General features: G+C 44.2%; 363 protein-coding genes, 3 tRNA genes and 1 pseudogene (2 of these 367 cut by a window edge). 134 read left to right on the forward strand and 233 right to left on the reverse strand.

What is annotated here, in order from left to right:
- From A8C56_RS09425 to A8C56_RS09435, 3 genes are all read left to right on the forward strand, one after another.
- Nucleotides 1-1044: the 3' portion of a tetratricopeptide repeat-containing sensor histidine kinase gene (locus tag A8C56_RS09425; protein ID WP_169818759.1), read on the forward strand. The gene continues 885 nt to the left of window position 1, outside the view; only the last 1044 of its 1929 coding nucleotides appear in the window; the start codon falls outside the window, past its left edge; the stop codon is at nt 1042-1044.
- A 35-nt stretch (nt 1045-1079) separates the two neighbouring features.
- Nucleotides 1080-1694: a response regulator gene (locus tag A8C56_RS09430; protein ID WP_067754964.1), complete on the forward strand. Its 615-nt coding sequence runs from the start codon at nt 1080-1082 to the stop codon at nt 1692-1694.
- A 526-nt stretch (nt 1695-2220) separates the two neighbouring features.
- Complete coding sequence (locus A8C56_RS09435) at nt 2221-3399, forward strand: cation:proton antiporter (protein WP_245645819.1); 1179 nt, start codon at nt 2221-2223, stop codon at nt 3397-3399.
- 4 nt (nt 3400-3403) lie between these two features.
- Here A8C56_RS09435 and A8C56_RS09440 read toward each other — a convergent pair whose 3' ends face one another.
- On the reverse strand, nt 3404-4735 hold the full coding sequence (locus A8C56_RS09440; RefSeq protein WP_067754970.1) for a TIGR00341 family protein: 1332 nt from the start codon (nt 4733-4735) through the stop codon (nt 3404-3406).
- A 105-nt stretch (nt 4736-4840) separates the two neighbouring features.
- Nucleotides 4841-5671, reverse strand: a complete 831-nt coding sequence (locus A8C56_RS09445; RefSeq protein ID WP_067754972.1) for a universal stress protein — start codon at nt 5669-5671, stop codon at nt 4841-4843.
- A gap of 214 nt (nt 5672-5885) precedes the next feature.
- On the opposite strand from A8C56_RS09445, the gene A8C56_RS09450 reads away from it, so the two are divergent.
- Both A8C56_RS09450 and A8C56_RS09455 read left to right on the forward strand, forming a co-directional pair.
- Nucleotides 5886-7226 (forward strand): mechanosensitive ion channel family protein, encoded by a 1341-nt coding sequence (locus A8C56_RS09450; RefSeq protein ID WP_067761822.1) that lies wholly within the window; start codon nt 5886-5888, stop codon nt 7224-7226.
- Nucleotides 7227-7409: 183 nt separating this feature from the next.
- Complete coding sequence (locus A8C56_RS09455; RefSeq protein ID WP_067754975.1) at nt 7410-9260, forward strand: chloride channel protein; 1851 nt, start codon at nt 7410-7412, stop codon at nt 9258-9260.
- Between the two features lie 109 nt (nt 9261-9369).
- Here A8C56_RS09455 and A8C56_RS09460 read toward each other — a convergent pair whose 3' ends face one another.
- The 3 genes from A8C56_RS09460 to A8C56_RS09470 form a co-directional block, all read right to left on the reverse strand.
- Complete coding sequence (locus A8C56_RS09460) at nt 9370-10209, reverse strand: AraC family transcriptional regulator (protein ID WP_067754978.1); 840 nt, start codon at nt 10207-10209, stop codon at nt 9370-9372.
- Between the two features lie 77 nt (nt 10210-10286).
- Nucleotides 10287-10973 (reverse strand): peroxiredoxin-like family protein, encoded by a 687-nt coding sequence (locus A8C56_RS09465; RefSeq protein ID WP_067754981.1) that lies wholly within the window; start codon nt 10971-10973, stop codon nt 10287-10289.
- An 8-nt stretch (nt 10974-10981) separates the two neighbouring features.
- On the reverse strand, nt 10982-12283 hold the full coding sequence (locus A8C56_RS09470; protein ID WP_084490136.1) for a spondin domain-containing protein: 1302 nt from the start codon (nt 12281-12283) through the stop codon (nt 10982-10984).
- A gap of 280 nt (nt 12284-12563) precedes the next feature.
- Between A8C56_RS09470 and A8C56_RS09475 the strand changes: the two genes are divergently transcribed.
- Nucleotides 12564-12932 carry a DUF305 domain-containing protein gene (locus A8C56_RS09475; protein ID WP_218917272.1) on the forward strand — a complete coding sequence of 123 codons (369 nt, stop codon included), beginning with the start codon at nt 12564-12566 and terminating at the stop codon, nt 12930-12932.
- Nucleotides 12933-12952: 20 nt separating this feature from the next.
- Here the strand turns inward: A8C56_RS09475 and A8C56_RS09480 are convergent, their stop codons facing one another.
- Entirely contained in the window at nt 12953-13792 is an 840-nt protein-coding gene (locus tag A8C56_RS09480) for a HEPN domain-containing protein (RefSeq protein ID WP_067754990.1), read from the reverse strand.
- 2 nt (nt 13793-13794) lie between these two features.
- Nucleotides 13795-14241: a hypothetical protein gene (locus A8C56_RS09485; RefSeq protein WP_067754993.1), complete on the reverse strand. Its 447-nt coding sequence runs from the start codon at nt 14239-14241 to the stop codon at nt 13795-13797.
- A gap of 147 nt (nt 14242-14388) precedes the next feature.
- On the opposite strand from A8C56_RS09485, the gene A8C56_RS09490 reads away from it, so the two are divergent.
- Nucleotides 14389-14817 carry a helix-turn-helix domain-containing protein gene (locus A8C56_RS09490; protein ID WP_067754996.1) on the forward strand — a complete coding sequence of 143 codons (429 nt, stop codon included), beginning with the start codon at nt 14389-14391 and terminating at the stop codon, nt 14815-14817.
- Between the two features lie 36 nt (nt 14818-14853).
- On the forward strand, nt 14854-16113 hold the full coding sequence (locus tag A8C56_RS09495; protein WP_067754999.1) for a Shedu immune nuclease family protein: 1260 nt from the start codon (nt 14854-14856) through the stop codon (nt 16111-16113).
- Here the strand turns inward: A8C56_RS09495 and A8C56_RS09500 are convergent.
- The 18 genes from A8C56_RS09500 to A8C56_RS09585 form a co-directional block, all read right to left on the reverse strand.
- Complete coding sequence (locus A8C56_RS09500) at nt 16110-17315, reverse strand: IS256 family transposase (protein WP_067755002.1); 1206 nt, start codon at nt 17313-17315, stop codon at nt 16110-16112. The two genes, A8C56_RS09495 and A8C56_RS09500, sit on opposite strands and share 4 nt — an antisense overlap.
- Nucleotides 17316-17505: 190 nt before the next feature.
- Nucleotides 17506-19932 (reverse strand): hypothetical protein, encoded by a 2427-nt coding sequence (locus A8C56_RS09505; protein ID WP_067755005.1) that lies wholly within the window; start codon nt 19930-19932, stop codon nt 17506-17508.
- An 87-nt stretch (nt 19933-20019) separates the two neighbouring features.
- Nucleotides 20020-20445, reverse strand: a complete 426-nt coding sequence (locus tag A8C56_RS09510) for a hypothetical protein (protein WP_067755007.1) — start codon at nt 20443-20445, stop codon at nt 20020-20022.
- A 127-nt stretch (nt 20446-20572) separates the two neighbouring features.
- Nucleotides 20573-22615 carry an ATP-binding protein gene (locus A8C56_RS09515; protein ID WP_067755009.1) on the reverse strand — a complete coding sequence of 681 codons (2043 nt, stop codon included), beginning with the start codon at nt 22613-22615 and terminating at the stop codon, nt 20573-20575.
- 44 nt (nt 22616-22659) lie between these two features.
- Nucleotides 22660-23313: a DUF4145 domain-containing protein gene (locus A8C56_RS09520; protein ID WP_067755012.1), complete on the reverse strand. Its 654-nt coding sequence runs from the start codon at nt 23311-23313 to the stop codon at nt 22660-22662.
- 46 nt (nt 23314-23359) lie between these two features.
- The gene (locus A8C56_RS09525) at nt 23360-23806 is read right to left on the reverse strand and encodes a helix-turn-helix domain-containing protein (RefSeq protein WP_067755014.1); all 447 of its coding nucleotides are present in this window, start codon (nt 23804-23806) and stop codon (nt 23360-23362) included.
- Between the two features lie 12 nt (nt 23807-23818).
- Nucleotides 23819-24151: a type II toxin-antitoxin system HigB family toxin gene (locus tag A8C56_RS09530; RefSeq protein WP_067755017.1), complete on the reverse strand. Its 333-nt coding sequence runs from the start codon at nt 24149-24151 to the stop codon at nt 23819-23821.
- A gap of 179 nt (nt 24152-24330) precedes the next feature.
- The gene (locus A8C56_RS09535) at nt 24331-25440 is read right to left on the reverse strand and encodes a Fic family protein (protein WP_067755021.1); all 1110 of its coding nucleotides are present in this window, start codon (nt 25438-25440) and stop codon (nt 24331-24333) included.
- A gap of 199 nt (nt 25441-25639) precedes the next feature.
- The gene (locus tag A8C56_RS09540; RefSeq protein WP_245645821.1) at nt 25640-26608 is read right to left on the reverse strand and encodes a relaxase/mobilization nuclease domain-containing protein; all 969 of its coding nucleotides are present in this window, start codon (nt 26606-26608) and stop codon (nt 25640-25642) included.
- 65 nt (nt 26609-26673) lie between these two features.
- Nucleotides 26674-27048 carry a plasmid mobilization protein gene (locus tag A8C56_RS09545; protein WP_067755026.1) on the reverse strand — a complete coding sequence of 125 codons (375 nt, stop codon included), beginning with the start codon at nt 27046-27048 and terminating at the stop codon, nt 26674-26676.
- A 289-nt stretch (nt 27049-27337) separates the two neighbouring features.
- Nucleotides 27338-27670 (reverse strand): hypothetical protein, encoded by a 333-nt coding sequence (locus tag A8C56_RS09550; protein ID WP_067755028.1) that lies wholly within the window; start codon nt 27668-27670, stop codon nt 27338-27340.
- Nucleotides 27671-27678: 8 nt separating this feature from the next.
- Nucleotides 27679-28116 carry a hypothetical protein gene (locus A8C56_RS09555; RefSeq protein WP_067755031.1) on the reverse strand — a complete coding sequence of 146 codons (438 nt, stop codon included), beginning with the start codon at nt 28114-28116 and terminating at the stop codon, nt 27679-27681.
- A gap of 2 nt (nt 28117-28118) precedes the next feature.
- Entirely contained in the window at nt 28119-28832 is a 714-nt protein-coding gene (locus A8C56_RS09560) for a P-loop NTPase family protein (protein ID WP_067755034.1), read from the reverse strand.
- 47 nt (nt 28833-28879) lie between these two features.
- Nucleotides 28880-29818, reverse strand: a complete 939-nt coding sequence (locus A8C56_RS09565) for a toprim domain-containing protein (RefSeq protein WP_067755037.1) — start codon at nt 29816-29818, stop codon at nt 28880-28882.
- Nucleotides 29819-29890: 72 nt separating this feature from the next.
- Nucleotides 29891-30583, reverse strand: a complete 693-nt coding sequence (locus A8C56_RS09570; protein WP_067755039.1) for a nucleotidyl transferase AbiEii/AbiGii toxin family protein — start codon at nt 30581-30583, stop codon at nt 29891-29893.
- Nucleotides 30541-31041: a DUF6922 domain-containing protein gene (locus A8C56_RS24105; protein ID WP_084490137.1), complete on the reverse strand. Its 501-nt coding sequence runs from the start codon at nt 31039-31041 to the stop codon at nt 30541-30543. Before A8C56_RS24105 ends, A8C56_RS09570 begins: the two co-directional genes overlap by 43 nt.
- A gap of 100 nt (nt 31042-31141) precedes the next feature.
- Nucleotides 31142-31477, reverse strand: coding sequence for a helix-turn-helix domain-containing protein (locus A8C56_RS09580; RefSeq protein ID WP_067755041.1), 336 nt, complete (start codon nt 31475-31477; stop codon nt 31142-31144).
- A 106-nt stretch (nt 31478-31583) separates the two neighbouring features.
- Nucleotides 31584-32288 (reverse strand): hypothetical protein, encoded by a 705-nt coding sequence (locus tag A8C56_RS09585; RefSeq protein ID WP_157097936.1) that lies wholly within the window; start codon nt 32286-32288, stop codon nt 31584-31586.
- A 233-nt stretch (nt 32289-32521) separates the two neighbouring features.
- Here A8C56_RS09585 and A8C56_RS23875 point away from each other — a divergent pair, with 233 nt between their 5' ends.
- A complete protein-coding gene (locus A8C56_RS23875; protein ID WP_071609331.1) occupies nt 32522-33643 on the forward strand; it encodes an AbiH family protein in 1122 nt (373 codons plus the stop codon).
- A gap of 913 nt (nt 33644-34556) precedes the next feature.
- Here A8C56_RS23875 and A8C56_RS09595 read toward each other — a convergent pair.
- The 40 genes from A8C56_RS09595 to A8C56_RS09785 all read right to left on the reverse strand — a co-directional run bounded on the left by A8C56_RS09595 (nt 34557) and on the right by A8C56_RS09785 (nt 102827).
- On the reverse strand, nt 34557-37115 hold the full coding sequence (locus A8C56_RS09595; RefSeq protein ID WP_067755046.1) for an alpha-L-rhamnosidase-related protein: 2559 nt from the start codon (nt 37113-37115) through the stop codon (nt 34557-34559).
- 222 nt (nt 37116-37337) lie between these two features.
- On the reverse strand, nt 37338-38765 hold the full coding sequence (locus A8C56_RS09600; RefSeq protein ID WP_067755049.1) for a glycoside hydrolase family 30 protein: 1428 nt from the start codon (nt 38763-38765) through the stop codon (nt 37338-37340).
- A gap of 28 nt (nt 38766-38793) precedes the next feature.
- A complete protein-coding gene (locus A8C56_RS09605) occupies nt 38794-41499 on the reverse strand; it encodes a family 78 glycoside hydrolase catalytic domain (protein WP_169818760.1) in 2706 nt (901 codons plus the stop codon).
- Nucleotides 41500-41726: 227 nt separating this feature from the next.
- Complete coding sequence (locus tag A8C56_RS09610; protein WP_084490139.1) at nt 41727-45020, reverse strand: glycosyl hydrolase; 3294 nt, start codon at nt 45018-45020, stop codon at nt 41727-41729.
- Between the two features lie 15 nt (nt 45021-45035).
- Nucleotides 45036-47486: a glycosyl hydrolase gene (locus tag A8C56_RS09615; protein ID WP_067755055.1), complete on the reverse strand. Its 2451-nt coding sequence runs from the start codon at nt 47484-47486 to the stop codon at nt 45036-45038.
- 223 nt (nt 47487-47709) lie between these two features.
- Entirely contained in the window at nt 47710-49641 is a 1932-nt protein-coding gene (locus A8C56_RS09620; RefSeq protein WP_218917273.1) for an MGH1-like glycoside hydrolase domain-containing protein, read from the reverse strand.
- 28 nt (nt 49642-49669) lie between these two features.
- On the reverse strand, nt 49670-51499 hold the full coding sequence (locus tag A8C56_RS09625; protein WP_067755061.1) for a glycoside hydrolase family 2 protein: 1830 nt from the start codon (nt 51497-51499) through the stop codon (nt 49670-49672).
- Nucleotides 51500-51541: 42 nt separating this feature from the next.
- Nucleotides 51542-53596 carry a glycosyl hydrolase family 95 catalytic domain-containing protein gene (locus A8C56_RS09630; RefSeq protein WP_084490140.1) on the reverse strand — a complete coding sequence of 685 codons (2055 nt, stop codon included), beginning with the start codon at nt 53594-53596 and terminating at the stop codon, nt 51542-51544.
- 158 nt (nt 53597-53754) lie between these two features.
- On the reverse strand, nt 53755-53934 hold the full coding sequence (locus A8C56_RS09635; RefSeq protein ID WP_067755064.1) for a hypothetical protein: 180 nt from the start codon (nt 53932-53934) through the stop codon (nt 53755-53757).
- A gap of 28 nt (nt 53935-53962) precedes the next feature.
- A complete protein-coding gene (locus A8C56_RS09640; RefSeq protein WP_067755067.1) occupies nt 53963-55318 on the reverse strand; it encodes an MGH1-like glycoside hydrolase domain-containing protein in 1356 nt (451 codons plus the stop codon).
- 26 nt (nt 55319-55344) lie between these two features.
- Complete coding sequence (locus A8C56_RS09645; protein ID WP_157097937.1) at nt 55345-55662, reverse strand: hypothetical protein; 318 nt, start codon at nt 55660-55662, stop codon at nt 55345-55347.
- A gap of 15 nt (nt 55663-55677) precedes the next feature.
- Nucleotides 55678-58146, reverse strand: coding sequence for an alpha-L-rhamnosidase (locus A8C56_RS09650; RefSeq protein ID WP_218917274.1), 2469 nt, complete (start codon nt 58144-58146; stop codon nt 55678-55680).
- Nucleotides 58147-58157: 11 nt separating this feature from the next.
- A complete protein-coding gene (locus A8C56_RS09655) occupies nt 58158-59462 on the reverse strand; it encodes a family 43 glycosylhydrolase (protein WP_169818761.1) in 1305 nt (434 codons plus the stop codon).
- A 49-nt stretch (nt 59463-59511) separates the two neighbouring features.
- A complete protein-coding gene (locus A8C56_RS09660) occupies nt 59512-61674 on the reverse strand; it encodes a glycoside hydrolase family 2 protein (RefSeq protein WP_067755078.1) in 2163 nt (720 codons plus the stop codon).
- Nucleotides 61675-61687: 13 nt separating this feature from the next.
- The gene (locus A8C56_RS09665; protein WP_169818762.1) at nt 61688-63997 is read right to left on the reverse strand and encodes an isochorismatase family protein; all 2310 of its coding nucleotides are present in this window, start codon (nt 63995-63997) and stop codon (nt 61688-61690) included.
- A 16-nt stretch (nt 63998-64013) separates the two neighbouring features.
- Nucleotides 64014-67181: a glycosyl hydrolase gene (locus tag A8C56_RS09670; RefSeq protein ID WP_218917275.1), complete on the reverse strand. Its 3168-nt coding sequence runs from the start codon at nt 67179-67181 to the stop codon at nt 64014-64016.
- Nucleotides 67182-67593: 412 nt separating this feature from the next.
- Nucleotides 67594-68109, reverse strand: coding sequence for a M64 family metallopeptidase (locus A8C56_RS09675; RefSeq protein WP_067755082.1), 516 nt, complete (start codon nt 68107-68109; stop codon nt 67594-67596).
- Nucleotides 68110-68150: 41 nt separating this feature from the next.
- Nucleotides 68151-69527: an alpha-L-fucosidase gene (locus tag A8C56_RS09680; protein WP_067755086.1), complete on the reverse strand. Its 1377-nt coding sequence runs from the start codon at nt 69525-69527 to the stop codon at nt 68151-68153.
- A gap of 197 nt (nt 69528-69724) precedes the next feature.
- Complete coding sequence (locus A8C56_RS09685; protein WP_084490141.1) at nt 69725-70834, reverse strand: M64 family metallopeptidase; 1110 nt, start codon at nt 70832-70834, stop codon at nt 69725-69727.
- Nucleotides 70835-70863: 29 nt separating this feature from the next.
- Nucleotides 70864-73083, reverse strand: a complete 2220-nt coding sequence (locus tag A8C56_RS09690; protein WP_157097938.1) for a DUF5703 domain-containing protein — start codon at nt 73081-73083, stop codon at nt 70864-70866.
- Between the two features lie 83 nt (nt 73084-73166).
- The gene (locus tag A8C56_RS09695) at nt 73167-75011 is read right to left on the reverse strand and encodes a GH116 family glycosyl hydrolase (RefSeq protein ID WP_067755094.1); all 1845 of its coding nucleotides are present in this window, start codon (nt 75009-75011) and stop codon (nt 73167-73169) included.
- A 157-nt stretch (nt 75012-75168) separates the two neighbouring features.
- On the reverse strand, nt 75169-76713 hold the full coding sequence (locus A8C56_RS09700; RefSeq protein WP_067755097.1) for a RagB/SusD family nutrient uptake outer membrane protein: 1545 nt from the start codon (nt 76711-76713) through the stop codon (nt 75169-75171).
- Between the two features lie 11 nt (nt 76714-76724).
- Nucleotides 76725-79886 (reverse strand): SusC/RagA family TonB-linked outer membrane protein, encoded by a 3162-nt coding sequence (locus A8C56_RS09705; protein WP_169818763.1) that lies wholly within the window; start codon nt 79884-79886, stop codon nt 76725-76727.
- Nucleotides 79887-80817: 931 nt separating this feature from the next.
- Nucleotides 80818-82566, reverse strand: coding sequence for a RagB/SusD family nutrient uptake outer membrane protein (locus tag A8C56_RS09710; RefSeq protein ID WP_067755103.1), 1749 nt, complete (start codon nt 82564-82566; stop codon nt 80818-80820).
- An 18-nt stretch (nt 82567-82584) separates the two neighbouring features.
- Nucleotides 82585-85527, reverse strand: coding sequence for a SusC/RagA family TonB-linked outer membrane protein (locus tag A8C56_RS09715; RefSeq protein ID WP_084490142.1), 2943 nt, complete (start codon nt 85525-85527; stop codon nt 82585-82587).
- Nucleotides 85528-86067: 540 nt separating this feature from the next.
- Nucleotides 86068-86700, reverse strand: coding sequence for a cyclase family protein (locus A8C56_RS09720; RefSeq protein WP_067755106.1), 633 nt, complete (start codon nt 86698-86700; stop codon nt 86068-86070).
- A 50-nt stretch (nt 86701-86750) separates the two neighbouring features.
- A complete protein-coding gene (locus A8C56_RS09725) occupies nt 86751-87596 on the reverse strand; it encodes an AraC family transcriptional regulator (protein ID WP_169818764.1) in 846 nt (281 codons plus the stop codon).
- Between the two features lie 85 nt (nt 87597-87681).
- On the reverse strand, nt 87682-88677 hold the full coding sequence (locus tag A8C56_RS09730) for a multidrug DMT transporter permease (protein WP_067755113.1): 996 nt from the start codon (nt 88675-88677) through the stop codon (nt 87682-87684).
- Nucleotides 88678-88713: 36 nt separating this feature from the next.
- Complete coding sequence (locus tag A8C56_RS09735) at nt 88714-89667, reverse strand: C-terminal binding protein (protein ID WP_067755116.1); 954 nt, start codon at nt 89665-89667, stop codon at nt 88714-88716.
- A gap of 8 nt (nt 89668-89675) precedes the next feature.
- Nucleotides 89676-90719 (reverse strand): zinc-dependent alcohol dehydrogenase, encoded by a 1044-nt coding sequence (locus A8C56_RS09740; RefSeq protein ID WP_067755119.1) that lies wholly within the window; start codon nt 90717-90719, stop codon nt 89676-89678.
- Nucleotides 90720-90725: 6 nt separating this feature from the next.
- Nucleotides 90726-91472: an SDR family NAD(P)-dependent oxidoreductase gene (locus tag A8C56_RS09745; RefSeq protein WP_067755122.1), complete on the reverse strand. Its 747-nt coding sequence runs from the start codon at nt 91470-91472 to the stop codon at nt 90726-90728.
- Nucleotides 91473-91917: 445 nt separating this feature from the next.
- Entirely contained in the window at nt 91918-92730 is an 813-nt protein-coding gene (locus A8C56_RS09755) for a hypothetical protein (RefSeq protein ID WP_067755128.1), read from the reverse strand.
- A gap of 232 nt (nt 92731-92962) precedes the next feature.
- Complete coding sequence (locus tag A8C56_RS24670) at nt 92963-93166, reverse strand: hypothetical protein (RefSeq protein WP_169818765.1); 204 nt, start codon at nt 93164-93166, stop codon at nt 92963-92965.
- A gap of 443 nt (nt 93167-93609) precedes the next feature.
- Nucleotides 93610-93813: a hypothetical protein gene (locus tag A8C56_RS24445; RefSeq protein ID WP_157097940.1), complete on the reverse strand. Its 204-nt coding sequence runs from the start codon at nt 93811-93813 to the stop codon at nt 93610-93612.
- Between the two features lie 427 nt (nt 93814-94240).
- Nucleotides 94241-94630: a MauE/DoxX family redox-associated membrane protein gene (locus tag A8C56_RS09760; RefSeq protein ID WP_067755131.1), complete on the reverse strand. Its 390-nt coding sequence runs from the start codon at nt 94628-94630 to the stop codon at nt 94241-94243.
- Nucleotides 94631-94823: 193 nt separating this feature from the next.
- Nucleotides 94824-96137, reverse strand: a complete 1314-nt coding sequence (locus A8C56_RS09765; protein ID WP_084490144.1) for a hypothetical protein — start codon at nt 96135-96137, stop codon at nt 94824-94826.
- A gap of 106 nt (nt 96138-96243) precedes the next feature.
- The gene (gene gyrA / locus A8C56_RS09770; RefSeq protein ID WP_067755137.1) at nt 96244-98871 is read right to left on the reverse strand and encodes a DNA gyrase subunit A; all 2628 of its coding nucleotides are present in this window, start codon (nt 98869-98871) and stop codon (nt 96244-96246) included.
- A gap of 214 nt (nt 98872-99085) precedes the next feature.
- A complete protein-coding gene (metK, locus tag A8C56_RS09775) occupies nt 99086-100339 on the reverse strand; it encodes a methionine adenosyltransferase (protein WP_067755140.1) in 1254 nt (417 codons plus the stop codon).
- An 81-nt stretch (nt 100340-100420) separates the two neighbouring features.
- Nucleotides 100421-101977, reverse strand: coding sequence for a DUF4270 domain-containing protein (locus A8C56_RS09780; protein ID WP_157097941.1), 1557 nt, complete (start codon nt 101975-101977; stop codon nt 100421-100423).
- Nucleotides 101978-102014: 37 nt separating this feature from the next.
- Nucleotides 102015-102827, reverse strand: coding sequence for a glycogen/starch synthase (locus A8C56_RS09785; RefSeq protein ID WP_067755146.1), 813 nt, complete (start codon nt 102825-102827; stop codon nt 102015-102017).
- A gap of 85 nt (nt 102828-102912) precedes the next feature.
- Here A8C56_RS09785 and panC point away from each other — a divergent pair, with 85 nt between their 5' ends.
- The 3 genes from panC to A8C56_RS09800 all read left to right on the forward strand — a co-directional run bounded on the left by panC (nt 102913) and on the right by A8C56_RS09800 (nt 105533).
- Nucleotides 102913-103767 carry a pantoate--beta-alanine ligase gene (gene panC / locus A8C56_RS09790; RefSeq protein WP_067755149.1) on the forward strand — a complete coding sequence of 285 codons (855 nt, stop codon included), beginning with the start codon at nt 102913-102915 and terminating at the stop codon, nt 103765-103767.
- 47 nt (nt 103768-103814) lie between these two features.
- A complete protein-coding gene (locus tag A8C56_RS09795; protein ID WP_067755152.1) occupies nt 103815-104240 on the forward strand; it encodes an OsmC family protein in 426 nt (141 codons plus the stop codon).
- A 114-nt stretch (nt 104241-104354) separates the two neighbouring features.
- Complete coding sequence (locus A8C56_RS09800) at nt 104355-105533, forward strand: trans-sulfuration enzyme family protein (RefSeq protein ID WP_067755155.1); 1179 nt, start codon at nt 104355-104357, stop codon at nt 105531-105533.
- Nucleotides 105534-105786: 253 nt separating this feature from the next.
- On the opposite strand, the gene holA is transcribed toward A8C56_RS09800, so the two are convergent.
- Nucleotides 105787-106782, reverse strand: coding sequence for a DNA polymerase III subunit delta (holA, locus tag A8C56_RS09805; protein WP_067755158.1), 996 nt, complete (start codon nt 106780-106782; stop codon nt 105787-105789).
- 189 nt (nt 106783-106971) lie between these two features.
- Here holA and A8C56_RS09810 point away from each other — a divergent pair, with 189 nt between their 5' ends.
- Complete coding sequence (locus A8C56_RS09810) at nt 106972-107973, forward strand: hypothetical protein (protein ID WP_067755161.1); 1002 nt, start codon at nt 106972-106974, stop codon at nt 107971-107973.
- A gap of 79 nt (nt 107974-108052) precedes the next feature.
- Here A8C56_RS09810 and A8C56_RS09815 read toward each other — a convergent pair whose 3' ends face one another.
- Both A8C56_RS09815 and A8C56_RS09820 read right to left on the reverse strand, forming a co-directional pair.
- Nucleotides 108053-109306 carry a fasciclin domain-containing protein gene (locus tag A8C56_RS09815; RefSeq protein WP_084490145.1) on the reverse strand — a complete coding sequence of 418 codons (1254 nt, stop codon included), beginning with the start codon at nt 109304-109306 and terminating at the stop codon, nt 108053-108055.
- Nucleotides 109307-109324: 18 nt separating this feature from the next.
- Nucleotides 109325-112111: a TonB-dependent receptor gene (locus tag A8C56_RS09820; protein ID WP_245645824.1), complete on the reverse strand. Its 2787-nt coding sequence runs from the start codon at nt 112109-112111 to the stop codon at nt 109325-109327.
- 93 nt (nt 112112-112204) lie between these two features.
- Between A8C56_RS09820 and A8C56_RS09825 the strand changes: the two genes are divergently transcribed.
- A complete protein-coding gene (locus A8C56_RS09825; protein ID WP_067755170.1) occupies nt 112205-113119 on the forward strand; it encodes a phosphoribosylaminoimidazolesuccinocarboxamide synthase in 915 nt (304 codons plus the stop codon).
- 1016 nt (nt 113120-114135) lie between these two features.
- On the opposite strand, the gene A8C56_RS09830 is transcribed toward A8C56_RS09825, so the two are convergent.
- Nucleotides 114136-114609 carry a hypothetical protein gene (locus A8C56_RS09830; RefSeq protein ID WP_067755173.1) on the reverse strand — a complete coding sequence of 158 codons (474 nt, stop codon included), beginning with the start codon at nt 114607-114609 and terminating at the stop codon, nt 114136-114138.
- A gap of 442 nt (nt 114610-115051) precedes the next feature.
- Between A8C56_RS09830 and A8C56_RS09835 the strand changes: the two genes are divergently transcribed.
- Complete coding sequence (locus A8C56_RS09835) at nt 115052-116158, forward strand: lactonase family protein (protein WP_067755176.1); 1107 nt, start codon at nt 115052-115054, stop codon at nt 116156-116158.
- An 8-nt stretch (nt 116159-116166) separates the two neighbouring features.
- Nucleotides 116167-116856 carry a thioredoxin domain-containing protein gene (locus tag A8C56_RS09840; protein WP_067761835.1) on the forward strand — a complete coding sequence of 230 codons (690 nt, stop codon included), beginning with the start codon at nt 116167-116169 and terminating at the stop codon, nt 116854-116856.
- On the opposite strand, the gene A8C56_RS09845 is transcribed toward A8C56_RS09840, so the two are convergent.
- The gene (locus A8C56_RS09845) at nt 116843-117457 is read right to left on the reverse strand and encodes a YigZ family protein (protein WP_067755179.1); all 615 of its coding nucleotides are present in this window, start codon (nt 117455-117457) and stop codon (nt 116843-116845) included. The genes A8C56_RS09840 and A8C56_RS09845 overlap by 14 nt on opposite strands.
- Complete coding sequence (ribD, locus tag A8C56_RS09850; RefSeq protein ID WP_067755182.1) at nt 117426-118520, reverse strand: bifunctional diaminohydroxyphosphoribosylaminopyrimidine deaminase/5-amino-6-(5-phosphoribosylamino)uracil reductase RibD; 1095 nt, start codon at nt 118518-118520, stop codon at nt 117426-117428. Before ribD ends, A8C56_RS09845 begins: the two co-directional genes overlap by 32 nt.
- A 31-nt stretch (nt 118521-118551) precedes the next feature.
- Here ribD and prmC point away from each other — a divergent pair, with 31 nt between their 5' ends.
- Nucleotides 118552-119385, forward strand: a complete 834-nt coding sequence (gene prmC / locus A8C56_RS09855) for a peptide chain release factor N(5)-glutamine methyltransferase (protein ID WP_067755186.1) — start codon at nt 118552-118554, stop codon at nt 119383-119385.
- A gap of 495 nt (nt 119386-119880) precedes the next feature.
- On the opposite strand, the gene A8C56_RS09860 is transcribed toward prmC, so the two are convergent.
- The 3 genes from A8C56_RS09860 to A8C56_RS09870 all read right to left on the reverse strand — a co-directional run bounded on the left by A8C56_RS09860 (nt 119881) and on the right by A8C56_RS09870 (nt 122729).
- On the reverse strand, nt 119881-120831 hold the full coding sequence (locus A8C56_RS09860) for an SPFH domain-containing protein (protein WP_067755189.1): 951 nt from the start codon (nt 120829-120831) through the stop codon (nt 119881-119883).
- 52 nt (nt 120832-120883) lie between these two features.
- The gene (gene pepT, locus A8C56_RS09865; protein WP_067755193.1) at nt 120884-122134 is read right to left on the reverse strand and encodes a peptidase T; all 1251 of its coding nucleotides are present in this window, start codon (nt 122132-122134) and stop codon (nt 120884-120886) included.
- Nucleotides 122135-122273: 139 nt separating this feature from the next.
- Nucleotides 122274-122729 carry an FKBP-type peptidyl-prolyl cis-trans isomerase gene (locus A8C56_RS09870; RefSeq protein ID WP_067755196.1) on the reverse strand — a complete coding sequence of 152 codons (456 nt, stop codon included), beginning with the start codon at nt 122727-122729 and terminating at the stop codon, nt 122274-122276.
- A gap of 216 nt (nt 122730-122945) precedes the next feature.
- Between A8C56_RS09870 and fmt the strand changes: the two genes are divergently transcribed.
- Nucleotides 122946-123878, forward strand: coding sequence for a methionyl-tRNA formyltransferase (gene fmt / locus A8C56_RS09875; protein ID WP_245645825.1), 933 nt, complete (start codon nt 122946-122948; stop codon nt 123876-123878).
- Between the two features lie 194 nt (nt 123879-124072).
- Here fmt and A8C56_RS09880 read toward each other — a convergent pair whose 3' ends face one another.
- Nucleotides 124073-125911 carry an SH3 domain-containing protein gene (locus tag A8C56_RS09880; RefSeq protein WP_084490146.1) on the reverse strand — a complete coding sequence of 613 codons (1839 nt, stop codon included), beginning with the start codon at nt 125909-125911 and terminating at the stop codon, nt 124073-124075.
- Between the two features lie 137 nt (nt 125912-126048).
- Here A8C56_RS09880 and panD point away from each other — a divergent pair, with 137 nt between their 5' ends.
- From panD to A8C56_RS09895, 3 genes are all read left to right on the forward strand, one after another.
- A complete protein-coding gene (panD, locus tag A8C56_RS09885; RefSeq protein ID WP_067755202.1) occupies nt 126049-126393 on the forward strand; it encodes an aspartate 1-decarboxylase in 345 nt (114 codons plus the stop codon).
- Between the two features lie 182 nt (nt 126394-126575).
- Complete coding sequence (locus A8C56_RS09890; protein WP_067755205.1) at nt 126576-128762, forward strand: alpha-galactosidase; 2187 nt, start codon at nt 126576-126578, stop codon at nt 128760-128762.
- A gap of 186 nt (nt 128763-128948) precedes the next feature.
- The gene (locus A8C56_RS09895) at nt 128949-129209 is read left to right on the forward strand and encodes a hypothetical protein (RefSeq protein ID WP_067761839.1); all 261 of its coding nucleotides are present in this window, start codon (nt 128949-128951) and stop codon (nt 129207-129209) included.
- 338 nt (nt 129210-129547) lie between these two features.
- Here the strand turns inward: A8C56_RS09895 and A8C56_RS09900 are convergent, their stop codons facing one another.
- A complete protein-coding gene (locus A8C56_RS09900) occupies nt 129548-130282 on the reverse strand; it encodes a DUF481 domain-containing protein (protein WP_067755207.1) in 735 nt (244 codons plus the stop codon).
- Between the two features lie 115 nt (nt 130283-130397).
- Here A8C56_RS09900 and A8C56_RS09905 point away from each other — a divergent pair, with 115 nt between their 5' ends.
- Both A8C56_RS09905 and A8C56_RS09910 read left to right on the forward strand, forming a co-directional pair.
- Complete coding sequence (locus tag A8C56_RS09905; protein ID WP_067755210.1) at nt 130398-131783, forward strand: sugar porter family MFS transporter; 1386 nt, start codon at nt 130398-130400, stop codon at nt 131781-131783.
- Between the two features lie 162 nt (nt 131784-131945).
- Nucleotides 131946-133376 (forward strand): DUF4403 family protein, encoded by a 1431-nt coding sequence (locus A8C56_RS09910; RefSeq protein ID WP_067761841.1) that lies wholly within the window; start codon nt 131946-131948, stop codon nt 133374-133376.
- Nucleotides 133377-133519: 143 nt separating this feature from the next.
- On the opposite strand, the gene A8C56_RS09915 is transcribed toward A8C56_RS09910, so the two are convergent.
- Entirely contained in the window at nt 133520-134041 is a 522-nt protein-coding gene (locus A8C56_RS09915; RefSeq protein WP_067755213.1) for a GtrA family protein, read from the reverse strand.
- Between the two features lie 264 nt (nt 134042-134305).
- Here A8C56_RS09915 and argS point away from each other — a divergent pair, with 264 nt between their 5' ends.
- Complete coding sequence (gene argS, locus A8C56_RS09920) at nt 134306-136081, forward strand: arginine--tRNA ligase (RefSeq protein WP_067755216.1); 1776 nt, start codon at nt 134306-134308, stop codon at nt 136079-136081.
- Between the two features lie 415 nt (nt 136082-136496).
- Here argS and A8C56_RS09925 read toward each other — a convergent pair whose 3' ends face one another.
- Together A8C56_RS09925 and A8C56_RS09930 are read right to left on the reverse strand one after the other, a co-directional pair.
- Nucleotides 136497-138146, reverse strand: a complete 1650-nt coding sequence (locus A8C56_RS09925) for a DEAD/DEAH box helicase (RefSeq protein ID WP_067761842.1) — start codon at nt 138144-138146, stop codon at nt 136497-136499.
- 130 nt (nt 138147-138276) lie between these two features.
- Nucleotides 138277-138507 carry a hypothetical protein gene (locus A8C56_RS09930; RefSeq protein WP_067755220.1) on the reverse strand — a complete coding sequence of 77 codons (231 nt, stop codon included), beginning with the start codon at nt 138505-138507 and terminating at the stop codon, nt 138277-138279.
- Nucleotides 138508-138644: 137 nt separating this feature from the next.
- On the opposite strand from A8C56_RS09930, the gene A8C56_RS09935 reads away from it, so the two are divergent.
- Nucleotides 138645-139220, forward strand: coding sequence for an RNA polymerase sigma factor (locus A8C56_RS09935; protein ID WP_067755223.1), 576 nt, complete (start codon nt 138645-138647; stop codon nt 139218-139220).
- Nucleotides 139220-140356, forward strand: coding sequence for a S1C family serine protease (locus A8C56_RS09940; protein WP_067755226.1), 1137 nt, complete (start codon nt 139220-139222; stop codon nt 140354-140356). The genes A8C56_RS09935 and A8C56_RS09940 overlap by 1 nt, the downstream gene beginning before the upstream one ends.
- Nucleotides 140357-140465: 109 nt before the next feature.
- Here A8C56_RS09940 and priA read toward each other — a convergent pair whose 3' ends face one another.
- Both priA and A8C56_RS09950 read right to left on the reverse strand, forming a co-directional pair.
- Nucleotides 140466-142961, reverse strand: coding sequence for a replication restart helicase PriA (priA, locus tag A8C56_RS09945; protein WP_067755229.1), 2496 nt, complete (start codon nt 142959-142961; stop codon nt 140466-140468).
- The gene (locus tag A8C56_RS09950; RefSeq protein ID WP_067755232.1) at nt 142954-143724 is read right to left on the reverse strand and encodes a lysophospholipid acyltransferase family protein; all 771 of its coding nucleotides are present in this window, start codon (nt 143722-143724) and stop codon (nt 142954-142956) included. The genes priA and A8C56_RS09950 overlap by 8 nt, the downstream gene beginning before the upstream one ends.
- 108 nt (nt 143725-143832) lie before the next feature.
- Here A8C56_RS09950 and mtaB point away from each other — a divergent pair, with 108 nt between their 5' ends.
- From mtaB to A8C56_RS09965, 3 genes are all read left to right on the forward strand, one after another.
- Complete coding sequence (gene mtaB, locus A8C56_RS09955; protein WP_067755235.1) at nt 143833-145122, forward strand: tRNA (N(6)-L-threonylcarbamoyladenosine(37)-C(2))-methylthiotransferase MtaB; 1290 nt, start codon at nt 143833-143835, stop codon at nt 145120-145122.
- 334 nt (nt 145123-145456) lie between these two features.
- On the forward strand, nt 145457-145735 hold the full coding sequence (locus tag A8C56_RS09960) for a hypothetical protein (protein ID WP_067755238.1): 279 nt from the start codon (nt 145457-145459) through the stop codon (nt 145733-145735).
- A gap of 252 nt (nt 145736-145987) precedes the next feature.
- The gene (locus A8C56_RS09965; protein WP_067755241.1) at nt 145988-146275 is read left to right on the forward strand and encodes a hypothetical protein; all 288 of its coding nucleotides are present in this window, start codon (nt 145988-145990) and stop codon (nt 146273-146275) included.
- A 94-nt stretch (nt 146276-146369) separates the two neighbouring features.
- Here the strand turns inward: A8C56_RS09965 and A8C56_RS09970 are convergent, their stop codons facing one another.
- Complete coding sequence (locus A8C56_RS09970) at nt 146370-147017, reverse strand: NAD(P)-dependent oxidoreductase (protein WP_067755244.1); 648 nt, start codon at nt 147015-147017, stop codon at nt 146370-146372.
- Nucleotides 147018-147085: 68 nt separating this feature from the next.
- The gene (locus A8C56_RS09975) at nt 147086-147487 is read right to left on the reverse strand and encodes an Rrf2 family transcriptional regulator (RefSeq protein WP_067755246.1); all 402 of its coding nucleotides are present in this window, start codon (nt 147485-147487) and stop codon (nt 147086-147088) included.
- Nucleotides 147488-147625: 138 nt separating this feature from the next.
- Between A8C56_RS09975 and A8C56_RS09980 the strand changes: the two genes are divergently transcribed.
- Nucleotides 147626-148063, forward strand: a complete 438-nt coding sequence (locus A8C56_RS09980; RefSeq protein ID WP_067755248.1) for a DUF6526 family protein — start codon at nt 147626-147628, stop codon at nt 148061-148063.
- A 6-nt stretch (nt 148064-148069) separates the two neighbouring features.
- On the opposite strand, the gene A8C56_RS09985 is transcribed toward A8C56_RS09980, so the two are convergent.
- On the reverse strand, nt 148070-149302 hold the full coding sequence (locus tag A8C56_RS09985; RefSeq protein WP_067755251.1) for a proline dehydrogenase family protein: 1233 nt from the start codon (nt 149300-149302) through the stop codon (nt 148070-148072).
- Between the two features lie 133 nt (nt 149303-149435).
- On the opposite strand from A8C56_RS09985, the gene A8C56_RS09990 reads away from it, so the two are divergent.
- On the forward strand, nt 149436-149945 hold the full coding sequence (locus A8C56_RS09990) for an acyl-CoA thioesterase (protein WP_067755254.1): 510 nt from the start codon (nt 149436-149438) through the stop codon (nt 149943-149945).
- Between the two features lie 40 nt (nt 149946-149985).
- On the opposite strand, the gene A8C56_RS09995 is transcribed toward A8C56_RS09990, so the two are convergent.
- On the reverse strand, nt 149986-150534 hold the full coding sequence (locus A8C56_RS09995; RefSeq protein WP_067755256.1) for an NADPH-dependent FMN reductase: 549 nt from the start codon (nt 150532-150534) through the stop codon (nt 149986-149988).
- A 212-nt stretch (nt 150535-150746) separates the two neighbouring features.
- On the opposite strand from A8C56_RS09995, the gene aroQ reads away from it, so the two are divergent.
- Together aroQ and A8C56_RS10005 are read left to right on the forward strand one after the other, a co-directional pair.
- Nucleotides 150747-151190, forward strand: a complete 444-nt coding sequence (gene aroQ, locus A8C56_RS10000) for a type II 3-dehydroquinate dehydratase (protein WP_067761844.1) — start codon at nt 150747-150749, stop codon at nt 151188-151190.
- Nucleotides 151187-152419 carry an MFS transporter gene (locus A8C56_RS10005; protein WP_067755259.1) on the forward strand — a complete coding sequence of 411 codons (1233 nt, stop codon included), beginning with the start codon at nt 151187-151189 and terminating at the stop codon, nt 152417-152419. The genes aroQ and A8C56_RS10005 overlap by 4 nt, the downstream gene beginning before the upstream one ends.
- 596 nt (nt 152420-153015) lie before the next feature.
- Here A8C56_RS10005 and A8C56_RS10015 read toward each other — a convergent pair.
- Genes A8C56_RS10015 through rfaE1 form a run of 3 tightly spaced genes read right to left on the reverse strand, consistent with a single transcriptional unit; the run spans nt 153016 to nt 155512 of the window.
- Entirely contained in the window at nt 153016-153996 is a 981-nt protein-coding gene (locus tag A8C56_RS10015) for a glycosyltransferase family 9 protein (protein WP_067755266.1), read from the reverse strand.
- Entirely contained in the window at nt 153997-154497 is a 501-nt protein-coding gene (gene rfaE2, locus A8C56_RS10020; RefSeq protein WP_067755269.1) for a D-glycero-beta-D-manno-heptose 1-phosphate adenylyltransferase, read from the reverse strand.
- A 4-nt stretch (nt 154498-154501) separates the two neighbouring features.
- The gene (gene rfaE1, locus A8C56_RS10025) at nt 154502-155512 is read right to left on the reverse strand and encodes a D-glycero-beta-D-manno-heptose-7-phosphate kinase (RefSeq protein WP_157097942.1); all 1011 of its coding nucleotides are present in this window, start codon (nt 155510-155512) and stop codon (nt 154502-154504) included.
- 151 nt (nt 155513-155663) lie between these two features.
- Between rfaE1 and A8C56_RS10030 the strand changes: the two genes are divergently transcribed.
- A complete protein-coding gene (locus A8C56_RS10030; protein WP_067755275.1) occupies nt 155664-157325 on the forward strand; it encodes a S41 family peptidase in 1662 nt (553 codons plus the stop codon).
- 18 nt (nt 157326-157343) lie between these two features.
- On the opposite strand, the gene A8C56_RS10035 is transcribed toward A8C56_RS10030, so the two are convergent.
- The 3 genes from A8C56_RS10035 to A8C56_RS10045 all read right to left on the reverse strand — a co-directional run bounded on the left by A8C56_RS10035 (nt 157344) and on the right by A8C56_RS10045 (nt 159619).
- The gene (locus A8C56_RS10035) at nt 157344-157709 is read right to left on the reverse strand and encodes a hypothetical protein (protein WP_067755278.1); all 366 of its coding nucleotides are present in this window, start codon (nt 157707-157709) and stop codon (nt 157344-157346) included.
- A 34-nt stretch (nt 157710-157743) separates the two neighbouring features.
- Complete coding sequence (locus tag A8C56_RS10040) at nt 157744-158937, reverse strand: M20 metallopeptidase family protein (RefSeq protein WP_067761846.1); 1194 nt, start codon at nt 158935-158937, stop codon at nt 157744-157746.
- A 238-nt stretch (nt 158938-159175) separates the two neighbouring features.
- A complete protein-coding gene (locus A8C56_RS10045) occupies nt 159176-159619 on the reverse strand; it encodes an SPOR domain-containing protein (RefSeq protein WP_067755281.1) in 444 nt (147 codons plus the stop codon).
- A gap of 968 nt (nt 159620-160587) precedes the next feature.
- Here A8C56_RS10045 and A8C56_RS10050 point away from each other — a divergent pair.
- The 4 genes from A8C56_RS10050 (at nt 160588) to A8C56_RS10065 (ending at nt 171082) form a co-directional block, all read left to right on the forward strand.
- Nucleotides 160588-161664 (forward strand): NUMOD4 domain-containing protein, encoded by a 1077-nt coding sequence (locus A8C56_RS10050; protein WP_067755284.1) that lies wholly within the window; start codon nt 160588-160590, stop codon nt 161662-161664.
- Nucleotides 161665-162274: 610 nt separating this feature from the next.
- Nucleotides 162275-163171 (forward strand): FliH/SctL family protein, encoded by an 897-nt coding sequence (locus tag A8C56_RS24755; RefSeq protein WP_179946962.1) that lies wholly within the window; start codon nt 162275-162277, stop codon nt 163169-163171.
- Between the two features lie 32 nt (nt 163172-163203).
- Complete coding sequence (locus A8C56_RS10060) at nt 163204-167067, forward strand: DUF5977 domain-containing protein (protein ID WP_067755289.1); 3864 nt, start codon at nt 163204-163206, stop codon at nt 167065-167067.
- A 58-nt stretch (nt 167068-167125) separates the two neighbouring features.
- A complete protein-coding gene (locus tag A8C56_RS10065; RefSeq protein ID WP_084490148.1) occupies nt 167126-171082 on the forward strand; it encodes a DUF6443 domain-containing protein in 3957 nt (1318 codons plus the stop codon).
- A 5-nt stretch (nt 171083-171087) separates the two neighbouring features.
- Here the strand turns inward: A8C56_RS10065 and A8C56_RS10070 are convergent, their stop codons facing one another.
- On the reverse strand, nt 171088-171627 hold the full coding sequence (locus tag A8C56_RS10070; protein ID WP_067755295.1) for a hypothetical protein: 540 nt from the start codon (nt 171625-171627) through the stop codon (nt 171088-171090).
- 14 nt (nt 171628-171641) lie between these two features.
- Nucleotides 171642-171974, reverse strand: coding sequence for a helix-turn-helix domain-containing protein (locus A8C56_RS10075; RefSeq protein ID WP_067755298.1), 333 nt, complete (start codon nt 171972-171974; stop codon nt 171642-171644).
- 277 nt (nt 171975-172251) lie between these two features.
- Here A8C56_RS10075 and A8C56_RS24850 point away from each other — a divergent pair, with 277 nt between their 5' ends.
- Complete coding sequence (locus A8C56_RS24850) at nt 172252-172707, forward strand: TonB-dependent receptor domain-containing protein (RefSeq protein ID WP_245645893.1); 456 nt, start codon at nt 172252-172254, stop codon at nt 172705-172707.
- 895 nt (nt 172708-173602) lie between these two features.
- Here the strand turns inward: A8C56_RS24850 and A8C56_RS10085 are convergent.
- The 7 genes from A8C56_RS10085 to A8C56_RS10125 all read right to left on the reverse strand — a co-directional run bounded on the left by A8C56_RS10085 (nt 173603) and on the right by A8C56_RS10125 (nt 179800).
- Nucleotides 173603-173688, reverse strand: a tRNA-Leu gene (locus A8C56_RS10085).
- A gap of 89 nt (nt 173689-173777) precedes the next feature.
- Nucleotides 173778-173850: transfer RNA gene (locus tag A8C56_RS10090), tRNA-Gly, on the reverse strand.
- A gap of 93 nt (nt 173851-173943) precedes the next feature.
- Nucleotides 173944-174189, reverse strand: a complete 246-nt coding sequence (locus tag A8C56_RS10095) for a hypothetical protein (RefSeq protein WP_067755303.1) — start codon at nt 174187-174189, stop codon at nt 173944-173946.
- Nucleotides 174190-174227: 38 nt separating this feature from the next.
- Nucleotides 174228-175325, reverse strand: a complete 1098-nt coding sequence (locus tag A8C56_RS10100; protein ID WP_245645826.1) for a glycosyltransferase family 2 protein — start codon at nt 175323-175325, stop codon at nt 174228-174230.
- Between the two features lie 171 nt (nt 175326-175496).
- Nucleotides 175497-176279 (reverse strand): nuclear transport factor 2 family protein, encoded by a 783-nt coding sequence (locus A8C56_RS10105; protein WP_067755306.1) that lies wholly within the window; start codon nt 176277-176279, stop codon nt 175497-175499.
- 311 nt (nt 176280-176590) lie between these two features.
- Nucleotides 176591-178324: a hypothetical protein gene (locus A8C56_RS10115; RefSeq protein ID WP_157097943.1), complete on the reverse strand. Its 1734-nt coding sequence runs from the start codon at nt 178322-178324 to the stop codon at nt 176591-176593.
- Nucleotides 178325-178798: 474 nt separating this feature from the next.
- Entirely contained in the window at nt 178799-179800 is a 1002-nt protein-coding gene (locus A8C56_RS10125; protein WP_084490150.1) for a serine hydrolase domain-containing protein, read from the reverse strand.
- A 955-nt stretch (nt 179801-180755) separates the two neighbouring features.
- On the opposite strand from A8C56_RS10125, the gene A8C56_RS25015 reads away from it, so the two are divergent.
- Genes A8C56_RS25015 through A8C56_RS25025 form a run of 3 tightly spaced genes read left to right on the forward strand, consistent with a single transcriptional unit; the run spans nt 180756 to nt 181852 of the window.
- Nucleotides 180756-181097 (forward strand): hypothetical protein, encoded by a 342-nt coding sequence (locus A8C56_RS25015; protein ID WP_245645828.1) that lies wholly within the window; start codon nt 180756-180758, stop codon nt 181095-181097.
- On the forward strand, nt 181063-181452 hold the full coding sequence (locus A8C56_RS25020) for an exonuclease/endonuclease/phosphatase family protein (protein WP_245645830.1): 390 nt from the start codon (nt 181063-181065) through the stop codon (nt 181450-181452). Before A8C56_RS25015 ends, A8C56_RS25020 begins: the two co-directional genes overlap by 35 nt.
- Nucleotides 181439-181852 carry an exonuclease/endonuclease/phosphatase family protein gene (locus A8C56_RS25025; protein ID WP_245645832.1) on the forward strand — a complete coding sequence of 138 codons (414 nt, stop codon included), beginning with the start codon at nt 181439-181441 and terminating at the stop codon, nt 181850-181852. The genes A8C56_RS25020 and A8C56_RS25025 overlap by 14 nt, the downstream gene beginning before the upstream one ends.
- A 452-nt stretch (nt 181853-182304) precedes the next feature.
- On the opposite strand, the gene A8C56_RS10135 is transcribed toward A8C56_RS25025, so the two are convergent.
- The 5 genes from A8C56_RS10135 to A8C56_RS10160 all read right to left on the reverse strand — a co-directional run bounded on the left by A8C56_RS10135 (nt 182305) and on the right by A8C56_RS10160 (nt 187661).
- Nucleotides 182305-183327, reverse strand: a complete 1023-nt coding sequence (locus tag A8C56_RS10135; RefSeq protein WP_067761852.1) for an LLM class flavin-dependent oxidoreductase — start codon at nt 183325-183327, stop codon at nt 182305-182307.
- Between the two features lie 285 nt (nt 183328-183612).
- Nucleotides 183613-185178 (reverse strand): sodium:solute symporter, encoded by a 1566-nt coding sequence (locus A8C56_RS10140; RefSeq protein WP_067755320.1) that lies wholly within the window; start codon nt 185176-185178, stop codon nt 183613-183615.
- Between the two features lie 425 nt (nt 185179-185603).
- Complete coding sequence (locus A8C56_RS10150) at nt 185604-186206, reverse strand: hypothetical protein (protein WP_067755324.1); 603 nt, start codon at nt 186204-186206, stop codon at nt 185604-185606.
- Nucleotides 186207-186284: 78 nt separating this feature from the next.
- Entirely contained in the window at nt 186285-186929 is a 645-nt protein-coding gene (locus A8C56_RS10155; RefSeq protein ID WP_157097944.1) for a hypothetical protein, read from the reverse strand.
- 108 nt (nt 186930-187037) lie between these two features.
- The gene (locus A8C56_RS10160) at nt 187038-187661 is read right to left on the reverse strand and encodes a response regulator (protein ID WP_067761854.1); all 624 of its coding nucleotides are present in this window, start codon (nt 187659-187661) and stop codon (nt 187038-187040) included.
- Nucleotides 187662-187818: 157 nt separating this feature from the next.
- Between A8C56_RS10160 and A8C56_RS10165 the strand changes: the two genes are divergently transcribed.
- Entirely contained in the window at nt 187819-189807 is a 1989-nt protein-coding gene (locus A8C56_RS10165; RefSeq protein WP_067755337.1) for an ATP-binding protein, read from the forward strand.
- A 247-nt stretch (nt 189808-190054) separates the two neighbouring features.
- Here the strand turns inward: A8C56_RS10165 and A8C56_RS25030 are convergent.
- Nucleotides 190055-190429 (reverse strand): annotated as a pseudogene (locus A8C56_RS25030) (RagB/SusD family nutrient uptake outer membrane protein).
- Between the two features lie 148 nt (nt 190430-190577).
- On the opposite strand from A8C56_RS25030, the gene A8C56_RS10170 reads away from it, so the two are divergent.
- On the forward strand, nt 190578-190793 hold the full coding sequence (locus tag A8C56_RS10170; protein ID WP_067755339.1) for a hypothetical protein: 216 nt from the start codon (nt 190578-190580) through the stop codon (nt 190791-190793).
- A gap of 89 nt (nt 190794-190882) precedes the next feature.
- Here the strand turns inward: A8C56_RS10170 and rhaM are convergent, their stop codons facing one another.
- Nucleotides 190883-191197: an L-rhamnose mutarotase gene (gene rhaM, locus A8C56_RS10175; protein ID WP_067755341.1), complete on the reverse strand. Its 315-nt coding sequence runs from the start codon at nt 191195-191197 to the stop codon at nt 190883-190885.
- Nucleotides 191198-191436: 239 nt separating this feature from the next.
- On the opposite strand from rhaM, the gene A8C56_RS10185 reads away from it, so the two are divergent.
- From A8C56_RS10185 to A8C56_RS10195, 3 genes are read left to right on the forward strand one after another with little or no spacing between them, the layout of a single operon-like run.
- The gene (locus A8C56_RS10185; protein WP_084490153.1) at nt 191437-191667 is read left to right on the forward strand and encodes an AtpZ/AtpI family protein; all 231 of its coding nucleotides are present in this window, start codon (nt 191437-191439) and stop codon (nt 191665-191667) included.
- Between the two features lie 40 nt (nt 191668-191707).
- Complete coding sequence (locus tag A8C56_RS10190) at nt 191708-192079, forward strand: hypothetical protein (protein ID WP_245645834.1); 372 nt, start codon at nt 191708-191710, stop codon at nt 192077-192079.
- Nucleotides 192072-192707, forward strand: a complete 636-nt coding sequence (locus tag A8C56_RS10195; protein ID WP_067755349.1) for a SprT-like domain-containing protein — start codon at nt 192072-192074, stop codon at nt 192705-192707. Before A8C56_RS10190 ends, A8C56_RS10195 begins: the two co-directional genes overlap by 8 nt.
- 330 nt (nt 192708-193037) lie before the next feature.
- Here the strand turns inward: A8C56_RS10195 and A8C56_RS10200 are convergent, their stop codons facing one another.
- Nucleotides 193038-195317: a cation:proton antiporter domain-containing protein gene (locus A8C56_RS10200; protein WP_067755351.1), complete on the reverse strand. Its 2280-nt coding sequence runs from the start codon at nt 195315-195317 to the stop codon at nt 193038-193040.
- 325 nt (nt 195318-195642) lie between these two features.
- Between A8C56_RS10200 and A8C56_RS10205 the strand changes: the two genes are divergently transcribed.
- Both A8C56_RS10205 and A8C56_RS10210 read left to right on the forward strand, forming a co-directional pair.
- Entirely contained in the window at nt 195643-196338 is a 696-nt protein-coding gene (locus A8C56_RS10205) for a Crp/Fnr family transcriptional regulator (RefSeq protein ID WP_067755356.1), read from the forward strand.
- Between the two features lie 109 nt (nt 196339-196447).
- Nucleotides 196448-196876: a hypothetical protein gene (locus tag A8C56_RS10210; RefSeq protein WP_067755359.1), complete on the forward strand. Its 429-nt coding sequence runs from the start codon at nt 196448-196450 to the stop codon at nt 196874-196876.
- Nucleotides 196877-197308: 432 nt separating this feature from the next.
- Here the strand turns inward: A8C56_RS10210 and A8C56_RS10215 are convergent, their stop codons facing one another.
- Nucleotides 197309-198664, reverse strand: coding sequence for a 3-keto-disaccharide hydrolase (locus tag A8C56_RS10215; protein WP_067755361.1), 1356 nt, complete (start codon nt 198662-198664; stop codon nt 197309-197311).
- A 153-nt stretch (nt 198665-198817) separates the two neighbouring features.
- Between A8C56_RS10215 and A8C56_RS10220 the strand changes: the two genes are divergently transcribed.
- Genes A8C56_RS10220 through A8C56_RS10230 form a run of 3 tightly spaced genes read left to right on the forward strand, consistent with a single transcriptional unit; the run spans nt 198818 to nt 200985 of the window.
- Nucleotides 198818-200137: a Gfo/Idh/MocA family protein gene (locus A8C56_RS10220; RefSeq protein ID WP_067755363.1), complete on the forward strand. Its 1320-nt coding sequence runs from the start codon at nt 198818-198820 to the stop codon at nt 200135-200137.
- Between the two features lie 28 nt (nt 200138-200165).
- The gene (locus tag A8C56_RS10225) at nt 200166-200585 is read left to right on the forward strand and encodes a hypothetical protein (RefSeq protein ID WP_067755366.1); all 420 of its coding nucleotides are present in this window, start codon (nt 200166-200168) and stop codon (nt 200583-200585) included.
- Nucleotide 200586: 1 nt separating this feature from the next.
- Complete coding sequence (locus A8C56_RS10230; RefSeq protein ID WP_067755369.1) at nt 200587-200985, forward strand: thiol-disulfide oxidoreductase DCC family protein; 399 nt, start codon at nt 200587-200589, stop codon at nt 200983-200985.
- A gap of 260 nt (nt 200986-201245) precedes the next feature.
- On the opposite strand, the gene A8C56_RS10235 is transcribed toward A8C56_RS10230, so the two are convergent.
- The 3 genes from A8C56_RS10235 to A8C56_RS10245 are packed head-to-tail and all read right to left on the reverse strand — an operon-like array spanning nt 201246 to nt 202517.
- Nucleotides 201246-201623, reverse strand: a complete 378-nt coding sequence (locus tag A8C56_RS10235) for a VOC family protein (protein ID WP_067761858.1) — start codon at nt 201621-201623, stop codon at nt 201246-201248.
- 31 nt (nt 201624-201654) lie between these two features.
- Nucleotides 201655-202077: an acyl-CoA thioesterase gene (locus tag A8C56_RS10240; protein WP_067755372.1), complete on the reverse strand. Its 423-nt coding sequence runs from the start codon at nt 202075-202077 to the stop codon at nt 201655-201657.
- A gap of 5 nt (nt 202078-202082) precedes the next feature.
- A complete protein-coding gene (locus A8C56_RS10245) occupies nt 202083-202517 on the reverse strand; it encodes a DoxX family protein (RefSeq protein ID WP_245645836.1) in 435 nt (144 codons plus the stop codon).
- 222 nt (nt 202518-202739) lie between these two features.
- On the opposite strand from A8C56_RS10245, the gene A8C56_RS10250 reads away from it, so the two are divergent.
- Complete coding sequence (locus A8C56_RS10250; RefSeq protein WP_067755375.1) at nt 202740-203387, forward strand: hypothetical protein; 648 nt, start codon at nt 202740-202742, stop codon at nt 203385-203387.
- Nucleotides 203388-203581: 194 nt separating this feature from the next.
- Here the strand turns inward: A8C56_RS10250 and A8C56_RS24675 are convergent, their stop codons facing one another.
- Nucleotides 203582-203737, reverse strand: coding sequence for a hypothetical protein (locus A8C56_RS24675; protein WP_169818767.1), 156 nt, complete (start codon nt 203735-203737; stop codon nt 203582-203584).
- Between the two features lie 201 nt (nt 203738-203938).
- Between A8C56_RS24675 and A8C56_RS10260 the strand changes: the two genes are divergently transcribed.
- Both A8C56_RS10260 and A8C56_RS10265 read left to right on the forward strand, forming a co-directional pair.
- Nucleotides 203939-206611, forward strand: a complete 2673-nt coding sequence (locus A8C56_RS10260) for a 4-alpha-glucanotransferase (RefSeq protein WP_067755389.1) — start codon at nt 203939-203941, stop codon at nt 206609-206611.
- A 30-nt stretch (nt 206612-206641) separates the two neighbouring features.
- Nucleotides 206642-207136, forward strand: a complete 495-nt coding sequence (locus A8C56_RS10265) for a GNAT family N-acetyltransferase (protein WP_067755392.1) — start codon at nt 206642-206644, stop codon at nt 207134-207136.
- 273 nt (nt 207137-207409) lie between these two features.
- Here A8C56_RS10265 and deoC read toward each other — a convergent pair whose 3' ends face one another.
- Together deoC and A8C56_RS10275 are read right to left on the reverse strand one after the other, a co-directional pair.
- Nucleotides 207410-208078, reverse strand: coding sequence for a deoxyribose-phosphate aldolase (gene deoC / locus A8C56_RS10270; RefSeq protein ID WP_067755395.1), 669 nt, complete (start codon nt 208076-208078; stop codon nt 207410-207412).
- Between the two features lie 131 nt (nt 208079-208209).
- On the reverse strand, nt 208210-208584 hold the full coding sequence (locus A8C56_RS10275) for a DUF2071 domain-containing protein (protein ID WP_067755398.1): 375 nt from the start codon (nt 208582-208584) through the stop codon (nt 208210-208212).
- Nucleotides 208585-208773: 189 nt separating this feature from the next.
- Here A8C56_RS10275 and aspS point away from each other — a divergent pair, with 189 nt between their 5' ends.
- Both aspS and panB read left to right on the forward strand, forming a co-directional pair.
- A complete protein-coding gene (gene aspS, locus A8C56_RS10280; RefSeq protein WP_067755399.1) occupies nt 208774-210600 on the forward strand; it encodes an aspartate--tRNA ligase in 1827 nt (608 codons plus the stop codon).
- 39 nt (nt 210601-210639) lie between these two features.
- Nucleotides 210640-211455 carry a 3-methyl-2-oxobutanoate hydroxymethyltransferase gene (gene panB / locus A8C56_RS10285; protein ID WP_067755401.1) on the forward strand — a complete coding sequence of 272 codons (816 nt, stop codon included), beginning with the start codon at nt 210640-210642 and terminating at the stop codon, nt 211453-211455.
- 29 nt (nt 211456-211484) lie between these two features.
- Here panB and A8C56_RS10290 read toward each other — a convergent pair whose 3' ends face one another.
- The 3 genes from A8C56_RS10290 to A8C56_RS10305 form a co-directional block, all read right to left on the reverse strand.
- Nucleotides 211485-214205, reverse strand: a complete 2721-nt coding sequence (locus A8C56_RS10290; RefSeq protein ID WP_067755405.1) for a TonB-dependent receptor — start codon at nt 214203-214205, stop codon at nt 211485-211487.
- Nucleotides 214206-214854: 649 nt separating this feature from the next.
- Entirely contained in the window at nt 214855-216165 is a 1311-nt protein-coding gene (gene rimO / locus A8C56_RS10300) for a 30S ribosomal protein S12 methylthiotransferase RimO (RefSeq protein ID WP_067755411.1), read from the reverse strand.
- A 208-nt stretch (nt 216166-216373) separates the two neighbouring features.
- Nucleotides 216374-217219 (reverse strand): mechanosensitive ion channel family protein, encoded by an 846-nt coding sequence (locus tag A8C56_RS10305; protein ID WP_067755413.1) that lies wholly within the window; start codon nt 217217-217219, stop codon nt 216374-216376.
- 223 nt (nt 217220-217442) lie between these two features.
- On the opposite strand from A8C56_RS10305, the gene A8C56_RS10310 reads away from it, so the two are divergent.
- Entirely contained in the window at nt 217443-218339 is an 897-nt protein-coding gene (locus tag A8C56_RS10310) for a transglutaminase-like domain-containing protein (protein ID WP_245645838.1), read from the forward strand.
- 689 nt (nt 218340-219028) lie between these two features.
- Here the strand turns inward: A8C56_RS10310 and A8C56_RS10320 are convergent.
- The 8 genes from A8C56_RS10320 to A8C56_RS10355 form a co-directional block, all read right to left on the reverse strand.
- The gene (locus A8C56_RS10320) at nt 219029-219742 is read right to left on the reverse strand and encodes a sulfite exporter TauE/SafE family protein (protein WP_067755420.1); all 714 of its coding nucleotides are present in this window, start codon (nt 219740-219742) and stop codon (nt 219029-219031) included.
- A complete protein-coding gene (locus A8C56_RS10325; RefSeq protein ID WP_067755421.1) occupies nt 219742-220179 on the reverse strand; it encodes a FixH family protein in 438 nt (145 codons plus the stop codon). The genes A8C56_RS10320 and A8C56_RS10325 overlap by 1 nt, the downstream gene beginning before the upstream one ends.
- A 20-nt stretch (nt 220180-220199) precedes the next feature.
- Nucleotides 220200-221618: a cytochrome c oxidase accessory protein CcoG gene (gene ccoG, locus A8C56_RS10330; RefSeq protein ID WP_067755424.1), complete on the reverse strand. Its 1419-nt coding sequence runs from the start codon at nt 221616-221618 to the stop codon at nt 220200-220202.
- Between the two features lie 10 nt (nt 221619-221628).
- Entirely contained in the window at nt 221629-222792 is a 1164-nt protein-coding gene (locus tag A8C56_RS10335; protein ID WP_067755427.1) for a cytochrome c, read from the reverse strand.
- Nucleotides 222792-222965: a CcoQ/FixQ family Cbb3-type cytochrome c oxidase assembly chaperone gene (locus A8C56_RS10340; protein ID WP_067755430.1), complete on the reverse strand. Its 174-nt coding sequence runs from the start codon at nt 222963-222965 to the stop codon at nt 222792-222794. Before A8C56_RS10340 ends, A8C56_RS10335 begins: the two co-directional genes overlap by 1 nt.
- Before the next feature lie 21 nt (nt 222966-222986).
- Nucleotides 222987-225113, reverse strand: coding sequence for a cytochrome-c oxidase, cbb3-type subunit I (ccoN, locus tag A8C56_RS10345; protein ID WP_067755432.1), 2127 nt, complete (start codon nt 225111-225113; stop codon nt 222987-222989).
- 10 nt (nt 225114-225123) lie between these two features.
- Complete coding sequence (ccoS, locus tag A8C56_RS10350; RefSeq protein ID WP_067755435.1) at nt 225124-225282, reverse strand: cbb3-type cytochrome oxidase assembly protein CcoS; 159 nt, start codon at nt 225280-225282, stop codon at nt 225124-225126.
- 70 nt (nt 225283-225352) lie between these two features.
- A complete protein-coding gene (locus A8C56_RS10355; RefSeq protein WP_067761861.1) occupies nt 225353-227734 on the reverse strand; it encodes a heavy metal translocating P-type ATPase in 2382 nt (793 codons plus the stop codon).
- A 304-nt stretch (nt 227735-228038) separates the two neighbouring features.
- Between A8C56_RS10355 and A8C56_RS10360 the strand changes: the two genes are divergently transcribed.
- The 5 genes from A8C56_RS10360 (at nt 228039) to A8C56_RS10380 (ending at nt 231914) form a co-directional block, all read left to right on the forward strand.
- The gene (locus A8C56_RS10360; protein ID WP_067755440.1) at nt 228039-228425 is read left to right on the forward strand and encodes a BlaI/MecI/CopY family transcriptional regulator; all 387 of its coding nucleotides are present in this window, start codon (nt 228039-228041) and stop codon (nt 228423-228425) included.
- Between the two features lie 3 nt (nt 228426-228428).
- Nucleotides 228429-230123: a M56 family metallopeptidase gene (locus A8C56_RS10365; protein ID WP_067755442.1), complete on the forward strand. Its 1695-nt coding sequence runs from the start codon at nt 228429-228431 to the stop codon at nt 230121-230123.
- A 62-nt stretch (nt 230124-230185) separates the two neighbouring features.
- Complete coding sequence (locus A8C56_RS10370) at nt 230186-230557, forward strand: co-chaperone GroES (protein ID WP_067755445.1); 372 nt, start codon at nt 230186-230188, stop codon at nt 230555-230557.
- A 17-nt stretch (nt 230558-230574) separates the two neighbouring features.
- Nucleotides 230575-230970 carry a cupin domain-containing protein gene (locus A8C56_RS10375; protein WP_067755447.1) on the forward strand — a complete coding sequence of 132 codons (396 nt, stop codon included), beginning with the start codon at nt 230575-230577 and terminating at the stop codon, nt 230968-230970.
- Nucleotides 230971-231332: 362 nt separating this feature from the next.
- The gene (locus A8C56_RS10380; protein ID WP_067755451.1) at nt 231333-231914 is read left to right on the forward strand and encodes a hypothetical protein; all 582 of its coding nucleotides are present in this window, start codon (nt 231333-231335) and stop codon (nt 231912-231914) included.
- Nucleotides 231915-232200: 286 nt separating this feature from the next.
- On the opposite strand, the gene A8C56_RS10390 is transcribed toward A8C56_RS10380, so the two are convergent.
- The 5 genes from A8C56_RS10390 to A8C56_RS10410 all read right to left on the reverse strand — a co-directional run bounded on the left by A8C56_RS10390 (nt 232201) and on the right by A8C56_RS10410 (nt 237526).
- Complete coding sequence (locus A8C56_RS10390; RefSeq protein WP_067761863.1) at nt 232201-232902, reverse strand: peptidylprolyl isomerase; 702 nt, start codon at nt 232900-232902, stop codon at nt 232201-232203.
- Between the two features lie 133 nt (nt 232903-233035).
- Nucleotides 233036-234928, reverse strand: a complete 1893-nt coding sequence (locus A8C56_RS10395) for a beta-N-acetylhexosaminidase (protein WP_067755456.1) — start codon at nt 234926-234928, stop codon at nt 233036-233038.
- A gap of 76 nt (nt 234929-235004) precedes the next feature.
- A complete protein-coding gene (locus tag A8C56_RS10400) occupies nt 235005-236039 on the reverse strand; it encodes an FAD:protein FMN transferase (protein WP_067755458.1) in 1035 nt (344 codons plus the stop codon).
- A gap of 306 nt (nt 236040-236345) precedes the next feature.
- On the reverse strand, nt 236346-236759 hold the full coding sequence (locus A8C56_RS10405) for an EVE domain-containing protein (protein WP_067755462.1): 414 nt from the start codon (nt 236757-236759) through the stop codon (nt 236346-236348).
- 35 nt (nt 236760-236794) lie between these two features.
- On the reverse strand, nt 236795-237526 hold the full coding sequence (locus A8C56_RS10410) for a TylF/MycF/NovP-related O-methyltransferase (RefSeq protein ID WP_067755464.1): 732 nt from the start codon (nt 237524-237526) through the stop codon (nt 236795-236797).
- 128 nt (nt 237527-237654) lie between these two features.
- On the opposite strand from A8C56_RS10410, the gene A8C56_RS10415 reads away from it, so the two are divergent.
- The 4 genes from A8C56_RS10415 to A8C56_RS10430 all read left to right on the forward strand — a co-directional run bounded on the left by A8C56_RS10415 (nt 237655) and on the right by A8C56_RS10430 (nt 240575).
- Nucleotides 237655-238767, forward strand: a complete 1113-nt coding sequence (locus A8C56_RS10415; protein ID WP_245645840.1) for an NAD(P)/FAD-dependent oxidoreductase — start codon at nt 237655-237657, stop codon at nt 238765-238767.
- Between the two features lie 23 nt (nt 238768-238790).
- Entirely contained in the window at nt 238791-239186 is a 396-nt protein-coding gene (locus tag A8C56_RS10420) for a hypothetical protein (protein WP_067755466.1), read from the forward strand.
- 43 nt (nt 239187-239229) lie between these two features.
- Entirely contained in the window at nt 239230-239550 is a 321-nt protein-coding gene (locus A8C56_RS10425; RefSeq protein ID WP_157097946.1) for a hypothetical protein, read from the forward strand.
- 137 nt (nt 239551-239687) lie between these two features.
- Nucleotides 239688-240575, forward strand: a complete 888-nt coding sequence (locus A8C56_RS10430) for a DUF72 domain-containing protein (protein WP_067755470.1) — start codon at nt 239688-239690, stop codon at nt 240573-240575.
- An 8-nt stretch (nt 240576-240583) separates the two neighbouring features.
- Here A8C56_RS10430 and A8C56_RS10435 read toward each other — a convergent pair whose 3' ends face one another.
- From A8C56_RS10435 to pdhA, 6 genes are all read right to left on the reverse strand, one after another.
- Entirely contained in the window at nt 240584-241942 is a 1359-nt protein-coding gene (locus tag A8C56_RS10435; RefSeq protein ID WP_067755473.1) for a TrpB-like pyridoxal phosphate-dependent enzyme, read from the reverse strand.
- Nucleotides 241943-242285: 343 nt separating this feature from the next.
- The gene (locus A8C56_RS10445; RefSeq protein WP_067755481.1) at nt 242286-243005 is read right to left on the reverse strand and encodes a (Fe-S)-binding protein; all 720 of its coding nucleotides are present in this window, start codon (nt 243003-243005) and stop codon (nt 242286-242288) included.
- 1 nt (nt 243006) lies between these two features.
- Nucleotides 243007-243450, reverse strand: a complete 444-nt coding sequence (locus A8C56_RS10450) for a hypothetical protein (RefSeq protein ID WP_067755483.1) — start codon at nt 243448-243450, stop codon at nt 243007-243009.
- A 184-nt stretch (nt 243451-243634) separates the two neighbouring features.
- A complete protein-coding gene (ribH, locus tag A8C56_RS10455; protein WP_067755486.1) occupies nt 243635-244111 on the reverse strand; it encodes a 6,7-dimethyl-8-ribityllumazine synthase in 477 nt (158 codons plus the stop codon).
- The gene (locus tag A8C56_RS10460; protein ID WP_067755489.1) at nt 244111-244809 is read right to left on the reverse strand and encodes a tetratricopeptide repeat protein; all 699 of its coding nucleotides are present in this window, start codon (nt 244807-244809) and stop codon (nt 244111-244113) included. The genes ribH and A8C56_RS10460 overlap by 1 nt, the downstream gene beginning before the upstream one ends.
- A gap of 25 nt (nt 244810-244834) precedes the next feature.
- Nucleotides 244835-245830: a pyruvate dehydrogenase (acetyl-transferring) E1 component subunit alpha gene (gene pdhA / locus A8C56_RS10465; protein WP_067761867.1), complete on the reverse strand. Its 996-nt coding sequence runs from the start codon at nt 245828-245830 to the stop codon at nt 244835-244837.
- Between the two features lie 227 nt (nt 245831-246057).
- On the opposite strand from pdhA, the gene A8C56_RS10470 reads away from it, so the two are divergent.
- From A8C56_RS10470 to recF, 3 genes are all read left to right on the forward strand, one after another.
- Entirely contained in the window at nt 246058-246237 is a 180-nt protein-coding gene (locus A8C56_RS10470; protein ID WP_067755495.1) for a hypothetical protein, read from the forward strand.
- Nucleotides 246225-246356 (forward strand): hypothetical protein, encoded by a 132-nt coding sequence (locus tag A8C56_RS25275; RefSeq protein ID WP_262492635.1) that lies wholly within the window; start codon nt 246225-246227, stop codon nt 246354-246356. Before A8C56_RS10470 ends, A8C56_RS25275 begins: the two co-directional genes overlap by 13 nt.
- Nucleotides 246357-246512: 156 nt before the next feature.
- Nucleotides 246513-247595, forward strand: coding sequence for a DNA replication/repair protein RecF (gene recF / locus A8C56_RS10475; protein WP_067755498.1), 1083 nt, complete (start codon nt 246513-246515; stop codon nt 247593-247595).
- A gap of 55 nt (nt 247596-247650) precedes the next feature.
- Here the strand turns inward: recF and A8C56_RS10480 are convergent, their stop codons facing one another.
- Nucleotides 247651-250002: a glycoside hydrolase family 3 protein gene (locus tag A8C56_RS10480; protein WP_067761869.1), complete on the reverse strand. Its 2352-nt coding sequence runs from the start codon at nt 250000-250002 to the stop codon at nt 247651-247653.
- A gap of 320 nt (nt 250003-250322) precedes the next feature.
- On the opposite strand from A8C56_RS10480, the gene A8C56_RS10485 reads away from it, so the two are divergent.
- Nucleotides 250323-251450: an acyltransferase family protein gene (locus tag A8C56_RS10485; protein ID WP_067755500.1), complete on the forward strand. Its 1128-nt coding sequence runs from the start codon at nt 250323-250325 to the stop codon at nt 251448-251450.
- A gap of 129 nt (nt 251451-251579) precedes the next feature.
- Here A8C56_RS10485 and A8C56_RS10490 read toward each other — a convergent pair whose 3' ends face one another.
- The 6 genes from A8C56_RS10490 to A8C56_RS10515 all read right to left on the reverse strand — a co-directional run bounded on the left by A8C56_RS10490 (nt 251580) and on the right by A8C56_RS10515 (nt 263252).
- Nucleotides 251580-252716, reverse strand: a complete 1137-nt coding sequence (locus tag A8C56_RS10490; RefSeq protein ID WP_067755503.1) for a cytochrome-c peroxidase — start codon at nt 252714-252716, stop codon at nt 251580-251582.
- Nucleotides 252717-252720: 4 nt separating this feature from the next.
- A complete protein-coding gene (locus A8C56_RS10495) occupies nt 252721-254346 on the reverse strand; it encodes a DUF6850 family outer membrane beta-barrel protein (RefSeq protein ID WP_067755506.1) in 1626 nt (541 codons plus the stop codon).
- Between the two features lie 53 nt (nt 254347-254399).
- Complete coding sequence (locus tag A8C56_RS10500) at nt 254400-255731, reverse strand: DUF4876 domain-containing protein (RefSeq protein WP_067755509.1); 1332 nt, start codon at nt 255729-255731, stop codon at nt 254400-254402.
- Nucleotides 255732-255752: 21 nt separating this feature from the next.
- Nucleotides 255753-258515 (reverse strand): TonB-dependent receptor, encoded by a 2763-nt coding sequence (locus A8C56_RS10505; protein ID WP_067755512.1) that lies wholly within the window; start codon nt 258513-258515, stop codon nt 255753-255755.
- Between the two features lie 180 nt (nt 258516-258695).
- Nucleotides 258696-262376, reverse strand: a complete 3681-nt coding sequence (locus A8C56_RS10510; RefSeq protein ID WP_067755515.1) for an ABC transporter permease/M1 family aminopeptidase — start codon at nt 262374-262376, stop codon at nt 258696-258698.
- Between the two features lie 6 nt (nt 262377-262382).
- On the reverse strand, nt 262383-263252 hold the full coding sequence (locus tag A8C56_RS10515; RefSeq protein ID WP_067755517.1) for an ABC transporter ATP-binding protein: 870 nt from the start codon (nt 263250-263252) through the stop codon (nt 262383-262385).
- Between the two features lie 96 nt (nt 263253-263348).
- On the opposite strand from A8C56_RS10515, the gene A8C56_RS10520 reads away from it, so the two are divergent.
- Nucleotides 263349-263630 (forward strand): DUF721 domain-containing protein, encoded by a 282-nt coding sequence (locus tag A8C56_RS10520; protein WP_067755520.1) that lies wholly within the window; start codon nt 263349-263351, stop codon nt 263628-263630.
- A gap of 34 nt (nt 263631-263664) precedes the next feature.
- On the opposite strand, the gene A8C56_RS10525 is transcribed toward A8C56_RS10520, so the two are convergent.
- The 3 genes from A8C56_RS10525 to A8C56_RS10535 form a co-directional block, all read right to left on the reverse strand.
- Nucleotides 263665-264711, reverse strand: a complete 1047-nt coding sequence (locus A8C56_RS10525) for an ABC transporter permease (RefSeq protein ID WP_067755523.1) — start codon at nt 264709-264711, stop codon at nt 263665-263667.
- A 156-nt stretch (nt 264712-264867) separates the two neighbouring features.
- Complete coding sequence (locus A8C56_RS10530) at nt 264868-266052, reverse strand: BT_3928 family protein (protein ID WP_245645842.1); 1185 nt, start codon at nt 266050-266052, stop codon at nt 264868-264870.
- Between the two features lie 9 nt (nt 266053-266061).
- Nucleotides 266062-266607, reverse strand: a complete 546-nt coding sequence (locus tag A8C56_RS10535; RefSeq protein WP_067755526.1) for a DUF1599 domain-containing protein — start codon at nt 266605-266607, stop codon at nt 266062-266064.
- A 109-nt stretch (nt 266608-266716) separates the two neighbouring features.
- Between A8C56_RS10535 and folP the strand changes: the two genes are divergently transcribed.
- Nucleotides 266717-267547 (forward strand): dihydropteroate synthase, encoded by an 831-nt coding sequence (gene folP / locus A8C56_RS10540; protein WP_067755529.1) that lies wholly within the window; start codon nt 266717-266719, stop codon nt 267545-267547.
- On the opposite strand, the gene trxA is transcribed toward folP, so the two are convergent.
- The 4 genes from trxA to A8C56_RS10560 form a co-directional block, all read right to left on the reverse strand.
- Entirely contained in the window at nt 267544-267852 is a 309-nt protein-coding gene (gene trxA, locus A8C56_RS10545) for a thioredoxin (protein WP_067761872.1), read from the reverse strand. The genes folP and trxA overlap by 4 nt on opposite strands.
- Before the next feature lie 117 nt (nt 267853-267969).
- Nucleotides 267970-268986: an FKBP-type peptidyl-prolyl cis-trans isomerase gene (locus tag A8C56_RS10550; RefSeq protein WP_067755532.1), complete on the reverse strand. Its 1017-nt coding sequence runs from the start codon at nt 268984-268986 to the stop codon at nt 267970-267972.
- A 31-nt stretch (nt 268987-269017) separates the two neighbouring features.
- A complete protein-coding gene (locus tag A8C56_RS10555; protein WP_067755535.1) occupies nt 269018-270025 on the reverse strand; it encodes an FKBP-type peptidyl-prolyl cis-trans isomerase in 1008 nt (335 codons plus the stop codon).
- An 18-nt stretch (nt 270026-270043) separates the two neighbouring features.
- Nucleotides 270044-270991: a DHH family phosphoesterase gene (locus tag A8C56_RS10560; protein WP_067755538.1), complete on the reverse strand. Its 948-nt coding sequence runs from the start codon at nt 270989-270991 to the stop codon at nt 270044-270046.
- Between the two features lie 143 nt (nt 270992-271134).
- On the opposite strand from A8C56_RS10560, the gene A8C56_RS10565 reads away from it, so the two are divergent.
- Nucleotides 271135-271554: a nucleoside-diphosphate kinase gene (locus A8C56_RS10565; RefSeq protein ID WP_067755540.1), complete on the forward strand. Its 420-nt coding sequence runs from the start codon at nt 271135-271137 to the stop codon at nt 271552-271554.
- 67 nt (nt 271555-271621) lie between these two features.
- Here the strand turns inward: A8C56_RS10565 and A8C56_RS24460 are convergent, their stop codons facing one another.
- Nucleotides 271622-271792: a hypothetical protein gene (locus A8C56_RS24460; protein WP_157097947.1), complete on the reverse strand. Its 171-nt coding sequence runs from the start codon at nt 271790-271792 to the stop codon at nt 271622-271624.
- Between the two features lie 91 nt (nt 271793-271883).
- A complete protein-coding gene (gene trhO, locus A8C56_RS10570) occupies nt 271884-272912 on the reverse strand; it encodes an oxygen-dependent tRNA uridine(34) hydroxylase TrhO (RefSeq protein ID WP_067755543.1) in 1029 nt (342 codons plus the stop codon).
- A 202-nt stretch (nt 272913-273114) separates the two neighbouring features.
- Here trhO and A8C56_RS10575 point away from each other — a divergent pair, with 202 nt between their 5' ends.
- The 3 genes from A8C56_RS10575 to A8C56_RS10585 all read left to right on the forward strand — a co-directional run bounded on the left by A8C56_RS10575 (nt 273115) and on the right by A8C56_RS10585 (nt 276120).
- Nucleotides 273115-273510, forward strand: a complete 396-nt coding sequence (locus A8C56_RS10575; protein WP_067755545.1) for a BlaI/MecI/CopY family transcriptional regulator — start codon at nt 273115-273117, stop codon at nt 273508-273510.
- 37 nt (nt 273511-273547) lie between these two features.
- Nucleotides 273548-274927 (forward strand): M56 family metallopeptidase, encoded by a 1380-nt coding sequence (locus tag A8C56_RS24110; RefSeq protein WP_084490155.1) that lies wholly within the window; start codon nt 273548-273550, stop codon nt 274925-274927.
- A 233-nt stretch (nt 274928-275160) separates the two neighbouring features.
- Nucleotides 275161-276120, forward strand: coding sequence for a DUF6624 domain-containing protein (locus A8C56_RS10585; protein ID WP_067755548.1), 960 nt, complete (start codon nt 275161-275163; stop codon nt 276118-276120).
- Between the two features lie 162 nt (nt 276121-276282).
- On the opposite strand, the gene A8C56_RS10590 is transcribed toward A8C56_RS10585, so the two are convergent.
- A complete protein-coding gene (locus tag A8C56_RS10590) occupies nt 276283-276633 on the reverse strand; it encodes a hypothetical protein (protein WP_067755551.1) in 351 nt (116 codons plus the stop codon).
- A gap of 85 nt (nt 276634-276718) precedes the next feature.
- Nucleotides 276719-279172: a penicillin acylase family protein gene (locus A8C56_RS10595; RefSeq protein ID WP_067755554.1), complete on the reverse strand. Its 2454-nt coding sequence runs from the start codon at nt 279170-279172 to the stop codon at nt 276719-276721.
- 320 nt (nt 279173-279492) lie between these two features.
- On the opposite strand from A8C56_RS10595, the gene A8C56_RS10600 reads away from it, so the two are divergent.
- Together A8C56_RS10600 and A8C56_RS24680 are read left to right on the forward strand one after the other, a co-directional pair.
- Nucleotides 279493-279957 (forward strand): GNAT family N-acetyltransferase, encoded by a 465-nt coding sequence (locus A8C56_RS10600; RefSeq protein WP_067755557.1) that lies wholly within the window; start codon nt 279493-279495, stop codon nt 279955-279957.
- Between the two features lie 70 nt (nt 279958-280027).
- On the forward strand, nt 280028-280177 hold the full coding sequence (locus A8C56_RS24680; protein WP_169818768.1) for a hypothetical protein: 150 nt from the start codon (nt 280028-280030) through the stop codon (nt 280175-280177).
- Here A8C56_RS24680 and A8C56_RS10605 read toward each other — a convergent pair whose 3' ends face one another.
- Entirely contained in the window at nt 280178-281221 is a 1044-nt protein-coding gene (locus A8C56_RS10605; protein ID WP_067755560.1) for an ATP-grasp domain-containing protein, read from the reverse strand.
- A 78-nt stretch (nt 281222-281299) separates the two neighbouring features.
- Here A8C56_RS10605 and A8C56_RS10610 point away from each other — a divergent pair, with 78 nt between their 5' ends.
- The 6 genes from A8C56_RS10610 (at nt 281300) to smpB (ending at nt 285051) form a co-directional block, all read left to right on the forward strand.
- Complete coding sequence (locus A8C56_RS10610; RefSeq protein ID WP_067755563.1) at nt 281300-282079, forward strand: (Fe-S)-binding protein; 780 nt, start codon at nt 281300-281302, stop codon at nt 282077-282079.
- Between the two features lie 14 nt (nt 282080-282093).
- Nucleotides 282094-282399, forward strand: coding sequence for an SRPBCC family protein (locus A8C56_RS10615; RefSeq protein ID WP_218917276.1), 306 nt, complete (start codon nt 282094-282096; stop codon nt 282397-282399).
- Nucleotides 282371-282517, forward strand: coding sequence for a hypothetical protein (locus tag A8C56_RS24855; protein ID WP_218917277.1), 147 nt, complete (start codon nt 282371-282373; stop codon nt 282515-282517). The genes A8C56_RS10615 and A8C56_RS24855 overlap by 29 nt, the downstream gene beginning before the upstream one ends.
- A 42-nt stretch (nt 282518-282559) precedes the next feature.
- Nucleotides 282560-283069 carry a hypothetical protein gene (locus A8C56_RS10620; protein WP_067755566.1) on the forward strand — a complete coding sequence of 170 codons (510 nt, stop codon included), beginning with the start codon at nt 282560-282562 and terminating at the stop codon, nt 283067-283069.
- A 115-nt stretch (nt 283070-283184) separates the two neighbouring features.
- Entirely contained in the window at nt 283185-284093 is a 909-nt protein-coding gene (gene accD, locus A8C56_RS10625; protein WP_084490156.1) for an acetyl-CoA carboxylase, carboxyltransferase subunit beta, read from the forward strand.
- 511 nt (nt 284094-284604) lie between these two features.
- Complete coding sequence (gene smpB / locus A8C56_RS10630) at nt 284605-285051, forward strand: SsrA-binding protein SmpB (protein WP_067755569.1); 447 nt, start codon at nt 284605-284607, stop codon at nt 285049-285051.
- A gap of 313 nt (nt 285052-285364) precedes the next feature.
- Here smpB and A8C56_RS10635 read toward each other — a convergent pair whose 3' ends face one another.
- A complete protein-coding gene (locus tag A8C56_RS10635) occupies nt 285365-286336 on the reverse strand; it encodes a YpdA family putative bacillithiol disulfide reductase (RefSeq protein ID WP_067761876.1) in 972 nt (323 codons plus the stop codon).
- 97 nt (nt 286337-286433) lie between these two features.
- Nucleotides 286434-287336 (reverse strand): cation diffusion facilitator family transporter, encoded by a 903-nt coding sequence (locus tag A8C56_RS10640; RefSeq protein ID WP_067755572.1) that lies wholly within the window; start codon nt 287334-287336, stop codon nt 286434-286436.
- Nucleotides 287337-287494: 158 nt separating this feature from the next.
- Here A8C56_RS10640 and A8C56_RS10645 point away from each other — a divergent pair, with 158 nt between their 5' ends.
- Nucleotides 287495-288484: a pyruvate dehydrogenase complex E1 component subunit beta gene (locus A8C56_RS10645; RefSeq protein WP_067755575.1), complete on the forward strand. Its 990-nt coding sequence runs from the start codon at nt 287495-287497 to the stop codon at nt 288482-288484.
- Nucleotides 288485-288561: 77 nt separating this feature from the next.
- Nucleotides 288562-289749, forward strand: a complete 1188-nt coding sequence (locus A8C56_RS10650; protein ID WP_067755578.1) for a sigma-54-dependent transcriptional regulator — start codon at nt 288562-288564, stop codon at nt 289747-289749.
- A 54-nt stretch (nt 289750-289803) separates the two neighbouring features.
- On the opposite strand, the gene A8C56_RS10655 is transcribed toward A8C56_RS10650, so the two are convergent.
- From A8C56_RS10655 to A8C56_RS10675, 5 genes are all read right to left on the reverse strand, one after another.
- Nucleotides 289804-291210, reverse strand: a complete 1407-nt coding sequence (locus tag A8C56_RS10655; RefSeq protein WP_067755581.1) for a DHA2 family efflux MFS transporter permease subunit — start codon at nt 291208-291210, stop codon at nt 289804-289806.
- 64 nt (nt 291211-291274) lie between these two features.
- Complete coding sequence (locus tag A8C56_RS10660) at nt 291275-293764, reverse strand: glycoside hydrolase family 2 TIM barrel-domain containing protein (protein WP_067755584.1); 2490 nt, start codon at nt 293762-293764, stop codon at nt 291275-291277.
- 85 nt (nt 293765-293849) lie between these two features.
- Entirely contained in the window at nt 293850-294398 is a 549-nt protein-coding gene (locus A8C56_RS10665) for an NUDIX hydrolase (RefSeq protein ID WP_245645844.1), read from the reverse strand.
- Nucleotides 294399-294492: 94 nt separating this feature from the next.
- Nucleotides 294493-294897, reverse strand: coding sequence for an FKBP-type peptidyl-prolyl cis-trans isomerase (locus A8C56_RS10670; RefSeq protein ID WP_245645846.1), 405 nt, complete (start codon nt 294895-294897; stop codon nt 294493-294495).
- A 58-nt stretch (nt 294898-294955) separates the two neighbouring features.
- The gene (locus A8C56_RS10675; RefSeq protein ID WP_067755592.1) at nt 294956-295717 is read right to left on the reverse strand and encodes an ABC transporter ATP-binding protein; all 762 of its coding nucleotides are present in this window, start codon (nt 295715-295717) and stop codon (nt 294956-294958) included.
- A gap of 91 nt (nt 295718-295808) precedes the next feature.
- Between A8C56_RS10675 and A8C56_RS10680 the strand changes: the two genes are divergently transcribed.
- Entirely contained in the window at nt 295809-297071 is a 1263-nt protein-coding gene (locus tag A8C56_RS10680) for an aspartate kinase (RefSeq protein WP_067755595.1), read from the forward strand.
- A 4-nt stretch (nt 297072-297075) separates the two neighbouring features.
- On the opposite strand, the gene A8C56_RS10685 is transcribed toward A8C56_RS10680, so the two are convergent.
- Nucleotides 297076-298272 (reverse strand): L,D-transpeptidase family protein, encoded by a 1197-nt coding sequence (locus A8C56_RS10685; RefSeq protein ID WP_067755598.1) that lies wholly within the window; start codon nt 298270-298272, stop codon nt 297076-297078.
- Between the two features lie 270 nt (nt 298273-298542).
- Between A8C56_RS10685 and A8C56_RS10690 the strand changes: the two genes are divergently transcribed.
- From A8C56_RS10690 to A8C56_RS10715, 6 genes are all read left to right on the forward strand, one after another.
- The gene (locus A8C56_RS10690; RefSeq protein WP_067755601.1) at nt 298543-299553 is read left to right on the forward strand and encodes a threonine aldolase family protein; all 1011 of its coding nucleotides are present in this window, start codon (nt 298543-298545) and stop codon (nt 299551-299553) included.
- 14 nt (nt 299554-299567) lie between these two features.
- Nucleotides 299568-301217, forward strand: coding sequence for a glucose-6-phosphate isomerase (pgi, locus tag A8C56_RS10695; protein ID WP_067755604.1), 1650 nt, complete (start codon nt 299568-299570; stop codon nt 301215-301217).
- A 116-nt stretch (nt 301218-301333) separates the two neighbouring features.
- The gene (locus A8C56_RS10700; protein ID WP_067755607.1) at nt 301334-301930 is read left to right on the forward strand and encodes a bifunctional nuclease family protein; all 597 of its coding nucleotides are present in this window, start codon (nt 301334-301336) and stop codon (nt 301928-301930) included.
- Between the two features lie 8 nt (nt 301931-301938).
- Nucleotides 301939-302763, forward strand: coding sequence for a 4-(cytidine 5'-diphospho)-2-C-methyl-D-erythritol kinase (gene ispE, locus A8C56_RS10705; protein WP_067755610.1), 825 nt, complete (start codon nt 301939-301941; stop codon nt 302761-302763).
- Between the two features lie 192 nt (nt 302764-302955).
- Nucleotides 302956-304188, forward strand: coding sequence for an ornithine--oxo-acid transaminase (gene rocD / locus A8C56_RS10710; RefSeq protein WP_067755613.1), 1233 nt, complete (start codon nt 302956-302958; stop codon nt 304186-304188).
- Nucleotides 304181-304783, forward strand: a complete 603-nt coding sequence (locus A8C56_RS10715; protein ID WP_067755616.1) for a VIT1/CCC1 transporter family protein — start codon at nt 304181-304183, stop codon at nt 304781-304783. The genes rocD and A8C56_RS10715 overlap by 8 nt, the downstream gene beginning before the upstream one ends.
- A gap of 203 nt (nt 304784-304986) precedes the next feature.
- Here A8C56_RS10715 and A8C56_RS10720 read toward each other — a convergent pair whose 3' ends face one another.
- A complete protein-coding gene (locus tag A8C56_RS10720) occupies nt 304987-305400 on the reverse strand; it encodes a hypothetical protein (RefSeq protein ID WP_084490157.1) in 414 nt (137 codons plus the stop codon).
- A gap of 849 nt (nt 305401-306249) precedes the next feature.
- Between A8C56_RS10720 and A8C56_RS10730 the strand changes: the two genes are divergently transcribed.
- Together A8C56_RS10730 and A8C56_RS10735 are read left to right on the forward strand one after the other, a co-directional pair.
- A complete protein-coding gene (locus A8C56_RS10730; RefSeq protein ID WP_169818769.1) occupies nt 306250-306825 on the forward strand; it encodes an RNA polymerase sigma factor in 576 nt (191 codons plus the stop codon).
- Nucleotides 306815-308197, forward strand: a complete 1383-nt coding sequence (locus A8C56_RS10735; RefSeq protein WP_084490158.1) for a carboxypeptidase-like regulatory domain-containing protein — start codon at nt 306815-306817, stop codon at nt 308195-308197. The genes A8C56_RS10730 and A8C56_RS10735 overlap by 11 nt, the downstream gene beginning before the upstream one ends.
- Nucleotides 308198-308822: 625 nt before the next feature.
- Here the strand turns inward: A8C56_RS10735 and A8C56_RS10745 are convergent.
- The 4 genes from A8C56_RS10745 to A8C56_RS10760 form a co-directional block, all read right to left on the reverse strand.
- On the reverse strand, nt 308823-310052 hold the full coding sequence (locus A8C56_RS10745) for an acetate/propionate family kinase (protein ID WP_067755628.1): 1230 nt from the start codon (nt 310050-310052) through the stop codon (nt 308823-308825).
- Between the two features lie 65 nt (nt 310053-310117).
- Nucleotides 310118-312205 (reverse strand): phosphate acetyltransferase, encoded by a 2088-nt coding sequence (gene pta / locus A8C56_RS10750; RefSeq protein WP_067755630.1) that lies wholly within the window; start codon nt 312203-312205, stop codon nt 310118-310120.
- A 231-nt stretch (nt 312206-312436) separates the two neighbouring features.
- On the reverse strand, nt 312437-313414 hold the full coding sequence (locus A8C56_RS10755; protein WP_067755632.1) for a 3-keto-disaccharide hydrolase: 978 nt from the start codon (nt 313412-313414) through the stop codon (nt 312437-312439).
- A gap of 132 nt (nt 313415-313546) precedes the next feature.
- Entirely contained in the window at nt 313547-314905 is a 1359-nt protein-coding gene (locus tag A8C56_RS10760) for a sulfatase-like hydrolase/transferase (protein WP_084490419.1), read from the reverse strand.
- A 343-nt stretch (nt 314906-315248) separates the two neighbouring features.
- Between A8C56_RS10760 and A8C56_RS10765 the strand changes: the two genes are divergently transcribed.
- Nucleotides 315249-317813, forward strand: a complete 2565-nt coding sequence (locus A8C56_RS10765) for a M1 family metallopeptidase (protein ID WP_067755634.1) — start codon at nt 315249-315251, stop codon at nt 317811-317813.
- A gap of 78 nt (nt 317814-317891) precedes the next feature.
- The gene (locus A8C56_RS10770) at nt 317892-318383 is read left to right on the forward strand and encodes a cytidine deaminase (protein WP_067755637.1); all 492 of its coding nucleotides are present in this window, start codon (nt 317892-317894) and stop codon (nt 318381-318383) included.
- 3 nt (nt 318384-318386) lie between these two features.
- Here A8C56_RS10770 and A8C56_RS10775 read toward each other — a convergent pair whose 3' ends face one another.
- The 4 genes from A8C56_RS10775 to A8C56_RS10790 all read right to left on the reverse strand — a co-directional run bounded on the left by A8C56_RS10775 (nt 318387) and on the right by A8C56_RS10790 (nt 320877).
- A complete protein-coding gene (locus A8C56_RS10775; protein ID WP_157097948.1) occupies nt 318387-318776 on the reverse strand; it encodes a hypothetical protein in 390 nt (129 codons plus the stop codon).
- A gap of 85 nt (nt 318777-318861) precedes the next feature.
- Nucleotides 318862-319224 carry a dihydroneopterin aldolase gene (locus A8C56_RS10780; RefSeq protein WP_067755642.1) on the reverse strand — a complete coding sequence of 121 codons (363 nt, stop codon included), beginning with the start codon at nt 319222-319224 and terminating at the stop codon, nt 318862-318864.
- A gap of 8 nt (nt 319225-319232) precedes the next feature.
- Nucleotides 319233-320183 carry a thioredoxin-disulfide reductase gene (gene trxB / locus A8C56_RS10785; RefSeq protein WP_067761882.1) on the reverse strand — a complete coding sequence of 317 codons (951 nt, stop codon included), beginning with the start codon at nt 320181-320183 and terminating at the stop codon, nt 319233-319235.
- 106 nt (nt 320184-320289) lie between these two features.
- The gene (locus A8C56_RS10790; RefSeq protein ID WP_067755645.1) at nt 320290-320877 is read right to left on the reverse strand and encodes a TetR/AcrR family transcriptional regulator; all 588 of its coding nucleotides are present in this window, start codon (nt 320875-320877) and stop codon (nt 320290-320292) included.
- A gap of 67 nt (nt 320878-320944) precedes the next feature.
- On the opposite strand from A8C56_RS10790, the gene A8C56_RS10795 reads away from it, so the two are divergent.
- Both A8C56_RS10795 and A8C56_RS10800 read left to right on the forward strand, forming a co-directional pair.
- Nucleotides 320945-321133 (forward strand): hypothetical protein, encoded by a 189-nt coding sequence (locus A8C56_RS10795; protein WP_067755649.1) that lies wholly within the window; start codon nt 320945-320947, stop codon nt 321131-321133.
- Between the two features lie 2 nt (nt 321134-321135).
- Nucleotides 321136-321504: a hypothetical protein gene (locus A8C56_RS10800; RefSeq protein WP_067755652.1), complete on the forward strand. Its 369-nt coding sequence runs from the start codon at nt 321136-321138 to the stop codon at nt 321502-321504.
- A 324-nt stretch (nt 321505-321828) separates the two neighbouring features.
- Here A8C56_RS10800 and bla read toward each other — a convergent pair whose 3' ends face one another.
- Nucleotides 321829-322758: a subclass B3 metallo-beta-lactamase gene (gene bla, locus A8C56_RS10805; protein WP_071609334.1), complete on the reverse strand. Its 930-nt coding sequence runs from the start codon at nt 322756-322758 to the stop codon at nt 321829-321831.
- 14 nt (nt 322759-322772) lie between these two features.
- On the reverse strand, nt 322773-325025 hold the full coding sequence (locus A8C56_RS10810) for a Tex family protein (protein ID WP_067755656.1): 2253 nt from the start codon (nt 325023-325025) through the stop codon (nt 322773-322775).
- 248 nt (nt 325026-325273) lie between these two features.
- Here A8C56_RS10810 and A8C56_RS10815 point away from each other — a divergent pair, with 248 nt between their 5' ends.
- Entirely contained in the window at nt 325274-325834 is a 561-nt protein-coding gene (locus tag A8C56_RS10815) for a helix-turn-helix domain-containing protein (protein WP_179946963.1), read from the forward strand.
- A 629-nt stretch (nt 325835-326463) separates the two neighbouring features.
- A complete protein-coding gene (locus tag A8C56_RS10820) occupies nt 326464-327774 on the forward strand; it encodes an IS110 family RNA-guided transposase (protein WP_071609335.1) in 1311 nt (436 codons plus the stop codon).
- A 378-nt stretch (nt 327775-328152) separates the two neighbouring features.
- Here the strand turns inward: A8C56_RS10820 and A8C56_RS10825 are convergent, their stop codons facing one another.
- Complete coding sequence (locus A8C56_RS10825; RefSeq protein WP_067755662.1) at nt 328153-328788, reverse strand: (4Fe-4S)-binding protein; 636 nt, start codon at nt 328786-328788, stop codon at nt 328153-328155.
- A gap of 276 nt (nt 328789-329064) precedes the next feature.
- Here A8C56_RS10825 and A8C56_RS10830 point away from each other — a divergent pair, with 276 nt between their 5' ends.
- From A8C56_RS10830 to A8C56_RS10840, 3 genes are all read left to right on the forward strand, one after another.
- On the forward strand, nt 329065-331479 hold the full coding sequence (locus A8C56_RS10830) for a heavy metal translocating P-type ATPase (RefSeq protein ID WP_067761888.1): 2415 nt from the start codon (nt 329065-329067) through the stop codon (nt 331477-331479).
- A 136-nt stretch (nt 331480-331615) separates the two neighbouring features.
- Nucleotides 331616-332353 (forward strand): Bax inhibitor-1/YccA family protein, encoded by a 738-nt coding sequence (locus A8C56_RS10835; protein ID WP_067755665.1) that lies wholly within the window; start codon nt 331616-331618, stop codon nt 332351-332353.
- Nucleotides 332354-332412: 59 nt separating this feature from the next.
- Nucleotides 332413-332934 (forward strand): hypothetical protein, encoded by a 522-nt coding sequence (locus A8C56_RS10840; protein ID WP_067755668.1) that lies wholly within the window; start codon nt 332413-332415, stop codon nt 332932-332934.
- Here the strand turns inward: A8C56_RS10840 and A8C56_RS10845 are convergent, their stop codons facing one another.
- The 13 genes from A8C56_RS10845 to A8C56_RS10910 all read right to left on the reverse strand — a co-directional run bounded on the left by A8C56_RS10845 (nt 332935) and on the right by A8C56_RS10910 (nt 355689).
- Entirely contained in the window at nt 332935-334689 is a 1755-nt protein-coding gene (locus tag A8C56_RS10845; protein ID WP_084490159.1) for a serine/threonine-protein kinase, read from the reverse strand. It abuts the gene before it with no gap.
- A complete protein-coding gene (locus A8C56_RS10850; protein ID WP_157097949.1) occupies nt 334686-335147 on the reverse strand; it encodes a PP2C family protein-serine/threonine phosphatase in 462 nt (153 codons plus the stop codon). The genes A8C56_RS10845 and A8C56_RS10850 overlap by 4 nt, the downstream gene beginning before the upstream one ends.
- Before the next feature lie 157 nt (nt 335148-335304).
- Nucleotides 335305-335511: a hypothetical protein gene (locus A8C56_RS10860; protein ID WP_067755679.1), complete on the reverse strand. Its 207-nt coding sequence runs from the start codon at nt 335509-335511 to the stop codon at nt 335305-335307.
- 15 nt (nt 335512-335526) lie between these two features.
- Entirely contained in the window at nt 335527-337149 is a 1623-nt protein-coding gene (locus tag A8C56_RS10865) for a trypsin-like peptidase domain-containing protein (protein ID WP_067755682.1), read from the reverse strand.
- A gap of 602 nt (nt 337150-337751) precedes the next feature.
- On the reverse strand, nt 337752-340088 hold the full coding sequence (locus tag A8C56_RS10870) for a GH92 family glycosyl hydrolase (RefSeq protein WP_067761890.1): 2337 nt from the start codon (nt 340086-340088) through the stop codon (nt 337752-337754).
- Between the two features lie 35 nt (nt 340089-340123).
- Nucleotides 340124-341011 carry an ROK family protein gene (locus tag A8C56_RS10875; protein WP_067755685.1) on the reverse strand — a complete coding sequence of 296 codons (888 nt, stop codon included), beginning with the start codon at nt 341009-341011 and terminating at the stop codon, nt 340124-340126.
- Nucleotides 341011-342459 carry a sugar porter family MFS transporter gene (locus A8C56_RS10880; protein WP_067755688.1) on the reverse strand — a complete coding sequence of 483 codons (1449 nt, stop codon included), beginning with the start codon at nt 342457-342459 and terminating at the stop codon, nt 341011-341013. The genes A8C56_RS10875 and A8C56_RS10880 overlap by 1 nt, the downstream gene beginning before the upstream one ends.
- A gap of 18 nt (nt 342460-342477) precedes the next feature.
- Entirely contained in the window at nt 342478-344805 is a 2328-nt protein-coding gene (locus A8C56_RS10885) for a GH92 family glycosyl hydrolase (protein WP_067761892.1), read from the reverse strand.
- A gap of 40 nt (nt 344806-344845) precedes the next feature.
- Nucleotides 344846-346681, reverse strand: a complete 1836-nt coding sequence (locus tag A8C56_RS10890) for a class I mannose-6-phosphate isomerase (protein ID WP_067755691.1) — start codon at nt 346679-346681, stop codon at nt 344846-344848.
- 45 nt (nt 346682-346726) lie between these two features.
- The gene (locus tag A8C56_RS10895; RefSeq protein WP_169818770.1) at nt 346727-349720 is read right to left on the reverse strand and encodes a glycoside hydrolase family 38 N-terminal domain-containing protein; all 2994 of its coding nucleotides are present in this window, start codon (nt 349718-349720) and stop codon (nt 346727-346729) included.
- A 60-nt stretch (nt 349721-349780) separates the two neighbouring features.
- Nucleotides 349781-350530 carry a DUF3823 domain-containing protein gene (locus A8C56_RS10900; protein ID WP_067755697.1) on the reverse strand — a complete coding sequence of 250 codons (750 nt, stop codon included), beginning with the start codon at nt 350528-350530 and terminating at the stop codon, nt 349781-349783.
- Between the two features lie 12 nt (nt 350531-350542).
- Nucleotides 350543-352465 (reverse strand): RagB/SusD family nutrient uptake outer membrane protein, encoded by a 1923-nt coding sequence (locus tag A8C56_RS10905; protein ID WP_067755700.1) that lies wholly within the window; start codon nt 352463-352465, stop codon nt 350543-350545.
- An 8-nt stretch (nt 352466-352473) separates the two neighbouring features.
- Entirely contained in the window at nt 352474-355689 is a 3216-nt protein-coding gene (locus A8C56_RS10910) for a SusC/RagA family TonB-linked outer membrane protein (protein ID WP_067761894.1), read from the reverse strand.
- Nucleotides 355690-355798: 109 nt separating this feature from the next.
- Here A8C56_RS10910 and A8C56_RS10915 point away from each other — a divergent pair, with 109 nt between their 5' ends.
- On the forward strand, nt 355799-356530 hold the full coding sequence (locus A8C56_RS10915) for a GntR family transcriptional regulator (protein WP_067755703.1): 732 nt from the start codon (nt 355799-355801) through the stop codon (nt 356528-356530).
- Between the two features lies 1 nt (nt 356531).
- On the opposite strand, the gene A8C56_RS10920 is transcribed toward A8C56_RS10915, so the two are convergent.
- Nucleotides 356532-358064, reverse strand: coding sequence for a sulfatase family protein (locus A8C56_RS10920; RefSeq protein WP_067761896.1), 1533 nt, complete (start codon nt 358062-358064; stop codon nt 356532-356534).
- A 51-nt stretch (nt 358065-358115) separates the two neighbouring features.
- Nucleotides 358116-358307, reverse strand: a complete 192-nt coding sequence (locus A8C56_RS10925) for a hypothetical protein (protein ID WP_067755706.1) — start codon at nt 358305-358307, stop codon at nt 358116-358118.
- 610 nt (nt 358308-358917) lie between these two features.
- Here A8C56_RS10925 and A8C56_RS10930 point away from each other — a divergent pair.
- The 14 genes from A8C56_RS10930 (at nt 358918) to A8C56_RS10990 (ending at nt 379682) form a co-directional block, all read left to right on the forward strand.
- Nucleotides 358918-361938 carry a SusC/RagA family TonB-linked outer membrane protein gene (locus A8C56_RS10930; RefSeq protein ID WP_067755709.1) on the forward strand — a complete coding sequence of 1007 codons (3021 nt, stop codon included), beginning with the start codon at nt 358918-358920 and terminating at the stop codon, nt 361936-361938.
- A gap of 27 nt (nt 361939-361965) precedes the next feature.
- Nucleotides 361966-363339 carry a RagB/SusD family nutrient uptake outer membrane protein gene (locus tag A8C56_RS10935; RefSeq protein WP_067755712.1) on the forward strand — a complete coding sequence of 458 codons (1374 nt, stop codon included), beginning with the start codon at nt 361966-361968 and terminating at the stop codon, nt 363337-363339.
- 154 nt (nt 363340-363493) lie between these two features.
- Nucleotides 363494-364840 (forward strand): hypothetical protein, encoded by a 1347-nt coding sequence (locus A8C56_RS10940; protein WP_067761898.1) that lies wholly within the window; start codon nt 363494-363496, stop codon nt 364838-364840.
- A gap of 2 nt (nt 364841-364842) precedes the next feature.
- Entirely contained in the window at nt 364843-366312 is a 1470-nt protein-coding gene (locus A8C56_RS10945) for a hypothetical protein (protein ID WP_067755715.1), read from the forward strand.
- A 17-nt stretch (nt 366313-366329) separates the two neighbouring features.
- A complete protein-coding gene (locus A8C56_RS10950; RefSeq protein ID WP_067755719.1) occupies nt 366330-367094 on the forward strand; it encodes a hypothetical protein in 765 nt (254 codons plus the stop codon).
- Between the two features lie 10 nt (nt 367095-367104).
- The gene (locus A8C56_RS10955; RefSeq protein WP_169818771.1) at nt 367105-368556 is read left to right on the forward strand and encodes an MBL fold metallo-hydrolase; all 1452 of its coding nucleotides are present in this window, start codon (nt 367105-367107) and stop codon (nt 368554-368556) included.
- A gap of 98 nt (nt 368557-368654) precedes the next feature.
- Nucleotides 368655-371759 (forward strand): SusC/RagA family TonB-linked outer membrane protein, encoded by a 3105-nt coding sequence (locus A8C56_RS10960; RefSeq protein ID WP_067755722.1) that lies wholly within the window; start codon nt 368655-368657, stop codon nt 371757-371759.
- 17 nt (nt 371760-371776) lie between these two features.
- Nucleotides 371777-373090 (forward strand): RagB/SusD family nutrient uptake outer membrane protein, encoded by a 1314-nt coding sequence (locus A8C56_RS10965; protein WP_067755725.1) that lies wholly within the window; start codon nt 371777-371779, stop codon nt 373088-373090.
- A 25-nt stretch (nt 373091-373115) separates the two neighbouring features.
- On the forward strand, nt 373116-374519 hold the full coding sequence (locus A8C56_RS10970) for a hypothetical protein (RefSeq protein WP_084490164.1): 1404 nt from the start codon (nt 373116-373118) through the stop codon (nt 374517-374519).
- A gap of 47 nt (nt 374520-374566) precedes the next feature.
- Nucleotides 374567-376048, forward strand: a complete 1482-nt coding sequence (locus A8C56_RS10975) for a hypothetical protein (protein ID WP_067755728.1) — start codon at nt 374567-374569, stop codon at nt 376046-376048.
- A 20-nt stretch (nt 376049-376068) separates the two neighbouring features.
- A complete protein-coding gene (locus A8C56_RS10980) occupies nt 376069-376983 on the forward strand; it encodes a TIGR01777 family oxidoreductase (RefSeq protein ID WP_067755732.1) in 915 nt (304 codons plus the stop codon).
- Between the two features lie 3 nt (nt 376984-376986).
- Nucleotides 376987-377694, forward strand: a complete 708-nt coding sequence (locus A8C56_RS25035; RefSeq protein ID WP_245645849.1) for a phytoene desaturase family protein — start codon at nt 376987-376989, stop codon at nt 377692-377694.
- Nucleotides 377658-378416 (forward strand): phytoene desaturase family protein, encoded by a 759-nt coding sequence (locus tag A8C56_RS25040; protein WP_245645851.1) that lies wholly within the window; start codon nt 377658-377660, stop codon nt 378414-378416. The genes A8C56_RS25035 and A8C56_RS25040 overlap by 37 nt, the downstream gene beginning before the upstream one ends.
- 6 nt (nt 378417-378422) lie before the next feature.
- A complete protein-coding gene (locus tag A8C56_RS10990; protein ID WP_067755735.1) occupies nt 378423-379682 on the forward strand; it encodes a YeiH family protein in 1260 nt (419 codons plus the stop codon).
- Nucleotides 379683-379781: 99 nt separating this feature from the next.
- Here A8C56_RS10990 and A8C56_RS10995 read toward each other — a convergent pair whose 3' ends face one another.
- A complete protein-coding gene (locus tag A8C56_RS10995) occupies nt 379782-381251 on the reverse strand; it encodes a HAMP domain-containing sensor histidine kinase (RefSeq protein WP_067755738.1) in 1470 nt (489 codons plus the stop codon).
- Nucleotides 381251-381955, reverse strand: coding sequence for a response regulator transcription factor (locus A8C56_RS11000; RefSeq protein WP_067755741.1), 705 nt, complete (start codon nt 381953-381955; stop codon nt 381251-381253). The genes A8C56_RS10995 and A8C56_RS11000 overlap by 1 nt, the downstream gene beginning before the upstream one ends.
- Before the next feature lie 229 nt (nt 381956-382184).
- Here A8C56_RS11000 and A8C56_RS11005 point away from each other — a divergent pair, with 229 nt between their 5' ends.
- From A8C56_RS11005 to A8C56_RS11025, 4 genes are all read left to right on the forward strand, one after another.
- Nucleotides 382185-383480, forward strand: coding sequence for a spondin domain-containing protein (locus tag A8C56_RS11005; RefSeq protein WP_067761904.1), 1296 nt, complete (start codon nt 382185-382187; stop codon nt 383478-383480).
- Between the two features lie 684 nt (nt 383481-384164).
- A complete protein-coding gene (locus tag A8C56_RS11015; protein ID WP_067755747.1) occupies nt 384165-385418 on the forward strand; it encodes a Gfo/Idh/MocA family oxidoreductase in 1254 nt (417 codons plus the stop codon).
- A 120-nt stretch (nt 385419-385538) separates the two neighbouring features.
- On the forward strand, nt 385539-388958 hold the full coding sequence (locus A8C56_RS11020; protein WP_067761906.1) for a DUF1080 domain-containing protein: 3420 nt from the start codon (nt 385539-385541) through the stop codon (nt 388956-388958).
- A gap of 468 nt (nt 388959-389426) precedes the next feature.
- Nucleotides 389427-390257 carry a universal stress protein gene (locus A8C56_RS11025; protein WP_067755750.1) on the forward strand — a complete coding sequence of 277 codons (831 nt, stop codon included), beginning with the start codon at nt 389427-389429 and terminating at the stop codon, nt 390255-390257.
- A 69-nt stretch (nt 390258-390326) separates the two neighbouring features.
- Here the strand turns inward: A8C56_RS11025 and A8C56_RS11030 are convergent, their stop codons facing one another.
- Nucleotides 390327-391274 (reverse strand): helix-turn-helix domain-containing protein, encoded by a 948-nt coding sequence (locus A8C56_RS11030; protein WP_067755753.1) that lies wholly within the window; start codon nt 391272-391274, stop codon nt 390327-390329.
- Nucleotides 391275-391360: 86 nt separating this feature from the next.
- On the opposite strand from A8C56_RS11030, the gene A8C56_RS11035 reads away from it, so the two are divergent.
- Entirely contained in the window at nt 391361-392464 is a 1104-nt protein-coding gene (locus tag A8C56_RS11035) for an FAD-dependent monooxygenase (RefSeq protein WP_067755756.1), read from the forward strand.
- A gap of 305 nt (nt 392465-392769) precedes the next feature.
- Here A8C56_RS11035 and A8C56_RS11040 read toward each other — a convergent pair whose 3' ends face one another.
- From A8C56_RS11040 to A8C56_RS11065, 6 genes are all read right to left on the reverse strand, one after another.
- Complete coding sequence (locus A8C56_RS11040) at nt 392770-393636, reverse strand: nucleotidyltransferase domain-containing protein (RefSeq protein ID WP_067755759.1); 867 nt, start codon at nt 393634-393636, stop codon at nt 392770-392772.
- 61 nt (nt 393637-393697) lie between these two features.
- Nucleotides 393698-394603, reverse strand: a complete 906-nt coding sequence (locus A8C56_RS11045) for an EamA family transporter (protein ID WP_067755761.1) — start codon at nt 394601-394603, stop codon at nt 393698-393700.
- A 232-nt stretch (nt 394604-394835) separates the two neighbouring features.
- Nucleotides 394836-395492: a ClpP family protease gene (locus A8C56_RS11050; RefSeq protein ID WP_067755764.1), complete on the reverse strand. Its 657-nt coding sequence runs from the start codon at nt 395490-395492 to the stop codon at nt 394836-394838.
- Between the two features lies 1 nt (nt 395493).
- Nucleotides 395494-395751, reverse strand: coding sequence for a hypothetical protein (locus A8C56_RS11055; RefSeq protein ID WP_157097951.1), 258 nt, complete (start codon nt 395749-395751; stop codon nt 395494-395496).
- Nucleotides 395732-396238 (reverse strand): RNA polymerase sigma factor, encoded by a 507-nt coding sequence (locus A8C56_RS11060; protein ID WP_067755770.1) that lies wholly within the window; start codon nt 396236-396238, stop codon nt 395732-395734. Before A8C56_RS11060 ends, A8C56_RS11055 begins: the two co-directional genes overlap by 20 nt.
- A gap of 333 nt (nt 396239-396571) precedes the next feature.
- A complete protein-coding gene (locus tag A8C56_RS11065) occupies nt 396572-397537 on the reverse strand; it encodes a TolB family protein (RefSeq protein WP_067755773.1) in 966 nt (321 codons plus the stop codon).
- A gap of 501 nt (nt 397538-398038) precedes the next feature.
- Between A8C56_RS11065 and cysC the strand changes: the two genes are divergently transcribed.
- Entirely contained in the window at nt 398039-398599 is a 561-nt protein-coding gene (gene cysC / locus A8C56_RS11070; RefSeq protein WP_067761908.1) for an adenylyl-sulfate kinase, read from the forward strand.
- The gene (locus A8C56_RS11075) at nt 398596-399426 is read left to right on the forward strand and encodes a sulfotransferase family protein (protein ID WP_067755776.1); all 831 of its coding nucleotides are present in this window, start codon (nt 398596-398598) and stop codon (nt 399424-399426) included. The genes cysC and A8C56_RS11075 overlap by 4 nt, the downstream gene beginning before the upstream one ends.
- Before the next feature lie 139 nt (nt 399427-399565).
- Here the strand turns inward: A8C56_RS11075 and A8C56_RS11080 are convergent.
- Nucleotides 399566-399639 (reverse strand) — tRNA-Cys (locus A8C56_RS11080).
- Between the two features lie 69 nt (nt 399640-399708).
- Between A8C56_RS11080 and A8C56_RS11085 the strand changes: the two genes are divergently transcribed.
- From A8C56_RS11085 to A8C56_RS11100, 4 genes are all read left to right on the forward strand, one after another.
- A complete protein-coding gene (locus tag A8C56_RS11085; protein WP_067755779.1) occupies nt 399709-400584 on the forward strand; it encodes a nucleoside phosphorylase in 876 nt (291 codons plus the stop codon).
- A gap of 115 nt (nt 400585-400699) precedes the next feature.
- A complete protein-coding gene (gene dapF / locus A8C56_RS11090; RefSeq protein WP_067755781.1) occupies nt 400700-401491 on the forward strand; it encodes a diaminopimelate epimerase in 792 nt (263 codons plus the stop codon).
- Entirely contained in the window at nt 401484-402422 is a 939-nt protein-coding gene (locus A8C56_RS11095; RefSeq protein ID WP_067755784.1) for a magnesium transporter CorA family protein, read from the forward strand. Before dapF ends, A8C56_RS11095 begins: the two co-directional genes overlap by 8 nt.
- 8 nt (nt 402423-402430) lie before the next feature.
- Complete coding sequence (locus A8C56_RS11100) at nt 402431-402871, forward strand: NUDIX domain-containing protein (protein WP_245645853.1); 441 nt, start codon at nt 402431-402433, stop codon at nt 402869-402871.
- Between the two features lie 3 nt (nt 402872-402874).
- Here A8C56_RS11100 and A8C56_RS11105 read toward each other — a convergent pair whose 3' ends face one another.
- From A8C56_RS11105 to A8C56_RS11190, 16 genes are all read right to left on the reverse strand, one after another.
- The gene (locus A8C56_RS11105; RefSeq protein WP_067755790.1) at nt 402875-404194 is read right to left on the reverse strand and encodes a TolC family protein; all 1320 of its coding nucleotides are present in this window, start codon (nt 404192-404194) and stop codon (nt 402875-402877) included.
- 11 nt (nt 404195-404205) lie between these two features.
- Entirely contained in the window at nt 404206-404880 is a 675-nt protein-coding gene (locus A8C56_RS11110) for an ABC transporter ATP-binding protein (RefSeq protein WP_067755793.1), read from the reverse strand.
- Nucleotides 404881-405328: 448 nt separating this feature from the next.
- Nucleotides 405329-407746 (reverse strand): ABC transporter permease, encoded by a 2418-nt coding sequence (locus tag A8C56_RS11115; RefSeq protein ID WP_067755796.1) that lies wholly within the window; start codon nt 407744-407746, stop codon nt 405329-405331.
- A gap of 99 nt (nt 407747-407845) precedes the next feature.
- Nucleotides 407846-410245, reverse strand: a complete 2400-nt coding sequence (locus tag A8C56_RS11120) for an ABC transporter permease (RefSeq protein WP_067755799.1) — start codon at nt 410243-410245, stop codon at nt 407846-407848.
- A 470-nt stretch (nt 410246-410715) separates the two neighbouring features.
- Nucleotides 410716-413157, reverse strand: a complete 2442-nt coding sequence (locus A8C56_RS11125) for an FtsX-like permease family protein (RefSeq protein WP_067755802.1) — start codon at nt 413155-413157, stop codon at nt 410716-410718.
- A gap of 206 nt (nt 413158-413363) precedes the next feature.
- Complete coding sequence (locus tag A8C56_RS11130; RefSeq protein WP_067755805.1) at nt 413364-414197, reverse strand: alpha/beta fold hydrolase; 834 nt, start codon at nt 414195-414197, stop codon at nt 413364-413366.
- A gap of 340 nt (nt 414198-414537) precedes the next feature.
- Complete coding sequence (locus A8C56_RS11135) at nt 414538-416946, reverse strand: ABC transporter permease (RefSeq protein WP_067755808.1); 2409 nt, start codon at nt 416944-416946, stop codon at nt 414538-414540.
- Nucleotides 416947-417187: 241 nt separating this feature from the next.
- Nucleotides 417188-419581, reverse strand: a complete 2394-nt coding sequence (locus tag A8C56_RS11140; RefSeq protein ID WP_067755811.1) for an ABC transporter permease — start codon at nt 419579-419581, stop codon at nt 417188-417190.
- Nucleotides 419582-420024: 443 nt separating this feature from the next.
- Complete coding sequence (locus A8C56_RS11150) at nt 420025-422409, reverse strand: ABC transporter permease (RefSeq protein ID WP_067755818.1); 2385 nt, start codon at nt 422407-422409, stop codon at nt 420025-420027.
- A gap of 306 nt (nt 422410-422715) precedes the next feature.
- Nucleotides 422716-423756: a DUF4097 family beta strand repeat-containing protein gene (locus A8C56_RS11160; protein WP_067761910.1), complete on the reverse strand. Its 1041-nt coding sequence runs from the start codon at nt 423754-423756 to the stop codon at nt 422716-422718.
- Between the two features lie 407 nt (nt 423757-424163).
- Nucleotides 424164-426533, reverse strand: coding sequence for an ABC transporter permease (locus A8C56_RS11165; RefSeq protein ID WP_067755827.1), 2370 nt, complete (start codon nt 426531-426533; stop codon nt 424164-424166).
- A gap of 179 nt (nt 426534-426712) precedes the next feature.
- The gene (locus A8C56_RS11170) at nt 426713-429085 is read right to left on the reverse strand and encodes an ABC transporter permease (RefSeq protein WP_067755830.1); all 2373 of its coding nucleotides are present in this window, start codon (nt 429083-429085) and stop codon (nt 426713-426715) included.
- Between the two features lie 295 nt (nt 429086-429380).
- A complete protein-coding gene (locus A8C56_RS11175; protein WP_067755832.1) occupies nt 429381-431756 on the reverse strand; it encodes an ABC transporter permease in 2376 nt (791 codons plus the stop codon).
- 146 nt (nt 431757-431902) lie between these two features.
- Entirely contained in the window at nt 431903-434335 is a 2433-nt protein-coding gene (locus A8C56_RS11180; RefSeq protein ID WP_067755835.1) for an ABC transporter permease, read from the reverse strand.
- 277 nt (nt 434336-434612) lie between these two features.
- Nucleotides 434613-436991: an ABC transporter permease gene (locus A8C56_RS11185; protein WP_067755838.1), complete on the reverse strand. Its 2379-nt coding sequence runs from the start codon at nt 436989-436991 to the stop codon at nt 434613-434615.
- A 278-nt stretch (nt 436992-437269) separates the two neighbouring features.
- Nucleotides 437270-437947: an ABC transporter ATP-binding protein gene (locus A8C56_RS11190; RefSeq protein WP_067761912.1), complete on the reverse strand. Its 678-nt coding sequence runs from the start codon at nt 437945-437947 to the stop codon at nt 437270-437272.
- A gap of 231 nt (nt 437948-438178) precedes the next feature.
- On the opposite strand from A8C56_RS11190, the gene A8C56_RS11195 reads away from it, so the two are divergent.
- Nucleotides 438179-438478, forward strand: coding sequence for a four helix bundle protein (locus A8C56_RS11195; protein WP_218917278.1), 300 nt, complete (start codon nt 438179-438181; stop codon nt 438476-438478).
- An 81-nt stretch (nt 438479-438559) separates the two neighbouring features.
- Here A8C56_RS11195 and A8C56_RS11200 read toward each other — a convergent pair whose 3' ends face one another.
- From A8C56_RS11200 to A8C56_RS11210, 3 genes are all read right to left on the reverse strand, one after another.
- Complete coding sequence (locus A8C56_RS11200) at nt 438560-439813, reverse strand: efflux RND transporter periplasmic adaptor subunit (RefSeq protein ID WP_067755842.1); 1254 nt, start codon at nt 439811-439813, stop codon at nt 438560-438562.
- A 14-nt stretch (nt 439814-439827) separates the two neighbouring features.
- Nucleotides 439828-440205, reverse strand: a complete 378-nt coding sequence (locus tag A8C56_RS11205) for a hypothetical protein (protein ID WP_067755845.1) — start codon at nt 440203-440205, stop codon at nt 439828-439830.
- 346 nt (nt 440206-440551) lie between these two features.
- Complete coding sequence (locus tag A8C56_RS11210; protein ID WP_067755848.1) at nt 440552-440998, reverse strand: hypothetical protein; 447 nt, start codon at nt 440996-440998, stop codon at nt 440552-440554.
- Between the two features lie 219 nt (nt 440999-441217).
- Here A8C56_RS11210 and A8C56_RS11215 point away from each other — a divergent pair, with 219 nt between their 5' ends.
- Both A8C56_RS11215 and A8C56_RS11220 read left to right on the forward strand, forming a co-directional pair.
- On the forward strand, nt 441218-442567 hold the full coding sequence (locus A8C56_RS11215; RefSeq protein WP_067755851.1) for a sigma-54-dependent transcriptional regulator: 1350 nt from the start codon (nt 441218-441220) through the stop codon (nt 442565-442567).
- Entirely contained in the window at nt 442554-443891 is a 1338-nt protein-coding gene (locus A8C56_RS11220) for a sensor histidine kinase (RefSeq protein ID WP_067755854.1), read from the forward strand. Before A8C56_RS11215 ends, A8C56_RS11220 begins: the two co-directional genes overlap by 14 nt.
- A gap of 8 nt (nt 443892-443899) precedes the next feature.
- Here A8C56_RS11220 and A8C56_RS11225 read toward each other — a convergent pair whose 3' ends face one another.
- From A8C56_RS11225 to A8C56_RS11285, 13 genes are all read right to left on the reverse strand, one after another.
- Complete coding sequence (locus tag A8C56_RS11225) at nt 443900-444850, reverse strand: DUF4421 family protein (protein WP_169818772.1); 951 nt, start codon at nt 444848-444850, stop codon at nt 443900-443902.
- Nucleotides 444851-444877: 27 nt separating this feature from the next.
- Complete coding sequence (locus A8C56_RS11230) at nt 444878-445543, reverse strand: AcvB/VirJ family lysyl-phosphatidylglycerol hydrolase (RefSeq protein WP_067755860.1); 666 nt, start codon at nt 445541-445543, stop codon at nt 444878-444880.
- Between the two features lie 20 nt (nt 445544-445563).
- Complete coding sequence (locus A8C56_RS11235; protein ID WP_067755863.1) at nt 445564-448155, reverse strand: phosphatidylglycerol lysyltransferase domain-containing protein; 2592 nt, start codon at nt 448153-448155, stop codon at nt 445564-445566.
- A 15-nt stretch (nt 448156-448170) separates the two neighbouring features.
- A complete protein-coding gene (locus A8C56_RS11240; RefSeq protein ID WP_067755864.1) occupies nt 448171-448755 on the reverse strand; it encodes a hypothetical protein in 585 nt (194 codons plus the stop codon).
- Nucleotides 448756-449211: 456 nt separating this feature from the next.
- Nucleotides 449212-449451, reverse strand: coding sequence for a hypothetical protein (locus A8C56_RS11245; protein ID WP_067755866.1), 240 nt, complete (start codon nt 449449-449451; stop codon nt 449212-449214).
- A 124-nt stretch (nt 449452-449575) separates the two neighbouring features.
- Nucleotides 449576-451834 carry a response regulator gene (locus A8C56_RS11250; RefSeq protein ID WP_245645854.1) on the reverse strand — a complete coding sequence of 753 codons (2259 nt, stop codon included), beginning with the start codon at nt 451832-451834 and terminating at the stop codon, nt 449576-449578.
- 87 nt (nt 451835-451921) lie between these two features.
- A complete protein-coding gene (locus A8C56_RS11255; RefSeq protein ID WP_067755868.1) occupies nt 451922-452155 on the reverse strand; it encodes a hypothetical protein in 234 nt (77 codons plus the stop codon).
- A gap of 68 nt (nt 452156-452223) precedes the next feature.
- Entirely contained in the window at nt 452224-452922 is a 699-nt protein-coding gene (locus A8C56_RS11260; protein ID WP_084490167.1) for a LytR/AlgR family response regulator transcription factor, read from the reverse strand.
- 227 nt (nt 452923-453149) lie between these two features.
- A complete protein-coding gene (locus tag A8C56_RS11265) occupies nt 453150-454235 on the reverse strand; it encodes an SGNH/GDSL hydrolase family protein (RefSeq protein WP_067755871.1) in 1086 nt (361 codons plus the stop codon).
- A 287-nt stretch (nt 454236-454522) separates the two neighbouring features.
- Complete coding sequence (locus tag A8C56_RS11270; RefSeq protein ID WP_245645855.1) at nt 454523-456445, reverse strand: sialate O-acetylesterase; 1923 nt, start codon at nt 456443-456445, stop codon at nt 454523-454525.
- A gap of 11 nt (nt 456446-456456) precedes the next feature.
- The gene (locus tag A8C56_RS11275) at nt 456457-459075 is read right to left on the reverse strand and encodes a glycoside hydrolase family 3 C-terminal domain-containing protein (protein ID WP_067755876.1); all 2619 of its coding nucleotides are present in this window, start codon (nt 459073-459075) and stop codon (nt 456457-456459) included.
- Nucleotides 459076-459107: 32 nt separating this feature from the next.
- Nucleotides 459108-460160, reverse strand: coding sequence for a glycoside hydrolase family 43 protein (locus A8C56_RS11280; RefSeq protein WP_067755879.1), 1053 nt, complete (start codon nt 460158-460160; stop codon nt 459108-459110).
- 28 nt (nt 460161-460188) lie between these two features.
- Nucleotides 460189-461373: the 3' portion of an MFS transporter gene (locus A8C56_RS11285; protein ID WP_084490168.1), read on the reverse strand. It continues 303 nt past the right edge of the window; the window shows 1185 of its 1488 coding nt (coding positions 304-1488); its start codon lies beyond the right edge, outside the window; its stop codon occupies nt 460189-460191.

Genomic DNA, 461373 nt, shown 5'->3' on the forward strand with positions numbered 1-461373 from the left:
GCCAAAATCCAGTTAGACAGTGCAATACAAATAGCCAATAAAGACGGAAATGCAGATGCATTACGAAATGCTTATCAAACCTATTCCATTTTCTACTACCTACAGGGGAAAATAAAGGCGGGAGAAACCTATACCTTCAAATATGATTCTTTAGTAAGAGCAACAAATTTGAAAGAGCTTAATTTTTATACTGAAGAACTTGAAACAAAATATGACGTCGAAAAAAAAGTATCCCAAATAAAACTTCAGCAAGTTCAATTAAAACAAAAAAGCATCCTCAATTATTTGCTCGCTGGTGCGGCTTTCTGCGCGATTCTTATTGGCTTACTGGGGTACAAGAGCTATAAGAATAAACAAAAACTACAACAGGCAAAAATAAACGAATTAGAAACCGAAAAACAACTTACCGCCACAGAAGCTGTACTCAAAGGCGAAGAGCAGGAACGTACAAGATTGGCTAAAGATCTGCACGATGGTTTAGGAGGTATGCTCAGCGGCATTAAATATTCATTTCAGAATATGAAAGAAAATCTCATTCTCACGCCCGATAATGCGCGAGCATTTGAACGGAGTATTGACATGTTGGACAGCTCCATAAAAGAAATGCGCCGTGTGGCACACAATATGATGCCGGAAACGCTCGTAAAATACGGGCTGGACACAGCGTTAAAAGAATTCTGCAATGAAATTGACCGCAGTGGTATTATTTGTGCAAGCTATCAATCGCTAGGAATGGACAATGCCCTCTTTGAGCAAACCGTTGCCGTTACGATTTACCGTGTTGTACAGGAGCTGGTGAACAATGTAGTCAAGCATGCGGCGGCCAAAAATGTACTTGTTCAGGCGCAACTTACAGAACAAGGTAAATTGTTAACAATTACTGTGGAAGATGATGGCAAAGGTTTTGACACTGATGAATTGACTCAAGCCAAAGGAATTGGCTGGAATAACATCCAAAACCGGGTAGAATTTCTCAACGGAAATTTGGATATAAGATCGACAGTTAATAATGGCACTTCCGTTTTAATTGAAATCAGTATTTAAGATGCTCTGTTGATACCTATTCAATAATCAGCTTCATGAAAACAAAAATTTTTATAGTTGACGACCACTACATGGTAATAGAAGGTATCCGCTCGCTGCTTCAAAAAGAAAAGAATATTGAGTGGATAGGACATGCCATGAATGCGGCATCCTGCCTGGCTTTTCTGAAGCAACAGCAGCCCGACATAATACTGATGGACGTGAGCCTGCCCGATATGAGCGGCATAGAGTTGTGCAAGGAAGTTAAGCAAAATTATCCATTCGTTTTTGTACTGGGATTAAGCACTTTTAACCAACAGTCCATTATCCGTAATATGACCGACAATGGCGCATCGGGATACATATTGAAAAATGCAACCCAAAAAGAGCTACTGGAAGCCATCTTCGCCGTAAGACAGGGCAAAACGTACTTGAGTTTTGAAGCAGCAACTACACTTAAAAAAAATGAGGATAAAACTCCTATTATCACCCGCAGGGAAAAAGAAGTGCTGCAGTTAGTCGCCGAAGGACTCACCAATGCTGAAATTGCAGAAAGGCTATTTATCAGCGTACCCACTGTAAACACCCATCGCAAAAGTTTAATAGAAAAATTTGATGCGGCTAATACAGCTGCGTTGATTAATAAAGCAGGTAAAACTGGTATTTTATAAGGGTAAAAACCAAGAACCTATGCATATCAGCACTCGGGGAAAAGTGGCTAATCTCGTTGTACCAATCGTTTTTTTATCTGTTATTATCTCTTAAACTATAAAGGCGGCGCTTGTCATTTTCTATTTTATCGATTTCTGCATTGAACGACATAAGGTCTTCAATTCTGTTGTACGGTTTTTCAACATAAAGTAGGCGGTGAATTTCTTGATTCTGGTAGTTGTTTATTTGTCAAACCGTTAACTACCGCACTCCTGTTGGATCACGGAGCTATATTGAGGCGCTATTATAAATTTAAAATGAAAGTCAATAATATTTTGCAAAAAGATTTATATACAGAGAGTGAGAGTTTTGACTAATATTGTCTAACGTTTTATTGTTTAAATAACTATAAAGAATAGGCAATTTTTATTGATAGTCAATAATTTAAAAAATTAAATTTTAGATAATATAATTTCTATGCAACTGTTTATTCTCTTTTCGGTGCTTATTACGCTGGCGGCATTCTTTTCTTATATAAATGTCCGGTTGTTTAAATTTCCATCTGGTATCAGTCTGATGCTGATGGGGGTGCTGGCATCACTCGGCTTGATTGTATCAGGTTATTTTTCTTCGGGGTTCAAAGCAATGATCCAGCAAAAACTGGAGCTGATCAATTTTTCCGAGTTCCTGCTCGGTATCTTGTTGAGTTTTTTGCTTTTTGCAGGCTCCATGCATGTGAAAGTACCCGAACTGCGTAAGGAGGCTAAAAGCATTCTTACATTTGCGACAATAGGAACGCTTATCTCCACTTTTTGTGTTGGAGCTATCATGTATGAGTTGGCGCAATTATTTGCTGCACCCGTCCCATTCATCTATTGTCTGCTGTTCGGAGCGCTGATCTCTCCCACAGACCCAATTGCGGTTATGAGTATTCTCAAAAAGGCGCGCATCCCACAGAAAGTGGAAATCAACATTGTTGGAGAATCTCTTTTTAATGACGGTATTGGTGTAGTCATTTTTGCTACGCTGCTGGGCATAGCAGCGTGGGGCCCGGAACAGTTCGGTGTAATGGAAATTATTAAATTGTTTGGAAGAGAAGCGCTGGGCGGCCTGGTAGCGGGTGCACTTATCGGCTTTACCGGATACCGCATGATGAAAGCAATCGACCATTTTCAAACCGAGATCCTCATTTCCCTGGCAATGGTTATGGGAGGATACAGCCTCTGTCATTACCTGCATGTATCCGGTCCCTTGGCTATGGTGGTTGCTGGTATCATGACGGGTAACAGGGGCGCGGCCAAAGCTATGAGTGACATAACACGGGACTATATGGGGAAATTTTGGGAGGTTGTAGATGAGGTGTTGAATGCTGTTCTTTTTATGCTAATCGGGCTGGAAATTGTTATGGTTTCTTTTAACCGGGAAATGATCTTTGCTGGCTTGGTTATTGCCCCGCTGGTCGTAGTATCCCGCTTCTTTTCCTTGTATTTCCCTTCTTTAATATTTGGGTTTAAAAGAAAATTGGGAATTAAAACGATCTATGTAATGACCTGGGGTGGTTTAAGGGGTGGTATTTCTATTGCATTGGCATTATCCCTGCCACCCAGTACCTACAAGGAAATTATCGTTTCTATTACTTTTATAGTCGTGTTATTTTCTATACTCGTTCAGGGGCTTTCTGTTGGAAAGCTGATCAGCAAATTAAAATTCTCTGGGGAAAAATAACGACTCATTGCACAATCAATCTTACTGAATCTGTCTGGAGGCGTTCTTTCAGCCATTGTTGCATTTTAAGGCGATCGTCACGGGTGGGGGCCTTTGAAAAGTTGGCCACAAATAAAGTAATGGTATCGGTAGCCAGGGTATCTGTTCGGTAAATAATTGATCGGGACCCGGTATAATACATTAATCCAGGGTATAAAGCTTTCAGCTCGGCCCTGAGATCGGGTAGTTCCCGGGAAGCAGCCGCCGTCTCCTGTAGGGATGAGTTCCGTGCCGAATCTTCTTTAAATACGTCCTCCAGGATGCTTGCTTTTATCTGGCTAAAGTCAATCTGTTGTTTCGCATCCAATCCCTGCCGTACAACCAGTTTGGCATCATTTAGCCGATACTGATTTAACTTTTGTGAGATAGTATCAATAGTAAGTTGAGGCAGTGTTTGTCCAATAAGCAGCAAGTCAATCTCACTGCTGTCAGATCGGTAACGAAAGGTCTTATTGACAACTTGTGTGTTTTTAAACCGGAACTGGTTGTTTACAAACGCTTGGGCATTGGACTCAAATATGCTTTTGTCCACTATTTTGTACGCCAGGTAGATGCTTGGGATTACTGCTGCAGTCACAATAAGCAGGATATAGCGGGACACTTTTTTACCATAGGTTTGATTTTCGAATTGCACTTTCCTGAAATTCAGAAACCGTACAATCAGGTAAGTGCTGAGGCAAATGAATACACTGTTAATGAAATACAGGTAAATCGCGCCCAGAAAATAATAGAAGTTTCCCGAAGCCAGCCCGAAACCTGCAGTACAAAGCGGTGGCATCAATGCCGTAGCGATGGCAACCCCCGGAATTACATTACTTTTCTCTTTCCTGGTGCTGGCTACAATGCCCGCCAGTCCTCCAAAAAAAGCAATAAAAACATCCCATATAGAAGGTGTAGTACGGGCCAGTAGCTCGCTTTGCGCATCATGCAGTGGAGTGATCCAAAAATATAATGCGGAAGTGGCAATACTGATCAACGTGGCTGTCAACAGATTCCGGCTCCCTTTTTTTACAAGATCAATATCGATGACCGCAATGCCCAGGCCTATACCCATAATGGGTCCCATAAGCGGAGAGATCAGCATGGCGCCGATGATTACGGCAGTCGAATTGACATTTAAACCAATTGAAGCGATAAATATAGCAAAGATCAGTGTCCACAAGTTAGGCCCCCTGAACTCAACGCCTTTTTTAATGGACTGGACAACATCCGCTTCATTTGCCTTTTCGAGATGCAGATTAAATAACCGTGCAATTGTTAGTCGAATTCCTCTGAAAAACTTGTTTTGATTACCCATAGCTTAACAAAATAATGATCATCATCTTCTGCTTAAAAATAGGCAACTTTTTTGTTTTAGCGAAGCCTGGATGGGAACTAAAAATCTAAGAAATAGATTTAACGACTATTTTATATCAGATAGATTTGCTGATTCAAAAAGATGCGTTATTGATAAGACTGCCATTGCTGCTTCCTTTAAGATGTATTCCGTATAGTTTTCACCGAATATGTTGTACCACTGTTTTTCAGAAGTAGCGTTAATTACAATCATATCAGCTTGCCTTTCTTTTGCAGCTAAAATAACTCCGGGAGCAATATTTTTTTTCGAGTCAGCATCAAAATCTGAAATTGAAAATTGTATTTGTTGGTTCTGAGCCAGCTCAATAACTTCATTAACCTTATATGAATCCGGTTGCCCAAGGCAAACAATGTGTAGCTCCGAGTTATCTTTTTGGATAAAAGGCCGGGAATGAACGAGTTTTTCTTTAACGCCTTCAACGTCACGAACGGGAAATAAGATTTTGTAAAAATCTGCCTTTTTAAAACTGAGCGGAATGGAAAGCACCGGGCATTCAATTTTCATAATAATTTCATAGGCCATGGATTCTTTGAAATATCGCTTAACACCATTCAGTACGCCGATAATTAAAAGATCTGTTTTGTTTTCAATGCAGTACTTATATATAAATGCAGCCACGTCACCAACACGTGCAAAAACCTTTGATTCGATGTCAAATTCATTTAGGATCCGATCTCGGTACATTTTTAACCGGTCGTAAGCAGCCTGAACAAATTCGGCCTTTTTATTTCTTGATTCTGCCGGAGATACCGCATGTATAATATCCAATTCAGCATTATGTTTTTTTGCTATCTCTGCGGCCTGATACACTGCATTATCTGATTCCTCACTAAAATTTGTTGCAATCGCAATTTTACGGATATGATATTTTATCATTGATTAATTTTAAGCGCTTCAACCGAGCATTACAGGTTTCAAAAATACCATTTTTGAACTAAGATCGCCTCCTATATTACCGATATATCGAATTAGATTGTCTTTTCAGTTTCCCGATTACATATCAGTTGCAAACCTGTGTTTTTATGAAAAAAGCATTTGAGTTTGAATTTTCTCACTCAAAGTTTGTTTGCCCGCTACAAAATGGGTACGTTTGCTTGTTAATATGACTTTTTTAAGCAGTATTAACATCGATGGCAGTACCCTTGTTCCTGACAGTAGTGATGTATATCAATGGACGTATGATATCTGGCAAAAATTAAATATTTCAGATAAAGCGGCCCATATTTTTACCAGTATCAGCTTGCTATTCGCCACTTTATTGATCGTGCTGATTGCAGACTACATCGTTCGCAAGATAGCTAAGGAATTATTACATAAAGTTATTGCACGTACCCGCTGGACCTGGGACGACAGGCTGATGGAGAACAAAGCACTTGATGCGGCCAGCAGGCTGATCCTTGTCATTTTAACCCGGCAATTGCTGCCCTATGTTTTTATAGGGTTTCCCCGGTTCACAGCCGGCCTGGAAAAGTTTCTTGAGATCTTGATCATTATTTGTACGTATCAACTGGTAAGCAGTATCTTAAAAACGATAAGAGACCTGATGGCCGGAACGAAGGCCTTTGCAGACAAGCCGCTGGACAGCTACCTGCAGGTTGTACAAATTTTTTTAATATTTATGTCCGGCACTTTGATCGTATCTTCTCTCACAGGCAGCTCCCCCTGGTCTTTTTTGGTATCTCTGGGTGCTGCTTCGGCTATCCTGATGCTGGTGTTCAAGGACACAATTTTGGGTTTTGTTGCCAGCATCCAGGTTTCGGCAAACGATTCCATTAGAGTCGGAGACTGGATCGAGATGCCTAAATATGGGGTAGATGGGGACGTGATGCAAATTAACCTGAACAATGTGAGGGTGCGCAATTTTGATAAAACAGTCGTTACTATTCCTACTTACACGCTGTTGAGCGACGCCTTTAAAAACTATCGCGGCATGGAGGAAAGTGGGGGAAGAAGGATAAAAAGGGCCATCAATATTAAAATTTCTTCCATTCGCTACCTGGCCTCTGAAGAGATTGAAGCGCTCAAAAAGATCCAGCTCTTAAAAGAATATATTGATAAACGGGAAACAGAAATCCGGGCATATAACCAAAAATACCAGGTTGACAGCACCGTTCCAGTTAATGGCCGCAGAATGACTAATGTGGGCCTTTTCCGGTCTTATATCCTTTCTTATGCAAAGCATAACCCGGAAATACATAAGAACATGACCTTAATGGTACGACAATTAGCACCTACTGAACATGGGCTTCCTTTGGAGTTGTACATGTTTACCAATGGAACAAACTGGGGCTACTTCGAAGATACAATGGCTGACCTCTTCGATCATTTGCTTGCGGCAATTAAATATTTCCATCTTGAAGTATTCGAATCTCCGGCTTCTGACGATCTCCGTCAGTTGCACATGATCCGGAAAGTATCGGAGGTAAGGTAGCAGGCAGACTACTTCTTCCGGATATCATGCAAAGTAATCCAGTCTGAGGTATAACCATGCCTTTCGCCTAACTTTGCCCCATTTCATCGCAAGTATTCTGGTGTTCTAAAAGACAGGATAACGACAAAAGTTGCTGTTTGTCATTATTTAAGGAGCGCTACCCATACTTTAACAGTAAACTTTGTGGAATTTCATAATAAAAAGAAGTACATCAGTTTCCTAAAATTCAAAAGAGATTTTCAAAAGTATAGCCTGGAGAAAGTGCGCAGTTATGAGCTGGTACTATTTTGGTTAAAAAACCGCCTGAACCGTAACCAGTTTTTGATTCTCTCCGGTATCCTTGTGGGATGTACGGCTGGCCTTGCCGGGGTGCTATTAAAAGCCGTCGTTCACTATATACACCAGTTAATTGTAACCAAAGTGCATTTTGAGTACCAGGTACTTTTTTATATTGTTTTCCCGTTTTTAGGCATTGTGCTGACAACCATAACAGTGCTTACCGTGTTCAAAGGCCAGGACCGCAAAGGGATCGGCGCCGTTTTATATGAAATTGCCCAGAATTCGAGCATTATTTCCAGGGTAAAAATGTACTCTCAAATGGTGCAAAGTGCTATAACCGTAGGGCTGGGTGGTTCCGCCGGCCTTGAAAGTCCTATGGCTGTGACCGGTGCCGCCATTGGCTCTAACTACGCGCAAACCTATAAGCTGGGATACAAAGAACGGACTTTATTGCTGGCAGCTGGTGCTACTGCGGGCATTGCCGCTGCCTTTAACGCACCGATAGCAGGTATCATGTTCGCCTTTGAAATACTGTTGACCGGCGTAGTTTTTTCAGATTTTATTCCCCTGGTAGTTGCAGCCATCTGCGGCAGTTTGCTTTCAAGAGTATTGCTTGAGGATGACGTGCTCTTCCGCTTCTATGCCCGGCAGTCCTTTAATTACCATAACATCCTCTACTATTTAATATTGGGACTGGTAGCAGGATTTTATGCGCGGTATTTTGTGATCATTTCACAATATATCGAGCATTTCATCAAAAAGCTAAGGCTCTCCCGGCTCCGGGTTGCCATGTTGGGTGGTGCAGCGCTATCTCTATTATGCCTGCTGCTACCGCCATTGTTTGGGGAAGGATACACTATAGTGAAAGCTTTTGCAGATGGAAATGCGCAAGGCGTTTTACATAACAGCTTTTTCAGGTATTTTGAAACCGGTAACTGGACACTCATTATTTTTTTAGTATTGATCTGTCTTTTAAAAGCATTTGCCACATCTATTACCATACATAGTGGCGGTAATGGCGGTAATTTTGCGCCCTCTTTGTTTGCAGGTGGCACTCTGGGTTTTTTATTTGCCGTTATCTGTACACAATTGGGCTTTGAGGAGGTACCTGTTTCTAACCTGGTGCTGGCAGGCATGGCCGGTGTAATGAGTGGCGCCCTTTATGCACCACTTACCGCAATTTTCCTTATCGCCGAATCAAGCCTGGGATATGATTTGTTCATTCCGCTGATGATTGTGTCCGTTATTTCTTACCTGATTGCACGATGGTTTTCAGTGTTGCCCCCTGACTTCAAAGCATTGGCAACGCAGGGAAAGATCTTTACCCATGAGCATGACAAAAACCTGTTGTCGCTGCTTCATACGGCAGATCTGATTGACAAACAATCCCAGATAATAAGCCCACACAACACAATTACCGATTTACAGGAGGCTATAAAAAATGGGAATAAGAATATTTTTGCTGTCCTGGATGATGTGGGTCATTTGACGGGCGTCCTGACCCTGGATGATATCCGGCCCATCCTGTTTAACAAAGACCTGGAAGGTATTCATTCGGTACAACAATTAATGAAGGCACCAGTAGCCATTATTCATCCCTGGCAACTATTACCGGAAATTATTAAAATTTTTGATGACACGAATGCCTGGCAGTTGCCGGTGACGGATGAAAACAACCGGTTTATTGGATTTATTTCCAAATCGGTCATCCTTTCCAGCTATCGGCAGTTATTAAAGGAATATTCGGTTGGATAGATTTTTATTTTTAACAAGTAGCTAAATTGCTACCGCGGTACCTCCGGATATCGAATGACCGGGGATCGGACCAAGCCGTTATATTAAATGGTATTTTATCTCTATGCCGTCAAAGATTCCTGAAGGTTGAAATATTGCTACCCGAATATAACTTAAAAAAACGGCTGAAATGTGCCGGGCTTTCAAAGCCCAGTTCATAAGCAATTTCCTTCGCAGACTTTTCTGTATAATGCAGGTTCCTTTTGGCCTCCAGCAGAATACGGTTTCGGATCAGGACCGATGGTGGCGGATGCTTTAACAGCGCAAATACGTTACTAAGCGTTTTAGGGGATTTATTGAGAGCGGCTGCATAAAACCGGACCTCGTGTTCCAGCTTAAAATGGATCTCCAGCAATAGCGAGAATTTTCGAATTAAATCCATTCGTTCATCTGGAAACTGCCGGTAACTTTCACACTGTAACTTTGCCATTCGGGTAGTCTTTATGATCACTCTTTTCAGCAGCGTACGCAACATCTCTCCCTGGAAGTTGTCCTTTAATTGCAATTCGCTGGAAAATACCTTTTCCAGGTGGGTCATTTCTTCGGCAGCCTGTTTATCTAATTTAATGAACATGGGATGCCGGATGCCATAAAAAAGAAATCCCACGCAACCCACTTCTGCATCATGGTCCACAATACAATAAAATTCCCGGTTAAACTGCCAGGCGGTCAAAGCTTCCGGGCGTTGAAATACGAAATGCTGATTGGAAACCAGTGGTAAAATACTCAGCGGAGGCATGTTGTAGGCGATCTCATCTATCACAACCTGCTGGGCTGCTCCGCTATTGTAAACAAAGGTATTGATGGGATTGCTTCCCACGGTACGAAGCCCTTTACCACAAAATAATTTGTTATTGCGGTGCATTACAAATAGCGCTGATGTCGCCTTTTCATCATATTCCCTGATCATAACCTGCCTTATATTTGCCTGTTAAAGGTCTTTACAAAATTCAATATTTCACGATTTCTCTTTCGTTTTTTAAAACGTTAAAGATTCTTCCGGATACTCGCTGCTGCGGCTTTCAATAAATCCGGGCTTAAACGCTGTTTAAAATTCGGGTTTATATACTCAAAATGAATGGTGCCCGTTCTGTCCAGTATGAACACCGACGGTACCGGAAGCAGCAGGTCTGCATCTTTTCCTCCTGTTGTTTTAGGAAGCATTTCCCAGTATCCTTTCGGCGCTTTATAAGCGATTCCAACCTGTTTGGATAATGTGAGGTCTGCATCTGACAGCAATAGGTAACTTAGCTTTTCCTTTTGGGCTGACTGCATAAGGCCCTCCGGGGTGTCGGTACTGATGGCAATCAATTGATAGCCCAGCTTTTCCAGTTCAGGCAGCACTTCCTGTAAACCGGATAGCTGTCTGGAACAATAGGGGCACCAACCCCCGCGGTAAAATACCAGGATGGTCGGCTTCCTGGAAATAGCTTTGCTCAAATCAACCATTTGACCGGATGCACTTGGTAGTACCGCCATAGGAATCTTTTCTCCGTAGAGCAAGGGGCTGATATCTTCCGGTCTCTGCGGAATTACACTCGGCATTGCTTCCATTTTCATTTTACCATTCATGCCGGGTGATTTTATCTCTTTATGCTGCTGGGCATGAACGCCACCTATTGAACAAGCCACCGACAGGAAAGCGGCAATAACAATCTTTATTAAAGTACTCATTTTTTATCTTATTTGAGCGTCACTTTTATAATCTCCGGTATTGCCGGCAATGTAGTAAAGGCGTTGGGATTAGGCACCGCTTCAATAGCTTTGCTCTCTTCCAAAGGAGTTCCTGCCAGATTAAACTGTGTAATACCCGCACCGGGAAACTGGTTCACGGCAGTGCCATCATCGAACAGTCCTATCGAGGAGGATATATCTCCTTTGCTGGTTGCGTCCACACCGTTATCTTTAGATGCAAAGAACCAGTCGTTGGAAAGCCCGTACATAGTCGCAATAGCAAGGCGATCTCCTTTTGCAACCATTAATTCCTGCGAAACACTACTTCCTGCCTGTCCGCCAATTTTAGGTAACAGAACGGTGGAACCTTCCGCAGCCAGCACATATACATCCCTTACACCTTGTACGGTTTTAAGGTAGGCCGCTAACCCGCTGGCATTTCCTTTTTGTGCCAGTTCTTTCAGTCCTTTGCCACGGTCTTTCTCTCCTGTTTTATAGATCGGGTTATCAATACCACTGTAAACGACAACAAGCACTGGCGAAAGTGGGGTAAAGGTACCCGTTTGCCCGGCGATGTAATTGCCAAGTACACTGTTATCACCCATTTCGGCAATATTGGTCAATCCATTGGCGCTGAGTTTACCGGCTTCATAGATCGGATTGGGGTTCAGCAGGTTGCCACCAGCGATATAAGATATAGCCCATACGCCCGGGCTGAAAGGTGTTGGATTAGACGTACTGCCCGAGGCATTAGCAATCGTTAGTGTAAACATAGAATTACCGTCATAGTGTAACGTGGCATTCATCAACTTTGAAGCCGCCGCATATGTGTTACCCTGCGCATCTGTTCCGTTTACTTCCATGATATTTTTAGGTGTTGTTTCTGCAGTGCCGGGATGCGATACGGACGCACCAGGAACCTGATTGATACGGGTCCCATTATCCCACAGACTAATCTGTGATGATACATCACCCTCGATCGGTGTTCCAGTATCCTCATAAAGTTTAATGCCAGGACCCGCAGGTGCAAAAAACAGGTCATTCGACCAGCCATACATTGTAGCAAAACTGATGGCCTGACCTTTGGCTGCTGAAAACTTCAAAGAAATCGACTCACCAGGCATAATAACGGGTGACGCCCCGTCGTTTTTAAAAATTCCCGATTCCACCAGCAACTTTGAGGCCAGCACATTCTCAACTGTAATAGTGGTTGTAGATGTTGACGGGATATTATTGTCATTTTTGTCACAGGCAACTATCATTAGAGGAAGTGCCACCAAAGACAACCAGGCAAAGTGTTTACATTTCATAATAAAATATTTTTTGTTGGTGCTACAAAGCTAACATCGGGAATTATCGGCATTGTTACCGATAGTTCCCGGTGTGTTGGCAAAACTTCCCGATCTAATAAAAAATAGAAGTACAGACCTTTATGATTTTTATGGACTGATTATTGAGGTTATTAAAACATAGATAGCACTTTATTGATCAATCATAAAACGTTTAGCTATGAAACATATGAGTTACAGAAAATTTGGTATCATGATGATTATCTCATTTTTCGTCATGTATTTAGCCATGTTTGTAAATATGGATCAGGCGGAACACTACCATACCAGTCTTACCAGGATCTATATGGCGCTGATCATGGTAGCACCAATGGCCATTATTATGATCGGGATGATGGGTAGTATGTACCCCAATAGGAGAACAAACCGCGCCATCATTGTGACAGCAATTGTTGTTTTTATTGCGGCATTGACTGCTTTACGTAGCCAAACGCCTATCAGTGATGTGCAATACATGAGGGCGATGATCCCTCACCATTCTTCTGCCATCATGACCAGTAAACATGCAAATATTAAAGATCCGGAAGTAAAACAGTTGTCAGAACAAATCATCCAATCCCAGGAAAGGGAGATCCACCAGATGGAGCAAATGCTTCAACGAATGAAATGACAGTAATTTTGTAGTACTGCCTAGATATTCATAGCTTTCATTTTCAGGATGGTAATCATCAATTTTTTGTAAACAATTTCCAGCAGCGGGTATACAACCTCAAAGACCGCATCATACCTTGCCGAGCAATAGGACTTTTGAAGCAGCCGGAATGCTTCCTGTTCCTTTTGTGTTGTGCCACGGAATTCCTCTGCAATACCGGGAGCTATAAAGCTGAGGTAATGATTAAGGTGATTAATATTGTGAATATGCAGCTCCAGACCGGTTTGGGATTTTATAAAGGCCGTTAATAACAATTCTGTAGCCAGGTGATACATAAAAAGAGCCAGCCGGTACTGTTTCCTTACGGTAAAAAGTTCTGCCCCGGCAATGTATTCGTTAAAAAGTTTGAAACACTTTTCAAATGCCTTTTTATCGGTTTCCGGAATAGTTTCCATCACAGCTTCCTTTTTCCATTCTTTCAGTTCGGGGTTAGTATTACAAATAAATGGGGCGTTTGATAAAACGGTTAAAGCAAAAGAATCCTTTTCATTAAACCAGCGTGCAAAAGTGCTTGTTTGCATTACAATACAACTTACCTCAGTGGACGAGTTGCATTTTTGTTCAATTTCGTCCTGGTACATTTTAAGCCGCTTATCATCGCCGGTAATCAATATCAGCAGCCAAAAAGCCGATGTGCGTGTGCCAGTAGCGCATTCCGGCATAAATATGTTCTGAGCTGTATTTACTTTTTTGCCTAAAACAAAGATGGTGTCTGCCTGCACAATTTTAGTAATGATAGCCACCATCTTTGTGGCAATGGCTTTATCCTCTTCAGTCAGATAAAGCACTTTATGGTTAGCAACGGTTGGTTCGTTCATGGTTAGCTATTTTTAATATGCCGGGGTTTACGAAACCATTTTTTAAACCACCAGGTTTGGTGTTTATCCCGCCATTTGGCATACCGGTCTACCATTTTGCCATTACTTTCCCGTGGAAACAGTAGACCAACGGCATCCATTTCCTTAAAAATTTGCCGGATGTCGGCTTCCGAATAATATTCTTGTCCGTAGCCGTGTGCAATAAAGTAATTGATGAGGTGTTCTTTGGCAGGATCACGACCCTCACGTTTCCAACTGCCGCAGGACAGGTCATCCATAAAATCAGTTAGGGCCTCCTGCGGCGTTACCTCCATCAGGCGGCAGAGCAGCAGGAATTGATACGGTAGAATGAAATTGAAATCAGCAAAACGCTCATAGGCCCCGGTTTGCCACTTTAGTTCCGGCTTTGGCTTGCGCTGTTTTTGTTTGGGAGTGGGTTTCTTTTTCATAGTTTTTGCATTTGTGCCCTAAATCTCCACCTGCTGCGGCCGCTATCCTAACTGAAAAGGCGATAATTTATTGGAAAAATGAGGTATTTTAGCAGGACGATTTATTTATCTTTGAAAAACGCTATAAAGGCATAAAAATCAAATCTTATGGAGAAAACAATACATCAGGGCAGAAATGTGAAGCGATTCCGGGAAATGCTGGGTATAAAGCAGGAAGCGTTGGCTGCTGATTTGGGTGATGACTGGAACCAGCGTAAAATATCGCTGCTGGAACAAAAAGAGGTAATAGAAGAACCTTTATTACTGCAAATTGCCGATGTATTAAAAGTGCCCGTGGAGGCGATTAAGAATTTTGATGAAGAACAAGCCGTGAATATTATTGCCAATACATTTCATGATAGTGCAGTAGCTAACACTTTTACCGAAAATTCACAAGCTAATTTTCATTGCACTTTTAATCCCATAGATAAATGGGCCGAAGAAATTGCCGAAAATCGGAAATTGTACGAGCGCTTATTGCAGGCGGAGAAGGAGAAGATGGAGTTGTTAAAGAAACTGCTGGAAAAGGTGAAGTAGTGTTGCTTCTTTTTCAAATATTTACATTATTTCACAGTGATTAACTTCTTAGAACGCGATAATAGACTTCTATTTTTCTATCAGCCTGAAGACAAGGAATATAACTGGATTAGCGAACGTTTAAAGGCAGACGGAAATGTGCATGTAAAACGCACATTTTTTTTTACTGAAGAAGATGTCATTAAAGAAGATATTGATGAGGAATTTGTAGATGATTCTCTTTCGGATATTGAACCGGAAGGAATATACCTCTGGTTTGGTGATTTAGAAAATGATTATTACAAAGTAAAGCGCGGCATTCTTACAAGTGCTTTTGATATTTACCTGCATAAAGACATAGAACTCAAACTGGGCTATTTTGTGGCAGATGCAAATGCTTCAATTTTTAATGCGATTAGTAAGATATCTAAGTTGGATTTTTATTTGGGAGGCCCCCATCAAACTGCTGTTCCAATTGAAGATTTTGAAAAACTGACCAGATACTTCCCTACATCTTACGAACGAAAAAGGTATGTCGAAGCCCGCATAGCAACTGTATTGAGAAATTATCTGGACAACGTAAAAGATGCCGAACAAGTCTACGAGCGGTATATGAATAAAAAGTTGTCCAAGGAAGGCTCAAACTTGTCTAAAATATTTAAAGATACTGAGCTATACAAATATCAGACAATCTATAGGAAGCTGGAAAGCATGCTTATGGAAGAAACTCAGTACAACGAACGGCAATGGCAACAGGAAATATTGCAGATCATTCTATTGATTTATCCTAAATACATTTACGTTTTCAAAGAAGTCAAAATAAAAGCCGGAATTGCCGGGGATGTGAGAGAACGATTTCTTGATCTTCTGTTAGTGGACTGTAACGGTAACGTGGATATTATCGAAATAAAACGACCGTTTGAAAAAGCTATAATGACTAATGACCATTATAGAAACAATTTTATCCCGTTACGAGAGCTGTCGGGTGCTGTTATGCAAGTTGAAAAATACGTATACTACCTTAACCGATGGAGCGAGGCTGGTGAAGAATATTTGAATAACACATATAAAAATGAATTACCAAATGGGTTCGATATTAAAATAACCAATCCCGGTGGTATAATTATTATGGGCCGGGAGAATAACCTCACATCTGAACAAAAGCGGGATTTTGAAGTGGTCAAGCGCAAATACAAAAATGTCGTCGATATAATCACCTATGACAATCTATTGGAAAGACTCAAATTCACTATCGATCAGATTAAAAAAGGAGAGTATAAAATAAATTGTGTAAATAGATTAAGCAACTGCATTTAGAGGCGGCATCTGTTGTCAAAGATAGTTAAGAACTGCTGGAGTATGAACCCCCAATTTTGGATGGGCATACTCCATTTTTTTTCGATATTAGTAATAGCCATGTAAACAGCTTTTAAGGCGGCCTGATCATCGGGGAACTGTACTTTTGTTTTTGTATATTTTCGGATGCCCCGGTTCAGGTTTTCGATGGTATTGGTGGTGTAAATGATTTTGCGGATTTCCAGCGGAAAATCAAAATAGCTGGTAAGACAGTCCCAGTTGTTGCGCCAGGCCTCGATGGCGTGGCGGTACTTATGCCCCCATTTTTCGGATAATTTTTCTAAAGCAGCTTCTGCCGCATCCCGATTTACAGCCCCATAAACGTCCTTTAAATCAGCGCAGAAGGGCTTTCTGTCTTTCCATACCACATACTTGCAGGAGTTGCGGATCTGGTGTACCACACAGAGCTGGGTTACCGTATCAGGGAATACCCCTTTGATGGCATCTGTAAAACCTTTGAGATTATCAGTGCAGGCGATCAGGATATCTTCCACGCCCCGGGCTTTTAAATCGGTTAGTACGCTCATCCAGAAAGAAGCTGATTCTGTTTCAGCCATCCACATGCCTAAAACTTCTTTCAGTCCATCGTTTTTCAAACCAATAACCAGGTAAATGCACTTGTTGATATACTTGCCATTCTGCTTTACTTTCAGTACAATACCGTCCATCCAGACCGTATAATACACTGCTTCCAGTGGCCGTTGCTGCCATTCTTTGATGTGCTCTATGATACGATTGGTGACATTAGAAATGGTGCCTTCACTCACATCCACACCATATACCTGCTTTACTTGTTCAACGATATCGGAAGTTGTCATTCCCCGGCTATACATGCCGATAATGGACTCTTCAAGCTTATCGCTCATGCGCTGCCCTTTAGGTATCAACTGCGGCTCAAACTCGCTGTTACGGTCTCTGGGAATGTTGAGCACCATATCGCCCAGCGACTGGGTTTTTACCTTTTTGGGGTAGGTGCCGTTACGGCTATTGCCGGTATTGTTGCCATCTTTGGCATGCTTCTCATAACCGAGGTGGCTATCAAGTTCGGCTTGTAACATCTGCTCTACGCCCTGTTTGTAGAGCTCGCTAAAAAATGATTGGAAATCTTCTTTGCTTGTAAATTGCTTTAAGAAATCTTTGGGTAATTTGTTGTCCTGTTCCATAAAACTGTATTTAAAGTTAAAAAATCCGGGCTAAATCGCCGGCCGCAACCCGGCAGGTTCGCTTCGTTCGGCTCCGCTACGCTCCGCCTCACTTCGCTTCACCTGCCCGGGGGTTAACTCTCGAATACAGTTACTTAATATTTATTTACACAAAGAACTAAACACTACCTAAAAAACTATAAGACCCATTTCAAGTAAATTTAGGCCCCTTTTCTAAATTTTCAGGTTCCTGATTCGCACCAGGTTTTAACATGGCAAGGTGTCTATTATCAAACAATTCTGGAGCTAGTCTACAACCAAGTATGCTATATGGATAATGATTTTTATCCACATTCATCCCGATTACTACTACGCCTTTTGCATCATTTGCCTTTTTATCATCAAGAATATCGTAAATAATATCGTCACGGTCTTTACGTAAATGATTATGATACCCGTAACCAGCAATAACAAATTGCCTATCCTCTTCAGCGGTTTCGAGCAAAATCCAGTTATGCGGGTGTTCTGCAATTCCTTTTAGCATTTTATTCTTCATTTCGTTGATAAATATTTCGAATTGCTTTTGAATATCGATAGATGCATTAAGCAAAATGTATGATACCTCAAGCCAGGGTTGAGGTTTTTTCTCTTCCAGCCGGTATAATATATCCTTCCACCACTGGGTTTTCAATAACTGGGGTTTAACTACGGGTTCCTTATTCGCGGCACCAATAATGTAATTATCGAGCTCTTTCGCCTTCAAATCCATTTTAAAGAAGTCGTATTTTTTCATATCGCTACCTAAGTTAAAGCCATCATCGAGGTACCATGCCAAAAGATCCAATTCGTCGCCAATATATTCAACACTAGCTTCCATCTCGCGTCTACGCTGCAAATAATGAATTTTCTCTGCTGCCAACGGCAACAAATCAAACACCACCTGAAGATCCGTCAGGCTTATGGACGGAGCCAGTTTTTCAATAGGCTTATCTGTTACCCCGGCTCTAATTAACTGTTTAAGATTGCTGCTTAGCATACCCAGATGGGATAAAGTTACTCCAAGAGGTATAAAATACTTAAGTGAAGAAGCATTGAACTTGTTATTAGGGCCTTTTTTGACTTTCAATGATAACTCGGCTGGGTTATCCTTCAAAAATTCTATAAATCGCAATGCCTGTTCTGAGGGCTCTTCAATGAGTTCCTGTAAGGTCTTAAATAAACGTTCTGGCGCACCTCGTTTTGCCGGCGCACTTACTAATCCGGCCTTAGCTTCCACTACAAGCGCAAACTTATCTACAATTACCAGTAGATCGTTTTCATACTCTTTCCCATCATCCCCCTTCCATTTACTTCCCCGAAATATTTGTGCCATTGGGAAAGATTCTTTAAAAAGAAGAGCCACCTGTTCTTCAAGGTAAAAAGCTCTGCTGTCATTGTGTTTTTTTCTTAATTGCTCATCTCCGGCACAGAAATTTTCTAGTAAACTAATACTTAAATGAGTCATAATAGTCCATAAAGAGCTAAAGACACTATTGCTATCAATTAAAATAAATGGCTTTTCATGAACGGGGTTGTTAAGTAAAAAATATTCCTCATTATGATCTGCCAATTGGCCAAATTGTAGGCTGATTTCTCCGAAAATATACTTTAACTTTTCCGACGCTATTAAGCCATTTGAATAATCCTCCAGTGTTTTAAAATCAAATGTGAAAATCTCATCAAGATAAATATCCGAATGCATTAAAAACATTCCTTTAAGCTGTTGTAGCTTTTTACCAAATTTTTTCCAAATTTCCTCACGCTGTTCTGGAGTTGTTTTGCCAACTGGAAACTGACATTCATAGGCCTCCATCATTTTTATATAATTCTTCTGGTTTATAACTTCAGCAGTTTTTCGCATATGGACATTTATCCGTTCTTCAACCACGTCAGCCATTTTATATATCAATTTTAGAAAAACAACTGGATCAAAGCCGTGATGATCGATAAAGGAATCTCGAATTGCATGAGCTAAGTCCAATGTAACAGATTCCATTTTATGTTTATAGGACCAATTTCTGACAGCAGTGGTATTAATCATCATTTCCATTCGCAACAAATGGAATGGAATTTCATCAGGGTTTTCAACATTCTCAAAAAAGGCATAGTATTTATATTTATTGAGCTCACAAGCAGTTTTAATGTCACTTTTGAACTTTTCTACCTCACTCGAAAATGGTTGCTGGTAATACGTCCTGGGGAGCGTTAGAGAAAATGCCTGAAGAAGTTCTTGATAATAGGGTGGAAAGTCTAAAGTACCGGTAACCGCTTCCTCATCGTATCCTGAAAATGACGTCATAAAATAATACATAGAGAAAGAGAGTAACTGCAACTGATCATAATTTTTGAACCAGTTTTGAATGGCTTTAAATTTCGCAGGAAACTCTACTGTAGCCTTGCGCCCAATTTCTTTAATAACTGCCAATCGGTCTTCAAACGTCGTTTCAGTAGCTCCTTCGTTAAACGAAGCTTCAAAATATTTCATTTTGATCGGATCGGGAGCTACGCCAGGGGCTATGTTTTTTGCCGAAGTTTGGTTGTGGGAAGATTTGGTTTTAGTTGAAATACGTTTTTTCTTCCTTGTTCTACTTCTTGGCATAGATTTTTTTTATTTAAGGACTTCGAATGAATACGGCTTAATTTTGTAATTACGCAAACGACATTTTAAAATAGTGGGAACCCAAACTTATTTTTTTTGAGTATTTATGGATGAGTTCTGGAAACGAAGCCAAATAACATTCCCCTTAATATCCGAAAGTCCTAGTTTCTTACGCAAGTCCTTCCTTAAGCTATTAATTAAGGGATCTAGTTCAAAATGCCTGTTTTGAGCTGCATCTTTGGCTAGTTGATGTGCCAACATTATTTGTTCCTCAGATCCGAAAAGCTGTATATCGGTAATAATGGACTCCAGCTGCCTATTTTCTACATTCTCGCGATGTGAGATTTCCTCAGCTAATACGCGGTAAGCTTTTATCAGATGATCAAGGGATATATCTCTGCGTTTAGCGATCCGATCTCTTCTATTAGTAAAATAATGTGCTGCTGCCCAGCCTCCAATAACTAAAAACGTCCCTATTGAGAACTTGATAATATCTGCCGCTGCGGATTCCATATTGTTATTGATTTTATGAGGAGTAAGCTTTAAAATCTATTTTCTAAGTACTAAAAATCTTTGTCGTAATTGCAGTTTGATATTTCTTTCTACGAAATGAAGGGGAGTATGATATTTATCATCAGCATTATTTTACAAATCGTAATTGAGCAGATGTTTTCTCTGTAATTAATTCAGAATATTCAGTCTCAAATTTCTCATTTACGGTCTTGTCCTTTATTTTTAGCTGATTTGACAAGTAGCCTAGTTTTCGTTTGTTCTGCTCAATCAGCTCTGCCCACTCCATTACATAAACTTCAATATTTTTTTCACTCTTTTTATCATATAAAAATGGCTGATCAGGAGAATTGGATCTTCTCGATTTGACTTTAGATTTGGCAAATTTTGTCAGCTTAGAAGATATTAGCAGTAGCTTATATTTGACCTTATTGGCAGGCAAACCAGAATGCTGTTCAATAGTAAAGGCATATCTGTCAATTTGATTAAGTTCCTTTTCACTTATTGCGCATTTGGGAGCTTTCAATTCCACAATCATAATTTCTCTCTCATCAGCGTCGTTTACCTTTTCATTCATAAAAAACAAATCAGTAATATCGTCAGGTGTTCCTTCATCGTTTATCAAGTTTTCGTCTTCTTCAGTAGGCTCATAGTTGAAATGCTTATCTCTTAGTTCCTTCAAAATATTACCTATTTTTTTATCAGACCAAAGGTGTGGTGTCCCGTTATAGTTTTCGCCAAATACCCACAACTCATTTTCAACTATTTTATGTAGTTGGCTGCGTTCCTTCAAGCATTTAGAAATCTCCCCATAAGTAAGTTCATGAAGAAAATAAAGAAACTCCAATTTGTTTGCAACGAGATTTGCAAAATGAACAACATCTTCAATGTCCGTCTTATCCAAAAGTGTTCTGAATTTTTGAACATTGTCATCCGACATTTTTAGGATTTTCCGAAAAATATATTCTATGTCTCCGTTTAATATCGATCTATCTAAAAGCGGGTAAAGAAAAGTTCGGATAGAATCATTTTTCCGAATTAAAGCATGTTCCTCTTCGATTAAGTACGCAGCCTTTTTAAATATGATTTCCTGAGCTTTAGAGGCCGGAGCCTCTTCTTTGTATGGGTAATACTTGTCTTTCTCTAGTTCGATTAGGAATTTCTCAAACTTTTTGTTTCGAGATTTAAAAAAATCGTTAATGGTATTTTTGATATTTTCTTTTACACCCTTAACTTCTTCTTCACCCAAAGATTCAATATCTAAATTTCTAAATAAATCACTATTGAAAAAGTCGGATTCGATATAGACAAACCAGGTACCCAAATCAGGGGTATACCAGTCGGAAGAGTAAGTATATTCATGAGCTACACTTTTAATTCCGGCATTGTCTATCTGAAAAAACACTTTTACTTTATTTAATGAAGATTTTATATTGTAGAAGTAAAGTTTTATCTCATGACTTCTGCCTTTTTTGTCGGTGTGAGGTATAACTTTTTTTATAGGCAAATCAATTAAAAACTCATCCCGTTTTACTGCTTCTCCGTTTACATGAAACTTTACTTTGCTATGGAAAATTTCATAAGGATAATTTTCAAAAATTGATTGTCGAATATTTTGAAGCAAGAAATTTTGGGTTATTAAATTTCGTCTTGCCGGTTTGGGTTTAATATTATGATGAAGATTTTGTATGGTTACTTTGTAATAAGTATTGGCTGGCTGTTCTAAATATTCGTAGTCCACTTTAAATTCAGTTTGCTCCAACTGAGCATCTCTAAAGTCTGTGGTGTCTATACCGAAAGTGGTTTTTGAAAATTGTTTTTTCTTTTCATCATAAGCAATCGTTTCAATATGCATTAATTCCCCAATCTGAAAAGAACTAAATCTGCCAATTCCTTGTCCACTTTGTTTTGCTGTTGTCCCAATCTCCAATATTTTATTGTCAAAATCTGAATAAGAAACTCCATGTCCATCATCGGATACTATTATTTGCTTAATGCCAGATTTAGTAAACACATCATCTGTATAATCTATTTCTATATATACATTTTTTGCATTGGCTTGAAGTGAATTATTGATGAGCTCTTTCAGAGCCGCGAAAGTATCGCTATAGTTAGTAAGGAGATCCTTTATTACTCTGGAATTGGTCGTTATTTTCTTGGTTACTGTTGTCATTGTAAAATACAAAAAATGATTGTGAATCTGAAAGTAGTATACATTTATTTTACCTGCATTTTTCGATCAATGGATTTTTTCAATGCTTCAATTTTTGATGGAGCAACGTAAACATATTCCAGCATTGCAATTAAGAAGTCTTTCATAGCTCTAACCTCTTCGATATCTATTTGATAACTCACATCATGTGCTCCTATGTTGCCTAATGTTCTCAGCGCATCCGCCATTTTTGCCAAGTTGGCCGGGATGATATTTTTTGTTGCTAAATCGGTTATCTGCTCCTTTAGATTTCTACCAGCGGCCTTCTGATCCTTACATAATAATTCCAGCGACTTTCTAATTAATAGAGAAAAGGCTGTAAACGATACCTTCTCAACTTTTAAAGCTTCATTATATGTTTGTTGTATCTGTATAGGAATATGATCGGTCAATGTTCTTATTACTGGATAGCACAGTGTTGCTTCAGTAATATATCCTGGATGTTCATCAAATTCGGTGTCATAGAAAAGAGAAATACCGCCACAGGTTTTATATCTTGTTAAATAATAAGAGCATTCAATCTCAATTGTTTCAAATGGATTGACAGTATTATATCCTGTTGATGTTGACTCCGCTTCACAAAGCAAAAAATGACCCGCTTTATTACCGCAGTGAGAACAAGCCAATATCAATTCAGCAGTTACTTTTACTTTCTTCATTTTGGGTTTGGTTTGTATCGGCACTATTTATATCTCAAAAGAGTTGCTATGCAACTTCCAATTCTTTCTTAGTGTTCATTACACTTGCATTTCTTAAATGTGCATTTTCCGGCACCGTTAATTTATAGGGACGGTTAAACGCCTCCTGTGAAATTTTAAAATGGATGGCCAGCTTACGGATCACTTCTTTTGAAAGCCCTTTCTTATAGTTCAAAATATCCGAAATATATCCTTTGCTTATATTTAAAACGGGCACCAGGTCTTTGGCCTTAAGATCATGTTCTTTCATAAGAGATTGCAAAAGTTGTATAGGGTCTAACTCTTCAAAAGTATTATGCACCTCATCCCATTTTTCAATAAGCAGGGTAAGCAATGCAATTTCATCTTTTGTATCCCTATCTTTATTGCCGGAAAACAACAATTGCTCCAATGCGTTACAATAATCCCGGTACTGGGCTTTACTAGTAATTACCTTATATTTTAATGCTGCCATAATTTCTTTTCTTTAATAATCGCTTCTTGTGTATTGTTCATCATTTGCACATAACTTATCATACTGTGCATGTGTACCAATCCAGCAAATGAATAAATGCATTTGTTTATCTCCAAACGCATATTTGCCAATCATCCTGTATTTATTACCACCAATATCAAATACCACTCTGTTGCTGCCATTGCCCAGCAAATCAGCACTGGGAAATGTGGCTGAAATATCCGCCGGATTGTCCCAATCTCCATACTTTACTTTTATAAGCCATTCTGCAAATGAGGCCCTGCTTTGGGCATTGTGTCTTACAAAATCTTCTATGGTTTCTTTTCTTATCAGGTGGACTTTCATAGCAAAATTACGTTTTTTTATTCAAAAGTTCACATTTAGAGAACTTTTAAATACCGCAAGCTAACCAATTGAAAACAATAGCACTGCTAAAATACTTAGTTTTTTAAAAACGGATAGTGCAAGTTATACACAGGCCGTTAAAACTTTTGATTCCACCACTTGAACAAAAAACGATTCTTTTAAAACAAAGCATCATTTAACAGGTAGCTGGTGCTTCTGCCACCTGCCGGCTCTTTCACCAACAGTTGCCGGTTTATCAGGTCCTGGATATCCCGTATAGCTGTGTCTTGGGAGGTTTTGGCAATCTTTGCCCATTTGGAGGAGGTGAGCTTACCAGTAAACCCATCCAGCAATTTATTTAGCATCAGCTTTTGCCGGTCATTTAAAGTGTGCGTGGCCGGCTGTTTCCAAAAGGCAGCCTTCTTCATTACCCCGGCTAACGTAGTGCCTGCGGCCTCTATGGATCGTTCCAGGCAGCCCAGGAACCAATGGATCCATGGGGTTATATCCATCCGGCCTTTTTGGGTTGCCTCCAGTATATCATAATAGGCTTTACGTTCAGCCCGGATTTGGGTAGACATGCTGTAAAATCGCTGCCGCGTTTCATCTGCACGGGCCAGCTGCATATCCGTTATGGCCCGGGCTATACGGCCATTACCATCGTCAAACGGGTGTATCGTCACAAACCACAAATGGGCAATAGCTGCCCTTAATACCGGGTCTGTTTTATCCGGAGCATTAAACCAATCCAGGAATGCTCTCATTTCAGCCGGAACCTGGTCTGCATCCGGTGCCTGGAAATGCACCGTCTCCCGCCCCATAGGGCCGGATACAACCTGCATGGGATCATCAGGCAGGTTATCCCGCCATTGGCCGGTTACGATCCGGTGCATACCACTGCGCCCTGCCGGGAACAAAGAGGCCTGCCAGCCAAAAAGCCGGTCTTCAGTAAGTAACTCCTGATATTGCTGGGTAGCATCCAGCATCATTTCCACAACGCCCTCCACGTTACGATCGGCAGGAATTAAACCGGCAATATCCATCCCCAAACGTCGGGCTACAGAAGAGCGCACCTGTTCGGCATCTAATACTTCACCCTCTATTTCACTGGATTTGAGCACATCTAATGTAAGGGTTTGCAAGGTAGCTTCCTCCCGCAGGGTAAACCCCAGGTTTTCCATTCGTCCCAGTAGCCGGCCCTGTTGATGGCGTACGCCTGCCAGCACGGAAGCTATTTCTCCCGTGTTCCATTGAAAATGAGGCCATTGGGTCAATTGATAGATATACATTCTACGCATTTTGTGCAACGAATATATCAAATATTTTCCGCATTAGCAATTTTTATACGCAAAAAACGCGAAGAATAGTGCTGTTATTCTTCGCACACACTCTCAGTATAATATGAATCTTCATCAATGGCTCGTTGCTTTCTGTATTTTCCTGGCTTCAGATTGAAGCCCCTTGGGCTTGTTTTATAATGCAATAGGCCTATAGCCGGTAGCCTCTTTTTTTCTTTTTTCTAATGTTCCGGTAGTATTCCCGCTCTATTTGTGATGTAGCATAGTCCTCTGGTGATGGATACTGTACTTTATATAAATCGGCTACCAGATCGGCGGCATTTTCTGCCGCTTGTTTTACTGATTGTATAAATGCGCTAATAAAATCGCTTTCCCGCGGATTTCTCTTGTATGGTGCAAAAGGCACGGTAAGTCGCCAGATATTTGAGCGCCCGTTTTCCGGGCTTTCTTTCCTTCCTTCTGGCCGGCCCTGAGTGATGTATTGAGTTTGGTTTTTCTGCAATATTTTCTCAATGGTGTTTAAAGAAAGCCCCATATCGCTGCCTTTTATTTTAACGCCCTCTTTATCAATAAAAGAAATACCCCGGCCTTTAATAATTTCAAAACCTTGCTCCCTTACTTTCTGCTGAAAGCTTTCCATAGTTTTTGATGAACGCAATATTTGGCGTAAACGGACTTTAATATGATCCCTTCGCTGGTCATTCCTGGGTAGTAATTGCTGGTCTTTTGGTAAAAAACGCCGGGGGCTTAATACCGGCTGTAGCTGAAACTTCTTTTCCATTTTCCGGCAGAACTCCGTCATGCGCTTATAGCTATTGCTGTCCGACACATTGGTTTTGCCGCTATAACCAATCCGGTTGGCCACAATATGAATATGCTGGTGCTGGGTGTCCTTATGTTCTACTGCTATAAATTGGTTGTCAGCAAAACCAAATTCCTTTGCACAATCCTGGGCAATCTGGATGAGTTGTGACCTTGACAAATGCTCTCCGGGTGCCATACTCAAGACTAAATGGAAAACTGGTTTGGATTGCTTTGGGTTCAATTTCCGCACTTCGCGGAACTGCTGCGCCAGTTCTTTCCTGTTGCCAAAACATTTATTGAAGAGTAAAATCTCTGCCCGGTTTTCTATAATGGTCTGATCTGGATCTTCCTTCATTTTTTTGTCTTCAAGGCAATAGCCGATACACCCACTAAAACCTTTTCCAGTAATAACCTTACCGATCATCTCAATCTGTTTTTAATTGCCTCTGCCAACTCCTTTAGTTGTTCAGCCAGTTGCCTTAATTCTGTGCGCTCAAAAGCGTTAAATGCCTGGGCGGCGTTGTTTTTATAGGCCAGTGAATTAACATTAGCTGCCAGGTGATTCAACTGCCCGGTGAACTCCAAAACGGCTGCGGGCAACGTTTTCTGCCGGGTTTCAATATGACTGTTAAAAGCCGCCTCCCGTAAAAATTCTGAAACAGTGAGCTGTACTTGTTTGGCTTTTGCTTCAATTATTTCCCGCTCCAGTGCGGTACAAGCCACCCGCAAACGATAGCTGCGTTTAACTGATTTCTTTGGCCTACCGCCTTTGTTTTTTTCATTTGGTGTATTCATATAATATTAATTTTAGAAGGTGATAACCGCGCCTTGCGCCCCCATGAATACTGCCCCAAAGCGGCATGAATGGGCCAGCTGTTCGAAGTGGGCGAGGTTACGAGCCCACGAGAACATAGCTGGCTCCCGAAAAATCATTATTCATAATTGGATCAAACAGGCTTAGATCCGTAGGATTAAACGCGAATGATCTTAATTAAATGTGTTGAAGCCTATTCAGACTTATTGCTGGTGCATCAACGCTTATATACTGTGAAAGGAAATTGAACTACGCCTATCTATGGGCATTTTATAGTTCATTGATCCTTGGCTGTTTTTTGTCGGCTGAACTGGGTTTTGAAAAAGGAAATGTCTCCACTTTATTATTTACAGGTTCCACCTGAGCCGTTATTGCTCTGCTTTGCATTTTCTCCTTATCCTTCTTCCGCTGTTGTTGCAGCGCAGAATTAAGGCTGCTCAGATTTATTTTCTCCAGGGGAACGTCTAGTTCCCCTGCAAGCCACCGGCGAAAGCGGGCGGGCGTTTCCAGGAACGCCATTTGCTCCCGGTATATTTCCAGTATTTTCCGGTACACACCATACCCATTATCCAGCAAATCTTTTCTTATAAATTCTTTGTACATACTTTTAGCTATTTAATTCGCTTTCCGGGTTTCTTTTCGATGGTGCCAATACCCGACTTGTCAATTACCTTTTGCGCTGCTTCGTAATGCTCTTTGTACCAAATAAGAGCTTGCTGGGTTTCCAGCTGCTTTTTATCGTTGTTCAGGCTAGTGAAGTAAACAAGCGTCGCCGCTATTACCGCCAGGCAAAGGCCCAATCCCCACTGGCCCATGCCGTGCCAGAATGCCTGCCACCGGGGATGATTCGGGTCTACCTGTAACGCTTTCTTTGATTGCTGCACTTCCATTACTATTTCCCCCTGTGTTTTATTCATCACTACAAACTGGCCTTTCATTTCCAGGAGCAGAACAACAAGAATAGTAAGGGCAGTTTCATCTAGCTCAACACCATACTTAAGTGCGATCTGCAGCCGGAGTTTCTTTAAATCAATCCTGGACTCTGGCATAGTCAAATTTTTGATAATTCTTTCAGCATTTTTATCTTTTCAATAAACTGGAAAGCTTCCATTCCTTTGCCTTCGCTGATCTTCTGCAGAATGCTCCGGTGCGGAGCTGTGGTGATATCAAAGTCTCCATATAATTTAACAGCGCTTACATTGTTTTCTTTCGCTGCCCCAAAAGCCATCAACTCTTTAATAAGGCCCGGCGTTCCCGCAAAACTGCTTTCATTGATATACAGGTTCACTCCAAAAAAACCTCTATTCAGTAAAACAATTTTTTGGAGGTAATGCGTGCAAGGTTCATAGGCGCTGCCCCCGGCAATAACAACATTGAAAATAAATTGAGCATTCAATTCATCCTGCACGTCTTTAAATTCTTCGATAGTATAATCTTTATAAAACAAGGATGGTAGTTGATCGCTCTCCGGAGCGCCAAAGTCTAAGTAAAAACAGTCATAATCCTTTTGTGACAGTTCGTATAAATTTTCAAACAATAGCTGGCGATCCAGTTTCTCCCGGCTGTCCAGCAGGCTCATTGTTGCAAACCGGGAGGGCGTTTTTCCCTGGAGAAATCGTAGCTGTTGAAGGCTGGATTTTACAGAACTATCAAAGTCTACAAAATAAGACCGGTCATTATTTTGCTCTTTTAAGGCTTGCAGATAAGTGAGCATTGATTTGCCAGCGCCGCCCTTGGCCTGGATATTAAATTGAAATTGCTGCATTTTTAAATTTTTTGATTATAAAATTCATGTTGGGTAAAGGAATAGAATCAAATTCCCCGGCCTCTTGTCTGTCTTTGTTGTTCCTGTTGTCCGGCTCCGGCTATCAGCCAGGCATTCAGGTCGTCGAGGGATTTGTATAGATCACTTGCATCCGTATATTTTGCCGATCCCATTTCCTGATTCCAGGAAAGTGCTCTTTGTGTGTTTTGCCTGCCGGACAGATCCCTGTCTAAAAACAAGAATATTTTATTATGCTGCTCCATTAGGGCGCGGCTTTTTTCAAAAAAGGCAAGGGAATTAAGTACCAGGCAATTTGTAAACCCTGAACTGGTTTGAGGGCGGATTACCGCGAAGGATAGAAAGTTGAAAAATCCTTCGAATACATAAAGATCCTTTTTACTATTGTTAAAAAAAGTGATGTCTTTAGGTGCAGCGCTGCCCTTAAAATGGGCGTTCCGTAATTCATAGCCACCAGCACTATTGGGGAAACCGATGGCATAAAATTTTTTATCACCCAACTCATACTGTACTTCCCTGCAATAGGCCTGCGCAATTTTAACCGGTATTTTTCGCTGTTCCAGATAACTGATAAGTGGAGGGGACTGTATAGGTCCGGTTGTTACAATCTTGATCTTTTTCTTTTCATCGGGAAAAGGCGCAGCACTGAAAAGCGGGAAGGCCTGTAAGGAGCCTCGGTGAAAAGAAAGAAATTGTTCTAATTTGCTCAATGCCTCCGGTACACTGCAACCGTGATACAGCATACACAGGTCTATAACACTACCACCTTTGCCAATGGCATGATCATACCACAGATTTTTTTGCCGATCCACCTTAAAAGATGGCGTATTTTCATTTCTACCGGGCAGCGGCGACAGATACCAATACTGTTGATTGCGACTCATTTTTTTGTCCGGGTGATGGCCCAGGGAAGCCAGGTAATCGACCAGGTCGATTTGCTTAACGTATTCCCAGTTATTACTTGTCATATTTTTGGTGATTTTATTATTAAAAAAAGGGGACGGCCGGGTATTAATGGCGATAACAATCCCGAATCAGGGCTACATGCGGAAGCCTCTTTTCTTTTCGGGTGGATCGTTCCGGATACGATTTTGCTTCATGGCTGGGAAGATTTTTTGAGTAAATTCGAGTGCCTCTTGCAGTCGCTGTTTGGTTGCTTCCCAATTGAATGACAAATAGGATAACCGTATTTCATCATTTAAATTGACCCCAGATGTATCTGTTAGGGCCATGCGTGCCACAGCCGCCCTGGAATGAGGAGAATATTTTTCTTCGTATGCGGCATACATTTCTGCCAACGGCATTTTCTCCAGCAAAAAACAGATATCTACAAAATCTTTTAATCGGCTTCCACTTCGAACGATAGCGTGAAGTTTCATTGCAGCAATATCTGATAGTGACATTATTCTAATGCCGTCTATTTGATTATGGGGAGATACTTCAGGATAAGGATGGGTAATAAGATCTACTTTGACCTGGTCAATAAAACAAATCAGGCTACTTTCCCGCGGTTTCACTTCCTCTGCATAGTATACTGATTTTAGGTGATTGGCGATTAAGGCTGCATCAAATGAATCAAAAGCAAATAAATCGATATCAACCGACAAGCGGTGGCCAATTGTAAGTGCAAGTGCCGTACCGCCTACCAACAAAAAATCATTAAGTTGGGGATCGGCCATCAGCCGTTTGATTAAAGCCAGGGTATTTTCTGAGACAGTTTGCGTTTGTAACATAGCATGTCCTCTTTATTCAGGTTAAAGAATAAAGAAGCTTCATCTATGCACTCATCTGGCAAAAAGGTGATGCGTTCCTTCAGGAAGTTAATAATGGTGTCTTTACTATAATAGCGGACAAGTTCATCCCAGTGTTTGGCAGACCCGCGTTCAAGCACCCGTTGTATTACAGTGCTGGCGTTTGCCATCCAGTCGATCCTGTCGTAATTAAATTCCCAAAAAAACATACGCGGAAAATCCGGTTTAGGAGCAGATACGATCGCTTTTTTTTCGATATAAACTGCTTCATCTTCAAAAACGGTTTTTCCGAAAGCAAGAGCATCCGCCAGTATTGACAAGTCATATCTCGGGTAGCTGGCTGCAAAAACTTCCAAATTGTCGAAAATTTCGACATGATTTTTTTGTTGCTTCCAGCGTACCAGATACACTTCCTTTTTACTAATGCTGCTGTTGCTCATTTCGTATATCCAAATTTACTCAAATTAGTGGATAAAGCCTCTTTTTGAAATTTGATTATGAATTAAAGATTTGATTGTCAGTAGGTTTGGCGTAAATCCCTTAAGGTGGGGCGACATCTGGCTGTAATAATTCCTGTATGTCGTTCCAAAGGAAGTAAACCCTTGAACGGATCTTATAGGGTTTGAGCTTTCCATGTTTGATCCAGTCGTAAATAGTAGGCTTGGTAACCTGGAATAGCTGACAGACCTCACCAATTTTATAGAGTGGTTTGTAGGTCAGCCCAGAGGTGTTATAATTGGTAGCTGGTGGGGGGCGTTTTTCTAACTGTCCGATTTCCTCGCGTATCAACGCGCGTAATGTCTGCCAGAACTGTTCTGGGTCAACGGGGAACAGCATTGGTGTTGCAGACTGCACACCATTTCCATTATTTTTCATTTTAACTGATTTAATCAGCTAAAGTGGTTTTATGGAAAGTGGAATATGGGCTAAGTATACTTGTTTCTAGCTAAAAAGTGCTTTTCTGATGCTTTTCGTGGAATTATTAGTGTTGGAGGAATTTTTGTTCCAATTCTTTTAACAATCTTATGCCTTCTGAGAACTGCATTGTTTCTAAGATCGTAAAGGCCTCATTAAAATTTTTGCCTACCTCAACACGGCCCCGAGGGTCCAGTTTTTCACGTTTTTCCTTTTTGAACACCAGATCAAGATCGGTTCGCATACTTTTAGTAGCTACCCCAAAGATTCTGGAGAGCAGGACGGCGCATTTATCATTAGGAGAAAGGTAGTTTACCTTGCCAGCTTTGTCCAATACATAGAAAAGAAGAAGCAATGTCCGGTTGTCAGGCTGATCTTTTTTACATTTTGCCATCCAGGCCCGTTCTTCATTTTGATAGGTAGCTATTACGGTTTCCAGATTAGGGAGAAATTCGCGATTAAAAATGGGCAGATAAAGAAGCGGGAATAAAGGGATGCTTACGACAATAGCAGCTAATACAGAAGTTGAGAAATAAGCAACATTTGGCTGGCTGTTAAAAAATGAAGTAATGAACGTTGCAAGCCCTAATAATAGTAAGAAATGGATGGTTGCATTGCCCCAATAATCTGTTATTAACATTCGGCGGGTAGCCCTGGCCGGCCATGTTTCACGGATATCTAACCGTTGTTGATGAGTTTTGTAAAATGATTTGGAAATGTGATCGTAATCTACAGGGCGTTCGAATGCGAAAATAGAAAGTACCTTCTTCATAATCTTTTAGTGTTTTTAGGTAAAATAATAATATGATTAGCAGTATAAATTTACTGAAATATCATATCCAATCCAAGAGACTATTTCCTGCACTTTATATAAAGGCGGTCTGGTGGTACAAGCTGGTTAATACTCAATAAAACCGGTAAGAAATGCATGGTTAGAAAGGTTTAAGAAAAAAGTAACGTAATTTTATAAGACTAACGTTACGAGTTAGTTATGAAATTTTAAATATGAATAAGCTGATACTAATAGGGAATGGCTTCGATCTGGCGCATGGGATGAAGACCAGTTATAAGGATTTTTTATTGAATCTTTTGCGAACCTGTGTAAACGAAGCTCTGGATAATGGGATTCATTCAAGCTCCGATTTTAAGATAAAAAGTAAAATCGGTTTTTACGAGAAAGAAGACATTAAGGCCGTCATTAATAGTCCCGAAAGCTGTGAAACGGTGTTTAATGCTTTTGCTGTAGACGACGTTTTGGTTTCTACAAGTGGCGAAAAGCCCCAGAAGGAGTTTGATGCGCAGTGCCTGAACCCGGTATTAAGAAAAGCAATAAACTCTTGTTTTAAATTGGGGTGGGTCGATATTGAACAAATATATTATGATGAACTGATACACATTGCATCTTCTGATGCCGGTAGCTATGATAAAAAACTAAACACATTGAATAGCGGTATTGAAAGCATAAAAAAGAGCCTGCATAGCTACCTGAAAGGACTGCCGAAACCTATCCATAATAAATTTATGTATGATGTTTTTGCAGCGCCTTTTAGTGAATCAGAGTTTCTAACCGATTCTCCAGATCTTAATAAATGTGATCATATTCTTATGCTTAACTTCAATTACACGTATACCCCTGACCTTTATATTCGGGATCTGGTTCCGCAGTTTGAGAACAATCCGTTGGTTGATTCTATTCATATTCATGGGGAATTATATAAAGATGAAAACCCGCTAATCTTTGGATTTGGGGATGAGATGGATGATCATTATAAAATTTTAGAGAAAAAGAACGATAATAGGTTCCTTGACAATATGAAGTCCTTTGGTTATTTTAGAACAGACAACCTTCGTAAACTATCACGATTTTTAATGGAAGGTGAATACCAGGTTCAGATAATGGGGCATTCATGTGGGCTATCTGACCGGGTGATGCTAAATGGTATATTTGAGCATGATAACTGCCGGTCGATTAAGATATTTCATCGTCGCAAAGGAAGTCCTTTTGAGGAGACCAACTATAAAGAACTAACGCAAAATATATCCCGCCACTTCAATAAAAAACAAAGAATGAGGGATTGGGTTGTCCCTTATAGGCCAGACGACTTTTTACCGCAAGTGGTCTCTTAAGACTTTTACCTGCATATGCTGAGTACTATATTAAAAGAAGCGTAACTTTATAGCGTCAACGTTAAGCGTTATAAAGTGCAGTAAGATTTGTGAAATTTAGCTCTTAGAAGTAGACTAAAAGTAGACCTCAAAAAGATCATAGCTGATTTTCAGTGGATTATGGACGGATGACTTATCCCGTCCGGTCCGCAAAAAAGGATTATCAGCAATGATGATCCTTTTTGCTTTTTACCCTACTTTACTTTTAAGGGGCTGACTTTCAAATTCTCATAACAAAACACTCTGAGAATCCTTACTACCTTTAAAACAGCTTAACAATTTTAAAAAGTAGACCAAAATTTAGACTACCAAAGTCGATTAAAATTGTTCAGGTTATGCCCCTTCCGATTAAAGTAATTTGTCGTAAAAACAAAGCCCGCACTGGTGAAAACCGCCCCCGTTTACATTCAGTATTGCTGTGATGAAAAACACAAACCATTATTCGGAACAGATATCAAAATCCCATTTGTCTATTGAGATAAAAAAATCGCTGTATAAATAATCAACTTCCGTTGGAGCACGGTGATTATAAAGATCTCAATGACGAGTTGGTCAGGTTAAGGAAGATTGTTGAGGACATTGTTACTTATGCCAGGTTAAAGAAAATTCCAAACCAGAACCGGGCTGAATTTGCGAAGAAATATTTTTCTCCAGCTTTCGATATTAATGATACAGGGCTTAAATTAAACGCCATTGGAAAAACGATCAAGCATCTCCGGGTCTTTATTAAAGACCGGGTCAAACAAAGAATTATTAAGCCCATCGATCTGTCTGATTTTAAAATACCTGAGGAAGAAAGTGATGCTATATACCTTTCATATGAAGAAATAGCAAAAATTTATTTTAAACAGCTTCTGAGGATAGTATATTTATTTCATTTCTGGCCTTTCAGTATTATGCCCCGGCACCTATTTTCTTTAAGCGGTATTACATAATAGCCACCCGACCGTTTCAGTTCCCCTTTTATTTTTCCTGCTTTTACAAGCATTTCCCCGTTGAGTACCAGTGTAGCTCTTTCGCTCATTACTGGAATATACAATACAGGGGTTGCACCTTTGGGAGTATTTATACTGAAATGGAGAGAGCCACCTCCGTCTCTAAAGGTCCATTGTACGTCTGTTTTTCCAAATTCGGTCAGCACTGTTCCTTCTGCATGTTGTAGATCACCCAGGTTGGGTTTTATTATAAAACTGAGTTTTCCATTCTCTATTACCGTACGTACTCCTAACACAAAAGCGCTCATAAAATAAGCAGGGAACGCTGAAGATTCATGAACGGAAGCACCACCCCACCAGCCTTCAGATGTTGTTGCCGTCTCATACCGGGTCATGTGCCAGAAAGCATTCCGTATAAAATTCAGGGCAGTTTGCGACAGGTCTGTCCGTTGTTCCCGGTACAGTACGTCCAGCAAATAGCGGGAGGTATAAGGCCACCACAGCTCCATTTGCTGTTCTGTTGTTTTGTTAAAACTATTTAGCAGAAAATGCAGCACCCGCGCATGCCGGTCTGCCGGAACCAGGTTAAAATACAAAGCCATTAAAGCTGCGTGGTAATTGGGCGCTACGGTTTTACCCGGCTCAAGCGGGCCTTCATAAGGCAGGCTAAAACTCTTTGGGTTATCGGTCATTGCCTTCCCTTCATCGCTGAAGCTGGCGGCATTATAGGTTCCTGCTCTCTCATTCCATAGGTTGCTGTTATAGCTTTTGTATAACGCCACGGCTTCCGCTGCATATCGGTTAAACGCCTTTGCATCTCCCAGTACTTTTGCCATTCGGGCGATGGCCTGCAGCGAACCATAAATAAATGCGTTGATGGTTGCGCCCTCACATTGAACGTATTTTAAAGGGTTATCAAAGTAAATGAATTCACGGGCGTTGATGAGCCCGTTTGCTATTTTGCGGTTCAGGAAATAATCCATAGCACGTTGCAGCTGCCCCCATATTTGTTTAACGAACGCAATATCTCCGGTACGTTCATAGTACTCTACAGCCGCCTGTACCCACAGGCAGGAATAATCATCAATAACACCATGTGTATTGATTAATGGGTAAACAGATGGTCGCATGGGTTGCAAGCGACCGTCCGGAACCTGGCTATAACCCATATCCTGAATCATTTTCCGCAGCAGCCTCGCATCGCCAAAAGTATATGTTCCGTTCTGCTCTTTTGCTGCTAGGGCTACCCTTGCTACCGGAAAGCTCATTTTATAACCATCGGCAATCCATTGCGCCCTTTCACGATCTGCACAATCCACATAAGCATCTTCGCTGCAGGCTTCTACCGTGTTCACACAAACCTTCCACAGCGTATTCAACAGTGTATCATTGCTAGTAAAGGATCCCATCCGTTCATAAGGATAACTGCGTTCCGTTATTGCTACAGACTTAAGACGGATTTTTCCGGAAAGCACTTTAATGACCAGATATTTGAATCCATGCGTATCTCCGCCCATATAGCGCTGAAAGCCTTTTTTAGCAATATACCGGTCTTCTGGATGCGGAATAAATGAAACGATCAGCGGTTGTTTTTTATGATCATAAAAAAGTGTTGCATGCCCTACCTGTAATGAAGCACCTTCTTCAGCATCCAGCTCCAGCAGATGATAGGCCTGTCTTACTTTTCCGATATCAATTACCAGTTCACTCCCCGCTTCCATTTCCAGCGGTAGCAGCGCCCGTAACGACTGTACTGAGTCATGCACATTAGCGCCGGTAGTTTGCTGAACCACGCGGTCGGGTACCAGGGTCTGCTCTTTCAGCAGGGGAATCAACCGGGGACTGAGTTTGCCCCAGCTACTGCCGCTGATCTTCCGGGCATGTTCCCATTTTTCGTCATTGTATCCGGCCACTGACCAATCGCCATCGCTCAGCCGGGCATCAATATTATCAGGGACAGACGAATAGGAACCAGGAGAGGCTTTGTATTGCGTATTTTTATTAGCCGCCCATGTTTCATCTGTCCGCAACGAAAAAATAGTTCCATTTGTAAAATCAATATTCAACGCTGCAGTAAGCCCGGGAGTATGTTCCATCATCCGGGCGTTCTGTTCATTCCATTCTGTAAAGCTGTCCACCGCATAGTAATGCACCAGAACAGCTATGGCATTTTTGCCTTTATGCAGAAATGGTTTTATGTCCAGAATATCATATTGAGGCCCCTTGGGATCAAACCGCGCAGGGCCACGCTCCACATACTGACCATTGATCCAGATGATAAACCGGTTATCGGCAAATACCCTCAGTTGTGCTGCCGCAATATTTTCTTTTAAATTAAATGTTTTACGGAAAGCTACATATTGTTGCTCACCGGCTTTGGTAGCCTGCAGCCAAATAAATGATTCCTGTAACGCAGCCGCCTGTTTTTCCTCAGCCTGCTTTTGTCCGGCAAACACATTCAGCCAGCTGCATAAAAGCAATAAAATTTTAAAATTCATTTCAAACTAAAATAGGAGATCCCGGCAGGGTTGCTCTTTTTTTTACGAGTTTATTTTACAAATCTTTCTAAACCATTGCAACTCGGCAATCGCTTTTTTATTAATGGCATTTCTTACTACTCTCAAAATCCTCCCCTGCAAAATATACAGACCGATGCACAAAAGCTACCTTAAAAATATCAAAAACCGGTACTTTTATAGCATCCGCGCTTCAGATTGTGCTTACAGTTTGATGGTATTAAATGACTTGGGGGGCAATATTACAGAAAAGGATTGGTCACCAACTTTTATTACCCGCTTCATCTCTGTACTGGCTGTATTATACATAATCAGTACGTAGTTACCATCAGGATTCTGAAAGGCCAGTAAATCAGCAAATGTACCTGTTACCGGTAATAGCCGCGCGCCCGGAGTTACATAATGGCTGGCATGTTTCAGCAGGTAATACTCGTAAGTGTATTGATAGGTTTGCTCCTTCTTATTTACGGTTACCAGCGAATTCTGCCGCCATCCCCATCTACTTAATCCGCCCTCCTCAAGTGCAATATTCCAATAGTCGTAAACATTGGTGCCATTATTCAGATAGTGCTTCATCAGCTCCCAGGAATATTCAGCTCCCTGCCAGTCGTTTTTACCGTCGCCGCATTCCTGCTCCGTTTGATATAGAGTAAGATTAGGGTAACGCTGATGGATGGATGCAATTGCTTTTTTGCCAGCCCACTGAAAACCCACTCCTTTAATATACTTACTGCTTTCCGGATCCGAAAGCAGTGTGTCCACTAACGCAGGATTCGGACGCTCCATGGTTCCAAATAGCACTTCCACCCCAAGATCATGCATCTTTGGGCCAAGATATTTTCCCACAAATTCATTCAGGCCGGAAGCCAGCCAGGTACAGCTTGGGAATGGCTGACATGAATTAAATTCATTTTGCGGCATCACCATAAAAATGGGAATGCCCTCCCCCCGGTAAGCTTCTATGAATTTTGAAAAATACAACGAGTATGCTTTAAAATAGGCATCCTGCTGAATAAACATATTTACCCCTTCCCGGCGCACCTGTTCCGGTTTTATACCGTTTTGCCCTATATTCTCAAAGAATGAAGTATCCAACGGCTGGCAGGCATAATGCTTGTTATCTTTCATCCATGTGGGAGGGCTCCAGGGCGATGCCCAGAGTTTGAGACCGGGATTATATTCCCGGGCGGCTTTAATAAAGGGCACCAGAGTTTCCCTGTCATTGGCAATACTGAAATGCTTCATTTCAAAATCACCATCGGTTTCATTATAAGAATACCAATCTCGCGAAAAATCATTTGCCCCTACCGGCATGCGGCACACGGTAAGGTTAGCGCCTGTGCCAGGTTTAAAAAGTTCGCTGAATACAGCATCCCGGTCAGCAGGACGAAGCCCGCTGAGGGAGGTCCATCCCAGTTCATTAAAACAGGCGCCAAAACCATCAATCCGCTGAAGCGGCTGATGCACTGCTACTTCAGCATCCACTTTTGCCCCGGTAACTATTATAATTTTCCCCGGGTCCTGCCGTTGCCATTGTTGTTCCATAGTGGTACACACCCATTCCATATTCTTTTTCTCTTTACAGGCCGATAAAAGCGAAAGGGTGCAGAGGCCTAATAAAACTGTTTTCATTCAATGTTATTTTTTATGGTCAATAATTTTAATTTAAGGAATATTCAAATACATAATCACCTGAAGACATCAGCTTTTCGGGCTGGTTTTGCAACCGCACCCGTGCCACGGCTCCAAAAGGTATTGTAATTTTATAGGTCACCTGCCTGTTACCCTCTTTTTGCCAGGCACTTTTAACCCTGCCATAGGGTGTTTCCACGCTGGCTTTGCACCAGGTTACATTTTCCACAAGGTGTGGGCTGATGAGTACCGTATCATACCCGCTTACAGCTTCATTGATACCGGCTAACCCTTTGATGAAAAAGGCAGATATTCCGGTATAAGAGGTATGTATAACGGTGGAATTGGGCTGATCAATTTCCCACATCTCCGGGAAAGTAGTGGCGCCTTTTTTCAGAAAGTAACCATACCCGGGGTAGGTGTCCTTTTTTAGTATGCCTGCAATAAGATTGAAATATCCGGCTTCGCTGAGAACGGTTTTATAAAATGGGTAACGCCCAAAGCTACCGATATTGAGGTATCCCTGGCTTTTTAACAGATGCTGCAAATGGGCATTTACCCTTTCCCGTAAACTATCTGGTACAATACCGGCATACAATGCAAAAGCCGTACGCACCTGGTCGCCATTTAAATAAGTTCCCGTTTCGGGCTTATAATATTGCCGGTGCAGCGCCTGCCTAAGCGCATTCAGGGTTTGGGCGTATTGCTGCACATCGGCACTGCGACCCTCCAGGGTTGTAGCAATCCGGATCATGAAATCGAGAGTCATGGCATAAGCACAGTTATTAAAAAACAGGGCCTCCGCTGTTTCCGCATACTCAAAAATCGGCCCCGGGCTCACCCATTCTCCCAGAAAATATCCGCCAAACTGATAGCGCGTCAGCATAGAATCCTTTGTGTGCCTGCTTAAAAAAGCCAACCATCGCTGCCCTACAGGATAGGCTGCTTCCAGTATTCTTTTATCACCATATATCCGGTAATGCTCCCACGCTGTATTGAGTATGGCAGTACCGTTTAGCACGCTTCCGTACATGTCACTGATCTGCGGTGCTACATTATTGATGAACCCGTTGGGCAACTGAACATCAGCCCAGTCCCGCACGTTCTTTACATAATAAGCAGCGGCATTAAAACAGGGTAATCCCAGCCCCCACATTGTCTGATAGGCTCCTTCGGGGCCATATCCTAACCGCTCCCGGTTGGGACAATCCACCGTTACCCCTTCTGTATGGCACATCTGGTAGGTATACTTGTCCATTGCAAAAATCTTATTGAAAAGGCTATCAGAGCATTCAAATGTTGCCGTAGCTTCGGCGGCAGAGGATACCTCCAGCCCCTGTATGTCCTTTAAATGAGGAGCCTGTCTGAGGCCCCTGAAATGAATATACCTGCCTCCAAAAAAATTAAACCGGTTCCGGAATATTTCTCCGCCGCGCCCTGCCGCAATGTAGCGCTGTTGCTGCTTTTGCTCTTCAATTACTTTATTGCCTATTCCATAGGTAGCCCCAACCAACCGGGGATTGGTATCGCGCATGGAAACCATTATTGCTACAGTGTCTCCCCCGCGTAGGCCTTTGAAGCCCGCCTGCAGGAAACCGGTAAATTCTTTGCCCATATCTACCCTGTAAATAGTATCATGCCGCTCAGGGTCAATGATCCGGGAAATGGTTTTGGCCGCAATGGTATCTATTATTTCTGAAGGGTCCGTCATCTGTGCAGAAAGCGTTACCGAATCGCCCGGCGGGTAATTTACAACATGTTGCCAATTGCTTGTATCAACATCCGGCAGCATCCATTGATCAGTATACGCCCTTCCATCAACCAGTTCTCCTCCCATGTCCATAAAATCAAATCGTCCGCTGTTTTTACTATAGCTCTCCTTGCACAGCCAGGTTGTGTCTGAAAACAGTGAAAACTGATTTCCATAAACCTGTACCCGTATGGCCTGACTGGTCCTTTTTGCAAAATAATTATTCCTGCTCCATCCAGGACCGTAGTAAATGGCTATAGCATTCTGTCCCTTTTTTAAAAAGCGGCTGATATCATAGGTAACATAAAATACCCGTTTATCCAGGCGGGATATGGCAGGCGCCAATACCCTGTTATCTGCTTTCTGTCCGTTAACATACAACTCATGATAGCCTATGGATGCCACATACGCAAAAAAATGACCAGGCATTTTTTCATTGGGCAATACAAAATTTTTCCGGAACCAGATATGACTTTCTTTGGGTGCGGAGGGATGTTTGATCCAGGTGCCCAACCATTGCTGCCTGATTAACCCTGTTGAAAAACGGCCCGGCTCACTCCAAACAACAGCGCTCCCGTTTCCAGAAGAAACCCCAACTTTCCAATAATAGGTTGTGTTGGGTTGCATGAAGCCCGCAGGAACAAAGCAAAAAGGTTGATGACCCCTTATGAGCCCGCTGTTCCAGATTGTTTTTTGCTGCCGCAACCCCTCCGGAGTATTGGAAAGCACAACCTGGTAAGCAACCTGTCGTGTATCTTTTCCCCTCCCATTTACTTTCCAGCTCAGGCGTGGGGAAAACTTTTCAAAGCTTATTGCTGGGCCCTGCTGATAGGGATCATCAATACCCAGAGGTTCCTTCAGGTATTCGCAACGCAGCTCATAAATCCGTACCACTTCAGCAGGTTTACAGGCTGCAAGAAAACAATAAAAGAAGAACAGTCCGCCTATAACCCATCGTTTACTGGTAGAGATATATTGATTCATCCTAATCATTTTTATCCGATATTTTTGAGTTTACTTTTTTATACAACGGTCGCATCCCTTTAACACGGGTGCATAACATTTTGTGATTGGAGCAGGCTACTAAAAGGTTTCTTGATTACTTTTTAGTCAATCCCGGCAAAAGGCCACGGTTCGTGTCATCACGAACCAAAAAAATGTTATGTACCCCTTTAATATTGCCATAATAAACAGCGTCCTCATATCTTTATTTATTCTGCCAGAATGCTAACCTTCCCAGTAATGCCTGATTCCTGTAAAGGCGCGTTAGCCGCAGGACCCTGGTGAATCTGTAGCCTACGCTCCTTTTGGGGCAAATTCAGATCGCCAATGATGCGGTTTCCCCAGGTGTTTACCACTTCCACTTCCAGATCATTTTCACCTTCTTTAATAAATGGCAGGATGTTTACACGATAAGGATAGGCCCATACGCCGCCCGCGTACTGCCCGTTGATCTTTACTTTTGCCATCATACCCACCTTTTCAAAATCAATCCACAGCTTCCTAAAGGATTTAGTGCGTTGAAGAGCTGCAATTTTAAACCGGTTCTTATAAACAGCCGTGCCTGAATAATGTTTTATTTTCGGGTTGCTGCTTTCCGACCAATCCTGCAATTCTTTAAACAGAACCGCTTCAGTGGGTCCGCGATGAATACTGTCCGACATAAATTGTACGGTCCAGGGGGTTATTATCTCACTGATGAACTTCGGTTCCGGAAAATTTTCCTGCACAGACCGTTCTTCCGTTGCTTGCACCATTGGCTTCCCGGATCTCCGGAACACAATAAAAGCACTGCCGGATGGTTCCAGTTGCAAGGGAACCAGGGTAGTTGCATCGGCCTGCGTAAAGGCCTTCAAACAGCGGGTATCCCCTGTTAAAGTATTCCAATATTCCGGTTGTTTTTGAGCCACCCTAAACTGCGCATTGAACTGAATGCGCTGATTGCTCTGATTGCTCAGGAAATAGATGTCCGTATCACCTATTTTGCGATGGGTGTAGTGTACGGGCACACTGTCTTTCAGCAATAGATCGGGTGGCAGATTCAGTTGCTGAAAAACCTTTTCCAAAGACGTTTGTGTATATATTTTTCCCTTGCCATATCTATGTTCTTTTTCCGTCTTTGCGCCCCATATTTTTTTTGAAAGCGCTTGTACTTTCTGATCAGCATGCGGGTAATTCTGCAAGCTAGGCGAAACCCAGGGAGGCGCTCCTATTACTAATAACCCGGCTTCGATCAATTGCCCGATTTTTTCTAAAATTTCAGGACGCATGGTGGTTTGCGGGGGCAATACCAGCACCCGGTATTGTGTTCCATGTGGCAGAACAAGCTTACCGTCCTTTACCTGAGCCGAATGCAGCAGCACTTCTGCATTAATAAAATCATAATGATACCCCGCGGGAATTTCCGGCGCAACAATGCCATCCATTTTGGGGGCGTCTTCGCCAATATAATAGGCTACATCAGCCACGTTCAACCCCTGCTGAAGCATAAAGCTGCAACGGCGCAAATAAGTAGTAAACAGATCTATTTGTGAGAACCAGGCATTCTTCCTGTTAAACTCCATATTATACCAGGCGTCAACACCGGGGAAAATGTTATCAGCCTGCTGCTGGATGTATACATGAAGCATAAAGGCATTCACTCCTTCCGCCATTGCCCAATCGCCTTTCTGTTTAATTGCTCCGGGATATACGGTATAATGCGGACCCGAGCCGGTAAATGATTCTGCCCATACCTGTGGCTTGCCATAAGTATGCGCAGCAGATGAAGCACAGCGGATCTCTACTTTGCCCAGATAATCGCCCAGCCAGAATTCACCCCCTACCTGATCCGACTGTCCTCCATAATTAAGAAACTCACCTGCAAACCCCCAGGTGCCGTAATTTTCAAGCCATGTTTTGAGACCGTTTTCATTCGCTTTTCGTGTAATTGTTCCTATATACTGATGGGCCATGCGGTCGGCAACCATGCGCCGCATATCCCAAAGAAAACGATTGGAAAGCGCGGGGCTGCCTATAGGATACCCATAATAGGCAGGCAGATAGGGTGTTGGATCATACCCATATTGCTGCCGGAAAAGGTCAATAAAATCATCGGTAAAGTTTTGCCCGCCCTTCTCATAACTATCCAACACCACCAGCCGGAACGTTTTGCGGTCTTCTGCCGGAATGCGCTTGAGGATCTTTCCGATATACGAATCAAAATGATATTCCGCCAGTTTGCCGCTCATTTTGTCTACTTCAAGCCCCGTAGCTCCCTTTGGGGAAGGAGAGTTTTGTAACCCTGTAGGCAGCATGCCTGTACGGAGGATGACCCATTTTCCCGATGGTACTTTCCAGCGGAGGGTGCCATCGGGTGCAAGATGGTCAGAAATATCAATCACCTGCCGCGGCTGTACGGCACCCGCCGCATCTGTTGTTTGAAAATCCCACATATAGGCATCCCAGGGCGGGGTAAAACTGTTAAACATCTTGGCAAAGGTCTTTTCCGGAAAACGCTCAATAACGGGCGCCGCAGTAAGCGTAAAGCCGCTGATCAATCCTTCACTGCCCGAATTCCTAAAAAGGATTCTGTACGCCCTGGCGTTTACAGTTGCAAAGGATACTACCACAGGCGAGTTGGGGATAAAGCCCCGCATCAGCCCATCTACCACACGGTCTATTTTAAAAGTGCTGATCGTTTTATAAACCTGGTCATCCCCTAAATACTGTAGCTCCGCATCACAGCTGATCCTGCCCCGGATGGCAATTGTCAAGCTGCGGGCGGTCATTTTCTGAGGCAACTCTAGCATTACACTTGCTGTTTCATTTTGCGGCAGCTGATATAAGGTATCCTTATTTTCAAGCTGCTGTTTTATATTCCCGGAAAAAGAAATACGGGCTTTGTTCTCATCAAAAAGATTCCGGAAAAGGTGCGGGTCAATGGGAAAAGCAATGACCTTAACATCCTGAAAATCGGCCGGATGAGCCTGGTAGGATTCATTGCTCCACCCAATATTTTCGATGCTCGGAATATCTTTGGATGTAATAGGAATTTTTTCCGAAAATAAAGTGGGTCCGGTCACCTGGCGCTCCACTGCAGCCAAATAACGCATGGCCTGGTTGTTTTTTATCCACGGGCCGCCCGACTGGCTCCATCCCGGGCAATTAAACAGCCCGATTTCAATATCAAGATCGGAGGCTGTTTTTAATGTTGTGTGCAACAGCTCCCACCATTGGTCCGACATAAATTTGAGCTCATCGCCACCACCGGTCATACCAATAAAAGCACGCGTAATTCCAGCGCGTTTCATCGCTTTTAAATCGGCAATCACCCCCTTTTTGGTAACGGTTTTATCAATCCAGTACCAGTAACAGCCCAGTCGCACATCCCGTGGCGGTTTTCTGAAACCCGCTTCGAGTGCAGCAGTATCCCTATTACTAACAACGCTGTCCCCGAAACGGTTTGTAAAAGCGCTTAAGAAAAGCAGGGGCAAAAAAATAAAACTCAATCCTGTTTGCTTCATTATTGTTCTTTTTAATCAATTCACTTTTAGTTGCTGATAACGGAGCGTTACGGGGCCTAACAAGCCCGCCGGCACCAGTGGAGAATTTTTATTAAAATAAGACCACGGAATAAAGGTTTTGCGCTCTTTTGAAGGACGCGGTTGTCCGTTGGTGGCCCACTCCGGCAAACCTTTCATCCTTGGCAAGCCGTTCATGGCCGGAGTGCCGTTATTTTCAAGCATTGTCCATTCAAAATCTGCAGGATATTGTTCATCGCCAATAAGGCGGTTCACCCAGGTGTTTGTAACAGCAATCTTAACAGTGTTTTTCCCCGCTTTCAACAAGCGGGTAATGTCTGCCTTGAAAGGCGGCGACCATAATATACCGGCTTTTTTACCATTAATTTCCAAGCCGGCCATATCATATACCGTTCCCAAATCAATCAGGATCCGTTTATCAGATGCGAGGTCTTCTTTTTTTATCGTGATGGTTTGTTCATAAACAGCTGTGCCCGAAAAATATTGGACGGCTTTGTTATGCTCTTTGCTGAAATCGACCAACTTATTCCATTTTCTTGTAAACGTTTTTTCATTTGTTTTAGGATGAAAAGTAATTATCCACCTATCTTTTAATGCAACAGGTTCTTCATTCAAAACGGCTACTTCCGGTTGTTTGAAATAGGTTGTTTTTTGTGCAGGAAAAACAATAAACATTGATTGGTCTTTATCCAATTTAATCGTTACAAAAGTTGAATCGCCCTGTTGTTTCCATTGATTGGTTTGTTGAATTATTCCGCGGTAGGCATCCCACAATTCAGGCACAGCATTCTTTACAGGAAAGGCTATTGTTTTTTCTGTTGCTTCATTTGTGTTGCGCACAAAAAAGATCTCTGCTTCCGGCGTGCTGCGCTGTAATACATTAGCGGTACGAACAATGAACGTTCCCTGCTGCAAAAGCATCTGGCAACGGGCGAGGTACGTGAAAAACGCTTTGCCGGGTTCCAACCATGTTTGTGTGCGGCTGAAATGTGTTCCGTAATGCGCAAAGCTCCAGCCGGGCTGGTAGGCATCACTCAAAGGGTTATGCGCCCAGGAGTGAAGAAAAAATTTGTTAATGCCGTAAGAAAAGCCCATATCGGCAGGACGTTTCAGCATAGCCGGTGTTTCGGTAAACCTGCAGGCGGCCTCCATGCCAGTAAACGCTTCAGCTGCCACAATGCGATGATCATTTTTTGCAGCAGCAGTTGCAAAGCTTCCTTCACCGGAGGGTTCGGTACTATGCACCCAAAATTCAGTAGCAGGTATATCAGCAATTCCTATCCCTTCAGTCCTATCAAAGGGCGCCTCCCAAATACTGCCATAAGGTTCCCATGCAAATTGAAAACCTGCTTTGTTTACCATGTCTTTTCCAAGCTGAAAACATTGCAAAAACAAACGATTGATTACTTCTTTATAATCGCTGAGAAAACGATTTGTTTGCGATGAAAATTTTTCGCCAGCAGGATGAATGCCATGCATTTCTTCATTAAAAATACTGTCGCCGCGCTCGTATGCTAAGATTACCTGTACAACAGGATCATACCCTTTCACCTTAATAAAATCGTTACGGAAATTTGATGACCAGTTCTGATCCCTTGCCTCATAGCTGTCTACCCATATAATGTTGAATGTATTGCCAATATACTGACCCAATCTTTCTTCCAGCGGGTTCAGTACATTCTTCCAATGTGCAATGGTTGCTTCCGGATTCATTTTATCGGCCTCCAGCGAAGTGGCCTCTACATCTTCCGGTACGGGATGCGTGTGTATGAGACTGGGATAATACCCAAAGCGGTAAATTTTCCATTTACCCGCAGGCGCCGCCCAATTTAACCGGTCATTGCTGAATTGATCAGAAATGTCCAGTACATCGCCTGCAGCAACGCCCTTGCGCAGCGGCACCGCCATAACGGCGACCTCTTTATAATAAGGAGCGGCAACCTCATTCATTTTTGGCTTTGGTAAAGTCACATTCAGCTTTTGATTCCCTTCAATGATCGTTGTGCTGAAGCCTGCTTCCTGCATTCCTTGTTCGGGTTTGATCCATGGTCCGCCAGTGGTAGACCATCCCGGAGAATTATGTATCCCCACTGTCATGTTCAGGCTTTTGGCTTCCGAAAGCGCCAGTTCCAATGCTTCCCAATAGGCTTTGCTGCGGTAATGTTGCTGCGGCCAGGGATTCATGGCTGTATCCAGCCAGGATGGCGCATTGAAAATAATAACACCCCCCACTCCTGCCTCCTTCATGGCATGAAGATCTTTAACAACTCCTTCTTTGGAAAAGTTGGAACCCATCCAATGCCACCAGGCATTGGGACGGTATTCTATGGGAGGATCAGAAAACTTTCCAGCTAATGACCGAAGGGTTTCCGGAGGATAGTCTTGGGCCAAAATGGTGTTAACCGCGGAAAAACATACGAATATCAATAAGTAACTGATCTTTCTCATCCTTTTATTTTTTTATTTGTTTACGTATGAACAGCGCCATCTCGTACGTTATACCGGGTTCTGTTTCTATGGTGATGTGTTCGCCCTGGTATAGCCCTGCGCCAATAGCCACGGCTGCAAGCAACAGAGCAGCAAAAAAATAGTTATTTTAAGCTTCATTTTTTTTACTTACAAAAATGATGATGGGATTTGTTCAATACATCATCGTATTTTTTTCTGTTCATTAGTTATAATACCCTTGTTCAATTAAACCAATGAAACCCAGCAAGGCGCCCCAGTGATAGAATTTATCGCTGTTTCTTACATCATCACCCTGCCCGGTAGTGGCGTTATAATTTTCAAACACATACCTATCGGCAGTCCATGATTTCAATAATAAGCTCTTCGATTTTTCAGCCAGCTGCCGGCGCACATCGCTGATCACCGGGGTATTATAGTTCCGGAGTCCCATATAGACCAGAAAATTAAGGGGCGCCCAAATGCGGCCTCTCCAATATGTATTTTCCTTAAATGCAGGATCGTTTCTAGGTGTAGCCGGTATCACCCATTCTCCCCAAAACTCGTCCGGGTTCAACAGGTGTTTCTGTAACATGTCTTCTGCCTGCTTATTAGTAGGAAGTCCGGCCAGTAGTGGATAAAAATTTGTTGGCGATGTTCTTGGGCTGAATGCTTTTGTATCCGTTCGGTAATTGTAGTAAAAAGAGGTTTTATTGTCCCATAAACGATGCAGGCGGGCGGTATAGGCATTTGCCCTTTGGCGCAGTTCTTCCGCATCTTTACGTTGCCCTAATTCATCGGCGATCCTGGCCAGAAGGTTACAGTCCATAATATAAAGACTGTTGAGGCCTACATCATTTAGCTTTTGCTGGTGCCGCTGTTTGTCAAAAGGAACACCTTCATACATCTGTGAATTGTCTAGCCCCGATTCCAATGCCCCACCAAAGGTTTCATTTACTCCGTCAAATTCCCACCAGCGGTAAGTAACCGGTTCAAAGGGCGTACTACCCCAGCACAGGAGACCATCGGTTTGCCTGTTTTGATCCCACCACCTGTTCCATTTCAGAAAATCATCGTATAATAATTCCAGGAACCATTTTTCCTTATACTTCTGATAAATATTCCAGGCGGTAAACGTTCCCACAGGTGGCTGAGAACGATCGCGCGACTTATAATTACTTTCCGTGTAAAAATTAGGAACAAAGCCCTGTTCGGTTATTCCCCGCGTAATTTCCACTGCATTGGCATAGGCCAGTGCTTTATTGTCTGTAGACAACATCAGCGAAGCAAAATAAGTGTCCCAGCAAAACAATACAAAGCCGCCCAAAGAAGGATTATTGCTCCACCCTACATTCCATATCCGAGATACCGGTGTAATCACTTTATTAATGGTAGGATCATAAATATTATCCCATCCCAGCACATTTTGCATGGCGTTGTATTCCTCATAGCTCTTACCGTATTTATTTTTGTTAGACAGCACAAAATAATGATAATGCGCGTCCACCCATTGACGGGCCTGCTTTGCCGTAAGCGCTTTTCCGCAGGTAATAACTACAGGCTGATCTGCAGAAAAGATCATTTCCCCATTCTTATTTTCAATAAAGTCGCCCAGTACCTTTCCCGTCAGCTTCAGCGTTGTATCGGCAAGCGTCTGCATTGTAAACGTGTTATTCTTTGTGCTGATGGTATTGGCCCGTTGCCAGAGATTCTTTACGGACACCACTACTTTTCCTCCCCTGGCGTTTTCTGCCTGCGGGGTGATGATGACCACATTGTTCAGGCCCTCGGCTGCGCTTTCTACCCGCAGCTTCAGCCCATTCCATAAAGCGGTAATATCCGTATAATACCCATCATAGGAATGCGCACCAGGCCGCATCTGCGCCGAGCCTTTTTCTCTGTCGCCAATAAAAAACTGATCCACCCGTTTACCATCAGACGTGGCCAAATGAATGTCTACCCCCAACCCATAAGGAAGCAGCACATGGCGCAATACCGATCGGGTATCCCAGGTATTCCACCCCTTTGCTATAGAGCGCTGCAGTTCATCATATTGCTTACGGGCCGAAGCGGTATTGATCTTATGATCCTGTGCCTGTAATGCAGCGCTGATCAGCCATAGCAGTAAAAAACCCATCATACATTTTCTCATCATCATTGTTATTGTTTATATTTCTTCAAAAAAATTATTGGGAGAGCTGCTGGATGGTCTCCCGGTTTATTTTTTTTATTTCCTCCTCACTAACCTTTGTTAGCTCCCGGTCGTAGGTCAACAACCCGTTGACTTCGCCTTCTACATCCGTCATTTGTGTATAAACCGCCGCGGAGAAACGGTTAATCGATTGCAGTATACGGGCATATTCCTGATACTTCAGCAACAGTTCTGACGGGCTATGCAGCAGAGTATCATAACCAAAATTTTCGCCGGATTGCCACAAATGCCCTTCTACGGCATAGCCGATGCCACCATATTCGCCCAGTACGTTGGCTCGGCCGGCGTCATACAGGAACAATTCGGGCTCCGGATAATGATGCAGATCCAACACATCACCAGTATGGTAAAAATTGCCCCCCGAAGCGGGGTTGAGCAGGCGCGAAGGATCATACGCCCTGGTCCACGCCGCTATCTTTTTGGTATCGAATTGACCCCAGCCTTCATTGAAGGAAATCCACATCACAATACAGGGATATGGCTGCAATGCATCAATGATCTCATTCCATTCCTTCAGGTAATTTTCACGGGCCCTGAGCGTTATAGGCGCTTCTTCAACTCCCTCATCTACATATTCTCGCATATAATCCCTGGTTTTCCGCCCCCAGTTATTATCGCCACTGGGCATATCCTGCCAAACCAACATTCCTATACGATCACAATGCGTGTACCACCGTGCCGGTTCTACTTTCAGATGTTTTCGGATCATATTATAGCCCATGGCTTTGGCTTTCTGTATATCGAACATGAGGGCTTCATCTGTGGGGGCCGTATATAACCCGTCGGGAAACCAGCCCTGGTCAAGCGGTCCAAACTGGAACAGATTGCAGTTATTTAATTGCAGGCGCATAATGCCTGACCGATCCCGGCTGGTAGAAATCTTACGCATGGCGCAATAACTCTTTACCTGGTCCGCAAGCCGGCCCTGACTGTACAAATTAATTTCCAAGTCATAAAGAAAAGGAGCATCGGGCGACCACCATTTGGCAACAGCAACGGGAATATTGAGCGTTTCGGCGGCCACCGCCCTGAATGTGGACAACAGCTTTCCTTTATCTGATAGCTTTACTTCTATATAATCTCCGGCTGTTATGCTTGTTGTATTTGCTACTACTGAAATCGTACTACGGTCTATATCAGACCCGATCTTTAAATTGGTAATATACTTGCTGTTCACAGGCTCCAGCCATACCGTTTGCCAAATGCCGGATACCGCCGTATACACAATATTAGCGGGTTGGCTTACCTGTTTACCCCGGGGCTGAAAGTGCCGGTCAGTAGGATCCCACACCCTTACCGTAAGCTCCTGCTCACTGGAAGTAAGATAGGGAGTAATGTTGAAGCTGAACGGTGCGTACCCGCCTGTATGGCTGCCAATGTGCAGACCGTTGAGGTAAACTTCCGCCTTCCAGTCTACCGCACCAAAGTGCAGCAACACTTCTTTGTTTTTCCAGGATTTGGGTATTTTAAATGCACGGTTATACCATAATTCCTGTGTACTCATTACGGTGCCCTGTATACCGGAAAGGCCAGATTCTACAGCAAAGGGCACCAGTATTTTTCGGCTATACGCGCCTGGCGCTGCCCGCCCGGCCGGTGTAATGGCAAAGTTCCATAGCCCGTTGAGGTTCATCCATTCCCTGCGTTCCATTATCGGCCTTGGATATTCCGGCAGCACGTGCTGAGGGTTTACCTGTGCCGTCCACCGTGTTTTTAACCGGCTGCCTGCCGGCTGCCATTGTGCGCTTAAAGCAGAGACCAGGGTTAAAAAAAAGCCGGCTAAAAATGAGTGCTTCCACAACATGATATTCGCTCTTTACGATTTCCTTTTTTATTTACCGATGTTTCAGTTATGGTTTACAAAATCTTTTTTAAGAATACCTGCTCCTTTTATAGTAAGTGATTTCCATTTTACCGGCAGGGCTGTTTTGCGCTGTACAATTCCCTGATCACTGATTTGCAAACCGCCAAAACCAAAGATGACCGCCTGCAACATGCCACCCGCCCCTGTAGCAAAATAGGGATTGGTGCCTCCCTGTGTTTCTGCCAGTACTCCAAACGGCGGCATTTCATTGGGCTTATAACTTTTCCGGAACAACTCATCCGCTTTCCGGGCATTTCCTAAACGGGAATAGAGGGTAGCCAACGTAGCATTCCCCATCGCCGGGCCTTCAGGAGACATTTTCGGTTCGTAATAGCTCAGATCCTTTTCAATCTGTGCTGTGTCTGAAACAATCTCCAAAGGATAGGCCAGCAAGTTCACATCTGCCTGTTTAATATCCACCCCGTTATAGCTTGCATTTTCACGTGTTACCCCGTTAGGAAATTTAAGAATGGGAATATTATCCGCTACATGGTTCCAGTCGGAATTGGGTTGAATGCCGAGTTCTTTCGCTGCTTGAGTGGCATAACGCAGCGTGGTAATAGCAATACCATTGGTAAAGGCATTATTGTCTATATTCTCCTGCCATTCATTGGCGCCGATAACGTTGTTGATCTCATAGTTCCCCGGCCCTTTCCGTTCTACGCGGCTGGCCCAGAAATCAGCTACTTCTTTCAGTATAGGGTAGCCGCGCTCCCGCAGCCAGGTTTTATCTTTGGTAACCTGGTAATACTTCCAGAAAGCCCAACCCACATCACCGGTAATATGATGCTGGAAAGGACCTGTAAGCGCCCAAACGGGCGTATCTTCCGAACCTCCATCTGAAGACTCCCAGGGAAACATCGCCCCTTTATATCCGTGTGCAAAGGCATTTTGCTTTGCAGCATTTAACCGCTGAAAACGGTATTCAAGCATTGACTTTGCGATATTGGGATGCAATACCAGCAATGGCGGATACATCCACAATTCGCTGTCCCAAAACACATGGCCATTGTAACCAAGCCCGGACAAACCCATGGGCGAAGGACTATAGGCCGTACCCGCGCGGGAAAAGGAATATAAATGATATAATGCGGCATGAATAGCACGTTGTACTTCTTCATCACCTTCCACTACAATATCACTTTTCCAAAGCGCTTCCCAGGCTGCTTCATGTTTTTCCAACAAGCGTTGTATGCCCTCCAGGTTGGCAAAAATGGTGAGCCGTTCCGCTTCATTGTGCGGATCTTTATACTGTACGGTGGATGTGGCAGAAGCTACAATCGCAAACCTGTAGGTCTCGCCCGTTTTTATTTTTTTGCTAAAACGCATCAGATGCCGGTTATAATCCCAATCACCATGCGTAACTACAGGCTGCTGATTGCGTGGTTCGGGAAAAATGATGCTGCTGCTGGCCGCCAATGTTATTTTGCCTGAGGGGCTTTTGGCAACGGAAGTCAGCAAAGGAATATGTGGATCAATTTCGCTGTACAGGTTTCTTATTTCCCGCAAATGATCCGGGGCTTCAATCATGCTTGAAGCAGCAATTACTACCTCTTTCTTTGCCTTTATTTCCACCACGGCCAGGGAAGTATAGGGCAGATGGCGCAACGACATCAGTTTATGCGTTATGTGCGCATCGGCTATATCAAAATCCGTGATCAGTTCAGCTTTTTTCATATTCAACGACTGGCGGTAATTGAAAATATTATCCTTTGACGCAGATATTCCATTAATGCTAAGGCTAAGATTGATATGATTGAATATTTTAAGAATATTGGAAACCCTGCCCCGCTGGTAATAATCATATACGCCATTCATCACCACGTCTTTCACTTGCATCGGTTCGGGCGATGATACCAACCCAATCATGCCGTTGGCTACGGTAATACCATAATAGTTATTAGGATCAATATTCGATGCAGTGATGGTCCACCCATCTCTTAACTGTGCATGAATCTGAACGGAGCTGAACATGAGAAAAACGACTATCGTTCTTTTAATAAGTGCAGTACCATACTGCGAATGGTTTAAGATCATAACTAAAAATTCAGATACTGTTAAATATATTCCATAATGGCTTTTACGATCAATAAATGCCTTTTTTCATTCGGGTGATTGCTTTTTGCCATATAATTAGCCCAAAGGCGCGCCTTTATTTTGAAGCTGCTTAAAAAGAAAATAGCTGTCTGCCGGCCCTACTCCATATTTTGCAGCCAGCGCCCGGATCTGCTGCGCATGTTTTTCAGTTCATCATCGCCTGGCCATTCTTTCTGCAATTCATTTTTTATTCCGGCCGGGTAGTCATCAGCCGCTATCTGTGCCTTAGCTGCAAACAACAGAAAAATACACCAGCATGTAATACCCGCTTTTTTCATTTATTTCAATTTAATCCGGTAATTCAAATTATTTATTCCTGTCTGCTTCCGGAAGTTCAAGAAGCATCCATTTATTGTCCGTTACCCCCTCCAAAACCTGCTGCACACAGAGGTTCCAGCCGATAAAACCGACAAATTTTCCGCTTTCATCTACATAATCGGCGGCGGGGGCCAACGGCTGTCCTGTATCCGCATTATAATTTTCATGCATGCTGCCACAGGTTTTTATATCCTGAAGCAGCAGTCTGCCCAGGGTTTGACCCATCCACTTTATTTCATCCTCAAATCCATAATTTTTTAACCCGATATGATATAAATAATTTGCAATAGGCCAAACTGGTCCCTGCCAGTTGGAAAAAGGAACAATTATATTCTTATTGTTATAGTCTGGGTCTTGCAGAGAGAGGGAGCGGAAACCGTATTTTGCCTTCATCTGCTTTGGATTGATGAGATAGCGCTTGATCATGTCTACGCCTTCCGCATCCGGAGCCAGTTTCTGGATTAAAGGAATAAAGCTAGAATAGCTGATTCGTTTATAAAAGGCGCCGGTTTCGCGGTCAACCGTATAATAAATCTGATCTTCCTTACACCACAAATATTTATTAATAGCATCTTTTAGCTGGGCGGCCTTCTGCATAAGCAGGGCGTAATCCTCATTCTTACCCAGTTTTTGAGCAATCAGTGCCTGGGCTATTATTTCCCTTAACTGAAAAGTGCTGGCATCTGGCGCTAGGAACGAACGGTGATCTTCCTCCGTAAAATAATTCATGGCAACATTATTATCGGCACCGCTTTGCATGGCATTATCCCAGAAATAAAGGTTATAGGTACTGTCCAGCTGTGTTTTATCGCGATAGGCCAATACTTTCATTAACGCATTATAGTGCGGCGCCACCCAACTAAAATCATTCAGCTTTAAAGAAGCGAAGTACACGCCTTGGGAAAGGAAAGGCTTCATGGCGAATTTGCCAAAGATCGTCCGCGGGCCTTTTGTTGTGGCACAGGCAGATACATATCCTGAGCTGTCAATACCGGCAATTAGGTTGAGCGCCCAGAACTTCAGGTATTCCGGTTTACCTGTATTGGCCAGATGATTGCCAATAAAAAAGCCATCCCAATCCCACATCTGTTTGTAAAATCCTGCCGGAATGAGGTACGGATATTGAAGATAGCCCTCGGCCGGCTGAATGACCTTTGGTTCAAGCCGGTTAAATTCGGCAACCAGTTCCGTTTTTAATTTTTTCAATTTGCCCCCGCTTACCGGGTCCGTATGCTTCTTTTTTTCCAGCTTACATCCTACCAGGGAAATAAGCACGATAGATATAGCTACCGCTTTAAACCTCCATTTCATTTGTGTATTATTGTTGATCTTACCTGTTTGCATTAAAATTGTTTATGATGATTTTTTTATCAGGAGCCCGTTTTGCTCACAGATGGCCAACGTGTCTTTCTGAGTTTGCGTAAGGCAATAGGGCGTTTTTCATAAGCCGCATCGCTCCTGCCCCAATACGCACCGGCAGGGGCGTACCAATTTGCTATAGAGCTGATGCCCATATAACCTGCTCCTGTATGGCTCCCCACATCACCGCCGTATTCGGCATTAACGCTACCATGTTCTTTGAGGCAGATTTTAATAGAAGCCAACAATTTTTCATACGGGTCTTTTTGCTGTACCTGAAGCTGGCTGATCCCCCCGACAAACAAAATTTCAATAAGATTGCGTTTCATTTCTGCTATCATAATTTAATGGGCGTACTGAACTTCATACCGCCCTGAGGGGAACCGGTAAAGGATTGTTTCTGCCTTGTTTTCTATGACCGGAAAAGTTGCCTGACCGAACGATTTGCCATTTATTCTTATCGCTTTTCCTTTTGGTAAAGCCACACAGCCCGAAGCGTTTGGCGGGATGGTTATTTTCCAAATCAATTTTCCGTTTTCATTTTTCCAGTTGCTTTCTGCTTTACCATAGGGGGTTTCAATGGAGGCCTTCGCCCATGCCAGCAGGCCCATCATTGTTGGTTCATAACGGATCACTTTAAACCCCGGCCCTGATTCATCGGGGCAAATGCCTGCCACATCCTCATAGAACCAGGCATCATAAGCGCCCAGCATTGGGTGGTTGAGCGAATAGGTTCCTTCCCTTAAACAGGAATCCTTGCTTGCTGCACTTATGGGCAAGATTTCCCAAAGCGAGGTAGCACCTGCGCTTGCCCACATATATTCAAAACTGTAGGCTCCTTTTTTAGTAAAAACATTGTAAGCAGCAGCAGCATTTCCAAAACGGGAAAGCGCTTTGCCGATTCGTCCCATGCCAAAAATGCCCGTATGTAAAAAATTATGATATTTTTCCTTCATGTTCCGTACAATGGCGGCTGACACCGCCTTTTCATCACCCGGAGGTACCAGCCCAAAATCCAAAGCCAGCGCATCAGCGGTCTGGCTGCCAAAGGTTTTATTGATGTGGTCATAAAATGCCGTAACAAAGGCATGGGCAATCTTTGTTTTTAATGCACTGTAATACTGCTGGTCTTCCTTATGCCCCAGGATAGCCGCCGTTTTCTGCAGAATGCCCGCGTCCAGATAATGAAAGGCTGTAGCACTTAACGGAATGGGCGTATCAATAGTTTTATTGCCCCCGGGTGGGCACCAGTCTCCCAATCCGAACGGAACAATGTGTTTTATTTTTAGTGAGTCCTGCATGGACAACGTTTCAATATGTGCTACCCACTGCTTCATTGCGGGATAATATTTGCGGAGTATTTCCGCATCTCCGTAATACAAATAGGTTTGCCAGGGCAGCTGTACCACGGCCGTTCCCCAATCGGGCGACGCCACACCACAGGTGCGCCTACCGGGGGCTACCATATAGGGCAGGCCGGCGGGTTTATCGGCCCAGTAAAACAGGGCGTTGGAATATTTATGAAAGAGAGTGTTTTCTTCAAAGCCGGCGGATGAGGAATGTATATCTTCCAGATACTTTTCCCAAAAATCCTTCATCTCAAAATTGAGATTTTCGAAGGGCGCTACCGTATGCGCATCCCCTAACCACCCACATTTTTCACGTTGCGGACAATCTACAGGCAATCCCTGTATATTGCTCAATGCCGTTCGCACTGCCAGCTCATGCAGGCGGTTGATCTGCTGATCAGCGCATACAAACAGACCGCGCCTTTTCAGATCCGAATGAATGGTTACCATTTTCAGCCAATTCAGATGGGGAACCGTAGCGGCACCGGAGAGCTCCAGGTACCGGTAACCATGATAGGTAAAACGGGGATGCCAGATTTCTGTTCCGGCGCCCGCGCAAATATATTCGTCTGTTTGTACCACACCAGTAGCAAAAACACCCGTTGTAGCAAAATTGACCGTACTGTCCTTGTTCAGCAGTTCACCCATTCGCATGGTAAGACGGGTGCCCCGGGGCTGTTTTACGGTAATTTGCGGGATGCCGGTACTGTTTATCTCAAAATCGAAAATGTAATTTCCATTAGCCGTTTTCCACATTTTTACCGGCCTGAGCTCCTGTTGCATCCGTACCGGGTTCATTTTTTGCAGGCGCAGCTCTTTGGGGATGACGCCTGTAGCTGTTACAGCACTGTTCCACCCCGCTATTGATGTTCCTGGCAGCGACCATCCTTTTATTTCTTTTCTCGCATCATACGCTTCACCGGCATAAACGTTGTTTTGTATAACCGGGCTTTCGTGCCATTGCCAGGATCTGTCTGAAATAAGGGTTTCTCTGGTGCCATCTGCATAAGTAAGCTCCAGTTGCAAAATAAAAATGGGGTTCCCATATTTTGCCCACCCACCCCATACTTTGTCCTGACCATAAAAACCATTGCCCAGCAACACTCCCAGGCAGTTTGCTCCTTTTTTTAACCGGGTAGTTATGTCAAAAGCAGTGTACAGCGCATATTGCTCATAATTGGTTTGTGCAGGGTCCAGCATTCGCGACGGATCAACAAGCACCCCATTGAGGTAGAGGTCGCCATATCCCAGGCCGCAGAAGTAAACCACCGCGCTCTTTATTTTTTTATCTGCGCGAAAAACTTTTCGGAATAGGGGCATCGGCCGGTCATTTCCTAACCCGGAAGTAATCCATTGCGCCTGCCAGCTCTTTAATGCCGGCTGCCCCAACAGAACAATCGGGCCCGGCAAACCGAACATCAGCAACCATGCAACCTGTATTATTCTTTTTTTTTGCTTATTCATTAATTTCATTCTTATTCAAACTTTATCCAATCAATATCAAAAAGATCTTTTCCGGGCTGCCCATGAAATTGCAGCCAAAGTGCCTGTATTCCTGCAAGACCTGTTACCTCGCAGGAAATGGTGCTCCAGCTACCATCTGCCGGAACGGTTATACTGCCCCGTGGCCCGTGCCAGGGGTAATTATCTATAATATCAATACGCCCGCCGGCCCTGGCGCGTACCCGTATATTGCAATGCCGCACCCCATTTCCGTAATTGATAAACTTCCAGGCGGCCCGGTCGCCATTCCGGATCGCCATTAAAGCCTCGTTTTGAGATGTACCCTGCATCAACTGGATCCGTACATTTCCAAACAACAAACAGGCGCGTTCTGCATCAATTTTTTTAGTGGCTGTTAAAGGAGCTCCCGCTCCCTGCGAGGTCATGAACACTTCCGGAATGCTGCCATCCGGCCGAAAAGTAATAGGCTCTATACAGGCTTTCCGCATGGTAGCGCTGTTATGTGTAGCGCGGTGATACAGCACATACCATTTTCCATGGAAGGCTACTACCGACCCATGATTATTCCATACAGCAGGATCGCAGCCGGCATTATCAATAATTACTCCGCCATATTTAAAAGGTCCCAGCGGTGAATGAGCAGTTGCATAACCGATGCAGGTAGGTCGGTCCTGGCGTCCGATATGACTATACACCATATAATAGATGCCCTTACGTTTAAAAACAAAAGCCCCTTCATGAAAAAAATGTTTTTTTTCGGTTACCAGGCCCTCTACTATGGACGTGGTATCAATGGTTTTCATATCCGGATTCATGCGCGCGCCTTTGGCCTCAAACTGGCCCCAGTAATAGTAGGCCTGGCCGTCATCATCTATAAACACGGCTGGGTCAATCTGCGCGGGACCCGTAATCTTCAGCCCGTTGCGAAAGGGGCCCTCCGGCCTTTTACTTGTAACCACGCCTTCCGTACCATCCGGCAAACAATAATACAGGTAATACCTGCCATTCCGGTAGCACATATCCGGGGCATAAAGCGGACCGTTTGCATACTGCGCTCCATCATTTTTACTGGCTGCAGTAAATATGTTCTCCTGCAACTGCCAGCTGTGCAGATCTGCCGATGAAAGCAGGTGATATCGGTCTGAGCAATAGTATTCCGTAGATTCATCCAGTGAACCGTAGATGTATAGCTTCCCGTCTGGTCCTACCCTGCCTGCCGGATCGGCGATGTACACTCCCGGCGGCAAAACAGGATTCTGCGCCGGCAGAACCTCGGTCAATAATAAACAGGCTGCTATTAAAACAATCCTTTTCATCAGTTTATTTTTTATGTTTACCGGAATCATCGAAAATCAATATCCTATTTCATTCAATCATTTTTTGTGTTACTGCCTGATCATTTGCTAACGATGGGCATATCCCGTAAACTGAATACTTCTCTCCATCCAATACAATTGCCGCTTTTAATAAATAATTGCCTTCAACGGCGGGAAGTTCAATATTGAATGGCACCACTTTTACCTGATAGCCATCAACCGTTACCTGCTGCCGCAATACCGAAACCACTTTATTATCCTTTAGAAGCGTTAGCGCCAGCTCCTGCTTAAAGGTTGTTTCTCGGTCATTTGTTATAGAAACCGGCACTTGCAATCTTCCTAATGCCGGGTATTGTTTTTCCCATACATCAATCATCAACCCCACGGGGGCAAAAGCAGACTTTACATATTTGTAAAAGCTGGGGTCAAAGGTCAGCGCTTTAACATCCGAAAAATTATCGGAGGTTTCTCCAGGCGGCTGGCCCGGCCGGGAGTAGCCCAATCCGCAGAAATGCATGACCCCTGCCGTTTGCCGGTGCGCTCTCCAGTATTCCGTTTCCATTGCCAAGTGCCGGGCATAAATATAAAGGCGCTCCTCCGGTGTTAGCCTGTTATTGTTCCAAAGCGTTTTATACACCGGCTCCGTCAGTCGCGTTATTGTTCCATTACGGTTTAGCCATAACCAGCCATATTCATTTATAAAGCGGACATTGGGAAAGCGCTCCATTCCTTTCGGGATCAATTCTCTTGAATTGGCGTTGGCATCATTTAAATCTTCGCTCACATAGCTGAACAGGTCTTTCTTATAGCCCTGCTCACTCGGCTTATTGCCCATGAAATAAGTAATAAACAGGTATGGATGCGATTCTATAGGATCTGTTTCTGTAGCAGGTTTTGCCCAGCCGTTCTCCCATGGACGGTTACTGAGATCAAGATGCCGCACCTCATTAATAGCTTTTCCTGTTTCAGGTGTGGTAGATTCATTATTCGCATCCCATATAACTACGCAGGGATGATTCCACCGTTCACGCATCCAACGGCGAAATTCTTCGGTCAGCTGTGTTGACCGCAGCGGTTGCAGCTGCTTGCCGGAAATCGGGAATTCATCCTGCACCATCATGCCCAGGCTGTCGCATAGCTGGTACCATTGTTCGGGTACAGGGCCAATGTGAAAGCGGACCATCTGCCAGTTCATTGTTTTATACCGGCTGATCAGCTTTGCCACCCATTCCTTATTCCAGGGTAGCGTACCACGGTCCGCATCTTCCAGAAACCGGTTAAAGGCTACATTGGTGCCCAGCAGGTAGGTGGTTTTTTCGTTCAGTAATGCGACTCCCTTTTGCGGATTAAAACGAAAAGAGCGCATGCCAAAAGTCACTTTCTTGCTATCAGCACGGGTATGCAGCGTCAGTTCATACAAGAAGGGACTTTCCGGCGTCCATAGGTGTGCATCCGGTATATTGATCTCGAAATCAGCGGTTATATCCTCCGCCCCTTTTTGCATGATTAAAGGCGGTACCCGACCTTTGGCTACTTTGCGACCACCGGTTTTTTCGGTAACCGTATACCCGATATCCCATCCTTTCGAAGTATTGCTTTCAATTTCAGCAAGCACGCGCACCTTTTTTTTATGAATGTCCGGCGCACATTGCACATTTCTGATAAAGGGTTTATGCGCCAGCGTCAGCTCCACTTCATCATATATGCCGGGTATATAGCGATCGATTTCATAATCATGCCCATTTTGGATCGTATCTGGTAACTGGTCGCGACAGCCCACGCCAATGATAATACTGTTTATGGCATTGGCTTTTACATAGGGTTTTAGATCAAAATACGCAGGCGTGAAGCTATAAAGATTTTCACCAACATACTGATCATTAATATATACTTTGGTATGATACCTTGCCTTAAATACTTTAAGACGGATAATGTCAAACGAAGTATCTGCAAGATCAAACCTGCGTTTATACCAGTACCAGCCACCTTTATATAAAGCACCCGCGGTGTCTACTGACGGTGCCGCCAGATCCACCAGACCGGGCACCGGTACCACGGATGTATAACGTACCGGCAGCGCGCCATTGGTTTTTGCAAGTTGCCATTCTCCGTTCAGGCTTATGACCTGCCTGCTAACGGCCGGCCGCTTACAGGATGCCAATAGCAATACCGTAAACCCCGCCAGGAAAAATAGCTGCGCTTTTATTTTCATTTTTAGTACATCTTTAAAGTTGCCGTATTTTTAATGTGTACGGGTGGCCGGAAAGGCGGTTCCTGTTCCTTAACAAATCTTCCGGTATACGCACCTGCACACCAGTGGATGTTGCCGTCCATTCCAGCGGTTTCTCATACCCCAATATACTTATGGTGGTTCCTGCTTTTGCTATTATTGATTTCAGAACAATTTCAGGGGCTGTGCTATCTTTTACAAAAGCATAAACGCATTTACCGTCTTTGCTTTGTGTAAAACGGATGGTACCTTCTTTCCATATACCTCTGGCACGGGTATTATAAATCCCTTCGCCATTAACGGCCAGCCATCGCCCGGTTGCTTCCAGCTGCTCAATGGCTTTTGGATGAAACTGACCTGTTGCATCTGGTCCTATACCTACCATAAAACTACCTCCTTTGGCTACCGCGTCCACAAGATTATTGATGATCCAGCTTGCTCCTTTATACTTGCTGCTATCTTTATCATAGGAAAAAGAGGAAGCTAACGGATAAATAACCATCCAGGGCATATTGGTATTTTCCTTATCCCCCGGCACAAAGCCTTCGGGGGTATAATAATCGCCATAATTGCCAATGCCCCGCCCGCGGATCATAATGTCTGGCTGCAGTTGCCTAATCATTTTTACAGTAGCTTTTGTTTCTTCCCATACGTCTGCCCCCAGCCACTGATCCAAGCACAGCATATCAATTTTACCATAATTCGTCAACAGCTCATGAAGCTGTTCCCGATGGCGGCTTACCATACGCTGTGGTTCCTCTGCAGAGCGTTCGGGCGTCATTTTTTTTGTAGAATCAAAATGGATATCATTGCCATACATCGCCGTATTTGTCTTTACACTCATGGTGGTTAGCGGGTGACCGTTATAGGGCCTGAAATCCGCATCATACCAATCGGGGTGTGAATAATACAGATCGATCTTTATGCCGCTGGCATGGGCCGCATCTGTTAGCTCCTTTACAACATCGCGTTTAAACGGCGTTTCCATAATACTATAGGCCAAGTTGCAATCCTCAATGGGGTTTGCGGGATGCAAATAATTTGCCCGGCGCCGGACCCGCGTTTTAGTGTTGAACATTGAAAAGCCTTCATGATGCTTGGTGGTAAAAGCAAACGCCTGCAGCCCAGAACGCTTAAAAAAGCGCATCCACTCAGCCGCATCAAACCGGGTTGGATTAAAGGTTTTGTAAAGCTGGTTGTATTCCTGCTTCTTTTTATCTGGCAGGTTGAGGAATCCCCAGGACTCTCCGTTCATCTGCCAGATGGAATAAATGCCCCAATGGATGCGCACTGAAAATTTAATATCGCGGAATGCTTCATAAGCCGCTTCAGAAGCGTGCAAGTAATCAGCGTCCGGCTCCCGCCCCGTATAATTGCTCACTGCTTTGTAGTGGTAATCGGTTTCCGGCAGGTACCTATTACGGTTCCTGTCCTGCACTATGGCAGCACCCTGCTCTTTTACTTCATCGAATACAAAAGGAGCTGCACCTGTGATACAGGTGGACGTAATAGCTGGACTAATATATTTTTCAATATACTCCACCATGCGGTTGAGCCCACCAAAATGGGTGGTGTAGGGATATTTTGCAGGATTATACATTAAATCGGTCATATCGCTCATCAGCACGGTATTATACCCCCTGCGCTTCATGGCCCGCAGTCCAAAAGAACGGTTCATAATACACATATTGGTATGCACCCCGCACAGGATCACATTCTTTATACCGTTTTTTTGAAAGTAAGCATCCATCTCACCGCCCGAATCACTGATCAGGTCTTTATCATTAATCTGCAAAGCATCAATTTGTTTGGTCCAGGCGCGATGCGGCGCTGCCTCTGCGTTTGGGCAACCTTCATCATAGAACTCAACGGGCCACGGCACCCCGGCTTCTGAAAGCAATTTTACATCACTATAAACGATCTCGTTTTTACGCCGGTTCCCGTATTGCAACAATTTCTGACGTTGCGGATAATTTTTATAATAATTCATACACTCACTTGGCGCGTGCACAATGGTGATTCCTTTTGAACGGGCGATGGTGATCATCTTATTCAGCGCCGGTGCCAGTTCCGCCACATTTTTTGTAGCATAAGGGCACCAATGCTGATCCCACATATCACAGATGATGATAGCTGTTTCAGCAGGGTCCCATTTTTCGGTTCGGTTGCTTAATACATACGTGCCCTTCCCTGAATCCGCAGGAATCAGGCGCTGCGTGGATACCAGCAGTTCCTGCGCATGGCCGGCATTCCCTAACCCTGCGCAAAACAGCAACAAACCCATTATTTTTCTTATTCTATTCACTACAGAAAATTTAAGGTTAATAATCATAGGCCCGGATCTCAACAGGGCCCAGCAGGCCGGATGGCTGAAGTGGCGTATCCGCCTTAAAGTGATTCACGATCGTCCATGTCTGACGTTCCTCTTCCGGAAGCCTCAGATCCCCTATCAATCGATTCTGCCAGTTATTTGCTACCGTTACTTCCAGTGTGTTGGCGCCGCTTTTCAGATACGGCGTTATATTCAGGCGGTATGGCGTTGTCCATACCCCGCCGATGTATTGCCCGTTGAGCCTGATTGTTGCCATCACCATTACCTTACCCAGATCGAGGTACAGTTTTTTCTGTGGTAAATTGTTTATTGTGAAAGTGGTTGTATATACGGCCTCTCCGGAGAAATATTTTATACTATCATTTTTAAAACGGGTCCAATCCTCTAGCTTTTGAAGCGTTACCGGGTTTTTAACAGCCCGCCGGTCTTTTGCGTCCTGAAACGCTACCTGCCACGGAGTATTTATCGTATAAACAACTTCCTTATCCGGGAAGTTGGGTTTGTTTACAACCGGAGCGTTGCTCTTACGGAATACAATGAACACACTTTCATAGTTTTCCAGTTCAACGGGTATTTCAATGCCTTTGCCGGCAGCCCTAAACTGCGGAAGGCTGCGGCGCTCCCCTGTAAGCGGGTTCCAGAGCTCAGGCTGCAAACCTTCCGGCACACGGAAGCTTGCCTGGAAAAATATCTTTTTATCTGTCTGATTGGTCAGGTAATAGATCTCCCCGTCGTTCAGCGTTCTATGAATAAAGGCTACCGAATCCTGCAACGTCTTAAAGTCCGGTTCCACACCCGTTTCATAGAGCGCTTTTTGTAGACTGGTTCCCCTGTTAAATACTTTTCCCCGTCCATATATTTTACCGGCAAAAAGCGCTTTTCCCAGGTTTTTCACTTCATCATCTGCTGCCGGATAATTTTGCAGGCTGGGGGAATATTCCGGTGCACTGCCGTAAACTGAAAGCCCGGCTTTTACCAGCCCGCTTATTTTTTTCAGCAGCTCAGGTCGCATAGACTTCTGATCGGGCAACACAAGCATGCGATAACGCATACCTCCTTCTAACACTAAATATCCATCTTTTACCGAAGCCCTGTTCATAAGTACTTCCGCATTGATATAATCAAAGGAGTATCCTTTAGGCAATGCCGGATTGGTTATCCCACGCATCTTGGGGGCGTCTTCTCCTATAAAATAGGCAACATCCGCTACATAGGTTCCCTGTTGCAATAGCAGGTTGGAACGCCGCAGATAACCGGTAAATACATCCATTTGGGGGAACCATGTATTTTTCCGCTGGAAATCATTTCCGAACCAGGCGCTTATGCCCGGGTTTTTATCTTCATAAGGCTGATGGATATATACATGCAATAATGACGCGTTAATGCCTTCTGCAAAAAAACGGTCGATGCGTGGTTTCATTAAAGAAGGGTAAAGCCCAAAATTTGGTCCACCACTGGTATTGGATTCTGCCCACACGCGGGTTTTGCCATAAATATGCGCGGCGGATGAAGCGTCCCGATTTTCAATATCGCCTAATTCTCCTGAGCTCCAGAATTCGCCCCCCACTTCATCTGCCTGCCCGCCATACATCAGAAACTCACTTGGAAAGCCCCAGTGCCCGTAATTTTCCAGCCAGGTGGTTAGCCCATGACGATGACTGATCTTTGTAAGGCCACCCACATAATCATAAGCAACGCGGTCAGCAATCAGCCGCCGCAGATCCCAGAGAAAACGTGCGGATACATCTTCATTTCCTACTACCTTACCATACATTGCCGGTAAATAAGGCGTTGGGTCATAGCCATAGGTCTTTTTGAAAACGGCGGGCATATCATCCGTCCAGTTCTGCCCTCCCGTTTCATAGCTGTCCTGCACGGCAATCTTAAAGGTTTTGCGATCCACCGCTGGTATGCGCCGCAGAATCTCTCCCAAGAACGCATCAAAGTGGGCGGCTACATGCTTACTGCTCATCTTGTCCACTTCAAGCCCGGTAGCATCGGGTGTGGCCGGGCTGTTGACGGTTCCGGTCGTTTTCATTTCCAGCAGTGAAACCGTCCATGCTCCTTTTGGCGCTTCCCAGGTAAGCACTCCTTTATCAGATACAAATTTTGTTAGGTCCAGCACCTGATCCGGGCGGATCTTAAAACCTCCGGATTTGTTATACCAATCCTGTTGGTTCCACATATAAGTATTCCAGAAAGGCAAAGGACGCTGGAACATTTTTGCCAGAGTCTGCTCCGGATAGCGTTCCACAACCGGTTCAGAGGAAAGGGCAACGCTGATTTCCGGATTTTTTGAATAATAATCAACAGGTGTATCCAGCCAGATACGGTATTCTTTTCCTTTTGTTTCGGGCAGTGAAATGACCACCGGAGCATAGGGGTCAAAGCCTACAATGTTCTGATAGTTGCTACGGTCTATTTCAATAGTACGGATTGTTTTAAATGCATTATTCTCCCATACCTGGATCCACGCATTTGTTCTGATATAATCTTTAGTACGAAACACCAGGCTGCGAATGGTTTTTGTACTGTCTGCCGGAATGCGTACGTCTACCGGCTCCCGCCCGTTTAATGAAAAGGCTTTTGTAATACTGTATACATTTTTATCAACAGGGTATGCCAGTACCTTTACTAATTGCGTGGTATCTGAAAAGCCCGGAAATTTAAAGGCAATTTTCTTACCACCAGCAAATTGCGTATCTGTAGCAGCAAGGTAGCGCATGCTTTGATCAGACTTTACCCATGGTCCGCCTGACTGGCTCCAGCCCGGGCTATTGAATATACCTATTTCAATATCAAGCTCTGTTGCCGTTTTTAAGGCAACATGTAAAATATTCCACCACTCCGGGGTAAACACTTTTACCTTGCCATAAGGAATATCGTTTAATCCTATATTACCGATATATGCCCTGGTAATACCCGCCTTTTTCATGGCATGCAGGTCTTTGATGACGCCTTCCCGGGATATGTTATCCGAGAGCCAGTACCAATAGCATCCGATACGAATGCTGTCTGGCAATTGCTGAAATCCTTTTTCAATACTCACCAGCGATGCTGCCGGCTGCGCCTTGCAAGGCAGCCCTGGTAACCCCAGAAGCCCTAAAAGCGTAACCATCATGCCTATTCTTTTGATGCACTCCATATATTGTTTCATCCGTATATTTTTAGTTTTATTTTTTGCCGGGCTGATACAAAACAATATCAGCCGGAGGTTTAAATAATCGTGAATCCTCAGATGGAGCCAAAATATCTCTAAATTGCAGAGGCTCCTCAACTGCGCTTGGAGTGACGGTTTAAAATATTCGTGTTCAACCCAGAATCTGTCATTTAACAGGTCTGCCCGAAGCTCCTAGCCCTGATCTACTTTACATTATAAGCTTTATCATATTTCAGAAATTTTTTAAATGAACAACGTACGCCGGCAATCGTATGGGTCCTTTTATAAATGAGCCACCTCGAAACCGCATTGTAATAAATTAGGTTGTTCCTGCTATTGCCTACCATAATAGACCAATTTTCAGAACGCCATATACCATTGGCTTCGCCAAAGCCGCCTTCATAGGCTCCTACATCTTCATACTCTTTAAGGCCGCATTCAGCGCCGGTACCGCGGCCTTTATAAAACTTAAGGCCGCCTTAAAATCAGCTCCTTTGGATGATCCTGATCCAAAGGCCGTTTTTGTACCAGGTGTTGTACCACTTTCTTTGGATTCCGCCACAACAACATATATGTCAAAATAGTTTTTAAAATCCTTAATAACCGGGTTAATCAAAAAAGAATCCGCCAACGCATGGCATGTTTTTTCAAAGAAGCCTCCTTTTTTATTATCGCTGCGGTTAAACCCATCGCCAATGATCACTACAGGTACGCCTTTTCCTTTTGTATGTCTATGCAGGATAAAGCAATCCTTGTTTTCCCAATACTCCTGTATGCTATCTGCCCCAAAAGCCCGAAACGCAGCATTGTTTACCCATGTAGCTATAGTGGCGGTACAGCCAAATGCTTCCCTATAGAAAAACAATGCTCCTATACAGGTGAGGACAGCTGTAACGATCCAGCAATGCAATACATTCTTTAACATTAACGATCTTTGCGTTGGCGGTTTCTTTTAAATTTTAGAGATTACTTCATGAATAATTCTATAACTGGTACTTCCACACCCGGTTTTTCAACTGATAACCACAATACCAGGTCCTTTGCTGAGGGATCTGCCGCGTTACTGCCTGATGCTTCATATTTTATTTCTGATCCGTCATTGAGCAATTGCGCATAGCTGATCTTATCTTTCAATCCCGGAAGACTCAATCTTTTAAGAGGCCATTCCAAAATATGTACATATAACCGTTTTGTACGAGAGTTATAGGTAAGCAGGCAGTTAGGAGGTGCTTTCAGACCTGCGGGTGCCTGGGTACAGCCGTATATAGTCCTGCTATGGAATTTCATCCAACGCCCCAGCCCCTCCAGCCGCTCATTGGCCCGTTCGTCAAAAGCGCCCCTGGAAGTAGGCCCTACATTAAGCAGCAGGTTGCCTCCTTTACTTACTGTTTCTATAAGCATTACCACTAGTTGGTGAACCGTTTTCCAGGAATGTTCATCCCTGTAATAGCCCCAGGATCCGGAAAAAGTCTGACAGGTTTCCCAGGGAACCTGTTGCCCCCTAACCAAAGGCCATTCTTGCGGCATTTCCTGCTCCGGTGTTATATAATCCCAGCCCCAGTGTGTACTGTCCAGATCCAGCCTGTTATTGACCAGGCAGGCAGGCTGCAAGCGGCGGATCAATTGTAACAGACCTTCGGAATCCCAGTCTGCATGCCCCTTTCCGTTTTTGCCGGGATAAGAAAAATCTAAAAACAACTCATCAATGCGCCCGTAATTGGTTAATAATTCTGTTAACTGATCTTTTATATACCGGCGATATACATCCAGATTGCGCAAGGCGTTCTGCCGCTGCCGCTCCATACTATCCACTGGCGCGAGGGGATGATTTACATCATAGGTAAATTGAGGATGGTGCCAGTCAATCAGCGAATAATAAAAGCCAATCCGGATGCCCCGGGCCCGGAAGGCATTTACAAGGGCCCGAAGCAGGTCTTTTCCATACACCGTATTTGTAACTTTGAAATCTGTGCACTTCGTATCCCACAGGCAAAACCCTTCATGATGTTTTGTAGTAATGACCACGTATTTTATACCCGCCGCCTTCGCTTTTTCTGCCCATTCTTCAGGATCAAACAAATCAGGATCAAAATGATCAAAATATTTCTGGTAATCAGTGGCGGTTATCTTCTCATTCCATTGTACCCATTCATGCCGTGCAGGCAACGAATAAAGACCAAAGTGAAGAAACAAGCCCAGCCGGTCGTGCGTCCACCATGCCATTCGTTTTTCCTTTTCCGCGCTGGTTTCTTTTGCCCATGTTGGCGTGTTCTGGGCATGCAAAGCTTCTTTTGCCAGGAAGATGCATAAAAAAATTAAAAATATATTTCTGCTATTTAACATTCGTTGTTTCAATTTTTTGTTTATGGTATAATAGCTATCCCTACCTGTATGCTGCGGTTACAAATATGTTTGGGTGTATAAAGTTCAAATGACACTTTCCGATCTTTTGGCCATGCGGGCAGCATATGCTAAAACTCATTAGCATTAAAGACAAAAAGTTGCGGCGACAATACAAAGGCAGTTCACTAATTTCATTGTTATTTATTATTATACAATTTGTCAAATTCCAGAAAATCGTTGAATAACGTATCTAATTCTCCGGATTGATAAATTCTTGGTTTGCCTGTTGGGCTATTGGGGTCGCTATCCTGATCATAAAATTTAGTTCCATCATATATGCGGCGGTAAATCATCCAGCGAGACATTGCATTATAATAATAATCGTCATTGGCGTTATCTACCATTATAGAATGTATTTCTGGCCGCCAAACCCCGTCTTGCACCTGGTAGGCGCCTATTTCTTCATAGCCGGTTTTGCCTATAAAGTTTTTCCAGGGAACTTTTGATAAATCGTTCGTATTTGAAACGTTCTCAACCATATTCCAGGATTGCCAATTCCAATCATAAGCCGCATCGCCGCCAGGATATTCATCGGCAAGAGAAGCGAAACCGTGTCCACAAAATTCATGCATCATCCAATATTTGCTAACATTTCCCTCTGCTGCAGAATACCATGCCATGCCACAATTTCCTGCTGGCATACCAAACTGTGCCCATCCACCGGCTTCACCATTAAATACCACCATCCATGAGCGGTTAAACACGGGGCCTAAAGCCGGAATTGCCTGTACTGTAAAGGCATTGGCAGCATCAAAATTACAACCTGCAGTAGTTGTTGTTCCAAACTTTCCGGGGGTTCCGCCGTTGTTTCCATCCTGTATTCCACTTACAGGCGATTCAGCTACAACTACATAAATATCAAAATAGTTACGAAAGTTTTTGATGATATCGTTTTTTAAGAATGCCGACGCCATCATTTTTGCTGTAGTTTCCCACAAGCCATTGTCTTTATTATCTTCATAACTGTAGCATTCGCCTACAATTACTATTGGAACACCTTGCCCGTATCCTGATTTATGTTCCCAAACTTTGAAAGCACTTCCATCCGTCCAATAACTTCCGCTTTCTGGTTTAGGATCCAGCAAAGTCACCTCTTCAGAAGGGTTTTTATCATACTGAAGCAGCAGCTTTGCCGTATCTTCTTTATCATTTTCTTTTGGTATGCTGCCAGGGTTTCTACTGCACGATATCAGTAATGTGGCAGCAATGGCTATTACCATTATGCCTGATAAATTCAATACGCTCATTTTTACTTTTTTAGTTGTTAAAAAATAATCTATTCAGTTTGTTTTAAAACAGAAATTTGTTCCCTATATGAAAGTTTTCCTTGCCGATAATCTGCATTAATGATTGTATAACCTGGTGCATAAAGCCTAAACGATACATTCCAATTCTTCGGAAACGCAGGCAGCAAATAATTTTTACCCTTATATGTTTGCAATAACATATATTGAATCGTTAATAATAAATTGCTTCCATGATCCTGGTCGGGCGTCCAGTCATAATTTGGGCCCCACATTGCCGGAAAACGGTAATTGGAATTTGTGTTTGCTATTTTTTCTTTCAGCATGGCTGGCAAAGAATCTGTAAGGCCCAGTATGGCGGCTATTTGTCCGTCCTGCCCCCATCCTTTATTCAAATTGTTTACACGGTGTTTGTAGGTACGTATTCCTGTTTCTTTTAAATCATTTGAAAAATTTGATACGCCAAATGGGAACACAGCATATAGTTCAGGATTTTCCACATTGCAGGCAACGTTTAAATATTCTTCTGCAGGAATAAATATATTACCTTCAACCGTTGCTTTTTGCGGAACAGGAGGCAATGTTTTGATGAGCGTATCAAAGAATGCTTTATCATTTTTCTCCATCAAATTCCCGGGCAAATCTTTTAAAGCATTCAGTACACAATGTAGGCCCGCAACGCAAGGCAAATCATTTACCACGTTATACCAATATGTTTCGATAGACTGTGTTGGCGTTATACGCATTTTATTACGGTCTGCAACAAAGCGGCTATTAAAATACAGTAGTGCCTGTTTTATAAAAGGCAAGGCTTTTCCCTGCAAAAATGCAGTGTCGTTTGTGTAAGCATAATAATCAAGCATCATCTTACTCAGTTCAAGCGACTGCACCCAGATAAATCTTATGTATTCATTGGTTACATCTTTTGGCGTAACACCTGTTCTGTCCCAGCCGTAATCACCATTGCTGTATGTGCCAAACACGGAAATTGTTTCAGGAATAAAAAGTCCTTCCGCATCATAAAATTTCTGCGCCATTGTTTTAAACGCGTCTGTTCTATCGAGATAAAATTTGAAAAACGATTGCATCAAATTAAAATCGCCGGACGCAAACATAGCGTAGTAAGGAAGTCGTGTATTTTGCCACCAAAAATCGTTGCCCCAATTCCTGTAATCAGAACTAAGTGGATATGCTGCGTTGGTATATTGCGGCTCTGTTGTAAAAATGGAACCATTGAATTTTACAGGAAAATTTCCACGTCCGCTGCATGCGGCCATGTATCGCTGCAAGATGTATGATTGTGTGAGTTTATAGCCAAATGCCTTATCGCCTGGAATATTTATATAAACATAACTTTTGTTCCAGAATGCGCCCCACCATTTTTTACTGTTATCCAATGCCGCCGTTAATGATGACTGACCAGCAATTGCCGCTATTTGCTTTTTCCATTCGTCAACAGATTTTACTTGTGATGAATGCGCAGTTATTTTAAGCATTGCTTTTATAAGAGCGACTTTTGATGATAATGTTGAATCATTTGATTTAACAAACGCTTTCCCCGACATGGCAACACCGAAAACTCGGTTGCTTATCAGGTCGGGAAAGTTTTGTTTTTGTGCAAGCAGATTCTGATGCCGCACTGTTAAATCATACAACTGTGAACCTTTATTTGCATGACACCATTCAACTATATTTTTAGCTGGAAGAAAAGTATCGGCACTCTCTTCAAGTTTCAGAGCAGGTGGAAGCGGGTTGGTTGTCCATGCAGAAAAACTTTCTTCTGCTGTTATGATATGTGGCACTTTTCTCCATGACTCTGCCGTAACAGTTATTTCTCTTTTCTGTTTGCTATCGAATGTTATGTATGCAACATTGTTTGAAGCATCCATGAATAAGCGAATAGTTGCGTCGCCTGCTTTTATTTCAATTACGCCTTCATTTAACAATAAGGTTTGAACAAAAGGCTTGCCCTGCTTAAACGGGTTTGGTGAGAGATGCACCCGTACCCTTCCTAATTTCATCAACCGGTTTGCTTCACTAATGGCATCTGTTCTTGATAAATAAAATAATAAATCACCGCCTTCTTCTACCCAAACATTCATTCCCAACTCACCATTTCCCAATGGCATAGAACCGGCTGAATTCTGAGAAGGCATATTCCATACTACATTATAATCGCTCACCTGCTGCGCGTGTAGCCCTGCCGGCAGGCAACAGAAAAACATTCCTAAAAATTTCAGTAACCGCTTCATTTTTGTGTAATCCGTGTGCTGTTCATTTATTGAATCCATGCAATGACTATGGTTCTGCGTTCTTTATTATTCATTCAAATCTTTTATGGAATCATATTCCTATGCAGCAGCCCGAAATAAACCAGCCCAAAAAGCCCGGCGTTCCACCCCTGCAACTGATAGCCCATATTCTCTCCTGTACTGCTGTTGATGTATTCATTAGGCGACCAATCGCCGGAAGCAACCAGATCGGCGTGGGCTACTTTTTTTACCAAATCAATGGCTTCTTTTTCCCTGCCGGCACGTATCCGTGCCCAACAGTCCATAAAGCTTAGCCAGGGCCAAACTCCTCCATTATGATATGTACCCGGAGCATAACCAAACGATGCCGGATAATAAGGATATGTTTCAGCAATACCATAAGAGGTCATGCTGATGCTATTTAAGGAAGCAATTATTTCCAATGCCCTTTTCTCTGGTACCACATTAAACAAAATACCAATTGCCTGATCCTGAAGCAGCTTATCGTTCACTTCCCCGTTCTTCCATATCTGGTTGTAATAATGACCATTCCATAAGCCTCCTTCCGCAACTGGCTTATTCATAAAATAAAACCCTTTCTGATACGCCAACCGGTACCGGTTCCCGCTTTCTGCATCATTGCATTCACCGGCCAACACTTCCATTTGTTTAAGCGCAGCCAAATAGATCAAACAAGAAAAGGGAGCATATTTACGACCTTCCACACCTTTTACATCTTTCCAGTCGCCCCAGAAAGATACCTGTACCGGTAACCCGTTTCCATCTGTATCCCGGGCTATCAGCCAATCCATCGCTTTTTTAAGTGAAGGCCACCAACTGAGCAGCTGTTTTCTGTTATGATATAATTGATAATAGCGCACCGCACGTAACACAAAGAACGCGTTAATGTCAATATCATCGTTCCGCTCTATCAGCGGAAAAATTGTTGTTGGTATCTTTCCTGATGATTGCTGCTGTTCAATGCTTTCTTCAATCATTTTTTTTTCCAGATCTTTGAACAAAACCAGGTGCAGCCAGGAAGTCCAGTAGCTGTCCCGCTGGTTCAGTTCGGCATATCCCATAGTAAGCACTTCCCCGTTTTTGGTATACCGGGTTAACGAAATACCCGGAACCATATACCAGCGCAGGTAATGATCCAGCTCCCGGTCGCCAATTTGAGGAATTGCATGGCTGAACAATTCTGTACTTGCTTTTAAAGCCGACCATTGCCGGTATCCAAAATCTGTGATTTCACTTACGGACCGGAACCGGTTTGCTGCATTCCACTCATCATCATAAAAGGCAAGCATTACCCTGACCCTACGATGCTCCTTTGCTTTCAGAGACAGCTTTATAGAAAGTGCTCCATTTTTCCATACTGTTTCAGCGTCGCTGCTCAGCTGAAAATCACTGGCCATTATTCCTGAATAGCCTGAAGCTTTAAAAGCTTGCGCATTACGGGCCAGCGAATCTGGTGTTATTTTTATTTCAAAATCTTCCTGTGGCCCGGCATTGAAACAATTCAGTTCAAGAAGCAGCACGGGCAGGGACGCCGTTTCTGCATCATTTACCGCTAAAGGGCAGAAGGATAAAGTATTGATCTGTGTTGTGATCAGTTCTGACTGGCCATAGGCGCTTTTTACAAACGGGAAACTGCGTTCTACTTTCTTTTCTTTAAACCCGGAGAACGAATGCTGCCGTTTTCCTTTTTCTATACTGAACAGAATGCTGCCTCTGTCTTTAAGCCATTCTCCCAGGGTGCCGGGGTTTTGAAAGACCCGTTTAAAAAAGCCCCCGTCTTCTGAAGCATTCACCGTCATTGCAAAATTGGCAACAGGATACCCGTCAATAACCAGAGGGCTATGGGAAGCGCATTCCCCGGTAAATACAGCAATCGTCAATGTAAAAAAAAGTAAACACCACCTCATAAATAAAAAAGTTTTGTATGCGATTTTACCTCCTACGAGTTAGTCAATCCTCAGTCTGTTCATCTGAATAAGGCTCCTTTACCAATTAAAAGGAGCCGTTATTCTATTGTTCTTACTTATTAAAAACTCCTCATAATTACACAGTGCTAAAAGACACCTAGTACCCGGGGTTTTGTGTAACCACACTTGGGTTCTTGATCTGTTCGCTATACGGCACCGGATATAAAAGCATATAATTCTGAATATTGTAGGAACGGGAAGTAAATTCCCATCCCGGGTTGCGATAACTGGACGGATCTGCCTTTTCAATCGTTGCATAGGCTTTCATTACCGGAAGCGCACGATCTGTACGCAGCAGATCAAACCAGCGATGTCCTTCAAAAGCCAGTTCAATACGCCGCTCCCGTTCAATAGCCAGGCGAAAAGCTTCCTGATTTGGAATATCCGCCGCGGTAAAAGGCTTTGTAAGACCGGCACGTGCCCTTACCTGGTTGAGCAGGTCAAAAGCTTCGCCACCGGCCGTGTATCCTTTTTCATTAAGCGCCTCGGCCAACATCAGCAATACATCTGCATATCTGTAAATAACCATATTACAGGGGTTCTGCTGACGGGCTGATCGGTCTGTATAAACAATCCACTTTTTTATGTAGGCCACGGGATCCTTGGAAGACTGACCGGGAATAGGCAAATCTACCACGCCTACAGATATGTTTTTTCGCTTATCCGCGGGATCATAATATCCGTTTTTCAGCAGGTCTTTGGTTGGAATATTCCATTGTGTTCCGTTGCCTGAACCTCCGTCATTTACGATGGCATTCCATGCAACATCACCCAACGGCACCCAACTAAATACGAGTGCATTATTGCCCGTTGTCGGGTCGGAGCTGTACTGTACCTCAAAAATGGATTCAACACCATTCTTATGTGCAGGATTAAAACAGTTGGCATAATCCGGTTCCAGCGCATATCCCTTAATCTGACGCAGCGCTGTTATGGCACCATCATAATCTTTACGTGTAAGCTGCACCTTGGCCAACAATGTTAAGGCAGCACCTTTAGTAATACGCCCTTTTTCTGCAGTTCCATAAGCGTCCGGGAGGTTTTCAACCGCAAAATTGGCGTCCTCAATAATCGCATTATAAACATCGTTTATAGGTGAGCGGGGTATTGTAAAGGCTTCCCCTGCTTTTTCAACAGGCTTTAAAAGGAGTGGTACATCTCCATAAAAACGCACCAGGTTGAAGTAATGGAATGCCCGGGCAAAACGGGCCTCTGCCTCCATCCGCTCTTTTAGCCCAGCTGTAGTAATAATGCCTTCCGGAGCATTATTTAATAAATCCAGAAACGTATTAATTTTATAAATAGCACCATAACCTGCAACCCAGTAACCATTAACCAGATTTGTGGAAGTCATATAAAACTCATCCAGTTCCTCAAAAGGCACGGTGCCGGTGCCCCTGTTGCCTATATTGAACTGGTCCGTTGTATTATCCGACCGTAGCTCGCCCATTACATATATACTAGGCAATACATCCCGGTATCCTGAATACACCGCATTCAGGGTGGAGAGATAATCATTTTCCGATTTATAAAAATTATTTGAAGACAAGGTCAATTCCGGCTGAAGATCTAAAAAAGACTTTGAGCAGGACGTCATCAATACCGCTATAGAAAGCGTCAGTAGTATAGATTGTTTTTTCATGCCTGTATTATTTAAAAAGAGATGTTTGTTCCAAATGTTACTGTTCTTGCCAACGGATAGATCTGAATATAATTACCCATCTGCAGATCTGTACCGGCAAAATTTCCTTCAGGATTATTTAATGGCGACTTGCAGAACATGGCGGCATTCTGAACAGAAATATAGAAGCGGGCATTTGTAAAAACTTTACCTTTTTGAAGTAAGAATTTAGGCAACGTATAGCCTAAAGTAACATTGTTAATTGACAAATAAGATGCATCCCAGATCCACGTACTGTTTCCCAAACGAACATATTGCAGCTGATTGTCGTGATCCACTGTAGTTGGCATAATGCCCTTGCCGGGCTGTTCGGGCGATTTCCAGCGATCCAGTACGCTGGTCTCCAGATTGAACACGCCGTCCATATTATGAATAAACTGGAACTGGTTCACGTTCACCTGTGCGCCCCAGGAGCCGTTTATCAGCATGCTCAGATCAAAGTTCCGGTACTTTACATTATTAGTCATCCCGAAAATGAACTTAGGATGAGGATTGCCGATGATAGTGCGGTCATCCGGCGTTATTTGCCCGTCATTATTGGTATCCTGTATTTTTAAAGAGCCCGCATACGCATAAGGATTATGATTATGATCTGCCTCCGCTTCTGCCTGATCTTTATAAACCCCAAGTATCTTGTACCCTCTGAACATAGAAATCGGTTGCCCTACTGCGGTGTAGCCTGATCCATTAAACTCATCCCCAACCTCTATAGGATCTGCAAAATCATTCAGCGCAAGAACCTTATTCTTATTGAACGTAATATTAAAACCGGTATTCCACTGAAAGTCCTCCCTGTTAAAGTTGACTGAATTAACAGTAAACTCCCAGCCTTTATTCTCCACCTCCCCCATATTTGTTAAAACGCTAACGGCCCCAAGCAGCACGGGTGTTGGGCGGTTTAACAAAAGATCATAGGTTCTGCGGTTATAATAATCAACAGTAAAGCTCAGGCGACGGTCTAGAATACTCAGGTCCAGCCCAAAATCATATTCTTTATTCTTTTCCCAGGTAAGCCCTTTATCTACATAAGCCGGGTAGCGGCCTGTTGCCAAATTATTACTAAAGGTATAATTGGCATTTACAAGTGCCGGATAATAAGCAAAAGAACTGCCGATATTGGCGTTGCCTGTATAACCATAGCTGGCCCTTAGTTTTAATACATTTATATCCCTGATCTTTTTAAGAAATGATTCATTGGCCACATCCCAGCCAACAGATACAGAGGGGAATGTACCCCAGCGCCCTGATTGTGAAAAACGGGAGGAACCATCGCGCCGGATGGACGCGTTAAAATAATACCGGTTATCAAAATTATAATTGATCCTGGCCAGATAAGATTCTATCGCATACTTAAATGCGTCGCTGCCATCATCCGCAACTCCGGATGTACCCATGGCCTGGCGGTATACATAAGGAATCCTGTCATCAGGGTAATTCCATGCCTCCAGGTGGTCTGCATCATAATCCTGCTTTTGTGCAGAATGGCCGGCCATAGCGTCAATTTCATGTTTGCCGCCAAATTTTTTGGTATAGGAAAGATAATTTTCAATCAGAAAATTGCGCATTTCATCGCGTGAAGACTTTCCGTAAGACCAGGATTGATCTACTTCCGTCATCCAGTTACCCGTCCACATATCAGGGCTGCCAATGGATTGTGGGAAAAAATACCTGGAACGTGAAAAGTTCATATCTGCCCCAATAACATTTTTCAGATAAAAGCCCTCTGCCAGTTGAATATCTACATTAGCGCTTGTTAATAACCGGAAATCATTTCTATAATCTGTAACATTATCGGTTACCAGATACCAGTTATTGTACAAAAAATTACCAATTTCCGCATCCCCGATGGTTTTGTTTAAACTGCCGTCAGAATTGCGCGCCGCAATTGTTGGATTGGGCAGATACAGTGAGTTCAGTAGATCGCTGTTAAACGTTTGCCGCAGGTTATAGCTTGGGTTAACACGCAAACCAATTTTCAGGAATGGAAATGGATTGGATTCTGTATTCAATCTTAATGAATACCGTTTATAGCCCGTATTCCTCATTACGCCATCTACGGAATAGTAGTCAAACGAAAGAAACATATTGCTTTTTGGCGTTCCGCTGGTAATAGTAACGTTATATTGCTCAGTAGGAGCAGTGCGGGTTATATTGTCGAACCAGTTCTCCCCCGTTCCTTTATAATTTACATACTTCCGGTAGCCCGCATAGGTGTCAGGAATATTATTTGGATCAAATGTGCCCCCGGCATCTTCTATCCAGGCTTTTACTCTTTCCAGCTGGTATTGCGCATATTGCTCTCCGTTTAACATGTGAAACTTTCCACGTTCCGGAATGGTCTGAAATCCGTAATACGCCCCTACTTCCAGTTTCAGCTTTTCTTTATTTTTTCCTGATTTTGTTGTAACAAGCACTACGCCATTTGATCCCCGGGATCCATAGATGGCAGTTGAGGCCGCATCCTTAAGAATCGTAATGGATTCGATATCTGATGGATTCAGGAAAGAAAGCACATCTGTTACCTGATCATAGCCCGGCGCCTCAATCGGCATACCATCAATAACATACAACGGATCATTTTTAGCGTTGATGGATCCTATTCCACGCACCCGTATATTGATGCCTGACCCTGGCCGTCCCTGGGGCTGAAGTACCTGCACCCCTGCAGCCTGCCCCTTAATGAGCTGCTCCATACTGGACGTCTTCAGGTTTTCAAAATTCTTGGCCTGGATAGTGGAAAGAGAAGAGGTTAGGGACCGGCGATCTTTTGTACCATACCCAATAACCACTACTTCATCAATATCCTGTACATCCTGCTCCATTACCACATTAACGGTATGCCGATCTCTAACAGGAACCCGTTGGCTCTGATAGCCTACCAGTGAAAACAAAAGCACTGCATTTCCTTCAACAGCGTTGATCTTGTACTGCCCGTCCTCTTCGCTTACCGTTTTATGGGAGCTTCCTTCCAGGGAAACCGTTACGCCGCTGAGCGGTAAATTGGAAGTGTCCGTTATAATACCGGAAATACTATTTCTGTCTTGCGCCTGTAATTGCAGTGCGCTTATACAGAGTACTAATAAAGCGAATAAATTTTTTTTAAACAACTTTAATTGGTTTATTAAAAGATTCATATTCCAATACATTTTGTAGTAAATAAGCGATAAGCATTTATGCTCATCAGGTCTGTCGGCTGAAGTTCTTTTGTTGAGTACAGTATGCTACCATACTCGCAAAATCTCCTCTTCCCCGGCAATAGCCAGGTCTTTAATGTTCGTCAATCATCCATTTAAAACTTGATTAGCGGATTTATGACAATTTCTTTTTTGATACCGATTTTTGTTCTCTCAGAACAGCTGCAACTCCTTAAAATAAGCTGTACCTCTTAAGCTGCTCCAAAACTGTCCTTAACGGACCTGTTGGGTTTCCTCGTCTGGACCTCTGTTTTACAAACAAAGAAACAATCACCAGAGGTACAGCAATAAATTAGAGCAATCGCAATCAAATAATTAATGTAAGGATCAGTGCCTGGCGGAGAATCAACTGTATTAAGCATCAAATCTGAAATCATCCATTTTCAGTAATCAATCTCGGGGTATCGCAATACATACCTGATAAACTACCGTACAATAACTCCTGAATACTAACGGATCTCGATTCAATTGCAGCATCCTTAAAATATGCTCCTGACGGAGACCTTACACGAAGCAACAAACACTGATAAAACATATAGCTTGCAATTTATATTTACCAATAGCTAAATTACTTGCGTAAGGCTGTTGAAACTCCCTTAATGCCATCAAAAAATGATGCTTTTATAACATATTATATCCTTGCAATACGCCTAAAATGCAATAGATTTTATATTTTGTATACCGCTTTATTTTTTGTTGACCGGAAGTAATCAACAACCGTTTTGTTAGGATTGGGGGAACCCGGAATAATCAAAACAGCAAAGTTGCCTGTACTGCAATACATAGGTAATCCTGAATATGAATACGAAAGACGCAAAACAAAATAGCTTCGCTATACAGGCGAAGCTATTTTATGAATAGAAAAATACGATTATTTATAACCGGGATTCTGCTCCAGTTTTGGGTTGGCATTGATTGCACTTGCAGGAACCGGGAATCTGTTAAGGTACTCTTTTCCTGGCCCATCAGCAGGGTGATCCCACCATGCTTCGGTAGTGAATTTATTCCAACGCACCAGGTCCGTACGCCTACGGCCCTCGCCAATGAATTCAATCAGCCACTCATCCAAAAAACGGTACTCATCCAGGTTTCCGGCCGTAGCAGGATTAGGATCATTTCCCCCGGCGAAATAGCGCTTGCGTACTTCATTGATAAGATTAGCAGCCGTTGGTTTGTCGCCTAAACGCCACTTGCATTCCGCAAGCATGTACTGTATTTCTGTAAAACGTATCACAGGCACTTCAGGATTAAATCGAAGGGCATTGTCCGCTTCATTGGGAATAGGTGAATGTTTTAAAAGTCGTACACCTGAATTTTCTTCGCCATAGAGTGCCCCTTCTTTTCTTCCATTCGGATAACGTGTTCCGTTCGGGTCGGGCGCAAGCTGCGCCACCTGATCAACCATAGGAATGATGGTACCTTTGGGATATTCACGACTGCCATCCGCAATACAGGAAACGCCTGTGTGAGGATTTGTCAGCACTCCTGCTAAAAACATACCTGTATATTGCCCGTTGCCATTATAAACATAGTTTTTCTTACGCAGATCTGTTGCTTCAAATTTATCATAAGGGCTTCCTAATTTGAAAGGGCCGCCTAGGTTGCCGGCTACTTTAAGATAATGCTTACCATTAATATCTTGTGAAGGAAGCAAACAGAGCCCGTTCCATGACATAGCACCAGGGTTATCCAGGTACATCCAGGTATTGTAATGGGTAGAGTACTGAGGTGTTCCACCGCCCACTTCGCGTTTGCTGTTTTCACTGGGTACTACCCACATCAATTCAGGAGAAGTGGCATTAGAAAAGCCAAATATTTCCTGATAAGAACCAGCCAATGCATAAGGCCCGTACTCGCCATTTTTAATTTTTGTACAGATCTCAGCACATTTAGTATACATTTCTTCGCCCGTATACGGCCTGGCGTTGAAATATAATTTTGCCAATAAAGCCGCAGCGGTACCCTGGGAAACATATCCTTTTTCTGCATCGCCCGATGCTTTTTTAGGCAAAGTGGGCAATGCTTCCAAAAGCAGCCCTTCAATAAACTCAAAGGTTTGTTTATCTGTAGCTCGTGATTGCAGTTCTGTTTGATTGGATGTATACAAAGGCATACCGCCAAATGCATCAAGCCCGATCATATAGAAATAGGCAACAAGCACTTTTATTTGATTGAGCATTGACTCGCGTATTCCTTCAGGAAAACCCAATGCGTCAAAATCAACATTTTTGTCAATGTCTTCCACAGCGCTCCAGGCCTGAGCAATGCTCTCTGAAATAGCATCCCAAGTGTAATTCCAATAACCGTCAGTAGCTGGGGAAAACTGATGCGTAAAATGGTTGAGATAAAAACCACCATCATACCAGTCGCCATTACGGTTTGGCATCAGCAACTCATCGCTTGCCAGTGTATTCAATACTGTAAAACGCGCATAAGGAACACCCCCCTGATAAGTGGCCCAGCTTGTAAACGGACGGGCAAAACGTTGATAGACTTTATCCTGACTGTCAAAAAAATTAGAAGGTGATACCTGCGAATAATATTCCGGATCAATGCTACAGCCCTGCAAAACAGACATGCATATAGTCATTATTATAACTGATTTAAATATCTTTTTCATAATCAAAAATTCAATTGTTTAAAAAGTCAATTGCATGCCCAGAGTAAATGTGCGTGTTTGAGGATAAACCGAGGCCCATTCTACGCCGCCTTCCCAACCGGTAATATCAACCTCAGGGTTCAGACCTTTATATTTTGTAATGCGGAACACGTTATTACCTGTTAGGTAAAATCTTGCGGACTCCATAATTTTTAAAAGCTTTTTCGTATTCAGCTTATAGCCCAGGGTAAAATTCTGAAGTTTTAGGAAGGTACCGTCCTGAAGGAAGTAATCACTTTCAAGCACCTGCCCCTGTATCGCCCCGTTTTTTGTATACGCATCAAGCAACTGGTTGCGCAAGCCACCAGGCAAACCGGCCTGCATGCCCATTTCATGCTCAATGGCATTGTATATGTCGTATTTAATCCAGCTGGTAAAGGTTAAGCCCAGTGAGAAGTTTTTATATTGCAGATCATGCGTCCAACCTATGATTGCCTTAGGAATATAATTACCAATATAGCGTTTATCTTCAAGATTTTTGCCGTCAACTTCGGGTACAATCTTATTACCATCCTTATCCAGCGCTATAAAACGCCCTTCGTTATCTACACCCGCGTATTGATACAACCAGAACGATCCTACCCGTGCATTTTCTTCAATACGGTGAAGATCACCTGCACGGCCTACATAAGCACCTGTATAATAGGTTTGATTCCCCCATAAGGAACCGATCTTGGTAACATTATGGCTAACATTTGCTTTCATCGTATAGTCCCAGTTGCCGGCAGATACAACGTTCCCGCCAATTTCAAACTCCCATCCATTGTTTTTTAACGTACCTATATTTTTATACATCTGTGCCTGAACATAAGGAGGTTGTGGTACATCCACATTGTATATCAAACCCACTACGTTACGCGTGTACAAATCCAGTTTACCAAACAGGCGGCTATTAAACAGCACGAAATCTATCCCAAGGTTCCACTCATGTTTTTCTTCCCATCCCAAATCCGGGTTGATGTTTTGGGTAATGCCATAGGAATAGGCCCAATTGCCATTTGGCAAAGGATAATATGAATCAGCCCCATACATTGTTGCTGCGTAATCGGCAGAGAAGCCTTCATTGCCCGTTACACCATAAGAAGCACGGATCTTCAGGTCATTAATCGCAGCAATGTTTTGCATAAAGCTTTCTTGTGAAAGACGCCATGCTCCTGACACCTGCCAGAAATTACCCCAGCGTTTGTTGGCTGCAAATTTTGACGAGCCTTCGCGACGGAAAGTACCCGAAAGCAAATACCGGTCTTTAAATGAATAGTTGATACGGCCAAAATAAGCCAGCAGCTTTTGTGTGATCTGTTTTGACGATTGCATTTCAGCCTTGTTGGCAACAGCAGGATTGTTTAGGTTGATACCGGAGCCAATATCCCACATTTTAATACCATCTACAGCAAAGCCATAGTTTTTCATCCCAAACATTTCTCCGTTAAATTCATAGTAGCTGTAACCCGCAGCCGCGTTAACAGAATGGTCGCCAAGTGTATTGTTATAAGAGAAATAACCATCCGTATTCAACCGGTTTTCTTTCTGGAATCTCAGCTCGGCAGTACCTTGCCCGCTAACGTTTTGATATTCCGTTACAGTAGTGGTGGATGGCGCATAATAATGAAATTCGCTTTGGCGGTTCTCAAAACCTACGTTATGATGGTACGCCAATCCTTTTATCGGCTTGATGTTGAGCGTAAGTGCCACATCGGGACGGAACCATTTATCCAATTGGTTATTGGTGATCAGCTCCGCATCGCGGATGGTATTGGGATCATCCAATCCGTTACGCGGGTTCCATTGCGTAAGGTCATAAGGAGAGCGTGTAGGATTTACCGCCAACAAAGTGCCAACGCCAGGCGACGACAAATCGCGGTTCGCCTGCCGGTAGGCAACGTGTGTTCCAATTTCCAACCAGCCATCTATAAGCTTAAAATCGCCGTTGATGCGTCCGCTGTAGTCAATCCGGTCATCTCCCGAAAGTACTCCCCGGTTGTCTTCATAAGCTGCCGTAGCATAAAGTTTAGCTGTTGCAGTTCCGCCCTGAATATTCACCACATGGCGTTGCGAAGTAGGGTTCTTGCTCATGCCCTCTTCCCACCAGTCAATATCATATCCATAATTAGTAGCTCCTGGTTTGTATTTCAAATATTCCTCTGCGTTCATCACGCGGGGTTTTCCAAAATCCTGCTTGAAAATAACTTCGCCTATATATGAAATTTTCATTTTTCCTTCCTGCGCTTTTTTAGTAGTGATCACAATAACGCCACCGGTAGCCCGGGTACCATAAATAGCACCTGCCGCAGCATCTTTCAATACGTCGATGGATTGAATATCTTCCAACGCCACTGAGCGCAGATCGCCACCAGGCATACCATCGATCACTACCAAAGGTTCACGTGATGTATTTACCGAAGCCATACCCCGTAACTGCAACGCAGTAGCCGAGTTAGGGCTGGCCGTTTCCTGAACCACCAAACTGCTAACCTTACCTTTGAGTGCATTGGCTATTGTAGCACCATTTACACCAGGCACCAGGTCTTTTGCTTTAAGCGAAGTAATGGAGCTCGTCAGGTTTTTCTTTTCTAGTGTACCATAACCCACTACTACCACTTCGTTCAACTGGGCCACGTCGGGGTTAAGGGCAACATCTACAGTTGAACGCGACCCGACAACTTCCTCATGCGTTTCCAACCCAACGGCCGAAAACACTAATGTACCTCCTTCAGCGGGTACGGCAAGCTTGTAAGCGCCTTTGGCATCCGTATTTGTGCCGTTATGCATGCCTTTTACAATCACATTTACTCCGGAAACAGGTAAGTTGTCTTTTGTTGTCGTTACTGTTCCGGTAATCGTTCGCTCCTGTGCCCATGCCCTTCCTTCAAGGAGAAGAATAAACAACAGCATGAACCCATTCATTAAGCAAATCCTCTTCATACTTTAAATTGGTTTGGTTTGGTAAATTGAAGTTTCCTCATTTTTTAAGCGGTATTTGTGTTTATTCAGCAATCGTGGTTTAAGTTATGGCGTAAGCTTAAACTGAATAAAAACTCCTGTATGGCTTAACTAATAAAAGAAATTGCTGCTGAAAGTAAATAACGGAAGTCGCTAACCTTTGGCAGCAATGCAGTGTAAAAGTAATTGGATCACGTCCCCTAAACTTCCTCAAAAAAGGCAAAAAAATATGCTTTTATAACATACGGCGTTCCTGTTTTACAACGAATCGGTATCAAAAATCATTTCTCGTCACAGTCAGTTCGAACACTGACCGTGGTGTGGGCCGAACAAACCACTTGTGATTGCGAACATCTAATAAAATTGATCGTCAATTACAATGGCCATTTCATTATTCGGATATTCTCATTAAAAAACCCTTTACAATGCTTAATAGTAAAGGGTTTTGTAGAAAAAACGTTGCTTCTATTGCAATAACTGCTCTCTGTTAAGACAATTTGTGCTCGCTTCTTTCTTGTTTTTTTATTCATCAACCATTGCCACAGCGCGAATTGGTGAGCCGTCTCTCCCTTTAAAGTTCAACGGAAACCCAATGAAAGTAAACTGATCCGGAAGTTGATCAAGATTTGCTAATGACTCAACAATCACAATCTCATTAGGCAATAAAATGTCGTGATGGATCTCATACCAGTCTTTACTGGGTGTGGGCGTATCCATACCTAAAAAACGGATGCCACATTCGGCCAGATATTTCCCCGCCTCCTGGGTAAGCGAAGGAAAATCGGAATAAAAATTTTCTTTTCCGAATTGCCGATACCAGCCTGTTTCATAAATGATCCTTGCACCTCTCTGTAAAACAGACCGGTAAGGTATAAAATCATCGGGGGTAATTTCTTCATTTGCCTGTTTCGGTATCCGGATGAGATGTGTTGTACCATAAAACCAATCCAGTGGCATCTGATCAAGTGTTTTGCCTTCGTCCAAAAAATGATACATAGCATCTACGTGTGTTCCCTGATGGCTTCCCATACTGACCTGCGTAATATTATATTTAAGCGTTTTGGTAGTACCATGCGGTATAATACTCAGCTTGGGGTCCCAGGGAAAAGTTTGCTGTCCGTGCTCTAATGGATGGGAAAGATCTATCAATTTCATATTGGATTCGTTTTATAGTTTATGATATTACCAACGACAGCGTTGACGCCTTATTTATTTGTATGTGTTAATTGATATTTTTTTGGGGTAAGCCCTGTAATTTTTTTAAACTGTTCATTAAAATTGGACAGATTTTGAAACCCGCTCTCATAACACACTTCGGTAACGGCCCTGTCTTCCTGCATCAGCAGTTTACACGCATATCCTACCTTAAGTTCAATTATGAATTGCCGGAAGGGTTTGCGCATACGGCTTTTAAAATACCTACTGAAGGCTGAAGGCGACATGTGAGCTACTTCTGCAACCTCAACAAGGTTAATGTCCTTATGAAAATTATTCATAATATATTCATAAATCTTTCTTAACCGTTCTGAACCGGGGTCTTCAATTGATTTAACAAACACTTCACTTGATAGTTCTACAAGATCCTCAGAAGTGGAAAGGATATCCAGTAACGACAACAGCAACCTGATCTTTTCAATACCCTTTGTTTTTTCCATAGCCAGCAGTAATTCGGTCAGCACCACTTTTGTTTTTCCTGTGATCCTGATCCCCCTGTGTGAACGCTCCAGCAATGCGAGAACATTTTTCATTTCGGGCGATTCAAAAAACCGGTGCCCCCACATATCCTCCAAAAAATGCAGTACTAGCGCTTCTGCCTTTTTATAATTTTTTATACCCTCATTACGCCAGGTATGGGGAAGGTTCTTTCCAATAAATATCAGATCTCCGGCGGCAAAAGAATCAATATGATCTCCTACCATACGGGTACCATTGCTTTCCAGGATTAATGTAAGCTCGTATTCGTCGTGAAAATGCCAGATTGCCGGGAACCGGTCCTCATGCACGTATCTGTTAACCGCAAAAGATTCAGAATCGGTCTTCTGGACTTTCATTAATTTAGGAATCATAAATAACCAATGGTTTTATGACCTAAACATAATATAAAATCCGGCAAAACGCTATAAATACATTATTTTTTTAGCTTTTAGCGTAAATAATGAGTAATACGCCAATAATGTAGCAACAAAACATGCTGTACAATAGCCAGGACGTACCCGGCGGAGCATTCCGAAACTCTTTCCATACAAAAACACCCCAGATTGCTGCCACCATGGCATTTCCCTGCCCCAACCCAAAAGAGATGGCAAAGCCCGCATTTCCTGCTGAAAGGATGCTGAATGTAAGGCCCAGCCCCCAAACGGCACCTGCAAGAACACCCATAAGATGCCTGAAAACGGAACCGGCGAGGTAGTCTTTAAACCCCAACGGCTTTCCCTGAAAAGGTTTTTTCATGAGTAGGGTATTCAACAGCAGGTTGCTTATGAGCACACCAAAAGCAAAACAACAAGTTGCCGAATAAGGCCCCAGCCTGCCCGACTCTGGCACTTTAAAATTAGGGTACATGGCGGCGGCAACAAACCGGTAAAAACATCCAAAAAGTATCCCTGCCAATAAAGAAAGAATAATTCCCTTGCCGGAAAATTTATGATTTCCAGAAACCCTGCGGTGTGAAACAGAAGATAACAAAATTGCGGCGGCAATAAATATTACCCCGCCAAACAGGTAAACCGGCTTTCCTGCAGGTAAGGCAATATAATTAACAACAACACCCAGAATCAACCCGGTACCGGCTCCAATTGAAAATGCAACCGCCATACCTGCAATAGCAATGGCTGCTACAAACAGAATATTGGCCGCGTTAAAAATAACCCCTCCTATAGCAGCCGATATGAGATTGTTTAAATCCGCCTGACGCAGATCCTCCATAAAACTGCTTCCATAATTGCCAAACGACCCTAAAGTAAAAGCAAGAAGTAAGGTTACCGCCACAATACCCAATACATAATCCCAATAAAACAGTTCAAACCGCCATGAAGCGCCCGCCATCTTTTGCAATACCGGCCAGGAACCCCAGCAGATCATTGTAATAAATAGCAATATTATGGCAATGGAATACGTTTCTGCAACAAACATAGTTTTTAGTTTTTTAACCGGTCTTCAGTTCCTGTTTTATATCACCCTGTTTTTAAGCGGTTCTGACTGCAGCCCCCGGAGCACTTCCGCAGCCGCCATTTGTTGCAAAGCCGGCACGCTGCGCTCACTATACCAGGCTGTGTGCGATGTAAGCACTGCATGCTCCACGCCCCATAAAGGATGTGTTTCCGGTAACGGCTCATTTTCAAACACATCCAGCCCTGCCACTACCCGCCGTTTTGAAAGTGCCGCAGCCAATGCTTCCGTATCAATAAGTCCGCCCCTAGAAGTATTGATAATAATTGCGCCCTGCTTCATTTGCTCAATGGTTGCCGCGTTTATTATATGCTGCGTTTCAGCCGTAAGCGGAAGGTGTAATGAAATAATATCGGCTCCGGATATCAGCTCCTCAAAACTCAAAGCTGCAACCCCGGCTTCCTTTAACTGAAAGGGGTTGATCTTTGGATCATAGGCTCCTACTTTAAAACCCAAAGACTTTGCGCTTTTAAGAACTTCCCTGGCAATGCGGCCAAAACCGATAGTACCAAACAGCATATCCCGAAAAGCCGGCATTCTGTAAGGAGGCACGATCTTCCACTCGCCTTTTTTGAGCCGGTTATTGATCTCGCCCAATTGACGCGAAAGCGAAAGTGCAAGAGCGAGTGTATGATCGGCTACTTCATTTATACAATAATCCGGCACATTACAGACCGGTATTGATTTTTGCTTGGCTGCATTTAAATCCACATTATCCACCCCAATACCGTATCGCACTATAATCTTACATTTATTAAGGTGTGCAATCAGGCGGGCACTTATAGGCGCCCACTGAACCAGTAAGGCATCAGCATCTGTGCAAGCTTCAATCAATTCATCTTCCGTGCTGGTTTCCAGTGCTACTAAATCATAGCCATGCTCCCGGAACATTTTTAACTCCTGTTCAAGATCTTTAAATCCATAATCGGTTATTACAATCTTTCCTTTGCTCATTTGAACTGTTATTTATCTGAATGGTTCTTTGCTGGTTCCATAACCAACACCGATTTTATATGAGACCCCTTTGCCTCCATCATATCATAAAAAGCAGTAATACCATTTTCTAAATTATAGTAGTTGATCCATGAGGTCATGTCAACCTTTCCTGAAGCGATCAGGCTGACAGCATCTCGCATATCCTCCTGTGTTGCGGCGTAACTTCCAACCGCCTGTTTCTCAGCCAGTACCAGATCATAGCTTTCCAGCGATTTGCTGTTTTGGTGAAGTCCGATCATTAACAGAACACCTCCGGGCTTTAATACCTTCAACCCATATTGGTTTGTTTGGGCGGATCCAACTGCATCCACAACCAGATCAATAGAAGCGCCTCCTGACATTTCAGATAGTGTAGCTACCAGCTCCTGACGGGAAGGATTAATTACCCCGGAAGCTCCCAGCTTTTGGGCAATTGACAGCCGGTCTTCTAAAAGATCGGCTACAAAAACATGGACCTGCCGCATAGATCTGAATGCCTGCAAAGCCATAAGCCCTATTGGTCCGGCGCCGATGATGAGCATATTATTGACGGGAATATGTTTACTAAGCTTTACCAGGTGTACACCGTTAGCCAGTGGCTCTGCCAGGCAAGCCGCATGAAAAGGAACCATTTCCGGCAATGGTATCAAACAATGCGCCGGTACATTCACATATTCGGCAAATGCCCCGTTGCGCTGCATTCCAAATACCTGCCGGTTTTGACAAAGGTTTGTTTTTCCGGAAGTACACAACTCACAATGCCCGCAGGGAACAATGGCGTTACTTACTACCCGGTCTCCTTTTTTCCAATCAGCCACAGATTCCCCTACATCAACAATGACACCACTAAATTCATGACCCATTATTAATGGCGGCACCCGCCGGCTACTATGCGATTTAAAGGTTTCCAGCTCACTGCCACAGATGCCACAGGCGGCTACTTTTATCAGTACCTCGTTCTTTGCCATGTAAGGGACCTGCTGATCTGTAATTTCCAACAGATCATGTTTGGGGTAAAAAAGTGTTTTCATCGTCATTTACTTTGCCAGATATCCTCCATCCACCAATAAATCGCTTCCTGTTATGAAGGAAGCGTCATCACTTGCCAGAAAGGCAGCAGCAGCAGCAACTTCCTCCGGCCTTCCCTGCCGCCCCAATAAATGCATGGCAGCAGCCCTGCGATCTTCTGCCTCAATATCCAATCCCAGTTTTTCGCATGAATCAATAAATGCCCTGGTATAGATATAACCCGGGCACAGCGTGTTCACCCGTATTCCAAAGGGTGCCAGATCCTGTGCCCAGCATTTCGCCAGTCCCCTGAGCGCAAATTTGGTTGCATTATATGTTGCAAAGTTTGCCTGCCCGATAAATCCGCTGACCGATGATATATTTATAATACTTCCTTTGCCAATTTCCTGCATTTGCGGAACGATATACTTTGTTATTAATGAAGTACCGCAAATATTTACAGCATTGATGCGCTCCCAATCTTCCGCACTTGCATCAACACCTTTAAAAATAAAACAGGCGGCGGCGTTCACCAGTATGCTCACTTTGCCCAGTTCCTCCGCGATAGCAGCACAGACAGCGGTTACCGCACCTTCGTTACTGATATCGACCTGCCAGTAGCGTGCGCCGATCGAGCTGGCTTTCGCTTCTGTATCAGGAGCTACATCCAGCAAAACAACAGAACACCCTTCCTCTGATAAACGGCTGGCTATGGCAAAGCCTAAATCCCCCAAACCTCCGGTAACGACAGCAATCTGATTTTTTAACCCTTTCATAATGTTATTTTACAATTCGTTAATAAAACAAATTTAGTTCCCGTTGTTGTAAAAAAACTACGCTTTCATGCCTAAAAAAGATACTTGGATAACATGACAAGCTAGATTTCAATATTTTTAAGTTAAAATGTCTTATATCTATTCCAACTGGCTAAACACAGCCGGGTTATGCACCACTTCACTTCCAAGCATTCTGAAATCGCTATATGATTCTGCACCGTAATCTTTATAGGCCGGTTTAGATGCATAAATAAAATCAATATGTTCTGCGGTATTTAGATCTTTGATCTCCGTGACAAAATATGCAGTTTTACGCAAGTTTGAATTAAAGTTTTGGATGGTCTCTATAGCAAGAAATGTATAAGCAATGCCTTAAAATGCCCGGCAGCAAATAAAGGGCGCATTACTATATTTCTATTCTACAATAACGGAAGCCTGTCGTCTGTTAATATTCGTAAAACTCACGCAGCTTTATGCGCTTATATTGGCTGTGTATTTCCCGCTTCAGAAAGTATCGGTGAGAGAAGCCCGTCAATACGACGATTCGTTTCGCCGGATTTTGTTTAACAATTGCAACGATATTTTTTGCCATAGTTTTATTTCGCAAATCCCAAAAGTGTGACAGGCTGCTATAAGCATTTCGTACACTTACTTTTGTTCCCAAAATTGTGGTTACAAATAGTTTTGAGAATTCATCCCTTTGATTTATAACTTTTCTGATTTTGTGGTGTTGGTAAATCTGTTTCCTTTTCGCGAGCTTATCGAGCTCAGAACTATTAAATTCAGAAGCTGGCTTGTTAGCATAACTATTCAATTCTTCTGTAAGCGAGTAGTATTTTTTTACAATTTTAGTTTGACGTTTTCTCAAAAGTTTATTTCTATATAAACTATCCAGTAACTTCCCGGTTAAATTTTGCGATTGTTTAATTCCATGCTGCAGGCGATAAGTATCCCGGTTTTCGTAATCAAAATGTGAGGCAATAGTTAAAGGATGTAGTTCAATATACCGGGCTATAGCAACCGGTTCGTTCTCTTTTGATTTGTATTTCAGCCCGAATTTTTCATCAAACGTTTTTGAAAATAGCCCACTATCCAGCTCAAGAAGGATAATATCAGGCTTTACCTTTTCAAGAATGGTGAAAAGGGTGTCTGCATTAAAGCTTTCTGACGCAACGTGGGCATTACCAATAATAGTAAGTTCCTGGCTGAAAAGGTAAGCCGGGAAAATCAGAGCGATTAAAGTTATAACACCTCTCATTGTAGAATTTTCCTATATACTACACGCCTGAATGCCTGCAATGTTACACCGCCAGGCTAATGAGAGCGGATTTTTACTTTCAAAAGATATGGGTTTCCCCCGGTAATATTCAAATATCTTAATTTATGCTTTCATAAAATTATAGATACCAATGGTGGTTTTCGATACTTTCTTTTTTTTTCACTTTATGTATTCATCAATCCGGAAGTATAAATCAGGATTGGCTTTTGAATTAGTTTTTTCGCCGGAAAATTGCTTTTTCCTCTAAAGTCGCAGGGTCAAAACCTGGATAATAGGTTTCCTTGGTAAAGGTAACAACGTTGGGTATATTCTCTTTTATGGCATAGGACACTACATCATTAGCAAGCCGCAGTTGTCTTGCTAATTCTTCGTTCAGGGTGTCGGCCATTCCATATTCCTCCGGGGAGTCTGACAAAATCCGTATGTGTTTACGATGCCAGTATTTGAGCGGGATAGCGATTTCGGTGTTGAGAGGGAGGAATTTTTCTGTTTTCGCAATACTGAAGAAGATCAGAGCGGTACCATCTTTTCTTGCCTTGCTCTTTAGGCAAATGGGTTTAATTGGTAACAGTTCGATTGATTTACTTTCTTAATCCTGCTTACAGGAAAGAAGAATGATCTTGAATGACAATAGCTGCCTGCTTCAATGCGCTTACAACCTGCGTTTAAAACCGTTGAGTCCCGGCTTTCGTCATTTTTATTTTGCCTGCTGGTTCAGGTGAACGTATTTGTCAAAAATTACATCTCTTTGTCAAATCCCGCCTGTCGTCTAATACGATAGTGAAATTTATTATAGACCTAAACAAAGCATTGCTACTAAAAACCGGGGCATTAAAATTCCTCCAAAGCAGATGGGATCTATTGATTCTCAACACCCTTGTATTTCCAGGAAGCACCAAAAGAAAAGGCACATGCGGCAAATGCTCCCGCGGAAATAGTGCCTTCCTGCTGGTGAGGCAGGGAATAGCGCTGATAATCCTCCATCTGCGCTTCCGCCATTGGCGGAAGTCTGCGTTCCGAAGGTCCGGAACAGCGGGGACGTAACACGATAGTGAAATTCATTACAGGTCAATAAAAGGGTTGCATTTTTGCGGGAAACTTTTTGGTCTGATTAAAATGCCATTTCCGTATAAACCGTCAATCCAACTATCTTTGAAAAACCAGCACAATGTAAGCCCGCTCCCAAATGTTGATGAACGTAGCTAATTGATTGCAACTGCTGTAATAGAGAGGATAAAAGTTAAAATAAAAAGGAAACTGGGTTTACAGGAATCGTACAAACAATGTAAGATGAAGTTATGGCCGGAAGATCCTGACCGATTGCGGGATTTCTGCCGGAACTAAGGCCAAATGGCAAAAGCCGGAACTTTTACAATAGAAGGCTGAGAAAATTAAATCGCTTCACAACGAACCGCTATTAAAATTTTCTTTATTATAGTAATGCCGGCTGTAGCCTTCTAATAAAATAAAGCTAATCATAAAACGTCTGTTATGCTTTTACTTCTTCATTACAATATCGCAGCTGGTACCAAAGCAGTCCGGAAAGATAAGCTGCATGGATCAGCTGCGCTTCAATAGCGTTCCAGTTCTCAATGGAGCAGCTACCCAATATCAGCAGTGTCATCAAAGCAAGGCCTGCAAAAATGCTGTATTTAACTTTAAAACCGATCAGCAGGGCCAGTCCGATCAATAGCTCTAAAAAAGGTAAAATATAGCCAAATGTCAGCGTTAGAGAAGCCGGCAATACCGATTTTTCCATTGTAGTTACCATCCAATTGCTGAAGGCTGCAAGCTTAGGTATTCTTACCAGACCATGTCCCGATAAGGATACAGCCACCGGAAGGCGTAAAAAGAAAAATATTGTTTTAAGATCTTTCATATACTATTTTATTTTTACCGTGTGCTGTTTTAGAAACAGGACTATTCAGCAATTTACTATTTTATTCCATTGCGGCACTGGAAGCGTACTCAACAATGCTCTAAAAACGATGGTGCCTTATATTCTAAAAAAAGCGGCAGTTGACGCATCAACTACCGCTCTGAAAAAACAAGAACTGAAAACCGCTCTCTTCTTACTTCAGGCTTTTATATAAACTGTCATATTTTTTCTCCAGTGCATTGTATTTTGCTTTATCTGCACCTTTTGCATCCTGGCCTATAAAGAAATAATACTGGGCAAGGTTACCGGCAATAATATAGTATTGGCGTTTTTGAACATTATCCAGGGGATTTACTTTGCTCAGCATATCCGCAGCCTTCTCAAAATTTTCAGCAGCTAATGCATACTCATCAACATAGGCTTTTTTTGCATCAGCATATTTTTGCTTATCTGCAGCAGTGGCTTTTGCTCCTTTGCCATCCAGCTCTTTTTCAGCAGCACGCATTGCATCTTCCAGGCTACTGGCCTTGCTCATATAGTGATCGCCCATCAACAATATTGGCTGAATCTCTGAGGATTTGATGGAGCTGGCTTTCTTTAAGGCAGTGATCATTTTGCCTTCCAGCTCATCATAATTGGCAGGTTTTGCTTCCCCTTCTTTTGAACGGTCCAGTTTTTCAAAGATCGCTTCACCTAAAGCCAGGTTGGCATTATAATCATCCGGAGTGGAAGCTACGATCTTTTCCAGATTGGCCACCTTTTCTTCAAAACTGCTGCTGCCGCCGATAGCGAAATCTAATTTATTATAGCTAAAGAACGGGCTTTGAGGGTATAATTCTTTGCCCAGGGCCTTGTATTTTTCAAAATTTGCATCGTCATTTTTAGCAGCGTAATAACGCACCAGGCTCTGATAAATAGTGCTGTCTTTAGGCTCATGCACCTTTAGATCAGCCAGGCGGGTATTGTATTTGGCAGCCTCATCAGTCTTTTTTACGGTTTCGGCCAATATACCGGCATAATAATTAGCGTTGGTATCAATCGGGCCCGGCAGGTTGATCTTCTTTGCAATTAAAACATCCGACAGATCTACCACATTTTTAAATTTATTGTACGCCGCTTCATAATTTTTGGCATTGATATCAGCCACACCGCTGTTAAAATAAGCTGCATACAACTGATAAGGTGCATTTTTATAAGTATCCAGATCCTTCATAGAAGGATCCATTTCCCGGTACTTTGAAAAAGCGGCAAATGCTTCTTCCCTGTTCTTTTCTGCATCAGCAGCTTTGGAACTATCCAGCGCATCAGCAGCGAACAGGTACGTTTTAATGATATAACCTTCTGGTTTTGAAAAGAATTTTTCATTTGTTGATTCCTTGTCATAGGCTTTATGCGCTTCTGCCAGGTTATTGGTTAACAGGGCTGCTTTAATGCCATCATATTTCTGAGCATAACCGGCTGCTGCACTCATTACAGCTACCCCGATAAGAAAAAGCTTTTTCATCATTTTTTCGTTAAAATTTTAATTAGTAATACGTTTTGACCCGGATTTACAATCCAGATGCTGAATAATTATGCGGCAATTTTCGTTCCGAAATTGCCGCATCAGGACATTAATTTCCCTGTTTTTCATCATTATTTTCTTTTTCTTCCTCCTCAGAAGATGCATTTGTATCCTTTTCAGTTGTATATGAACCGGTAATTGCTTCCGGAGATGTACCTGTTTCTGCCGTATCCTGGCTTACTGTGCCTTCTTCAGGCTCTTCCTGCTCATCTACCTTACTTATGGCTGCGATCTGGTCGTCATCTTCCAGGCGGATCAGTTTTACACCCTGGGTAGCCCTTCCCAGCTCGCTGATACCACTTACCGGCATCCGTATTGTAATGCCGCTTTTACAGGTGATCAGCAGATCCTGGGTTTCATCTACATCCAAAAGCCCTACCAGCGGGCCTGTTTTTTCAGTAACATTGATGGTTTTAACCCCTTTTCCGCCCCGGTTGGTAAAACGGTATTCATCCACTTTTGTCCGTTTTCCATATCCTTTTTCACTTACTACCAGCACCGATTTTTGGGTATCCACCGCCAGGCAGATCAGCCCGATCACCTCATCTTTTTCATCATCCACTTCAATTCCGGCAACTCCTATGGCGCCACGGCCTGTAGCCCTTACCTTTTCTTCAGAAAAACGGATAGCGCGCCCGCTTTTTACGGCCATCATAATTTCGCAGTTCCCGTCCGTCATTCTTGCCTCTAATAACTGATCGCCTTCATTAATAGTGATCGCGTTCACACCAGTTAACCGCGGCCGGCTAAAGTCTGCCAGCGCGGTTTTCTTTATGACACCTTTTTGGGTACAGAGCACAATATTGTGCTTATTTACAAATTCTTCGTTTTTGAGATCGTTCACATCAATGATGGCACGGATCTTATCATCCGGAGGCAATTGCATCAGGTTCTGGATAGCCCTTCCTTTACCTGTTTTTTCACCTTCGGGTATTTCGTAAACATTCAGCCAGTAGCATCTGCCTTTTTCTGTAAAAAATAAAAGCGTATGATGTGTTGATGCTACAAACAGGTGCTCGATATAATCTTCATCACGTGTTTTTCCACCCATTACACCACGGCCGCCCCTGCGCTGCGCACGATAATCATCAGCCGGAGTACGTTTTATATAACCCAGATGCGATATAGTGATCACCACATCTTCTTCTTTTATGAGGTCTTTTATGGAAACTTCATTATCCAGGTAAGTAATTTCTGATTTACGCGCATCTCCGAACTTCTCTTTTATTTCTGTCAGCTCTTTTTTAATGATATCGAAACGCATCGCTTCATTGGCCAGTACCTCTTTTAAATGGGCGATCAGGGCCATCAGTTCGTCATATTCGGCTTTGATCTTTTCACGTTCCATTCCGGTCAAACGCTGCAAACGCAGTTCCAGTATGGCTTTAGCCTGAATTTCATCAATGCCCCAGCCAGCGTTGATCAGGTTATCTTTTGCAACATCAGGAGTGGGTGAATTACGGATCAGGCGGATCACCTCATCCAGGTGATCCAGGGCAATCAGGTATCCCTGTAAAATATGCGCCCGCTTTTCTGCCTCTTTTAATTCAAATTGTGTGCGGCGGATCACCACATCATGACGGAACTCAACAAATTCGCTGATGAGCTCTTTCAGGTTCATTACTTTGGGCCGCCCCCTGGTAATGGCTACGTTATTGATACCATAAGAGGTTTGCAGATCCGTATTCTTATACAACTGGTTAATGACCACATTGGCAATCGCATCCCGTTTCAGGTCGATAACAATACGTGTTCCTTCCTTTTTGTTAGACTCATTGTTTACGTGCGCAATGCCATCAATGATCTTATTGTTAACGAGTTCGCCTATGCGGTTTGTCAGCGCATCCCGGTTTACCTGATAAGGCACTTCAGAAATAACGATCTGCTCTCTGCCGCTGGGCTTGGTATCAACACGTACTTTACCCCGCAGCACTACTCTTCCCCTGCCGGTATGCATGCCGGCCTTAATCCCTTCCATCCCGTAAATGATGCCGCCGGTGGGGAAATCGGGCGCTTTTACATGCTGCATCAGTTCATCAATAGTAATATCGTTATTATCGATGTAAGCAACACAGCCATCGATCACTTCAGAAAGATTATGCGGCATTACGTTGGTCGCCATACCTACCGCAATACCGCTGGATCCGTTGATCAGTAATTGAGGGATTCTGGTAGGCAGTACTACCGGTTCTTTTTCTGAGTCGTCAAAATTCAGCTGAAAGTCTACGGTATCCTTTTCAATATCATCCAGCATATGCTCTGCCAGCTTCTGAAGACGCACCTCTGTATAACGCATTGCTGCGGGCCCGTCGCCATCCTGGTTACCAAAATTACCCTGCCCGTCTACCATGGTGTACCGCATGCTCCAGTCCTGGGCCATGCGCACCATAGCATCATAAACAGAGCTATCGCCATGCGGGTGGTATTTACCCAATACTTCCCCTACCACACGGGCCGATTTCTTATAGGGTTTATTGGCGTTTAGTCCCAGTTCATTCATGGCGTACAGAATACGGCGGTGAACCGGTTTTAAACCATCTCTTACATCAGGTAAAGCACGGCCAACAATTACGGACATCGAATAATCGATGTAGGCCGTTTTCATTTGTTCTTCAATATTTACAGGAATGATGCGGTTTGCATCCTGTGTGCCTTGCGGTTCTAAATTTTCTTCCATTAAATTATTCTAAATCATTCAAATTAGTGCAAAACGCGCTACGTGCAAATTTAACTTTTTCAGGCCGTATTTCCGATTCCGGTACCCTGTTTTTTCTGATAATTATCCACGGCCTGAATTCCTTTATCAACAGGTATTTCCGGCTGAAAACGGCGGCAAAATCATAAAAAAACCGGCCTGGGTCGGGCCGGTTCCTTTAATATAAAGATTACTGCTATTTCAATTGAAAAGCCTTTTTTACTTTGTTTACATAATCCAGTTTTTCCCAGGTAAACAATTCTACTTTTTTGGTCACTTTTTTACCGTCGGGAGCTACAAAAACCTTTTCTACTATTTGTGGTTCCTTACCCATATGGCCGTAGGCTGCAGTTTCACTGTAAATAGGGTTTCTCAGCTTCAGGCGCTGCTCAATAAAATAAGGGCGCATATCAAACAATCCTTCTACTATTTTGCTGATCTCTCCGTCTGTTAAAGCAACTTTTGCGGTACCATAAGTGTTCACGTTAATGCTGGTAGGCTGTGCTACACCGATCGCATAAGAAACCTGTACCAGCACTTCATCGCAAAGCCCTGCCGCAACAAGGTTCTTGGCAATATGACGTGTTGCATAAGCTGCAGAACGGTCTACTTTGCTGGGGTCTTTTCCACTGAATGCTCCGCCACCGTGAGCCCCTTTTCCTCCATAGGTATCTACAATGATCTTTCTGCCCGTTAAACCGGTATCTCCGTGAGGACCGCCAATTACAAAGTTGCCGGTTGGATTGATATGGTACTTGATCTTGTTATTAAAAAAATGTTTGTATTGAGGGTATTTTTTAATTACACGGGGAATCAGGATCTCTTTTACGTCTTTTGTTATTTTCGCCTGCATTTTTGCTTCTGTATCAAATTCATCGTGCTGGGTAGAAATTACAATGGCCTCTATGCGAACCGGTTTGTTCTGATCATCATATTCTAAGGTAACCTGGCTCTTGGAATCGGGGCGCAGGTAAGTAATCTTTTTGTTTTCCCGGCGTAATGCTGCCAGTTCAATCAGCAGGGTGTGCGCCAGATCCAGTGCCAGTGGCATATAATTGGCTGTTTCATTGGTGGCATAACCAAACATCATTCCCTGGTCGCCGGCGCCCTGGTCTTCTTTTTTCTGGCGTTCAACGCCCTGGTTAATATCAGAAGACTGTTCATGTATAGCTGAAAGCACTCCGCAGGAATTGGCTTCAAACATATATTCGCTTTTGGTATAGCCGATCTTGCTGACTACGCTGCGGGCAATATTCTGAACATCCAGGTAGGCCTTTGATTTTACTTCCCCGGCCAGAACAACCTGACCTGTGGTCACTAAAGTTTCGCAGGCAACTTTCGACTGCGGGTCAAACGCTAAAAAGTTATCAATAAGCGCGTCAGAGATCTGATCCGCCACTTTATCGGGGTGCCCTTCAGACACACTTTCGGAAGTAAACAAATAAGGCATAAACGATTGGGTTATTAAAAAGTCTACAAAAATTAACGGGTGCAAATATAGCACCCGTTGTCTTTTAAATAAAATATAAACTTAAAGTTTCGAATAAACGATCCGGAGCTTCATCCGCTGCGAAGGATGATCTCCCCCACCCAGGCGTACACGCCCCCAGGCGGGCACATAAATCTGCTGGCCGGTTGCTGAAACCGGGAACGAAAGCCGCTGTGTGATCTGGGCATAGGGGCCATCCACATCCCCTATCCGCAAAGCGGTATATGCCGGGGCATACAACCGCATATTGTACAGCGGAACAATGCCATTTACCAGCTTCTGCACATAGGGGGTTAAATTGAACCTCCACTGTTTTACAGTATTGCCCGCCGGATCTTTTGTATAATAATACGTTTGATTGCTGCCACTGGAAGGCACGCTATAAAAGCCGTTCACTCCGGAAATTGAATAAACATAAGAAAGCCCATCACTTGATATCTGCGATGTGACCGGGAAGCAATAAGGCATTAGTTTATAACTCATCAGCGTTGAATCATATGCATCCAGGAACAGGTCTGAAGGCGGACTGAACACCGTATCTGACGGGTCATAAACAGACTCCATCTGAAGTTCCGCCAGGTGTATCACGCTGTTCGGGAAGCCTTTCAGGCCCGGAATCTGAACAGAGGCATAGGTACCGGGGGTGGATTGAATGAACAGCATCTGTGCGGGTGAAGGATCCGCAACAGCAGCCTCTGCCGGACTGCCGGAATAATCGCGCTGAATAGCGCTGGCCACGGCATCGGAGCTGCCTAAGGTAATGCTTGCATAACTGGTATCTATTTTACCGGCAGTACCAGGATCATCATACCGGTAGTACACCAGCAGGCGTGTCTGGCTGCCGGAAGCATCAGGAGAGCTGGTAGTGGGTTCAATAGCCATCAGCCCGTTTCCTCCGGTTGATTGAATAGCAAAACCTTTAAAATAAGTTCTGAAAGTAGAATCATTATGATAGGGTGCGCTGGCACCGGCAGAATCATAAGACAACAGCCGTTGCCCGAAGCTGTTATCCAGCCTTATACGGATCTCATGTGCTGTGCTGGCAGTATCAGGATAATTGATCACTTGGAAACTGTCTGCAAGATTCCTGGGGGTAACCATTACGGAACCCAGCACACCCGCCGTTGGAAAGGTTTGTGATAACTGGTAGCTGGAGTCGGCCCTGAAATCGGCAGACTGGGCAATTTCAGATACCTGAATATTCTGGGGAGTCAGTGTATCACCATAAGTAAAACTGTGTTTCAATACCAGGATCACTGAATCTAGGTACAGTTTTCCGGGAACATTTTTGAAAGGATATCCTGTGGGTGACAACTGCAGGTATAATTGCGCATTGGTTTTACCAAACAACGGATCATTGCCGATATTACCCATCATCTGGTAAAAGGCCACGCCGGTTCTGAATGTGTCTGCATCCAGTGCAAACTGGCCGTTAGTGGTCACCACATCAATGGTCGTATCAAAAGTATGCACATTATCTATAGGAGGCAGTACGTTCCTGCCGAGCTCCGTAGCCATGTTGATTTTACTACAGGAAAACAGGAATATAACAGCAACCAGCGTGGTAATGCTAAGCGCAAATAAAAGCGTTCTTTTCACAGAAAATATTGAATTTAATAGCCTGATTATATAAAAATTAGCTCGCAAGATCGTGATAGAGTTGTAAATACTCTGTTAAATCAGAATCTTCCTTAAACAAAAGGGTCTTCTTACCGCGTACTTTCGAAAATTCTGCAACCAGCTTTTTATCCACCTCTGCAGATCCGAAGGTTATGGCGTCAGAAAAAGTAGCGCCACCCCGCATAAGGGCAACGTTCGTTCCGTCTTTAAATACTTCCAGGTCTTTTTCTTTAAGAGAAGGATGGATCAGTGCCTTGGAAATGAATCCTTTTCCCAGCTTCTCTTTAAAAGTCGTTTCGCCAATGGTATACACAATTTTACTGTGCGCAAAAACCGGCTCCTTTTTATAAACGGTTTTCAGGTAAAAGGGAATTAACCCCGTCATCCAGCCGCTGCAATGGATTACATCCGGCGACCAGCCAAATTTCTTAACTGTTTCCAGGGCGCCCTTGCAATAAAAAACGGTTCTTAAATCATTATCTTCAAACCATTTATCATTTTCATCATGAAAAAGGAACTTACGTTTGAACAATTCCTCATTTTCCAGGAAATAGACCTGCAGACGGGCGCTTGGCAAAGAGGCTACTTTAATCTGCAAAGGCATATCATCATTATCAACCGTTACGTTAATGCCCGAAAGTCTTACTACCTCATGTAACCGATGGCGGCGTTCATTAATGCTGCCAAAACGCGGCATGATGCAACGTACCTCAAAATTGTTATCGTTAGCTTTAATAGCAAGTTTATTAACGGTTTCAGAGAATTCTGTCAATTCAAGATAGGGTGACATTTCATTGGCTATAAATAAGATTCTTTTCTTTGCTGACATGTCTTAGAAACTTTTAAAGTGTGCAAAGTTACATTATTATAGGCAAACAGGCTTATAATTTGATGCTAATATTCTATTTTGCAGAATGATCCTGTTTAAAAAGAAAGATGATATTCAGCAGTTTATTGCTGTTTTACATAAAAAAAACAAGAAAATAGGCTTTGTTCCCACCATGGGTGCCCTTCATATGGGGCATATCAGCCTTATACAGGCGGCCCGCAAAAAATGTGATCTTGTGGTATGCAGTATTTTTGTAAACCCTACCCAGTTTAATGATAAAAAAGACCTGGAAAAGTATCCCAGGACCATTGAAAAGGACATTGATCTGCTTATAAAGAACGACTGTGATGTGCTGTTTTACCCGGATGAAGCCACGATTTATCCGGAGGGTACCGGCATGCGAAAGCAGTTTCAACTGGGAGCCATTGAATCTGTTCTGGAAGGGAAATACCGTCCCGGGCATTTCCAGGGAGTAGCCGATGTGGTCAGCCGTTTGTTTGAGATCATAAAGCCTGACGAAGTGTTTTTCGGGCAAAAAGACCTGCAGCAAACCCGGGTAATTGCCCACCTGATCAATAATACTCCTGATTTTAAGAAGATACGGATGAATATTGTTTCCACCTTAAGGGAGCCTGGCATGCTGGCCATGAGCAGCAGGAATACAAGGTTAACACCCGAACAGTTAGAAAAAGCACCTGCTATTTATAAAGCATTGAGGTTCCTAAAGAAGCATATTGCCAAAGGCGATCTTACCTCCCTGCTGAATGCAGCTACCAAACAACTGACAGAAAAAGGATTCAGACCGGAATATGTTACCATTGTAAAAAGTGAGACCCTGGAAGCGGTTGATAACTGGGACGGCCATACTCCACTTACCGGTCTGGTAGCTGCGTTTTTGGGTGAGGTGCGCCTGATTGATAATTTAGAACTGACTGATTAGGAAAGATGCTAAAATTGAGATAATTTTGGCCCTTAAATTGAAACAGGATGGCAAAGGTTGTATTAAAAAGAGTAAAAGGGGATTATGGATTTGATACAGTAAATGAAAATGGCACTGTTATTAAATTGGATACCAACGCGGAAATGGGCGGAACAGAATACGGCGCCCGTCCCATGCAGGTTTTGTTAAATGCCCTTGCCGGTTGTGCAAGCATTGATGTGATCAGTATATTAAAAAAACAACGCCAGGAGATTACAGACTATACAGTTACGGTAACAGGCGAAAGAGAACCGGGGGTTGAGCCTTCCTTATGGAAACATATTGAAATGGTTTTTGAGATTTCAGGTAAAGTTGATGAAGGCAAAGCCCGGCGCGCAGTAGAAATATCAATGAATAAATACTGCTCAGTGGCCGTTACGCTTACAAAAGCCGGAGCTGCCATTGATACAAAAGTGATCATTCACAACGCATAATCCTTTGCATTCCTTTAGTTTTGCAAACCAGACCCGTTTTTAACCGGAATGATCTTTCCTGATTGTTCCCTGCTAAAAGCAGATCCGTTTTTTATAGTTTAAGAATTTTTATTAATGAGTGATAGAAAATTACACCCGTCTACATTGGCGGTACGTGCTCAGATGGAGCGGACCCACCAGATGGAGCACTCTGCTCCCCTGTTCCTGACCAGTAGTTTTGCGTTCAACACAGCTGAAGACATGCGGGCTGCTTTTGCCGATGAAGTGGAAGCCAATATTTACAGCCGTTACAGTAACCCTAATGTAGATGAATTTGCCAATAAGATGGCTTTGCTGGAAGGTGCCGAAGCCGGTTTTGCCGTAGCCAGTGGTATGGCTGCCGTGTCAATGTCCTTTTTTGCATTACTGAAAGCCGGTGATCATCTGGTATGCTGCAGTTCCATGTTTGGAGGTACCAATACGGTAGTTACAAAGTTCCTGCCCCGTTTTGGCATTGAGTATACCCTGGTGCCGGCTGGCGATATCACTGCCTGGGAGGCTGCTATAAAGCCCAATACCAGAATGATCTATCTGGAAACGCCTACCAATCCCCAACTGGAGCTGATAGACCTGGAAGCGGTGGGCCAACTGGCTAAAAAGCACAACATTATTTACAATGTAGACAACTGCTTTGCAACTCCCGTATTACAGACACCTGTTGATTTTGGAGCCGACCTCGTCATCCATTCTGCAACCAAGTGGCTCGACGGGCAGGGACGTGTTTTAGGTGGGGTGATCGTAGGTAAAAAGGAATTGATCCATGATATTTACTTATTCTGCCGGAACACCGGTCCCGCCCTGTCCCCGTTCAATTCCTGGGTGCTTTCAAAAAGCCTGGAAACGCTGGATGTGCGCATCCGGAGGCATTCCGAAAACGCACTGGCAATAGCCCGGCATTTTGAAAAGCATCCCAAGTTAAAATGGATAAAGTATCCCTTCCTTCCCTCCCACCCGCAATATGAAATTGCAATAAAACAAATGAAGGCAGGCGGCGGCATTGTATGCTTTGAATTGGCCGGCGGACTGGAAAGCGGCCGGAAGTTCATGGATGCATTGGAAATTTTATCCTTAACACCCAATCTCGGCGATTCCAGGAGCATTGCCTCTCACCCCGCAAGCACCACCCACTCAAAACTGCCACTGGCAGATCAGCTGGCAGTAGGAATTACCCCCGGGCTGATCCGGATCTCAGTTGGGCTGGAGCATCCTGATGATATTATTTATGATATAGAACAGGCATTGGAGAAGGCGTAAGGGAGGATTGAGTTATCACTGGTCAGTTCTTAGCAATCAGTTGATACAGTCCGAAATTTCAATGCTGATCGCTGAAATAAGTGGTAAGAAATTTTAAACCCGCCTAAAGGAACGGGCAGGTAAGTAATAAAAGAGGGGCTGCCGCTGTCAGAAGGCTCGTTGAATATAGAAACAACATTTGTTAACAAACAAATGGGTCCGCCTTTTCAGAACATAACACTGATAACAGAAATCTCAATTCTGAGCTCCCGGCTCACAGCATTATCTTCACCACCATTTCCTTGAGCAGTTCTGCATCATCTACCCTTACCGTATTGATTCCAATGCTTTTCAGATTGTATTGATGCAACAGCAACAGTATTTTTTCCACGCCTAAGTAGCCATAGGTTCTGGAAGCCTGCGCATAGCTTTTATAAAAATAAGTATGAACGCCGATCTGCTTTGCAATGGTGTCATCAGACCCTGAAGCACCATGGATCATAAACACCTTGCTGAAGAAAGCATAAAGAGACGGCAGCACCAGTTGAATAGGTGCCGCCTTGGGGTTATCGCCAAAATACCGTATAACACGGATGGCCTTGGGCAGATCTTTTAAGGCAATAGCCGTTTGCAGCTCAAAAATATTAAAGTCCTTGCTGATTCCTACATAGTTTTCAATATCCTCTTCTGTGATGGATTTGCGGCCTTTCAGGTTGATGAGGATCTTTTGCACTTCATTTTCAATACGCGCCAGATCATTGCCGATATGATCTACCAGCAACATAACCGCTTTAGGCGTTATATCAAATCCCAGCTTTGCAACCAGCGTGGTCACCCATTCAGGAAGAGCGCTGTCGTATATTTTTTTGGTGCTTAAAAATTCTGATTTTTCTTTTACCAGTTTTGCAAACTTTGTCCGGGCGTCTAATTTTTTTTCCTTATAGGCAACAATAAAAATAGTGGAAGCCAGTGGTTGCTGGAAGTAGGCTTCCAGCTTTTCCATTTCCCTCAGTTGCTGGGCCTCCTTTAAAATAACCACCTGCCTGTCTGAAAACATAGGATATTTCCTGCAGGTATTTACAATGTCTGCCCAGTTAGCATCCTTACCATAAAATACAGTAAGATTAAAGGAAGCCTCACTTTCATTAAGAATCTTTTCTTCGGCATAGTTTACCAGCTGATCTATATAGTAATCCTCTTCTCCTTCCAGCCAATAAATTGGTTTATAAACCTTTTTATTCCAGTCGTTCAGAATTTTTTCAACGCTCATGAATTGCAAGATAGTGTTTTTAACAATTTGTAAATATTATATAAAAGCGCATATGTTTTCAGGCAAATGATCCTTTGGCATAATTTGTGTTTCCTATGATAAATGACATCCAATACATATTTATTTTTTATATATTGTTTGGGGTATCTATAACACATAAAACTATTATTATTAAAATTTTGATGAATTATGGCAAACACGAATTATCCATCTGCATCTTCGCAAAGTTCCGGTCCATCTTCCCGAACGCCCAATAGCAACAACACTGGCAGGAATGTATTGATCGGCCTGTTGGTGGCAGCACTATTAGGCACCTGGGGCTATATCCTCTGGAGCAAAAATTCGCCTTCGGCGCCTGGCTCTTCTGAAAGCAGCAGCACTGAGGTTGCAACGGCCATGTCAGAGTCAGACTCTTTAAGGCAAATGTTTAACCTTGCTGAAATGCGCCTGGATTCAATAACCGGAGCCAATAACAGTTTACAGGGAGAAAAGACAGCTTTACAGAAAGAGATCGATAGCCGTAAGGCTGAAATTACAAGAATCCTGAACGATAAAAACGCTACCGCTTCTGACCTGCAGAAAGCCCGTCATTTGATTGGCGAATTAAACGGCCAGATCGGAAAACTGGAAGCACAGGTGGCACAGTTAAGAGGCGAGAACCAGGAACTGACTGCTAAGAACACCCATCTTACACAGGAAAAAGATGTACTGAGCCAGAACCTGGACACAAGAACAAAAGAAAATGATGCCCTGGCCAATACAGTGGATGTAGGAAGTACCCTATCCGCCTCAGGAATGACGATCACCCCTTTAAAAGAAAAGAAAAACGGAAAGGAAAAGGAAACCAGCTTTGCGCGCAGGGTAGATATTTTACGTGTTTCCTTTAATGTTGAAAACCGGATCACTACTTCCGGCCCGGCCGACCTTTATGTGATTGTTACAGACCCCAAAGGCAATGTTATTCAAAATGCACAACTGTCTTCCGGCTCAATGACCACACGCCAGGATGGCGACAGGAATTTTACAGCAAAAGTTCCTGTTGAATATGAGCAGGGCACCCGCAAGGGAGTGTCCTTCCCGATCCAGAACCCCGATGGTTTTATTCCGGGTGACTATAAAATTGAAGTGTACCACAACGGTTTTAAAATTGGTGAAGGTGTGCGCAGTTTAAGAAAAGGAATTTTCGGTTAATCCCCGGCAGGAATTAAGATTAAAAAAAGGTGTCTCATATTTTGATGAGACACCTTTTTTAATACATAAAAGCGATGATCTATAATTGCAATGGCAACAGGATCTGATCAATTTTATGCAACGTTCCGTTTACATAAAACTGGTCACTTGAGCCATTCGGTTCAGGGAGCGGGTTGATGATTACATTCGCTGGCGCAGGATTCACGGCTCCTTTAACGGTAAGGGTGCTTACAGACGGACCAGTAAAACTTGCCCTGATTTTCAATTTCGGGGCTTCAGCGCCTAAAGCCAGGCTTAAGAGTGTGGGTATATCTGTTTCTGCGGATGGGAAATTGTTGGTAAAATAAGTGGCGCCAACTATATGATACGCCAGCAATCCTCTTATAGTTTGGGCCGTTAAAATGTTGATCACTGTCGGGTTGGTAAATACAGCAGGAGTAGAAGCAATCGCCGTTGCCTGCTCAATTGCCGCTGCCGCAGGAACGCCAGCCAGTGCCAACTTCTGGTAGATCAATCCTGTAAGCGTTGTTTTAAATACGGCGTCAGTAGGCGCCAATAAGGTAATATTGGGCCCAAACGATGAAAATAACGCAACCATTGATTTTTCAGGGTCTTTTGCGTCCTGCGCGTTCAGGCCGCTGTCGGCCCTTTCCACTGCAGCCTTTAAATAAGTGAGATCCGGTGCTTCGCTGATACGCTGCCACAATACTCGTTGTGGCGGCATTACTACTGCGCCCGTTGGATAATAAACGCCGTTGCCGGCTTCCTTTTTTGCTCCTGTTACCGGCACATTATTCACATAGCTGAATGTACCTGTTTTTGACAGGAAAACGGACAGCCGGGCCAGCGCGCTTAGCTGTGGAGCTGGATTGATCATTGTAGGATACATAAAATTAAAGCCGGTTGCTGAAAGCGTGGTTACGTCCACACTTTGCGGAACTGTATTATATTTTACCAGCCCGTTTGCCAAATTTGCAGGGAAATTGGCACTTTGTATAAACCCGGTAAACACTGCATCCGGCGCATCCAGCGGCACCGCACCGCCGCTGAGCAGATTAATAGCAGCTTTTACTGCTGCATTCGTGGGCACAAACAGCGTCATCGCCATTTTCTTATTGTTCAACGTATCTGAATAGCCCGATTTTTTTATAACCTCATTGTACAGGCTGTAATCAGCATCGGCTGTAATTGTTGCTGCCAGGCCGGGCTGGCTGCTGGTATCAGCCGGCATTATATCCGGGAACTGCTGTACATCCTTGTTACAGGAACATATTAAAATAAGCAGCAACAGGCTGGCAACACTGTATCTTATGATGAATGGAAAGAATGTCATAAACCGATTTTTAAAAAATTAAAACACGTTGTAGCCAAAGCTGATATAATACAAGCCGCCAACACGCGCATTTCCTATAGCATTTACATAATACTGGTTCAGCAGGTTGTTGGCGCCCAGCTTAATGACGGATTTAGCCTCCGGCAACTTATAGCTTACCTGAGCATCCACTACATTAATATGAGGCACCTGGCCGTTTGCAAAATCACCGTTATAATAAAAATCATCCTGCCACCTGTAGGCAATATTAAAGGCAAAGCGATCCTTTGATCCAAAGCCCGTATTGGAGATACTTAAGTTGGTCCTGTATTTGGGTGAGTTGAAGAAGGATACAAAGCCCGGAGGCAGGTCAGACAAACGGTCTGAAGAAAGGTTGCCGCCCAGCATAAAATTCCCGTATAGCCGGTAATCAAGGCTAACGCCAAAACCATAGGTTTTTACTTTGTCCTGGATATTGGTAGGCACAGAATAGATATTATCCGATAAAGCAGTGGCCTGTGTGGGTGGTTCATTTTCCTTACCCTGAACCAGCAAAGTACGGGTCAAAAAGTTCCGGTACTGGCCATAGTAGCCATAAACATCCACCATTAAACGATCATCGGCCAGTAATCCTTTATAACCCAGTTCAAAACTGGAAACACTTTCCGGCTTGTATTTTACAAAATCATAAGGCACCAGTTGATTATTATTGACCAGCTCATTCAGGTAATACACCTTATTGGTTCTGAAATTATAAAAATCCCAGAACTGAGGCTGCCCGCCTATCAGCATAGTATTACCGCCCACATTCAGGTTGATCCATTGCTGCTGTGTAGACGGAAAGCGGTAAGCCGTCTGGTAACTGAAGCGGATATTATTATTGGGCACCACTTTAAATACGGCCGTGGCCCTTGGCGTAAAACGCCCCTTAAAGTTTTGATTCTTGTCATAGCGCCCTGCGAAAGTCAGCTTCACCACATCGCCTATATTCCTGCTGGCCTGTACATAAGCTCCATATTCATTAATAGGAATGGTACCTGCTGAGTCTGCAAATAACGTTCCCTCTGAGTTCAAAACATACCGCTTATAATTACCTCCTACCAAAAGATCAACGACCTTCCCGGTTATATGCGAAAAATTATACTGCCCCTCTACGGAGTACAGATCGGTTTTATCTACAAAAAGCCCCCCTCCTTTTGAAATGGGAATAGATCGTACACTGTCAAACATCCTCTTAAACACAGCGCTGTTGGCATCAGGGCGATCTCTGTCTGCAAAGGCTCGGGCAACTGTATGCGCATCGGGGTCGCTCATTCCCGCAAGTTTTGCATTCAGGTAGGCCTGGCCGTATTGCGCGTACCAGCCGGTAGCGCCACCACTGGCCAGCCAGGCTTCATTGGTTAAGCGGGTGGTAACGGTTGCATTAAAGGACTCTCCTGCATTTTCCTGCGTGGTCCAGGCTCTTACAAACCAGTTCCTGTTCACCAGCTCCAGCTTGTATTGCCCCATCTTCAGGTCCTTTAAAGAATAGCGGTCGCTGCCGGTATAAACAGTATTCCCGGTTCCCCAGTTGCCGGCCAGGATCATTTCCGTATTGGGAGTAATTTTCCAGTTGACGGAACCGCTTAATTTAAAGTTTTTAGTAGTGGGATCAATAATATCTGCCTCGTTATAACCGGTACGTGATACATTGATCGGGCTTCCGGTTAACGTATTAATATAGGATGCCAGAAAAGGTGCCTGCCCCGCAATTCCGGTCAGTACCTGCCGGAGATCAGCCGTGGTTTCATCTCCATAAACATTAATACCATCGTAATTGGGATCTGTCTGGCGGGAACCGGGAATGGGCCTGCCATCCGTGCCAATGCGCTGATAGTTCCGGTAATCCTGCGCCACCCAGTCTTTTGCAGAAGTATATTCTGCAGCTATTTTGTAGGCGAATTTATCCGATACTTTCTGTCCCCAGCGCAATGCATAATTGTTAAACATAGAGGCTCCCCGGGCATCATCTCCCATATGCATCACGCCTTCTTTTAACTCAAATGATAATCCCTGATAGCGGAACGGGTTCTTGCTGTTAATGACCAGCGTACCGTTCATTCCACCCGGGCCGTATAAGGCAGAGGAAGCGCCGGGCAACAGTTCCATGCTTTCAACATCCAGTTGCGTGGTTCCAATAACACTGCCCACAGAAAAGTTCAACCCCGGGGCCTGGTTATCCATTCCATCTACAATCTGGTTAAACCTAAGATTACCGCTGCCCATAAAACCGCGGGTGGTAGGGGTCTTAAAAGTGAGCGAGGAAGTTACCACGTCTACCCCTTTCAGGCTGGCCACCACATCATAATAATCTGCAGCGGGCGCGTTTTGAATAGCCGCGGTGCTTACCCGCTCCACGGTAACGGGTGATTCAATAAGCCGTTCTGATGTTCTGCTGGCAGCAACCACCACTTCCTGGCCCAGTACATTTCTGGGAACAAGGCTTACCGCTACAGGCGTGGCATCAGATACTGTTAGCTCCAGCGCTTCATAGCCTACAGAAGATACAGTCAGTTTAACAGGCAATGCGTTCACCTTCAGCTCAAAACTTCCATTGGGCTTTGTATAGGTTCCTGTGGTACCACCCGTAACGGTTACAGAAGCGGCGTTGATGCCTTCGCCGGTTTCACTGCTCTTAACAGTACCGCTAACGGAAACTGACTGGGCAAATACAACCGTTGAGCACAGGGTAAACAAGATCCCCATGGCAAATAATCGGGTCAATAGTCGCATAAAATACAATGGTTTTGTAATTCCGGATGTTAAAATAACACTTGTTAGCATCATTCGGAAATTTATTTTGTATTATTTTATTACTGCATCAAAAAAAATTTACGGTCAACGGGTTGTTATACCTCAAAGCCTGATTATTTTCGCAGCATGTCTAATTTCCAGTTTCCACAGCAAACCGCTTTTTACAGGGGCAAAGTAAGAGATGTTTATACCATTAATAATGACCGGCTGGTGATGATCGCTTCTGATCGCATTTCAGCGTTTGACGTCATCCTGCCCCGGCCCATTCCCTTCAAAGGGCAGGTGCTGAACCAGATCGCTGCCTATATGCTGAACGCAACCAGGGATATCTGTAAAAACTGGCTGCTGAAAGTGCCGGCTCCCAATGCTTCCGTAGGGCTGCTGTGTGAGCCGTTCAAAATTGAAATGGTGGTACGCGGACATTTGACCGGGCATGCCTGGCGCACCTATCAGTCCGGTAAAAGAAGCCTGTGCGGGGTACCGCTGCCGGAAGGGATGAAGGAGAATGAAGCCTTCCCCACTCCCATCATCACCCCCAGCACCAAGGCGGCTGAAGGCCATGATGAGGATATCAGCAAAGACGAGATTATTCAGCAGGAACTGGCTACTGCTGACGAGTGGCAGCATCTGGAGCAACTGGCGCTGGCCCTGTTCCGGCGGGGGCAGGAGCTGGCTGCAAAACGAGGGCTGATCCTGGTAGACACCAAGTATGAATTTGGAAAGCACGATGGTACAATTATCCTGATGGATGAGATCCATACACCAGACAGCTCCCGTTATTTTTATGCCGATGGTTTTGAAGAACGGCTGAAAGCAAACGAAAAACAAAAACAGTTGAGCAAGGAGTTTGTGCGGGAATGGCTGATCGCTCATGATTTTATGGGCAAAGAGGGACAGCAGGTGCCGGAGATGAGCGATGAATGGGTGCAGACCATCTCCAACCGTTATATTGAACTGTATGAAAAAGTGATCGGGGAAAAATTCCGGCCGGAAACGCTGAGCAATGAGGAGTTATACAACCGTATTGTACAGTCTTTGTAAGCAGCCCACCCTGCCGTTATAGTTTCAGAATAACGACAGGTCGCCCCTACGGGGCTTCAGTATTATCCCCTGCAATTTTTTAGCTTTTGCCCTTCCCCGCCGGGACTTCAATAATGCAGTTTTTAGGGCGCTGCAAAATGCGCTGCAGGGCGCAGGCAGGATCGATCATTACAAAGGGCCTAAAACCGCTATTGGGCAACGCTCATCTTTACCAACGGAAAACTGGATTCCACTTATACCCGGCTGGAGAAGTATCAGTAGACCAATGCTGCCTTTGCAGGTATTTCTCTTCGACAATCGTTTAGTGCTCAAAAGTGAAAAACTAAGCCTGTCTGCGGTAAGCAGGTTCATTAAAATGTCAAGTAAGTTGCTAAAACAAATGCTATGTGAGCCTCAAATAAACAGGGTTTAAGTTCTTTGAAAGATTAATAGTTATCCCCGACGCAGCATAGCGATTCCGACCCTTCGTTCCGAAGGATCTCTGTAATAGCAGAGATTACCTTCGGTGAAATAGTTCCTCCGCTTGTTTTGCTTTTGGGGCAAAACTTCGGTCGGATCCGGCAATTCGGATGATGCTCCTTATGTAGATTCATCTCCAATAACTTACAGCACTTGTCATTAACAGCGTGTTGAAGTATGATCCCATTATGGAGGAGGTTCAGAATTTGGTGAATACCCAACATGGGAAGTATATAAAACTGATGCAAGTGTTCCAACACAATCACTGTTAATAAGCAATAGAGATGGAACTACTTCATATGGAATCTCTTTAATAACAGCAAAATTTAAATTGAATATAAAGCATAAATAGAATACCAGCCATGGGTGTACCTATGGGAAGTAAAGATTTTAATTATGAATATACTCTTTCTTCAGGACCCAGAAGGTGATTTATACAAAGCCAATTAAAAGACTAGATACATTTGAAAAGCAGCTAGGAAAACGAAGAAATTATAGCAACAAAAAAGGAGCCGCTCTTACGAGACGGCTCCATAGGGAACGGACTAAAAAAGTTTCTATTTAATAGTATTCGTAGTATTTGCTGACCGCATAATATTTTTTTGATTTTTAATAAGTATCCGATTGGCTTTTTTACTATATCCCATTGCAGCATCATATTCATCACAATAATCATTAAGTGCTGCATTAGCATCAACTGAATTATAAATGCCATTCTCTCTAACTTTCATTTGTGTTCTAAAATTCTGAGTGATATTTTTTATATAGTGAAACCCAATATCTTCAGAAAAATTGCCATACAATTCATCATGATCAGCAAGCGGGTCTTCCATGTATTTGCTTTCAACAATGCCATAGGTATTGTCAATTCCATATTGTACAATGCAAAACGGGTATCCATCATAAAATCCGTCTACATAGGCATATTCATTACCAGGATCATCATCGTCCCAATGATCATGTTTTGAACAAGAAGCAAAAATTACGGTTGCCAAAACGGCAAGCAGTGAAAAAGTAAGAATCCGTTTCATGGTAGTTGATTTTAATTGCCTGCTCTGTGGCAGACGGGTTTTGATTATTTAATTTTTCCCAACACTCAATCCTGTTGTTATTCTAAAGAAGGTAGAATGAATAACAAAATTGCATGCTATTTGTTAAAAAACAGATAAATCAGCACAGGATACATGCTGTTTTCAACAGGGCTGTTCCAATTCTTTACAGGATCACTTTGCAAATTTCAAACCAGTTTTTGTGCGTTGATATTTCAATTGTCGGTCATTAGCTATCAGTTGTCAGTTTGTGCGATGTTGCCCGCTTGCTATTCACTACCTACCACTCTCTGCTTGCCGGTCCTTATTCTTCCCTCGTTCTTCACTTTTCACTTTTGACGATTCCCTATCCATCATAAGAAAAAAACTTATCTGCAATAAATAGCTTTTCTGTAGGTTTGCCTGTCAACATAAAATCATACGGATGAAACCGATCTTAGCTTTATGGCTTTCTTTCTTATTTACAATGACCAATCCCTTATTAGCACAATACCTGGTAGTGGGCACTTATACCAATAATAACAGCACCAGTAAAGGCATTTATATTTATAGTTTTAACAAACAGGATGGCAGCCTGGAACAGGTGAGCATGATTTCCACCACCAACCCCTCCTACCAGGTGGTGGCAAAAGATCAAAAAACAGTGTATTCGGTCAATGAAACAGCAGCCGGAAAAATAAGCGCTTTTGCTTTTGATGCTGCAAGCAAACAGCTTTCATTACTGAACACGGTAGAAAGCCTGGGCGATGATCCCTGTTATCTGGAGCTGGACCAGACCGGCAGGTGGCTATTCTGCTCCAATTACTCAAGCGGCAGTTTTTCTATTTATGCCATACAACCGGATGGCTCTCTGGGCCCCTTATCCCAGTTCATCAAACATGCAGGTCACGGGCCGGATACAAGCCGCCAGGAAGGACCTCATGTGCACAGCACCACCATTTCACCGGACAATCATTTTTTATTTGTGTGCGATTTAGGTACAGACCAGATCACTTCCTACCCTTTTGATGCTGCCACAGGAAAAGTGGATACGGCAGCCACTTTTATTACGAACACAACACCGGGCACCGGCCCCCGTCATATAGCCCTTTCAAAGAACGGGCGGTTTCTTTATAACGTTACCGAAATGGGAGGAACCGTAAGCGCTTATGCTCTTACCAATGGAAAACTGCAGCTACTGCAAACAGAAGACCAGCTAAAAGCTGAAAAGGGTAAAGCCGCCGGTGCGGATATTCATTTTTCACCCAACGGGAAATTCCTGTACGTTTCCCAACGCAGCAACAGCACCATTGAGATTTACAAAGCCAACAGGAAAAACGGAAAACTTTCATTTGCTGGCACACAGTCTACCAACGGAAATTTTCCCAGGAATTTTACGATCGGCCCCTCCGGCACCTGGCTGCTGGCGGCTAATCAGAAAAGCGATAATATTACCATCTATAAAGTCAATAAAAGAACAGGGTTGTTAACCGCTACCGGAAAGGAAATAAAAGCGGGCATCCCTGTTTCATTAAAATGGATCTTAAAATGAACAGACTGATGAAACGATCTTTTACGCTCCTGTGTTTACTGGCTTCCTTTTTTGTGAGCAGTGCCCAACAGGCTGCATTACCTGTACAGGAGTTTTATAAAGAAGTAACAGGCAGCACTGCAAAGAATCTTATTGATGTCCGTACACCGGAAGAATATGCTGGCGGGCATGTGGCCGGGTTCATCAATATTAACTGGAATGATTCCGCTTTTGCAAAGAAAACGGACCTGCTGCCGAAAGACCAGCCTACCTATGTATATTGCCTTAGCGGCGGAAGAAGTGCCAAAGCTGCCGGGTTCTTAAGGCAGCATGGGTTTACCCGGGTCTATGAAATGGAGGGCGGCATGATGAAATGGCGCGCAGCAGGGCTTCCGGAAGAAAAGCGGGAAGGAAAGAAAGACCTGCTGACCAGGGCTGATTTTGATAAGGCCATCGGCTCCGGTAAAAAGGTGCTGGTTGATTTCTATGCGGACTGGTGCGCCCCCTGTAAAAAAATGGCGCCCTACCTGATGGAAATTGCAAACGAAATGGCAGCTACAGTTACAGTGCTGCGCATTGATGCAGATAAAAACGAAAAGCTGGCAAAGGAGCTTCATATTGATGCCCTGCCAGTGCTGCATATTTATCAAAAAGGAAATTTACTGTGGTCGCACCTGGGCTATATTGAAAAAGAGAAAGTAGTTGCTAATCTGAAGTAGTTTCCTTTAAGCTCAGGTTCCTGACATCATTCAGCCGGTTAAGGGTTTCCGTTAACCGGTTTTTAGGTATGCCGATATCCATAGAACAGAATAATTGCAGCTCCTGCTTCAATACCACGCAGTCAAATTGTTTAAGAATATTCATGACCTCGTTCAGCTGGGTATAATCAAACTGCAGGTTCAGCTTTTCCAGTATGGGCTTGCGTACTACCGGGGTTACCTGCAAAGCCATTGCAGCCGCTGATTTATACGCATTGATCAGCCCGGGCACTCCCAGCAGGGTACCTCCGAAATACCGTACCACCACCACAAGGATATCTGTCAGGTTCTTACTGTCGATCTGTCCCAGGATCGGCCGGCCGGCTGTTCCGGAAGGTTCACCGGCGTCACTGGACCGGAAAATCGTTCCATCTGTTCCCAGCCGGTAGGCAAAACAATGGTGGTTGGCTTTTGGATGTTCCTTTTTTACAGTTGCCAGTATCTTCTTAAAATCATCTGTATTCTTAACCGGGTAAGTATACGCAATAAACCGGCTGCCCCTGTCCTTAAATTCAGCCCGGCCGCTGGTTTCAATCGTTTGATAATAATGCGCTTTCTCCATCAGAATTGATCAGTTGGTTCTTATCGTTTTTATAAACAGCTATTTCATCTGTTACCAGATGTTGCACTTTTATCAATTGGTGCCGGTGCAACTTTGGGGCTTCGAGCCCGCCATGTGCCAGCATAACAGTATTGGTAATAACCCTGGCTTCGTCCCACAGGCCCGCATCAATAAAGGATTGCAACAATCGCTGCCCTCCTTCCACCAGAATACTCTGTACCTGTAGCCGGTACAACCGGTTCAGCATGTCTTCCAGGAACTGTGCAGCGCTTACTCTCAGAAACCGCTTTCCGTTCTGCTCCTCTTCCTTTCTGGTGTTGAAAATAAATGTGTCGGCACCGGATTGAAACATCCGCAAACCTTCCGGGAGCTTACCGGATGCGGAAACAACAATTTTAAGCGGCGGCCTGCCATACCAGTTGCGGTTGTCCAGCAAAGGATCATCTTTCATTGCGGTTCCGGCGCCCACCATTATTGCTGACTCTTCTGTTCTCCACCGGTGCACCAGGCGGTTGGTTATTTCAGAAGTGATCATTAAACGCGTATCTGTGCCTGAAGCAATAATCTGGTTCCGTGTCTGCGCCCATTTCAAAATAATATAAGGCCGCTTCAACCGGTGAAAGGTAAAAAAACGTTTATTCAGCTCAATCGCTTCCTTTTCCAGCACGTGCTCAACAACAGTAATGCCTGCATTTTGTAAGCGCTCTACGCCCTTACCATTCACCGCTGCAAAACTGTCGCGGCAACCGATGACCACTTTAGGTATTTTGTGCCGGATGATCAGATCAGCACAGGGAGGCGTTTTACCATAATGGGAACAAGGTTCCAGCGACACATACAGGGTAGCTTTTCCGATCAGCTCCGCATGGTGCTCCAGCGCCTTATTAATACAATTAACCTCAGCATGTGCCTCCCCGTATTTCTGATGATAGCCCTCACCTATGATCACATCGTTATACACTAAAACGGCACCTACCATAGGATTGGGCGCCACATTACCTGCTCCCTGCAAGGCCAGCTGAAAGCAACGCTGTAAATAATCTCTGTCTTTATTGGTCTCCACTTTACAAATGTAAATGAATTAAGTTTGCAGAATGAACCTGCAGGAGTTACAAGAGGAATTTATAAGCGCTATCAGCGCTGTTTATGAAACAACAGAAGCCTGGAACATCTGGAACCTTATTGTACACCACATCCATGATAACGAAAAAAAAGGCATTACCATAGCAGGCGGATCACCCCAAAAATACCTGGAAGCCATTAAACGTCGGTTGTTACAGCAGGAACCTGTACAATATATTTTGCAGGAAGCCTGGTTTTATGATTGCCCGTTTTATGTTGATAAAAATGTTCTGATACCAAGACCTGAAACAGAAGAACTGGTGCACTGGGTGATAAAAGAGCACCAACACCGGAAAGAATTAAAAATACTGGATATTGGCACGGGCAGCGGTTGCATTCCCTGCATCCTGAAAAGAAAGCTGCCGCAGGCTGCCGTTTTCAGCTGCGATATCAGCAAGGCAGCAATTGAAGTTGCCCGCCGAAACGCGGCTGCGTGCCAGCTTGCAATAGCATTTTTTGAGCTTGATTTCCTGAATCCTGAAAACTGGAAGCTGCTCCCGAAGGTCGATGTTATTGTCAGCAACCCTCCTTATATCCCCGGAAAGGACCGGGGCTTTATGCACCCAAATGTGCTGGACTATGAACCATCGCTGGCTTTATTTGTGCCGGATAATGACCCATTGCTCTTTTATAAAAAAATTGCGGAAGCCTCCGGAAGTCTATTGCAACCCAATGGCGCCGTTTATGTGGAGACCCATGAAGAGCTTGCGGTTGCAAGTGCAGAAGTTTTTGAGCAAGGAGCCTTTACTACTGTTATCAGGCAAGATCTGCAGGGTAAAAACCGCTTTGTAAAAGCCAGCAACTGATAACCGCAGTCAGTTTTTTAAAATGCCCACATCAAAAGTGGTTTGTGCAGCCATCAACCACGGCCAGAGCTGCAGTCAATGGCTGCCTGGCTGGTAGCAGGTCCTTAATGGCTGAAAGAAATAGTTTTGATATCGCTTCGATATAAATACCGCGTATTTTCTTTGCGAATTTCATTTTGGCGGTTTTATTCAAGTGTTTTCAAAAATGTACTGCTATTTTTGATTCTTTACTATAAAGGAAAGATCTAAAACCAACGCGGGGAAGACCTGCACTCAATGCTGTAATGCCCATGCCCTACAAACAATTTTCAGGAAAAACAGACCGGCTGCTGAAGAAATTAAACAAGGGGTAAGCACACCGCTTTGTAAATACATTGCTCCCTGTACAGGAGATTGAACGCGTAAGCGCTAATACTTATGAACACCAGGCTGGCACCATCGCCAGCCATTTTTTATAAAACTGTTCTCAGGAATCAGAACCGTTGTCATAAATGTTTAGGGCTGGTTTTGCTGCTGGGCAGCAGGAGCTCCGGAACGCATCATCATAGCCTGGAACTGTTTCATGGTGTGCTCCATTCCTTCTGTGCTTCCGTCAAGGAAAATAACATTCCCTTTTCCGTATTCCGCAAAGTTCTTAATGGCTTCTGTCCACATGCTGAACAAAATAAAATTGGTGTCCAGGTTGGCCTGGCGCAGCTCCACTGCCGCGGAAGACAGCCCCTTTGCCACTTCTTCCCGGAACAGGGCAATACCCTGCCCTCTTAATTTTGCGGCCTCCCTCTCTGCTTCAGCGCTGATCTTTATAGCATTTCCTTCTGCTTCGGCCGATTTGGTTTTGGTGATCAACAAGGCCTGGCCTTCATTTTCTGCGGCTGCTTTCAGGTTATTGCTGGCCACCACCTTGCTCATGGAATCAAGAATCATTTTATCAAAAGTGATATCATTGATCTGAAGGTCCAGCAGATGGTAACCCCATTCTTCCAGGGTATGGTCGATTTCTACCTTTACGTATTGCACAATTTCACGGCGCAGTCCCAATACTTCTGCCTGCTTCTTTGTTGCCACAAAAGCCCGTATATTCCCTTCAATAGTTCTTACCAACGCCTGCATCAGATCGCGGTCGCCGATAAATTTGAACGCTACTTTCTTAATGGTTTCCTCTGATTCATTTTGCACTGCATACAACAGCATGCTTTTGAAATAAACATTTGCCTGGTCCTGGGTAACCGCCTGGAACTCCAGTTCAACCGAACGGTTCTGAATGGAAATCTTTTTCATGACCCGCTCAAAAAAGGGGATCTTCAAATGCAGACCAGGCCCCACTATCCGGCGGTAGCCTCCAAACAATGTGATTACACCAATATACCCCTGGTTAATGGTAAACAGCCCGCTGAGGATGGTTATTAAAACAATCGCCCCGATGATGTACAGAGGATTTACGTCCATAAGCTTGTCATTTATTGTTTAACGTTGTAATGAATGATTTTGTTATTTTTTGCTAAGAAGATTTTTCTTCCCAGACCTGTACAAGATGGATCAGCGTTTCCACGGACTTCTGCATATCCTGGATGCTTACATATTCCTGTTTTCCGTGAAAAGCCATTTCACCCGTAAAGATATCCGGAAAAGGAACGCCCATAAAAGACAGGCGGGACCCGTCTGTACCGCCCCTGGCGCTGTGCTTTTTAAAAACAACACCACTTCTTTCCATAGCTGTTTTTACATATTCCCCAATCTCCGGGTGCCTGTCCACAATTTCTTTCATATTGCGGTATTGCTCCTTGCTTTCAAATTCATACCGGCTGCCGGTATACCTTCCAACGGCCTGTTTGGCAAACTGCTCCAGCCGTGCTTCATGCAACTTTAGCCGGGCCGTTTCAAAATCACGGATAATAAAGGAAACCACGGCTTTTTCGGCGGTTCCTTCCATATGAACCGGGTGCACAAATCCCTCCCTGTCTTCAGTGGTTTCCGGGCTGAATGAATCTTTCGGCAACAGATCCAGGAAGGTGGCAGCAACTTTCATAGCATTTACCAGTTTGTTCTTTGCATATCCCGGGTGAATGCTGTTGCCATAAAAGGTAACCGTAGCACCATTAGCGCTAAAGGTTTCATCTGTATAGCTGCCCCTTTCACCACCGTCCAGTGTATATCCAAAATCAGCCCCCAGGCGCTCCAGGTTTACATGATCCACGCCCCGGCCAATCTCTTCATCCGGCGTAAAAAGGATCCGGATCGTTCCATGCTTTACCTCCGGGTGCGTTGTTAAATAATGGGCCAGATCCATTATAATAGCCACACCAGCCTTATCATCTGCCCCCAGGAGCGTGGTGCCGGAAGCGGTGATGATATCTTCTCCTTTTTTTGTTTTCAGGTAAGGATGATCTGCCGGCCGGATGACCTGCTTTGGATCGTCCGGTAATACAATATCTTTTCCGTCATAATTCTGATGAACAATCGGTTTTACATGGGTACCTGAACAATCTGATGAGGTATCCATATGACTGCAAAAGCAGATCACCGGAACCTTTTTATCAGATGTGGAAGGAAGGGTGGCATAAACATACCCCTGATCATCCAGCTCAGCATCGGCTACTCCCATAGATCTTAGCTCATCTGCCAAAACCCTGCCCAGCTCTTTTTGTTTTTCAGTAGAAGGAACAGTTGTTGAGTGGGGATCACTTTGGGTATCAATAGTTACATATTGTAAAAACCGCTCTGCAACCGTAAAACTATAGTCTGCATCCATACATCGCAATATTAAATTAAATTTAATATAAATAAAAATTAAATATTTTAAATCAATACATTATATAATGTTACATTAACTTTAAAGCAATATAAAAGCAGCTCCTGAAAGCTGCTTTATCAATAGTGTTTTGCTCAATTTATGGCATAATGATCAACGGGCTGCCTCCTTCAATTTCCACCAGTTCCAGATCAAAAACAAGATCCTTTCCGGCTAACGGATGGTTAGCATCCAGTACGATTTTATCATCGGTGATCTCTTTTACCACTACCTGGAACTGCTGTCCCTGCGGATCGCTCATCACCAATGGCATACCTACTTCCACTTCCATGTCTTTAGGCAGGCGATCTTTGGGCATTTCGATTACCATATCAGGGTTTACCTGCCCGTATGCTTCGTCAGCAGGAATGGTGATGGTCTTTTTTTCGCCAACTGTCATGCCGGTTACCCCCTCATCAAAACCTTTAATAACCATGCCGCTCCCGATTTCAAAAGGTAACGGATCTCTTCCCTCTGAAGAATCGAAGGTTTCTCCGGTAGTCAGTTTGCCATGATAATGTACCTTTACCTTATCGCCCTTTTTTGCTTGTTGCATTGAATGAATTTAAAAATGAAAAAACTTATTTGAAAGGCAAGGTAACCATTTTTAGCCAGATGCCATAATTTGAGGCGTCGGGGCTGTATTTCCACGGCCATCGGGGATGAAGCGCTATAATGGTTTATGCCAATAACAATCTGGTAAATAGCGCTATGCGCTTCTTTACCCAATTAAAAATAATATATCCCCGTATTTTCTTGTTATTTTCGCAGCATGCTATATCAAGAATTGCGTATTGTATTTATGGGAACCCCTGAATTTGCAGTAGCCAGCCTGGAAGCGTTACTGCATGCAGGATGTACTGTTGTTGGCGTAATTACAGCACCGGATAAACCCGCAGGCCGTGGGATGGAATTGCAGCAAAGCCCGGTAAAAAAATATGCTGTTCAAAAGGGTTTGCCGGTATTGCAGCCGGAAAAGCTAAAAAACCCTGATTTTTTAAATGCCCTGCGCTCACTGAAAGCGGATTTACAGGTATGTGTTGCGTTCAGGATGCTGCCAGAGATCGTATGGAATATGCCGCCTATGGGAACTATTAACCTGCATGGATCACTGCTGCCGCAATACCGTGGAGCGGCCCCCATTAACTGGGCAGTGATCAATGGTGAAAAAGAAACCGGGGTAACGACGTTCAGATTACAGCATGAAATTGATACCGGCAACATCCTGCTACAGGAATCGTTTCCGATTGGTACGGAAGATACTGCCGGAACGGTACATGACACCATGAAGAAAACAGGCTCACAGTTACTGGTAAAAACAATAAAAGGAATAGCAGACGGTACCATTACAGAAACCCCTCAAATAATACCCGCAGGAGCATCAGTACATCATGCACCAAAGTTATTTACTGAAACCTGCCTGATCAGTTTTAATAAGCCCGTGGAGCAGGTATACAACCTGGTACGCGGCCTTTCACCCTATCCGGGTGCCTTCACTTATCTGAACGGAAAAAAGCTGAAGATCTTTAAAGCTGTTGTTGGGCAGCTACACCCTGATGAGGATCCGGGAGAATATAAAACCGATGGTAAAACGTTTCTGGCTTTTGCATGTGCTGACGGATATCTATATTTAAAGGAAGTACAACTGGAAGGTAAAAAAAAGATGCTGATTGATGATTTCCTGAGAGGTTACCAGTTTAAATAGGTCGGTTCCCTTAGTTCATCTTTTAAACCAAACAGAACGTTATTATCCATTACTATATTTGCTAAGAAATTATAGGCCGTTAGCACTTCTATTGACGTAAAATGGAAATCTTTTATATTTTTGGTTACAATACAACTGCAAATGAAAAAAGGAGTCTTTTTGAGCACTCCTTCTACCCTTTGGTTTCAATATTGTTAATGCGTAACTACCAGGTCAAAATCGCTTTCATTGATTCGTAAAGCAGTGGCAGCAGCATCGCTGATGCGGGCGCCCAGCTGATCTTTTTGCTTCAGGCTTTTTACATCACCTAATACTTTAGCATAAATGGAAGTATTGTTACCGGGATTGGATAATTTTACAATAGTACCTGCGGGCACACCATCAATAAGTGCATAATATTTACCATCGGCCCATCCTTTATCTGTCTTAAAGGTACCGGCACGTACCGGTTGATCGGTTGTAGAAGCATTCCCGCTCTGACTTTCATAGGCAGTTTTAAAAAAGCCGCTCTGATCATAATTGGCTGCTGCAGGCGTTACGTCTGCCACAGGTGCGGAAGACACTTCCTGGTTTGTACGGGTATTGGAGCGGGTAGCCGTTTCCGGCTTTTTAACTGCGGCTACTTCTTCATTATTTTGCGCAGTTGCTTCATTGCCCGGTGTAAGGTATTGCGTAGCCGCATAGCCTTCCACCCCGCTGCCTGTACGCACGGAAGACCATTCACCATTCACCTGTTTCAGGATCGTGATGGTTTCGTCTTTCTGTATTCTCCCAATTACGGGCTGATCAGTACCCGGGCCTTTACGGAGATTTACGGCTGTACCCACTGTTACTTTTTGGGCTTCCGGTTTGGCTGCCGTCTCATTTCCGGCCGGCGCCGGCACCAGGTATTGGGTAGCCGCATAGCCCTCAACACCATTGCTGGTGCGCACAGACGACCACTCATCATTAACCTGCTTAATAATGGAAATCGTTTCATCTTTTTCGATCCTGCCTACAACAGGTTGGTCGGTGCCAGGGCCTTTACGCACATTGACGGCTGTTCCTACCTGCACTTTTTGAACAGTTGTCTTAGCCGTATTTTCGTTTTCATTCGCTGCGGGTGCCGGTGTCAGATACTGGGTAGCCGCATAGCCTTCAATCCCTTTACTGGTACGAACCGAAGACCACTCTTTATCAACCTGCTTAATAATAGTAACGGTTTCATCTTTTTCAATCCTGCCAACAATGGGCTGGTCAGTGCCGGGGCCTTTGCGTACATTGATTGCGGTTCCTACCTGTACTTTTTCGGTAGCCGGCTTTGCCGGTTCTTCGTTTACATTGGATGCCGGCACCAGGTATTGGGTGGCCGCGTAGCCTTCCACTCCCTTACCGGTGCGGACAGATGACCATTCCTTATTGACCTGCTTAATAATAGTAACCGTTTCATCCTTTTCGATCCTGCCAACAATAGGCTGATCGGTGCCGGGCTTCTTTCGTATATTGATGGCCGTTCCTACCTCTATGCTTTTGCCTGTTGCAGCTTTTCCTTTTTTCTGCTCCTTTTGGGCAACAGCATCACTTTTCTTTTGGTCATCTGTTTTATCATCCTTACTGGCTGCATTATTTACCAGATAACCTACCAGCAGATCCTGGCCTTTTACAACCACATCCTTTTTCAGATTGTTCCAGCTTTTTAGGGTCTTAACAGCTACGCCGTTGAACTTATGGCTGATAGTGGTCAGATTATCTTTACCGGACACCTCATAATAAACCGGTATTCCCTTTTTTGACCGGGTAAGATTGTTTGCCGTAAGCGGCACTTTAATAACAGCGCCTGTTTTTAAACCCTGGCTGGTTTTCAGGCCATTTGCTTTTGCCAATGCAGTAAGGGGAACATTGTATTTTTTACTTAAATAATTCAATGATTCACCCGATGTAACAACGTGCGTTACCACAGCACCCCTGGAGGAAGCTGTTGCAGTTAATTTCTTTTGAGCATGTGCTGATGTCATCAACAGAACAAATCCGGCCGTAGCAAAAAACGATTTCATGGTATTTAATGTGTCTTAAAATATATCCAATAAAGTACGAATTTACAATATTATTTACAACTAAACGTACTTAGGATTTGTTAACTATAAACCATTTTTTAACAGGATAGTACAGGAAAACTGTAATTTTGCACCCCATGTTTATAGAAGTCTTTAAATCTAAGATACACAGGGCCACCGTTACCGAGGCTTTTTTAAATTATATGGGCAGCATTACCATTGATGAGGACCTGATGGACGCTGCCAATTTAATTGAAAATGAAAAAGTTCAGGTAGTAAATGTGAACAACGGTGAGCGCCTGGAAACCTATGTTATCAAAGGGAGGCGTGGTTCCGGGACGGTATGCCTGAACGGCCCTGCCGCCCGCAAAGCCCAGGTAGGAGATATTGTCATCATTATTTCCTATGCCGCTATGGATTTTGAGGAAGCCAAAAAACACAAGCCTACCATTGTTTTTCCAAAAGAAGGAAACAGGCTATAATTGTTACACTACGGGATTACCTGACCTAACGGCAGGTACACGAATAAGCCCAACGGCGCTATTTATGCCCATTTGAAAAGTACAGAATGGTATTTTACTGGTGCCGGCTGTCCGTTCTGCACTGTGCATGGCTGCATTAGCAGTATACATAGTATCTTGCAGGGTACGAAACCTTATATGCAATGAAGAGATTGTGTGCCGTGCTTTTGTTATTTTCTTTCTATTCTTTCTTAAAAGCCCAGCAATTGCCGGTTTGGAATGAAAGCCAGAACCGGTGGAACGAAAAAGACTGGCTGGTAGCGCCTGTAACAAATAAAGCCGGAGTTTACGGTACTCCTGATAAAAAGGAGATCGTTCTGGATAACGGGCTGATTGAGCGCAGATTCCGCCTTTACCCTAATGTAGCCTGTATTGATTTTAAAAACAAGATCAATAATCAGCAACTGTTAAGAGCCGTGAAAGCCGAAGCCCGCATTACGATCAACGGTACCGATTATAATATAGGCGGCCTGTATGGGCAGAAAGAAAATGCCTATCTTCTGTCGGAATGGGTAGATGCCTTTCAAAAACACGACAGTGATTTTATATTTGTGAAATACGAAGTCAGCGAACTGCCTCCTTATCTGCATCCGCAAACAAAAATGTGGGCTTCCAATAGCAAGGCGGCTACCGGTAAATTACTTACATTTCATTATCAATCCGGTTTGCCCGGTTTAAAGGGTATTATTGTTCTTATGCATTATGAATTATATGATGGACTGCCTCTCATTGTAAAATGGCTGAGCATTTGCAATCAATCGGGCCAGCCGGTTCATTTGAACCGTGTAGTGAACGAAATACTGGGTATGGCAGAGGAACAAAGTGCCGTAACAGGAAGTGCAGATAAAATGGAAAAGCCTAGTGGCTTATACCTGGAGACCAACTACGCGTTTAACAATGCTATGCGGTATAGCCTGAGCGATCAGACCACACACTGGAAAACGGACAGCAGTTATACTTCGCAGGTAAATTATGAACTGCAAACGCCCTGTCTGCTGGAAGTATATCCTGAATATGGCCCGGGTATTGACCTGCAGCCGAATGCGATTTTCACTTCTGTAAGAACTTATGAACTGGCCATGGACAGTTATGACCGTCAGCGGCGGGGAATGGCTATCCAGAAAATGTACAGCACTATCGCGCCCTGGGCCACAGCAAACCCGATATTCATGCACCTGGTAAGCAAAAATGACAATGAGGTTTATAATGCAATAGACCAATGCGCCGCTACAGGATATGAAGCGCTGATCCTGAGTTTTGGCAGCCACATCAACATGGAAGATGTTACTGGCGGCAACCTGGAACGATGCAAAAAGCTGGCCGGCTATGCGCATAAAAAAGGAATTAAAATAGGCGCATACTCTTTATTCAGCTCAAGAAAGATCAGCGAAGAAGATGATGTTATCAATCCGCAAACCGGTAAGACCGGTGGTAGTTTTTTTGGGAATGCGCCATGTTTTGGTAGTAAATGGGGGCTTGCTTACCGTAATAAAATAAAACAATTCTTTACAGTAACCGGCTTTGATATCTGGGAAAATGACGGGCCTTATCCCGGTGACCGCTGCGCTTCTGTGAAACACCCCGGCCATAAAGGGCTTGAGGATAGTCAGTGGCGGCAAATGGAGCTTCAGAAAGAATTATATCACTGGCTCAACAGCAGGGGCATTTATATTAATGCACCAGACTGGTATTTTCTGGACGGCACCAATAAAATTGCCCTGGGTTACCGGGAAGTTAATTTTTCATTGCCCCGCGATCAGCAGAAAATACTGAACCGGCAGAATATCTTTGACGGTACCTGGGATAAGCTGCCTTCTATGGGCTGGGGCTTTGTACCATTGACCCGTTACCAGGGTGGTGGGCCCGAAGCCATACTGGAGCCTCTTTCTGAACATCTGGATGATTATGAGCAACTGATGATGCAATACTATGGTGCAGGGGTGCAGGCCTGTTACCGCGGGCCAAGGCTCTATGATACCAACACAACCAAAGAACGTGTAACCGCGGTGATCAGTTGGTATAAAAAATACCGTTCAGTCTTAAATGCACCGATCATACATTTACGCCGTGCCGACGGAAGATACTGGGATGGCTGGCTGCATACAGATCCTTTACAAAAGGAAAGAGGGTTACTGTTATTGTTCAACCCAACAGACCGGTCCTTACAACTGACCATTCAACTCCCGCTTTATTATACGGGCCTTACCAGTACCGCCCGTGTCCGTGAAAAAGAAGGCCCGTTACAAACCTACCGGCTAAACAGGAACTTTGAGATTGAACTACCTGTTGTATTAGCACCCCATGCTTATTCCTGGTGGGTTATAGAGTAGTATTAATATCATTGAACACACGGCAACTATTCTTTATTGAAACCGATAAATGAATTACTGCCTGTGAGATCATTTAAAGGCACAGACAGCAGTTCATCTGTTAAAAAACAATTACATAATTACATTTTAGCATGGAGTTTGTGGTTTTTGTATAACTATAATCCCTGATCTTAAATGACGCTTATCATGAAGAAAACAATTATTCTCATAGCTCTTTTCTATGTAATAGCTTTCCTCATCGTGTTTGCATTTGCCAAGTTAAGCCCGGACGGGGATGGCAACGATCTGGGAATGGGAAGTATGGCAGTTATTTTTTTTATGGTATTGATAGCCCTGCTTGCAGTTATTAATTTTATAAAAGGGATCACAATGAGCAAGAACTTTTTCATTGTAGCGTTGATCCATACAGTAATCCTTGTATTTGTCTATTATTTTATTTACCAGTGACAATAGAGAATTGAGATGTGAGACCTGAGATACCCGTAACTATGAAGAATTGTTTTTAGTGATCAGTTTTCAGAATCGAAATCTCAGCTATCAGTCATTAGTTGTCAGCTTTGCCTTATACCCAGATTCCTGCTTCCTATTCGCTAATTGACCCTGGACTATGGACCATCGACCATGAGCCCAGTGGTCAGTTTTCAGAATTGAAATAAACTATTCACTATTGACCTTTCAGTCTTCAGTTATAAGTGCTCACTTATCAGTGTTTTGCTTATTGCTTACTTCCTATTGACCATAGGACCTGTCATAACCATTGACTATCGACCATGGACTATGGGCTATCAGAAATATTGCTCAATCAATATACCGTAGGTCAGCAAAAGATTTTCTTTATCCGTGCGGCTGATGCGGTTATAATTGAGCCGTGTAGATAAAGAAAGCCATTTCATCAGTTTTATGGATAGCCCCATTTGGGTGGTAATGATATAATCACCGATATTTTTTACAGACGGCTGCCAGAAAGCAGTGCCATCGAACGAAACTCTTTGCACAGGAAACAGCCTTAACTGGAGCCGCAATGAGTTACGGAACGTTGTATAAATATCCGGTATGCTATCGTTAATCAGCAGGTTACTGTGCTCAAAAAGTATTCCGTCGCTCACTCGCAGGTACATATGTTTTGTATCTACCAGCTTATAGGCCACTCCCAGCCCTGCCTGGAACTGGTTATTGATCTTTAAGGAATAGCTGGAGGTATAACCTGCCAGTCCCCAGTAATTAATACGGGCAGCAGTGTCCCTGTAAATATTAAAGTCGACCGAAGTGCTGAAATCATTGTTGGTAAGCCCGTCCTTATTTTTCCCGTAGATCCAGCCGGAATTAAAATTCAGTTCCGATTTTCTTTTATAATATTTATACTTTATAAAATTATTGAGCAAATAATTTCTGTCGCCGGAAGCATTATTTAATGTTCCGGCCAGGTTAATGTTTAAATAATGATGCAATGAATCATTAAACTGGGCCGCTGCCGCAAGCTTCAGTTGCAGCAATAAAGCGAGCAAATAGACCTTTTTCATGATACCCTGCGAAAATAATCATCTCACCTTCTTTATCCAACCATCCGGGCCTATAATTAATCTCACTTTTACAAATGCCGAAACATACGTATCTTACGGGCAAAAGCATTGAAACATGCAGTTATCTAACGGTTCATTATCTGCCGCCAGGGGCGGACAAAATCTTTTAGGCATTTCAATAATAGCAGCGCTTGCCGGATTTATTTTTGGATTCGATACGGTAGTTATTTCCGGTGCCAATCTTCCCATAAAAGAATTGTGGCATACCTCTCCCTGGTTTCATGGCTTTTTCATTATGTCCATGGCATTATGGGGAACGGTGATCGGCGCGATATTTGGCGGCATTCCAACTGAAAAATACGGAAGAAAGAAAATATTGCTTTGGGTAGGCATCTTCTTCAGCCTGTCGTCCATCGGGTCTGCTTTTGCCCCTGATCCTTATTCGTTTTCATTTTTCCGGTTTATTGGCGGGGTTGGCATTGGTATTTCCTCTGTTGCCGCGCCAACGTATATTTCAGAAATATCAACGCCTGCAACAAGAGGCCGCCTGGTAGCCATGTACCAGTTCAATATTGTGTTTGGCATCCTGATCGCGTACCTCTCCAATTATTTTTTAAAGGGGGTTGGGGGCGCCAACGACTGGCGGTGGATGCTGGGAGTAATGGCCCTGCCTTCCTTATTGTATACCCTGCTGGTCATTGGTATTCCGGAAAGCCCCAGATGGCTGATCGCCAAAAAGAGGAATGAGGCCGCTGCAAGAAGCATTCTTCAAAAGCTGGGCGTTATGAACATTGATGACGAAGTAAAAACCATACTGTCTGCTCTTGAAACGGCACCCGATAAGAAACAGAATGGCGCCGGTTTTTTCAGCTCAAAATACAAACGGATCATCTGGCTGGCCTTTTTTGTAGCTTTTTTCAATCAATGGTCTGGTATTAACTTTATTTTATATTATGCGCCTGAGATACTGGAGCGGGCCGGTCTTGCCGCCAGGGATTCTTTAAAGAACTCCATCGCTTTAGGTGGCACTAACCTCATCTTTACATTTGCTGGACTTTACCTTATTGACCGGCTCGGAAGAAAAACATTGCTGCTTATAGGTTCTGTAGGTTATATTGTAAGCCTTGCAATGGTAGCCTGGTCTTTTTACAGTGGTGCTCCTGCAGGCTTCCTGTTACTGTTCCTCCTGTTATTTATTGCATCCCACGCGGTGGGACAGGGCGCCGTGATCTGGGTATTTATATCGGAAATATTCCCTAACAATATCCGTGCCTTGGGCCAGTCTTTCGGGGCAAGCATTCACTGGGTCTTTGCCGCCATTATTACTTTAATAACGCCTGTATTCCTGGATGCAGACAATGGTATATTCAAAGACAATCCCTGGCCTATCTTTGCCTTTTTTGCTTTTATGATGTTCCTGCAATTGCTGTGGGTGCTCATTAAAGTGCCGGAAACCAAAGGTGTTTCACTGGAAGAGCTGGAAAAACGGCTGGTACGGTAACTACAGCCGTTCAATTACTTATCAGCGCTCCTATCCGGCTGTTGGTGAAAACTGAGCTGTCGCAGCTATACCCCCGTCTTGTGCCGGCCCTGGTCCGTGCATAACTGTTACTATGTTGCTGCAATACATGATTTTCCTATTTTAGCAGCTGATTTTGATTTTATGAAAAATTGTTTATTCCTGTTATACGCGCTGCTTATAATGGTTGTAAGCTATGGTCAGGAGCAGATCGCCTCTCCTGTACCAGACCTGTCGCCGCCTGTTTATCCAACAGAAACCCTGCCGGAATCAGAAATTAACATCCCGGTACAAATTGACCTGACGCCTTTTTTTGCGCTGGCCAATAAAAAAGTGGACACTTTATTTACCTCACCTGATTTTCCCAATGCCTGGGTGCAGGATGGCTGTGCTATCCGGTATAAATACAGTTTCAGAAGAGGCCCCCTTCAGTTTTCCCTGAAAAATACAACGCTGGACATTTCTTTTACGGGGTACTATAAAATCATAGGTTCCACCAGGGGCTGTGTAAACGGAAAAGCCATCACACCCTGGACGCCCGCCTGCCAGTGCGGCTTTGAAGAGGGCGAACGGAAGGTAAAGGTAGGTTTCACCATTGATATTGCTTTACTTACCAATTATACCATTAAGATGCAGGTAACCCGCAGGGAGCCGGAGCCTCTTGATCGTTGCAATGTGTGCTTTTGGGGGCAGGATATTACATCCTCCATTCTGGATGCGTTAAAAAAAGAGCTGGATCAGTCAAAAGCAGCTATGGAAAAGGCTTATGGGCGCATCGACTTAAAACCTCGCTTTCAGGATCTGTGGAACCGGCTGAACAGCCCCTATAATGTCAGTAACATGGGATGGTTACAGGTAAACCCGCAAAAGATCAGGGTCAACAGCATCAGCACTGCCAATAACCTGCTGCAGCTAAGTGTAGGTCTGGCAGCCAAGCCTGTTGTACGCTTTGAAAAACCTGCAGCAGTAGTTACACCGGTCCCGCACATCAGCAATTTCAGCCGGGAAAAAGGTTTCCAGGTCTATGTGGATATGGTAATGAACTATGATTCGCTCAGCAGGATACTGACCAGCCAGATCAAAGGAAAAGAATTTGTATTCAGCAAAGCTTTTATAAAAAAACGGTTTGTATTTCAGGAATGCAGATTATTAGGGAACCAGGATAACCGGCTGGTCATGCAGGTAAAATTCACAGGAACAGACAACGGCTTTTTTTATGTAACGGGCAAACCTTTGTATTATGCAGATACCCGGGCACTACAGGTAACTGATGTGGATTTTGATCTGAAATCGAAGGATGCCCTGTTAAAAACGGCCGACTGGCTATTTTCAAAAAAGATAACCCACGAAATTGAAAAAATGGCAAAATATGATCTTACAGAAACGCTGAATACCGTTAAAGACAATATCCGCCAGCAGCTCAATCAGGAGTTTATAAAAGGTGTATCAGGCACCGGAAGCGTCAATGATATTTCGGTAGCCGGTATTTTCCCGCAAACCAACTGGCTGGCGGTGCGTGCTTATTGCAATGGTAATCTGATACTGAACATTTCCGGTATGGATCTGAGTTTATAGGTCATGGGGCTCGCTGCCGAATGCTACCGGCTGAAAACCATTCGCGGCCAATAGTCAATAGCACATATCAATGCCTGCTTCTCACTTCTGAAAAACTGATCCTGATAGATCCGATACGGATCTCAGGTCTCAAGCTCCGGACCTCATTCTTCCTCTTCCAGATAGCTGGGCTCTGCATCTTTCTTAAAGCTGAAATGCCGTTGGGCCAGGTAGCTGAACAATACTACAATAACTGTAGTGCCTATCTGTGCAAATACCGGGTAAATGTGCCAGCTTTCCACTGATATCTTCAGCAATACATAGTTGAGCGTGAGGTTAAATACACAAACCAGCAGGTAACGGAACAATTGCACCCGGCCCCGTATTTTACTATCGTCAAAAACCACGTATTTCATCAGGAAAAAGCCTACCACGAAACTTACAAAAAATGAAACGACCAGGGCTGCTATATGCGATTTAAAGGCATAGAACCCAAAATGAAAATCCCGCCCTTCCAGGAGAAACTTATAAGTAATATAATAAGCCAGTAATCCTAAAAAAGTATTTCCGGCGCCGGAAACCGCGTAACGGAAGGTTTGCAGTGGCATTACACGCTTAAAAGGCGGGTAAAAAAAATCAATCACGGGAAGAACAAAATCCCGCACATGGTGTAAATGCTGCCTCATCAGCGGCGAAGATATTCCTTATTCTACTTTAAAGAACATAAAAAAATGTAAAACCGGGCGCACAGGTACCGTTTCCTGCTTAACCCGGTTCCCTCTGCCGGTTGCAGCCTCTTTTTCCGGCAGGCTTGCCAGCGCTTTTACCGCAATAACAACTTCTTAAGGTTCAGATTATATAATACGGAGATCACTGTTTAACACTAATAGTAACAATACCTGCATTTCTGCGCCTGTGTCCTTAAATTTGCACCAAAATTGAAAGGAATAATGAGTATTATAGATCGTCTGAGGCCTATTGTTTCAAAAGCATTAAAGGATTTATATCATAAGGATTTTGATCCGGCGTCCATTGCCATTAACAGCACCAAACCGGAATTTGAGGGCGATTATACGGTCGTATTATTTTCATTTGTAAAAGAATTAAAAAAGCAGCCGGAAATATTGGGAAAGGAGATCGGCGAAAAGCTGGTCACCGATTATCCGGCGCTTATTACCTCCTGTAATGTGATCAAAGGTTTTCTGAACCTGACCATTGCGGAACGTTTCTGGCTGGAATGCCTTAATGCAAATTTCGGTAACCCCTCTTTAGGCAAACAGGAAAAAAACGGCTCTAAGGTAATGGTGGAGTATTCCTCTCCCAATACCAATAAGCCCCTGCACCTGGGACACCTGAGAAACAATTTCCTCGGATGGTCTATTGCAGAAATACTGAAGGCTACAGGAAGCGAAGTGCAGAAATGCTGCATTTCCAACGACCGGGGTATTCATATATCAAAATCAATGATTGCGTGGCAGCTCTACGGGAATGGAGCCACACCCGCTTCCACCGGTATCAAAGGCGATCATTTGGTGGGAGATTATTACGTGCTCTTCGGGCAGAAGCATAAGGAGCAAATTGCGGAATTAGTAGAGAAAGGCATGAGCCGGGAAGCTGCTGAAAGAGAAGCCCCTATTATGAAAGCGGCGCAGCAGATGCTGGTGGACTGGGAAGAAGGGAAACCCGAAGTGCTGGAATTATGGAAGCAGATGAACACATGGGTTTACACCGGCTTTGATGAAACCTATCAACGCATCGGTACCGATTTTGACAAGGTCTATTATGAAAGCGATACTTATATCCTGGGCAAAAAATTTGTAGAACAGGGATTGAAAGACGGGGTATTCTTTAAAAAAGAAGACGGCAGTGTATGGATTGACCTGACTGATGAAGGGCTGGATGAAAAACTGGTATTGCGCAAAGACGGCACCGCCGTTTATATTACACAGGACCTGGGCCTGGCAGATGAAAAATACAAGGATTTTCCCTATGATCAAAGCATCTATGTAATTGCTGATGAGCAGAACTATCATATGAAGGTGCTGCAACTGATTTTACAAAAACTGCATAAACCTTATGCAAACGGTATCTATCATCTCAGCTATGGCATGGTGGAGCTGCCCAGCGGCCGCATGAAGACCAGGGAAGGCACCGTGGTTGATGCCGATGATCTTTTGGATGAGCTTGTGAAAGTGGCAGCCGCCAAAACAGAGGAACTGGGGAAAGTAAAGGACTTTTCAGAAAAGGAATTAAAAGAGCTCTATGACACTATTGCACTGGGTGCCTTAAAGTTCTTTCTTTTAAGGGTCGATCCCAAAAAACGGATGATCTTTAATCCTGAAGAAAGCATCGACTTCCAGGGGTTCACAGGCCCGTTTATTCAGTATACCTATGCCCGTATCCGGTCCATTTTAAGGAATGAACCGCTGGCAGAGGGCGTAACAGGAGCTGAAAGCCTGCTTCCGCTGGAAAAGGAACTGATCGTACTGCTGGAGCAATTCAATACTATTGTAAAACAGGCAGGCAGCGAGCACAACCCTTCTCTGCTGGCAATTTATGCTTTCAGCGTAGCAAAGCTCTTCAATAGCTTTTATACCGTTCATTCCGTACGGAATGCAGAAACTCCCGAAAAGAAAATATTACGTCTGAAACTATGCGCACTGACCTCCGGAACCATCAAGGCTGCAATGGCATTGCTGGGCATCCGGGTTCCGGAAAGGATGTAATATTATTGAACATTAAAAGAACACTGTCAGGAGCTTGCCGAAGAGTGATCAGGCTTCGTCAGGCTGTTCATAACAAATGTTGGAAGTTGTCGGAAATGCATCTACATAAGAGACATCATTCCGGATGGAGCGGAATGATCGGGGGAACCTCATTGATAATACACAGTTCCCCTGGTTTCTCCCGCTATCGCGGGATGCGCCCGGGATGACGATTGAAAAAATTATCATCCCAATCAGCTTAAAGGCAACGCTTTTATGATTGCCTCAGCCTGGCATATCTTCGCCTGGTGCTGGAAGATCAGACCGGTTCAAATAAAAGAGACTGCCTCAAAAGTTGTCATCGTTTCATTGCTTTTGCAACGCAAATAAATATCTCGAAATGACAACTTTGACACACCCTCTGCAATTACTTTAATTATCTTCTTCTGCCACCGCCACTATCGGCGTCATTCATCCGGATCCGCCTGCCGCGATAATTCTTGCCATCCAGGGCCTTGATCATGATCCGGGCAGAAGCGGCGTCCACTTCCACCCAACTGTTCATTTCCTTCATGTCAATACGGCCAAGGTTTTCCTTGCTCAGGCGGCTCATGTCCAGAATAAACTGCAGGAAACTGGCTTTATAGAAACCGTCCTTGGTTCCCAGGTTCACAAACAGCCGCTGGTACTGCCCGCTGCGGCCGCCACGGCTCTCACGCGCCGGGCTTCTGCCCTCTTTCCGGTCCCCCTTGCGGTCTTCCCGCAGGTTCAGATCCACTGAATTTTCATAATATTTTAAAAAGCGGTCAAATTCCAGGGCAGCTACCCTTTGTAATACCTCTTCTTTGGTAACCGATTCAAATTTTTCCTTTAATACCGGAACATAGGCTTCATATTCGCCATTGCTGATGTCTGCATTCAGCATTTTATCAATAAAATGGAAAAATTGTTTCCGGCAAACATCTTTCCCGGAAGGAATATCAATTTTATTAAAGCGGGTGTTGACCAGCTTCTCAATCTGGTGCAGCCGGTACATTTCCCTGGGTGTAATAATAGATATGGAAATACCGCTCAGCCCGGCTCTGCCTGTTCTGCCGCTCCGGTGCGTATATACCTCTGTATCATCCGGCAGCTCATAATTAATTACATGGGTAATACCCTGTACATCAATGCCGCGCGCTGCCACGTCTGTTGCAATCAGCAACTCCAGCGATTTTTCACGGAAGCGTGCCATCACCTTATCGCGCTGTGCCTGCGTCAGATCACCATGTAGCGCTTCAATATCATAGCCTTCCCGGATCAGTTGTTCTGTAATCTGCTGGGCATCGGCTTTGGTTCGCGTAAAAATAATGCCATATAAACCCGGATTAAAATCAATGATCCGTTTTAATGTTTCATAACGGTTGATATGCTGTGTTAAATAATACTGATGCGCAATGTTCACGTTTACGGAATTGGCCTTGCCAACGGTTATTTCATGGGGCTGCTCCATATACCGCTTGCTTACCTGCCGGATCTCTTTGGGCATGGTAGCGCTGAACAGCCAGGTGCTCTGGCGGTTTGGGGTCTCTTTTAATATGAATTCAATATCGTCCTTAAAGCCCATGTTCAGCATCTCATCTGCCTCATCCAGCACCACATAATGAATATCATTAAGGTTGATCGCTTTGCGTTCAATCAGGTCAATCAAACGGCCGGGAGTAGCCACAACAATATGAGTACCCCGCTTTATTTCACGGATCTGCTGGCTGATAGCCGTGCCACCATAAACAGCAGTAATATGTATCGCTGCATTTTTTTGTTTAAATGCGTTCAGATCGCTGGCAATCTGAAGGCACAATTCCCTTGTAGGGCAAATAATTAACGCCTGAGGCGATGGAAATGATCTGTCGATCAGCTGCAAAAGCGGCAAACCAAAGGCAGCCGTTTTACCAGTGCCGGTTTGTGCCAGCCCTATAAAATCTTTTGTTCCCTGTAATAGAACAGGTATTGCCTGCTCCTGTATGGGGGTGGGCGTCTTAAACCCGATTTCCTGTAAAGATTGAAGTAAACCTTCCTCTATACCCAACGATTCAAATGTAACCACTAAACTATTTTTATAAAATGAAGCGGCAAAGGTATGATATTTACTGCACAATGCTGAAATATCCCCTTTCAAATAAAAAGCCATCCCGCTGCAGTGGGGATGGCCTTCATTATTGCCGAATATAAATGAATTATTTTTTGGAAGTAGTGTCTGCCTTTGTTGCGGCAGTATCTGTATGAGTGGCCGCGTTGGTATCCAGATTTACGGTATCACCGGCTGCTTTTTCAGGCGCATTAATAGAATCCGGAGTTGTAGGAGCCACCGCAGTTGAATCGCTGCTGTTTGCATCTCCGTTAGAACCGCTGTTACAAGCTACAAAACCTACTGAACTGATTACCAAAACAATAAATAACTTTTTCATTATTTTAAACTTTTAATTTACAATATTGCGTTTTATACAGAAAAAGAAGAAAGGTAACCCCGTAACCTGCAAAAAAGTTTTTCTTAATGATAAAGGGTTACTATTTTTAAAAAAAAGTATTATAAACTGAATAAGGCGTGAAAGATACGATTTTAGAACAGGAGATACTGCTACTGAAAGGATTAGCGCGTAATGACAGGAAGGCGTCCGAGGAAATATACAAACAGAATTACAACCTTATTCAGGCTTTAGTTGTCAATAATAATGGTACTGCTGATGATGCCCGTGATATTTTCCAGGAATCAATGGTAGTGCTCTTTGAAAAAGCCCGTTCAGGAACATTTGAGCTCAACTGCCAGATCAAGACGTATTTGTACTCTGTTGCCAAGCGGCTATGGCTTAAGAAGCTGCAACAACAGAACCGTTTTACGGAAGAATGGAACGACAGCGGGATGCAGGTAAGAGTGGATGATGATATAGAGGTTCATGAACAAAAAGACCAGGAGTTTAATCTGATGCATCAATCGATCCAGAATCTTGGTGAACCCTGCAAAAGCCTGCTGGAGGCATTTTATTTTAAAAAGAAAAGCATGCAGGAAATTGCTGAAAGTTTTGGGTATACCAATTCTGAAAATGCTAAAACGCAGAAATACAAATGCCTGATGCGCCTGAAAAAATTATTCTTTTCTCAATATACTAAAAAGGAGCCGTAATGCACGAGCATGACAATATACTATTAACGGAGGCAGTTGAGCGGTACATTTCCGGGGAAATGACCCCTGATGAGCGTCTGCAGTTTGAAAACTTAAGAAAGGCGGACAGCGAAGTGGATCAAATGGTGGTGACCCATACGATGTTTCTGCAAAAAATGAATCGCTATAACGAGTGGCAAAAGTTTCAGGTTTCATTAAATGAAATTCATGATGATCTTGCCACGCAGGGTAAAATAGACTCTCCGGCTTTAAAAGGAAAAGCCAAAATTGCTTACCTGTTCAATAAATATAAAAGAGTAGGTTCCATTGCAGCTTCTATTGCAGGGCTTACCGCGCTGCTGGTTTCTGCCATCCTGTGGTCCGTTACCCCTAAAACACAAAGGGCACAGCTGGATCTTTTAAACCGCAATATTCACAACCTTGCCAACAAATCACGCCAGCAGGACCAGGAGATCTATAATCTGAAAAATAATCAGAGCACAACAAGTATAGTAAAGCCCGCAATCAACTACAGCTCCGGCGGTACCGGCTTTATTATTGACAGCAAGGGATTACTGGTTACCAATGCGCATGTAATACAAAATGCCCAGAATATTGCTGTAGCCAATGCGGCTGGTGATGAATATGAAGCTAAAGTTGTTTATACGGACCCGGTAAGAGACATTGCTGTTCTGCGGATCATCGATAAAAATTTTAAAAGCCTGCCTCCTGTCCCTTACGGGTTTACCAAAAAAACGGCAGAGATGGCAGAGCCCCTGTTTACATTAGGATATCCGCGGGAGGACATTGTTTACAACGAAGGGTACCTGAGCTCCAAGACCGGATTTAACGGCGATACATTAAGCTGCCAGATAGAAATTGCCGCTAACCGCGGCACCAGCGGGAGCCCCATCTTAAATAATGAAGGCGATGTGATCGGCATACTGAACAGCCGCCAGAAAGACCAGGAAGGCGTTGCTTTCTTTATCCGGTCCAGAAATCTTTACACTATTTTAAATGAAGTGAAGGAAAAAGAAAAAACAGACGCTGCTATCCAGAATGTGAAGCTGAATACCCGCTCTTCTATAGCTAATCTGAATCGCCAGCAGCAGGCGAAGAAAATACAGGATTATGTATTTATGGTAAAAGTAAATTAATCTTTAACAATAGCAACCAAAACCAATTTTTTCCCCGGCCCACTGCCGGGGATTTTGTTTTTAGAGGCGCCAGCCCCATATATTGCAGCCATATGGAAAATGCCGGCCATTAATAGGGATCCACATCCGGTATCACTACAACAGACCTGTACCGTTTTTCCTGATGCATTAAAGCAATATTATAAAGCACTTCTTTTTTACAGGAGTCAATAATCTTCGAGCTGCGGGGCAGCTTCAGCAACAGTTCCATCAGGTATTGATTCCGTACCCTGTTAATAACAGGCTCAGATGGTCCTACAATAAAATCCTTATAACGGTTCTGTAAGCTATTGAAAAACCAGGCAGCGGCATCCTGCACTACTTCCCGGATCTTATTTTTAAAGGTAAGTCGGATCAGCCGGGTATAAGGCGGGTAGCCAAATTGTTGCCGTTTGGGCATTTCATCATTAAACAGCTTTTGATAATCGTGCTGCTGCACTTCCAGCAATACCGGGTGGGTGGGCTGGGCGGTCTGAATCATTACCTGGCCCGTACCATGCTTTCTGCCGGCACGGCCGCTCACCTGCTCCATCAGTTGAAAGGATCGTTCATTTACGCGGAAATCCGGAAAAGACAAAATCCCATCCGCATCCACAATACCTACTAACGATACATACTCAAAATCCAACCCCTTTACCACCATCTGCGTTCCTACCAGTATATCCAGTTTTTGCTGTTCAAAGGTCTGTATCAGCTGATCATGCGCATGCTTTCCCCGCACCGCATCAATATCCATACGACCGATCTTTGCAGCAGGGAACAGCTCCTGTAAAAGCTCTTCTATTCTCTCCGTACCAAACTGTTTCTGTACAAAATCATGGCCCCCGCAGCTGGGGCAGGTTACCAGTGGCGGATAAGTGGTACCGCAGTAATGACAAACCAGCTTATTATAGAATTTATGATAATTGAGCGACACATTGCAATGTTTGCATTGTGGCACCCATCCGCAGGTATTGCAACGCTGGTAAGGTGTATACCCCCTCCTGTTCTGAAAAAGAATCACCTGCGTTTTATGCTCCAGCGCCCTGTGAATGCTCTCTACCAGGGGTGGATAAAGAATGGTACCGGCAAATTCCTTTGTCCGGTAACGACGTGTATCGGCTATTGCTATTTCCGGCAGGGCCAAATTGCCAAAGCGTTCAGCAAGGCTCACCAATCCATATTTTTGATGCATCGCATTGCTGAATGATTCAAAAGAAGGGGTAGCGCTTCCTAATACCACTTTACAATCTTCAAAAAGCGATGCAAAATAAATGGCTGCATCCCTGGCATGATAGCGGGGTGCCGGCTCCATTTGCTTATAGGAAGTATCATGCTCCTCATCACAAACAATCATTCCCAGCTCCTGAAACGGCAGGAATAAGGAAGAACGTGCGCCCAGCACTATCTTTAATGAGCCGTCTTTTACCTTGTTCCATACCTCTACCCGCTCATTCTGCGAAAAGCGGGAATGGTACACACCAATATGACCTCCAAAATGCCGCTGCAACCGCCTGATCGTCTGGGACGTTAACGCAATTTCGGGCAACAGGTATAAAACCTGTTTTCCCATACGTAACTGCTCTTCGATCAGATGAATATATATTTCTGTTTTACCGCTGGAGGTGATCCCATGCAAAAGACAAACATCTTTTTCCTTTAAAATCCCTCGGATCTCATCCAGTGCCTTTGCCTGCGCAGGAGACAGTTCAAAGTTTACATTGATCTCTTTTGGCAAAAAACGGATCCGGTCAACAGCCCTTTTTTCCAGAAACAGTACCCCTTTATCCACCAGCCCTTTCAGCTGGGCTTCTGTAGCGCCTGCTTTCTTTAGCAATGCGCTTTTTGTAATAGCACCCTCTGTTTTCTGAAAATGCAGGTAGGCCAGCAGCAATTCCAGCTGCTTTTCCGCTCGCTGCAATTTCTTATCTGTATTCAGTAACTGTTCCAGGGCCACTTCATCAGTATAGGCAGGGCTTAGCAGCACATAGGTCTCTTTTTTGGGGCTATACCGCTCCTTTAAAGATTCCCATACATAGCAGATCTTTTGCTGGATCAGGTAATTTACAACAGGATAAACATGAGTGCTGTCCAGTATTTGCTGCACCTCTGTTAACTTCAGCTCCTTCCGGAGCAGCAGCGCTTCCGCAACAAGGAAGGCCTCATTACCCAGTTCAGTAAAATCCTCCCCTGCCTCTTCGTTAAAAACAAGGATAGTTTCACTGCTCAGCTTAAAATGAGCCGGCAATGCGGCAGCCATTACCTCGCCCTCGGTACACATATAATATTTTGCGATCCATTCCCATAATTGCAGCTGGCTGTCAAACACTACCGGCTCTGCATCCAGGACATTTACGATTTCCTTGGCCTCAAAAAATTCAGGCGGCTTTTTATGGATTCTTTTTATAACCCCGGCATATCTTTTTGATTTGCCCAGATTTACCTCCACCCTGCAGCCCACAACGGCCGCCTCTTTCAATCGCTCCGGTATTGCCCAGGTGTAATTGAGCGGTAGTGCCAGGGGGATTACCACTTCTGCATAATCTGTTATGAGATCAGTTGTATATGCAATTTCGTTTTCAGTCATTCTTTTTTTCCGAATTATTTTCAGGTGTTGCCCATGCTGCTTTGCAGGCAAGCAATTTTTGCTCCATAAGTGCATATACCTGCTGTTTCAGCGCTTCATGATCATTTTCACGGAACCCATCCACAGGCACTTCCTCCAGGAATACTACTCTGCATTTTCCGGGGTTCAGCGAAAATAATTTTGTATACGGCATCCTGTTATAAGTATCCAGGAACAGGACCGGCCTTATGGGTGTACGGGTTTCCAGCGCTAATTTAAAGGCGCCATTATAAAACTGTTTTAACGGCTGACGGGTTTCATTAAAAGTTCCTTCCGGGAACACAAAAACCGAAATGCCTTTGTTGATGATGGAGCGTAAAAGACGGATACTTTTTGCCCTTGCCGCTGCAGAATTCCTGTCTACGCTAACAACTACCCGGTTATAGATAAAGCCAAATACGGGCACTTTGCCCATTTCAGCTTTTCCTAAAGGACGCATAGGCTTACGGAACACATTTACCATGACGGGGATATCCAGGTAAGATATATGATTCGCAATAAGGATATATTTCTTATCGTCCTCAAAAGGAGCATCAAAGATCTTTTCCACCCTGATGCCCATCAATGTAAACCATATATCAGACCAGATAATGCAAAGCCGGTACATCCAGTTACCGCCTCTGACCCGGCCCCCAAAAGCAGCTACCACGGCAAACGGGAAAATAAGCAGCAGAATGACCACAAAAACAAAAGCCGCCCAGATATTGTACATCAACCGAAACATACTCTTAGTTCTTCAAAAATAAAAGGTTATCCATAATTTGGTCTTTATATTTTCACCAGCTGCAAAAACACACTGCCTTCAGTTATTTTTTGTAATTTTGCAGCCTTTATGCAGGGCGCAAAAACAGTAGCATTTCATACACTTGGCTGTAAGCTCAATTTTTCTGAGACCTCCTCGCTCTCCCGTTTAATGGAGCAGGAAGGTTTTGAAAAAAAGGAATTTACAGATGTTGCGGACGTTTACGTCATCAACACCTGCTCCGTTACGGACAATGCAGACAAGGAGTGCCGGCAGCTGGTGCGCCGCATTCAGCGTAAAGCGCCGGAAAGCATGGTGATCATCACCGGTTGTTATGCACAGCTGAAGCCAAAAGAAATTGCAGCAATACCCGGAGTGGACCTCGTGCTTGGCGCTGCGGAAAAATTCAACATTGCAAAGCACATCAAAGAAATTTCCAAGAATGATGCTACCCGGATCTGCAGTTGTGATATTGAAACCGTAACCGGCTTCCACAGTTCCTACTCTGTTAATGACCGCACCCGCACCTTTTTAAAGGTACAGGATGGCTGCGACTATAATTGTTCTTTTTGTACCATTCCAATGGCCAGGGGCAAAAGCAGGAGCGCCTTAATAAACTCTGTTATAAAGGATGCCGAAACGCTGGCCGCATCAGGTGCCAAAGAAGTGGTGCTTACAGGTATTAACCTGGGCGATTTTGGCAAAGGCCCGGATGGTAATGCGCCGGCGGCCATCAACGGACGAACAGAGAACTTTTATGCGCTGATACAGGAACTGGAACAGGTTGCAGGTATTGAACGTTACCGGATCTCCTCCATTGAGCCAAATTTGCTCACAAATGAGATCATTGAATTTGTGGCCAACAGCAAAAAATTCATGCCCCATTTTCATATTCCGCTGCAAAGCGGCAGCAATACTATTCTTGGCGCTATGCGCAGAAGGTATAAAAGAGAACTTTACGCCGACCGTGTTGGTGTTATAAAAACACTGATGCCGCATTGCTGTATTGGTGTGGATGTAATTGTGGGATTCCCCGGAGAGTCTGATGAACATTTTGAAGAAACCTATCATTTCCTGCACCAGCTGGATGTATCTTATTTCCATGTATTTACCTATTCAGAGCGGGCCAATACCCATGCGTTGAACCTGCAGCCGGTGGTACCTGCTGCTGTGCGTCATGAGCGCAACAAAATATTGCGCAACCTTTCCTATATGAAAATGCAGTACTTTGAAAACCAGCATGCCGGAACTACCAGGAACGTATTATTTGAAAATCATAATAAGAAGGGCATGATGGAAGGCTATACGGATAACTACATCCGCATCACCACCCCATACCGTGCAGAATGGGAAAATCAGATCGTTAAATGGAAACTCTGATGCATTAAAAATTTTATTTACCAGTTATTCTTTTCTTTCTTAAGCACTTATATTCTACCCGCTTTACATTAACATTTTCTTTTTTGCCATTCTGCCAAAATGGTATCGTATTTGTATTTCATTTAAAAGCAGTATAATTTATTTTATAGTTCTTTATATCACTGGATATAAACTTTAGACGCTTTACACAGCTGGTTTACAGTAAAAAATGTTTTAGTATTTTTTATACTATTTATTAACATAACCTATATATCAATTACATTTTTTCATCGTTTATAGAATAGGTGAAATCAACTTTTTTTATTTAATAATTTTTATCTTAAAAACTTTTATCATGAAAAAAACTACAAGAACATTAATGTTAGCATTGGCAGCAACAGTGATCACAGGAAGCGCTTACGCACAGGTAGACAGCACAAAATCTGATTCAACAGATTCTACTGTTATTAAATCAGATTCTACTTCAACTCCGCCAACAGAGGACAAAAAGAAAGATGAAAAAACTCCTCCGCATGCCTTTGTAGCACCTCAGCAAAGCAATACTCTTGCCTGGGTTGCAACAAGAGAATTAATGGGTAATAAGGCTGTAGAAGTAGAAAAAGAAGAAGCATAATTTTTTAACCCCTAAAATAATCATGTTTAAAAGACCACGTGCTTACGCACGTGGTTCTTTATTATCGTCCCTTCTTTTCTAAAGAATCGCCACCCGTAAGTTTATTTCATTGTGTGTGGGGAACAGTATTACCTGCACTCCTATTCAGTCTTTTCAGCAGTTCTTTTCCTGAAACTACCATTGATTTTCATTTCTATCCCTTGTCAGCAGTCGGGGCCTGAAAGAACTTTGCCTTATCGAAAAAATATTTTTATGATAAAGGCATATCTGGAAATCACACTACAGGTTGAAGAAGCAAACCGGGCAGGTGCTGCCGGCATTTATAATAAGTATAAGACCCCGTTTTTAGAAACCATCAGTGGAGCTGTATCAAAAGAGCTCCTGTTACATGTGGAAGATGTACAGGTTTTACATGGGTTTAACAGCGTTGAAAGCGCACAGGAATACCTGATGAGTGATCTTTTTAACAACGGCGTGGTGACTGCACTAAAACCGTATTTAAAAGGCCACCCGGATATTAAGATCTACCATGTAGCTTAACCGGCTTTCCTTAAAACAAACAGCCAATACCGCATCAATGCTGCTGCCGGCAGGCGCTTATAAAAATTGAACGATAGTCTTTACCACACCGGCATTAATAGCCCGCGGTAAAACGCTGACGGATGTGCTGTCCGTTTTCTGCTTCATCAAGGATCACCACGGCCAGGTCTTCTACAGATAAAACGCTTTTCCCATTGTTGTCAAATACAGGGCTGTCGGTTCCCAAACGGTACTTACCGGTGCGGCCGGTTTGAACATGAGGTCCCATTTCTATTGCAGGGCTGAAAAAAGTCCAATCCAGCAGTTGATTCTCCTTAAGAATATTCAGGTAATCCCTTGCAGCACTGGCTCCTGCCCTGAATTGCTCAGGAAAACCATCACTGTCCACCAACTGATGCCCGTTTACTTCCAGACTGCCTGCTCCGCCAATAACGATCAGGCGCTTTACACCTGACGCCTCCACAGCTTTCTCAATCTCTTTTGAGCCTGTAAGGAAATCCTCATAAAGATTGGGATTGCCCCAGCCGGCATTAAAAGCGCTGATCACCGCGTCATTCCCTTTAATTACCGTTGCCAATGCCACATCTGCCACATCCTGGTCTTTCACTGTCAGATTCGGATCGGATATCCGGATCTTTGAGGTATCTCTTGCCAAAGCCGTTACCTGTTGCCCTCTCTGTAATGCTTCCTTTAAAATGGCGTTCCCTACAAACCCGGTAGCGCCGATCAGTACGATTTTCATTGTTATTGGATTTATTATCTAAAAATTAAAATTGTAGTATTTTTTATTACAGTTATGGCTCCAAAGAATTAAATCGGGTCTGCCAGATCTTTAATGGTGATTGACTGAAACCGCTTCAGCAATGCTGTTTCTGCTTCCCTATTGATCTGCTCCATAATACCGGTGATTTTTTTCCCGACCACGCATTGCTGGTTAGGCAGGTTTTTTGAATGCGCAAATAATCCTTCCTTATAAATTGCTTTATAAATATCAGATAAACGGATTTTGGCAGGCGTCATTGCCAGCGCATTTCCCCCGTTTTTACCTTCCTGCGTCTGTACAAAACCTGCTTCCTTTAAAATGCTGATTTCTTTACGTACTAAAACCGGGTTGATATTAATACTGGACGCTATATATGCGGACGACACCCCTTTTTCCCTGCTTAGAAGGGTTAAAATATGTATTGCGATCGCAAAACGTCCGTTGATCATTACTGTAATCAATTTTATTACAGTACAAAAATAACAAAGAGGGACTGGTTATAGAGATCTATTTCCGTTAATTTTTTATTAAAGCGGTGATTTTTATCTTTATATCTGTGTTTACTTTGCTTCCTTAAAGTTTTTACTATGAAAGTGCAGCATTATAAAAATCATATCCGGTACTACCCGCCGCATCATTTTGTTTTTTACCCGGTAGTTTTATTGCTGGAAGGGTTTGCTATTTACCGGGCTATCACCAATGAATCGTTACGGGAGTTATGGGTTTTCATAGCGCTTATAGTGTTACTGGTTGCCTGGCTTTCGTACATGACCCGGCAGCATTATGCTTTGCAATTGCAGGACCGGCTGGTACGGCTGGAAATGCGGCATAAATATGCAATGCTTACCGGGAAAGATTTTGAACCGCAGGAGCAGAAGCTATCCTTTGGCCAGATAGCAGCATTGCGCTTTGCATCGGATGATGAACTGGTTCCCCTGATCAATAAGGCTATTAAAGAAAATCTCCCGCCTAAAGCCATCAAACAAATGATCCGGCACTGGAAAGCAGATTATATGCGGGTATAACCGGCATCAGTGGCTACGCCGTTGCAATTCTTTTTTGATCAGCCCCAGTTCCCGGCCCGTTTGTCCTTTTACAGACGTATTTTCCTGCGCACGCCGCATCAGGTAGGGCACTACATCATCAATAGGCCCAAAGGGGAGGTATTTACTTACGCTGCAACCTGCAGCAGCAAGGTTAAAAGTAATGTTATCGCTCATGCCATATAACTGGCTGAAATGCACATGGGGATGGTTAAACGGCAGGTGATGCTTATATAAAAAATCCACGGCCAGCAGGTTGCTTTGTTCATTATGGCTTGCTACCACCAGGGCAATCCGGTCCAGCCGCTCCAGGCTGAATAAAAGGCCCGCATTGTAATCCCTGTCTGTGCTTTCCTTATCCGGCTGGATGGGTGAAGGATAGCCTTGTTCAGCCGCACGCGTACGCTCCTTTTCCATATAGGCTCCGCGTACCAGCTTTACGGCCAGAATAAAATTCCGTTCCGCTGCGGCATCATAACAGTCTTTTAAAAATTGCAACCGGTCGCGGCGGTATAGCTGAATAGTATTATAAATAACCGGAACGCTTTTATTAAAAGTGTCTGACATCAGAACGGTCAATGCATCAACCGGGTCCTGTATCCAGGTTTCTTCAGCATCAATCAATACGCCTATATTCTTTGCCGCAGCCCGTTCGCATATACGCAGCAATCTTGTACGAACCCGGTGCCATTCTTCTTTTTCCGCCGGTTCAAGCTGTTCTGTTACCTGTAAATATCTTTTGATCAATGTACCTTTTGCCTCATTCATCAGCCGGTCAATTTTCTCCAGCAAAGAGAACCGGGAGAACCCGGTAACCTTTACGCTCATAAAAGGGATATTGGGCTGGGTGGCCGCATAATCGATCACCCTGATAAATTCCTCAGCTGCATGATCATATTCTTTATCCCCGACTTCACCGCCTTCTACACCATAATCAAGGATTACCTTAACATTATACCGGCCCAGCTTTTCAGCTACCTTTGCGGTTTCTTCCAGCGTTTCGCCTCCTACAAACTGCTTAAAAATGGTATTGCGTACCAGTGCTTTTACAGGCAGGCCGCTTTTAATGGCCCAGGGCGTCAGCCGGGTGCCCAGTTGTACCAGCGCAGGCCTGCCCATTACAGCAAAAAGAAATTTTGCCCGCTTCAACTCTTTATCCGTTTTATATTGAAATGCCAATTCAGTGTTATCAAATGATACAGGTAAATTGTTCTGTTGCATATAACCAAAAAATATCCGGCAAAGGTAAGATTACAGTCACTGCTTATCATAAAAAAATTGAGCGTACGCAACCGTTTGTTCAAAAGCTTTTTAATATCCTTCGATCCGTTTAATTTTGCACCAAATTTTAAAAATGGCTAAAAATCCTGCGGATAGTTTAATTGTGATGACAGAGCTGGTTTTACCAAATGATACCAATACATTCGGCAACCTTATGGGAGGGCGTTTAATGTACTGGATGGATATTGCCGCTGCTCTTTCTGCACAGAAACATGCTACCCTTCCGGTAGTTACCGCATCAGTTGATAATATTTCCTTTGAAAATCCCATTAAACTGGGGAACGCGGTGCACATTGAAGCCAAAGTGACCCGGGCCTTTCACACGTCCATGGAAGTGCACCTGATGGTGCATGGAGAAGACCTGGTAAACCGTTATCGTTATAAAAGCAATGAAGCCTATTATACTTTTGTAGGACTGGACCCGCATGGCAAGCCGGCGGCCGTACCTTCCATTGAGCCGGTCACTGACCTGGAAAAAAGCCTGTTTGACGGGGCATTACGCCGCAGGCAATTGCGCCTGATCCTTGGTGGTAAAATGAAGCCCAACGATGCAATTGAATTGAAAGCTATATTCGGCATTTAACCATCCGGTAATCTTATAAGAAAGACTGCTTCCGTTTATATTAAAATTGCCGGACCCACCGCGCATAAGATTGCAGGAAATTATTCAATAACTCCTTTAATTGATCGCTGATCATATTACCCTGCTCATCAAAACAACCCGCAATATTGCTGATATAAGCTTCCGGCTGCTGCATCACAGGAACATTTAAAAACACCATCGATTGTCTTAAATGATGGTTGGCTCCAAAAGCACCTAAACCACCGGGAGTTACACTGGCTACAGCGCCCGGTTTTCCATTCCAGATACTTTTCCCGTATGGCCGGGATCCCACATCAATGGCATTCTTCAGCAAACCGGGCACAGAACGGTTGTACTCCGGTGTTACAAAGATCATTCCGTCCTTTTCCCTCATTGTATCTCTGAAAACCTTCCAGGCATCCGGCACTGCTTTTTCAAGATCTTCATTATACAGCGGAAGCTCTCCTATTTCCACAATTTTCAGTTGCAGGCCTTCCGGAGCCAGCCGGATCATTTCCCTGGCCACTTTGCGATTGTATGATGCTTCCCTGAGGCTTCCTACCAGTACGGCAATATTCTTTACGCTCATGCTTGAAATCTTTCTTTAAAATTAATTCATCACCGGCAACTACGCAAAATTTCAAACGGTAAATTGCTTTTTTCAAAAGGCAAATGTTTATATTAGCCATCCGAAAAAATGTATATATCCGGTAAGAGCAGAATCTTTCTATTGCCCCTGGTAAAATGAGCATTCTGCATATACATTCCTGTCCGGCCATTAAAACAAATAAAAAAATACTGATGCAACTTGCTATCATCAATGGGCCCAATCTGAATTTGCTGGGTAAGCGCGAGCCAGGCATTTATGGTAATGCCAGCTTTGAATCCTTTTTTACAGAACTGAAGAATCATTTTCCGGACATTCAATTTCATTATTTTCAGAGTAATATTGAGGGAGAGCTGGTGAATGCGCTGCAAAAATTCGGGTTTGATTGTGATGGCATTATCCTGAACCCTGCCGCCTATACCCATACTTCCGTTGCAATTGGCGATGCCATTGCCAGTATAAAAGCTCCTGTTATTGAAGTGCACATCAGCAATGTGCACGCAAGGGAAGATTTCAGGAAAATATCGCATGTAAGCGCAAAAGCCGTGGGTAGCATTATCGGGCTCGGATTAAAAGGCTATGAACTGGCCGTGCAATATTTTAAAGACGCTCCCACCCAAACCCGATCTTCTTTATGAGCACCCCGAAACAGGCCTCGCTTTTCAGCTTAACGGTTATTGTAGCTGCACTGGGCTACTTTGTAGACATTTATGATCTTTTGATCTTTGGTATCATCCGTATTCCCAGTTTAAAGGAGCTGGGCCTTACAGCCGATGCGATTACAACAGAGGGAGAATGGATCTTATCCGCACAAATGACGGGCCTTCTGCTTGGCGGCATACTCTGGGGTGTTTTGGGCGATCGCAAGGGCCGTGTAAAAGTATTGTTCGGCTCTATCCTCATCTATTCAATCGCCAACATTTGCAATGGCTTTGTACAGAATATCCCCCAGTATGTTATCATCCGTTTTTTTGCCGGCATCGGCCTTGCGGGCGAACTGGGCGCCGGCATTACCCTGGTGGCAGAACTGCTGCCCAAAGAAAAAAGAGGCATCGGCACTTCTCTTGTTGCAGGTTTCGGCGTGCTTGGCGCAGCGATTGCGTTCTTAATAAAAGAAACCTTTCACTGGCGCACCTGTTATTTTATCGGCGGAGGGCTGGGGATCCTTTTGCTGCTGTTGAGAATATCAGTGCTGGAATCGGGCATGTATCATCAAATGAGCAAATCCAATGTGCAGAAGGGCAACCTGTTTATGTTATTCAGCAATAAGGAACGGTTTACCAAATACCTTAAAAGCATCTTTATAGGGCTGCCTACCTGGTTTGTGATCGGCATTCTGATCACCTTCAGCAATGAGTTCGGAAAACATTTCGGCATCAGGGAAGACATCGATCCGGGTAAATCGATCATGTATGCTTATATAGGACTGGCAATAGGCGATATCAGCATCGGGCTGGTAAGCCAATGGCTGAAAAGCAGAAAAAAAGCGCTTTACCTTTTTTACGCACTTACCATTATTTCCATAGTCCTGTTCTTTGCCATACAGTGGAACGGCTCTGCAGCGGGTATGTACATGCTGTGTTTTTTGCTGGGATTTAGTATTGGCTTCTGGGCCATTTTTGTAACGGTAGGAGCAGAACAGTTTGGCACCAATCTGCGTGCCACAGCCGCTACAACCGTCCCCAATTTTGTAAGAGGGCTGCTTCCGCTTATTATTTTCATTTTTAAAGAAATACGGGAGCTGAATAATGTGGGCTATGTCAATGGCGCCATCATTACGGCTGCTATTGTGATGATCGTTTCCACCGTTTCCGTCATTACCCTTCCGGAAACCTTTCATAAGGACCTGAATTATGAAGAAGTCTGATTATAAGGGGACCAGGGATAATAACGCCCGCTGAATCCTCTGACGAACGCAGACCTTCCATCCCTCTTCTGCGAAGTTCCCTGCCTCGCCGGCAACTATGCTGTACACACAACTTTTTTCTCATATTACCTGGGCTTGTACAATAATTGTGATTGTTGTCTTTATTGAGTTGCGGAGTATTGATACAATGACAAACCTTCAACTCTTCTATTTTTTTCAACCTTTTGCCAATCGCCACAAAAGGCTTGGCCAAAAGAACGCTCCGCCTTTTGGCCTCCCACACACATGAAGATTCTAATTGAAAAGCAACTCCCAAATGCTAATGAAGGGGCAGGCAGTAGACTCTTCTGCCGGGTTGTTGTACAGTCAGTACTTCCCTACTTTTTTACAGGAATGGTTTGTTAAAAAGATAAACATCCGTTGTGTAAAAAAGAGGCGCTTTGAAGCCGATTGGCTGCAGTAGTTGCAATTGTGTTCCGGAATTGAAAAACAAGAAAAAGCAGCGCATAATAATCAGAAACGCTTATATCTGTTAGCAAAAGATATGTATACCGGATAGCTCGCCTGCAGGCAGGCGCGTTTTTCTGCAGGAACCTTTAATACTGACTACAGAAATCAACGATCTGCTTCTCATCAATATCTTTCATACATTTAAAATGCCCCAGGGGGCATTTTGGCAGTCCATATTTTGAGCAGGGGCGGCAACTGATCGTAACGCCGGCTACCAGTGAGTGATCAATTTTATAGGGCTGTACGCCCAGCAACTCCGGAATGGTGCTACCCCATATAGATGCGATCGGTTTATTAAACGCTTCCGCAATATGCGTAAGCCCGGTATCAAAGCCGATGACCGCATCTGCTTTAGCCACCAGGAATACTGATTCGTCCAGCGATGTGCTGCCACAGGCATTAAATACTTTATCGCCTGCAACATCGGCCACATATGTTCCGTTTTCTTTAACATCATTGCCGCCTAAAAGCACTACGGGCTTGTTCAGCCGCCGGCAAACAGCAACGATCTTATCATTGGGCATCCTTTTGGTAAAGTGCGCCGCACCAATAATAAAAGCAATATACCCGCCGGCATGTACAGCAGGTAAAAGCGCATTTAAATTATATGCTTTTTTTATAAAATAATCAATAGGCTTATTGTCATTTTTGATCCCCAGCGGGGCCACTGCCTTTAAATAGCGATCCACCAGATGCACCGGCGGTAATAACTGCCTCCTCAATTTAAGGCTCAGCCACTTTTTTATCGTTTGTTTATTATAGGTATATGATTTCAGTCCTGTTTTTAATTTGATAATGGCTGTGCGCAGGTTGCTGTGCAGGTCTACCAGACAATCATACTGCTCCTCCCGGATCTCCCGGATGGTAGCATCCAGCGTATCTTTCAGCAGCAGCAGTTTATCTACATAAGGGTTGCCTTCATAAATATACCTGAAAGCAGGCTTGGTCAGAAAATGCACCTCTGTTCCGGGCAGTTGCTCTTTCAGGCATCGTACAACGGGCGTTGTGTAAATAATATCGCCCATTGAACTGAACCGGATCACTAATATCTTTTGGGGCTGCTGCATTTATTTACCAGTACGTATTTTTTCAATAATAGCACTGCTGGATATGCCAGGCAAAAAAGGCATCAATTCCACTGCTCCGCCGTTTTCCAGCACTTCCTTTGCACCGGCAATCTGCTCTATTGTATAATCAGCAGATTTTACCAGCACATCCGGCATTAATAATACGATCAATGAACGGGGTGTTTCCTCTTCAAATAAAACGATCGCATCTACAAAGAATAAAGCAGCCAGTAAACAGGCACGATCGTCCTGTCCGATGACCGGACGTTCCGGGCCTTTCAATTTTCTTACAGAACTATCTGCATTCAGCCCTACGATCAGCCGGTTGCCGCAGGCCGCCGCCCGGGCAAGGGATTGTACATGCCCTGCATGCAAAATATCAAATACGCCGTTTGTAAATACCACTTTTTTACCAAGCGCTTTCCATTCGTTACGCTTTCTGAGGGCATCTTCTGCGGAAAGTATTTTTGCTTTTATTATCTTTTCCTGTTCGGATAACATTTCCCTATTTTTTATTTTGGGCGGCAATTGCCGCTATTTCATCAATGGTTACAGCTACGCTGCCCACTTTGCTTACTGCCACTGCAGCGGCATAATTGGCCAGCTCACAGGCCGTTTTAATATCCAGGCCGATAGCCAGGAAATATCCCAGCGAAGCAAAAACCGTGTCGCCTGCACCTGTAACATCAAAGACTTCATTGGCTTTTACCGGAAAATTATGGTACTCTTTTTTTGAGATCAGATCCAGGCCTTCTTCTGATTTGGTTACCACCAGGTAGTTGCACTTTATTTTTGCAAGCATTTTTTTTGCAATAGCGTCCAGCTCCTTATCATTGGCGATCCCCTCTACAACAGCGGCTTCTGCCAGTTCCCTTTTATTAGGCTTTATAAGATATGCCCCGGAATATTTTTCATAATACAATCCTTTGGGATCTACTATTACTTTTTTCCTTTTCTTGGTGCACAGCCTGATCAGCTTTTGAGTAAAGGAAGGCGATAATACGCCCTTATTATAGTCAGAAAGCAGCACCATATCCGCCGCCTCCAGTTCTTTTTCAAGTCCCGCCAGCAGTTGTTGCTCCAGGGCGCTGTTCATATTCTCCGTTACCTCCTTATCCACCCGCAGCAGTTGGTGATTGCCTGCCATCATCCGCGATTTAATGGTGGTAGGGCGGCCAGGATCTACCAGGATACCGGCCGTATTGATCAGTTCATCATCCAGTTGTTTCACCAATGCCCTTCCCGCATCATCATTGCCCACCAAACCGCCTATGGCAACCCGGGCATTCAGTTGCAGCAGGTTTTGTGCAACGTTGCCTGCTCCACCCGGGGTAACCGTTTCATTCTTTGCGCTTAACACGGGCACGGGTGCTTCCGGCGACAGCCTTTTTGCTGCGCCCCATATATAATGATCCACCATCAGATCGCCCACTACTAAAAGGGCCGGCCGCTTTTTTGATCGTATGACGGTTTTCAATACCTCCTTTATTCCCATAACTACTTGTAATTTCAGCAAAGTAACGTTTTAATGGGAGAAAATCCATGTTCCCGGGCGCATTGTCCAGGCTATTCAAAAATTATTTTTACAGTAGGGCATTAATGATTAATTTTTCAGAAAATATTGTTCCATGCCTTTTAAGAGATATATTTTAATCCCTATCCTATATATGACCCTTTTTACTGCCTGCAGCCGAAAAGACAAGAACAGCAATGTAACAACATCTGCATTGACAACACAGCACTTACTGGCAGATTCTCTATTCCTGTATGCAAAGCAGATCTATTACTGGAATACCGCATTGCCTGACCAGACAGCATTTCAACCGGACGGCTATGTGCAAAGCGATACCTTGAGCGGCTTGCAGAGTGAGTTGCTGGCTTTAACACGGTATCCCAAAAACCCGGCTACAGGTTTGCCCTATGAACAGGCGATCTATTATGATGATACCGGGGTGGCCCGAAATGACAATACGCAATGTAAATATTCTTATATTGAAAAAACGGCGGATCTATACGGTGGGGGCCTCACTTCTGTGATTGCTGACCCCCAAAAAACCGGAACCCTGAAAATGACACTGGACGGAAAGGAAAATGAACTGGGTTTTGCCATAGGCTTTATACCAGTTTCCCTTTCCGCTGACACGAAGGAAAAGATCCCTTATTCCGATAAAGACAGCTCCGTTGCATATGTCCGTTTTGTAACAAAAGGATCACCGGCCTATAATGCCGGTTTAAGAAGAGGGCAGATCATTTCAAAGTTCAACGGCAATAGATGGAGCTACGATAATAATTCTGCTCAAATTACCAATGCGCTTAACGGGTCTTCGATTACCTTAACAATTTATAAACCCAGTAAAGACTCTTCCTGGGATATCAGTTTCTCTAAATCCCTGTATACCTTCAACCCGGTATATAAAGACACGGTGCTGAATATTGCAGGAAAAAAAATCGGCTATATCGCCTTTAAATCTTTTACCAGCCCCGCCAACGCGCAACCCGCGCTTGATGAAAGTTTTGGTAAATTCAATGGAATTACAGACATCGTGGTAGATCTGAGGTACAACGGTGGCGGTTATGTGGAAACAGCCACGTATTTTGCCAATCTTCTTGCGCCTGCTTCGGCCACAGGAAAAGTTTTATTTGCGGAATATTATAACCAGCTTATGCAACAGGGTCAGGCCACCCTGCTGAAGAACCAACCGGTATATGATGACAACAACAGTCCCAGAGATTATACCTATTTCGACATCGACTACTCTGTCAGCAAGAATACTGCTAAAATAGCCAAAACAGGAAATGTGAACAGCAGCAGCACTATCAAGAATATTTACTTTATTGTGAGCAGTGCCACTGCTTCTGCCAGCGAGCTGCTGATCAATTGTCTCCGCCCCTATTTTAACAGTGTCTATCTTATTGGTGCAGCCTTCAGCGATGACGGAACAAAAACCTATGGCAAGCCCGTGGGCTTCTTTGAGATCCGGCTTGGCAAATACAGTGCTTTTTTAGCCAATTTTGAAACCAAAAACGCCAGTCAGCTTGCAGGCACACAAACAGACAGTTATTACGATGGAATGACCACCAATCTGCAAAAGTTTGACGATGTGCGCTATGATTTTGGTGATCCGAATGAGCTCTGCCTCCTGTATGCAATAAGACAGATTACAGGAAACAGCAGCTACATTCCGGCACAATCCCAATCACGGGCGGCATTTTCGGGTATCTCATCCAGTGATGACAATATCCGGCTTCCGATCGGCCACGGTATTGGTACCGTTACCACGATACATGATATGATTACCACCCCTGATCAAAAAAGTATCAGGCGCTGAACAGGGCGATCATTTACTTTAATGGTTTAAAGAATCCTTCAAAACAGAAGGATTGGCTTTTTCTACGGGTTTTACCGGCCGCTCCAGCCTGGGATCCCTGGTATTACGGTCTTTTAACACATCCTTTGCAGCGCGCTTATCAGCCTTTTTACCCTGCCGGCAGTTCTTTTTCTTTTTTGAGCACCGGGTTTTAGACACAGCAGCCCTCTGCTGCTTTGAATCCTTAATTATTTTTTTGTTACTGATATTATCCGGATTGTTTCTCCGGTTGGCCAACTGTTCCTTTAAAGCTTTGCTGGCAGATTTTGCTGCACCACTATCTGATTGGGCAGCTCCGGCTACGGAGAATGCACAAAATAAAACAGCTATAACAATAGTTTTCATAATCTTTTTTTTAAAGATGCATTGGAGTGGCCGGTTACTCTTTCAGTTTTGTTAAATCTGTTGATACCGCCAACCATGCCATCATGCCCATGCCTATTTCAATAGCATTCTCATCAATATCAAAAGTTGGGGTATGCACACCGGAAACAATCCCCTTTTCTTTATTCATGACACCCAGGCGATAGAAACAACCGGGGATCTGCTGGGTGTAATATCCAAAGTCTTCAGCACCCATCCGTATTTCTGTTTCTTCTACCCGTTCATGGCCCCAATACTCTTTTGCCTGCTCCAGTGCCTGCCCTGTTAATATCTCATTATTATAAACGCTCGGATAGCCAACATCTATGTGAAGATCCAGCGTTCCTCCCATTCCTCTCACCAGGTTCTCAGCAATGCTCCGGATGATCTCATGCGCCTCAAAACGCCAGGCTTCATTCAGCGCACGGAAGGTTCCCTTTAGTTTCACTTCGTTGGGGATCACATTAGTAGTGGTTCCTCCATTAAAGGCAGTTATTGACAGCACTGTAGGATTTTGAGGGTTATTTCTCCGGCTGATCACCTGCTGCAAAGCCACCACCAGGTGCGATGCAATCAGGATCGGGTCAATACATAAATTGGGTGCTGCGGCATGCCCCCCTTTTCCTGATATGGTAAAATACAATTCATCCGCACTGGCCATCACCTTTCCGCCTCTGAAGCTTAGTTTGCCTACCTCCAGCCCCGGATGCACATGCAGCCCCAATATAGCTGCCGGCGCAGGGTCTTCCAACACCCCCTCTTTGATCAAAAGACTGGCACCACCCGGGTTTTTTTCTTCACCCGGCTGAAAGATAAGCTTTACCGTACCTTCCCATTCCTCTTTTGTCTGGCTTAATATTTTTGCAGCGCCCAGCAAGCAGGATGTATGCACATCATGCCCGCAGGCATGCATCACCTCTTCGTTAACGGATTTATAAGGCACTTCATTTAATTCCTGTATGGGTAATGCGTCAATATCCGCCCTTAGTGCAATGATCCTTGCATCCGGGTTTTTTCCCCTGATGAGGCCCACCACACCAGTAGTGGCCTTTATTTCAAAAGGAATGCCCAGGTTGCATAATTGCTGCTGAATATATTTTGAAGTTTCAAACTCCTGGTAGCTCAATTCCGGATGCGTGTGCAAATGACGCCTTACGGCAATAAATTCCGGGGCGTACTGTTTAGCCAGCGATTGTATTCTTTTGATCATCCGGCAAAAATAACTGATAAACCAATGATACGGAAATCCTGACAGCATACGCATCAACCTATAAAAACCCGCCACAAATGCACGAATAATAATAAAAAAAGGTTCCCGGTCAGAATAACACCAATAAGGCGCCTTTAGCTACTATTTTTTTAGCGTTTTGAAACAATTCGCCCCCATTGATCGGAATTCGTGACAGATGTATGCGTCTGCCATTATTGCTTTTAAATAGAAACAGGCACTACAAACTATCTGATGAAGCAGTGGCCTCAGGGTTTACCTCAACCACATCGTTCATTAAAAAAACACCACCGGGGAAATAAGGCGCCAGCTTCTTTTGATAGGCCTGCGCGTCCTGACGGGAGGTAAAATTCCCCACTTTTACCTTATAATAAGGCGACTGGTGCCACATATAGGGCTTGAGCTCCGGGAAGGAGGAGTAGATCTTTGTGCGTGCCGCTATTGCTTCCTGCTTACTGTTGGTGCTGATTACCAATAAACGATAGCCCGGGGCGGTTCTACGCCTGGTGGAGTTACGGGTAGACACATCATTTACATCCGCCTGCTTTTTAAGCAGCAGATCCACCCGGGCATCCTTGTAAACATTTACAGATGCATGATCCGATTGCTGCGCATACAAGCCCGATGAAAGCAATAATAAAAAGGCGGAAATAAGATTCTTCATATTTTTCTACCGGTTAAAACTGAATGATTAGGCGTCAACTCCGTTCCTGATAACTTTTCTATTAATAGAATAGAATCTATTATAAAAAGTTGCATGCAAATATAATGCTACAATAAATAGATTTTGCCGGTTTCAGAAGTTATAAAAACAAAATAAAGGTTAACCGGCTGATTACGAGCCGATCTGTCTCCTCTCATTCCGCTCTCCAACTATCGTGAACCCATGGCTGAAATAGTTCTGAGAACAACGGGCATAAAGCTTATAGTTTCGTCAGAAGCATATCCTCCGCTCACTGACCGCGCTGTCAACCATACTTTTAATATAATATTTATAATATTGCGGCGCTACGCACTTTTGGGGACTGTAGTGGTTTTACTGCTGTTACCATCCTGCCGCAGGCGGGAGTTCACAACAGCATTACAGGAGGTTTGAAAGCCCGCTTTATTTACAAAAACGGGAGGGCTTTTTCTTCTTAAAGAAAATTGGCGGGAAAAAATTAAAACGAATATAATTTATAGGGACAGGCTTTTTCATTTTCCGGCAACATTTGCGAAAATTAATCTGAAAAATTACGGTTTAAAGAATTGTTGGCAAATTGTTGGCAAATTTGGATAAAAAAGAAAAGGCTCACTTTCGTGAACCTTTCCATCTGATTGATCATCAGAGCCCCAGGCGGGACTTGAACCCGCACGGACATTGCTGCCCACAGGATTTTAAGTCCAATCAATAACTTAATCCCATTATAATCTACTTTATCTAAATTTCACCTAACTGTTTGATTGCCAATATTTTTAAAAGAATTTACGAATTTCGTTTAGCACCTTTATAGGTCGTTTAACCGTGGTTTATGTGCAAATCTATGTGCAAATTCTCCGGAGAATTTTTTAATTCTCAAAACAAATAGCGATGTTGACAGTTACAATTATTTTAGACACCCGAAGGGTAAAGAAAGAGAACAAATATCCAAATTGCGCCTTTATGAAAAAGGGGTAAGGGAATACTATCCCCTTATCTATGATCTTTCGATACAGGACTATGAGAAACTTTCTGCTTCCCATATTAATGCTGATCTTCAAAAAATCCGCGATGATTTAGAGACGATAGAAGTAAATGCAAAAAAAGCGGTTAAAGAGATCAAACCATTTGATATAAAAATATTTGAACAAAATTTTATAAAAAATCATCCTCTCTTTAAACAGAAAAAGAAGAAAATCGTAGAAGAAGAAAATGCGTTTGAATTTGATTTTACCCCTTACGAAAAAAGGTTTCGTATTCTTAAAGAAGTCCCTTTAAGCACAGATCACATTTCTGCTACATACAAAAAGGTAATTTTGGGTTTAATAGAAGAAAAGAGAATTGGATTGGCGTTGACAACGGATGGCAAGCTTGTCGGACAATATGAGAGTATGTACCAGGCTGGAAAGGTTAATGGCTTTAATGGACGAGCAATTGCTGCTGTCGCCAGTGACAAAAAGGGTTATCTTTTTAAGGGGTTTGTCTGGCAACTGAGCAAGCGAAAAACATTGAAACGGGATACCTTGCCCCTAAAAGAAGAAAAAGACATCATTAATAGAAGTCTAATGAAAAAGCTGGCGATAAAACGAACTCCAAAATCTTTACCGGCTATATTGGATCTGTCTGTGAAAACCCGTCCTGACGAGCGATGGAAGGATATTCCGGGTTATGAAGGGCTTTATATGGTTTCCAGTCAAGGAAGGGTAAAGGCTTTAAAAAAGGTGTCTGATGGGAAACAACATAAGTGGTACCCAGAAAGAATAAAACAACTGACTGTCGAGGTAACGGAAGAACCCTCCGGAAAAATCAAAACAACCACACCGTTGGTAACTTTATGCAAGGACCACAACAAGAAAACCGTGCAGGTCGCACGTTGGGTCTATTTTTTATTTGTTGATTCCTTTAATATTAAAGATGCTACGCTGAGGGTATATTACAAGGATGGGGATAATCGAAATATTGATTCGGGTAATCTTGAACTAAAAAATGCGGCATGGAGCATCAATCGTATGCACCGGTTACATGTTTAATATTTTCCGAAATGAAATAGCTTCCTGTATTTTGATCTGTTTTATTTTTCCTGGACTTGACCAGGTCTGGGATTTTTTTATCCAGGAATAACGGTGCAGCTTAAAAAGCGTTTCGTAATAAAATGGGGGAGCTGTTTTATGATTCCATGAGGTCTATGAAAACATTCTTTAAAAGCGCAAAAAATAATTTTGGAATCTGAAATAGTTTTGTATTTTTAATTCGAATTTGAAATAAACACCTCAAAACAATAAACGCATGTATAAAAAAGAAACCTTAAACCACTAAGACAAACTGCCTAACAGGTATTGAAAAATGTTGTAGAACAGAACTGAGCTGCTGATTATCATTTTCAACATTTTAACGGCAAAATAAATCAGAAGTAAATTTCTAAACGCCCTGTCATAATTGAAGGGTAATATTTATGTGCATGTTGTTTTATACATGCGCGTTGTATTCGGAGTGCTATATAGATCCATCATGCCCAGGAAATTTACATAAAATATGCAAAAAATCACCCTATTCGGCTGCTTTGGTATGGGTTTGTAGATATGTCAATGACAATTGCAGGAAGACAATCAATCAATAAAATAAAAAGCAATTATAATACCGATGAAACCAAGAACCCCATGTAGGATGGCGTTGATCCTTTGGCTATTTGTGGCTTTTACTCAGCATGAAACTTATGGCCAGAACTATAATAATATCCTGAATCACAGAGGTATGGCGACACCAGTAAATGGAGTGAAGATCAAAACTAACCTACCCTATATCAGCGGTAGTTATATGCCGACGATTTTCATAGATGGTTATAGTTATGGTAAAGCGAAGACGATCAGTCTTAAATTCTCATTTTATATCTATAACGGTAATTTTATTAGTTCTACAATTTCGTCGTCGGGCGGAGATGTCCCCAAGGTCCAGCTTTCAAATGAGGATAATAAAGTGGTGATCTTTATCGATAACAAGGTCTATTTCCAGCAACTTACCGTAAGTGCATTTTGTATGGTCAATCCTGCTACCGGGGCTTTTCAAGGGTGGACGGTTGCTGATGAGGCGATAACGGGAACCAACACTGTTGAAATACCGTATTCCAATGCTTTTGGCGGGGATGTGAATTTTAAAGATGGTATATGGTCCAAGACGGGCAATGTAGGCATAGGAACGATTACTCCTGCTGAGAAACTTTCTGTAAATGGTAATATCCGTGCAAAAGAAGTAAAAGTAGAAACGGCGAATTGGCCGGACTATGTGTTCAAACCTTCTTATTCTCTTATGCCCTTAAGTAAAGTAGAAAGCTTTATCAAAGCCAATGGGCATTTACCGGATATCCCATCTGCTAAAGAAATAGAACAAAATGGAATGGAAGTAGGAGCTAACCAGGTGGTGTTGCTAAAGAAGATTGAAGAACTGACATTGCATTTGATCGAGATGGAAAAAAAAGTTGAAAATATAAGCAAAGATAATGAGCGGATCAAAAAGCAATTAAATCGGCGGCTAAAGCAATAAAAAGCATTTTAAAATAGAGATTAAACCAAGATATGAGAAAGCTATTTTTTTTAAATTTGTTCCTGCTTGCTTTTTTAGTAAATGTATATCCTCAAAAGGATAACCCCAAATTTTATCCTCCATCGCCTGAAGCATACGCACTTGGCAAGTATGGAGATGTCCCGGTAAGTTTATATACAGGCATACCGGATATTAGCATTCCGCTCTATAAGCTTACTGAAAAAGAACTATCTGTGTCAGTTACGCTATCCTATCATGCTTCAGGCATAAAAATCGACGAAACCTCATCGAATGTGGGCCTGGGATGGGTGATGAATTCGGGAGGGCTGATCACACGTTCTGTCAGAGGGAAAGCAGAATACCTGGTCAACGGCGTTCTAAAGCCGGACAGATCGAACATCCCCGAATGTACAAATTGTACCAATAATACTGCGGTATCAACATTCATTAATAACAATGGATTAGCAATGTCGGTGGATGGTGGACTGGATCCGGAACCAGATGTCTTTTATTATAATTTTAACGGGCGAAGCGGAAAATTCTATTTTGATAAAAATGGAGTAGCGCAATTGAATAAGGATGAAGCAATTGCTATTTCGTGGAGAGCGGGTTCAAATCCGCAAGAAGAGATTTTTACGATTAAGGATGAACTTGGATTTAAATACGAATTTTCTGATCATGAAAAGACATTTTATGGGACCAATGAAGGAGCAAAAGTATCTGCATGGTATTTGTCGAAAATTACGTCCCCTGCCGGGAATTCTGTTTTGTTCACTTATGAGGGTAACTCATTTAATGAAACAATTCGATCTTATGCAGATGGGCTTGTAGAGGTTGTAAATGGCAGTGCAGGAAATATAAACCCGCCATTGAATTACACGAACACTAATACGAATGTCTCCGGTATAAGGTTAAAGAAAATAACAGGCACGTGGGAGGCAATTGATTTTATATATGCTGCTACAGCCAGATTGGATTTGCCAGGAGTGCCGAGACTTCAAAAGATCTCAGTAAAAAATGCACAAACCAATCAAGAGATAAAGTACTTCAATTTGTATGCAGGTTATTTTGAGGCCAATAATGTCAGAAAATATGACGGAGCTCAACCTGAAAGTAATAAACATCTGAATTACCGGCTTCGATTAGATTCGCTCGAGGAGCGAAGCGCACTTGATGCAAGTATCGGAGGGGTATACAAGTTCTATTATCTGGGCGATAATGATCCTGCCACAGATGATCCTTATACCTTGCCCTATCGGCTAAGTCCTTCTCAGGATTTTTGGGGGTATTATAATTTTACAAAAAATACGCATTTGTTGCCTGGTATCCAGGGACAAATATCGCAAAATACGCTGTACACATCCTTTTTCCCCGATGCCAGCGAAGAAAGCCTGGGCGGTTCGGCTTTTTTTACACTAGGAGGAGGAGCTGATCGAAGTGCAAATGCAGTTGCGGCAAAGGCCGGTATGTTGTCCAGAATCGTATACCCAACGGGAGGTAGAAGCGAATTTACATTTGAGCTTAATGATCAGTCAGTATTCCAAGGTGGGTTAAGGATTAAGAAGATCAGAAATTTTTCATCGGACAACATTCCTAATGAAATAAATTACAAATACTTCAGTTCACCATCGTCTCAGCAGCTTGATCCCATGAAATATAGTTTTCAGTATTTTAATGTTGCCTGGGATGGAGCATATCACCGCCCAATACCTGGCGAATCCGTGCTGAGTACATTTGGGCTTCCTACTCCGGCCAGTGCGACCAAATTTGTAAGGATTTCTGCTCAGCCTACAGCAATTCTCGGGAGCCTTAATGATGTTGGCCACTCAGTGGTTGAGGTTTCACGGACCGGTAATGGTAAGACAATAAATAGCTTTATCAGTTCTTCATTGTATAGCGATTATGCCACAAGAGACTTGTTTAATGAAGGAACCGCGCAGGAAAACTCTCTTGTTGGAAGTTTATATCTCAGTGAAATTCTTGATCCCACGCCCTCAAACGACTATGGATATGTTAGCAAGTATGTTAGTTACGGAGAATTTCCGTATCCTGAACTGTATCAGAACGAATGGAAAAGGGGGGTTCTGCTTGAAACAAAGACTTATGACCAGTTAGATTCTTTAATACAAACTGAAAATTTTGACTACTATCGAACACTAAAAGCGGTCATTCCAGGCTATAAGGTTATACGGGTGGGAACGCCGTCATCAAATGCCTATCTATATACCAAATATTTGTTACCGCATGCGTGGTCGCAATTGAAATCGAAGACAACTACGATTTACTACAAAAATGGATTGAATCCGCTTATTACAGAATCTAAATATTATTATGATAACGCAGAACATTTACAAGTGACGCGAATAGAAACGATGAACAGCCGCGGCGAAAAACAAACCAGCTACACCAGCTATCCAATGGATTTTGCTTCCGGAACAGATTTTATTGATTTAATGAAGACAAATCATTTATGGGCTTATCCGGTAGAAAATGTAACCTATTTGACCAAAGCATCATCGTCGTACATCAGTTCGGGATTAATAAAAGAATATACTCCCAATACAACCGGGCTGGTTGCAAAAGAATTCAGATTGGAAACGGCAAGGAATATTCCACTTTCAAATTTTAAATTTTCAAACCGGGCCGCTGGAGTACTGCCAACCACAGGAAGTCCATTAACCTACCAAAAAAATGCGCAATACAAACTCTCTTATCTCTATTCCAGATATGACAGCCGGGGCAATATTATTGAAGCACAAAAAGCTGGTGATCAAAGACAAACACTTTTATGGGGCTATAAAGGACAATTTCTTGTCGCCGGAATTGCTGGTAAAGATTTTACAACTGTCAGTTCGGTAATTGATACGAGTATTCTGAACAAAGGAGGAAGTAATGAGGCGGCCATGCTAACGGAGCTTGGCAAATTGCGAACTGATAGTCGTACTAAAGATGGAGTCGTGACTTCATTTACTTATGACCCCGTGTTCGGATTAATATCCAGGCAGGATGGCGCCGGGCGGACGACCTATTATGAATACGACGGTTTAGGACGGTTAAGCGTTTCAAAGGATAATGAAAAAAAGGTAATAAAAAAGAATGCTTATCAGTATGCAGATAGGGCGCTTGCAGGTGCTGGAAAATATTTTTTCAATGAAGAACAAAAGAAGACTTTTTATAAGAAGGATTGTTTGGAACAGGGAACGGCCGGACCAACTGATTATGTGGTTCCCGCCGGTACTTATTTTTCCGGTATAAGTGTTGAAGATGCCAACCAAATTGCTTGGGACGATATCAACACCAATGGCCAACAGTATGCTAACGAAAACGGCTATTGTACTTATATAAATGATGCCATGTCCAGGGAATTTAATAAAACCGACTGTCTCTATGGTACAGGCACATGGGTTAGGTATGGCGTCGGTGCGGGCTGGCATATGTCAACAATCAGCAAAGCTGATGCGAATCGTAAGGCCGAACGTGATCTATATTTTAATGGCCCTGTTTACGCCAATATGCATGGACAATGCCAGGGAACTGGTCCCGCCCAAATTGAGCTGGCAAATGTTTTTCCCAGTTATATGGAACATTATCCGGAGCAAATAAAAGTGGAGTTTCTGAAAAATGGCCTTGTTGAGCAAACTGCTTACTATCCTCAAAGCCGGGAATCAAGTACTACAATTTCCTTAACTCACGCCGGGACTTATCAACTTCGGTTTACCATGCCGGACTGGCCATGGTTTCAGACGAATTTTTGGGTTTACTATAATTTCTTTTATGGAGTCGATTTGCGGAATGTTTGGAGTAATAATGGGAAAGGGATAATCCTTACTACCGGTGAAGTTACATTTGAACAGGGACTTAATTATTCAATTAAAGCTTCCAATTCTACGTTTTAAATGGGAATGATGGAACTATATAGCCTCTGCTAACAGTTAAAATTTAAAAAGAAAACACATGCATTTCAATAGATTACCAGTTTTGCTGCTGTTGCTAACAGGAACTATTAACATTCAAGCTCAGAAGCCAACGGATCTGCCAACCTATCCTACTGGCGTGCCGGTCAATTATATCCGTGAGTGGACGGCGACGGCGCCGGTAACGACGCCGGCGGCCTTGATGCAGGGAAATCTCTTGCAGAGCAAAGAGACGACGCAGTATTTTGATGGGTTGGGCAGGCCGTTACAAACGGTGGTAAAGAAGGGTTCGATGGTCACCACGACAACGGCGAGTGTGGGAACGGATACGGCTGGTGCGCGGGACCTGGTAACGCCGGTATTGTATGATGAATTTGGGAGGGAGCAGTATCATTTTTCACCTTTTGCGGCGAACAATGCGGATGGCAATACGTCTTTATCAGATGGTTTGTTTAAGATGAACCCCTATGCACAGCAGCAGCAGTTTATGACGGGCAAGTATGGGACATCGCAGGGGGAGGATAATTTTTACAGCCAGACGCTTTTTGAAGCCTCGCCGTTAAACCGGGTACTGGAGCAGTTTGCGCCGGGTAAAAGCTGGGCGGGGAGCTATGCGGCCACCACGGAAGCTACGCGCCATAGTATCAAGAGCAAATACTGGATCAATACGGCCAGGGACAGTGTGCGGATCTGGGAGGTGACGGACGGTACCCCCGGTGATGGCTCAGGCGGCACGCCAGCAAATCGTACGGAAAATAACTATAGCGGGCAATCAGAGATAAGCGCAACAGAAAGCATTACATTGGGTAATGGCTTTACCGTACCATCGGGCAGCAACTTCCGGGCTTATATTACGAGCACCCCCAGTGCACCGGGAGCCATCATCACCAGTACCTATGCGAGCTCCAGGCTGTATGATGCGGGGGAGCTATATAAGAAAGTAACGGTAGACGAGGTTGGCCGCCAGGTGATCGAGTTCAAGGACAAGGAAGGGCAGCTGATCCTGAAAAAAGTGCAATTGGAAAGCACAGCCACAGACAATGGGCTGGGCAAAGGACACTGGGGCTGGTTATGCACCTATTATATCTATGACGACCTGGGGAACCTGCGCTGTGTGATCCAGCCGGAGGGGGTAAAGACGATGAATGATGCCAGGAACTGGGCATTGACCCCGACCTTACTCAAAGAGCAATGTTTTCGTTATGAATACGATGGCCGGAACCGGATGACAGTAAAGCAAGTGCCAGGCGCTTCGGAAGTAGCGATGGTGTATAATATCAAAGATCTGCCAGTAATGACCCAGGATGGGAATCTGAGAAATGCCGGTATGTGGAACTATACCCAATATGATACGCTGAACAGGCCGGTTGCGACGGGGGTGTTCAGTAGTTCAGTAGTTCTTTCTACCCATTGGCAGACGGCGGCTGCCAGCACCAGTTACCCGACTGCGGCAATGCTTACGGGCGTACAGCCCCTGACGGAGACGTTTTATGATGATTATAGCTGGGTAGGCAAAACACCCTATTCGAACGATCTGACAGGTAAAATAAGTGCTACTTTTACCGTGACAGATACTGCAGGCAACCTGCTACCTGTCAGCAATACGATCTGGCCATACGCCCAGAAACCGGCAATGGACAGCCGTACCAAAGGGATGGTTACGGGCAGCCGGGTAAAGGTTCTCAATAGCGCTGTGTATATCTACACTTTAACGCTCTATGATGATAAAAACCGCCCGGTACAGGTAAAAACACTCAATCATACAGGTGGGGTGGATGTAGCCACCACTCAATACAGCTGGGCTGGCCAGCCATTGACGGTACTCAGCCGTCAAACCAAGGGAGGTGCAGACGCCACTTCTGTATTAACTATAACCAGGAATACTTATGATGCATTGGGCCGTGTGGTAAAGGCGACCAATCAGATCAAGAGAGATGGGGGGGCATTGAGTGCGGAAAAAGTCCTCGCGATCAATAAATACGATGAGCTGGGTCAGCTAACCACCAAAACATTGGGAGCAACAGATGCCACAGGTACAACAGGCGTAGAAAAGCAGGTATATGAATACAATATCCGGGGTTGGCTGCTGGGGATGAACCGGGCTTATGTGAATAGTGCCACGGGAGCAACGACCAATTTCTTTGGTTATGACCTGTCCTATGACAAAGCCAATAATAATATAGCGGGTCAAACCAATGTTGCTATCAGCAACTATAGTAACCTTCAATATAATGGCAACATAGCAGGTATGAGCTGGCGAGGACAGAGCAACAGCGCACCGATCAGGAGGTACAGTTTCAGTTATGACAATACCAACCGGTTGCTGAAGGCGGACTTTGGTCAGCTGAGTGGAAGTGCTTATGTAGCTACCACAGCGATGGATTATAGTGTAAAAATGGGCAGTACAGGAACAGATGTCAATGTGGCCTATGATTACAATGGTAATATTAAGGGGATGCTGCAAAGAGGTGTGTACAACAATACTGCCATTGATATGGATAAGCTGGTGTATAGTTACCTGCCGGGCAGTAGTAAGCTGGCTAAGGTCACGGAAACCGGGGTAAACACAAAGACCTATGGGTTGAGTGATTTTAATGACGGAACTAATGGTACAGCTGATGATTATGCGTATGACTTAAACGGGAATTTGACAAAAGACCAGAATAAAAGTATCAGTAGTATAACGTATAATATCTTAAATTTACCGGAACAAATCACGGTAACGGGCAAAGGAACGATCAGTTACCAGTATGATGCGGCAGGTAATAAATTACAGAAGAAGGTAACAGAGGGATCAGCGACAAAGATAACGGATTACCTGGGTGGAATGATTTTTGAAAATAGTGTATTACAGCATATAGGCACTGAAGAAGGACGAATGCGTCCGACAACACCAACGGCTACCACATTTGTGACGGATTATTTTCTGAAAGATCACCTGGGCAATGTCAGAGCAATGGTACAGGAGAATAAAACCTTGCTTGAAGAGACCCATTATTATCCGTTCGGGTTGGTACAAAGAGGAATATCCACGCAGGCCTCAGGGATTTTAGCTAATAAGGATAAAACGTTCCAGGGGCAGAAGTTTGATGATGACTTAGGGCTGAACTATTACAGCTACAAATACCGTAATCATGATCCGCAGATAGGGAGGTTTATAGAAATAGACCCATTAAGTCCCAAATATGCACACAATAGCCCCTACGCATTTAGCGAAAACAAGGTAACTACCCATATTGAGTTGGAAGGTCTTGAAGGTGAATGGATGGGATTTGTCATAAACAAAGCTCGAAAAGAAATAGAACGAAAAGAAGGACCTAGTGCTGCCAGAGAATATGATAGAGGAGTGAGAACAGGTGGAGCAATCACGGGTGCTGCGTTAATAGATGTTTTTGTAACTAAAGGTTGGGCTACTAGGATATTACTTGCATCACAGACGGCAAGTTTATTTGAACATAATAGGCTTGATCCTAATACTCCTCAGGGGCAAGCACAGCAGCAAAGATTTAAAGATAATGCTACTGATTTGTTTATATCGGCCGGAACCGGCTATATGTTGGGGAAATCAATCAATGTACTAACATCGTTAATGACAGAGGCCGGAAGTTTAGTTACAAAAACTTTTAGTTCTAGTTCAATTAGGTTTTCTCAATCTTCTGTTAATGGATTAGATGATATTGTTACATCGATGAAACAAAGTGGATGGAAAGGAGATCCTATTGATATTGTAAAGATGGAGGACGGCATGTATACGACAGTAGATAATACGAGGTTACTAGCTGCTCAAGTTGCCGGAATTGATGTGCAGGCTACAGCTCATGGTTTTGATGATGCTATATCAGCGGAAGTGGCAAAACGATTTATCGGTAAGGATGGATCATTGCCTGCTACATGGGGTGAAGCAGTTCAAAATAGAATACAAAGTCAAAAAAAATCATTTCGTACTCAGTATGAAAACGGGAGTTTTGTTAATCCAAATGTGGGGTCAGGAAATTGATTTTTCTAAAAGTCAAATGCGAAATTTTCTTTTAAATAGTGTTGAAGTGTTGTAGTAGATGATAACCGTACAACGATTTCTTCATTCCAGTCAACGAGGATTAATTTAAATTGTTTTCCTAATATAGTTAGGGCTTGTAAAAGTTTAGAGTTGCTCGTTTCTCTCGGGAGATCAGCCGATTGGCTCATCCAAATATTATTAACAATATTAAGTTTTGTTTCAAAAAATAAGGCGAACCGTTCAAAGCCAAGGGCCATGATGTTTTCTTTGAGAATTTCTGTTTTATTATATCCTGTAATTACAGTGTCAAATTTTTTGATTGTAAATGGGCTTAAAACATTTTCTATAATATCCATATGAATTCTTAAAACTTCGGTTTTAATGGCTTGCTCTTTTCTTTCTGTAATATTTATAAACCCATATTTAGAGGGTTCTTCCTGTATGAAATTTTGATCAATGTCTTTACGTGTGCCAAAGTAGTTTTCTTCCGGTATTAGTTCAATTTGTCGGTAAAAATCTTCGTGGAAAAATATACTGTTGTTCATAAATAATGCTTTTCTTATTGTTGCGCGTAAGCTTTTTTAGCCTTATCTCTAAAGAATGCGTCCATAAGGACGAGCAGATGAGCCTGTTCATCTTCGGGTTGCTGTTGGATATCAACCATTCGTTTTACTATGTTTTTCTCCGGGGACAGGTCGGTATTATCAGTTAGGTAGCCTAATGATACTTCGGGGGTGTCAGTGATTTTGGCAGCTACTTCAATAGAGGGATTTACTTCATCGCGTTCATAGCGTCCCATGGTAACGAGAATCGTTCCGATAGCCTTGGCCAGGTCTTCCTGGCTCACGTTTTTTATTTTGCGAACATCGCCCAGTCGTTTACCAAAACTCATACAGGTATGCTTTAAAAACAATAGGAAAAAGGTTGTTTGAGCAAATTTAAGCATTAATGGAATCCCATAGCAAATAGTAGATAAAAGATCTTTGTTTATGGATAAAGATATGCTTAAGCGTCACCATTTTTTGGGTGCAAATTTTCGCTAATGAGGGAATAAAAGGAACTTTATTGTCAAAATTCCACAGTTATGACAAAAGAACAATATTTAGCAGCGGCCGAAGCCCGTTACGATGAGTTAAAAGCGCTAGGTAAATTGGAGAGTTTTTATGATTATGAGGTATTATGTCAATCCCGAGCATCCTATTTACAAAAGCGATGGGTACAATTATACTCAGCCTTTTCCAAATCTGAGGCTTACCTATAAGCTAAGTGATAATAACAGACTTTCTTTCTTTTACAACCGAAGGGGTGATCGCTCAAATAAAGTAGATATACGTATTTTTCCCAAATATGATGATGCGGAAATTATTAAAGTGGGAAAACCTACATTGCGACCGCAGTTTACCAATTCTTTTGACTTGGGATATAAGTCTAATTGGCAAGATGGCTATTTCTTTTCCTCACTCTATCATAAACGTATGAATGCCACGATCACCCGAATTAGTAGCACTGTGCGGGGTAGTGATATTATCTACAACATTTTTCAGAACGCTGGTAAAAGTTGTAACACTCGGATAGAATTTATAGTGTCGCAGAAAGTCGTGCCGTGGCTTTACTTTAAATCTTAATTTAAATGGCTATCAGAACATAATCGATTCATTCTTGGTCGTAAATTTATATCCGATTAAAAATACCTTTACTGCCGCCAGAGAGGATCTGTTTTCTGGAAACGTGAACTAAACGCGGTCTTCCATTTTTCAAGGCAATTGGATGCACAACTCATGGCAATCTATCAGGCTCCCGATCTTGTGCCACAAGGCAAAACGTTTTCCCGTTTTTCAATAGATATAAGTGTTAAAAAAGGTATTCAACGGGGCAGAGTTTATTCCTCAATGCTACGGACATGCCAATACACTTAATCTTAAAAAGGAAGTGCGTGGGAATGGATTTCGCTACATTAGCAGAGATTATTACGAGACCCAAGTATTTCGCGTGAGGTATGGGTATAAATTTTGATTTTAAGAATTCGAACTATGTGCATGGAGATTTCGTCTCTGAAAGGCCTTATATCTTGATATTTTGAGATGTAAATACCGTTGTATGCGAAAAATCGCATTGATGAGATAGTGAGCAGGAAAAAGTTTCATGCTATTTTCGCTCTACGGCGGTTTGACGTAGACAAAAATAACGGTATATGTTTATAGGGCCTTAGGTGTAAAGATATGATAGTTTGCTGTTCTGATAATGGGCCACCTGGCCGAATAAATCAAATCAGCTGTATCGGAAGGTATATTCGAACTTCAATTTGTCAAATTGAGCTTTGGAAAGACAATTAGCTTCAAATGAATTAATCCGCGTTGCCAGAAATAAACACCGAATTGCAAAAGCGATCAAAAAGAATTAACTTAGCTATAATTAAGTTCTTTAACATCTTCGGAAAGATTCATGTGCAAATTTTGTGCAAATTCTTTAAAAATAAAAAAGGCTCACTTTCGTGAACCTTTCCATCTGATTGATCATCAGTGCCCCAGGCGGGACTTGAACCCGCACGGACATTGCTGCCCACAGGATTTTAAGTCCTGCGTGTCTACCAATTCCACCACCAGGGCAATAAAAAAAAGTTATCAGTTACCAGTGATCAGCTATTAGTAAATCATTCCAATAACAAATACTTATAACGAATAACTTTTTAAAAGAGAGCGGAAGACCGGGCTCGAACCGGCCACCCCGACCTTGGCAAGGTCGTGCTCTACCAAATGAGCTACTTCCGCATTGTTAAGAACTTTTCCTGTAACGGCTTTGTTACTTAAGGGGTTGCAAATATAAGCGATTTATTGTTCCGACAAAAAAAATTGCTGAAAATTTTATTTATATTTCGGAGTATATAAAGTGCTTTCCTGAATGGTTACTTTTGGCTTTTCAAATCTTTTTGTGTAAAGACGGTAACAGCCTCCCCATGTAAATAAAATAAGGCAGGTAATAGTTAAATAAAACAGGTATGCAGAAGAAGAAACCCAGCTAAATTTAAAATCCTTTCTCTGTGCCTGATGTAATTCCTGTTCGTATTCCTGCTCCTTAATATGCTCTACATCATCATACTTATGTTCCATGCTTCTTGTTTTGTGTCACAAAAATAAGGATCTATTCATTAATTTTTAACATCTTTCGTAACAATTTCAGAGAACTTTTTTTTACCCTTTACAAAATGTTCCCATGCAATATTCTTCTTCAGCAACCCGTGCAAGACTGCTTTTTTATTTTTGGGAAAAACACTTTTCTTTTGATCTGCCAGCATCCATTTTATAAAAGACAGGTGCGCGCTTGCCACTGCTATAAAATAACCGCCATCGCCACCCAGCAGGCTTTTGAATGCAGAAATGCCGTCAAGAACGGCCCTGAAGCCAATCACATATATCCTTCTCCAGCCGATCATATTCTTGAACATCATAATATGGTTGTTGCGGAAATTCAAATAGGTCTTCAGTGAATTGCCTTTGGGCAAGGTACCACCGCCTACATGATAAACAACGGACTGCGGGCAGGAACTGATCTTATAGCCTGCCAACTGTATGCGCCAGCACAGGTCAATTTCTTCCTGATGTGCAAAAAAATAAGGATCAAAACCGCCCGCTTCATGAAATACCCCCGAGCGGATAAACAGGGCAGCCCCGCTGGCCCAGAATAATAAGGAAGGGGCATCATATTGTCCTTCATCCGTTTCACAAAAATCAAATACACGTCCCTTGGCAAAGGGATAGCAAAGATGATCCATCCATCCGCCCGCAGCGCCGGCATATTCAAAATAATGAGGATGACGAAAAGACAGGATCTTGGGCTGACAGGCCGCAATGGAAGTATCGGCTTCCAGCAGGTTTACCAACGGGGTAATAAAACCTTCGGTAACCTGCACATCAGAATTTAATAACAGGTAGTAATCTGCTGAAACCTGCTCCAAGGCAAGGTTATAGCCTTTGGCAAAGCCATGGTTCTCTGTAAAACGGATAATGGTAATACCTGGAAAATTTTGCTCCAGAAAGGCAACGGAGGTATCCGTAGAACCATTATCTGCTACCACCACTTGAAGATTGCTGTAATGGGTCTGCATTACGGCAGGAAGAAACTGTTCAAGATACTTCCTGCCGTTCCAGTTTAAGATAACGATTGCAATTGACGGTACAGCCATGGGCTGCAAAGATTCAAAAAATAATGGAAGCAATTCACAATCAAACGGCTTTATCTTTTTCAACCAGTGTTTTTTAACAAAAGCAAACTGGGAAAAAAGCAGCATACGGCGGAAAAATGTCACACTTTTTATGCAGGCGGGTTCCATGCGCCCACTCCCCTGGAGCGCCTGTCGTGAGGCACAACTATTTTCTTCAAAACGATGTTACAAAGCCCGAAACCAATAGACACTGCCTCAGTTTTCAGACTTAATCAGTTGCTCCACGCCTATCCCATGTTCACGGACGATCATGGCTGAAACCTCACCTTCCTGCGTTTTGAACTCGAAGATCAGATCCCGCTCTTTAGCAAAAAATAAATGCCGGCTTAAAGGGTAAACAGTCATTTGTTTATTATCCGCCAGATGCAGTTCCAGGGCATTGTTCCCGGCGATCACGCGGATCTTATTTTGAGGTCCCTTATATGATCCCGCAAAAGATTGCAGAGCTGCCCGGGATAACACAATCGCTTTTCGTTTGTTGACATAAGGTGCCTGCTGATGATCGAAACTGAACACCCGGCCCAACTTCCATTTATCCCCATCCAGCAACCACAGATCTGCATACTGCGCCAGCCCATCCGCATACTCGTCCTTCCCCGGTTCTCTGATATAAAACAAATGCTTCCCGGTAAAAAGCATCCCATATAACTTTCCATCTTTTTTCATCGGATACACGCCTTCACTCCCTGCTACTTTCTCGCGTCGCAAATGAAAAGCATCCAGGCTGCCGCATAAACCCTTGCGGATAGAAACTTCAAATGCAGAATCACCCCTGGTAATACCACCCTTATCATGAAAAAACTCGATATCATGAGCGGTAAGTGCCATCATTGCCGGCACATCACAATGGTTATAAGCATTCCAAAAGCTGCTGTCCGCTGTTTTAGCCGAACGTATGGCTAATTTATCTCCCCGTTGCGCGAAGGCGCGTTGTGCCAATATAAAAAAGAAAGCTACCAGGATAGAACGGTATATCATTTATAAGATTTTAGAGCAATTTCCAAACCTTGACAGGAGATCCGGTCATGGCCTGATCTTAAATCAAAGATATCTTCTGTCTATATCTGGCTGTACCCGGTTTCGGCCAAATGCCATTTTAAAAATGCCAGGTAACAATAAAAGCGGTAAAAGGGGGTAACTTGTTGAACACTATAGCTGTCAAAGTGTATGATGCCGGATCTATCATTTGGGCTCTTGAAAGGATGTACAGATCCCTATCTACAAACGATTCAGCCGGCAAAAACCTTGATGGCCTGTTAGTACCGGCAGGTAAACCCCGTTTCATTATTTTACTTTTTCGGAACGGCGGTAACCACCTTTGAAAACTTTGCAGTTCCGTCTTTATCCACCTGCGCGATCCGGATGTATAACTTTTCAATTCCTTTGATGTCCGTATTGTTTTTTGTGCAGGAAATGACGGTCACCGCAGCTGAAAGCAGCAACAGCCCAGCCAGCACACACTTACTGCAACGTGTAGCCGGAAAGCCGAGCAGTCCGATCACAAAGGGTAGCAACGCAAAACTGATAACATTCCAGGGGGAGTCAAACTGATAATCCAGGGTAACTTTACTATTGCCATCAATAGCTTTTGACGCAACAGTGCCGATGCTCTTAAAGTTTTTGCCATCAGTAGAGGCCTGTACTTCAAAATGATCGTTATTGTTTTCAGATTCCGTGTTCCATTTTACTTTTAAAGCGCCATTGTCCAGCAAGGCGCTGATGGCGCCAAACGTTACCGGGAGCACCGCCGTGGTCGTTACATTGGCAGGATTATTCGTACCGGTAGCCGGCTGATAATAGTTGTTACCGTTATCTTCTATGACCATCACCCTGTATTCCGTTGTTGCTGAAAGCCCGGTAACATCCACCGTTGTTCCGGTACCACTGTATACAGCGTACCAGCCGCCGGATCCGATTTGCGATCCGCTGCCAAATACCGGATTTGCAGTATAATCCGTTCCGTTTACCGGTGCTGCCGTACCTGAACTACCTGCCATCATAAATACAGTGCGGCGAACCCCGCTGCCGTTGGTCCAGGATATGGTGGTGCTGTTATCTGTTGTGTTCGTAAAGCTGATACCAGCCGCGGGTGTTTCGGGTGTGCCTAACAGGTGCTTTAAAGCGCCACCTGCTGTACTGCTGCTGCTTCCGGTTGCAAAATAAATATTGGTACTGTTTAAGGCAATAATGCCCCAGGGATAAAAATTGTCTCCCAGTTCCAGGTCTGCTATCTTCACAGGTGTTCCTGTTGCATTCGTATACCGGTTCAGTACATAAGTAGTGCCGTTATATTCTGATACATACAAATTACCCTGCGGATCGAGCGCCAGCGCGCTGGAATAATTGCCTGAAGAGATAGTAGTGCGGGCAGTGTAATTGCTTGCAGCTGTAAACCGGTAGGCAGCGCCTGTCTGCCCGTCCTGGCCATTAAAACCGTCAACAACGAGGATGTCTCCATTTGATGCAACAGCGATTCCCGTAGGGTATTGATAACCGGGGCCGTTGACCAGGCCATGGTACAGCTGGATACCTGAATTACTGCCGGCTGTATACTTTACGATCGCATAATCACTGGTAGCTGCTGCATACTCTAAAGTGTAAAGGTTACCTGTTGCGTCAACCGCCAGTGCTGAATAATAGTTACCGCTTACAAATGTTTCGGCAGTTCCATATGTGTTAGTTCCGCTGTTGTAAGGCAACTTTATAATTTTGTTATCCACATTGGATGCAGCAACATATACATCGCCGTTGCCGGTTACAGCCAATCCCCAGGGATAATCAAAAGCGTCATATTGTAATCCTTCTAAAAGCACTTGTGGGAAGCCGGTTCCGTTTACATATTTTACAACCTGATATCGGTCCGAACCTGCGTCATAACGGGTGGTGTACAGGTTGCCGGCACCGTCGTAAGCAAGCGCCGTATAATATCCGCCGGTTGCAATAGTAGTTACTGTTTGTGCTGAAAGGTTACTGCACAGGCAAATAAGCAAGACAAAAAAAACAAAGGTCAATTTTACTTTCATAATGTTGGTTTTAGGCGGGCCCGGGCATAAAATACCCAAAGCTTAAAATTTTATAGTTCAGGTAGAGTGCAAAAATAGCGGCTTTAATGTATTTACAGTTCTCTTTATTAATTATTAATAGCTATAAAACCGGAAAGTTAATAAACAGCTGTTACCAGCTTTTTTAAACCCCTCTTCGTGAGTTACAGAAGCTGGTTATTCAGGGCTTTCTTTTGCTGTAGCGTTCAGATTAAACTATTTTGAAAAGAAACGAAATGCTGATACGGTGGATTATAACAGCCCTGTTTCATTTCATTGGTCTGAACAATTGTAGCAGCAGCCATCCCTCTCCTTACAGAACCGGGCGGGCGAAAACATTCTACTCCGGCAGATATAATAGGAAATATTCTGATCTGGATCACGCCTTCACATTTTGCGAACCACTCTTTTTTAATCAACCGCTCATGCGGCGCAATCATTCTTCATTTCAGTACTCTATTTATCCAGAATTTCTTCCACACGCCGGGCTATTTCATAAATATTATTATGTCTGCGACTATTAAGTAAAATAATTGTCCTGTCGTTTGCGGCATCATACCACAAGATTGCCTGATAATGAAGCAACGATCCGTCGTGCAGATGCACTGTAATTTTGTTGCCGGACATTGCTCCATTCCCCAGGCCTGTTTGAGCATGATCCTGATAAGGTGTCAGCAGCTCTTTAGTGGTTTCCGGACTGATCAGCTTAAAATTATTGATACTCTCAGACCAGTTATAAAGATCGTCAAGTGTAACCGCTGTCCATCCGGAAATAGGCGGTATTAAACTATCCTGTTTAAAATCATCGTTAAATGACCGTGCCATTAGCGGCTCCCGATCAGTGGGATCAACAACCACATGAAACATAGCTGCCGGCTTTACCAGTTGTCGCTCTACAAAGTCCCGGAAGTCCAATCCGGTTATTTTTTTAATGACCTGTCTTCTGAGAAATGTATTGTTGTTATTATAATCATACCGGCTGCCTGGCTCAAACTTCAGTGTATCCAAATTATATAATTCATCCCAGTTATCTTTATCTCCATGAACGGAGCTGTAATTAACCTCAGGGAGCCCGCTGGTATATTGCAATAAATTCCTCACGGTTATTTTGTGCGCCCAGTGTGGCAGCTGGGGAAAAAATTTGCTTACCGGATCGTTGAGTGAAAGCTTGCCAGCTTCTTTAAGCATCATGATTCCAACGGCATCAAACTCTTTTGCAATAGAGCCAATATGAAAACGGTAATCCAAGCTCAGGGGAATATTGCGGGCGGCATTGGCAAAGCCAATGGCTTTACGGTAAATTTCCTTACCATGATCTATGATCAGCACATTACCATTAAACTGTCCCTCCCTGTACAATTGAAAGAATACCGAATCTATTGCCGCCTGTTCATTTTGGGCTCCTGCCGCACAGCTATAAAACAGGAGGCATAAAATCATAAGCTGTCTTTTCATCATAACCGAATAGCATTATTTTGTTTGCCTGAATCAGTTTCCTTCTTTCTCTGTTAATACAACAATTTCAGGTCTATAAAGGTCCGTATCTGTTGTTACCAAAGATAAAGATTCAGTTCAGGATCCGGGATATGGCATGCCTGTTTTTTTAACATCAATTTTCAGCTGTGCTGCCTGAACCGATGACTGCTTACCCGAAGTCCTATCATTCCTGGCTCACCAAATTTTAAAACCGGGCAAATGCCGGTTAATATCCCAATCGATATTCTGGATGTCCTATGAATAAAAGAGATCTTTACAGACAGTAAAGGCATAGTCCCGGATCGGGCAAACATCGGGGCCGGCGTTGACAGGATGGTTTTTCTCCACACGCTACCTGTCAGAAGGTACCGGCATTTTCATGCGTATGCCTGGTTCGGTTGGTAAGTTGTAAGAAAATCATTCCTGCAGCTATTTGCTTTCCTAAGGTCTTTCAAAACACCTGGTAATGCAGTCTGAATAATTGAACCGGCAGCCAGGCGTTTTGATCCAATAAACCTATAAAAGCTATAGCACGGTGTGTCTGCACTACTTTTTATTTCTGGAATTAGGCCAGCAAACAGGGCATGGCCCTTTTCCCCTGAATTTATGACCACGGCTGCATGTTTTCCAGCCGTTATTAGTTTGTGCTTTTGGCTTCTGTGATTTTGTTTTCATAATAACTATCAGTTATTCCCTTAATACAATAACAAATGTTAGGCCATATTGGGTAAAACCAGGCTGATCTGTACGCTGTTGTTTCACTTTTAATTTACAATTATTTTTTTACTTAACGGAATGAGAGGCTATTACCTGCTGTATATAATAAAGCTGCCCGTAATCATCCGCAACTTGCCGGCAGGTACCGCTAAAATATATCAGCTTAGGATATCACCTGTTGGGGATTCCTGAATGACTACCTTTGTATAAAACCAATGCTATGCCATTCTATCAATACATCCCGGCAAGCACGCCTGCCGGTAACCGCACCCTGCAACGGCTGCTGGCACTGCGTCAAAAACTAAAAACTGAAGTGCCCACCAAACAACTGGAAGGTACCTTGTTGCTGGCAACCTGGAATATCCGGGAATTTGATTCTCCCGCCTACGGATACAGGCTGCTGGAATCTTTTTATTACATAGCAGAAATCGTTTCTCATTTTGATATTATTGCCATTCAGGAAGTAAGGGACGATCTGAAAGCACTTAAAAAAACTGATACAGATACTGGGAGGCAACTGGCATTATGTGATTACGGATGTTACAGCGGGCAGCCAGGGTAACAAAGAACGGCTGGCTTTTGTTTTTGACACCCGGAAAGTGAAATTCGGCGGGCTGGCCGGGGAACTGGTATTACCGCCTTTTCAGAAAAAAGATCCCGAAACAGGGCAAACGATTTATGAACCGGCAGAGCAGCTTGCCCGTACGCCTTATACCTGCGGATTTACCGCAGGCTGGACGAACTTCCAACTGACCACAATACATATTTTATATGGCGATGACAAACCTGATAATCCCGACCGGGCACGTGAGATCCAAACCATTGCCACTACGCTTTCAAAAAGAGCAGATGGCAAAACGGAATGGTCCAATAACAACATCCTGTTAGGCAACTTCAATATTTATGGCCCCTTCTGATTCGACCTATGGCGCTATTGTAAACGCCGGCTTTATTATACCCGGTGAGTTGCAGCATTTACCTTCAAATGCCCTAAGGAACAAGTTTTATGACCAGATCGCCTTTAAAGTAAGGCCCGGGCGCTTCAACACAACAGGAAAAACGGGCGTATTTGATTACTATGATGTAGTGTTCAGGGCGGAAGATGAAGCCGGATATATCAGGGATATGGGCGAAGCCTATAATACCACCGCAGCCGGTACACCCCGTACCAACAAAAGCGCCTATTATAAAACCTATTGGCACACTTACCAGATGTCGGACCATTTACCCATGTGGGTAGAAATCTGTATCGATTATACGGACGATTACCTGGCTTCCCGCGAACGTCCGCCACAGCAGGAAGGGATGCCTTCTTAAACGCTCCCGGAGGGCACATAAAATGTAAGAGGTATTGTATGCATTCCTGGTAAACCGGCCTTTTGCAGCACACTCCTACCGGTTTCACAAAGCAGCCCGGCTTCATGTTCACTTTATGGACTTCACGCTTTTTAATGATCCAAAAATTATTTTCAAAATTGCAATCTCTTGTAGTAACTATTCAAATGGCAGCTGATTTTTAAAACAACGATGCAATACTAAGATCTGAATGACAAAGTCCCCAAGCTTTCAACGATTGGGAACCCTGTCATAGAGAACCTTTTTACGAATCCCGTTACAGGACTATTTGGACTAAGCGATCTTAAAGAAGCAACCCCGTACGGCAGGAAACAGGGAACAACACTACTGTTCTCCGGTATTACCAGTCTCCGTGTATCAGTCATAAGTGCCGATCCGGCAAATAAAGAGGGGCACTGCCAGAACGGCTTTGTTTACCGCCATCCCAGCCCGGGGGCTACCTGTTCCAATATAGCAGAAAGCACGTGCACGTTATAATCTACGCCTAAGGTATTAGGAATAGTCAACAGAACGGTATCCGCTTCCTGAATAGCCTCGTCTTTGGACAGTTCTTTAATCAGCTGATCAGGTTCCGCAGCATAGCTCCTGCCAAAAATGGCCCGCCGGCCCATTTCCAGAATGCCTGTCTTATCTGCCCTTCCGGCCTCATGGCCAAAATAATACCGGTCCCGGTCATTTACCAGTGCAAAGATGGAACGGCTTACTGAAATCCTGGGCTCACGCTCATGCCCCGCTTCTTTCCAGGCTTGTTTAAACAACCGGATCTGTTCGGCCTGCTGTATATGAAACGGCTTGCCACTTTCATCAAATTTCAGGGTGGAGCTTTGCAGATTCATCCCAACCTTACCTGCCCATACTGCCGTAGCATCGGAACCAGAGCCCCACCAGATGCGTTCTCGTAAGCCGGGGGAGAATGGTTCTAAACGCAACAGCCCGGGAGGGTTGGGGAACATGGGCTCGGGATTGGGTTGAGCAAATCCTGTGCCTTTCAGTTTCTCAAAAAACTCCAGTCCTTTGCGGCGGCCCATATCCGTATCCGTTTCTCCTGCTGCCGGTTCATAACCAAAGTAGCGCCACCCGTCAATGACCTGTTCGGGCGAACCTCTGCTGATCCCCAATTGCAGCCGGCCACCGGAAATCAAATCGGCAGCGCTGGCATCTTCCAGCATATACAAGGGATTTTCGTACCGCATATCAATGACTCCCGTACCTATTTCAATTTTACTGGTTTTGGCGCCGATGGCTGCCAACAGCGGAAAAGGGGATGCCAGCTGCCTGGCGAAGTGATGCACCCGGAAGTAAGCACCGTCAATACCGATCTCTTCTGCAGCTACAGCTAAGTCAATCGATTGGAGCAAAGTGTCCCCTGCTGTTTTGGTGTCATAAGCCGGATGATCAGCCCAATGGCCAAACGATAAAAACCCTATTTTTTTCATCTGTTCATTTATTTTTTCCATGCAACACCGGACAATTCATCATCTCCTGGTTAGCAAGATAATGTATAATCTGCAAATTCAGCAATACCAATGCCTGTCGCTATCATGAAGGCCACATCTGACAACCTAGCAGCGGCCGATTGCTGCTTTGCATGGGTTAATTCCAACAGTAACCGGAAGCGCATTTACAATAAGCTCATATTGACACACGACTTTTCAGACAAACAGAAAGCCCCTGGCCAGGTTCATTCCGGCAACATTTCCGGAGCAGGAACAATGTCTGACTCAATTGTTCCCCGCTGCCTGTTTTCTGCTTTCCTTTCCTGTAAAAAGCAATCCTGCTAAAAAGATCACCAGCGTGCCAACAACAATGATCATATTGGCATGCAATGGGTTTCTTAAAAAAGCATATTGATCCGGGATCAAATAAGAAAAGGACATCCACAGGATTACCAATAGCCCTGTAAGCGTTCCACCCAGGGCAGCCACGTTTCCTGTTTTCTTTGATAAAATACCCAGTAAGAACAAACCCAGCATACCACCTGCAAAGATCCCCGATAGCTGCCACCAGATGTCCAGCACGCTTTTAATGCCTATCATTAATACACCGGCGAACATACCCAGCAAGCCAAAGACCACAGTTCCCACATGCAACAATCGTAAGCCTTCCCGGTCACTTAATTGCTTTTTAAAATAGCGTTTATAAATATCTTCCGCAAATACCGTGGCGGAAGCATTCATGCCGGAGCTGATAGTGCTCATTCCTGCTGAAAGAATGGCGGATATAATAAGGCCCAGCAAACCCGTCGGGATCATTGTTACCATAAAATGGGGCATTACCTTATCACCAAAATCCGCCGGCTTCAGGGTAGCTGCAAGTGCTGTTATTGCTGCCGGGGAAGCATTGCTGCCCAAACGCTCTGCAGCAGCCTGCAGCCGCACCGGTTCCAACAATTGGGGATGAACCTGGTAATAGGCATAAAGGCAGGAACCGATAACAAAAAAAAGAAAAGATGCCGGTATATAGATCCACACACAAAGCCATATTGACCTGGCGGCCTGCCGGGGCGTACTGGCGGTATGATAGCGCTGCACATAGTTTTGATCCATCCCGAAATTATTCAGGTTAATGAAAAAACCGTACAATAGCACCACCCAGAATGAAGAGATGGTAAAGTCGGGGTTCAGGCTGCCCAGGCTGAATTTATGATCTCCTTTTCCAATAACAATAATTTTTCCCAAACCGCCCCCGGTATTTTTAATTACCAGGTATAAGATCAACACGGCACCTGCTGTTTTCAGAATCCCCTGCACTACTTCAGTCCAGATGACGGCTTCAATTCCTCCCATTACAGTATATAATACAATGCAGATACCTGTAACCAGCATAATCATTTTCATATCATAGCCGGTAAGCGCCTGTAATGTAAGCGATAATCCAAAAAATATGGAGCCCATCCGCGCTATCTGTGTAAGAATAAAACACACAACCGCGTAGGTCCTGGCCCATGGACCGAAACGCTTTTCCAGGTTAGTATACGCTGATACCTCACCTGTATTCCGGTAGAACGGTACAAAATATTTTGCAGCAATAATAGCTGCCAACGGCATGGACAGGCTGAAGGCAAATGCATTCCAGTCAGCTCCAAATGCCTTTCCCGGAACTCCTAAAAAAGTGTTGCTGCTCAAAAACGTGGCATAGATGGAAAGCCCGATTGCCCAGCCGGGGATTTTCCCGGAGGCTTTGGTAAATTGCGATTCACTTTTATTTCTTTTAGAAAAGAAATAGCCTACATACACCATGGCTGCCAGGTACACTAAAATCACTGAAACATCCGCAATCGGTAACATGTTGTTGAACTGTTTTTTAAACAGGCAAGTTATAACATAACAAACAAATTAAGGAGCAGTATATTTTATACAGCATATTGACCAGGGAATACCGGTGTTTTTATCCGCTTTGCCTGCTGGGGCAGATATAATTAAAACCGGAGCGCAATAAACCAATGCTGTATTCAACAGAGCCGATCCTTGTTGCCCACTTCCTGCAGCCTTTTGATCAGATGGTTTGCTTTCGCCGGTTATATTATTTAATACTATACTTTAAAATAAGACCGGTTTATAAAATATTAATTATTTAAACAACAAGATAAAAACCCTGCTATTAACAGGTTCAAAGAATGTCATCCCTGAAATACAGGAGTCTGTATTAAGCTGCTCTGTCATATAAAACCAGGTTAATAATATCCGCCTGAACGGCCGGAGCTCCGGACGGATCACCAGGTAAAGCTTTGCTTTTGTCCATTCAGCAAAGTAATATCCCATGACGACCGGTCCCAGTCTTTGTCAGCATTCAGATAAATCCGGTCAGCATAACTTTTGCCGTTATACTCAAAGCCAACGGATACAGGTGTAATGGCTGCCGGATCATTATCAGCTGCCGGTGAATGGTAATTATATCCTGAATGCGTGGCACAGGTGCCGTTTGTGCATCTTGAGCTATAAATTTCATAAAACACCAGGTCTCCGTCGAGTGTAAGACCTGTTTCGCTTAAAAAGTGCTGAAAGGTAACGGCAACATTCATTTCAAATTGGTTCAGCCGGGTTGAAGACGAACTCTGGCTGTTTTCAGAATAGCTGCCGGTAATAACAGCCCTGCCATCCCTGCCGGTAATGACCAGCTTTGTAAAGGCCTGGTTTTTTCCGTCCAGTTGCGGGCGTATTTCATCGCTCCACATATGTCTGATCTTATCATAGGCGGTCATCGCAACGGCCAGGTTCGTAATAGCTTCGTTTCCTGTTCCGGCGGCATCCTTACCATTTTTGCTGCATGCAGCAACTATCAGTAAACCGGCTAAGCAGCAGATTATTTTTTTCATATGAATCAATTTAGAGCATTCTTCAATAAGAACATTTATAACTATACAGTTGCAGTATTATCGTTAGCGGGCTATGGTTTAAAGCTTCAGCGCTACTTTTATACCGGCTTCCAGCATAGAAGGCTGGCCGTTCTGTGTATTATCTGCCTTGCCGATCTGTTTATCAGAGTTGCCCCAGCTGGCTATGCCAAAATGAACCTGGGGAGTAACCGTGATCCTTTTCAAAACGAAATCCACTCCTGCATAACCCTGTGCACCATAGATCCGGCTGCTGTATCCTTCATCACCGGAGCCGGTCTGTAAAGAAATAAAATAAGGGCCTGCTCCCAGGAGCGGCACAATTATATGTTGCGTGCCCAATGTATACCCGGCTTTCACCAGGCCATGTACCCCCAACGACCAGCCATTACTCTTTTTATCAGCAGAAGGACCAGACACGGTACTGCGTGTACTAAGGGCAAAGCCTCCGGTAAGCTCCCCACCGGCATCCAGTATAAAGCGGCTTCTTTGAAGCACCGATTTCTTTTCTATGCCCAGCCAGATCACCGGTTCAGTAAAGTGCTGATCAGCGTAGGATGATGCGCCGCCATTATAATTATACAGATCAAGTGTATAGGATCCATAGCCCGGCCCCAACGCAGCATACCATCCTTTTCGTTCCTGTTGGGCAATTACGGTTAAAGGGGCTATAAGGATAAACAATAAGAGCGATCTTTGTTTCATGAGAAATAGTTTTTGAGGTTTCTAAATATGATGTTCCAAAACTATTGCTGACAGCCTTCAAAAAAAATAGAACAAAAGTCAGGTTTTTACAGGTGGGAAGCCGGTATATTATCCGCGGGACTTAAATACCTTATTGATCGCTTCCGTGCGATTCTGCACGTGCAGTTTTTCATAAATATTATGGATATGCTGGCGAACGGTGCCTATGGAAATAAACAATTTTTCCGCCACCTCTTTATAGAGAAACCCTTTTACAAGCAGGTTCAGTATTTCCATTTCCCGGGCAGATAGTTTGCCGGCCACTTCCGGTGCGCGGAAAGAGTTCACTACCTTGCGCGCTATAGAAAGGCTCATGGGCGACCCGCCTTCATACAATTCGCGTAAAGAAGCAATGATCTTATCCGGTGCCGCATCTTTTAATAAGTAGCCGCTTGCGCCTGCGGCAAGCGCTTCAAAAACCTGGTCGCTGTCCTCAAAAACGGTAAAAATGATAAACTGCAACGAAGCATCCTGCAATTTCAGTTTACGGATGCATTCAATGCCCGACTGGCCGGGAAGCCCGATATCCATGATAACAATATCCGGTGCATCCTGCAGCAGATGCGCAAATGCATCCTCTGCATTACCGTATACTGATAGGCAATGGAACCCGGGGGTCTGATTTACTAAGAAACGTAACCCTTCGCGTATTTCAGCCATATCTTCTACTATACTAACGCATATTGTTTCCATACCGTAAATTTGGTGTATAATCCTGAAATTTCCATATAACAAAAGTTATAGACGCCTGCCGGAAATGTTTTTTATAATAAAAAACAGGAACAGAAGTAATTCTTCCCCCCAACTAATCGTATTTTTATATAACAGCATACCATCTTGCTTTTACATTATGAGAAAGCAGCCGTTATACCGGTTTTTTCTGCACCTTTTATGGTTGACAATAGTGTTGTTCTATAATTTTACCGGCGGTGCCCAACAGACTACAGGATTTAATAAGGATAGTCTTAAACGCAGGATCACTGCTGCACCGCCGGATACCAATACAATTAATACATTGCTGAAACTGGGAGAAGAATACACTTTCCAATCACCAGATTCTGCGGCTAAATATCTGAATAAGGCCAACGTGCTCAGTGATCAGCTTCATTACCCGTCAGGTTTGATCCGGTACCGGTTTTTATACAGCGGATTATTAGAGGCGCAGGGTAATTTTGAAGAAGCCATAAAATCCAGCCTTGAAGCCGTTTACATTGCTCAGAAAAACAATTTAAAACATCTGTATGCAATAGCGCTCAGCAACCTTGCCATGGACTATCAGTTTAATGATCAATATGCAATGGCTGTGGCTTACTACCTGAAAGCCCTGCCGTTGCTGGAGAAGGAACAAAACCCCAATTTGGATGTATTATACGGTAATCTTTCCGGTGTGTACAATTTGCTCAAGCAGCCGGATAAAGCGGTCATTTACGCACGCAAAAGTGTAACCGCAGCGGAGCAAAAAAACGATGCCGATGCAAAAGGAGCTGCTTATGGCAACCTGGGCAACGTGCTTTTTTCTCTCAATGAACTGGATGCCTCCATTCAATACAGTAAAAAGGCTTACCAGGCAGCTTCTGAAATAAACGATAAGAACCTGGAGGCCATTTCACTGTTAAACATCGGGCAGGCTTATACTGAAAAAAAGGCATTTGACAGTGCGGATGCCGTCAATAAGAAAGCATTGCCGATAGCCGAAGCGTTGAATGACCCGGTCATTAAAGCCGGCCTGCTTTATTCCATGGCTAAAAATTCATTCAGGCAAAGGAAAATTCATCAGGCTAAAGATTGCCTCGATACCGCCATTCTCTTTGCGCAGGCCCACGATCAAAAAAGCAACCTCGCTAAAATGCTGTTATTAATGTCTGATGTACAAATAGCCGCAGGCAACACAGACCGTTATGTACAGTACCGGAACCAGTATGATTCATTAAACACTGCTTTACTGAATGAACCATTGCTGAAAAACATACAAAGCCTGGAAATACAATATGAAACGCAGAAGAAGGAGTCTGAAATACTCCATCACAAATTATTGCTGGAGCAAAAAAACAGGGAAACTACCCGGCAACATACAGAGCTGACAGCCTCTATGGCCGGCATCGCAGTATTGTTGCTTTTGCTTTTTGCGGGTTACCGTTTTTTCAGCCAACGGCAGCTTCTTGATAAGAAAAAGCTTGAAGCATTGGAAGCCAAACAAAAAAATGTACGCCTTGAAGCCATGCTCGATGGTCAGCAAGAAGAACGGCAGCGGATCTCCCGGGAAATGCATGATGATATGGCACCAGGACTGACCTCGCTGCTTTTTCTCAGCCGCTCCATTCCGGGCCAAAATACTGTAACGGATAAATTAACCAATACAGCCCGGGATCTGATGCAGAAAATGAACGAGATCATCTGGTCAATGAATCCGGAACAGGATACGCTGGATAGTTTTATTGCCTACACCCGGCTGCATATTGCCGAAATGCTCGACAATGCTCATCTTTACTATACCTTCTCCGTTGCTGACGATCTGCCTGCAGTAGCACTGCGACAGGAATTGCGCCGGAACATTTACCTGGTAATGAAAGAGGCGGTGCATAATATTATCCGGCATGCAGCAGCATCAAAAGTGCTGGTGACCATTCATGCAGAGCAATCGCTTCAGGTATTCATACAGGACGATGGCAAAGGAATACCTGCAACTGACCAGCCGCACCCGGGAAACGGGCTAAAGAATATGCGCAACAGGATGGCCGCCATAAACGGCACCCTCGATATCATTGCTGATAAAGGAACACGTATTATACTTTCCGTTCCCTTGTTGATAAACACCGGGCCTTTGCAGGCTGAAGCATAGCTTTGTTCTGCGCCTATTCAGGCAAATCCCGGAATAACGTTTTCAAGGGTGCCGTAAGAACATGTATCATTTCCGCGTCCGGACTTCCGCACAATTGTACGCGCCCGGCCGCCGGGCAAACAACGCAAAAAGAAAACTCAACATGACGGCAAAATGCACCCGCCCTTCAATGTATAACACCACCTATCCTTGGGATCGGGCATAAAAAAAAATCAAAGGACATCATACGTGCATTTTACATATAGACTCAATATCCGGCATTCTGTACCAGATTGGGGTTGGCCTGCAGTTCCAGCAGGGGAATGGGCAACCAGGTCTTATTTTCATTAAAATTATAGTTAACCGGTTTTGACAGTATCGCCACGCCGCTCCCGTTGCAGGTATAGGTAGTTTCGTCCAGGTTATTCATTACATCAACGGCAACACCATACCGTTTCAGGTCGTTCTATTGTTGCCATTCAAAGGCCAGCTCCAGCTGCCGTTCTTTTAACAGGCTGGTTGTAAGCGAAGTTTGGGTTGCAGTTGTTATGGCTCCCAGCCCGGCCCGTGCTCTTACCTGGTTAAGATAGGTTAATGCACCGGGAGCATCTCTCATATTATCTATCCGACATGCAGGCATCATATTGTAGAAAGCTGGGCAAGAATCTTTTGCTGCCTGCTCGTGTACCGGAATGATTTTGCCGCAATTTTGTATTTTTTAGCCGCTGTTTCTCTTTTTCAATAGATTCCTGTTACCTTTGTATTCCGAAAACCTCTAAAACCAAATACTTATGACACTGAATCAATTCCTCCTGGCTGACGAAATGGCCCAGGTGGAGGCTGTGTGGAGAGCCAAACTTGTTAAAGAGAAAGCGGATCAGGAATTCACTTACACGCTTTATCAGATCGATGATTTCTTTGTAAAAGTGCGGGCCCGTAAAAAAGACATGTCCTTATGCAACTTTGAATGCTTTGAAGATGAGCAAAGCGCGTTGACCGAACAATAAGAGCCTCTCCCCCTTTCGCTGGCTGCTGCTCTGACCCTTACAGGTCCGGCAATCAACAATATACCCTGTTCACAGAACCTTTATGCATTTTACCCGAGATGAAAAAGCTCTGTAAGAGGCACTGTGACCGGAGAATGATCTGCATTGGTTTCCATAATATCACGCATATAGGACCACCACTTTTGCATTACAGGGTGCAGTGCTAAATTATCCATTTTCTTACCTGGCGCCAGCTTCATCAGTGCAAACAGGTCATTGGTGGTCTGATCCCAGAAAATGGAATAATCAACGATCCCGTTCTGCTTTAATAATTGCTTTAGTTCCGGCCAGATCTCATCATGCCGTCTTTTATATTCAGCTTCAAAACCGGCAAATAGTTTCATTTTAAAGGCAATACGCTGCATGATCGTTATTTTGATGATTTGCTACCGCTCACTCATTGCACAGGAGCATGCACAAAATAACCTGAAATATTACCCCAGCCGTCCTGAACTGTCCTGTATTTCCTGTTTTCTCCTGAATACCGTGTGTTCTTATATTGAAAGTGAAATTCTTTACGGGCCAACTGCCCAAACAATACTGCTTGCCTTATACGAATAGTGATTCAGCAAAATTGTATATTTTCGATACTAAAAGATCCGCCTTGAAGAAAAAGACTGAATTGAAAACAAACACTTCAGAAACCTGGTTAAAATACCTAGGACTTACAGCACAACTGTTAGTGCTGATTGCACTGGCTGTGTATGCCGGCCTATGGCTGGACAGGAAGCTGCACGTTTCTCCGTTATTTTTAATAGTGCTACCTTTGGTGGTTCTTGGAGGAACCTTTTATAATCTTTATAAAGAGACGGTTAAGAAAAAATCTGATGAATAGTTATAATGCAAAAACTGCAATAAAAAGGCCTGTACGGCTTATGATAGCCCTGTTTATCCTTATCAGCTGCTTTTTCCTCTTTGGGAAAGATGCGCTGAGGGAAAACAATGTAGACAATACAGTAGTGCTTATTGGTAATCTTTTGCTTTTCCTGATCAGCCTTTTGAATATTTACCGTTCTGCAAGTGCCATCAACAACCCGAACCCACAGGTTTTTGTCCGCGTTTTTTACAGCGGGTTCGTCATCCGGCTGTTTGCCTGTGGCGCAGCTGCGTTTGTTTATATTTACACGCAACAGGGAAAGATCAACAAACCGGCATTATTCATCTGCCTGGGTATTTATATCATCTATTCCCTGATTGAAACAACCACGTTAAAGAAAATTTTCAACGACAGGAAGAGCAATGCCTAAGAAACAGGTTCCGATGGGGCAGCTGGCAGCCTATTTACCCGATCATACTTTTGAACCGGTGCTCCTGTACCTGGAGCATTACAAAGTACATTTAACCATTGCCCAGGGCAGAGCCTCGGTTCTGGGCGATTACCGCCACAAGATCAACACACAGCATCACCGCATCAGCGTAAACGGTAACCTGAATAAATACGCCTTTCTGATCACCTTATTGCATGAACTTGCCCACCTGGTTACTTTTGAGCAATACGGGCGCAGGGTAATGGCACATGGCAACGAATGGAAAAGAAATTACGGGCAGTTACTGGCACAGTTTATTGAGAAAAAGGTTTTCCCGGAAGACATTGAAACGGAATTAAAGCGCTCGCTTCATAATCCCGGAGCCTCTACCTGTTCTGAAGAAGGGTTGCAGCGCATTTTATACCGGTATGATGAACGGAAGGAACACTACTTCCTTATTGAGGAACTGCCGTTAGGAGCCCTGTTTGCCTTGCCGGGCGGGCGCGTTTTTAAAAGAGGTAAAAAGCGCACCAAGCGCTTTGAATGTACTGAACTAAAAACCGGAAAAACCTATTTGTTCAGCCCGGTATATGAAGTCTATGCTCCCCGGGAATACAGGGATCAGTAGCCGGGTTAAATAGTACCGTAATCCTCTTCCGCCCCTCCCAGGGAGGACATGTAGCCTATGAACCAACAACCGCAATCCAAAGACCAGTTCATACAACAAGAGCAATTGCCGGGGAGCACCTGAATATTCCTTCATCCACCGGATCTCAAAACAGGTATCTGTACCCTGCGTTCTTTACCTAGTTATAAAACGATGGATGCTGCGCCATTCCTCAGCACCTGCGACAGCGGCAGGCCCCGGCTCAAAATTATTGAAGAATGTCAAGAAAAACTCTAAAGAGCTTAATTTTTCTATTACCTTACTTCTGGAACCATTAATCTTTAAGGTACTCTATTCAACGATCAGCTGCTGCATCTTTTTACGGTTTCCAACGATCCAGATAATATCGCCCCATTCCAGCACCGTTGAAGATTCTGGATTTAATATCCGTTCCTTTCCTCTTTCAATACCCACTACCAGTCCGTTCGTTTTTTCGCGGATACCGGAATTGTGGATCGTCAAACCTTTCAGCTGTGTATGCTCATCTACCAGTATTTTTTGCAATACGATATCATCAATACTGGTATTATCGGTGTCATCATTTGCCAGTAACTCCTTGGCATCAAAAACCGGTTTAAAAGCAGCGATCTGCTCATCAGTAGCCAGTATCCCCACCCTGTCAAACGGCAGCAACCGGTTCTCTTTTCCCGGAGTATGAATGATCTTTTCACCGCGTTTGATATATACAATATTGATCCCGAACTGTTCCCTCCACTTCAGGTTCTTTAAAGATACACCAACCGCGGTTGCCTGGGGGTTTACATCCATTTCAAGAATATGCGCATCCCATGCCTGCATATTGGAACGCATCTCCCTGTTTTTTAGCTGGAGGTTATTTTCAATAGCATGCGCTTCCTCGGCTTCAATTTCCCGTTCATTCAGGTTGCGCATAAAACGCTTTTCAATGCGCTGGTAAAAACGCTGGATCCTGTTTGAAAAAGTCAGAATAACCAGAACCGTAATAGGAATGCCTACAAAAAGCGCTACGCGTGCCGGTACCAGCGCGTTTACATAGATCGCTATAAACAGGATCCCCAGAACGATCCTCAGGACCTCCACAATCAGCAAGGGGCCCCTGTTATATTTCTTATCTACCCATAACTCCTTGTACGCCTGGTTTTTTGGCCGGCCGGCCATAAATGCCCAAAAGAACGGCGCTGCTATACCCAGCGATACGATCAACGTAATGCTGTTCCTGAGGTTATCATGCTCAATCCGCTTATTGATAAAGGGCAGGATAAAATTCTCACTAAGCAACAGCAGGGCTATCAGTATGATCGTATTGCTCAGAATGATCCTCAGGTACGTTTTAAATACAACCTTCCAGTCGCTCTCTGCCTGTATCTGCTGCGTGCTCGAAGAATAGCTGTCCAGTTTCTGCACCCATCTGCCGGGCAATAGCTTTGCCAGCCAGTTATACAGTGGTTCAGAGAATTTAATAAAGTACGGCGTTGTAAAAGTAGTGATGGCCGAAGCGCCAACGGCCACGGGAAAAAGAAAATCGGAGGTCACCCTCAGGGATACGCCCAGCGTAGCCACGATAAATGCAAATTCACCTATTTGTGCCATGCTCATGCCTACCTGTACCGATTGCTTCAGCGGCTGACCGGAAATAAGGGCGCCGATCGTAGTGCTGATCATTTTGCCCAGTATGACCAGTAAAGTTACCACCAGTATCGGAGCGCCATACTGTCCCATTGCTTTCGGGTCGATCATCATCCCTACAGAAACAAAAAATACTGCCCCAAAAAGATCTTTAACCGGTTTTATCAGGTACTCTACTCTTTCCGCCAAAGTGGTTTCTGCAATGATGGAGCCCATAACAAATGCGCCCAGCTCCGCAGAAAAGCCCACTTTGGTTGCCAGCACCACCATTCCCAGGCAGAGGCCCAGAGCAAGGATCAGCAGGGTTTCTTCATCAAGCAGTTTCCGTGCAACCCTCAAAAAAGTAGGCAGCAAAAAAATGCCCACAATAAACCACATGGCAAGAAAGAACAGAAGCTTCAACACCGTAAAAAGGATCTGCATGCCTTCAAATTCCTTGGTAACGGCAATCGTAGAAAGCAGCACCATCAACAGGATGACGATAATGTCCTCTACCACCAGCACTCCAAATACAATACGGGCAAACTGCTTGGTTTTCATACCCAGTTCATCAAACGCCCGTAAAATAATTGTGGTAGAAGAGCTGGCCAGCATTCCTCCCAGGAACATACTGTCCATAGCACTCCAGCCCATCCATTTACCTGTAAAATAGCCGGCAATGATGATAAAGATAATTTCAGTAAAAGCCGTAATAGATGCCGCCCCACCAACACGCACCAGCTTTTTAAAGCTGAATTCCAGGCCAAGACTGAACAGTAAGAAAATAACACCGATCTCTGCCAGCGTTTTTACATTTTCCTGGTCAACAACATTAGGAATAAAAATAAAATGAGGGCTTACCAGGAATCCGGCTATAATATAACCCAGCACAAGGGGTTGCTTTATCCGTTTAAACAACAGGGTAATGATTGCACCGGCAATCAGGATCAGCGCAAGGTCCTCTATTAATTTTGGTAAATGCCCCATATATTATTGTTACACTAAGTTGGTGGTTTAGAAAATACGTAATTTTTTCTCATAAAAAAGGGCAATAACAAAATGCATGCAACTGCACCCGCCCAATTTCATAACAAATTTAGCTGATAAAAGTTGCATTTCCGGAAGTGAACCTTTGTTGAAATCAGTACGGGCATGGCTTTGCGCTGATAGTTGCCCCTTTTGCATTTCCGGTCCTAAGCATACCCTGAAATCGCAAATGATTTAAAAATATGACATAAGTCATACTATATACCAGGCAGGCTCCAATACACCATCCCCGTTGTATTTTTGCTGATGAACCTGTTATTACAATATGAAAAAAGATGTTTCGCCCCCCTCCCTGAAGAACAGCATTCTTTACAAGTACATTTTACCGGAATGGGAACCGGTAATTGAAGCAGGTAAAGAACGCAGATTCTTTAAAAAAGGAGCTGTTATATTCAGGGAAGGCGATGCAGTGAAAGGTATTTTCTTCCTGGAAACAGGCAAGGTAAAAATTCACCAGCATTGGGGCAGGGAAAAAGAGCTCATCATCGGTTTTGCAAAACCCGGAGACATGATCGGCTACAGAGGACTGGGTAAGGATAAGTTGCAGCATTCGTCTGCAACAGCTTTGGAACCTACGGAAGTAGCATTTATAACAACCCGGTTGCTGGAAACCACTATTACGTTAAATCCCAGGCTATCTTATGCACTGATCAACTTTTATGCAAACGAGCTGCAGCTTACGGAAACCAGGATGCGGAATATGGCGCTTATGGAGGTAAAAGGCAGGATTGCTGAAAATCTTTTATTATTAAGCCATCAGTTCGGCATCAATACAAAGGGATTTATCAATATCACCCTCACCAAACAGGACCTGGCTGCCTATACCGGTACTACATATGAAACACTTTCAAGGACCCTCCAGGAACTGAAAGCCGGAAAGCTTATTAAAACGGAGGGAAAATACATTGGTATTTTAAAAGAAAAGGAGCTCTTTTATATTGCACATCCATACCATAAATAAAACAAAGCCGCTTTTCCTCCGGTACTGCCAGCTCCTTTTGCTACCTTAATAAGCCGTTAAAGCCAGAACATTTTTTTTAAAAGTATGATATATGTCATACTTTTGAAGGATGGAAACAGATATTTATACCTCATCAAAGATTTATACCCCCATGATGGCGGGGTTATTTGCAGGCTATATTGCCACTTTACTCAACCTTTTTTATGACGTTTTATTCAGGGATTATACCCAATTTCCCCTGCATGAGCTCGTCAATGTGTCTACCATTATCTTTGCCACACTGTTCCTGCTTACCATAGCAGGAATTACTTATGCATTGTTTGAGCGGTTATCGTCAAAAGGCGGAATCTTATATACGATCTGCTCCGCGCTGTTTACGGCGCTTTGTGTTGCAGGCGCCCTGCATGTACACCGTACAAATAACAATATACTCAATAACGGGTTTCATCACCTTTTACTGGGCATTGTTTTAATAACAGGTATTGCAGCAACTTTTGCCATCCCTTATCTGGTAAAACATAAAAACCTGTTTATTTAAGGCACAAGCGTTATAGGCTAAAGAATAAGGCCTGTCAAAAGCTTTTTAAAGACCCCGATACCGCATATGGAGTCTCCGTTTCTCATCACCTTAAAAAGAGAAGCTGTCTTAAAAGAAAGAGGTCGTTATAAAATCCCGGGCCTTTTGGAGAAGCGGAACGCCGCCTGCCCGAAACTCCATGCCGGTGGGCAGTAAGGTATTCCTGCAATTACAGAGAATGTCCGGCTATGCTTCGCTGTTAATGGCAAATGCTGGAAGTTGCCGGAAATAAATCCACCTGAGGAACGTTATCCGAATCTCGCACCTGACCGGAGTTTTTGCTTCAAAAGCAAAACAGGCACCGGGAATGCGATTTCTGATACGGCCTTCTATCCTTTATCCTTCAATTTAACAGAACAGGGATTATACTCTGTGATCTGTATCCGTACAGGATTATTTTTTCAGTTCCTTGATTTTGATGCTCCGGAAAGATACCCGGTTGCCATGATCCTGCAATAAGATATGTCCCTGCGGGGCCAGGCCAAAATTGGGCCACTCTTTATATTTGCTTCTGGCAACCAAAGCCTCAAACTCGGCAGAACCGCGTTTGTATTCCAGCATTTTCCAGCCATTCAGCCAATGCTGTACCGTATTATCCGGGTAAACGATCACCATGCCCTTGTTCCATTCCCCAATCGGTTTACGGGCCCTGGGTTCCCTGTTGGATGTGATCATATCATAAAGAGAAGCCAGTGTACGGTTCCCGTTCACGCCCAGCTTTGCATCCGGATGGCGCTCATCATCCAGTATCTGGTATTCCAAACCGATAGCAGAGCCTCCGGTTTGTTCTTTTTCTGTTACAAAATATTTTACACCACTGTTGGCGCCTTCTGTCAGTTTAAAATCAAATTCCAGTATAAAGGCGCTGTACTGATCTCTGGTCACAATATCGCCCCCGTTCTGCGCTTCCTTTCCTTCAGATGCCAGCACGGTCAGCTCCCCGTTATTCACTTCCCAGCCTTTTACAGGAAAAGTTGTTTTATGCGCTCCCCGCCAGCCATTGGTAGTTTTACCATCAAACAATAAATGGAAGCCGTTCAGCTTTTCTGCTTCTGACAAATTATCCGGGATCATATTGACCACAAATATGTTATTGGGTTTTGAAGGCTTCAGATCTGTGGTTTTTATGCGAATATTTCTCCAGCGGATCTGCCGGCCCTCATCTTCTTTTTTCCTGATTCCATGCACCTGCAAAGCAATAAATCCCTTTGGTGTCATATCATCCACCAGGTAAGCGCAGGGGATCCCATTGACCCATGTACGTATCGTATTGCCAATGCATTCCAAATGTATTTTATTCCACTGGCCCTGCCGGAAGGCTTTTTTTGCCGCGGGGTTCAGATCCAGCGTATACAGCCAATCCCTCCGGGCTTCATCATAAATACCGCCTGTCCACGCCCTGGCAGAAGGATCAATCTCAAACTGGTAGCCATGCACTCTCCCGTTCTTATAAGCGGCATTACTTTCACTGCGGAACTGGATGCCGGAGTTCATCGTGCTGTCTACCTTAAACTCCAGTTCAAGGAAAAAATCGCCATACTCCTCATTAGATGCCAGAAAAGAGTTGGGCTGGCCGTACACGGTTGTTCCAACGATCTCACCGTTCTCAACGCGGTAGCTGGCCTTACCATTGAGCTGGCGCCACCCGGTCAGGTCTTTACCGTTAAAGAGTTGTTTCCATCCGGAACGCTGGGCATTTAACAGGAATGAGCCTGATAAACAAAAGGCAAGGATCAATAATTTTTTCATCTTATAGAATCGTTTTTGGTACTAACTTATTTTAAGAGGTAATTGCTAAGGTAGCTGCTTTCACTCAAAAGAAAAGAATAAACTATTCAAACGTTTTCGTAAAAAGCCAATAAATAAAATCCCTATATTCGTCACTCATACAATTATTGCCACATGAGTACAAACAGAAGAGTCTTTATTAAAAATGCCGGGCTGGCTGCTATTGCAGCAGGAATCGGAACGGCCATTCCCATGGAACTTTTAGCCGCTGTTAAAAAGTCCGTTTCACCTAATGATAAGATCGGCATTGGCGTTATTGGTGTAAAAGGCATGGGTTGGGCGGATCTTTCATCCATGCTTAAAGTGCCCGAAACACAATGCGTAGCGGTCTGCGATATTGATCAGAACATTCTGCAGCAACGGCTGGCAGATCTTTCAAAAATCAGCCCGCTGAAGCCGGCAGTTTATACGGATTACCGGAAGCTGCTGCAGAATAAAGATGTGGATGTAGTGATCATTGGCACGCCGGACCACTGGCATTGTCTGATAATGACAGACGCCTGCGCAGCCGGAAAAGACATCTATTGCGAAAAGCCGCTGGCTAATTCAATTTATGAAACAGAGCAGATGGTAAAAGCAGCACAGCACTATAACCGGATCGTTCAGGTAGGTCAGTGGCAACGCAGCCAGCAACACTTTAAAGATGCCATCAGCTATGTACAATCAGGAAAGCTGGGAAAAATTGCATCCGCAAAAACATGGATGTATCGCGGAGGTTCAGTAGCCTTACCGGTAGTGCCCAACACACCGGTGCCTGCAGGGGTAGATTATACCATGTGGCTGGGCCCTGCCAGAAAACGGCCGTTCAATAAAAACCGGTTCCATTATGAGTTTCGCTGGTTCTGGGATTATGCCGGTGGGTTAATGACCGATTGGGGCGTTCATTTAATTGACATGGTATTGCTGGGCATGAAAGCTGAAGTACCGCTTTCCGTAATGGCAACCGGTGGCAAATTTGTATTTCCCGGAGATGCCAGGGAAACTCCTGACCTGCAGACCACTCTTTATGATTTTGGCAATTTCCAGATGAGCTGGGAGCATAATATGGCCACAGGCGTTGGCCTTTATAATATGCAGCACGGAATTGCATTTATCGGAGAGAACGGAACGCTGCTGTTAAACAGGGGCGGATGGGAAGTGCGGCCGGAAGATAAAAAACTGGAGCCGGTAGCCTGGCAAAAATCAGTAGATAACGGGCTGAATCTGCATACCTCCAATTTTATAAACGTAGTAAAGTCCAGGGAAAAAGAAGCACTGCACTGCCCGGTAGAAGCAGGTGCACGGGTGGCCATTAATAGTCATATGGGCAATATTGCAGTGCGTACCGGGCAAAAAATTTACTGGGATAAAATAAAGAACCGGTTTAATAATACAGCGGCCAACCAACTGGTAAAACCCGTTTATCAAAACGGCTGGAAATTGCCCGCCTTTTAAATGTCCTATCTTTGCAGAAAGATCTTCTATGAAGCATTTGCTTTCCGGGGCCTTATTATTTGTGGTTTTGGGTTGTACGGACAAAGCGTTGCCTGTAACCGGAGATGATAGCCGGGTCATAGACCTTCCTGTACATCAAAAAGCCGATTATAAGCAGGCTACTGTTAGCCTTTTGGATATAAAAGAAAGCCGGTGCCCGATGAATGCCCGTTGCATCCGTGGCGGAGAGGCTATTGCAGATTTCCGTATCAGCGACCGGAGAAATACAGCCGACTTTTCTTTGTGCACCGGCCCCGATTGTCAGCGCCGGGATATAGAAAAAGCAGTAACCATTACATTAGGTAAGGAGCAATATCAGCTTGAACTACAAGCCATTACCCCTGACCCCACCGTAACATTGGAAAAGGGCATAAAAAAAGCAGTATTCCATATAAAAAAGATCCGCTAAAATGCTCCGGTCACCGCTTATACTATTTGATGGCGAATGCAATTTATGCAACAGAGCCGTTCAGTTTATTGTAAAAAGGGATAAAAAAGCGTTTTACAGATTTGCATCGCTGCAGTCATCCGTTGGCCGCAGCCTTATGCAGCAATATGCGATCCCACTGGACTATAGTTCAATTGTGCTGATTGAAAACGGGAAAGCATACCTGAAATCGACAGCAGCACTGCGCGTAGCCCGCCACCTGACCGGTTTTTGGCCCCTGCTCTCTCTTTTCCTCGCAATTCCCCGGCCAATCCGCAACCAGGTATATGACATTGTAGCCCGCAACCGGTACAAATGGTTTGGCAAAACAATGCACTGTATGGTTGCCCATCCGCAAATACAAAACAGGTTTCTTTCTTGAAGAGGAGACCGGGGTGCCTGTTTTCAGGCATTAGTTTATCAGAATTCAGACATGAGAATTGAGATATAAAACCTGCGGTCAGTTTTCAGTACTCACTCATCAGTAGCCAGTTATCACTTTTTAGCATCCAGCATCCTTGAACCGGCAGCCCGTCATCACAGCATTAAGAGGCCTCATTATAAGTGACTTTTTTGTCAGCCTGTTTTAGGCAGGAACAATCTGTTGATCATTGACCATGGACCATGAATTATTCCTCCCGCTCATGCCATGGAGGTCAGCCACCACACATTTCCAAAAGGGTCTTTAACGCCGCCGCTTAAACCATAATCCCGCTCTGCAATTTCATCAATCACTTCGCAGCCATTATTCAGCGCTTTACGCATGGTTTCCCTGGCATCCTCCACATAAACAAACAAATTAGCCGGGGCCGCGGCATATCCTTCGGTTACATTGGCGAACATAATATTACAGCCGTTGATCTGCACCTCTGCATGCATAATCTCCCTGCTGTCTTTATCACGATAGCTTTTAAACACTTCGGTTGCATTGAAAACGCGTTGCGTAAAGCCAATAAAATCTTCTGCATGTTGCAGAATAAGATAAGGCATCAAAGGCTGATGCCCTTTTGCTATTTTCATAAAAATACTTTTATAAAAAACAAACCCGGCCTTACTTTGTTGTGTTCTCAAAAAAAGGCAATAATTGTTCCCGCAGTTTTTCCGGCATTAGGACACGTTTCATGGTGACCGCCTCCATAAAATACAGAGTCACGTGTCCTTTTGCCAGCAGCTCCTTCTTTTCATTATACACTTCCTGATGAAAAGTAATACGGTGACCTTCCGGCAGCTCATGTAAATTGGCTGTAACCGTAATCAGCTCATCATATGTGGCCGGCCGGATGTACCTGCAATGAACTTCAATAACCGGCATAATGATCCCCATCGCTTCCATAGAAGCATAGGTAAAGCCCAGCCCACGGATCGATTCCGTACGGGCTACTTCAAAATAATCAATATAATTACTGTGATATACCACTCCCATTTTATCGGTATCGGCATATCTTACCCTGAATTGCGTTGCTGATGTAAACATGACACTTATTTTCCTATAGCCCTGTCTGCACTATATTTCCCCGGCCCGGTGATCAGCAAAACCACAAAAATCACCAGGAAGATGCCTGCCAGTTCGCCCTTCCCAAAGAAATCGCCGCCATGCGCAAAAAACAGCGCCACGCACATTGCAATAATTAAGGGAATGGTGGCCAGCCTGGTCAGCAGCCCGATAATAATCAGCAACCCGCAGAAAAATTCGGCAAAAATGGTCAGCCCCAAAGAGGCTTTCACTCCTATATGAAATGGGTCGGCAAATCCTTTTGCCGCCATTTCATTAAACCCTGTCAACTTCTGATACCCGTGGTTTAAAGCTATGGATGCCCCGGCAGTAATTCTGAGGAGCAATAATGACAAAGCTACATTGCCATCCTTATATTTTGTGCTGATCAGTTTCATTGCAATTGTTTTTGAAACAAACATAATCATATTTCTTTTTACAATGATCCCTTATGAAGAGAATTACATTTTAATGACCGGGAAACCGCGGTTCCGGTTATGAGCGGCCAGATCTCAGGTATTACAGGCAGGGAATGAACAAGGAATCATAAGTGAGCTCCATACAGCAGCCGGTCCTTTTCAACGATTTTTCAAAAATATATTAACAGGAATTGTATATTCGTTCTTAAAAAAAAGCATTTCTACATGTTCTCATTATTAGCCACCTACCTGTATCAGCATAAAAAGCTGACCCTGCCGGGCATTGGTCATTTTGAATTGGTTCCCAAAAATGCCGCTGCAAGCTATGACAGTATTGAGGCGCCGGGCTGGACCATTCATTTTACTGAAAACAAAACAGCTGCATCCGACGAAAACCCCGATAGCCTGTATCACTTTTTAAGCACTGAAGAAACATTGTCAAAAGAAGAAGCCCGGGAACAATTTGAAGAGTTTGCAAGGAACGTTCTTGTAAAGCTGAGCGATAATGAAACCGTTCACTGGGAAGACGTTGGCATCCTCGAAAAACCGGATGAACGGATCGCATTTACGCCGGCAAATCAGGCGGCCTCAGTATTTACCGGCATCACCGCTCAGAAGATCAGCAGGGATCATACCGAAGTGAACCACCCCGTGCTGATGGGCGACAAAGAGACCAGTTCCGGTGAAATAAGAGCGCATTATCTGCCGGAAACCGGATCCGGCAAAAATAATAAAACCGTATGGATCGTATTGGCCGTAGCTGTTATTGCTGCAACTGTATTTTTCCTGAAAAACGGATGCACTTTACAGTCTGCCGGGAACCATCAAAAAGCCGGAATTCAAAAATCATCTGAAACCTATAAGCTGAAATAACCGGCGTTTAGTTCCTGTTTGTCTGTATCACTCTGCGGGAAGTTCAACTAACAGACATCGTGCATACACGCATTACCTGAAATTCCCGCTGAACACGCTGAATACACTGCCCCTATCTGTACTCCGTAGCTTCGGAAAATGACATAAAAAAAGCTGCCCCGGAAAGGACAGCTCCCTGATAAATTCAAAATAAATTAAATAATGTCCATGGCCTTAACAAAAAAGGTGGTTACAAAGGGCAGTATCAATGTTAACCAGGGCCAGTGCGCGAAAATTGCAAACAGGAATGCTGCCGTTGAAATAAAAAACAGTATCCACATTAAACCCTTATTCTTTGTTCCTTCTGCCATTGCTAAAAATTTTTACAAAAATAAGGGAACTGTTTTACACTAAAAAACCGCCCTAAAAAAATAACCGCCGCCTGTCAAAAAAATTGCGGAAAACCGGAAAATATTTTTGAATGTGTACCATCGACACATTACCTTTATAGAAATTTGACTACAATAACGAGGACTAAACCATTTTAAGTGCCATTGAAAGAAAAAACATTCATGAAAATTCAGTTTTATATCAGGTTCCATACACAGTATGGAGAGAGCTTATGGGTCAGCGGAAATTGCAGGGAATTAGGCAAAGAAGACCCGGCAGGCAGCTTGCCGATGAAATATTATAATCATGACTATTGGTTCCTGGAGGTAGAGATGAGCACGTCCTGCCTGGCACAACCACTTTCTTACCACTACGCTTTCAGAAATAAAGAAGGCGAACTGATTCCGGAACAAAAAAACAGCCGGCTGATCCTGCTTCCCGAAACAACAGAAGACACCCTTGTTCTTTATGATACCTGGATAGCAACGGGCGAAATTGAAAACGCGTTTTATACAGCCCCTTTCAGGGAAGTTCTATTGCCTTCGGCAGTTGCTCCCGTTATACCCGCGCCATCACACACATTTGCAGTAAAAGCACCCCTGTTAAAAGAAAATGAAGCAGTTTGTCTTTTGGGGAATACGGAAGAATTACATAACTGGAAAACAGATAACCCTATCCTCATGAACCGGTGTGGTGATCACTGGTGCGCGCAGGTTCCCTTTTCAAAAAGTCTTTTGTCGTTTGAATACAAATACGGGGTCTATGACACCCGGAGGCAGCACCTGGTATGTTATGAAGAAGGCGGGAACAGGCTTTGCAGCTTTCCGTTCGCTCCAGGCACCAGAGTGGTCCTGCAGGATGGCTTTATCCGTCTGCCCAGCAATACCTGGCGCGGAGCAGGTGTTGCCGTTCCGGTATTCAGCCTCCGGAGCGAAAAAGGCATGGGTATTGGGGAGTTCAATGACCTGAAGCTACTGGCCGACTGGGCACAACGCACAGGCCTGAAGCTGATACAGATCCTGCCGGTAAATGATACAACCGCTACTTTTACCTGGCGTGATTCTTACCCCTATGCGGCTATCTCGGCCTTTGCCCTCCACCCTATTTACCTGAACCTTGATACCCTTGTAGCGGATAGTGATCAGGACCTGATCGCGGAGCTTGACCGGGAACGTCAAAAACTGAATGCCCCGGATGAGCTGGATTATGAAGCCGTATTAAAAACAAAGATCAAAGTGCTCAAAAAGCTGTTTGACCAATATGGCAGGCAACAATTGAGATCAAAGGCCTACAAACAGTTCTTTACGGCCAACCGGCACTGGCTGCAGCCATACGCGGTGTTCTGCTATCTGCGTGATAAATACAAAACCGTAGATTATTCCAAATGGAAGACCCATACCCAATATAAACCGGCGGATGTTGCTGCATTATTCAAAAGCAACCCGGTGGTTGATTTTTATTGTTTCCTTCAATATCATTTGCACCTGCAGCTGAAAGAAGCAGTAGCCTATGCGCATAAAAAGGGGGTGGTAATAAAAGGAGATATACCCATTGGGGTATACCGCTACGGATGCGATACATGGGTAGCCCCGGAACTGTATCATATGAACCTGCAGGCCGGGGCGCCCCCGGACGATTTTGCTGTTAACGGACAGAACTGGGGCTTTCCTACCTACAACTGGCAGCAGATGCAGCAGGATCATTTTGGCTGGTGGCGTAGTCGCTTTGAGCAGATGAGCCATTATTTTGACGCTTTCCGCATTGACCATATCCTTGGCTTCTTCCGGATCTGGAGCATCCCTTTAGAAGCTACACTGGGCATCATGGGGTATTTTGATCCGAGCATACCCGTTCCGGCCAACGAGTTTTACGACAGGGGCATTGCGTTCAGCGAAGACCGTTATAGTAAACCTTTTATCAATAATATTGTGCTGCAGGAAGTGTTTGGAGAAGAAACAGCTGCAATAAAAAAACAATTCCTTATTACCGAAAACGGATTTGATTATTCCTTTCTGCCGGAATTTGATACGCAACGGAAAATTGAAAACTGGTTTGCCCTGCCTGAAAATAAGCATAATTGCTCCCATCTAAAACAGGCGCTCCTCCGGCTACATGCCAACATACTGATACTGAAGCGCAGCAACCAAGAGCAGGTAGATTATTATCCAAGATTCGATCTGCATAAGACCCTGTCTTTCCGGGCATTGCCGCACGACCAACAGGAAAGGCTGAAAAGCCTTTATAACGATTATTATTTCAGACGCCAGGATTTGTACTGGAAAAAAGAATCTTTAAAGAAACTGCCACAATTAAAGGCAGCCACCAATATGCTGATCTGCGGGGAAGATCTGGGCCTTGTTCCTTCCAGCGTTCCTGAAGTAATGAAAGAACTGGGCATTCTGAGCCTTGAAATACAGCGAATGCCCAAGCAAACAGGCCTACAGTTCTTTGACCCGGCTGATGCGCCTTATTTATCAGTTGTTTCTCCTTCAACGCATGATATGAGCACCCTGCGGGGCTGGTGGGAGGAAGACCGTAAGGCAGCGCAGGTCTTTTATAACCGGTTCCTGCATCTGCCCGGTGAAGCGCCCCTGCATTGTGAGGCCTGGATCAATAAGGAGATCATCCGGCAGCATTTGCAATCACCGGCCATGTGGGCGATCTGCCAGATACAGGATCTGATGGGGAGTGATGAAGCCGTCAGGAGAAAGAATCCTCACGAGGAGCGCATCAATATTCCTGCAGACCCGCATCATTACTGGCGGTATCGCATGCACCTCACCCTGGAAGCGTTAAACAGTAATACCCGTTTTACAGAAATGCTGAGAGCAATGATCGCAGCCAGCGGCAGATAAAGAACAGATCTGTTCCTCTATCTTTGCGCAATGGGCCATGAGGTTATAATAAGACAGGTTGAAGAAAAAGATAATAAAATATTAGCCGGTATTATCCGGGACGCTTTTATACAATTTAAAGCCCCTACAGAGAATACGGTATTTGAAGATCCTACAACGGATCAGCTATACCAGCTGTTTAAAACACCGGGAGCTGTTCTATGGGTTGCCGGACAGAATGCAACCCTGCTGGGCTGTTGCGGTATATATCCTACACCAGGCTTACCGGAAGGCTGTGCAGAGCTTGTAAAATTTTACTTATCAGCCGCAGCAAGGGGAAAAGGCATTGGAAAGAAGCTGTTTACCCGGTGCCTGGAATCGGCACGGGAACTGGGCTACAAACAGGTATACCTGGAAAGCCTGCCTGAATTCAGCACGGCCGTTGGCATGTATCAGAAGCTGGGATTCCAATCCCTGGATCACCCGCTGGGCAATTCCGGTCATATCGGGTGTACGATCTGGATGATAAAGGCACTTATACCCTGATAGCAGTGCCCATCAGCCTTAAACGATCCTCTGTTTTGTTTTAAGGCACCATTAGCTCTTCATATAGAACATTAAACATATCAAATAGCCCAAAAATGCATCTGAATTTCATAAATTCATTGTCAGATGCACAGTATATATGCATTTTTTACAATACGGACCGTGTACAGCCTGATACAGCCTGTGTTACCCAGCTGCACTCATCAACCTGGTAAATCTGCTCACTTGTTTAAGATGAAAGAAAATCTAAAAACGCAACAGCGGGTATAAAGCTCAATAACTACCTGTACCCTGCTCTCCTTTTACAATGGCTACGCCGGCACTGCATCCCAGCCTGGTAGCCCCGGCATTTATCAGCTCTTTTGCAAAAGCATAATCGCGGATGCCGCCACTGGCTTTAATTTGAACCTGCGGAGGCAAATGTTTCTTAAACAGCTGAACGGCATGCACACTGGCCCCTTTTTCTGCATAGCCGGTTGAGGTTTTCAGGTAATCAATGCCCGCTGCGCCATATAATTCGCAGCACCTGATGATTTCATCATCCGTTAATACGCCGCTTTCAATGATCACTTTAATTACTTTGCCTTTTTCTTTAATTACCGGCAGCAGGTGGTTGATCTCATTGGCCAGGTATTGCCAGTCGTTATTTTTCAATGCGATCAGGTTGAGCACTATATCCAGTTCGTCTGCCCCGTCAACCAATGCCAGTACTACCTCGGCCAGCTTGGCTTCAATAGCTGAATACCCAAAAGGGAATCCTATGACGGTGGCTGTTTTAACAGGTGTGCCCTGCAATAGTTCTTTTGCCTTTTTTACAAAAGGCGGAGGTACGCAAACCGCCGCAAAGCCGTATTCTTTTGCTTCGCTGCACAGTTTTTCAATATCGCTGACCAGTGTGGTTGGCTTTAAAATAGTATGATCAATATATTTTGCTACGTTCATCAGTTGTTATTTTAGAATACAAACTTCGGGTAAATTCCGGAATGAAAAAGAAAAAATAAGCCCGTATCACAGGTAGTCAGCCCCGCAGTAATTACCGTTGATAGCATTTACAAGTATATAAGACTTATGCATTACCGTTCCAATTGCTGAAACCGGGTACCGTTCTTAACCGTTATGGCCGATCCTTCTGCCAGGAATACAGAAGCAGGCTGCCGGTTGTTCAAAAAAGCAAACGATCTGCCATATGTTTTTTCAAAATCCACATCCAGCCAATAATCCAGCACATCATACACCTGCCACCGGGGATGTGTTACTTCATATGCTGAGGTGGTGCTTTCATTTACTTTAGCATATCCCCAGTAATTCTCCGTTATAAAGGCAGCTTCACTGTCATCAGCCATATCTTTCAACAGCGTGCCTGCCACTGCCCGCATCACATGCCAGCGTTTTCCCTTACACCACCGGTAGGTGAACTGCTGTTTATCTTCCCTGCGGATCTGTTGCATAATTCATCAGGATCAGCTTTCTCCGCTCTGCAGACAGAGAATTCCTTTTTGCACGATCTATAAAGTTATCAGCCCATTTGATCCCTGCAAACATAAGCAGACACAAAGGAGTCCGCTAAAAGCCGCTATAGCATTCATTTCTTTAAAAGATTCCCGCAGCTACCCTTATCTTTGCGGAAATTTTCTGGTATGTTTCGTACGCAAACCTGCGGTGCCCTAAGGATCGCAGATGTAAATAAAGAAGTGACCCTGGCTGGTTGGGTGCAAACCGTTCGTAAGTTTGGCAGCATTACTTTTGTGGATCTGAGGGATCGTTATGGTATTACCCAACTATTGTTTTCGGAAGCATTGAATGACCAGCTGGATGCCAACCCTCTGGGCCGCGAGTTTGTATTGCAGGTAAAAGGAACCGTAAGTGAGCGCAGCAATAAAAATAAAAATATCCCTACCGGTGATATTGAAATACTGGTAGATGCATTTACAATACTGAATAAAAGCATAACGCCCCCGTTTACCATACAGGATGATACCGACGGGGGGGATGATCTGCGGATGAAATACCGGTATCTGGACCTGCGCCGTAATGCCGTAAAAAAGAACCTGGAGCTCCGGTATGCTGTAAACCGGGCTACAAGAGATTACCTGCACCAGCAGGGCTTTATGGATATTGAAACGCCATTCCTGATCAAATCTACACCGGAAGGAGCAAGAGACTTTGTGGTGCCCTCCCGTATGAACCCCGGCGAGTTTTATGCGCTGCCCCAATCGCCCCAAACCTTTAAGCAATTACTGATGGTAAGCGGATATGACCGTTATTACCAGATCGTAAAATGTTTCCGGGATGAAGACCTGCGGGCCGACCGCCAGCCGGAATTTACCCAGATTGACTGTGAAATGTCTTTTGTAGAACAGGAAGACATTCTGAATATGTTTGAAAACCTGATCAAATATATTTTTAAAACGGTAAAGGATATCAACTACACAGAAACGGTAGAACGCATGAGCTGGGAAGAAGCCATGTGGCAGTATGGCAATGATAAACCAGATACCCGCTTTGGCATGCAACTGCTGAACCTTAAATTCCCGCAGTACGTTTTCACCCAAAAACAAAGCAATGCCCATCTGATCGATGGTGCCGGCTTTGGCGTGTTCGACAGTGCAGAAACCGTTATTGCCATTGCTGTTCCGGGCTGTAGTGAATATAGCCGCAAACAAACAGACGAATTAACAGAATGGGTAAAACGCCCGCAGATCGGAATGAAGGGATTGGTATTTATTAAATATAATACAGACGGCACCTTCAAAAGCAGCGTTGATAAATTTTATAATGAAGCGCAGTTAAAGGCAATAGCTGCCGCTGCACAGGCGCAACCCGGCGATCTGATCCTGATTTTAGCGGGGCCGGAAGAACGTACCCGCAAAGCAGTCAGTGAACTGCGCCTGGAGATGGGGAAACGTCTTGAGCTGAGGAAGGACAATGAGTTCAAATTGTTGTGGGTACTGGATTTCCCGTTGTTTGAGTACGCTGAAGATGAAAATCGCTGGGTGGCAAGGCACCATCCTTTTACTGCTCCCAAGCCGGGAGATATTGAAACAATGATCAGCAATGATCCGAAAATTGAAAATGCATCGGATTACCTGAAGCACCCTTACGCCCATATAAAAGCAAATGCCTATGATATGGTGCTGAACGGAAATGAGATCGGTGGCGGCAGCATCCGTATTTACCAGAAAGAGCTGCAACAGAAAATGTTTGAGGCACTGGGTATGGATGCGCAGGAGCAGCAGCATAAATTCGGGTTCCTTTTAGGCGCTTTTGAGTATGGCGCGCCACCGCATGGGGGTATCGCCTTCGGGTTCGACCGCCTGTGCGCTATCTTGGGTGGCAGCGAAAGCATCCGCGATTTCATAGCGTTCCCCAAGAACAACAGCGGCCGTGATGTAATGCTGGATGCACCGGCAGGTATTGACGACAAACAACTTAATGAGCTGCAGATCCAATTGAACCCGCAATAGCAATTGCGGCCTGTAGCCAGAATATTAAAAATACAAATCATGTCTGTAAATAAGGAAGTAAAAAGAGTGACCACGCACACACTGGCAAAAATGAAAGAAGCCGGTGAAAAGATCAGCATGCTCACCGCTTATGATTTTTCCTTTGCCCGTATTATAGACAGCGCCGGCATTGATGTGATTTTGGTAGGCGATTCTGCCTCCAATGTTATGGCCGGGCATGAAACCACTTTACCAATCACTTTAGACCAGATGATCTACCACGCCCAATCGGTTATCCGGGGTGTAAAACGTTGCCTGGTGGTAGTGGACCTCCCTTTTGGCTCCTATCAGTCCAATTCTGAAATAGCGCTGGCTTCAGCCATCCGTATTATGAAAGAGACCGGCGCACATGCGGTAAAATTAGAAGGTGGTGAAGAGGTGGTAGATTCCATAAAAAAAATAACCTCTGCCGGCATTCCTGTAATGGGGCACCTGGGGCTGACGCCACAATCGATTTATCAATTCGGTACTTATGCTGTACGCGCAAAAGAAGAAGCAGAGGCCAGTAAATTGCTGAAAGACGTTGAACTGGTTCAGGAAGCCGGGGCCTTTGCATTGGTGCTGGAAAAAATACCCGCAGCGCTTACCCAACAGGCTACTGACAAACTAAAGATACCGGTGATTGGCATCGGCGCAGGGCCGCATTGCGATGGGCAGGTACTGGTTATGCACGATATGCTGGGCATTAATACAGAGTTTAAGCCAAAGTTCTTACGGCAATACCTGAATATTTTTGAGCAGGCAACAAAAGCAGTTCAAAATTATATTGCAGATGTAAAATCCGGTGATTTTCCTAATGAACAGGAGCAGTATTAAATATAAAATTTAGAATTTAAAATTTCTCACTAAAACTTATACCGGAGAGCAATTTTAAAGCTTCGGCCAACTAACGGGCGAGCTATAAAGGAAGTAGCCCCGGCATCATTACTCTGGAACTCCCCCTGACGTGGATTCCCTTCAGTAAGGCCCAGAGAATTGCCAAGATTATCAATCACCCCGAAAATTGAAATTTTGTCGTTCAGTTTCACCTGGGCATTCACATCAATTTTTGTATAGCCCGGAAGCGACACAGAATTTGCCACATCTACATAGCGTTCTCCTTCGTATTCGACAACTGTTTGCAGGCGCAGGCGATCGCGGAAAAAATTGAAACCGGGAATAACCCTTAATGAAGTTGCCGGCACCCTGATGAGCTGGTTATTATTATAATCGATCAATGTTCCTGAATTATCCGTATAGACATATCCTTTATATTGACCATGCTGTAAGGTAGCGGTAGCTGAAATATCAAACCATTTTACGGGATAATAACCGCCTTCCAGCTCCAGCCCAAGGGTTTGGGTATTTGCATACAGGTTTTCCTGGGTCTGATTTCCATCCGGATTAAAAACATAGTTGGTAAAGCCCACATTATTGTACCTGGTCCAAAAGCCCGTAGCATACAGCGAAAGCACCGTACTGCTGTATTTATATCCTATTTCCCCAAGCTGCATTGTTTGAGTTACAGGTTCTGCAGTGGCGTTGGTTACATAAGAACCCAGGCCCGGAATGCGTGCTGCGGAAGTATAGCGGGCAAAGGCGCCCATATTATTTGAGAACTGATAATTGGCACCCACCGTCCAGGTAGTAAAATTAAAGCCACGGTTATAGCTTTGGAAGATCCCATTGCCGGTTAAAATATTAGACGTTGCAAAGGTTCCCAGGTCTACACTCTTTGTTTGTTCTACCACACCTTTTGTTTGTGCATTTTCCCAGCGCAACCCTGCATCAATACGAAATGCAGGAGTTATTTGCCACTCGTCACTAACATAAACCGCATTGGTGGTCTGCTCACCATGCGCATCCGCCCATTCATATCCATACCGGTAGATTCCATTATCCGTAAATGTTTTTAGTACCTTTCCACTGGCATCCATGGCTACAAGATTCAGTAGCCGGGCATTATCCTGAACGTCCAGCAATGCAACAGAAGAATACCTGCTAAAATCTTCGTCGAAGTGAGAATAATAGTACCCAAAATTAAAATCGTGTTTTGAAGAACCGGTAACAAATACATGCGAAAGGTGCAAATCATTTGCAATTTCGGTCAGTGGCAGTGTAAGCCCCCGGATGCCGCCAAGGATTACAAGGCCATTGCCGTTCTGAGTTGTATTATCAAAAGTTGTACCGGTACTTACATACTGCAATCCTAAGCGCTGTGCACCCGGAACAGTGGCGAGCAGGGCTGATTGGCTTGACAGCAATGAATCGGCTGTAAGTAGCGTATTCGGGTACACGCCATTGCGCTGCGTCTGTGTGTTATCATAACGGATCGTATTTTTTAAGATCCAGTTATCAAAGATCTCCGTTTTAAACCGGGCTGTCAGCTGGCTTCTTTTTACAGATGTTCCAACCGTATTGTCAAAATGGTACAGGCTGCCGTCTCCCTGGATCATATTGACTCTTTCTGTTTCAGGGCCGGCAATTGTTCCGTAATTACCATCAAACCCCGGCACGGCTACTATTTTCCCGCTCTTACGCGTCATAGGAATTCCCAAATAAAAAATCACGTTATCATCCAACCGCTTAAAATCGATATCAAAGGATGATTTTTCCCATTTCTTACCGATCGAGACCCTGAACTGGCCTCCGTGGTTGCCACTGAAACCGGGATCGCGCACTCCCGTTCCTGTGCGGTAAAACCCGCCTGCCGATAATTTCCAGCCATCCCCCACCGGCGCTCCTACCCAAAAATCGCCGCGATAGAAATTATCGCTCCCCAGGCCCAGTTTAAAAATGCCTTCTGTTTTATTGCCAACAGCGCGTGGAATATAATTGACCGCTCCTGCGGGTGCATTTGAATAAAACACAGAGGAAGGGCCGCCCCGGACCACTTCAATAGACTGAATGGTTTCATCCAGACGAAACACCTGGTCCACATTCAGGTAGCCCAATGCGGGATCGTGTTGCACGGGAATGCCGTCTTCCAGTAGCTGGATGGATCCGTAACCATCTACAGGAACCCCTCTTGCCCTTACATTTCCGCTTCCTTCACCGCCGGATGATTCCACCCAGAAACCCGGCACAGATTTTAAGGCCTCGGTAACACTTGTAGGCGCCTGCAGGCTAAGCGCATTATATCCTATGGTTGTAACCGAATAGCTGGTTTCCAGTTTGGTGCGGTTTTGGGCGCCGGCGCGTCCGGTCACAATCACTTCCTTTAAATCATTCGCTGTCGATCGTAATTGAATCAGCAACGATTTGCCGGAATTGGCCGCCATATTATAATCGGATAAGGTCTGGGTTTGAAAACCAACATGGGAGACCACAAATGAATAAGAAGCTCCTGCCGGTAAATTGTGATAAGTGAAAATACCTGAGGAATCTGTTTGCGTGGCATCCGTTTGACCGGTGCTTTTATTCTTTGCCAGAACAGAAGCATTGGCTATCGGCATTCCGTTCTCATCAGTTACCTTACCTGTTATTTCACTGCCGTTTTGCGCATTTCCAATAACCCGGATATGACAACATATTGCCAGTAATAAAAGATACAGGAGTTGCCTGGTTTTGATAGTTGATGGGATCATAAACTGATTATAAGGTTTATTTTTTATTATATGATTTACAAAACTTCAGGCACCTGCGGGATCACACTTGACTATCTGCGAAACGCAAAGATCTTAAAACTTCAAAACATCAGTATTTCCTTATTATTAATTTTTATGATCTCAAATGGAGGTTGCGTCAGGCATATTTTATCGTTATATTTCAAAAAGGCAAACTTTTTTTCGGGAATTTATAAACTAAAAATAGCCAAGTTTAATCGAATAAGCAAATCTGAGGCAAACAGGAATGATTGGATGATTCCCATGTTTGAGCAAAAAAGCAGCTGATGGTAAGTTCCGTTTATAGATTTAGCAGCAACCACCCGGGCTTTTATAGTAAAATTTGCGGTATGAGGTCTCCGGCTTATACATTCATTCTATGTTCTTCAGCGCCTGTATCGCTAAAAGAAAACGGCCTTTTTTGTAATGAAGTTTTAAACTTCTATGAATATATCTTGAGGGTAAAAAAGTAATGGCAGCCCAAGCCCATGCGTTACAATGCCGTTCTGTAATATAAAATAAAAATCAATTTTAATAAATACAATGCATTGCAATTCATTAATTTATTCTATTTAAAATTTTATATTCTATATTTCTTATTCTTTATTTATTATTTCCTGTTCCTTATTTCTCATTTCACCACCACCCCTTCCAGGTCGTAATCATAGGCCCTTTCAATTTTCACATTATAGAATTCACCGGTCTTTAACGGAGCAGTTCCGGCAATGATCACTTCATTATCCACTTCCACACTGTCAAATTCCGTACGGCCAATATAACGCCCGGCTTCCTTTTTATCGATCAGTGTTTTGAACGTTTTTCCTACTTTTTCCTGGTTCAGCTCATAAGAGAGCTCCTGCTGGAACTCCATTATTTCCTGTGCCCTCCGCTCCTTTTCTTCCTGCGGAATGGTGTCAGCCAGTGCATAAGCGCTGGTATCTTCTTCATGCGAGTAAGTAAAAATACCCACACGGTCAAAGCGTTCTTTTGCTAAAAACTGTTTCAATTCTTCTATATCATCCAATGTTTCCCCCGGGAAGCCCGCGATCAGCGTGGTACGCAGGCAAATACCGGGCACTTTTTCGCGGATAGCACTTACCAGGTCTTCCATTTCCCCCCGGGTGATCTGGCGTTTCATGGCCTTCAGCATGTTATCAGATGCATGCTGCAGGGGCATATCCAGGTAATTGCAGATATTGTCCCGCTCCCGCATCACATCCAGCACCTCCAGAGGAAATTTGGTAGGATATGCATAATGCAGGCGGATCCACTCCAGGCCTTTAATATCCGCCAGCCGGTTCAGCAGATCGGGCAGCATTCTTTTCTTATAAATATCCAGGCCGTAATAAGTCAGCTCCTGGGCGATCAGCATCATTTCCTTTACGCCCATCTTCACCAGGTTCTCCGCTTCTGCCACCAGTTGATCAACAGGCCTGCTCACATGCCGGCCGCGCATTAAAGGAATGGCACAAAAAGAACAGGTACGGTTACAGCCTTCTGAAATTTTTAGATACGCATAATGTTTAGGAGTGGTCAGCAGGCGCTCGCCTAATAATTCTGCTTTATAATCTGCTTCAAACTGCTTCAGGATCAGCGGCAGCTCCATTGTGCCGAAAAAAGCATCCACTTCCGGAATCGCTTCCTCAAGGTTATTTTTATAGCGCTCGCTTAAGCAACCGGTCACATATACTTTATCCAGCTGACCCTGCTTTTTATATTCTACCTGTTCCAGGATGGTATTGATGCTTTCCTCTTTCGCCTTATCAATAAAACCGCAGGTGTTGACCACAACAATATTATGATCGAACTTCTTATTCTCATGCACCACGTCAATTTCATTCGCCTTCAGCTGGCCACTCAGCACCTCGCTGTCCACCATATTTTTACTGCACCCCAGGGTAATAATATTGACCTTATCTTTTTTTAATGTTTTTGCTTTCAAAACCGGATTACTGTTTTTAAGGGTGCAAAGGTACAACTAAGGAGCGGAAATGCTCAAAATGCTTCGGTAGTAGTGCTGAGCAACTCATAATTAGCCAATTACAATCAGGTTTATTTAGGGCACGTCCGAAAATTTATCTGCAATTCTGAAAACATTGTTGTATGATACTACAGCGGACAGAAAGGCCCTTTTTACAAATGTACTGCATTTATTGCAGTGCCAGCACCGCATTCAGTACTGCGCTTTCAATACGTTTTTGCCGCCGGTAGCTGCTGTCTGCGGTATTCAGTTCAACCTTATATTTTACAAAATCTTTCCCCAGTGCGGCTATCGTAACAACAATCTCACTATCCGGAGCAAGATCCGGCAGCGACCTCAGCCCCGGCTCCAGTTGTTGCTTTAAAAACCCCGCATCTTTTTTTTCTGCTACGGGCAGTTCAAACTGAACAGAGAGCTTACTGGAAAACTGTGCCGATTTATTAATGACCACTGCCGTAAAAACAAGGTTGTTAGGTATCAGCACCATCGCTTCCTCCTCGTTCAGGATCACAATATTTGAAAGTGTAATATCAATGATCTTTCCGGAATGGTCGCCTATTTTAATGTGATCGCCGATAGAAAACTGATCAGAGAACATAATAAGCAAACCGCTGATCATGTTGGTAATATATTCTCTGAAGATCACCACAATGGCCATTGCTACAATGGTCATACTGGTAATAAATTCTTTGGGGTCAATACCAAAGGCGATCATTATTGCTATTACAAAAAAAACCACGTTTAAAATAGCAGCCACGCGGTTAATGCCCAGTACAAAGTTTCCTCTCACTTTCTGCGAAGCATGGCGCCGGTTATAAAATGCAACAAGGATAAACTTACCGATAGAGATCATTACGCTGGTGGTAAGAAAAAGATTGGCCCCGTAGGCCACCTGTTCCAGAACCGGGTGCGCTTCATAAAATGCAGCTATGTACAAAAAAGAAAAATTCAGCACCACCCATACCAGCGCCCTCAAAATAAATGAAACAGGTACCCTTTTCTTTTGTTCTTCCATCAGTGCAATTTAATGACCCGGCTCATTATTTTAAAATGAATTTCAAATATTCAGCAGCCACATCTGCCATCACTTTGCTTCGCAGACCAGCGCCGGTTCTGTTCCCGGGCTTTTTTACAATAAAAATACAACAGTAGTTCATAAAAACGGTCCGTTACCTGAATGATTCAATATACCTGCTCTGCCCTCTTTCGGTTTTATGCACGCATGTGGATTTTAATATTTGCTTTGGTTAGCACCACCTGCTATCTTTGACCGGATGGATGATAAAAATGAAATGAACGCATTGCTCAACCTGATTGATGACCCAGACAGGGAGATCTACGAGGCCGTCAGCAATCGCATTATTTCTTATGGACCGCCCGTGATACCTACCCTGGAGCATTTGTGGGAAACGACCGCTGATTCAGTGGTGCAGGAACGCATTGAACTGCTGATCCACCGCCTTTATTTTTCCGGGCTGCTGGCAGATTTTAATGAATGGAATAACGCAGGCCACCATGAATTAATGCCGGCGCTTTTACTGATCACAAAATTCCTGTACCCCGAAATGCAAGCGGCTAAAGTATTGCATAACGTAGAGCGTTTGCGGAGAAATATCTGGCTGGAGCTGAATAATTACCTCACGCCCCTGGAGCAGGTAAATATCATCAACAGCATTATTTATAACTACATCGGTATTAAGGGCACCACCAACAATACAGAGCGCCCGAATGAATACTTACTCCCCAAGATCCTTGAATCAAAAAAGGGCAATCAAACCGGCCTTGGATCTTTATACCTGTTACTGGTTGAAATGCTGGATATTCCTATACGCCTGATGCGCGTGCCCCATCAGTTTGTGCTGGGCTACTGCAAACCCGGACTGGGCAGCACCAGCGGAAACTACGAAGTGGATTTTTTTATAGAACCTTCATTAGGGCAGGTTTTTACACATAACGACCTGCGGCATTATCTTTCAAAGATCGCCGTTGAAAATAAACCCGAATATTTAAAGCCCCGGTCTAACCTTGAAGTGATCTGCCAGATCATTACCGATTTCAGGGAATGTTTTAACAATGATCAGCAGCAGGTGCAGTATGAAGAATTAAGTGAGCTGATCCGGTTGCTTTGCTCATAACATATATACTCCTATTCCTTTTGCGGGTGCCTGCAAGGGCTCAGCACTTTGTCCTCAAGATCACTCATTTTATTCTTTGTAACACCGTTCAGCCTTTAAAAGACAGTGTCACCCTGAGTTTTTTATTTGCGTTGCAAAAACAAAGAGGCGATGACAAGTTTTTTACCGTCACCTCTACCGAAGCGGAGAGGTCTCTTCATGAGTTAGAGATGCCTCGGCTGCGCTCGGCATGACGATACGTGTGATTGATCTCCAATGTATAAGGTAACATGTTATTGGCAGCCTCACGAAGGGTGAGGTTGCAATCGAATCATGGTTCGTCAGGCTGTTAATTAGAAGTGGTATAATATTTTGATAATCAATAATATACAAGCACTTCATTTTAACCGCAGCCTGCCCGAATGGTACAGGCGGGCGAAGCGGAGTGGAGAAATCTCCACAGAGTTAGAGACCCCTCGGTTTCGCTGCGCTCCACTCGGAGTGACGCTTGCAAGGAACCTGTCATTTTAAAGAGTTTAATTTTCCTATTATTTGTGCCTCAGCCTGACATACCTTCACCTGGTGCAATTTAAAAGTCTAAATGGTATAACAGTTCGGATCGCGAACTCTTATACTGTCACCTCCTGGCAGCAAGGGATCTCCCCGGTATTCTACAGATATGCGAACCGTGGAAATGCAACCCATCCGCCCTATTTAAACGTTACAGGACAGCTAATGGCCTGTGCCGCCGCCGCATGGGGATAGGCCGGACTGATAAAGGGAATGCCGAGGTTAAGCCCCCGCAGGATGATCAAAACAGCCGCTACGGCCATAAAATAAGAAGGGAGTTTCCGCATTTTATTTCTTAGCGAGAAAGATACATGATGACCGGTTAGCATCAGCAAACCCATAAGGGGAAGCGTGCCCATACCAAATGCCGCCATAAATACCCCTGATTGCAAAGGGCCGCCAATAAGCAAGGCAGATGCTACTGCCATGTATACCATTCCACAGGGCAATAATCCGTTGAGCATTCCGATCATAAAGAAGGTGGCCGGTTTATTTTTCCGGGAAAGAAAACGGGCCAGTGCCCTTTTCAGCCATAAACGAAAACCGTTCAGCAGTTTTACATCAGGCAAATACCGCCCCGCAATTAATACGATCAAAATGATAACACCTGTAATAACTGCAAACAATTGCTGGTAAGCAGTTATAACCATCCTGTGCCCCAGTAAGCCCAATAAGGTGCCCAGCAAAAAATAAGTGGCCGTTCTGCCCAGGTTATAGAGCAGGATCGATACCACCCTGCCAATCCTGCCGGTATGACTTAGGGGCAGCGAAAGCGCCAGCGGCCCGCACATGCCCACGCAGTGAAGGCTTCCGGCCATTCCCAACCCCATTCCTATAAGTACTGCTTCCATCATTACTGTACCCGGAAATTCTGTTCATGATAATAAGCGCTATCATTATTTACCCAGTGCATACGCACCCGGTACCATCCTTTCATCAGCATGCTTACCGGCAGGCGGTAAACAGGAGCTGCGGAGGTGCCCATATCCAGTTTCCTGTCGCCCTTGCTGCCAGATAACCTCAGGAACTCGATCGCCCCGGAGCGGATGTTACCGGAAGCTGCTGAAGGCAGCTGCACTTCCACAAAATTGTTCAGTGTTTTGATCATTACAGCTTCCCCTGTGGCTTTAAGACGCTTACGGCCATCTATGACCTTTTGATAAGCCAGCTCCTTTTCATAATAATCCGAATCGATCATTTCATTGGTTTGCCTTGTTGCCACAACAACCATTGAAATCATTCCCACTAAAAAGATCCCCAATATGATCAGCACCCTGTATCCCCAGCTCATATCATTCTTCAATTTAAAGGTTAAATAAACGGTCCCAGGAACTTTGACCGGACGGTTGCGGCTTTAATACCTTCTGTGTAAACCCCGATAGTCATATCTGTAGATCTTACCCTGATGGCCGATTTAGGAACAGTAATAAAAAAAGTAATGATGCTCAGGCTTTCTGCTTTCAGGCGGTTATGATCCGCGTCTACCCTTTTTATGATCCCCGGAACATTACCTTCTATTTTCAGTTCATACTGCACGTCCTTTTTTGTTTTATTGATCACTTTAGCCTGGAACAGGTTCGACAAAGAATCTGTTCCTACCTCCTGGTACAATTGCCCCTTAACACGGGAAATAGTGGTATCAATGCTTTTCCGGGAAAAAACCAAAAAGCTCATCAGGCCCGCCAGCACCATAAGGATAACAGAATAAAACTGCATCCTGCCATTAAAATGAAACGGCTGTTTTTTTGAGATCTGGTTTTCCGATGCCATCCGGATCAGGCCCGGTGGCCGGTTGATCTTCAGCATTACAGAATTGCAGGCATCGATGCAGGCAGTACAGCCCACGCATTCCATTTGCACACCATTGCGGATATCAATACCCGTTGGGCATACATGTACGCATAATTTACAGTCGATACAGTCTCCAAAAGAACCGGTACTGTTTTTTTTGAGCTTCCCTCTCGGCTCACCCCTGTTATAATCATAGGAAACCTGCATGGTATCTTTATCAAAGAGCACTCCCTGCAATCTTCCATACGGGCAAACGGTGGTACAAACGATATCCCTTACAAAGGCAAATACAAAATAAAAAAGCACAGTAAAAAAAAGCAGCCCGGCAAAGATCCCGGCATTCTCTGATAGGGAGCCGCTCATAAGATCTAAAACCTTGCGGGCTCCTAAAATATAAGAAAGGAAAGTGTGCGCAATCAAAAAGGAAATAATAAAAAACAGAAGGTGCTTAATGGCTTTACGGATAAGTTTACGGGCATGAAACGGCTCCTGGCTCAGTTTTTTCTGCTGCGTGGGCGAACCTTCGATCCACCATTCAATTTTACGGAATACAAATTCCATAAAAATGGTTTGGGGGCATACCCAGCCACAGAACACCCTTCCGTAAATAACCGTAAACAGGGCAATAAAAACGATCAGCACAATCATTGCCACGGCAAAGATGATAAAATCATCCGGCCAGAAAATCTTACCTAATATAATAAAGCGCGCCTCCGGAAAATTCAGCTGCAATGCCGGCAACCCGTTTATTTTTATGAACGGGAGGGCGAAGAACAGGCCCAGGTACAGGAATGCCAGGTATTGCCTGTACTGATACAGCCTGCCGTGGGGCTGTAACGCAAACACCCACCGGCGTCTGCCTTTTTCATTCACATTGCTGTGCCTGTCGCGGAAATTATCTTCCTTTTTTATGGGCTTATCTGTTACAAAAACATCCATTAGCATTTTTTTAATCCCTGCTTACTGTAACCCGGCTTGCCGCGCTGTCTGCAGGCCGGGCTGCCACACTGTCTTTTTTAGCAGACTCATCTTTATAAAGTTCACCCTGTGGCTCCTTGGCACCCGGCGGGTTAGTGCCATGAAGTGATTTGATATAACTGGCCAGCTCAGCGATCTGCTGCGCAGAGAAGACATCTTTCCAACTCATCATTCCTTTTTCAACCACGCCAAACTTAATCGTATGGAAAACCGATCCTATCGCTCCCCCATGCAGCCAGTAATCATCAGTAAGGTTGGGGCCTACCCCTCCCTGACCTGCATTGCCATGACAGGCCGTGCAGTTATTCACAAAAAGTTTTTTTCCTGCTTCTATTCCTGCTGCATCCAGCATTACAACGGTCTGCTCATTGACCGCATCGCCTTTTGTTTTGAGATACTCTGCCACCCGAAGGTTCCCTTTTGTTACGGCAATCTCGTATTCTTCATACTGGTTGGGAGCTGCATGCGCCACATGATACCGCCAAAGGTACCCCAGCCCGAAAAGGATGGAAGCAATAAAAGCGACAGAGAACCAGGGTGGCGTAGGGTTATCCAGTTCCCGGATGCCGTCATAGCTATGGCCCACATCCAGGTTATGCTCCTCTTCAATGGGCTTTAATTTATTGGCCCGGCTCCACCAGGAGCCCAGCCTTTTAAAACGCTCTTTGCGGGCCAGAGCTTTCCGCTCCTGCAACTCCTCAATGCCTGTAAAAAAGCGGATCCAGTATATAAATGCGCAGATGATCAAAAGTTCCAGGGCTAGCGCGCCAATAAGAACATAACGTGCGATCTTTTCGTAAGTAAAAGGGTTAGCTATTGCAGGCGCAGCATCCTGAGCCCATCCGGTAGCGGCACACAGGACTGCTGCTATTAATAAAAGCGGCTTGATCATGGTGCTTTCCTTCTTTTCCTTTGCCTTACGTTCCTGGTACACATCCATGGAAGCTCTTAATGTAAAAGCAAGGATACCGATGATGAAAAGCAGAAAAACGATCATAACCGTTAATACAGTATTCACGTCCAGTATCAGCCGGGGCGTTGGAACGGCTTTTTCCTGAGCCAGCAAAGACAGCGGGCATAAGCTGCCGGATATAAAGAGCAGCAGCCTGTTGTTGATTTGTTGCTTTCGATTCATTACAGTCCTTTTTTTTCGTCAAGAGGCAGATTTTCCATTTCAGCGATTGTCTCATTACTGGCGCGCATGGCATAGAGCACTACCAGTACAAATACGATGGTAAACAGCAGCAGTGATAGCAGCGGGTAAATGCCTACCCCGCTTATTTTTTCCAAATAATTTACAAACTTCATAGTGTGTATCGTTTAATGTGGTTACTCCTGCGGAGCAGCTTCCTCTGCTTTTATATCTGTTCCAAGGCGCTGCAAATAAGCAATCAGCGCAATGATCTGCTTATCGCTGCTGATCGTTATCTTCGATTGCTTTAAGCGCGCCGTTATCTCATTGGCCTGCTTCTTCAGATCAGCTACGGCAACTGCTTCATACCCTTCCGGATAAGGTACGCCCAGCTTGCGCATGGCATATATTTTTGAATTGGTAGCCCTTATATCAATTTTGTTTTCAAAAAGCCAGGGATAGGACGGCATGATGGAACCTGGCGACATGGACACCGGCTCCAGCATATGATTGAAATGCCAGCTATCCGGGTATTTGCCTCCGATACGTGCCAGGTCAGGGCCGGTACGTTTGCTGCCCCAAAGATGGGGATGGTCATAAACATACTCGCCGGCTTTAGAATATTCCCCGTAACGTGCCACCTCATACCGGAAGGGACGGATCATTTGCGTATGACAATTATTGCAACCTTCCTGTATGTACACATCCCTGCCCTGCAGCTCCAGCGGCGTATAGGGTTTCACACTTGCAATAGTAGGCACATTCTCTTTTACAAGAAAAGTAGGAATCATTTCAATCATTCCTCCAACGGCCACTACTATGAAGCTTAATATCAGAAGCATTACCGGCCTGCGCTCAATTCTTGAGTGCCAGTGCGCCCTGGCCGGAGCCTTATAACGTTTTGCCAGCGGTGCGGCGCTGGCTGCCTCGCTTTCCACAAATTTTCCCTGCCTGGCAGTTTTTACCAGGTTATACACCATCAGCACCACACCGGTTAAATAAATAGTACCACCGATGGCCCTGAGCGCGTAGAACGGCACAATAGATTGCACCACATCTATAAACTGGTATTGCAGCTGACCTTCCGGTGTAAAGGCGGACATCATGAAATAGCTTCTGAAAGCCGCCCAGTACATAGGCACCGCATATAAAACGATACCCAAAGTGCCGATCATAAAGTGCGTGCCCGCCAGTTTGGTGGAATACAATTTTGTATTAAACAACCGCGGAAAAAGCCAGTAAAGCATACCAAAGGTCAGGAAGCCATTCCACCCCAAAGCCCCAATATGCACGTGTGCAATCGTCCAGTCGCTGTAATGCGAAATAGCGTTTACATTCTTTAAAGAAAGCATCGGCCCTTCAAACGTAGCCATACCATAACAGATAACGGCTACTACAAAGAATTTAAGCACCGGGTCCTCCCGTACTTTATCCCAGGCGCCTCTTAGCGTAAACAACCCGTTCAGCATACCGCCCCAACTGGGCAATAATAACATCAGCGAGAGCGCTGTGCCCAGGGACTGGGCCCATTCCGGCAATGCGGTATTTAACAAATGGTGCGGCCCTGCCCATATATAAATAAAGATAAGGCTCCAGAAATGGATGATGCTTAAACGATAGGAATAGATAGGCCTGTTGGCTGCTTTTGGAAGAAAGTAATACATGATTCCCAAAAACGGGGTTGTCAGGAAAAATGCTACGGCATTATGCCCGTACCACCACTGCACCAGTGCATCCTGCACACCGGCATACCATGAATAGCTTTTCATAAAGGAAACAGGCAGCTCAAAAGAGTTTACAATATGCAGCATGGCTACGGTAACCCAGGATGCAAGAAAAAACCAGATGGCCACATACAGGTGCCGCTCACGCCGGGTCAATATGGTGCCCATCATATTAATACCAAATACTAACCATACAATAGTAATGGCAATATCAATAGGCCATTCCAGCTCGGCATATTCCTTGGTGGTGGTATACCCCAGCATTAAGGTAACAGCCGCTGATAAAATGATCAGTTGCCAGCCCCAGAAATGGATTTTACTGAGCGCCTTGCTCCACATAGGGGTTTTTAGCAGCCGCGGCATTGAATAATACACTGCCGTAAAAAACGCATTACCAACAAATGCAAAAATAACGGCGTTGGTATGCACAGGCCGTATACGGCCAAATGTTGTATACGCAATGCCCATATTCATTACCGGGAAGGCCAGCTGAAAAGCGGCAAGCACACCTACCAGCATGCCCACCACGCCCCAGGTAACAGTAGCAATGGCAAAAAACTTCGGGATCTTATTGTCGTAACTAAATTGCTGTAATTCCATACATTTTTGGTTATTTATTATCTTTTGTGGCCGGGTCATCAAACAAGATGCGGTTAGGCGGTGAGAAATCATCTTCATACTGGCCATCTTTAATGCTCCAGATCAATGCTACCAGGAATAAAACGGCTATCAGCAGGCTGATGATGGCTGTAATAATAATAATGCTCATTTCCTGCACAAAACTCTGTTAAAGCCTCAGTTTAATTGATGATAACGCACACAGGCAGATATGATATTTATCATTTTTTGACGGGACAGATTTTGCGCCCATACCATTCCGACAGGAAAAAAGTGAGCAGCAGAATGCTTATAGAGCTTACAGGCATCAGGATGGCTGCAATTACGGGGGCCAGCAGGCCCTGTAATGCAAAATACAACCCGATGACATTATAGATAACAGAAACAGCAAAGCTGATCCAAATCACTGTTTTGGATCTTCTTGCCAGGTAAAGCAACTGATCCAGCTGTGTTACCGAAGAAGCATCCAGTATTCCCGCTGAAGCCGGCGTAAAACTATTTCCCGTTTCAGCCACTGCTATTCCCACATTGCTTTGTGCCAGGGCCCCGGCATCATTTAAACCATCGCCTGCTACCAGTACCTGTTTCTTTTCCTTTTCCTGCAGCGCCCTGATGTATTCATATTTATCATTAGGCAACTGATGAAAGCGCATGTCTACATCATTTCCCATTATTTCCTTTAGCCGGGACTGCTCGGCTCCATTGTCGCCTGTAAGCACCGATAAGGAATAATGTTGCTTTAACCGGCTGATGAACCGTTGCAGCCCTTCCCGGTACTGGTTCTGCACTTCGAAGTAACCGGCGATCTGCCTGTTGATCCTGACAAAAACGCACGTGGCGGTATCCGTTGCGCAATCCCCGCTACCCGAAACAAAAGCCCGGCTGCCGATTTTCAGATGGTGCTCTTCCACCCAACCTTCAATACCCCCGCCCGGTATATTCTTAAAATGGGCTACCGGAATGATATGCCGCTGGTCCAGATGCGCCGCCACTGCTTTGCTTAAGGGATGCGTGGAATGCCTTAATAAAGAAGCGATCCGGTTTATTGCTTCCTCCGTCAGCCGGCTGCCGTGGTAGGAGAGCCGGTATCCTTTGCCCGACGTGATGGTACCCGTCTTGTCCAGCACCACATGATCAATGCCCGCCATCGCCGTAATAACGCCCGCATTTTTAAGGTACAATCCGGCTCTCTTATAGATGCGCAGCACATTGCCATTGGTAAATGTTGCTGCCAGCAATAAGGCACAGGGACAGGCAACAATAAGCGTAGTGGTCAAGGCATTCCACATAATTGTACGCTCCCCTTTTAAAAACCAGAACAGTGCGCTGCCCAGGGTTAGTACAAGCACTACCACGGTAAAATAATTACCGGCTTTATGTAAAAATGCGTTTTGGCTGCTGTCCTTATCCGAGGCCTCCCTGTTCCAGAGGCTGGACAGGTATCCCTGATCCGGGGGCTTTATAACCATTAGTTCCAGCCGCTCCCCCAGCTGTTTACCGCCTGCATACAGGATCGCTCCCTGCTCCACCTGCTTTGGCAAACTTTCGCCGGTCACAAAGCTGTAATCAATAAAGGCCCTGCCATTCAGCAAAAGACTGTCCGCAGGAATAATCTCATAGTCATGCACTTCAATAATATCTTTTTCCCTGAGCTGGCTGATCAATACCGGTTCTGCCTGAGTGCCTTTTACCCGGTTTACAGTAACCGGGAAAAAGGAGGCGTAGTCTCTGTCAAACACCAGTGATCGCTGGGTTTTATCCTGCGCCCAGCGCCCGAGCAGCATAAAAAAAACGATACCGCTCATACTGTCAAAATAGGTATTGCCATCCAGCACCAGCAAATTATAAAGGCTCCTGAAAAAGGTAAGCAAAACGGCTAATGCAATGGAGCAGTCGATCGTAAGCCGGCCATTCCTGAGACCGCTTGCCGCGTTTACAAAAAATTCCCTGGCAGCATACAAAAGAACCGGCAATGCCAGCAGCAGGCCTATGTAACGAAAGGTAATGCCGATCTTTTCCTGCAGGTAACTGCTGAATGAGAAATACTCCGGCAGGCTCAACATCATAATATTGGCAAAGCAAAAACCAGCAACGCTGATTTGCGTTATACGGGTATATGCCAGCTGTGGCTGCTTTTCCTTGGCATTCAGCCTTAGCCAGGGCTCATAACCGGCAGCTGTAAGCGTTTCGGCTACATCCCGCAGTGAACAGCGGTTGTGATCAAAAATGATAAAAACAGTTTTTGCTGAAAAATCAACCCTTGAGGTAATGATGCCCGGCTGCATTTTGCCGATATGCTCCAGCAGCCACAGGCAACTACTGCAGTGCATATGCGGAATAGAAAAGGTTACATGTGTTTGCTTCCCGTCTGAAAAAGAGACCAGTTGCCGGGCAATAGCTTCGTTATCCAAAAAGGCAAAACGCTCTTTGCGGCCTGGCTTTACCTGTTGCTGACCAGGATGTTCATTGAGCAAGTAATAAGTACACAAACCCTTTTCATTCAATAGTTCAAAAACCAGCTTACAGCCGCTGCAGCAAAACAGCTTTTCTTCTATCCGCAGGTGATCATCGGGACACAGATCGCCACAATGATAGCACCGCATTTCCGTATCTATAGCTTTTTTAATCAATATCCGGGATAATTGCTTTGAATTGTTCCTGCAAAGCTCCTGATAATAAAAAAGGCGGAAAGCGCCCTGCATCATATTAAAGTATGATAAATATCATGTTTCAGATCTAATAAACTTAATACCATAGACCAGCTATATGGACCAACGGCAACGTTGTAAAATACCAGAGCACTGTCACCATTCCTGTCTTTCAAAAAATTTGTTAAAAAGCCCTTTTTTTACCGGTGGCCCGCTTTTCGTACGAAGAAAGTCGTAAATTGCAGGAAAAGGCACTCATATGCAGGATCATAAATCAATAAAACCCACAGAGAGCGAACTGGAGATTTTACAGGTACTGTGGGAAAAAGGAAATGCAACAGTGAGGGAGGTGCATGAAAACCTGCTCACATTTAAGGATGTTGGGTATACTACTACCCTGAAACTGATGCAGATCATGAATGAAAAGGGGTTGGTAAAACGCAATGATTCCTCCCGCACGCATATTTATAAGGCAGCTGTTAATAAAGAAGTGACACAGCAATTTATGCTCAATAAATTTATCAGCAATCTGTTTGGCGGATCTTCTTCCCAACTGGTAATGCAGGCACTGGGCAACAACAACGTTTCGCCGGAGGAACTGGATGAGATCCAGTCTATGATTGACCAGTTAAAAAAGAAAGAGTAAATTATGCAACAGGGAGTATACCATTTATTTACTGCTTTGGGTAATGCTTTGTTCAGCAGTTTCTGGCAGATGGGCCTGAGCTGGTTACTGGTGATGCTTTATAGCCATCTGCGCCCGGGGTTATCCCCCACATCAAAAAGCCTGCTGAATTTTGCAGGACTGCTTACAGGTTTTGCGGCTTTTCTTTTGACCTTTATTATTTCCCTTGTAACGCCTCAAACAGAAAACGGATTGCTGAAGTGGCTGATCAACCGGGAGTGGATACACAATATTTTTAATTATGGGGCTGTTTTGTACCTGTTATTACTAGCAATACCGGCAAAAAATATTATCAGAAGCGCCTGCCAGGTTTACAGGTTGCGTAAAGACAGACTGGAGAGGGTGCCCGGCACGCTGAAGATTTTTATGCTGGATGCAGTAAACTACCTGGGGATCAAAAGAAAGGTACAATTGTATGCTTCATCCATTGTATCTTCTCCTTTAACCATTGGTTTCTTAAAGCCAATGATCCTTTTACCCCTGGCAGTCATTAACCAGCTAACACCCCAACAGTTAGAAGCTATTCTCCTTCATGAATTAGCGCACATAAAAAGAAACGACTATCTCATTAATCTGATCAACCAGATAATTCTTGCGGTTCTGTATTTCAATCCCTTTGCAAAGCTGCTGGTAAAAGCACAGGAACTGGAGCGCGAAAAATCGGCCGACCAATGGGTACTGCAGTTCCAGTACGGGCAGCATCTGTATGCTTCCACGCTATTACAGCTTGCAAGAGACCAGCATACCTTTAATGCACTGGCCATGCATGTTTCAGGAAAAGAAAGCCAGTTAAGCCAGCGGGTACAGGCAATTATGGGCATTGAAAAGAAACAGTCCTTCCCGCTGAAAAAGGTGGCAATGCTTGTTCTATTCCTTTTATTATCCGGCGGTTTTTATTATTCTGCCAACAAAAACGTGCCTGCTCCGGTAACTACAGCTATCGCTTCCCTTCCCTATTTCAACCCGGAAGCCCTTAACCCTGTTTTTGCTGCAAAACAGAACCTGGCTAAAAACGAATTTAAGATCATACCCATACCGGCTATAGAAAAGCCCGACAGCGGGCCGGCAGACAATGCCATTTATTTAAAAATAACAGAAGACCCGAATGGCAAGATTGAAGCTCCGGCAAAACCCAAACCGATAGAAGCAGGCCCGGAAGCCAATCCATCGTTTGTATCCCATATAACTCTTGTTGTTCCCAACCTGGACAGTACGGCAGAGCATACAGTACAGGAATCTATAAAGACACTTAAACAAATCGTTACAGAAATGGCCTGGGAAAAAATTGAAAACAGCCTGGCTGAAACGGTTTCTGAAGCTCAGAAAAAGATCCTGAAGGCCAGGATGGAGCAGGCCTTTGACAAGCTGAATTGGGAAGAAAGCGCAAATAAACTGCGCGCACTGTATAATGAGATCGACTGGGCAAAAGCCGAGGCACAGCTTAACGCCAGTCTGGATGCAATACTTTCCTCAAAGAAAAACCCGGCTGCCTGTAAAAACGCAATAAGAAGCCTGCAGACGGCCCGCAAAACCAGCCGGCAGTCAGCAATAGCAGCAGCAGCCGACAGTGCTGCCCGCTCTTTACAACAAGAAAAGATAATAGCTAAAAGGACTTTTGCTGCGGACAGCAACGCTCATAAAAAAATAATGGACCTGTAAGAAAACGGGGGTATTCAAAGCTCTCATTTTATTGGTTATCTTTGCTTCCTAATTGAGTGAGTATGAGAATAACCGCGGATAACCGTTTTAGAAAATTAATCGTTATTGGAGATCGTTTGCTTATAAAGCCGGTTCAGGGCAATGAGCGTACAGCAAGCGGACTTTACCTGCCTCCCGGTGTACAGGAAAAGGAAAAGGTACAGCAGGGATACGTTATAAAAACAGGCCCGGGCTATGCCATCCCCATTCCTGTTGAAAACGAGCCCTGGAAATCAGATGAGGACCAGGTAAAATATGTACCCCTGCAGGCAAAAGAAGGCGACCTTGCTATCTTTCTGCTAAGCGGCGCTACAGAAGTAATGTATGAAAACGAAAAGTATTTTATTGTTCCGCAGAGTGCCATTTTAATGCTGGAGCGGGAAGAGGATCTTTAACCCATTAAAACTTTTTTATGAAAGGTTTCCATGCTGATATTGAAAAAGAGACATTGTCCAATGAACATTTCAGGAAAGTGCTCTATACCGGCAGGCATATGCAACTGGTATTAATGACATTGAAAGCCGGCGAAGCGATCGGGTCTGAGATCCACGCAGAAAATGACCAGTTCTTCCGTTTTGAAAGCGGTAAAGGCAAATGCATTATCGACGAAAATGAATACCCTGTAGAAGACGGCAGCGCAATTATTGTTCCTGCCGGCGCACGCCACAATGTGATCAATACAGGCAATGAACCATTAAAAATGTATACCATCTACGCCCCGCCCCATCATAAGGACGGTATCACCAGGGCTACCAAAAAAGAAGCAGAAGAGAACGAGGCAGATTTTGACGGTATTACTACCGAATGATCCGGCAGAAGAAAAGCCGAAACAGGAGCAAAGGCCGGGATGCTTATTGCTTTCGGTGCAGTAATTTTTGTTTCAGGATTTCATATTCCCCCGCACCTTTATTTTTCATATCCGATAAGTATTTGTGCTCCTGTGCTATGTGAAGACCATCAGCTGAAGCATGCGCAGGCAAACCAGGCTTTGTTATTTTGAGATCATAAACAATCCGGTTAATACGGGCTGAAAGTTTTCTGCCCCGGCTAAGCCTCAGCAGCAGTTTGGGGATGATTTTAATAAAATTGATTTCGATGCATTAGGTACTATTGTTGCGATATGGAGCGTTTAGGCGTTTTATCTTAAGAACCGAATCAATACGACTTTAAATGAAAAAACTCCTGCTGTTAACCATGCTGCTTTTTACTACAACATTTTTATTGGCCCAGGATACCATTTACCTGAGAAACCGGCAGTTAATACATGGTACAATAAAAAGACGAAACCGGAGCTTCATTTATTATCAAAGACAGGGTAAAATAAGAAATGCACCTCTGCTGGCCTGTGCCCTGATCGATTCTATAAAATATAGTAACGGGCTAACCTGGCGCTTGTTGGATTATACAACAGCCCGCCATGAAAAGAAACAACTGGCCGTGAAGCAGAAAAAGCAAAGAAGCCGTTTTGACGAGCCCTACGTCAACAGGATTGCTATTGGCGCTACAAATATGGATCCCGTATTTATCCTGGAAAGACTATTGGGCTCCGGGCGCGGGATTACGCCTGTGATAGCAGCCGGTATCACCTATGAAAGGCGGATTGTAAAAAACAACGGATCAGTGTTTGCTATCTCTTCATTTGGGCTGAACCGCGATTTTACAGTATTGGAGCAGGCGGTCGCTATTTCTTTTTCAAAAGGCCTTCTGCCACCATTGGTGCAGGGCCCTACATTGGCTTTGCCAATCAAATAGTGGAAGAGCAGGATGAAACAGTAGATACTTATCACGGTTACCCCATAGTTATAAAACGGTATCCTTCAAATTCCCTTACTTATGCAGTTAATTTTAATGTCCAGCTCAATAACCGGAAACATTTATTTCTTTCTCATGATTTTTTCCCGGGCGGTTCCCGTTATCTCCGTTCCGGTTCCTGGTCTGGCCACTTTGCCTACAGGTTAAGTGTTGGGCTTCGCTTTTAGTACCTGATTTTTAGAACAATATTTGTCTGTAACAATTTATAAAGGCGGCGAAGCAGCCATTAATGTTCGGAACGTTTAATCATTTTAGCTTTGATAATTCTGATATCATAAACGGGCCGGTCTTTATCTTTTCCTTTGCTGGTGGGAGCAGATGCAATTTTATCCAATACCTCATAGCCGCTTATTAATTGTCCGAATACCGTGTAGTTCCCATCCAGGTGCGGAGTTCCTCCTCTGGTGATATATACCTTCCTGTGGTCTTCAGGAAGTTTTGCGCCTTTCAGCCGTTTTTCTTCCAGCGTATCCAGTCCGCCGCTGGTCCATACCCGGCCCTGTACAATATAAAACTGACTGCCGCTGCTCGCTTTTTGCGGGTTCACATCATCTCCTTCACGGGCGGCACCCAATGCCCCTTTCTGGTGGAACAGGCGCGCATTCAGTTCTGCCGGTATCGTATACTTTGGCCCGCCCTCTCCCAGCGGTTGCCCGCCATGAGCATGGCGGCTATCCGGATCACCGGATTGGATCATAAAATTCTTTATCACCCGATGAAATAATATGCCATTATAATATTTTGACCTGACCAGCCTGATGAAATTATCTCGATGCTGTGGTGTAAGATCACTCAGCCGCAACACCATATTGCCATAGTTGGTTTGCAGCAGCACGTCTTTTTTATAATCAGCCTCCGTTATTTTACCGGTAGCACAACCTGCAAGCAACAGGACAACAGCAACAAGTATAAATAAGCTTTTTCTCATTTTAATAGTATCACTCCAGGTAATGTAACTGGCATACAAGACGAAGGACGGCTCGCACAATGGGTTCCGGAAGGAGTCTCTTTTTCCGGTGTGTAAAACACGAACCGGGATATTTGATATTGCCTGAAAATCTTTACTTCACGCGTTTCTTCAGATCTTCTACTTTAATAGACATCTGGCGCCCTATTTCCTTTTTGCCCCTGTAAGTAATCACTCTAAGCAATTGGGCATCTTTCGGAATCAGCAGCGGCGCTTTATATTTCGGATAAAAGCGATCCGGTGCGGAATTGTCAAAGCTGGTGTAAATATCCAGACCTTCAATTTCAGGCGTAAGCGTTACATAATAGTCAGTTCCCTTTTTGGCTACAGAAACAACAGGATCATAAATAGCAGGAGAATATTTGATCTCGGCTTCATCAAAGCGCTTAAAGAACTGCTCCGTTTTACTTACAAAATTATTCCAGTTCTTTTTGTTCGCCGGGCTCCACACAGATTCTGCAATGGCCAGGCCACGCGGCCATGTCATGTATTCCGCCTGTCGCATGTTATATACATTCTCCGTCCACAGGTTGGCCTGCCCGCCTAAAACATATTCGGCATTGGCGCCCTGAGGCACGGGATTGAACTCATAAGCTTTAGATAGGCGCAATGTAGCATAAATAGGCACTTCCGTACTTACATCGCCCTGCATATAGTCAATATAGGCATATTGGGTAGGGCTCATCACTACATAGTGTTTGGACTGGGAAGCTTCAATACCATATTTTTCACCACGCCAGCTCATCAATGCCGCAGTTGGAGAAATGCCTCCTTCAAGGATCTCATCCCAGCCCATCAGTTTCTTGCCTTTTGAATTAACAATTTTCTCCAGCCGTTTTTCAAAATAAGCCTGTACCTGAGGCATGGTCTTTAAATTTTCCTTTTTCATCAGCGCCTGCACCTGGGAGCTTTTCTCCCAGAAATTATGCGGCGCTTCATCGCCTCCTACATGAATATACGGGAAGGGAAATAATTGTGCCACTTCGGTAATGACTTTATCCATAAAACCATACACTTTTTCGTTGGCAGGGCAAAGTGTATTATCAATTAATGCAATGGGTGGTGCGCCGTGCGACCAGTCCATAATGGGCTGCCCATAACGTACCTGGTATTGATCGGCGCCTTCTGTGCAGGATAGCTCAGGGTAAGACGCTATTGCAGCCAGGCTGTGGCCCGGCACATCAATTTCCGGCAGGATATTTATAAAGCGCTCTTTTGCATATTGCACCAGCTCTTTAATGTCCTCATGCGTATAATAGCCCCCGTACGATTTTTTTTCATCAGGCTCAGCAGGAGAAAACGTATTGAACAGACCGGTACGGTTAATACGCCATGCGCCCACTTCTGTCAGTTTGGGCAGGCTTTTTATCTGCAGTCGCCAGCCCTCATCATCGGTTAAGTGAAAATGAAAAATATTGTACTTAAAGCGGGACATGTTGTCAATATATTTTTTTACTTCATCCACTGTAAAGAAGTGGCGGGACACATCCAGCATCAGTCCTCTCCAGCCCACTCTCGGGTAATCTGTAATTTCAGCAACAGGCACTTTCCAGACAACGCCGTTCACCGGTTCCATACTTTCAATTTCCGGTGGCAACAACTGTAAAAAGGTTTGCGCACCATAAAACAACCCGGCAGGTTTGTTGGCAGCGATCACTATTTTATCCGGTGTTACAGAAAGCGTATAACCTTCATCTCCGATACGGGCATTGGGGCTTTTATTAAGCACTAAGTTAATGGTAGCACTGCGGCTTCCTTTTTGTTCCTGAACAGTGGAACCGGTACGACTCAATTTTTGCTTTAACAAGCCGGTGGTATAGCCCAGATCAGCTTTTTCAGGAATGCCAATCGTTACCTGCTGAGGCAGTGTAAACGTACCGGAACCGGCAATGAGTGAAACCGGTTCGGGGATAATGGCGATCTTTTCCTGTGCAACGGCTACAAGCAGTGTAAAAGCCAACAGCAAAGTGAATGAAAACTTTTTCATATTATTTTGTTTTACCAATAGAAAGCCCTGCAGGGCTATATTTTTTTTACCTTAGGCGCTACTGTTATTACCCGGCTCATTTTTCCAGCAGGGCATTGAATCCGGCCGATGCCGTATCAGCAACGGCCCCGTCTTTCCCGGAATAAATAAAATAGCCTTCCAGCCCCGGGTGCTTTTTTAAAAAAGCAAAAGCCTCATTGACAGACATGCCCATAAACACATTATCATAGGCATCCGCTGTAATGCCGTCCTTTGCCAGCACCGTAGCGCTGATCATTTCATTCCGGATCGAATAGCCTGTACGCGGATCCATCAGGTGTGATATTTTTTTGCTACCGCTTTTATATGCGTTGCGGTATTTGCCGGAAGTGGTTACGGCCCCCTCTTTCACGCGGATCCTTTTTATTAATACCGGGTTACTGTCATCAACAGTTTCAGATGGGCGTTCAATGCCTATTTTCATGAGCTCCCCGGAAGGCTGTTTGCTCCCTTTTACCCGGATCTCGCCACCCACTTCCACCAGGTAATTCCGGATTCCCTTTGACTCAAAGAAACCGGCGATCACATCCACAGTATAGCCCTGTGCAATACCATTTACGTCGATCGTCGTCCGGTAATCTTTTTTTATAAGGCTGTCTTCTTTAAAATAAATTTTCCGGTACCCCACATAAGATAGTACTTCTCTGATCTGCCGCGCAGTGGGCTCCGCTTTTGTCTTTCCTTCCGGGCCAAAACCCCAGAGCTTTACCAGGGGCATGACCGTTATATCAAAGATCCCGCCGGAAGCCCTAGATACTTCCAGCGCTTTGGCAACAACCTTCTTAAGGTGCCGGTCGGCGATAATGCCTCTTTTACACTGATTAAACCTTGTAATTAAAGAATAAGGTTTGTATACAGACAGTGAACTGTCAATGGAATGGAAGATGCTATCCGCCTGCGACCGCCTTAGTACGCTGTCCTCTGCGTAATAAGTAATATGATAGGTAGTACCCTGAGCGAACCCGTTTACATGATATGGTTTGAGCTCATTGGATTTTCTGAAAAAAGAAAATACAAGGACAACCGTTAAAAACCCTGACAAGCGCCATCCCCATTTTAATACCTGAGCCATAAACGTCAAAGATAGGTAATACCGGTTCTAAAAATCAGCGCCCCGGAATAATATTTTAATTGCCTGCAATATGAATAATTCCTATGTAACAATTAAAACGTTGGGCATAATGATGCTCAATTCCCGCTATTCATGCCTGCCAGGCTTTGAGAAGCTTCCGGCATCTGAACAACGTCCTTAAACGAAGGCTCTAACCATTTAACCACATGTTCGTAGCATGGGAAAACAGTGACCGGAGTCACCGGAGAGGTGCTCAAATAATAATTACGGAGCAGAAAAATTTATCTGCTTTATTATTGACAAGTATTATGCCTTCTCCTCTGACATTTCTAATATTAGGGCCCATTCTTCCGGTTTCACTGTTTGCACAGACAGCCTGCCTAAACGCACCAGATCCATTTCCTTTAATGCCGGCACCTCTTTTATGGCTGCAAGTGGTACTGTTTTTTTCAGTTTTTTATAAGGAGCCACTTCAACAGCTACCCAGCGCTCGTCTGTGGTGGTAGGATCCTGGAAAGCTTCTTTGGTGATCTTTGCAATACCTACGATCTCCATTCCTTCATTGCTATGATAAAAAAAAGCCAGGTCTCCTTTTTTCATTGCACGCAGGTTCAGGCGGGCTGCATAATTACGAACACCATCCCAAACTGTTTTCTTATCCTTTACCAGCTGGTCGTAGCTGTATTTAAAAGGTTCTGATTTTATAAGCCAGTATGACATGTGATTTTTTTAAAATTGAAAAAACTAAAATTCTTTTACTGCACTTCAAAAATAGTCTGATAAAAATTGTTAAGCGCCGAAACCGGTTCCAGTTTCCTGTAAAAACATTCCTGGAAGAGTTTTACGGCATAGAACTCATGATTGGGTACATTAAATTCATCCAGGATGATCAGGTCCCCTCTTTTCAGATAAGGGTACAGTTGGGACAGCACAAAGAGCGTTGAAGAGAACAGGTCCGCATCCAGCAGGATCACCTTTATCCCTTCCCTGCGCATCAGGGTTCTGTTTTGTTCAATTGCATCAGCAAGCGTATCCTGGAATATTCCTTTGAAAAAGCGATACCGGGTGTCAACATATGCCTTCTCTGTATGTGCCATTGCGCCCTTTTTATAGAAAGGCCCCCAATTTTCCGGTAACCCCTCAAAGGTATCAAACCCCCAAAATGTGGTTTCGGGGTGTTGTGCATGTTGCAGCCACCACTCAAAGGATACACCGGAAGCTACTCCAAACTCCATGTATAAAAATGCCTGATCCCGTAACTGATAGCGGTTTAAAATATATTCAAATCCATTGATCCGTTTTTCATAATTACGGCCCCATGTAAAATAATCAGTATTGGCCGGCAGCCTTTTATTCCGGTGTATCCAATGAGTTAATAAACCGAGGTTATAGAGGAAAAGCAATACCTTTCTGAAAGGATAAAACAAATACCCTACCCCGCTAACCAAAATAAGATCCTTTACAAAGCGATTCAATTTTGCAAACATTCAGCATCATTATTATGTCAAAAGATTAAAAATCAAATATAAACCATTTTAATAAACAGGGATTTGAATATAATTAACAGGGTTCACCCGGAATAGTCCTATTTTTAAAGAAACAAATAAGCACAGCTGTGGATCAGATAAGTATTTGGGAGCAGGACACTTATTATGGGTTGCAGGATATCATTATTATTGGCGCAGGTTTTACCGGCTTGTGGACGGCTATTTTCCTGCGGCAAAAATTTCCGTCAAAAAAAATAACCATAGTGGAAAGAGGCACCATTCCTGCGGGAGCCTCCCTGCGTAATGCAGGCTTTGCTTGTTTTGGAAGCCTTACCGAAATTTTATCAGACGCAGGCCTTATGGGCCATGAAAAAGCGCTGGAACTGGTGCGCATGCGTTTTGATGGGTTACGTACCATTCAAAAAGTTTTTGGAAATGCGCTCATTGACTTTTCTCTTTGCAAAGGATATGAATTATTATCCGGAGAGGAATACCTGAAAGACCTTTCAATGCTGAATGAATGGCTTTACCTGGTTACAGGATCGCCGGACACTTTTACTGTTTCAGATGAAAAAATTGAATCATTTGGGTTTGGCGCCATTGCCCACCTGATCGAAAACCGTTTTGAAGGTAGTTTGCATTCGGGCAAATTGGTGAACGCACTATTTCAACTGGCCGTAAAAATGGACATCCGGTTCTTATTTGCTACAACAGTCAGAGAGGTGGAAGAACAATCAGATGGTATCAGGCTGATCACTGCAAAGGGACCTGATCTGCGAACAGAACGGCTTGTATATTGCACCAATGCCTTCAGTAATCAGTTGTTGCCCAAAACAGACCTGGTACCTGCAAGAGGCCAGGTGCTGTTAACGGAGCCTGTTCCGGATCTGAAGTTTACAGGAACCTTTCATTACCAGGAAGGGTTTTATTATTTCAGAAACCTGAATGACCGCATCCTGTTAGGCGGCGCGCGTAACACGTCTCTCCAGACAGAATATACGCTGGACGCCTTTACCACGCTGCCTGTTCAGCAGGCACTGGAACATTTTTTAAGCACAGTAATCCTTCCCGGCCGGTGTCCGGAAATTACGCATCGCTGGGCAGGTATTATGGCAATGGGAAAAGAGAAAATGCCTGTTACAGAACAACTGAGCGACCGCAGTTTTTGCGCGCTCCGTATGAGTGGCATGGGCGTTGCGTTAGCTCCTGCTGTTGCCAGGAAAATTGTGGAACTGTTTTAAACCCGGATCAACGAAGCCTGTTTATGAAAATCAAAAGAAATCTCCTGCCGTTTCTGCTCTTTTGCTTATCCGTTATGGAAATACCATCAGTAAATGCACAGTTGCTATTTCCGGACAGCGGGGCACCTTTTCTTCCGGACCTGGTAAGCACAAAGAATGCAGAAGTAAAGACCAATTTTAACAGCACCGGCACAAAGATGCTGTGGGGTGGTATTGACCGCATCAAAGGTAAAAAAGACCCGGATATCCGGGAGCTCCACAAAATAAATGATCAATGGGCACCCGCACAGCCGGCAAACTTCAATTCAGACTCCAGCGATTCTGATCCTTTCTTTGCACCGGACGACAGTGGCATTTATTTCTTTTTCAGGCAGGACGGGTGGTTTTGGAGGAGATGCTCTTTACTTAGCTCCGTATGACCTGCAGACCGGTCAGTTCGGAATGCCGCAGAATTTTAGCCCGATGGTCAATTCAAAAGGCAATGAATGGGCGCCGTTAACAGATCCTAAAGGAATTTATTTATATTTTGCAATCGATAGATATGGCGGGTGCGGAAAGCAGGAATTTTTTAAAATTAAAACAGACAGGATCAAGAACTCCCGGCCGGAGCACCCTGGCAGCATTATGAATCCGGCGGATGACGATTTTGACGCGGCCCTGCTTCCGGAAGGCATCCTGGTCTTTACCTCTACCCGTGGTGACCATAAAACAGCTCAGCACTATTATTTCAAAGAAAAACGGACGCTGAGCCCTGTTAAGTTACCCGGATGGACTGATCAATAATCCCGGTGTATGGGCATTCAGGCCTTCTGTTTCAGCAACAGAGCCCGGATATCTTTATTTTAGCGGAAAGCAGGAATGTGGGAAAGACCGATATTTATAAGATCCTTTACACCAACACACCTTTAAAAAAATGATATATGAAATTTGGAAAAGTCGCACACCCGGAAACCATTGATTTTACGCTGCCAAAAGATAACCCTGAAACTTCCAGGGTTTTGGGCCTGGCAAAGAAAACAGACTTTGAAGTTGCGGTTGGCTGTGCCAAATGGAACCGTACAGATCTGAAAGGTTTTTATCCAAAGGGAACCAAAGATGAACTGGCTTATTATGCCACGCAGTTTAATTGCATTGAACTGAACGCTACGTTTTATAAAATGCCGGATTGGAAACAGGTTAAGACCTGGAAGGATAAAACACCGCCCGGTTTTAAATTCTTTCCAAAACTTACCAATACGATCAGCCATTACAAACGCCTGACAGATGTACAGCCTGAAGTAGAGGAATTCTGCAACGCGATCAGCAATTTTGATGACCGCCTGGGTATGGCCTTTTTACAGCTGCATGATAATTTCAAACCCAGGGATTTTGACCGGCTTGAAAAAATGCTGACCCATTTTCCCAAAGAGATTCCATTGGCTGTGGAAGTAAGAAATGAAGAATGGTTTGCTGATAAAACAATCTTAAAAAAATATACCCGACTGTTAGAAGAGCTGGGCAGGACCAATATTATTGTGGATACGGCAGGCCGCCGGGATCTGCTGCATATGCGGCTTACAGGCCCTGTAGCTTTTATCCGCTATGTAGGCGCCAATCACCCCTCCGATGTTGACCGGCTAAATGACTGGATACCGCGTATTAAAAAATGGCGGAAGCAGGGACTCCAGAAATTATATTTTTTTGTGCACCAGAATGTAGAGCTGGAATCCCCGTTGCTGGCCGCGCACTTTATTCGCTCGGTCAATAAAACTTTCGGCCTTTCATTAAAAATACCGGATAAGGCCAACGAACAGGGATCGTTGTTTTAAGCCTTTCTTTACTGCGGCTGTAATGCCTCGATCTCTTTAATAGCGCCGGTCAGCTCTTCATCCGTAAAAGAGTGGTTTTGCAGTTTGCCGTCAAAATAATCCTGGTAGGCTGCCATGTCTACAAACCCATGTCCGCATAAATTAAAAAGAATGGTTTTGCTGATCCCTTCTTCTTTTGCTTTATTCACTTCGCGCAGTACCTGGGCAATACCGTGGTTGGCTTCCGGTGCAGGCACAATGCCTTCTGTTTTTGCAAACAATACCCCTGCTTCAAAACATTCCAGTTGCTGAATGGCACTTGCCTCAATCAAATCATCTTTCAATAACTGACTACATAGAACACTGGCTCCATGATAACGCAGGCCACCTGCGTGTATAGCTGCAGGTGTAAAGGTGTGGCCCAGGGTATACATAGGCAGCAGCGGCGTATAGCCCTGTGTGTCGCCAAAATCATACATAAATTTCCCCTTGGTTAATTTTGGACAGGAAGCTGGTTCCACTGCAATACAACGTACATTTTTACCTTCTATCTTATCTTTTATAAAAGGGAAAGATAAACCTGCAAAATTGGAGCCGCCACCCAACGGAGCGATGATAATGTCCGGGTAATCGCCTGTATATTCCATTTGCTTTTTAGCCTCCTGCCCAATAATGGTCTGATGCAGCAATACATGGTTCAGTACAGAACCCAGGGAATACTTGGTATTTTCATCACCGGCTGCTATTTCAATCGCCTCGGATATAGCCAGCCCCAGGCTTCCCGGTGTATTGGGGTTTGCTGCCAGTGCGTTCCTGCCGGCCTGGGTATTGGTGCTGGGCGATGCATAGACCTTAGCCCCAAAGGTGTTCATTAATATTTTGCGATAAGGCTTTTGATCATAGCTGATGCGCACCATGTATACCTCACAGTCGATACCAAATTGCGCGCAGGCAAAGCTTAAGGCCGTGCCCCACTGCCCTGCTCCTGTTTCAGTTATAATGCGTTTTACTCCTGCTTTTTTATTGTAGTACGCCTGTGGAATTGCGGTATTGGGTTTATGGGAACCACTGGGGCTTGTTCCTTCATATTTATAATAAATTTTACAGTCTGTCTTCAAGGCTTTTTCCAGACCCGTGGCTCTTATCAGCGGTGTCGGGCGCCAGATACGATAAGCTTCCCTTACTTCTTCAGGAATATCAATATAGCGCTCTGCTGATACTTCCTGCTGGATCAGCTCCATGGGGAACAATGGAGCCAGGTCTTCCCCGCTGATGGGTTGCCTGGTGCCCGGGTGCAAGGGCGGCAGGGGCTTATTGGGCATATCTGCCACTATGTTGTACCACTGGGCAGGCAGATCTTTCTCATTCAGCAAAATTTTCTTTTCCATTTCTTGCAAACTGTTTTAGAGCTAAATATAAAGCACTTATACTTTATAAACAATTTATAATGAACCAGGATCAAAAATAGTAATTTAACTTCCGGTCAACGCAGACACTATTGCCGTTAACTTATGGCCCGGGCCTGCAGCTCCTGAAACAAAAACAGATCCCGGAACAAGCCCGGGATGCCATTTTCAGGGTGCCCCCTAAGAATGATTGTCACTGCCTCATCCGAACTTTCGGATGATTTTGTTTTTACAAATGGAAAACTCAATATGACAATTAAGGGGCCTTTGGTCAGCGCCAAAAATGTGACGTATAATGCGTGCTTCCTTATTGAAAGCAATACTTCTACCACCCGCTTGCCAGCACATCTGCCAGGTGCATGGTTTTGATGGGATATTTTTTATTATCTATATAGCCCTGCAGATGCATCAGACAGGAAAGGTCGGTGCTGATGAGGTATTCAGCACCTGTGGCAAGAGCATTTTCTACTTTCTGCTCTCCCATATTTATAGATATTCCGGGAAATTTTACGGCAAAAGTACCTCCAAACCCGCAGCAGGTCTCTACATCGTTCATTTCATTCAATATCAGTCCGCGGACGTTGGCAAGCAGGGTTCTTGGCTCCGCTTTTATTTTGCATTCACGCAGGCCGGCGCAGCTGTCGTGATAGGTGGCATTCCCTTTTAGTGCAGCACCGGTATCCGTTACCTGTAATATATTAATCAGGAACTCAGAAAACTCAAAGATCTTTGCTCCCAGCGCTTTTACTTCATTATGCAGGGATGAATTATCAAACAATGTCGGGTAATAATTACGTACAAAGCCCACGCAGCTTGCACTGGGCGCTACCACATAACCGGCACCACTGAAGTCGTTTAAGAATTTGGTACAAACCGCCTTTGATTCTTCCCGGAAACCGGCATTAAAAGCGGGCTGACCGCAACAGGTCTGGTTGGTATTATAAGCAACCGTACATCCGAACTTTTCCAGCACCTTTACCATATTAAACCCGGTTTGGGGATAAAGCTGATCTACAAAGCAGGGTATGAATAATTGTACGTTCATGTTACTTTTTCTGTGCTTTTTGATATTCTTCTATCGTCATTTCATCTCCGCTAACGGGTTCTGTTATTTTAATATCGAAGGTTTGCGGATCTACCGTAAAATTATAATAAGTTTCAAAATGTGCAGCATTGCCATTATACCCCGCCCTCACACGAATCCTTTTGTCACCGGCCGTATCCATTAAAAATGCAAGACCGTGTTTATGACGGCTGAACGAATCAATATATTCCTGGGTTTCTGCCACAAAAGGGATCTTTTGCAGACTGTCTGTGATCATTTTCTCTGTGATCGCTCCGGCGGGAGGCTGGGTGCTTATGGTGTCCGGATGTGCCCTTATTAAGGTAGCGGCAGTATCTGCAGGTGTTGCTGGTTTATTTCCTGTTTCGTTACAGGAAACAATCAATTGCAGAGCCAGCAATCCGGCAAAAAAATAAAAATACTTCATTCCTTTATTTTTAATGACAAGGTAATCCGTTCCTGAATAACAACTGTGTGCTGAAACGCATCCGGTGGCTGCCGGAAGGTGGTGCCTGGTTGGATGGCATCCGGAGTTCTCACCATTCTTTCTTTGCTGCTTTTATGGCAGGCAGGAGCCCCGGCAACACAACATCAGCGGATAAAACCTTTGATCAGGAATTGATCATTTTAAGAGCGGTAATGGCCGCTTCCTCTCCCTTATGCCCATGAGCGCCGCCAATACGTTCCTTTGCCTGTGCCTCCGTATTTACGGTCAGCACCCCATAGATCGTTGGTATGGGCAGCATAAGATTGAGCTGCAACACTCCCTGTGTTACAAAATCGCACACATAATCAAAATGCGGCGTATCTCCTTTTATAACGCAACCCAGGGCAATAAAAGCATCCGGAGCTTCGGAGTTTTTATTCCGTTCCCAGCAGCGCTTAATGGCGAAGGTAATTTCCACCGCACCCGGAACAATCAATGTCTGGTGCTTCACTCCGTATTGCTTAAAAACAGCTATACATCCGGCTTCCAGCTCATTAACGATAGCTGCGTTCCATTCCGTTTTTACTAAAACAACACAGGCATCCTTTTTCAGAATGCCCGCGTTCATATTATACAGATCACTGTTTCCCTGTGTTGCCATTAGTTTACATTATAAACGCCTAGCTGCGCTAAATATTTATCAGCATCAAATCCCTGCTGCGTACGCGGATATTTTTCTTTCAACTGCGTATAAAGGTCTATTGCCTCTTTTTTATTGTTCAATACATGTTGGGCCAGGTATGCCGCGCTGAACAGGGCATCTGCCGAAGCCGTTGCATCATCTTCAAAGGTCGTAGCTGCCTTTTTGTAATTTTCCAAAGCCTTTGCACCATTGCCCATATCGCCATAAGCATCGCCCAGCAATTTATAGGCACGTTGCTGTACCGGTTTGGAACCGGTCTTAAACTCACTCAGATATTTCACCGCTTTATCATTCTGATTCAGCTTAATATAACAGACCCCTGCATAAAAATTTGCCAGATTCCCGGTTGGTGTACCGCTGTATCTGCCTGCGATTGCTACAAAACCTGGATTTACACCATCGCCGTTCAGAGCCAGGTTAAAGGAGTCTTTTGCAAAATATTCCTGGGCCTTAAAACTTCTGTCCAAAGCTTCTTCTATCTTTGGCCGCTGCACAAAGGATTTATAGAGCATAAACCCTGCAACAAAAAGAACAACCGCACCCAATACGATGCTTAATTTCTTACCGTTCTTTAACCAGAAAACCCTGAGATTATCCACTGCGTTTGAACCTGTATTATGCTCATTTACAGTTTCATTATTACGCTTATCTGTCATTTAATGTAAATATTTATTTGTTTTTTTAATCTGTTATAAAAGGATAATGCTCATCTACGTATACATCTTTCAGCACCTCATCATCGTTAGGGAAAGGACTTTCTTCTGCAAATTTTACGGAAGCGGCTACCACTTCATCACAGCGGGTATCAATTTCCCTGATCTGGGCCTCGGTGGCAGTCTTACTATCCAGGATCGTTTTTCTTAACTGGTTAATAGGGTCCTTTGCTTTATATTCATCTACTTCTTCTTTCGTTCTGTATTTCTGCGGATCGCTGATTGAGTGGCCTTTATACCGATAAGTTTTAATTTCCAATAAGGTAGGGCCGCCTTTTTCCCGTGCCCTTTTTACCGCTTTTGCTACTGCTTCATGAACGGTTTCAGGGTCCATACCATCCACCATTTCAGAGGGCATATCATAAGCAGCGCCTAATTTATAGATATCATGGATATTGGAAGTGCGCTCTACTGAAGTGCCCATTGCGTAATTATTGTTCTCGCAAATGTAAATGACCGGCAGCTTCCACAGCATGGCCAGGTTAAAGGACTCATGCAGGATTCCCTGGCGGGCAGCGCCATCTCCAAAAAAGCAAAGCACTACATTTTCAGTACCTTTATAGTGTTCAGCAAAAGCAAGACCTGTTCCAACACCTATCTGGGCGCCTACAATACCATGGCCGCCATAGAAATGCTGCTCCTTGCCAAAAAAGTGCATACTGCCCCCCTTTCCCTTTGCACAGCCGGTAGCCTTACCATATAATTCGGCCATACAGCTATCTACAGAAACTCCTTTTGAGATGGCTAAACCATGATCACGATAACCCGTAATAAAAATATCTTCCGGTTTTGTGGCGGTCATACACCCTGCGGCAATGGCTTCCTGGCCTACATAAGCATGAAAAAAACCACGGATCTTCCCTTCCATTTTATACTTTTCCTCAGCCGTAAGCTCAAACGTGCGGATGAGCTGCATCAATTCATACCAGTACAGGTAGGTTTCTTTTGAAAATTTTGTTGCCACGTCTAAAATTTTGAGTAGCAAATGTAAGGGAAAAATTCTGATTTATACCCTTTTAACCTGCCTGCCCGATTGAATTTATATACATTTTTTGTACTGCCTCCTGCGCGCAGCAACCATAGGCCGCACCGGCCTTCTTTCAGCCTGCTGTTCATCCGGTTATCGGCGCCCTGCATCAGGAACTTACCAGGTTACTTTTAGCAGCAACCTGTATTAAAAACTACAGATTGATGAGCTCCTCCCTAAAATATGTTCTGGTCCAACTGGGAATTTTACTCCTCCCGCCGGCTGTTTACCTGATCCTGTTTGAAATGACCCCGCCGCAGGCAACACCGGATGATCATTATGTAGACAGTGGCTTAAGAGCAATGATCCTTGTTTTTATGTGGTTTGTTATATGGCAGGATTAAGAATTGCCCGATGGATTGGGCACTACCGGCAACAGGGTGACCGCTGGTGGATGGATCTGTTGCTGCTCTTTATGATAGGTGTACCTGTATTGATTGCCAGGCTGATGTTCCTGCATTAAAAGTGGGTGGTTATTTGTTAGCTGCTTAAACAATTTACAAAACCCGGAAAAATACCGGCAATTATAAAAACCATAAACACTTAACTTAGCGCTTTTATTAAGTGTTTGGGTGCAGTATCAATCAGATCCATATAATTATCAATCACTTATCGATTATTGCTTTCAATAGACTCCATATCGCTCCTGCAGTTTAAGAACTATACCAACAGGAACTTTGCTTTTCCAAAGAAGGTAGTGGCCATCTGCGGCAAGAACGGGGTTGGTAAAACCAACATCCTGGATGCGATCCATTACCTCTGTTTTACCCGCGGCTATTTCAGCAAAACGGATGCGGTAAACGTACAGCAGGGAGCCAGCGGGTTCCGCATTGAAGGCCGGTTTTTATTAAACGTTGCTGAGGAAAAAGCCGTTTGCATCCTGCGGGAAAACGGGAAGAAAGAGTTCTCTGTTAACGGGGAGCCCTATGATAAATTCTCAAAGCATATCGGCCGTTATCCCTGCGTGGTCATTGCCCCGGATGATGCCGTGCTGATCACAGGCGGCAGCGAGGAACGAAGGAATTTTATGGATGCCCTGCTCTCCCAGCTGGATCCTGAATACCTGAAGCAACTGATCCTCTATAATAAAATTTTACAGCAACGTAACAGCCTTCTTAAAACGGCACTGGAAACAGGACCTCTTGATGAATCATTGCTATCCGTGCTGGATGAACAACTGATCCCTGCCGGTAACTTTCTTTTTACCAGGCGGCGCGATGCCCTGATCACTTTTTTACCAAAGGTCAGGCGCCTGTATACGGAAATTGCCCAACAGGAGGAACAACTTTCCCTGTTGTATGAAAGCCGGTTACTGGAAGCCCCTTTTGAAGCCATACTGCAGGCAGTGCGGCCAAAAGATAAGGCATTGGGCAGAACGACTGCCGGGATCCACAGAGATGATATCAGCATCCAGCTAGGTGAACAGCCTTTTAAAAGCATTGCTTCACAGGGGCAGCGTAAGAGCCTTTTGTTTGCCTTAAAGATAACGGAGCTGGAAGTGCTGGCAGCTGAAAAGAAATTTACGCCCATTCTCCTGCTGGATGATGTTTTTGAGAAACTGGATGAAGACCGGATGAGCAATCTCCTGGCCAGGGTTTGTGCTGCAGACAGCGGGCAGGTTTTTATAACAGATACCAACAGGGAACGTATTGTTCAGCATATGGAAGCGTTGCAGGCAGATTTTCACCTGATCGAATTATAAATGGGTCTGTTGGCAACAGATCCGGGCTGTGAAAAAAATCGCTCCCTATCTCTTATCAGCGTTGTTTATATTTCATTGTCCTGCTATCGCTGATAATGCCTTTCCAGCTCATGCCATAGCCAAAATCGTATACATGGCCTTCACTATCTCTGTAGGGTTTCATATCCAACGGCACATCTTCTTTTTGCATTTCCACTGTTTGCATATCGGCCGGCAACTGCAGGGGCAACAGGCCCGAAGGCTCGGCAGTACCGGATAAGACATCAGCCATAGCCTGATCCTGCACACCAAAGGCAACCAGCAACCCGTCAATTTGTGGTTCAAATTCCGCCACTACGGCGGGATTGGTCAGGGTCATGCACACTATTACCGGCTTCCTTTTCATAGCTGCCTTTGTATCCAGTATCGACTTCAGATCCGTTACATTAGACGCGGTCACTGTTTTGTTCTTATAGGATCTGTTGGTGATGCCCGGATCTACTACAGGATCACCGGCAGCAATGCTTTGCTCCCTGGCGGCCGTAGCTTTATACTTTTCATATTGCAGGCTGACAGGCACATAGCCATTGCCTCCATTTTGCCGGTCTTTTGCATCATAGCCCACACCGCTGTTTGGGCCTTTTACAAATACAATGGCAAGATCTGCCTTTGCCGGGTCATCGGTTATATTGAAATATTTTTTCAGGATGTCAAGGTTTACAGGGTATTCCACGCGCTCCGGTGTTATGGTACCAAACCAATCCCTTCCGGCCGGCACAATGCGTTTGGGAATATAGACCGTCTTATTTTTTGAAAGCGGCAGCACCTGTCCTTTGTTCTTGAGCAGCACGATGGATTTCAGCTGCGCTCCATACCCTGCTTTCATGAATTCAGCATTTCCCACGATCCTTGCAGAGGCTTCGGGATCAACATAAGGGTTCTCAAACAAGCCGGTATTAAATATATTGCGCAGCAGGCGCACGGCAGATTGTTCAAAACGTTTGCGCATAAAAGCTTCCCCATGCTCTTTCACTCCCATCTGGTAAGCCTCCAGTACGGGGCCCGCGGCATTGTTGCCTCCGAACTGATCAACCCCTGCCATCAGGATCTTATAATGCCGCTCCGCAACAGAAAGCTTTTCAACACCCCAGGACTTGCCTAAGAAAACATCCGGCTGCTTTCCTTCATCAGCTGTAATCATCCAGTCCGTGCAAACAACCCCATCGTAGGCATATTTATTGCGCAGCAGATCGGTGATGATGTATTTACTATAGCTGTTCCCTACGTTCTCCCCGTATTTTTTATCCTGGTTATAGGAAATGGTATAATACGGCATTACTGCTGCGGCAGATTTTGTTTTGCCGTTCAGCTTGAATGCCCCGTCAATAAAAGGCATCAGGTGCATCCGGAAATTATTACCGGGATAAACTGCAAATTTCCCGTATGCAAAATGAGCATCGCGCCCTCCTTCTTCGGGTCCGCCTCCGGGCCAGTGTTTTACCATGGCATTCACACTGTGAAAGCCCCACCCGTTCTTTATTTCCGCCGTACCGGCAGAGGTCTGGAAGCCATCCACATAGGCCCGGGCCATATCAACAGAAAGCCGGGGATTCTCACTAAATGTACCATTGAAGCGGCTCCACCGCGGCTCCGTTGCAAGATCAATTTGCGGAGATAAAGCAGTGGCAATGCCCAAAGCACGGTATTCCTGTGCGGCTATATGACCAAACTGCTCAACGAGCTGAGGGTCAAAAGTAGCCGCCATGCCTATCGGCTCCGGCCACATGGAAATAGTGCCGCCGGCGCCTATATTATATTCTGCATTGGCTACCACGCCGTTTCGCGGATCAGAGCTGTTGTTAGCCGGAATTCCCAGGCCCAGCCCTTCCACAAAAGCCTGCACATTATTGTTCCAGCGTGCAGCTGTTTCAGGGCTTTTTACACGCGTTACCAGGATATGCCGCAGGTTGTCTTCTTTAAGAAACGCCTTTTGCTGATCGCTGATGGCATCAGGCGATGCATCACTGGAGTCAATGGGTTTACCGTTATAGGTTCCGGATCCAAAGCCTTTGGGGTTTGCCGGTATTGCCTGGTGAGCACTGTACAACATAAGGCCCGCGATTTGTTCTACAGACATTTTTCCAGCCAGGTCTGTGGCCCGCTCATCTGCGGACAACCGCCAGTCTTCATATTTGTCTAATTGCCCGTTTTTATTCAGGTCCTTAAAAAAGCATCCATCGATGATCAGGATCTTTACGCCGGAACCGGGCGAATACCCAAGCACAGGGCCTGTTTTATTGGCTACAGTTTTATAAACCACTTTGTCTGAAGTATTGCTTACCTGCGCCAGGGTAGTATTCAGGAGGCCGGTTAACAGTAAGCTTGCAAGCAATCGTTTGGAAACGATCAGGTGATTGTAGATACACATAACCAAACTTACATTAAATTTTTCATTCATAAATAGAATACGCAAATGAGGGTTTATGTATAAATCTGTAAACTATTTTTACTGTTCCGGGTAAAAGCTATCGGAATACGGATGGGCAAATACTGTTTTTATTTTGAAAAATGGGTTTAACGCTTATTCGTCTCCTGATAGTCGGGACGTGGTATTGTGAATGAACTTTTAATGGTCCATTACAGCAAAAAATAAATTGACGCATTCGCTCTGATGCACAAATGAAGGGTAAAATATTTTTTGGATAAGCCATCGTTTCCTATTACTTTAGGTCAACCAATTTTAAATAAATGAATAATCTGGATGCCGTAAAATCCGGCCGGTTCCTGGCCCTGGATATTTTTCGGGGAATGACAATCTGTTTTATGATCATTGTTAATACGGGCGGGCCTAACCCTTTTCCTGAACTCAGGCATGCAGAATGGAATGGTTTTACATTAACCGATCTTGTGTTCCCTTCCTTCCTGTTTGCGGTGGGGAATGCGATCAGCTTTTCAAAAGCAAAATGGGATCAGCAACCAGATCGTAAGGTGGTTCTGAAGATCCTGAAAAGGACGCTGCTGCTGTTCCTGATCGGCTACCTGATGTACTGGCTGCCCTTTGTAAAAGTAGACGTGCTGAACCAGGTACATTCTTTTCCCATCGGCCAAACACGGATCTTTGGCGTATTACAGCGGATTGCGCTTTGTTATGGTATCGGCGCGCTGATCATCCGCTTTGCATCTGTAAGAACAGTGATCATTACCAGCATTTGCCTGCTTTTGGGGTATTGGCTGATTATGATGACCTTTGGCGATTATACCGTAAACGGTGCTGCTGAAACCAAACTGGATATCCTGTTGCTGACAAGAGAACATCTTTATATTAAAGATGCCCAAAACGCTTTTGACCCGGAAGGTATCTTAAGCACCCTGCCTGCCATTGTAAATGTGCTCATCGGGTATCTGGCGGGCGTGCATATACGAAAAAATTCCAAAAGCTTTGAAATGCTCGCCCGGCTGGCCATTACCGGGTTCCTGTTACTGGCACTTGGTTATTTGTGGAACCTTTCTTTTCCCATCAACAAAAAATTATGGACAAGCAGCTTTGTTTGCCTTACTACAGGCCTCGATTGCCTGATCATTTCTACCATTTTATATTACGTGGATTTTAAGGGGATAAAAACAGGGGTTGTATTTTTTGAGGTTTTTGGCAAAAATGCTCTGTTCATTTACCTGTTCAGCGAAGTGGTGCCCATATTACTTTACAGTTATCATATGCCCGATAAGCGCCCGCTTTTCAAAGCGCTTTACGATGTTACCTGGGGGCAATTAGGCACAGGTCATATTCCTTCCCTGTTATGGTCGGTAAGTTTTATGCTTTGCTGCTGGCTGGCTGGTTATTTTCTTTACAGGAAGAAGTTATTTATCAGGCTTTAAAAATAACCTGGGCGCGGCAGTTCCTTTATTCGAAGCTGGCCGGAAAGAATATCCGGATAGTACCGCTTTTCTACTAAACCCAGGATAAAAATATAACATTCCTTTTTCCCGGAGTTTAAAAGATGTTCTTTATTTCGGCAGCTCCGGCCGGCGCATCCGGTAAGGCACCCCGGTTAAGGTATGCAGAAAAGCTATTAATTGCTGCCGCTCTTCTTTGGTAAGACCAAGCGGTTTTAATAAATGATCGGTCCGGGGGAAAAGCGGGTCGTTCTTTTGCTCTTCTGTTTTGGCTTTTTGCGGCATACCGCTGTTGTACATATTTATAACGCCCTCCAGGTTATCGAATAGGCCATTGTGCATCCAGGGCCTCGTTCGCTCCAGTTCTCTTAGCGAAGGCGTTCTGAATTTGCCGACATCATCCTTATTATGAGTGACGTTATATCTGCCCAGGTCTTCGTACTTTCTTTTATAATACGTAAGCCCGATATTATGAAAGCTGGTATCGGTAAGAAAAACACCGTTATGACAGTTCATACAACGGGCTTTGGTGCGGAACAGGTGCAGGCCCGCAATTTCATCATCATTAAACGCTTTATAATCACCGCTCATAAATTTATCGAAACGGGTACCCCGGCTGCGGATGGTTTTCTGAAATGCAGCCAGGGCTTTTGAAATTTTGTCAAAGCTCCTTTTCTCTGAACCAAAAGCTTTTATAAATAAGCTGTCATAGCCCTTTATTCCGGCAAGCTTTTCAGGAAGTAAGGGCACGTCCATATTCATTTCGTGGTGGGCGCTTAAAGGCGCTACCATTTGTGATTCAAAATCATTTGCCCGGCCATCCCAGAATAATTTGGGATAGATATACACGTTTAAAAGGCTTTGCGTATTGCGGCTCCCCTGCAGGTGATCATTGCCTAAAGCCACTACTCTCCCATCCTGCCATGCCAGGTCAGGATCGTGACAACTGCTGCAGGAGATCTGGCTGGAACCGGAAAGACGGGGATCAAAAAAAAGGAACATACCCAGCCGGGTAACAGGGTCATTCTCTACCAGCATCCAGGTAGTATCTTTGGGAATAACCCCCATTTCATACCAGGTAACACCCGGATCGATAGCAGGTTCAGGCCATTGGCTCACAGGGCGGCTATATAAATTTCTCAGCGAATCAGCGTAGTGTTTAGATACCTGTGCAGAATGGTTGGTATATGAAAAAGACATCATGCCCAATACCACAATAATAGCAATGACTATAGAAGTTTTACGCATAGGGCTACAAAAATATCTGAAATCCTAAAGAAATATTGAATTGATTTTTGCCGCTCGCGGGTTGCTGTAGAAGTTTTCTATCCATATCACTATCTTTTATTTTCTGTAAAAAGCCTGCATTAAGCGAAACGGCGGAACCTGTTATTCCTAGCATAGAGGGCGTATAATATAAAAAGCCCAATTGACCATTAAAAAAAGTTGAGCCCCTGTAATCGTACTCAGGATAAACAACATTTTTTGTAAAAGTATTTACCTGTGTAGCTGCTACCGATAAATCATTTACCAACGGTTTAGTAAAACCGGGTTTGATGGTTATTTTAAATAGCTGGTTATTCCTGTAAAAATACTTCCCGGCATATACAGACACATCAGCAACCGTATTTTCATAAAAATGAGCGGCTAAAAAATCTTTTTTGGTAAAATGCTGTAACCCGCCGTCTATGCCCATTTCAGTGCTTGCTTTTTTTTCTTTTTTTAAAGTAAATAAATATTGAATCCCTGCAATATGTTCATCAAATAAATAGCTGGCGCCGTTTGACGAAGACATAAGTACGCCTGTACCTTCATTTATAATACCATTCAATGATATCTGATGAGAAGAGGCATCATTATCCGTATAAATAATAGCAGCCAGTTTTTGTATGGTCAGGTCATAGCTGCTATGCACGAGTTCTTTTATATAATTATTGACTACATCATCAAAATCACCCCCTGAAGGAATGGTATCAGCTGCATTCCGCAGGTTGAAATTCTTTCTGGCCGCAAAACTGCTAGAATAATTTGCTTTAACATTCCAGGCTCCGGTTTTTGTGGCAAAGCTGACGCCCCAGGCATCTATCCTGTCTTCCGATCGCGAATATGCCTGTGATGTGTACTGGGCAATATAGCCGTATCCGTCATTAATATATAACCGTCTTTCAGGATATTGCTGACTGGTGCGGAACATTTCATTTTTATAAACAATATCATACATGCCATCCCTTTTTCCCAAACTATACGTTGCTCCGAAAGTTATATTCCTGATTTGAAGAGTTATACCGGGAGTATATTCCAGATGAAAGAGCTTGCTGTCAGGCCGCGGATCAATTGACCCTGTTGACCAATGGTAATCGTAGTTAAGCAGTGATGTGATGTATAAATGTTTTATAACCGGGTAACTGATTCCCGCTTCAAAATTCAGGTTTTGCCGTTCATAATTACCGGCTTTCGTTGCAAAATGCGTATATGGCTCCCCGTTTTGCAGGTTGCCGCTTAAATTATTAGCAAGGCTGTCTTCCCATATTTTATCAAAATAAAACTTACCCATTATTTTAGCTTTGCCAAGCGTTGTAAACCCTTCGGTATAAAGCACCACGTTCTGGGTTTTGCAGGCAGTTACAGGGAGCTTAAAATTCCTGTTTTGGTTGGTATAGCCCAATTCCAACATAGCAGCCTGCGGTAGTGTATCCGCAACTAATTGCGTAAGGCTGCTTTGCATAAACTGTATTTGTTGCTGCCGGTAAGTGTTTATATAGAGACTGTCCGACTTCAGCCGCTTGCTACGTTCTGTTTGCAGGACTTTATAAAAATCAGGGCTGACAGATGACAAAGTATCCGCCAATACAGGTACCTGTGCATGAAGGCTATTCATGCACAGACACAAGCTTGCAAACAGGTATATTTTAGTGAATCGCCGCATCAATACTATTTCTCAAAAGACGCATCGGTTTTAGAAGGATCTGCCTTTGTTTTTGTTTCAAAATCATTGGAAGAGTTGTTGGTGTCCTGTAAAATCCTTCTGCCTTCTACTATTTTCACTGTTTTCCTGATCAGAGACTGGGAGGAGTATTGTCCTCCGGTTACAAACGTGCCTGATACATCTAAAGAAACAGGGAATCGTTTTGGTACCCGATTTGTTTCCAATGGCGTTAAAATTTCAACTGCATCTATAATATCCGCAACCTTGACCTGAGCACAAAAGCTGGCAGGAGAACCAGGCACTGAGTATCGGGGCCATTCATTAACAGGAAATGGTGTTTTTGTTTTAAACATAAAAAAATCTTCTCTGCCGCTGGCATCCATCACCCAGTCATTACCCTGGCGCACATGAACTACATCAACATTTTTAACATTTGGATTATCCACATCCCATTTATAAGGCGTAATATCATTTAGATATTTTATCAGGTTTATTTCAAAATCAGCTTTACTCAAATCTACAGATAAAGAAGGATCGATAATATTCTGCATAACCGGAACTCCGTTTGTTGTGTCATAGATAGCATAGGGAGCTGTATGGTTAACTGCTGTCTGAGCAATAATCATGCTCTTACCAGGTTCCAGCGGATGTTCTTTTCCGTTGCCCGGTATCATAAATAAATATCTTGCATATATATAATCCTTATTAGGATCACCAATATTTGCCGGCATCCCCGGAGAAGTGCTCCAATCTAAAGGCACACCGCCTGCGCTTATTTTAGTATTCGACTGCCAGGTATTCCCAAAATATAAACTATCTAAATAAATGGTTTGATTGGAATTATTGTAGATCTCAACAAATTCATCTCTGAAACTTGCTCCTGTTTTCGTATTAGACCCTGCATAATAAATCTGCTTAAATACCAGATCCCCGATCTTACCGCTTTGCAGGGTTAGCTTAATATTCGCATTTTCGTTCACTGCCTGTGTTGCCGTGGCATTGTAAGCCACGTTAGATGCAACAGGTATGCTGGTGGCGGCATAAAATTCCTCTGCCGTGTAATTTTTTGAAGCCGAAACCGTGTAATTGCCCGGAGAAACACTTTCAAATATGGCGATCCCGTCAGCATTGGTAGTGGCCGTATTTTCCTGGCCATTCACCAGGTTGGTTATTTTTACCGGGATATCTGCTTTTGATAACCCGAATGCACTGTCCTCAGTGGTGTATTCTATCTGAACACTTAACGATACAGCCTTCACTGTATCAATATCCGATTTCCGGCAGCTAAAAAAAACTGCCGCAATTAAAATGCTGAATAACAATAGTTGCTTTTTCATGTTTTATATTATGTGTAGTTATTACAATTGCAAACTGCCTCCAATCGTTATGCTTACCGGTATATAATTATACAATCCTACGGTCTGTGCGCCTTCGCCGTTTGAAATTTTATACGCTTTCGGTTTCATATTCAATACATTGAAAGCGCTTACAGACAGCCTTATTTTTTTATTTATTTCTTTAGCCACCCGCATATTAAAAGTCCAGAAACCTTTTGAGGGAATAATATTTTTTTCTGCATCATCCTTCTCCGCATCCTTTCTTAAATAAATAAAATCATCACTACGTGCCTCTTCGGGCGTCAATGGAATGTATTCCCCGGTATATAAAGTATATCCAACAGGATAAATATTTTGCGCATCCCATCGACCTTTTAATAATGGCTGATAATCAGCTATAATACTTACAACAAAACCAATACGGGGAATATGTGTAACTGAACCAAAATTGATTACCGAACTGCGGGACACCTTTTGTTTACTCAGATATGTAACATACACGGCTCCATAACGGGCATAAGCCGCATCAGAAGCTACCTGCGTGACAGTAGGATTCCCGTCTTTATACTCAGAAACCGTATATCCGCCATTCACTGAGAGGGAAGTAGCAATGACAGGAATGATTTTGGATTGAAATGAGAACTGAATCCCATAATCAACAGAGTGTAACCCGTTATTCATCCGGGTTCTGCTCAGGTCCCAAATTTTACCGGATGCCCCGGTTGGAAAATAGGTCAGCGTACTGTCTGCATTTATCTTATAATCATAAATGGGTACTGTAACAGGTATAAATTCATTGAAGGTATTGAACCCATCCTTATTATCCTTGTAATAAGCAAAAACAGAGGCGGTACCAATTTTGGAAGACGTATAGTTAATACCCTGCTCAAACTGATAAGTGACCGCATTTTTCAGGCTTCTGTTCTCTGCCGGTACCTTTTGAGTGTATACCAGGTATAAGCTGCTTTTTATATAACCGGTGTACAGGTTTAACAAAGGTATATCAAAATAGGTAGGTGAAGGATACAGGTGTGCTAAAGAGGGGGCTTTATATGTTATGCCATAAGCGCTGCTTATGCTCAGGTTTTTATTGATCGTATAGTTAAAAGAAATCCTGGGCTGGGGCATCAGTCTGTTGTTCTGAGTATTTAGCCTGAAACCGGCACCCAGGTTAAACCGTTTGGTAAACAGCCTGCCTCTGATATTATCCTGAAAATAGACAGAAAAATTATTTTCAAACTGCACACTATCCTCATAATTAAAAGGACGTTCATTTTGATTTGCCTGATTCACCCATCTGGGCGTATTGGGGTTTACAATATTTCCCTGGCCTTTATTACCGGAAGCATTAAATGAGAGACCAAAAGACAACTGGTGCTTCAGCCCCAATGTTGACAGCTGCTTTGATTGCATATCCATATTGATACTATATGAAATAGGCTTACCATCTATCTGTTCTACTGCCAGATACTGACCGGGAATAAAGTAACCTTCATAGACGCCGGTTGTATCTTTGTATCCTATCCCTTTGGGAGATTGATTCATTAAATACTGGTTATAGGAATCCTGCTGTCCAACAGAATAGTTTAACGCCAGGGATGCGTTATCTAAAAAACGTTTATTGAAACTGAAAGTGGTGTTATTGCTGAGTCTTATGCTTCTTCTTTTTGAATAGCTCATTACCCTTGCATCATCATCGGGGTCTTGCTTGATATCATCAAAATTTGATGAGGCCGTTATTGTAAACGAGTTCCGGATATTATCAGTGATATTTTTTGTCCACTTGATGCTTACATTAATATTATCATAGGTTTTTAGCTGATCCCGGGGATCATCGTTGCTGTTGGTATACCCTACGCTAAAATTTAATGCGCCTGCTTTTTTACCCAGATCAAAACCCCTGGACAAAGAAAAACTGCTGGATCCCCCATTGATATTTGTATTAAAGCTGTAAGGCGTTTTACCGGCTTTGGTTGTTATCAGTATTGCGCCATTTGTAAAATCGCCATACCTTGATGAACCAATGCCCTGGATAATTTCTATGCTGGCAATGTTGGACATAGGAATATCTCTCAGATCAAAGCCATTATAGGTAACATCTGATGCCGGTTTTCCCTGCGCATTCAACGCGGAACCTCCAAATCCACGGGAAGATAATCCACGCGATTGCATATCTGTTTCATTACTGATGCGGATGCCATCGATAAAAATGGCGATGCCAAAAGAATTATTAACGGCACTAAAACCATCCGCAGCTGTCCTTAATGTAATGGTTTGAGGTGTCTGTAGATTCGGCGGCTGCGTTTTCTTACCAGGTAATGCATTTATTATATCCGCCAGAGAAAATGCCTGCAACTGCCGTATGGCCTCTTCATCAAACACGATTGATGAAGCAGAATTCTGGTTTTTAACTACGCTTGTTACAACAACATTATTAAGGGTTAAACTCAGGTTTTGTAATATTATTTTTAAAATAAGCGGATAATTTTCGCGCCTTACAATTACTGTTTCGGCAGCTTTATTTATAAAGGAAGCCTGCAGCTCAATACTGTCGTAATTCAGCAGCGTTGCCGGAAACTCAAACTCACCTTTTGCGTTGGTGTTACGTGAAGCTATTTCAACATTATCGACGCTTAGCTTTACTGTTGCAAATTGTATGGGTTTTCCCTGTGTATCTTCCACTACTCCTTGTAAACCATTGCCATTCTGCGCATTCACTCCTGAAACTGCACTTGCTGTAATTAAAAGCCAGATACAGAAATATTTAGCGATAGTTTTGCCCATTTTCAGAACGCAAAAGTACCCTACCTTTTCACTTTGTATTTACGAAATGCGGAAAAATTTGTAGCAGGGTGGAATATTAATTGCGGGTGCGCCAATGTTTATCAACCACACCTTTATTGTTATGGCTTTTAGCTTTTTTCTGCAAATTTCTTATTGGACTGGCGTTAAGCGCCCGGCTCTTTATTCATCTGCATCGCCCAGCTGAAAATTGAGCTGCGGCTTGTTGGGATCAAGATCTACTTTTTCCGGTGTTGTTCCAAAGCGGGCTACATTATTCCCCGGCGTACGGTCAATAAGTTTTAAATATGGGTCAATACCTGCCTTTACCGGTTGCTGATGAACAGTAAATATAAATGTCTGCTCCGGCTGAACCATTTTTATCCGTTGTAGTATCAATGGATTTTCATTTCCGTTTGCCTTCTTTTCTGCAAATACACCGATATCCATATAATCATTTACCGCGGCCCTTTTTTGCTTACCCACGCTGTCTGCATAAAACTTTGCAGACCCGACGGTGAGCGTTACTTTATAGCTACCGTCCGGCAGCTTTTTATAATCCAGGGCCTTTACATAATTTTCATAGATCGTTATTTTCTCAAACAGGTCGCTGACCAGGTATTGCAGGCTGTCCGGGGTTGCTTTTTTTAAATCATTCACCAATTCAACGGAATTGGTATATAAAGGTCCGTAATATCGGTTCTTATTAATATAAGCCCTCAGTGCATTGTTCAATGCCTCTTCTCCTATAAAGTCCTTAAGCGCGTACAGGACCACGCTTCCTTTATTATAATGAATATACTGTTGGTTCTCACAAAGCATCAGCGGTAGCTCCCCTTTTCCTTCCAGGGTGCGGCCCCGCAAATAATGATCCATTTCCCTTTTCAGGAACCGGCGCATACCATCTTTACCATATTCCTTTTCCATAACCATCAGAGCGCTGTACTGGCTCATGGTTTCGCTCATGAGCACGCTGCCCTGCACATCGCCGCCAATTACCTGGTGCGCCCACCATTGATGCGCTACTTCATGAGCTGTTACATAAAAAGGCAGGTCTATCTTTCCGGGGCCTTCTTTTACTTTTAAAATAAAACCGATATCTTCTGAATAAGGAATGGTGTTTGGGAATGACTGCGCATATTGCCGGTAGCGCGGAAATTCTATGATGCGCACCTGCCGGTGCTGGTAAGGCCCGAAGTTTTTTGTATAATAATCCAGCGATCTTTTCACACTTTTGATCATCCGGTCCAGGTTGTATTCATGGCCCTGCTGGTAGCAGATCTCAATAGCCACACCGTTCCAATGATCTTTTTTTACCCGGTAGGCAGCGCTGAGGAAGGAGTAAAAATTCAGAATGGGGCTGTCCATCCGGTACTGGTAATAATGCCGCCCTCCGGCTTTCCATTCTTTTTGCAGGTAACCGGGCGCAAGGGCGATCTGGCCCTCATCGGTACTGACAGTCGCTTCAAAACGGATCCAGTCTGCATCATGAGAAATATAATTATACCTCCTTGCCAAAGTATCATCTACTTTTGCCATACGGGCTTTGGGCGGAAGCCCATAATCTTTGCGGGCCTTGTTCTCACCCAGTTCCAGCCTTGGGTCGTACCCAATCATCGGGAACAATGCATTGCTGATAAAAGTACCGTTGCTGACCACTTCTGAATGGATCCGGTCCAATAACCCGCGCGGGCTGTATACTACATCAAATCTATACACGATACTATCTCCCGGCTGAAGCGGCTGCTGTAAACGGAACAATTGCACGCCGTATTCCTGATCATTTGAAATAAGGGTTGCCGGAACCTGCAGCCAGGATTTTAAAAAACGGAACCTGCTTTTTTTGCCGGCTTCGTATTTTATATAAACAGTGTCGATGGGTTGACCTATTTTATTCTTTAATGTATAAAGGCCGCGGGCATGAAAACTTTTAGACTTTGTAAACAACTCCACATCAACAGTAACCGATACGATCCTGGGCTGCGCCATCCCTTCATATCTTTTATAACGCTTTTCAAATGCTGCCTGCAGCCCCTGCTGCACTTTGGGAGTGGATGCATCCTGCAGAATGTTCTGCTGATAAAAAATAAAGGCGCCGGTTCCTGCCGTAATCAATACCAATAGCGCCAATAATAGCCGGAAGCGAAATGTATTTGCTTCTTTTGACAGTCGCCATCTTGCCTTCAGCGATCTTTCTTTTCCGCGGGGGTACAATAAAATACCCAACATGCACAAAAGCCCGGTCATCCCCATCCAGTAAACACGGAAAAAGGGCCAGTTGATAAAATCGCCTCCGAAACCATTCATATCAGAATACGGTCTCATATCGCCGTTGCCATTAAAATCATAAAGATCCCCATTCCATTGCAAGAAAGAAAAAACGATCGGGAGCAACAGGATGGGAACCAGTGAAAGAAAGAAACCAAGGTACTTGTCGGTAGTAAAGCACTGGATGGCCAGACAGGCACCTATAATTACGATTCCTTCAAAAAAATCCCGGATCACGGCAACCACATACTGCCAGAGATCAACCGTACCGGATCCGGCATACAGCTGAAGCAGTATTCCCGTAAGCGCTGCTATGGCATAAAGCACCAACAGGACGAGCGATAAAGCCATGAGCCGGGACAGGAATAACAGGGAATTGCTTACCGGCGTTACACCGATGAGTTCATCCATTTTTGTTTCCTTATTCCTCCATATAACAGTGCCTGCTGAAAAGATAAGAAAGATCATTCCAAAGAACGGAAAGATGCCCATCACCATAGAAACGATCGTATGCGTAACCAGGTAGGTAGGCGCATCTGAGAACAGATCATTCAAGCGGACGGTGAGCACCAGCATGCCCAGGCACAATAAAAGAATGATAAAGAAAAAAGGCTTTTTCAGGGCCTTCCGGAATTCAAACCGGGTAAGGTGCAGGAGGCGCACCCACCGGCTGTTGCCCGAAAGGTTCTGCATAACCTTGGGGAGCCTGTCATATTTTTTTGCGGGATCAGCATTCCAATCTGCTTCGCTGGCCCTTTTGAAAAAACGCAGCGGCTGCAGGTATTGTGAAAAGTTAAACCCGGTATACCCTACTATACAAATAACAACAGCAACACCGATCCACAGCAGGCGGTTATAAAGCAATACACCGGTAAGCGGGATCAGGTTATTATTTTTTTCCTGTGGTGTCCAGTAGGCGGTTATATAACGAAAAGCTTTTTCACCCAACGGATCAAGCATTGCAGCAAGCATTTTATGATCCATATCTTCTCCAATGGCACCGGATGCCACAAGAACCACCATAAAAATGATCGCAAATATATAGGAGGCCATGGTGCTCCTGAGAAAGGTGGTCAGCGAAAAAAAGATCGTACCCAGCAATATGATATTAGGCAGGGTAAATAACAAAAAGGGCTGCAAATAATTCATCAGCTTAAAAGGCCCTACGCCGGGCTTCCCCACGCATAACAATGTGCCGGTAAGATATCCCAGGGCCAGACCGGAAAATACAAATACAGCTACCGCCAGCGAACCGGACAGGCGCCCCCAGAAATAACCGGCTTTTGAAATGGGTTTTGTAAAGAACAGCGGATATATGTTGTACTGATAATCTTTCTGAATGGCTGTGCCTGCAATTGAAATAAGAATAATGCATACCAGTATGCTGAAAATATTGCCACCGGTGCCAATGAGCACGCCGGCTACGGATGCAGCAGAATTAATGGTAACGTTACTGTCTGATTTTGCAGTAGCAAAGAAGCCGCCGCTTGCCAGCCCAATCAGCAGTGTCAGTAGGAACAGGATCCCAAAATAAATATAGGTAGCCGGTTTCTTAAAGCCGGTCTTTAGTTCAAAGGAGCAGATTTCTTTAAACATAGCAGCTTAGTTGGTGGCAATGGTTGAAAAATATACGTCTTCCAGCCCGGCCGTTACCGGATCAAAACCCTCTTCCGGCCGGTCATCCGACAATACATGGATAATGAGCTTCCCTTCTGAAATGTATTGCGAGATCACTTTGAATTGTTCCATATATTGTTTCAATGCCGTTTTTTCAATCACCTTCCGCCATATCCTTCCCTGGAAGGCTTCTACTGTTTTTGCAGGCGTTCCCTCCAGCAATATCCTTCCCTTATTCATTACCACCATTTTATTACAAAGCGTTCTCACATCTTCCACAATATGGGTGGAAAGAATCACAATCACCTGCTCGCCGATCTCGCTTAAAATATTATAAAAGCGATTGCGCTCCATGGGATCCAGACCCGCGGTAGGCTCATCAACGATCACCAGCCGCGGATTCCCCAGCAGGGCCTGTGCTATTCCAAAACGCTGGCGCATGCCACCGGAATATTCGCTCAGGTTCCGCCTGCGGGTTTCATATAAATTGGTCTGCTGCAGTAATGCGTCTACTATATCATTACGTTCCGCCCTGTCAGTAATGCCTTTTAATACCGCAAAATGATGCAAAAGATCCAGCGCAGTCACCCGCGGGTAAAAACCAAAATCCTGAGGCAAATAGCCCAATACCTTTCTTAACGCAGCTTTTTGGTTCAGTACATCAATATCGCCCAAATGAATACTGCCGCTGTCCGGATCCTGTAGTGTGGCGATGGTACGCATCAGGGTGCTCTTTCCGGCGCCGTTGGGCCCTAAAAGACCAAACATACCCTTGTCAATGGTAAGATGGATATTCTCAAGCGCTTTTAATGTGCCCCTGTAGGTTTTACTTAAATTGCGGATCTGTAGTTGCATCGGTCAGTTATTTTTTAGCTTTTCCGTAAAATAACTGAAAAAAATGAAAGCGCCTTAAAGATTTAGAAAAACAGGATACCTTTACAAAAAATTGAAATGGCTGAATATTCTATGGGCGAAGCGTTGAATGAGTTTTTAAATAAAAGCCGGATAAAAGGAGATATCCAGGCTTTGCGCATTGATGCCATATGGGAGGAGATCATGGGAAAAACAATTGCGCGTTATACAGATAAACTACAGATCATCGGAGAAAGGCTGATCATCTCCACTACTGTTGCCCCGCTGAAAAATGAACTGCTTTACCAGCGCGATAAGATCATCCGCCGGGTAAACGAGGCATTGGGACAAAACGTAATCAAAGAAGTGGTTATAAAATAACTATTACGGCCAGTGGCTTATAAGCGATGCTCTGCTATCTCCGCACCCTTGGATCAAACACCCCGTACAGGACATCGGCAACAATATTCATAAGCACAAAAAACGCAGCAGAGATCAGCACCGAGCCCATTACCACCGGGTAGTCCAGTTTGTCCAGGGCATCTACGGTAACCTTCCCGATCCCCTGCCATCCAAAAATATATTCCACAAAGAAAGCCCCGGCCAGCAGCTCGGCAAACCAGCCGGTAACCGCGGTTATAACAGGGTTCAATGCATTTTTTAAAGCATGCTTCCAGATGACGGCCCGTTTCTTCAGTCCCTTGGCATAGGCCGTGCGGATATAATCCTGGTCCAGCACATCCAGCATGGAACTTCTTGTAAGCTGGGTAATGATGGCCAGCGGGCGGATGCCCAATGTAAGGGCTGGAAGGATCAGGTTCTTCAGCGTCAGTGTCCTATGCCCCGTTACCGGATCAATATCAAACCAGTTGCCTGTAATATGCAAACCGGTGTATTTGGTCAGCACAAACCCGAAGACATAGGCAATAATGATCCCCATAAAAAAGGACGGGGCAGAAATGCCTACGATACTTGAAAAGATGGCTGTTGTGTCCAGCCAGGAGTTTTGCCGCACCGCAGCCACCACACCCAGGGGAATGCCGGCCGCTACTGCGAATGCCATTGCGGCGATCGTCAGCAGGATCGTTCCAGGCAATGCTTCCATCAGGATGCTTCCCACATTGCGTTTTGTCTGGTAAGAACGCCGGAGGTAAGGGATTTTAAACGCCAGTTTTTTTTCACCACCGATAAAAATCCCCTTCAGCCCTTTGGAGGCGATCTCCTCTTTATTGTGAATGGCAATGGGAGAAACATCGTTGATATAAAGCACAAACTGTTTCCATTTTGGCTGATCCAGGTATAATTCTTTGCGGATATTTTCCTGCGTTTTTTTATCGCCGGTCTGCCCCATTATGAGGCGCGATGGATCGCCGAAACCCTGGAACAGGAAGAACACCAGCATGACCACACCGGCCATTACCAGTATGCTGTACCCGATCTTTTTTAAGATATACTGAATCAATGTCTTTAATTTATTGAGCTGTTATATCTGTTAAATGATTAATTTAATATGCTCCCGCTGAATACGCTGATTGCTCATTTACCGTTCTGCAAAAATCTGTGCTCCTGATTTCCGGAACTGCGGGAATTCCACCGGATGTTTAAAGCTAACCTCCATTTATTTTACGGAGCTGGTATCAGCAGAAATCAGCTCCTGGTACGCTGGTGGCGGAACCACCGGCAATGCCTTCAGCACCTTCAATGCCGCATCCAGCTTTTTATAGCTCCATTTACCGGCTATGGTGCCTTTTTTCAGCAGGTATAAAGTAGGATTGGTACGGGCGGCCATCCGGATCATCACCCGGTCGCCCGCTAACACTTCAAGCCCTTTAAAACCGGTTGCTGCGATCTCCTGCTTTACCACCGGTGCCAGGCTGCTGATGATATACAGGGGTACTTTCTTTTTTTCTGCCCAATGATAGACGGGTTCAAAACCGTTCTTCCATTTTTCTACAGGTGTGGAAGCATCTTCATGAAACAGCAACAGCACATAGTTTCCACCGAGTATCTCCTGTGTAACATTGATGCCCGCGCTGTTCTGAAAATCAAATCCCCTGATCTCCGGGATGTTGTTGGTGCCCTTGCGGATCACTTTATCATACCGGTCAATGAATTTATAGGTGCTGTCATTAAAATCGTCCGGAAAATGATCCGCATTAAATTCTAATTTTTTGCCCCCTTTTTCATATACAAACGTGATCTCTGTACTGTCCGGGATGCTGTTTGCAGGCACTTTTGTTTTATCAGGAATATAATTTCCCGTTTTAAAAGGAAGGCAATCCAGCACCGGAAGATAGTGCAGGGTATACCATTGAATACCGAAAGAAAGTAATGCCAGAACTACTAATACCGCATTGGTAACACTTTTTGAAAAGACCGGCTGGATGTATTGCCGGTTAAAGAAAAGGAACAGGATCAGGATCAATAATACCACATCCTTGGCAAAAGAGGCGCCTGAGCTGATAGGGATACAATCTCCAAAGCAGCCGCAGTTGCTGAATTTGCCGGATAAATAGGCATACCCTGTAAGAAACGTAAAGAACACGATCAGCAACAGCAGCAGCCAACTGATCAGTTTTTTCTTCCAGCCCAGCAGTAAGGCTACGCCTGCTATGATCTCAAATGCGATCATCAAAACGGACAGCGTAAGCGTGATGCCGTCCAGCGCGCTCATCTTCCACAGGTCAAAGAACTCCTGCATTTTATAGCTGAGCCCGATGGGGTCATTCGCTTTGATCAATCCCGAAAAAATAAATAATATACCAACAATAAACCTGCAACTATTTACCAAAGCCTTCATCATCTTCCGGTTTTATGATTGCGCCCCGCCCTGCAAAATCAGTGCAAAAACAGCATAGTTAATAATATCATTATAGTTTGCGTCTATCCCTTCACTGATCAGCGTTTTCTGGTCATTGCCCAGTATCTGCCGGATACGCTGCAGCTTCATCAGTATCAGGTCCACAAAGCTTTCCTGGCTCATGCTGCGCCAGGCTTCACCATAATCATGGTTCTTATTTTCCATCAGGTCTTTCGCCCGGGCAATGTATATATCATAATACTTTATCACCTCTTCTTCTTTCAATTCTTCCGGTGCTTCTTTAGGAAGCTCCAGCTGAATCAGCCCGATCACCGCGTAATTAATGATGCCCTTAAACTCCCCGGCAATATCATCTGCAATCTTTTGCTGTTGCTGCTCCTGGATAGTGCGGATCCGCTGCGCTTTAATATAGATCTGGTCTACAATAGATATCGTTCTCAGCACCCTCCATGCGGTGCCGTAATCTTTGTTTTTTTTGAGGAATATATCCTTACATTCATCAATAACCGCATCGTATTGCTTGCTTGTTCTATTCATAATTTTTATTACTGAATGTTGTTTTAAAGAGACGGCTTTAAAGGGTACCTTATACTTTAAACCCCGGCAACATGTTATCTTTACGCCCAAAAATAACAAACAAATCCTGATGTTGACCCTTAATTGCCGGGGAAAGTTCATTTCGTTGCAAAAGCCGCTTGTGATGGGCATTCTGAACATCACTACCGATTCTTTTTTTACAGGAAGCCGCCATAAGACCGATACAGCCCTGCTCAAGAAGGCAGAAGAGATGCTGAAATCCGGTGCTGCGATGCTGGACATCGGCGGTCAAAGCACCCGGCCGGGCAGTCAATTACTGTCTGCAGATGAAGAGGCCGGCGCCGCCATCCCTGCTGTAGCGTTATTGCACCGTTATTTTCCGGAAGCGATCCTTTCCATAGATACATTCTATGGCAAAGTAGCTATGGAAGCCGTTGCAGCCGGTGCTTCCCTTATCAATGATATCAGTGCCGGAACACTGGATGCCAACATGCTCACTACTGTTGCCTCTCTGAAGGTTCCTTATGTGCTGATGCACATGCAGGGAACCCCGCAAACCATGCAGACCCGCCCTCATTATGAAAATGTAACGCTGGAAGTTCTGGATTTTTTTATAAAAAAGACGGGGGCACTGAAGGCATTAGGGATCAATGACCTGATCATCGACCCCGGTTTTGGCTTTGGAAAAACCAACCGGCACAACTTTACATTGCTCAGGCACCTGCAGGTGTTTTCTATGCTTGGGTATCCGGTGCTGCTGGGTGTGAGCCGTAAAGGTACTATTTACAAGACCCTGGGTATAACGGCAGCAGAGGCGCTGAATGGCACTACTGTTTTAAATACCATAGGAACCCTTAACGGAGCATGCCTGCTGAGGGTGCATGATGTAAAAGAGGCTACAGAAGTGATCCGGCTTTATGAGCGCTATCAGAACAGCTAAGAAAATGCTCCGGCAGTGCTCAATTGCTGCTCCAGGTACGCCAGTGGCATTGCACCGCTTTGCCGCCATAGGATTTTACCGCCTTTGAACAATATAAAAGTAGGCACGCTCTGCACCTGATAGGCAGCAGCAGCCTGCGGACTCTGGTCAATATCTATCTTTATAATAGAAAGCTGATCTCCTACTTTAGCTTTCAGGTCATGCAGCACAGGAGCCATCATCTTGCAGGGCCCGCACCAGGTAGCCGTAAAGTCAACCAGAACAGGTTTTTCACCCTTTATTAAAGATTGAAATGTTTCCGCCATTTTTAATCTTTTTGTTTCTGTAAATATAGCCAACAATCAGGCCCGTTCAAAACCGGATTTTGCAAACAAAAACAGCTGCCAGAACGTGGCAGCCGTTTTATTCAGTAACAGGATCTTTTATTTTTTACTGTCTTTTGCAGCATCCGGCACGGCAGGTTGTGCAGTTGCCTGTGGAGCCTGTTGAGGCGGTGTGTCGGCTACCCGCATAATCTCTACCTCAAAATACAGCGGCTCATATTCCTTAAACGGGGAACCAGGCGGCGGATTTTTACCGTAGGCAAGGAACCCGGGTATATAAATCACTCCTTTGCCTCCCTCTTTAAATTGCTTTACCCCGTCATCAAATCCCGGTATAGAAGAACCGTCTGTACCAACCTGGGCCGTAAAAGAATCGGGGCCTATAAATACAGCATCCCCCTCTACTTTTTTACCGGTGTACCTGAGCGTTACAAACTTCCCGTCTGCCGCCTGCTTGCCTGTACCGGGTTGATCTATTTTTACAAAGGTTCCTAAAGCGGTTTTTGTAGCAGTAATATTTTTCTTCTTCAGATAGGCCTCCATTTCAGAAAGCTGTTTTTGCCTGCCTCCTGATTTTTCAAAAGCAATGGAGTCCTCTCTTTCCTTTTGTTCCATCCTTTTCTGGAACGCCTCTCCTTCTTTCTGGTAATCCAGTCTTGCCAGGCTGTCTGACTGGAACACGTCCAGCACTTTAAGGGTAAAGGTCAGTTGGTCTCCCTTCTTCATAAACGGAGGTAGCTGGGCTTCCTGGGCAATTCCCTTTTTAATAAGAGAATCCACATACAGGATCACAACAGCGCTATCTCCTTTTTTAAGGAATTTATAGATCTCATCAGGTGCATAAAACGGCTGACCCGGCAGCTGCTTTATATCCTGAACCTGGGCATAAAAAGGGATCCTGCTGTAAGTATCTTCCAACAGGGTATCCTTTGAACCGGAAAGCCTTACGGATTGATTCATTTTTAAAATAGCGCCTGTTTTTGTGGAATCTTTGCTGCTGCCTTCATAGATCCTGTACTTTAATCCACTGGAAGTGGTCTTAAAACCGGAATTCCGGCATGCAGCAAACGCTAGCACTGTTAAAAGCATCAACCCCTGTAATTGCAACTTTTTCATTGGATATGCCTCTGATTTTTATGCACAGTAGTTACTTTTTCTTTTGTTCTTTCACGTCTTTGCCGGCTGGTTGTGAAGCAGGCATTTGCGGCTGAGGCTGTGCGGGAGTATCGGCCACATCTGTAATTTCCACCTCAAAATACAAAGGCTCATACTCTTTAAAAGGTGAGCCGGGAGGAGGATTTTTACCATAGGCAAGGAACCCGGGTATATAGATCACTCCTTTTCCGCCTTTTTTAAATTGCTTCAGGCCATCTTCAAAACCGGGAATACTGCCCTGCTGACCAATAGGAACTGTAAAGCTGCTTGCCTGGAAGGAACTATCCGTTTGTAAATGTTTTCCGTTATATTTAACCGTTACAAATTTGCCATCTGTAACAGGCGTGCCATCTCCCGGGTTATCTATTTTTACAAAAGTGCCCAGGGCTGTTTTTGTGGCAGTAATATTTTTCTTCGTTAAATAGTCCTGGACATCAGCAATTTGTTTTTGTTTGGCGCCTGATTTTTCAAAGGCAATTGAATCCGCCTTTTGCTTGGCTTCAGCCTTTTTCTGGTAAGCCATTCCCTCTTTCTGGCGGTCGAGCATTGCCAGGCTGTCATTTTTAAATACATCCAGCACCTTAAATGTAAAGATGAACTTGTCGCTCTTTTTTATAAAGGAAGGCAGTTGTGCTTCCTGGGTCAGTCCTTTTTTAATAAGCGAATCCACAAACATAACGATAACAGCACTATCCCCTTTTTTCAATTTAGGCAGTACTTCCATAGGGCTGTAATTGCCCTGGCCCGGAGGAACCGGCTGCACGGGCATATATTCAGGCATTGTTTCATAGGAATTGTACAATACGGTATCTTTTGAGCCTGAAATTTTTTGTATAACATTAAATTTCAGGACTTCGCCCATCTTAGCAGAGTCTTTGCTTCCCCCATCATAGATTATATACTTCAGCCCACTTGGGGTGGTCTTGTATTCTGCATTTTTGCAAGCTGTAAAAGCAGCGGCTGCAAGTACCACCAGGCCCAATGTTTTAAATTGTTTCATTGTTGTTTTTGTGTTATTTTATTGTAATAATTGTTCGTTTTCCTTTAATGCGGTTTTGAACTGCAGAATCGTTTCCTGGAGCGATTCTTTTGTACCACCCCCGGATGCATTAAAATGGCCGCCCCCGTTAAAGTATTTGCGGGCAAAGCTGTTGCAATCAAAAGTATCTTTACTCCGGAAGCTCCATTTCCGCTCTTCATCCCTGTCTATAACCAGGGCCGCCAGTTTGATCCCCTGCACAGATAGCGGGAAGTTCACGAGCCCTTCCGTATCACCTGTTTTTATTTCATATTTTAACAGGTCGTATTTGGGTATTGCAATTAATGCGGCATTATATTCATAAAAGAACTCCAGCCGGTGCAGGAATGCATTTCCCATAAAACGCAGGCGGTTTTCAAGAAAATTATCAAACAGCTGGCTGTGGATCTCTGTATGCCGGATGCCCTGCTCCATCAGCCTGGCTGCCATGCGATGCACGGCCGGCGTGGTAGCCTGAAAACGGAAAGACCCGGTATCTGCAACAACGCCTGCATATAAACAGGTGCTGATATCAATATCCAGCATGGCTTCATGACCTGCATCCTTAATAAAATCATAGACCATTTCACAGGTCGAGCTCTTATTAACATTACTGATCCCAAAATCAAAGGATCGGGCGTCCGGCTCCTGGTGATGATCAATCAATACTTTGATGCATGTTGCCTCATACAGATCCGCAGCAAAATTTTTAGTGCGGTGAAATACATTAAAATCCAGGCAAAAGAGATAGTCTGCAGCCGATAACAGCGGGCGAACCTTTTCTTTTTCCCGGTCATAGTTGAGCACTTCCGCCACGCCCGGCATCCAGTTCAGCCAGTTAGCCCAGTTAGTGGGCGAAACAACCGTAACCGAATGCCCCAGCTTTTTCAGGTAATGGTACAAACCTAACACAGAGCCCATTGCATCCGCATCAGGTTTCTGATGCATAGTGATGAGCACTTTTGCGGGTTGTTGTAATAAAGGATATATGTCTGCTATCGGCTTCAACGGGCGCAAAAATAGGTAAAACTACGCTTTTAGATCGACGAATTTTCCTAAATTTGCACCCCAAATTAAATATTTAACCCAATATGAGTAATCGTACTTTTACCATGATCAAGCCTGATGCCATGAAAAACGGGCATGCAGGCGTGATTATTGACCGCTTTATTAAAGAGGGCTATAAAATTGTAGCTTTGAAGGTCACCAGGCTCTCTGCTGAAAAAGCGGGTGAATTTTATGCTATACATAAGGAACGCCCCTTTTATGGAGAGCTGGTTCAGTTCATGAGCAGCGGTCCAATTGTTGCGGCCATTCTTGAAAAAGAAAACGCCGTGGCTTCTTTCCGGGAACTGATCGGCGCTACAGACCCTGCCAAAGCTGCTGAAGGAACCATCCGCAAGCTGTACGCGACTTCTTTAGGAGAAAACGCGGTGCATGGCAGTGACAGCGACGAAAACGCTAAAATTGAAGGAGATTTCTTCTTTAGCGGTTTGGAAAGAGTTTTATAATAAGAATACCTATTTCATAAAAAAACCGGCAAATGCCGGTTTTTTTTGTGAGATTACGAATTCGTAACTAATCCGGAATTACAGCTGATGACAGCACCATACCCTGTGGTAACGGGCGATGGAGCGTTTTCTGCGCCACATTTCTTTCATGTACCATTGTCTGATGGTAAAAAAGGAATAACAATGAAGGAATTGCCGTTATAAATAACAACAACAAAATGGAAAAAACGCGTTTCATAAAGTAAGTTTTTTAAATAGTTAACGTAGGATATTAAAATTTCGCAACAAAACAACAAAGAAAGTGTTAAGTTGCTGTTTACGGATTATTGTTATTTAATTAAATTTCTTAAACGGGACCTGGATTTATTAAATACGTTCCGTCCAAGATCAATGCCTTTTCTCCGCTCCTTCTGTTCCTCTTCCGGCAGGTGAATAAACTCCTGGCAATTGACACTGCAACACCCGTCATATTGTTTCCTGCACTCTTCACATTGTATGAACAACAGATGACAGGCGTCATTGGCACAATTCACATGTGTATCTGCCGGCTTGCCGCATTGATGACAACGTGCAATCACCTCATCAGTTACCCGCTCGCCGAGCCGTTGATCAAATACAAAATTCTTGCCATGAAATTTATTTTTGATCCCTTTTTCTTTTACCTGGTTTACATAATTAATAATGCCCCCTTCCAGGTGATATACATTTTTAAATCCTTTATGCAGCAAGTAGGCAGAAGCTTTCTCACAACGGATCCCCCCGGTACAGTACATAATGATATTTTTATCAATATGTTCCTGCATCATATCTACAGCCATAGGCAACTGGTCACGGAATGTATCACTGGGCACTTCAATAGCCTTCTCAAAATGCCCCACCTCGTATTCGTAATGATTGCGCATATCAATGACGATGGTGTCTGAAAGTTCTGTTAAACTGTTGAATTCCTGTGCATTTACATACTTTCCTTTTTTGGACATATCAAAACCGGGATCGTTTATTCCATCTGCAACAATTTTTTCCCGCACCTTTATATCCAGCACATAAAAGGATTTGCCATCATCATCTACTGCTATATTCAACCGCAGGTCTTCCGGAAGCTGATGGGCATAAAGCGCCTGCTTTAATTGCTCAAAATTGCCGGCAGGTACGCTGATCTGTGCATTTATACCTTCATTTGCAATGTAGATGCGCCCCAGTACACCAATAACCGACAACGCTTTATACAATTGATTCCGGTAGCTTACTGGTTCGTCAATTTTAAAATAATGATAAAAGGAAAGCGTTGTTCTGGGCGTAGTATCCTTTAAAATACGCTCTTTCAGCTCCTTTCTGGAAACACGGTTGTGTAAGGCCATGGTTTTTTGAAATTTGAATTACGCAAGCGTAATAATTAAATAATAATTGGACAGTTGCAGGCTGCACCAAATTTCGGCTGCAAAAGTACGGAAACAATGGCAGACTACCAACCCGATGGGTGAACCAGGATAAAATAAAACTAAAAAAATAGTTGTTAAACTAAGTTATTAGTTCTACCTTGCTGTCAAATTCCAATTTTTTATGAAACAACTGACGAAAGCAGAAGAACAGATCATGCAGGCTTTATGGCAAAAAGGCCCTATGTTTTTAAGAGAGATCCTGGAACTGCTGCCCCCGCCCAAACCCCATCAGAATACGGTGGCCACAATTTTGAAGATACTGGTAGAAAAAGAGTTTGTAACAGTAAACGTTTTTGGGCGCCAGCATCAGTATGTGCCGGCAGTAACCAAGGAAGCTTATTCCAAAAGAACCATAAAGCAGATGGTAAAAGGATATTTTGAAGGTTCCTTCAGCAACATTGTTTCCTTTATGGTAAAGGAGAATAATCTGAGCATAGAAGAATTAGAGACCCTGTTACAGCAAATAAAAGACCAGAAAAATGCCAAAAATAATCCCCTGCAAAAATCTACAAAATAATTGGTACGATTTCAAATAACCGGTAAATAATGCTTTTATGAAAACGATTGTTCCTTATCTGTTACAGGTATTTCTTTGCTCCGGGCTGCTTTATAGCTATTACCTTATTTTCTTAAAAAACAAAAAGTTTCATGGTTTTAACCGCGCCTTTCTGTTAAGCAGTTTCGTCATCAGCCTGGCAGTACCGCTTATAAAAATACCCTATTATATCTCTATAACAAAAGAAACAGGTGCAGGAGTGAAAGCGTTGGTAAAATACAACGAATTGCTGTTGCCGGAAGTGGTTGTAACGGCAACCGGGAAAACTGAATCTGGCTGGGGCCAATTCCTGTTTGTCATATATATATCCATCACCTTATTAATACTACTAAAAATTATTGCAGGCGTTATTGATCTTTTAAAACAGCGCTTACGCAATAACTCACAAAAATGGCAGCACATCCGGGTTATAGAAACAGGAGATCCATCGGCGCCCTATTCCTTTTTTAACTGGCTCTTCTGGAGCAGGAATATTGATGAAAACTCAGAACGCGGAAAAAAGATCCTGCAACATGAAATATATCATATACAACAACTGCACAGTATTGATAACATCCTTACAGAACTGATCACCGCGATGGTATGGATCAACCCGTTTTTCTGGCTGATCAAAAATGAGCTGAAAGCCGTGCATGAATTTTCTGCCGATGCATTTGCCAGCCGTAACAGCGGCACACTTGTATATGCCGAAATTCTTGTAACCGAAGCTATCAGGCAGAAACACAAACCACTTGTAAATTCTTTTTTTAACAACCAACTCAAAAGAAGAATCAACCTGTTAACAAAAACAACAGATAATAACCCGCACCGGTTCAGGCAATGGATGGCAGTTCCTCTATTCCTGATGATTTCCGTTTTGTTTATTGTAAGCTGTCAGCAGGCTGATCACAAACTACAACAAACAGCGGATTCCATAACAACCAACCCGGTTGCAAAAATACCCGATAGCAGTGCTACCGGTTCCGGCAAGATTTTAACAGGATCCACTGTTACTTTAAAGGATACGCCAACTATAGAAGTAAAAAAATTTGGCCCTCCAAAAGTTGAAAAGAAGGAACCTGAAATTTTTACAAAAGTAGACAAAGACGCAGAGTACTCCGGGAACTGGAGTCGTTTTTTGCAACAGCATCTCCGGGGAGAAGTACCGGTTGATAATGGAGCTGCCCCTGGCAACTACCTGGTCATTGCCCAATTTGTGGTAGACGTCAACGGTAATGTAAGTGATGTAAAGCTCATCAAAGATCCCGGCTTTGGCATGGGCAAGGAGACTATAAGAGTTATTAAACAATCAGGGAAATGGAAACCCGCAATGATGAAAGGCAAACCGGTAAAGGCCTACCGCAAACAACCCATTACCTTCCAGGTGCAGGAAATGTGATATCCGGCAAGTTTATTATTGTCAAATGATGCTGCAACAAAGATCTGATAGTCATCAAAAACTTAAGCAATTGAGTGTGCGTTTATTACTCGTATTATGCGTTGTCTTGAATACAGCGTATGCTCAAACCCATCAACCGCATCCATTAAATAGCGCGATCCGGAACCTTCTATAGCAGTAAAAGCCGGAACCTGCTCTTATGCTGTTGGCAGTAATTTAAAAACAACCTAACAATGAAACAGATAATCACAATTTTAATTTTATTAGCCAGTTCTCTTACATACGGGCAGACTTATAAAACTTTGGTTTCAGAAGCTGACGCTTTCTATAATAAAAAGGAATATAAAAAATCAGTTGAAAAGTATAAGGAAGCCTTTAAACTTGAACAAAAAAACGGGAATGATTTTTATAATGCAGGTTGCTCGGCGGCATTATCAGGCGACAAAGTGTTAGCACTTAAATGGTTAACCCTTGCCTTAAAAAACGGTTGGTCTAATGTCAGACATTTAAAGACAGACACAGATTTAACATCATTATATAACAATAAAAACTGGAACAAACTTGTTTCGGAAATGCAGGAAATAGTTGATAAAAGAGAAGCAGGCTATGACAAGCCTTTGCAAGCGAAATTGTTAGAAATTTACGATAACGACCAACAGATACGGAGACAATACATAACCGCACAAAAAGAATTTGGGCACCAAAGCAAACAAGTTGATAGTTTAGGTAACATCATGATGTATAAAGACAGTATAAATTTAATTAAAGTGACTGACATTTTAGATAAATATGGTTGGGTAGGTGCTGATAAAGTTGGTGGAAAAGCAAATCAAACCTTATTCCTGGTTATTCAACATGCTGACTTAAAAACTCAACAAAAATATTTGCCAATGATGAGAGAAGCGGTAAAAAATAAAAATGCAGGTAATAGTGCCTTAGCATTGTTAGAAGATAGGGTTGCATTAGGTGAAGGGAGAAAACAAATTTATGGCAGCCAGATAGGATATGACAATGAAACAAAAAAAAATTATGTATTACCGCTTGATGACCCAGATAATGTTGATAAGAGAAGAGCTGCAGTTGGACTTGGTTCACTATCTGATTATGTTAAACATTGGGACATAGTTTGGAATGTTGAAGAATATAAAAAAGAACAATCACAAATTGAAGAAAAACAGAAAAATGAAAAATAAACTTTTGCCACCACGGTATTTATGAAAAGCAGGCTGAACCTCATCAATTCAGCAACAGTAATTCTATTGAACTATAGAGCAAAACCAAACTTTTGTGCTTCGATTTCCCGAACTTCATAAATGCCCGGACCGATTAATTGCTGCCCCTAAAAAAATCAGCAGTCATTTATTGGCACGAAGCCTCAAATAGGCAGCGCCTAATGCAGCAAAACCAGCAACAATTCCGCCCACCAGTCCGGTAATAAGGACCAGCAATACCGGGCTGTTACCGATTCCCAATAACAGGCCGATTCTGCCCGCCAGGATGCCTCCGTTTGCCGTATTGATCAGTGCCGCTAAAACCACCCACAGCAGGAACACTGCAATAAAGCCGGAAAGGAAAGCACTGAAAGGTGCCTGGGGTAATAGGAATGCGATCACAAAGCCTGCTACTGCAATGATCCACCATGGGAAATAGACGCCGCCAACATAGGCCAACAGGGCCGTTACTATAATGCTTATAAAAAATTTCATACTATTATAAAAAAACGTTTTATCTGTTAAAATCCAATTTTCCGGGGTACTGCCTGCAGGTCTGTTGCAACAGCCTACCGCATTATTAGCTCTTTGAAAAGTTCATGATCCATTTTACACGCGCATCCCTGCTCTCCTCTTTTTTCATCAGCCATAACTGGTAATAATTTCCGGAAGCCCAGGTGTCAACAGCGTTATCATAGAAGCGGCTGCCGGGGTTACCGCTTTGTCCGCCCGGGTACACACCATAGGCTACCGTGGGCGTGCTTAGCTCAACGATCATCCTCCAGCTTGGACCATGACTTTTGGTTACAGCGTTGATAATATTTCCCCATCCCCCCACATTCAGGCTGGTACGCGCAAAGGGCATCAATGCATTCTTCAGCAGGTGATAAATGGTCACATCCTTATATTTAGCCCATTGCAGCCTGCCTTCTTTTTCTGTTTGTGTCAGCCCTGCAGCAGTTCTGTTTAAGGCATCCGTAACAACAGTGCGAATGGTTTCTGTTTCCCGTGTATGAATATTATCTGCAAAACCCATCACCGTTGTATCGCCCCGTTCCAGTATTTCCATTAATGTTTCTTCTGCCGGTAACTCTGCTTTAAACCCTGCTCCGCTGAACTCATCTTCCCAGATGCCTGCCGACAGTGAGTCCATCCAGTTCTGGTAGATCGTTTGCCCGTTGGAAGCCGGGTCTGCAAAAAGATCCCATCCTTTTACAATATCAAAATACTTCTTGGCTTCAGGAGTTAGCCCGGACATATCCGTGAACCGGATGAGCAATGGCACCATATCCCTGGCCGTTATATTGAAATAGTTATTCTGCAATTCCATCATGGTTTGGGCAGTAATGTTGTTCGCGCTGCCCAGGTATTGATCGATGGCCCTTGCCCTGGGTGTAATATACGCACCGGGAATATAATAAGGGTATGCAGCACCGGCAGGTCGCTGGTTGGCGCTGAACAGGTATCCCCGTTCCGGATTTACGGCGTGCGGGTTTTCTGCCTGTGGTATATATCCCTGCCAGTCATAGCTGCTGTCGGTTCCCGGCATGATGTATTGCCCCTGGTTCTTCCATCTTGCCGGAAATTTACCCTGCTGCCAAAGCGCTATAGTACCGGATTGGGAGGCAAAGACAAAATTCTGCCCCGGGCATTCAAAGGACTTTATGGCATTTACATAATCCTCATAATTTCTTGCACGGTTCAGAAAGTAAAAGGTTTTACCGTCATCCCCGGTGTGATGCGCCGTCCATTTTACAGCAAGGCCATTGTTCTTAGTAAGGGTATCCCTGAAGGTGGCATCATACATAACCGGGCCAAATACCGTATAAGCAACGGTATCGTATACAGTGGGCATTCCATTTACTTTTATAGTTTCAATACGCTGCTGGGCTGTTTTCCACTGGTTGTTGAACCAGTATTGCGTACGGCTGTCATCTTTAAACCGTATCGAAAAATAATCCTTCACATCACGCTGCGCATTGGTTACCCCCCATGCAACACTGTCGTTAAAACCAATGATCACATAAGGGCTGCCCGGTAATGTGGCGCCATATACCCTGCTCTCCGGCGTGCTTAGCTGCATTTCATACCATATGGAAGGAAGCGACAGTTCCAGGTGCGGGTCATTGCATAAAATGGGGACTTTGTTTACCGTTTTGCTGCCTGCTACCACCCAGTTGTTGCTGCCGTTGTCGGCATCCGGCGGGTATGCCTCATAAGCAGTTACCTGCTGCGGCTCTTTAAAATAGGCCGTGTCTGCACCTGCCGGCATTTTTGGATCAAACGGAGGCCGTATAAAGTCGGTACCCGGCGGTACAATAGGTTTTAAGGAATCGGGCACCTGGGGGTACAATGCATTGATCTGTTCTGTTGTAAAAAGGGAATGCAATCTTGTAAACGTAAGGTCTTTCTCCGTACCGGATGCCAGCATCTTTGCCATCATTTTCAAAAGCAGCGCCGTACGCAAATTGGTCCACTCCTCCGGTTCAAAATTTAGTATTTTATATTCCAGCGGAAGGTTGCTTTTTGTCAGCGAATGAATATAAGCATTGACTCCGTTGGTATACGCAGTATACACGGCGCGCGCCTTTGCATCTTTTTCCATTGCCTGCAACGAGTTCTCTGCTGCATATTTCATGCCCAACCGTCGTTGCTCCCTGTCATAGGCAATTGCTCTGGGGCCGGCAATCTCACTTACACGCCCTTCGGCTGCTCTTGTCTGCAGATCCATCTGGAACAACCGGAAACGGGCATGCAGGTATCCCTGAACAAAATACAGATCTTCATCATTATCTGCAAATACATGGGGCACCAGGCGTTCGTCAAAATACACCTGCACTTTTCCCTTTAGCTCAGGGAAGGAAAGATCGGCATTAAAAAGGGCAGCGGTATCTTCTGCATTTTGCCAGAAACCCGTTTGCGGGCTTAAAAAGCTTCCCGCAGGCATGGGCACTTTGTCGCCCAGGGGACGGTTCAGCAGATACACCAGTAAGCAAGTTATGGCAGCAGAAATCAGAAAAGGAATTGCTCTCATACATAAACCTTGTATCAGCAAGATACCAATTAAAAAGGAATTTAAAAAGTAGTTGCCAGAAGCACATTCGGGCTACATCAATGGCCAGTGCAGGCACGATGCATTTCTTTAGCAACAAGAAACACTCCTTACAGCCCCACACAAAATGGTACTGCTGCACTTAAATTGACGGCTATAACAGATGTACGGATTCTGACGATCGCATACAGGCATGTACTCTGTATTTACCCATGGTAATGGTAATGCTTCCGGCAAAGAATTTCAGGCAGCCCTGCGTTTTCTGTATCTTTAGTTGTTGTAAACAAATAACAGTTTTCTTAATGCACATCAGACAAATTCAATCCGGCGAGGCCATACAGGTGGTGCGTCTTTTTGATCAATACAGGATGTTTTACAAACAGGCATCTGACATTGCGTTGGCGCAGCGCTTTCTTGAAGAACGATTAAACAATAATGAATCGGTGATCTTTGCAGCCTTTGCTGAAGTGAACGGTACAGAGCACGCAGCAGGGTTTACGCAGCTATATCCCAAATACTCTTCTATGCGGGCTTCCAAGAATTGGATATTGAATGATCTTTTTGTAGAAGGCGCCTTCCGGAAAAACGGGATCGGCGCCGCCTTAATTCAGCGTGCCATAGCATTCGCGCGGGAAAACGGCGCGACCTTTATTCAGTTGGAAACAGCCTATGACAATAGTACCGCGCAGCGTTTATACGAGCAAACAGGCTTCCGGCAGCAACCACCCGAAACTGAATTTATTGTATACCGGTATGCGCTTGTTTAGAGAATGGTAAAATTTATAAAGGCGTATGGATCGACCGGTTTACCTGCTTATCTTTATAAAAAGAATACATATGTCCCTGTTGAATCAGAAAAACCAGAAAGGTAAAAAGAGCAACTCTAAAAAAACAGGCAACGCCACTGCCTCCAAATTTATACAAAAGCCAAAGAGCGCCGGTTTTGTAAGCAAACAACAGAACACCGGCTCACAAAGGGGAAGCTGATCAGTCAAACTGTTCCAGCAGTCTGAAATGTTTTTTTGCAGCACGCAGATAGGCTCGTCCTTTTCTGAAGGACCAGTAAGGCACGCCCTGCCTGTTGTTGTATCTGCTGATCCTGTAGAGCACTTTCCAGTGTTTTAAAATAACACCATAGGCCCGGCCCAGGCTCATATTGCAATCATAAATATGGTTCGGCTCGGCCCCTGCCCCGTTAAATTCCAGGATCATAAAATTCTTTCCCTGTTTCAGGTCTTCTATAGAAGTCGTTTTAATATCATAGCGGCCATAAAAAAAACTTTCATTGTAATGGCTTAACCGGTCAAACACCTCCACCAAACGATCATCTATATGATGATGCAGGTTGGTAAATTTTGCCCCGCGGTTATGATTGCCCGCATAAGACAAATAAAAAACCTCGCCCCGGGGAAGGATGCGCTCATAGCGGTGCTGATGGCGGTGTTCCATTTCTTCCAGGCGGTATTTTGCGCGCGGGTGCTCCGCTATCAGTTGTCTTAATGTATTTTTTCCATCGCCCTCTACCTGCAGTAATTCCTTGTGGATGAACCCGGACACCACTCCTTTTTTTTCCCAGGGATACCGGTAATAAAAAACACTTACTTCCACGGGATAGTCTACCTTTTCCTGAACAATATATTCCACAGGAATCCGTTCATGATATTTTTTCAATTGCTGCTCGTTCTCAATGACCCGGAACAGAATTCCTTTCATGCCTACATCGGGCTTAACAACAAAAGGGTATTCAAAACCCGACTGTTTGAGAATATGCAGTACCTTGTTAAATGCCTCATCATGCTTTATATAAATGGTCCGGGGTATAAATTCCGGGGGCAGCTGGTCATACATTTCCTTTTTACCCTCCCCTTCAAAGCCGCCAAAATCAATCGTGGGATTGCTGGGGGTAAAGAACCAGAAAGCCCGGCTGCGGATCGCATACCAGAGCCAGACCGGACTGATCGGGGCATAAATAACATTAAAGTTCCATAATTCCCAATTGATGATCCTGCTGAAAAACTTCCTTACACTCATGAATTAGCTACAAATATAATAACCACCTTATTATAACGTGGAATTATTATACCTTCGTAGCTATTGAAAGGGATCAATATGACAATACCGACTGTTGCGGAGTTTTTTGCCAGGGGAGAAACTCCCGATGTGCTTTTTTGGGTAGGATGTGCCGGTAGTTTTGACCAGCGTGCGCAACGTATTACCAGGGCTTTTGCAGCCATGCTTGATAAAACAGGCATTAAATATGCCATTTTAGGAAAAGAGGAACTGTGCACCGGCGATCCTGCACGCAGGGCTGGTAATGAATTCCTGTTCCAAATGATGGCTTATCAGAATATTCAAATACTGAATAACTACAATATAAAAAAGATTGTTACGGCCTGTCCCCATTGTTTTAATACCCTTAAAAACGAGTACCCGCAACTGGGTGGCAATTATGAGGTGATACATCATACCACCTTCCTCCAGCAACTCATAGAAGAAGGCCGTATAAAATTAAAAGGTGGCGGCTCTTTTAAAGGAAAGAAAATTACTTACCACGATAGTTGCTACCTGGGCCGCGCCAACGGGATTTATGAGGCGCCAAGAAAAGTGCTGGAATTGCTGGATGCAGAACTGGTGGAGATGAAACGCTGCCGCAGCAAAGGGCTGTGCTGTGGTGCCGGCGGGGCGCAGATGTTTAAGGAAGAAGAAAAAGGAAATGTGCGTATTAACATAGAACGCAGTAAAGAAGCCATTGATACCGGGGCTGATATTATTGCAGCAGCCTGCCCCTTCTGTAATACCATGCTGACAGACGGCGTTAAAAACACGGAAAAAGAAGACACTGTACAGGTATTGGATATAGCAGAGCTGATTGTAAATGAAATAGAATAATTGAAACCGGTTATATGGCGATAAATATTTCGGGCATCACCATCCATGCCACTCCTGAAAAAGTCTGGAACGCGGTAACAAAGCCCGAACTGGTAAAACAGTGGCAATACGGAAGTGATTTAAAAACAGACTGGCAGCCCGGCTCTCCGATCCGTTTTTCAACAGAATGGCAGGGGGCCCTTTTTGAACAATGGGGCACTGTGCTGGAAATACAGCCCTGTCATTTATTAAAATACAGTCTCTTTGCCCCCACGGCCGGATCTGGAAGACCGGCCGGAACATTATTTTACAATGATTTATCTGCTTACGGAAGACGGTGATGCAACCCACCTGGAGATCCGGCAGGCAGACAACAGGCCCGGAGCCATACAGGAAGCGCCTCAGGGAGAAGAGAACCCGGTTTTGCAGGCGTTAAAGAAAGTGGCAGAAACCAACTGACAGGCCCTTGTTGGCGTTATATTTGTACTATTATATTTATAAATGAACTTAGCATATAAACATCTTTTAGATCCCGGTTTCTCCCCTTACTCAAGGGTTTGGGTCTACCAATCCAGCCGGCTCTTAAGTTTGCCGGAAGCGCTGGAAGCAGAAGAGCTGATCAATGATTTTACCAAAAGCTGGGTCAGCCACAGCGATGATGTAAAAGCAGAAGGCTATCTTTTCTTTGGACAGTTCATTGTGCTGATGGCGGATGAAACCCATACCCAGGTCAGCGGCTGCAGCACCGATAGCTCCGTCCGGTTTATAAAAAAGCTGGGGGAACATTATAAAGTAGATTTCTTTGACCGGCAAAATCTGGCGTTTGTCAGGAACAATAAGATCGAAATTGTGCCCCTGCAACAGGTAAAACATGCATTTTCCGGAAATAGTTTAACGCCGGATACGCTTTATTTCAATAATCTGGTGCTCAATAAAGCGGAGTTGGAAAAGGATTGGATCATTCCTATAAAAGATAGCTGGCTGATCAAAAAGATCGGAGCCGCGGTATAGCAGCACCGGTTTTCCCGGAACAAGGCTCATTTTTCACGAACAAAGTCATCCAATTGTTAAAAAAACAACAATGCTTATCTTTGTTGCTCAAACACATTAAATAAGAAAACTATTTATGCCCAACGAAATTGAAGACTTTGATGCCGACTTAAGCGGTAGTGCTGGTAATGAGGACAAAACAGGTTGGTTCAAAAGAATCAAAAAAGGTATTCTTACAAAAACTTCTGAAAAAAGGGAAACGCAGGAAGGGCTATGGACGAAATGCCCCCAATGCAACTATATATCCACTCAAACAGAACTGAAAGAGCAATTATATGTCTGCCCTAAATGCGGGTACCATCACCGCATTAACAGTTTGCAGTATTATGAAATATTGTTTGATGACCAGCAATATACGGAGCTGTTCAACAATATCCGCGGGATGGACTTTTTAGATTTTACGGATTTGAAGCCCTATAAAAAAAGACTGGAGGATTTCTGGAGCAAAACAGATATGGATGATGCCATGCGTGTAGCAGTAGGAAAAGTAGAGGGAGAAGAAATAGTGATTGCCGCGATGGATTTTGCGTTCATTGGCGGGTCATTGGGAAGTGTTGCCGGTGAAAAATTTGCACGTGCCGTTGATTACGCCATCGCGCATCATTTACCCTTTATGTGCATCTGTAAAAGCGGTGGGGCACGTATGATGGAAAGCGCTTTTTCCCTGATGCAGCTGGCAAAAACAAGTGGAAAGCTCTCCCAGCTGACTGACGCGCGGCTCCCTTATATTTCATTACTTACCGATCCTTCTTTTGGTGGTATTACCGCCTCATTTGGAATGCTGGGCGATCTGAATATTGCAGAGCCCGGTGCCCTTATCGGGTTTGCCGGCCCCCGTGTAATCAAAGAAACGATCAAAAAAGATCTTCCTGAAGGATTCCAGCGCAGCGAATTCTTACTGGAGCACGGCTTTTTGGATTTCGTGGTCAACCGCCATGAACTAAAGCACCGGCTGGCAGTAGTCATCCGCCATTTCAGAAATTAATATTGATGGGGGGCCGGCGGCAATACAGGCAGCAGCATCGTTGCCACGCCCGCCTGAACGGGAACGGGTCCGGTTCAGCGTTCCGGCTATGTGGCAGCAATAAAACACAATCTGGAACCGGGTGCCCAAAAGTTTGTTTATAGTAGGTTGCCGTTCCGAAGATGTTACCCTGAGTTTTTTATTTGTGCTACAAAAACAATATGGCAATGACAAATCTTTCTATCGTCATCCTGAGCGCGTCCCGCGATAGCGGGAGAAGTCGAAGGATCTCTCTATTATCAAACACTTCAATATTTCAGAGACTCCTCCCCGCCTACCGGCCGGCAGGGGCTTCGCTCGGATCCGAACATTCGGATGACGAAAGTATAATTGATGCTCAATGCATAATTCCATTTGTCATTGGCAACTTGTTTCAGGGTCTGCAGTTTCAGAATCTATTGGTCAATGACAAAAGGCGTTTTTTGATCAGCCTCTTTACAAAATTGTATTCATTTTATTAATCACTCAGCAATTGAATCATTCACTTTCCATAAAAAACCGTTCTGCTTACTACGAATATTTTGTAGATGCTACCTACCAGGCCGGGCTGGTATTATTGGGCACTGAGGTAAAATCCTTACGTGAAGGAAAAGCCAGCTTTAACGACAGCTACTGCATTATTCATAAAGGTGAGATCTGGATCAAAAGCCTGCACATCTCCCCCTACTCCCATGGCACGGTAAACAATCATGACCCCGATCGGGACCGAAAATTGTTATTACAAAAGCGGGAAATAAAAAAAATAGAGGCAAAGCTTAAGGAAAAAGGATACACATTGATCCCGCTGCGCATTTACATGAACGACCGCGGCCTGGTAAAACTGGAAATTGGCCTGGCCAAGGGCAAAAAGCTCTACGACAAACGGGAATCCATTAAAAAGCGGGACGTGGAGCGGGACCTGAAAAAGTATTTAAAATAACGTTGGATCGGTCTGCCTCTGCCACAAGGAATATACTGCCTGAGCCTCAAATAAACAGGATTAAGTTCTTTAAAATAATAAACCTTTTACAGGCACCCTGAACGCATCCGCCAACCGGCAGGGCTATACTTCAGCATGACGGAAGTATAATTGATCTTCAAAACATAAGGGAATCTGTCATTAACAAGCACTCTGATTCAATACTGTCTAAAATGGCTATTAACGTTCAAACCCTTTGCTGTGCTGGTATTCTATGATCCGTAACAGAAAGCCCAATATTGTATGTTTATTTGTTTGGATGATTAAATAAACATTACTTCTGCTTCCCCTCCTTAATTGCCTTTATAATACTGACCGCATGTGCTCTTGAATTTTCAATAAACAGGCGATGCGTGTTCATGCCGCCACAGATCACACCGGCCAGGTAAATGCCTTTAATGCTGGTTTCATTGGTATCCGGGTTCAGTACCGGGCAATGCACATCATCATTACTTAGTTCAATGCCGATCTGTTTTAAAAACTGAAGATTGGGCTGGTACCCTGTGGCGGCAATGACAAAATCATTTTTTACCGTCACTAACCCTTCAGGCGTATTAATATCCACTTCATTTTCGCGGATGGCTCTTATGGTAGAATTAAAACAGGCTTTTATTGATCCTTCTTTGATCCGGTTCTCTATATCGGGCCGTACCCAGTACTTTACCCTTGTGCCGATCTCGGGGCCGCGGATCACCATGGTAACCCGGGCTCCTTTGCGCCAGGTTTCCAGTGCTGCATCTACCCCCGAGTTCATGGCACCTACCACAATCACATCCTGGAACGCATAATAATGCGGATCCTTATAATAATGCGTTACCTTGGGCAGCTCTTCCCCCGGCACATTTAATAAATACGGAATATCATAAAAGCCGGTAGCAATAATAATATGATCCGCTGTATAGGTATTTTTAACCGTGATCACCTCAAACAGATCCACCACTTTTGTAACCTGTACCACCTCCTCAAATAATTTTATGTTGAGCTGGTAGGCAGCGGCTACACGGCGGTAATATTCCAGCGCTTCGTCCCGCCTGGGTTTGGGGTTATTGGACACAAAAGGAACCCCTCCTATTTCCAGCCGCTCAGACGTAGAAAAAAAGGTCATGTTCACCGGGTAATTGTAAAGAGAGTTGACCAAAGCGGCTTTCTCCAGGATCACGTAACCGATGCCGGCTTTTTGCGCTTCAATAGCACAGGCCAGGCCAATAGGTCCGCCGCCGATAATTATAAGAGGGAAATGTTGCATACTGCAAATTTGAAGCATCAGAGGGCAACTCCCAAATTTTCCGGGAACTGTTTACAGCTTCAAACGATCAGTTACAGAAAAAATGCTTCAGAACAATTTATGGGTGCAGCTCTTTTTCATGCAATACCGCCCCTTCCTGTTCTGTCTGGATCGTTGTATGCGTAATGTGATAACGATGTTCCAGTAGTTCCTGCGCATCGCGCAGCACCTGCATAGCATCAGCATCTGAATGATGTACCAGGTGCGTGCTCATCATATTTACACCGGAGGTCAGCGACCATACATGCAGATCATGGATGCTGCAGACCCCGTTTATATTCAGCAGGTCAGTGCGCATCGCCACAAGATCAATTTCTCCGGGCACTGCTTCCAGCAGTACATTAACAGACGCCCTCAGCAGGCCCCAGGTTCTGGGAAGAATGAACAGCCCGATGCCCGCAGACAAGACCGAATCAACTGCGTACCAGCCGGTGAGTTGCATGATCAATCCTGCTGCGATTACTGCTATGGAAGTCAGCGCATCGGACAATACCTCAAAGTACGCGGCTTTCATGTTAAGGCTGGCACCGGAATCTTTCCGCAATACCAGGATGCCGGTACTATTTACAAGCAGCCCTGTAACCGCTACCAGCATCATGCCGGTAGTGGCCACTTCGGGCGGATGCAGGAAACGCTGATATGCTTCATACAGGATAAAAAAAGAAATAACGATCAGCACTACTGCATTGGTAAGCGCCGCCAGTATTTCCGCCCGGTAATAGCCAAAGGTTCTTCTACGGTCAGGTTTCCGTTCACCGTAGCGGATCGCCAGCAAAGCAAGCAGCAGGCCGCCGGCATCCGTAAGCATATGGCCCGCATCCGCCAGCAGGGCTAGGCTTTGGGTAATAATACCACCCGCTACCTCTGCAACCAGGTAGATAAAGGTCATTATCAGCACAATTTTCAGTTTTCTTTTATGCAGGCTGCTGTTGGACGGCTGTATTCCATGTATGTGCGCCATTACCCGGTATTGTTTATACAGGCAAGTTAGCAAATACCCCGCAGATAAGGAGACAGAAAAGGATCAAAAGCCTTGATTCACATGCAATAGTATTCTTTGGTATTCTGCCGTATCTCACTTAAATTTGCCACTCCTAAAATTTATAATAGACTAAGAATATGGCAAGGATTATAGCTTTCAGAGAAGCCCTGAGAGAGGCGATGTCTGAAGAAATGAGAAGAGACGATCGCGTTTTTCTGATGGGCGAGGAAGTGGCAGAATATAACGGCGCTTACAAGGTAAGCCAGGGCATGCTGGCTGAATTTGGCGAGAAAAGGGTTATTGACACGCCGATCTCTGAACTGGGTTTTGCTGCAGTTGGCGTGGGCGCGGCTCAAAACGGCTTACGCCCGATTATTGAGTTCATGACCTGGAACTTTGCCGTCCTTGCATTAGATCAAATTTTAAATACAGCCTCTAAAATGCTGGCAATGAGCGGCGGACAGATCTCCTGCCCGATCGTTTTCCGGGGTGGTAACGGTTCTGCGGGGCAATTAGGCGCGCAGCACTCTACGGCGTTTGAAGCGCTGTATGCCAATATTCCGGGCATTAAAGTGGTTTCTCCCAGCAACCCCTATGATGCCAAGGGCCTTTTAAAGCAGGCCATCCGTTATGAGGAAGACCCGGTAATGTTTATGGAAAGCGAGCAGATGTACGGCGATAAAATGGAAGTACCTGAAGAGGAATACTATATAGAACTGGGGAAAGCGGATGTAAAAAAAGAAGGCACTGATGTAACCATGATCTCATTCAATAAGATGATGAAAGTGGCTTTAGGCGCTGCTGCCGAACTGGAAAAAGAGGGGATCAATGCAGAAGTGATCGATCTCAGAACGATCCGCCCGCTGGATATGGACACCATCCTCGCAAGCGTTCGGAAAACCAACCGCCTGGTAATTGTGGAAGAGCAATGGCCCTTCGGCTCCGTTTCTTCTGAAATTTCTTACCGCGTACAGAAAGATGCATTTGATTACCTGGATGCACCGGTGCGCAGGATCACTGCGGCTGATGCGCCCCTGCACTACGCACCCAACCTGGTGGCTGCCGCCTTGCCCGATGTAGCAAGAACAGTGAAGCTGGTAAAAGAGGTAATGTACCTGAAAAAATAAAGAAGCACCTTTTATAAAAGGGATGTTGAATGATCCCGGCTGATTATATTTTATTGATTGAAAACTAAACAGAATTTGTGGCCAGAAATAAAAGTAACGATAGCCAGCACGAGATCCTGATCGTTGACGATGAGGCATCAATCAGGAAAACCCTGTCAGAGATTCTTTCCTTTGAAGGATATAAGATTGCTGAAGCTGTTGACGGCGAAGAAGGCCTGAAATTGTTTTCGGAAAAAACGTTTAACGCCGTGCTTTGTGATATTAAAATGCCAAAGCTGGACGGGATCGAATTTCTGGAAAAGGCCAGTACCATTGCGCCAGACGTTCCCATTATCATGATCTCAGGGCATGGCACCATTGAAACAGCCGTTGAGGCCGTAAAAAAAGGTGCCTATGATTTTATTTCAAAACCACCGGATCTGAACCGGTTGCTGATCACCATCCGCAACGCGCTGGAAAAAACCACTTTGGTGGCAGAAACCAAGGTATTGCGAAAAAAAGTTTCCAAGGTGCAGGAAATTGTAGGGAACTCAGCCCCTATTCAGAAAATAAAAGATACCATAGAAAAAGTAGCCCCTACCGAAGCACGGGTACTGGTTACAGGAGAAAACGGTGTGGGCAAAGAGCTGGTAGCCCGCTGGATTCATGAGCTGAGCAACCGTTCCAATAGCCCGCTGGTGGAGGTTAATTGTGCTGCAATACCAACAGAATTAATTGAATCAGAGCTATTTGGACACGAAAAAGGATCTTTTACTTCAGCTATAAAACAACGCATCGGTAAGTTTGAACAGGCAAACGGAGGCACCCTTTTCCTGGATGAGATCGGGGATATGAGCCTGAATGCCCAGGCAAAAGTATTGCGGGCCCTGCAGGAAGGAAAGATCACCCGGGTGGGTGCAGATAAAGACATTAATGTAGATGTAAGGGTCATTGCTGCTACCAATAAAGATCTTTTGCAGGAAGTGGAAGAAAAAAATTTCCGGCTGGATCTTTATCACCGCCTGAGCGTAATCCTGATAAATGTTCCTTCGTTGAATGAACGTAAGGATGATATTCCGTTACTGGTAGATCAGTTCCTGGATGACATCTGTAAGGATTACGGCATTGCTAAAAAAGGCATTGAGGAGAGTGCTCTTGAACTGTTGCAGCAATACAACTGGACCGGTAATATCCGTGAACTGAGAAACGTGGTAGAACGCCTGGTGATCCTGAGCGGTAAAATAATCACCGCAAATGATGTAAAAAGCTATGTTGCGATGAATTAAAGAATCAGGATAATTCCCGGTTGATAAAATTATGGCTCCTTTGCAGGAGCTTTTTTATTTGGCTGCCGTACCTGTTAAGGCACTCCCATCTGTCGACTTCAGACGGAAAAAGATCAGCCCGGCAATAGCGGTGATTGCTGCCATTGTAAGAAAGGTATACTTAAACACGGTAGCAGTATCTGAATGGCTGATCCAGGAAACGCTTCCGTATTTGGATAATAAATACGCGCTTACGGAAACCCCCAGGCTGATAGACAATTGCTGCATTACCAGCAGCAGGCTATTACCGGTGCTTGCATGCTCATTGTCCAGATCAGACAAAGCCAGCGTGTTCATGGCTGCCATCTGAATTGAATTGACTGCACCGTACAATACCAGCAAGGGGATCAATAAGGGCAGCGGGGTTTGCGCACTGGGAATGGCAAACAATCCTATAACCGTTGCTATAAGCAGAGTATTAATGATGAGCGTTCTTTTATAGCCCAGTTTTTTTACAATAGGCACTACCCATGGTTTAACCATAACCGTTGTAATGGCTGAAGGGATCAGCATCATACCCGAAACAATGGCAGGGTGTCCAAACCCTACCTGGAACAGTAAAGGCAGCAACAACGGCATACCGCCAATACCCAGCCTTGTTAAAAGATTCCCGAATACACCGATGCGCAGGGTACGGATACGGATCAGGTGCAGATCAATCAGCGGGTATTGCAGTTTTTGAAAGTGTACATAATAGGCCTGCATCAGCGCCACGCCCAGTACAGCAACACCAATAAGGTACCAGCCATCGATCACTTTCTCAGAACCCAGTTCTATGGCCATTGTTAAGCAGATCAATGAACCACTAAACAGCACCATCCCCCACCGGTCAAACGGCTTTTCCCTGTGAATATAGTTGGGCATGAACTTCCAGGCAGATGCCATTCCTATAATTCCAATAGGAATATTTATTAAAAAGATCCAGTGCCAGCTGGTAATGGCTACCAGCCAGCCTCCCAGGGTGGGGCCTATAATAGGGCCTACCAGCCCGGGTATGGTAATAAAATTGATCACGCCCAGCAACTTATCCTTTGAATAGGTGTACAGGATGGCAAGGCGTGCTACAGGTACCATCATGGAACCTCCAACTGCCTGCACCACCCGGGAAGCCACCAATGCTTCCAGCGTGGTGGAAAGCGCGCTTAACAATGAACCCAGTGTAAATAAACCTACTGCCCAGATAAAGATCCTGCGGGAGCCAAAATGGTCAGATAACCATCCGCTCAGTGGTATCAGCAGGGCAAGCACCAGCACATAACTGACCACTATAGATTGCATCGACAGTGGAGAGCGGTGCAGGTCTGCAGCTATGGAAGGCAGCGCGGTATTCAAAATAGTGCCATCCAGCGATTGCATAAAAATAGCCAGTGCCGCTATCCAGGGTAAATATTTATAAACGACCGGCGGGTTTTCTGATTTCAATTTCTGGAATTTAGTTCATTAAAACAAAACGGCATCATTTACGGATATATTCTACTACCTGTTATCATTTTGATGTACGGATCTTTAGGGTGCCACTTTTCACCCCTTCTGCGGAAGCTTCAAATGTAATAATACCGGGCGTTTCGGACGATTGCACCAGTGCGGTCAATTGTCCGCTGAATAGCTGCATCTGCGGAGCCTGGAACGGTTCAAGGCTGATGGGGTTTCCATTAGCCGCGGCTTTATAGGTACCGGATCCGCTTGCTTTAAAATGAATGGTCCTTGTTTCCTGCGAACAAAAATTTCCCTGCCTGTCAACGATCTTTACGGTGATAAATGAAATATCTTTTCCATCGGCCTTTATTGTTGTGCGATCCGCCGCAAGCTCAATATGATCCGGCTTTCCGGCGGTGCGCATTTCCTGTTCCGCAACCGGCCGGTTATTTTTGTCATAGGCAACTACTTTTACAACACCGGGTTCATACCTTGTATCCATCCACATCAGCCGGTAGCGTTTCTGACGATCCAGTTTTTTTGCGGAAGCTTCATCACCGGTGTTAAATACCGTAAAAGAAGTATCCTTTGTCCTTCTGCCCTGGCTTTTGCCGTTAATAAATAATTCCGCCGAAGGGTAACTCGTATATACAAAAACAGGGATCACCTGCCCTTCCTTTCCCGGCCAGTTCCAGTGTGGCAGTATATGCAATGTTTCCTTCTTTTTTTGCCACAGACTCCTGTACAGGTAAAACCGGTCCTTGGGAATACCGGCCAGGTCAATGATCCCGAACAGCGAACTATGATTGGGCCAGTCATAATAATAAGGAGTGGGCTCACCCAAATAATCAAAGCCTGTCCATACAAACTCTCCCATAGCGTACCGCAGATCGTCCTGCATGATAAAGTTATCTTCCGGCAGATCTGACCATGAGCAATATTCCAGGTCATATGATGAAGACTGGTGATTGGGATAGGTTTTCATAGCATAACGGGCAACCGGGAATTCGTAAATGCCCCTGGAACTTACAGTAGATACAGTTTCTGTTCCCAACAGGAGCTGCTGGGGCAGTTCCGGAAAATCTTTCTGATACAAAAAAGTGCGATAGTTAAAACCCGGTATATCCATTAACTGGGCCATACCGTTTGCAAGTGCTGCCGGCATATTATCCATACCCTGGGTTACTGGTCTTGTAGGGTCTTCCCGGTGGCATATATCCTGCAGGTACTTTGCCAGTTCCCGCCCCCTGGCAGTACCCTGGTCCGGTATTTCATTTCCGATAGACCATAGCACCACACTGGGATTATTGCGGTAATGATGCACCAGGTTCACCAGGTCTTTTTCTGCCCAGTCCTTAAAAAATAAATGGTACCCGTTCTTCATCTTGGGAGTTTCCCATTCATCAAAGCTTTCTGCCATCAGCAGCATGCCCATTTCATCACAGGCTTTTACCAGCTCAGGTGCGGGCATATTATGGGAGGTACGGATGGCATTGGCTCCCATATCCTTCAGAATTCTTACCTGCCGGCGGATGGCAGCTTCGTTCATTGCAGCCCCAAGCGGGCCCAGATCATGGTGGTTACAAACCCCTTTGAATTTAATATTCTTCCCGTTCAGGAAAAATCCTTTACCAGGTACAAGGCTGATAGAGCGGATACCAAAGGAAGTGGTATAAACATCCACCAGCCGGCCTTTTTTATACAGCCTGGAATATACTTTATACAAATAAGGGTGTTCCGGGTACCATAAGGAAGGCCTGGTGATGTTGAGCTCCTGCAGGTATCCGGAGTCCGGGCTGCCGGTCAAACGGGTTGTTACTGTTTTAATGATGTTTCCTGCTGCATCTGCAATAGCTGTTTGAAGAGAAAGCTCTGCATCAGCTGGCTGTTCAATTTTTGTACGGATCACCACTTTTGCCTGCTGCTCATCTGCTTCCGGTGTTGTAATATAGGTTCCCCAAACGGGAATATGCGTTTTACCGGTAACGATCAGGTGCACATTCCTGTAAAGCCCTGCGCCCGGATACCAGCGCGAAGACTCCGGGAGGTTCTCTAAACGGACCGCCACTACATTATCACCTTCCGGGTTCAGGTAAGGAGTAACATCCAGGTAAAAAGAATTATAGCCATAGGGCCAGTTACCGGCTTTTTTCCCGTTTACAAAAACGGTTGCATTGCTCATGGCCCCGTCAAATAAAAGGGTAACGCTTTTATTGCGCAGGTCAACGGGGCTTTTAAAATGCGTACGGTACCAGCCAACGCCGGTAAAAGGAAGGCCTCCTGTACGGCCGGCCATTACTCTTGCTTCTTTCTGGCCGTCCTGCCGGATGATCGTTTCCTGTTGATCGTTTTCCTTACTAAACGGGCCACAGATCGCCCAGTCATGAGGCACATGCACTGTTTGCCATTGGGTGTCATTATAACCGGCACTGCTGAATGCGCTGTCATCTTCCCGGGTAAATTTCCAGTTCTTTTCCATCAGGGTCTCGGCCCGTTGCGCCTTCAGGAACAGGGGGCTTACCAGAAACAGCAGTGCACAGATCTTTGTCAACAGGTTCATTATTTAAAAATATGCGTTACATGTTCAGGTTGTCAATTTTCACAGCGTTAAAGAAGCGCATATGGCGGCTCGTTACCAGAAACGATCAGAATTGCATGATGCCCAATCTTTGCAAGGCATAAAACATACAGGTTACATGCATGGATTGTATGAACCGGTTGGCGCGCAGCATTTCTTTAAACTGCTCCATGCCTACCAGCTCAATGTGAATTTCTTCGTTAGGATCCAGGTGTTGCTCTCCCGTTTTTTTACCACCGGTTGCCAGGAACATATGCATCCAGTTATTATTGGTAGAAGGATTGGCACAGGTTTTACCCAGGTATTCATAATTTGAAAATTCATATCCGGTTTCTTCCATCAGCTCTCTCCTGATGGCTGCTTCCAGGCTGGCGTCTGTATCATCCACACACCCGCCCGGAATTTCATAATGGGTTTCCCCTATCCCCTGCCGGTATTGCCTTTCCAGCAATACCTCGTTATTTTCAGTAAGCGCAAAAGCCGTTACCCAGGTAGGAAACTCATATACATAATAAGGATCAACGATCTTACCACCGGGCGTTTCGCACCGGTCTTTACGAACGGTAAACCAGAGATCTTTAAATAAGTATTCGGAAGCAAGTGTCTTCCATTTCATATCTGCCATTTTCTTCAAATTTACCAACCCCTTACCGGTTCCCTTTTAAGAATAACTTTTGATCATATCAGCCTATTGGCACATTAGCACATTATCAATGTACCTGTAACAACTCTACTTCAAACAGCAGCGTAGCGCCACCGGGAATATCACTCCCTGCTCCCCTGTCGCCATAAGCCAGATCAGACGGGATCCACAAGCGCCAGTGACTGCCTTCTTTCATCAGGGGAATAGCGATCTGCCAGCCTTTGATCAAAGCGCTCAGCGGGGCAGTAAACGGTTGGTTCCTTTTAAAGGAGCTGTCAAACTCCGTTCCATCCAGCAAAGCACCACGATAATGTGCCGTAACGGAATTGCTCACCAAAGGTTGCCGGCCTTCTCCTTCTTTGAGCACTTCATATTGAATGCCTTCCGGCAGCACCTGTACGCCTTCTTTGTTCTTATTTTCTTCCAGGAATTTTCTTCCCGCTTCTTTTTGGGCTTCAATTTTATTATTCATAAAATTCCTTAATTTGTTTTGTAAGCTCATATAATCAACGAATCATTAATAACACTATTTAATCTTCTCTCAGGTTCTTTCCTGTTAACTGAATAAAGACATCTTCCAGGTTGGCTTTCTTTACCTGTTTGGAGCGTTCAAAGCCAGAGGCCACCAAATGATCGATGAGGTTATCCGGTGTGTCCATAGCCACTATTTCGCCGGAATCTACAATAGCAATACGGTTGCACAGGTATTCTGCTTCATCCATATAATGCGTGGTGATAATGATCGTAGTGCCCTCTGCATTGATCTTCCGGATCAGCTCCCAAAGGTTTCTCCTTGCCTGGGGATCCAGGCCGGTGGTTGGCTCATCTAAAAAAATAACCCTGGGTTTATTAATGAGGGTGGTGGCAACAGAGAAGCGTTGTTTCTGTCCCCCGCTCAGGTCTTTAAATTTTGCTTTTGCTTTTTCCTCCAGGTTCACTGTTTTCAGGAGTTCCATTCCATCTACTGTACGGTTATATAGCCCCCCGAATAGTTCCACCAGCTGCAGAAGGTTCAGCCCCGGGTAATACCCGCTGGCCTGCAGCTGAACGCCGATCACATTTTTGATATTGTCCGGGTTCTTATCCAGGTCAAATCCGGAAACGGCAACTGTTCCGCTTGTTTTTTTCCGCAGTGTTTCTATGATCTCAAGTGTTGTGGACTTACCGGCGCCGTTGGGTCCCAGCAGCCCGAAGATCTCTCCTTCATACACGTCAAAAGAGATGCCTTTAACCGCCATAAAACCATCATAATTCTTTACAAGGTCCTTTACAGAAATAATGGGAGTTGCCATGCGCTAAAACTACAAAGAACTTATCAATTTTATTGTTTGCAATGAAAATTCTTTAACAAAATGAACGACCTTCGCTGGCAAAATAAAAAGAATGCAGGTTTATAAGTTTGGAGGCGCATCTGTAAGCAGTGCGGAACGGGTTTCAAATGTAGCGGATATTCTGGAGCAATGCGGGGAAGAAGAACTGGTCATTGTAATTTCAGCCATGGGAAAAACAACCAACGCGCTGGAGAAAGTGGCGGAATCCTTTTTTGCCGGCAAAAAGGATACTGCCTTACAGCTATTTGAAGAAATAAAGCAGCAACATATAACCATAGCCAAATACCTGCTGGTAACGCATTACCTGGCCTGCGAGGTACGGCTGAAGGATTTTTTTACAGAGGTGGAATGGATGCTGCATGATCAGCCTGTGCGCGAATATGATTATTATTACGACCAGGTCGTAAGCGTTGGGGAACTACTGTCTACCTGCATCGTCAGCTTTTACCTGAACGAGCGCGGTATTGTAAATGAGTGGATCGATGTGCGCGATGTTTTCAGAACAGATGATAATTTCCGGGATGCCAATATTGACTGGGAGTATACTCAACGAAAGATGAATGAAAATATCCTGCCTGTCCTGAAAAATAAAAAGTGGGTGGTGACCCAGGGATTCATAGGCGCTACCGATGAAAATGAAAGCACAACATTGGGACGTGAAGGAAGCGATTACTCAGCTGCTATTTTTGCAAACATGCTGAACGCAAAAGGGCTGACCATCTGGAAAGATGTAAAGAATGTCATGAATGCCGATCCTAAAGAAATTCCGGATGCCGTTCCCATTGAGTCGCTCAGCTATAATGAAGTGATCGAAATGGCCTACTACGGCGCACAGGTCATTCACCCCAAAACCATAAAACCCCTTCAGAACAAGAACATTCCTTTATACGTAAAATGTTTCCTGGACGCAGAACTGCCGGGAACCACTATACATGATCAGATCAGCAAAAACCTGCCTCCCATTATTGTTATAAAGCACAACCAGGTAATGATGGAGTTAAAGACCAGGGATTTTTCCTTTGTAGGCGATACCCATGCTTACCAGATCTACCAATGGTTCAATGAGCATTCCCTGCGGCCAACGCTGACCCAGAACGGCGCCATCAGCCTTACACTGGCTTTTGATAACTGGAAAGATAAGATTGCCCGGTTTTCTTCCGCAGCCGCAGAGCTGTTTGATGTGCACCTGACACCCGGCCTTACACTAACAACGATCCGCCATTATGATAACGAATCGCTGAAAAAATACATTATGGATAAAGAGATACTGGTCAGACAGCAGACACTAAAAAATATAAGGGCGCTGCATCGTTAAGCATTTAGTCGCCCCCGATGGTAACCGTCTGAATCATTTTTTTTGCAACCGGTTTTTCCCTTAGCATCGCAGGCGACCAGGTGGGCATCTGTTCCAGTTTAGCCATCAGCTCTTTGTCTACATAATCATCCACCCCCTTTAATACCTTAAAGTTAACGGGGCGTCCGTCTGTATCAATAATAAATTCCAGTTGCACGTATGCTTTGGCAATACTGTCCGGCAGATCCTTTGCCAGCTCTTTTCCAGCCTGCTTTAAATACTCAGCAAAAGCGGATGCACCACCGGGATATTCGGGCCATTTGGCCACTGCGTCTGCAACATGATCAATTTTCCGGTAGGTAGGCACAAATTTTGACTTGGGCCGTTGTTTGGGCAGGAACCTCGGACTGAGCGTTGGCGCATCATTAACAATGTATTCCCCGTTGTCACGAATCATAATTACCGGCAGCTCTTTGTGCTGCTCAAAATATTCAAAAGCCTCTTCCAGTTTTACATTCAGTGCTTTGTATTCTGCATCATTTTCCATTGTCTTCTTCAGGAACTCATAACTTCTCTGAACGCTGTAATTAATAGGAAAAATATGCACTGGTATATAATCCAGGCCGGCGCTTTTTGCACTGGCTGCTATAATGTACAGTTCATCAATCTGGTCATTTCTTATGGGAAGACAGCCCACTGTAGCGCATCCTCCATGGATAAAGATATCACCACCCGGCTTTGCCTGATCCGCCAGCACCTTATCAGAAGGGTTAGGATAATTCAGGCCCAGGGAAAGATAATAATTGCTGTTAGGATTAAATTCATTGATATAATAAAAGCCTTCAGGCACCTGATAATCTCCTTCAAAACGCTTTGGTCCCAGCGATCCGGCAAGTGCACAGATCTTATAGATCTTTAAAAGCTTATATTCGTCTTTTATAGAATTTTTCACCCAAACTTCCAGCTGGCTGTCGTATTTGAATGCCCGTATATATACATAGCGTGCCGGCCAGTCAAGCCCTTTTAGCTTAAACAGGCTTTTCAGGTATTCTCCTTTACGTTGAAAAGATTCTCTTGGATTCCGGTTATTGATCTGTGCATCAAAAAATGATCCGTAAGAAGCCGGAGATGTATAGGCGGTTTGTGTATAAGCGAAGATGGAAAATGCAAGAATCCCTGCAATAACTAAAAATAATTTTCTTCCTTCCTGTTGTAAAGCCATTTTATCAATAATAATTCGTCAGAAAATAGATCGCCGTTATCATAATTTATGAACTACAAAATTAATCAACCTTCTATAGAATCCGGTTAAATACAACACGCGATGAATATTTTAATATTTTGTTGTAAGTTATCTACAAAAATAGCATATATATGTTAAAGAAAATATAATGCGATCTTTTAATACCTGTTTTAAAAAAACAAGCGGATGCCCGGTCAATCAGCGATAATTTATTTTCAACTTATTACAAAGTATTAAATTTGAAATCAAATGATAGATTTACGATCGGATACGGTAACCCGCCCAACCCCGGCCATGCTGCAGGCCATGATGCAGGCCCAAACAGGTGATGATGTTTTTAAAGAAGACCCTACCATCAATCTGCTGGAAGCTAAATGCGCAGCACTTTTTAATATGGAAGCCGCATTGTTCTGTTCCAGCGGAACACAGACCAACCAGATTGCGATCAAATGCCATACAAGGCCCGGAGATGAAGTGATCTGTGAAGCAGAGGCCCATATTTACCAGTACGAAGCCGGTGGCATTGCCTTTAATTCCGGGGCATCGGTACGGTTGCTGCCCGGTGATCGTGGCCGTATTAATGCAGCACAGGTGAAGGCTGCCATTAACCCGGATGATGTGCATAAACCGCCCAGCCGCCTGGTGTGCATTGAAAATACCAGCAACCGGGGCGGGGGCAGTTGTTACCATTTTGAAGAGCTGGAAAAAATACAATCGGTCTGCAAAGAGCATCAATTAGCATTGCACCTGGATGGTGCGCGCCTGTTCAATGCAATAGTGGCAAAGAATGAAGCACCTGCACAGTATGGTAAACTATTTAACAGCATTTCCATCTGTTTTTCTAAAAGCCTGGGGTGCCCGGTGGGCAGTATTTTATTGGGTACCCGGGAGTTTATTAACCAGGCAAGGCGGGTAAGAAAGATCCTGGGCGGCGGTATGCGCCAGGCCGGCTATCTGGCTGCCGCGGCTATCTATGCCCTGGATCACCATGTTGAACGGCTAGCAACTGATCACCGGCATGCACAAATGATCGCAGAAGCTTTGGAAGCATCCCGTTGGGTGCAAACCGTTTTACCGGTAGCAACCAACATAATCATTTTTGAAACAAAAGCCATCACCGCAAAGGAACTGGTTGGCAAATTAAAAGCACAGGGTATTTTATGCAATGCAATTTCGGCCGACAGGATCCGTTTTGTACTGCACCTGGACATCAGCCCGCAAATGGCAGCTACTGTTATTAAAACCATCCAATCTTTATAATTAAACAGAAATATATGTTTCCCACTCAAAATCCATTAAAGACAAAAAGCTGGAAAAAATTAGCAGCACATGCAACCACCCTAAAAGAGGTGCACATGCGCGATCTGTTTGCTGCAGATAGCAAACGTTTTGAAAAATATTCCATCCGTCATGGCGACATTCTTTTTGATTACTCAAAGAACCGTATTACGGATCAGACACTCCGGCTGTTGCAGGAGCTGGCTAACGAAGCAAAGGTAAAGGAGGCCATAGCAGCAATGTTTTCAGGCACATTGATCAATGCAACAGAACATCGCTCCGTATTGCATATTGCCCTGCGCTATTTCGGAAAGGACGCTATCCGGAGCGAAGGGAAAAATGTAATCCCCGAAGTGCGCAGGGTACAAAGAAAAATGAAGGAATTTTCAGAAGCCCTACATTCCGGAAAGCACCTGGGGTATACCGGAAAGAAAATAACCGCCATCGTAAATATCGGCATCGGCGGCAGCGATCTGGGGCCTTTTATGGTTACAGAAGCGTTGAAACCTTATACTGTCAAAGGCATACAGGCTTACTTTGTGTCGAATGTAGACGGCACACAGATCGTGGAAACGCTTAAAAAGCTGAACCCGGAAACCACCCTGTTCCTGATAGCCTCCAAAACCTTTACCACGCAGGAAACCATGACCAACGCGCATTCCGCACGCGACTGGTTTCTCAAAAAAGCAAAAGATGAAAAGTATGTTTCCAAACACTTTGTGGCACTGAGCACCAATGAAAAGGAGGTAAAAAAATTCGGGATCGATACAAAGAATATGTTCGGGTTCTGGGATTGGGTAGGCGGCCGCTATTCCCTCTGGTCTGCCATCGGCCTGTCTATAGCGCTCGCAATTGGTTATGACAATTTTGAACAGCTTTTAAAAGGCGGCTATGATATTGACGAACATTTTAAAACAGCGCCTTTTGAAAAAAACATACCCGTGATCATGGCCCTGGTAGGGCTTTGGTATACCAACTTCTTTGGTGCGCAAACCGAGGCGATCCTTCCTTATGATCAATACATGCATCGCTTCCCTGCTTACTTCCAGCAGGGCAATATGGAAAGCAACGGCAAGAGCGTAGACCGGAACGGCAAAAAAGTTTCCTGGTCAACAGGCCCCGTTATATGGGGAGAGCCCGGCACCAATGGTCAGCATGCCTTTTACCAGTTGATCCACCAGGGCACCCCGCTTGTTCCCTGTGATTTCATAGCACCGGCCCAAACGCACAATCCCCTGGGCGACCATCATATAAAATTACTGAGTAACTTTTTTGCCCAGACAGAAGCGCTGATGAACGGGAAAACGCTGAAGGCAGTAAAACAGGAATTAAAGGAAGCAGGCCTGGACAAAGAGGCTATTGACAAGCTGGCACCATTTAAGGTGTTTGATGGCAATAAGCCTACAAATTCCTTCCTTATTAAAAAGATCACCCCGTATACCTTAGGGCAGCTGATTGCCCTGTATGAGCATAAGATATTTGTGCAGGGCGTGATCTGGGATATTTTCAGCTTTGACCAGTGGGGCGTGGAATTAGGAAAGCAGCTGGCCGGAAAGATCCTGCCGGTTTTAAAAAATGAAGATCCTGTAACAGGGCATGACAGCAGCACTTCAGGCCTTATTAACACGTACAAACAAATGCGTTAATTTCATAATAAAAGCCACTGTTACAGCCGTTTTTTTAGAATGAAACTTAGCTGATAAGCTCAAAAAAAAGCTATATTTGCCCATTAAAAACAATCTTATCTAAGATTCATTGAAATATGAAAAAAATTGAGTTAGAAATAGTGGCTTTATCTCATAGTATTACTCAAACTCATTCCTATGCAGTGGTGTTAGGTGAGGTAAACGGCTTAAGAAGACTGCCTATTGTAATCGGCGGCTTTGAAGCGCAGGCCATAGCGGTTGCATTGGAGAAGATGAATCCGAGCCGCCCGTTAACTCATGACCTCATGAAGAATTTCCTGATCGCGTTCAATATAGATCTGCATGAGATCATTATCTCTGATCTGCAGGAAGGTATTTTTTTCAGTAAGCTGATCTGCTCTTCTGAGCATGATACCGTTGAAATAGACAGTCGCACATCTGATGCTATTGCACTGGCTGTACGCTTTGGCTGCCCCATCTATACTTATGAAAACATCCTGGAAACTGCCGGGATTGTTATGGATGAAAGAGGCGAGCCAAGAGCCACAAGGGAAGAGGCAGTGGGCGCTACCACCACCACCTCCAATCGCGATGATCTGAAGACCATGAGCCTTGAAGAGCTCAATAATCTGTTAAACGAAGTGCTGGAGAATGAGGATTACATCCGTGCTATTGCCATCCGCGATGAGATCAACAGCCGCACAAAAAGATAACGCTCCCTGTGATCTTCTTTTCCAACTGTAAAGTAAATATAGGGCTGCATGTTACCGGCAAACGACCAGACGGGTTTCATAACCTTGAAACGATCTTTTATCCGCTTCCGGTATATGATGTACTGGAATTGCTGCCTGCTGCAACAACCCATCTCCACCTTTACGGGTTACCCATACCAGGTAATAAAGAAAACAATATTATTTTAAAAGCCTACCAGCTTTTGAAAAAGGATTTCCCGGCATTACCGGCTGTTCAGTTGCATCTTTTAAAAAATATTCCTGCAGGCGCCGGCCTTGGTGCCGGCAGTGCAAACGGCGCAACCGCCCTGCTCGCCCTGAATGCTTTTTGCGGACTGGAGCTATCTCAAAAACAACTGTTAAAATATGCATTGGCACTGGGCAGCGACTGCCCGTTCTTTATCATCAACCAGCCCTGTTATGCAACAGGCCGTGGTGAGGAGCTGACCCCCGTTACATTGGATCTGAAAAATTATACGCTTGTTGCAGTAAACCCGGGCATCCACATCAGCACGCCCTGGGCATTCAGCCATTTAACTCCCCCCTTCCCTGTTCAGTCCTTAAAGCTTATTGAGCAGCTCCCCGTCGATCAATGGGGGAAAAACATTACCAATGATTTTGAAACAATTATTTTTGCAGAATATCCTGAAATAAAAGTGATCAAAGAGCAATTGCTTGGCAAGGGTGCGGTCTTCGCGCTTATGACGGGCACTGGAAGCACGGTATACGGGCTTTTTGAAAATATTCCGCAACAGCTTGATTTTCCCGAAAATTATTTTGTAAAAACGGTTCCTTTGCAGCCAGATTTGAAATAATTATAATATTCGGAATCGCTGCAGCCGGCATTAACTATTTTTTGTATCTTTCCGGCATGCGTACAGCAATATTCTTATACCTTCCGTTTTTGCGACAGCATCTTGATCTGTTGAATCACTGACCGCTTCCCTGGTCCGGATGCTCCGGCATTTTGTTTCTTCTTTTATTTATTCTTTTTACAACTAATAAGTATGACTGCAATAGCACAAAATACAAGCACGTATTTTATGGATCTGGAAGCCGCCTGTGGCGCGCATAATTATCACCCTTTACCTGTAGTGCTTTCTAAAGGAAAAGGCGTTTTTGTTTGGGATACAGAGGGTAAAAAATATTTTGATTTCTTAAGCGGCTATTCTGCCGTAAACCAGGGACACTGTCACCCGAAGATCGTAGAAGCCTTTACAGAACAGGCAAAACGTCTTACACTGACCAGCCGTGCCTTTTATAATGACCAGTTAGGGCTTTTTGAAAAATACATCACCGGGCTTTTAGGTTATGATAAAGTATTACCTATGAATACCGGCGTTGAAGCAGTAGAAACCGGTTTGAAGCTCTGCCGCAAATGGGCTTATGAAGTAAAAGGCATTCCTCAGAATAAAGCCGTGATCATTGTTTGTGAACAGAATTTTCATGGCAGAACCACTACCGTTATTTCCTTTAGCAGCGATCCCTGTGCACGGGAAAACTTCGGGCCGTTCACCGAAGGGTTCCTGAAGATCCCATACAATGATCTTTCTGCCCTGGCAAAAGCACTGGAAAATAAACATGTAGCGGGGTTCCTGGTAGAGCCCATACAGGGAGAAGCAGGCGTTATAGTACCGGATGACGGCTATTTGTTCACCGCAAAAAAGATGTGCGCGGAGGCCAATGTATTGTTCATTGCAGATGAGATACAAACCGGACTTTGCCGTACCGGTCACTTACTGGCCTGTGGTGCAGAGCAGGTACGACCGGACATTGTATTGTTAGGAAAAGCGCTCAGCGGTGGCATGATGCCCATCAGTGCTGTTTTAGCAGATGATGAAATTATGCTTACCATAAAACCCGGCGAGCATGGCTCTACCTACGGTGGAAACCCTTTGGCTGCCGTTACAGCCATCGCTTCACTGCAGGTATTGATTGAAGAAAAGATGGCGGAGAATGCACTGGAACTGGGCGTTTTTTTCCGTGAACAGTTAGAGCAGCTCGGCGCTCCACAGATCCGGACAATACGAGGAAAGGGACTGCTGAATGCGATTGAAGTGGCATCAACGGATCCGGAAGCAGCCTGGAAGCTGTGCCTGCGGATGAAAGAGAACGGGTTACTGGCAAAACCCACTCACGGCGATAAGATCCGGTTTGCGCCGCCGCTCTGCATTACAAAAACGCAGTTGGAAGAATGCGTGGAAATTATCAGTGATTCATTAACTTGCTTAAATGAATAAAGCTTTATTCAATTACAGCTCTTCTGTTCTGGTTGGCATTATCGACGGCATTATTGTGCCTCTTACTGTATACTGCTTTTTTACCGGCCTTGGTAAAAGCCCGCAACAGGTAGGAAACAATACACTGTATGTAGCGTTATGTGCGGCCTTCCTGCTGGCGATCGGGGGGTTCTTTACCCGCCGTGAGGAATTATCGCATACACATGAAAAAAGAATACTAAAGGTATACAGGGGGCTTGATGTAGCTGATCATATTAAAGAGGACCTGATAAAAGATGCACAACGGGAAAATGAGGAATGGAAAAATGAGTGGCAGCAAAACGCCTTAGCTGTAGAGCCGCTGCCCCCTTTGAGCTATGCCGGGGCCATTTTTACCGGATACATCATCGGCAGCCTGGTGGTGTTAGCAAACGCCCGCTATTTCCGGCTCCCGGAGCTTTCTTTTTTTATGATCCCTACCGCAGTATTGCTGATCACGGGTTTTTATAAATACAGGTTATTTGGCAGGCCTGTTATCGGGGGCATGTTCCTGACAGCCGGCGGCGGGCTGGCTGCGGCAATGGGCGCTTACTGGATCGCGCACCTGTTTGCCTAGTACTGTGTAAAGCCTGATTTTTTCCTGCTGAATACGCTGATCCTGTTTCTGCGTCCGTCTGCGAATCTGCGGAATATGACACTGCCGGCCTGGTAACAGCTCCGTTTAGGTGCGCCCGCAGAACGCGCTGAATACGCTGATCATTTATTTTCAGCGCCCGTCTGTGGAAAAGATAGCCCTACACTTTATAGTAGACAGGACACTTAGGCTTCCTGTTCTTCATTTTCCTTTAATTCCATTTGAGGAAACAGGATCGTCAGCATCAGAATAACTGAGGCAGCCAGTGCCAGGTATAAACCAATCTGGCGTTCCGGGCAATCTCCGGCCTCGCACCTGCCAAACAGCAAAAAATTACGGATGGCCCAGCCAAGATTTAAAACACCTATTAACAGGTTCAGCCGTTTTGCCCATATCCTGGGTACCAGGGTAAACGCCAGTATCAGCGCATCCAGTATAAAATGGCCATAGGCCGGCTTTCCATACCGTGTGCCTGTAGTATCAACACCGGATAAGGTTAACTGCAGGGATGCTATAAAAGACCAGGGCATAAAACAGGCGATCGCAAGCAGTATTGCTGCCAGCAATGCGATCCATTGAGAACGGGTCAGAATCTTCATGCTGCAAATAAAGAACAAACCTGCTTATAAAACAAGAACACCCTTATGTAAAGGGTGTTGCAAGAATTTTATAGGATAAATGTGAACTGGCATAAGATCAGTACCAGGTATTTTATACAAATAACAGCTGTTTTATAAACCAATGGCTGTTATCTATAATATGTAAATATTATGCCAAAATTAGGCTTACAGCTGTTTTATTCATACATCTTATTGTGTTACAGCATGTTCTTTCAAAATTAAATTCATCTCCCTTTATTAAAATCATCCTCCCATAGCCGCAGGATGAGCTCATATATCTCTAATTTGCCACCCGTTAGCACTTACTTTAATAGTGTTAGAGGCTCTTCGGCTCTATCCCAAGGATGTCTATCCCAAGGATGCAATTAATACGTGTTACATTAAGGGTTCCTGCCATGCCTACTTCGGCGGGTAAACCTGCCTGCAGAACAAAAGTGGCGGCACGATCTCTCCCGCTGGCGGGGGAATTGAAAGAGTGTACAGCAACCAGCAGGTTCAAAAGGGGGTGGATCTTTTGTTACCCATTTACAGTAGCCCTGAAAATCTGAAGAGCGGATTGTGTCCCCGCCAGCGGGGGATAATAAACAGACCTTTAGATTGTTAGGTGACAGTAAAAAGGTTTGTCATTGCTACATCACTTTGCTGCGAGCAAATTGAAACCCAGGCAAACATCACCTTGAATCAGCCCCATTTATGTATCATTCTGAAATAATTTCTAATGGCTCTATTGATTGGTGTATTTGTAGCGGGTTTATGCATTTTTCCCATAACGGTTACATATAAAGGTTTGCTAAAAAATATTCCTATCTTGCAGTATAGCTTTATTTATTGGCGAAAATCGTACACATACCCGTTAACAACCCGTTGAGCGATTCAGAGCTTCTCGATCGTTTCAAACATCAGGAAGATGAGGAGGCTTTAGCCAGTTTGTACCTGAGATACAGCGATTTATTGTATGGTGTTTGTCTTAAATACCTGCAGGAACCGGAGGATGCCAGGGATGCTGTGATGAATATTTACCAGGAATTAAGGGAGAAACTGCCCAGGCATGAAATACAGCATTTTAAAAGCTGGGTATATGTACTGGCCAAGAATCATTGCCTGATGATCTTGCGGGCGGCCAAGAAGCATGTAACGGTGCATTTAGACGCCCAGGTTGTGCAATCAGGCGAATTTTCGCATCTGGATAGTATTATAGAGCAGGAAGAGACTTTTAAAAAACTGGAAAAATGCATCCAATCATTGCCCGGGGAACAGGAAAAGGCGATCCGGCTTTTTTATTATGAGAGTAAATGTTATAATGAGATTGCCGAATCTACCGGGCTGGACTGGAATAAAGTAAGAAGCCTGATCCAGAACGGAAGAAGAAACCTAAAAAATTGTATGGAAAAAAATGCCGGCTGACCCAACATATCAGTATACACTGGAAGATATTCAACGATATCTTAGCGGAAGCATGTCTGCCACGGAAATGCATGCCCTGGAAAAAGCTGCGCTGGACGATCCGTTACTGGCAGATGCCCTGGATGGTTACCGGGGCGCCCGGCCTTCTGTAACCGCGCAGCACCTGAACGAAATCAGAAGCCGTATCGGAAATGCAAGGCCGGTAGCAGCAACACCTGTGGTACCACTGGCCGCGGCTAAAACAAAATGGTGGCGTGCTCTGGCTGCCGCAGCCATTATCGGCCTTATGGCTTTAGGCGTCTGGCAGTTTATGAACCCTTCCGGGAACGGAAGGCCTGGCAAAGGAGAAGTAGCCCGGAACGAAGCTCCTGCCGTTCCGGCAACCACAGCCCCGGCGGCAACAGAAGAACCAACCGCCCAAACCGATAGTATAACAGTTCCACCGCCGCAAACAGGCACTGCTCCGTTAAGCCCCGCTCAACAGGAAAAATCGGTTGCCGGAAATCTGCGGAAAGCACGCCCGGTACCGGCTTCATCCCCCGTTACTGCAGTTCCTGCCCAAACAACGGCACTGCCCGATACAAATAATACTGATCGAACTGACCGCCTGTACGCGGAAGTAGCCATGACCGAAACAACAGGCCGGTCGTCGTTGCAGCAAACCAACGCCAGGCTACTGCCTTCAGTTCCTGTAAAAACAGGGTACCTCAGTAAGGGCCAAACGGTCATGAACAATACCGCTCCTGCTGACGCAAACAATATGCTGCTGGCAAAACCTGCCAACCGTTATTTTATAGGAAAAGTGCTGGATCCAAACGGCAATCCGGTTCCCGGAGCAACCATCAGCGCATCAGAAAACAACGTTACCGTTTCCAACACTGATGGCAGTTTCCGCCTGCCTGCCGGTGATTCTGCAGGTAATTTGTCCTTTGCGGCCGCAGGCTATAATAATAAAGTGCAGCAAATGCTGGCAGGAAAAGCAACCGGTATCCGTTTAGAGGAATCAAAGAATGAGCTCAACGAAGTTGTAGTGGTAGGATACGGCACTGCTAAGAAAAGGGCTTCTGCAAACATGGCTTCTTCTCTTAAAGTGGATACGCTTCCTTACAGGGAATCGCCCTATCCGCAAGGAGGCTGGAATAACTTCTATGATCAGCTTACCGTGGAAATGGGTATTAATAAAGCTACCGCCAGCAGGGATCTTCATTTAACGTTCACCATAGAAGATGGCATTCCGCAAAACTTTACGGTCATAAAAACCCCGGATGCAATTACTGCCCAAAAAGCGATCTCGATCATAAAAAAAGGGCCTAAATGGAAAATGGGCAGGAAGAAGAAAAAAAAGGTAGATCTGAAAATGAAGGTAGATTAATAGCTGCTCCCTACCGGCCGGCCTTCCTTGCCGGTAGCTACCCTGTATACATATCTTTTGCTAACAGATATAAGCGTTTCTGATTATTATACGCTGCTTTTTCTTGTTTTTCATCCGAATGTTCGGATTCCGGAACACAATTACGACTACTACAGCTAACCGGCTTTGCGGCGCCCGCCCGTTGAACCAACCGTTCGCCTGCCTGCCGAACGGCAGGCAGGGACGAGCCGCTTTTAATAAGTTCGATTACTTACTTTTCTTTCTGATCCTTTTTGTTTGCCCAGAAAGGATCGCAAAAAGGGCAGCCGGTTCCGAAATTCCGGAAGGTTACAGCACAATTCCGGCAGGGCACTACTATCAGCTTTAGAATATAGTGGTGTGTTCCGCCACAATTGACCAACCCGGGAGGGCGGGACGCTCGACTTTAGAATTTCTATGATTAGGCCCAGGCAGCTTTACAGCTATCCGAAGTTCGGATATTTTGCCCGTCTCCTAAAGGCTAATTACAATTACAGTTACTATACGCTCCCTGATAATATGAGAAAATAGTTGTAGGTACAGCGTAGCCGTTCCGTTCAGGCGGCCACCTTCCCGAGAGAAAACCTGTAGCATGCGAACAAAAATATCAGCCCGGAGATTTGTCCACACGATCCCTCATTACCTGATAGGCCTGCAAGGCAATTTCAAGCTCCTCATTAGTAGGGATCACCAGTATTTTTACTTTGCTGCTCCCCGATTGGATTTCCACCGGCTCCTCCGGATGATTTCCTGAAACATTTGCGGCTTCATCAAGCACAATGCCCAATGCAGACAAGCCCTCACAGGCATAATGCCGGGCAAGTGCATCATTTTCCCCGACACCGGCGGTAAAAATGATCGCATCTGCTCCATTTAAAACTGCTGTATAAGCACCAATATATTTTTTAATACGATGCCCGTACATTTCATAGCAAAGGAGCGCGTTTTTATTTCCTTCCTCATACAGCCGCCCTATATCGCGCGCATCATTGCTGCCCCCAATGCCCAGCATACCGCTTTGTTTGTTCAATACATTCTTAATATCCTCCAACGGTATTTTTAATTCATCCGCCATGTGAAAAATAACCGATGGATCAATATCGCCACTACGCGTACCCATAATCAGCCCGGCCAGAGGGCCAAACCCCATACTTGTTTCCACACTTTCGCCTTTTTCATTAATGGCGCACATACTGGCGCCATTACCCAGGTGAATGGTGATCGCTTTCAGTTTTTTATTATTTAAATACTTTACTGCCTGCCCATACACATACCTGTGGCTGGTTCCATGAAACCCATAAGAACGAATACGATCCTGCAGATAATACTTTTCAGGGATCGCATAGCGAAAGGCTTTTTCCGGTACTGTATGATGAAAAGCCGTATCAAAAACCGCTATATGCGCAGCATTTGGAAATGCCTTTTCCGCAGCATTAATACCGATGAGATTAGCAGGGTTGTGAAGGGGGGCTAAAGGGATCAGTTCCTCAATTGCTTTTTTTACTGCATCCGTAATCTTTTGGGTTTGGGTGTAATGCTCACCGCCATGCACTACTCTGTGCCCCACAGCATCAATATCATCTTTATGCTGAATGATACCGGCATCCTTGCTTACGAGCAGCCCGGAGATTTCATCAAAAGCAGCATGGTGATCCGGCATGTCAATATCAAGCGTCTTTGTAAGATAAGCCCCTTGCCTCATCCAGGAATGATTAATATTACCGCCTTTGACGCCGATCCTTTCGGCAATACCCTTCGCAAGCACTTTACCGTCTTCCATATTAAAAAGCTGGTATTTTAAAGAAGAACTGCCCGCATTGATAACCAGTATGTCCATAATTTCTTTTTAATCAGCAGATGCATACAGGACAATTTCAGCCCCTTCCTGCTGCCCGTTCTTTTCTAATTATTCGCCGACTGTATGGCAGTGATCACTACCGTATTATAAATATCTTCTATAGTAGCGCCACGGCTTAAATCGTTGATCGGTTTGTTCAACCCCTGCAGTACCGGGCCTACGGCAAGCGCACCGGTCTCCCGCTGCACCGCTTTATAGGTATTGTTACCGGTATTGAGATCCGGAAATATCAACACATTCGCCTGGCCGGCAACGGGGGAATCCGGCAATTTGCTTTTGCCAACCACCGGATCAACGGCGGCATCATATTGTATAGGGCCTTCTACCAAAAGATCGGGTCTTTTTTCTTTTACAATAGCTGTTGCCATGCGCACTTTTTCCACACCCTCACCGGTGCCGGAGGAGCCGGAAGAATAGGACAGCATTGCAATTTTAGGTGTTTCAATTCCAAATGCTTTTGCAGAATCTGCTGAAGAAATGGCAATCTCTGCCAGTTGCGCTGCCGTGGGGTTGGGCACAATAGCACAATCCCCATATACCAGTACCCTGTCGTGCAACAGCATAAAAAATATAGAAGAAACCGTTTTAAAACCCGGGCGTGTTTTTACAAACTGCAATGCCGGTTTGATCGTATGCGCCGTAGTATTTACTGCACCGGATACCATGCCATCGGCTTCGCCCTTGTATACCATCATAGTGCCAAAATAGGAAGCATCCAACATCAGATCCGCTGCAGCAGCCAGTTCCAGCCCCTTTGATTTACGTAATTCATACAAAGTATGATAATACGCTTCATATTGATCACTAAGCTCCGGATCGATGATCCTTATGCGTTCATCATCCCAATACAAGCTCAGCTGCGCCACCCTGGCTTTTACTGTATTCACATTTCCCAGCAGGGTTAAAAAAACAATTTTGTCTTTGGCCAGGTAGGATGCAGCGGTAAGGATACGGTCATCCGTGCTCTCCGGCAATACAATATGCCTTTGCAGTTTTTTGGCAGTTACCAGCATGTTATACTGGAACATACGCGGCGTTATACCTTCTGTTTTTACAGAATTTATTTTTTCATTTAATGCTCCGGTATCTACAGCTCCTTCAAAAAGATCCAGGCTAAGTTTTAACTTATACTGGTTGGCCGGATAAATACGCGATTTGATATTTGCTACTTTATTGGCTGTTTCAAAAGTCCCGGTTGAAACTGCCAAAACGGGCAGTGGCTTTTGAGATCCGTCAATGAGGTTCACAATGGAGCGTTCAGGCAACAGGCCACCGGAAAGTACGATCCCTGCAACGTTGGGGTAATGCGGCGACATATTGGCCAGCATGGTGCCCACCACAAGATCTCCCCGGTCGCCGGGTATTACGCACACGCAATCTTCCGGCATCCTGGCCAGGTAATTACCCAGTTGCATACCGCCGATAATGGATGTTTTGGCAATGGTTTCCAGTTTGTCGGCCCCAAACAATATATGGGCTTTTAAATGTGCGGCAATCTCCTGCATACTGGGTTTCGTGAGCTCTTCCAGGTAGGGGATCACCGAGACCACTATTTTATTCCGGAGCTTTTGTTCGATCATCTGTTGCACCTCAACCCTGTTCTTGGTGCAACGGCTTACAAAAAGGCCGATTACGTTAATATCCCTTGCAAGAAAGGAATGCACTTCTGCCACCACATTATTGACCAGTTCAGAAGTGGTATCAAAACCGTCTTTATCAACCAGCAATACCGGCATGGCAAGGGTTTGCGCTAATGAGGCATTAAAATCAACTTCAAAAACAGAGCCTTCTTCATTAAAATCGCTTCCTTCTACCAGTACGAAGTCAAACCGTGACTCCAGGTCTTTATAACGATTAATGATCTGCTCATAAACCTCATTTATTTTACCCTGGTTTTCCAGCTCACTTAATTCAGCCCTGGTAAACACATAAGCGTCTTCATACTTCATGTTTATTTTAAAATGAGTAAGAAGGGTATCAATATGATTATCTTTTAAGTCTTTGCTTTCAATGAGCGGCTTCAGGTAAGCCACTTTGGTAGTAGTACGCTGCAGCATTTGCATAACGCCCAGGCTGATCATTAATTTACCACTCTGTGCAGATGGCGAGATGATGTATACAGATCGGTTCATCGTCTAAATTTCAGCAAAAAAAATTGATTATATTTACAGTCTGCCCTGTCAGGACCTAAAAGATTTTTGAGCTCAGATTGCTTTTATTGCTACGCCTTCACAGGACTGCACAATTGGCAAAAAAAACAGCTCTGCATCAGCAGCCTATATAGATATCCCAGTCTGAAACAGGTTGCTCTTTCTGCTCAGCAAAATGTCTTACAGGCTTGCATCAGTAAGTCTGTAATAAATTTACCGAACCGGTGTAATAACAATTTTTCTGAACTCGATCGGGCCATGATCTCCCTGTATATAAATAGGTCCCGGTTCCCCTTCATTGCTGTCCAGGGCGCCTCCTGTAATTCCAGGAATCTCCTGGTTACAGATTACGGTTTTCCCATTGGCCACAACTGTGATCGTTCTTCCCACCAGTGTAATATCATAACTCTGCCATTGGTCAGGTCCTAAAGCGTTAATTTCAATCGGGGTTAAAAATCCGTATATGCCGCTAAACAAATGACTATCCGGGTGCTTGTCTTTGGGGCTGTCTTCGATCTGGGTTTCATACCTGCCTCTTAAATAGACACCGCTGTTGCTTCCCTTTTGATAGCGAAACTCAACGTGCAGTTTAAAATCCGTAAACTTCTGTTTGGAAATGAGGTTGGCACCGGAATGCGGGCTGGTCAATATGCCATTTTTTACGATCCATTGGTTCTCTCCCAAGGCTTCCCATCCCGTCAGGTCCTTACCATTGAACAGGTTCACCGGTTTGCCCCATACAGGTGCTGCATTGCTCTTCAGCCAGGGGGCCCTAACTCCTTTCCAGTTGTATTTTTTTCCTTCACTGGTTACAATAGTGCCCGCAATGCCATCCTCCCCCGTCATGGTTCCTTCAATCTCAAAATTCTGGTCGCCGCCTTCCCATTGAGGGGGGATTGAAAAATGAAAGTTTCCACCATTCCAGTATACCTGCGATACCGGCCGTGCACTTCCAACAATACCTACATAAGAGCCAACCAGGGCACGGCTTCCGGACAGGTTCACTTCCAGCCAGGATGGTTTCGGCGTTCCGTTTGCATCAATCGTAATATCCCACCTGCCTATTAATTTTGTTGAATCATCGGCAGCAGCCTTCACAGGAAGCGGAGCACCTGTAACAGCTGCAGCTTTATAAACGCTCCCTGCTGCTAACAGGGCAGAGATACCTAATACAAAAACAGATCTACGCATAAATTATTTTTTCAGTTAAATCAGTATGCCAGCAACAGTTCCAAAATGCAGCCGGCAGGAACAATAGTGATCGGAAAGATACAGATTATTTTTCCATCTTCAGAACTCTTAAAAAATTTCTGAACGGATCCATCAGTCCTCCGTCATTCCCGAAAAAGAATCAAAAACAGCCTTGAGCTCTTTTGCCTTATCAGGATACTTTGTAATAAGGTTGGTCCGTTCTGAAGGATCTTCCTCCAGGTTAAAGAGCTCTTTGGTGGCAGGGATCAATTCATTGGATGACTGGGTATGCCAGTCGGGCGCTTCGCGGTACTTCCACTGCCCTGCCTTTACTGCCTCCGGCTTACCATGGTTGACTATAAATATGGGCCGGTGCTGAAAATCCTTATCCTTCTTTTCCCCGGATAACAGCGCTCCAATATCCTGCCCGTCCAGCACCTTTCCTTTTGGCAGGGGAGCACCGGTCCACCGGGCTATGGTGGGTAAAATATCCACGTTACTGATGGGGCTGCCTGATTTTATTCCTGCCGGTATTTTGCTCTTCCAGTATACAATAAAAGGTTCGCGCACTCCTCCTTCATACGACATGGCTTTAGAGCCCCTGAAGATTCCGGCGGCACCCGCATGAAACCGTTTGGTGGCACCATCCCCTTCCATGCGGGGCGGGTAATCGCTCCATGGTCCGTTATCGCTCGAAAAAATAAGGATCGTATTATCCAGCAATTGTTTTTCTTCAAGCGCTTTCCATATTGCGGCAATGCTTTCGTCTATTTCGGCAACAACAGCGCCCAAAGGGCCGCCCGGCTTGTCTTTCAGGTAAGAGGCCTGTGCGGCAAAATAAACCGGCAGGTGCGGCATGTTATAGGCAAGGTATAAAAAGAACGGCTGCCCCGGTTGCTGCTCTTTAATAATACGGATGCTCTCATTGGTATACAGGCGTGTCAATGTTGAATCCTCCGGCCGGAAGACCTCGGGCACCCGGTTCCGGAAGATCTTTATTACTGTATCTGTTTTTACATACGGATGGCGATAGTCCTGGCTGTACAGCATTCCGTAAAACGAATCAAATCCCTGGCCGTTGGGCAGGTTATATGCCTGCTGATCGCCCAGATGCCATTTCCCTACCATAGCGGTCTTATAGCCATTTGCCTTCAGCATTTCGGCAATGGTCACTTCATTGTCCGGCAGCCCCAGTCTGGATCCCGGAGCGATCGGATCCGGCAGGTTATAACGGGACGCATAGCGCCCGGTTAATAACGATGCCCTTGAAGGAGTGCAGGAGGGACTGCTGACGATATAATTGGTAGCCATAAATCCCCTGCCCGCCAGCTGATCCAGGAAAGGCGTTTGTATAACCGGATTACCGTAACAACCCAGATCAGAATAACCCATATCATCAGCCAGGATAAAAATAATATTGGGCCGTTGCTGTGCAAATACTGCTACAGACAAAGCCACCGGCAGCAAAATGGAAAGAAGAAACCTGTGCATCCGCATTATATTTTTTTTCAAACGACATGAAATTTTTCAGGCCAAAATTACATAAAGGGGTCTGAAAAATTTCATCAAAGGTTCCTCTTGGCTAAAAACAATAATAAATATACAAGAGAAATGTAAAACTATTCATACAGGAAAACGGCTGTTCCTGATAATAAAGATTGTCAATGCCACAAATGCATTGATATTTGTGCAATTATGACTAACTACTTCACAGACTTGTTTGCACTCATATGATCCGCTCTTAATAAAAAGCATACGATACAATGAATATCTTTGTACCTGAGACCTGTTCATTAAAAACCTGTTACCGTTGAGGCAGTATAAAATGATATGCATGAAATGGAAGCTTATATATGTAGCAATCATCCTTTTCCCGGCCGTTCTTTCCTGTCATAAAAAGGAAAAAAGCGCTGGGGTATCACAAGGAGTTTCAGATACACTGGCTGCATACAGGAAAAGCACCTTAAAGAACATCCGGTACCATCTTCAGTTCAATATTCCTGAAGAAAAAGATAAAGACATTGTTGCAGGCGAAACCGTTTCCTTTACCTGCGATAAGAAACCGCAGAACTTCCTGGCGTTTGACTTTAAGGAAGATCCTGGTAAAATAAAAAAAATATGGTCGAATAACCAGGAAATACCCATTGTGTTTGACAAGGAACATCTTATCATAGACAAAGCATTCCTGCAGCGGGGCGCCAATACTATAAGGATCGATTTTATTGCAGGCAACGGCGCGCTCAACAGGCGGGGCAATTACCTCTACACCTTGTTTGTTCCTGACCGGGCGCGCACTGTTTTTCCCTGCTTTGATCAGCCGGATCTGAAGGCCGTTTTTACATTAAGCATCACCATTCCGCAAAGCTGGGCGGGTATTGCCAATGGAAAACTTACAGGTGTCTTATTAAACGGTAACCGGAAAACATTGGATTTTGCCCCTACCGATCAATTGCCCACCTACCTTTTTTCTTTTGCTGCCGGCAAATTCAACAGAGCAACAGAGCAATGGAAGGGCAGCGAGATCGAATTGCTTTACCGCGAAACCGATTCAGAAAAAGTTGCTACCAGCCTTCAACCCATTTTTGAGCAGTATAAAAAGTATGTTACCTTTTATGAGCAGTGGACAGGCATCCCCTTCCCTTTTCAAAAACATGGAATGGTGGCCATACCCGACTTCCAGTTTGGGGGCATGGAGCACCCCGGGGCCATCCTGCTGCAATCGGCAACCCTGTTCCTTACAAAAGATGCCACCGATGGCCAGTTGAATAACCGTGCCCAGTTGTTAGCCCATGAGGTAGCACATATGTGGTTCGGCGACCTGGTAACCATGAACTGGTTTTCTGATGTGTGGATGAAAGAAGTCTTTGCCAATTTTATGGCTGATAAGGCCACCATAGCCCCGGATAATGCACAGGGATTTGCATTGAAATTTCTTACAGACCACCTGCCTTATGCCTATGCCACTGATCGTACGCCAGGCGCCAATCCTATTCGCCAGCCACTGGATAATCTGGAGAATGCGGGCACGCTTTACGGAAATATTATTTACCATAAAGCCCCTGTTATGATGCGCCAGCTGGAAAAGCTGATGGGAGAAGATCCCTTTAAAACCGGCGTAAGAGAATACCTCAGGCAATATGCCTATAATAACGCCTCCTGGCCAGATCTCATTAACCTGCTGGCAAAGCATACGCCTGTTAATTTACAGGCATGGAATAAGGTTTGGGTCAATGAGCCCGGGCGCCCTGTATTTGATTATACAATCCGATATGAAAAAACGCAGATCGCAGCCTTTACAATTGCCCAGAAACCGGAATCCGGCAATGACCGGGTATGGCAGCAGTCGTTTGATATCAGCTTCTATTATGACAACGGGCTTGTAAAGACGATCAACGTTAACGACAGCCTGGCCCTTCAATCTATAGACAGGGCTTTTGAAAGAAAGCGTCCCCGGTTCATTCAGTTCAATGCATCCGGCTTGGGATATGGAGTATGGCCTGTAGATACGGCTATGTGCCCCCGTTTATTTACGATCAGGAATTATATAAACCGGGCTTCCGCTTATATTACGCTCTATGAAAATATGCTGAACAGCCGTTATAAAAATCCGGAAGAACTGTTACAGCTTTTTACATCCGGACTGAGCAGTGAGACAGTAGAGTTGAACATCCGGCTGCTTACCGGCTATATCAGCACTATTTACTGGGAGTTCCTTTTGCCGGCCACCCGCCAGTCGCTGGCAGCAAAACTGGAAGGTCAGGTTTGGACAGCGATGAACCAACAAAAGAATCCAAACAATAAAAAGATGCTTTTTGGCTGTTACCAGAACCTGTTTGAAACAGCCGGTGCCGTTAAAAAAATGTATACTATCTGGAATACTCAGCAGCCTCCGCCGAACGTTGTGCTGAAAGAGGATGATTATACCAACCTGGCATTTGCACTGGTCCTGAGAAGCAATGATCCATCTGTATTACAGCAGCAACTGAGCCGGATAAAAGATCCCGACAGAAGAAAACGGTTTGAGCTCATTATGCCCGCGTTGTCTGCCGATACAGCTGTCCGGAAGGCTTTTTTTGAAGGGCTTTCAAAAAGAGCCAACCGGTCGAACGAATCAGCGGTCAGCGTTGCACTCAGCTATCTGCATCACCCGTTGCGGCAGCCATCCGCAGAGCTTTACCTGGAGCAAACACTGGAGCTGTTACCGGAGATACAACAAACCGGCGATATCTTTTTCCCGGGGAACTGGTTACAGGCCAGCTTTGGCTACTACCAGTCAAAAACCGCATACGCTATTGTTGAGCAGTTCCTGCAAAAGCACCCCCGCCTGCAGGATCATTTAAAGGCAAAAATCCTGCAAAGCACAGACAATCTGAGGAGAGCCCGTACCATAGCCCGTTAAAATCATTGTTTTGCTTGCGTTTTCCATAAATTATTTCCTATCTTTAATACCCTTTGCTCTAAAAGCCGGGTTTTGATTATGAATGAAAAGCAATTCCAGTTTTCGTATAAAGTGTTCCGGAGCAGCAGCGAGCTGAATGAAGAAGATGCGGCGCTTTTGCAACTGGCACGCAAAACAACAAAAAAATCCTATGCCCCTTATTCCAGGTTCAACGTGGCCTGCGCTGCAAAATTAGCAAACGGGCAAACGGTGGTAGGCACCAACCAGGAAAATGCCTCTTACCCCGTTGGCATCTGCGCAGAGCGGGCATTGCTGGCTACTGTTGGCACACAATATGCAGATGAGCCGATTACGACCCTTGCGGTTTCCTACCATTCGCTTAATAGCAACAGTGATCATCCTATTTCACCATGCGGCATGTGCCGGCAGGCTTTATCCGAGTATGAAAAACGCGCAGGTAAACCCATTCGTTTATTACTGGCGGGAATGGAAGGCCCTGTTTATATCATTGACTCTGTAAAAGACCTGCTGCCACTGGCTTTCAGCGAAGACGACCTGGGAAATGTCTGATCCCTATCTTTCCCACGCATTATAAAACGCTTCTGCTTCCTGTGGCGCTGCATAAACAATTGCAACAACGGCTCCTGTATGCTCCTGAATATAAAACTTATAAGGTTTAAACCGTTCCATACTGTGCAATAGTGCCTTATAATATGCTTCGCCATTTGCAATACTACGGTCAAAATAAAAATAGCTGGCATGAGGGGCCAGACCCAATAGGTATTTAGTTCCCGAGTCTGATACCAGGGCTGTTACAGCTGTAACTTTTGTGTATGTATTTACAGTTATTTTATTACTGACTTCAGGAAGATATAAATCTTCTGTTTCAGTTTTTGTTTTCTTATTGCAGGCAATGATTAAAAGCAGCGCCAGAAACAGCATTAATAACAGACTGTTCTTCATATTATCAGGCAATTTTCGTTTCAGATCAAATATAAGTAATCATTAAAAAAGCAGGAGACCAGCCAAAAAGCAGCAAGGACAGCTATTAATAGCTTTTTTCCAGCTCTACGCCTACCCTTCCTGCAAAATTTGCAATAGGCACAGTTAATTTATATAAACTCATACTTACATGGATGATTGCAGGAAACTGCTCATGCAACAGTACTGCCAGCTCAGTCAGGAATGTTTCCAGTAACTCCCGCGGCCGTTGCATTTCAGCTTTTACCAGTTCATAAATGGCGGCATAATCCAGCGTATCCGCAAGATGGGTAATAATACCGTCTTCCCTGGTAAACGTAACCGCCAGGTTCATTTCAAATTCATTGCCCGTCTTCTTTTCCGCTTCATACAAACCATGATAGGCAAAAAAGCGAAGCTGCTCCAGGCGGATGGTAATGAGCTGCGACATAACAAAAATCAGTGAATGCCTTTTTCACCCAGATAACGCTCTGCATCCAGGGCTGCCATACAACCACTTCCGGCGGCGGTTACTGCCTGGCGATAGGTTTTATCCTGCACATCGCCGCAGGCAAACACGCCTTCCACACTGGTTTTGGAAGTGCCTGGAATGGTTTTAATATATCCCACGTCGTCCATATCCAGGAACCCTTTAAAAACAGCTGAATTCGGTTCATGTCCAATGGCTACAAAAAAACCGCTCACCGGAATCTCCTGCGTTTCATTGGTTTTATTATTTCTTACCCGAACGCCGGTAACCGTTTTATCGCCCAGCACTTCCTCGGTTTCCGTATTAAAATACACTTTAATATTCGGGGCTTTCAGCACCCGGTCCTGCATCACTTTGGAGGCACGCATTTCATCCCTTCTTACCAGCATATGCACATTAGTACACAATTTAGAAAGATACAAGGCCTCTTCAGCGGCGGTATCGCCTGCACCAACAATGGCTACTTCCTTGCCACGGAAAAAGAACCCGTCACAAACCGCACAGGCACTTACACCAAATCCGTTCAAACGCTCTTCACTCGAAAGGCCCAGCCATTTTGCAGAGGCCCCGGTAGCAATAATGACGGCGTCTGCCTCCATTAATTTTTCATCATCGATCCAAACTTTATGAGGCAGACTGGAAAAATCTACTTTTGTTGCAATGCCAAAACGGATATCTGCGCCCATTCTTTTAGCCTGTTTCTCAAAATCGATCATCATTTCAGGGCCCTGGATGCCATCGGGATAACCCGGGTAGTTCTCCACCTCAGTAGTAGTAGTTAACTGTCCACCCGGCTGCAGGCCCTGGTAAAGCACCGGGCTGAGGTTGGCACGGGAGGCATAAATTGCTGCGGTATAACCCGCCGGACCGGAACCTATTATTAAACATTTTACTCTTTCTGCTGCTGTACGCTCTGTCATAGAATTTATTTGAATATTTACAAAAATAAAGGGAAAAGGTTTACTGCCGGAACACAATACGGCAGTCTGCCGTGCAATACCTGTAAAGCGGAAGGCTTCCGTGCCACTATTTCAGCCGGAGAAAGGGCAAAAACAGGAAGCGAAAGGTGTTCCGGTAGGCGGCTTCGGCCTCCCTGTCCCTTAGCCGGCTGGTCAGTTCATTATGAGATAGCCAGAAATCGGCCACAATAAAGAGTTGCTTTATCAATGCCGGCCAGATCTCATTTTTCAGGTCTGAACGGAAAGTGCCATTCTTTACCAAACGCCTGAAGAGCTTTGTAAGCTCTTTGGTCCTTCTTTCTGTTACTTTTTCGTAATCTTCCCTTATAAAAGGGATCCGTGCAGCAATTTCCACAAAATGCAGAAAAATAAAGCGATACCGGTACATCAGCCGGAAAGACCGGGTGGCCAGCTCCAGAACCGCACCCATATCAACAGGCTCGCAGTCGCCAATCTGTATTATCTCTTTATCAAAACCCGCTGCCAGTTGGCTGTAAAGCGCTATAATGATATCGTTGGTATGCTTAAAATGATAATGAAGGTTACCGGGGCTTATTGAAATACTTGCGGCTATATGCCGGGTGGTTACCACATCGATCCCTTTACTGTTATAAAGCAGCAGCGCGGCCTGTAATATCCGGTTCTTTGTGTCCATTCTTCAAATTTAGAACAAATGCCCTAATATCTGATAATTTAGTACATTTGTTCTAAATTATCAGATCATGAGCAACTCCGCAACACAGGAAGAAAAGCAATCGCTTTACAGGAAACTACGAATAACGGTATTCCCTGTAAAACCTGGAGATCCTTCCCTGGTAAGGCTGGGTAAAAATACAGGGTTCATCGTATTTTTTGTAGTAGCGGCCCTTGTGTCTGTTGCTTTACTGGTTAGCGTAATCCTGGTTTTATAAAAATGAGCAACCTGTCCAAATTTTTATTTACCTGCTACTATTGTTCCTGGCTGATAATTCATTTTTTCCGATGGATTCACCATCCTGTTCCCTGGTTCAATAATTACCTGACGGATCTTGCGGCTGTTCCGCTAATAGCGCATATTGTTTTGTATGTGATCCGGGAATTTGTTGTCCATCATAATCACTATTGCCTTCCGCTATCTTACCTGCTGTTCATTGCCGTGTATACCTCCATTGTATTTGAAGGGATCATGCCAGCCCTTTCAGCCCGTTATACCCGGGATATGGGAGATGTTGCGGCTTACCTCTTTGGAGCGCTTTTCTATTATTTTGTACACCAGCGGAACTTCCGGAGCCCTATCTCATAACCGATGAGCCGTGCCTACGGCACTCAACTTCTGTATACGCTCTTTTCCTCCGGAATAAATTCCGGCGTTGTTTTTATGGAGCAGGTGTATGACCTTCAGAAAGCAAAAACAGAGTCAAATATTCCATGAAGGATCCTTACCGGGGGCGATGTATGAGAGGCATCGCCTCGCTTTACGAACAGATCGCACATTCAGTTCGTGGTATAGTACGGCAGAGCGCCACAGGCCCGGCCCATACGTTAACCACAATGCTTTTTGTCAGAAGATGGTGCAGGATGGTATTGCTGCGTAATACCGGTTTAGGAGCTGTTTAACAGGTGTTTCTTACTGATCCTGTTCCAGTTTTTTTTGGTAGGCCCTGCTTAGCCCATCGACCATGGCTTCATAGCCCTTTTTGTCGGCAAAAGCTAAAGGGTTGTATTTACTGAATGGAGGATGTTTTTTCTGAAGACCGAACTGGCTGGCATGCGAAGCCACCCAAAGATCAAACGACAGTTTTTTCAATGCGCCCAGCGTGTATGCATAATCCTGTGCTATTTCAGGATAAGCGGGCACTGCTGAGAATTTTTTTTCTGTAACAATCGTGGGCATATTTGCAATAAGCACCCGGTAGGTTCTTTCTTCATCCCTGGTGGTGAGCAGGTAGCTACAGGATCCTTGGGTATGACCGGGATGATGCAGCATTGTTAACCGGGTTTCACCCAGAATGATCGTATCTCCATCCTGTAACCGCTTGTCTGCCATAACCGGGGTAAACAGCGCTCCTTTTCCACCAAAAGCATAATCAGAACTGCCTCCGTCAGCCAGCACCGCAGCATCTTTTGCATCTGCCATCAGCTGTGCACCGGTCAGCTTTTTAATGGCCGCCATGGCACCTACATGATCAAAATGTGCCTGGGTGGTCAATAAAATTTTAAGATCCTTCCATTGAAATCCAAGGGTCTTAATATTTTTTTGTATAATCGGTACTGACCCTGGAAGGCCCGTATTAATAAGAATATTTCCTTTTGTGGTTGTAATGAGATAGCAGGCCAGGTCATACGTGCCTACATAATATAAGTTACCCGCAATACGGAACGGAGGATACGGCCTTGACCATTCCGGTGGTGTATCCTGAGGTGGGCGCAGTTTCTGAGACCAGGATGTACCTCCCAACAGAAGCACGCCCAGCAGCAACAGGCACCATCTTGCCAGTAATATACTTTTGGGGAATAACGGATAACGGGTGATGAGGGTCCTGCGGCGATGTGTCATTGCTGTTTTTATTTTTAATCTGCAAATTTCTTCCGAAGGGCATCCAGGCTGGATTGAAAGCTATTTTTTGGCTTACCGTTACCATTTTCCGGCCGGGACCGGTTGCCCCGGACGCCCGGCACTGAGATAGCAGAATCACTATTCTTCATGCTCAATGATATCCTTTTGCGCAGCACGTCTACTTCCAAAACGGTTACTTCCACTTTCTGGTTCAGCTTTACCACCTCATTGGGATCGCTTACAAATTTATTGGAAAGATGTGACACGTGTATCAGGCCGTCCTGCTTTACACCCACATCCACAAAAGCGCCGAAATTGGTAATGTTGGTAATGATACCGGGCACTTTCATTCCGGGTTTCAGGTCTTCTATTGAAGACAAACCTTCGGCAAAGCGAAACTCTTCGATGGCTTCCCGCGGATCACGGCCGGGCTTTTCCAGCTCCTTCAAAATATCTTCAATAGTATACAGTCCCGCTGTTTCAGTTACAAAATCCCTGGCTTTAATTGTTTTTCTCAGCCCGGGTTTTACGATCAGGTCGCTCACCGTGCAATTCAAATGACTGGCCATGGATTCCACAACCGGGTAGCTTTCCGGGTGCACTGCCGAGTTATCCAGCGGGTTGGCAGCATTGGGAATGCGCAAAAAGCCGGCGCATTGCTCATAGGCTTTTGGCCCCAGCATGGATACTTTCAGCAGTTCTCCCCTGCTTTTAAACGCCCCGTTCTTTGTGCGATATTCTACAATATTTTTTGCAGTAGTAGCTGTCAGACCGGAAACATACATCAGCAAATGTTTACTGGCCGTATTTACATCAACGCCTACATAGTTTACACAGCTTTGCACCACATTGTCCAGGCTTTCTTTTAAACGGTTCTGATTTACGTCATGCTGATACTGCCCCACTCCAATGCTTTTTGCATCAATCTTTACCAGCTCGCTCAGTGGGTCCAGCAAACGGCGGCCAATGCTGATGGCGCCCCGCACAGTAACATCTTCCTCCGGAAATTCCTCACGCGCCACTTCGCTTGCGGAATAAATAGAAGCGCCGCTTTCATTTACCATAAATATGGAGATGGGTTTTCCAAAATCAATACTGCGCACCAGCTTCTCCGTTTCCTTACTGGCCGTTCCGTTGCCATAACCAATGGCCTCAATATCATAATGGCGCACCAGGCGTTTAATGGCTTCCGTAGCCCCATGCCAGTCGTTTTGCGGAGGATGCGGAAAAATGGTTTCATATTTCAGGAACGTGCCGCTCTCATCCAGGCAAACCACTTTGCAACCCGTCCTGAAGCCGGGGTCAATCGCCAGCACCCTTTTATGACCCAGCGGCGGCGCAAGCAACAACTGGCGGAGGTTTTCAGCAAACACTTTAATAGCTTCTTCATCGGCAGCCACCTTACTGTTCAAACGGAACTCGGTTTCAATGGCTGGTTTTAACAGCCGGGTATAGGCATCCTCAACTGCCAGCGCTACCTGTTCAGACGCGGCCCCCGACGATGTAACCATTTCTTTTTTTAATGCGCCGATAGCCGTGTCCTTTTCAACTGCAATGTCCATGATCAGGTACCCCTCCTTTTCACCACGGCGTATTGCCAGGATCCTGTGCGAAGGGCATTTGGCTAAAGGCTCTTTAAAATCAAAATAATCCCGGTATTTCTGTGCCTCCGCATCTTCTTTTTTAGAGGTCAGCACCCGGGAAGCAATCACGGCACCCGCACTAAACAGGGAGCGGATCAATGTCCTGGCCTGCTCACTTTCCGCGATCCATTCTGCCATAATATCCCTGGCCCCCTGCAATGCATCTGCAACATCCTTTACCTGTTCATTCACATATCCTGCGGCGGCTGTCTCTACATTTTCATTACCCTGCGCAAACAGCAAGCCAGCAAGAGGTTCCAGCCCTTTTTCTATAGCTACGGAGGCTTTGGTTTTCCGCTTGGGTTTATAAGGCAGGTAAATGTCTTCCAGCTCTGTTGCATTGATGCAATGATCAATACGTTGCTTTAACTCAGGGGTTAGCTTGCCGGCTGCTTCAATTGTTTTCAGAACCGTTTCTTTACGTTTTTCCAGTTCGTCGTAATATTTGATCTTATCAATAACAGCAGTAATCTGCACTTCATCCATATTACCCGTAGCTTCTTTGCGGTAACGGCTGATAAAAGGAATAGTAGCTCCTTCTGCATGTAATTGTTCCACATTGCCTACCTGCTTTACCGGCAGCCCCAGGTCTGTTGCAATTTGCTGTATATACTGACTGTTCATTTTTTTAATAATTGGGGTGCAAATGTAAGCGCACAAACTATAGAAACAAAGCAATGTGCATAAGATTCCTTTTCCTTTACACAGTATATTTTATAAGAAAAGGCGGTGTGCAAATGCCATAAGAAACAGGAGCTACGGCCGGAAGCGGGTGGTGGCAAGCGCCCGGTTGAAAGTGCATTATAAGCAACAGCACACTTGCAAACAACATCCTTTAGCTACTTTTGATTATTTTTACACAGATGGATGCAATGAAGCTCTATATAAAAAACATGGTCTGCAACCGCTGCAAAATGGCGGTAAAGGCAACGCTTGACCGGTTGCATATTCCGGTGGCCGGCATTGAGCTGGGAGAAGTGAAGCTGGAGCGGGTTATAACTCCCGGTGAAAAAGAACAGCTGGAAGCTGACCTGAATGCACTGGGCTTTGAGCTGATTGATGATAAAAAAAGCAGGCTGATTGAAAATATCAAGAAAGAGATCATACAATTGGTGCATCACCAGGATGGTGAACTGAAGACCAATCTTTCAGACTACCTGGGCAGCAGGTTGCATCATGACTATAATTATATGTCGAACCTTTTTTCAGAAGTGGAAGGTACCACTGTTGAAAAATATTTTATCAACCAGAAAATTGAACGGGTCAAGGAGCTGCTGGTTTACGATGAGCTGACTTTAAGCGAAATCGCTTACCAGCTGAACTATTCCAGCGTGGCGCATCTGAGCAACCAGTTCAAAAAAGTAACGGGTTTTACCCCCAGCTATTTTAAGAACATCCGCCATGAAAAGCGAAAGCCACTGGATATGATATAAAGCTGGACGCCCGGCGGCACTTACCGGTCTGCCGCGGGGACCGGTGTTACCATCAACTACAGCATATAAGTAGTATGTCCGCCCGTTTGACCTGCCCGGGTTATTGGCGGACGCTTATCGGTTGAAATACTATGCCCCGGTACTCAATATTGTTATCCTTCTTACAATTGCATTTCTTTTAGAAGACCGGGAGCAGCATCGCATCATCCGGACTTTTTGAATGTTTTTGCACGTTTTCCGAGAGCAGGCGCCGCAAATTGAAAACCCGGCATGGCGATCTATTTACACTCAGCCTTAATTGGAATCTGTCATTAACAGCACTCATAAAAGCGTTGCCTTTAAGTTCATTCGGATGACAAGTTTTTTTTAATCGTCATCCCGACTTGTTAATTAGGGATCAAAATTAATGAGTAATGACAAGTGGTATCTTTGAAAGAAGCAGGTTACAGCAGCGTAGCCGTCGTATCGATTAGTGTTTTGTACCTCCTGTCGACACTTGCTTCAAAGAATGGTGCATTAATGTTTGGTGATACTGTTTGCAGCAGCATTCCCGTTTGGCACATTGCTTTTTTATTGAACCTCTTTGAGCTGTAACCTGCTTTTTTTAATTAATACTTAAAAAAGTAGTTATGTCAAATTTAGTCAGTTTTGAACAACACAATGCGTGTGCAGCCGCTATTGATATCGGCTCAAAGAAAATCTTCGTTTCCTGTGATGGGATTACGGTTAAAAGTTACGATACTTTTACGTTTAGCTATCGTAAGTGTATTGAAGATCTTAGGAGCCAGCAGGTGAAAAATGTATGTATGGAGGCTACAGGCGTCTACTGGATTGCGCTACATGAGCTGCTGGAGCAAGCCGGTTTCTGTGTATGCCTGGTAAATCCCAAAGAGGTAAAGCAGGTAAAAGGTCGGAAGACGGATGTAGCCGATGCCTGTTGGATGCAGAAAATGTTTAGTGCAGGATTGGTACGGCAAAGCTATATACCGGCCGGTAGATTGAAAGAACTCCGGATGCTAATGCGGGAGCGGGAAGATATTATCAGTATGGGCAGCAGTTATGTAAATAAAATGCAGAAGGCATTAGAGTTGATGAACATCAAATTGACGGAGGTTATTTCTCAGATTACTGGTGTCAGTGGTATCCGTATGATAGAGGCGATCCTTAGAGGGGAAAGGGACGGAAAGGTATTATTAAGCCTGTGTCACAAAAGTATAAAAGATAAAAAGGCAGACGAGGTATTGATGGCCTTAGAAGGCAACTACAATGAAAGCTGGCTGTTCTTGTTGGAACAGAACCTCAAGCTTTGGAAAATTCATGAGCAGCAAATACTCATAGTAGATCAGCGTATGGAAGTGTTGCTTTCTTTTCTGGAGCAAGGTAGTTCATTTGTAGCGCCGGTACATAAGGAGAAGCCCGTACGCCATCATAAGCCAATGATTAAGGATTTAAATCAAAAATTGCTCAATATATACGGTGTAGATGCGGGCTGTCTGCCGGGAGTAACCAACTATTCTATGTTGAAGCTGCTGGGAGAAACAGGTACCGATCTGAGTAGATTTCCTACGGAAAAGCATTATGTAAGCTGGTGCGGGCTTTCCCCTGGTCATAACCAAAGCGGCAGCCGCAGCAGGAAAGCAAAAATGAAAAACAGTTCCAGAGTGGGCCAGATATTCAGGGAGATCGCACAATCGCTGCTCAATAGCAAACATATAGCCATTGGAACATTTATACGCAGAATACGCACCAGGAAAGGTCCCGCAATTGCAATAAAAGCAGGAGCCAGAAAAATTGCTATTGCATTTTATAACTTACTGACTAAAGGGACAGCTTATTTAGAACAAGGAGCTGCTAAATATGAACAGCAATTAAAGCAACGCGAGCAACAGTATTTATTGAAACTGGCTACAAAACACAACTTGAAATTAGTTGAAATATAGTGCATTACATATCTTGTCATTGGCACCGAACCTGCTTTCAGCGGGTGCGCAGAGGGATCTCATCTGTTACAGAGATCTCTCCGCTCGTTCTCCGAACTCGGTCGGGACGACGATCTTGTATATTATTGGCTTTCAATACAATAACACACTTGTCATGAACAGCCTGACGAAGGATGATCCGGCTTCGCCAAGGGTAACATTTTGCTTATGCTGACTATTAATACTTTAAGAACTTGTCATGAACAGTCCGACGAATTATGAGCAGCAATAAACATCACTTCCGTCCGGACGATATATTCCCAGAGCTTCCGACGGAACGCCGGAAGGTGTTTTAAAATGAATGCATAAGCTCATCAGCAGTATAAAACCGATCAGCCTCTATTTGATGATGGCAGTAAGTGCGCCGCTGGGACATCTGTGAACCTGTTCCATTATACGCTCTGCAGATGCGCCATCTGCGTTGACCCATTTCCTCACCTTTGGGTCAAACACAGCCGGCAGCTCTTTCCAGCAACGGGTTGAATGCTGACAAAGTTCCGGCTTCCATACAACCGTTATCTGATCATTGCTGTACAGGATGCTCTTTGCTGTTGCTCCATCTTTTTTCATAAATGTGCGTACCTGAACATTATTTTCCAGGATCCTGGAAATGGGACAGGCTTTCGCAATTTCCTGCAAACGCTCTTTTTGCTCATCGGGTATTACTTCAGGAAAATAAATATCGCGATCAATTACCGTAACGGTTGTACCTTCTTTTATTTCCTGGTACATATTTACATTTACCCTTATCTCAGGAATATTCCATTCCTTACGCTCAATATACATTTTCAGCGTGATCAGGGTACAGGAAGCCAGGGAAGAGAGCAGCAAGGTGTACGGGTCGGCGCCTTTGTCCTGCCCGCCCTTTGAAACCGGCTCATCAGCTATAAAACTTCCATTCCGCCATGTAATATGGCATTGATAATTTGCGGTGCCTATTCCGGCGTTCACCGGTTTTTCCAATTTATATTTCATACCTGTGTTTTATATGGATGATTCAATAGTACAAATCTACCCGCTTTTAATCTTAACCTGGTTAACCTGGATTAACTATACTATAGCCCGCTTCAGATTTCCGGGCTCAGCAATGCCGGTCACAGCAGAAAACCCGGGGCTGAACGCAGAGAAACAGGAGCCGTCTTTTCCGCCGGTCGTTTACCGGTAAATCCTGTAAAAAAAACTCTGAATCCTGTAATGATCCGGCTTAAAACAGCACGGAACTTTGTAAAACACCTGTTTAAACAATTTTATATGGCAACAGATATAATTAATACAATAGCCATTCCGCTGGAAGGCATTAAAAATGAGCGCAGTGCTCTGGCTGTTGATGACAGCCTTGACTTAATAGCAGGTATCGCATCTCATAAGGTGTTACCGGATCGCCGAACGGCGCTCATCACTACAGCCGATAATGCCGCCGTATCAAAAGCAGTGCACAAGATCCGCCACCTGGGCTATACGGTTCCTGCCGCTCAGCAAAGGATCCCGGTGCTCGAAATGACCTGTGCTTCCTGTGCGGTCAGTGTGGAAAGCACCCTTAAATCCCTTCCGGGGGTTATTAATGCATCTGTCAACTTTGCCACTGCTATTGTTACTGTAGAATACCTGCCTGATGTGATCCATACAGCCACGATGAAGCAAGCCGTACAATCCATCGGCTATGACCTGCTGATTGAAGATGCAGGCAATAGCGATGCAACGATGGAAGCCATCCGGGAAAAGCAATTCCATACGCTCAGAAATAAAACCATCTGGGCGGGTACTCTTACGGTGCCCCTGGTAGTAATCAGCATGTTCTATATGAGCCTGCCTTATGCCGATTTTATTATGTGGGCGCTTGCAACCCCAGTAGTGCTTTACCTGGGCAAAGACTTTTTTATCAACGCGTGGAAGCAGGCAACGCACCGTTCTGCCAATATGGACACACTGGTTGCCATGGGCGCAGGTACCGCCTATTTGTTCAGTATATTCAATACTCTGTTCCCCTCTTTCTGGACAGCACGCGGAGCAGAAGGGCATGTTTATTTTGAAGCGGCCGCGGTGATCATCTCTTTTATCCTGCTGGGTAAATTGCTGGAAGAAAAAGCAAAAGGAAACACCTCTACAGCTATCCGTAAACTAATGAGTTTACAGCCCAAAACAGTTACACTGGTTAAGGAAAACAACGAGCAGGAAACTGTTCCTGTTGAGCAGGTAAATAAAGGGGATGTGCTGCTGGTAAGACCCGGTGAGCAGATCGCTGTTGACGGGCTGGTGATCAGCGGTTCGTCTTATGTTGATGAGAGCATGCTGACCGGAGAGCCTGTTCCGGTTGCAAAAAAGGAAAAAGAGCACGTATTTGCGGGCACTATTAATCAAAAGGGCAGCTTTCAGTTCAAAGCAGAAAAGGTGGGCGCGGAAACCCTGCTTTCCCAGATCATCCGCCGCGTACAGGAGGCTCAGGGAAGCAAAGCCCCGGTGCAAAAACAGGTTGACCGTATTGCGGGCATCTTTGTTCCTGTAGTTATAGTAATTGCGCTGCTCTCCCTGACCGCATGGGCATTTCTGAGCGGGGCAAACGGATTTACACAGGGTTTGCTGGCATTTGCTACCGTGCTGGTGATTGCATGCCCCTGCGCGTTAGGACTGGCAACGCCAACAGCTATTATGGTGGGTATTGGAAAAGCAGCAGAAAAAGGCATACTGATAAAGGATGCTGTAAGCCTGGAGCTGGCTAAAAAAACAACTGCTGTTGTGCTTGATAAAACCGGCACTATCACTGAAGGGCAACCGGTAGTGACCGGCTCGCTATGGTCTGAAGAGCATGCGTTCCCCCAACAGGTGCTTTACAGCATTGAAAAACAATCGGAGCACCCGCTGGCAGCAGCCGTTGTAAAGCATTTTGACGGAGCACCTACTACCCCGGTCAGTCATTTTGAAAGCATTACCGGCCGGGGCGTTAAAGCGCAGGTGGATGCCACTGTTTATTATGTGGGCAATAAACAACTGTTACTGGAAAACAATGTGCCGATACCCGATCGCTTTCTTAAAAAAGCGGAAGAATGGAGCTTTGCCTCCCAAACCGTTATCTGGTTTGCCAATGAGAGCAGTACCCTGGCAATTTTTGCCATTGCTGATAAGATCAAAGACACTTCCGCTTCTGCTATCAGGCAACTGACAAAAGCAGGTATTGCTGTCTATATGCTTACAGGCGACAATGCCGCAACGGCAAAAGCCATTGCAGCACAGGCCGGCATTCCCTTTTACCAGGCAGAGGTAATGCCAGAGCAAAAAGCAGCCTTTGTAAAAAAATTGCAGGAAGAAGGAAAAGTGGTTGCCATGGCAGGCGATGGTATTAATGACAGCGCGGCGCTTTCCCAGGCAACGGTAAGCATTGCAATGGGTAAGGGAAGCGATATTGCGATGGACGTAGCCCATATTACCCTCATTACTTCCGATCTGAATAAAATACCCGAAGCCATCCGGCTATCGCAACAAACCGTTGCCACCATCCGCCAGAATCTTTTCTGGGCCTTTATTTATAACGTGATCAGTATTCCGGTGGCGGCTGGTATCCTTTACCCGGTTAACGGGTTTCTTTTAAACCCGATGATCGCCGGGGCCGCTATGGCGCTCAGCAGTGTAAGCGTGGTAAGCAGCAGCCTGCTGCTGAAGTGGAAAAAATAATCAACTGTTTTATAAGATCATTTGTACGGTCTTAAAATTTAACAGGTTATTTACCTGCAAAGTGTTTTATAATGACGGTAAACTTTGGTAAAATGCCTTTTCTGCTTTATTTTCACGTAATAAATCAGTAAAAAAAATGGAAGACAATTATTCAAGAAGCACACCGGAAAGTATTTTTTCAAGACAGGAAGCCGTGGGTTCAAGGTCAAAATCTTTTTTGGCAAATGTATTTACCTATATGTTTGTGGCTCTGGGCATTACTGCCGTTGTTGCTTATTTTTTTGCAGCCAATGCAGAACAATTATTAGCACCAATTGTTTCTAACAAGCTATTGTTTTATGTAGTGGTTTTTGCTCCTTTGGGGTTTGTATTATTGATGTCGTTCGCCTTTAACCGGCTTTCTGCGCCTGTATTAATGATGTTATTATTACTTTATTCAGCACTCAATGGCATCACTTTTAGTTTTATTTTCCTCCAGTATACGTCCAGCTCCGTATTCGGCTGTTTTCTTACTGCAGCGTTAATGTTTGGAATCATGGCGGTAATGGGATATACTACCAAACAGGACCTTACATCAATGGGCCGTATTATGATGATGGGGCTCATCGGCATCATCATCGCAATGATCGTTAACTGGTTTTTAAAGAGCGACTCACTGGGTTATATTATCAGCTTTATCGGGGTAATCGTATTTACCGGTTTAACCGCCTATGATGTTCAGAAACTGAAAAGGATTGGAGAGGGCATTGATGAAGAAGGAAATATTATGGGCAGCGATGTAAAGAAGCTGGCAATTATGGGCGCGCTAAGCCTGTACCTTGATTTTATCAATCTCTTCCTGATGTTATTACGCTTATTCGGAAGAAGGAATTAAATTATGTTATAAAATATTTTCAGAGCCGGTTTGCTGCCGGCTCTTTTATTTTACAGACTATGGATCTTCAGCAACAATTATCTGCTTCCATTACCAAAGAGCAGGTTATGGCAATCGTAAACTGGGTGGGGGACAGCCGGGAACGGTTTGATGAACTGTTCCGGATCTTTACAACAAGTCCTTACCGCATTGTTCAGCGGGCGGCATGGCCCATGAGCTATTGCGTGATCCGGCATCCGTCCCTGATTGCCCCACATTACACCACCCTCCTCCGGTTGCTGGATGATGCGGCACAGCCTCCTGCTGTAAAAAGGAATATTTTAAGACTGCTGGATCAGGGAGCGGCAATACCCAAGAAATTTCACGGGCGCATTATGGATATTTGTTTCAGGAATCTTGAAGACCCCACTGGGGCCATTGCTGCAAAAGCCTTCTCAATTGGTGTTCTTTCCAAACTTTCTGATCTTTACCCGGAAATACTGCCTGAATTAAAAACAACAGCAGAGCTTCTGCTGCCTCATGCGTCTCCCGGTGTTAAAAGCAGGGCACTGAAAGTGCTGAAGAAAAAAAGAGGTCAATGATTACCGCGCTCTTCCTCTCCGGATCTGAACGGTAAAAGACTGGCCGGCGGAAAAATAAACAGGCTGGTTCAGACCGGTTGCATAATTGCGAAAACGGGGAACACTTATCCGTATTTCGCTGCCGTCAGCCGCAATAACACTACGCACCACAAAGCCTATTACAGCTTTTTTCCGGTTTCCGGAAGGCACCACATCCACAATTTTACCGATTGCCAAAGCGCCTTTTTTTATGAGCACGCCTTCCTCATCTGAAACATCACCAGCAACGCGCAACCGGATTTCCTTCCCATCCTTTGAGCGATCTTCGGAGCTTAGCGGCTCCCGGAGCACTACTGTTAAAACCGCTCCATTGGTCACCCTGCCGGGCCGGTGCCTGCGCAATCGCTCCATGCCGGAAACTGCTGCTTCTTTATTGATATCATCCCCGCTTATGGCATCGCCCAGCTCTGGTGGGGCTGCCGGAACAGGATTTTCTTTTTTTTCGGGTTCTTTTACAGGCGCTTCTTTCTTGCCGGCAGTTTTAGAAGCTGCAATCATTTCTTTTTTTTTTGAAATGCGCTCCAGCATTTCATTAGGCGTTTCATTAAATTGGATGGTGTCCGTGATCCTGTTAACCAGCTCAGACCTTAAGGCACTATCCGGGCTACCGGTCATTGCCGCCGGCTGCCAGTATTGATCATTCTTTTTTTGCATCGCCTGCTTATGCAGTTCCCCGCCGGGGCCCACGCGGCTCCGCCAGATCAGCAGGAAACTGATGATCAGGGAAAACAATAATACCATAACAGGCCATAAATTATTCATACGGACGGCCTTCAGACTGTCCGAGATTTTTTTCCTGAGCTGACCTGATAATTGCTGTACCGGTAAAACATTCTGTTTTTTCTTCTCAGGCTGATCTTTGAATGGTCTTAACAGCCCCGTCAATTGTGCCCGTTTTACCGGCTCTTTGCTGCTTTTTAAAATAGCCTGTTTAAATTCCGTGGCAGATAAAAAACGCTTATCTGCAGACCGTTTCAGTGATCTTAAAATAGCTTTTTGCAGGTCAGCAGGAACTGGTATGTGCAGGGAAGACAATGTTGCCGGTGTTTTTTCCAGCTTTGTCTTCATCATTTCAAAATCCGGCTGCCGCTCAAATGGCGGTCTGCCGCTTACCAGCTCATAAAAGATGCTGCCAACGGCATAGATATCAGAACGTTCATCGCCTTCCTGGCCTCTGATCTGCTCAGGCGCCATATATTGCAGTGTACCGATCGTTTTTCCATGGCTGGTCAGCCGTTCTGCATTCCGGATGCGGGCGATGCCAAAATCCGTGATTTTTACTTCTCTGCCCTCACTGATCAGGATATTGGCAGGTTTTACATCCCGGTGAATAATACCTTTCTGATGCGCGTGGGCCAAGCCCTCCAGCACCTGAGCAATAATGGCTACAGCCATTTCATACGGCATTCTTTTATACTCCTGCAGCCAGTCTTCCAGTGTGCGGCCTTTCACATATTCCATTACCATCCAGTAATGTTCTTTATGTGGTAGCCATGAATAAATATGGGTGATATTTTTATGGTTGAGCTTTGCCAGGGCAATGGCCTCCTGCTGAAAACGCCGGGCAGTACCGGCACCCGAACCCAGTGCAGCATCCCTTAGTTCCTTGATGGCCACCAGGCGATCCAGCATCCTGTCCTTTGCAAGGTATACAATGCCCATCCCCCCTTCGCCCAGCTTTTTAATAATTTTATATTGATCTGTTGACATGTTCATACCCGGGCTGTTAATTCTTTTGTATTGGCAATTTCATTTGCCTGAAGCTGCTTAAAATGCAGCAGCACCGCTGTAAAATTGTCAGCCGCTTTTCTTTTATACGCCAGGGCCGACAGGCTTTCCAGGGCAAAATGAAGGTCTGCTATTTCCATAAGGGCCTGTATTTCCCGGTTGTTTAAAACATTATAAACCCCATCAGAACAAAGGAGGAAACAGTCGCCCGGCTGAACAGCAATGCCCTTCCTGAGGAGCTGTGGTACCAGTTTCATATCACTGCCCAGGGCCTGCACCAGCATGTTCTTCATTTCATAATCTTCTTTTTCCTGTTCTGTGATCGTTCCTTTTTTAAATAGCTCATTAACGATGGTCTGGTCTTCGGTAAGCTGGTACAACCGGCTGTCTTCCACATGCCCGGCATACAGCACCCTACAACAATGACCGCACAGGTAAGGGAGCACCCCATGCCTTTTTTATATTCATCCTTTTCACCAGCCTTCTTTATGGCCGCATGCGCGCTGATCATCGCCCTTTCGATGTGCTCCGGATAGCCGGCCCCTGCAGCAGGCAATGTGCTTTGAAGCTGTTCTGCAACCACTGCACAGGCCATCTTACTGGCTACTTCACCGGCATTATGCCCCCCATGCCATCGGCAACCATTGCCAACAGGGTTCCGTTATGCGCAGGAAAACGGATCAGCAGATAGGTATCTTCATTATTGGTCCGCAACGGCCCTTTGTCTGAAATGGCTATAGCATCGCAAACGACCGGAAGCTCAGGAAGCGCTGCTGTTCCTGCTGGTATATTGTTTTTCCTGAAAAACATAAACGGATATGCTCATTATTTAATGACTTCCTGACGCCCCATCAGCTCTATAGCATATTTTATCGGAACAGAAAACGAAATGGCGGCTCCCTGGTTATTCCATGCACCGGCACTATAGATCCCCACCACTCTTCCCTTTTCATCAAACATGGGGCCGCCGCTGTTGCCTGCCCCGGTAGAATGAATGGTCAGCTGATAATAATCTCCGTATTCACTTTTATATTCATCGATCTTATCATTTTTCTCCGTTCCTCTTACCAGCCGGCCCACATTTCCATTACTTACCGTAGGCACCGGTACGATACTGATATTGGGATTTGCGTTAAATACATCCTGGGAGCGTTTCAGCACCAAATGCCTGGGCGCTATGCCCGGATACCCCATTACGATGGCCGGGTCCCCCGGCTGAATTTCAGTATAGCTGTCATAGAGTGTAACTGCAGGCAGGTTCTCAGGCAGGTCTATTTTGATCATTGCAACATCGTGCGTTGGCGATATCCGCACGGTATTGGCAGGTGTGCGCTGAGAGTTGTTGGCAAAGGTTACATCCATATACGTATTTATGCCCTTGTATAAGGGATTTGATCCCGGTACCCATGTGCCTACGTCCTGTGCCTGGATCATTCTGCCGGGATCAAGGACCAGCCGGCCTTTCTGATCTTTCTTTACAAGAACACCCGGGAACGCATAGCTCTGAAAATTATATTTGCTCAGCCAGTTGGCAGCTACATGCCTGTTGGTGGCGATAAAGCCTCGTTCGTCTACAACAAACCCGGTTCCACTGGCCCCGGCAATACCTATCGGGTCGCCCAATGCACCTGAAGGGATGCTGGTCTTTGAGGTCAGGTAAGGAACGATCCTGTTATCCGGGTTAACGGTGTATGTTCCTATGTATTGTACCTGCCCGTTTCTCTTCAGCGGCAAATACACCTGGTATAGTTCATCACCCGTAGCCGCCTGTGTCAGCCTCCAGGCAAATTCAATATAGACCACTTTATCCTGGTTGGCTTTTGCAATTTCAGAAGGAGTAAGACTGTTTTTGGGGCTTTCGATTTTTACTACTTCCTTAAACTCTTTTATATTTTTTTTCTTATACAATACATAGCCACCTGTTCCGGCAAGTAGTATGATAGCCAGCGCTGTAATGACAAGACTGGTACGGCTCTTCTTTTCTGACTGCCGGATGATATGCTGCATGGTTTGTTTTCCAATCCCTCCCTTTTCTCCACCGGCAGCGCTCAATGCAACCGTTTTCTTCCCGGTAAAGGAATCCGCAACGCGGGTCTTCTTCAGAGCCGGCTCCGGCCGCGGGCTTACATCAAATTCAATTTTAGGCCCGTTCTTTCCTATAGTGATTACGTCGCCGAACTTCAGCTGCATTTTTCCGGATACAGGCGCATTATTCACAAACGTTCCGTTTACACTGCCCAGGTCTTCCACAAAATAAATATCAGGATCCGTTGCATCGCGCAGGATGCAGCAATGCTCGCGGCTTACACGGTCTTCCTTTTCCGGGTCAAAGCTGATATCGTTGGCCCTGCCCCTGCCTACTCTCAGTAATTTTCCCGGCTCCAGCACAAAGGTTTCCTGCAATCCGGCCTTTGATCCGTTACTATGTTTAATAATTACATTGCTCATACTATTTACTTTACCAGGACCTGAATTCTGCTGCTAAGTTCATAGTAATGAATACCCGAAACAATCGGTAAATACCCGGATTTTTTATCTACCGGAATACCCTTAGAAAAAGTTCAGGGATTTTATGGAGCATGCGGAGATGCAGAGAATGGTTTTATACAGGATTGCCCCGGCTGATCAGCTATATATCCCTGATAGTACAGGGTATCATTATGGTTACTGATCAAATTATTTGCGCAGGCTTTATTTATTTTTGTTACACATGAATGCCATCTCCCGGGGCAGCTTCATCTGCCTGAATACCAGCAAGACCCTATGTGCCAACAACGCTTTTGTTCTTAACGAACGGAAAATATCCTAAAGAATAAAAAGGATACTAACTGCTTTTAACAGCATCGGTAATTGTTTCAATAATACCAATTAGATTCTTTTATTTATTTTGTAAACATAGGAGACTTTAAAAAGGTATTGTCATCCAGACGAAGGAAGGTTGTCAAATGAATTATGGTTCGACAAGTTCACCACGGCATTGCTCATTGAACGGATTTTAATGTAAAGGTATAATACATGCAGTACCTCAACGATTATTTAATATTTAATATTTAATACATGTCTACCGGTTTCGGGCCCATTTGCAGCATCAGTTTCCCTCCCCTGACAATATGCGCCCAGTCTATAAACGGGCGGTGCAAAGAGTGATTATTAAAGCGTATGGACTGCACGTAGCCATTTACAGCACTGTTTGCTTTTGCTTCAATAACAAAAGTTTTTCCCTGATAGTACCCCGGGTTTAAACGGATGGTGATTTTGTCAAATAGCGGGCTGCCCACTCCCATTTCCGGACGAAGGGAGGTGAGTCCTTTTACATCAAATAAACCGATTGAAGAAAGAACATACCAGGCGCCCAATTGTCCCTGATCTTCATCCTGACCGAAACCATAACCATGTACTCCCTCTGTACCATAAAACCGATTACAGATGGCTCGTACCCATTTCTGGGTAAGCGATGGTTTACCGGAAAAGTTAAACAGCCAGGAAACATGCAGGTTGGGCTGGTTCCCGTGGTTATAGATCCCTGCAATACCGGCAAAAGCATCAATTGTTGCGCCGCCGCCAAATAAGGATTTCTGAGCAATTGTAAAGATGCTGTCCAGCCGCTTATTAAAAGTTTGCTGACCCATTTTTTGCACCAGTGCTTCAATATCGTGTGGCACAAAATAGGTATACTGCCAGGCATTTCCTTCCTGGAAACCCCGCCAGGGCTGGGAAGGATCGAAGGGTGTAATAAATTTTCCATTTGCCAGCCGCGGCCGGACGAGCTTTAACGCCGGATCATAAACCTTTTCCCAGGCCTTTGATAAACGCATCAACTGCGCTGCATCCTTTGTCTTTCCCAGCAATTGGGCCCAATGGCCTACCGCATAGCCGCTAAACGCATATTCCAGCGTATGTGAAACAGAGAACTGCCATAGCTCTCCACCCCCTGTTCCTTTGTCCAGATGATTCACATACCCGTACTTCAAAAACCGGTCTACGTCTTTTTTACCTGCACCATAAGGACGATCCTTCCACTCCAGCTCATTTTTCCGCGCGGCCTCATAGGCCAGCCGCACATCAAAATCCCTGATGCCCGCCATATAGGCACTGGCAAAAACAAGTCCCATAAAATTGGTTCCCACTCCTGAAACATACCGGCTGTTGGCGATGCCATCACCCAGCCAGCCTGCATCTTTATATACCTGCAACTGGCTTTTGATAAAGTCTGAATAATATTCCGGATAAGCGAGTGCCCAAAGCTGTGCCAGGTTCCAATAAATACCCCAAACGGCATCCGTATTGTAATGCTGGTGCAGCGGCTTGCCGTTTTGACCCAGCGGAATCTGGCCGATAGTGCCGTCATTTTTCGGATAAGCCCCATTTACATCACTGGACAATCCCCTGCCCAGTACGGCATGATACAGTCCTGTATAAAATTTTATACGGTCTGTTTTCTTTCCCCCTTCCACATCAATCCGGCCCAGGTATTCGTTCCAGGTTTTTTTGGAGCGCGCTCTGGCCTCATCAAAAGAAAGCCCGGATGCCTCTTCGCTCAGGTTGCGCCTTGCATTTTCTATGGATGTATAGGACAACCCCGCCTTAATGATTACCTGCTCATTATTGCCTGTTGCAAAGCTCAGATAAAGCCCTGCGCCTTTGCCGCTGGCCCTAGTTGCGCCCGCCTTTACATCAGCTCCATTAAAAGCACCGCAGGCTGTGTATTTTTTGCTTACAACTGCCGAAAAATACATGGTTACAGAAGCTCCCGGCTGATATTTCTGAATGTATACCGGCAACGTGGTCACCCATCCTTCTACCCGGCCATCAGGCGATAAATAGACTTTTGCATCTTTTACCGGCCCGCTTTCTCCCTGCTGGTTGCCGATATCAAAGAGCAGATAGGCTTCCTTTGACGCAGGAAAAGTATAGCGATGAAAGGCCACTCTTTTTGTTGCCGTCAGCTCAGCCCGGATGTGATAATCTTTTAGCCATACGGAATAGTAGCCTGCAGTGCTCACTTCTTCTGTATGATCAAAACGCGAGCGATAACCACTGTCCGGAGATTCCAGCTTCCCCGGAACGGTTTGCAGCTTACCTGTAATAGGTGCAAACACAATGCCTCCGATCTGAAATTCATGAAAATTCGGAAAGCCTTCAATTGAAGTGTGCCGGTAATCATATCCTGTAGCATCCCAGCCATGCACATTGCCATAACTCCCATTGGTAGACGGAGCAGGCTTTGCCATACCAAAGGGGAGCGCTCCGGGTGTATAATGGAACCAGCGGCAGTGTGCCGTACCAATAGAGGGATCTACAAATTGTGTAAAGTCTTTTTGTGCCATTGACTGCCTGCAAAACAAAACACAGGCAATTACTGAATAAACTGCAAATGAACGCTTCACTATTTCTGAATATTTGATCAAGCAATAAATAAAACCTACCGGGCAATTGCAAACTCCTGTGCATACCAGCTTCCCGCCGCTCCGTATAATGTGGCCTGCTCCCCCAACATCGATCTTTTTACCGGTATCAACAGGAAACAGGAACCAAGTACGCGGTGCAATTCTTCCTGAAACAATTCATAAGCATGGGCAATATTTCCGCCGATCACAATCGCTTCAGCCTGCTTCATTTCAACAAACCGGCACAAAAAAATTCCCAGGTTCTTTCCAAACTCCTTAAAAAGCAAAGGAACCCTTGCATCTGTTTTTGCGAGGGCTGCAAGCTCTTTCACGCCTTTCAATGCAGCACCGGACGTGGCCCTGAAACGTTGTATGAACCATCTTGTTGATAAATACTCTTCGGCTATTCCCTCCAGGAAAGGAAGCTGCCACAGATCAGCATTCCGAGCGGTTCCGTTTTCATAAAAAGCCGTTCCCAACCCTGTGCCCAGTGTTATTCCTGCCACTTTCTGAAAGCCGGAGCGCACCGCTCCGGCAAATACCTCACCCTGAAGAAAACAGGCCGCATCATTTCTGATAAAAAACAGCCCGGGATCCACTTCCAATGCGCCTGCAAGCAAGTGCTTCACATTTAACCGGTACAACGCGTCATATTTGCCCTGTGCCGTCATCAGGCTGATGCCATTATCATAATCAAAAGGTCCCGGCATTGCCAGGCATATCTTTGAGATCACAGCGCCCTCACCGGCAGCCCGCATACAGGCACTCCAGGTTCTAATAACCGTTTGGGCGCCGGCTCCTGAATCCACGCGTTTTCTCACCAGAGAAGGTAAAATTATTTTTCGCTCATCCATATTGACCAGCGCCGCCGTTATATGCGTACCACCGATGTCTACCGCTAAAACCAGGTTATTCGTTGTCATTACGGATGCATTATTTGATTACCTGAATCCTTTACTATTATTTCCTGTGCAGCATCAGGCCGCTGCCCTTTCCATTCTGCTTCTATCTGTTCAAGCGATTTTCCTTTTGTTTCCGGAAGTAACCGGTACACGGTGATATAAGCAATTACACCAAATGCTGCAAAAATCCAGAATGTAGCACCCGTACCCACCGTTTTTAAAAGAACGGGGGTCAATTGCCCCACGATCGTATCTGCAACCCACATTACCATAATGCTGATGGCCATGGCTCTTCCCCGGATATTACCCGGGAAGATCTCGGCAGCAACTACAAATTTCAACGGTCCTATAGAAAAGGCGAAGCAGGCCAGGAAGGCCATTACACAGATCAGTAACCAGATCGTGGTGGTAGCGCCGGTTGCAAAACAAAGCCCTGTCAGGAAAAGCGTGATCGTTGCACCCGCCGTGCCCCAAAGATACAATGGCCGCCTGCCGGCGCTGTCTACCTTCCACATGGCGATCAGGGTGAAGATCATATTCGCAAAGCCAAAAACCACCTGGCTTAAAAGTGAATTATCCAGCGATACGCCGGCATTGCTCAAAATACTGGGACCGTAGTAAATAATGGCATTGATCCCACTAAACTGTGAAAACAATGGAAGTAATATTCCCAGCAGCAGGGCTTTTCGCCAGCGGGGCGAAAACAGTTCTTTATAAGAGCTGCTGCCGCTCTTAGCCGTCTGGCTCAACAGTCCGGCACCGGTATTCAGATCTTCTCCCGGAGCTATACTTTTTATAATGGCCTGTGCTTCTGTAGCCTTTCCCTGCTGTACCAGCCAACGGGGGCTTTCCGGAACAAAAAACAGCCCCAGTAAGAATAAAAAGGCTGGTATCATTCCCACTCCCAGCATTCCCCTCCATACTTCCCGGATAAAAATAAGACCCGGCCAGTTGTCTCCATCAGTTACCGGATGACCGGCTGCATAACTTACCAGGCCGGCATTGCTGAGATAAGCAATGAGAATGCCCAATGTTAAGGCAAACTGGTAAAAGGTTACCAGCCTTCCCCGGATCTTTGCCGGCGCTATTTCTGAGATGTACAGCGGCACTACATTTGAAGCCAGGCCAATGCCTGTGCCTCCCAGGAACCGGAAAGCAATAACACCGGCCAGTGATGGTACAAGGGCACAGCCCAGTGCCGATAAAAAGAAAAAGACTGCCGCAATAAACAATGGTTTTCTTCTGCCCCAACGGTCACTCAATTCACCCGAAACCACCACCCCTGCAATACAGCCAATGAGCGCCACCGAAACAAACCAGCCTTCTTCAAAAGCAGAAAGCGCAAACTGTTTCTGAAGAAAAGGAAGTACACCGGAAACCACCGCCATATCAAATCCAAAAAGGAAGCCGCCTAAAGAGGCCACAAGCGTGATCGTCAGAATTGAAGATCGTTTATTGAGTTCTTGCATGCGCAGAAATTGAAGGAGTTAAAAGTTATTGTGCTCTTTATTGGAGGACATAGAAGGAGGCGCGTCCTCAGGAGAACTGCCCCATTTTGTATTGGGCGCGGGTCCCATTTGCAATACCAGTGATCCGCCTGCTACCAGGTCTTCATGATAGAACCAAGGTTTTGTCAGCGGGCGGCCATTAAACTGAGCAGACTGTATGTACCGATTTTTATCAGATACATTTTTTGCAATAATGGTAAAGCGCTTTCCTTTGTAATAAGCAGGATCCAGCTGTATGGTTATTTTTTCAAACAACGGGCTTCCTATTTCATAGAAAGGCTTTACGGATGCGCCCCCATTGGTTTGAAATAACCCCATTGCCGCCATTACAAACCAGGCTCCCATCTGACCTTCATCTTCATCGCCCAGCCAGCCATGATAAGGAGTTGCCCCGTAATATTTATTCATGATCTCCCGCGTCCATTTCTGGGTAAGCCAGGGTTTGCCGGAGTAGTTAAACAACCATGCAGCCTGCATATTGGGCTGGTTCCCGTGGTTGATTGGTACCAGATCATACAGGTCTCCGTCGGCATTAAAATTATACCGGGCCGATTTTTCAAATCCCTTATCCAGGCGATCGTTGAACTCGCTCCTCCCCATCAGGTTCAGGATCCCCTGTACATCATGGGGGTTAAAAAAGCTGTATTGCCAGGCATTGCCTTCCAGGTATCCCGGACCGTTAAAACTGGTGCAACAGTAAGGCGACCAATCTTTCACCCAGGAGCCATCCCTACCCTTCATCCGTATATATTTAACAGTGGTATCAAAGACATTCTTATAGTTACCTGCCCGCTTAATAAATTGCCGGTACACATCTTCCCTGCCCAATGCCTTTGCAAACTGCGAAACGCACCAGTCATCATAGGCATATTCCAGCGTATTGGATACCTGCCCTTCCTCGTTGGGCACATACCCCAGTTTCATGTAGGATTCAAAATAACGGTTTCCTGCAAAACCATTCTCGGGTGTTTTCACTCCCGGAGTCGTTTGCTGATGGATCATGGCCTGCATGGCCAGCGCCGTATCAAAGTCGCGGATCCCTTTCTGGTAGGCGCCCACTATCAATGCAATTTCGTGAGAGGCTTCCATAATGCCCGAGTATTCAATGCCCGCAGGCCCTTTGGGCAGCCAGCCTCCGGTCTTATAGATCTCAAGCAGGGAATGTACCCACTTGCTGGTGAGGTCCGGGTTTACCAGCGCCCAAAGCTGGTTAAGGTTCCAGAACGTGTTCCATAAAGCATCACTGCCATAAACAGGATACCGGGGGTCCGTTTGGCGCACTCTTTCATTTACGTCAACATATTTACCATTTACATCGCTCCAGGTAGTACGGGCAACATAAGACCGGTACAGATTGCTGTAAAATTTCTTTTTATCTACTTCCGTTCCGCCTTCTATTTTTATTTTTCCCAGCAGGTTGTTCCATACTGATCTTGCATTCCGGCGCACCGCGTCAAAATCCCATTTAAAGGGGTCCATTTCCGCTTGCAGGTTCAGCTTTGCCTGGTCAATGCTCACCAGAGATATGGCTGTTTGCATCAGGATCACTTCTCCTTTTTTCGTTTTAAAATCAGCATACGCCCCCATAGGGCCCTTGCCGGCAACCTGATTCACATTTTTGTTTACGGTGTTACCTATCCATCCCCCAAACCCCTGTATTGGTTTGTTAAAACGCACCACAAAATGAACCGTATATTCATTCCAGCTCCACTTTTGTTTGGAATACCCTTCGATCTGTGTATCAGAAACGCGGGTAATTTTTGCGTCCAGGATATCTGCCGTATTTTCAAAGGGAATGTCCAGGTCTAACAGAATATGTGCGTCCTCCTCTTCCGGAAAAGTAAACCGGAAAAAGCCCGCACGTGTGGTGCTGGTCAACTCTGTATGAATGTTTCCGTTCATTAATGTAACGGCGTAATAGCCGGGGCTCGCTTTTTCCGATTCTTTTACGATTCTTGAACGATAGCCGGTTGTCCATCCGGTAGTAGGCCCGTCTGCCGGTCCCCTCCTGGTATTCAGTACCCCTACGGTGGGCATTACAGAAAGGCCGGCCATCGTCCACGAATGAACATGGCTAAACCCTCCGATATTATTTATGGAATATTCATAGCCTGATTTCCATACTCCTCCCTGGTTATCCGGGCTCAGTTGCACCATACCGAACGGCATAGTGGCACCGGGGTTCAGCATCCAGCGCGACTCGGAGGTGCCCAGCAAGGGATCCGCGTAATCAACCGGCTGTTTTGTTTGTGCAGCCGACAGCATATACAGAATAAGACCGGATAGAATAAAGACTGTTTTTTTCATGTGTATTTTTTTATATCCGCCCTGCAAACAGGAACGGTTGTTATACTTTTAAATGATCGATTGAATCCTTGATAAACACCCGTACCACCCGGGCTCTGCCCCCGCTATTGTTGATCAACGTGTATTGTTTTGCCGCTTCGGGAATCACAAACGTTTCTGCATAATGAAACACCCGTTCTTCCGTTCCGGCCTGTACCGTTACAGAAGTGCCTTCTACCAGCATTAATATATTACAGCTATCATTTGTTGTCAGTGAAATGCGGGAATCAAATTCAGCACGATGCACATCATAAAAATGGCTGGAGTGCGTGGGCAGATGGTACAGTTCCCAGTCGCTGCCTTCTTCAATCAGCCGGGGTTTGGAAATGAGCTCCTGTGTTACATAGTTCCCTTTGTATTCAAAACGCAGGTTATTAAAGGCATGCCCAATATTGATGGCCCTGGGTTCTCCGTTCAGATCTACCTGCAGCCAATCATACATTTTAAATGTAAAAATATAGGGTGTTGAGCTGATCTCCAGTACCAGATTACTGGCTCCTGAACTGTGCACTGTTCCGTTGGGAATGAGAAAAAGATCATGTTTATGCGCCTTATGTACCTGTACAAACTCTTCTACAGGTACTGCCACATTGTTTTTGTAACTGTTTTCCAGCACTTCACGGAATACATCGGGCTTAATATCCTCACGAAAGCCCAGATACACTTTTGCATTGTCCTTGCAATCCAGGATGTAATACGTCTCATCCTGGGTAATATGTTCTCCGAAGTTTTTGCGTATATAGGATAATCTGGGATGACATTGAATAGAAAGATTACCACCCTCCCATGTATCCAGGAAATCAAATCTTATGGGGAATTCATCGCCAAAAAAGCCCGCATGCTTACCAATGATCTCAGATCTGTTCCACAACATCAGAAAATCAAAAGCCAGTTCCAGCAGGCAACCACTGCTTTCCAGTACGATTCCGTTCTCAGGCACGATCAGCTCAAAGGACCAGGCATAGTTGACTTCTTCCTGGTTGAGCCCCGGTATCCGTTCCTTCATCCACTGACCGCCCCATGCTCCGGGCTCAAACCAGGGACGCACACGAAAAACGCTTTGAGCCATCTGCCCCAATGCCGCACGTATGTCGGCCGATAACGCCCAGCTTATTGTATGGATCCATTGTGTATCCCCTATAACTGAAATCTTATCCAGAATATTTTTCTTATGCGCGTTATGTACCACCCAGTCAACAAAATAAAAACGTTTGTACATCCTGGGGGGGAGCGCAGGTGCTGCGGACCCCAGATTGGTAACAGCCCCTGCCCGCATCCGGTATTGTATCTCATTCTTGGGCACCTCCAGGTATATCACAGGGGCATCCCAGCCGCAAAGGGCAGCTCCTGTTCCAAGCACAATGGTACAACCGGCTGCTGTAGCTGCCTGAACTGATCTCAGCCGGTCCGTTTCAAAAAAATCAGCTAGTGAACGGGTACAGCGTGTACCCCAGACAGCATTTTCTTCCCCTAAAAAGGGCTGTACCAGTTCATTGATCTGATCTTCCGGTTTTAAGTACTCATTGGTAAAAACCCAATGAACCAAAGCTCCTTCTTCCTGAAATGCTTTATTTAAAGAATTATATACATCTTCCCAAAGCACACCGCTATAACCATCAATCATCACTCTTTTCTCCCTGAGTATCCATTTTGCCAGTGATGCATACCCATCATAAATCTTACCGGCACCCATTGAATGGAAAGGATAAACAGAATAAGCGTCAGCAACCGGCTCACCGTTTGTCCAGTGTTGCGGCATCAGCGGCTGCCTGCTTTTCCTGAACAATTGTGCTGTTTTTTCTTCAGCTTCCATACCCGTCTTTGTAAATTCCGTCATAGTTTAATAGTTATTAGTAAGTAGTTCTTATAAAATAGCTTGTTTTCATTTTTTCTTTTCCCCGCGGTCCGGTGTTTGCTGCTTATCTGACAACTTATTGCTTTGTTTTTCTGAACTGATCCATAACGTCTGTATTCCAAACGGCAGGAAGGTCAGGAAGGGCCCGGCAGTTTGCATCATTTTTCCTTCTGCATTGCAAAGGTATATTGTCTTTGGCCGCCCATTGGGCCATATCAGCTGCGCTTTTTCCGTGCCGGAAGAAAATGAGCGCAAACGCATGAGCCAGCCCTCCTTATCCGTTGTTTTTTCGAGAAGCGACAGGGCCACTTGCGGATTACTGATGCGGACAAATGAACTGTCGGCCAGGTTTTCTTTTGCAGGAATGGCCAGCAGGGGGCGATGCTGTTCTGTACCAAAACGGAACGCTGTAACCGACCGGTACTCCCTGTGAAAAAGCAATGCATATTGTTGCTGCATCTTACCGCTCTGCTCCAGCGGAAAATTCGTATCCCAGTGATTGTTCAATGGCCAGGAGTAGAGCGTTTGGGAAGGCGTCAGTTTTTTCTTCCACCGGGAAAACTGACGGGCACCGTCAAGAATCGTTCCGCTGAGCTCTCCCCACTCAATCAGCGGCGATTCAATAGCAGTCCATGTAACGCCTCTGTTATCATCAGCAATATCTACCCAGCGCTGGAAGGTCATCCAGTTCCGGTTGGCGCCTTTCAGCTGGTTTTGCTCCGGGACTATGACACTCCAGGGCGCATCTACGTGCGACACACTTCCCGGCAGATGAAAAGCAAACCCAAAATGGATTCCTTCCTTTTCCCTGGTTCCTGTCTTATCAAAGGTATTCTTTATCTGCAGAAATGGCTGTCCTGCATACAGGCTTATTTCCCTGGTAAGTCCGTGTGTTCCCGGCGCTTGGGATTGCACCAGAACAGAAACCATCAATGGTCCGTTTTCTTTAATGCTCAAAACAGCAGCGCCAGAAGATACAGGCCGGCCAACGCTGTCATTGCCGTTGTACACACCTGGCAAATAATGATAACTGTTTAAGCCAACTGCCGGTGAAACATAATCATATCCGCTCTCCCGGTCGATGACGCTGATAATATTGCCGGTAGCCGTATCAATCTTCACTTTTATCCATTCATTACTGAGTGTTGAAGGTGTACCCCTGAGATGCGATTGCGCGGAAGAAGCCCCGCGTACAACGCGGTACAATTTTGAAGCAAGTGCCGGGATGCGGCCCGACCGGAACAGCAGTGCGCCGGTTGACAACCGTTGTGATGGAACTTCTTTTCCCGTAGCTACCTCAATCACTTTATCGCCCATGCTGCTTTTTTCTTTTTCAAGGGTCACGAATCCTTCACGATCCCAGGACAGCGTATTCACCACAGAGAACGATCCGTATGTAACGGACGGATCATCAAAGGCGTGCAGCAGCGCAACACTTTGTGCCTCCGCATCTGAAAAGAACGATGCTTTTCTTTTTTCGATCACTTTTGCCAGGGGCGCGCCGGGATGCTGATATCCCCAGGTATGTTCTGCGCTCAGCAAAATATTTTCCCAGGCGCTATCTGCTTTTTTGACCTCAGGAACTGTTTCCATTAGTGCTGCCAGTGTTCCGGCCTGCACCAGGTTTTCTTTGGCATGACGCCCCATGCCTACATGTGCGGCATCTGATCCCAGCCCGTTTGTCCAGAACTCGGTAAAATCGCCGCTGTACTCCGGAATGATCTTCCCGTATTTTTTTTCATACGCTGCCAGGATCTCCCGGGCGCCGGCAATCACCAGCCTGGGATAGGCATAAGTTTCGTTCCATTGCTTTACTGCTTCAGGAAGATCCGCATCAATCACACAATTATCGGCCATGGACCAGGTCATTACAAAATAATCATAAGGCGATCGTTCCTGTTCAAGCCGGGCCGTTTCCCTGAAGAGAAATGCATCTACAAAATGTTCCATCGGACGGGGAGTGCTTACCCTGTCATACCGGTCAGCATAGGTTTGCAGTATAGCCAGGCCATATTTATTTCCTTTTATGGTATAACCGATCCCATAAGGATAGGCCTGTAAAAAAAGGAGCTTGCTTTTGCCGTCCGGCCCCTTCCAGTAAAAAGGCTTATGCTCCCATATTTTCCGGAGATCATAATTATTGGGAAAGGAAATGAATCCGGTAACCCCATTCTGCACAGCCGCGGGTACCAGCCCCCAGGCAGCGCCCGGCACATCCATCTGCACCATGGAAGTGATGGGCACCTGTGTTTGTTTTTCGATATCATTGCTGTTCTTAAAGAAGCGCATCAGTTCTTCATCTGAACAGGTTGTGGTGTTCATATTGGAATGACCTGCATCTATTTGCACCCATCCTTTTTTTACGGCTTCAAAAAAAGCCTGCTTCTGCGCCGCAGTAGCTTTGGACAGGTAGGCTTTTACAACCCAGGTTGCCTCGGTATTCCATATAAACCGTGCCCCTGCAGGATAGTTGCTCGTTTTTTTCGCCAGATCTATTCCTACATCAATATTGCGGAGATGAATTTTTTCTACGTCCTCCTGTAAACCGGTGTATCCAATGTCTACATGTGCATGCGGATAAATGAAAACGGTCCAGTGGCGCGCTGCAGGAACCCGGATATCAGCCGAAAGCTTTATGCCACCCGACCGCACAGCAATGGAAGCCTTTGCTGCTCTATCAACCCCAACACCGGCCGGAAGCAACAGCGATAGCCTGCCCAGGGAATCTGTTCCCTTAAAAACCGTGGTTTCTGTTATGGAGTTGCATACAATTGTAACAGTGTCCATCCCTTTAAACCGGGTTTGTTTCAGGGTAAGGGTCACAACACGGCCCGGCTTTCCGTCACTCCGGTATTTATAAAACGGCTCCACTTTGTATGCAAGCAACACCGGATGAGCAGCAGTTGCCGATACAGTGATGCATTTAAAACAAAACACCGCTATAAGCACTACCAGAGAAAGAAGATGCCCTTTCTGATGTTTTTTAAAGGAAGGAAACTTGCTATTGCTATAAACAACCAAAATCAACGGGATTTTTATATACCAAAAACAGAATAAAAGCGGGTTCAGCCCTGCATACATTTATTGAACAGCAACCATTTTAATTGTAGAATAATTATACCTGTTGGTTCCATAGGCGATCCTGGACCCAACGCGCAAATACCAGTCTTTTTGCGGCAATTTACCAGTGGAGGTTAACGTGAGCGTTTGCCCCACAATTGCATTTCCGGCATCTCCGCTGTAGGAAATAATCGTAGAGTACCGGCTGTCATAATTATTATTTCCTACATATTCGTAAGGGCATAAAAATAAGGCCAGATTGATAATATGCTGCTGAAAATCCGGATTATGGGTTCCCCTGGTAACCCGCACCTTTACACTGACTGTTCCATCCGGGTTCAGCACCGGTTCCCCCACCCACTCGACCCGCAAAAAAGGGTCAACCATAAAATCAACGGTAGTAGCTCCTCCTTTTACATCCACCGTTTTAGTCTGATCATTTCCTGCCAGATCCAGCGGCACAAAAGCGCCTTCCGCCAGTATGTGATATGTTGCAGCAAACACTTTTGTATTTATGTAGGTGCCATCCTGTTTTGTGGCAAGATACAGGGGCGTCGGATTGTCGCTCCAGCTTATTTCCAGCAGCTTTATGCGGGTGCCTGCTCCGTTATCGCCAGACACCTCACTTTGCAATCCCTGTCCCGTCCCGGCATCCATTATCTGTCCCTGTAACGTTTCTGTAGGGCCGTCATAATTGTCTATCTTGTTGCATGCGCTGCTTGCGAACAGTAAAGTGAGCCCTATTGCTATAAGTTGTATTGAATTTTTCATATTCTGACTAAATTAATAACCGGGGTTTTGAACTATATTGGTGCTTTTTGCAATAACACTTGCAGGGATCTCCTGGTAATACCATCTCGGATCGAATGTATAACGGCTGTTGCGTTCGTCGAAACGATCATCAAAAAAGTATTTTCCGGTGTTTGCTGCGTAAATGGCATTCAGGATCCGATAGGTTCTCCCGTTCTGCTCCTGGTCATTGATGCGCCATCTTTTCATATCCCACCAGGTTTTGTTTTCAAATGCCAGCTCTTTTCTTCTTTCCTTCCGGATAACATTCACCGATGTCAGATCAGCAACAGTGGCAGGTGTGGCTCCTGCACGTTCCCGGATCATATTCAGATCTGTTAATGCCTGATCAAGATAATTGCCGCCTTCCCCCAACCTGAATAATTCATATGCCGCCTCGGCACGGTTGAGTAAAACTTCTGCATACCGGATTTCGATCCAGCTTTGTTCTGAGCGGTTTGTTGTAACTTCTGCTGTAGGTTTATTGGGGTCCAGGTATTTTTTTACCGTAAAACCCGAAATACAGCCGGCTACGCCGCTAATGTTTGTAAAAAAGCCGCTTGCGCCTGCGGGATTCATCTTGGTTCCGTCGGGCAGCGTATAGGGTGTCTGATCAGCAGAAGCGGAACTGACAAGCGTAGCTGTTGGGTAAGCAGCTGTGGAGTTAGGCGGCAAAAGGCGGTTTATCCCACCTTCAGCAGGTCCTGTATAAATACCCCGCCGGAGCTCAATACTCTGCCCCTTAAAAAGATCGCCCGGCAGGATTACAGTGCCTTTTAAGCGCGGTTCTGCAGCTGCAAAGGGTTCCATTGTATTGGCATATAATAAGTAGTGGCCATTCGCATCCGTGGTTTTAAACGTGCCGTCAGCGTTTGAAGGAAGCCCTTCAAATAACTCTACAAAATCAAGTGTGGGATTGGTTTCGGCGGAATAACCTCCGTTCCATAACTGACGGGGTATCTGATTGGCATCATACCAATGCACAGCATCGGGGTATTTATACTGCCTTATAAAAATATTTTCGGTACTGGCAGCATCTAAAAACAATGCAGCAAAATTTGCAGCCTGTGCATTTTTATCCGTTGCAGACCAACCGGTTTTATACAAACTGAATTTCCCGTTCAAAAGGTTTGCTGCTTCATAGCTGGCCTTAAAATAGCTACCGGCCTTATCCGCAGGTATACCGCAAACCCGTACGGAACCGTCATTTAACGTAATATTGTTGTACCTGGCAATACAACCAGCAAACAGCATGGCCCTTGACTTCAGTGCTGCCGCAGCATACCGGTTGGCCCTTCCCTTACTATTGGTTTCGGGTAAATTGGCATATGCAAAATCCAGGTCGGCTGCAATAAAATCATAAACTGCCTGTTCTGAAGAACGGGGTATTTTGTATTCTTCAATATTAGCCGTAATATCGTCTATGCTTTGTCCCGGCTTGGTAAGCACCTTATCTACAACCGGCACTCCTCCATAACGCTTTACCAGTGCAAAATAAGTAAATGCCCTTATGAACCTTGCTTCCCCCAGCCAGTTATTAACTGCATCCGGGCTGAAATTAGCGGCATATGAAGGAAGGGTTTCCAGAAAATAATTACATTCCCTGATCAGGGAATAAGCATCTGCCCAATACCCAAACGTTTCTGTGGCATTTTGCTGATCCCGGCTGATTGCCTCACCGGTAATAGCCGCGGGGGATCCGTAGAAAAAAGATTTGAATCCGGTGGCAGGGCTCCATTTAAAATCTTCCATGGGCACTTCGCTGTAGATACGTGCCATATAGGAAGTAATACCACTTGCATTCCCAAAAACATCAGCATCAGAAATGATGTTCATCGGAGGTACATCCAGGTCCTGTTTACAAGACTGCATAACTACTGTAGCGGCAATCAATAATAAATATATTTTTCTCATCATTTGCACGTTTAAAGTTTGACATTCAGTCCTACTGAAAAAATCTTATCAATCGGATAGGCGTATCCGTATTGCTGATCAACAGCGGAGATCGCCGATGGATGCTCCGGATCAAGATACCTGAGACCGGTAATTGTGAAAAGATTATAGGCGTTCACAAAAAACCGTACATCTTTCAACCCCACTCCTGCCATCCATTTACGGGGTAACTGGTAACCGAGCTCTGCGCTCTTCAGGCGCACATAGGCAGCGCTATGCAGGTTATGCAGGGTATTGGTATAGGCATTGGTTCCGGTGTATGAGTAATAACCGGGCACCCAGGAAGTTTGAGGGTCATAAGGGTCTGCGTTGGGATCTGCCGGATGCCAGCGGTCCAGGAACATGGTTAATGCGTTTCCGTTAGCCCAAAGCGGGCCTCCCAATTGCTCTGTATAAGTTGCATTGACCATTGAAGCGCCCTGGAACAAAAGGTTCAGATCAAATCCTTTAAACGAGACTCCCATATTCAGTCCATAAGTTATTAAAGGCAACCCTGTATTGGCAATAGGATGGCTGTCGTCCGCGCCGATCTGGCCGTCTCCGTTCCAGTCTTCATACCTATAATCCCCTACTACTGTCGAGCGGGGTACATATATCGGGCTGTGCTCTATTGCCTGGTAATTCTCAAACTGGCCATTTTCCCCATACCCGAAATACACTCCGTAATACCGGTTATTGTTGTTATTTAACCAATTGAGATATGAGTTGCCGGCAGCAGCTCTAACCACTTTACGGTACATAATGCGTGTAAACCCAAAAATCCCCCTCACGTTATAATACAGATCGCCTATATGATTCCGGTGATTGATCTCGAAATCGAAGCCCCGGTTGCGGTCACTGTTCAGGTTTTGCTGGGGCAAGGCCGCACCGACCACATCAGGCAGCGTTAACAGCTGCGTTGCTAAAAGCCCTGTCCTGTCCCGTATGAAATAATCAAAAGTGATTCCCAGCAACCCGTTCCAGGCATCGAGATCCAGGCCGGCATCAAATGTTTTTGAGGTGTACCATGTAATATTGGGATTGGGGATGCCCTTACTTTGCACTCCGTTTACAAAAACGCCATCAAATACAGCGCCGGCAGGCTGACCGGTAGCAGATCCGCCTGCCGGATAATTATAGCCCGATACAAACTGGTAGGAAGCAGCCCCGTCATCACCTGTTTTACCATAGGATGCCCGCAGTTTGAGATTATTGATAAAGGACATTGCGCCCAGGTTCCTGAAAAACCGTTCTTCGGATATCCGCCATCCTATTTCCCCTTCCGGAAAGAACCCCCATTGCCTGTCAAGCGCAAACTTGGACGATCCATCATACCGGAAAGCGAATTTTCCAAAATATTTCCTCATAAAATCATAGGCGACCGAGCCCACATAAGCCGAGTTTTTAAACGTAAAGGCATTGTTCTGACTGGCGCTCATGCTGCCCACCTGGTTCAGGCTGTTCCCCGCAAAAAGCTGATCTACGGGAATGGAAAGTTCTCTTTGCGCATAAAAATTATCGCCCCGGCGCGTACTTGTTTCATAGAGGAACAATGCGCTGATATTATGATTGCGGTACAGCGTTCTGGTGTAATCCAGTTGCAGGCGTGCCAGATCAGAAGGATACTCATATACTTCCCTGCGAACGGTACTGGGAGACTGCTGTGTACCTGTAACCTGGTAACTGTTAGTAGCACTGTTATAAGTGTATGTATTGTATGCCTTGTTAAAGATCTTGTTACTGTTCAATGTAAAATCATAGCTGTAAACGCCTTTTATGCTCAATCCCCGCACGCCCGGGATCTCATAATTCAAAGTGGCAGCAGACTGGAACCATTTGTTATTGTATACCTGGTACCCGGCTATATCAGCGGTTGACTGTGCAACAGGATGCAAAGGGTTGGGAAGGGTATTCAGGTACATCGGATTATCGTTAGCATATACCGGGTTTACAGGAGGCTGGTACCACATACTCCGGAACACCCAGTAGGCCGCCTGCATCGGCTGGTTTTTACGATCGAGCGTACCGGCAAGGTTCAGGTCAAAAGTAAGCCCTTTGGCTATCTTGGTGCTCAGGTTGGAACGAAGATTAAAACGATCATAATTCAGATCACCCGATTTTAAAATGCCATCCTGCTTCAGGTAGCCCAGGCTGACGAAATAGCGGGCATTTTCAGTGCCTCCCGTTGCACTGAGATTATGCTGTGTTTGCCCTGCCTGTCTTTTTATAGTGGCTTTTTGCCAGTCGGTGCTTTGTCTGGTGCCATTCAGATATTCCTCAATCTGCTCATCAGCATATACGCGTCTTCCTCCGTTTACGTTGTGCATGCTCTGTTCGTTTACCAGCGTCATATAGTCCACGGCGCCCACAGATTTAGGAAAGCCTGTAGGCACCTGTATACCATAAGTGGCCGTATAGTTCAATTCTAAAGTGCCGGGCTTTCCTTTTTTAGTAGTAATGAGGATAACGCCATTTGCAGCCCTTACACCATAAACAGCAGCGGAGGCATCTTTCAGTACCGAAATTGTTTCTACATCATTAGGATCAACACGGGCGATATCGGGCCGGGGAATTCCATCTATTACAATAAGTGGGTTGCCCATACCTCTTATATCATAGGAATTATTAAAAGCGCCCGGTTCGCTGGTATTCTGTACAATGCGCAGTCCGGGGACCTTTCCGGTAAGGGTATTTAAAATATTTTCATTTTTTGTAGTGGTAATCTGCCCTGCATTCAGGGTGGATACAGCGCTGGTTAAAGACAGCTTTTTCTGCGTTTGATAGCCTACTACAACAATATCATTTAAAGAGGTTGTGGCAGCAACGAGGTTTACGCGTAAAAAGAAAAAGGATTTTATAACCAGCTCCCTTGTGGTAAAGCCAACCAGGCTAAAAACCAGTTTCTGACCTGTTCCTGCCCGGATATGAAATTGCCCGGAACTGTCGGTGGTGGTTCCGGTTTGAGTGCCTGCTACAATAACCGACACTCCGGACAACGGAGTTCCGGACTCATCAATAACAATGCCCTGAACAACTTCACTCGTCTGGCCCGCAGCTTTATTCGTAATAAACCCGGAAACGATCATTACAAAAAAGGTAAAAAACAAACAGCGCAAAATCGTAGCCCGGGGCTTTAGCTGATGAAGTATTAAAGATCCATTAAGCAGTAAACAACTGTCTTTTGAGGACAGCCCGGTTCTTTTTTTCATAATGCAATCGTTTTTATTGACAAATTTTAAGCATTTAATATTACATGTACAAATGTACATACATTACAACAAATAAACAAAAAGGTTTTTTTCTTAATTTTAATTTTTTATGAAACTGTCACTTGATCATACCAATCACATTCCACTCTATTTGCAGGCAGAACAGCTACTCCGCGACCTGATCAAAGATCCTGAGTATGTAAACGGAAAGTTGTTGCCGAATGAGGTGGATTTAGCCAGGCAACTGGCAATTTCCCGCACTACGTTACGTCAGGCGATCAATAAATTGGTTTATGATGGTTTGCTGATACGTAAAAAAGGAATCGGTACCCGGGTTGCAGGTATTACCGTAAGTTCAAAATCCAATAACTGGTTAAGCTTTTCGCAGGAAATGCATGCCCGGGGCATTCCTATTAAAAATTATGAGCTGCATATCAGTTGGGTGATCCCGGAAGATGCCATCGTAAACTTTTTCCAGATACCCCCCGGGAAAAAAGTGCTCAAATTAGAACGGCTGCGCGGCCGCCCTGAAAACCCGTTTGTTTATTTTGTTTCCTATTTCCACCCTCGTGTCGGGTTGACCGGGGAAGAAGATTTCAATAACCCGCTCTATGAAATACTTGAGAAAAAATACCATATTATTGCGAACCTGTCCAAAGAAGAGATCAGCGCAAAAGCTGCGTCAAAAATAATTGCCGATAAATTAGAGATCGCCGCGGGAGATCCCATTCTCTTCAGGAAGCGGTTTGTTTATGACCAGGGAGACCGGCCCATTGAATATAACCTGGGATACTACCGGGCAGATTCATTTGTTTATACAGTGGAGAGCCGGAGGGAATAGGTCAGCGGTCCTCATCCCTGTACCGGGCCCTCAGCTGTTCCATGCTTTTCTTCAGCCCGGATATCCTTGCTGCGAAATGCCTGTTGTGGTACAGGTTCTTCATTTCATGGGGATCCTTCTTCAGATCATAGAGCTCCCAGGAATTGATCGGGCCGTAAAAATGCAGCAGTTTATAGCGTTTGGTGCGGATACCATAATGGGGCGTTAAGCCGAAGGACCGTTCGTAATAATGATAGTACATACTCTTTCGCCAGCCGGGATCCTTCCCGGTTTCCAGCAGTTTTTTCATAGACATGCCCTGCATATCTGCCGGAACAGGAATACCTGCCAGGTCCAGCAAGGTAGGCGCAATGTCCAGGTTCATTACAAATGAGCTGATCCGGCGCGGCTTTCGCAGTGCTGCAGGATAGCGGATGAGCATGGGTGTGCGGAACGATTCTTCATACATGAACCGTTTATCATACAACCCGTGCTCCCCCAGGTAAAAGCCCTGGTCCGACATATATATCACTATTGTATTACGATCGAGCTGCTGTTCTTTTAAATAATCCAGCACACGTCCTACATTATCATCCACAGACTTCACACAACTCAGATAATCTTCCATATACCGCTGGAACTGGAAGCGCACCACTTCGTCTCTGGTCTTTAATTTCCGGAAGGCCTCATACGCTTTCTGATAATGCGCATCCCATTGTTGCCGTTCTGCGGGAGTCAGGCGATCAATCTCCCGTTTATATTCTGCGGGCGCCCACTCATTCACTTTGGTAACCGGGCAGCTGTCGCAAGGAATCTTACTGTCATAACGGATGTCGAGGTCCCGGGCTACGGTGATCTGCTGCCGCTGCAACCCTTCCCGGTCCTTATAATCATCATAAAAATTAGCCGGCAACGGGAACTGCCGGTGCTCAAACCGGTCCAGGTATTTCAGCGGAGGCATACAGTTGCGGTGCGGCGCTTTATGAAACAATAATAAACAAAAGGGATCTTTTTTATTTTTGCCGATCCAGTCAAGAGACAGGTCTGTGATCACATCCGTTACATAGCCGCTATAGGCAGTGTCCCTGCCCATTTTTACAAAGGGCGGATTATAATAATGTCCCTGTGCCGGAAGGATGTTCCAGTAATCAAACCCTGTAGGATCCGACCATAAATGCCATTTACCGATAATAGCGGTTTTATATCCATATTGCTTCAGGATCTTTGGCAATGTTTGTTGTGCTCCGTTGAAAAAAGTGCCGTTATCCCGTAGCCCGTTGATGTGCGAATACTTGCCTGTCAATATCACTGCCCTGCTGGCGCTGCAGACAGAATTGGTTACGTACGCATGATCCATCACTACGCCTTCCGCCCCGATCCTGTCAATGTTTGGCGTTTGGATCAGGTTTTTCTGATAGGCGCTGATGGCCTGATAAGCATGGTCATCAGATACGATCAGGATAATATTGGGTTTACCGGTATGCTCATTTTGCTGCGCCGAACCAATAACCGAAGCCAGAATAAATATGATGAAGAATAAAAGCCTGGAATGCATATGACAATTTTGATTCAAATGTACATACATTTGAACATTTGTCAAAAAAATCTATGCTATGGTTCCGGTAAGGGAAGCCGCAGTATTGCCCGTTCTTCCGTAAGAAGGAGCATCTTCAAAACTTCCCTGATACACGGAACAAAGACCGTTGCAGACACTGCCTCCTGATCTTTTTACCGGGTTCTTTTTTATACCGGGAGCATTAAAAGAATCCTCATCACCACTGTAAAAGGTACGTAACATTTTATAGACGGGAACAGGTGCTGCGGCTGCTCCTCTGCTTAATGCCGGCGTTCCTGTTCACGGATAAGGCGGACGATCCCCTGTCTTTCTTCCAAACAGAACTCTTTACAACATAGCGCTGTTTTTCTCTGGTCTTTTTCAGCTCCAAACGCTCTGCTCAATGCTTTACACAGCGCAGCATCTTATCATCCAAGGAATACATCGGCCAGCCGCTTACTCTTTGACCCGTTGTTGTCAATACCTGAAACAGGGCGCACTGCTTCATCTGTTCCTGCCGGTGCCGGCCGGAAAAAGAAATATTAAAAATAATTGTCTACTAATTTGGTAGACTTATATTAATTATTATTTTTGTGCTCCAAATAAATACCTGCCCTGTTAAGAACAGGTAATTCTCAAATGATCTAATTTTTATTCAACGCGTATGTCCTTATTCACAAGATCACCAAAAGGAACGTTCCGATGTTGCCCCGCATAATGACGACTTACTAAAAAGGCCGGAACTGCGGTAACAGACTCCGGCCGTGACCAAATTCAAAGGCTTCAATGGACATTGAATGGCTTGTATTGCTACAAGCTGTGCACCTTATTATTTAATCATAACACAAATTTAATGAAAAGAGTACTATGTTTCCTAGTAGTGCTAACCATTCTAACACCCTTTTACAGTAACGGACAGGAGAACCCCCACCCCACAATCAATTCAATACTAAAAGGCCAGGTCTCCGATTCTGTAAGCAAGCTTCCTTTAGCGAATGTATCTGTTCAGATAAAAGGCATCACTAATGGCACTACAAGCGATGCCCGGGGTGCATTTACGCTATATACAGCTCAAAAATTTCCGTTTACAATAGTGGTAACCAGCGTTGGCTACGAAGCAAAAGAAATAGTAGCCACAGGATCTCCTATTGATGTATTCCTGAAGCCGGCTACCAGTCAGCTGGAAGATGTAGTGGTTGTAGGTTACGGCACACAGCGGAAGAAAGACCTGGTAGGCGCTATATCCAAGATCAGTGCTGCTGAGGTCAATAAAATACCTGTTGCCAGTTTTGATGCGCAGTTGCAGGGAAAGGCTGCGGGCTTACAGGTGGTTACCAATTCCGGTGTGCCGGGGGAAGGCATTTTTGTCCGGCTAAGAGGTACCACTTCTATTAATTCAAGCAGTGATCCATTGTATATCATAGACGGGGTCTTTGTAAACAATACAAGTTTGCAGACAACAAATTTAGGCGGCAGGACCTCTTCCCCGCTCGCCGATATTAACCCGGCCGATATAGAATCAATTGAACTATTGAAAGACGCATCGGCAACAGCTATTTATGGCTCCCGGGGTGCTAACGGCGTTGTAATTGTAACTACAAAACAGGGCGCTTATAAGTCCAAAGTAAAAATAGACCTGAACGTATCAAATGGCTGGGTTGAAGCCGACAAGTCGGTATTGCCCAATCTCCTTTCCGGTCCTAATGCAGCTACTCTGGTCAATGAATACTGGGTCAATTCAGGGCATCCGGAGCAAAGCCCGTTCAGGCCTGTGTCTGAAGGTGGTTTAGGTGCCCCGGAAGATCAAAAGACCTATGACAGGCTGGGCTTTTTGCTTAGAAAGGGCTACATCCAGGATTACAATATCGGCATACAGGGTGGAACCGATAAAACCCGGTATTATTTAGGCGCCGGATACACCAACCAGGATGCGTTCTTTAAAGTAATCGGGTTTAACCGCGCAAGCCTGAAATTCAACTTTGATAATCAGCTCACCTCGAAAATAAAAATCGGTTTAACCAACAGCCTTTCCAGAAGCTACAGGAACCAGGCCCGTTTAGGGGATGGGCCTCAGGGGCGGTTGTGGGGATCTGCTATTACAGGTGCAACATATAGTCCCACGCACGATGCATCGGGCGCCCTGATCGGGTTAGAAAACACTTACTCCCTGGTAGATAATTATGATGTGAATACAACCAGCTTACGATACATCGGCGGCGTTTTTGCAGAGGCCACTCTTGCAGATGGATTAAAATTCAAATCCAGTGTAAGTGCAGATTATAATTTATATGACGAATACCAATACTGGAATACCAATACATCCATCGGCTCTGCTGTTGGAGGAAAAGCAATCTCTGCCATTACACAAAATACCGCATGGATCAATGAACAGGTATTATCCTACAATAAGCGGATCAGTGATCACAACTTTTCTGCCTTAATAGGAAATACGTTACAAAGTAATGAATTGAAATATACTTATGCCGAAGGGAACGGGTTTGCTAACAATAATTATAAACTCATATCCTCAGCAGCATCCACCCTATCTTCAGATGACTGGACAAAAAATACAATCGTGTCCTATTTTGGAAGACTGGCTTATTCCTTTGCGGATAAATACTTTGGTGAGTTCAGTATCAGAGCGGATGGTTCCTCCAAATTCGGCGCCAACAACCGCTGGGGCACGTTCCCGGCATTTGGCCTGGGTTGGCGGATTAAAAATGAAGCATTTCTACGGGATGTAAAATGGGTGAATGATCTGAAGTTCAGGGCTTCTTATGGCATAACCGGCAACCAGTCCGGGATCAATGATTTTGCAGCAAGAGGACTATGGTCCGGTGGCAGCCCCTATGCTGATGTGGCCGGTACTCCCTTAGCAGGAATTGGCCCTCTGCAGTTGGGCAATGATGATCTGAAATGGGAAAAGACAGCACAGACAGATGTTGGCCTTGACGCCGCTCTTTTTGATAACCGGCTGTCAATAACCTTCGATTATTATTATAAGTATACTTCTGATCTGCTGCTTCAAAAACCGGTGCCGGCAACTTCCGGCTTCTCTGAATACTGGGCTAATGTAGGCGAAGTCAGTAACAGGGGTTATGAGCTGAATATAAATTCTGTAAATATCCGGAAAAATCATTTCACATGGAATACAAGCCTTAACATATCCGGGAATAAAAACAGGATCGAAAAGCTACCGACACAGATCACAAAATATACCCGTGACTGGGTGATCCTTAAAGAGGGCTATTCCCTGAATTCATTCTGGCTGTATGAACAGTTATACGTGGACCCCAACACGGGCAACCCTGTATTTGCGGGTCAGGATGCAAATGGCACTGTTACCGCAGACGACAGGAAAATCCTGCACAATTTTTATCCAAAATTTTATGGGGGCATAACGAACAGCATCACATTTAGACAGTTCGACTTCAGCACGCTGTTCAGCTTTCAGTACGGCAACTACAACCTGAACCTGCAACGTTTTTTCTTAGAAAGGAACCCTGGCACAGGCGCAGATGCCACATTATTAAAAAGATGGCAAAAACCAGGAGATATTACGGATGTTCCGAAACTTACTTCCGCGGGTTATAATTATACACTGGATCAGAACAGCCGTTATCTGGAAGATGCTTCCTTCATAAGACTGAAACAACTATCAATAGGATATACGTTACCAAAGGAAATTGTACAGCGGCTGAAATTATCCAACCTCAGGTTTTATTTTATAGGCGCCAACCTGTTTATTCTTACAAAATATACCGGGGATCCTGAAACAAATGTGACTTCTGACCCCAATGCACAGGGGCTTGGCGGATTTGGAACTCCTCCACAGCCAAGAAGTTTCCAGTTTGGTTTTAACCTGACTTTCTAAAATCAATTTTTTAAAAATAGTTAAGATATGAAAAGAATAAAAGGTGCCCGGTCCTATACGCTGTCAATGCTATTATTGCTGCTGGGGCTTTCTTCCTGCAAAAAGTTTTTAAATGTAGAACCAAGAATAGCAACATCTGACCTGGTAACGATCGTAGATGAAAATTCCGCAGCAACAGCAGTAAGGGGCATTTATAACGAATTACAATCTGATGATTACTATGGGTATAATTATCCTATGATCATTAATCTATCCGGTGATAATGTGCAGTATACAGGAAGCCAGGCCGTTAATAAAACACTGACGTCACATACGCAATTAGCAGATCTTGGTCCGTTAAATACGGTATGGGTAGCTATATACAATACCATTAACAGGGCTAATAATGTAATAGCAAAAGTGCCGGAAGTTCCCTTAACAACCACTTTTACTGAAACGATCCGGAACCAGTTAATCGGTGAGGCTTATTTCATCCGCGCATTGGCTTATTTTGATGTTGTAAGAACCTGGGGCGGCGCCCAGCTTGTATTGGAACCTACGTTATCTGCAAACAGCATAAAGGATATGCAAAGAAGCAGCATCCCGGAGACCTATGCACAGATCCTGAACGATCTGAAAGCGGCTGAGGCCTTACTGCCGGAAACAACCAACAGGATCAGGGCTACAAAAAAAACCGTTTGGGCGTTGAGAGCCAGGTACCATTTATATCAAAAGGAATGGGCTGATGCCATCGAATATGCATCCAAAATAATCAACGATCATCAGAATTACACGTTAGTGAGCCCTTATAATGCCTTTTTTGCCAATAATGCTTCCAACACCAGTGAATCTATATTTGAGCTATACTATAATACGAATGTTACCAATACCCAGGCATATAACTGGCAGCCTTCCACAAATGGCGGAATCGGTTGGCAAAGGCCTACTGATGCAATAGCTGTAGTATTGACAAATGCACAAACCGGGGGTGACAGGAAAGCGCTTGTTACAAGCGTTTCCGTTAATGGCGCGCCCACCTGGTACGGCAATTTATATTACCGCACCAATGGAACGGATCCCGCTTATATTATAAGACTGTCCGAGATGTATCTGATCCGGGCTGAAGCTAAAGCGCATCTGGAAGACCTGGCAGGTTCCTTAGCAGACCTGAATACCGTCAGGAACCGCTCACACATTCCCGATGCCGGTGCCACTGATCAAACGGCGCTGCTCTTATTAATTGAAAATGAGAACAGGGTCGAGTTTGCGTTTGAAGCACACCGGTGGTTTGACCTGGTGCGTACCGGCAGGGCATTACAGGTATTAGGGTTTACTGATGCCACCAAGCAATTGCTGCCAGTTCCCTACGCCCAGATCTTAGTGGATAAGAGTCTTAGTCAAAACCCCGGTTATGAAGATTAGTGTTCTTCATTCCAATCTATTTTATCAATGACAAATGTGCCACTATTTTGAAAATCGGCCTTTTTTTCGTCATGCCGGGCGGAGTGCAACGAAGCCCTTTCGGATGATTGTGCCCCCCTCCCGGAGGGCAGTCAACGCAAATAAAAAACTCAATATGACAAAAATAAATACAACCGTTAGCTGGCGACCTGGCGAAATAAAATTATTTCGCTTTGCCTGCCTTTTTTTTATAGTGCTTTCGATCCCTTACGACCCCAATTTATACAAAAGCTTATCCAACCCGGGCTTTTCATTTGCGGATGTTCTTCAACTGGCTACTTATCGTACCAGCTTTATTCCGGAAAGCTTAAAAGTGGGAACACACCTGGAAGGGTTTTATAACTGGGGCATTGCTGCAATCATTGCTTTATCCGGCACCTTTATCTGGAGCGCCCTGGTCAAAGAAAAGGAACGTATCAATTATGAGCAGCTCTATTACTGGCTGCGTGTATTATTGCGGTTCAGGCTGGGCATTGCTTTAATCTCCATAGGGATACTAAAACTATTCCCCATCCTGTTGCCAAAGCCTACTTTAAGCGATTACAATACAGAATACGGCGACCTGTTGCTATGGAAGATCTATTACCTCAGCACTTCTGTTACCAAGGCAAACTATGTATTTTCTTTAGGGTTCTTAGAAATTATAGGCGGGGTATTGCTGCTCTTTAGAAGAACTGCAGCTATAGGCGCCGGGCTCCTGATCGCTGTTCTTGCCAACATTGTTATCGTAAACTATGTATATGAAATCGGGGAACAGGTGTACAGCTCCTTCCTTTTATTAATCGGAGTTGTACTTTTTGTATACGATTTCCCCAGGTTTTTCAACCTGCTGTTCAGACAAATAAAAAGTGAGCCTGATCCTTTTGTGCCCTATTATAACAGGTCTGTAGCCCGGTACAAACCGTTTTTAAAATCGGTGTTGATCATCGGTTTTCTTGTATACGGAATTGCTGCTTATTCCAACTGGAAAGCAACCAATTACCCCTACCCGGCAACAAAGGGCATCAATAATATCCGGGGATTGTATGATGTAAAGAGCTTTATAATTAATAATGATACCATTGACTATTCCCTGCTGGATCCCATAAGATGGCAAAATGTTGTCTTTGAGTCATGGAATACATTAAGCATCCGGAGCAACGAACCAGTAACCATTGACAGCACAAAACCAGGGATCGTATGGCAGTCAGACCTGAACCGCAACTTTGAAAAAACAGGAAATGCAGGGCGTCATTTTTACAGGTATCTGTACAAAAAGGAAGCTGAAAACAGGTATGCTGTCCAGCTCTTTGAAGAAAGCAGCCATACAAAAAAATATGCTCTCAGGTTTAATATCCTGGACAGCATCATTCATGTAAGCGGAGTTAATATGCATGGAGATTCTGTTAAGGTGCAGTTAGCGCGCATTCCCAAAACCTATTTAATTGAAAAAGGCCGCAGGAAACCCATTAAAATTTATTAGCTATGACTATCATAAGTACGCATAATACGATTCAGCCGCTTCATACCGGGAAGCCTGCATGGAGCAATAGCGAGAAATTTTTCTTTAGGATTGCCTTCCTGTTCTTTATACTATTGATTGTGCCCTTAGAAAAAGAATGGTATGCCCGGCTGTTTTCAGATTTTTCATTTTATAAATTATTGTCAGCACTGGCAGGCGCCCGGCCGGGATTGATAGATATTCATACAGAAAGCGGCAAATGGGGTCTTGCCTCCTATACCACCTGGGGTGCATTTTTGGCCGTCAGTATTATTGGGGCTATTATCTGGACCTTTGCAGCACAAAAGAAAGGCAGAAAAGAGTATAATGTATTGTACTATTGGTTACGGGTGTTTGTGCGGTACAGGGTTGCCATCGGGTCAATAGCTTTTGGTTTCATTAAATTTTTCCCGATGCAGATGCCCTTTCCTTCCATCAGCAACCTGCATACCAATTTTGGGGACTACGCTCCTTTTAAGCTTTACTGGCAGTCTGTAGGGCTTTCTCTCTGGTATGAAATATTCCTGGGCACTTTGGAAATTCTTATCGGGGTTCTGCTGTTTTTCAGATCTACTACTGCAATAGGCGCCATATTAACTGCCGGTATATTTTACAATATTGCCCACGCAAACCTCGGATATGATGGCGGCGTGCACGTTTACAGCTCGTTTTTTGTTATCCAGGCCCTGTTCCTGTTGGTGCAATATATACCTGATATATGGAAGCTCTTTATAAAAAGGCAAACAGTTGTACCCAATCATTATTACCCGGAATACACTTCCCGCTCAAAGCGTTTTTCTTATATACTGACAAAATCTGTATTTATCATACTCTTTTTAGTTTTTACAGGGTATAACCGCTATGATTTACATTATAACCAGGGACGGCTTAAAGAGCCCATAGTTCCCGGTTTAAAGGGATTTGAGGGACATTACCTGGTAAAAACATTTTTAAAGAACGGCAGTCCGCTTTCTTATTCTCCCCTGGATTCCGTAAGATGGCACGATGCCGTTTTTGAAAGATATTCTACATTTTCCTATAAAGTATACAAACCCTTTCAAATCAGCATTGGGAACGGAGTTCCGGATGGTTCGGATATTTTTAAGGAATATGAGTTTACCGGCAGGGCCGGAGGCCGTGTTTACCTGTACTATGAAATTGACTCATTATACAATGACCTGTATTTAGTAGATAAAGGCCAGAACTTTAGTACCAGGATCAAAAAGAAATTAGCCAATAAGGATTTCCTCAATTTAAAACAATTATATACCACTCCATTAAAAGACACTTTAGGCATCCTGCAATGGCATTATGTAAAAATTAATGAAAACGCAATAGAGCTTTCCGGTTTAGACCAGCACCAGGATCCTATAAATGTTGTACTGGAACGGATACCTGAGGTTTATACCACGGGAAAAAGCTGGTATTCTGAAAATAAGAAGTTCACCTATTAGTATAAAAACAATAAAATATGAAGCAATTTTTATTATTGTGGGGCCTTTTATATTTTTTAAGCGGAGCTCATGCCACTCCTACAAAGGTCACTATCCGGGTAAAGGCCAAAGATGCGAAATTTATCGGAACTGCCATTGGCGGGGCTGCGGTAGTAATAAGAGATAACCGGACAGGAGCCCTATTGGCAAGTGGTATTACTACGGGAACCTCCGGCGATACAAAATCCATATTACAGACGTCCTATCAACGCTATCAATCCATTACAGATGACAAGACTGCAGGGTTCGTTGCTAACATTGACATTGATGCGCCCACATTTGTAGATATAGAGGTGGTTGCCCCGGTAAGCCGGAGAGGTTCAGCGATCAAAGGCAGTACCCAGATCTGGGTCATTCCAGGGAAAGATATCCTGGGCGATGGTATTATACTGGAACTGCCGGGACTGATCCTGGACATTCTGAACCCGACAACCCATCAGATCATCAGCTCTGATTCTATAAAAAACAATTCACTTCCGGTTCGGATAAGCCTTACAATGCTTTGTGGCTGCCCCATCAGTAAAGGCGGGGTTTGGAATGCGAACGATTTTGAAGTAAAGGCAGTATTAAAAAAAGAAGGGAGTCCGATCGGGACCTTTACGCTTCAAAAAGCAGTGCAGACAAATATATTTGAAGGGAACCTGCCTGTTAAAGAAAAAGGCAACTATCAGGTAGTAGTATATGCTTTTCAGTCCAGGAGCAATAACAGCGGGGTGGACCTGCTCAATTTTGTCATCCAGTAAATCATCTTCAATGAACAGACGTCATTTTTTCAGGACGACCACTCCTGTTGTTGCCAGCGTTTTTTTTGCACGCAAGACGCTATCTGCAAGAGCAACAGGCGGCTGGCACATTGAGCAATTTTTTGATAAGGGCCTGGCCCAGTTCACCTATGCTATTTTGTTCAATAAAAAACTTATTCTTATAGACCCGGCCAGGGATGCCCGGCCGTTTTATGACTATGCAGCTGCACAAAAAGCTACCATCGTTGGGATCATAGAAACGCACCCCCATGCAGACTTTATCAGCAGCCATGCTGAAATTCAACGTAAGACGGGTGGCAAAATATACGTTAGTGAAAAGCTCAATGCGCAATACCCGCATCAGCCGGTAAAGGAAGGTGATCGTATTCCTTTAACTGAAAAAGTGCAATTAAGGATTATAGAAACCCCGGGGCATTCGCCGGATAGCATCTCTGTTATCCTGCAGGAAAACGGAACCGACAGGGTTGTATTTACCGGAGATGCATTGTTATTTGGAGACGTAGGCCGCCCCGACCTGAGAGAATATGGCTCCAATGAAAATGAGCAGCGTACTTATTTGGCAAAGGCTTTATATCATACCCTAAATGAAAAATATGCACCCTTAAATAATGAGGTGATCGTCTACCCTACACATGGCGCGGGTTCCCTGTGCGGAACAGCCATCCGCAATGTAACTTCCAGTACCATCGGTTATGAAAAGCAAAATAATCATGCCTTCCACCATGCAACGGAAGCAGCTTTTGTATCCGCATTATTAAAGGAGCTGCCGTTTATACCCGGGTATTTTCCCTATGATGTGGAATTGAACCGCTCAGGCGCTGCCGATCTGAAAGAAAACATAACAAAGGTCAGATCGTTTCCGGTAAATCACCCCGTTCCCCACAATGCCACCGTAGTGGACATCCGTTCCAGGGATGTATATCAACACTCCTATTATACAAATGCCCTTAATGTGCCTGATGGAGGCAAATTTGAGACATGGCTGGGCACGGTGATTCCTCCTTCTCAAAAGTTTTATGTAATTGGGCAGGATAACAGCGCATTAGATGTGGCCATAAAAAAACTGGCAAAAATCGGGTATGAAACAAATATTGAAGGGGTGTTTATATATGACCTTAAAAAAGAAATCCCCACTTTTTTAGATGGAAAGCCATTTAAGCTTAAGGATGCCGGTAAGTATACGATCATTGATGTGCGCAATCCAAATGAATACAAAGCCGGCAAACTGATCGCATCTGCTGTCAACATCCCTTTACCCTACCTGGGTAAAAGGCTTTCAGCTGTTCCTACAGACAAACCGGTTGTGGTGCACTGTGCATCAGGGTACCGCTCAGCCATTGCTGCCAGCATTTTAAGAAAGCAATACCCCGGCTTACAGATATTAGATCTGGGAGAAGCCATTTATCAAATTCAAAAGGAGGAGGCGCCTGATACAAAATAGTGCTGTACATACAGCTAAAACAAAGGCATCAACGGGTATTGAGTGGCTTATAAAATACATGTTACACGCCTTAATTATTTAATCATAATACAATATTAATGAAAAGAGTACTATGTTTCCTGATAGTTCTAACCACTCTAACACCATTTTACAGCAAAGGGCAAAATGAGCCCCAACCCACCATTAATTCCGTATTAAAGGGCCAGGTCTCCGATTCTGCAAGCAAGCTGCCGTTGGCTAATGTGTCCATTCAAATAAAGGGCATCACCAATGGCACTACAAGTGATGCCCGGGGTGCATTTACGCTATATACGGCTCAAAAATTTCCGTTTACAATAGTGGTAACCAGCGTTGGCTACGAAGCAAAAGAAACAGTAGCCACAGGATCTCCTATTGATGTATTCCTGAAGCCGGCTACCAGTCAGCTGGAAGATGTGGTAGTAGTGGGTTATGGTACGCAGCGGAGAAAGGACGTAATAGGAGCTGTGTCAAAAGTAAATGCCCAGGAAGTAAAAACATTTCCCGCAGCCAGCTTTGATGCACAGTTACAGGGTAAAGCCGCCGGTGTGCAGATAAATACTTTTTCCGGAACCCCCGGGGCAGGCATTAAGGTACAGATAAGGGGAACGGCATCTATAAACGCGAGCAATGCACCACTCTATGTAATTGATGGATTAATTGTTAACAACAACAGCCTGTCTTCAATAGACCTGGGTGGAGGAAAGGTCACCTCTCCTCTGGCAGATTTAAATCCGGCTGACATTGAAAGCATCGAAATTTTAAAAGATGCAAGCGCCATTGCCATATATGGTTCCAGGGGCTCAAACGGAGTAATCCTCGTTACAACCAACAAGGGGGCCTATTCTCAAAACCGGGCACAAATCAACCTCTCCGCATCTCATGGGTATCAGTGGGCAGACAAGAGCAGATTGTGGAAATACACAACCGGGCCGGAACATGCCATGTTGGTGAATGAGCAGTGGATCAATTCAGGCATAGACAATCCTGCGCTAAATCAGACCTACGAAAACAGGCCTTTTCGCCCGGTTGATGAAGTAATTAATGGCGTGCCGGGGCGCGGTAACCCGGAGGATCAGCAAACTTATGACCGGTTAGCCATAGGGTTGCGCACCGCTCAAAATAATGACTATCATTTGAGTATTCAAAAAGGAAATGAAAGTACCCGTTATAACCTGGCCCTGGGCTATACGGATCAGGAAGGGATCATGAAACCCGTAAAATTTGACCGGTACAGCTTTAGATATAACCTCGAATCAAAACTAAACAAATTTATAACCATTGGTTCGCTCAACAACCTCTCCTACTCTTTCAGACAGCAGGCAAGGGAAGGCTCCGGTCAACAGGCCAGTTATACGTTAGCCATAATGCATACCCCTACCTACCTGCCGCTTTATAATGATGATGGCACTTTGGCCAGGGGATCAATTTACGAGAATATTTATAATCTTATAGACCTGAATACCACCAACATTTCTACAAGAAGCATCAGGTATTCCGGAAATCAGTACCTCGAAGTTAAAATATTACCGGAATTAAATTTCAGAGCCACATTCGGGCTCGATTATGATTATTATAATGACCGGGAATTTTTTAGCGATAAGACCATTATTGGAGGCGCTCCCAATCCGCTGGGGTACAAATATGAGGGCATTACAAATTATAGCCTGCTGCAAAGCGAACAGCTGTTTAATTACAATAAAAGTTTTGGAAGCGGGCATACAATAACCGCCCTGCTGGGAAGCAGCTTCCAACAAGAAGATTCAAAATTTACAAGCGCAACAGGACAGGGATTTCCCAACAATTCATTTCAGCAAATTTCAGCAGCTTCTGTCAGAACAGCCACGCAATCACAGTCACGCTCCACACTGGCTTCTTTCCTATCCCGTATCAATTATAATTTTGACAATACCTATTATGTTGAAGCGTCGTTACGGGCAGATGGCTCATCCAAGTTTGGAGCTAACAACCGCTGGGGATATTTCCCCGCGGTTGGTTTCGGATGGCGCGTGAAAAATGCTGCCTTTCTTAAAAATACTGACCGGATTTCAGAATTGAAACTGCGGCTAAGCGCCGGTAGTTCCGGCAATCAGAACGGCATTAACGATTATGCGTCCCGTGGCCTGTGGACAGGGAATGCCCAATATGCGGATGATTTAACCAGTGGATTTAAGGCAGGTATTGCACCATCACAATTGGCAAACCCGAATTTAAAATGGGAAAAAACAACTTCCTATAATCTTGGTTTAAATATTGGTTTTTTTGATAACCGCTTAAATTTTGATGTAGACTTCTATTACAGATATACAACCGACGCCTTATTACAGCTGCAGGTGCCGGGGGCTACCGGTTATAACAGTATGCTTGCAAATGCCGGGGAAATCAGCAACAGGGGTATTGAAGTTGCAGTATCATCACTCAATATTAAAAATGCAGCCTTTCAATGGAGAACAGATTTCAATATTGCATCCAACAGAAACAGGGCGGAAAAATTGCTCGCTCCCATTACGTTTGAAGCCAGGGAATACAGAAGAACAGAAGAAGGTTACCCTTTAGCCAGTTGGTGGCTATATGAACAATTGTACGTGGATCCTCAGACCGGGAATGCCGTATTTTATGATGCTGACCACAACGGAACCTTAACAGCAACCGACCGCCGTATGTTAGGCAATTTAATTCCAAAATTCTTTGGGGGGCTTACCAATAATTTTTCATTCGGGAACTTTGATGCCAATATCCTGTTCACCTTCCAATATGGAAATCGCGTCTACAATTTCAACAGATATATAATGGAAGGCGGCGGAACAAGGGATGCTTCAAGGGCTATTTTAGCAAGCCAGCTAAAAAGATGGCAAAAGCCGGGCGATATTACAGATGTGCCAAGGGTAACCAGTGTAGGCTATAATTACACGATTGAGCAGAATAGCCGTTTCCTGGAGGACGGTTCGTTTATAAGGCTGAAAGCCGTTTCACTGGGGTATAACTTATCCAATTCACTGACAAACCGGTTAGGATTGCGTGGAGTACGGGTATTTGCATCGGGTTCAAATCTTCTTATTTGGACCAAATATACGGGGGCAGATCCCGAATCTTCCAATGATGCAGGTCAAAACCTGGACGGGTTGGATACGGCAACCCTGCCCCAGCCTGTTGGTATTTCTTTTGGTATTAATGTAAAGTTCTAATACAAAAAAATTTATTTATGAAAAGGTGGTATTCAGTATTTCTTATCAGCGTGGTTCTTATCAGCTTTTTTGCTTCCTGCAAAAAATTCCTAGATGTTGAATCCTTTGATGCTATTTCTGATGAAAAAACGATTTTCGATAAAGCCTCAGCAGAAACTGCTGTCAGAGGGGCGTACAGCGCTGTATCCCTATCCAGCTATGGAAGTTCTTTCCAGACTACCATTCTCCTGGCCGGAAGTGATATAAAATCATTGAACAATGCGCAAACAGATCTGAATATAATCAATCACGATTTACGATCTGATATTGCTTTTTTAAGCACTTATTGGCTTAATTTTTATAACGCAATTAATATATCGAATCATATTATTGAAAAAGTGCCTTTGGTGAACGATGTTGCACTGACAGATGAAATACGTGATCAATTTTTGGGAGAAGCCTATTTTATAAGAGCATTGTCCTATTTTGACCTGGCCAGGGTTTTCGGAAATGTGCCTATATACCTGACGCCTACATTAACTATTGAAGATAAGCTGGGCGTACCACAAAGCAACCAGGCAACAGTATATAACCAGGCAATTACGGATCTGAATCAGGCTATCGAATTATTGCCCGCTTCAGTAGTCAGGAACAGGGCCCGTAAATCCACAGCATACGCCCTCCGGGCCCGTGTAAATTTGTATCTCAAAAAATACCAGGAAGCAGAAAATGATGCCACAGAGGTCATTAACAATACAAGCTATCAATTAATAAAGCCTTTCAAATTAGCAGGCGGTACCGCAGAATCCATTTTAGAGCTCTCCTATAATGATAATAATACAAACCCTGCTTTTGGCTTATGGAATACCAGCAACAGGGCCTTGGAGCCCAAAAGCGAAATCCATTCATTACTGAACGACAAAAATATTGGCGGGGGAAGAAAAATATTATCGGTACAAAGCAGCCTGGGCATTGTTGGCGCCATATGTCCCACCAAAACATCTCCGGCATATCTTATAAGAACGGCAGAAGTTTATCTTATCAGAGCAGAAGCCCGTGCTTCCAGGCAAACTCCGGATCTTACAGGTGCACTGGCCGATTTAAATGCGGTGAGAGAACGGTCTGAAGTACCATTAGCAACGGTGAAAGACAAGGAGGGGCTATTACTGGCTATTGAAAACGAAAGAAGAATTGAATTTGCCCTTGAGCCCCACAGGTGGTTTGACCTGACGCGGACGGGCAGAGCGGCAGCAGTTTTAGGGGCAACAAATCCTCAAAAATATATTTTTCCTATCCCGGAAAGTGAAATTCTGGCGGATCCTTCATTAGTTCAGAACCCAAGTTACAACTAAGATTCCTCACTCTAACTCCACAAATATGTCATCAACAAAAAATTTTCTTAACAGGTGGGCAAAACGGCTCAATTCCATAGCACTAGCCGGATCAGCAACAACTCCGTGGCGACCCTGGCAATTGAATCTGTTCAGGTTCGCTTTTATTTTTTTACTCATCTTAATTATTCCTGTAGACTGGAAATTTTACAGTGACCTGTATCATACCAAATGGGCCAGTTTACATGTTTATGAGCTATTAAAGCTTTCAAAATATATGCCCGATTTTTTCGCATTAAAGGATCACCAGCCGGAATGGGGGCTTAAAAGCTTCTCCTCCTGGGGCCTGGCAGCCCTTATTGCGATAGCAGGAGCATTCATTTGGCGTAAACAGCAGCCGGATAAAAAAGAATATGTTGTTCTTTATTATTGGCTGCGGGTGCTTGTTCGCTATCGCCTGGCCATTGCACTATTTGCATATGGGTTTATAAAACTATTCCCATTGCAGATGCCTTACCCATCGCTGAGCAATCTGCTCACAAATTATGGCGATTTTTTTTCCTGGAAAATATATTTTCAAACTTTAGGCATAGAGCCCAAGTATGAATCGTTTCTAGGGTTCGTGGAAATTTTAGCAGCCGTGCTTCTTTTTAACCGGAAAACCACCGCATTTGGAGCCGGTCTGATAATCGGGTTCCTTGGAAATGTGGCGGCGGCCAATGGCTTTTATGATATCGGCGAGCATGTGTTTAGTACGTTCATTGTACTACTATCCGTTTTTTTGCTGGTATATGATGTGCCCAAGCTATATACCCTTTTAATTAAAGAAAAGAAAGGGATTGCCAGTAAATTCAAACCCGTTTTTTCGGAACCCGTATTAAAGCGGATCAGGTTTTTCGGAAAGTCTTTTACACTCCTTTTTGCCTTGCTATTTGGCAGCCTGGCCTTATATAGTTTCATTTACGATCCATATAAAGTTCCCAAAACCCCGGGCTTGACCGGGGCCTATGGTTTTTACAATGTAAAGGATTTTGTCATTAACGGCGATACGATCCCCTACTCCAAAACCGATTCGACCCGGTGGCAGGATGTGGTCTTTGAGAAATGGTCAACAATTTCGGTTAATGTTAATAAGCCTTTAAAAATAGACCTGTCGTCAGGCGATGGTTATTTTGAAAATGACATAGACCGTAATTATGAAATAGCCGGGTTATCAGGCAGGCGTTATTTCTATTACAAAGCCGATACGATTAATAAAAAATTATTGCTACAGAATAAAAACAAAAATTACAGATATGAGAAATTAAATCTTTCGTATACGATCCCAAGCGACTCTGTTATTATCCTGTCCGGCATCAATGAAAGAAACGATTCAATCCACGTTCGTTTAGAGAAGAACAATAAGAAAATTTTAATGAAGGAAGGCCGCCGCCGGCCGGTTAATATTTAAGATTATTTTTTATTGGCAGCTTATCATAAACTATAAAAATTTAAATTATGTCTGAATATAAATTTACTGCATCGCAGGAGTTAAGTAACGATCACCAAAGGCCCATCTGGACCAATTTCCAGAAAATAGCTTTTCGGATAGCGTTTATTTATTTTCTTTTATTATGCATTCCGACCTATTCCAATTTTTATAAAGAATTATTTGGCCTTCACCTTTCTAAAATAACGTATAATGATGCCCAATCAATTGTTGCATTCTGGCCTCCGCAAATAGTTTTAATTGAATCGGAAGAAGGCGTATTTGGTCTGTTGAACTATATAAATTTAATACTGGTCTTTTTATTTTCCGTTATAGCCGCATTGATCTGGGGGATTTTTGATAAAAAAACAACAAACTATAGCAAATTATATTATTGGATCCGTGTTTTAGTTCGATATCGGTTAGCCTATGGCATGATTGGGTGGGGATTAAAAAAAGCATTCCCGATGCAAATGGTGTTTCCAACAATCGGAATGCTTAACACTCCCTTTGGAGATATGGCGGAGAAAAAACTGTACTGGTCGCATGTAGGAGTTTCTTTCAATTATACAATTTTTCTGGGCTTTGCGGAAATCATTCCGGGGCTCCTGCTGCTGCACCGGAAAACAGCCGTACTTGGCGGTGCACTGGCGGCCGTAGTCTGTTTCAATATTGCGCTGGCGAACCATGCCTATGATGCAGGGGTTGCCGTTCCTGCAGCATACTTTTCAATATTGGGGATCTTTATTGCATGGTACGATTTACCAAAGATCTGGAGTCTTTTGGTAAAAGAACAGGATGTGGAAGCATATAAATATTATCCAAAGTTTACGTTAAAATGGCAAAGATATCTGCGAAAGGGGTTAAAGCTTTTCTTTAATACATTATTCGTGCCGGTTACAGCTGCATTGTGGGCTTATGGCTTTTTTAACGGGAACAACTACAATATACCCAGCACACCCGGGCTTGCCGGTACAAAGGGCTATTACTCAGTTCCGGAATTCAAGCTAAACAATCGGTACATTGCCTATAATCCAAAAGATTCTATACGCTGGTCTGATGCCACTTTTGAAGCCTGGTCGTCTTTAAGTTATAAAACCAATCGTCCTGCCATTATTGACCGGATGATCGGCTATTCTCCATTAAGGGTAAAAGGCGATAAAAAAAATACACAATTAAATCAGGTAAATACCCAGGACTCCGATGAACTATTAAAAGAAGGCAGGAACAGGGACCTAGGTGTTACACGCTGGGAAGTAGGGGGAATGTCCGGAGAAAGAAGATATTTCTTTTATCGGGCAGATACGGTCAACCATATTCTCAAATTGCAAAACAAAAACAAGGCATATAAACACGAAAAACAAACGCTTGCCTATAATATTGATGACAAAGGTAAAATAACGTTATGGGGAATTAATGAATTTAATGATTCTATTTTTGTAAGGCTGGAGCGTATTAATAAAAGGTATCCGCTCGTGGAAGGGCGCCAAAGCGCAAATCAGGTATATTGATTTTCAATCTGACAATAAAAATGAAAGAAAAAATTATCATAGCAGGGGGAACCGGATTCCTGGGAAAATCAATCATCAGAAGGTTCAATAACAGCACCACTCAAATAATCGTTTTAACAAGAGGCCCTGCTGCTGTTGAAGATAATGTGCGCTATGTAAATTGGGATGCCAAAACCTTAGATAACTGGGCCGGGGAATTAGAAGGAGCAAAAGCTATTATTAATCTGGCCGGCAAATCGGTAAATTGTCGTTATACACGAAAAAATAAAAATGAAATTATCCGTTCAAGAGTAAATGCAACGTATATCATCGGCAAAGCAATCGAATCATTAAAGATCCCTCCGAAGGTATGGATCAATGCAAGCTCTGCAGCTATGTTTGGAAACAGCGATACTGAAACAAAAAATGAAATATCTTCGCCCGGAAACAACTTTTCCGCAGAAGTGTGTAAAAAATGGGAGGCAGCCTTTGACAATAGTCAAACGCCATTGACAAGAAAAATTGTATTGAGGATTGGAGTCGTACTTCAAAAGCAAACTGGATTATTGCAGCCCTTTGAACGCTTGGTCAAACTTGGTTTTGGCGGGAAAATAGGGACCGGAAAGCAATATATATCCTGGATACATGAAGCCGATTTTTTAAATGTAATTGAAGGTAGTCTCAAAAATGAAAAGTATAATGGTATCATAAATTGTTCCAGCCCGCAACCCGTTACTAATAGTGTATTCATGCAAGCTCTGCGGGATGTATTAAAACCTAAAATTGTGCTATCGAATATTGCCTGTTTTGTATATATAGGTGCCTTAATAATAGGAACAGAAGCTGAGCTTGTTCTCAAAGGCCGCAGAGTGGTATCAGAGAAATTAGATAAATACAATTTTAGGTTCCGTTATATCGATATAAAAGAAGCATTTAAGAATTTATATAACCAATGACCAATGAGTGAGAATAGATTTGACGCCATTGTGGTAGGCTCAGGCCCCAATGGACTGGCGGCAGCCATTACGCTGCAGCAGGCGGGGCTCTCAGTGCTGCTGGTGGAAGGAAAAGATACCATCGGAGGCGGTACAAGAACAGAAGAGCTAACCTTGCCGGGCTTTAAGCACGACGTTTGCTCTGCCATACATCCCATGGCGATCCATTCTCCATTTCTGGCCTCCCTGCCACTGGAGCAATATGGTTTGGAATACATTCATGCTCCGGTTGCTGCAGCCCACCCGTTTGATAACGGGCATGCAGCATTTGTAACCACATCCCTGACCGAAACCGCAGCCGCCCTCGGCATTGATAAAAACGCCTATTATAACCTCATACATCCCATAGTAGCACAATGGGATCAGATCATAGACGATATACTGGCTCCCCTTCGTTTCCCGGCGCATCCGTTGCAGATGGCAGCTTTTGGTATCCATGCCTTACAGCCGGCTTCCCGCATTGTAACAGGGTTTAAGACCAGGGAAGCCCGGGGACTATGGGCCGGGATGGCGGCCCACTCCATTCAGCCTTTACAACGCATAATCACTTCAGCCATCGGGCTGGTGCTCATGGCCGCTGCCCACAGGAAGGGCTGGCCCTTGCCAAAGGGGGGTCTCAATCCATTACCAATGCCATGGCTGCTTATTTTTTATCACTGGGAGGTAAAATAGAAACCGGCCGGTGGGTCACCTCCATAGAAACATTACCTTCGGCAAAAGCCTATTTATTTGATGTAACCCCCAGGCAATTGCTTCAAATAGCCGGGCACCGGTTATCGGGTTTGTATAAATGGCAGTTAAAAAGATATCATTACGGCATGGGCGTATTTAAAATAGACTGGGCTTTAAATGGGCCGATACCGTTTACAGCAGCGGCCTGCAGAAAGGCCGCTACCATACACATCGGCGCCTCTTACGAGGAAATTGCCTATGCAGAACGCCAGGCAGCTAAAGGAGCGGTTGCTTCAAAACCCTTTGTATTACTGGCCCAGCAAAGCCTGTTTGACAATACAAGGGCACCTGAAGGCAAACAAACCGCCTGGGCCTACTGTCATGTGCCCAACGGGTCACAAACCGATATGACCGCAGCGATCGAAAACCAGGTAGAACGTTTTGCTCCGGGCTTCAGGGATATCATTCTTGCGCGGCATACCATGAACACGGTGGCTATGGAAACATATAACCCTAATTATATTGGCGGAGATATTAATGGCGGAACCATCGACATCAGCCAGCTTTATACGCGCCCGGCTTTACGGTTCCCCCCCTACAGCACTTCTGAAAAAAATATTTATTGCTGTTCTTCCTCTACCCCACCGGGAGGCGGTGTACACGGTATGTGCGGTTATCATGCGGCCCGGGCAGCATTAAAAAGCGTCTTTCATCAAACTTAATTCCTTATGTCATCAGTTAAACAAAAGATAGCACTTTCCGAAGACTGGACAATAGTAGTGCTGGGCTTTTTAATTATTTTTCTGGCCCTGTGGGGGGTAATCATTGATGCGCCCTTGTTTACCTGGGATAGTTTTTCCGAATTATCACTCAATGTATTGAATAGGGCTAATCTTCTTAAAACAGGTATCCAGTTCCTGTTTGTTTATGCTATCGCAATAGCAGGTACAATGATCATGGGTAAATCCATACAGGGTATGCTAAAGTCCTTTCCTGTTATTTATGTGCTTACAATAGTGGCCTTCATCATCGGAGGCAACGGCAAAGTAAAGCTGCTGAACATGGAAACGGTGATCTTTTGCCTGGGGATCGGGTTGATCGTCCGTAATTTTTTTACCGTGCCTGCCTGGCTGCAGCAATCGCTGGCTTCCGAGTTCTTTGTAAAGATCGGCCTGGTGCTGCTGGGAACCAGCGTTATTTTTTCGGACATATTAAAAGCCGGGGCCTTAGGCCTCATACAGGCGCTGGCAGTAGTGCTTTCTGTATGGTACTTTTCTTTTTGGTTATGCAAAAAATTAAAAGTAGACAAAGAGTTGTCCTTAATGTTATCAAGCGCCGTTTCTATTTGTGGTGTATCGGCTGCAATAGCAACCTCCGGCGCCATAAAGGGAGACGCTAAAAAACTCTCATTAGTCGTTTCCCTGGTATTAATAACAGCGGTGCCCATGATGATCGCTATGCCCTGGATCGCCGGATGGCTGGGGCTTTCGGAGGCCATAACCGGTGCGTGGCTGGGCGGCACTATTGATACCACAGGAGCTGTGGCGGCTTCAGGATCTTTAGTGGGCGAAACGGCCTTAAAGATCAGCACCATTGTAAAATTTTCCCAGAACGTATTACTGGGTATTGCAGCTTTTGCAATATCGGTCTACTGGACATATACAAAGAGCACCTCCAAACAGGCGGCTGTTGAAAAACCTACTTTAAAGGTCATATGGGAGCGGTTCCCGAAATTTGTGGTAGGCTTTATACTGGCCTCGGTGATCTTTTCCTTCTTTTTAGATCCGGGTGTTTCCGGGCAGGTCAAAACGCCGTTAAAGAACCTCCAGGGCCTGTGGTTTGCCCTGGCCTTTACCAGCATTGGGTTAGAAACCAATTTTAAAGATCTTGTCGGCATTCATAACCGCAAGCCGGTTATCGCATTTCTGGGAGCACAGTTATTCAACATCTTTACCACATTAATTATTGCATACTTCCTGTTTGGATAAAGCACAGTTCTTTACATATTTACGACAACACTTTTAGAGACGATCAAAGCCTGCCGAATAAAATAAATGCATGCCTGACAGTCCGGGGGCCTTTCCGGTTTATGCCGGTATTACAAACCGGAATGTAGTGCCCCTGCCCTGCTCACTGATCACATCAATGGCAGTGTTATGCAATTCCAGTATCTTTTTCACGATCGCTAATCCGATGCCCATGCCCTTTTTAGGAGCTGCTTCTTTACTAAGCTGCTTATATCGCTCAAAGATATAACGCTGATCTTCCGGTGCAATCCCAACCCCCGTATCTGCAACCTGTACTTTTATCCCTTTTTCAGCAGGCGACAGAATGATCCGGATAGTGCCCCCATCAGGTGTAAATTTCAATGCATTGTCCAGCAGGTTTTGGAACACCCGCTCGGTAAGGGCAATATCTGCAAATACCATGGGCAAATGCTGTGCAGTATCTAAATCAAGGCGGATAGAACGCTCTGTTGCTTTTAGCTGATAGGACATTAAAATATCTGAAGCCAGTTCTTCCAGCAAAAAAGATTCCTTCTCAGGGGTTATCAGGTTGGCTTCCAGCTTTGCATACTGGAAAAGCTGGTCTACAAGGCCCGACAGCTTTTGAGCACTTCCATGAACAATGGCCAGATACCGGTCTTTATCCGTTCCGGCAAGGGTGTTTTTTTTAATCATAAGCGTTTCAATGTAGCCCTGCATAATGGAAAGCGGCGTACGAAGATCATGCGACACATTAGCAATGAGTTCCTGCCTGAACTTATCGGTGGCAGTTATCTTATCGATGTTGCTTACAATAACATCTGCCATTTCATTGAAGGTAGCAGTAAGCAAGCCCAGGTCGCCCCTGGCATTTCCCTCAATGCGGGCCGAATAGTCGCCTTCTTTAAAACGCCGTACCACAGCTGCAATTTTCCTGATGCTGTCTGTTATGAGAAAGAAGGTTACAATACCCACAATAAAAGCAACCGCCAGTGCTGCAAAGAAAATATATGCACCTAAGCGGATGTATATATGGTTATTCAAAGCCGCTAATACTGCCCGCTGCTTTTCACTGGCCAGCACAGCATATACATAACCATACAGGTGCCCGTTCTCGTATATAGGCGCTGCGGAAAAAATAGATGGTTCGCCCGGGAGTTTTGGATTGTCGCCCAGAGGGCGTTCCCCGTCCTTTACAGCCAGCCATCTTTTAACAGCAGCAATATTCACCCGGCGTATCTGCACGGTAGTGTCCGGTACCACAAAATCTGTTATATTCCCGGCAGTATCCAGTAAATACACTTCTACACTGGGATTGGCTACCATGGTAGAGTGTATGATATCGTGCGTTACTGCGGTATCCGGCTTCCCGTTTTTTATCGGCTGCGTAAATGTTACCAGATGTTGCGCAATATCGCCATATAATTGCTGGTGCGCAGCCGTATAATAAGAGCTGGAGAACCTGGAAGCGATCAGCACAAATACCAATCCCAATACCACTAATACGATCGTAAATACAGCAGCAATTTTCCAGAACAGCAGATTGCCTTTTATGGATTTACTCTTTTCCATTATAATTCTTCGTTAAACCTGTACCCGATGCCCCAGGTAGTTAAAATATATTTTGGTGCTGAAGCATCGGCTTCAATTTTTCCCCGTAACCGGTTGATGTGGCTGTTGACGGTATGTTCGTAGCCCTCAAAATCATAACCCCATACCAGGTTCAGCAACCGTTTACGGCTGTAGCTTTTTCCGGGATTGGATGCCAGCAAAACCAGCAGCTCAAATTCCCTGGGCGACAGCTCGACCCGAAGCTCATTTAATGTCACTTTCCGTTTGTCAAAATCAATCTCCAGTTCATCGTACCGGATAACAGAAGGCGTGCTCTTAATGCCCTCCTGCGATGCATTTTCCTCATTCCTTCTGAAAATAACTTTTACACGGGCTATAAATTCCCTTATACTAAACGGTTTTGTAAGATAATCATCTGCTCCTGTCTCCAATCCCATTACCTTGTCAATTTCCTCAGAACGGGCCGTCAGCATCAGAACAGGCGTATGACGATCGGTCTGCCTGATCTTCCTGCATACTTCCATACCGTTCAGTACCGGCAGCATGAGATCCAGGATGATGAGGTCAAAATGATTGCTCTTTGCTGCAAGCAAACCCTCCTGCCCGTTGCCGACAGTATATATTTCACAACCGAGGTCTTTTAAATGAACTTCGAGCAGCTCTACAATTTCCCGGTCATCTTCAATGATTAGTACTTTTTGCATTTGTTATACAGATGAATAGCACAAATTTCAGTAAAAAACAGGTCAAAAGGCCGCCGTGATACTTTTGTTATAACTCTGTTACGTCTTTGGGAGATTAGGATTGTTCTTTTGTTTCAGAATAAAACAGCAGCCGTCATCAGTAAAAGCCTGCTCAAAAGTATGATTACTGATGGCGGTACCGGCAGCAAGCGGTATACTGCGCATCATTAAAAACAATAAAAACAAGCAAATGAAAAAGAGCATCCTGAAGTCGTTTATGGCTTTATCCATCGTAACCCTGCTGGCATCCTGCGATAAAGAGGATATGCCGCAGGCGCAATCAAAAACCATTACTGTTGAAAATGTACTTGACAGCAAGCCCCTGGTTGAGTCCGGAACCTTTAAGGGAAACGGCACGCCCCCGGTTATTCTGCCCGGGCAATCTGTATCCTTTTCATTTTACGCTGCCAAAGGACAACGTCTTACGTTTGCGACCATGTATGGCTGGAGCAATGACCTGTTCTTTGCGCCGGAAAATCCGGGTATTCAACTGTATAATGATGACGGCAGCCCGGTTACCGGCGATGTATCTGCACAAATAAAGCTTTGGGATAACGGAACCCGGGTGAACCAGGTACCCGGCGCCAGTGTCATGCATCCGGACACTGCAGAAACTACTCCAAAGAATATTAAGGAAGTGAACGGCACCGATGATTTCGGTCATAATTATCTGCCTGCATCACAACTGATGCATGTGTCGCTTAGCTATGGCGGCAATTCCGGATTTACCGTTACTATTAAAAATATTTCGGGCGGCACTACTAATGAAACGCCCTTCAGTCCGGGCGTATGGGCCATTTCCTATATTGCCGGTGGCAACCTGCTGTTGCCGGAACCGGTATATTCAGCCGGAAAGCCCACAGCTAACGGTCTTACGAACATTGCAGAAATGGGCGATATAACGATGCTCAGTGCCTATCTCACCGGGCACACCGGTATCTTTACACCGTTATCTCCCGTTTTGGTTGTAGTATACAGCGGATCAGAAAATCCTTTTTATAAAACCGGAGAAAAAGATCGGGGGGAAGGCCTGAAGGAACTGGCACAAAAAGGAAATGCAGCAGTACTTGCAGCAGCGCTGAAAAGCAAGGCAGGTGTAAAAAATGTTTATGTGCTGCAGGACCCGGCAAATACGGTGCTGCTACCCCAGGTAAACGGCGCCAGCGGAGGCAGGGTATCCCAGCAACTGTCGCTGCAGGAAGGCGATAAAATTGCCATAGCTACCATGTATGGCTTTTCCAATGACTGGTTCTTTGCCACTACCGGAAACGATATCAGCAGCGATCAGAAAGGAGATGTTTCTGCAACCATAAGTTTGTTTGATGACGGTACAGCCGTAAACCAATATCCCGGCGCAGGGGTTACCCAGGCCAATCTGGCCGGTACACCACTGGAAGAGAATAAACCGATTCAGATGGTTCCCAATCCTAACCCCTTCAACACATTGCCTGAAATAAAAGATATGATCAAAGTAACCCTGCAATAGAACGGGAGTACGCTAAACGTTTTATGACCTGTGCTGGGCCTGCTGTTCAGCATGATCACTCAAAAACAGGATGCTGTACATCTCTGCGGAGCCCAGCCATTTTTTGGTTGGGTTTCATAAACCGGAGCACCAGTTTTTGAATGAAGAATGGATTGCCACAATGTTTACCGGCATTTTAGGGCACTTGTCATTAACAGGTACTCATAAAAGCGTTGCATTTATGCTTATTGGGATGATAATTTTTTTAACCGTCATCCCGGGCGCAGCCGAGGGATCTCTAATATTATAGAGATTTCTCCACTCCGCTCCATTGTCAGAATGACGTTCCTTATGTAGATTCATTTCCAACAACTTACAACACTTGTTATTAACAGGCATATAAACAGATCCAGGCCTGCGGCCGGGAGGTTCTTTAAAATGGTGAACCTTTTTCGCATCCCGGTTTTCAATTTGTCCGCACCAAATTAATGCAGCATGACCAACCTTCTTACTGGCAAACGGAGAAACATTTTAAATATTTTTATTTAAGCGGCTTCATTTCATTAAAATATTTTATGAAACATAAATCTTTATTAAAAAGATAAAGAAAAAAACGCTTAATTATTTTAGTATTCTAAGAGCTACGCTTATCTTTAATGCTGACTCTGTTCCGGTTCACTCACGTTTTAAAGTCCATTCAACAATATGAATCGTAGAAAATTTATCAAAAACGGTGCTGCTTCCCTGGCTGCTTTTACCATTGTGCCCTCATATGTTTTAGGCGGGCCAAAGCATATTGCGCCAAGCGATCAGCTGACAAGGGCCATTATTGGTGTTGGCTCTATGGGGCAAAACCATATTGCTTATACGGATGCGCGCCTGGTGGCTATTTGCGATGTTGATCAGAAACACCTGGCGGCAGCGCTTGCCAAATGTCCCTCGGGAACAAAGACCTATCACGATTACCGCGAACTGTTGCAGGATCCTGCCATCGACATTGTGCATATTGCCACTCCGCCGCACTGGCATGGAATCATGAGCGTAGACGCAGCAAACGCGGGCAAAGATGTATGGTGCGAAAAGCCGATGACCCGTACTATTGGTGAAGGTAAAAGAGTGCGTGAAGTTATCCAGCAAAATGCGCGCATATTCCGGCTGAACACCTGGTTCCGTTTTACGGATAATTTTTATGGGATGAACACTACTGTAAAGCCCATTAAAAAACTGGTAGAAAGCGGGTTGCTGGGATGGCCATTGAAAGTTACGGTAAACGCTGCAACCGGTTTTAACTGGAAATTTTTCTGGGTAGGTAAACATTCCCTGGAGCCGCAACCGGTGCCGCCGGAGCTGGATTATGATTTCTGGCTGGGGCCGGCTCCTTATAAACCCTATAACCCGCACCGCGTGCACCAGACGTTCCGGGGATATTGGGATTATGATGGTGGCGGTCTGGGCGATATGGGGCAGCATTACCTGGATCCCATTCAATATTTTCTAGGAAAAGATCATACCAGCCCTGTAAAAATTGACGTGGACGCCCCGGAACAGGATCCGGATGCTGCCGGCACCTGGAAACGCATTGAACTGACTTATGAAGACGGTTGCAAAATTGTGCTTGATGGTGAAAACAGGGATGTAAACGCTGCTTATATAGAAGGCCCGAAAGGCAAGGTATATAACGGTTTCAAAACAACCATTCCGGACCTAGACCGTAAGCTGGCCGCGCTTCCTGATCCCGAACCGCAGTTGGGCGACTTTGCACAGGCAGTAAGAACCCGCCAGAAATTTGCGTTAAATGAAGATAACGGGTTCCGCTCTTCCACATTGGTCAACCTGGCCATTACCGCCGTTCGCCTGGGAAGATCTTTACAGTTCGATCCTGTGAAGCTGGCATTTGTTGATGATGCTGCCGCCAATGCGCTTATTCATCAGCCCATGCGTGGCCCCTGGTCCATTTAATAATCGATCAACCATTCAATAACAAAATAGCTATTATAAAATTTTCATCCCGGCAGCTACCGGTATTATACCGGATAAATGCTTCCGATTGCGGAGCCAAAAACAAAAAATACGACACGAATGAAAAAGTTTGCAATACTGCTTTCCCTGTTTTTACTGCTAACCGGTACCAGCAACGGCCAGTATAAAGGCGATGTAAGAACCACAGAAACCAAGGTGGCAGACCTTTTGATGAAGCTGCCTCCCCAAAGTTCCGGTGAGCTGGAAGCAGCCATGCAGGAGTTGGTGGCCATTGGTGCGCCGGGGTATAAAAATATCATTGCAAAGATTCAGCCGCCCGGCTCCGGTACAGATATTGCTGCACGCTATGCCATAAGCGGCTTAACAAAATATCTTGGAAAAGGAAGAGATAAGGCGCAACAAAAAACGGCAGCGCTGGCTCTCGCTGAGGGCATTAAAACAGCCAGGAATGATGAAGTACGCGATTTCCTGCTGCAGGAATTGCAATATGTTGCGGGTGATGAGATCGTACCTGTTGTAAAAGGATACCTGCTAAACAGGCGCCTGAGTGATCCGGCCGCCCGTGTGCTGGTAAGGGCAAACACCACTACATCAGCCAACGCGCTCCTGTATGCATTATCATCGGCAAAAGGGAATCAGCAAATGATCCTGATCAAAGCGCTGGGGGATCTGAAATATGCGCCGGCCGCAAAAAAGATACAACAGCTCTATCCTTCTTTATCCGATGCAGGTGCTAAAAAAGCCGCCTTATATTCCCTGTCGGTCATTGGCGACCCCCAATCTGCACCGTTACTAAAAGCGGCCGCGCAGAAAACCGGATATAAAGGAGAAGCTACCAATGCAGTAAATGCCTATTTACGCTACCTGAACCTTCAGGTAAACAAAGGGCAACCATCGCAGGCTGCAGGAGCAGCTAAAGAACTGCTGGCCATGAACGGCCTACAGGAGCAGTTCAAAAGCGCCGCACTATCGCTCTTATACAGTGCTTCCGGTAACAACGCGCAGCAGGAAATCATTTCAGCCTTAGCCTCACCGGATATCCAATACCGTGCAGCAGCGGTTAACCTGCTAAGCGATCATTATACCCCACAAACGGCAGCAGCCGTTCAGGATGTGGTAAAGCAAACAACAGATCCCGGCCAGCAGGCAGAGCTGCTCTATATTTTTGGAGAGCATAAAGATAAAAACGCGGTTCCTTTTTTAACAGAGCTGCTGCGCTCCGATAATAAAAAGATACAACTGGCAGCTATTGCCGCTATTGCAAAAGCCGGGCAGGAACAGGCGATTGCTCCTTTAATCGGAACGCTGAAGTCTGCAGACACCGAGGTGCTTGATGCCGCAAAAAATGCACTGCTCACCATTAAAGGACCGGAAGTTGCCCGGCAGGCTGCAGCAGCTCTTCCTCAGTCGTCCGGTGCTGCACGTACTATTCTACTGGAAATTGCTGCGCAGCGCGGGGGAGCAGAATATGCACCTGTTGTTTTTGCTGACGCAGCAAGTGCCGATCCAGCTACCTACCTGGCAGCTGTTCAGGCGCTTCCCTATGTTGTTTCCGGTGGGGATGAAAATAAAATTGCAGCGCTTTTAAATAAGGCGCAGGCAGCAGACGCGGTCAATGCCCTTCAACAGGCATTATACGCATCCATAAAAAATAAAAAAACAAAAGCAGACCAGGTGGGTATTATACAGGGGCTGATGCAGGAATCAGGCAGCAGCAAGACCCGTTATTATAATGTATTGGCAGCCATTGGCGGCAGGGAAGCCCTGGATGTGGTAATGAATGAATTCAAAACCGGCGATCCGCAGCAAAAAGAAGCGGCCGTAACCGCATTGGCAAACTGGAGCGATTTTACCGCGCTGGATGCGCTTTACAACATCAGCAAAGACCCTGCGAACAGTGCTATGAAAGAAAAAGCGCTCAACAGTTTTATTGCAGGCATTAATCAATCAGATAACCCGCTGGATCAGAAAGTGCTTCTGTTCCGTAATGCTATGGACCTCGCCACCAATACCGATCAGAAAAAACAGATCCTGTCCGGCATCGGGCACAACAGCTCTTTGCCGGCCCTGGTCTTTGTTTCAAAATACCTGGATGATGCGGCACTACAACAAACCGCAGTTCAGTCTGTAATGAATATAGTGCTGGACCACACCGACCTCTATGGTACCATTGTTGAAAACATTGTTAATAAGGCAATCGCGCTGAATAAGGATGGCGACGCTTCCTATCAAAAAGCAGCATGGGTAAAGCAGCAGGCCAACCTGCCCAAAGACCCGGGTTTCGTTGCCATGTTCAATGGCAAAGATCTCAGCGGATGGAAAGGCCTGGTAGGCAACCCTATTTCCCGTGCAAAAATGACCCCGGAGCAGCTGGCTGCCGAACAAAAAAAGGCAGATGAGCAAATGCGTAAAGACTGGAGGGTTGAAGATGGGAAACTGGTGTTCGACGGAAAAGGGTTCGACAACCTGTGCTCGCAAAAAATGTATCAGGATTTTGAGTTGTTTGTAGACTGGCGGATGGAGCCTAAGGGAGATGGAGGTGTTTACCTGAGAGGATCTCCGCAGGTGCAGACATGGGACTCCTCCCGCAGGGAAGTAGGCGCCCAGGTGGGTTCCGGCGGCCTTTACAATAACCAGAAACACCGGAGCACACCACTGGTATTTGCAGACAACCCGATCAACGAATGGAATACGTTCCGTATAAGAATGGTGGGCGATAAAGTGACCGTTTACCTGAACGGCAAACTGGTGACTGACAATGTGCCACTGGAAAATTACTGGGACCGGAACCTGCCGATATTTGATAAAGAGTCCATTGAATTGCAGGCGCATGGTACCCGTTTGGAGTTTCGCGATGTATATGTACGGGAACTGGCACGTCCCAAACCTTATGTATTAAGTGATGCCGAAAAGAAGGAAGGCTTTGTGCCGATGTTTAACGGCACCAGCCTGGATGGCTGGACAGGAAACACTACAGGGTATTTTGCGCAGGATGGAATGATCGTATGTGATCCAAAAGTTGAAGTTCCTGAAGGCACTACAAAAAATATATACACAGAAAAGGAGTACAGCGATTTTATTATGCGTTTTGAGTTTCAGCTGACGCCTGGTGCTAACAACGGTCTTGGCATAAGGGCGCCCCTGCAGGGGGATGCCGCCTATGTAGGAATGGAGCTGCAGATCCTGGACAACGAGGCTCCTATTTATAAAGACCTGCACCCCTATCAATACCACGGGTCTGTTTACGGAATCATCCCTGCCAAAAGAGGTTACCTGAAGCCCGTTGGGGAATGGAACTATGAAGAAGTAAGAGCGGTTGGCAATCATATTACCGTGATCCTGAATGGTACGGTAATACTGGATGGCGATATTGCGCAGGCAAGCAAGAACAATACAGAACCGGCTGATCATAAACAGCATCCCGGCTTGTTGAATAAGACCGGGCACATCGGGTTCCTGGGTCACGGATCACCTGTAAAATTCAGAAACCTCCGGATCAAAGACCTCAGCAAACAATAAAAAGCTGATACAGAAGTTCTTGATACAAGAGGCCAACCAAAAAGTCCCTTTTGTCACGCTGAATTCCCGCCCGGATGGCCCCGGTCTGACGGGCATTTCAGCATCTAAAATGGTGCCTGATTGTCAACAGATTCTGAAACAAGTTCAGAACAACACTCCACTACAGGCAGACCTTTTGGTCAGTCTCTTTTTATAGTGCTGATTTACATTTGATAAAAGGCATTATACGAAAACGATTTTTATTTCAAACCTAAATGTCGTGTCAAGCCTAAATTTTCTTCCGCAGACTACGCTGAATTACGCAGATAATCAAAATCATCCTGCGCTTTTCCGAGAACCTGCGGGAAATATTACCTTACACATTATAATTGACATTACACTAGATATTCCCTTATCAGAGAATTAATATTCCGGTAAACTGCTTTTAATAATTTTGCAGATCAGTATCATTTATAAAAATGAGGTCATATGCAATCCATCCTTGTCCTTACCGATTTTTCTGATAACGCCTTTTTAGCAGCTGAATATGCCGGCATGCTTTCCAGGAAATGGAACAGTAAACGTATGGTGTTATACCACGCATACCACCCTCTGCCAGCAATAGCAAATGAACTGGTAACGGTAGTAGTCAACGAAGACCAGCGTCCTGAAATCCTCCATAACATGGAAAAATGGCAGGAGTCTGTGCAACAGCTTGCCGGTCCGGGAACAACGGTCCGGTCATTACTGGATGATGCGGATCTGGAGGAAGGGATCCGACGGATCGGGAACAATGAAAAAACAGATCTTGTTGTGATGGGTATTACCGGAAAAACCGGCTGGGAAAAATTGCTTGTAGGCAGCAATACCATACGCGTTATGGAAACATGCCCCTATCCGCTATTAATTGTACCTCCCGAAACAAAGATCAGCCTCCCCGAAACAGTACTGCTGACCACTGATCTCAAAGACGTAAAAGAAAAAACAGCGCTCCCCCTGTTAGAAAAATTCCTGACAGGTATGCAGGGCCGGCTGCTGGTTCTGAATGTAGCAAAAAAGGAAAGCGATGCCATCGATCTGAGAAAAGAGATCAGTGCCCTCCATACCCTGCTGGATCAATATCACCCCGAGTATCATTATATTGATCATCCGGATGCGGCAGAAGGCATCAATAGTTTTGCTACAGACCACGCTGCAGGGCTGATGATTACTTTACACCGGCAGCAAAGCGCACTAACAGAGCTGCTCCAGAAAAGCATATCCAGAAAACTGGCCTGGCATACCCGGATCCCTTTGCTGGTTTTCCCAGTACAGTTTTAAGAACAGGGCCGGCCGCAGCTGTGATCACTTTTGTACGCAGCTTTGTAAATTCATTTCTAACAAACCCCATTAAACTTCGCTGCTATATTTTTTGGGCTTTTTGCCGATGTGCTTTTCAAATACCCTTGAAAAATGACTCAGGTTTTCAAATCCCAATTGATAACCGGCTTCTGATACGGACAGCTTTTCACTGCGTAAAAGTCTTGCGGCTTCCTTCATGCGCAGGTGCTGGTAGTAATCATAAATCCCCATACCAAAAACCTGCATAAAAACTTTGCGCATTTTCAATTCATTCATCCCTGCAATTTGCTTTAATGCTGCAATAGAACTGGGTTTGTGCAATGATGAAACAAGCTTGTCACGTACTTTGTAAATAGATGCTATGTCCTTTTCGCTGAGTCTTCGGTGAGGAGATTTTTCCCGTTTGCCCAAACTTTGAAACAAATAAAAAAGCAGTTCCATTGCTTTCAGCCGGTAATGATAACTTCTGAGCGCGCCCGGTTCCTCTTTTTTCACAATGTCATTTACAGTGCGTGCAATGTCATCCGTCATGATTTCTTCTATTAAAAAGTCATGACGGGTCTCAAATAAAAACTGAAACTGTTCAGCATCATTTTTTAAAAAGCTTTTAAGATAGTCGGCACTGATCAGCACAGAAACAATCTTTACATGGGAACCCTTTTTAAAAAGACTGGTATATGAGAACGTAGAAGGAAACACCCGTATGAATGGCTTTTCATCCTGCGTTGCTGACTTCCTTTTTGTAATTGCCGGGCCATTATTATTCAATACATCTCTGAAGAAAAAGCAAATACTGTTCTTGATATATTTTGGCGCAGTTGTCGGGCGTGTAAACGTTTTCTTTACCGTATAAGAAGCAAGGAACATAGCCATGTCCGGCGAAAAATCAAAGCTTTTCTGATAGTGTAGTTCCAGATACTGAACCGTCTCTCCTATATGATAACCTATTTTATTTACGAATTGAAGGATATCCTGTTGATCATTCTTTGCCGGCATAATTTTTACGACTATTATTAGTAGTTAATGTGTTATTTTATTTACAAAGCTACATTCATTTTTGCAGGATAAAACAAAAGTCAGAAATGAAAAAACAGGTTTTAATATCAGGAGCAAGTATTGCAGGATTAACATTAGCGTACTGGCTGAACCGGCACGGCTATAAGGTCACCGTCATTGAAATTTCAAAGGGCCTAAGAAAAGGCGGCTCACCCATTGATGTAAGAGGCAAAGCCTTAGATGCAGCAAAAGAAATGGGCATACTGGAAAAAATTAAAGCAAGGGAATTTGTACATACTGATGCAATGGTAAACGCCCAAAATGAGCCGCTTGTTACTTTTTCGTTAAATGCACAGGCCGAATACCGGGGGGATATTGAAATTCACCGCGACGATTTAGTGGATATACTTTATGGAAACATTCCGGCAAACACAGTCGAATTCCTTTTTGAAAACAGAATTGAAGAGCTTATTCAGCAAAAAGACCAGGTTACAGTAACATTTAAAAACGGGAAACGCAGCAATTTTGACTTCGTTTTTGGAGCAGACGGAACGCATTCTGCCGTAAGGAAACTTGTTTTTGGTAATGAAGCAGCATATTCAAGATTCTTTGGTGCTTATTTTGCCATAGCTGAAGCCTCTGGCATAAAAACCGGCAGGCCCCATTCCGGAGCCGTAATGTACCAGGAGCCGGGCAAGCTGGCTGCGCTTTATCCTTTTAAAAAAACGGTCAATGCCTTACTTGTTTTCAGGTCACCTAAACTAAATTATGATTACAGGGATATGGCACAGCACCGGCAAATTTTAAAGGATCATTTCCAAAACAGTTCCTGGAAAATACCCCGTATTTTAGACACCATGCTTCATTCAGACAATTTATATTTTGATGAAGTTTGTCAGATTCACATGCCTGCCTGGTCAAAAGGGCGTGTTGCTTTGGTTGGGGATGCCGCGCATACCGCAAGCTTCCCCACAGGGATGGGCACAAGCCTGGCAATGCAGGGGGCTACAATTTTAGCGCAGGAACTTCAGGCATCAAACGGGGATTATCAATCGGCATTTTCAAACTACTATGCATCCTATAAACCCTTTGTGGAAAGCATTCAGGCAAGAATTATCCGCGGGTTGGATTGGTCAGTTCCTGAAACGCAGCAAGGGATTGAGGCAGCGATTAACCGGTTTAAAGGATAAACAACATTATTATATGGGAGTGATATTTTAATCCGTCCGAAAATTTTTCCAAAGACGTAACACTTTTTTGTTGGTCTATCATGAATTTCACTTTGTGTTATATCCCGCTGACAACGCAGACCTCCCGCCTTTGGCGGAAGCGCAGATGAATGGTTGCCAGCGCTGTTCCCTGCCTCGCCGGTTTACCTACCGATGGCAGGCAGAGCGGTTTCTGCGGGAACACTGAACGGCACGGGTTATTCTTTTAGTTCTTCAGGCTCCCCGCTGTTGCAGAATGCGCCGTTAATGCCAAGCCTCCTGAACATCTACCTGTTTTTCAGATCATACAGTGGTTTATAGAGTTCTCCGGCAAATTGAAGGATGTTTTTATGCAGGGCTTTTAATAACGCCACATTAGCATTTAGTGAATGCTTGGACAAGGATAATATCTTTTCAACCTGTTCTTTAAAATCATCCGGTTTTAAAGAAAATCCATCCAATGTATTAAATGCCCTTTTATCCCCTAAGGGATAGCAATTGTTGATTGCGAATAACGCATTTACTATGTTCTTTACCGCCCTGGTAATACAGCCTGCAACATTATAAAGATCTTCCTGTATTATGAACCCCTCTGCGATCCGAATGGTAAATTCGGCAGACCATAATGAGCGGTTAATGACATCAGTTCTCAACTTTTGCGGATAAGGAAAAATCTGTTTTTTAAATGCCTCAATAATCTGATGAGGGTCATAGAGCGGAACAGCTATTGCTATTTCTGCCAAATAGGTTAAGGAGGAAAATCCATACGGAGGCTGTTGTTCAAAATGATGCTCCCAGACCCCCTCAATAGCTTTATGAATGGTTTGCCTTACCTGGACTGTATTCCTGTACAGAAAGTCCACCTTCCCTTGCGGGGTTCTTATCCAGGCGCCACCATTTACCCAGGGCCCCCATTCATAAAATCCTGTAACAACCGGGGTATCGATCGCATACCGTTCCGCAACCGTCTTTATAGCCTCTATGGTAAACGGCCGGTCTTCATTATAATAAATTCCGATATCGATGTCAGAAGCAGGGGTTGCTGTCCCTTCTGCATAAGAACCGCCCAGCACAACAGCCTTAACACCATCGATTCCTTTTAAGTCATCAGCAATGGCAGTCATTAATTGCTTCTTTTGCGGGTGCATCTTCATTTTTACTTTTTAACCTACAAAAATAGGATTTATCACCAGGGTTAGGTGCCTGATTGATCAGTCATCTGCCAGGTGGAGCTTTCGTCTTATTACTATTAACAATAACAACAGCCGCTATAATAATGCCGATACCCAGCCATTGGCTGGCTACTACTTTTTCATGAAGCACCAGGAATGCAGAAGAAACAGAAACGGGAATCTCTACGCTTGCGATAATGCTTCCCAGGCCCAAACCGGTTTTAGGAATGCCCGCTGTAAAACATAAGGGCGGCAATATGGTGCCAAACACTCCTAAAGCAACACCCCACCCTATTCCTTCCATTGAAAAATGCCGGAAAGTAGTGATATTCCAAAAGAGCGCAATAACAATGAGCCCTCCTGAAACAAGGTATTTACTCCTGACAAAACCGGGCAGCCCGTTTGCTACATTGCTGGAGGCATACATCGTTATGGTATAAGACACAGCCGCCCCCAGCCCCAGTAACAATCCTCTCCAATCCACCGGGTTGTTTGCGCTAACCAGATCAGTAGCCAGAACAGTGCCGATCAGCACCGTAACAGCCCCTGCAATCTTTCTGGCCCCGATCCTTTTCCCCGTCAGCAGCCATTCCAGCACAATGCTCATCCAGATGGATTGCATCAGTAAGATAATGCCTGTTGAAACCGGTATATATTGTATAGCTAAATAATAACACAGCGTGGTAGTGCCTAAAGAAATTCCCCAAAACAGTAACCTGGTTTTATCGCCCCGGCCTGCTCTCCTGTCTGTGGCAGATACCGCCCGCGGATTATGTTCTTTGATAAAAGCATAAACGGTCAAAAACAGCAATCCTGTAAAAAATTGCGTAACTGTTAAGATGCTTGTGTGGATGCCCAGATGATTGCTGTATTTAACAATTGTGGCCAAAATGCCATAGCTTGCTGCTCCCAAAAAAACACAGATCGCCCCCTTTAGTCCATCCTTCATAAAAACTCCTGTTAAGGCACAAATGTATTCTAACTATTTCACGTAAAAGAAAAAAAGACCAGGGAGCCCGAGCTTTTTACCTGTAAATGATGACGAAATAAGTTCCAGTATTTAATCGCAAAGCGCCCGCAGGATAAAATTTTTCTTCAAACAATGGAGTGGCACTAACAAAAAGAAAACAGACAGAATATTTAACGGAAGAACTTATGATGATAGGCCTGTCAGGCAATAACTATTCCCTTTTAAACCCTATCATCTCTCTATTTTTACCCGCTTGAAATTGAATTTTGCATTTGATGTCTTCTATGCTAATCAAATCATCTGTATCGCCTAATACTTCATCAACCAAACCATATTCTTTTGCTTCAACAGCATTAAAAAAATGGTCACGGCGAAACATCTCTTCAATTTCATCTTTGGTATGTCCTGAAAATTTGCCAATCAGATAAAATATTTGATTTTGTAATCGCTCTTGTTCTTTGTAAGCAATGCGAACATCTTCGGTATAACCTTTTGCACCGCCACCTGTAGGATGCATGTGCACAGTCGCATAAGGAAGCGCATAACGTTGTCCTTTGGCACCTGCTGTAAGTAAAACGGTTGCCATGCTTCCGCAAAAACCAACTGCAACAGTTGATACAGGTGATTTTAATTTTCGTATCGTATCATAAATAGCAAAACCTGAATACACAACGCCACCGGGACTATTGATATAAAGCATAATTGGCTTGTGACTTTCACTATCGAGGTAAAGAAGTTGTGCCACTACAAGATTCGCAATATTTTCTTCAATGGCTGTGCCTAAAAAAACAATTCTTTCTTTTAGCAAAAGACTATAAATATCGTAAGCACCTCTTGTGGTACTGTCTAATACTGTAGGGATAATCATATCAGGCAAAAATATTTTTTAGTTGTTGTACGAAAGAAGGTTCACGCAGCAGTTGCTGATAAATTAATTCCAGCTTATTTCTTTGTTGCCTACGTGAAAAGATCCGAATAAGTTTATGCACCTGTCTTTGTGCTGCTACTTTTTCAAATAGCGAACCATCAAGAAGCATGCGTGTTTCAAATTGTGATTTTTTTTCGCCGCTCATTTGATGCGATAAATACTTTTCTATCTGCTCTACCTCAATTAAATCGTTCCTCATATAAATTCATTTTTTTTAGCTCTATGCGAATTTTTTCAATACATTTATGTTTTTGTACTGTCGCCGAACGAACGCCATTGAACCCAAAAACTGCGGCGATTTGTTGAAGCGAAAGATTATCGTAATAAAATGCTTTGAGTATGTGCAAACATTTTTGTCCTGCCAATAATAAATAATGAAAAACATTTTTATCTTCATCTGCAGCTGCATTTTCTTCATCAACAAATGCTTCCACATCTTCCGGCAATGAATCGAAATATTGATTTTTAGAATGAAGCCAAAGTATTTTAGCAGTGCCCAGCAAATATGCTTTTGCTGAAGTATGAATTTGCAATGTACCTTTTGCTTCTCTTTCAAGATATATCAATAGCGCATCATGAAAAGTATCATTCGCTTCTTCAAGATTTCCACCTAAACGCTTTATTAAACGCGCCGCTTCAGGAAAGGCTTCCCGATATAACTCAACTAAACTTTCCTGCTCCATCATTCCATTTTATTATTAGTGTACAAAAAGATAGCATTATCACCTTAAATCATGAAATTCTTTTTTCATGTATGAAGTTGGTTCTAATTCTCACCATTTATACTTTATATTCACTTTTGCCGCCAACTCGCACAACAGGATATTGCCGTAAAATGGCACACAAACGTAAAATTTATGGTATCACACGCTACTGCGCCAGACTCTTCAACATTGAAAGCCAATAAGTTATCATTATTTATCCGGTATTGTTATTAGAACAATCCACGCCAACCAATTTCACACAGGTTCCTGATAGATCGGGACTATTAAGATTGATGACTGACAACTGAAACGCTGTTATTTATTTTTTTCCAGGACTTTGAAGTCAATATAATAAATATCTCCCAGGCCATTGCCCGGCTGGCAAATACGATCCCGGAATCCCCGCAGATCCTGTGGTTGATCAGGCACTGGCGCCGGATCGCTCCGGGTGCTGCCAAAATAAAAATAGCGGCCGTCACGGGTCACCTTTGGCGCCCATTCTGTTGCGGGTGAATTAACAGGTGCGCCAAGCTTCCGGGCTTTTGTCCAGTCCTTACCCGCCTTATAGCTCACATAGAAATCTGCATTCCCCAATCCGTTGGGGTAAGTGGCCATAAAAATCAGGTAGCTTTCATCAGGAGCTATAAAAGCCTCATACTCATTATCAGTAGTATTGATGCTGTCTCCCATGTTCTCAACATTACTGTACCGGCCATTCACCAGTTCAGTCCTGTAAATATCAGCACCGCCTTTACCGCTTTTTCTTGAAGAACCAAAGACCAGGGTTCCGTTATCAGCCAGCGATGGATAATATTCATTGGCTTCGCTGTTAACAGGCGCCTCCAGATGAACCGGATCCTGCCAGCGCCCGTTCTTCAACTCCGTTTTCCAGATATCCCAACTGGAATTCAGCGTATCTTTTTTATGAACGGGCCGGTCTGAAACAAAGTACATGGTTGTTCCATCCTTTGTAACAAATGGGTCCACATCCAGGTATTTGCCTGAAAAAGGAACAACCACGGGCGGTGACCATACTTCCTTTTTTTTATAAGACACACAAATGGCGCAGGCGGCCAGATCCGGCCTGCATTGTAAAAAATAAACCGTGTCCCCCGATGGAGTAAAACAGGCATGCGTTTCATAGCCGCCTGTACTAATAATACCAGCCCCTAACAACCTGGGAAGTGTATCATGCAGTGCGCGCCCGGGCATATGGGCTGCTTCGGCAGGAGTGCTGCCCAAAAGCAAAAACAAGAAAAGGATCATACGGTTGTAGTTCATATCATGCATCCTGTATTATAACAGTGCATTAAAGTTATTCCAAATCCGGTCAAAAAAAAGAAACTGTTATGAAAAAGCGTTGACGTATGATCTGTGGTGCAAATCAGCAACAAATACGTTAAAATAAAAACATCCCGATAAGAATTTATCCGCCGGCAACAGCATCCAACAGATCCGCATACAAAAGAAAATTATAAATCCTTCATCCCAACCTGATGTAACAGGGCATTGTGGTGACGATTTCTATATATTTTCTATATATTTGTTGCAATACATACATATTTTAAGTACCAATTGCCGTTATTCTTAACCAGGTATTTATCTTAACTATTGAATATGTATATAACAGTGGTACAGTTCTTTGTGCCGCTATCCGGTAATAGAGAGGAATCATTGTTCCTTTATGCGCTTTAAAACGGCAATTTAGTTACCTGGTTATAAAAAATAGCATTGGGTAAGGACAAAGCGGTGTCTAACTATTTTTTAACAAATCACTTTTATATGATCATCCAATTATGCGGAATGTCCGGGGCGGGGAAAACCACGATTTCAGACATCGTTCAACGCAAAGCGGCAAAGCTATACGGAATCAGGGTAGCGGTCATAGACGGCGATGTTTATAGAAGAACATTGAACAGGGATTTAGGATATTCCAAACAGGATCGTATTGAAAACATTAAACGATTGGGTAAGGTTGCCTATCAATTATCCAGGAAAGGGATCGTAGCCATTATCAGCGCCATCAATCCTTACAGGGATGCCCGGAACGAATTGAAAAGAAAATACCCTGCTGTTAAAGAAGTTTTTATAGACTGCCCTTTGGAGGTGCTTATTGAAAGAGATACAAAAGGATTATACAAAAAAGCTTCCTTACCGGAAGATCATCCGGATAAATTAAAAAATCTTAGCGGGCTTAATGACCCTTTTGAAAAGCCTGAAGACCCGGATCTGCATTTGCGCACAGACCGCATGGAAACTGACAAATGCGCACAGCAATTAATAAAACTTATCGTGGAAGATACATCTGCGGATTTAATTTCCGGTTCCCCCAAAAGCACATGAACAACAAAGTAATTATTATTTTAGGCATGCACCGTTCCGGCACCTCATTAACCGCAGGATGGTTGCACAGTTGCGGGCTGCACATTGGCGACAGATTGATGGGCGCAGGGATCGGTAACGTTGAAGGGCATTATGAAGACAAAGATTTTTTTGAAGCCCACGAGCGCATACTCAGTGCGCATAACCTGCCGCCCGATGGATTAACTTATAAAGAATTACCTCCCTTGCGGGGAAATGAAAAAGCGCAATTGCAGGCATTGATCAATAAAAAAAACGAACGTCATGCTACATGGGGGTGGAAAGAACCAAGAACCTGCCTGTTTACGGACTGTTACGGGGAACTGATCCCCGATGCCTTTTATGTCATTGTGTTCCGGGATTACAGAAGCGTGGTCAGTTCGCTCATCACCCGCCTCTACAAGTCTATGGAGGAAGATATACTTTCAGAACAACACCTGGGTTTCTTTCGGAGATATTTTGAAAAACGAAAGCGCCTGAAAACGCTTTTACAGCAATATGCAACGCATTATTTGAAGATATGGATACATTACAACCGGAAGATCCTGGAATTTGTTCAACAGTTACCCGTACACCGGTACCGGTTTGCAACCCAGCATTCCTTGTTGCAATCCGGTTCTTCCTTTATTGAACGCGTCAAAAAACAGTGGCAGCTAAGCGAACTGGAATATATTCCGTTTGAGGAACGCTACAAAAGAAAACTGCAAAGTCGCGTTTTAAAGATAGCGCCTTATATACAGGAAAAAAAACTGCTGGCAGAAGCCCGGTATGTATTTTCACAGCTTACAAAAATGCTTGAACTGCAGTAAATCATTTTCAATTACTATACAATATGAAAAGATATTATCATCCGGGGCTGAATAACCGGAAGCCCGCCCCGCAAAAGTCAATGCAGCAGGGTATTTCATAAGAAAATCCGCTATGGTAGCGGATTTTATGTTTTTTATCTGGAGGTCCCGAGCGGATTCAAACCGCTGTACAAGCTTTTGCAGAGCTCTGCCTAGTCACTCGGCCACGGGACCATTTAACTTTGAAGGCTGGCAAAAATAGGATATTTTTGGTAAATATTCGCAAAGATTAAATGCCTTTTTATGAGCCGAATCGCAGAATCGGAATTAATTATCAATAACCGGGGGGCTATTTACCACCTGGACCTCCGGCCGGAAGAACTGGCCGATACCGTAGTAACCGTGGGAGATCCGGACCGGGTGCAGGAATTCAGCAAATATTTTGACAATATAGATGTAAAACGCCAGCACCGGGAGTTTGTAACCCATACCGGAACCATTGGCGGCAAGCGGCTTACGGTGCTTTCCTCGGGCATAGGGCCGGACAATATCGATATTGTGCTGAACGAGCTGGATGCATTGGTCAATATCAACTTTGAAACCCGGGAAATAAACCCGGTATTCAGATCGCTTAATATTATCCGCGTTGGCACATCCGGCGCCCTGCAGGCAGATATTCCGGTAGATAGCTTTGTAGCTTCCACCCATGGGCTGGGACTTGATAATTTACTGAATTTTTACCGCCCGGAAGAAACGGATGAGGAAACACAGCTCCTTCAGTCCTTTGTTACGCATGTGCAGATGCAGGGCCTCAGCGCACCTTATATTACAGGTGCCGCCCCCTCCCTGCTGAAACATTTTGTAGAGGGCTTTCACCAGGGCATTACCGTTACCTGCCCGGGGTTCTATGGCCCGCAGGGACGCGTACTGCGGTTAGGGGTGCGGAACCCGCAACTCATCGATCGCCTAACGGATTTCCGTTTCGGCCAGCACCGCATCACCAATTTTGAAATGGAAACCTCGGCCATCTTTGGGTTGGGACGGTTACTGGGCCATAATTGCCTGGCCCTAAACGCCATTGTGGCCAATCGCATTGTTAAGGAGTTCAGCAAGGATAACAAGGCGGCTGTTGAACAACTGATCATCAGATTTCTGGAAATTTTTAAAAATCATTTTTAAACCGGCGGCAAAACAGGTTGCAGCTTCCTTGCTACGCTCAGTTCATCGTTCCGCTATAATGGCATCAGCACGTTCCAATGAACCATGAACTATGAACTATTAACTATTATCAACAATGGAAATAACATTTTACAAATACCAGGGCACGGGAAACGATTTTGTGCTGGCAGATAACCGGCGGAACCATTGTTCCCGTCTCACAGAAGAACAGATAAAACACATCTGCGACCGGCGTTTTGGCATCGGTGCAGACGGGTTCATGTTATTAAATGAAAAAGAAGGCTATGATTTTGAAATGGTCTACTATAATGCAGACGGGTGGGAAGGAAGCATGTGTGGTAATGGTGGGCGCTGTATTGTAAAATTTGCAAACGACCTGGGCATTAAAAAAAACAGGTATGTATTCCTGGCCACAGACGGGCCACATGAGGCCACTCTTGAGGGGGATGCGGTTTCCCTGAAAATGAAAGATGTGGAGGGCATCCGGAAATACAAAACAGATTCGGTGCTTAATACCGGGTCTCCGCATTATGTGCAACTGGAGCCGGACGTCATGAGCCTGGATGTAGTTAAAGAAGGGCAAAGAATCCGTTACAGCAAAGAATATACAGATGAAGGCATTAATGTAAACTTTGTGCAGGTAAAAGAAGACGGCAGCCTGATCGTTCGTACCTATGAGCGCGGCGTGGAAAATGAAACCTACTCCTGTGGCACCGGTGTAACCGCTGCAGCGCTGGTATTTCATCATAACGACAACGGATTTAACTCGATAGATATTGAGACCATCGGAGGAAAGCTGAATGTCCGCTATCACCGGGAACTGGATGGTTCCTTTAACAACATCTGGCTGAAAGGCCCTGCCCTGCAGGTATTTAAGGGCACCATAAATATAACAGGACATGATTAAGTATTTCAAAAATATCGACCATGAAACGGTTGAGATCTCTGAGCCGGAAAATGACAGCTGGGTCAATGTGGTTCCCCCTCTAAAGCAGGAAGAGTTCTATGAGCTTTCTGAAAAGCTGGAGATCCCCATTGACTTTTTAACAGATTCGCTGGATATAGATGAACGCAGCCGCTTTGAGGAAGACGATAACGTAAAACTGCTTGTAATAAAAACCCCTACAGATAATAATTCCTTTAACGAAAGCGATGCGGATTATATTACCATTCCCATCATCATTATCCTTACCCATAACCATATTGTAACCGTTAATTCCTTTGAGAACCCCGCCATTAAAAAATTCCTGACCACATTTCAAAACCGTCAGCCGGATAAAAAAAGCCTTATGGTGGTCAAGATCATTGAAAAGATCATCCAGAATTTTATGGAATACCTGAAGGAAATTAACCGGAAGCGGGGCATCATTGAACGGAATTTTTATACCGATCATAAAAATGAGCACCTGCAGGAACTGATGCGCTTACAAAAAAGCCTGGTGTATTTTGTAGCAGCGCTTCGTTCCAATGAGCTGCTGCTGGCCAAATTACAACGTACCGGATTCCTGAGCCTTACCGAAGAAGAGACTGAATCACTCGAAGACCTGATGGTAGATAACTCACAGGCATTGGAAATGGCAAACATATATACCAATATTTTAAACAGCAGTATGACCACCTTTGGCCATGTTATTGCCAACAACCAGAACCTGTATTTAAAAAAGCTGGTTATAGTCATTATACTTTTAAGCATACCGCTTTTAACCGCCTGTATTTTCAGCATGAACGTGTACAACGGGCTTGAAGGGGCTGCCTACCCGTTCTATATTATTGCTTCTTTCTCATTCCTAGTTATACTTGTACTGGCCCTGCTGGCCTTCAGAAAAAAACTATTCTAATGGTGTTAATGGCTTTCAACATCCGGGTTTACGGGGTCCTGGTCAATGATAACAAACAGGTTCTGGTAAGTGATGAACGGATACTGAATAATGATGAAGTAACCAAATTCCCCGGCGGCGGTCTTGAGCTGGGAGAAGGACCTGTAGACTGCCTGGTACGGGAATGCAGGGAGGAAATGAATGCGGAGGTAAAAGTGACCGGGCATTTATACACAACAGACTTCTTTCAGCAGTCTGCTTTTAATGAGCAGCACCAGCTTATTTCCATTTATTACCTGCTGGCACCCGTTACCCCGCTTATGTACCCGGTTAGCAACGGCGCTCCTGTTTTCCCGGATCATGTATCAGAAAATTTCCGTTTTATTGACTGGGATTATTTTTCACCGGGCACAATGACATTGCCTGTTGATAAAATTGCCGCGCAGGTACTTAAAGAGAAATACGGTTGAGGATCAATGCTTCATTTCCTCCGGGGAAATGCCCTGGTAATAATTGTAGATCTTCACACGCAGCAGGTATTCATACCTGCCCCCTATCAGGTCTATGTTTGCGCGGTCCAGGTTTGTTTTTACGGTTAAGTATTCAACAGAATTCCATACGCCCACATTAAACCGGGCCTCTGCGGCCTGGTAAGATTGCTGCAATGCAGTTACACGTTCCAGTAATTTTTTATACCGGTCATATGCGGCGGTCATATTAATATATGCCGTTTGAATATTCTGCTGCAGCTCTGTTTTTGTTGCCTGATCGTTCTGCTGCGCATCCTTTAGAAATAATTTTGCTGTTTTTACATTGTTCCTTGCCTGTAAATTATTAAAAATGGGTATAGACAGGGTGAGCCCTATATTTTTGTTGCTGTTATTTTTGAGCTGGTCAGTAAGACGGCCTCCGGATTGTGCATAATTACTTCCAAGCCCATAACCCATGCTCAGGGAAGGATATAATTGCGACCGGGCAGCCTTTAAACCGTATTCTGCGCTCTTAAGGGAAAACTCCGCCACTTTTACCTGGGAAAAGCGCTCCAGGGCGCTATGATAGGCCGTATTGGCATCTGTGGCCACTTTTTCAAACAGGTCAGGAACGGCGATCCGTTCAAATACGATGCTGCTGTCATAAGGAATATTCATATTCTGGCAAATGGCAATCTTGCTGTTTTCCACATCTCTTTTTGCGTTAATGATAGACGCCTCATCATTTGCGTACTGCCCCTGCAGGTCAAACAGGTCTGAAGGTTTTATAGCCCCGCTGGAGTCCATTACTGTCAGCCGTTTTACCTGTTTTTCAGACAACGTTGCCTGACTAATGCTTTGTGTAAGCAGGTCCTGTGCATTCATAAACTGCAGGTATGCCAGTATGGTGTTAAGTGTGATATTATCTTTTTGTTGCTGCCAGCTCATCTTTGATGCCTGTGCATTCATTGATAACTGCCTGGCTGTGTTCTGCAGGTAGCCCCCCCGGAAAAGCGCTACATCCCCTCCTATATTATAACTACCGGAATAGAAGTTATTATCCACATAGCTGTTTGTGGTATTATCAATACTACGTCCAAAAAACCAGCCATGGTTTACGGAGGCATTCAGGTTGGGCAGCATATTCAGCCGTGCCTGTTTCCTGCTGATCTCATCCCGTCCGGCCTGGTTCTCAGCCTGGCTAACCAGCAGGTTGTTTTTAAGGGCAATATCAATGCATTGTTCCAGTGTGTACGTTGTTTGCTGCGCCCTTATTCCCATACTAATGCCTATGCAGCCCAAAATGACAAAAAATCTTTTCATAACGTCCCTCTTTATCTTGCACTTTTATCAATATGCCCGTCTAATAAATGAATAATGCGCGCTCCGTATTCTGCATTTTTTTCTGAATGGGTTACCTGTATAATGGTTACCCCCTCCTGGTTCAGCTGTTTAAACAGCTCCATAATTTCTGCTCCCTGTTTTGAGTTCAGGTTACCGGTGGGCTCGTCTGCCAGTAATAATTTCGGGCTGCCGATCAGCGCTCTTGCAATACCCACCAATTGCTGCTGGCCACCGGATAACTGGGTGGGGAACAGGTCTTTTTTACCAACAATATTAAAACGGTCCAGCATATCGGCTACCATGGCTTTGCGTTCTGATGTTTTAATTCCTTTATACAACAGCGGCGTTTCAATATTTTCATAAACAGTGAGCTCATCAATCAAATGATAGGCCTGGAACACAAATCCGATATATTGTTTGTACAAAGCGGTACGCTGTTTTTCTTTAAGCGTCTGTACCGCTTCGCCCATAAAATGATATTCGCCTTCATCAAAATCATCCAGCATGCCAATTACATTCAGCAAGGTAGATTTACCGGAGCCGGAGGGCCCCATCACTGATACAAATTCCCCTTCATCAATATCCAGGTGAATATCCTTTAATAAAAAAGTGCGATTGATTCCTGTATTCACCCACTTGTAAATTCCTTTTAATGATAATAACATGATATATAAGATTTGAGTTTTCAGTGATCAGTCCCGATGGCTATCGGGATCAGCATTCGGCACCTCGCATAGCAACGGCCCACCAATTCCAGGCCCACCCCCCCTATAGGTCTTCAATCCGGGTGCCATTAACACAAAATATTATAAATCATAAAGTTAAGGTGATTTATTTTCAAAACAATGTCCGTTATTAAAACAGGAGGTGTCCGGTTTTGATACAGTTAAGCGGATGTACGCCAGTAATCAGAATTGAGAGATAAGTTCCTGTAGCGCCGATATCGGAATCAGTTATCAGTTATCCTTCTGCCCTTACTTACTATTTACTATTCACATCACCGCTCCATCCATTTTACATTTCAAATTCAACATTCTGTATTCTACATTTATCCTTTCCCTTTTCACATTTATTATTAGTTATTCCTTATTTCATATTTTACATTTCCTCCGCTCACTCCGTTCGCAATGTTTCGACGGGGTTGGTATATGCCGCCTTTATTGCCTGTGCGCTTACTGTTATAATTGCAATACAGAGCGCAGTCATTCCAGCCACGGCAAATACCCACCAGGTAACAGGTACCCGGTAGGTAAAATGCTGCAGCCACTTGTTCAATACCCATAAGGCAATTGGCGTTGCTATAATTATTGCTATAAAAACCGGCTGAATAAACTCCCTGCTTACTAACATAGCAATACTGCTTACGGAAGCGCCCAACATCTTGCGCACACCGATCTCCCGGGTACGCTGCCCCACTATGATAAAGGCCATTCCGAACAGCCCCATACAGGACAACACAACAGCTATAACAGCAGCTACCGTAAACATCCTGGACAACTGCTGCTCCGACCGGTACCAGCGGTCTACATTCTCACTTACAAAGGAGCCCCGGAACTCCGCGCCAGGCTCGGCTTCCTTATAGGCCTTTTTAATAAGGTCCATAGTGGCAACGGGGTTTTTAGTGTTAATACGTATCAACAGGTAACTGTCAGATGCTTTATTGACGCCAATGGTTAACGGCGCTCTTTTATTATACATGGAGTACAACTGGAAATCCGGAATAACACCTACAATGACCCAGGGAGCTTGGGAACTGTCATATAAAACCTTCCGCCCGATCGGATCACCGATGCCCAATTGCTTTGCCATACTTTCGGTTACAATAACATTATTTGATGTGTCGGACGCATATTCCACTGAAAAATCTCTTCCTGACTTTAAAGGAATTCCAAGTGTCCTGACAATATCAAAATCAGCAGACATAAAATTCGTGAAAACGGTGCGGCCGTTAAAATCGAATCCAAAGCCGGTGGTAGATGTACTGCCATCTTCTCCCAGGCCCAGGTTAACCGAGCTTGCCGAAATACTTTCAACAGAAGATTGTGCCGACAGCAGGGTGCGCATTTTTGTTACTACCGCATGTCCATTTTCCGTTCCTTTGATGGGAACAGAAACAAGGGCATCTTTATTATAGCCCAGCGGCGCTTTACGTAAATGCTGGAATTGCCGGTATATAATAAGGGTAGCGCAAATCAATACCACGGCAATCACAAACTGCACCACAATCAGTGCATTTCTGAGAAGCCCTTTTCTTTTAACACTTAATTTTCCTTTTAACACTTCCGTGGTTTTTAACCGCGCCATTAAAACAGATGGATACCCGGAAGCGATCAATGAAATAAGAAAGGTCAATAACAGTAACGAGAATAGTACTACAGGATTTAAAAATAAAGAAGCATCAATATTTGCACCAAATAACTGGTTGAACTTATTCATCAACAGTAACGCAATTCCAGAACCCGATAGTACTGAAAGCAATATCATAAGAAAACTCTCACTCCAAACCTGGAGCCATACCTGCCTTTTTTGAGCTCCAAGGCATTTGCGTACCCCTATTTCTTTTGTGCGCGTTAAAGAAACACCTATGTTCAGATTTACAAAGTTAAAACAGGCAATTAACAGCATTACCGAGGCAATCAATATCAACACAAATAAAAAAGGTTTGCTCACGGCATTATTGGATCCCATTTCACTATTAAAATGAAGCTCCTTCACTGGTAAAGCGCCCATGCCCACATAATTGCCATTCGCATCTTTAAAAAACCCCGATTTTCTTGCGTAGGCGGTATCGCTCATTCCGTTCCGCAGTGCTATATATTGCAGGCGTTTTTCAAAATCAGCTACATTAGCGCCGGGGGTGAGCTTTACATAAAGATCGGCGCTGGTCCAGTTCCACTTATTCTTAACTTCCGCATAATCCGGGTGCAATTGGTAAGATGCCAACAGGTCAAAATCCAAAGAGCTGTTTTTGGGCAGGTCTTTTACCACAGCAGAAACCGTGAGGGTCACCCATTTATCCCAGATATTGACCTCCATTTTTTTACCTACCGGGTCTTCTGTTCCAAAGATCCGTTTTGCAGCCGCTGCTGTCAGCACCAGGTCATTAGAAGAACCCAGGGGTGTTTGGCGGTTCCCCGCCACTACCGGCAATGAAAACAGGTTGATAAAGTCCGTACCCACCAATCGTACATTCTGGCTCATCTCTTTTTTTTCATAACGGATGGCACGTCCGCCCCATATGAAAAGTGACGCCTGCTCCACTCCTATATTCTCTTTTTTAACGGCCGCTTCAATGGGATAAGGCATGGAAGCGGAGTATACTTTTCCTTCCGGTTGATTACTGAAACTGTAAACTTTATAAAGACGTCCCTGATCCGGATAAAAATTATCGAATGAAAACTCAAAACGAACCCGCAACAGTAGCAAAATGGCACAGGCAAACGCCACTGTAAGCCCAATGATATTAATGGCCGTTGCCAGCCGGTTCTTTTTAAATGTTCTGATTAAGGTTTTTAAATAATTCTGGAGCATTGAGATTTGAGTTTTCAGTTTTCAGTTATCAGACATTGTTCACTTTTCACCATTCACTATTCACTTCCTCATTTATTATTTCCTATTCCTTATTTCATCTCACTCGTTCCTTAAACTCTTTACAGGATTTTCCAGCGCAGTTTTAAACGTTCTTCCGGCAACTAGTAAACAGACCAATCCAAATATGATAAAAGCGACGCTGACATAGGCGCTAATACCTTGTTCTGTATAATAGGCATAACTTTTCAGCCACTGGGAAATAAAATAATACGCCAGCGGCCAGGAAATCAGATTGGCAATTAAGATCAACCAGCTGTATTCTGTTATAAACAATGCAAAAATATGGGCAAGACCGGCGCCTAAAACTTTCCGCACTGCTATTTCCTTATCCCGCTTCATCAGCATTATGGAAACTACTCCAAAAACACCCAGGAACACGATTATAAGACTCAAAACCGTGGCTGTTGTCGCTGCCTTTTTTAACTGGAGTTCCGATTTATAAAGTGCTGCAAACTTATCATCCATAAAACTGTATTCAAATGGATTCCCCGGGGAAAGTTTTTGCCATTCCTGTTTTATCCTTGCCACAGCACCTGCCGTGGCGTACTTCAATTTCAACGTAAGGTAACGATAGCCCGGGGCATCTTTTACATGACAAATGGCAAGCGGCTTAATAGCTTCCCGCAGGGTAGCCGCATTGTAATCCTTTACAACTCCCGTAACAGTATATACAGCACCTTCCGGAGTTCTAAGCTGTTTACCAACAGCACCATTATCCAGTCCCAGCAAACGGGCAGCGGTTTCATTGATCACTATTTGGCCGGGAACAAAATTCTTTTTGTGATTCAGGAAATTGCCTTCTTTCATGCGCAACCGGAATGTTTGCCCATAATCCTCATCACCTACAAAAGACGGAACCACGATTGGCCGGGCACTTTCGTTTACAGGCAGTAAATTCATAGCGCCCTGCGTTCTGTCCGGTAAGTCAAAACTAAGCGTAGCGCTGGTCACTTCCGGCAATTGCAATAAGCCCTGTTTGATGGCGTCCATTTTCTGCACCCCCACACTATCCCATTGTTTTGGAAAAGCAGTCAGCACCATCAGCTGATCTTTATTATATCCTGTATCACGGTTGAAAATAAAATGCACCTGTTTGTTCACAATAGCGGCACCAATAAAAACAAGAATGGCCATCGAAAATTGAACAATCAATACTATGCGCCGGAATAGCAGTCCTGAATTGGCTGTCTGGGGTTTGCCTTTAACCGATATAGCCGTACCGGATCTGGCAACAGAAAACGCAGGATAAGCCCCGGCTAAAAAACCAATAGCCGCTACCATTAAAACGAACCCTGCATATTGCTGCACTCTAAAATGCCATACGGATATCATCTCCGTTCCGAGCACGCCGGAAAACCAGGGCCGGGTGGTTTCATACAGGAAAAGGGCCAAAACACCACCGGCAAGAGCCAACAGCCATGCTTCCATAAGGAATTGAAGAGCAATCTGCACGCGTTTACTGCCAAAAACCTTTCGCAATCCTATTTCCCTGACCCGGTAAGTTGCCGCCGCAGTACTGATATTCACAAAATTAAAAATGGCCATCATCAGGATAAAAATGCTGATGATACTAAGGATGGTGATCATCCGTTCTACCGCATTGTCATTATCATGCAGGTAAAAATCTTTTACCGCAGCATATTCCACCGTAAGGTTTTTTTGAAAGAAATCCGGTGTATATTTTGCAAGCAGCTGTTTCGATGGCCCTATCAGATCTTTTGGCAAAACACCATCCTGTAATTCAACCATGGCAACACAGCTGTTATTGGTCCAGCCTGTAAGCGGATCTCCGAAACCATAATATTTGTTACCAATCCCTGGCACAAATACTGTATACCCCTCAAAATATCCCTGGTTAAAAACAGAATTATAAGGCAGGTCTTTTATTACGGCAGAAATAGTATAATCCTGTTTTACATGCTCAACAACGGTTTGAACAGCAATTGTTTTTCCAATTGCATTTTCGGTGCCAAACATTTTTTTGGCAAACGAGGCGGTCACTACTGCTGCATTCACATTATCAAAGGCTCTTTCAGGGTTGCCATACAAAACAGGCAGACCATACATCGAAACAAAATTGGTATCCCCGATAGCGATGTTCTCCCTGAAGGACTGGTCTCCTGCTGATACAACGTTTGTTACCGGGTTATACCGATAATAATTTTTAACAAGGTTGGGATACTCCTCCTTCAGCGCTTTGGAAAAGGGGGCCGGGTTGGTAATGGAAGTACCCATATCTTCGGGCTTCCGGTTGCTGCGGAGGATGTACTGATGCGCAATATTCCTGAATTGCTGGTTTATGCTTTTTTGTTGTGTAATATAAACACCAATGACCAGCGCAAAGCAAAAACCAATAGAAAGGCATAACAGGTTAATTACAGCCAGCGACTTGCGTTTTACTATATTCCGCCATGCGATCTTTATGTAGTTTTTTAGCATTGATATTTGAGATTTCAGTATTCAGATTTCAGTATTCAGATTTCAGATCAGATTTTCAGTCCCGATAACTATAGGGATCAGTTATCAGTTTTCAGTTATCAGTGTCATCCGCTATTGACTTTTCACTAATTACTTTTCACTACCCCACCCATTTTACATTTCATATTTAACATTCTACATTTACCCTTCACCCCCTTTCACATTTATTATTCCTTATTTATTATTTTCACTCCACCCACAAAAGCTTCATCCCGCCTTGCTGAATCTCTGTATTTTTCTATTCAGATATTAGATCGGTCCTGATAGCTACCGGGGTCGGGATCAGTTTCCAGCTATTTTTCTGCCTCTGCTTGCTACTTACCATTAACTATTCCCATCCATTTTACATTTCATATTCAATATTCTATATTTTACATTTATCCTCCCCCATTCGTAACGCTTCATCCAGCCTTGCGGGATCTACGCATTGCTCACTCCGTTCGCAAAGCTTCGACAGGATTGGCCCTTGCAGCTCTGATGGTCTGATAGCTTACCGTAACCGCTGCAATGATAACCGCCATTACTCCCGCAAATAAGAACATCCACCATTTAATATCAATCCGGAAAACAAAATCCTGCAACCATTTTGACATGAGCCACCACCCTACCGGAGCGGCTATCATTAATGAAATAAGAACCAATACCAGGAAATCCTTCGATAACAGCCGCATGATCCCCAAAATAGAAGCGCCGAGCACTTTACGGATACCGATCTCTTTGGTACGCTGAAAAGCAGTAAGGGTGGCTAATCCAAAAAGTCCCAGGCAGCTGATCAAAATGGCCATGGCGGTTGCTGCCCGTACCAGTGTCTGTGTCCGCATTTCAGATTTATAAAATGCGCCGATGGTCTCATCATAAAATGTATAGGTAAACGGCGCTTCAGGATAGATCCTTTTCCATTCTTTTTCAACCGAACGGATCGCTTTTTCCCAGTGCTGCGGCTGATCTGGTAATTTTATATTAAAGGTACGCAGCCGCTCCTTATCTGAAACGAACACGCCTGGTGAAATATCGGATCGCATACCGGACTGATTAAAATCCTTTACCACTCCAACAATCGGATAGCTCCTGCCGTTGCCCGGAACCAGCAATTGTTTTCCTATTGCCTCCCGAGGCGAACCAAACCCGAAAGCGTGCACCGCCTTTTCATTAATGACCAAAGCGGTGGTGGTATCCGTTTGTTTAAAATTATTGCCCGCCAGTAATGTGATGCCGTAAAAATGCAGGAAAGCCGTGTCTACATCTTTCATTTGCAACTGAACGTTCACCTCTTCTTTTCCGTTAAAGTAAGTGTATATATTCCCTACATACATTTGTTCCATGGGTCGGTCGCCCAGTGATACGTTTTTGATCTCCGTGTTTTTAAGCAATTCGTTTTTCAATACAAACTGTTTATCCTTATATTCCTTTTTATTAGCAAGCCGGTATGGAATGGAAAAGGTAATGACTGCCTCCTTATTAAATCCGGGATCTTTGTGCAGCATATATTGAAGCTGCTGACCAATGATAATGGCCCCGATGATAAATACCTGTGCGATCAGGAACTGGAATACGATCAGGCTTTTACGAAAGGTGATCTTATTACGCCCGATCACCTTTTCTGTTTTGCCTTTAAGTACTTCCACCGTATCTACCCTTGAGGAAATCCATGCAGGGTACAGGCCCGACAACAGCGAAATCAACAATATCAGCAGCAGCATAAAACCGGCCATCGCCGGATAGTTCATATAATCAAAAATCCCGTCAGGCAGGAAGTCCGCAAAAATTTTTACAGCAAAAAAAGTCAGCACAAACGAGAGCAGTGCTGCAAACGTTGTTACTATAAACGTTTCGGCGATGAACCGTACCATCAGGTTTTTGGCAGAACTGCCCAGTGTCTTCCGGATACCAATCTCTTTTGCACGTTTTGGCAATAACGCCGTACTTAGATTAATATAATTGATACAGGCAAGGAGCAATAAAAAACCGCCAACGATCATCAGGTCGGATAATACTTTTTTATCAGCTGTTCTTGTCTGCGAGCCAAACTGCGCCGCAAAATGTTTTTCTTTTAAAGGCAATGCTTCGTACCAGTTTTTGTATTTGTATTTTTCAAAGCTCTCTTTATTATGCTGAAAATTAATTTTGTTCAGCTGTGCTAAAATATTTTTGGCATCAACCTGCTTAGCAGGCTTTATAAACAGCAGGTTACTTGAGTTTAACGACTCCCAGTCCTGATCCGTCAGATCCTCCCTGCTGACAGGCATAAACTCCGTGTTATCCCCGGAAAAGCTGTTGGGATACGGAAGATCGGCCACCACACCCGATACCGTTCGCCATAAGGTATCATTATATACAAGGGATTTGCCGACCATTGCCGCCGGCGACAGGTTGGGAAAATATTTCTTTGCCTTGTCTTCCGTCAGTACCACATTATCCGGGTGATTGAAGGCTGTTGTTTTATTACCGGCCAGCCATTTGTAATTAAGCATATCAAAATAAGCCGGCAGGGTAGTTACCTGGGTGATGTCCTCTTTCTCCTCTATTTTCCTGGTTCCGTTATTACCAGGTATAGTAACGGAGTTATATTGTTTATAAAACATCGGAACGACAAGGCCTGCACCGGAAACATCATTGAGTAAAGTATTCAGTACCGGTTTTGATACCGCGGCGAACCCGCCGGTATTGCCATCTTCTCTTTTATTCCTGATTATAAGCTGATAGATATTTTGCGCATCCGGAACCTTTTTATCAAAGCTGTTCTCATAAATCACCATCCTGAAAATGATCCAGGCCACACAAATGCAAATGCTTAGTCCGCAAATGTTCAGCAAGGTAAACAACCGGTTCCTCCATAACTGACGCCCTAATGTTGCAAAAAAGGTTCTTATCATATTTTAGCCTTTCGTTTATTAAAGTAGTGTATTCTGATTGATATCTTCCCTTATATCTGTTTGGTGCTCCAACTAAGGTGCCACTTAACTAAAAACTTAATAATCAATTTTTTGAATTAAATTTCTATAAATACGTGTCCGGTTTTAACACAAAAACTGTCCGGTTTTGATACAATGCTGCAGGAGCAACAAAATTTAAACCTATCCTATTTTTTAAGAAAGGGCTCTAAAGAAGCCCATACAGCTGGAAAGTTGCAATAGAAAACTACATGACCGCAGCCGGGTATAACGGATAGCTGCGCATTAGCAATGGATGTGGCGGCTGTTGCCAGTGCCTGTACTTTGATGTACTCATCCCTGTCGCCTCCCATTACCAGTACCGGGCATTTTATTTTTGAATAGGTCTCTGTGCTGATGATGCTATCATTATACAAATCATTCAGCATCGACAAACATTCGGGCCAGCGTTTAGGCTCCGGCATCAGGGCCAGGCGGTTTTTAAATAACTGCGGCGCCTGCTGCATCAGCTCTTTTTCATTATAATTAAATTTTTTACGGTTGTTACCAGCCGGCCGGTCGCCTGCACCAATAATGATCAGTTTTTTTACCAGCTCCGGGTGCAGGGAGGCGAGTTTGGCAGCGCTATAACCGCCATCACTAAAGCCCAGTACTGTTACGCTGTCTTTAGTAATGCTCCTGATCACTTTAAAAGCATCTTCCGCACGCTGCCGATATGTAAACGGCTGATGTCCTATTGCAGACTTTCCATGGCCCCGCGTTGCAATGCATATGACCCTATACGTGTCTTTCAGTTTATTTATAAAAGGTTCAAACTCGTCAATATATCCATATACACCACCATGCAGCAATACAATGGGTTGCCCGCTGCCGTAAATTTCGTAATACAATTTAGCGTCCCCTACATCCAAATAGTGGCCGGCTGCGGGGTTATTGCCGTAATAAGCCGTATCCGCGGAAGATTGTACCTGCGACAGGGTTGTGAAGCACAGAAAAGCAATTATGTATAAATAATATTTCATTTTGTTTAAGTTGCTATTTGTTTTCAAAATTGAGACAGGAGATTTCAGATATGAGTAATCAGTGCTCAGTGCTCAGTTTTTAGTTTTCAGATAGCTATCGGGATCAGGATCAGCTATCAGTTACCAGGACAACCCGCTATTCACCATTTACGTTTTCACATTCCTTATTTAATATTCCTCCTACTTGCTACGGCCTACCTACCATTGACCATTCACTTCTCGCTATTTACTATTCACCCCATTTTACATTTCAAATTCAACATTCTGTATTTTACATTTATCCTTTCCCTTTTCACATTTATTATTAGTTATTCCTTATTTCATATTTTACATTTCCCGCTCACTCCGTTCGCAACGCTTCGACAGGGTTCGCCAGCGCAGCACGCAGTGCATGATAACTTACAGCGCAGAAAGCCACCAACAAAGCCACCAGGCCTGCCACAACAAACAGCCATGCATGCAGTTGTGTACGATAAGCAAACCCTGCCAGCCAGCTGTTGCCCACCAACCAGGCCAATGGTGTTGCTATAAGAATGGCGACTATCACCAATAACAAAAACCGCCTGGTTATTAACAGGAGAATATTGCCTTCATTTGCACCCAGCACTTTTCGGATACCGATTTCTTTGGTGCGCTGTACGGTTACAAATGCCGCAAGCGCAAACAGGCCAAGGCAGCTCAATACAATAGCAATACCAGCAAACGTGGTAAAAAGCGTGGCCGTTCGCTGTTCCGTTACATACAGATCATTAAAATCGTCATCCAGGAACCGATAATCAAAGGAGCGGTACGGTACCCTTGACTTCCATATAGTGCTTAGGGCAGTAATGGTGCCGGCCATATTTTTGGACCGGATCTTGACAAACAGTTCCCTTACCATTGTTGTATCCAGAAAGATCACCAACGGTCCGATACGATCATGCAGGGATTCAAAATGAAAATCTTTCACCACACCAACCACGGTGCCGGGCTCGCCCCGGGTGATCTTCCTGCCGATGGCATCCTGAGGCGTCCAGCCCAGATCCCGCACCGCCTTTTCATTAAGGATATAGGTTGACTGGTAATTTTTATACTCATTTGAAGTATCTTGCAAAGCAAAATCGGATCGCTGAAAATCCCTTCCTGCAGCTAGTTGTATCCCCATTGTTTTTAAATAATCAAGATCCACAGGTGTGGCACTTACCGAAAGCTCTTTGGGGCCGGATCCGTCATCAGCAGTAATAGCATCCCCCCAGCCGATTGATGCAGGTGCCTCGTAGGCCCCCGTAACGCTTACCACATCCGGGTTGGTACGGAATGCATCTTTCAGTTGTTCATATACAGCCGACATTTTGTAATCAACCGGGAGCACTACAACCTGTTCCCTGTCATAACCCAGATCTGTATGCTGTATATACTTTACCTGGCTGCTGATGATCATTGTAACCGCAATAAGAAATACAGCCACCACAAATTGTACAATGATCAATGCTTTGCGCAAGCCTCCTCCCGATTGTGCAACGGTTGCTCCATTCTTTAATATGGAGGTAAGCCTGGAGCGGGTAAGTAAAATTGCCGGGTAGATGGCTGAAACGAGTGCGATAATGACCGTAAGCAACAGGGCCGCCAGCAATACCGGCAGGTGAAAAAAGCCGGAAACAGCATAGTCTTTCCCGGTAATAGCATTAAATACCGGTAATAGCAGCATACATATGCCCAACGCCAGTAAAAGTGAAATAAAGGCCATTAAAAAGGACTCTCCAATAAACTGGCCGATCAGTTGTTTTTTTTCAGCGCCCAGTACTTTTCGCACGCCTATTTCTATGCTGCGTGAAGAAGATTGTGCAGTAGCCAGATTGGTATAATTGACACAGGCAATCAAAAGGATCAGTAATGCAATACCCCCCAGGATGTATACATAAGTAATATTGCCTCGCGGCTCCAGCCCCGCATCGACTGTCGAATAAAGGTGCACTCTTTTTAACGGCTCAAGGTGGTAGGTCCAGTAGTCAGTGCTCCCGGGTACAATAGCCATTTCATCTCTGTTTACTTTTTTCATATAAGCCGTAATTCCTGCTGAAAGGCTGTTGAACTGGTCAGCGTCTTTCATTAACAGATAGGTAACATAGTTGGCCGTATTCCAGTATTCGGTTTTTGATGCGGCCAGGCTTGAAAAAGAAACAATACAATCATACTGGATCTGCGAGTTCAGCGGTGCATCGCCTGCTATGCCGGTAACCTCATATTCATTTTCCCCGCCATTAAACCGGAGGCGTTTTCCAACAGGATTTTCATTGCCAAAATAGCGCTTAGCCATGGTCCGGGACAATACGATCTTTTGGGGACCATTTAAAACCGTTTCCGGGTTCCCTGTGAGCAGCGGAAATGAAAATATCCGGAAAAAACTTTTATCTGCATACAATATCTTTTTTTCGTCAAAAGCAGTAGCACCGGCAGCTATTGATGCAGCCGATTTCATTAACCGTACATAGTCCTCCACCTGGGGGAACGTTCTTTTAAACTGGGGTCCCACCTTTGTTCCGGTCAATGCTCCTTTCCATCCGGAGCCACCTGTGCTGTAATCCATCGTTACCCGCACAATACGGTCTGCCTTACTATTAAATACATCATAAGAGCATTCTGTCCATACATACATACCGATCAGCAGGCAGGATGCAATCCCCACCGAAAGGCCAAGCACATTAATGGCTGTATATAATTTATACTTTTTTAAATTCCGAAAAGCAATTTTTAAATAATTTTTGATCATAGATTTGAGAATTGAGATTTGAGATTTCAGTTATCAGTTGTCAGTTTCCAGGGCACCCGCTATTTTCACTATTTCCCTTCAACATATTTCACATCCTTATTTCTTATTTATCATGACTTATTTAATATTTACACCCCTACCCGCTACTTCCTACATGCCATTGACCATTGACTATTCACCTCATTTTTACATTCCATATTCAACATTTTATATTTTACATTTCTTATTAATTATTCCCGTCTCATTCATTTTTTAACGCTTTAACCGGTTTAGCCATAGCCGCCTTAACAGCCTGAAAGCTTAAGGTAAAACCGGCTATAATAAGCGCCAGGGTACCTGAAACAGCAAACATCCACCAACTGATGTGGATACGGTAGGCAAAATCCTGCAGCCATATACGCATCACATACCACGCAACAGGAATGGCCATCAGCAAAGAGAAAAGAATTAGCTTTAACAGATCTGTGGACAATAACCGCACCAGGCCAATAGTTGAGGCGCCCAGCACCTTGCGGATACCGATCTCTTTTACCCGCTGCCCGGTTGTAAACGTAATCAACCCGAACAACCCTAAACAGGCAATACCAATCGTAAGCAGGGTAAATACCAACAACACCTGTCCCTGCTTTTCTTCTGATTCGTATTGCTTCTTAAAATTCTTATCCAGAAATTGATACTCCATTGGCGCTGCCGGATCAAACTTCTTAAAAATATTTTCTATAAACCGCACTGTTTGGCCAATATTTTGAGGGCCTACACGTACATATACGTTATCCTTATCCATTGGAGTTGAGGGCAACTGCATGACCATGGGCTCAATCTTATGTTGCAGCGAATAGATATGAAAGTCATTGGTAACCCCGATCACCGTTTTGATCAGCGCCTTCCCCATTGTATCCTGGCCTGTTTGTATCTTTTTCCCAATAGCATTTGCCCAGCCCATTTTTTTTGCAAAGGCATCATTGATCAGCACGGCACTGCTATCAGTTAAAAGTGATTCATTAAAATTACGCCCCTGTTGCATGTGGATACGCATTGCCGGAATATAGTGCGCATCTATAAGTAACCCGTAAGCCAGCGTTATATTCTGATCAATAGCGCCGTCAGGCCGTTCTACGTTAAAAGCGCCCATTCCAATATTATTATTACCGATGGGGTTGCCGGCAAAAGCCACTGCTTCTACCGCCGAATTTGTTAATAACGCGTTCCGCAACTCACTGCTTCGCATACGGGCCTGCTCATTATCCAGATGAAAGGTCAGCACCTGATTCTTATCAAAACCCAGATCCTTCTTTTCCATAAAATGAAGCTGGCAATAAATGACCAGTGTGGCTGCAATCATAATAACCGTTATCGTAAACTGGAACACCACCAGGCATTTACGGAACAATTGCTGGACAGACTGCTTTCCCATCTGATTTTTTAATGCAGGAACGGTTTTAAACCCGGAGAGAAAAAGCGCCGGGTAAAGCCCCCCGATGATACCAAGCGTTAATGAAAATAACAAAATAGTTATTAGCTGAAGTGACCTGAAATAATACAGTATCTGTATATTTTTGCCGGTTAACTGGTTAAACACAGGCATAAAAACAGCCGCCAGTATAAGGCTCAGCAAAGCGGCGCCAATAGTAAAAAGAACCGTTTCTGCAAGGAAGAGATAAATAAGGTCTTTACGCCCGGAGCCAATAACCTTGCGGATGGCCACCTCCCGCAGCCGGACAGCGGCCCTCGCAGTGGTGAGATTAATATAGTTAATAAGGGCAATTGCCAGGATCAGGAAGCCTATTACAGAGAAGATGTAAATAAACTTCATATTCCTGTTTACGCCCAATTCATAGCTGACATTTGAATGAAGATGAATAGATGTCAGCGGCTGTAATTCCAGGCTGTATTTTATATCAAGCCCCTTGCTATAAAGATATTTTTTTACAAAAGCGGGCAGTTTTTGCTGCAATGCAATACCATCCTCTTTGCTTTTTAATACTACATAAGTGTAGAGATAAAAATTTGACCAGTCTGCTCTGAAACCAGCCGGAAATGAACGGATAGCCCTGAAAGTAAAATGAGAATTTCCGGGTACATTATCAATAACTCCTCTAACGACATTGGGGATGCTATTTTGGAAATAAACCGTTTTGTTCAACGCAGCGCTTACACTTCCAAAAAGATTGATGGCCAGTTCCTTTGTGAGCACAATTGACTGTGGTTTTAAAAGGGATGTAACGGCATTTCCGGCCAGGAACCGAAAGCTGAAAACGGAGAAAAAACTGCTGTCCGCAAAAAAAATATCATCCACTTTTAGCCGTTTTTCTCCATAAGAGATCAGACCACCTCCTTCTGCGTCCAGCCGCACTGTTTGTTCCACTTCAGGATAATCCTTCTTAAGCGCCGCTGCCGTTGGACCGGAAGTGCCTGTAATATCAAAATTGCCCCCCTCCCATTTGCCATGTGATACCAACCGGAAAATGCGATCTGATTTTTCATGATAGCGATCGTAGCTCAGTTCATCTGCTACAAAAAGGGCGATTAACCAGAAAGCAGCCAACGCAAACGCCAACCCGGCAATATTGATCACCGAGTAAAGCTTATTTCTTGTTAAGTTCCGCCACGCTGTTTTAAAATAATTTCTAATCATAGATTTGAGATTTCAGACATGAACCCCGATAGCGATCGGGATGGGATCGGGATCAGTTATCAGCTTTTTGTTCTCAATTTTTAATTACCTTCTACCCTACTTGCTATTTACTACTCCCTACTTACTATTCACTATTCACCAATGCCCTTCAACCCATTCCTCATCCCTTATTTATTATTTTTCATTTTATGTTCTACATCCTGCATCTTTACTCACTCCGCAGCACCTTTACCGGGTTGGCCATAGCGACCTTTATTGATTGAAAACTTATTGCAATTAACGAGACCACTAAAACCAGGAGCGCTGCAATCAGAAACAGGCTAAATTCAAGTAATACCTGGTAATGGAAGGTTGTCAGCCATTTATTGTTTTCAGCCTTTAATCTGATTACTGTTCTCTCTCCACTTTTATATTCATTATTTATTATTCTACATTCTGCATTCTTATTCACTCCGCAGCGCCTTTACCGGGTTGGCCAGTGCCGCTTTTATTGACTGAACGCTTATTGTAACCAGTGTGATGAACGCTGCGCTAAAAGCAGATACCGCAAAGATCCACCAGGGAATTGGAGCACGGTAACTATATCCCTGAAGCCACATATGCATGCAATACCAGCCAACGGGAACGGCAATTACAATCGAAACCAATACCAGGCTGAAAAAGTCTTTTGACAATAATTTCCAAAGACTGAATACGGAAGCGCCCAGTACTTTTCTTACGCCTATTTCTTTTACTCTTTGCTCTGCCATAAACGAGGCCATACCAAATAATCCCAGGCAACTGATAAAAACAGCCAGCAACGCAAAAATCCCTCCCAGTTTCCCGACCCGTTCTTCATCGCCAAATTTCCGGTTAAAATCTTCATCTATAAACTGAAAGTGAAAATCCTGGTCAGGCACAAACGATTTATAAGTTGCTTCCAGTTGTTTTACGGCATCTGAGGCATTGGCACGGGGGTGAATACGTGCTATGATAAAACTGATATTGTTATTTTCCAGGCTGAATACAGCCGGGCGTGCATCTGCATAAGGAGACTCCATGATCATATTTTTAATTACCCCGATAACAGTGGCCGGTTTCTCTTCCCAGGTCAACACTATACCCACGGGATTTTTCAGGCCCATGAAATGAACAGCGGCTTCATTTAATATAACCGCTGAAGAATCAGAAGGAAAATCTTTTGAAAAATCCCTTCCCTGTGTTACTTCCCATCCGATTGTTTTTCCGTAATCCACTGTTACATTCTGTGCGCCAAATTCTCCGGCTACACCGGGTTCTTTTCCAGGCCAGTCAATACCTGTGGTCGTATTGTTCACCTGCGTAGGCAGGCTGCTACCTAATGCAACAGACTCAAAAATGCCACTGTTTAAAAGCTTTTGCCGCAAAGCCGCAAAATGGCTTTCGATAGCCGGGCTTCCGGCATCTACAGCTATAATACCATTTTTATCATATCCTACAGGGCGGTTTTTGGCAAACCGGATCTGCCGGAATACCATTAAAGTACCAATAATAAGAACAATGGAAATAGTGAATTGCAATACTACCAGCACCTGCCTTTGCAAACCAGCCTTTTTACCTGCCTGAAAGGAGCCCTTTAAAACGTTCACCGGGCGAAAGGATGATAAATAAAGTGCGGGGTAAATGCCCGCGAGCAGCCCTGTGAACAAACAAAATATCGAACCAAGTATCCAGAAGAGCGGATCGTTCCAAACTGCCGGCATCTCCCTGCCCGTTATGGCAGTAAACAAAGGCAGGGAAAGCGCTACCAGGGCAAGGCTTAGTGCAAATGCAAGAACCGCATATAAAAGTGACTCGCAAAAGAACTGGATTATTAACTGATTTCTTAAGGACCCAACTGTTTTGCGTATGCCCACCTCCTTTGCCCGTTTAATGCTGCGTGCCGTGCTGAGGTTCATAAAATTAATACAGGCCAGTAAGAGTACGAATATGCCAATAATGCCAAACAACCAGACATACCGGATACGCCCCCCGTTATTAACACCGTTTTTAAAGCTGTCATACAAATACCATTGATCCATAGGGTACAAAAACAGCTGGGGGTTTTGCTTTGCCAGGCGCTCATTGATATGCCGTAAACGGACATCTTTTATTAAAGCAGATGCCTGGTCCAACCGGGCAGGGTCTTTCAATTCCACTAAGGTCAGAAAAGAATTAGGTCTCCATGGATCCGGCGCCAGGCGTATCCAGTCGGCATGATTGAAATACAGCGTCCAGGGTGCAATAAATTTCAGGTTATTAAAATCTGAGTTTAATGGAAGATCTTTATAAATTCCTGTAATTTTTAACGGCAGGCTATCTGCGAATACGATTGTTTTTCCGATTACGCTTTCGTTCCCAAACAATGAACGCGCGGTTGCCTCAGACAGCATAATATTATTGGGCTCAGCCATACCTTCATAAGTGCCTTGCAGCATATGCAGCCCCAGCAAGGGGCCAATGCCTTCCTCAAAAAAACCGCCACCCAGTACCAGCTTTTTATCTCCGGAACGCAAAGAACGGGTCTCATTTACTTCGGCCAGTACTACCTGCTTAAACAAATTTCCATACTCCCTGCGTAACGCCCCGCTTAAAGGGTAAGGGGTATTGTCTATAGTATTGATTACTCCCTTGTTGGTTTTGTTCTGCATCACTTTAGCAATCTGCTTATGATTACTGATCCCCTTATTATAGGATACTTCGCTCCATACCCATATACCAATAATCATAGCTACGGCCATACCAATAGCAAGTCCCAGGACGTTGATCACTGCAAAGGCCCTGCTTTTTCCCAGATTCCGCCACGCTGTTTTAAAATAATTTTTGATCATAGAGCTGAGCATTAAGTCCCGATAGTTATCGGGATCGGGATGAGTTTTGAGATTTCGGTCATCTGTTGTCAGGATAGCCGCTATTCATTTTTCACCATTGCCCTCCAACACATTCCTTATTTATTATTCCTTATTTTAAATTTTATCCCTTCAGCTATACCCCAACGAACATGCCGCAATTGTAAAATATTGATTTGCATTATTTTAGAAAATAAAAAGGCGGACAAAGTGTCCGTTTTTAAAACAAAAAACTGTACGCTTTCGGTACAGTTTTTTTGTTTAAACAAACAGAACAAACAGCATTGCTTAAAGAGATACTTCCACATTGCCGGAAGAAGCAGTAACTTCAACGGCCAACCGGCCATCGCCGATCATCCCTTTTATCTTGCTTTTATCAATAGTGCCGTTAAAATTATTCAGGGGATTTACTGATACCCGGTTTCCGCTCAGATCCAGTTTTGCATTCCTGGTACGGGGCAGCTGAAGATTTACCCCTCCGGCGGATGTATGTAATTTCACATAATCTTTTGTACGGTTCATTGTTGCAGAAATACGCCCGCCACTGGTACTTGCTTCCAGGTTCCCGCTAATGCCTTTCAGTGTAACACTGCCGCCGGAAGTTCCGGTAAGCAGCGTTCCACTGATATTTGTAGCGGTAATAGAACCACCGCTGGTATGCGCACGGATGTCGCCCTCTAAATCAGACAATGACAACGAACCGCCGGAGGTTTGCAGCCGGATGGTTCCTGACACATGGTCTGCGTGAATAGACCCACCGCTGGTTTGCAGGTCAATATCATTGCCGGCATTGGAAAGATCAATGCTTCCGCCGGAGGTTTTGCCCGCGATCTTACCATTTACCCCATTTATATGAAGGCTGCCGCCACTGGTTTTAAAAAGCTGGTTCCCTGAAAGCTTTGACAGGGAAATACTGCCGCCACTTGTTGAAAGATCAGAACTAACCCTGGAACCGGAATGCACCACAAAAGAAATAGAAAGCGCAGTTTTGTTCGTCCAGGGCTTGTCCTTTCTTCTGGCCTTTGCTATCAAAGTAGTACCATCTATCCGCACATCAATATCATAATACTGATCCAATACGGCCTTTATATCGCTTTGCGACATCCGGTGCCTCACCTCAGAGTTGGAAGGCTGCACATACATTTCCAGGCTTCCTGTGCCGCTGCCACCCTCTACTGTAATGGATCCACCGGAGGTTTCCATATTTACATTACTTACCGCAGCAATATTAAAGGGTTTGATAAGATAAGGTTCCTCGTTAAAGCGTCTTTGCGCATTTGATAGCAAAGTACCCAGTAACAGAACAATCAGTAACAGATTTTTTTTCATTTGTATTCTTTTTTGGATGATCATTGTTTAAACGTTTACAGAGCAGGCAGCATTCTTTTGTCATTTCCCAGCTATATATTATAACTAATCGCATTACATAGAAAAATGTTACAGTACGGGGAAGTTTTTAATTATCAGTCGTCAGTTATCAGGGCTGAGAATCGGGAACCCGGTAAATCAGCTATAGGCTATGAATCATTAACTGTGAACCATCTCCGGCTACCCGTACCGATAGCTATCGGGGCAGCATCCGGCATTGAAATAAACCAGAATTCCGCTCCTCTTCCCCGTCCTTATTTGCTGATACTATTCATACCTTACTTTTCACTTTCCCTATTCCCAATCCAACACGCTCCCTCTTCCATTCATTGTTTCCTGTTTCTTATTTCTTATTTTTCATTTTAAGCTTACTCCGCCCGCAGGCTTTTTACAGGGTTGACCGTTGCTGCCTTAATGGCCTGAAAGCTTACCGTTAACAGCGTAACCGGCAATATAATGCCACCGGCCGTCACAAATACCTGCCAGGAAATCCGAGTGCGGTATGCATAATTTTCCAGCCACTGGCTCATACTCCAGTATACCGCCGGTACTGCAATTAAAAAAGCAATACCTGTTAAAACAATAAATTCAAATGAAAGCAGCCTCCATAATCCGGCAACAGAAGCTCCAAGCACTTTACGGATGCCTATTTCCTTTGTCCGCTGTTCAGCAATAAAAGCAGCCAGGGCATACAAACCCAGGCAGGAGATAACAATAGCCAACAAGGTAAATACGCCCGCCAAAAAACCGATCGTTTCAACTGACCGGAAATGCCGTGCATATTGCTCATCTACAAAAGAGTATTCAAACGGGACCTCAGCATCAAATTTTTCCATTACTTTTTTGATCCTGTCAAGCGATTTTCTCACCGGCAATCCGGATGATAGCCGTATCGTAATACTGTTCATCGGAAACCAACGGCCTAAAAAAAATGCAGTAGGCACCGCAGCAGCAAAGGGTGATCCCATAACTGCATCTTTGATCACCCCGATTATGCGGTATTGATCGCCCCGGTAACTAATTATTTTACCCACAGGGTGCTGCATTCCCATATATCGCGCAGCCATTTCATTAATGATCAAACCGGATGAATCGGTTAAAAGATCTTTATTGAAATTACGCCCCTCTTTAAACTTCCATTGTACCGCCGGGGCAAAATCTTCATTCACGGCTACGGAGCCAAAGATGGCGCCTTCGCGGGATTGCATTCCCTCCCAGGTATATCCACCATTTGACAGGGATAACTTGTTAACAGGACTGGAGGATAAGGCAACCGTTTTTGCAGCACCGGACTTTAACAGCTCATCTTTTAAGGCGCCATAACGCTGCTCCACATTGAAGTGATCTGCCGGTATAATAATTAAATTCTTTCCGCTGTAACCAACAGGCCGGTTTTTGGTGTAGTTCAGCTGCTGCAGCACGATCAGCGTGGCAATAATAAGAAATATGGAGGCAAAGAATTGTGTAACCACCAGGGTTTTCCGCAACATTCCGGATCTGCTGCCGGCTTTAAAACCACCCTTTAAAACGCGGGCCGGTTTAAAGGAAGAGAGATAGAAAGACGGGTACAGGCCGGCGAAAATTCCTGTCAGCAATACAAATACCACGCATATTATCCAAAACAGGAAATGCCTGTATGGCAATAACAGGCGGTTGTCGGTAAGTCTGCTCAATAATGGAAGGCTTACCGAAACCAGTAAAATGGCCAGCAAAAAAGCCAGCAAAGCAGTAAGCACCGCTTCCGTAAGAAAACGTATAACCAAATCTGTTTTTCCGGAGCCGATTACTTTTAATACTCCTATTTCTTTTGCCCGGCGCTCACTCCTTGCCGTGCTGAGGTTCATAAAATTGATACAGGCCAGTAACAGTACAAAAATTCCTATCAGTGCAAACATCCATACATACTGGATACGGCCGCCCGTGTTTTTACCGTTTTTAAATGTTTCATATAAGTGCCATTCAGACATAGGATGCAGCAGCACTACAGGGTTAATATCGGTAAGATGTGGTTTTAACAAGCCCGAAATTTTGCGTGACACGTTATTATTATCGGCCTGTTGCTGTAATTGCACAAAGATCAGGAACCGGCATTCATTCCATCGGTCTTCCACACCCGGGTTCAAAGAGGCATAATAGCTCCAGGGCGCTATATAATTCAGATCTTTTGCATAAGTAAAGTTATCCGGCAGGTCTTTATATACAGCGGCAACTCTCAGATAATCCCGGTTATCTATTTTAACGGGCTTGCCAATAATGTCAGTACTTCCGAATAGTGTCCGGGCCAGCGATTCACTGATAAAAATGAAAGAGGGATCGTTTGCTGATTGTAAAGAGCCGCTGATCGCCTGTAATGAAAACAGCTCAGCGTATCCCTCCTGAACAAAGCTGCCGGCAGAAGTTATTTTCTTATCTCCGTACGCCAGTATATGGCTTTCGGACTGGGTGGAAAGAACCACCCGTTTAAAATCGGCGCCATACTTTGTTCTGAGCTCCGCGGCCATAGGAACAGAACAGGTTGGATCTGTGCTTACCTCACCACTAAATGTGCCCGTTAGCATTACCCGGGAAATGTTTTTATACCCGGGAATGCTTTTATTATAAGACCATTCCGATTTGAGCCATATTGCAATGATCATAGCAACGGCCATTCCCAGCCCTAACCCCATAATGTTAACCAGCGAAATGCCTGGTGTGTGCCGCATATTGCGCCAGGCAGCCTTAAAATAATTTTTGATCATAGATTTGATTCTTGAGTTATCAGTCCCGATAGTTATCGGGATCGGAATCGGTTTTCGGTTATCAGAACAGCCCGCTATTCACTATGCACAATCGTCATCCAACACATTCCTCATTCCTTTTATTATTTCTCATTTTATATTCAATATTCTACATTTTATATTTCTTATTCCTTATTCCTCTATTCACTGCGTAATGCCTTGACCGGATTGGCTGTTGCCGCTTTAAGTCCCTGTGTACCAACCGTTAACAAGGCAATAAGTAAAACAGTAGTACCGGCAAGCAGGTAAATGCCAACCGACAGATCTGTATGATGGTCATATTTTTCCAGCCAGTTATGCATGCACCACCAGGAAACGGGTGCTGCAACCACAAAAGAGATGAGCACCAATACCAAAAACTCGCGCGACAATAACGCCGTTAACCCCAGCACATCTGCTCCCAATACTTTGCGTACGCCAATTTCTTTGGTGCGCTGTTCCGCTGCAAAAGCAGAAAGCCCCAGTAACCCCAGGCAGGACAGGAAAATGGCAATCCCTCCGAAAATATTTGCTATAACTCCCAAAACATGTTCATTTTGGTATTTCCTTTCAAAATTGTCTTCAACAAATGCTATATCAGGAGGAAAAGCCGGGTTTAGTTTTTTTAATTCACTATTAACAGCATCAACGGCTCCTGTAATGTTTTTCTGCGGATTCAGGCGCATAGTTATAAATCCCGGTGTCTTTTGATAAAATACGATCATAGGATTGATCTTATAATAAGGAGAGCCTTTTGTGATGTCCTTAAAGACGCCCACAATAGTATATTGTTTACCATCTTCATCCTTTATAAGCGTACCTATAGGAGACTTTAATTTCATTACATTCATGGCCGTTTCGCTGATCAGTATATTTTCTCCTGCTGTATCAGCAGGATATTCCCGTGAAAAATCACGGCCGGTAATCAGGGTGGTACCAAATGTTTTTCTGAAATCAAATCCAACACCTAAAAAATCAATCAGCACTTTCTGATTCTCCGGCTTACCCGGCCAGCTGAATCCCCACCCGTTGTTGCCACCCTGCGTAATACTTATTGAGGTTCCGGTTCCAGCTGTTATAACATTATTGTGCAGCAGCCCATTTATTAAAACATCTTTCCTGTCTTTAAGCGTCCCTTCTGCCTTTATCTCAATAAGGTTGTTTTTATTATAACCAACAGGCCTGTTCCGGATATATTCAACCTGCTTATAAATACTAAAGGTTGCCACCATTAAAAACACAGCCGTTGAGAATTGAAGTATAACAGATATTTTCCGGATCGGGACAACTGACCGGCCATTTGTGATGAGCCCTTTTAATACTTTTACCGGTCTGAAGGAAGATAGATAAAAGGCCGGATAAGAGCCTGCAATGAAGCTTGTAGTAACCGTAATAAACGCAATTACCGTCCAGAACTTCCAGCTGGATAAAGGCAGTCTGAGCTCTATTTTCAATAAGCTGTTAAAATAAGGCAACGCAATCAAAAGCAGCAGCAGGGCAACCAAAAGCCCGCATACCGTAACCAGGAAAGACTCACCAAGAAACCGGAAAACAAGTGATTTTCGACCGGAACCAATTGTTTTTAATATCCCCACTTCTTTCGCCCGCTTCTGAGAGCGCGCCGTACTAAGATTCATAAAGTTGATACAGGCGATCAATAAGATCGCTACCGACAAATAAATAAACAAGCGTATCTGGGCGATCTGCCCGGAACCTGTCGCTTTTCCGTTACTGAACTCCCGGTATAAATGATTTTTTGCCAATGGAAACAAAAAGGCTTCCGCTTTGTAGTTGTCCTGATTGGCCATTACCATTTTCCTGATAAGAGCATCTGCGGTTTTAAAATCCTTCTCCGATCTTAGTTGTACATAGGTATCTGTAAAATTTGATCCCCATCCGGCATTTTTTGTCCATGGATGCTCATTTTCCAAAACACGCCAGGGTAGTACATAATCAAACTGAAAAGATTCATTGGGGCGGGGATTTGCAATGACAGCTGATACCACCAGCGGCACGGTATCATTCCTCATTACGGTTTTATTGATCGGATCCTCCTTACCGAAAAGCTTCTTTGACAGATCTTCTGTAATAACAATATTATTAGGGTTTGTAAGTGCTGTTTCTGCATTCCCCCTTAAAAAATGATAATTGAATAGTTCAAAAAAAGCACCATCAGCATTTAAGCCGGATGTTCTAAAAATATTATCCTTATAACGGGTAATGCCATCAGCAAAATAACTGGTCACTCTTATAGCATGCACAACACCTGGCACCTGGGTTTCAATAGCTTTTGCCATTGGCCCCGGAGAGACCTGATAGGTAAAAATCTCATTGTCCGCAAACTGGTTACTTTCAATTACGTAAAGATGCTCAAGGTTCCTGAAGCGTTTATCCCAGCTAAGATGATAGTATGCATACAACAATAACAACAGGCAGCTCGCAAGGCCAATAGCAAGACCGGATATATTGAGGATCGAAAAACCCTTGCTTTTCCACAAACTCCGCCAGGCAGTCTTTATATAACTATTAAACATGATTTACAGATTTCAGGTTTGAGTATTGAGATTTGAGTTTTCAGTCATTAATTACAAGCTCCTTTTTACCTACCCTGTTCAGGTCTTTTCATATTACTTATTCTTTATTTATTATTTTTCATTCTGTCATACTTGAGTTTTTCAGTTTTCAGCGATCAGTTCCAATGGCCATCCGGATCGGTTCTTCAGTCATTAACGCCTTCTCACCGTTCCTGCTTCTTGCCCGCTCCTCCATTTTACATTCCAAACTCAATATTCTACATTTTATATTTCTTATTCCTTATTCCTTATTTCTCTATTCACTACGCAATGCTTTGACCGGATTGGCTGTTGCCGCTCTTAAAGACGTATATCCTATAGTAACCATTACTACTATTGCAGTAATGCCCAGGCAAAACGCAAATACAGGGGCCCCGATCTTCACATGATAGGCAAAGTCCTGCAGCCAGTGGTGCATTAACAACCACGCAAGTGGCGCCGCTAAAACAAAAGCGATCACAATTAGCTGCACAAATTCTTTTCCAAAAAGCCAGAGCACAGCCCTCAGATCCGCACCCAACACTTTCCTTATCCCTATTTCTTTCTCCTTACGTACAGCTATAAAGGACACAAGTCCAAATAATCCCATACACCCGATTATGATAGCAACAATTGCAAATACTTCTATTATCTGTAATAAAGTGGTTTCAGTTTCGTATAATTTTGCTATGTCTTTATCCAGAAAGGAATACGAAAAGATATGATCAGGAAAAGATTCATTCCATACTTTTTCAATGGCCGGAAGCGCCGATTTCAGGCTCTTTAAAGATAGCTGAATGCCGGCAGTATGATAGGAACCGGTATTATTATAAAAACAGAGCGGATCAATTGTCGTATGAAAGCTTTCATTATAAAAGTCTTTTACCACCCCCATAATGACACCCTTTCCATGAACATCCAGCATTTTGCCGATCACATCGCCCGGATGTTTTATTCCCAGTTTTTTTACTGCCGTTTCATTGATCAGGTACCCGTTAATGGTATCAGAAGGGTATAAATTACGGCCTGCAACCAATTGCAGGTGAAACATAGAAAGATAGCTACTGTCGGCCGGCTTGCAGCTCAGCTGGAACACTTCGTCTTTGATCCTGTTATCATAAGCAACCGTATTCCAGCTACTATTATCACTCATCGGCGGATATTCATAGAAAGTTATATTTTTAACACCGTTTATTGCAGCAAACCGGTTGCGCAGTGCCTGAATGCTCTCAGGTGAGGGCTTGGGTATGGTTACCTGCACAATTCCCTCTTTATGAAACCCAAGATCCGACCGGACAGCATACCGCATTTGCTGGGTAATGATTATGGCAATAATAATCATTACCTGTACAATGACAAATTGCACAATTAAAAGATTTTTTCTTAAAGAGAAGCTTCCCACCTGCTTTTGCGCAATGCCTCCCTTTAACGCTATTACCGGCTGAAACTTTGAAAGCAGCCAGCCTGGATAATAACCGGCAAAAACAGAAACGCTGATAAACAGTAGCAGCCCGAAGAAAATAAAAGACGGGCTGTATAAGAATGCCCGGCTAATGGATATTGAAAATAAATGGTTTACCGCAGGAATAGCTAACCAGGCAATAAGCACCGAAAGTACAACGGCTATCAAAACAATCAGAGCCGTTTCGCGCATAAATTGTAGAAACACCTGGAAACGGGTGCTTCCTAATGTTTTGCGGACACCGATTTCTTTAGAGCGGGTGAGTGACTGCGCCGTGGACAGGTTAATAAAATTAATACAGGCGGTAATGATCAGGAAGACCCCTACAATGCTCAATGCCCACAAATATTTTTTTTGAACAGCGCCATCGTACCTGGTGTCAAAATGTATTTCGGAGAGCGGCTGCATATAAAAAGTAAAAAATGCTTTATTGGCCGGTGCATATTTTTCTATAAGCCCGGGAAAGGCTTTTTCTACATCCGCCGCTTTTACATTCTTTTTCAGTTTTACAAAACACTGCACATTGCTTGATATAGCGCCCCAACTGCTATCGCTTACCAGCCAGGGATTTACTGCTTTAAACGTAGTATACGACACATATATCTGCTGCTGATTATCAGTATTTACAGGGATGTCTTTTAAAAGCCCTACAACATTACAGGTGTATTTATTGGCAATAGTAAAAGTTTTCCCGATGGGATTATCATTACCAAAAAGTTTGCTGGCCATGGATTGTGTGAGTATTGCAGTATTGGGCTCGCTCAGTTTTGAAGGTACAGTTCCATTAACAAAAGGCAGATTAAAAATAGTAAAATAGTCAGGTGCCACATAAGCGATCGCTTCTTCAAACTTTTGCCGGTCATTATTTTTTATTACGCTGACCAGTTCATCGCTTCTGCTGATGCGCATGGCTACCGCATCAAAAAAAGGATAATCATTACTGATGGCCTTACCAATGGGCTGAGGGATACCCTGGGAATAATCATCTGTTTCATAACTTGTTTTAGAAACAATACGGTATATCCGGTCCTTATCCCGGTAAAAGCCATCAAAAGACAGATGATAGCTCTCAAAACAAAAGATAAGGATAGCCGAAGCGATCCCCATTGATAACCCGATAACATTAATTATTGTATAGGTCCTGTTCCGCACCAGATTCCGCCATGCTATTTTGAAATAACTTTTAAACACAGTTATAGATTTGAGATTTGAGATTTCAGATTTCAGTTATCAGTCCTGATAGTGCCCCGTAAAGAGATTTCAGACACTCATTACAGACTACTGACCACTGCTTACTCACTACTTTTACATTTACTATTTTATATTTAACGCTCTTCTTACTCCGTTCGTAAGCTTCTTGCAGGATTACGTAATGCGGCCTTTACTGCCTGAGCGCTTACCGTAACCAGTGCGATCATTAAAGCGCCTAAACCGGCAGCAGCAAATATCCACCAGGTCAGTTCCGTTCTGTAAGCAAAGTCCTGCAGCCATCTGTTCATAAAATAACCGCCAGGCGGTGCTGCAATGATAAATGCAATAAGCACCAGTTTCAGGAAGTCTTTGCTTAATAACCGTACAATGCCCGATGTACTGGCTCCCAGCACCTTTCTTATACCAATCTCCCTCGTTTTTTGCTCCGCGATAAATGTTGCCAGTCCAAACAGACCCAGGCAGGCAATAAATATTGACAGCGATGAAAACAGGATGGCTATTGTACCCGTCCTGGTCTCCGTCCGGTACATATTGTTAAACGATTCATCCAGGAAATGATAACTAAAAGGCATACCCGGTGCCAGCTTTTCCCACGCATTTTTTACCTGCGCAATCAGCCCCGGGATATCGGAAGTGTTGATTCTGAATGCAGCGGTGTACGGATTGTAATTCAGAAACAGGCCCAATGGCCCGATATTGCTGTGCAGTGATTCATAATTAAAGTTTTTTACAACACCAATCACATGATACTTTGTAATCCGGCCTTCATTATCCGATGCAAAAACATTTTTACCGATCACATTTCCACTGCCCAGGAATTTCGCCGCGGCTTCATTGATAATGATGGCGGTGGAATCTGCGCCATAATCTTTTGAAAAGTCTCTGCCCGCCACAATCTGCATACCAAGCGTTGCAATATAATCATAGTCAACATTCCAGTTTTGCATACTAAACCCGTTTTGCGGTGTCATAACCGCTTCCGTGGAATAAGTATTATCACCCCGGAACGAATTGGAGACCGGCAGGTAACCGCTGTACGTTCCTTTACTTACACCGGATAATTTCAGCACTTCATTTTTAAATGCCGCTGCATTACTGCCCAGAGTGCCGGTATTATTGATCACCAGTACATGATCTTTTGCATACCCGATATTCTTTGTTTGTATATAATGCAGCTGCCGGTAAACGACAACCGTTGCGATGATGAGCAGGATGGAAGTGGCAAACTGAAAAACAACCAGCACGCTTCTCAGGCTGCCGCTTTTCGTGCCCGGTTTCAGGGTGCCTTTTAAAACTTCTATAGGCTTAAATCCTGATAAAAAGAAAGCCGGGTAACTGCCCGCCAAAAGCCCTACAATTACCGGTAGTAACAATAGCGCGCCTGCAAATGGCGATGATAATAGCGCCGATAAGCGCAATTGCTTTGCTGACAGGTCATTAAAAACGCCCAGCACGGCATAGTCAATTATAACAGCCAGAATCAGCGCCAGGAATACCATCAGCACCGTTTCAAATAAAAACTGCATAACCAGTCGTATTCTTTCGGTGCCCAGTACCTTTCTTATACCCACTTCCCGTGCACGGTTGGCAGACCGCGCCGTAGTAAGATTCATAAAATTGATACAGGCTATGAACAGGATAAATAAGGCCACTGCGCTGAAGATGTACACATACTGGATATTTCCGGCCGGCATTATTTCATTTTCCCGGTTGCTCTTTAAATGAATACCGGTTAAGGGTATCAGAGAATAGGCCAGCTTATTGCCTGTCTTTTCAAACTCTTCAAGACTGTTTATATTCATAAACTTCCTTGCATAGGGTATAGCGTATTTTCTTGTATAATCCGTAAAGTTTTTCTCAAAAACCCTATAATCCGTACCTTCTTTTAGCAACAGGTAGGTGTAAAAATTGTGGCTGGTTACGGCACCCCAGTTATAATCCACGTTCTTCATACTAAAGAAAAGATCAAAGTGGAAATGGCTGTTTGCCGGGATGTCCTTTATCACTGCCGTTATCTTAAAAGGCACCAGCGATCCCTGCTTTTTTACCTGTAGGATTTTACCCAGCACATTTGTACTTCCAAAATACCGGTTTGCCGCAGCCGCTGTAACCACCACCGTATTCGGTTCATCCAATGCATGTCTGGTGCCCCCGGCTATAACCGGTAAGGGAAATATGTTAAAGAAAGTTGAGTCCACGCTGGCCACACTTTTTTCGTTTATATACTGATTTCCCTTTTTGATCAGACCCGGGCCATCAGAGGTATAGATCCTGGTGTATTCCTCCACCTGGGGATAATCTTTTTTCAGCAAGGGCCCCATCATATCCGAGGTCTGCGCCATTTTCCGGTATTCATCGCCAAAGCGGAAATCCGTATTGATCCGGTAAATACGATCTGCGTTGGGATAAAAACGGTCATACCCTGTTTCATCGGCTACATAGAGCGCAATCAATAAAAAACAGGCAAGACCGATCGCAAGTCCTATGACATTGATAACTGAATACGTCTTATTCTTAACAATGTTTCTCCACGCTGTTTTTATATAATTACTGATCATTGATTCGAGATTTGAGTTTCGAGATTTCAGATATTCGTCATTGTCATCATTGATTACTGATCATATTTAGTTATTAACTATCAGTATGTAACACGCCCTCCCCATTCATTATTGGATTAACAATTATCATTTTATATTCTCAATTATATATTCTACGTTCTATATTTACTATCTCTCCACTTTTTCATTTCATATTTCTTATTCCTTATTTCTTATTTCGTATTTCGTATTTCGTATTTCGTATTCTTCATCCCGCCTTGCGGAATCTGCACATTACTCACTCTGCCCGCAATGCTCCCACCGGGTTTACCAATGCCGCTTTTATACTTTGATAACTTACTGTTATTAATGCTATGCCTGCAGTTAATGCGCCTGCAATAGCAAACAGCCACCCGTTCATGTTAATTTTATATACATAATCCTGCAGCCAGCTATTCATTGCCCACCACGCTACGGGAAAGGCGATTAAGAAAGCAAGTGCTACCGGCTTTAAAAAATTTACTGACAGTAATTTCATAATACTTGATGAAGAGGCGCCCAGTACTTTACGTATACCAATCTCTTTAGTACGCTGTTCAGCCGTAAACGTTGCCAGGCCAAACAGGCCAAGGCAGGATATAAATATGGCAAGAAATGCAAAAAGGTTAGCGAGCTTGCTGATCACCGCTTCACTTTTATACAATTTCGCATATTCAAGATCGGAGAATTGATATGTAAACGGGAATGCCGGGTTCAATTGCCTGCATAGCTGTTGCAGGAAGGTCAGGGCTTCATTTGTTCTGCCTGCTTTAATACGTACAAATATGGTTCCCCAGCTCCAGTTTTCATCCAGCCGGATAATCAGCGGCTCAATACGCTCATGCAAAGAACTGAAATGAAAATCTTTAATTACCCCAATGATGTGGCCTTCATGGCTACCCCAGCTAATCGTTTTACCAACAGGGTCCTTAAAACCAATCTTATTAACGGCCGTTTCATTTAACAGGAACCCAACAGAATCCGTTCCATAGTCTTTTGAAAAATCGCGGCCCGACAGCAGCTGAAGATTCATTGTCTTTACAAAATCGTACCCCACAACCGCATCGGCAAACGGCACTGTTAAGTTGGGGTCCTTACCAGGCCAGCTGATATCTAAAAAGTGATGGGATATACCTGTTGGTGAATTGCGCATTTTGGAAATATTCACAATAGCCGGATCTGCCAGGGACCTTTGTTTAAAGAGCTCAAAATTTTTAACAAGATCTCCTTCTATAGGAATATAGATAAGGTTGCCCCGATCATATCCTAAATTTTTCGTTTGAATATAGTTGAGCTGTTTATACACCACCATCATAGCAATTACCAGAAACGCGCTCATCGCAAATTGAAAAACCACTAATGCTTTCCTGAAAAAAGTAGCGCTCCAGCTAAACTTTAAGCTTCCCTTTAAAACGCGCACCGGTTTTAGCGATGAAAGGAACAGCGCAGGATAGCTTCCTGCCACAGCTCCTGTAACAATGATTAGACCAAGTATACTTAGCCAGAAAGCGGGCTGGCCGAACGGAAGGGTCAACTGTTTGCCCGTAAGCCCATTAAATGCAGGCAGGGCAAGCACTGTAAGCAGCACGGCAATTATAATAGAAAAAAAAGCAAGCAGCATCACCTCGCCCATAAACCGGGCAATCAAAGTTGAACGTAAGGCTCCGATAACTTTTCTTATACCTACTTCTTTTGCACGTTTGGCAGAACGCGCCGTTGCCAGATTCATGAAATTGATGCAGGCGATCAGCAAAACAAATACGGCAATAATACTGAAAAGGTGCACATACTCTATTCTTCCCCCATCCAGGTAGCCATCTTTAAAATTGGAGTGAAGGTATTTTTCAGTGAACGGCTGCAATGCCAGCTCCATAATAAAGCTCTTATTCTTTTGCTGGTAATTATAAAGAAAGCTTTTGATCTTATCCTGCACTTTGGCAGCATCAGCATCCGGTCTTAATTGTATAAACGTTTGCGGGCTTGTGTTGCTCCAGTTATGTACCCAATTGTTTTGCTTTACAAAATCAGCCCATGTTCTTAAAAAATCAAACTGCAATGACGACCCGTGGGGCACATTATCAAATACAGCTGAAACTTTTAAATCTTCCTTATTGTCAAACCGGATTATTTTATTAACAGCATCGGATGCATCTCCAAAAAAATATTCAGCCATGTATTTTGACAGGGCGATTGTATTAGGTTCATTTAGCGCAGTTGCGGCATTGCCCTGCAATAAGGGGTAGCTGAACATTTTGAAAAAATCCTCGCCCGCAAAAGCGCCGCTCATCTTTGTTATTTTTTTCCCGGCTTCAAACGTATTGCTGCTCCCCGGCGGTGCTGCAAATTCAAAGCCGCTTTCATACTGAACTTCAGGAACGGTCTTTTTTAATTCCTGGGCCAGGAGGCCCTGTGTGTTATAGCTGGCATCCACCTTTCCATCAAAATAATTACGTTCATATACCTGGTATAAGAAACTGCCGTTTTTATGGAAGGCATCAACATTTTTTTCATCATTTACCCAAAGCATGATCAGCAAGCTGCAAGCCAGGCCTAAGGCGAGGCCCATAATATTGATAACGGAGAAGCCCTTTCCGCGAATGATGCCCCGCCATGCTATTTTTATATAATTTCTGAACATAGAATTGAAATTTCAGGTTTAAGGCATGGGACGTGAGGTATTCAGATTTTAGACGTTAGATGCCAGGCCTCGCTGTCAGTGATCAGTCGTAAGTTTCCGGTTCCGATTGCTATGGGAGTCAGCGTCAACGATCAACCACATTCAGCCTCCACTTGCTATGCACTTTTCACTGTTCCCTATGCACCCTTTTTACATTCCAAATTCATCATTCTACCTTTTACATTTCCGCGTTCTCCTTTCTCATTTTTTATTTCTTATTTATGATTCCCTGTTTCCTGCTACACCAGAATATTCTCTGTAACCGTATGCCCGTCCAGCATACGGATAATGCGATGGCTGTAACGTGCATCATGCTCACTATGCGTAACCATTACAATAGTCGTTCCTGCTTCATTCAGATCCGTAAGCATCTGCATTACTTCGTTGCCATTGGTGCTGTCCAGGTTTCCTGTAGGCTCATCCGCCAAAATGAGCCTGGGCCTGTTCACTACCGCCCTTGCAACTGCCACACGCTGTTGCTGACCACCGGAAAGCTGCTGCGGAAAGTGGTTCCGGCGGTGCATGATCTGCACTTTCTCCAGCACCTCATCGACCCTGGCCTTCCGGTCCGATTTTTTTACACCGGCATACATCAGCGGCAGCTCTACATTTTCAAAAACGGTCAGCTCATCAATCAGATTAAAGCTCTGGAATACAAACCCTATATTCTTTTTGCGCATATCCGCGCGCTTGCGTTCATTAAACCTCGCTACTTCTACCCCGTTAAATAAAAAGCTGCCGGCATCAGGGTCGTCCAGCAGGCCCAGGATGTTCAGCAAGGTAGACTTTCCACAGCCGGAAGGCCCCATTACGGCTACAAACTCACCCTCCTTTACATCAAAGGACAAATCATTCAAAGCTATCGTTTCCACTTCTTCCGTACGATAGATCTTCTCAAGATTGGTAATCTTGATCATATAAGGCGTCGCTGTTTTAGCAGGTGCTGCCTGGGTATTTTCGGGTTCGGGTATTGTATTTACTGGATCCATATATATGGGTTTGAGTTGAGATTTGAATAATCAGATGTTAGAGTTATTAGTCATCAGTTTTCAGTAAGAGCTATACCGGGTTGTTAATTACTATTATTTTTCATAATTCTAATTTATTAATAATCTAAAAAAAACACTATCCAAGATTTTACCAGATTAGTGATATGGCAAAGAAGCCATCTGCTCACATTAAATATTTACCGCATCAGTAAAAAATTTCCCAAAGTGGAAAGTATGGCGCTGACTTACCAAATAGGGAAAGCTGCTTATTCCATACCAACCAATATAGCAGGAGGTTGTGAAAGAAAAACAACCCCTCAATTAAAGAGCTTCCTGAACATTGCTGCAGGTTCTGCTGCTGAACTTCACTACCAACTTATTTTATTTAAAGATCTTTTATATCTACCTCGCGCTATTTCTGAAGAGCTAATCCAGGAAATTCTAGAAATCAAAAAATGATTTATAGTTTTATGGATAAGCTTTAATACAAGTTTTCAGTTATTAGTAATCAGTTTTTAACAACAACTGATAACTGGTTACTCACTTCTTCAAAACCAGCTCCTGCATATCCCCGTAGTTCTCATAACTGCTGGTAATTACTTTATCACCGGGTTGCAGTCCTTTCAGCACTTCATAATAATCGGGGTTCTGGCGTCCCAGCTGCACTTCAGCCCGGTAAGCCGTTTTGCCGTCATCACTTATTTTAAACACCCAGTTTCCCCCTGTTTGCTGATAGAAGCCGCCTTTAGCTAAAAGCACTGCAGTGGTCTCGTCGCTCAGCGCCAGGCTGATAGACAGGGTCTGGCCGCGGCGGATATCTTTTGGTACATTGCCCACAAATTCCATATCTACCTGAAAACGCCCGTTTGTTACCTGGGTATATATTTTTTTAACACGCAGCTGGTACGATTTTCCCGCTATGGTCACATCTCCCATCAAACCGTTAAATATGCGGGAAATATAATGCTCATCAATATCCACCCGTACCTTATATCCTGTCAGCACATCAATCTGACCCAGGCGCTCGCCTTTATTTTTTGACTGGCCGATCTCAGCATCCAGCGAAGTCAGCTGCCCGTCTACAGGTGCCCTCAGGATCAGGTCTCCTACTTTACGACCATACAGATCCAGGGCCTTCTGAGAGCTGCTGAACGACTGCGATGCCTGTTTTGTCTGCAACTCGTTAGACTGCTCATCCTGCTTAATAATCCTTGCTGCCAGGTCTCTTTTTTTCAGCTTATAATAATAATCGTTCTCCGCCTGCTGAAATTCCTGCTTTCCAATGGCCTTATTCTGGTACAGGTATTTATCCATATTATAAACGCGTTCCGCTTCTTTCAGCTGGCTTTCGGCATCGGTCATCTGGTTCAGGTTGTTCACGGTATTTTGTTGTGCGGTCACTTTAGCCAGTTGTACCTGCGCCAGGGTTGTATATACATACGATTGCTGCCCTACCAGGCTTAGCTCCAGGTCGGTGTTGCTCAGTCTCAGAATAGGTTCTCCTTTTTTCATCATGGCCCCGTCCTCTACATATTTTTCTTCAACCCGGCCTCCTTCCATTGCATCCAGGTAAATAGTGCTGGCGGGCATTACAATTCCGTTTACGGGAATATATTCTTTAAAAGGTGCTTTTTTAACCTCACTGATTGTAATACGTTCGGTATCCACGTTCAGTTTGCTTTTACCGCTCGCCATTACAATGCTGAATATAATCAGCAGCACCAGGGCTGTAATGCCGGCAATGGTCCAGATCCGTTTTTTGTTCCAGAACTTCTTTTCAATAACTCTGTCCACGATTGGTCTTTTTATTATTTGATTCCGTATTGAATGTCAAACCTGCCAGAAGCATTATTACCGCTGAATGTTACTGTATAGGATTGGTTAGAAGGCAGTGCCAGCTCATTGCTGACCCGCTGGTCAACCTGCTCCTCCACCAGCACTTTGTTGCCGGAACTGACCAGCATCTTTAAATACCCTGATCCTTTCTCCACATTATAAGCAACATAGCCCCGTCCTTCCCCCTTCAGATCCATCCTGAATTTCTGTTTCCCGGTCAGGTTGGTGAACCCGGCAGAATGGTGCCCTGGTGTGTCTGCCCCCTGCCATGCATTGGCAGTAACGCCCGTATACCGGTTGCAGGCGCTCAGACAAAAAACAAAAACGATACAAATACTTATTTTCTTCATTACATGCTATTGCTTCTGTTATCTATCCCTTAACAATATGCCAATTTGATAAAAATATACAAATCAACACATTGGGCAATTAAACGCTAACTTTTTCGTCCGCTACCGCACAGAAACTGTCCGGTTTTGATACAGTTGTTGGTTGTAAGAGGCCAGAGCAATGAGAAGCAATCAGTTATGAATCAAACTTTCGCAGACCTGAGCCATTTCAATCCCGTTGCTCATTTCTCATTCCGATTCCGAGTTATCGGGACTATCGGGCCTCATTTTTTAAAAAAATGGAGCAACCAAGACTAATCGCTCCGTGAATTATACATGAGAAGCTTTTGGATCGGTTTAATGGAAGTTACAGATCTCCCCTGTCATAAATACGCTTTTGGATGATGCCGCCATCGGAATCTACCACAACATTGAACATTTTTTTATGGTCCAGTAAAACAATGTAATAAGATACATCATTATTTTTTGAAAATTCGGTTACGCCCATGATCTCTTTATTTTCAAACGCTTTCTTTACGCTGTAGCGGATGTTTACCGGAAGATCTTCTTCCTTATAGTAACGAAGCATGGACACCAGCTTTCCATTATTATCAATAACGACCCTCATCCGGATCGTGTTCAAATTAAAGCTGGCTTCATTTTGTTTGCCTGTTATTCTCCAGCTTACGTCAGCGGCTTCTGAAAATACCTGGTGGAATGTTTCCAGTGCCTTTGCACTGACTGCCGGCTCATCGTTTGCGGCGTTCACACTTACTGTTATAAAAGCGGCTACAATAAGAATTAACTTTTTCATTGTTATAAAATTTAAAGTTTTAAAAATTTATTTGTTTGAAACCATACATTGAAATGCCGTGCCATAAAAACAAAACATTCATTCATAAATAGTTATAATTTTGCCGGTCAAAAAATCTGCTTAAAAGCGAACACTGGATGTCTGTTTTTGATACACTTGCAAAAAAATAATCCGGATAATTTGTTTTACCACATTCTCTGTGCATTTTTGTGTACAATTATGCTTTTAAAAGACGCTTCCATATTAATTGTTGATGATGATCCTGATGTATTAACAGCAGCCCGTTTGTTGCTGAAATCACAGGCAAAAGAAGTAATGACCGAAAAAAATCCTGAGAACCTGCGCTCCCTTTTTTTGAAGAAGGATTTTGACCTGGTGCTGATGGACATGAACTTCAACAGCACGATCAATACCGGTAACGAGGGGTTATACTGGCTGCGAAAAATAAGAGAGCTGGGCTCCAAAGCTTCGATCATTATGATCACGGCATACGGAGACATTGATCTTGCCGTACGGTCATTAAAAGAAGGCGCTTCGGATTTTATGCTGAAGCCCTGGCAGAACGATCAGCTCATTCAGAATGTAAAAGACCTGCTGAAAAAACGAACGGTAAAATCCGTACAGCAGGTAAACACCAGCGGTAGCGGATTGCTGGGCCAATCTGAAGCCATACTGGATGTGCTGAAAAAAATAGAAAAAATAGCGCCTACAGATGCAAATATCCTGATCCTGGGTGAGAATGGTACCGGCAAGGATCTTGCGGCGCATGCCATACACCAGCAATCATTAAGGGCTGGCAGGCCCTTTATCAAAACCGATGTAGGCTCTTTAACAGAAAGCCTTTTTGAAAGTGAACTGTTCGGGCACACCAAAGGCGCATTTACAGATGCGCGTGAAGAACGTACGGGGCGATTTGAGGCGGCAAACGGAGGTACTTTATTCCTGGATGAGATTGGCAATATCACACTGCATCAGCAGGCCCGTTTGTTAACAGTGTTGCAGAACAGGCAGGTTACCAAACTGGGGGCGCATCAACCTGTGCCGGTCGATATTCGCCTCATCTGCGCCACCAATGTACCCTTGGAAGAACTGGCAGATGAAAAACGTTTCAGAAAGGATTTGATTTACCGCATCAATACAGTAGAGATCATGCTGCCCCCGCTCAGGAAAAGAACGGGAGACATTGAGCTGCTGGCCAGGCATTTTGTAAAACAATATGGTGAAAAGTATTTTAAACCAGGTCTTGGGCTGGATAAAAAATCCATCGAAAAACTGAATCAGTATCATTTTCCCGGTAATGTGCGGGAACTGCAGTATGCTATTGAACGGGCGGTTATTATGAGCGATGGCGAAAGTATACAGCCGGCGGACATTGTTTTTTCACCTATTGAAACCAGGGGGGCAGAAATAACAAAAACGCCCGACTCCATCAACCTGAATACCCTGGAAAAAAATGCCATCCTCCTTGCTATTGAAAAGAACAAAGGGAACATTACAAAAGCCGCCAAAGAACTGGGCCTTACAAGAACAGCTCTTTACCGCAGGTTGAACAAATATGATATTGAGTAAAAAACGAAGGGAATTAGTGGCCGGGCTCTTAGGGCTGCTGGTTACCACGGCAGCTATTGCCTGGTGTTTGCTGCACCGGCAATGGTGGGGCGCCATAGCCTGCGCTCTTTTATGGATCTATCTGTTCGTTCTTATTATTAACAGTGCCGAAAAAACAGATAAAATCGTGCTGGAATTTGTAGAAGCGGTGAAGTATAATGATTTCAGCAAAAGCTACAATACCGCCCAGTCTTCCGGCGACATGAAAAAGCTTCTTATAGGGCTGAACTCGATCACGGACCGCTTTAAAGCGCTGAACAAGGAACGAAAAGCAGAGAACATTTATCTGCAGACCATTTTAGAAACGGTAGGCATCGGCATCATTTCTTTTGATGATAATACAGGGAATATTAACTGGATGAATGAATCCTTTAAAAAAATAACCGATATCCCCTACTTCAGAAATATCGGCGCACTGGAAAAAAGGAACCCCGATTTTTTGAACCTGCTGTTAAAGCTGGAGCCGGGTCAGACAGAGGTTTTTAATTTTAAAAAGGGAATGCTGGATGAAAAGCTGCTGGCTACCGCAGCGCTTTTTGCAACCAACGGGAAAACCGACAAATTAATATCGCTTCAGAATGTTAAGGAAACACTGGATGAAAATGAATCCATTGCCTGGCAGAAACTGCTCAACGTGATGACGCATGAGATCATGAATTCTGTTGCACCCATTTCATCACTTGCTGATACTTTAAAAAAACAACTGGAGCCAGGCGAAAATGAAGCCCCGCCGGTTATTGAGCCGGAAGACCTGAAACTGGGCCTGGAAACCATAAAGAAAAGAAGCGAAGGGCTGCAGCGCTTTGCCATCACTTACCGCAACCTGAATAAGATCACCAAACCGGTGCTGAAAAAAGTGCTGGCAAGCGATATATTTGACAACCTTCAAAACCTGATGCAGCCAACGCTGGATCAGAAAAGCATTGAACTGGATGTGATTTTAAAAGATCCGTTCTTAAGCATCCATGTTGATACCAGCCTGATAGAGCAGGTGCTCATTAACCTGATGACCAATGCCATTGAGGCAGTAAGAACCAGCGCCCGCCCGCGTATTATCCTGTCTGCATTTATGGATGCCGATAAGGCCTGCATAAAGGTAGCAGACAATGGTATGGGTGTTCCCCCGGATATTGCCGACCAGATCTTTATTCCCTTCTTCAGCACCCGTAAAAACGGTAACGGGATCGGGCTAAGCCTTTGCAAGCAGATAATGATCCTTCATAAAGGAAGCATCCAGATGAAAAGCAAGGAAGGGGAAGGCACTGTATTCCTGCTGCACTTTTAAGCCTGCCATTACAGGATACCCAGTATTTTTTTTGGAAGCGAATGAAAACGGTACCCCACCGTAACGGACAGCCCATTGCCCAGTGCATTTAATTTTTTAACGATCAGGTTGGTTTGCTCGTACTGGATGTACGCATTCAGATAACCATAAAAAATACGGCCGCTGTAGCCTGCGTTCATCCAGGCCTGTAGCTCAAACACGGGCTTTAATGGGTTATCATTATTAACTTCTTTCAGCGCCCCGGCCATAGCCGTTACAGCCGGTGATATGATCCACCGGCCGTTCCGGATGGAAAAATTATAATTGTACCCGGCTCCCAGGGTCATGCTGATCCATTGAGGATCTGATGATAGCAATTTATAGGTAAGCGAATCTTTGATCAGGGCATTACTGGGGTTTACCCAGTTAATCCGTTGCCATTGCGGGGTTGCTGCAAAAATAAGGCCGCCGGCGGATCTCAGCTGCCGCTCAGCAAAAGAACTACCTGCTTTATAGGAATATTTACTGGTATTGGTAAAATACATGAATTTAAGCCCCGCGTCATAATAACGCATGTCCCGGAAGGCATCATATTCCCGGCGCTCCTTTCCTCTCTGCAGAAGTAACCCGTTATAATAATTATAATAGGGAATAAAACTCATATCGGGACGGTTGTACCGGAATGAGAACGACGTATGTTTTAAATGTACATTCCTGTCGAGCTCTGTTCCTGGTATTCCCCACGAATACTGAACAGCCACCCATTTATAATTCAGGTACAACCCTGTATAGGCATTGGTGTTTGCAGCAAGCATAAAGCTGCTGGGGCGCTTACCAAATCCACGGAAATCAAACTTTGCGGAATAGTTCCCCATGTTCCATTCCGCCACATTACTCCGTTCGTATTTCCTTATAAAGCTGCTGTCACGTAAGTCCTGGGCAGCAATATCCAACACCACCCCAGTCAAACAAAAAAACAAGAAGAATCTTTTAAAAAAAAATTGCATTTAAAAATACTTCTGTACAGTTTTTGCCAGGAAGTCCGTATCCCCGTCAAAATGGTGCCCTCCTCTCAACACTTCATTCTTAAAATTTTTAAGGGTCACCAGTCTTACCGGGAAGTCTTTGTCATCAGCCGCCATAATTATAGCGGTTCTGGAATTGCCCAGCTTATTGATTTCGGCAACAACATCCATTCCCCTCTTCTTTGCCTTTCCCCACATATCGGCAATATGAATTTCAAAATCAGTAGATGCGGAGGGGGCCATCAGCACAGTACCAACCAGGTATTTTTTTACAGCAACCGGTAACCGGTTGACGATAAACGGGGCCACGTCTGCCCCGAATGAATAGCCGATCAGGATTATTTGCCGGTTCGGTCTTCCTTTGACGGCAGCATCAAGATAAGCTGTAAGATCAGCGGCAGCCTGTTCCGGTGTTTTTTTTGACCAGAAATATGAGCGCGCGTTAATAGCTGCAATTGTATATCCGTCTTTATTGATTGCCGTGCAAAAACTGTTTGTAAAGCTATTAAAACCACCATCGCCGCTGATATATACCACCAGGGGCTTTTTATTATTGCCATTCCAGTTTTTTACCGGCAGCTCCTGGGCTTCAGTTATCCGGCCCCATAACGTAAAAACAACAATCAGAAAAAGGTTCACCGCTTTCATAAAGATTTTATTTGGGTTATTTAAGGCTTCATTGCTTTTTTGAGTGCCCCGGGTATCTGCAACAGGTCAAAATCATTGCTAAAGATCATGTATTTATTCTCCCAGATGGTAGCGTATTTTTCTTTAAAGTCCCTTAGTGTTTTATAATGTTTAAAGCTGCCGATCCTTGCCGACGCATATTTTATGATCTGTTCTGCGGGGTTATCCGGCTCCGTGATCCCGTTTAGGGGGATCATGCCCAGGTTCAGGTATTTATAATTCCTTTCTTTGGCAAATTCCACAAGCTTTACAATCATCGCGTCCATACAACCACCCGGTGCATCCAGGCGCTTCCGGATCAGGTCATAGGTGCACTCATCAGGGGTATAATCCCTGATAATGGTGAGAAAAGACTGCACTGCGTCCCTGTCATCTTTTACAATAATCACATCCAGGCCGCGTATTTCCTCAGGGTCAAACATTCCCTGAGAAAAAACCATTTCTTTTTTCTCAAACTTGTCCAGCCATTCATCTGAAATATCCTGCAATTCATCTACAAACACAGCGCTATGTGGCGCTGTTACCAGTTCTGTACGGTATCCCTTCTTTTGCAGGCTGTTCAGCCCGTTGCGTAACGATTTCCTGTCTTTACCCTCAAGCGTGAATTTTTCTATTTCCATTATGGCTTCCTGGCCGATAAAGATTTTCATCTTTTTCAGGTGCTCAAAATAAAAGAGACTGCTTTCATCCACCCGGTAGTAAACAGTTTTCAATCCTTTTTGCCGGCAAAAACGTTCAAACTCTTCAATAACCTCTGCTTTATCTTCTGCGGCGCAGACCGGTTCTTCTAAAACAGCCGCAAAGCCATTGGCCACGCGGTAAGCAACAAACCCATCTGTAAGATTAGAAAAGAAAAGCTGTTTATCGGGAGTTACTTTAAAATAATCAACAGCAGAGCGTCCGTGCTCCTCTAACAGTTCCCTGGCCAGTTCTGCTTCCGTTCTTGCACCGGAACCATGATCGCTAAAGATCCTCGGCCGCAGCAATGAATAGATCAGCAGCAGCCAGGAGCAAACCCCCAGGAATTTTGTTATATTAATAAAATCACGACCGAAATTCGTTTTGGGCACCAGTTCATCATCTGAAAAAAGCAAAAAGCTTTTTAAAGTATAATAGATGGATTGATGCCAGTTAAAATCAATTCCGAAATGACGCTTATCTATAAAATAAAAGCTCAGGAAATCAAAAATGCAAACAGAGGTAAGCGTTATGAAAAAGGTTATAAAGCCGATGCGTATCCATTTAGGATTGGCTTTTATACGATACTGCCTGCTGTTAGAGATTAAGAGGGCCAGTATAAAAAGGGCAAAAAGGCTTTCTTCATAGTCGAGCGCCTTGGCCATATTGCCGATAATAGAAAGCCCTGTAAACACCAATGCCGCGATCCAGGCAGCCCGCAAACCTTTTATAAGATACGCAGAGGTGACCAGTAGCGCTATTCCAAGTACCAGGACCATCAATTTGGATGCATGGATCGCTTCTACCGGTAAATAATACCGATCCAGCTTCATACGTTCCGCAAGCGGTGGTGTTGCTACTGAAATAATATTGATAATACCCAGGATAAAGATGGCCACGGCCGGAACGATCCTTGCCACCAGTTGGCGCCCCCGCCATATAAAGGCAAACAGCCCGAACAATAAAGGGAGCCAGAACTCAAAAAGACGATACAATAAGGTCACGCTCAGCCCCTGGTTATGCGTATACCCATACCCCATAAAGATGTAGATCATTGTAAACTCCACAGCGCCCAGGCCACGTAAAAAGGGAGAAATGATCATTAGCACTACTGATAGGGTGTACCCTACAGCAGCCACTTCAAACGAGGGCGACACATTCAGCGCGTACATGCTTATAAATACATGGGCGATGCCGCACAACTCAATGCCCAATGAAAGCAGGATGGTGATCAGCAGGTGCTTTTTGTTAACATCTCCAGAAAAGATTTCATCAATAGCGCCTGTAACAGAGGGGATTTTTTTAGCAATCCATTTGTACAGGTCGCCTTTTGCTCTGAAGGCCAAGGTTAGAAAAAAGACCGCTCCAAGAATAAGCCCCAGTATAATAAGAGATATCCAGGCATTTCCGAAATTGCGATTCTCCCATAGCGTGTAAATAATGATGGGAATGCCAATAATAAAAACGGTCAGCAAGCCTACATACCCGTAAATGGCGCTGGCCTGGTGGATCTGTGTGGCATTCAGATTCCTTTTTCTTAACTGGGTGGTTGTATAGGCCAGGGAACTGATTCCTCCTGCCGGCAGGAAGACGCTCAGGAAGTTGCGTTTAAGGAACAGCTCCACAGCATCACTTAACCGGAGCCTCATGCCCATTGCCTTAAAACTATGCACATACATTAACGCCTGTAATAATACATATATACCACAGACCAGCAGGCCTGAAATAACCCATAGCTGATCGGCGGCGTGTAACCGGGGTATGATGGACTTCAGCTCTTTACGCTCGCTTCTAAAAAACACAAAGGCTAAAAGGATCACAAAAACGGCCAGGATCTCCTTCCAGTAGGTCTTTGGGGAGAAACGCCTGATGCCCTTTAGAATCCGCTCTTTCATACAGATTTTGGTTTATTATTTAAGGCGGTAAACATAGCCCAATTTTGCTGTTAATCCATGCGGATTCACATCTAAATTGTTAAAGGAAAGATGAAATCCTTTTAACCCTGCTTCTGCAAATACACCTGATAGTACCGAAAAATAATAATGGGTATCAATACCTGCAAATCCATTAAAACCGTGTTCATTTATATAATACCTCGTACCGGGATGATCCTGGAATTCCTTATAATAATTTATAAAGCCAAGCCCTTCCTGTAAATGCAAATTGGGTACCCAATTTCCCGGAGCCGGGCATTTATAATATTCACTGAAATAAAAAGGGAAAAAATACAGATGATACAAATTCCATCTGTTATCATTATGTGTTGAAGCGTTCGAGTATTCCATCCCGGCGCCCAGTTCCCATTTTGACCCCAGCCCCTGGTGATAGGCAGCGCTGAGGCCCGGAAAACTATTTCCGTGCGTACTGTATAAATTTTCAATGTTCACCCGGAAACTGCTGCCGGTCTGTGCCTGCCCGTAATGAGCTGTAAACAGTGTAATGACAAGAGCAATGCATACTTTCCCTCTGAGCCCTGCACCAAAAAATAATTGCATAATCAAAAATACAGCAAAAAAACAACCCCATAGAATGGGGTTGACTCTGCATGTAACCTTTAACCAAAACCTATTACTTCAATTCAATTGTTCAATATTTTGTCTGGCAGTAAACAGAGCGTTAAAGGATGTCTGCCATTAACACTATAAAAATATTTCATAATCAGCGGTACTAAACAAAGCAATAGACTAAACGGCAAAAACAATCGGTGAATCCGTTCTATTGCCTTTTGAAAAAAGACAGCCGGGCTCTTTAGCAAGGTAATAAAAGTGACTGTATCAAAAGTCGTCATTTCGAGCGAAACATAGTGTAGCCGAGAAATCTTATATATTGTTTCACGTTGATTACGAGATATCTCTGTTCCGCTTCGATATGACGATTTCTTTCTTTTGATACAGCCTCAATAAAAAGCCCCCGCAAAGCGGGGGCTAACAATCAAAACTCAAAACGTATTATTACTTCTTGTTCTCTTTGTAACGCTTATCCGGTGTACCGTCTTTTTTCACATGCTTATTCTCTTTATACCTTTTGTCCGGAGTGCCGTCTTTCTTTACATGCGCCGTATTGGCAGCAGCGGTTGCCTTCTTTGAGGTTTGGGCAGTTGCCGGTTTTGTTTGTGCAGGCGCAGTTGTTTGCGCATGCGTGGCCAGGCTAAAACTGATAAAAGTAAGGATGGCGATAAAAAGTTTTTTCATTGTTGTAATATTTTAGGTAATAAGGTAAACTGTTTCTATAAAGCTATTAAAAAACAGGGCTGTTTCAAAGCAGCAATAGCCCAGCAGGCAAAAACAATCGATGAAATAGCAAATCCTGTTTATCTTACAAATATCGCCGGCTGTAATAGGCTTTTGCTTCAGCCAGGGCACCATTACAGGTATGCTGAAGTGAACGAAAAACGGATCGTATCGTTGAAAGCGCTTCCTCCTGCTCAAGCGCTTCCAGATAAGGATAGGTTTCTTCATCAAGCCCTATAACGGCCACGGTTGTTTTTAAGCTATGCGCGGTTTTCCTGATCGCTGCAAAATCCCCGTTTTGAATGGCCGCATCCAGGCGGTCCAGTTCCCGGGGGAGCAGCTCAAGGAATTGTTCAAAAACCTCTTTTTCATAGGCACTGTTGCCCATACTGATCGCTGAAAGATATTCAAGCTTAAGGAATTGAAACGAGTGGGCCGGAACGGGCAGCTCATTCTCTGAAAGCAGCTGTGCCTCTCCCCCTTCCTGTTCTAAATAATGGAATACGATCTTTTTCAGTTCCTGTTCCCGTATGGGCTTTGCAATATAATCATTCATACCGGCTTCAATACAGCGTTCTCTTTGCCCCGGCAGGGCATCCGCCGTCATGGCAATCACAGGCAGCTCATTTTTTAATTCGTTCCTTATGATACCCGTTGCCGTATAGCCATCCATTCCGGGCATTTGGATATCCATTAAAACAAGGTCAAACTTCTCCGTTTTTAAACAGGTAATGGCTTCTGTGCCGTTTGATACCGTATCAAACCGGATACACCAGCCTTTCAGCAATTGCTGCAATAACAGCCGGTTCAGTTCATTATCTTCCACAATCAACACTTTTCCGGCCGGCAGGCCCCGCTGATGCACTATGTTATCTGAAAAAGGTTCTTCAACCGGTTCTTTCCCTTTGGTCGTTATTTTAAAAGGCAATTGCAGGGTAAAAGACGAGCCCTGTTGCTCCCTGCTGTAAACCTCAATAGCCCCGTTCATTAAATGTACCAGGTCCTTAACAATTGAAAGCCCCAGGCCTGTGCCGCCATACTTCCTGGTAATGCTGCCATCACTTTGCTGGAAACGGTCAAAAACGGCAGCTGTCTCATTTTCCGTCATGCCAATGCCGGTATCCCTTACCACAAACTGCAACAAAACCGCTTCATTCTCTTTGTTCACAACGGCCACCTCAATATGTACAAAACCTTTATCAGTAAACTTAATAGCATTCCCTACCAGGTTTACCATTACCTGTATCAGGCGCGCCTCATCGCCCAGCAAAAAACGGGGCACTTCCTCATCAATTGCGACAATAAAGTCCAGCCCTTTTTCAATGCATTGCCGGCTGTAGATGGCTTTTATATCGGAAAAGGTATGCCGGATCTCAAAGGGAGCTGCTTTCACCACCATCATGCCAGCCTCAATCTTTGAAATATCCAGAATATTATTGACGATCTGCAGCAGGTTTTCTCCGGCTTTATGGATCAAAGCCGTATAATCTGCCACCTGTCGGGAAGCTTTTTCTTTTTTCAGCAAACCGGTAAAACCCAGTATTGCATTTAACGGGGTGCGTATTTCATGGCTCATATTTGCCAGAAAATTTTCTTTAACACGTGCCAGTTGCCGGGCATGCATTTCGGATACATTCAACTGGTGGATCAGGCGTTGTTGCTCTATGATCTTATAAGAGATGTATCCAAACACAAAAAGGGCGCTGATAGCCGCAAGGATTGCCAGGATGGTACCAAATGTTTTGGCTTTTACCCCGCTTTTATCAGCATTCCGGATCAGGTCGGTGACCTTTACCTGGTAACGTTCATCTATACGGTTGGACAGGATGCGGATAGAATCTGTAAGCTGCTGCTCTTCCTGGTTATTGATCATCTTTTCTGCGGAATCTTTGCCGTCTCCTGAAAAGGTGCGCAACACTTCAGTGTTCAGGCTTATTTTCCTGTTTACCAGCTGCCTTAATTGCTGTATGCCGGAACCAATTGTCTGGTCGGTTTCAAAGGAATCCAGTGCTTCAAAGGAGCGGTTGATCTGGTTTACCTGTTGCCGGAAACGCCCATCCTGCAGATCTGCCCCCCGTATCACAATGCTTTTTGCCTCGGTTTCCAGTTGTTCCACATTTTTCTGAATCTGCTGCAGCTCTGTCTTCACCTTTAGCAGGCTCATCAGATCTTCATTCCCGTTAATGAGCTCATTAATACTCCTGCTGGAATTAAATTGCAGGAAAACAATGACAGTGATCGCTGTTATAAATGCGGCTACCAGTATATAACGAAAAGAAGACTTCATCAGGAATATAATTCCCTTCAAACGTACATTAAATTTTTCATTCTTTTTTTTGTCCAAAAGATGGATGAAAAGTTTAATGACAGTTCTTCCTGGCTAAAAACAATAAAATTTTCAGGAGAAAAATAAAGCGAAAGCAGGAATTTATCAGTAATCGTCGTGATGGTTGGCTGTAGCATTCCAGAATAGTTTTATAAATACGACCACATCTGCTACAATTAAAAGTGCAAAAAGGGAAATGAACAGCCCGTTTTTTATTACATATAGCTGGTACAGCAACCCGTAAATGAACGCAATCAGCATGACCGCTGCGGCTACCATCCATATAATATTCCTGCTGTTCACCGGTATATTGTATTCCTTTGTAAATAAAAATACCAACTCCTTTAATTATATAAACCGTCCAATCGCCGAATCGGCAATAACAATCGTTCAATACCGGGGAATAGTTACAGTATGTTCAGGCGTTTGTTCAGGCTGTTCCGGTAGCCATCAGCAACCGGCACCATCTTTCCCTGAAGTACCAGCGCTCCTTGCTCAATTCCGTCAATCTTGTCTACGGCTACTATATAGGAACGGTGAACACGGATAAATTTTCCCGCCGGCAATCGCTCTTCTACTGCTTTCAGCGGGCTATGAACCGCATAGAATCTCTTAGGCGTATGCAGCTTTACATAGTCGCCCATAGCCTCTGCATACAGGATCTCGCTGAAGCTGAGTCGCTTTACCACGTTTGAATCCCTTATAAAAATAAATTCATCGTTCACAATATTTACATCCTCATTGTTGCTTTCCAAAAGCTCCCGTACACGGTCAATAGCCTGTATGAACCTTGCGGGCAGTACCGGTTTGGCAATATAATCTGCTACATTCAATTCAAAGGCCTCAAAGGCATATTCTTTTTTTGCAGAAATAAATACAATAACCGGTTTATCATTACCCAGGTTACGTGTAAGCTCAAGCCCTGTCATTCCGTCCATTTCAATATCCAGCAACAGGAGATCTACAGGAGTCGTTTTAAGCAGGTTGTAAGCTTCAACAGCGCTTTCCGCTTCCCCCATTATTTTTAAATCCCTTACCTGCGCCGCCAGTTGTCTTAATGTTGTCCGGGCTAGCTGATTATCATCAACAATCAAACATGTAATCATACTTCCTGTAATTTGATATGGGTCTTTTCAAAAGTAGTGCATATTTTTTTATTCCATGGCTAATAGTGCCTGCTTCCTGCCCGATGCATAACCTTTTTACATTTGGAACAGATAGCAAGATAATGCGGGAACAGATATGCCCCTCAAGGTGGGATGACCACCTGCCTACCGGCAAGGCTTCAAAAAATGTTATGCGCCCCTTCCTGCCATTATTAATACAGGGCCACTCAATGCGCTGCCTGTTTTTTTAAGATCTCCATCAGTTTCTTACCTAAATTTTGGGACCAGGTAAAATACCCGAGATCCGAAGGGTGTATGCCATCGGCTGTGGTATCATGGCTGACAGATTCCGGTAGCGGGCTATCTATAAAATAAACATTCGGATATTTTTGAATCAGTTCTTTCATCAATGCTTTAGCGATATTCCGTTTTTGTGATTCAAACTCCCTGATCTTATTGTTAAAATCAGCGTTTCCCCGGTAAATGGTTTCCACAAACACAACAGGAATATCTTTATGACTTCTGGCAACCACATCTAAAAAAAGCGGCAGCCGCTCACTGATCAATTCAGCACCGGGATTTGAAAAGGCATCCAGTACAATAACATCGGCCTTTACTGCGGCCAGCATTTTTGCAAAATAAGGCTGTAACTTGGAGTTCCCGGAAAACCCCAGATTACAGACATCCAGGTTAAAATTCCTCTGCAGTTGCATAGGATAACTCATTCCCGGCCGGCTTGCCGAAATGCCCTGGGTATAGCTGGATCCGAAAACAACCGTTTTAATTTTAAAAGGATTGGGTATAGCTGCAATCGTGGCACCATCCTCCACTCCTATTTTAAGACCCTTCAGTTCGCTGTAGATGGGCAAATAGAGCAGGCATTCCTTTGGCGCAGCATCCATTTCCGATACCAGGGTTATTTCCTTATCCCGTTCGGGCGATACTCCGTTACCCGCAAATTCCCATCGATTGCCTTTTTTAATATACAGGTCGAAGCCCGCAGCAGCAATCCCCGTCATATTATCTTTTTTATAAGTCCATTTATAAGAGGGTAACACCTTTATATAAGCAGAATTTGTTTTGAAGAGTATTGCCAGCCCGGCACTGCACCGGGCCTGCTGATTTTCTGACTTGCTCATTCCTTTATAAACCGCGGTATCGACCCTATGAAAGGGAAATGAAGCAGGGAAGGCTTTTCCAACAATGGTTAACCGGGCTCCATCAACAAATTTCGTGGAAGCGGCTGACTGGCTGTAAGCCACGCCGGAAATGAAACATAAAAATGCGCACAGCATCAGAATTAACTTTTTCATAAAATGTATTTTGAGCGATCCGGGAGTTGCTGTATGGTTGATGTAACAGCATACTGTTATAAATACTTTTGTTATATACATACAAACATAGAAAAATTGTATGTTATGAGTTCCATCTTTTGAAAATAGTTATAAATGCGCCCGGATGAGCGCTCTGGTTGAAAATCATTAACAATCGGTGCCACTTACGTAAAGCCAATAAATCACCTCTTTGGGCAACTCATTCAATACCTGCTTCTGATATCATTTGTGTGCGCTGTTTTGAAGTGCCTGTTCCAAAAACATTTTTATTCATCGGTTCTGAAAGGAGCTGCCGGCAGGCCTTCTTTATTGATGAGGTTGGGATGAACAGGATCATCAGCCCAGGCATAACGCACATACCTGGGCGCTGCAATTTCATTACTCGATACCACTATTTTCCGGCCCTCAATTTTTGCATCGGCCCATACAAACTTTTTATCGGCCCCTGCAATAGCAAATTCAGCCGGAGGTTCCCCATCACTGGTACACAACCCGCTGCCGGTATTTTTGAATGTTATCATCATTTTATTTCCATCAATAACAGCAGATTGAAAAGAAGGGCCGGAGTACACAATATTCTCGCCATAGGCTATTTTGCCTGCAGCAAGCGCCAGCCGGTCTCCCACTTCTTTTTTCCTGTCGGGATGAATATCATTCCACTCCCCCAGGTCAATGGCTACTGCCATAGCGGTGTTTGGCAATGATAAGGTTTGCGCCTGGGCTTCGCGGAACAGCGCCCAGTCGCTTTCTGCAGGCCAGTAACTGTAATCCATAAAGCCCGGTAATTGTACAAACAGGAAAGGCAGATCCCGGCTTTGCCATTTGGCACGCCAGTCCTGGATCATTGCCGGCTGCAGCTTTGCATAAGCAGCTGCATTTCCGGTATTGCTTTCGCCCTGGTACCAGACAAATCCCTTTAAAGTATAGTTTGTCAGTGGCGCAATCATGGTATTGTACAACGCGCCGGGCTGGTTTTGTAAGGCGATGTTGCCTGCCTTCCCACCACGGGCAGGAGCATTCACTTCCCCTACCTTATACTGCCAGTAGCCGGTAAGGTCAATCGTATCGTTGCCCGCAATCAGCTGGTAAGGCTTATCAGGTACAAAACCCCCTTTGCCCGCCTTATTGGAGATCTTTATTACAAAAAGATTTTTACCGGGTTTTAACAAACCATCCGGCACCGCATACCTTCGTTGGGGATACATATAATAGGTAGCGCCTACTTTAGTGCCGTTGATGTATAGTTCATCCGCATCTACAATACGTCCTAAAAATACTTTTGCGCCCCGTTGGGTCATCGGTTGCGGCACCTCAATTTCTCTCCGGAACCATACGGTTCCATCCAGGTCTTTTACTCCCTGGTCTTCCCAATAGCCGGGAACGGCAAACGGCCGCCAGCCTTTTGGATGATATGAGGGAGCATACCATTGTTCAGTAAGGCCCCTGTCCTGTATTTTGGATGGCTGCGCCCCGGAAGGCTCATTGTGAGCAGAGCGGTTGATGTAAGCTGTATCTTTATTTTTTTCTATTATCGCAAGCACATCCGGAAATGGCTGCAGGCTCTTTTCACTCATCATCGCCTCAATAGGAATACCGCCCCAGCTTGAATTAATAATACCAATCGGCACCTGATATTTTTCATACAAAGCTTTTGCAAAAAAATAAGCCACCGCGGAAAAATCCCGTACACCTGCAGGGCCGGCCCAGGTCCATGAACCGGAAGGGAGGTCATCCTGTGGCGCTTGCAGGTTGACGGTGTTCGGCACCTTAAACTGCCTGATCTGAGGAAAATCAGCCGCGGCAATCTCATTTGCGTAAATAATATCATGCAGTTTCATCTGATGCTCCATGTTCGATTGTCCTGCACACAACCATACATCCCCAACAAGGAGCTCCTTTAAAATAATTTTATTTTTACCGGCAATTTCCATCTTATAAGGCCCGCCCGCCTTCACAGGCGCCAGCTGTACGGCCCATTTTCCATCATTCCCCGTTATTGCCCTGTATGTTTGGCTGTTAAAGCGAACGGATACTCTTTCTCCCTTTGAAGCCCAGCCCCATATATTTATTTTGGCATTCCGTTGTAAAACCATGCTATCGCGCAGGATGCGTGGCAGTTTTATCTGTGCCGAAGCGTTCAATGAAGCAAACGCTGATAACAAAAACATCCCCTTCAACAGGCTTTTCATTCTGAACATCTTTAATTGATGACAATCGTTTTCTGCACTACATTGCTGGTTGTTTTATTGGGAACACCGGGCTGACCGCCACCGGCGCTTATGACCAGGTTGCCTTTGGGGCGGATCATTTGACCATCCGCACCGGGCACAGCCAATGCGGCCCCATCTAAAATAAAGTGCACGGTTTTGCTTTCGCCGGGCTTCAGTGCAATACGCTGAAACCCTTTTAATGCCCTTTGAGGAACATGTATGGACTGATTCTTATAGGACACATACAACTCAACAACTTCTTCGCCTTCCCGGGCCCCGGTATTGGTAACCAGGACACTTACAGGAATGCCGGTATTATCTTTTACGGAAACAGGAGTCGTGAGATGACTGTATTTAAAAGTGGTATAACTCATTCCATGTCCAAATGGATATAAGACCGCTCCTTTAAAGTAGCGATAGGTACGATGCTCCATACTGTAATCTTCAAACGGAGGAAGATCTGCATCACTCCTGTAAAATGTTACCGGCAGGCGGCCTGCAGGGTTATAGTCGCCAAAGAGCACGTCTGCAATAGCTGTACCGGCCGACTGGCCTCCGTACCATGCATTCACAATTGCCGGAATATTTTCACTTTCCCAGGGCGTTGCAATAGCACTGCCCGTCATCATTACAAAAATCACGGGCCTGCCTGTTGACTCCAGGGCTTTCATCAGTTCCGTCTGCACAGCAGGCAGCATAATAGAAGTTCTGTCGCCACCATTAAAACCCGGGTAACTTACCGGCATCTCCTCTCCTTCCAGTTGCGGGGAAATGCCTCCTATAAACAGGATGGCCTCCGCATCCTTAACCCGGCCGGCCAGCGCTGCAAAGTCTGTTTTAACCTTGTTGCCCGGTGTTAACCGGATATTTGCTTTATACCCTCCCTGCCAGTACTCCAGCCTGAGCTTGTAGACACTGTCTTTCCTTGTTTTTAAAGTATATAACCGGGCGCCCCAACGGTTCCTTTCCCAGGCATCCACTACCAGCTGATCATTTATATAGAAGCGATACCCATCATCGCCTTCCAGCTCAAATTGCAGTTCTCCTGTTTTGTCTGCAAGGTAATCAGCACTATACCGTGCCGAGAAATTGTTCCCGTTTATCCTGTCTACAATTGTTTCTCCTTCCTGCCAGTAATGGTCCGGCATGCCTTCCATCCGCGTTACCGGTGTGCCCTTCAGTTCCCTGTTGGGAAAATATTCGGCTTTAAATCCGTTTTTGCCTTCATAAGTAAAACTTGTATTCAGATTGCCTGCAGCCCTGAATAAAGTGTCATTTGTAAAATTGACCGCCTGTTCGTAGATGACCTCCGCATCGGGGGCTAACTTGCTTTTAATACCTCCCAGCGCTGTTACAATTTTTGACGGAATGCCATTATAATTACCTAACACGGCAATATTATTGTCTGCATTGGGGCCGATAACCGCTATTTTTTTTATTGACTTGCTCAAAGGCAGCGTACCCTGTTCGTTCTTTAGCAAAACGATCGATTGCCGTGCCATTTCTAAGGCATGTGCCTTGTGCGAAGGGCTTTCCAGCACCGACTCCGGTATTTGGGCATAAGGCACTTTTGATGGCGGGTCGAACATGCCCAGCCTCATGCGGATCATAAACAACCGCTTAACAGATCTGTCGATATCCGATTCCGGTATTTTACCTGTTTTAACAGCGTCCGTTAAAGTCAGATAAACGCTGTTGCCGCATTCAACATCTGTACCATTGGCTACTGCATCAATGGCCGCGGCTTCATTATTAGGGTGCGTTTTATGATAATTTACAAAATCGTCAATAGCCCCGCAATCAGAGGTTACATAACCGCTGAACCCCCATTGTTTCCGCAGGATATCAATCATCAGCTGATCATTACCGCAACAGGGTTTTTTACGAAATGCATTATAGGCGCACATAACCCCTGCCACATTTGCTTTTGTTACCAGCTCTTTGAAGGCAGGCAAATACGTATCCCACAAATCATAATTGCTTACATCCACATCAAATGAATGACGCACAGGCTCCGGGCCGCTGTGTATAGCATAATGCTTGGCACAGGCCGCTGCTTTTAAATAGCGGGGGTCCTCCCCCTGCAATCCTCTTACAAAAGCTTTTCCCAGCATCGCTGTTAAAAAGGGATCTTCTCCATAGGTTTCCTGCCCCCTGCCCCAACGCGGGTCCCGAAAGATATTAATATTAGGTGTCCAGTAAGTAAGGCCAAGATAGCGCTCGGCGCTTTTTCCTTCAGCAATGGCTTTGTTATGAATAGCCCTTCCTTCCAACGCGCTCTGGCCGGCCATAGTATAAAGCGATGCCGTGTCCCAGGTAGCCGCCATAGCAATAGCCTGCGGGTACACCGTTGTTTTATAAGGGGTTCTTGCTACCCCGTGCAAAACCTCGTTCCACCAGTCATACGCCGGTATGCCCAGCCGGTCAATAGCCGGGGCATGATTGAGCATTTGTGCTACTTTTTCATCCAGCGTCAGCCTGCTTACCAGGTCGTTTACGCGCTCTTCAAAGCTTAACCGGTCGTTCCAGAAAGGAAGCTTTGTTTTATCAACCTGTCCCATAACGGTGGCCGACAGGAATATACCGGCAATAAAAAGGATCTTCTTCATTTTAACTGAACGTTTATACCTGAAAATGCGGGCTATTCCAAAACGTTTAACCCGTTATACGGATCGATCGTCTTTATATAACCCCTTTCATCATACCTGATCTTTGTCACTTTTACACAGCGCAGGTGCGTTACTCCTTTGCTTAAACTGCTGTCGTGATAAAACAAATACCATTCCCCGCCAAACGCTGCAATAGAATGATGCGATGTCCATCCTACCACGGGCTTCAGGATCTGACCGGCATAGGTAAAAGGCCCATAAGGGTTATCTCCGATTGCATAGCATATAAAATGCGTGTCGCCGGTTGAATAAGAAAAATAATATTTTCCATTGTATTTATGCATCCAGGAGGCTTCAAAAAACCTTCTTCCCTTATCGCCCTGCAACAGCGGCCCCGCGGCTTCATCAAGTAGTACCACATCTCTTGCGTCTTCTGCAAACTCCAGAAGGTCATCTGTAAGCCTGGCAACTTTTGCGCACAGCGCCGGCTCATTATCTTCCGGTAAATGCGCCAGCGGGCTTTCCGGCTGTTCTGCATTGAATTTACCGGTTCTCCAGCGTTGCAACTGCCCACCCCAGATGCCGCCAAAATACATATAATAGCTGCCATCATCGTCTTTAAAAACAGCGGGGTCAATGGAAAAGCTTTTCTGAATGGCTTGCGGTTGGGGGAGGAACGGTCCCGTTGGTGAACTGCTGATGGCAACCCCGATCCTGAAAATACCTTCATGATCCTTAGCCGGAAAGAAAAGGTAATACCGGCCGTCCTTTTCGCCGGCATCAGGCGCCCATAGCTGCTTTGCAGCCCAGGGCACTTCCTTTACATGTAAAGCAACGCCATGGTCCCTGGCTTTGCCGGTTGGGCTGTCCATAGAGAGCACATGGTAATCTTCCATTGCAAAATGACTGCCTAAATCGTCAAAAGCATCTCCGGCATCCATATCGTGCGACGGATAAATATAGATTTTTCCATTGAACACATGTGCCGAAGGATCTGCCGTATAGATATGCGTAACCAATGGTTGGGATATTGCTTTCTGATTCAGTGCATCAAAATTGATATGTTCAATACTGTCTTCAGGCATATTACAGGTAATTACTAATTTTCAATTGCTACTCCTTATGACCCCTTTTCTGTTTCAGGTCACGCTCTATCTGCACTTCCATTTTTTTATTGATCACATAAAAAAACAATAGTCCGGCCCCTGCCAAAAAGGGGATGGATGGAAAAACGCTCACCAGCATCTTTGTTCCCTGAATGGCCTGTGGCGTTTGGGTGCTGCTGTTGGCGGTATAATTGTACAAACCAAGAATCCATGTTACCAGCGCCCCGCCAACGCTCAATCCTACTTTTAACCCCACCATCATGGCAGAAAAAATGATGGCCGTAGCCCGGCGGTTGTTCTTCCATTCACTGTAATCGGCAACATCGGCAATCATGGCCCATAACAATGGAATGGTTAAGCCGTAAAAAAAGCCGTGAAGGATCTGCGACATAAACATCAACCGTACTGACGTGGGCGGATAAAATACAAAGGCAAATATAAACAAGGCAGATATGAATAATGCAATACCAAACACATCCCGCTTTCCATACCTGTTGGCAAAGCGCCGGGAGAGCATGATCCCTACGATCATGAAAATAATACCTCCGGCATTAAATAATCCGAAACCTGCAGATACCGGGTCCTCTTCAAACACATTGAGACCTATGCCGGAAAAAAAGCGCATAAAAGGAGTTATAAAAGCAGTAAGGCTGTCCTTATCCACGTAATTTTTAAAATAATAAACATAGGAACCGCCTTTCATGGAAAGCGTGATAAATACCAGCGTGGTGAGCACCAGCATGATGATCCATGGCCGGTTTTTGAACAGATCTCCCAGGTCTTCCTTCAGGCTCGACTTTTGCCCGGGGGCGGGTACAATACGCTCTCTGGTAGTAAAGAAGGTAATCAGCAATAGAACCGTTCCGATGACGGCCAGCCATGTCATCACTTTTTCTATTCCCAAGGATTTATCTCCGTGGCCGGCTGATATAATAATGGCCAGCATAAAGACCTGTACAAAGAATTGTGCAAACATTACCGCTACAAACCGATAGGACGATAAGCTGTTCCGTTCTTTCATGTCGCCTGTTATAACACCGCTTAACGCGGAATAAGGCAGGTTGTTGGCCGCATATAACAATAGTAACAAAGTATAGGTAACCACCGCGTAGATCACTTTGCCTTTATAAGAAAAATCAGGAGTACTAAAAGCAAGCAATGCCACTATTCCAAGCGGTATTGCTGTAAATAA

Origin of the sequence: Niabella ginsenosidivorans, from assembly GCF_001654455.1 — a bacterium.
GTDB classification, from domain to species: Bacteria; Bacteroidota; Bacteroidia; order Chitinophagales; family Chitinophagaceae; genus Niabella; species Niabella ginsenosidivorans.

Bases quoted from the DNA above. Each gene is read 5' to 3' on its own strand.
- A8C56_RS09960 (WP_067755238.1), top strand. From the start codon at position 145,457: ATGAAAAAAACTACAAGAACATTAATGTTAGCATTGGCAGCAACAGTG.
- A8C56_RS09655 (WP_169818761.1), bottom strand. From the start codon at position 59,462: ATGAAAAGGATTGTTTTAATAGCAGCCTGTTTATTATTGACCGAGGTT.
- A8C56_RS24460 (WP_157097947.1), bottom strand. From the start codon at position 271,792: ATGAAACGCGTTTTTTCCATTTTGTTGTTGTTATTTATAACGGCAATT.
- A8C56_RS10555 (WP_067755535.1), bottom strand. From the start codon at position 270,025: ATGAAACAATTTAAAACATTGGGCCTGGTGGTACTTGCAGCCGCTGCT.
- A8C56_RS09860 (WP_067755189.1), bottom strand. From the start codon at position 120,831: ATGGACGTAAATCCTCTGTACATCATCGGGGCGATTGTTTTAATAACC.
- A8C56_RS11140 (WP_067755811.1), bottom strand. From the start codon at position 419,581: ATGATTAGAAATTATTTTAAAACAGCGTGGCGGAACTTAACAAGAAAT.
- A8C56_RS10070 (WP_067755295.1), bottom strand. From the start codon at position 171,627: ATGAACAACAGTATATTTTTCCACGAAGATTTTTACCGACAAATTGAA.
- A8C56_RS09470 (WP_084490136.1), bottom strand. From the start codon at position 12,283: ATGAAATGTAAACACTTTGCCTGGTTGTCTTTGGTGGCACTTCCTCTA.
- A8C56_RS09815 (WP_084490145.1), bottom strand. From the start codon at position 109,306: ATGACATTCTTTCCATTCATCATAAGATACAGTGTTGCCAGCCTGTTG.
- holA (WP_067755158.1), bottom strand. From the start codon at position 106,782: ATGAGCGTTGAAAAAATTCTGAACGACTGGAATAAAAAGGTTTATAAA.
- A8C56_RS10360 (WP_067755440.1), top strand. From the start codon at position 228,039: ATGCAGGATCATAAATCAATAAAACCCACAGAGAGCGAACTGGAGATT.
- A8C56_RS11035 (WP_067755756.1), top strand. From the start codon at position 391,361: ATGAAAAAACAGGTTTTAATATCAGGAGCAAGTATTGCAGGATTAACA.
- A8C56_RS09795 (WP_067755152.1), top strand. From the start codon at position 103,815: ATGGCAAAGGTTGTATTAAAAAGAGTAAAAGGGGATTATGGATTTGAT.
- A8C56_RS10395 (WP_067755456.1), bottom strand. From the start codon at position 234,928: ATGAAAAAGTTTTCATTCACTTTGCTGTTGGCTTTTACACTGCTTGTA.
- pta (WP_067755630.1), bottom strand. From the start codon at position 312,205: ATGAACCGATCTGTATACATCATCTCGCCATCTGCACAGAGTGGTAAA.
- A8C56_RS24680 (WP_169818768.1), top strand. From the start codon at position 280,028: ATGTCCCTGTTGAATCAGAAAAACCAGAAAGGTAAAAAGAGCAACTCT.
- A8C56_RS09445 (WP_067754972.1), bottom strand. From the start codon at position 5,671: ATGATAAAATATCATATCCGTAAAATTGCGATTGCAACAAATTTTAGT.
- A8C56_RS09605 (WP_169818760.1), bottom strand. From the start codon at position 41,499: ATGAATCAATATATCTCTACCAGTAAACGATGGGTTATAGGCGGACTG.
- A8C56_RS09640 (WP_067755067.1), bottom strand. From the start codon at position 55,318: ATGCAAACAGGTAAGATCAACAATAATACACAAATGAAATGGAGGTTT.
- A8C56_RS09720 (WP_067755106.1), bottom strand. From the start codon at position 86,700: ATGAAATTGATAGATCTTTCCCATCCATTAGAGCACGGACAGCAAACT.
- A8C56_RS10865 (WP_067755682.1), bottom strand. From the start codon at position 337,149: ATGAGCAATGTAATTATTAAACATAGTAACGGATCAAAGGCCGGATTG.
- A8C56_RS10615 (WP_218917276.1), top strand. From the start codon at position 282,094: ATGGCGATAAATATTTCGGGCATCACCATCCATGCCACTCCTGAAAAA.
- A8C56_RS10530 (WP_245645842.1), bottom strand. From the start codon at position 266,052: ATGATGAAGGCTTTGGTAAATAGTTGCAGGTTTATTGTTGGTATATTA.
- A8C56_RS10005 (WP_067755259.1), top strand. From the start codon at position 151,187: ATGAGCACCCCGAAACAGGCCTCGCTTTTCAGCTTAACGGTTATTGTA.
- A8C56_RS09485 (WP_067754993.1), bottom strand. From the start codon at position 14,241: ATGAAAAAGAAACCCACTCCCAAACAAAAACAGCGCAAGCCAAAGCCG.
- A8C56_RS10450 (WP_067755483.1), bottom strand. From the start codon at position 243,450: ATGAAGTATTTTTATTTTTTTGCCGGATTGCTGGCTCTGCAATTGATT.
- A8C56_RS09975 (WP_067755246.1), bottom strand. From the start codon at position 147,487: ATGATCAACGGACGTTTTGCGATCGCAATACATATTTTAACCCTTCTA.
- A8C56_RS24445 (WP_157097940.1), bottom strand. From the start codon at position 93,813: ATGAATTTCACTATCGTGTTACGTCCCCGCTGTTCCGGACCTTCGGAA.
- A8C56_RS10905 (WP_067755700.1), bottom strand. From the start codon at position 352,465: ATGATGAGAAAAATATATTTATTATTGATTGCCGCTACAGTAGTTATG.
- A8C56_RS11130 (WP_067755805.1), bottom strand. From the start codon at position 414,197: ATGAAATATTATTTATACATAATTGCTTTTCTGTGCTTCACAACCCTG.
- A8C56_RS11125 (WP_067755802.1), bottom strand. From the start codon at position 413,157: ATGATAAGAACCTTTTTTGCAACATTAGGGCGTCAGTTATGGAGGAAC.
- A8C56_RS10875 (WP_067755685.1), bottom strand. From the start codon at position 341,011: ATGACAACGAATAACCTGGTTTTAGCGGTAGACATCGGTGGTACGCAT.
- A8C56_RS09900 (WP_067755207.1), bottom strand. From the start codon at position 130,282: ATGAAAAAGGTCTATTTGCTCGCTTTATTGCTGCAACTGAAGCTTGCG.
- A8C56_RS25275 (WP_262492635.1), top strand. From the start codon at position 246,225: ATGGCAGGATTAAGAATTGCCCGATGGATTGGGCACTACCGGCAACAG.
- rhaM (WP_067755341.1), bottom strand. From the start codon at position 191,197: ATGCAGCGTATTGCCTTTAAAATGAAACTATTTGCCGGTTTTGAAGCT.
- A8C56_RS09880 (WP_084490146.1), bottom strand. From the start codon at position 125,911: ATGAAATCGTTTTTTGCTACGGCCGGATTTGTTCTGTTGATGACATCA.
- A8C56_RS10520 (WP_067755520.1), top strand. From the start codon at position 263,349: ATGGCTGAATATTCTATGGGCGAAGCGTTGAATGAGTTTTTAAATAAA.
- priA (WP_067755229.1), bottom strand. From the start codon at position 142,961: ATGACTGAAAACGAAATTGCATATACAACTGATCTCATAACAGATTAT.
- A8C56_RS09985 (WP_067755251.1), bottom strand. From the start codon at position 149,302: ATGCAACAGAACAATTTACCTGTATCATTTGATAACACTGAATTGGCA.
- dapF (WP_067755781.1), top strand. From the start codon at position 400,700: ATGGAAATAACATTTTACAAATACCAGGGCACGGGAAACGATTTTGTG.
- A8C56_RS09715 (WP_084490142.1), bottom strand. From the start codon at position 85,527: ATGAAGAGGATTTGCTTAATGAATGGGTTCATGCTGTTGTTTATTCTT.
- A8C56_RS09500 (WP_067755002.1), bottom strand. From the start codon at position 17,315: ATGGAACAGGACAACAAATTACCCAAAGATTTCTTAAAGCAATTTACA.
- A8C56_RS10250 (WP_067755375.1), top strand. From the start codon at position 202,740: ATGTTCTCATTATTAGCCACCTACCTGTATCAGCATAAAAAGCTGACC.
- A8C56_RS10230 (WP_067755369.1), top strand. From the start codon at position 200,587: ATGCTCCGGTCACCGCTTATACTATTTGATGGCGAATGCAATTTATGC.
- A8C56_RS10335 (WP_067755427.1), bottom strand. From the start codon at position 222,792: ATGAATCGAAAGCAACAAATCAACAACAGGCTGCTGCTCTTTATATCC.
- A8C56_RS09625 (WP_067755061.1), bottom strand. From the start codon at position 51,499: ATGTTGTGGAAGCACTCATTTTTAGCCGGCTTTTTTTTAACCCTGGTC.
- A8C56_RS09915 (WP_067755213.1), bottom strand. From the start codon at position 134,041: ATGAGGCAGCATTTACACCATGTGCGGGATTTTGTTCTTCCCGTGATT.
- A8C56_RS09725 (WP_169818764.1), bottom strand. From the start codon at position 87,596: ATGAAAGTCCAGAAGACCGATTCTGAATCTTTTGCGGTTAACAGATAC.
- A8C56_RS25040 (WP_245645851.1), top strand. From the start codon at position 377,658: ATGGCTGCTTATTTTTTATCACTGGGAGGTAAAATAGAAACCGGCCGG.
- A8C56_RS10860 (WP_067755679.1), bottom strand. From the start codon at position 335,511: ATGTTTTTCAGGAAAAACAATATACCAGCAGGAACAGCAGCGCTTCCT.
- A8C56_RS10435 (WP_067755473.1), bottom strand. From the start codon at position 241,942: ATGGAAAAGAAAATTTTGCTGAATGAGAAAGATCTGCCTGCCCAGTGG.
- A8C56_RS11160 (WP_067761910.1), bottom strand. From the start codon at position 423,756: ATGAAAAAAAATCTGTTACTGATTGTTCTGTTACTGGGTACTTTGCTA.
- A8C56_RS10460 (WP_067755489.1), bottom strand. From the start codon at position 244,809: ATGACAGATAAGCGTAATAATGAAACTGTAAATGAGCATAATACAGGT.
- A8C56_RS10430 (WP_067755470.1), top strand. From the start codon at position 239,688: ATGAAATTTGGAAAAGTCGCACACCCGGAAACCATTGATTTTACGCTG.
- A8C56_RS09565 (WP_067755037.1), bottom strand. From the start codon at position 29,818: ATGACAAGTAATAACTGGGAATACGTTAAGCAAATCGACCTGGTCGAT.
- A8C56_RS11245 (WP_067755866.1), bottom strand. From the start codon at position 449,451: ATGAAAAAACTTTTTATCGCCATCCTTACTTTTATCAGTTTTAGCCTG.
- A8C56_RS10190 (WP_245645834.1), top strand. From the start codon at position 191,708: ATGATAGCCCTGTTTATCCTTATCAGCTGCTTTTTCCTCTTTGGGAAA.
- metK (WP_067755140.1), bottom strand. From the start codon at position 100,339: ATGCCTTATTTGTTTACTTCCGAAAGTGTGTCTGAAGGGCACCCCGAT.
- A8C56_RS09700 (WP_067755097.1), bottom strand. From the start codon at position 76,713: ATGAAAAAACAATCTATACTACTGACGCTTTCTATAGCGGTATTGATG.
- A8C56_RS10685 (WP_067755598.1), bottom strand. From the start codon at position 298,272: ATGGCTTTACAACAGGAAGGAAGAAAATTATTTTTAGTTATTGCAGGG.
- cysC (WP_067761908.1), top strand. From the start codon at position 398,039: ATGATCATCCAATTATGCGGAATGTCCGGGGCGGGGAAAACCACGATT.
- A8C56_RS24850 (WP_245645893.1), top strand. From the start codon at position 172,252: ATGAGGTATTATGTCAATCCCGAGCATCCTATTTACAAAAGCGATGGG.
- deoC (WP_067755395.1), bottom strand. From the start codon at position 208,078: ATGAACGTAGCAAAATATATTGATCATACTATTTTAAAGCCAACCACA.
- A8C56_RS23875 (WP_071609331.1), top strand. From the start codon at position 32,522: ATGAATAAGCTGATACTAATAGGGAATGGCTTCGATCTGGCGCATGGG.
- A8C56_RS10510 (WP_067755515.1), bottom strand. From the start codon at position 262,376: ATGTTTAAAGAAATCTGCTCCTTTGAACTAAAGACCGGCTTTAAGAAA.
- A8C56_RS09680 (WP_067755086.1), bottom strand. From the start codon at position 69,527: ATGTTAAATAGCAGAAATATATTTTTAATTTTTTTATGCATCTTCCTG.
- A8C56_RS09505 (WP_067755005.1), bottom strand. From the start codon at position 19,932: ATGCCAAGAAGTAGAACAAGGAAGAAAAAACGTATTTCAACTAAAACC.
- A8C56_RS24675 (WP_169818767.1), bottom strand. From the start codon at position 203,737: ATGGCAGAAGGAACAAAGAATAAGGGTTTAATGTGGATACTGTTTTTT.
- A8C56_RS09515 (WP_067755009.1), bottom strand. From the start codon at position 22,615: ATGACAACAGTAACCAAGAAAATAACGACCAATTCCAGAGTAATAAAG.
- A8C56_RS10375 (WP_067755447.1), top strand. From the start codon at position 230,575: ATGAAAGGTTTCCATGCTGATATTGAAAAAGAGACATTGTCCAATGAA.
- A8C56_RS10245 (WP_245645836.1), bottom strand. From the start codon at position 202,517: ATGTTTGTTTCAAAAACAATTGCAATGAAACTGATCAGCACAAAATAT.
- A8C56_RS09990 (WP_067755254.1), top strand. From the start codon at position 149,436: ATGGCTAAAAATCCTGCGGATAGTTTAATTGTGATGACAGAGCTGGTT.
- A8C56_RS10210 (WP_067755359.1), top strand. From the start codon at position 196,448: ATGGAAACAGATATTTATACCTCATCAAAGATTTATACCCCCATGATG.
- A8C56_RS11085 (WP_067755779.1), top strand. From the start codon at position 399,709: ATGAGCCGAATCGCAGAATCGGAATTAATTATCAATAACCGGGGGGCT.
- A8C56_RS11180 (WP_067755835.1), bottom strand. From the start codon at position 434,335: ATGATCAGTAATTATATAAAAACAGCGTGGAGAAACATTGTTAAGAAT.
- A8C56_RS24755 (WP_179946962.1), top strand. From the start codon at position 162,275: ATGAAACCAAGAACCCCATGTAGGATGGCGTTGATCCTTTGGCTATTT.
- A8C56_RS11120 (WP_067755799.1), bottom strand. From the start codon at position 410,245: ATGCTAAAAAACTACATAAAGATCGCATGGCGGAATATAGTAAAACGC.
- A8C56_RS10575 (WP_067755545.1), top strand. From the start codon at position 273,115: ATGAAACAACTGACGAAAGCAGAAGAACAGATCATGCAGGCTTTATGG.
- ribH (WP_067755486.1), bottom strand. From the start codon at position 244,111: ATGGCAACACAGGGAAACAGTGATCTGTATAATATGAACGCGGGCATT.
- A8C56_RS11025 (WP_067755750.1), top strand. From the start codon at position 389,427: ATGCAATCCATCCTTGTCCTTACCGATTTTTCTGATAACGCCTTTTTA.
- A8C56_RS10755 (WP_067755632.1), bottom strand. From the start codon at position 313,414: ATGCGTAGATCTGTTTTTGTATTAGGTATCTCTGCCCTGTTAGCAGCA.
- A8C56_RS09870 (WP_067755196.1), bottom strand. From the start codon at position 122,729: ATGCAACAAGCAAAAAAGGGCGATAAGGTAAAGGTACATTATCATGGC.
- A8C56_RS09760 (WP_067755131.1), bottom strand. From the start codon at position 94,630: ATGAAAGATCTTAAAACAATATTTTTCTTTTTACGCCTTCCGGTGGCT.
- A8C56_RS09440 (WP_067754970.1), bottom strand. From the start codon at position 4,735: ATGGGTAATCAAAACAAGTTTTTCAGAGGAATTCGACTAACAATTGCA.
- A8C56_RS10155 (WP_157097944.1), bottom strand. From the start codon at position 186,929: ATGAAACAAAGATCGCTCTTATTGTTTATCCTTATAGCCCCTTTAACC.
- A8C56_RS09645 (WP_157097937.1), bottom strand. From the start codon at position 55,662: ATGAAACGCAATCTTATTGAAATTTTGTTTGTCGGGGGGATCAGCCAG.
- A8C56_RS10645 (WP_067755575.1), top strand. From the start codon at position 287,495: ATGGCAAGGATTATAGCTTTCAGAGAAGCCCTGAGAGAGGCGATGTCT.
- A8C56_RS09620 (WP_218917273.1), bottom strand. From the start codon at position 49,641: ATGATGATGAGAAAATGTATGATGGGTTTTTTACTGCTATGGCTGATC.
- A8C56_RS09525 (WP_067755014.1), bottom strand. From the start codon at position 23,806: ATGGCAGCATTAAAATATAAGGTAATTACTAGTAAAGCCCAGTACCGG.
- A8C56_RS10040 (WP_067761846.1), bottom strand. From the start codon at position 158,937: ATGATCAAAAGAATACAATCGCTGGCTAAACAGTACGCCCCGGAATTT.
- ccoN (WP_067755432.1), bottom strand. From the start codon at position 225,113: ATGGAATTACAGCAATTTAGTTACGACAATAAGATCCCGAAGTTTTTT.
- A8C56_RS10880 (WP_067755688.1), bottom strand. From the start codon at position 342,459: ATGCAAGAACTCAATAAACGATCTTCAATTCTGACGATCACGCTTGTG.
- A8C56_RS11055 (WP_157097951.1), bottom strand. From the start codon at position 395,751: ATGAGGAACGATTTAATTGAGGTAGAGCAGATAGAAAAGTATTTATCG.
- A8C56_RS10955 (WP_169818771.1), top strand. From the start codon at position 367,105: ATGAACAGACGTCATTTTTTCAGGACGACCACTCCTGTTGTTGCCAGC.
- A8C56_RS11030 (WP_067755753.1), bottom strand. From the start codon at position 391,274: ATGCCGGCAAAGAATGATCAACAGGATATCCTTCAATTCGTAAATAAA.
- A8C56_RS10075 (WP_067755298.1), bottom strand. From the start codon at position 171,974: ATGAGTTTTGGTAAACGACTGGGCGATGTTCGCAAAATAAAAAACGTG.
- A8C56_RS10775 (WP_157097948.1), bottom strand. From the start codon at position 318,776: ATGAAGAACAGTCTGTTATTAATGCTGTTTCTGGCGCTGCTTTTAATC.
- A8C56_RS10660 (WP_067755584.1), bottom strand. From the start codon at position 293,764: ATGAACCTGTTGACAAAGATCTGTGCACTGCTGTTTCTGGTAAGCCCC.
- A8C56_RS11045 (WP_067755761.1), bottom strand. From the start codon at position 394,603: ATGAAGGATGGACTAAAGGGGGCGATCTGTGTTTTTTTGGGAGCAGCA.
- A8C56_RS10925 (WP_067755706.1), bottom strand. From the start codon at position 358,307: ATGTTACGTACCTTTTACAGTGGTGATGAGGATTCTTTTAATGCTCCC.
- trhO (WP_067755543.1), bottom strand. From the start codon at position 272,912: ATGGCCTTACACAACCGTGTTTCCAGAAAGGAGCTGAAAGAGCGTATT.
- A8C56_RS10195 (WP_067755349.1), top strand. From the start codon at position 192,072: ATGCCTAAGAAACAGGTTCCGATGGGGCAGCTGGCAGCCTATTTACCC.
- A8C56_RS11190 (WP_067761912.1), bottom strand. From the start codon at position 437,947: ATGATCAAGATTACCAATCTTGAGAAGATCTATCGTACGGAAGAAGTG.
- A8C56_RS10700 (WP_067755607.1), top strand. From the start codon at position 301,334: ATGAAAAAAATTGAGTTAGAAATAGTGGCTTTATCTCATAGTATTACT.
- A8C56_RS10980 (WP_067755732.1), top strand. From the start codon at position 376,069: ATGAAAGAAAAAATTATCATAGCAGGGGGAACCGGATTCCTGGGAAAA.
- bla (WP_071609334.1), bottom strand. From the start codon at position 322,758: ATGACACATCGCCGCAGGACCCTCATCACCCGTTATCCGTTATTCCCC.
- A8C56_RS10990 (WP_067755735.1), top strand. From the start codon at position 378,423: ATGTCATCAGTTAAACAAAAGATAGCACTTTCCGAAGACTGGACAATA.
- A8C56_RS11040 (WP_067755759.1), bottom strand. From the start codon at position 393,636: ATGAAGATGCACCCGCAAAAGAAGCAATTAATGACTGCCATTGCTGAT.
- A8C56_RS10370 (WP_067755445.1), top strand. From the start codon at position 230,186: ATGAGAATAACCGCGGATAACCGTTTTAGAAAATTAATCGTTATTGGA.
- A8C56_RS09540 (WP_245645821.1), bottom strand. From the start codon at position 26,608: ATGAAGGAAGATCCAGATCAGACCATTATAGAAAACCGGGCAGAGATT.
- folP (WP_067755529.1), top strand. From the start codon at position 266,717: ATGTTGACCCTTAATTGCCGGGGAAAGTTCATTTCGTTGCAAAAGCCG.
- A8C56_RS09745 (WP_067755122.1), bottom strand. From the start codon at position 91,472: ATGAAAGGGTTAAAAAATCAGATTGCTGTCGTTACCGGAGGTTTGGGG.
- A8C56_RS10045 (WP_067755281.1), bottom strand. From the start codon at position 159,619: ATGAAGAATCTTATTTCCGCCTTTTTATTATTGCTTTCATCGGGCTTG.
- A8C56_RS10830 (WP_067761888.1), top strand. From the start codon at position 329,065: ATGGCAACAGATATAATTAATACAATAGCCATTCCGCTGGAAGGCATT.
- A8C56_RS10550 (WP_067755532.1), bottom strand. From the start codon at position 268,986: ATGAAAAAGTTGCAATTACAGGGGTTGATGCTTTTAACAGTGCTAGCG.
- A8C56_RS10165 (WP_067755337.1), top strand. From the start codon at position 187,819: ATGAGAAAGCAGCCGTTATACCGGTTTTTTCTGCACCTTTTATGGTTG.
- A8C56_RS09730 (WP_067755113.1), bottom strand. From the start codon at position 88,677: ATGTTTGTTGCAGAAACGTATTCCATTGCCATAATATTGCTATTTATT.
- A8C56_RS09670 (WP_218917275.1), bottom strand. From the start codon at position 67,181: ATGAAACAATATATGGAGTGCATCAAAAGAATAGGCATGATGGTTACG.
- A8C56_RS10845 (WP_084490159.1), bottom strand. From the start codon at position 334,689: ATGAACATGTCAACAGATCAATATAAAATTATTAAAAAGCTGGGCGAA.
- A8C56_RS11005 (WP_067761904.1), top strand. From the start codon at position 382,185: ATGAAAAAGAGCATCCTGAAGTCGTTTATGGCTTTATCCATCGTAACC.
- A8C56_RS10935 (WP_067755712.1), top strand. From the start codon at position 361,966: ATGAAAAGAATAAAAGGTGCCCGGTCCTATACGCTGTCAATGCTATTA.
- A8C56_RS10815 (WP_179946963.1), top strand. From the start codon at position 325,274: ATGAAGCTCTATATAAAAAACATGGTCTGCAACCGCTGCAAAATGGCG.
- A8C56_RS09835 (WP_067755176.1), top strand. From the start codon at position 115,052: ATGAAACCGATCTTAGCTTTATGGCTTTCTTTCTTATTTACAATGACC.
- A8C56_RS11000 (WP_067755741.1), bottom strand. From the start codon at position 381,955: ATGCAAAAAGTACTAATCATTGAAGATGACCGGGAAATTGTAGAGCTG.
- A8C56_RS10565 (WP_067755540.1), top strand. From the start codon at position 271,135: ATGAGTAATCGTACTTTTACCATGATCAAGCCTGATGCCATGAAAAAC.
- prmC (WP_067755186.1), top strand. From the start codon at position 118,552: ATGAACCTGCAGGAGTTACAAGAGGAATTTATAAGCGCTATCAGCGCT.
- A8C56_RS10910 (WP_067761894.1), bottom strand. From the start codon at position 355,689: ATGAAAAAAAGAACCGGGCTGTCCTCAAAAGACAGTTGTTTACTGCTT.
- A8C56_RS09820 (WP_245645824.1), bottom strand. From the start codon at position 112,111: ATGATGCTAACAAGTGTTATTTTAACATCCGGAATTACAAAACCATTG.
- A8C56_RS09840 (WP_067761835.1), top strand. From the start codon at position 116,167: ATGAAACGATCTTTTACGCTCCTGTGTTTACTGGCTTCCTTTTTTGTG.
- A8C56_RS09535 (WP_067755021.1), bottom strand. From the start codon at position 25,440: ATGTATATCTATCAATTGACCCAATGGCCTCATTTTCAATGGAACACG.
- A8C56_RS24105 (WP_084490137.1), bottom strand. From the start codon at position 31,041: ATGAGCAACAGCAGCATTAGTAAAAAGGAAGTGTATCTGGTACGCTGG.
- A8C56_RS10400 (WP_067755458.1), bottom strand. From the start codon at position 236,039: ATGGCTCAGGTATTAAAATGGGGATGGCGCTTGTCAGGGTTTTTAACG.
- A8C56_RS10995 (WP_067755738.1), bottom strand. From the start codon at position 381,251: ATGGAAAAGAGTAAATCCATAAAAGGCAATCTGCTGTTCTGGAAAATT.
- A8C56_RS11215 (WP_067755851.1), top strand. From the start codon at position 441,218: ATGCTTTTAAAAGACGCTTCCATATTAATTGTTGATGATGATCCTGAT.
- A8C56_RS10480 (WP_067761869.1), bottom strand. From the start codon at position 250,002: ATGTGTATCTACAATCACCTGATCGTTTCCAAACGATTGCTTGCAAGC.
- A8C56_RS10610 (WP_067755563.1), top strand. From the start codon at position 281,300: ATGACAATACCGACTGTTGCGGAGTTTTTTGCCAGGGGAGAAACTCCC.
- A8C56_RS10595 (WP_067755554.1), bottom strand. From the start codon at position 279,172: ATGAGAGCAATTCCTTTTCTGATTTCTGCTGCCATAACTTGCTTACTG.
- A8C56_RS11075 (WP_067755776.1), top strand. From the start codon at position 398,596: ATGAACAACAAAGTAATTATTATTTTAGGCATGCACCGTTCCGGCACC.
- A8C56_RS10405 (WP_067755462.1), bottom strand. From the start codon at position 236,759: ATGTCATACTGGCTTATAAAATCAGAACCTTTTAAATACAGCTACGAC.
- A8C56_RS24110 (WP_084490155.1), top strand. From the start codon at position 273,548: ATGAAAACGATTGTTCCTTATCTGTTACAGGTATTTCTTTGCTCCGGG.
- A8C56_RS09545 (WP_067755026.1), bottom strand. From the start codon at position 27,048: ATGAATACACCAAATGAAAAAAACAAAGGCGGTAGGCCAAAGAAATCA.
- A8C56_RS10715 (WP_067755616.1), top strand. From the start codon at position 304,181: ATGAATAAAGCTTTATTCAATTACAGCTCTTCTGTTCTGGTTGGCATT.
- A8C56_RS10675 (WP_067755592.1), bottom strand. From the start codon at position 295,717: ATGGCAACTCCCATTATTTCTGTAAAGGACCTTGTAAAGAATTATGAT.
- A8C56_RS09740 (WP_067755119.1), bottom strand. From the start codon at position 90,719: ATGAAAACACTTTTTTACCCCAAACATGATCTGTTGGAAATTACAGAT.
- A8C56_RS09895 (WP_067761839.1), top strand. From the start codon at position 128,949: ATGAAGAAAACAATTATTCTCATAGCTCTTTTCTATGTAATAGCTTTC.
- A8C56_RS10665 (WP_245645844.1), bottom strand. From the start codon at position 294,398: ATGAAATGGAAGACACTTGCTTCCGAATACTTATTTAAAGATCTCTGG.
- A8C56_RS10485 (WP_067755500.1), top strand. From the start codon at position 250,323: ATGAATAATCTGGATGCCGTAAAATCCGGCCGGTTCCTGGCCCTGGAT.
- rocD (WP_067755613.1), top strand. From the start codon at position 302,956: ATGACTGCAATAGCACAAAATACAAGCACGTATTTTATGGATCTGGAA.
- A8C56_RS11095 (WP_067755784.1), top strand. From the start codon at position 401,484: ATGATTAAGTATTTCAAAAATATCGACCATGAAACGGTTGAGATCTCT.
- A8C56_RS09560 (WP_067755034.1), bottom strand. From the start codon at position 28,832: ATGCAGCAATTTCAATTTAATATCCAGGCCAAGGGCGGCGCTGGCAAA.
- A8C56_RS10920 (WP_067761896.1), bottom strand. From the start codon at position 358,064: ATGCATTCCAGGCTTTTATTCTTCATCATATTTATTCTGGCTTCGGTT.
- A8C56_RS10960 (WP_067755722.1), top strand. From the start codon at position 368,655: ATGAAAAGAGTACTATGTTTCCTGATAGTTCTAACCACTCTAACACCA.
- A8C56_RS10745 (WP_067755628.1), bottom strand. From the start codon at position 310,052: ATGGACATACTGGTTATCAATGCGGGCAGTTCTTCTTTAAAATACCAG.
- A8C56_RS10410 (WP_067755464.1), bottom strand. From the start codon at position 237,526: ATGTTTGCAAAATTGAATCGCTTTGTAAAGGATCTTATTTTGGTTAGC.
- A8C56_RS09690 (WP_157097938.1), bottom strand. From the start codon at position 73,083: ATGAAGCGGTTACTGAAATTTTTAGGAATGTTTTTCTGTTGCCTGCCG.
- A8C56_RS10600 (WP_067755557.1), top strand. From the start codon at position 279,493: ATGCACATCAGACAAATTCAATCCGGCGAGGCCATACAGGTGGTGCGT.
- A8C56_RS10260 (WP_067755389.1), top strand. From the start codon at position 203,939: ATGAAAATTCAGTTTTATATCAGGTTCCATACACAGTATGGAGAGAGC.
- A8C56_RS10355 (WP_067761861.1), bottom strand. From the start codon at position 227,734: ATGCGGTGCTATCATTGTGGCGATCTGTGTCCCGATGATCACCTGCGG.
- A8C56_RS11205 (WP_067755845.1), bottom strand. From the start codon at position 440,205: ATGAAGAAAATAAGTATTTGTATCGTTTTTGTTTTTTGTCTGAGCGCC.
- A8C56_RS09765 (WP_084490144.1), bottom strand. From the start codon at position 96,137: ATGATGAAAAAGCTTTTTCTTATCGGGGTAGCTGTAATGAGTGCAGCA.
- A8C56_RS09595 (WP_067755046.1), bottom strand. From the start codon at position 37,115: ATGAATTTTAAAATTTTATTGCTTTTATGCAGCTGGCTGAATGTGTTT.
- A8C56_RS10795 (WP_067755649.1), top strand. From the start codon at position 320,945: ATGAGCAACTCCGCAACACAGGAAGAAAAGCAATCGCTTTACAGGAAA.
- A8C56_RS09785 (WP_067755146.1), bottom strand. From the start codon at position 102,827: ATGTCAGCAAAGAAAAGAATCTTATTTATAGCCAATGAAATGTCACCC.
- A8C56_RS10160 (WP_067761854.1), bottom strand. From the start codon at position 187,661: ATGGAAACAATATGCGTTAGTATAGTAGAAGATATGGCTGAAATACGC.
- panC (WP_067755149.1), top strand. From the start codon at position 102,913: ATGATCCTGTTTAAAAAGAAAGATGATATTCAGCAGTTTATTGCTGTT.
- A8C56_RS10680 (WP_067755595.1), top strand. From the start codon at position 295,809: ATGCAGGTTTATAAGTTTGGAGGCGCATCTGTAAGCAGTGCGGAACGG.
- A8C56_RS10790 (WP_067755645.1), bottom strand. From the start codon at position 320,877: ATGGACACAAAGAACCGGATATTACAGGCCGCGCTGCTGCTTTATAAC.
- A8C56_RS10275 (WP_067755398.1), bottom strand. From the start codon at position 208,584: ATGCAACAGATCCGCAGGGAAGATAAACAGCAGTTCACCTACCGGTGG.
- A8C56_RS09585 (WP_157097936.1), bottom strand. From the start codon at position 32,288: ATGAAGAAGGTACTTTCTATTTTCGCATTCGAACGCCCTGTAGATTAC.
- A8C56_RS09695 (WP_067755094.1), bottom strand. From the start codon at position 75,011: ATGAGGTGGTGTTTACTTTTTTTTACATTGACGATTGCTGTATTTACC.
- A8C56_RS10590 (WP_067755551.1), bottom strand. From the start codon at position 276,633: ATGAAATTTTTTATAAGCATTATAGTAACGGCCCTGTTGGCCTATGTT.
- A8C56_RS09475 (WP_218917272.1), top strand. From the start codon at position 12,564: ATGGATCAGGCGGAACACTACCATACCAGTCTTACCAGGATCTATATG.
- A8C56_RS10030 (WP_067755275.1), top strand. From the start codon at position 155,664: ATGACCCTTTTTACTGCCTGCAGCCGAAAAGACAAGAACAGCAATGTA.
- A8C56_RS09845 (WP_067755179.1), bottom strand. From the start codon at position 117,457: ATGGAGAAAGCGCATTATTATCAAACGATTGAAACCAGCGGCCGGGCT.
- A8C56_RS10500 (WP_067755509.1), bottom strand. From the start codon at position 255,731: ATGAAAAAGCAACTATTGTTATTCAGCATTTTAATTGCGGCAGTTTTT.
- A8C56_RS10970 (WP_084490164.1), top strand. From the start codon at position 373,116: ATGTCATCAACAAAAAATTTTCTTAACAGGTGGGCAAAACGGCTCAAT.
- A8C56_RS09430 (WP_067754964.1), top strand. From the start codon at position 1,080: ATGAAAACAAAAATTTTTATAGTTGACGACCACTACATGGTAATAGAA.
- A8C56_RS11220 (WP_067755854.1), top strand. From the start codon at position 442,554: ATGATATTGAGTAAAAAACGAAGGGAATTAGTGGCCGGGCTCTTAGGG.
- A8C56_RS10535 (WP_067755526.1), bottom strand. From the start codon at position 266,607: ATGAATAGAACAAGCAAGCAATACGATGCGGTTATTGATGAATGTAAG.
- A8C56_RS09980 (WP_067755248.1), top strand. From the start codon at position 147,626: ATGAAAGTGCAGCATTATAAAAATCATATCCGGTACTACCCGCCGCAT.
- A8C56_RS10420 (WP_067755466.1), top strand. From the start codon at position 238,791: ATGAAAATCAAAAGAAATCTCCTGCCGTTTCTGCTCTTTTGCTTATCC.
- A8C56_RS09610 (WP_084490139.1), bottom strand. From the start codon at position 45,020: ATGAAGCAAACAGGATTGAGTTTTATTTTTTTGCCCCTGCTTTTCTTA.
- A8C56_RS10640 (WP_067755572.1), bottom strand. From the start codon at position 287,336: ATGGCGCACATACATGGAATACAGCCGTCCAACAGCAGCCTGCATAAA.
- fmt (WP_245645825.1), top strand. From the start codon at position 122,946: ATGCTATATCAAGAATTGCGTATTGTATTTATGGGAACCCCTGAATTT.
- A8C56_RS10840 (WP_067755668.1), top strand. From the start codon at position 332,413: ATGGATCTTCAGCAACAATTATCTGCTTCCATTACCAAAGAGCAGGTT.
- A8C56_RS09675 (WP_067755082.1), bottom strand. From the start codon at position 68,109: ATGTTAAAGAATGTATTGCATTGCTGGATCGTTACAGCTGTCCTCACC.
- A8C56_RS11235 (WP_067755863.1), bottom strand. From the start codon at position 448,155: ATGAAAGAGCGGATTCTAAAGGGCATCAGGCGTTTCTCCCCAAAGACC.
- A8C56_RS10930 (WP_067755709.1), top strand. From the start codon at position 358,918: ATGAAAAGAGTACTATGTTTCCTAGTAGTGCTAACCATTCTAACACCC.
- pepT (WP_067755193.1), bottom strand. From the start codon at position 122,134: ATGGATGCAGACTATAGTTTTACGGTTGCAGAGCGGTTTTTACAATAT.
- A8C56_RS11065 (WP_067755773.1), bottom strand. From the start codon at position 397,537: ATGAACTACAACCGTATGATCCTTTTCTTGTTTTTGCTTTTGGGCAGC.
- A8C56_RS09650 (WP_218917274.1), bottom strand. From the start codon at position 58,146: ATGAATAAGCAAAAAAAAAGAATAATACAGGTTGCATGGTTGCTGATG.
- A8C56_RS10720 (WP_084490157.1), bottom strand. From the start codon at position 305,400: ATGAAGATTCTGACCCGTTCTCAATGGATCGCATTGCTGGCAGCAATA.
- trxA (WP_067761872.1), bottom strand. From the start codon at position 267,852: ATGGCGGAAACATTTCAATCTTTAATAAAGGGTGAAAAACCTGTTCTG.
- A8C56_RS10885 (WP_067761892.1), bottom strand. From the start codon at position 344,805: ATGAAAAAAACAGTCTTTATTCTATCCGGTCTTATTCTGTATATGCTG.
- A8C56_RS10495 (WP_067755506.1), bottom strand. From the start codon at position 254,346: ATGAATAGCCTTCATGCACAGGTACCTGTATTGGCGGATACTTTGTCA.
- A8C56_RS09905 (WP_067755210.1), top strand. From the start codon at position 130,398: ATGCAGTTATCTAACGGTTCATTATCTGCCGCCAGGGGCGGACAAAAT.
- A8C56_RS09530 (WP_067755017.1), bottom strand. From the start codon at position 24,151: ATGAAAGTCCACCTGATAAGAAAAGAAACCATAGAAGATTTTGTAAGA.
- A8C56_RS10585 (WP_067755548.1), top strand. From the start codon at position 275,161: ATGAAACAGATAATCACAATTTTAATTTTATTAGCCAGTTCTCTTACA.
- A8C56_RS10140 (WP_067755320.1), bottom strand. From the start codon at position 185,178: ATGTTACCGATTGCGGATGTTTCAGTGATTTTAGTGTACCTGGCAGCC.
- A8C56_RS10265 (WP_067755392.1), top strand. From the start codon at position 206,642: ATGGGCCATGAGGTTATAATAAGACAGGTTGAAGAAAAAGATAATAAA.
- A8C56_RS09570 (WP_067755039.1), bottom strand. From the start codon at position 30,583: ATGTTACAAACGCAAACTGTCTCAGAAAATACCCTGGCTTTAATCAAA.
- A8C56_RS10690 (WP_067755601.1), top strand. From the start codon at position 298,543: ATGATAGATTTACGATCGGATACGGTAACCCGCCCAACCCCGGCCATG.
- A8C56_RS09995 (WP_067755256.1), bottom strand. From the start codon at position 150,534: ATGAGCGTAAAGAATATTGCCGTACTGGTAGGAAGCCTCAGGGAAGCA.
- A8C56_RS10200 (WP_067755351.1), bottom strand. From the start codon at position 195,317: ATGGGGCATTTACCAAAATTAATAGAGGACCTTGCGCTGATCCTGATT.
- A8C56_RS10015 (WP_067755266.1), bottom strand. From the start codon at position 153,996: ATGCAGCAGCCCCAAAAGATATTAGTGATCCGGTTCAGTTCAATGGGC.
- A8C56_RS11275 (WP_067755876.1), bottom strand. From the start codon at position 459,075: ATGAAGAAGATCCTTTTTATTGCCGGTATATTCCTGTCGGCCACCGTT.
- A8C56_RS10835 (WP_067755665.1), top strand. From the start codon at position 331,616: ATGGAAGACAATTATTCAAGAAGCACACCGGAAAGTATTTTTTCAAGA.
- A8C56_RS10095 (WP_067755303.1), bottom strand. From the start codon at position 174,189: ATGGAACATAAGTATGATGATGTAGAGCATATTAAGGAGCAGGAATAC.
- A8C56_RS11185 (WP_067755838.1), bottom strand. From the start codon at position 436,991: ATGTTCAGAAATTATATAAAAATAGCATGGCGGGGCATCATTCGCGGA.
- A8C56_RS10635 (WP_067761876.1), bottom strand. From the start codon at position 286,336: ATGCAACATTTCCCTCTTATAATTATCGGCGGCGGACCTATTGGCCTG.
- A8C56_RS09635 (WP_067755064.1), bottom strand. From the start codon at position 53,934: ATGAAAAAAGCGGGTATTACATGCTGGTGTATTTTTCTGTTGTTTGCA.
- A8C56_RS10825 (WP_067755662.1), bottom strand. From the start codon at position 328,788: ATGAAATATAAATTGGAAAAACCGGTGAACGCCGGAATAGGCACCGCA.
- A8C56_RS11115 (WP_067755796.1), bottom strand. From the start codon at position 407,746: ATGCTCCAGAATTATTTAAAAACCTTAATCAGAACATTTAAAAAGAAC.
- A8C56_RS09735 (WP_067755116.1), bottom strand. From the start codon at position 89,667: ATGAGCAAAGGAAAGATTGTAATAACCGATTATGGATTTAAAGATCTT.
- ccoG (WP_067755424.1), bottom strand. From the start codon at position 221,618: ATGGATGTTTTTGTAACAGATAAGCCCATAAAAAAGGAAGATAATTTC.
- A8C56_RS11100 (WP_245645853.1), top strand. From the start codon at position 402,431: ATGGCTTTCAACATCCGGGTTTACGGGGTCCTGGTCAATGATAACAAA.
- A8C56_RS09910 (WP_067761841.1), top strand. From the start codon at position 131,946: ATGAAAAATTGTTTATTCCTGTTATACGCGCTGCTTATAATGGTTGTA.
- A8C56_RS09580 (WP_067755041.1), bottom strand. From the start codon at position 31,477: ATGAAAAATAATGGAAATGGTGTGCAGTCTGCAACACCAATGCTGTTC.
- A8C56_RS25035 (WP_245645849.1), top strand. From the start codon at position 376,987: ATGAGTGAGAATAGATTTGACGCCATTGTGGTAGGCTCAGGCCCCAAT.
- accD (WP_084490156.1), top strand. From the start codon at position 283,185: ATGCCCAACGAAATTGAAGACTTTGATGCCGACTTAAGCGGTAGTGCT.
- A8C56_RS11270 (WP_245645855.1), bottom strand. From the start codon at position 456,445: ATGAAAAGCCTGTTGAAGGGGATGTTTTTGTTATCAGCGTTTGCTTCA.
- A8C56_RS11265 (WP_067755871.1), bottom strand. From the start codon at position 454,235: ATGAAAAAGTTAATTCTGATGCTGTGCGCATTTTTATGTTTCATTTCC.
- A8C56_RS10765 (WP_067755634.1), top strand. From the start codon at position 315,249: ATGAAATGGAAGCTTATATATGTAGCAATCATCCTTTTCCCGGCCGTT.
- A8C56_RS10670 (WP_245645846.1), bottom strand. From the start codon at position 294,897: ATGAATAATAAAATTGAAGCCCAAAAAGAAGCGGGAAGAAAATTCCTG.
- A8C56_RS09755 (WP_067755128.1), bottom strand. From the start codon at position 92,730: ATGAGAGGTGTTATAACTTTAATCGCTCTGATTTTCCCGGCTTACCTT.
- A8C56_RS09930 (WP_067755220.1), bottom strand. From the start codon at position 138,507: ATGAAAAAGTTATTTATTGTTTTGGTAATCAGTTCAGTAGGTTTTGTA.
- A8C56_RS10365 (WP_067755442.1), top strand. From the start codon at position 228,429: ATGCAACAGGGAGTATACCATTTATTTACTGCTTTGGGTAATGCTTTG.
- A8C56_RS10810 (WP_067755656.1), bottom strand. From the start codon at position 325,025: ATGAACAGTCAGTATATACAGCAAATTGCAACAGACCTGGGGCTGCCG.
- A8C56_RS09970 (WP_067755244.1), bottom strand. From the start codon at position 147,017: ATGAAAATCGTACTGATCGGCGCTACCGGGTTTGTAGGGAACGCCATT.
- A8C56_RS10135 (WP_067761852.1), bottom strand. From the start codon at position 183,327: ATGAAAAAAATAGGGTTTTTATCGTTTGGCCATTGGGCTGATCATCCG.
- A8C56_RS10820 (WP_071609335.1), top strand. From the start codon at position 326,464: ATGTCAAATTTAGTCAGTTTTGAACAACACAATGCGTGTGCAGCCGCT.
- A8C56_RS11260 (WP_084490167.1), bottom strand. From the start codon at position 452,922: ATGATTACATGTTTGATTGTTGATGATAATCAGCTAGCCCGGACAACA.
- A8C56_RS09660 (WP_067755078.1), bottom strand. From the start codon at position 61,674: ATGAAAATAAAAGCGCAGCTATTTTTCCTGGCGGGGTTTACGGTATTG.
- aspS (WP_067755399.1), top strand. From the start codon at position 208,774: ATGTTTCGTACGCAAACCTGCGGTGCCCTAAGGATCGCAGATGTAAAT.
- A8C56_RS11280 (WP_067755879.1), bottom strand. From the start codon at position 460,160: ATGCCTGAAGACAGTATTGAACATATCAATTTTGATGCACTGAATCAG.
- A8C56_RS10425 (WP_157097946.1), top strand. From the start codon at position 239,230: ATGGTCAATTCAAAAGGCAATGAATGGGCGCCGTTAACAGATCCTAAA.
- A8C56_RS10320 (WP_067755420.1), bottom strand. From the start codon at position 219,742: ATGATGGAAGCAGTACTTATAGGAATGGGGTTGGGAATGGCCGGAAGC.
- A8C56_RS10940 (WP_067761898.1), top strand. From the start codon at position 363,494: ATGACAAAAATAAATACAACCGTTAGCTGGCGACCTGGCGAAATAAAA.
- A8C56_RS10515 (WP_067755517.1), bottom strand. From the start codon at position 263,252: ATGCAACTACAGATCCGCAATTTAAGTAAAACCTACAGGGGCACATTA.
- A8C56_RS10150 (WP_067755324.1), bottom strand. From the start codon at position 186,206: ATGAAAAAAATAATCTGCTGCTTAGCCGGTTTACTGATAGTTGCTGCA.
- A8C56_RS11105 (WP_067755790.1), bottom strand. From the start codon at position 404,194: ATGAAAAGATTTTTTGTCATTTTGGGCTGCATAGGCATTAGTATGGGA.
- pgi (WP_067755604.1), top strand. From the start codon at position 299,568: ATGTTTCCCACTCAAAATCCATTAAAGACAAAAAGCTGGAAAAAATTA.
- A8C56_RS09460 (WP_067754978.1), bottom strand. From the start codon at position 10,209: ATGATCAGGGAATATGATGAAAAGGCGACATCAGCGCTATTTGTAATG.
- A8C56_RS10240 (WP_067755372.1), bottom strand. From the start codon at position 202,077: ATGTTTACATCAGCAACGCAATTCAGGGTAAGATATGCCGATACCGAT.
- A8C56_RS10170 (WP_067755339.1), top strand. From the start codon at position 190,578: ATGACACTGAATCAATTCCTCCTGGCTGACGAAATGGCCCAGGTGGAG.
- aroQ (WP_067761844.1), top strand. From the start codon at position 150,747: ATGCAACTTGCTATCATCAATGGGCCCAATCTGAATTTGCTGGGTAAG.
- A8C56_RS10605 (WP_067755560.1), bottom strand. From the start codon at position 281,221: ATGAGTGTAAGGAAGTTTTTCAGCAGGATCATCAATTGGGAATTATGG.
- A8C56_RS10560 (WP_067755538.1), bottom strand. From the start codon at position 270,991: ATGCATCAGAAACCTGATGCGGATGCAATGGGCTCTGTGTTAGGTTTG.
- A8C56_RS25015 (WP_245645828.1), top strand. From the start codon at position 180,756: ATGCCATTCTATCAATACATCCCGGCAAGCACGCCTGCCGGTAACCGC.
- rfaE2 (WP_067755269.1), bottom strand. From the start codon at position 154,497: ATGTTATCCGAACAGGAAAAGATAATAAAAGCAAAAATACTTTCCGCA.
- A8C56_RS10035 (WP_067755278.1), bottom strand. From the start codon at position 157,709: ATGAAAACTATTGTTATAGCTGTTTTATTTTGTGCATTCTCCGTAGCC.
- A8C56_RS09890 (WP_067755205.1), top strand. From the start codon at position 126,576: ATGAAGAGATTGTGTGCCGTGCTTTTGTTATTTTCTTTCTATTCTTTC.
- A8C56_RS10950 (WP_067755719.1), top strand. From the start codon at position 366,330: ATGAAGCAATTTTTATTATTGTGGGGCCTTTTATATTTTTTAAGCGGA.
- A8C56_RS09465 (WP_067754981.1), bottom strand. From the start codon at position 10,973: ATGAGTACTTTAATAAAGATTGTTATTGCCGCTTTCCTGTCGGTGGCT.
- A8C56_RS10770 (WP_067755637.1), top strand. From the start codon at position 317,892: ATGAATGAAAAGCAATTCCAGTTTTCGTATAAAGTGTTCCGGAGCAGC.
- panD (WP_067755202.1), top strand. From the start codon at position 126,049: ATGTTTATAGAAGTCTTTAAATCTAAGATACACAGGGCCACCGTTACC.
- A8C56_RS09965 (WP_067755241.1), top strand. From the start codon at position 145,988: ATGATAAAGGCATATCTGGAAATCACACTACAGGTTGAAGAAGCAAAC.
- A8C56_RS09520 (WP_067755012.1), bottom strand. From the start codon at position 23,313: ATGAAGAAAGTAAAAGTAACTGCTGAATTGATATTGGCTTGTTCTCAC.
- gyrA (WP_067755137.1), bottom strand. From the start codon at position 98,871: ATGGAAGAAAATTTAGAACCGCAAGGCACACAGGATGCAAACCGCATC.
- panB (WP_067755401.1), top strand. From the start codon at position 210,640: ATGTCTGTAAATAAGGAAGTAAAAAGAGTGACCACGCACACACTGGCA.
- A8C56_RS10735 (WP_084490158.1), top strand. From the start codon at position 306,815: ATGCCGGCTGACCCAACATATCAGTATACACTGGAAGATATTCAACGA.
- A8C56_RS24855 (WP_218917277.1), top strand. From the start codon at position 282,371: ATGATTTATCTGCTTACGGAAGACGGTGATGCAACCCACCTGGAGATC.
- A8C56_RS10900 (WP_067755697.1), bottom strand. From the start codon at position 350,530: ATGAAAAATTCAATACAACTTATAGCAATAGGGCTCACTTTACTGTTC.
- A8C56_RS09705 (WP_169818763.1), bottom strand. From the start codon at position 79,886: ATGAATCTTTTAATAAACCAATTAAAGTTGTTTAAAAAAAATTTATTC.
- A8C56_RS09510 (WP_067755007.1), bottom strand. From the start codon at position 20,445: ATGGAATCCGCAGCGGCAGATATTATCAAGTTCTCAATAGGGACGTTT.
- A8C56_RS10505 (WP_067755512.1), bottom strand. From the start codon at position 258,515: ATGGGCAAAACTATCGCTAAATATTTCTGTATCTGGCTTTTAATTACA.
- A8C56_RS10065 (WP_084490148.1), top strand. From the start codon at position 167,126: ATGCATTTCAATAGATTACCAGTTTTGCTGCTGTTGCTAACAGGAACT.
- A8C56_RS10800 (WP_067755652.1), top strand. From the start codon at position 321,136: ATGAGCAACCTGTCCAAATTTTTATTTACCTGCTACTATTGTTCCTGG.
- A8C56_RS10620 (WP_067755566.1), top strand. From the start codon at position 282,560: ATGAACTTAGCATATAAACATCTTTTAGATCCCGGTTTCTCCCCTTAC.
- A8C56_RS10305 (WP_067755413.1), bottom strand. From the start codon at position 217,219: ATGGAAGAACAAAAGAAAAGGGTACCTGTTTCATTTATTTTGAGGGCG.
- A8C56_RS09810 (WP_067755161.1), top strand. From the start codon at position 106,972: ATGGCAAACACGAATTATCCATCTGCATCTTCGCAAAGTTCCGGTCCA.
- A8C56_RS11135 (WP_067755808.1), bottom strand. From the start codon at position 416,946: ATGATCAAAAATTATTTAAAAATTGCTTTTCGGAATTTAAAAAAGTAT.
- A8C56_RS09685 (WP_084490141.1), bottom strand. From the start codon at position 70,834: ATGAGCGTATTGAATTTATCAGGCATAATGGTAATAGCCATTGCTGCC.
- A8C56_RS10205 (WP_067755356.1), top strand. From the start codon at position 195,643: ATGAAAAAAGATGTTTCGCCCCCCTCCCTGAAGAACAGCATTCTTTAC.
- A8C56_RS11230 (WP_067755860.1), bottom strand. From the start codon at position 445,543: ATGAAAGCGGTGAACCTTTTTCTGATTGTTGTTTTTACGTTATGGGGC.
- A8C56_RS10760 (WP_084490419.1), bottom strand. From the start codon at position 314,905: ATGCACAGGTTTCTTCTTTCCATTTTGCTGCCGGTGGCTTTGTCTGTA.
- A8C56_RS10060 (WP_067755289.1), top strand. From the start codon at position 163,204: ATGAGAAAGCTATTTTTTTTAAATTTGTTCCTGCTTGCTTTTTTAGTA.
- A8C56_RS09630 (WP_084490140.1), bottom strand. From the start codon at position 53,596: ATGATCTTAAACCATTCGCAGTATGGTACTGCACTTATTAAAAGAACG.
- A8C56_RS09600 (WP_067755049.1), bottom strand. From the start codon at position 38,765: ATGAAAACAGTTTTATTAGGCCTCTGCACCCTTTCGCTTTTATCGGCC.
- A8C56_RS11015 (WP_067755747.1), top strand. From the start codon at position 384,165: ATGAATCGTAGAAAATTTATCAAAAACGGTGCTGCTTCCCTGGCTGCT.
- A8C56_RS09830 (WP_067755173.1), bottom strand. From the start codon at position 114,609: ATGAAACGGATTCTTACTTTTTCACTGCTTGCCGTTTTGGCAACCGTA.
- A8C56_RS10490 (WP_067755503.1), bottom strand. From the start codon at position 252,716: ATGCGTAAAACTTCTATAGTCATTGCTATTATTGTGGTATTGGGCATG.
- A8C56_RS11150 (WP_067755818.1), bottom strand. From the start codon at position 422,409: ATGATCAAAAATTATTTTAAAACAGCGTGGCGGAATCTGGGAAAAAGC.
- A8C56_RS10220 (WP_067755363.1), top strand. From the start codon at position 198,818: ATGAGTACAAACAGAAGAGTCTTTATTAAAAATGCCGGGCTGGCTGCT.
- A8C56_RS09555 (WP_067755031.1), bottom strand. From the start codon at position 28,116: ATGCCAGAGTCCAGGATTGATTTAAAGAAACTCCGGCTGCAGATCGCA.
- A8C56_RS11050 (WP_067755764.1), bottom strand. From the start codon at position 395,492: ATGATTATCCCTACAGTATTAGACAGTACCACAAGAGGTGCTTACGAT.
- A8C56_RS10915 (WP_067755703.1), top strand. From the start codon at position 355,799: ATGAAACTGTCACTTGATCATACCAATCACATTCCACTCTATTTGCAG.
- trxB (WP_067761882.1), bottom strand. From the start codon at position 320,183: ATGACAGAGCGTACAGCAGCAGAAAGAGTAAAATGTTTAATAATAGGT.
- A8C56_RS10780 (WP_067755642.1), bottom strand. From the start codon at position 319,224: ATGTCGCAGCTCATTACCATCCGCCTGGAGCAGCTTCGCTTTTTTGCC.
- A8C56_RS09490 (WP_067754996.1), top strand. From the start codon at position 14,389: ATGGAGAAAACAATACATCAGGGCAGAAATGTGAAGCGATTCCGGGAA.
- argS (WP_067755216.1), top strand. From the start codon at position 134,306: ATGAGTATTATAGATCGTCTGAGGCCTATTGTTTCAAAAGCATTAAAG.
- A8C56_RS10890 (WP_067755691.1), bottom strand. From the start codon at position 346,681: ATGACGGAATTTACAAAGACGGGTATGGAAGCTGAAGAAAAAACAGCA.
- A8C56_RS10235 (WP_067761858.1), bottom strand. From the start codon at position 201,623: ATGAAAATAGCAAAAGGGCATCAGCCTTTGATGCCTTATCTTATTCTG.
- A8C56_RS11165 (WP_067755827.1), bottom strand. From the start codon at position 426,533: ATGATCAAAAATTATTTTAAGGCTGCCTGGCGCAATATGCGGCACACA.
- A8C56_RS25025 (WP_245645832.1), top strand. From the start codon at position 181,439: ATGGCCCCTTCTGATTCGACCTATGGCGCTATTGTAAACGCCGGCTTT.
- A8C56_RS10470 (WP_067755495.1), top strand. From the start codon at position 246,058: ATGAGCTCCTCCCTAAAATATGTTCTGGTCCAACTGGGAATTTTACTC.
- A8C56_RS11060 (WP_067755770.1), bottom strand. From the start codon at position 396,238: ATGATGGAGCAGGAAAGTTTAGTTGAGTTATATCGGGAAGCCTTTCCT.
- A8C56_RS09710 (WP_067755103.1), bottom strand. From the start codon at position 82,566: ATGAAAAAGATATTTAAATCAGTTATAATAATGACTATATGCATGTCT.
- mtaB (WP_067755235.1), top strand. From the start codon at position 143,833: ATGCAGGGCGCAAAAACAGTAGCATTTCATACACTTGGCTGTAAGCTC.
- A8C56_RS10975 (WP_067755728.1), top strand. From the start codon at position 374,567: ATGTCTGAATATAAATTTACTGCATCGCAGGAGTTAAGTAACGATCAC.
- A8C56_RS10105 (WP_067755306.1), bottom strand. From the start codon at position 176,279: ATGATATACCGTTCTATCCTGGTAGCTTTCTTTTTTATATTGGCACAA.
- A8C56_RS10945 (WP_067755715.1), top strand. From the start codon at position 364,843: ATGACTATCATAAGTACGCATAATACGATTCAGCCGCTTCATACCGGG.
- A8C56_RS11240 (WP_067755864.1), bottom strand. From the start codon at position 448,755: ATGCAATTATTTTTTGGTGCAGGGCTCAGAGGGAAAGTATGCATTGCT.
- A8C56_RS10115 (WP_157097943.1), bottom strand. From the start codon at position 178,324: ATGAAAGTAAAATTGACCTTTGTTTTTTTTGTCTTGCTTATTTGCCTG.
- A8C56_RS10340 (WP_067755430.1), bottom strand. From the start codon at position 222,965: ATGAAGTTTGTAAATTATTTGGAAAAAATAAGCGGGGTAGGCATTTAC.
- A8C56_RS11210 (WP_067755848.1), bottom strand. From the start codon at position 440,998: ATGAAAAAGTTAATTCTTATTGTAGCCGCTTTTATAACAGTAAGTGTG.
- A8C56_RS10325 (WP_067755421.1), bottom strand. From the start codon at position 220,179: ATGAGCTGGGGATACAGGGTGCTGATCATATTGGGGATCTTTTTAGTG.
- A8C56_RS10125 (WP_084490150.1), bottom strand. From the start codon at position 179,800: ATGATGAAAAGACAGCTTATGATTTTATGCCTCCTGTTTTATAGCTGT.
- A8C56_RS09615 (WP_067755055.1), bottom strand. From the start codon at position 47,486: ATGAGAAAGATCAGTTACTTATTGATATTCGTATGTTTTTCCGCGGTT.
- A8C56_RS09800 (WP_067755155.1), top strand. From the start codon at position 104,355: ATGAGTGATAGAAAATTACACCCGTCTACATTGGCGGTACGTGCTCAG.
- A8C56_RS09550 (WP_067755028.1), bottom strand. From the start codon at position 27,670: ATGTACAAAGAATTTATAAGAAAAGATTTGCTGGATAATGGGTATGGT.
- A8C56_RS10965 (WP_067755725.1), top strand. From the start codon at position 371,777: ATGAAAAGGTGGTATTCAGTATTTCTTATCAGCGTGGTTCTTATCAGC.
- A8C56_RS10290 (WP_067755405.1), bottom strand. From the start codon at position 214,205: ATGATCCCATCAACTATCAAAACCAGGCAACTCCTGTATCTTTTATTA.
- A8C56_RS11110 (WP_067755793.1), bottom strand. From the start codon at position 404,880: ATGTTATTATCATTAAAAGGAATTTACAAGTGGGTGAATACAGGAATC.
- A8C56_RS09940 (WP_067755226.1), top strand. From the start codon at position 139,220: ATGCACGAGCATGACAATATACTATTAACGGAGGCAGTTGAGCGGTAC.
- A8C56_RS10380 (WP_067755451.1), top strand. From the start codon at position 231,333: ATGAAAAAACTCCTGCTGTTAACCATGCTGCTTTTTACTACAACATTT.
- A8C56_RS10225 (WP_067755366.1), top strand. From the start codon at position 200,166: ATGAAGCATTTGCTTTCCGGGGCCTTATTATTTGTGGTTTTGGGTTGT.
- A8C56_RS09825 (WP_067755170.1), top strand. From the start codon at position 112,205: ATGTCTAATTTCCAGTTTCCACAGCAAACCGCTTTTTACAGGGGCAAA.
- A8C56_RS10445 (WP_067755481.1), bottom strand. From the start codon at position 243,005: ATGAACGTACAATTATTCATACCCTGCTTTGTAGATCAGCTTTATCCC.
- A8C56_RS10390 (WP_067761863.1), bottom strand. From the start codon at position 232,902: ATGAGAAAAAGCTTATTTATACTTGTTGCTGTTGTCCTGTTGCTTGCA.
- A8C56_RS10215 (WP_067755361.1), bottom strand. From the start codon at position 198,664: ATGAAAAAATTATTGATCCTTGCCTTTTGTTTATCAGGCTCATTCCTG.
- A8C56_RS09480 (WP_067754990.1), bottom strand. From the start codon at position 13,792: ATGAACGAACCAACCGTTGCTAACCATAAAGTGCTTTATCTGACTGAA.
- A8C56_RS11170 (WP_067755830.1), bottom strand. From the start codon at position 429,085: ATGTTTAATAGTTATATAAAGACTGCCTGGCGGAGTTTGTGGAAAAGC.
- ccoS (WP_067755435.1), bottom strand. From the start codon at position 225,282: ATGAGCATTATTATTATTACAGCCATCATCAGCCTGCTGATAGCCGTT.
- A8C56_RS09950 (WP_067755232.1), bottom strand. From the start codon at position 143,724: ATGTTTCGGTTGATGTACAATATCTGGGCGGCTTTTGTTTTTGTGGTC.
- A8C56_RS11020 (WP_067761906.1), top strand. From the start codon at position 385,539: ATGAAAAAGTTTGCAATACTGCTTTCCCTGTTTTTACTGCTAACCGGT.